Below are 461373 nucleotides of genomic sequence, written 5' to 3' on the forward strand. Positions count from 1 at the left end.
CAGTTTAGAGAAGGGTACATTGATATTTTAGTCGCGACGGATTTGGTAGCAAGAGGAATTGATGTGAAAGAATTAGCTTACGTGGTGAATTACCATTTACCAGATACGCCTGAAGCCTATGTTCACCGCAGTGGAAGAACGGGTAGAGCAGGAGCGAAAGGACTTTCTATGACCATCATTCAGCAAGAAGAAGTTAAAGATATTGCAGTCTTTGAAGAAGAGTTAGGAATTCAATTTAAACCCGCCAAAAAAGCTGATGCCGAAGCAATTGAATGGAATAATACGCTGGTATGGGCAAGAAAAGTTTTTAAAACAAAACCAAATCGCGACATTCCTGAAGAGGTGAAAAATCAAGTAAAAACCATCTTTCATCATTTGACAAAAGAGGAATTGGTCGATAAGGTGATTTCAAATTATCTAGCAGAACATACTAAGGAATAGAAAATTTTAGGGATTGTGCTCTGTAAAAGCCGTTGAACCACCGATCCAAATGGCATCTTTCTTATTAAAATCAACATTTACCATCGCGGCTTTGGTCATTCTTACTAAATGTTCCATGAGTTGCGGCCGATCTTGGTCTTCTTTCCAAATGTAAAGTAGTCTGATTTCTGCTTTGGAAAATTCTCCCTTGATGTCTTCAAAAAGCGGAGCGTATACCACTTTTCTTTGCAAAATATAATTTTCTCGATCTTCAATTTTTTCAATGTCGGATGGAGTAGGAGTCAAATTGACACCACTACCTGCAAAGGAAAAAAGAGGTTTCAAAACAAAATTTTCTAAAGATTCTGTGGCAGGGAAGTCACTGAGAAAATAACTTTTCGGCACGTACTGATGATCTAACTTAGGTAAAATATATTTGGAAATCTTAAAGAACCAATTGGGATGTGTAATCCACTTTACATCCACATCTTCCCGAAAATCGAATTCAGTTTTAAGATCCGGCATTTTGTCTATTTCATCAAAAATAACACGGTTGTAAATTCTTTTAACTTCAATTTTTCGACCGTCCTTTTCGTAAAATAATTTGCGTCCTTCTTTTTTAACTTTGGTCAGACACACGACATTAATGCCTATTTTTTGGGAGGTCAGATAAAAATCGATATTCGTTTTTTGCTCATCAGGATAAATTTCCATTAAGATTACGTTCTCAGGATTTTCATCTCCAACAATTAAATCTTTTAGTTCCTGATAATACTGTTCATTACTTTTTGGGGATTGCAAAGGTTTAAGAAAAGGATATTCTTCTGTAAAAGCAATTTGAAGCTCCTTTTGAAAAGCATAAAGAGTCGGAAACGCCTGTAATTCTATCAATTGTGGTACAATTTCACCATTCTCACTTTTACAAATTCCAAAATCAATCGTAAAGAAATGAGGTTTTAAGGTGTCATTCGGAACTCTGCAATTATCCGGAATTGCTGCATCCAATTCTTCAGGAGACATATCGATAACTTGCGTAATGATATCTTCGCAGGCGGTATGCAATTTATCTACAAATTCTGTAGTGAGAAAAATAGGACTTTCAGACACGCGAAATAAGGGAGCTGTTCCCGTCTGCTTTTTAAAACCATCAAGAATATGCTGGTATTTTTCCGCGGAAAATTCTTCGTTAAATTGTTTCCTGTATTTGGCGATCATAGTTTTACGACTTAAAATTTAAAATGATTTTCAATGATGTCTTACATGCACATCAAAATTTATCATAAGAAAAGCCATCAATACAGGAAAAAGTCCTGATTTAAGCCATTTCGTATTTCTTCATAATTTGCTCCGATGCATGCTCTAAAAATCGAGGCAGCATTTGAGCCTGAGTCAGTACAATTTTATCTGGATCATCCATTCTATCGATGGTTTCTAGATATTTTTCCATGCCGTAATTCTCGATCATGGCTAAGCGGTTTTTCTCTACTTTCAGATTTTCCAGCATCCCTTTGGAATCAGCTTCCGGATGGAATTGCGTCCCAAAAATTTCTTCAGAAAATCGAATAGCCATCACAGCACGTTCCAAATGAATATGAGGGCGAACTTTCTCTAAAGCCATAATCTCCATTCCCATTTCATCGAGCTTTTCCATATCAGGCTCAATAAATTGATAGGCGCGTGAATCTACCGCATAAAAAGGTCTGGGTAAATTTTTCAATAAAAAATCTGTTGCGCCTTGCTCTGTTTTATGAATCGGCATTACACCAAATGAATAGGATTTTCTACGGCAAATGTTCCCTAATTTCCAGTGAATACTTGCATATTGAAAAGAATGACAAATGAGAAAAAGGTATTTTTTAACTTCTGAATTTTTGTTGTGTTCCCAAATTTCATCTAAGAAATTTCCGTAAGGAATTTCCCAATCGTAACCTGCAGGATGCGGATTTCCGGGACCACCAGAGGAGATGAAAACATCATAATCACTTATTTTTGGCATTTCATTTTTAAACCGAATATCAAAACAGTCGATTTTTACCTCTTCATCAGAGTTCTCTTTAAAGGCTTGAGAAATCTCTCTTATATTACGCATACCTTGATTTACATGATTGTTATTCATGTCTAGCAAAGCAACTTTTAACTCTTTCATTCTACTATAATTTCCGTGCAAAATTAAAAAATTATAATTTAGTCAAATGTGATCCCATATTCTGTCTCCGAAATCATATAATCGACCACCTTTTTCAAATCGCCGGTTTCTTCATAAATCGCTAATTGACGATCTGCACCAGACCCATTTTTCATAATTTCCCAGGCATATTCTACCTCTTTTCTGCATCCTAATTCATCTACTACATCATCAATAAATTCCAGTAATTCTTTTAACAACTCAGAATAGGGAACACTGGTTTCTTTCCCAAAATCAATGAGGTGGGCATGAATTCCGTCTTTAGAAGCGCGCCATTTATTCTCATTTAAAAGTAACCTTCGATAACTTCGGAAACTTAAATTTTTCTCATGGAGCTGATAAATCTTTGCTACCAAACATTGCATGATGGCTGCAAGACAAACAGTTTCATCTAAGCGAAGTGGCATATCACAAATCCTGAATTCTATGGTAGGATAAAAAGGATGTACACGCAAATCCCACCAAATCTTTTTCGCATTATCAATGGTTCCTGTTTTAATCATCAAATTAATATAGGCATCAAACTCTGCCGCGGAATTAAAGAAACTTGGAATTCCGGTGCGCGGAAATTTTACAAAAACTTCTTGACGATAGGATTTGAATCCAGTATTTCTTCCCACCCAAAAAGGAGAATTGGTGGAGAGGGCATAAACGTGTGGCAAAAAATAGCGCATCACATTTTGAATTCTAATTCCTTCTTCTCTGTTTGGAATTCCCACATGAACATGCAGTCCAAAAATTAAATTGGAACGCGCAACATCACCTAAATCATTAATAATTTTATCATACCGCTGATCTTTGGTGATGTGATTATCTTGCCATCGGGAAAAAGGATGCGTACCACCACCTGAAACACGGAGATTATTTTCGTGGGCTACTTTAATCAGTCGTTTGCGCAGGGAAGTAAGTTCTTCTCTAACCTCCTGAATATTATTACAAATACCCGTTTCCATTTCAATAACGGACTCGTGCATTTCATGCTTTAAGTTTTCGAGTAGCGTGGCTTTTCCACCTTCGATAATTTTGGAAACATGAGAAACCAAATCACGCGTTTCTACATCAATAATTTGATATTCTTCTTCTACGCCAAGGGTAAATCGATGCATAATACTGGTTTTTTATAAGATGATGAGGACATGTTATTTGATGTTGTCTTTCACGAATTTACCCCACGAAATATTTGGTTTCCCGGGTTTAAATTCTTTGGCTTTCTCGATGGCAAATTTTGCAGAATGTTCTACAATCCAGGCAAAGTTTTCTTCACCAACTGAATTTCTATCCGCATCCGGAGCTGGATTACAGAAATCAATGGCGTAAGGAATTCCATCTCTCACCGCAAATTCTACAGTATTAAAATCGTATCCCAATGCCTCATTCATTTTGATGGTATAATCATGGATTACCTTCAATAATTTTTCTAATTCTTTACCTTCCGTCTGATGCGTAGTTGCATATCTTAAATGAGGTTCATTTCTGGGTTCATACGGCATAATGTGTACATATTTCTTACCCAAACAATACACTCTATAATAATCATGGAAAACAATTTCTTCTTGTAGCATCATGACCAATTGCTCGGTTTCTCCTAATTTTTCCCACATATCTTCGGCATCGGTAACACGGTAAACACTTTTCCAACCACCGCCATCATGGGGTTTCATATAAGCTGGAAATCCGATATAATTGAAAATATAATCCCAGTCATGAGGAAATTTTAAATTCCGGAAAGACGTCTCTGTGGTGTTGGTTGGCCGGTCATTAGAGGGAAGCAATACCGTATTTGGTAAAGGAATTCCTAATTTAGACATTAATGCATTGTTAAAGAATTTTTCATCTGCGCTCCACCAAAATGGATTGTTCATCACGTATGTTCCATTTAAAGCTGCATTTTTCAAATACGCTCTATAAAAAGGAACATCCTGAGAAATTCTATCAATAATTACAGCATATCCGTAATCTGCGCCTTGCTCTAATTTATCGATCATTACAGGTTCGGCAATGACTTCGCCTTTCCCCATCTCATTCACTTTGTCGATGAAAGCCCATGGAAAAGTATCTTCCATTCCGAATAAAATTCCTACTTTCTTTACCATAATATTTATTTTTATTAGTTAAAATTTTGATTTGTGTTTCCGTTTCAGCTGAAGAATCGTCCGATGAAATTTGGAAATACCATCCTCCACAAAGGCCAATCATGGCTGATCCACTTTTGCTCATCGTACCAGTGATTAATTCCGCGAGAAGCTAAAATTCCTGCCATTTCTTTAGTTTGATCCAAACAGATATCCTCATCTGAAGTGCTTAAAACAATGTGCATGTGTTTAAATTTCCAAGCTTCCTCATTCTTCATAAATTCTCGTGGACAGTTGTAATAAACCGTATCACTGCTGTGTCCATCCATGAAATTTCTGATTGTAAATGCGCCGGAAAGACAGAATAAGTGCGACACAACATCTGGAAAACGGAAAGCGAAATTGGCTGCATGATACCCGCCAAAACTTGCTCCCGCAATGGCAACCCGATGCTCGGAATGCAATTTTTGAACATATGGAACAAATTCTTTGATCATAAACTGCACGTACAATTCATAGTTTCTAATTCTTTCTGAGGGGTGGATGTTTTTATCATAGAAACTAAATTTATCAATGGTTTCTATATTATACAATTTCACCTTCCCCTGGTCAACAAACCAATCGATGCTATCATTCAATTTAAAATCATGATTCTGCGTGTATTGACCCGCAGAAGTGGGGAACATTATTATAGGATGACCGAAATGACCAGTGACCTCTACTTTTAGGCTCATTCCTAAAATATGGGAGTAATAATCGGTATGTTGAATTTGTGGCATAATTAAGTTTTGAAATATTTTTAAGAAAAATCTTTAGAGATTAAAATAAGATTTAAGAACTCGGTTTTCCGCGAGGCGGTAAGATATTAAGATAATCTCTGGTGATTATCACGGCTGCTTCGTCTAATTTTTCAACAATTTTTTCTTTACTTTCTGATTTGTAAACTATGCCCACGTGATAATCTAAAACAATGAATTTTGAAACTTCTTCGCATTTAAATTTCTCACAATCTGGCAATTTATCTTTTGCAAGGGCGATGATTAAACCTGCCGCAAAACCTGTTGGTTTGCCAATCTCATAAGACAAATTTTTCAGAAGAGCGTTTTCAATTCTTGCCCATTCTCGCCAAAGATTAATTCCTGTAGAAGCTTCAACCAAATCTGGGATATTGGCACCACCTACACGCGAAGAAGTTTCAAGAAAATACCATTTTCCGTCTTCTTTACCGCGAATAAATTCTGTGTGCGAAACGCCATTTATCAAACCAAAGCTTTTCATAATTCTTGCGTTTTCTTTTTCCAGAATTTTAAACTCGTCAGAATATCTTCCTAAAGTTTTCGTGCGAAATACACCACCCTCATGAGAAATTTCCATGGGTGGTGATAGATATTGAGAAGAGGAAGTAAATATAACTTCACTATTATAAATTAAACTGTCTACATGAAAAACATCTCCAGGTTTAAAACTTTCCATCAGAAAAAGATGGCGTTCTGCTCCTAAATTATTAATGGCAGGCCACAAGTCTTCTTTTGATTTTATCTTAACAATACCTGTAGCAGACGCTTCGGATCTCGGTTTTAAAACCCAGGGTGGAGAAACTCTTTCCGCAAATTCGTTTATGACCTCATCATTGAAAATGGCGGAAAATTCTGGAGCTTGAATTCCAGAATCTTTGGCTTTCTGACGCATCGCAAGTTTATCTCGAAAATATCGATGGGTAGTTTGTCCCATTCCTGAAATTCTAAAAGTTTCTCGGATTAGGGCGGCTTTTTCTACATCATAGTCATCTAAGGCGATAACTGCGTCTATTTTATTGGTTTTGAGTAAATGTGAAAATCCCTCCACCAAGTGATTGAGATTCCAAACTGAAGGTTCAATCTCGGACATATAGTACACCTCATCTATTGCGTGCCAAGGCCAGTTTCTATCTTTAAAATTTTCTGAGGTAATAAGAATAACTTTATTGCCGAGATTATGTATCTCCTCCATAAAGTCATACCCCTTAAAATAGCAAGATATGCAGACGATAACTTTCTCCTTCATACAATGTTTTTTAACTTTTAGTAAATAATCAAATAATCTATTCCTTTTTTATTAAATAATCAATATAGATTATCGCTAAACATTGAATAATTGAAAAGCACTTTCAATTATACAGAGAAAAATTTATATATGCTAATAATAGCTTAACAATTTTCCATAAAATCCACCAAAAGTTGCACGCCGTACCCTGTTGCCCCTTTTTCTTTCATATAGCGAACATTTCCAAAAGCTACACCCGCAATATCCAAATGAGCCCAATTTTCATGTCCGTCTATAAATTGCTCCAAAAATTTTCCGGCAACAATACAGTCCCCAAAAGGTTTGGAAGAAATATTTTTATAATCCGCAACATCAGATTTAAAATCATCTGCCCAAACATCCCAGAGCGGTAAGTTCCAAAGCCTTTGATTGGTTTCATCACCAGATTTCTCCAGGGATTTTTTAAGATTTTCGTTATTAGAAAAATAGGCGCCACAAGTACCGCCAAACATTCTAACAGAACTACCCGTAAGTGTGGCTAAATCAATGAGGACATCTGTTTTGTAATTTTTTGAAAGGTAAGAAAGACCATCCGCAAGCGTCATTCTTCCTTCTGCATCTGTATTTAATACTTCAATCGTTTTTCCGTTGTACGCCGTAATAACATCGCTTGGAATATATGCGGTGTTAGAAACTGCGTTATCTGTAATTGGTAAAATCGCAATAATATTGAGGGGAAGTTTCATCTTTGCCGCTGCGATGATGGTTCCAATGACTGCCGTTGCTCCACCCATGTCCGATTTCATGTAGTGTAGATTTTCTGAGCCTTTGATGGAAATCCCACCCGTATCAAAAAGTACACACTTTCCAACTAAACCAATGGTTTTACAATTTTCGATTCCGGAATCGTATTCTAAAATAGTAAAAGCTGCATCTTGCGAACTCCCTTGATTGACGGAGAGAAAAGCGCCCAACTTTAATTCAGCGGATTTTTCCCGGTCGAATACCGTATGTTTCAAATTATATTTCTGAGAAATTTCTGATAGAAAGTCAGAGATATGTGGAACTCTTTTAAAATTTTGGGGTTTATTGAGCCATTCCATACAGGCAAACTGACCTTCGCAAAGGGCGGAAACCTTTAATTTTAAACGATCAATATCTGTATTTGAAGATTCGTCAATTATCAATTCAAAACCCTCTTGGAAAAAGGGATGTCCTGATTTAAAAGGATACTCGTAGGTTCCCAAGAATAATCCTGTAACTACACTTTCGATCTCCTCTTTTGATCGATTTTCAATGTGAAGAAAAGTAGGTTTCGTTTTAATTTTTTTGCGGAATTTGTAGGAAAACGTTTCTGCAGAAGCCTGAATTTGAAAATTTTTTGGATTTTTTCCTAAACCGATCAAATAGTGAATTGTATTTTCCTCAAGAATGATGAAAGACTCCTCGCATTTACCAGAGAAAATTCCATCTAAATTATCGGAAAATTTTCTTTTTTCACTTTCCCATTGGCTTTCAGTAAAGAATGAAAATTTTTGTGCTATTTCTGAAGAGGAAGTTTGGCTAAGATTGATGTTCATGATAAATATTTTTGTCTCGATTGAATTAATTGTTTTTAAAAGTAAGGATTTTTTAGGTAAGAATAAGTTCAAAGTGCGCATCATTGAGGACTATTTAGTTCTAATACCCATATTTTTGTTGATGCTTTTTAATGAAAAATGATGCTAGAGGGAAAGGAAAAGGCAAAAAAAAGTCGGGAGAAAAATCTCTCCCGACTTGGACCGAAGTCAATACTCGATAAATTATTTTTTAATTAATTTATGACTCGTAGTTTTGCCATCTTGTAAAATATTGATGATGTATAATCCCGTAGTTAATTTTCCTACGTTTACGGATTTTTCGGTGGATTCTCCACTCATTACCATTTGTCCGATTTCAGAATAAATTTGGTAAGAATAATTTCCTTCAGCGTTAATATTCAATACATCAACCACTGGGTTTGGATAGATGCTAATTCCGCCGCTTACCTTAACATCCGTCAGGGAAGTAACTGTTCCTGCAGCTTTAATATTCAAAGTATAATCTTCAACTTGTCCGTAAGAGAAGGTTTCACAAGCGGCTGGAATTCCATTGTATTTCATAGAAACTCTCATTCTGGTATTTCCTGATAAAGCAGAAGCTGGAATTGCAATGGATCCTAAAACTGGATTTGTTTTAGAAGCAGTTTTGGAGAAAACTTTTTCACCTGCGTCCACGAAATCTCCATCTTGATTATAATCGATGAAAACAGCGTATCCTTCATTATAAGAAGTTGAAGTCCATTTTGGTGTAATTGTAATCGTGTAAGAACTTCCTTTATTTACGTCCGTAATAAGTGTTGTGAAATTTTCGTAACCTGCAGTTCCTGTTGAAGTATTACTGATTGTTCCGAATGCCACTTTACCAATTTGTTCATCAGAAGTAGAATTTCCTTTGGATGTACAATAAGCAACCGGCGGAGTAGAAGTGGTTCCTGTAGTTACAGATAAAACATTACTAGAAGCTGAAGTATTACCAGCTGCATCTTTCGCCTTTACAGAAAAACTGTAAGTTGTAGAAGCTGTTAATCCCGTAATTGAAGCGGAAGTAGAGGCTGTGTTTCCAAGTAAAGTTGCACCACTGTAAACATCATATCCAGTTACTCCAACATTATCTGTAGAAGCTGTCCAACTTAAATTGGTTGCTACCGCAGTAGTTCCACTTGCAGCAAGATTTGCTGGTGAAGATGGAGCTATAGTATCGGCAATCGGCCCAGATGCATAAGCATTTCCTAAACCTACAGCGTATAATGCATTTTGCGTCGCAATGGCTTCAGGAGAATCTGCGCCATATAAATCTTTAGCAGATTGAATAGCATACGTTAAAACACTTGCGTACGTAGAAGTAGAAGAAAGATAAGAAGTCTCTAATCGATAAATAATTTTTGCAGATTTTTCAAAACCAATCCCTGTTACGGAATAAGTATTCCCAATATCATTTGTTCCAGATTTTCCTTGCGTTAAAATATAGAAGAAATGATTTAAGACCCCACTGTTATAATGCACTCCACATTGATCATTAGCTGAAGTTGGTGTACAACTGCTTGTCGCAGCTTTCCAATAAGTACCGAGATATGTATCTGGTTGCGCGTTTAATCCAGAATTTGGATTGCTCATTGATCTTAAGTAATATGGAGAAACTTTGGTGATATCTTCCCCAATAAGAAAGTTTTGTTTTGTTGGTGCAAAAGCATTTTCTACTACCGCTCCCCAAATATCAGAAAGTCCTTCATTAAGCGCACCAGATTCTCTACTATAAACCAAATTTGCTGAATATTCACAAACTGCGTGACCGAGTTCATGAGCCGTAACATCTAAAGAAGTTAAAGGAGAAAAAGTAGAAGCTCCGTCCCCATAAACCATTGCAGATCCAGACCAATACGCATTTTCATAAGCAGAACTGTAATGAACATAACTTTTCAGAGCTGCTCCAGCATTGTTATAACTATTTCTATTAAAGGTGTTTTTAAAGTAATCGTAGGTGCTAGAAACGCCCCAATGTGCATCTAAAGCTGCGTTATCAAAAGCTGCGTTGTTATATTCTGCCGAAGTCCAATTATTATCCGCATCTGTAAAATCAGTTGAAGTTAAAGAAGTTCCCTTTTTTAGATTATAAGTAAAAACTCCGCTTCCACGAGAAGAATCACGAAGTGTATAATTGCTTCCGACTAAAGTTGTTGAAATTGTTTGAGTACCACTATATCTTGTAGCTGCAGTTCCAGATACCAATGCTAATTTAACTTGATCTGGAGATAGATTTTCTGCAGAGCCTTCATTTTGAGGAGTGCTTTTATCCGCGTAGAAGTTAGTAGCATGCTTGATGATCGCATCTGTCATTAAGATTTTTCCGTCCAATGCATCTACGTAAACATACTCTCTGCTTAACGGTTGTACCGCATAAATATCTAATTTATAAGCTAAAAGTAATTTAAATGAACCATCATTTTGCTCAATGGGGATTAAAACCAATTCACCATCTGGCTTCTTATATGAATTTTCTTTCACATACGCCGCGTCTTCCCACATGTACTTTTGCGCATTCGTATGCTTAAGGGCCGAATTTAAGGCGGAACTTGCGCTAATTGCTGGTTTCGTAGTCACATCACTGATCGGAAAAAAATTTCCAGATACGCTTTCCATTTTTCCATGTTGAGAATGCAAAGTGTATACTACATACTGAACTTTGATTCCCTCATAATACAATTGAAATTTTTCATCTACGAAAGTACTTGAGGGATCTAAATCTGTTTTGATGCTAACCAAAGTAGATTTACTATCCAGCGCTAAACTTTTTTTCAAAAGTTCTGGTACGTCCATTGATTTTGCGCTCAAACCACTATTGAAAGTGATTAGATCAACTCGGCCATTGATGTCTACGTTCCTTTTACTCACAAAATCTTGTGCGGAAGCTAAACCAGAAATAAGCAGCATTATTAATCCTGCAGAAAATACATGTTTCTTCATAAGACAATATTTATTTAATAATTAAATCAAATGTAAATAAAATTGTAATACAAAAGTGATTAGAGGAAATTATTTTCTTTTTTTAACTAATATGGAAATATTAGTGTGTTTTGTGGTGTAAATTTTACAATGTAATACAAATATCGCAATCTCTCAAATTTTCGATAAAAATATTTTTCTTGAATTAGCGTATGGTATTCACAACATAAATGTTTGAATACATGTAAATACCGCATAATCAATATTTTCCCAATTTCTTTAAGATTTAGATTGGGGCAGAAATTATATTTAAAAATTCTTGTTCATCTAAAATGGTGATGGTTCCTATATCTTGGGCTTTTTTTAGTTTGCTGCCTGCTTTTTCCCCCACAATTAGATAATTTAGGTTTTTGGACACCGCAGAAATGTTTTTTCCGCCATGTTTCTCTACCATTTCCTCCGCCGCTTCACGAGTAAAGAGAGAAAGTTTACCAGTAAAGAGAAAGGTTTGATTTTCTAAAATAGTGCTTAACACTTCACTCGTAGTTTCTCCTTTTTCTAATTGAACACCATAAGATTTCAAGCGTTCTATCATTGCAATATTTTCCGCATCATTAAAGAATTTCACAATACTTTCAGCGATTTTCCCCCCAATATCTTCCACTTGGATTAATTCTTCGATCGTTGCATTTTTAAGATCATCGATGGTATTAAAATTTTTAGCGAGTTTTTTCGCAACAGTTTCTCCCACGTGTTTGATGCCAATTCCAAACAAAACCTTTTCGAAAGGAATTTGTTTCGATTTCGCCACACCATCAATAATATTTTGGGCAGATTTTTCTGCCATTCTTTCCAAAGGAAGTAGTTGTTCTTTGGTTAAAGCATAAAAATCTGCGGGATTTTCCACCAACTTTGCGCGGTAAAGTTGCTCGATTGTTTCAGCCCCTAAACCTTCTATATCCAAAGCTTTTCGGGAAACATAATGAATCATTCTACCTACCACTTGCGGCGGACAATGCAAATCATTCGGACAAAAATGAATTGCCTGATCCTCAATCCTCACCAATTCAGTTCCACATTCCGGACAATTGGTTATATATTGAATTTCCTGGCTCTCCAATTTTCTTTTCTCTTCATTAATCCCCACAATTTTCGGAATAATCTCACCGCCTTTTTCTACATAAACAAAATCATGCTCGTGTAAACCAAGTTTTTTTATAATATCTTCATTATGCAAACTCGCTCTTTTTACGATTGTTCCAGCTAATAAAACAGGTTTCAAATTGGCAACAGGAGTAATGGCGCCCGTTCTTCCCACTTGATAAGTTACCGTCTGCAATTCGGTTTCTACTTTTTCTGCTTTAAATTTATATGCCATCGCCCAACGCGGGGATTTTGCCGTATAACCCAATTGCGATTGCTGTTTTATAGAATTAACTTTCAAAACAATTCCGTCTATTTCAAAAGGAAGCTCGTGCCGATGTTCATCCCAAGAATTAATAAAGTCTTTCACTTCCTCCAAATTCTTGCATAATTTGGCTTGATCTGAAACTTTGAAGCCCCATTTTTTTGAATTTTGCAAAAGTTCCCAATGCGTTTCTGCCGGAATTTCCGTTGATATAAATTGATAAAGAACCGCCGAAAGCTTCCGTTTGCGTACTTCGCCGGAATCTTGCATTTTCAAACTTCCACTTGCCGTATTTCTAGGATTCATAAATAAATCCAAACCTTCTTCTTCGCGGCGTTCATTAATTTTATCAAAGTTTTTTCGAGTCAAGTAAATTTCACCACGCATAAAAAATTGAGGTGGAAATTCACCTTTCAAGGTTAAAGGTATATCTGAAATCGTGCGGACGTTATTTGTAATTTCATCGCCTTGAAATCCATCACCGCGCGATACAGCTTGAATTAATCGACCATTTTCATATAAAATAGAAATTGAAGCACCGTCATATTTCAATTCTGCCACAAATTCTACGGGGTCGTCAATGGTTTTGACGATGCGTTTTTCCCAGTCTTCTAAATCATCGAAGTCATAGGAATTGTCCAGAGAAAACATTCTGAACTGATGTTGAATGGTGGGAAAATTTTTCGTGACTTCTCCGCCAACGCGCAAAGTGGGAGAGTTTGGATCGTAAAATTCTGGATGTTTAATTTCTAAATCCTGCAATTCCTTCAGCTTAGAATCGAAATCAAAATCGGAAATTGAAGATTGATCTAGAATGTAATACTCGTAATTATATTGATGAAGTTCTGCTCTCAGCTCTTCAATTTTTTGGGCGATATTCTCGGACATTTTTATAGCGTTTGCACAAAAATACCTAAATATTTTGCAAAAATTGTGGCCTTCGAATTATAGAACCAAAAAAATTTAACAAAAAAAGCACCGATTAAGTTCGGTGCCTTCTTCTTTAATTATTTAAAATCTCTTTTATTTTTTCAGAAACCTTCTCCGCATTGGGCAGCATTTCTTTTTCTAAAATTAAATTAATCGGAACGGCTGGTAAATTCAAGGATCCCATGGCTTCAACCGGCGCATCTAAAAACTTGAAACACGCTTTGGAAATACGATGTGCAAAAGCTTCCGCAAAGGAATTTTGAATTTGCTCTTCTGTGAGAACCAAGCATTTTCCGTGAATTTTCGCACGTTTAAAAACCAATTTCTCATCCAAAGGAATTAAAGTTCTCAAATCGATGATTTCAACTCTTCCAGCGAAATTTTTCGCCGCTTCTTTTGCCCAATAAACCCCCATTCCGTAGGTCACGATGAGCATTGTTCTGCCTTTTTCAGTTTCGGTTTGATCGGCTTCTAAAAGAATATTTCCTTTTCCGAAAGGTAATATATAATCTTCCGCGGGTTCGATGGTTTTTGCCTCTTCTGTTCCCGGAACTTTGCTCCAATACAAACCTTTATGCTCCAACATGATAACTGGATTTGGATCGTAATAGGCGGCTTTTAAAAGACCCTTAAAATCTGCGGCATTACTTGGATACGCGATTTTTATTCCTTTAATATTGGCCAAAATACTTTCCACACTTCCGCTGTGATAAGGCCCACCACCGCCATAAGCGCCAATGGGAACGCGGATAATATTACTTACTGGAAATTTTCCGTTGCTTAAATAATTTGATTTTGAAACTTCAGTAATCAACTGGTTGATGCCGGGATAAATATAATCGGCAAACTGAACTTCCACGATGGGCTTTAACCCAACTGCGCTCATACCAACCGTAGATCCAATAATGTATGCTTCCTGAATCGGCGTATTAAAAACTCTTTTATTTCCGAATTTTTTTCCTAAAGTCACCGTTTCTCGGAAAACGCCCCCAATTCTTTCGCCCACATCTTGTCCATATAATAAAGCTTCCGGATGTTTCCACATGATTTCCTGAATCGCGTGAATGGCGGCATCAACCATTACAATTTTTTCTGAATTTTCGCCTTCTCGCTGCCCAACTTCTTCTGTAATTGGAGTCGGCGCGAAGACGTGATCTTCTACCGTTTCAGGTTTCGGATCTTCCGCTTCGATGGCTTTTTGAAAGTCGGATTCCACTTGCAAGCGGGCTTCCTTTTCGATTTGTTTTAAAAGTTCTTCCTCAACTCCTTCTTCTAATAATCTATTTCGTAAAATGTTTCCCGGATCTTTTGCGCGGTGTTTTTCCAGATCTTCTTCCTCCCGATAAAATTCTCGTCGAACTCCAGAAGTGTGATGTCCAATTAAAACGGTACTTGCACAAACCAAAATGGGTTTTCTTTCTGCTCTTACAAAATCGACGGCTTTTTTCATGGCTTCAAAACTGGCCTCGAAATCAGTTCCATCCACTTTCATCCGATTTAATCCCACAAATCCTGCGGCAAAATCATAAGCATCTGATGTTCTGGCTTCTTCTTTCGTTACCGAAATTCCCCACTCATTATCCTGAACCAAAAATATAATTGGCAACTGATGCAGGGCGGCAAATTGAAAAGCTTCCGAAACTTCACCTTCCGTCACAGAATTATCTCCGAAACTGCAAACTACCACAGGATTATTTTCAAATTCTTGTAATTTAAACTCCTGAATATATTTAATTCCCTGCGCAACTCCGGTTGTAGGAATTGCCTGCATTCCGGTTGCAGAACTTTGGTGAATAATTTTAGGTAAATTTTCCTCCCGACTTGAGGGATGCGAGTAATAAGAACGACCGCCAGAAAATGGATCTTCTGCTTTTGCCAATAACTGCAGCATCAATTGATACGGTTCAAAACCTATTCCGAGCAATATACTTTCATCCCGATAATAAGGAGAAACCCAATCTTCTTTCGTCAGTTGATAAGCAGTTGCTAGCTGAATTGCTTCGTGACCGCGGGAAGTGGAGTGAACATATTTGCAAATATTTCTATTTTCTTCGTAAACATCTGCCGTTGCTTTCGCAATCATCATGTGATTAAATGCTTTAAGCAAAATCTCTTTTGAAACACTTTTTTTTGTATCAATTTCCATAGTTAACAAAGATAAAAATTTTTGCGATAGAAGAAATGCAGTATAATTGAATATTTCTATGCAGGGAAAATCCAAGTCTGAAAACAAAAAACTCCTGTATCGCTACAAGAGTTTTCTAACCTATTTTTCTATCTACTTTTTTATAAACTTAACTCTTTTAATAATAGAGAGATCTGTTTGTATTTCAACATAGTAAACTCCTGAAGGTGTTTTTGAAATATCAATCTTAGCAGAATCAAACGTTTTTGAAACTATTTTTCCATCAGCAGCAATTATTTTTACAGATTTTATATTTTCCAAACCGATGATGTTGATATATTCTGTTGCTGGATTTGGATAGATGGTAATCTTTATATTATCAAATTCATTTAGGGCCAGAACGGTCGTATGAACATCTCCCGTCATCGTCGCATTCGCATTTGTTAAATTTCCAGCGCATTCACCATTTGTAACGGCAGAATTTTCGACCCAAGTTCCCACCGAGATACTTGGTGGATTTATTGCCGCAGAATTACCAGTAGCATTATAATAAATCAAAAACGGGTTTACAAAATCTCCGTTTCCACTGTCCGCCAGAAATTCCCATCTGCTATTGGTATTGTTCCATTGTAATTTAAATTCACAAGTTCCTAAACCGCCGCAATCCTGATCACCGGTTATAGGAGTTGTAATATAAATTTTTTTACCAAACGCATCATCTCCACTCTTCGTAAAGGTGTAGGTTTGATTTTCGAACAAGGGAATACAGCCTTTAAAGTCTATCGTTTGACCAAAACCATACGGTGCCAAACATATTACCGCAAGAATTTTTAATTTTCTCATAACTTAGGGTCTTGAAGGATAAATTCCTTGTAATGCGATGATGCATTTCAATGTAAGGAATGGTGATCTGTTTTCATGGGGCTGACTTCCTCCAGTTGGAGAAACCATTGAACTTTTCATGGTTGTATTTCCTGCCAAACTGGAATATTCCTTATCCAAAGTTTTGGTATTTGCAGGTAAATTATTGGTAGGTGAAGATTGATTTCCCTCATCTGTTACTGCCACAATTCCGTGACTGTGAGCGGGAATTTGTGGCGTAGTTAAAGTCACATTTTCTTGACCTCCAATTTCACCTTGCGAATAAACTGTTAATCCCGGACCTTGTCCAGCATGAATGACCATCCTTCCGCGCATATCCGGTAATGCGAACGTTGTTTGTCCGTTTCCTCCATAGGTTGTTCCCAATAATGAAAATAAAGCAGAATTTTGTGCAATAGATAATAATTGTCCGTTGCATTCTGCCCATCCATTTGGTGCAAAATTAAAGCCCACAAAAGCAATTTGACCTAAATAAGGGTCAGATCCTTGAGCATTTGCAGTGTTTGATGTCATGGATAATCCAACGACAGCCAAAAATAGTAGTTTTTTCATGATTAAATAATTTCTCACTAAGTTAAAAATTTATCGTGTATTGCATCTGTTTTTTTAAACAAAATTTAGAAATACTTGAAATTAAAGGGTAAATATTTATGAATACATGAGCAAAATAATTTCTAAAATCTCAACTTTTTTTTAAACTAATTTTACCTTAATTTTACCAAAATTCCTTCTTTAATGTACTTAGTTTTTGATACTGAAACCACCGGTTTACCTAAAAATTTCAACGCTCCCTTAACAGATTCGGACAATTGGCCCAGAATGGTTCAAATTGCGTGGCAGCTGCATGCGAAGGACGGAACATTACTGGAAAATCAAGACTATATCATCAAACCAGAAGGTTTTGACATTCCCTTTTCTTCTCAAAGAATACATGGAATCTCTACAAAGATGGCCACTGAAGAAGGCCGTGTTTTGCAAGATGTTTTGCGAGAATTTCAGCAGGTATTAGATAAAGCTGAAGTGGTTGTGGGACACAATATCATTTTTGATAATAACATTGTGGGAGCGGAATTTTTCCGAAAACAAATCAGCAATTTTTTAGCTGAGATTGCAACAGCCGATACCATGAAACTTGGTACAAACTTTTGTCAACTTGGTGGTGGGAAAAGTGGAAGGTACAAGTCTCCGAAGTTAGAAGAACTCTACGAAAAATTATATGGGGAAAAATTTGACGAAGCGCACAATGCTGCAGCCGATGTAAATGCTACGGCGCAGGTTTTCTTTGAAATGATGCGTGTGGGAATTATTCCCGCTACAGAAATTAAGCTAAGTACAGCAGAACTTCAGAATTTCCGGGAAAATCAATCCATTCCCATTCAACCTTTTCCAATTGTTATTCGCAGGCAAGTTGCAGATTCTAAGAAAAAAAAGAAAGCATCTTTTGATACGTCCGAAGACATTGAAATTGGCAGCTATTTTAATTTTCATAACCACAGCATTTATTCCTCTCTTCAGGCTTCCTCTCATTTGCAAGACTTAATTAAAAAAGCTTTAGATAATAATTTCCCGGCGGTTGGCTTAGTGGATTTAGGAAATATGATGGGCGCTTTCAAATTTATTTCTGAGGTCGAGAAAACAAACAAGGGGATCAAAAATGCGCACGCAGAATATTTGGGAAAAAAGAAAAAAGCAGAAGTGGAAAGAAGTGATTTTTCAGAGATTGAACCTCGGAAAGAACCACTTATTCCCATCATTGGGTGTGAATTTTATGTTTCTGGAAGACCAGATCAGAAGCAATTTACCAAAGATGACCCCGATCGCAGAACGAACATGGTGCTTTTGGCAAAGAACTTTAAGGGCTATAAAAACCTTGCGAAACTCTCCAGTTTAGGATATGTGAACGGTTTTTATTTCGGAGTTCCAAGGATATCTAAAAAGATGATTGCAGAATACAAAGAAGATTTAATTGCCGTAAGTTCTGGAACATTCGGAGATATTCCGAATACTATTTTGGAATTTGGAGAACAAAAAGGAGAAGAAGTTTTTCAATGGTGGAAAGATACTTTTCAAAATGATTTCTATGTGCAGCTTCAAAATCATGAAATTGAAGAAGAGCAATATTTAAATGATGTTTTGTTGACTTTCGCGGAAAAGCATGAGGTGAAAATTTTGGCCCAGAATGAAACATTTTATACGGAAAAATCCGACGCTCATATTCAAGATATTCTGTACTGTATCAAAGATGGAGAAAAATTAACTTCACCTGTTGGTAAAGGTTTTGGAAAACGCAGAGGTTTGCCTTCGCAAGAATTTTACATCAAAAATACAGAAGAAATCAAGCAAAGTTTCCGACAGTTTCCGGATGCTTTTGAAGCTTATGATGAATTTTTTGAAAAGTTTGAATCCTACACTTTAACACGTGATGTGTTACTGCCAGAATTTGCAATTCCAGAAGAGTTTTTGAGTGAAGATGATAGAACTGATGGTGGTAAAAGAGGAGAGAACGCCTATTTAAGATTTCTCACTTATGAAGGTGCTGCAAAAAGATACGAAACCATTACGGATGAAATTAAGGAGCGATTAGATTTTGAATTAGAAGTTATCGCCAACACGGGTTATCCCGGTTACTTTTTGATTGTACAGGATTTTTGTAATGAAGCCAGAAATATGGGAGTTTGGGTGGGTCCAGGTCGTGGTTCCGCGGCGGGATCTGCAGTGGCTTATTGTACAGGGATTACGAATGTAGATCCCATTAAATATGACTTGCTTTTTGAGCGATTTTTGAATCCAGAAAGGGTTTCAATGCCCGATATTGATATCGATTTTGATGATGAAGGACGAGATAAAATCATCAAATGGGTCGTAGAAAAATATGGAAAAAATAATGTAGCCCAAATTATTACCTATTCCGTTTTAGGCGGAAAATCAGCAATTAAAGATGCGGGCCGGGTTTTGGATCTGCCGATTTTTGAGACAAACAATATTGCAAAATTGATTCCTTCTACACCAGGAATGAATATCGCGAAAGCCTTTGCGAAATTTGACAAACTACAGCCCGAAGACAAGGTATTGGCGCAGGAAATGAAAGACATTTTAGCCAATCCAAAAGATGACCGCTTTGATGTTCTCTCTGCCGCCCAAAAAATGGAAGGTTGCATTAGAAATACGGGAATTCACGCGTGTGGAGTCATTATTACGCCCGAAGATATTTCTAATTTAGTTCCCATCACCATCGCGTCAAAAGATGCAGATATTTTGGTATCTCAGTTTGACAATTCCGTGGCAGAAAATGCAGGATTGTTGAAGATGGATTTCTTGGGTTTAAGGACTTTGACCATCATTAAACACGCCATTAAACTGATCAAAGAAAAACATGGAATAGACATCGATCCAGACACAATTCCTTTAGATGATTTAAAGACTTTTCAATTGTTCAAAGAGGGTAGAACCGTGGGTATTTTTCAGTATGAAAGTCCTGGAATGCAAAAATACATGCGCGAGCTGAAACCAACAGAGTTCGCGGATCTCATTGCGATGAATGCTTTGTACCGTCCTGGTCCAATTAAATATATTCCAAATTTTATTAACCGGAAAAATGGAGTAGAAGAAACGGTTTACGACCTGGAAGAAACAGAGGAATACTTAAAAGAAACCTACGGAATCACGGTTTATCAAGAACAGGTAATGTTACTTTCTCAGAAACTGGCGAACTTTACGAAAGGTGAAGCCGATACCTTGCGGAAAGCGATGGGTAAAAAACAACGCGATGTTTTGGATAAAATGTATCCTAAATTCATTGCAGGTGGAAAAATAAATAATCTTGACGAAACCAAACTCAACAAAATATGGAAAGACTGGGAAGCTTTCGCGGAGTATGCTTTTAATAAATCTCACTCTACTTGTTATGCCTTAATTGCTTATCAAACTGCTTATTTAAAGGCGAATTATCCGGCAGAATACATGGCAAGTGTCATGTCTAACAATATCAATAATACCAAGCAAATCACTTTATTCATGGAGGATTGCAAAAGTATTGGGGTTGATGTTTTAGGTCCCGATGTGAATGAATCGCAATATGCTTTTGCGGTGAATGAAAAAGGACAAATTCGTTTTGGTTTAGGTGCGATTAAAGGCATTGGGGAAGGTCCAAGTGAAGCGATTGTGAATGCGAGAAAAGCGGGACGGTTCAATTCTGTTTACAATTTCTTCGAGCAAATTCCAAGTTCGCAAATGAACAAAAGAGTTGCAGAAAGTTTAGTAGTAGCAGGCGCTTTCGATGAAGTAGATGGTTACCATAGAGCACAATATTTTGACATCGATAATAGTGGAAAAACGAATATTGAAAAATTAATTCGATATGGTCAAAGTTTTCAAGACAATATCAATGAAATTGAAAATTCTTTATTTGCAGATTTCGCGGATGAAGTGAAGATTGAACCACCGAAAATTAATCCTGCAGTGGAGTGGCAAAATATGCATAAACTCAACAAGGAAAAGGAAATTATTGGCTTTTATTTATCTGCTCATCCGCTTGATGAATATAAATATCAATTTCATTTTATTCAGGGTGCACTGAGCAAAAAGCATATTTTAGAGGGTAAAAAAGAGGAACTTATTGAGTTAGAAAATGTAATTGTTCCCCTTGAAGATTTGGATTCCGATGATGAAATTTTAGATATTTCTCCAGAGGTAATGGCGGGAGAGGAAGAGCTTTTGATTGAAGAATTCACGAAAAAAGTGGAACCAAAAGGTAATTTCAATTTCCTTAATTTGGATGAAATTGATTCTTACAAAGACAATGTTTTCGCCGTGGAGCAGCCAGATTTATTTAATGATGACAAACTCAGCTGGAAAGATAAACAAGCAATCCGTAACAATACGCCTGAATTTATGGTTGCAGGATTAGTCACGGAATATACCGTGAAGGATGGAAAAAACAGTGGAGAAAAATTAGCATTTGTAAATTTAGAAGATTACAGCGGAAGTTATAGTTTTCGTTTAGGCGACCGCGATTACATGAAACTTCGGGATAAAATTGATGTGCAGCGTTTTGTAATTTTCAAAGTCAAATTTTCTAGCGCGAAAGATGGACGAGTTTTCGTGAATGTAGCAGAAGTGATCGATTTAAAAGATGCCTTTGAAAAATTTGCAAAGCAAATGACCGTTGTTTTAGACATTAATGATTTACGCAGAGAAGATATTGAATTCTTTAAAAATAATTTTTCTGAAAATAAAGGAGAGCACAAACTCAATTTTTATGTTAAAAATCCTACTGATGAAAGCCAGATTGAGTTGAAAAGTTTACAAACCTCTGTCAATGTGAATGGTGATTTAATAGAAATTTTTAATGATTTGCAGAAATATGAAATTTTTCTGAATTAAATAATAGCATATACCAAAAACTTGTTGTTAAAGTGATATAAATAATTAATTCATAATCATTTGTAATGGATGGTTGTGAAATTGACGAATTTTATATTCTCTTTTATTTAGTTAAAAAAGGGTGAATTTCACATTTTTTAAACTGTTTATTTGATTATATTTGAATAAAACTACAACACAATGAGGTTAAAAATTATTATTTATGATAATCAACAGCTAAATCTTGATTGCATGAAGTCTTGCTTAGAAAAGAGCACTGTAACAAAAGGCTATGAAATTTTAATATTTTCAAATTTTAGTGTGCTGTCGAATCATTTACTTGAAGAAGACTGCATCTTGCTAATCAATACATCTGGCGCGAGCTGCCAAGATATTAGTTTAGAAGTTGAGCGGTTTTTAACACTTAATCCTTCTCTCAAAATTTTGATTCATGCTTTAAATCCAGATGCAAAAATGATAAAGAAGCTTTTTGACAAAGGAATAAAGGCCTATTTGGGTAGCACCTGCTCAATCGATGAATTTTTAGTAGCATTTAAACATATTATTAAGGGAAAAATTTTTGTAAGTGATCAGATAAAAACAATGTTGATTGATTGTTTATGCCATGCGGAACAAAATCACCAAAATTCTACAAGTCACCAAATTGCAGGAGAAATTACAAATCGCGAGAAAGATGTTTTACAACTTATATGTGACGGCTTACGCTCTAAGGAAATTGCAGAAAAATTATTTATTAGTGCCAATACTGTAGAAACACATAGAAGAAATATGATGCTTAAATTTAATATCAACAAATCTTCCGTACTAGTGAAATTTGCAATGGAAAATCATTTAGTGGAGTAGTAAATTTCATATAAAAAAAAGAGTTGAAGATTTTACCTTCAACTCTTTTTAGTTTAATTTATTCCCAGTCTGGCATCTCTGCTTCTGGAAAAATTATTTCTCTAAGATATTCTATATTGGTTGTGTTGAAAGTCAATTTAAATATTGATTTTTCCGAAATTCCATCATTAGATGTATTGACAAAGATTACCTCAGCATCATTTGGAGAAAATCTTGGATCTAAATCATTCGAGCCCAAGGGTTTTCTGCTTAGCGTTGAAAGGTCTACATTTGTATCTGAAGTCAGATTAAACATAAAAATTCTAGAATCAAGAATTCTGTGGTTAGAATTTTCGTAACCAGAAAAATCACGAGTGTAAAGAAGACGTTCACCAGTAATAGAAAAATTAAGACCACCTGCAGCGCCATTTTCGCCAGTAAGAACTGTTTTTAAAAGATTTCCAAGTGGATCAATAATCAATATTTTAACATTGTAACCATCTACATCATTTGTTTTGATGGCTATTTTTGTACCATCATTGCTCCAGTCACATTCCGTGATAAAGTTTCCGTCTGCAGTAGTGTAGATTAAATTAAGACCGCTTCCATCTTTATTAATCCTATATAATTTATTGAAGCTTGGATAAATTAGTTCACTGCCATTAGTTTTCCATGAAAAATCTAGATCTTCATAATTGTAACCAAGAACAGGTTGTGTATTTGTAACCTGCAATAAATTTGAGCCGTCTTTTTTGGTAGTGAAAATTTGCGTGTTACCAGATACCGTTCTTAAAAATGCAATTAGATTAGCATCATTATTTAATTTAGGTCGCCAACTATTTACAGTGGAAGGAGTAAGTTGAAAATTTTGTCCAGCTGCATTACTTGAAATAATGAAAAAATTTGAACCTGATTTTCTAACAAAATGAAATCTATTATTTGGCTTATCTGAAACTTTAAATTGCCGAATTTCACTATAAACTTCTGGGTTTAGTGCATCACTAGCTGCAATTTGCCAAAAATAAGTAACGCCATAAATTAAATTTTCTAGCGTATAACTTTTTGTTTTTACATCTTGTTTTTCAAAAACGGTATTGTTCAGACTGTTTTTTACAATAACTCGAAACTTTAATTTAAGAGAATCTGCAGGGTCAGGATCGGTACTTGCCCACGTTAGATTCACAGATGTTGGTTGATTGTCTGATAAATCACCTGGAGTTAATAGTTGGGGAACCGAGGGTGGAGAATTCAATGAATTGTCATCTGACATTTCAAAAACAAGTGTTACCGTGCCTTCTGTGGTAACATTCACCCCTTGAAAAGTAGAAAGATATCCTGTGATTTCTGCTTTTACAGAGTAATCACCAAGTGGGACATTTTCCAAAATAAAAATTCCATCCGTACCGCTGAAAACAGTTTGAGTAGTAGGAGATGTATATATTTTCACATTTGCCAATGGCGTGTTTGTTCCTCTCTGCACAACTTTTCCAGAAATTGTGCCTGTGGTAGATTTTCCTACCAAATCTTCACTGCAAGAATTACAGCAAAGAAAAAGAAGAATACTTATTAAAATCAATAATTGAGTTTTCATAATTTATTATTTTTTGCTGAATTTATTGGCTTGCTTTATATAGAAATTAATTCCAACTCCTAAATGTAGTGCCTGATCATTGATTTTACCATTCGCAAAATCATCCCAAGTGTCATCAAATCCTACGTCATATTGCGCATTGAGTCTAATTGCTAAATTAGACCCAATTAAATATTCTAAACCACCGCCAATTTGGTACTTAAAGAATTTTTTGCCATTAAACGTAGATCCAAGTCCAACATAGGCATAGGGAGAAATACTAAATTTTGGTAATAGGAGATATTCTATGTTTATATCGGTGTACATAAAATTATTCTTGACAATTCCCTTATTTTCTAATGTTTGAAATCCAACGCTTAATTCTGCATTAAAATGTTCATTAAGAAAATATTTAAAACCAGCTTTAGCTCCAATATTCATTTTAGGATCTTGATAATCACCTTTGATTAGATCGCCATTCGCCATTAAGAAAAGTGAAGCTTTAGTTCGTTCTTTATCTTCGAATTTGTTGCCGACTAATTGACTGGTATTTTTGGCTTGCTCTGCATGATATTTTTCTAAAAGTTTTGTAATCTCCTTTTCATGCCTTGCCTCGATCCGGAATGTACCGTCTTCTATACTTTCTAAAATTAAGCTGTAAACCGCTTTTTCAATTGCTTGCGTTACAGCTAAACTTACGGGTTCATTCTGGGTAAAACCCATTTCAGCTTCTAGAATTCTATCCGTATCGATATACCTAAAAAAGCTTCCATTTACAGTAGTAGAAAGAATGTTTTTTGAAGTGTAAATAGTCTTCATAATTTCCCCAGTCATACTGGAAACCACTCGAACGTATACAGTAACCCGATCTTGGCGATATTGAGTTCCGCCGCCAATTCCGAAATATCTTGCACCAATTCCACCGGTCATCACATTAGTGTCATATGAAATAATACCACCTTCTAGCAAAATACCAGCATAGAGTAGTGGTGGTAGTTGATCACTAATAATTGTTTTGCCATCTTTTGCAACTTCATATTCTTTTCTTGTAGAGCGAATAATTTGTCTTTCGTTTAACAGGTTTCCAATATTCTCTCTTTCTATAGGTCTGAACCATTTACTATCTTCCAGGGCTTTCAACAATATAGATGTGGTACCCTGTGGAATTGCTGTACTCCAATTACTGCCATTTTCGGCCAATTTGTATTGTCCGGTTTGGTCTTTAAATTTATAAACTCCTATTACTATTTTTTCATCTGGTGCTGGTAAATCTTTAAGTTGTTTGGTATAAGGCGTCATTTCTCCAAGTGTGGAAGGTTCACCTTCCGCAGGAAGGTTCATCATCGTGCTGCAACTCATAAAAAAACGTAATAGAATAAGGAGGATTATAATTTTGATTGTTAATAGATATTTCATGATATTAATTCTTTAGTTCGGGATTATAATTTCTGATTGTTCACCTGTTGTTGTATTTAAAATTTTTACTATTAATCCTTTGTCTGTCTGTGTAACTTGTATGTACATAGAACCGAAAGTGTAATTTCCCGGTTTTAAATTTCCATCTCCGAATTGATCACCAAAGAGTTTTGAGGACAATTGACTTAGCAGCTGCCTGTTTAAACTTTCTGTAAAGCTGTCTAAACTACTTTCCCGATCAAAGGAAGAATTTACTCCCTTAAATTGATTTTGAGTTACCGCTGAACTCAGAAGCCATTGGTAATTAAAGGTATCACCGCCAAAAGCAGGATTTATTGGTTTGTAAGAAAACTGCTGCGCTGAAGCGAAACCAGTCCCTAATACCAAATAAAAAATAATTGCGTTCATCACTCTTTTAATTTTAGTTAATAAATAAAACCCTTGTCTTCAACTTTTCTATCATCATTGAATTTAATTAGTTTCTCAAGCGTTTGTTCTACGGCATTTTCGATGTAATCCTCATCTGGTCGAGCCATGAAAGCGAGAATGTTTTCATCATCTGCAAAAATTTGCAATTGGGTATTATTTCCTGTAAAACGAACTTCTGTAACACTTACTCGAAAATTAAACACTATAGAATTCACTAATAATAAAGAATATAGTCTGCTGTAAAAATCATCTCCTACTCGGGTTTTTGTGTCATTAATGACAACACTTTTCATCATCATACTTTCCTCATCCGTTTTTTTTTCATAGGAAATATTATCTGCAAAACTCTTCGTGTTCATTTCTAAACTGTCCTTTGCGATAACTTTCATCGTTTTCTCATCTTTAATAAAGAGGTAAACTTTTAAACCGTCTTCTTTGTTCACATTAATAGAAATTTCCGAAAGAATTCTTGTTTCATTCGGAAGTAGAGTGAATTTGTTTTGCTGCTGAGAGGACGACATATTTTTCTTTCGGTCTTTTTTTACAGCTAAGAATATGTAATTAAGTGATTGATGAACTTGACTCTCATTTTTCACCACTGCTTTAAGATTTAAGCTGCCCTCTAAATTATCGGTATCAATTGTTGCAGTTATTCCTTTTATATCTTGTGCATCTATGAAAATGGTAGAAAATGTAAAAAGGACAATACATAATTTGAAATTGAAATTTTTCATATGTAGATTTTTAAGTTAATAATGTCTCACGAATATCATTTTGTCATTTGATTTTAGATTGATTTGCATCTCTTTCGAATTGCTATTGTTTCCGGTCACATCAATATAATTGTTACTTCCTTCCACATTTACCTTTTGATTATTCTCAAGATTTAGGTTCGTGTTGGTAAGTTTGGTTGTATTAAAATCTCCAGTTTGCCGAATAATCAAATCACTTTTTTTACTTTTATCATAGATTGAAGCTCGATTATTGTTCCCTACCTGTATCACCGCTGTTTTGGAATGAGATGGAGTTAATCTTGTAGTTGAGTTTTCAAGTAGCTGCAAAACGTTTAGGCTATTAATTGTATTAAAGTTCAAATTTTGAGCTTTAATAAGATAACTGCTAAAAAACAGCAGTATTAATATAAAATTTTTCATGATTACATATTTGGATAAAAGGGAGAAACTATTAAATAGTCTCTCCCGAGGGTGAATTAATATCAGGTGATTAGGCTATTAACAACCGTCTCCTGAGCCTGAGCATCTTGGGTCTGGCATTTCTGGTGCGTTACAGCAAGAATCGCCGCCACTACTATTTGATGTTTGGAAAATATCTTGAGAATTATTATTCCCAATCTGCATTCCAACATGATCGTGTTTGTCACCTATTTGCAATACTATGATCTCATTATCACAGCCGTCTTGCAAATCTTTTGCATAATTTTTATCTCCTCTTTGCGTTTGTTTGATTGTATTATCATCTCCAATTTGTTCAGCAATTAATATATTATCATCACCAACTTGTTTCTGAGTAATTTTATTATCATAACCTGTTTGTTTTGCTTTAGCACTGTTATCATCACCATCTTGACTTTGAGTAATCACATTATCTGCTCCGTTTTGCCAGGTGATTGCTTTGTTATCATCACCTTTTTGCGTTTGTTTTGCGGAGTTGTCATTTCCATATTGTGTAGAAGTTGCCTCGTTATCATCTCCATTTTGGTCTTGTGTGATTGAGTTTCTGTTACCGCATTGCATTGCATAAACAGAATTGTCATCTCCTTTTTGTTTTTGAATTACAGAGTTATCTTTACCATATTGTTTAGTAGTCGCGTCATTTCTATTACCTTTTTGCCAAGTATCATTAGAATTTCTTTTTCCACTTTGATAAACTAATTCGTCATTTCTATTTCCTTGACTCCAAGTTACATTTTCATTTTTTTCTCCGTACTGAGAAACGTCTGCTTCATTTCTATTACCTTTTTGAGTGATTTTGTCAGAATTCTGTTTACCGTGCTGATCAACGTTTGCCCGGTTAAGATTACCTAATTGAGTTGTTACATCATGGTTATTTTGTGCATAACTAAAAGTAACTGCCATAAGTGCGATTGCACTTGCTAATAATTTTTTCATGATTAAAAAATTTTTGGTTGTTTTGTCTTACAAATGTAGATTCATAAGCAAAGTCAAAAATCCCATGAAATAATGAATTTGTAAAAATCATTAGAAGTGACTAGAATCATGATTAAAACACCGCAAAAAATACAGTGTTTTAACGCTTAAAAAAATTTAAGAGAAATTATTACCTGATGGAAAATACAGAAAGTATTGTATTAATATTATAACTAATCTTAAACAAAAAAACCACCGAAAAGTGGTTTTAACAGTTTAAAAGATGGACTTGTATTTTTCCCGATTTAACAGCAACCAGATTCTGGTGCGCAGCAAGATTCGCTTTTTACGGCAAAAACTGTGATACTGAAAATCTTTGTATCAGAATTTTTGTAGTCTTGAATTTCCGCATTATTCAGGTAATTTTTTAGAATATCATCTGGAATGATGATGGCTTTTTCTTTCTGAACTACCATGTTTTTAAATCCAGAATTTTTGATGATGTTTAAATAATCGTCCTTCTGAATTGCACTTGCCACACATCCTGCATACATTTCTGCTGCATTTTTAATTTTTTCGGGTAATTCTCCCTCCAAAACAATATCCGAAATTGAAAAGTGGCCCGTTGGTTTTAATATTCTAAAAACTTCAGAAAAGGCTTTCTGTTTGTTTGGTACTAAATTCATCACGCAATTACTCACCACAACATCCGCAACATTGGCAGTCATTGGAATATTTTCTATATCTCCTTGTCTAAACTCTACGTTTTGATATCCTAGCTGCAGCGCATTTTTCTTTGCTTTTGCAATCATTGCTTCTGTAAAATCAATGCCAATAACGCGTCCATCTTCGCCTGTTTCTGCACGAGCAATAAAGCAGTCATTTCCAGCACCACTACCTAAATCCACAACCGTATCTCCTGGTTTTATCTTGGCGAAATTAGTTGGTAATCCGCATCCTAGACCTAGATCTGCGTCCTTTAAGTATCCCTGAAGCTCATCATATTCTTCAGACATTATATTATAAACTTCGGTGCTGCAACCACCTGCACCACAACAGGAACTTGCATTAATTTCTTTGTCTTGCAAAGCAATTTCGGAATATTTTTGCTTTACCATTTCTTTAATCTCCTCGTTTGTTTCCATCTTGATATTTTATTTAATATATTAGCAACAGCTTTTTTGAGATTCAATTTTTTTTGAGATTTGACCGATAAAATCCTCCATTTTTTTAAATGTTTCTGGATTTAGACAATAACAAATTGCTTGTCCTTCCACAGTTCCCTGTATTATTCCCGCATTTTTTAACGCTTTCAAATGTTGAGAAACGGTCGCTTGCGCCAATGGTAACTCTGCCACAATATCATTGCAAATACAAGTGTCCACGGACAACAAATATTCTACAATGGCAATTCTAGCGGGATGAGCCAAGGCTTTAAGTAAAACAGCAATTTCATTTTGCTCTTCTGTAAAATGTTCAGTTTTGGTAATTCCCATCTTCAAAAAATATTATTATCCATTTCATATTGCAATATTACGATATATTTTTTTGATAAGAAAATTTAGAATTTAATAGTCTTGCTAAATTCTAAAAATTCAAATACAAGGGGTAATATGAAAAGTGCAAAAAAGTAATTCAAGTAATAAGGTTTTTATTCCAATTTGGCAACAATCCAATAAAACAAGCAATTTTTCAGCTTTAATTTCATTTATTTTTTCCGAAAAAACAGACCCTTTCAACATGGTTCTTTCCTTTTGATTTGGGGCAAAGCCGCTTGTTTTTTAGTAGTACATAAATTCAGAAGGAGAATCAACATCTGGAACTTGCAAGCCATGACCAGAATAGTAAATGATAACCGTAAAATTTTTTTGACTCTTAGATTTTAACATGAGCTCATCTAAAGCCGAGATGATATGTTCTTTGGTCGCATCTTTTTCTACCAAAATTGTTATATTTTCAGGAAGATAACCGCCATTTTCTGGATCGGAAAGGATCGTATTGATTGCAATGGCGTCTGCTGTAGTGGCCGGTAAATCTTCGCCGACACCAATGATGAGAGCAAAGAAATTTTCCATAATAATTTACATTAATCTGGTGAAGATCATTAAATTAATGAGTGGAGCGATTTCTGTGGCAGAGGTCCGTGAAGTATTCATAATAAGTTGGTTGTTAGTTACTTAAAAACAATACTTAAAGTCGATAAAAGGGAAAGGAGTCCGAAAATAGGGTGATTCCTGCATTTAAAAAGTAAAAATTTTTACCAATGCTTTTTGCGCACATAGAAAAAAGTCAGCAAGGCAATTACTGCCATAACTCCCAAAACTATAAAGTAGCTTAATTGATAGTGAAGTTCTGGGATATTGTCGAAATTCATTCCATAAACGCCGGCAATAAAAGTGATTGGAAAAAAATACATGGAATATATAGCGAGAACCTTCATTACTTGATTTGCCTTTTGATCACTCAAGGCTAAAGACATCGAAAAGAGACTGGTTATTTGAACATTAAGATGTTCAAAATCAGCAACTACATCTTTATGTTTATCCTTTAAATCAGTAACCTCGGCTTCTTCTAGCTTCAAAGATTTAAATTTATCTACCCAATCTGCGGAGATACTCAGAATTCTAGTGTTGAGCCCAGACTTTCTTTTAAGTGTAAATAATCTTCTGATTTGATGGGTGCTGTTGGTATTCTTTAAAAATATTTCATTTTCAATATGATCCATTTTTTCGAGAAGATTTTGGGATTCATCATCAAAGGATTTCATCACCTTCAGCGCCAATTGAAGCGCGATTTTATCTGGCGTAAACTCTTTATTTTCTGCAATTAAAATTTCTTTCCGAAATTCATATACGCTTCTATTCCGCATTCTGTGTACCGTAATAATTAAATTTGGGAAGAGAAATACGCCTAATTTTGTGGAAATATCACTGATCGTATTGAGATTAGACCGCTCTAATTCCGTATTTTCCCGCATCAAGAAAAACTTAAGCAAATAATCCTGCTCAAATTTAGGCAGGTGATTTGGGTCAATGGTATCCTCTAAAAAAAGCGTATTAATTTGATATTTCTCATGCAGAAATGCCAAATCAATTTCTGTAGGGGATTCTACATCAAGCCACTCACAATGGTCATTTTTAAATAAATTTTCTATGGGCATTTTAGAATTTTCCTTAAGTTTCTGAAAGTGTAAAAATAACTTATTATTATGTTTCAAATATAATTTATCTTTGTTTAAATTACAGATTTTATGATAAAAAGTACAATAAAAGGAATTGGTCATTACGTCCCAGAAAATGTAGTGACCAATGATGATTTATCTAAATTAATGACTACTAATGACGAATGGATTACGGAAAGAACAGGAATTAAAGAAAGGCATCATCGTAAAAACAGAAATGATTCCGAAGAAACTACCGCTTTTTTAGCTTTTAAAGCTTCAGAAAAAGCTCTAAAGATGGCCAATCTCACGGCTAAGGATATTGATTACATCATCTTCGCTACGCTTTCTCCAGATTATTATTTCCCGGGTAGCGGTGTTTTATTGCAAGAAATGTTAGGCTGTGATACCATAGGTGCGCTGGATGTAAGAAACCAATGTTCTGGTTTTGTTTATGCAATGAGTGTTGCGAATGCTTTCATCAAGTCCAAGATGTACAAGAATATTTTAGTCGTAGGTGCAGAAGTTCATTCTTTTGGTTTGGATTTTTCTGATGCTGGTCGAGGCGTTTCGGTTATTTTTGGTGATGGAGCAGGTGCCGTAATTTTATCAGCATCAGACAAGGAAGAAGATGGAGATATACTTTCTGTAAACATGCATTCTGAAGGAAAATATGCAGATGAATTATGTACTAAATTTCCGGGTTCAAAATTCGGTTGGAGTGATAGAATGCGTTTGGAGCCAGAGAGTGTTACAGATGCTGAAATCTATCCGGTGATGAATGGCAATTTTGTCTTCAAACATGCCGTTACACGATTCCCAGAAACAATGAATGAGGCTTTAGAATCTGCCGGAAAGACAATTGATGATCTGGATATGTTTATTCCGCACCAGGCGAACTTAAGAATTGCGCAATTTGTACAAAAGAAATTTAATTTGCCAGATGAAAAAGTGTTCAATAACATTCAAAAATTTGGAAATACCACCGCAGCTTCTATTCCAATCGCATTAAGTGAAGCCATAGAACAAGGTAGAATTAAAAAAAATGACCTTGTTTTATTATCCGCTTTCGGAAGTGGATTTACGTGGGGTTCAGTTTTATTTCAGTACTAAAAAAAAGCGTCAATTGACGCTTTTTCATTAATCGGTTTCCTCTTCCACAGCATCTTCTACATCAGTAGAATCACTCATGGCAGCTTCTGGAACGCCTGCATTTCTCTTTTCTACATTATGTTCCTCTTTAAATTCTTCTCTTTCTTCTTTTTCCTGTGCACAACTCGCGACAAAAAAAGCACTTAAAATTGCAATTGCAAATAATTTTTTCATGTTTACTGATTTTTTAATTGGTGATTCCTTTGATCAAAAATAATGCAATTCTTTTAATTGAGGTTAATATGCGGTATTAATATGCGTAAACTTTACACGTCATTTCCAAAAACTGAGTTCTATTAAAATTGATTGATGTCCCTATCATCCTTTTGGAGCGGAATAATTAATAAGATTGGCGTCGAAAAATGTCGTTTTGTAAAACCTCATTTAAAAGGTGCAATCTACGGTGAACATGGAGATAATCCAGAGCCCGTAAAATTCTGCAAAAAATTGGGATTAAAACGTGCGTTGCTCTCCGTTTAGACTTCCGATTGCAAGATTAGCTGCAGTGCAAAGTGCGATTGAAGAAATATTATTTATTCTCATTTTTTTTTAAAAGAAAAATGCTTCAAGAATTTGAAGTAGTTTTTATTTAAAGATTTCAAAATTTTCTCCATCAAAACTGGCAAAAACCATGGTCGGATGCGAATCTTGGTGGAAAATATTTCCGTCTTTATCAATGGAAATTGCTCCGGCAAATCCGTCTATATCTTTTAATTCTGAAAATGTTTTTTCAAAAGCTTTTTCAATGGACATTCCGTCCGTAACACGAATTACAATTTTCGACGCAGTGGAATTACTCACAATATCTTCACCCACTCCGGTGCAACTTACCGCACAAAATTGGTTCGCGAAATTTCCTGCAACCGTCGCAGAATCAGAAATTCTACCCACAATTTCAAAACCTTTTCCACCCGTAGAAGTTCCTGCTGCTAAATTTGCATTCGAATCTAGTGCAACACAACCAACCGTTCCTTTACCTCCAGTTTTCAATTTTTCTTCAAATTCTTTTCTGCGTTGTGGAATTTCCGTAGAGAAATCTGCAAAGTTATATTCCAAAGCATATTTTTTCGCCCCAATTCCGCCCAAAACACGGTCGTCTTCTTTCATTAAAACCTGCGCAACTTCAATTGGATTTTTTACATTTTCGATGTTGATGACGCCAGAAAATTTCTGAGTTTCGCCATTCATTAAAGATGCACTCATTCTGATTTTTCCATCACTTTGAATTTGAGAGCCAATTCCTGCATTATACAATTGGTCATTTTCCAAAAGTGATACTGTGTAAACTACCGTTTCTTCTGCAGTGTGAGATTTTAAATAATCAAAACCTTTTGATACAATCCCTTTTAGGGAATTTTGTTTTGCGGTTTTAACTTCCGAGCTCTGATCGCTTTCGGAGAAAAATCCGCCGTGGATAATAATTTTCATGAAATGGTAAATTTTATGACGCAATCTACTACTCAAATAGTTATGCGAAAATGAGAATTAAAATGATAAAGTTTAAAGATTCTGCGGAATCGGATTGTATTGAGAATTCACGATGGTTAAATCTTTCGTTTTCAAATCGTAAAAATCATTTTGAGACATCACGTGTACAATCAAATTATCAATAGAAATGGGTTGTCCCAATTCAATATTTGTCAAATTGGTATCTTTAATAAATCGACCATCAACCAAAATAACCAGTCCAGATCCGATTGCGGTCATACAATCTCCGTCAATGTAAAGGCCAGTATCTTCACCTAATCCAATTCCTAAAGTTCTTGGATTATTCACAACTGCTTGAAATAATCGACCAATTCTACCGCGCTGCACAAAATGCGTGTCTACAATGACGTTCTCCATAAAGCCTAAACCTTGAGTGGTTTTAATTTCTCCTTTTAGTAATGCCTCATGACTAGAACCTTGGTAAATCATATTTTCAGAAGCTGCAGCAGCACCCGCAGAAGTTCCGGCGTAAATAAAATCCTGTTCCTGATATTTTAATAAAATAGCATCATGAAAGCGAGTTCCGCCCAAAATAGAAGTTAGCCGAAGTTGATCACCACCCGTAAACATCACTACGTCTGCAGCATTTGCGCGAGCTAAAATAGGGTCGCCATTCGCTTGTTCTCGATTCTGGATATCCAAAATATTCACATTCTTCGCTCCTAAAAACTCCAAGGCTTTTTTATATTCTGGTCCAACAATTTGGGGGATTTGGGAGGCGGTAGTTATAATTTCAATTACAGAATTTTCTTTTAATCTAGATTCGTCTATGATTTTACGCAAAATACCGCGTTCAAAGAAATTGAGATTTTTTTCTACATTCTGATCGTAATCGGTTTCTGCAAAACTGCCTTTATTCACGGCTCCGCCGATAATCATTAATTTTCCTACTGGTCTCATACGCTGCAAATTTAAAAAAATTATCTATGGGCATTGACTTTCTTTTTGAAATATTGGATAGAATTGATAAATATGGATGATTCAAAATTATTTAGGCTCTACTTATTTCGGTGAAATATTATTAATTATTGAGCATTTCTTTTATCTTTGATTTTAAATACTAAGAATTACCAACGCAATTTACCAGAGAATAATATGAAAATTGAAAAAATACAGGTTCTAAAAGGTCCAAATATTTGGAGCATTCGTCGCAGAAAATTAATTCAGATGCGTCTTGATTTGGAAGAAGTTGAACATTTACCTACCAATAAGATTGAGGGTTTCCGAGAAAATTTGGAGCGTTTAATTCCCTCTTTAATAACGCATCGCTGCTCGGAGGGAGTAGAAGGTGGATTTTTTCAGCGTGTAGAGATGGGAACTTGGATGGGACATGTTATTGAACATATTGCCTTAGAAATTCAGACTTTAGCGGGAATGGATGCAGGTTTCGGACGCACTAGAGAAACAAAAACACCTGGAATTTACAATGTAGTTTTCAGTTACATCGAAGAGAATTCTGGAGTATATGCTGCAGAACAATCTGTTGAAATGGCGCAATGCCTTATCAATGGTCAAGATTATGATGTGAATTTATGTGTGCAAACGCTGCGGGAAATGCGGGAACGGGAACGGTTGGGTCCCTCTACAGGAAGCATTGTAGAAGAAGCGGTGGCAAGAAATATTCCTTGGATAAGATTAGGTAAAAACTCATTGGTTCAACTAGGTTACGGTGTTCATCAGCAACGTTTTCAAGCAACAATTACGGGGAAAACAAGTTCCATTGCCGTAGATATTGCGTGCAATAAAGAACTGACCAAAAAAATGCTTGATGATGCTGCAATCCCCGTACCTACAGGTGATTTGGTAAGTGATGAAGAAAATTTACAAAGGGTAATTAACAAAATTGGATACCCAATTGTTTTGAAACCTTTGGACGGTAACCATGGTAAAGGTGCCTCCATTAATGTTAAAGATTGGGAAACGGCTAAAGAAGGATTAATTCATGCGCAAAATTATGGTCCCAGAGTAATTGTAGAAAAATATATTACAGGCTATGATTTTCGGGTTTTAGTCATTAATCACAAAATGACGGCGGCGGCTAGAAGAGTTCCGGCACATATTGTGGGAGATGGTGAAATGACCATCATGGAATTGATTACCAAAGAAAATTTAGACCCAAGAAGAGGATACGGACATGAAAATGTTTTAACGGAAATCTTAGTAGATAAGGATACAAACGAGCTTTTAGAAAAATTAAATTATACTTTAGAAAACATTCCTCAACGCGGAGAAATTGTTTATTTAAAGTCTACCGCTAATCTTTCAACTGGTGGAACTTCCATTGATGTAACAGATTTAATTCACCCAGAAAACGTCACCATGTGTGAGCGGATTTCAAAAATTGTGGGATTAGATGTTTGTGGAATCGATATCATGGCAGAAAATCTAACGCAACCTTTAAAAGAAAGTGGAGGGGCGATTTTAGAAGTGAATGCAGCGCCCGGTTTCAGAATGCATCTTGCACCAAGTGAAGGTTTGCCGAGAAATGTTGCAGCTCCAGTTGTTGATATGCTTTATCCGCCGGGAAAACCATTTAGAATTCCAATAATTGCGGTAACAGGTACAAATGGAAAAACTACCACAACACGTTTAATTGCTCACATTGTAAAAAATAATGGCTACAGAGTAGGATTTACTACATCTGACGGAATTTATATTCAGAGCACCATGCTGACAAAAGGTGATACTACTGGTCCAATTTCCGCGGAGTTTATATTGAAAGATCCAACCGTAGAATTTGCAGTGTTAGAAACCGCAAGAGGTGGAATTCTTCGATCAGGTTTAGGTTATTCCTATTGTGATATTGGTGTTTTAACGAACATTAAAGAGGATCACTTAGGCATGAATGACATTCATAACTTAAAAGATTTGACTAAAGTTAAGCGAGTAGTTTTAGACGCCGTAAAAAAAGACGGTTGGTGCGTTTTAAATGCAGATGATGAATACTCAATGAGGTTAATGCCCGATTTAGATTCTAAAATTGCACTCTTCAGCTTAGACGAAAATAATCCACATATTGTAAAATTTGCGAAAGAAGGTAAAATTACGTGTGTTTACGAAGAAGGATTTGTTACCATAAAAAGAGGAGACTGGAAAATTAGAATTGCAAAAGCGAACAATATTCCCATCACCATGGAAGGCAAAGCACGCTTCATGATTTCGAATGTTTTGGCAGCCAGTTTAGCAACGTATTTACATGGCTTTGAAATTGAAGATATCGCCAATTCCATGCGAACTTTTATTCCAAGTGCTATTTTAACACCTGGAAGATTAAATATATTCAAATTCAAAAAATTCCATGTTTTAATTGATTTCGCGCATAATCCTGCTGGTTATGAAGCCATAGAAGATTATTTGAAAAACGTGGATGCTACTAAAAAAATCGGAATTATTTCTGGGGTGGGTGATCGCCGAGATGAAGACATCAAAGAATGTGGAAAAATTGCGGGTAGAATGTTTGATTATATCATCATCCGAAATGAAAAGCATTTGCGCGGCAGAACTGAAGAAGACATTAATGGATTAATCATTTCCGGTATCCATGAATCTGGGCGAGATGTAAGTTATGAAAGTATTCCAAAAGAAATTGAAGCCTTAAAACATGCCATGAGTATGGCGGAAGAAGGGACCTTTATCACGGCATTAAGCGATGTAGTTTCTAATGCGATTGATTTGGTTCAAGAATATCAAAATAAAGAAATTTTAGAAGAAGGGAAAATTAATTAGATACCATTTTATATAAAATCAACTGTTCCCAAAATTAATTTTTTGGGAATTTTTTTTAAAATCAAAATCTCTTTTTGCTTCCCTTTTTTAAGCAATTAACCTCGAATAAAGCGGGGCAAAAATTTTATTTTCTCATTAATTTACCTATTTTTGACCCAATGGAAAATTTCGTGGTTTCTGCTAGAAAATACCGTCCGCAAGAGTTTGATACTGTTGTTGGGCAAAACCACATTACCGATACTTTGGAACATGCCATTGAAGAAAATCAAATGGCTCAAGCGCTCTTGTTCTGCGGACCAAGAGGAGTTGGAAAAACAACCTGCGCCCGGATTTTAGCAAGAAAATTGAATGAGCGTGATGGCTCTACCTCGGACGATGGTTTTGCGTACAATATTTTCGAATTAGATGCCGCCTCTAATAATTCTGTAGAAGACATTAGGGAATTGACGGACCAAGTTCGTTTCGCGCCACAAGTCGGCAAGTACAAAATTTATATTATTGATGAGGTTCACATGTTGTCCTCCAATGCCTTCAATGCATTTTTAAAAACTTTAGAAGAACCTCCTGCACATGCCATTTTTATCTTGGCAACCACAGAGAAGCATAAAATCATTCCTACAATCTTATCAAGATGTCAGATTTATGATTTCAAGAGGATTGCTATCGAAGATATTCAACTTCATCTAAAGAAAATTGCGGATAAAGAAAATATCAAATATGAGGACGATGCCTTATTTTTAGTCGCCCAAAAAGCGGATGGGGCTTTAAGAGATGCCCTTTCAATTTTTGATCGTCTTTCCACTTTTACGCAGAAAAATATCACCGTAGAAAAAGCCGCTGAAGTTTTAAATATTTTGGATTATGACCAATATTTAAATATTGTTGATCTTGCAGAAGTGAATAAAATCCCTGACGTTTTATTTGCCTTCAATGAAATTGTGAAAAAAGGATTCGACTCTCATATTTTTATTGCAGGTTTAGGAAATCATTTCCGAGATTTAATGATGGCGCAAAACCCTCAAACATTGAGTTTAATCGAAGTTGGCGACAAGACCAAAGAAAAGTTTTCTGCCCAAAGCAAAAAGTGGAACGCTCAACAATTAATTGATGCGATTGAAATTTGCAACCATGCAGACATTCATTATAAGAATTCTAAAAACCCTCGTTTAACAGTAGAAATTGCTCTAATGCAACTCTCATCTTTAACTGCTAATGAGGCAGCTCCTAAAAAAAAAAGTTTCTGATTTTAGCACCGCTTCTTCATGAAGTTGCGAAAATTATAGAGAAAACTCAACCTTCACTTCCCGAAAAAACTGAAGTTAAAGAGCCACCTGTAGCGTTGGAAAAACCAGTTTTGATTACTGCGAAACCCATTTCTACGCAGAAAATTCCTTCTAAGTTCAGCATCCATGCGGCTTTAAACAAAACTGAAGAGGCTGAGAAAGTAGAAACTGCTGTGGAAAATGAAGTTTTACCCAGCAATCATTTTACCGAGACTGATTTGCAAAAGGAGTGGGAGATTTTTTTAAAAGATTTGCAGAAAAAAAACAGTCTTATTTACAATGCGATTAGTTTTTTTAAACTCAGAAAAAAAGATGAAAACACGGTAGAGGTTACTTTTCCCTCTGATTCAGCGCGGCAAGAATTTGATAAAATTCGCGGAGAATTTTTCAATCATTTCATGCACAAGGTCAATCATTTCAATCTAGCCGTAGAATTTAAAAATGATGTTTCCTTAAAAAAAGAAATTGTAACAAAACGAAAGATTTTTGATAAATTTGTAGAGATAAATCCTGTATTAAAGGATTTAGATGATCTATTCAAATTTGATTTGAGCTAAATCAAAATATATTTCCCCTTAAAATTAACAAAGTAAAATCCTAGATGGAATTAAAGAATTTAGAAAATAATTGGGTTAAAGAATTTCCCACACCACTTATTATTGCAGGACCATGCAGCGCAGAAAGTGAATCTCAAATGCTAGAAACTGCAAGAAGAATAAAAGAATCAAATGCTGATGTTCCCATTTTTCGCGCAGGAATCTGGAAACCCCGAACAAAACCAAACGGTTTCGAAGGAGTAGGAGTAATTGGTTTAAACTGGTTAAAGAAGGTTAAAGAAGAATATGGTTTTAAAACGGCTACCGAAGTTGCAAACGCGCATCACGTTGCCGCAGCTTTAGAGGCAGATGTAGATATTCTTTGGATTGGAGCCCGCTCTACCGTTAATCCTTTTACCATTCAAGAAATTGCAGAAGCATTAAAAGGCACAGACAAACCTGTCTTGGTAAAAAACCCAGTCAATCCCGATTTAGCATTATGGATTGGAGCTTTAGAAAGGCTAATTGGACAAAATGTAACCAACTTAGGGGTTATTCACAGAGGTTTTTCTACGTATCAAAAAACGAAATACAGAAATATTCCAAATTGGCAAATCGCTTTAGATTTTAAAAACCAATTTCCTAATATTCCCATGTTGGTAGATCCATCTCACATTTGTGGCAACAGAACTAACTTGGCAGCCGTTGCGCAAGAAGGTTTAAATGTTGGTTATGAAGGAATGATTATAGAAAGTCATTGCAACCCAGATGAAGCGTGGAGTGATGCTTCCCAACAAATTACACCTGAAGTTTTAGCAGATTTAATCGGAAATTTACAAATAAGAAACTCAGATATTTCTGTCTTCGATGATGAAATGGGGCGCCACCGTACTTTAATTTCTGATCTAGATTTTAACTTGATTGAATTACTCTCTCAAAGAATGAAAATTTCAGAGAAGATTGGAACTTTGAAAAAAGACAACAGTATCGCTATTTTTCAACCAGAAAGATGGAAAGTGATCACAGAATATGCGAATCAAAAAGCTGATGAAACTGGAATGTCACCAGAATTTATAGAAAAGGTTTTTAAAGCGATTCACGAAGAATCCATTGAAGTTCAAAATAAAATCTAAAGTTCTTACTAACATTTCTCATTTTATGTTGAACTCTCCTTTTTCCCCAAATAATAACCAATGAAAGGACTTATCATTAAATCCACCGGAAGTTGGTATCAAGTTTTAGAAGATGAGACAGGAAAAGTTTACGAAGCTAGAATCCGGGGGAAATTTAAATTGATTAAAACCAGGTTGACCAATCCGCTGGCGGTAGGTGATTTTGTAGAATTTTCTTTGGAGCAAGATGATGTAGCATGGATTACGCATATCGCTCCGAAGAAAAATTATTTGATCAGGAAATCAACCAATCTTTCCAAAGAAGCCCATATCATTGCTTCTAACATTGATATTGCATGTTTTATTTTCACGCTAAAATTTCCAGAAACTTCTCTTGGTTTTTTAGATCGTTTTTTAGCTTGTTGTGAAGCCTACAATATTAAAACCTTAATCCTCTTTAATAAGATGGATGTACTGAATGAGGAGGAAAAGGAAATGGTAGAAGCTGTTGAAGGATTGTACCAAAATATTGGGTATGAAACTTTAGAAATTTCTTCTTATTCCAAATTAAATCTGAATGTTTTAGAAAACAGAATCAAAGATCAAGTATCGGTGTTTTTTGGACATTCTGGAAGTGGAAAATCAACCCTAGTTAATGCCATGCAGCCCACTTTGGATTTAAAAACCTCAGAAATATCTTCGGTTCATCAAAAAGGGAAACACACCACTACATTTGCACAGATGCATTTTTGGGATTTTGGTGGGAGCGTTATTGACACTCCTGGAGTTCGAGAATTTGCAATGATTGATGTGTTAAAAGAAGAGATACAGCATTATTTTCCAGAAATTTTCAAGACTGGAAGAGCGTGTAAATATCACAATTGCATGCATATTAATGAGCCAAAATGTGCAGTACTAGAGAGTATTGAAGCCGGTGAAATTGAAGAATCACGCTATATTACCTATCTAAAGCTCATGGAAGAAGCAGAGGAAATGGAACAAAAGTAAAAACCCAGCCGAAGCTGGGTAAAAACTAATAACCATGAAAACTCAAATTAAACATGAGAATCGCGTTGATTTTTACAATATCCGTGCCAAAAAAGGCGTGGTCTGTGCAAAATTTTATGCCTGTGGACTTAATTAGTTTTTGTACTTTTGCGCCACAATAAAACAAGATATATGTCAGGTACAATTACATTCACCATGATCAAGCCAGATGCAGTTGCAGATGGACATGTTGGTGCTATTTTAGGAAAAATCGCAGAAGCAGGTTTTAAAATCAAAGCTTTAAAGTTAACGCAGCTTACTCTTGCAGATGCCCAAAAATTTTATGAAGTTCACGCAGAAAGACCTTTCTATGGGGAGTTAGTAGATTTTATGTCTTCTGGACCAATTGTAGCAGCAGTTTTAGAAAAAGACAATGCAGTAGATGGCTTCAGAACTTTGATCGGGGCAACCAATCCAGCAGAAGCTGCAGAGGGAACCATCAGAAAAATGTTCGCAAGATCTATTGGAGAAAATGCAGTACATGGTTCAGATTCAGCTGAAAATGCTTTAATCGAAGCGCAATTTCACTTTTCTGGGAGAGAAATTTTCTAAATTTTTCTTTAAAAACTTAATATAAACCGTCTCAAATTTATTTTTGAGACGGTTTTTTTATTATCATAATCATAGGTGAATTGTATAACTTTTTAGATAAAAAATATTGTAATTTCATATTCTAAATTTTATATTTAAAATAATGCAAAACCAAACCACTAATAATCAACTGTTTGAAGCTTTTTCATCGGTCAATTTAAAACAAGTTCCTCATGTTGATCAGGAAGAATATTTGATAGATGGTGAATTTAAACTTTGGAATGGTCCATTTAAAGAAATTGATTCCGCGATTTGTAAATCAAATAGTGAGGGGAAATTAGAAAGGATTTCTCTGGGTAAAATTCCTAAAACGGCTTTGCCAGAAGCTCTTGAATGTTTAGAAAGTTCTGAAAAGGCTTACAATAATGGTTTTGGAGAATGGCCAATGATGTCTGTAGAAAAAAGAATCTTCCACGTTGAAAAATTGGTGGGTGAAATGCTCAATTTGAGAACCGAAGTGGTCAATTTATTAATGTGGGAAATTGGAAAATCTGAAAAAGATTCCGAAAAAGAATTTGACAGAACCATAAAATATATTTACGATACTATAGAATCTTTAAAAAAATTAGAACGAAAATCTTCCACCTTTGTAATTGAAGAAGGCGTAATTGGGCAAATTCGGCGTTCACCTTTGGGTGTTACACTATGTATTGGTCCATATAATTATCCTCTAAATGAAACTTATACCTTGCTGATTCCGGCTTTAATTATGGGTAATGTCGTTTTATTTAAGCCGCCAAAACATGGTTGTTTATTACATTATTCATTATCAAAAGCCATTGAAAAAAGTTTCCCAAAAGGAGTTGTAAATTATTTATATGGAAAAGGAAGTGAGATTATAGAACCGTTAATGAATACAGGTAAAATTAATGTGCTAACCTTAATTGGTTCCAGCAAAGTGGCATCAAATATTAAAAAAGCACATCCGAAAGTTAACCGTTTGCGCGCAATTCTAGGATTAGATGCTAAAAATCCGGCCATCATATTAGAAAATGCAAACCTAGAAAACGCAGTAGACGAATGTATTTTAGGAAGTTTATCTTTTAACGGGCAACGATGTACCGCCTTGAAAATTTTGTTTGTTCATGAAAACATCAAAGATGCATTTTTAAAGAAATTTTGTGAAAAAGTAGATGCTTTGAAATTTGGAATGCCTTGGGACGATAAAGTGCAAATCACGCCTTTGCCAGAAGAAAATAAATTTAAATATCTAAATGATTGCATTTCTGATGCTGAAGGGAAAGGTGCTTTTATTAGGAATGAAAAAGGCGGCGCTCAAAATGGAAGTCTGTTTTTCCCGGCTGTAATGTATCCTGTAAAAGAGGGAATGAAATTATATCGAGAAGAACAATTTGGTCCGATTGTCCCGATTGTATCTTTTACTGAACTGCAGGAACCAATTGATTATATGATCGATTCAAATTACGGACAACAAGTGAGTATTTTTGGAACGGATACGAAAGAAATTTCGCATTTACTTGATGGTTTGGTAAATCAAGTTTCCCGCGTGAATATTAACGTTCAGTGCCAAAGAGGTCCAGACACTTTTCCTTTTACAGGTAGAAAAGATTCTGCAGAAGGAACACTTTCGGTTTATGATGCGCTTCGTTCTTTTTCTATAAGAACCGTAGTCGCCACAAAAGAAACGAAGGAAAACAAGGCCATTATTAATAAAATTGTGACGGAAGACGAATCTAGTTTTCTGTCTACAAAATTTATTTTTTAGATTTAAAATTTTAGTCGCAGTAATTTTTTTTAACTGCGACTGAAATTCCTTACTTTTCTATTTGAGCGTTACATTTTTAAAAGTTCAATCATTTTTTCGGGATCGTCTGAAGAGAAAACAGCATTTCCGGCAACCAATACATCGGCACCAGCCTCAAAAAGTTTTGCAGCATTTTCTAGATTTACACCTCCATCAACTTGAATTAATGCCGTGGAATTGTTAGAAAGAATTAAATCTTTTGTTTCAGCAATTTTTTTAAAGGTATTTTGAATAAATTTTTGTCCTCCGAAACCAGGATTAACACTCATTAAAAGAACAAGATCTACATCTGCAATAATATCTTCTAACATCAAAACAGGTGTAGAAGGATTCAATACAACTCCTGCTTTTGCTCCTTTGTCCTGGATCAAAGTTATGGTGCGATGTAAATGCGTACAAGCTTCATAATGCACAGAAACCAAATCTGCTCCATATTCTATAAATTCTTCCACGTATTTTTCAGGCTCTACAATCATCAAATGGACATCTACAAATTTCTTAGAAGTTTTCTGAACCATTTTCATCACTGGGAATCCAAAAGAAATATTGGGTACAAATCTTCCATCCATTACGTCAACATGCAACCAATCTGCTTGAGAATTATTAAGCATTTCAATATCTCTTTCTAGATTTCCGAAATCAGCTGATAATAGGGAAGGAGCAATTAATTTTGTTTTCATTTTTTAATTCTTAAAATATAAATTTACTTGTGGTATTTTAAATTCATATCTGGTTTTATCTTCAATAATGTTTCATAAATTAATTGAATTACGTTTGACACATCATCTTTTGACACCATTTCTACCGTGGTATGCATATAACGCAAAGGCAAGGAAATTAGCGCTGAAGGAACACCACCATTTGAATGGGCAAAAGCGTCAGTATCAGTTCCCGTGGCGCGACTTGCAGCTGCTCTTTGATAAGGGATTTTTTTCAATTTTGCCGTTTCTACAATTAATTCTCGGATGGTATGATGGACACTGGGCGCGAAAAAAATAACGGGACCATTGCCACATTTTTGGTCACCTTCTTTTTTCTTTTCAATCATCGGTGTGGTGGTATCATGGGTGACATCTGTGACGATGGCGATATTCGGTTTGATGGTATCTGCAATCATATCTGCACCGTACAAACCAACTTCCTCTTGAACAGAATTCGTAATGTAAAGTCCAAATGGTAATTTCTTTTTATTTTCCTTAAGCAATCTGGCAACTTCTGCAATCATAAAACCGCCGATTCTATTATCCAGCGCTCTACAAACAAAATATCGGTCATTTAACTCAAAGAATTCATCTGGATACGTAATCATGGTCCCTACAAAAATACCTAAATCTTCTACTTCCTGCTTCGTTACAGCACCACAATCAATAAAAATGTTTTCCAGTTTTGGAACTGGCTCATCAGAATTAACACCACGGGTATGAATTGCGGGCCAACCAAAAACACCTTTCACTACTCCTTTTTCACCATGAATATGAACTACTTTTGAAGGGGCAATCATTTGATCGGAACCTCCATTTCTGATGACGTAAATTAAACCCTCATCGGTAATATAATTTACGTACCAAGAAATTTCATCTGCATGAGCTTCTATGACGACTTTAAAATCTGCTTCTGGGTTAATAATTCCATAACATGTTCCATAATGATCAAAACGCACCTCGTCTGTAAATTCTTTCACATAATTCATCCAAACTTCTTGTCCTGCTCTTTCGTAACCAGTTGGAGAGGCTGTGTTTAGATATTCTTTTAGAAATTTTAAAGATTTATTTGAATATTTCATATAAATAGGAATGAATTTTGATAAATTATAATTTGATTTTTTATGAAGTAAAAGTAATGAATTTTAACAAACTTGTCTTTGTTTTTCTAATGTTTTCGGCACTTTCAGTTGATGCACAAAAAGACACCCTACTTATCGCAAAGCCAATTAGTCAGTATCCGGCAGAAATGCTAAAAACCGACGAACTTGGAAATAAGTATTATTATGACGCGAGTCAGAAAGCAAAAATCTACGAAATAAATGGGGAAAATGTCATTGTCATGGATGAACTGATTTTGCTTAACAAACCGCGATTTAATAATCAACTCGATCAGAATTATTATTATTTTCTGAACAAAAAGCTCAACCGAGTTTATCCTTTATTCTTAACCGCTTTGGATCAATATCAAGACATTGAAGAAGAAATGTCTGAACTCAATCGAAATGATCAGCGCAAGTATGTAAATTCCAGACAAACCCTTTTAGCGGACCAGTATGAAAAGCAAATGCGTGATTTAACTACTACTGAAGGACGTATCTTTGCAAAATTAATGAACCGCGCTACCGGAAAAACAGTCTTTGATATTATCAAAGATCTTCGTGGCGGTTGGAGTGCTTTCTGGTGGAATATGAAAGGAAATATTGCAGACGTAGATATAAAAGAGCCTTACAATCCACATAAAAATCGGAGTGATGAATTTTTAGAATCGCTTTTGCAAAGCAATTGGAACGCGGGATATTTTACACCTTACACTGGATATAAAAACTTTAAAATCAAAAAATAGTAGATGAACAAATTAGTAAAGAACGCCGCCATTGTAGTGGCATTATTGGCCTTTAATTTCGGTTATTCTTGGGGAACTACAGGACATCGGGTAATTGCGGAAATTGCACAAAATCATCTAACAAACAAAGCTCAAAGAAATCTAGAAAAAATTATTGGAGATCAAAAATTGGCTTATTGGGCAAACTGGCCAGATTTTATTAAGTCTGATAAAACTGGTGTTTGGAAACAAACGGACGTTTGGCATTATGTAAATGTTTCTCCGAAAGCAGATTTAAATACATTCACTACTGAACTTACCGCACAGAAATCACCAAATATCTATACTCAAATAAAAATTCTTTCTGCGCAAATCAAAGATAAAAACACTCCGGCAAATGATAGAGAAATTGCTTTACGCTTTTTAATTCACCTGATGGGAGATGCTGCACAGCCAATGCATTTGGGTAGAGCTGAAGATTTGGGAGGCAACAGGGTAAAGCTTAAATTCTTTGGAGAAGAAACCAATTTGCATTCTTTATGGGATACTAAAATCGTAGATTTTCAAAAATACAGCTACACGGAATTTGCTAGAGTTTTAGATGTAAAATCAAAGGAGGAAGTTGCAAATATTCAAAAAGGAACTTTGGAAGAATGGCTGTATGATAGTCATCAATCTGCAAATAAAATTTATGCTACCTCAACTCCAGATACCAATTACTCCTACGATTATAATTATCAGTATGCATCTTTGTTAGAAAGACAACTGCTTTATGGCGGTTTAAGATTGGCGAAAGTATTGAATGAGATTTTATAGCATACTTTCTTTCAACAAATTAAAAACAATTTGATCAACGGGCAGCGGAAATGGATTATCTAACCGATCTAGAGAAATCCACTCCGCTTTTTCGATACATGGATCCCGAATAATCATTTCATTTACATCAACAATTTCTACCAAATAGTAGATGGTCAGTAATTGTTCATTGTCTCTGAATCTGGAAACTAAAAAATCTTCTTGTGTGTAAAAATGACCTAAAACTTTTATTTGAACATTAAGCTCTTCATCAAATTCTCGTTTTAAGCATTCCAAAGTTCCTTCTCCATATTCTAAACCACCACCTGGAAATTTCATTAACTGAGTCCCTGCATATTCCTCATGCAACACTAAAACTTGATTATCTTTTATTGCCGTTGCGTAAACGCGAACATTCATTTTATCAACCATGAATTTTCTTTATAGTTAGAAACAAAGCTATTAAATTTTCTGTGATTTTATTGCAGACTATTGTTTTGTAGCATTGATCATCTCTCGTTTTCCCGGAGGACCTTGTTTTTTCTCTACTAAGAAATTAAGATTTTGTAGAACCCTACGGAAACTTCCTTTGGAGGAGTAGGTGGTGAGCAACCCTCCTTTCTGCATTTTAGAGTTAACAATCTCCATTAAAGAATGTTCCCATAAGTCTGGCTGCACTCTGGCGCCAAAACAATCAAAATAGACCAAGTTTATCGGGAAAATTTCTATATTTTCTAAATCAAAGAAATCAGCTTCATATTTAGTAAGGTAAAAATTCGGTAGAATTTCCACTCGCTTTCCCCATTCACAATGATGAATTTTCGTATAGATTTCATTACTGTTTGGAAAGTTTATAAATTTAGAATGATTCAATTCTTCAATTTCTTTACTCGTTATCGGATATTTTTCTACAGTAAAAAAATTGACGATATGATTTTTGTCAGTTTTTAAATATTCATTAATTGTAACTAAAACGTTAAGACCTGTTCCAAAACCGAGTTCTAAAATATTAATCTCACAATCATATATCAGTTTAAATCCATTATCAATAAATACATGAACTGCTTCTTGGACGGCTCCATGTTGAGAATGGTAATTTTCATTTAAGTCCTTAATAAATAGCGTTTTACTACCATCAGAAGTTGTTCTAATTTCCCTTTGCATCCGATTTTTTTGTAAAAATAATTTAAAATTTTGATATTTGAAAAATTATATTAAATTTGTAGAACATCTATAAAAATTTTTAATATGATAATTCAGAAATCTACAAATCCGAGAATATCAACCTTTGATCCTACCAACTTTTCTTTTGGTAATACCTTTATAGACCACATGGTAATTTGTGAATATGAAGACGGTAAATGGGGAGATGTTAAGGTTGTTCCTTATGGTCCACTTCCTTTTTCCCCTGCAATGATGGCTGTAAATTATGGTCAAGCTTGTTTTGAGGGAATGAAGGCGTACAAAGATAAAGATGGAGACGTATTCCTCTTCCGTCCCGAGAAAAATTTTGCGCGTATCAATAAATCTTCTACAAGATTGGCAATGCCAGAAGTAACTGAAGAAATATTTTTAGAAGGTTTAAAAGCGTTGGTGAATTTAGACCGTGATTGGATTCCTCATGGAGAAGGTCTTTCCTTATATATTCGACCTTTAGTTTTCGCCACAGAAGAAGCTTTGAAAGCAAGAATTGCGAATAAATATATGTTTGCAATAGTGGCAACTCCGGCGAAGAGTTATTATTCAGAACCGGTTGCTGTTAAAATTTCTGATTATTATTCTCGTGCTGCAAATGGCGGAGTAGGATTTGCAAAAGCTGCCGGTAACTATGCAGCCGCATTTTACCCTACCCAAATGGCAATGGAAGAAGGCTACGAGCAAATTATCTGGACAGATGATTCTACTCATGAATTTTTTGAGGAAAGTGGAACAATGAATGTTTTCGTTAGGATTAATGACACCATTTACACCCCACCTACTTCGGAAAAAATACTAGACGGAATCACAAGAGATAGCTTTATTCAATTGGCAGAAAGACGCGGAATTGAAGTTAAAGTAGAACCTGTTTCCGTAAAAGCTGTAGTTGAAGCGCAAAGAAATGGCACGCTAAAAGAAGTTTGGGGAGTGGGAACTGCTGTGGTTACTACCGTTTTTAAAGCTTTAGGATACAAAGGTGAAAAATTAAACTTACCGATTTTAAGTTTGGAAGAAAGCTTCGCTTTATCTCTTCAAAAGGACTTGGTTGATATCCAAACTAATAATGCAGAAGACACTTTTGGATGGAGAGTATTAGTAGAAAAAAAGGTATTGGAATCAGCATAACGATTCATAATCATTAAAATAATGAACCGGGAATGTTATTTCCCGGTTTTTTGATTTTAAAATGTAAAGTGAAATGCTTAATTTCGCAGAAGTTTTTATGAAAAGGTTAATTATTATTTCTTCCATGTGTCTGGTTGCGTGTGCCCAGAAAACCCAGAGTCATCCTCCTGTAGGTGGATTTCTTAGTGAAAAAGATTTAAACACTTCCAAAAACAGAGCTAAAAATCTTAACGATACAGAAAGGATACAAATTCAGGATTGGATTGCTAATCAAGATGAGCCATTTTTTCCAATGAGTTTGAATTATTGGGTTAATTTGAGCGATTTACAGAACCATCCAAAGCGCCCAGATAATTCGCTTATCTCCTATGAATATAATTTGTATGACTTTGATGGAGTTAAATTATACGATGCTCCTAACAAAAATATAAATGTTCAGTTTGGTAAGTTTAAAGAATTAAAAGCCGTAGAAGATGCGTTAAGGTATTTGCCAGAACAGAAAGAAGCAACTTTGTTGGTTCCCTCAGTTTTAGGCTTTGGAACTTACGGAGACAATGACAGAATTCCTAATGACATGCCACTCATAATTAAAATAAAAGTACTCTAAAATATAATTAATGATCGCCAAGAAAATTTTAATCGCAATAGCAGCAATTTCGCTCACAAGTTGCACCCCAATCTATAAAAAAATGAATGTAGACAAAGAAACTTACGAAGGCCTTAAAGAAGGTCTTTACGCCAATTTCCAAACTTCAAAAGGAAATATGATCGTAAAATTAGAAGACAAAAAATCTCCAATTACTGTAGCAAATTTCGCGGGACTTGCAGAAGGAACAATCGATAATAAGGCGAAAGCGAAAGGAGTTCCTTTTTATGACGGAACTATTTTTCACCGTGTGATCAAAGATTTTATGATTCAAGGTGGTGATCCACAAGGAACAGGTATGGGTGATCCAGGTTACAAATTCGATGATGAAAAAAATGACCTTCAGCACGCCGGAAAAGGAATTTTGTCTATGGCGAATTCTGGTCCTAATACTAATGGTTCTCAGTTTTTCATTACAGAAATTGCGACACCATGGTTAGATGGAAAACACACCATTTTCGGAGAAGTTGTAAAAGGTGAAAATGTAATTGATGATATTGCAAACGCAGAAAAAGGACCTCAAGACAAGCCGAAAACGGATATCGTTTTAGAGAAAGTTTCTATTTTTGGTAAAGGAGACGAATACAAAAAGTACGATGCCGCCAAATTATTTGCAGAAGGAAAAGGTAAAATAAAAGACAGCAATAAAGCAATCTTAACTAAAATTGAAGCTGATAAAAAGCAAAAAGAAGAAGACTTTGCGAAAAATCAAGAAAAGATGGCGATAGATATGAAGGCAGGAATGCAGTCTACGCCGTCTGGTTTATACTATAAAATTACTAAAAAGACGGAGGGAGTTGCTCCAAAAGCAGGTGATCAAGTTTCCGTACATTATGCAGGTAAATTAATTGATGGAACTGAATTCGACTCCTCTTTTAAAAGAAATCAACCAATAGAAATTGGAATTGGCATGGGTCAGGTAATTAAAGGTTGGGATGAAGGAATTATGTTATTAAAAGAAGGTGAAACCGCTACTTTATTAATTCCAAGTGATATGGGTTATGGTGCATCTGGCGCAGGTGGTGTTATTCCACCAAATGCGTGGCTAATTTTCGATGTAGAATTAGTAAAAGTTAATGCTGTCTCCACTAAATAAAAGAGAAAAATTTCATTTTAGTATAAGGACACTTCAAAATATTGGAGTGTCTTTTTTTTTTTGAAAAAAAATAAATAAATACATTTAATTTTTTCTTTTTTAAAAACGTAGTATGCAAGGGAAATCTGCTAGTTTATAGGTAATTACCGAAGAAAAAACTAATTTTCTATCATAATTAATATTAGGTTAATTAAATTGGGTGTTTTCACTGATTATAGTTTAAAGGTTTTAGTCTTAACTTAGTTGAACAAAAAACACTCTAAGATGAAAAACAATTTTACCTTCGGAATCTTTTTATTAATATTTGGATTTCTAAATGCGCAAGTTGGTATTAATACATCAACTCCAAATGGTGCAACCGTTTTAGATATAAACTCTAATGCGAAAGGAATGTTAATCCCTCGGTTAACGACGAGCGAGAGAAATACCAGTTTAGCAGACAATGATCCTCTTACAAGTTTTCCGGCACCTGGCAACAATGCCGCGCTTACCGCTGGAACTCTTATTTTCAACACTACAGAAAACAGATTTGAATTTTGGGATGCAGTAGTTTGGAGACAACTTTTCGTGGCTACTTCCTCCGTTGCTGGTAATGATGGCGTAATTAAAATTAATTCTGGTGCAGGAGGTGTAAAACCGACCTATTCCTTATCTGCAAGCGGAAATGGTTATGGACCGCGGCAGCTAATTTTGTATACTACACCTTTAATTTTTGCACCAAGTCCAACCTCAAGCTGGCCCGAAACCACAGTTCCTTTTCCTGGAATTACGACTAATATTTATCAGGGCAGTACTGCTGTAAATCAAAGATGGATAGAAAACATCGTCCCCGGCCAAGTTCACATTTGGAGATTAATTGCGACTGTAACGTCGGGTTCTAGTTCTTCGGGTTCACTTAGAGCTACTTTTCTAAACCCAGATTCAGGCTTTAGTGTATCATCCGTTTCATTACTACCAAGTGGCTCAACTGAAGTTGGTGGTAATAATTTAACTTTTTATTTCTACACGATTGGGGATCCAGAAAGTCTTGCTCCCGGACGTGGCTATCAAATGTTTCTTGAAACAAATCAAAATGTTAGTGTAATTATTGATTCCTTTACTAGAGTTTCACTATTTAAAGATTAAATAAATGAACTAGTAAAATTTTATTCTTACAAAAATGACACACTCAAATTGTACTAAAAATCCTACATAATTATATGTAGGACGAAAATTATAATATGCAATGCATATTTACCTGAAAATTATTAAAAAAAAAGGTGTTTATACCCGAAATTAGAAGTTATAATAGTATTAAATTTGTCCCAGAAAGAAGAAAAGGAAACTAGTTCGAAAATTCACATTCCAAACACAAATGATGACGAATTGAAAGATGCATTACAATGCATCTTTTTTTTGTACTACCTTTTCGCCACAAATTTTGCAGAACCTTGCATTGTCATCAATATCATCATTTCCACATCGGTCGCATTCTTTCTCCAAATTCTGTCTTTTATTGCGCATTTCCGCTGTCACAATTCCTGTTGGAACTGCAATGATGGAATAACCAGCAAGCATGAGTAAAACAGATAAGAATTTTCCAAGTGGTGTTCCGGGAGAAACGTCTCCATATCCCACCGTAGTAACGGTAACTACTGCCCAATAGATGCTTTGTGGAATACTTTCAAAACCTTCTCTGTGACCTTCTACCATAAACATCATTGAACCTACAATCACAGAAAATATCATCAAAAATAAGAGGAAAATGTAAATCTTTCTAGAGCTGTGTTTCAAGGCTCGAATAAGCACATTTCCATCATTCATAAAATCTAGCAGATTTAACACTCGGAAAATCCGAAGCATTCTAAGCATCCTCAGAATAAGGAAATATTTGGTGATCGGAAAAAATAAACTCAGATAAAAGGGTAGAATTGATAATAAATCAATAATTCCAAAAAAACTTAAGACATAGGCTTTTTTATTTCTAATCGTGATGATACGCAAAGCATATTCAATGCTGAAAAAAGCCGTAATAATAATTTCTAAGATGATAAAAATGTGGTGCAGTTTCGCGTCATAAACATCGACACTCTCCATCATAATAATAAAAGTACTCAGGAGAATCAGGGCAAGAAGGGTAACATCAAATAATCTTCCGAGCTTGGTGTCAGATTTAAAGATAATTCTAAAAAGTTGGCGCTTCCATTTTGTCCTTTCGGGGATAAAATCGTGTTCTTTTTCCATAGGGTAAATTGAAATTGAAAACTAAATGTAAAGAAATTAATCCTTATTTTCGTCACAAACTTAAGCAATGACTATCAAAGAGGCAATTTTTAAATTCGAAAAAAGAATTCCGATTCAGCAAGCGGAAGATTATGACAATGTGGGATTACTATGTGGCGATGCAAATCGTGAAGTTTCTGGCTTTTTGGTTTGCCATGATGCCTTAGAAATTGTGATTGATGAAGCTATTGCAAATAATTTAAATCTTATCATCACCTTTCATCCCATTATATTTTCAGGACTGAAATCGATCACTGGAAAAAATTATGTTGAACGAGCAGTGATGAAAGCGTTGGAAAATAAAATTGCAATCTATGCGATTCACACTGCAATGGACAACGATTTTTTTGGGGTGAATTACAAAATTTGCGAAAAATTAGGACTACAGAATCAAAAAATTCTGATGCCCAAGAAAAATAACATATCAAGATTAGAAGTCTATGTACCTGCTCAATATGCTAATCAAGTTAAAGAAGCACTTTTTGCAGCTGGAGCAGGAAATATCGGCTTTTATAATGAATGCAGTTTTACCAGTTCTGGGCGTGGAACTTTTAGACCTTTAGATGGTTCCAATCCATTTAGCGGCTCTAAAAATGTGAGAGAAAATACCGAAGAAGAAGTGATTTCTATCATTTTCGAGACGTACAAAAAGAACAAAATCCTTTTCGCCATGAAAAATGCACATCCTTATGAAGAAGTTGCACATCAAATATTTTCCTTAGAAAATGAGAATCATCATAGCGGTTTAGGCCGATTCGGAGAATTAGAAGAAGCGATTCCAGAAGAAGATTTTTTGCGTTTGGTTCAAAAGAAATTTGATTTGAAAATCATCAGACATTCTGATTTTCAAAACAATAAAATTAAGCGAGTAGGGGTTTTGGGTGGCAGCGGTGCAAGCGGAATTTCTGCAGCAAAAGCAAATAAGTGTGATGCCTATTTAACAGGAGATTTAAAATACCATGATTTCTTTCAGAATGAAGGTCAAATTTTGATTTGTGATATCGGTCATTTTGAATCAGAACAATTTGTAAGTCAACAATTAATTGAGCTATTATCGGAAATTTTTCCTAAATTTGCAGTCTCAAAATCTGTTGAGAAAACCAATCCTGTAAATTATTTTTTATAAAAATATGGCTAAGAAAATTGTAGAAATCTCTGTAGAAGAAAAATTAAGAGCTCTTTATGACTTGCAAATTATCGACTCTAGATTAGACGAAATCCGTAATACGAGAGGTGAATTGCCAATCGAAGTAGAAGATTTAGAAAGTGAAATTGAAGGTCTTGAAAAAAGAGCAGAGAAATTTGAAAACGAAATCAAAGATCAAAACGACGAAATCAACAATAAAAATGAGATTATCAATCATGCTACAACTTTGATTGACAAATATAAAACTCAGCAAGATACTGTTAGAAATAACAAAGAATTTGAAGCCCTTGGAAAAGAAATTGAATTCCAGGAACTAGAAATTCAATTAGCAGACAAAAGAATTAAAGAATTCGGGTCCAAGATTGATCATAAAAATGAAACATTTGGTGATTTAAAAACCAAAATTGTAGAATTGAAAAACCACCTTAAATTTAAAAAAGAGGAGTTAGAAAATTTAGTTTCAGAAACGCAGAAAGAAGAAGATTACCTGATCGAAAGATCACAGGAATTTTCTAAGAAAATAGACGAAAGATTGCTAGGGTCTTATCAAAGAATCCGTACCAATTCTCCAACAGGTCTTGCCGTAGTAGGTCTGGAAAGAGGAGCTCCAAAAGGATCTTTCTTTACAATTCCACCACAAAAACAGATGGAAATTGCACAGCGGAAGAAAATTATTATTGATGAGCACAGTGGAAAAATCTTAGTTGATGACGATTTGGTGAATGAAGAAAATGAAAGGATGGTTGATATTATTAAATTCTAGTCCATCTAAAAATAGAAAATCCGGTTCAATAATTTGAACCGGACTTTTTTTGGTTTTTATTTAAGAAAAAGTCGCATTTTCCAAACAGGTTTTAATTCTTTGCATGGCTTCTTTTAATTCTTCTTCAGAAGCTGCATATGAAAATCTTATACAATTTGAGTTGCCAAAAGAGACACCACCCACAGTTCCTACATGTGCTTCATCCAAGAGAAACATAGAAAAATCATCAGCATCTTCAACTAATTTTCCATTGATGTTTTTTCCAAAATAAGAAGAAACATCTGGGAAAAAATAAAACGCAGATTCGGGAAAATTAACATTGAAACCTGGAATAGCTTTCATCAGATTGTAAACCAATTCCCGTCTTTTTCGAAACTCCTCTATCATATATTGATATTCGCTGTAAGGAGTTTTTAAGGCAGTAACAGATGCTTTCTGCGCCATTGAATTTGCCCCGCTTGTCATTTGTCCCTGAATTTTTTCGCACGCTGTTGCTAACCAAGTCGGGCACGCCGAATATCCAATTCTCCACCCCGTCATAGCGAATGCTTTAGACATTCCATTGATAACGGCTGTCTGCTCATAAACCTGCGGAAATTCTGCAATAGAAGTGTGTTTACCATCATAATTAATATACTCATAAATCTCATCAGAAATAATGGTGATGTGCGGATATTTCGCCACCACATTTGCAATGGTTTCTAATTCTTCATAGGTGTAAAAACTGCCAGAAGGATTGCAGGGTGAGCTGTATAAAATAGCTTTCGTTTTTGGCGTAATTGCTCTCTCCAGTTGAGCTGCCGTCATTTTAAAATTACTTTCAATAGACGTTTCAATAAAAGTAGGTGTACCGTCCACCATTTTTACCATCTCCACATAACTCACCCAATAGGGCGCTGGCAAAATCACTTCATCATCTTTACCAATGATAGAAGCTAAAACATTTAAAATCGATTGTTTTGCCCCATTCGAAACACAAATCTGCGATGCTTGGTAGGATAAATTGTTATCTCGGCTTAATTTTTCGCAGATGGCTTCTCTTAAATCCAAAAATCCAGGTACGGGCGAATAATGACTGAAATTATTATTGATGGCGTCAAAAGCAGCTTCTTTAATGTTTTTTGGAACATCAAAATCGGGTTCTCCCAATGTCAGACTGATCACATCAATTCCCTTTGATTTCATTTCTCGGACCTTGTTGCTCATTACAAAAGTCTGCGAAAAACTCATTCTATTCAGCCTTTCTGAAAATTTTTCCATAGTTATTTTTAAGTAAATCAAAGATAAATTTTTTATCCAAAGTTCTAAACTTGTTTTTATAAATTTGCAGAAATTAAATGTAAAGATGTCTGTTAAACTGATTGAAAAATATTTTCCCAACTTAACTCCTGAACAAAAACTCCAGTTTACGCATTTGGAAGAACTTTACAAGGAGTGGAATGAGAAAATAAATGTAATTTCCAGAAAAGATTTGGATTCTTTGTATGAAAAGCATGTGCTTCATTCTTTGGGTATTGCTAAAATCATGGAATTTGCACCACAAACAAAAGTTCTGGATATCGGGACCGGTGGTGGTTTTCCAGGAATTCCTTTGGCTATTCTTTTTCCAGAAGTTCATTTTACATTAGTTGATTCCATCGGGAAAAAAATTACGGTAGTGAAAGAAGTTTCTGCTGCACTTGGGTTAAAAAACGTAGTAGCAATCCACGCCAGAGCGGAAGATGTGAGAGAGAAATTTCATTTTGTAGTCAGTAGAGCTGTTACTCAAATGCCCGTTTTTCTTCGTTGGTTGCGAGGTAAATTTGAAAAAGAACAATTTAACACCAAACATAACGGCGTTCTTTACCTTAAAGGTGGCGATTTGGAAGAAGAACTTTCCGGCCTAAAAGCGGAAATTTATCCTTTGGGAAAATATTTCGAAAATGAATTTTTTGAAACCAAAAAGGTGGTATATTTATCTAAGGGAAATTTCAGTTCCTAACAACCAGATCCAATACTCTCTTTTCTCTAATTTTTAAAGCATTTGTCATGAAACATTTTCTAAAATTATTCTTATCCATACTTTTATTTTCCTTTTTTACAAGCTGCAATGACCGTTTAGAAGGAGATGCAATTGAAAGCATTAACGCAGTAAAAATTGACAGTATTAAAATTGTAAACAGCATTATGGATGTTTATACCACGCAAACCATTAAAACCTATTCAAACTACGCGCAAACTTGCGAAGGATTTTATGGATATGATTATTTGCACACCGATCAATTTGAAAGAGAAGTATTTTCTTACAAATTTAAAACTGAAAACACCTGTGGCGACGAGCAAGTAAGAGCATCTCAAATTAATTTCCGTCCACAGGAACCGGGGATTTACACTTTTAAATTTTGGACAGGGAAAGATGCAACTGGAGAAAACACTTATCTTGAAGAGCAAATAGAAGTGAACTAACGATATTATTTTATCATCAAAACAAGCATCAAGAAGATTATTTTCCTGATGCTTTTTTATTATATTTTCCCTACTTTTCCTTTTTATATTGCTTATGAAATTTTTAACTAAAATAATGACCGAGTTGCTGGACCAAAATTCAGATTTATCGGGATTCAACATTGTACTTCCGGGAAAACGACCTATTGTTTTCATCAAGCAAATTTTAAAGGAAAAGCAATATTCGGGTTTTCTACCTAATTTTTTCACCATTGAAGATTTGATTAAAGACCTTTCTGGCAAACAAAATTTACAAGGAATTGCGCTCTGGCTTTTTGCTTTTGAAATATATTCTGAATTGCAACCCGCGGAAGATTTCGCAAATTTTCTCAAATGGTTTCCAACGGTATTAAAAGATTGGGATGATATTTTAAAATTTTCCGAAAGTGATCAAGCTGTCTTAGATTACATGTACAGCGAAGAACGGATTAAAAATTGGGCCGAAGAATTAGGCGATGAGGAAGATTCTGCAAGAAAGAAGACCCTAAACTTTTGGCAAAAAATGAGTGTTTTCTTACCACTTTTAAAGCCGAAATTGACGGATAAAAATTGGGCGACTTCGGGTATGATTCATGAGTCCGCGAAGAATAGCATTGAAGATTTTGCTATCAACACAGAACAAAAATATATCTTTTGTGGCTTCAATGCCTTCACACCCGTAGAAGAGAAGCTCGTGAAAAATCTTTTGCAATGGGACAAAGCACAATGCTTTTTCCAAGCTGATGATTATTACATTAATGATGAGCGACAAGAAGCCGGAAAGTTTATTAGGGAACATAAGAAGTGGAAAGAATTTAATGACAGTCGAAAATTCAATTGGATTGAAAATGATTTCGCTCAACCAAAAAATATCAAGGTTTATGAAGTTTCTGGGAATATCACCCAGACCAAAGTTTTACCTGAAATTTTTGATTCCATAACTGATAAAAATCTATCTGCGACTGCGGTTGTTTTGCTGGATGAAAATCTTCTCGCCGCTAGTTTAGACGCTTTAAGTTCAGTAGAATATTTGAACATCACCATGGGATTTCCGCTGAAAAATTTAGGATTTAGTAATGCGATGAAAAAGCTTTTCTATGTGCAGAAACAATTAGAAAAAAGTGATTCAAGCTATTATTACAATGATGTGCTAAGTGTTTTAGAAGAACTTCCAAATGGCGATGAAGATCGGGAAATCATTACCAAATTTAAAGCTCAAATTGAAGAAAGGAATATGGTATATATTTCTAAAAAACAATTGAGAATGTTTTTGGGAGATTTATCTTATTTGCAACTTTTTGAAAAGCCAGCTTCTGTAAAAGAATTTTTAGAATTGCTTATTCAATTTTGCAAAGAATTAAAATTTAGAGACTTAGATGGTATTCTTTATGAAAACATTTCCTACTTCGAGAAGAGTTTTACGGTAATTCAAAATCAGATATCGCCATATTCTTTTGCAATAAAAATGGAGACGCTGGAAGTGTTGATTAATCAATTGGTGAATTCCGAAAATATCGATTTTCAAGGTGAACCACTGCAAGGCTTGCAAGTAATGGGTTTACTGGAAACCAGATTATTAAACTTTGAAAATATTATCCTACTTTCCACCAATGAGGGAAAATTGCCACTTGGTAATTCCCAAAACACCTACTTGCCTTTTAATATTCGAAAGCATTTCAACTTGCATACTTTTTTAGAAAACGACAGTATTTATGCGTATCACTTTTACCGACTACTTCAAGATTCTCAAAATGTGCATCTGTTATTTAACGCACTAAGTTCTGGCGTCAATACCGGGGAAAAAAGCCGTTTTATCACGCAACTTGAAATTGAAGATAGAAATCATGATCTTGAAAATATTGTAATAGAAAATTCATCGGATCCTATTCAGGAAGAATTAATTGAGATTAAAAAGACTCCTTCAGTTGTAGCAAAATTAGAAGACTGGAAAAAGCGCGTTTCTGCTTCCCATTTGACCTCTTACCTTTATAATCCGATCGATTTTTATCTGGGGAAAATTTTGAATACAAGAGAAACAGGTGAAATCGAAGAGGAACTTTCTCAAAGAAGTTATGGTAACTTAGTGCATTATGCATTGCAAAAAATCTACGAAAAATTAATTGGTAAACCGCTTTCCATTAAAGATTTAACACTTTTACAGGAAGTGATCATTGAAGCTGTCAATTTTGCAATCGAAAAATTAAATCATGAAATTTCTTACTACGATCGTGGCATGAACTACATTCACAAATCCATAGCGGAACGGGTAGTGAGAAGTGTAGTTGACTTTGATTTAAAGCTCTTACAAGACGGAAATTCTCTGGAAATAATTAGCGTTGAAGGCAAGTTTGAAAATATAGAATTTTATCTGGATGAAGGCAAATCTGATTCAATCTCCTTTTATGGTTTCATTGACCGCATTGACCGCCTCAACGGCAATCTAAGAATTATCGATTTTAAAACTGCCAAAACGAAAAACTTGACCATCAATGCTCCAAAAAAAGTAGAAGATGAAGAAAAACTGGAGCAATTATTTTTCAATGATGATCGAAAACAAGCCATGCAACTTTCTATTTATGCTTATTCTGTCCTGAATCAAAAGGTATTTCCAGACAATTTTGTACAATGTGGAATTTGGAGTTTTGCCGAAGTTAATGAAGGAGTGCAGCAGTTAGAAATTTTTGGATCAGATGAAATATCTCTTTCGCAATTAGCAAAGCCGATGGCTTCTGTAAAAAATCTCATTGTAGAAATACTGAATCCAGAAATTGATTTTACGGAAAAAGTACAATCAAATTGGTAAGGAAGAATTCGTAAAAAATCCGCAAAGAAAAAGCCTTCAACAATGATTTGTTGAAGGCTTTTTAAACATTATTTTATTATGCTAAAAGGCATTAATTCCGGTAATATCCATTCCCGTAATCAATAAATGAATATCATGAGTTCCTTCATAAGTGATTACAGATTCTAGATTTGCGGCGTGGCGCATCATCGGAAACTCACCCATAATTCCCATTCCACCTAGAATTTGTCTAGATTCTCTCGCAATTTCAATCGCCATGTGTACATTATTTCTTTTCGCCATAGAAATCTGAGCAGGTGTTGCTTTGTGATTATTTTTCAAAGTTCCAAGTTGAAGACAAAGCAACTGAGATTTGGTAATCTCCGTTAAAAATTCCGCCAATTTTTTCTGTTGCAATTGATAAGAAGCGATCGGCTTTCCAAACTGTTTTCTTTCTTTCGCATATTGTAAAGCGGTGCAATAGCAATCAATGGCGGCGCCGATAACACCCCAAGAAATTCCATAACGAGCAGAATTCAGGCAAGATAATGGTCCTTTTAATCCAGAAACATTTGGAAGTAAATTTTCTTTCGGTACCTTAACGTTATTAAAAACCAGCTCACCAGTTTTGGACGCACGCAGACTCCATTTATTATGCGTAATCGGTGTCGTAAATCCTTCAAATCCTCTTTCAACGATTAATCCTTGAATTTTTCCAGCCTCATTTTTTCCCCAAACAACCGCAATATCACACAGCGGCGAATTGGTAATCCACATTTTAGCTCCATTTAATAAATAGTGATCGCCCTTGTCCACGAAATAAGTTTCCATAGAACCTGGATCCGAACCGTGATTGGGTTCGGTTAGTCCAAAAGATCCAATCATTTCGCCAGATGCCAAAAGCGGAAGAAATTTCTTCTTTTGCTCCTCGGACCCGAATTCATTGATGGGAAACATGACTAAAGAACTTTGTACAGACGCAGCAGAGCGGATTGCAGAATCCCCTCTTTCCAATTCCTGCATGATAATTCCATAGGAAATTTGATCCAACCCAGAACCGCCATATTCTTCGGGAATGTATGGTCCCAATGCTCCAATCTTTCCCAATTCCTTCATTAAGTCGGGAATATCGGTGTGATTTTGAGCGGCATCGTCAATTTTAGGCATCACAAAACCCTCTACCCAATCTCTTACAGATTGGCGGATTAATTTGTGCTCCTCCGTTAAAAGATCATCCATTATAAAGTAATCCGGAATGCTTGTGAGCGGGTAATAAGACATATAATATGATTTTATTTGTAGATATATTTTTAGAAAGATAAAGAAATTTTTTCGCTTCTAGATGTGATTATTTTGCAGTCATTTTCTTCTCAAAGTCGGTGCAATCAACTTGTTTTAAAGCGCTGCCTTCATATTTAAGTTTTGAAGAATTTGCATAAACACTGGCGTTACCTTCCGTATTTTGTTCACCGATTCCTTCTGTAAGCTCAGCGCCTTTTCGGAGAAAAAAGATTTCTCTATCAGAGGTCATTCCTTCCGCAGCAAAAGTATAGTTCAATTTGAGGGTATCTCCATTTTGCGTTCCCATCACATCCCCACTAGAACTGTCTTTTTCAAAATTTTTGTACCTCAATTTTCCGGTAAAAGTTCCCAAGTTATCATCTAGTGAAAGATAAATTGAATCTTTTCCCATATTGCCGACATAGCATGTTTGCAGGGTAGAAGATTCTATGGGTTCATTGCTTTCTGGCACCGTTAATGAATCTGGAGGTGTGGTTTGGATGTCTACTATTTCTGTTGATTTTTTTTCGCAGCTAAAAATTGCAGTGAGAAGTAAAGAGGCAAAAAGGTAATTTTTCATAAGGTTTCAGTTGAATAAGAGATTCCCAAATTTAAGAAAATATAAGTGAAAATAAGACCTAAAATGCGCTCAAATCTGATTTAAAAATAATGTTGACTTAAAATTATATCAAAAGTTACAGCGATTTGATAATTCATTTAAAAAGAGAAAAGACAAAGTTTAATTTTTTAATCTTAATTAAAACTTCCTTTTACAATCCTTCGAAAAAATCAGTATTTTTGTTTTTTAATCCTATTTCAAAAAAACACCTCATAAACATGATTCAATACCTTGATAATATTCAGCATAAAAATTCTACAAACTTTTTTCTCATCGCCGGTCCTTGTATTATTGAAGGGGAAGAAATGGCCATGAAAATTGCAGAAAAAATCATTGAAATCACAAACAAATATAAAATTCCCTATATCTTTAAAGGTAGTTTCAAGAAAGCCAACAGAAGTCGTGTAGATTCATTCACCACCATTGGTGAAGAAAAATCATTAGAAATTCTTCGGAAAGTGGGAGAGACTTTTAATATTCCCACCACTACAGATATCCACGAAAATGAACATGCCGCTTTGGCTGCAAATTATGTGGATGTTCTGCAAATTCCTGCATTTCTAGTACGTCAAACGGATTTACTCATCGCTGCAGCAAAAACTGGAAAATGCGTTTCCCTGAAAAAAGGTCAGTTTCTATCTCCAGAATCCATGCAGTTCGCAGTGCAAAAAGTCCAAGATTCTGGCAACCCAAAAACGGCAATTATTGAAAGAGGAAACTCTTTTGGATATACGGATTTGGTGGTCGACTTCCGTGGAATACCAACTATGAGGAATTATTCTCCTGTAATTTTAGATGTTACCCATTCTCTGCAGCAACCTAATCAAAGCTCGGGCGTAACTGGTGGAAGACCAGAACTAATAGAAACTATTGCAAAAGCGGGAATCGCCGTTGGAGCAGATGGACTTTTTATCGAAACTCATCCGGACCCAAGTTGTGCTTTATCTGATGGTGCCAATATGCTGCAGCTGGATAAACTGGAAGATCTTCTGCAGAAATTAACACGGGTGCGAGAAGCGATTCTCTAATTTTTTGTTACCTTTAAAACCTAAACTATTTACCTTGAAAAAATTTCTATTTCTCCTTTTGATGATGCCGCTATTTGCATTTTCGCAAATTAATCTGAAAGTTTTAGATGAAGATGGAACTCCCGTCGCGAATGCAGATGTATCTTACAACAATCAAAATTTTAGCACAGATGATCAGGGAAATGTGAAAATTCCTTTAGCAGATTCTGAGCAAAGTTTAGTGGTAAGTAAAGAAAATTTCCGAGGTTTCAACAAAATCATCAAGATTAATCCGAAGGTTCAAAACGTAAATGTTTTGTTCGTTAAATCTAATCGCGAATCCGAAATAGAAGAAGTAGTTTTCCAGAAAAAAGGGAAACCAAAAGTAACCGATCTTACTTCCATAGAAATCTCCGCAAAAGAAGCGCAGCAAGTTGCCTCGCTTTCTGGTGGTGTAGAGGGTTTATTGAAAACTTTACCCTCCGTTAATTCTAATACAGAACTTTCATCCCAGTATATGGTTCGTGGTGGTAATTATGATGAAAATTTAATTTATATTAATGATGTAGAAATATACCGACCTTTTTTAATCCGGAATTCTTTGCAGGAGGGGATGAGTATTATTAATCCAGATATGGTTCAGGCAATTAATTTTTCTGCTGGTGGTTTTGAAGCAAAATATGGCGATAAAATGTCTTCTGCCTTAAATATTTATTACAGACAGCCCACAAAATTTGAGCTTTCTGGAGAAGCCAGTTTAATTGGGGGTCGTTTATCTACAGGATTTGCCTCCAAAAATAAAAATTTGAGTGCGCTCTTTTCCGCGCGGTACCGAAATACCAATTTGGTTCTCAATACACTGAATGAAGACACCGATTTTAATCCACAATACATGGATTTTCAGTCTTACATTACCTATAAAATCAATGAAAAATGGGATGTTTCTTTCATTGGTTATATGAGTAAGAATGATTATGAAATGATTCCTAAAGTGAAAGAAGTTGATTTCGGATCATTGTTAACACCTCTAAAATTGAGTGTTTTTTACAGCGGAAAGGAAGATGACCAGTACAAAAACGCCATGGGAACTGCCTCAATTAACTTTAAGCCCAGCAAAAAATGGACGTTTACTTTAGATAATTTCGCTTACCAGAATCGCGAAAGAGAGTATTACACCATTGCGTCTGGATATGCATTGCAGACTTTTGACCCAGTTACTGGTGAACCCATTACTTCTTATGATGTAGGTGGACAGATTGATCATGCAAGAAATGATTTACTCGTAAAAACATTTGGAACCCAATTTAAAACAAGATTTTCCCCCGATGTAAACACTGATTTCGAACTAGGATTAAAATTCGAAAAAGAAAACTTAAAGGATTTTACGAATGAATATCAGTTGGTGGATTCATTGGGATACAGTACGCCGCGAAATTACACCAATCCTGGAACATTGGATCCTTCTCAGTTGAAACTACGATTTAATATTGCCGGTTCCAATAATATTCAACCAACCAGAATGTCTGCTTACGCGCAATATTCCAAAAAATTCTTCTGGGGCGAAAACAGAGTTTTCATTAATGCGGGAATTAGAGCTTCACATTGGGATTTTAATGATGAAACCATTATTTCCCCAAGAGCGCAAATTGCCATTAAGCCAGATTGGGACATGGATATGTTGTTTAAACTTTCGGGCGGAATATATTACCAGGCTCCATTTTATAAAGAAATTAAGGATTTGGAAGGAAACTTTAATCCAGACATTGAGTCTCAACGATCAATGCAACTTATTTTGGCCAATGATTTCGAATTTAGAATGGTGGAGCGGCCATTTAAATTGACCACAGAATTGTACTACAAAAAAATGGATAACTTGATTCCTTATTATTTAGATAATGTGAGAATCCGATATTCTGGAGAAAATAATTCTGAAGGCTACGCATACGGTATTGATACTAGATTATTTGGGGAATTTGTTCCTGGTGTTGATTCTTGGATATCTGCAAGTTATGCACGTGTTTTTGAAAATATTGCTGGACAAGGAGAAATCTCCAGACCAACTGATCCACGTTTTAGATTCTCGATGTTTTATCAAGATTATATGCCAAAATTCCCTTCGATGCGTGTAAATTTAACATTGGTTTTCGCGAACGGATTGCCATCCGGAACACCAATTTCTTTAGACGCGAATGGAAAACCAGACTTTACCGCGCCGTATTTATACCAAAGAACATTACCTTCTTATAAACGTTTAGATATTGGTTTATCCAAAGTTTTCATCGATCAAAAAGACAACAAAGTAAGTGGTGGTTTCTGGGGTAATTTTAAAGAATTGACGTTAGGGGTACAGATCTTTAACGCCTTTAACATTAGCAATACAGTAGCAAACCAATGGGTCAATGATGTTTCTTCGGGTTACAATTACCCAGTTCCAGTGCGACTAACGGGAAGATTTTTCAATGTTAAATTGGAATTTAAATTGTAATTTTTTTCGAGCGATTATTATTCAAACACCATCTACAATGTAAATTTATGAACGCATTTCACTACGCTTTTAAGGTAAAGGATATAGAATCTACAAGAAAGTTTTACGTCCAAATTTTAGAATGTGAAGAAGGAAGATCCACAGAAAATTGGATCGATTTTAATTTCTTCGGCAATCAATTATCGGCTCATATAAGTACCAATCTTCCGGAGCCTGACTACTGCGGAATAGTGGATGGCGTAAATGTACCAATTCCACATTTTGGATGCCTATTAGAAAAATCGGTATTTGAAAAAATTCAAAAGAATTTGGAAAGAGAAAATGTTAAATTTATTGTGAAGCCGCAAGTACGGTATGAAGGAAAAATAGGGGAACAAAAGACAATGTTCGTGCTGGATTTCAGTGGCAATGCTTTAGAATTTAAATCATTTTCTGATGATCATGAGGTTTTCTCGTAAAAAATTTTCTCCCAAATTATAGATGCAAAATTTAATACATTAATTGATAGAAAAAACCCACCGCAATTGCAGTGGGTTTTCTTTGATATTAATTCTCTAAATCTTATTTATATTCACGTCTCCACTTTGAGCAACAACAAAGCAAAAATGACTATTTTATAATCTTCTACAAAATAATAAATGTGATAGTCAAATTGATGTAGTAGAATATTTCTTAATTCTGAATGCTTACCTACAAAACCTTTTGGAGAATTTTGAATTTTAATTACTGCTTCTTCGATTCTGTTCAAAAAATCTTCTGACAGTTTTGGATTTATCGCAAATTAATAATCTGACGCTTATAAGATGTCATCATAAACTCTAGGTCTAGTTTCAATGAGATAATTCCCAAGCTATATTTTTCTCTGATATCTTTCAAAACTTCGTCAAAATTCAAATTATTATTTGGGTTTCCTCGATAATCTGCTAATCGTTCCCGAAGTTTCAAAGTTTCGGGATTTAATATTATTCAGGTTCGCTGTTATAGTTGATCGTGTCATACAAATCTTTCCGCCTATCACTCATCGTTCGAACTGCTCCGTAATGATGCAATTCTTTTAATAAGTTCAAATCAACATCCACAATCAAAGTCGTTTCTGTATTTGGCGTTGCTTCACCTTTTACTGCATTTGAGGGAAAGGCAAAATCAGACGGTGTGAAAACAGCAGCTTGCCCGTATTGAATATCCATATTATTTACACCCGGCAAATTCCCTACACATCCTGCGATGGCAACATAACATTCATTTTCGATGGCTCTTGCTGCCGCGCAATGGCGAACTCTCATGTAAGCATTTTGCGTATCGGTTAAATAAGGAACAAACAAAATCTTCATCCCTTGATCAGCTAAAATCCGGGGCAATTCTGGAAATTCAACATCATAACAAATCACCAGTCCAACTTTTCCACAATCCGTATCAAAGACTTTTATTTGGTTGCCACCTTTCATACCATAATATTTCTTTTCGTTGGGCGTGATGTGAATTTTGCGGTGTTCATCAATTTTTCCATCACGGTGAAGCAGATAACTGATATTATAGAGTTCTTCATTTTCTATGAAAGGCATACTTCCACCGATGATATTAATGTTATAACCGATTGCCAGTTGCGAAAGTCGGTCTCTAATTTCTTCCGTTAATTCTGCCAGTTTAAACATACTTTCTCTCTCCGATAAATGATTGAAAGGCGCAAGTAAAGGCGTGTTAAAGAATTCTGGGAACATAATAAAATCAGATTTGTAATCTGCCATCACATTAATAAAAAATTCTACTTGTTCAAAAAATGCATCAATATCTTTAAAATGTCGCATTTGCCATTGAACCAAACCTAATCGAATTACTGCATCTTGCATCGTATTCGGTTTCTTGCTGTAGTAAATATTATTCCACTGGAGCAAAACCGCGTTTTCCTTGGAGTGAGAATCTTCTGGGAGATAATTTTTTAGGACTCTTACAGGTAGAAAATTATTCGCCAATTGGAAACTTAAAACGGGATCATAAACTTCTTTCTTACGAACCTGCTGAATAAATTCTCGTGGCGAAAGTTCGTGGCTGTGCAAATGATAATTTGGAATTCTACCTCCAACAATTATCGATTTTAAGTTCAATTTTTCACACAATTCTTTTCGGGAATCATATAATCTTCTCGCCAAGCGCAATTCTCGGAATTCTGGATCCACAAAAATTTCGATTCCATACAACACAGTTCCAGTATCAGAATGCGTGTTAAATGTATAATTTCCGGTAATTTCTTTATAGGTATGATCGTCACCATATAACTCATACTGCACGATTAAGGAAAGACATACTGCGGCAATTTTATCGTCAACGGTAATACAAATTTGTCCATCTGGAAAAATTTTGATGAGTTTTTGGATGCTTTTTTTAGACCAAATACTTTCAGACATTGCAGGATACGCTTTCTGCATCGTCTCTCGCAACTCATCGTAATCACCAATGGCTAAATTTCTAATATCTATTTGCATAATTTCTTAATTTTTGTATTTTATCTCTACACTAAAAGTCCGGAGGAGTGATCCGCAGAACTTCCGGTGGCAGAAGATAAAACATTGGTTTCGTTATTTATTTTAAGAACGCCCATGAAAGCAAAAATGAGGGCTTCTTTAAAATTGATTAATTCTTGTGAAGGAATAATGATTTCTCCCTCAAAATTTTCTTTAATTTGATTGAATAAAAATTGATTGTAGGTTCCACCGCCCGTGAATAAAATTCTATTGAGCTTATATTTTCGGAAAACTTCCGTAATTTTTTCCGCTGCATGCTGCGTAAAGGTTGCGAGGTTATTTTCTGGACTTTCATCGGTAAGTAAAGGAAATACATTTTGATTCACCCATTCTAATCCCAAAGATTTGGGCGGACTTTGCAAATAATAATCCAGCGAATTCAGGTCAGCCAATATTTTTTCACTTACAAAGCCTGACTTTGCAATATCGCCGTTTTCATCATAATCTTTGCCTAATAACTTTGCAAAATGATTCAAAACAATATTTAAAGGCCCAATGTCAAACGCTATTCTTTTATTTTCTTCTTTAAAAGAAATATTAGAGAATCCACCTAAATTTAAACAGGCATCATATTCTGAAAAAAGCAATTCATCACCAATAGGAACTAAAGGAGCGCCATTTCCTCCCATCAAAACATCTTGACTTCGGAAATCATAGACCACCGGAATTTGAGTAAAATGTTTGATAGCACGTCCATCTCCGATTTGACAAGTGAATTTGTTTTGAGGCTGATGAAAAACTGTGTGACCGTGAGAAGAAATAACATCAATGTTTTCCAGCGCTTTTTTAGAAATAAACTCCTGCACTTTTTCCCCTAAATAAAATCCATAATTGGAGTTCAATTCCAGTAAATCTGGGGCGGAACGATGAATGGAGTTTCGGAGCTGATCTTCCCAAGATTTGGAATATTCTGAAGTTTCGGCATTTAAAATTTCGAAAGTCCAGCGCTCAGATTCTTTTTTGAATTTTACAAAACAAAGATCCAATCCATCCAAACTTGTCCCCGACATTAATCCAATTGCACGAAATTCCATAACACCTATTTTTCACCAATTTACGAAAATCAACGACCTGCTTCTGGAATTTTTTTCGCGTTAATGTCTCCAGAATTGTTGTAAAAAATATATTCAGAGAAATCATCTTTAGCCTTCATGCCATTTGCACCCACTAAAGTGGATCCATCTTTATCAGTTACAAAAACAGTATCAGAAGTATAAATTATCTTTTTTACCTGATCCCAATAAACGGATTGCATGGCGAACATTTGATTTTCGTTCGTGGTAATTCTTACATTTCCTTTCGCCTCATAAAACTTTTTCTTCTCATTGTATTTGGCATATTTTGCATCAATTTTACCCGGAAGATCGGGTTTCTTTTTATCGTAGAACAAAATATTAATTCCTTTTCTTGCCTCTATGTAAGGTGAATCAATAAACTCGTACTTTTCTATTAAAGGCGCTTTTGCACGTAATTTTATCATTCCAGAATCCCGTTGGATAATATTCGCATTATTGATGACTTGAGAAGGGAAGTTGGTTTTATTATTTTTGCTGATGGTGGTTAACTCTTCAGTACAAGAATTTAAACCAAAAAATATAGCACATCCAAAAAAGACGGCTATATTTTTTATAAATATTTTTCTGAGAAGATTCATCTGTTAATCATAAAGACGTTTCAGGAACCATTTATCGGCAAAATTAATCCCGATTTTAAGATTCACAAAATTCTGACGAATTAAATCATTTTGCACCGTACCTCGTTGTCCAAGTTCTACACCAATATCAATTCCGGTCATTCTGTTTGCGCTTCTGTTTTCGAAAGGCAAAGTAGCACCTGCAGTGATTGCAAATTGATTAATATTTTTTCCGTTGATGGCTAAATTTCCTTTTTCATAATACGCACCATATCTATAAGTTACGCGGGAAAAATAATTTCTGAAATTGTTATAATTAGGGATATACCATCCACCGGCTGCAACTCTGTAAGAATCTTGATTTGCAAAAGGTTGGCCTAAAAATGCAATGGTTTCTCCTTTTTTATAATCAACTTGAGTCCCCAAGAACCATTTGGTGTCTCTACCGTAACCTGCCCCAAGAGAAAATTCCATAGGAATTAAATTCTTATCTTCACTAAATTCCTGTTCAATAATGCTTACATTATTTTTCGTTTTTCCTGGAGTATAAAAATAAGTACTGTTCGTGTACATTGTTTCCATTGTACCAGTATTTCCAAAAGTATAAGTACCTCCTAAAGTTAATTTTCGGTCTGTTCCTATTTTCTTTTGGTAAGCTGATCCTAGTGTAAAATTAAAAGTTTTAATTTTATTTTTCGTTTCATATCCATTTACTAATTCCGCTGTAGAATAGGTGAGTTCATTAATATCATAAAGATTTCCAAAGTAGAAATTGGTTCTAAATCCTAAAGCAAATTCTGGAGAAATTTGGTAAGATAGAGCTGCTTGAACCGTACTTAACGTTCCTTCTCCTGTAAAAAGATTGGCTTCTACTGCGCCACTTGCTAAAGTTTCATTGGTTAAAACAGAATACTTTTTAGAACTGTAAGGCTGGTAACCTAAACCAAATTTAACCTTTTGTGAAAGTGGAAATGCTACACTGATGTTTGAAAGGTAAGAAGATTGCTTAGTCACATTTCTGTTCTCAAATTCGGACTTGAAAAAATTATTTTCATTCGTTCCTTCAAATTTAATGCTGGTAAGTTCTAAATTTTTATTCGCGGCTGGATTGCTGAAATTAAAGTTGTTATTGAAATCCCAAATATATGCAGTAGAAATGCCACCCATCGAACTGATATCGGCTGTATTATCATACTTTACATCACCGATTCCAAAGGCAGCATATGGAGAATTACCTATCGTTTGTGCATTTAATAAATAACCTGCAGCAATCAATGGCAATACAAAAAATCTTTTCATTCTCTATTTTTAAAAATAATGCGCAAATATCCTAAATATTACTGAACTGAGGAAATTTACTTTGGTTAAAGTTTGTTAAGTACTCATCTGCCTTAATTGCGCTTTTTATGTGTAATTTATTTTAAAAGGTGACTATGGAATTGTTAAAATTTTGTGGTTTTCATTTCAATTTCAAAATTGTGTTTTACACCATTTTATTAAACCTTAAAGCCAGAATTGTTCAGACAATCTTCTAAAATTATTTATCTTTGAAAAATGAATTGGGAACAAATTGTAGGACAAGAAAAACTGAAAAATCTCCTCAGAGAAAGCATTGCGCATAATCGAGTGGGGCATGCTCAGCTTTTCATTGGTAAAGATGGTTATGGAACTTTGCCTTTAGCTTTAGCATTCGCAAAAGAAGTTTTTAAAAAGGAGAATGAAAAGTCAGCTTCCAAGGTGGAGCACCTTAATCATTTAGATCTGCATTTCAGTTTCCCAGTTTTCAAAGAGAAAAACAGTGGTCTTACCGAAGCTTTCTTAGAAAGTTTTCGGGATATGGTTTTAGAAAATCCCTATATCAATCTAGAAGACTGGACAAAAATTCTAGCTTCAGAAAATAAGCAGCTCACCATTTACGCTGATGAAATTGATGAACTCAATCGAAAATTTGCGCTAAAAACGTTCGAAGGCGGCAGTAAAATCCTCATCATCTGGCAAGCGGACAAAATGAATACTGCAGCTTCTAATAAATTGCTTAAATTTTTAGAAGAGCCGCCAAAAAATACCTATATCATTCTTACTGCAGAAAGCGCGGATGATATTTTACCTACGATACTTTCTCGTACTCAACTAGTAGAAATACCAAGAATACAGGATGAAGACCTTGAAAATTTTGCAGAAAACGAAAAAGCACAACCTTCAGAAAGGGTTAAAGAAATTGTTTTTCAGGCGCAAGGTGATTGGAATTTGGCGCAGAAACTTCTTTCCACCGGAACTGCAGATTCAGAATTCGAAGAAATTTTTGTGACATGGGTTAGAGATGCTTTTCAGGTGAAAAAGAAACCGGAATTTTTAAAAAACATAGTTCTATGGGCAAGAAATATTGCGGGTTGGAACAGAGAAAAGCAAAAAAGCTTTCTGGATTATTGCGCAGAAATGTTCAGATTGGCGCTGCTTCAAAATTATGGAACAGATACTTTGGTGTATAAAAAAATCAATTCAGAAGGTTTTAAATGGGACCGTTTTTCTCACTTTATTCACGGCGCCAACATCGAAAATATTCTTCTGGAAATTTCTGAAGCCGACTATCATTTAGAAAGAAATGCCAATGCTAAAATTGTGTGGACGGATTTAGGGATTAAACTTTCTCGCTATATTCATAAGGCTTCCGGAAATTAAATTCCACCATCTTTAACAAGAAATTACTTCAACATCTTTCTTCCTTATTAAATTCTGCACTTTGTTTTTGCGAGCGATTATTTGTGTCGTCTATATCGCCAATTGATTGTATAAAAACTTGGAAACTTTTAATGTTTATTAGTTTTCTCTTCCTATCTTTGCACTCGATATGAGTTTAAACAATGAATTTTTACTAAGAGTAGCTGATCTATTTGCGGAAAATGGAGCGAAAACTTTAACGATGGACGACATCGCGAAAGAGTTTTCTATGTCCAAAAAAACGCTGTATCAGCAATACAAAAACAAAGAAGATTTGCTAACAGAAGTTTTAGATTACAAATTGGATTTAATCATTGAAACACTTTTACTCAATGATTCTAAATCAGACAATGCCATAGAAAGAATGTTTCTTCGGGAAAGTGATTTTGAAAACGTAGCGCGGACCAATAAAACCATTTTTATCCGACAATTGATTAAATATTATCCTTCAATTTACAATCTGCACATTTTAAGCATTGATGAGAAAGTTTCTAAGATAGTCATTCACAATATAAAGCTTGGCAGAGAACAGGGTTTATACCGTAGTGATTTTGATGAAAGATTATACGTCAAATTCTTACTTCAGCTGATGTTTTCTTATGAAAATTCCCCACTTTTTGAAAATCAAACCTGTGATCGTGGAACTTTTTGTTTTGAGGCGATGGTTTTTTACATCCATTCGATTGCAACCATAGACGGAAAAAAATTCTTAAGTGAATTCAATTTTAAACATCAAAAAAAAATATAGAGGCTGATCAGTCACCTTTTTATAATCAATAAACATTAATAATAACGATAGATCAAATGACCAACTGGAAAATAATGGCTCTGGCGGCAAGTACTTTTGTATTTTCAATCAATGGATTGAAGGCTCAACAGATGTTGACGCTGAAACAAGCCATCGAATATGCATTGCAGAATAAAGCGGAAGCACAAAAAGCAAAATTAGATGTTAAAAATGCCGATTACCAAATTATGGAAGCAAAGTCCAATGCTTTGCCACAGATTTCTGGGGTCGCAAATCTTACCTACAATCCACTTCTGCAAAAATCTGCGCTAGACGTAGGTGCATTTAGCGGTGGTCCAAGCAATATTCAATTGATTTCTTTTGGGCAAAAATGGAATGCTGGAGCGGGATTGCAATTATCACAACCCATCTTTAACCAAAAAGTTTTTATCGGATTAAAAGCAGCGAAGTCAACCAAAGAATTCTATGAGCTGAATAGCGAATTGACGGAAGAGCAAATTATAGAGCGCGTTTCTACCGCTTATTTTCAGGTTTTTACAGTTCAGCAAAGAAGAGAGACTTTAGTTAGCAGTTACGGAAGTACAGAAAAAGCAAGAAACATCATCAAAAGTTTATTTGATAATGGATTGGCTAAAAAAGTGGATTTGGACCGAACCAATGTAAACCTTACGAACATCAGTACGGTTCTAAAACAGCAACAAAACGGAATCAATCAGGCAGAAAATGCGCTGAAATTTTATATGGGAATGCCCATAGAAACTGAAATTGAATTGGTGCAAGCCGACATGGAAATCACACCGCATTTATTAGATAATACTTTGGGAACTGATTCTAGGACAGAAGTTAAACTTTTAGATAAACAAAGAGAGCTTCTAGAATATAACAAGAAAGCTACTGAATCGGCTTATTATCCAACCGTTAATTTAAACGCCAATTACAGTTATCAAGGATTGGGAGATAAATTCCCATTAACCAATGGAAAAAATAATGGTGTTTATTGGTCAGACTATTCTGCGGTTACCTTAGGAGTTAACATTCCCATTTTCAATGGTTTCGCGACGAAAGCACGTGTAGCGATGGCGCAAATAGAATTAGACAAATTAGCAGTGGACATTGCAGATACAAAACTTGGTTTAGACTTATCTTACCAAAATGCAAAATCTCAAATAGAAAACAGTTTATCTGCACTAGACAGCCAAAGTGCGAATGTAGGATTGGCTGAAACAGTTTTATCGAATACGAAAAGTAATTACCAATATGGTTTGGCAACTCTTACAGAATTATTAGAAGCTGAAAATTCTTTGGTTGAAGCCAAAAACAATTATAGCAACGCCATACTGGATTATAAGATTGCAGAAATTCAATATTACAAATCCAAAGGTGAACTCAGAAACTACATTAAATAATAAGCAGAAAATAATATACAGATGAAAACAAGACCAATAATTTACAGTGTAATCGCCGTAATACTAATCGCAGCCGGAGTTTATACTTTGATCAACAATAAAAAGCAGAATGAAGCAGAAACTGCAATTGTAGCGCAAAAAAACACCGATGTTTCTGTTAATGTAACGCAAGCAAAATATGAGCACATCAACAATGATTACTCGGCGAACGGAACTTTCGCACCTTATCAAGAACTTTCTTTCCCTTCAGAAATAAGTGGGAGAATTATGAGAGTTTTTGTGGACGAAGGAAGTTATGTGAGAGCAGGACAGACCGTGGCGACCATCAAAAAAGATCAGCTTGAAGTAGATAATTCTAATGCAAACGCGGCTTACCAAAATGCCGTAGTTGATAATCAAAGATATGAGAACGCCTTTAAAACAGGTGGCGTTACAAAACAGCAAGTAGATAATTCTAGATTGCAGGTAAAAAATGCCAGAGCGCAGTTACAGCAAGCTAATCTCCGAATTGGCGACACCAACGTAAGAGCGAGCATCAGTGGAATTATCAACAAAAGATTGATCGAACCCGGATCAGTAGTTTCCCCGGGAACTGTGATGTTTGACATCGTAAATGTTTCCCGTTTGAAATTAAAAGTGAATGTGAATGAAGCTCAAGTTGCAAGCATGAAAGTGGGTGACGAAATCGACGTGAAAGCAAGTGTATATCCTGATGTAGCATTTAAAGGGAGAATTAGTTTCATCGCCCCTTTGGCAGATTCTTCATTAAATTTTCCTGTAGAAATTGAAATCAATAACAGCACGGAGAAAGTTTTAAGAGCTGGTATGTATGGAACTGGAGTTTTCAATTCAAAAAAGACCGGAACAGAACATGCAATGTTGGTTTTACCGAAAGACGCCTTTGTAAATGGCGTAAGCAGCAACCAAGTATTTGTAGTAAATCCTGACAATACGGTAAAATTAACCACTTTGGTGATTGGAAGAATTTTCGGGAATCAAATCGAAATTTTAGACGGAATTAAAGAAGGAGTACAAGTAGTAACTACGGGTCAAATTAATTTGATCAATGGTGCCAAAGTAAAAATTGTAAAATAGAGCAGAGTCAGGACTCTTGGTTTTTTTAAAAATTGAGCCAAGAAAAACTGAAATCTTAAATCTAAATAGTTATATGAAATTAGCAGAAGTATCCATAAAACGCCCCACCATCATTATTGTATTATTTACAATACTTACTTTAGGCGGTATATTCAGTTATAGCCAAATGGGCTATGAATTGATTCCGAAATTTGAAATCAATGTGGTTTCCATTTCTACAGTTTATCCGGGAGCCTCGCCAAGTGAGGTAGAAAGTTCCGTAACGAAAAAAATTGAAGATGCCATTTCTTCTTTGGAGAATGTAAAGAAAGTAGAATCTAAATCCTATGAAAGTCTTTCTTTAGTTACGGTCACTTTAAATTCTGGGGTAGATACCAATTATGCTTTGAATGATGCACAACGTAAGATTAATGCCATAGAAGCAGATTTGCCAGAAGACGCTAAACCGCCGTCTTTGCTGAAATTCTCCTTGAGTGATTTACCAATTATTACCGCCGGTGCAACTTCAAGTTTACCTCAAAAGGAATTTTATGACTTGCTAGATAAAAAAATTCAGCCGGTACTTTCCCGAGTTAAGGGAGTAGCGCAAATCAACTTAATTGGGGGTGAAGAGCGAGAAATCCGCGTTAATATGGATCAGGCGAAAATTGAAGGATACGGTTTATCTGTTCCTGAAATTCAACGTGCTATCTTAAGTTCGAACTTAGATTTCCCAACCGGAAATGTAAAAACTCGAGATAATACTACGATTATTAGGCTTTCTGGTAAATATAAAAACACAGAAGAACTTAATAATTTGGTGATTAAAACCGCGAATGGTTCTCAGATCAGATTGGGTGATGTTGCTTTTGTAGAAGATTCTCAGAAAGATGTGGAGAAAATTGCAAGAGTGGATCAAAAACCTGCTGTAATATTGCAGATCATCAAACAATCAGATGCGAATGCGGTAGAAGTTAGTGAGCTGAGTAGAGCCGCGATTGCTAAAATTGAGCAGGATTACAACCTTCAAAATGTAAAAATTGAGGTGGTGAATGATTCTACAAACTTTACCCTGAATGCTGCAAATAATGTTACGCATGATTTAATTATCGCAATATGTTTGGTTGCAGTTGTGATGTTATTGTTTCTACACAGTATCAGAAATGCCTTTATTGTAATGATTGCGATTCCAGCTTCTTTGGTAGCTACATTTATTGGAATGTATCTTTTAGGATATACCTTAAACTTAATGAGTTTGCTAGGACTTTCTTTAGTAGTAGGAATCTTGGTAGATGATGCCATTGTGGTCCTCGAAAATATTTACCGCCACATGGAAATGGGTAAAAGTAAAGTTAGAGCCGCTTATGATGGAACCGCCGAAATTGGATTTACCGTAATGGCGATTACTTTGGTAATTGTAGTAGTGTTTTTACCTATTGCACTAAGTACCGGTTTGGTTTCTAATATTATCGCACAATTCTGTATTACTGTGGTGATTGCAACTTTACTATCCTTATTATCTTCCTTTACAATCGTTCCGTGGTTATCTTCAAGGTTTGGAAAATTAGAACATTTGACAGGGAAAAACTGGTTCGAGAAATTTATCTTGGCTTTTGAAAAGCGTTTAGACGCTTTCACGCACTGGATTTCTGGTTTATTAGAATGGAGTTTGAAAAGTTGGAAAACAAAACTTTTGACCTTAGGTTTAGTAGTGGTGTTGTTTTTCAGTTCATTCACCTTGGTAATTTTCGGATTTATTGGGGGAGAATTCTTCGCGAAAATCGATAAAGGAGAATTTTTGGTTCAAATTGAGTTACCGAAAGATGCAAGTATTGAGCAATCAAATTTCATGACGCAAAAAGCTGAACGATATTTGACTGATAAAAAAGAAGTTCAAAAAATAATAACTACAGTTGGGCAGACCAGTGATGGAATGGGTGGCGCACAAGCAACCGCTTACAAATCTGAAATCGATGTAATTTTAGTTGGTAAAGAATTAAGAGAGGATAACTCTTTCGTTTATGCCGCAAAATTGAAAAAAGAATTAGAGAATGTGCTCATTGGGGCGAAAGTAAAAACTGTACCAGTTGGACTTTTAGGAGCAGAACAAGCGCCGTTAGCATTGGTCGTTACGGGTCCAGATTTAAAAGATGTAACCAGATTTGCGCAGCAAGCCGAAGCACAATTAAGAACCATCGAAGGAGCTTCTGAAGTAAAATTAACGAGTGAAGGTGGTAGTCCAGAAATTAATGTAACGGTGGATCGGGATAAAATGTCTCTTTTGGGATTGAATCTTCAAACGGTGGGAATTACCATGCAAACTGCCTTTAGTGGAAATACAGATGGGAAATTCCGTGCAGGAGATTATGAGTATGACATTAATATTCAGTACAATGAGAAGGGTAGATCATCTGTTGAAGATGTTAATAATTTGATTTTCGTGAATGATCAAGGTCAGCAAATCAGATTAAATCAATTCGCCACTGTGGTAGAAAGTTCTGGTCCAAGTTTCTTGGAAAGACGAGATAAATCGCCGTCAGTGACCATTCAAGCTCAAACCATCGGGAAACCAACTGGAACAGTGGCTGCAGAATGGGAAGCGAAGTTTGAAACCATTAAAAAACCAACTGGTGTAAATTACACGTGGAGTGGTGATATGGAAAACCAAACAGAAGGTTTCGGAACCTTAGGAATTGCCTTGTTAGCCGCTATTATCTTGGTTTATTTAGTAATGGTTGCGCTCTACAACAGTTTCGTTTATCCGTTTGTAGTTTTATTTTCAATTCCTTTGGCGTTGATTGGAGTACTTATCGTTTTAGCATTAACCAATAATTCCTTGAATATTTTCACCATTTTAGGTATGATTATGTTGATCGGTTTAGTGGCGAAAAATGCGATTATGATTGTCGATTTTACAAACATGCGAAAAGCAGCGGGTGAAAGTACGCATACAGCATTGATTCAGGCGAATCACGCAAGGTTACGACCAATTTTAATGACCACTATCGCAATGGTGATTGGAATGTTACCGATTGCTTTGGCAAGTGGTGCGGCTGCAGAAATGAACAACGGATTAGCGTGGGTAATTATTGGTGGATTAATATCCTCTTTATTCCTGACCTTAATTATTGTACCCGTAGTGTATTCCATATTTGATGGCTTAATCAATAGATTTTCTAAAGGAGAAAAAATTGATTACGAAGCAGAAATGAAAGCAGATTATGTAGCAGAAGATTTAAGTGAAGATGGTTTCACTACAAAACATACGATGTAGGGTAGTATTACATTAAGAAGAGAAAAGCCGTTTCAATTGTGAAGCGGCTTTCTTTTGTGTAAAGACATTTGTAATGGAGAAATACTTACACGAATTACACTTATTTAAATGTTCTAAATTCTTAAAGATTTAAGATAATCTGTCATAAAATCTACTGCAATTGCTCAAGTATGCTTTTCAGCAAATATTTTTTCCCCACAAAAAATCCCTAAACTTTAATGGCTTAAGGATTAATTGTATTTAATATGAGATTAATCAAGCTTCAATTGCTTTCGCTCTTCTGTCCGAAAGGTTTAAAAATCGAATAACTAAAAGTATAGCAGAAATCGTAAGTCCCAGTCCAAGCGCAATCCACATTCCGAAAGCACCCATTTTCATATTAACCGTTAAGAAATATCCAAGCGGAATAGTGATCACCCAATAAGCGATAAAAGTAATAATAGAAGGTATTTTGACATCTTGAATTCCACGAAGCGCACCTAACGCAACCACTTGAACACCATCTGAAAGCTGAAATAATGACGCTATAATGAGTAATTTTGAGGCGAGTTGAATCACTTCTATATCTTCTTTTTGAGTAAAGAATGTCGGCAAAATATCTCTTCCCACGATAAAAAGCAATCCACAAAAGAGCATAAATAAGAATACGATTTTGAAATTATTTATTCCCACTTTCTTAATTTCACCATAGTTCTGTTCTCCCAGTTTTCTACCAATCATTACCGTAGAAGCTACACTAAATCCGATGCAGAGATTGAACGTAAAAGATGCCATGGATAAGGCAATTTGATGAGAGGCAATATCTTTTGCAGAAACCAATCCACAAATAAAAGCCGCCGCCGCAAAAGCGGTAATCTCAAAAAACATTTGCAATGCCGTAGGAAAACCTATTCTCAACATTTTGCGGAACATTTCTTTGGAAAATTCTGCCACTTTTAAGGAGAATGCCTTTATGTACATTCGGGTTTTTTCTTCTTTAATCAAAACGTAATAAAGAAATACCATCATAAAAATTCTCGCAATTAAACTGGCCAGAGCCGAACCTTCTACACCCATTTCAGGGAAGCCGAACATCCCTTTAATAAAAACGTAATTCAGAATAATGTTAATGACATTTGCAATAATGGTGGCTTTAGTAACACCGATAGTAAAAGACAGCCCTTCAGAAACTTCTCTCAGCGTTTGAAAAGCCATAAAAGGCAAAATACTCAGCGTCATAATACTAAGAAACCCAATGGTGTCTGGAATAATTTCTACCGGTTGATCCATGTGATAAAGGAGCGGCAGCAAACTATAAAGCAGCATCATCAGCAAGAGTCCAATTCCAATATTGATGACAAATCCATGTCTAAAAACGGAATTGATCGTATCATGTTTTTCCTGCGCATGAGCCTCGGAAACCAAAGGCGGAATGGCAAAAGAAAATCCTAAAGCAAACACAAATATGGAAAAGAACAGGGCATTACCCAAAGAAACGGACGCTAAAGCTTGAGCACCCAGCAATTTTCCCACAATAATATTATCAAATAAATTGACAGAAACTTGGCCCACTTGAGTAAGCATTACGGGCAAAGCGAGGGTTAAAGTAGCTTTGGTATATTGCGGATTTAGAAATGACATAAGGCAACAAAAAAATTTGCAGCAAAAATACTGCAAACTTTCATTTTTAACTTGATTTAAAGTGTTTTTATTTTCTCACAAAATTGCCAACATCGGTAGCCGAAACTGGACTAGATCCTAAAATAATCAAACGCTCTACCACATTTCTTAATTCCCGAATATTCCCCGTCCAACTAAAATTTTCTAAAGCCGTGATTGCTTCTTTATCAAAATCTTTTTTAGCTGTTCCGTGTTCCTCAGAAATAATTTTAGAAAAATGCTCTACAAGCAATTTAATATCTTCTTTTCTTTCATCCAAAGGTGGTACGTAAATCTCGATAACGGACAATCTATGGTATAAATCTTCTCTAAATTTTCCACCTTCAATTTCCGTTTTCATACTTTTATTGGTTGCTGCCAAAACGCGAACATCCACTTTTATTTCTTTGTCACTACCCACCGGTGAAACTTTGCTTTCTTGCAATGCACGCAACACTTTCGCTTGCGCTACTAAAGACATATCCCCAATTTCATCCAAGAAAATAGTTCCGTTATGCGCCAATTCAAACTTTCCCTGCTTGTCTTTAATCGCACCTGTAAAACTTCCTTTCACATGTCCAAACAATTCAGATTCAATTAGTTCAGAGGGAATTGCAGCACAATTCACTTCAATCATTGGACCTTTCGAGCGGTCACTTTGAGCATGAATGGCATGTGCGACTAATTCTTTTCCGGCACCATTTGGACCAGTTATCAAAACTCTAGCGTCAGAAACTGCCACTTTGTCAATCATGTCTTGAATTTTTTTCAAACCTGCAGATTGACCAATCATCAAATATTTTTTGTTAACTTTTTTCTTTAACGTGGTATTCTCTACTTTCAAATTTTGATTAGTAGTTTGCAAAATCCTTTTATCCAATGCGTTTTTCACACTGGTAATCAAGCGATTAATATCGATAGGCTTAGAAATAAAATCGTAGGCACCTTCTTTCAAACATGCAACTGCGGTGTCAATATCTGCATGACCAGAGATCATAACAAAAGTAGAATCTGGTTTTAATTGTAAAGATTGTTTAAGTAATTCTGTTCCAGATAATTTGGGCATTTTAATATCTGAAACGATTAGGGCAAAATCTTCTTTTTCAATTTGCTTGTAGCCCTCTAAACCGTCATCTGCGATAACAAATTCGTAATCAGGGAGTTCATCTGATAATATACTGTGCAGTACGCCAGAAATGGCCTTTTCATCTTCAACAATTAGGATCTTTTGCATTTATAAAGGTTTATTGATTTATTAAAAAAATAGTCTAAAATTTGCAAATTACATAGCAAAAATCAGACCTAAAAGATTAGAGTGGCAGGTTTCTTTGTCCGAAAATTGCGGATCCTATTCTTACAGAATTTGCGCCACATTCTATGGCAAGCAAATAGTCACCGCTCATTCCCATAGACAATGTTTCTAGATTCTGCTGCAAAGACATTTTATCAAATACCTGTTTTAAAAGTGCGAATTCCTTTTTTACTTGAGTTTGATCACTCGTAAAAGAAGCCATTCCCATCAAACCCTCTATTTTAACATTCGGATATTGACCATTCATGTAATCTTGAAACAACTCTTTGGCTTCATTGATTTCTAAGCCGAATTTGGTCTCTTCTTCTGCAATTTTTACTTGTAGCAAGACATTAATTGTTCGTTCATGTTTTTCAGCCTGTTTGTCAATTTCTTGTAGTAATTTTTCAGAGTCCACACTTTGGATCATCTCTACAAATGGTGCGATATATTTCACCTTATTCGTTTGCAGATGTCCTATGACATGCCACTTAATATCTTGTGGCAAAAGAGAATGCTTCTCCACCATTTCTTGAACTTTATTTTCGCCAAATATCCTTTGTCCCAAATCATATATTTCCTGAATTTTATCAGCTGGATGGGTTTTAGATACTGCAACCAATTCTACATTTTCCGGAATTGTTTCTAATATCTGTTCGTAATTATTCATTAAAATTTTAGTTTGGATTAGTCAAATAATAAATTAGAATTTAACACTTTATTTATGATGAGCAATTTACCCATTTTTTAATAAAAATTCTAAAAATCTTAAAAGCTTTAATGGGTCAAAAAATGTGCTAATTTGGGTGTTTTCACGCTACTAAAATTTAGGTGTTATCCTATATTTGCGTATAAAATTATTTAAATATGAGCAACCTTAAAGATCATTTACTTACTGCAGCTGAAAGCAAAGTTTTCGCGGAATATTATGAGCTAAGCAATTACAAAGAAATTAACAGTAGAAGACCTGTGGATTCACCTGATTCTAAAACGTACAGTATAGATTTAAATATCTTAAAAGAATATATCGCCTTGATTGAAACCGAGATGCACAAAAAGGGAATTATAAACAAAGGAATAAAAGTGACTATGGGTAAATATCCCCAAAAATCAGATGATGTAAAAATCCGACCAGAATATTTGGGTTATCAAACCATTTTCTTTTCCGCTATAGATTTAGGAAATATTGAAATGAAAACCAACAATATAACTTCATTACTAGAAGATGATGCAGAAGATATTCCAGATATGAATTACATGAATATCACTCCGCCTTTTTAATAAACACAATGCAGTGGAACAGAGAAATTGCAGGCCTTATTATCATTATATCAATGATTTTTTCGGCAGTCTTATTAGTACTCAGAAGAAGAAATTTAGAAGGTCATATTTTTTATTTTATCGGTGCCATAGTTATGTTATCATTAATAGAAATTACAGGATTTGTCACTAAGTTATTTGATCACGAGTATAATACTTCTAAGCTTTATGCCATAGGTACCAATTTCTTTGTATTTCTTTTGTATCTCCTTTATTTTCAAAAAATATTGCAAATTGAAAGGTTAAGAAAGATAAATGCACTTATAATCGCTTTGTTTGTTGCAAATTATCTCGGATCTGCACTACTAATTGAGGAATTTTTCACGAGATTTTCTTTTGTAAGTTACTTCGTGCAAGTCATTTTACTCACTGGAAGTATCAACTTAGTGATGTCTCAAACATTCAATTCAGATAAAATATTAAGTCTCAGTACTTACTTTCCTTTTTGGGTTTGCATCAGTTTGCTTATCATTTATTTAGGTGTTTTACCACTTTTAATGATCAGCAATGCAGCACAATTAATGAACCTAAATCTATTTTTTGCGATTTTGTTTTTGGTGAATTTCTTAGGATATATTATTTTGCTTGTGGGGATAATGAAAGCAAAAACTAAACTTGAGACAATATGAATTTTTCTGAAATGGATTTGCTGATCGTGGTCACTACCTTTATTATTTTGGTGGTTGTACTTATGATGGTTTCCATTTATGGAATTTTCATTAAAAAAAAATCAGAACTACTTCTGGAGCAGCAGAAACAATTGGCAATTTACGCGCAAGAACTCGCAATTTCACAGGTTGAAATAAAAGAGCAAACTTTAAATTATATCGGACGGGAATTGCATGATGATCTGGGTCAAAAACTTTCCGTCGCCCGATTGATGACAAGTAAGTTGACGCTTTCTGATGATGTAAACACTACCAAAATATCGAAGGAGATTAATCTACTTTTAGGCGAATGTTTACAGGATATTCGAAACCTTTCAAAGGTTTTTATCACCAAGCAAGTGGAGCATTTTGGTTTTGTAGAATCTCTGGAGCGTGAGATTTTTCGAATCCAAAGACTTAATTTGATGGAAGTGGAATTTGAAATCAGTAACCATGAATTAGAAATGAACTCAGAGCATGCATTGATTCTCTTTAGAATGGTGCAAGAATGCATCACAAATGTCATAAAACATTCTAAATCCAAAAATATTATACTAAAAGTGATTGAAGATCCACAAATTATTAGGATTTTTGTAGTAGATTGTGGAATTGGCTTTAATACTCTAGAAGAAGATGATGGAAGTGGACTTCGAAACATGGAAAGCCGCGCAAAAATCATCAATTCTGAATTTAGCATCAAATCCGTCGCAAATGAAGGAACAGAAGTCTTGATTACGTATAATAAATATGGATATGGAAAAAATTAAAATTGCAATCGTAGATGATCATAAATTGGTCTCGAAAGCTTTAGAAAATATGATTTCTTTTAATCCTAATTTTGAAGTTTTGATGACCTGTTATAATGGACAAGATTTATTAGATAAATTGCAAAAAGCGCAGAAAATGCCAGATGTAATTCTAATGGATATTAACATGCCCATAAAAAATGGAATCGAGACCACTACAATAATATCTAAGCTTTATCCCAATTTAAAGGTAATTGCGCTCACCATGGAAGATAATGAGAGTACAATCATTAAAATGCTTACCGCTGGAGCGAAGGGATATTTACTGAAAGACATGTCACCTGATATTCTTTTTGATGCCATCGATATTGTTCACCATAAAGGAATTTTCTACACGGACTTGGTGACGCAAAGTTTGCTAAAAATCAAAACTGAAGAAAAGCAGATGTTGGAATTAGCGGAAACTCTCAAGGAGAGAGAACTTGAATTTATAAAGCTGGCCTGTTCAGAATTAACGTACAAAGAAATTGCACAAAAAATGTTTTTGAGCCCAAGAACTATTGATGGTTACAGGGATTCTGTATTTGTAAAACTAAATGTAAAAACGCGTGTGGGAATTGTTCTTTTCGCTGTAAAACATACCTTATGTTAATTTGGGTGTAATAACCCGAACAACTCCTAGAAATTTGTTTTACTTTTGAAGTAAGAAAATATAACACAAATTTCTTGAAAAAAAGGAAGACCGATTGCGTAATCGGTCTTTTTTGTTTATATATAACATTATTTATCAAATTTTAATTAAAAATTTTCAATAAAATTTTTTTTAACTGTTCCATTCCTTGTGTTGCATTTGTTTTCAGATAATTCTTATGGTTAACAAATTTATTATCCAGATTTGGATCAATGAGATAGACTTCACAATTTTCGGGTATGTAATCTATCAAACCAGCGGCTGGGTAGACTTGCATAGAAGTTCCAATGACTAAAAAAATATCGGCCTTTTTCACAATTCCAAGGGCATTATTCATTTCCACAACTTCCTCCCCGAACCAAACAATATGTGGTCTCAATTGAACGCCGTTTTCATCAACGTCACCAAGATTGAGGTTACGTTCCCATGAAATAATATTTTGGTAATTATTGATTGGCCTGGCTTTTTTCAGCTCTCCATGGAGATGCAAAATATTAGTAGAACCCGCACGTTCATGTAAATCATCCACATTTTGAGTGATAATTTCCACATTGTATTGTTCTTCCAAATCTGCCAAAATAAAGTGAGCTAAGTTGGGAGCTACTTCTTTAAGCTGCTTTCTTCGGGCATTGTAAAAATCCATAACTAACTTAGGATTTCTAGCAAAACCTTCTGGACTTGCAACATCTTCAATGCGATGATTTTCCCATAAGCCTCCAGAATCCCGAAATGTTTTGACGCCACTTTCTGCAGAAATTCCCGCACCAGAAAGAACAACTAGATTCTTTTTCATACTTTTTTTATATTTACAAAACCAGGCAAATCAGATACAATCCACAAATTACTAAATTCTTGACTAAATTTGTTCTAAATTCTTCGATTATGCACAACACTACATCAAATTACAATTTTAGATTATTAGAAATTCATGATCTCCCTATTATTTGGAAGATCGTACAAGAAGCTATAAATAGAAGAAAATTAGAGGGCAGTACGCAATGGCAAGAAGGGTATCCAAATTTAGAAAGCATCGAAAATGATTTAAAAAGAGGCTTTGGATACGTGTTAGAAATGGATGGAAAAATCGCAGCGTATAGCGCAATAATTTTTGAAATAGAACCTGCGTATGAAATTATTGTTGGAAAGTGGGAGAGCAGCGGAAACTATGCAGTTATACATCGGGTAGCGGTAGGGAATGATTTTACGGGAAATGGAGTTGCGACCCAAGTTTTTAAAGAAATTGAACGCGTTGTGATGAGTCAGCAAATATTCACCATTAAAGTTGATACTAATTTTGACAATGTAGCAATGTTAAAAATTTTTAAAAAATTACAATATGAATATCGTGGTAAGGTCTATTTTCGCGGATCCGAAAGATTAGCATTTGAAAAAATTCTGCAATTGACTTAAATCATTTCTAAAAAAATATGAATGGAGATTTCTTTTGAAGCTCCCCAATATTCAGTAAATTTACGATTTAAAATTAATACCATGTCTAAAAAAGCAATTCTGGCAATCCTTGATGGATGGGGTTTAGGTTCTGATCCAAAAGTTTCCGCCCTAGCACAAGCAAATACCCCCTTTATCAATTCTTGTCTAAAAAACTTTCCGAATACTACCTTAGAAGCCAGTGGAATTGCAGTTGGTTTACCCTTTGGACAAATGGGAAATTCTGAAGTTGGTCACATGAATTTAGGAGCCGGTAGAGTGGTTTATCAGAATTTGGTAAAGCTAAATTTGGCTGTAGAAAATGCGACTTTGGGCAAAGAAAATACAATAACTCGCGCCTTTGAATATGCTGTAGTGCAAAAGAAAAAGGTACATTTTATAGGTTTAGTCTCAGATGGAGGTGTTCATTCTCATATCAATCACTTAAAAGGGCTTTTAACCGCCGCTCATGAATACGGTTTGCAAGACCAAGTTTATGTTCACGCTTTTACAGATGGTCGTGATTGTGATCCACATTCTGGAAAAGATTTCCTCGCAGATTTAGTGGAGCACATGTCCTTAACCACAGGAAAATTAGCCTCCGTTATAGGAAGATATTACGCCATGGATCGTGACAAAAGGTGGGAACGGGTTAAATTGGCGTATGACGTGATGGTGAACGGAATTGGTGAAGAAACACATAATGCTTTAGGCTTAATTGAGAAATCATATGCCGAAGGGATTACGGATGAATTTTTAAAACCAATGGTTTGTTTAAAAGAAAATAATTTACCTGTTGCTAAGATTGAGAATGATGATGTAGTCTTTTGTTTCAATTTCCGCACAGATCGAGGTCGGGAAATTACGGAAGCTCTTTCTCAAAAAGACTTTCCAGAGTACGGAATGAGTCATCTCAATTTGTATTACGTCACCATGACAAACTATGATAAGGACTTTAACAATGTACATATCGTTTTTGACGAAAAAGTTTTAACTGAAACGATGGGAGAAGTTTTGGAGAAAAATAACAGAACCCAAATTCGGGTGGCAGAAACCGAAAAATATCCACATGTCACCTTCTTTTTTTCGGGTGGAAGGGAAGAAATGTTTCAGGGCGAAAGAAGATTGCTTTGTCCAAGTCCGAAAGATGTACCGACTTACGATTTCAAACCAGAAATGTCTGCGTATGATATTGTAGAAAAAATACTACCAGAAATTGAGAATGAAAGTGCCGATTTTATTTGCCTCAATTTGGCCAATACAGATATGGTAGGTCATACTGGCGTTTTTTCTGCGGCAGTAAAGGCAGCAGAAACAGTAGATGTATGTATTCAAAAAGTGGCAACTGCTGCTTTTGATCATAATTACGCCGTTTTTATATTGGCAGATCATGGTAATTCTGATGTGATGATTAATGAAGACGGATCACCGAATACACAGCATTCCACTAATTTGGTTCCTTTAATTGTGCTGGATAAGGAGAAAACTTGGAAATTAGAACCTGGAAAACTTGGCGATATGGCACCAACTATTTTGAAAGTGATGGGAATAGAAATTCCCGAAATTATGACAGGTAATATTTTGGTTAGCTAAATTTTAAACGATTACAATTACACAAAACAGGAATTTCGATTTCTGTTTTTTTTTGCTTTTTGAAAGCGTTTATCCGATTTTTTTAATGATAATTTTCTCGCCTGATACCAGCTAAACCTGAGTAATTCAATTGCTATCAAAAATTGATTCTATAAAATTTGTAAATCATTTGTAACCAATTTATTAATTGATTGTTTTTAGATTTTAAGAGGGCGTAAAGTCTTTTTTTTAACTGGGACTTTCTTTCAGCTATGCAACAAATAATAATTTAAGTATATTTGTTCATCTAAAAAAGTAAAGAACATGTACAATAAATTAGTTAGACTAGAAGTCATGAAAGGTTTAGGAAAAGAAGTCAATGACTTTATTTCTACTTACCTGACTCCTGTTGAAAAAATATGGCAACCCACTGATTTTCTGCCAGATCCATCGTCGGATAATTTTAAATATGATGTAGAAGAATTGCAAACGTACGCGCGAGAAATGGACTATGATCTATTTGTAACGCTTATTGGAGACTGTATTACAGAAGAGGCTTTGCCAACGTATGAATCATGGTTAATGGGTATTGATGGTGTAAATCAGGAAGAAAATTCTGGTTGGGCACAATGGATTAGAAGCTGGACCGCAGAAGAAAACCGTCACGGGGATTTGCTTAATAAATACCTTTATTTATGTGGCAGAGTAAATATGAGAGAAGTAGAAATTACGACTCAATATTTAATTCAAGATGGTTTGGATATCGGAACTACAATGGATCCGTACAGAAACTTTGTCTACACGAGTTTTCAAGAAACCGCTACCAATGTTTCCCACAGAAGAGTGGGTTCACTGGCAAAACAAACAGGAAATACCAAATTAGCCAAAATGTGTGGAATGATCGCTGCCGATGAGGCCCGACATGCCAAAGCCTACAAACATTTTGTGACCAGAATTTTCGAATTAGATCCCTCAGAAATGATGCTCGCCTTCGAAGATATGATGCGTAAGAAAATTGTAATGCCTGCGCATTTAATGCGGGAATCTGGTCAAAAAGCGGGTGAACTTTGGGGACATTTTTCAGATGCTGCACAACGCGCGATGGTTTATACCGGTCACGATTACATTAATATTCTAAGTGAATTATTAGATGACTGGAAAATCGAGCACGTAACAGGATTGAATGAAAAAGCGGAGAAAGCGCAAGAATATTTGATGAAACTTCCCGGCCGTTTGCAGAAAATTACAGACCGCATTGCAACGCCTGATTTAGAGTATCAGTTTAAGTGGGTAAAACCTTAAAATCACATAGCAAACTATTATAGTTTCAGAGCGGCGGATGTTTTCTACCGCTCTTTTATTTTCTTATCTTTGCAAAACTGAAATTTAAACAGCATGAATAGCAATAAAAAACTGGCAATCGACTTTGATGGAACCGTAGTAGATGATGCATATCCGGGAATTGGAAAGCCGAAAACGTTCGCCTTTGAAACTCTGAAAAAACTTCAATCAGAAGGTTATCGTTTAATTCTTTGGACCTATCGCCATGGGAAACCTCTAGATGAAGCCGTAGAATTTTGCAAGAAAAATGGAGTAGAATTTTATGCCGTTAATTCCAGTTTTGAGGGAGAAGTGTTTGAAAATGAAATGGCCTCCAGAAAAATAGATGCTGATTTATTTATTGATGATCGCAATCTCGGTGGTTTTCCAGGTTGGGGCGAGATTTACAATATCATTACGGATCGTATCGAATTTCGCGTGGAAGGAACTGAAGTTTTGGCTTATTCGAAAATGAAAAAAGACAAGAAAAAAGGCCTTTTCTGGTAAAATTTGGCAGTCCTTTCATCATTAAAAATATCAAATCGACTTTCATTTATGATTATATTAAAAACATTAGAGGAACTAAGATTGATGCGTGAAAGCGCTCAATTGGTCTCTAAAACTTTGGGAATGATTGCCAAGGAAATTAGACCCGGCGTCACTACTTTACACCTAGATAATTTGGGTGGTGAGTTTATCCGCGATCATGGTGGTGAACCCGCTTTTCTAGGAATGTACGGTTTTCCAAAAAACCTGTGTATTTCTCCAAATGCTGAAGTAGTTCACGGAATTCCAAATGAAAAACCACTGGAAGAAGGAGATATTTTGTCTGTAGATTGTGGCGTGTACATGAATGGTTTTTATGGCGATCATGCTTATTCTTTCGAAGTTGGTGAAGTGGCGCCCGAAACCAAAAAATTATTAAAAATCACCAAAGAATCTTTATATAAAGGGATCGAACAATGCGTTCGAGGGAAAAGAGTAGGAGACATCTCTAATGCCATTCAAGAACACTGTGAGAAAAACGGTTACGGAGTTGTGCGGGAATTAGTCGGTCATGGCTTAGGTAGAAAAATGCACGAAGATCCACAAGTTCCTAATTATGGAAGAAAAGGAAGTGGTAAAGTTCTAAAAGATGGAATCGTTCTCGCCATAGAACCCATGGTAAATCTCGGTACCGAGAAAGTAAAATTTCATGATGATGGTTGGACAGTAACCTCGGTAGATAATTCACCTTCTGCGCATTTTGAACATGATGTTTGTATTATCAATGGCAAACCCGTTTTGCTGTCCACCTACAAATATATTTACGAAGCTTTAGGAATAAAAAGCGAAGAAGAAAAACCATTTACGCTGGAGTTTTAGATTATTATGGAATGCAGCAGTGAAGCTGCGAAATATTGGTAGCGCTTCCTTTTTCAAGAGTGAGCGATGGGGAGAACAAATTTTCATTGGAGCTGTAAAATATTTATGAAAAAGCAGCGGCGAAGCTGCGATATATCGGTAGGGAAATATGATTTTATAGTGAGCGGCGAAGTCGCGAAATATTGGTGTTACATATTTCCAATCAAAAATGATATGAAGCGTTCAGATATATCTTTTTTTATTTTTTAATTCAATTATATAATGTCAGATTCAAACGCAACCTACACCCAAATTCATGTCCAGTTTGTATTCGCCGTTAAATTTCGTGACGGTCTGATACAATCAAATTGGAAAGATGAACTGTTCAAATATATCACCGGAATTATTCAAAACAATAACCATAAATTATTAGCCATAAATGGAATGGCTGATCATATTCATATTCTAGTTGGTTTAAGACCAACACAATCCATCTCTAGTTTAGTAAATAACATCAAGTCTAATTCTTCAAAATTTATAAATGAGAAGAAATTTTTACCTGTAAGATTTGAATGACAAAAAGGGTACGGAGCTTTTTCTTATGGAAAATCCCAAGTTTCCGATGTTATAAATTATATCATAAACCAAGAAGAGCATCATGAAAAAAAATCTTTTAAAGAGGAATATTTAAATTTTTTGCAGAAATTTGAGATTGATTATAATGAAGAATACATGTTCTACGAATTAATTTAAAACCAAAATTTCGGTGCTTCGCACATCTACAAATATTGACTGAAACGCTACCAATATTTCGCGGCTTCGCCGCTCTCCTCAAATAAAATTAGACAATATTATTTAATAAAAATCCTTTGAAAAACATCACCAAATTTCTCCTCAATAAAATTCCACGGCCTTTATTAATTAAAGCAAGCATAATTGCGCGACCTTTAATTGTTCTGTTTTTCAAAGGCAACCAATTTACAGATCCAATTGATAACAAATCATACCGAAAGTTTCTACCTTACGGTTATGGAAAGCAGCGAGAAAATGCACTTTCGCCGGGAACTTTAAGTTTAGAAAGGCATCGACAAATGTGGCTTTATCTAAAAAATGAAACTGATTTTTTTACTCAAAATTATAAAATCCTTCATATCGCGCCTGAGCAAGAATTTCTGCGGAAATTTAAAAAAATGAAGAATCTGGACTATACGTCCGCTGATTTATATTCTCCTATCGTCGATGTAAAAGCTGATATTTTGGATTTGCCCTTTGAAAATGAAAGTTTTGATGTTGTTTTTTGCAATCACGTTTTAGAGCATATTGAAGATGATCAAAAAGCGATGAGTGAATTGTATCGTGTCATGAAAAAGGGTGGTTGGGGAATATTTCAAGTTCCAATGAAAAATTCATTAGAAAAAAGTTATGAGGATTTTTCCATTACAGATCCCAAAGAGCGGCAGAAGCATTTCGGTCAATATGATCATGTTCGTTGGTATGGAATGGATTATTTTTCAAGATTAGAAAATGCGGGTTTTACTGTAGATATCAATTTTTATTCGAAAAAATTTTCTTCAGAAGAACGTCAAAAATTTGGTCTCCTCGAGAATGAAATTTTACCAATTGTTTCAAAAAAGTAAAGGAAATCTCATCCAATGAAAAGCAGTTATACTCTTCACCTTCTGAAATCACTTCCTTTGCTTCCCATTATTTATTTTCAAGGAAAAAAGATTAAAAAGGAAGTTCAATTTTTGCCAGAAGCGAAAAATACTGAAGGCGTAATAAATGTAGACGGTGAAAAGAGTTTAAAAATTCTTTTCCTGGGCGAAAGTTCGTTCGCGGGCGTCGGTTCAGAATTTCATAAAGATGCTTTTGCTGGTCATTTTTCCGCAGAAATCTCAAAATTAATAAATTCAACGATTCATTGGAAAGTGTACGCCAAAGTTGGAGCTACTGTAGAGGAACTTCAGAGAAAGATAATTCCTACAATTAAAGAGACTCACTGCGATTTACTTGTTATCGGAATTGGTGCCAATGATACCTTTAAATTTGCGCATCCTAAAAAATGGCGGAAAAATATTCAACTTCTTATTGATGCTTTAAGAGGTAAATTTCCAGAAACTCCTTTACTTTTTGCGCAATTACCAACCATTGAAGTTCTTCCCGCTTTTACTAAAGAAATGAAATTTGTTTTAGGCAATCACAAAAATTTGCTTGCAGCGCATTTGAACGAACAGGTTTTGCAAAATAAAAAGGTCTATTTTCCAATGGAAAAAATTAATATTGTAGAATGGCTGGGCAAATTAAAAGAAGGAGAAACCGTTGCTCAATTTTTTAGTGATGGAATTCATCCTTCAGAGTTTTGCTATGAATTGTGGGCAAAAGACTGCGTTGCCTATTTAAAGGATTCGAAAATTAAGCTGACCTGAAAAATTCACTTCTTAGAAAGTGAACTTTTCAGTTAAATTAAAGGATACCTTTAACCGTCCAACAATGTTTTACTACCTTTGCGAAGATTTTGAAATACTCATCATCTTTAATGTTTAAATAGAAAAATAGAATGCACAAAGCAGGATTTGTAAATATAGTGGGAAAACCGAACGCCGGAAAATCTACGCTTCTTAACCAATTGATGGGCGAGAAATTAGCAATTGTTACGCAAAAAGCACAAACAACCCGTCACCGGATTTTCGGGATTTATAATGAAGAAGATTTACAAATCGTGTTTTCTGATACGCCCGGAGTTTTAGATCCAAAATATGGATTGCAAGAAAAAATGATGGATTTTGTAAAGGATTCTTTGCAAGATGCTGATGTTTTTCTTTTCATCGTGGATATTTTAGACCGCACAGAGCCTTTTGAATTTCTCACGGACAAACTTAATAAAATACCAGTTCCCGTTTTAATTTTGGTCAATAAAATTGATGAATCTAACCAAGAAGATTTAGAAAAGGTGATGAACCTTTGGCATGAGAGAATTCCGAAAGCAGAAATTCTTCCCATCTCCGCTTTGAAAGGATTTAATACGGATGCAATTTTACCTAAACTAAAATCATTACTACCAGAAAATCCACCGTATTACGACAAGGAAATGTATACGGACAAGCCTGAAAGATTCTTTGTAAACGAGGCCATTCGGGAAAAAATTCTTTTGAATTATGAAAAAGAAATTCCTTATTCCGTAGAAGTGGTCACCGAAATGTTTAAAGAAAATGAGGGAATTATCTTCATTGATTCGGTTATTTATGTGGAACGTGACACGCAAAAAGGTATTATCATCGGACACAAAGGTGAAGCCATTAAAAAAGTTGGAACTGAAGCCAGACTTGATTTAGAGAAGTTTTTCTCAAAAAAAATTCATCTTAATTTATTTGTAAAGGTGAAGAAAGACTGGCGAAAAAATGACAGAGATCTTAAAAACTTTGGATACCGGTAAAATGAACACTTGTTCCACGGTTTTCTAAGTATTTGCTCCAACATGTAAAAATTTACTGCATGAATTATTTAAATTCAATCAAACAAAATCCTATAACTGTAGATATCATCCTTTTAATTGTTAGGGTTTTTATAGGATTCGCAATGCTTTCTCACGGATTTCCAAAATTGCAATTGCTTTTTTCAGAAGAAGAAATTACATTCTATAACTTTCTTGGATTGGGTCAAAAAACGTCCTTAATTCTAGCGGTTTTTGCAGAATTTGTATGCTCTATTTTTATAATCTTAGGTCTCTTTACAAGATTTTCATTAGGATTTTTAATTATAACAATGTTTGTTGCGGCCTTCTTTGTTCATTCCAGTGATATTTTTTCAAAGAGAGAATTAAGTTTGCTCTATCTCTCTGTTTACCTTTTACTTTTTGCCATGGGTCCAGGTAAATATTCTATTGACCACATGATTGACAGGAGAAAAGAAACTTCTTGGTAAGTTTCTAAAATATTTCTTATCTTTTCCCTATTGAAGCAGTAATTTTTTACTGCTTTTTTTTTCAGAATAAATCACTAAAAATTTTCACCCAATGAAATTGAAGTTAACAATTTGCCTCCTCGCATTTTTGAACATCACCAATGCTCAGGAAAACATCACGTACCAAAAACCTTCCGCAGAAATTCTGCAACTTGCAGATTTTCAGCGCGCTCCATCTGTGATGATGGACAGTAAAAAAAATTGGATGGTTTTTTCTTACCGCGATACGTATAAAACTCTAGATGACCTTAACCAAGACGAAATGAAATTAGGGGGTTTACGAATTAATCCGATTACCAATATTTCCAGTTCCATCACATACATCAACAATCTGAAAGTTCGTAAACTGAATGATAAGATGGAAGTGCAGGTAAAAGGGTTGCCAGAAAATGCAAAAATTACCAGCCTTACTTTTTCTCCAGACGAAAAGAAAATGGCCTTTACCAATACGGTGAGCAATGGAGTAGAGTTGTGGATTTTGGATTTAGCATCTGCTACAGCAAAAAAAATCAGCAATGCTAACCTCAATGCAAATTTAGGTTCACCTTACTTATGGTTCCGCGATTCAGAAAATTTATTGGTGAAATTATTGCCGAATAATCGACCGGCTCTTTTAAACAGTCAAAAAGATTTACCAACAGGACCGATTGTTTCCACAGCAGACGGAAAAGTTTCTCAAAATAGAACCTACCAAGATTTATTAAGAAATCCACAAGACGAAAAGAATTTTGAAGTTTTAACGAGTTCTGAAGTTTTTAAAATTGCCTTGAATGGCAACTCAAAAAAATTCATGGATCAAGATCTATTTGCGGGACTAAGCTTTTCGCCAAATGGAGAATATTTGATGACCACCACCATTCAGAAACCTTTTTCATACATCGTTCCTTTAAACAGATTTCCCATGACCACTCATATCTATGATAAAAATGGTAAAATGGTAAAAGCGGTAAATAATGTTCCGCTAACGGAAATTATGCCAAAAGGTTTTTCTTCTGTTCGTACAGGGAGAAGAGATATGGAATGGCGTGATGATCAACCTGCAACTTTAGTTTTCGCGGAAGCATTAGATGGTGGCGATCAAAGCAAAAAAGCAGATTTCCGAGATGCTATTTTCACGTGGGAAGCTCCTTTTAGCGGTGCTCCAAAGGAATTTTTTAGGACTTCACAACGTTACGATAATGTGAGTTGGTCCAATGGTGATTATGCTTTGGTTACAGAAAATTGGTATGATACCAGAAATACAAAAGCATATTTAATCAATCTAAAAAATAACACGTCAAAAATTATTGAAGACCGTAATTCTCAAGACGTTTACAGCGATCCTGGAAATTTTAACAGAACTAAAAACCAATACGGAAGAAATGTTATTGACATCAAAAACAATAGGGCTTTCCTTATCGGAGATGGTTTTACAAAAGACGGTCAGAAACCATTTATTGATGAATTAGATTTAGCAACGCAGCAAAAGAAAAGATGGTACACCTCTGATTTAAAAGGTTCCAAAGAAGATTTAGTTGATATTCTAGATGCCCAAAAAGGTGATATTCTAATCGTTCAGCAATCTTCTAATTTGTATCCGAATTATTACGTTAGAAATGTAAAATCTAAAAAATCTACGCCAGTTACGACTTTTGCAAACCCTTTTGAATCCATCAAAGATGTGTACAAAGAAGTGATCAGCTACAAAAGAAATGATGGGGTAGTACTATCTGGAACGCTTTATTTACCCCCTAATTTCGATCGAAAAAATCCAAAGGAAAAATTACCGCTTTTGATTTGGGCGTATCCTACAGAATATAAGGACAAAAACACAGCAGGACAAAACACTCAAAATCCGAATGACTTCACTTTTCCAAGCTACGGCTCATTTATTTATTGGGTAACAAAAGGGTATGCGGTTTTAGATGATGCAGCCTTTCCAATTATTGGCGAAGGAAAAGTAGAGCCGAATGATACTTTTATTCCACAGTTGGTTGCTAATGGTAAAGCCGCCATCGATGCAGTTGATAAATTAGGTTACATTGATCGCAATAAAGTTGCGGTTGGAGGACATTCTTACGGAGCTTTCATGACCGCCAATCTTTTGACCCATTCCGAAGATTATGCGTGTGGAATTGCAAGAAGTGGTGCTTATAACAGAACATTAACGCCTTTTGGTTTCCAGAGAGAGCAGAGAAATTATTGGGATGTTCCACAGATTTACAATACCATGTCTCCTTTTATGAACGCTGATAAAATGAAAACGCCCATGTTATTGATTCATGGTGATGCAGATAATAATCCGGGAACATTCACGCTTCAGACAGAGCGTTATTTCCAAGCGTTGAAAAATTTAGGAGCACCTGTTAGAATGGTTCTTTTACCTAAAGAAGCTCATGGATATGCGGCCAAAGAAAACATCATGCACGTTTTGTGGGAACAAGATCAATTCCTAGAAAAATGTTTTAAAAAATAAAATGAAAGTCTTCCAAAATTGGAAGACTTTTTTTCACTTTCTTTAAAATAAGATGCGATTCTAATTGCAAACCACAGTGGAACTCATTTGGGGTGAATAGACGCTATCCCTTGATTTGAAATAATTGTAATTTTATTTTTTAAATCACCTGAAAACCAATCCTATGCAAAACTTTAAGACCAAAAATGGCGTGAGTGTTCGCGCGTATTCCGGCGATGCAATTGTACTCCTGGCTTTTGAGGTAGCTTCTAGCTTAGCTACAAATCTTGCAGGATTTAGTATTTCATTTCGATTACAATAGACTAACTTTTGATGAAACTTTTCGGAAGGGGAGTGGTATTTCAACCTATGATAAAAATTTTACTTTATATTCCCCTATTCAAAAATTTAACTGGGTACATGTACCAAGTACAGATATCGACTCAAAAAAAGCAATTTTCGGTATTTACAAATATACCATTACACCAAGATATATAGAGAATGGAAAACTTTTGCCCATCGATAAAAATTTATCTGTAGATGTGGAAATTTCGGTAAAACTTTATCAGTAAAAACACGGAACAATTGCTTTTGACAGAGGTTTTGTTTCGTCTGTTGCGTATGCCACCAGATTCAGTAGAACCAACAATTCAGTAAGACCAAAAAACAATAAAAAATTACTTTTCGACATTATTGAATTCGCAGATTCAGCCCCTCGCTGGAATGAAAAAATACGTAAATATGAAATGGTTCCTTATGCTTTTCAGGAGCTACATGAAATGCAGACAAAGAAAATTATACATTTAAAAAGTAAAGATATTTCATTAATTAAAATTATAAAATCAATACTGGAAAATTTCTTAAAAGTAATACAAGTGAAATTATTTTATGGAAAATTATGATTGCAATTATTTCGACTGATAAGTTTAATTAAGTTTAATGTGGAGAAAGTATATTTTTCGTCGGACAATCCATAAACTTTTGCTAATTATCAATTTAAGCCCATATATCTTATCGTATACATTATCATTGTGAATCGGTCTAGGTTAATTGATTAACAACCAATTACAATTCTAAAAACCAATCCAATTTAACATAATATAAATTATAGGACATTTTATCGTTTCTGATTAAGTGTGATTTTAGTCTCCTTTTTCTCTAATTCTGTGCTTTTGAAAATTATGCTGAGACTTTGACAGATTTAAAAGATCCTGGAACTTCAAACAACTTATGTAAAATTTACAATTTCTTCAGCACCTTTTCCAGCGTGTTGATATTTCTAGAGGTAAATTGATCTTTGAAGGATTTCTTTCCTAAAATTTTTCCAAATTCACTATTAAGCGTATTTCCCTTCGGAACTTTCCAGTAAAAATAATTATGAGAAATCTGTGCATCTTCACCAGTGGAAATATTCAGGCAGCTTGAAAACTGATTTAAAAGCTCAATTTCAATTCCTGCATTTCCTAGAAAAATATAAATGTGAGATTCGGTAGTTTTTTCAAAAGGACAATGCTCTACAATATTTCGGACTTCCTCCTCATATTTAAGAAAAAGAAAAGCTTCATAATTGAAAGCTACTGACAAAGCTTTCTGGAGTTTTTCCTTCAAAAAAGTTGTATTTTCTTCAGAGGAGAATAAAATATTTCCCGTTGCTAAAACTGCCGAAACTTCTTTTATTCCCACACTTTCAACCACCTTGCAAACATCTGCCATTTTCATAGAAGTACTGTTAACATTGACTCCACGAAGAAAAGCACAATATCTCACGTGAAATTTTTTAAAGTTGAGCGATCAATTCTTGTTTTCTGCCTTCGGGTAAAAAAGAATATTCAAAAGAGTTGCGAACCAATTGTTTCACTTCTTCTAAAGTAAGATCCAACGCCTCAATACAATCCAGGTAATTTTGAGTCAAATAACCACCAAAATAAGCAGGATCATCAGAATTTACCGTTGCTTTTAAGCCTAAATCCAGCATTTTTTTCAACGGATGATTTTTGATCTCATCTACATTCCGAAGTGCAGTGTTAGAAAGAGGACAAACCGTAAGTGCCATTTTTTCATTCACTAATCGATCAACCAAGGAAATATCTGATAAACAATTATTTCCATGATCAATTCTGGCGACTTGTAGTAAATCCAAAGCTTCCCAAATATAATCTGCAGGTCCTTCTTCGCCCGCATGTGCAACAGGAATATAACCTGCTTTCACAGAGGCATCAAAAACTTTTTGAAATTTAGACGGGGGATTTCCTTTCTCCGAAGAATCAAGTCCTACCGCTTTGATTAAATGTTTATAGGGCAATGATTGCGCTAATGTATCAAAGGCATCTTCTTCTGATAAATGCCGCAAATAACTCATAATGAGCAAAGAAGAAATGCCCCATTTTGACTCCGCCTCTACTCTAGCTTTCTGTATTCCATTGATTACGGTAGAGAAAGCAATTCCGCGCTTGGTATGTGTCTGCGGATCAAACATAATTTCCGTGTGAACCACATTTTCTTCGGCACAATGTTGAAAATAAGCCATCGTGAGATCGTAAAAATCTTCTTCATGAATTAAAACATTGGCACCCGCATAATAGATATCCAGAAAATCCTGAAGATTCCCAAATTGATAGGCTTTCTTCAATTCTTCAATGCTTTCATACGGAATTGCAATCTTATTTCTCTGCGCAATCTGGAACATTAATTCTGGTTCGAAACTGCCTTCAATATGAAGATGAAGTTCTGCTTTCGGAACTTGCTTGATATAATCTGCTGGAGTCATTTGTTTTATATTAATTTAGTGAATCGCACGATTACTGAGTTGCTTTCATCATGGCATTGGTTATTTGATTCTCTTTTTCTTGCGCGTACGTAGAATCATAAGGTTCCATCACATCAAAAAGATACGTATAAAAAGGGGTGATTTTTTGAACTTTTTCAGATTCGTTAATGGCTTTTTCTCTTCCCATGGTTTGCAAATCTTTCACAAAATTCTGAAATCTCTTATCAATAGGTTCAATGGATTTTACCAAGTACGTATAGCCTTTATCTTTTTGTCCAATTTTTTCATACGCATCCGTAACGGCTCCAATGATTAGAGAGTATTCCAAAGGTTTTGTGCGCATTTGTTTCGAAACGAAACGTTGCTCATCTGCACTAAGGCTTCCGTAATAATCATATTCAACAAAAATTTCTTTCTTCAATTCCTCTGCTAGTTTTAAACCTTTTTGTTCTTGTCCAGAAACAATGTAACCGTAGACAATGGAACTTAAAGATCTAGGATCATTGTATTTTTGAACAGGAATTTCTTTGGATGCTAAATCCAATAATTCTAACGCTTTTGCTTTTTGTCCAGAAAGGGTTAAAGCTTCTGCGGCGCGACTAACAGAACTTCTATAACTCACAATATTTTGGGTACACGTTTCATCAAAGTGAACGCTCAAATCTTTAAAATTTCCCCATTTGTAATTTTTGACAATATTGTACAGTGAATTTGCATCTACTCTGCCCATTTCACCATCTTCCCTTTCTTTGGTTTTAATGGGAACTAAACGGTAACTAAAACCATCAAATTGCAGATAATCGCCGAGGAAGAAAATATTTTCTGGATCATAAATTCCACCAGATGAGAAATTGATGGCTCTGGTCCAATCAAAATTTGCCAATATATCCAATAATATTAAATTGTTTTTAAACATTCGATTACTTTTATAATCAATGCTGATGGTATCTACCGTTTCTCCCAAATCCTTAGCAGAGATTGTTCCAGATTTTACCGCATTTTGCTTATTTACAGGAAGAGTGAATTTAGAAACTGGCAAGAAGTTAAACTTCTCATATTTCTCCTCTCCAAAAAGCATTTTCAAAATCTGATCTTTATTATCTGATTTAACTTTAATAAAGTTGATAGCCTCCTTCAAAGACATAGAATCTTTGGTCAAAAACTGACGAAATTCTGCGAAAGTTTCGGGTGGCGCTCCCTGATCTTCTATATTGGCAAAAACATTTTTCCAATCTTCTGGACTCATTAAAAAGACCTGATCATTGGTACCATCTCGGTAATCTTCATGTTTTAGGACGGAAGGGATCGGCATCGAATTATAAGTTCTTCTTTTGACCTGATCAATATTCCAAGGCGTAGATAACAGCGTAAAGTTCACCACTTTCACATCATCTCTAAGTCCGGATGTTTCCTGCATTCCCCAAATCGGATACGTATCATTATCGCCATAGACAAATAGGATATCATCTTTTGGCAAAGATTTTAGAGTAGAATAAGCGTAATCATAAGCGGTAGTTCTATTGCTTCTATCATGAACATTATAATTTTGAAATCCCATCATGAGAGGAATTCCAAGCAAAACAACTCCAGCACCAATATTTACGGGATTCGATTTTACTTTATCTTGAAGCCACCATAAAATTGCAGCAGCACCTAAACCAATCCAAATCGCAAAAGCATAAAAAGAACCAACCATGGCGTAATCTCTTTCTCTAACTTCAAAAGGTTTAACACCGGTATAAAAAACAATTCCAATACTCGTAAGGACAAAAAGGGAAAGAATGGCGTAGAACCTTCCAAAATCTCGATTAAGTTGGAAGAAAAAGCCTATTAAACCTAAGATAAAGGGTAAGAAGAAAAATGCAACAGTACTTTCATTTTTGAACTTTGCGGGCATTTTACTTTGGTCTCCCCACATGGCATTATCCAAAATCGGGATTCCAGAAATCCAGTTTCCGCGATTATTTTCCATGTGACCTTCCAAATCATTTTGCCTCCCTACATAATTCCAAAGCAGATATCTCATAAAATAATATCCGTTTTGAAAGGTGAAGAAATAATCCAGATTTTGTCCTAAACTCGGACGCTGAACATTGATTAAATTATAAGGTTTAACTTGTAGATAGTCATCAACTTTAATCGAACCATCATCATATTTTTTCCGCAGATCATCGAAAATTTGTTTTGCTTCTGGGCTGTCTGCAATTTCTTCATTGGCATAGTTGAAGGAAAAATCAGGCTTTCCGTACATAGACATATAATTGGCCATTACATCTTTGTCCTCATTAAACATTCTCGGCATAAAACTGATGTGATCAGGATTGTAAACGTAATTAAAACGGTCCCCAACTTTTCTGTAAGTTCCAGAAACTTCGTCTTTTTCGTAAACATCACCAGTTTTTAAGGTTTTATAACTACCGTCTTCATTTTTTAAAATTCCATTCGCATCTAAATGGGCGGTGTAATTCTGTCCATAAGCAGTTGGCCAGTCTCCATATTGTTCCCGGTTATAATAATCCAACATTCCGATTGCGTTATCAGGATTATTCAAGTTCATCGGCGGATTGGCATTCGCACGAATTGGAATAACCATCCAGCAAGAAAAACCGATAATCATATAAACCACCGAAAGGGCAATCATTTGATAGATATTTTTCTTTGCTTTTTTCGCATATTTAATGGCGAAGTAACACAATGCCACTAAAATCACAAAGGCAATGATTGTTCCCGCATGGAAAGGAAGACCAATGCCATTCACGGCAAAAATTTCTAATTTTCCGAACATACTCATAATGAAAGGGAAAATTCCTTTGAAGACGATCCCTAAAATTACGAGCGTAATTATATTGGCCCAAAGAAAACTCTTCCAAGAAAATGTATAATTTCTGGCGTAGTATATCAGACAAACTGCTGGAATCGCAAGCATGCCCATCATGTGAACACCCACGGATAAACCCGTGACAAAAAATATTAAGATAATCCATCTTTCATTATCAGCATCATGGTATTCATTTTCCCATTTCGTGATGAGCCATAAAAGTAAGGCGATAAATAAGGAAGCCATAGAATAAACTTCCCCTTCTACAGCAGAAAACCAGAACGTATCAGAAAAAGTAAAAGACAAGGCCCCAATTACTCCAGCGAAAAGAATAGAAATTTCTTGATGCTTCGTAATTTCTTCAAAATCTTTCTTTAAAAGTCGTCTAACCAAATGCGTGATGGTCCAAAACAGAAATAAAATCGTAAGCGCACTAAATAGAGCCGACATTCCATTGATGACGATAGAGTAATTCTCTCCATTACCAAAGGCAAGCATTGCTGCCACTGCACCGATCAACTGAAAAAGTGCGGCTCCTGGTGCGTGAGTAACTTCTAGTTTTACGGCTGATGCAATGTATTCTCCAGTATCCCAAAAACTAAAATTCTTTTCAATTGTAGAGAGATAAGTGATAAATGCAATTAGGAAAACTGCCCATCCCAGAAGGGTATTCCACTGTTTAAAAGACCAATTCTTCATAAATAAAATTCAATGTGCGAAAATAAGGTTTTTACCTTACTATTCAGATATTTTAACACATTTTAAATAGCCTCACTTTATTACGTAGTGGTGATTCTATAAAATTTTTTCGCTAAGATTGTATAGATTATATGCATTAAATCATAAACCAGCAGATAAATTGTTGAATTGTTAAATTTTTAGTATTTTTGCAGACGGTTTTAAAGAGAAAAAAGGAAACAATGACTCATGTTTACGATAACATTTTAGGCTTAATTGGTAATACTCCGATGGTGAAAATTAACACTGTCACGAAGGATATTCCTGCAAAAGTCTATGCGAAATTAGAATCGTGCAATCCCGGACATTCTACCAAGGACAGAATTGCATTACATATAATAGAAGCTGCAGAAGCAAAAGGCTTACTCCAACCAGGTTCAACCGTCATAGAAACAACTTCTGGAAATACCGGTTTTTCCATTGCGATGGTTTGTATTATTAAAGGATACAAGTGTATTTTGTCTGTGAGTGACAAAACCAAAGCAGAAAAAATTGCTTATTTGAAAGCGCTTGGAGCTACGGTTTATATTTGTCCTGCAAACGTTCCCGCAGATGATCCCAGATCATATTACGAAGTGGCAAAAAGAATTGCTTCTGAAACACCTAATTCAATTTACATCAATCAATACTTCAATGAATTGAATATTGATGCCCATTATAAAAGTACAGGACCCGAAATTTGGAAACAAACAGAAGGAAAGATCACGCACCTTATTGCATGTACCGGAACTGGTGGAACTTTATCAGGATCTGCAAAATATTTGAAAGAACAAAATCCTGGTATTAAAATTATTGGAGTTGATGCTTCTGGTTCCATCCTAAAAGGATATCACGAAACTGGCGAAATTAATAAAGAAGATATTCATCCCTACCAAATCGAAGGTATGGGAAAAAATTTGATTCCCTCCGCATTGCTATTTGATCAGATTGATGAATTTGTACGTGTAAATGACGAAATGTCCGCTTACAGAACACGAGAAATCGCTTTGAAAGAAGCAATAATGGGCGGTTATACTACCGGTGCGGTGATTGAAGGTTTATTGCAATATGCCGTGAAAAATCCCTTTAAAAAAGATGACTTAGTTGTCGCAATCTTTCCAGATCACGGATCAAGATATATAACTAAAGTTTATAGTGATGTATGGATGGAAGAGCAGAAATTTGTTAACAATTGTGTCCATAACTACGAAGAAGTTTTTAAAACAGAACGAATTAAGTAAAAGTTATTAAGATATAGAGAAAACCTTTTCAGTAGATATGACGAGGTTTTTTTTTGAATTTTTTGGTAACTTTGTTTCCACTTACAAATAATAAATTTATAACAGATAATGAAAGATATTTTTAAGCGTTTAAGGGAAAATCCCGGTCCATTAGGTCAATTTGCTGATTATGCTGAAGGTTACTTTGTTTTCCCGAAATTAGAAGGTCCAATCGGTCCGAGAATGAGATTTCAGGGAAGAGAAGTCATTTTTTGGAGCGCGAATGATTATTTAGGACTTTGTAATCATCCAGAAGTTTTAGAAGCAGATGCAAAGGCCGCTGCAGAATACGGAATGTTCTACCCAATGGGAGCCAGAGCAATGTCCGGAGAAACAGAACAACATCAACAATTAGAAAGAGAATTAGCAGAATTTGTAGACAAAGAAGCAGCTTACCTTTTAAATTTCGGGTATCAAGGAATGGTTTCTACCATTGATGCTTTAGTTGGAAGACATGATGTAATTGTGTATGATGCAGATTCTCACGCATGTATTGTAGATGGAGTTCGTTTGCACATGGGTAAAAGTTTTACGTTCAGACATAATGATATTGAAAGTTTAGAGAAAAATCTGGTTCGTGCTACCAAAGTGGCTCAAGAACAAGGTGGCGGAATTCTCGTCATCACAGAAGGAGTTTTCGGAATGCGCGGAATGCAGGGAAAAGTAAAAGAAATCTGTGATTTAAAATCTAAATATGATTTCCGACTTTTACTTGATGATGCTCATGGATTTGGAACTTTAGGAAAAACTGGCGCCGGAGCTGGTGAAGAACAAGGTTGTCAAGATCAAGTTGATGTTTATTTCTCAACTTTCGCAAAATCAATGGCTGGCTTCGGAGCGTTCATCGCAGGAGATGCCGATATTATCCGAATTTTAAAATACAATCTTCGTTCCCAGGTTTTTGCAAAATCTTTAACAATGCCAATGGTCATCGGAGGATTAAAAAGATTAGATCTTTTACGTTCTAATCCAGAAATCAAAGCGAAATTGTGGGAAAATGTTCACAAATTACAAAATGGTTTATTAGAAAGAGGATTTAATTTAGGCGGTTCAAATACTTGCGTAACTCCTGTAATGATGCAGGGTTCTACCGTTGAAGCTACTCTACTTTCCCGTGATTTAAGAGAAAATTTCGGAATTTTCACTTCAGTGGTTATTTATCCCGTAATTCCAAAAGGAATGATTTTGTTGAGATTAATTCCAACTGCATCTCACACAGATGCCGAAATCAATGAAACATTAGCTGCCTTTGAGAAAATTCACGAAAAATTAGTTTCTGGATTCTACAAAGAGCAGGAGCAAAAATTATTAGAAGAAAAAAATCTTCAATTTAAAGATTAATAAAATTTTTCAATTGATAGTCATATAAACCGTTTGAAAAATTCAGACGGTTTTTTTTTATCCTTTCCTAAACACAAAACATGGAACAAATTATCATAACAAAACAAGACCGTACGCGAATTCACAGAAGATGCAGAAAAATTACTTGCCGAATTACACAGCGCGAAAATTGTTTCTTCTGCGGAAATTCCGAAAGATGTAGTTACCATGAATTCCATTGTTAAGATTCACTTTGAAAATAACACCAAGCCTATCCAATTTCAGCTAGTTTATCCGCATTTGGCGAATATCAAAGAAAATAAAATTTCTATTTTTTCTTCCGTTGCCTCCGCTTTAATTGGATACCGTGTTGGTGATGAAATCGATTGGGTAATTCCTTCTGGAATGACGAAAATTAAAATCGACGAAATTATTTATCAGCCAGAAGCTGCAGGAGATCTCGATTTGTAAACTTTAAACCACAAAAGTCACAAAAGTTTTTATTCTTAAAAATAATTGCAAAATTTTGTAAAAGTTAAATTTTCTGACCATTTTAGAAATAAATTGCACCGTGCTTTTGTGACTTTTGTGGTTCTATTATATTTACAATAAATTTGCAAAAAGAAATTCTGTTTGAAAGATCTCCTTCTCATCACTCCACCCTTTACGCAACTCAATACTCCTTATCCCGCAACGGCTTATATTAAAGGATTTTTGAACACGAAACACATTTCCTCTTATCAAATGGACCTTGGAATTGAGGTGATTTTGGAATTATTTTCGAAAGAAGGAATTCAGAAAGTCTTTTCAAATGTCTTCGATTTGAAAGTAACCTCTGAAAATTCTCAAAGGATTTTTGCGATGAGAGAAGAATATATAAAAACCATCGATCAGGTCGTTCTGTTTCTGCAAAATCAAAATCCGACTTTAGCCCGGCAAATTTGCAGCATGAATTTTCTGCCGGAAGCATCGCGTTTTAACCAACTCGATGATATGGAATTTGCCTTTGGAAATATGGGTTTACAAGACAAAGCAAAACATCTTGCAACCTTGTATTTAGAAGATATTTCAGATTTTATTGTTGAAAATATTGATCTAGATTTCGGTTTTAGTCGCTACGCAGAAAGAATTGGTCAAAGTGCAAATTCTTTCGATGAACTCTATTCAAAACTCAATAATCAGGAAACTTTTACTGATGATTTTACTTTAAAAATATTAAAGGAAAAGATAGATTTGATCCAACCCAAAATGGTCTGTTTTTCCGTTCCGTTTCCGGGGAATTTATATGCCGCTTTTCGATGCGCTCAATTTATTAAAGCAAATTATCCAAATCTCAAAGTCGTCATGGGAGGTGGATTTCCAAATACAGAATTGCGCGAATTAAAAGATCAACGAGTATTTGAATTTTTCGATTATATCACTTTAGATGACGGCGAATTACCGCTGGAATTGGTGTATCAATCTGTTGTTAATTCCCCTCCTTTGGAGGGGTGTCAAAATTCCAAGAATTTTGACGGGGTGGTTTATGAATTCAAAAGAACTTTTATTCTGGAAAATCAGATAGTTGTTTATAAAAATAACACCTCGAAATCCGATTATAAACAAGCCTTTGTGGGAACTCCGGATTATTCTGATTTGCTTCTCGATAAATATATTTCAGTCATCGAAATTGCCAATCCAATGCACAGTTTATGGAGCGATGGTCGTTGGAATAAGTTGACAATGGCGCATGGTTGCTATTGGGGAAAATGTACTTTTTGCGATATTTCTCTAGATTACATAAAAATTTACGAACCCATTTCCGCTAAAATTCTAGTGGATCGAATGGAGGAATTGATCGAACAAACGGGAGAATCAGGTTTCCATTTTGTAGATGAAGCCGCTCCACCTGCATTAATGCGCGAAGTTGCGCTGGAAATTTTGCGTAGAAATCTCGTAGTAACTTGGTGGACAAACATTCGGTTTGAAAAAAGTTTTAGCAGAGATTTATGTTTTTTACTGAAAATTTCAGGCTGTGTAGCAGTTTCTGGTGGTTTAGAAGTTGCGAGTGACAGATTGCTCAAATTAATTGACAAAGGCGTTTCCGTTGAACAAGTTGCGAAAGTAACCCGTAATTTCACGGAAGCCGGAATTATGGTTCACTCCTATTTGATGTATGGATTTCCCACGCAAACAGAGCAGGAAACCATAGATTCCTTGGAAATGGTAAGACAACTTTTTGAAATGGGAATTATTCAAAGTGGATTTTGGCATCAGTTTGCATTAACGGCACATTCGCCAATTGGAAAAGATCCTGCAGAATTTGGCGTTGAACCCATAATGAATGAAATTTTATTCGCGCATAACGACATTGAATTTACAGATAAAACTGGAATTGACCATAGTCAGTTTAGTTTTGGTTTAAAAAAATCTTTACTCAATTATATGCATGGAATTAATTTCGATCTTCCCTTGAAAAATTGGTTTGACTTTAAAATTCCAAAAACGACCATTGATCCAGATTACATTCACGATTGTCTTTTAGAAGAGGAAAGTTTTATTTTTAAAGGAAATTCAAAACTCGTTTTTTTAGACAAAAATGCGCAAGTCGAAAATTTCATTAAGACAAAAAAAGGAAATTCTTACGATTTTACGAGGCTCACGTTTCATCTGAAAACCAATATTGTAAAATTAGAACTGGAAAGCAATAAAGCAAAATGGTTGATGAAAATCTTCGCAGAAAATTCTTCGGAAAACCCTAAAAAATTAACACTGCAACGATTGAAAACTCAGTTCGAGGAAAATTTTGAAGATTTTGAATTATTTTGGTTTTCGAAACCGTTGCAACAATTGAAAGAAAATGGTGTAATTTTAAGTCTGTAGCAGACTATTATTTTGCCGCTTCAGTTTCCTTAACAGCCAATTCTTTCTGTTCCAGCCGCGGCTGCAGAATTTTAGCAATCAATCCCGTCCAGCCAGTTTGGTGAGAGGCTCCTGCTCCTCTGCCATTATCGCCGTGAAAATATTCGTAAAATAAAATATAATCTTTGAAATCTTTGTCCTCCTGAAATCTTGGATATTGACCATTTACCGCGCGTTTACCATTTTCATCCTCCAGAAATATATTGGAAAGGCGTTTTCCCAAAGAAGCGGCAATCTCGTCCAGGTTAGAATATTTTCCACTTCCGGTGGGATATTCTACCATAAAATCCGGACTGTAGTAAAAGAAAAACCGCTGCAAACTCTCAATTATTAAAAAATTAATCGGGAACCAAACCGGACCGCGCCAATTGCTGTTGCCGCCAAACATATTGCTATCACTTTCCGCCGGCGTGTATTTTACCGTATAGTCAACATTATTCAGCTCAATTTCAAAAGGATCATTTTCATAAACTTTAGAAAGGGAGCGAATTCCAAACTCACTTAAGAATTCTTTTTCATCCAGCATTCTGTAGAGTAATCTTTTTAAGCGGTGACCGCGTAGCAGACTGAGTAAGTGTTTGGAATTTTCCCCTTTTACTTCCCATCTGGAAACCAGGGCGGCAAGTTCTGGCTTATTTTCCAGGATCCAGTCCATTCTTTCTTTGAAGAGGGGAAGTTTCTGCAGTATTTCATCATCAATTACTTCTACGGCAAACATGGGAATTAATCCCACAATGGTTCGAAGTTTTAAGTAAAGCGGATCGCCATTTTTTCTGCAGAGGGCATCATAGAAGAATTCATCTTCTTCATCCCAGAGAGAAAAACCTTCGTCTCCCATACTGTCTAGTGCATTTGCAATTGCCAGAAAATGCTCAAAATACTTAGTCGCCATTTCCTCATACACATGATTGTACTGCGCTAATTCTATGGCAATTCGCATCATATTTAAAGAAAACATTGCCATCCAGCTGGTTGCATCGGCTTGTTCCAAACGTTCCCCATTGGGTAATTTTGCGCTGCGATCAAAAACTCCTACGTTATCTAAACCAAGAAAACCGCCTTCAAAAATATTATTTCCGTTTCGGTCTTTCTTATTGACCCACCAGGTGAAATTCATTAATAATTTTTGAAATACCGACTCTAAAAATTCCAGATCAGGTTTTCCCTTCATGCATTCATCAATCTTAAAGACGCGAAAAACCGCCCAGGCATGAACCGGCGGATTGACATCTGAAAAATTCCACTCATAAGCTGGCAATTGTCCATTAGGGTGCATATACCAATCCAGCGTAAATAATTTCAACTGTTGCTTGGCAAAATCTGGGTCGATTAAAGAAAAACTGAGACAGTGAAAAGCAGTGTCCCAAGTTGCATACCACGGATATTCCCATTTATCGGGCATGGAAATGATATCGGCATTACTGAGATGTTTCCAGTCAAAATTTCGTATTTCTTTTCTGGATTTTGGGGGTCGAATTTCGAACGGATCACCTTTTAGCCATTTATCAACATTGTAATGGTAAAATTGTTTGTTCCACAACATTCCTGCAAAAGCTTGTCGCTGCACCAATTTCTCATCCTCGGTTTCTATTCCTTTTTGAATGTTTTGGTAAAATTCATCTGCTTCTTTTTTTCTTTGGTCAAAGATTTTTGAAAAGTTTTTGAAAGGATCGGCTAAATCTTTATCACTTAAACGAAACTCAAAGATCTGCGTTGTTTCTGCCAGAATTAATTCATCCAGAATAAAAGCGGCTTTTGTTCCTTTATTTTCGAGATTGATCCCATCTTTATTTCCGTTGATGATAAAATTGTTGAGGCTATCTTTGGGATAAGGATCAGATTCCGCTACAGTGTAGAGGCGAACATTATTTGTTTCATTGTTGCAGAATAATAATCTGGCGGAAGATTTAGCGTAAAAATTTTTGAGACTGAGATCTTTATGTTCGATTTTAATGCAATCATCAGAAATTTTATTGAGGCTGGGAAGATAATCATCGTAACCCCAACTCCAGGTATCCCGAAACCACACGGTAGGCATTATAAAAAGCGGCGCATCTTTTACCGATTTGTTGTCCACCGTAATTTTGATCAGAATATCATGTTGAGATTCTTTCGCGTATTCAATAAATATATCGAAGTATTCATTACCCTCAAAAATACCGGTGTCAATCAATTCATATTCCGCTTCCTCTTTTCCGCGGGAAGCATTTTTCTGAATTAATTCTTCATAAGGAAAGGCGTTTTGAGGATACTTATAAAGCATTTTCATGTAAGAATGCGTCGGAGTGTTATCTAAATAGTAGAAATATTCTTTCACATCTTCACCGTGATTTCCCTGACCATTGGTAAGTCCGAAAAACCGTTCTTTCACCATTTTATCTTTCTTGTTCCAAAATCCTACGGAAAAAACGAGCATTTGTTGATCATCACAAATTCCGCAAATTCCTTCTTCGCCCCATCGATAGGTTTTTGCTTCGGCGGTATCATGATTGGTATAATTCCAGGCATCCCCATTTTCACTGTAATCCTCCCGAACCAAACCCCACTCGCGATTGCTCACATAAGGTCCCCATTTTTTCCAGGAAATCTCGGAAATTCTTTTCGCTTCTACTGTCATGGGTCTGTTTTTTTGATGGATGTTTGATGGTGAATGATGGAAGATGGATGATGGATGGTGGCTGGAAATAAATTGGCTTTATTTTTAGTAATACTCAATTTTCTACTTGATCTGAACCGCGCCCCGACTTGAGTGGAGCACATTTTTATTTTTGAAAAAAATGAAAATTGCGGGAACGGAAGGCGGAAATGTGCGCCCAAAAAAATGTTAAAACCACCCCGTCAAAAATTAAAATTTTTGCCACCCCTCCAATGTAGGGGAATTTATCCGCCGGTTGCAAAACTTTCAAAGGTGGTCATTCCACCATCGATGAAAATACTTGCTCCTGTAATATAATCTGATAAATCACTGGCTAAAAAAACGGCGAGATTGCCAATATCTTCGGGAGTTCCGATCCTGTTGTAGGGAATTAAAGTCAAAAGGGAATCCAGCGCTTCTGGCGTGTTCCAAGCGTTTGTGTTGATGGGAGTTTGAATGGCACCAGGACAAATGGAATTGACCCGGATTTTTTGGGCGCCATATTCCTGCGCTAAACTTTGCATCATCATGCGGATCGCACCTTTGCTGGAGGCATAATTTACATGTCCTGCCCAGGGAATTATTTCGTGAACGGAAGAAATATGAATTATTTTTCCACATGCGACGGATTTTGCAGGATCAATTCCGCGACGGAGAAATTCTTTGATGGCTTCTCTTGCACAGAGAAATTGACCGGTTAGATTGACATTGATTACGGCATTCCACTGATCGAGGGTCATTTCTGTAAATTTTGCGTCTTTTTGAATTCCAGCATTATTGACCAAAATATCTACAGTTCCTAATTGAGAAACAACATCTTGAAACATATTCACAACTTCTGTTTCCTGGGACACATCGCATTGATAAGTAATCGCTTTTCCTCCTTTTTTAATGATATCGTTCGCAACCGTTTGAGCACTTTCCAGACTGTGTTCGGAAGAATGATTTACAACGATAGTTGCTCCAGACTCTGCCATTGCTTTTGCTATTCCAGTTCCGATTCCACTGGAAGCTCCTGTTATCAGAGCAACTTGGTTTTTAAGAGATCTTTCCATTTTTATGTATTGATTTTGGCTTAATAAAAAATGTTACAATATTTTATTTAGGATAATTATTAGTTGAAAACAAAATAATCATGTTCAATTCTTTTGCAGTACAGTCAAATTTAAGAAAATCATATCTTTTTTTATTTCCTAGCTTTTTGTTAAAAAAGTATAATATTGATGATCGAACGAGATTTTGCTGAAATTACTGGAACCAATTCATTATGAATTAAGACGTATTATATTTTAAACTTTACTTTTCAGTTTACTGATAATTTTTAAAAGTGCTGTTCTATTTTTGGCGTCATGGTAAAACTTTGGAAGCTTTTCGATAAGGGTAAAATGCGTTCGGTCTTTATGTTCACGCAAAGTTGCACTGATGTATAGTTCCAGATAATGTAAATGACTTTCATTATAAGACCAGAAGTTATCGCTTTTAAAAGGAGCTTGGAGCCAAAGTTGCGCATCAAAATATTGGTCTGCAGATAAATTAATCGTTGCATTATTTGAAATTTGAGTGGTCATTTTTTTATTTAGTCCACATTGAAGACAAATTAAATACGCAAGCTTTTCCTCAAAATTAACTGTTGCCAATGCTTTCTTTTGACAAGTTGGACATACCACCAAAACTTCTTTAAAGAAATCTGCGATTGTTAAATTTTCATCTTGAAAACGATGTAAACCTGTCATTTCATAATGGTATTAGTTGTAAAGTAAATGTAGGTAATTCTACAAAAAAAAACCCAAAGCAGTAAAATTGCTTTGGGTTCAATAATTTAAAGTCAAAAATTAGACTTTCTAAACTTGCTTACTTATTCTGCAAGTATAATTCCTTTGTTGTGATTGAATTCAATCACACCACTTTTTACAGGGAAAGAAAAAACACTTTCTTTTTCACTTTCTTTTGTAAAATGGCTTGCATATTTCTCATCGATCTGGTTGGTGAAAAGTCGAACTCTTCCGCCAATTAATGAAGCAACAATCGCAGCGTGATCTTTCATAATCTGGAAATCACCATTTTTGCCAGGAAGCAAAACAGAGCTTACTTCACCTTCAAAAACTACAAATTCCGGGGTTAATATCTTTATATTCATTTTTTAAAATTGTAGATTATAGATTTTAAATTCTAAATGATTGCTCAATCTAAAATCTAAAATTTAACATTTAAAATTTGTTAAGCGTTTTCTGCCAACATTTTTTGTCCAGCTTCAATTGCTTCTTCGATGGTTCCTTTCAAGTTAAAAGCAGATTCTGGTAAGTGATCTAATTCACCGTCAATGATCATATTAAATCCTTTGATGGTATCTTTGATATCAACCAAAACTCCTTTCAAACCTGTAAATTGCTCTGCAACATGGAACGGTTGAGATAGGAAACGCTGTACTTTTCTCGCTCTGTAAACTGATAATTTATCTTCTTCGGAAAGTTCTTCCATTCCAAGAATTGCAATAATATCTTGTAATGCTTTGTATTTCTGAAGAATTTCTTTTACTCTCTGAGCACAGTCATAATGATCATCTCCTAAAATTTCAGGAGTCAAAATTCTTGATGTAGAAGCTAATGGATCTACCGCAGGATAAATTCCTAAGGAAGCAATTTTTCTGTCTAATACGGTAGTTGCATCTAAGTGAGCAAAAGTGGTTGCTGGAGCTGGATCTGTTAAATCATCTGCAGGAACGTAAATCGCCTGCACTGACGTAATGGAACCATTTTTTGTAGAAGTAATTCTTTCCTGCATCGCACCCATTTCCGAAGCCAAAGTTGGTTGGTAACCTACTGCAGATGGCATTCTTCCTAAAAGTGCAGAAACTTCTGAACCTGCCTGTGTAAAACGGAAGATATTATCTACAAAGAATAAAACATCTCTTCCTTGCCCCTGTTCGTCTCCATCTCTGAAATATTCAGCGATTGTTAAACCAGACAAAGCTACTCTAGCCCTTGCTCCAGGTGGCTCATTCATTTGTCCGAAAACGAAAGTACATTTTGACTCTTTCATTTCTTCCAAATCAATTTTTGATAAATCCCAGCCTCCATTTTCCATAGAGTGCATGAATTCTTCACCATATTTAATAATGCCTGATTCAAGCATTTCTCTTAAAAGGTCATTTCCTTCTCTTGTTCTTTCTCCTACACCCGCGAAAACTGAAAGTCCACCATGTCCTTTTGCGATATTGTTAATCAATTCTTGGATCAAAACTGTTTTACCAACACCTGCTCCACCGAACAAACCAATTTTCCCTCCTTTTGAATAAGGTTCAACTAAATCAATTACTTTAATTCCTGTAAAAAGAACTTCTGCAGACGTAGTTAACTGGTCAAATTTTGGTGCTTCTCTGTGAATAGGCAATCCGTTTTCTTTAGAAACTTGCTGAATTCCGTCAATAGCATCTCCAACTACATTAAACAAACGTCCATATACTTCATCGCCAACTGGCATTGTTATTTGTCTTCCTTGTGCGATCACTTCCTGACCTCTCTGTAATCCATCTGTAGCATCCATTGCAATACATCTCACAGAATCTTCACCAATGTGCTGTTCTACTTCAAGTACTACTTTGTTACCATCACTTTTCATGATTTCTAATGCATCATAAATTTTCGGAAGTTCTTCTACGTCCTTGAAAAGTACGTCGATAACTGGACCGATAATTTGAGAGATTTTTCCTTTGATTTGGTTTGCCATTGCTAATTTTTTACGTGTGTGCAAATATAAGGAAAGTTCCCAATTCTGCAATTGGTTCAAAAGAAGATTTTTATCATATTTGCATCACCAAAATTTATTCTTTTGAAAATCATCGAAAATCTCCGTCAGTACCATGATCAAACTCCTTTAGCTCTTTCTATTGGAATGTTTGATGGAGTACATTTGGGACATCAAAAAATCATTAATCAACTGAATGAAATCTCCCAAAAAAAGAAGCTGGAATCTGGATTGCTTACTTTTTGGCCACATCCTAGAACCATTTTCAGTCCAGGTGATGACTTAAAATTATTGAGTACGTTAGAGGAGAAATCTTACCTTTTGGGAAAACATGGTGTTCAAAATCTATTTCTGCAGGAATTTGATGAAGATTTCCGAAACTTAACTGGAGAAGAATTTATTCAGCAGATTTTAAAAGAAAAATTGAACGTAAAACATTTAATCATTGGACACGATCATACTTTTGGGAAAAATAAAAGTGGTGATTTTAATCTATTGCAAAAGATGGCTCCAGAAATGGGTTTTGAAGTAGAACAAATCGAAGCTGTAAATTTTGGGGAAAAACACATTAGTTCTACGCAAATCCGTAATGCTTTAAGTTCCGGTAAGATCAAAGAAGCCAACCAAATGTTGGATTATCATTATTCTATTGCAGGGAAAGTAATTCACGGTAAAAAAATCGGTAGAACGATTGGTTATCCAACCGCTAATATTGAAATAAATTCACTGAAAATTTTGCCTAAAAAAGGAGCTTATATTGTAGATGTTTATGTGAAAAATGAACATTATAAAGGAATGTTGAGTATCGGAACCAATCCTACTGTTTTTGGAAATACACTTTCAGTAGAGGTTTACATTTTAGATTTCGATCACGATATTTATGGGGAAGAAATCTCGGTAAACTTTCGCGATTTTCTTCATCAAGAAATTAAATTTGAAGGTTTAGATCACCTCATTGCAAGACTTGATGAAGACAAACTCTTGACTTCTAACTTTAATTTCTAATAAATTTCTAAGCTTTCTCTCTGTTTTTTGGTCAATGATTGCACCACTAATTCGTAGGAAGAATCGATCAAGTCAAAAATTAATTTTGGCAGCAATCCCTCACAAATTACCGTATTCCAATGGGTTTTATTCATGTGATAAGCTCCTGTTATCTGCGGATATTTCTCTCGAAGTTCTACACTCCACTCTGGATCCGTCTTCACGGCAATACTTAAAGGTTGACTTTCTAGTGGGATCAACAAAAACATTTTACCTATTACCTTCATCACTAAAGTATCTGGATTAAAGGGAAAAGTTTCTTCTGCTCCTTTTTTTTTCAAACAATAATCGAGAATTAAATTAGCGTCCATTATTAATTGTGGTAAGCAGTTATGATTAATAAATAACTGAGTATCTCACAAATTTAGTAAATTTACGAAGACTTACTTGAACTCATTCTTAACAATTTATGCTCTACCAAAAATGAAAGCACTTATAATTGGCGCGACTGGCGCCACCGGAAAAGACTTAGTTAACCAACTGTTAGAAGATAAAGATTTTGAAGAAGTTAATATTTTCGTGAGAAAACCCCTCGAAATTAAAAACGCAAAATTGAAAACGCACGTGGTAAATTTTGATGCACCCAATGAATGGAAAGATTTAGTGCAAGGCGATGTGGCATTTTCATGTTTAGGAACCACTTTAAAAGCTGCTGGTAGTAAAGAAGCACAGCGAAAGGTGGATTACGATTACCAATATGAATTTGCAAAAAATGCCAAAGAAAACGCAGTTGCGGATTACATTTTGGTATCTTCTTATGGAGCAGATCCAAAATCAAAAATATTTTATTCCCGCATGAAAGGAGATTTGGAAAAAAGTGTAAAAGACTTGCGCTTCGAAAAAGTAACTATTTTTCAGCCCGGAATGTTGGAAAGAAAAGATACCGAAAGAACGGGTGAAGTTTTGGGCGGAAAAATAATTAAGTTCGCAAATAAGTTCGGAATTTTGACGCAGCAAAAACCATTGCCGACCGCCGTTTTAGCAAAAGCGATGATCACTTCTTCTAAGATAAAGTCAAATGGTTACTCAAAAATAAAATTAGCGAGCATTTTCAGCTTTGCAGATAAAACATAACTCGTTTTAGCCTAAAAAAAGCCGTTTCAATACAATTGAAACGGCTTTTTTAATATCATGACAAATATAATTATGCTTAAACTTTCATGATTTCTGCTTCTTTCACTTTCAAATGATCATCGCAGATTTTTACGTATTTATCCGTCAATTCTTGAATGGTTGCTTCTTTGTCTTTAATTAAATCTTCAGAAACACCTTCCAATTTTCTCAACTCTTTCATCCCATCTTGACGGGCATTTCTCACCGTAATTTTCGTTCCTTCAGCTTCAGATTTCGCTTGCTTTGCGAGTTCGCGTCTTCTTTCTTCGGTCAATGGTGGAACATTTAAGATGATATTCTCTCCATTATTAGAAGGAGCAAATCCCAAGTTAGAATTGATAATGGCTTTTTCAATAGCACCAATTGCGGTTCTATCCCAAGGTTGAATGGAAATCGTCATGGCATCTGGAACCATCACGTTCGCAACTTGATTGAGCGGTGTGGGTGCGCCATAATATTCTACCATCACGTCTTGAACCATTGTAGTAGAGGCTCTACCTGCACGGATTTTTTGAAAAGCGTGCTCCAAATGTTTGATGGCAGCATCCATTTCCTGCTGCACCATATCAACGGTAAGTTCTAATTCTTCCATAGATTTTAAAATTTCAAATTTATAAACAGTCTTAAAAAATTTGATTAAAACTGCCTCAAAGAGTTTATGTTAATTTATTTTTTGATGGATACCAATGTTCCAATTTCTTCACCGGAAACAATCTTCACAAGATTCCCTTCTTGATTCATATCAAAGACAATGATGGGTAAATTATTTTCATGACTTAATGTAAATGCAGTCATATCCATTACCTTCAAACCTTTTTCAAATACTTCGTCAAAAGTTAAAGAATTATATTTTACAGCGTTTTCATTTATTTCTGGATCACTGTCATAAATTCCCGCAACTCTTGTCCCCTTTAAGATAACATCTGCATCTATTTCAATAGCTCGAAGTGTAGCTGCAGTATCTGTGGTAAAATACGGATTTCCTGTACCGGCACCAAAGATCACTACTCTGCCCTTTTCTAAATGTCGAACAGCTTTTCTTTTGATGAAAGGTTCTGCTACTTTATCCATTTCAATGGCAGATTGCAGTCTCGTGAAAATTCCCGCATCTTCTAAAGCACCTTGTAGCGCCATTCCATTGATGACTGTTGCGAGCATTCCCATATAATCTCCCTGAACTCGGTCCATTCCTTTGGCAGCGCCCGCTAAACCACGGAAAATATTACCACCACCAATAACAATTGCCACCTGACAACCTAAATCCACTACTTTTTTAATTTCCGCTGCATATTCTTTCAGGCGGTCATTATCAATTCCGTACTGGCGGTTTCCCATTAATGCTTCGCCACTCAGTTTTAGAAGAATTCGGTTGTATTTCATATTTTTAATTTTAGCGCTGTATTTTTGCTGTGCAAATATAAGTAAACGCAAATAATCTCGTTAATAGATTTATATTTACAGAGAATTATTTTCGGAAAATATTAAAAAAAATTATTTTTGTACCTTAAACTGTAATTTGAAAAAACTAATCCTGGTTATCACCCTGCTTTCCTGTACCGTTTTCTCTGCGCAAGAAGGGACAAATGTTTATCCGTTTCTTAATATTCCAGTTTCTGCCCGACAAGCCGCCATGGGTGGCGATGCTATTTCTATTCGAGACTATGATGTAAGTTTTGCTGGGGTTAATCCTGGATTAATGAATTTAGAGCAAGACAAAATGATTTCTATTAATTATGCGTCTTATCTTGCAGATTCTAGATATGGAACCATTAGTTATGTTAAGGATTTAGAAGAAGGTCATCTTGTTGGATTAAATGTACGCTATATGGATTACGGAAATATCCCTAGAACAGATGAAAGTGCCAATCTAAATGGCGAATTCGGGGCGTCTGACGCTTCTATCGGCTTAGGTTACGCATACCAATTTGCGGAGGATTGGACTGTTGGAGGAAGTGCTAATTTCGTGACTTCTAAAATTGACAGCTATACTTCGATGGCAGTTGTCGGAAATGCCGGTGTTACCTATCATAATGCGCAAAGCAAAGAAACTCTGGCTTTGGTTTTTAGAAATTTTGGATATCAATTTAAATCATTTAATGGACTTCGAGAAAATGTAGCTTTTCGGGTAGACTTAGGATATACAAAAATTTTGGACGAATTTCCTTTGGCATTTACCATTACAGCACATGATTTGCAAAAATTAGATATTTCTCAAGACTTTGATAACAACGGTCAAGAAACTGGCTTAACGAGAAAAGTCGCAGATCACTTTTCCCTGGGATTAGAATTATTTCCAGAACAATCTTTTAATTTAAGATTTGGGTACAATGTTCGTCGGGGAAATGAACTCGCTGTTTTAGATCAAAGAAGTTTCACTGGACTTTCTGCGGGGTTTGGTATAAAAATTTCCTCCTTCCGATTTGATTATGCTCACGTTCGATATCACAACTCTTCTAATGTAAATATGTTCGGTTTAACCCTTGATTTGATAGAAGTTGGGGGAAACAGAAGGTAGTTTCTTACCATTATTTCTCAAGTCTGTCAAAAAGGCAGATTTAATTTCAAAAATATTTTTATAGTTTAAATAAAATGAAGAAATTTGTTTCATGAGAAAACCTGTAATTGCCATTGACGGCTATTCTTCTACCGGAAAGAGTTCTATATCAAAAGTGATTGCGAATGAACTTGACCTTATTCATATGGACACCGGTGCATTATATAGAGGAGTAACTTATTTTGCATTGAAAAATTGCCTAGAACAAACAGGTGAAATTAATTTAGAAAAACTCTTCGCACAATTACCATTGATCAAAATTGAATTTAAAACGGTCGATCATGAGCTCCAAATTTTTCTAAATGATGAAGATATTTCTCAGCAAATAAGAGATAAGGAGGTAAGTTCTAATGTTAGTCTTATTGCCTGTCAAAAGGAGGTACGAGACTATTTGATGGAAACTCAACGCTCCATCGCTAAAGAAGGCGGCGTTATTTTGGATGGTAGAGATATCGGAACAGTGGTACTACCCGATGCTGATTTTAAATTTTTTCTAACTGCATCAATTGAAGAAAGAACTCGAAGACGTTACTTAGAATTAAAATCAATGGGAGTAAATATGCTTGAAGAAGAAGTGCGGGAAAATTTAACCACCCGAGATAAAATTGATAGTGAAAGAGAAGTTGCACCTTTGAAAAAAGCTGAGGACGCTATAATAATTGATAACACGACTTTGACTAAAATGGAAACAATATTATTAATAAAATCTTATATTCATCCAATTTAACATAATTTTAAGAATTAAATAGTTTTTTTGGTATATTAATTGTAACTTCAAGCTGAGAATGTGAGAGCATTCTACCATTAAAAATACATTAACTATTAAAATTTATTAAAATGTCTAAAAAAGGAAATAACACAGCAGGAGTATTGGCAGGATTACTAGCAGGAGCTGCAGCAGGTGTAGTTCTAGGAATGCTATATGCACCTGAAGAAGGAAGTGAAACTAGAAAAAAAATTAAAACCAAAGCAACAGATTTGAAGGACCAGGCTGTAGACCAATACGGTAGAGCAACTGAGAAGGCAACTGAGCAATATGGTGTAGTTTCAGAGAAGGTAAAAGATCAGTATAACAATATTTCTACTCAAGTAAAAGATACTGCGGATAAAGTTGTTTCTTCTGTTAAAGAAGGATATGATAAATACAAAGATCAGGCAATTGCTAAAACAAATGAAGTAGTGCAAGATGTAGAGAATGAATTAGACGGAATGAAATCTTAGTTGTATTCCCGAAATTATTCACTGAATATTAAAAGGAACTTACCCAATAAGTTCCTTTTTTTGTAAACCTTAAAAAAATAAACCATGTTAGATATTTTAAAAGATTATGCTTACAAAAGAGCAGATTTGCTGAAAATGCAGGCGACTGAAAAAACAGTTACCATTGTAGGTTCTGCTACTATTGCCGTTTTAATGGCAGTTTTTGGATTGTTTTTCGTTATCTTGTTTTTCGTGGGATTAGGTTTTTTAATTGGGCATTATCTTCATAACTACGGATTCGGATTGTTAATTGTTTCTGGACTTTTTCTGCTCATTATTATTCTTATATTTCTTAGTAGAAAGTCCATTAAGAATTTTATGGCCGATAAGATTATTAAATTGTTAGAAAACTAATATTATGGGGACTAAATATAACAGCCTAGAAGAATTAAGAAGAAAAAAATTATTGCTCCAAAAAGAACTTTCAGAAATGGAAGACCTTTTAACTTTTGATAACACCAAAGAATCTTTAAGTGCATTCACCAATGGTTTTACGGATAAATTTCTACAGGATGAAATCCAACCCGATGGAGAAAGTAAAACAACTCTAAAATCCAATGAAATTATGAGAGAAATCTCAAATTCCGTTAAAGATTCAGTGCTAAACAAAAGCGCCGTACTTGGATTTGCAAAAAGCGACACGGGTTTGCATCTTTTAGAAAACACTTTGAAAATTGGTGCTGTAACTTTTGTAGGTAATTATGCTAGAAAGAGCATCGCCAATTCTAACTGGAAAAAGAAATTAATCGGTTTAGCACTTATTTATTTAGCGCCAATAGCGCTGAGATTTTTCCGCAAAAAATTGGTAGAATATCAAAAAAGCCAAACCACTTCCAGCATCAGGCAACTGATATAAGATATAAACCGTTTCACTTTGATGTAGCGGTTTTTTATTTTTTAGAAAAAATTTGTCCCAAAATTATCCCCGCGGCCATCGAAACATTTAAACTTTCTGTCGCTTTAGAATTTCCAAATCTTGGGATGGTTATTTTGTCATTAAGAATATCTTCGATTTCTGGACGAATTCCATTTCCTTCATTCCCTAAAACCAAATTAAATTTTTCTGGAAATGGAAATGTATAAAAATTTTCACCTGCCATATCTGTTCCAATATTTGAAGTCTCAGAATTTTGTAAATAAATTTCTAGATTTTCATAAACTACATTCACCCGTAGAAAAGAGCCCATACTCGCTTGAATAACTTTCGGATTATAAAAATCTACCGTGTCTTCACTGCAAATAATTTGTTTAATCCCAAACCAATCTGCCAGTCGAATTAGAGTGCCCAAATTTCCAGGATCCTGAATTCCATCTAAAATTAACTGTCGATTGATCCCTTCCAGAATTTTTTGCTCTTTAATTTCACACACCGCTACGGAATCTTTTGGATTTTGAAGAAAACTGATTTTTTTAAGATCAGCGGGGGAAACCTGATATGAGGTTGAATGATTATTCTCAAATTTTTCTGCATCAAGCGTATAAAGATCTTGAATTTGATACGCAGAATTCGGTATTTCTTTGATGGTTTTATTGCCCTCAACCAAAAACAAATTGTATTTTTGTCTGAATTTCTTCTTGTCCAAAGACTGTAAAATCTTTATTTTATGAGCTGTAAGCATTTATCAAAATATTTTCAAAAGTATTACTTATTTATTTCATCTGCAATTGCAATTACCTTTCTCTTCGCCTGCAGCACTACAAAAAAGGTTCCTGAAGGTGAATACCTCTTAACCAAAAATAATTTCCGCTTTGAAGATGGAAAAATTTTTGATGATGAAATTGCCAGTTATGTAAGTCAAAAGCCTAATAGAAAGCAGTTATTCCTTCTACCCCTAGGATTGTGGCTCTATAACACGACGAATCCAAAATATGATTCCATCCTTAATGAATACCTCACTTATCCCTCAGAAGTGAGAGATCAGCAACTTCGGGATTCTCTTTTCATTAAATACAAACACCCAGAATATGTCGGAAAAAGTCTTTTCTTTGAAAGATTTATGCATAATATTGGTCAGCCACCTGTAATTTTGGACCAAGGAAAAACAGAGACAAGTGCCAATTCTATTCGGAAATTTTTTGTGTACCGAGGATATTGGGATACCGATGTGAAATTCAGCCACGATTTGGATTCTGCTGCGAAAAAGGCACAAGCAAACTATTTAATCATACACAAGGACGCAACCAGAATTAGTGATTATTACTACAATATTCCCGATCCTGCGATCAAAGGTGTTTATGAAGAAAATCTGCGTAAAAGCTTAGTGCGGGGGAAAGAAGTTTTGGATCAGGAAGTTTTAGAAAGTGAAGTCAAAAGAATTAATGATTTGATGAAAGAGAGAGGGTATTATAAATTTAACAATTCTAATGAGGAAATTTATTTTACAGCAGATACTTTACAAAGTAGGAAAGATGTTCCATTAATCATGGATATCCACAAGGATTCTATCGATTCGCCCTACCGAAAAACAACCATCGGAGCTATTGATGTTCACTTAATCAGCAAACTTGGGGACACCTTAGAAACCACCAAAGATTCGCTTTTGGGGATTAACATTTATAAGTTAGACAATCAGTTTAAAACCATGTCTCTGTGGCGGCCTATCATATTGAAAACTGGTGATTTGTACCAGCAAAAAAATCTGGACCTCACCAAAAGAAATATTGCTTCCATGAATAATTTCAGCGTTATTAAATATGATGAACGCCTGAGAAGAGGGAGCGATAGTATTTTGGATGTGAGTTATTACCTGGCTCCCTTATCCAAATATGATTTAAAAATAGCCACAGATATTAATTACTCTCAAATTCTGAACTTCGGGGTGTCGCCATCTGTGGACTTAACTTCCCGTAATGTTTTTGGGGGAGCAGAGAACTTAATTTCGAGTGTTTCCGGCATTTTTGGATCTGTGGTTGATACTAAAGACACAGAGAAAAGAAGTTTCGCTTATGAACTCTCTACGCAGTTCTCCCTTAATTTCCCAAGGTTATTATTACCTTTTAAGACCTGGAAATTAATTCCGAAACGCTTCTCCCCCTCAAGTTCTATTATTTTAGGGGTATCTGTTCAGGATAATATTGGATTGGGAAGAATCGGCTTTAATGGTAGTTTGAATTATTTTGCTAATGTAAATGATATTGTTTCCCATCGGTTATCATTATTTAACACGCAGTTAAGTTTAACGCGCAATAAAGATAAATTCTATGATTTTTTCCCTGCTGATCGGGATATTAGAAACCAGATTTTCGAAACCTACTCTCCTGCTTTAAACCAAGATTTTATTGACAACAAAATCACTTCCGATGAACTATCAGGAATTATCGTGGGCGATGAAAATTTTGTCAGTTCTCTTTCCGGGGATAATCTGAATCTTTACAACACTTTTGTGCAGTCCTTGCTCAACAAGGACAGACAGACGCAAGATGTCCTGATTTCTTCTTTCATCTATAATTTCGTCTACAATGAAATCGGTAAAAAAGACCGACCAAATCCTTTCTACTTTAATGGAAAAATAGAAAGTGCCGGAAATATATTCAGTCTATTTAACACTACGCAGCAAGCAGATGGCGTTATTTCTGGCGAATCAAAGAAAATACTCAACACTTCATATTCTCAGTTTATAAAATTTGATGTGGATGTACGGAAGTATTTCTCCTTTTTTAATGACAAACATACTTTGGCCCTGAGACAATTTATTGGGGTCGGAATTCCCTATGGTAATTCTTCAACCATGCCTTTTGTAAGGTCTTATTTTAACGGTGGTTCAAATGACATCAGAGCTTGGCGGGTTTTTGGCGGATTAGGTCCAGCTGATTCTCAATTGGATGAAAAGGTCCGTTCCTACATTATGGACAATGTAAAATTAACCACCAACATAGAGTACAGAATGCCGTTTACGGCTATGTTTGAAGGTGCAGCTTTCGTAGATGCAGGAAATATCTGGAGTCTAAAAGACAACGGTTTTGGTGATGCTTTTAAATTCAATAAGTTTATTTCTCAAATGGGGGTTGGAACTGGGCTTGGTTTAAGAATTAATGTGGCGTATATCACATTGCGTTTAGATGCAGCTTATAAAGTCTATGATCCCAATAAACCTGTTGGAGACCGTTGGGTGATCAATAAATGGCAACCTTTAAAACCTGTGCTAAATTTCGCTTTTGGTTATCCGTTCTAAAGATTATTCATAATTCTTTTGGATTGGTAGTTTCTCACTTCATTTTCATCAAAATAATACAGCCTTATGATTCGATGTAATTTTGTCTTTTCTCTACTCCTTCTGAGTTTTTCTTCACTCCTTTTTTCCCAGGAAAAAAACCTTAAAAATATTCAAAAACTGACTTTTGGCGGAGATAATGCAGAAGCTTATTTTTCTCCCGATTCAAAAAAATTGACATTGCAGGTAACTAATCCTTTAATTGGTGCGAAGTGCGATCAGATCTATCTTTTAGATTTAAATAAAAAAAACATTGGCACCGAGGATTTGCAACTCATTTCAACGGGAGATGGTAGAACAACTTGTTCTTTTTTTATGCCCGATGGAAAACATATTCTCTACGCTTCTACTCACGAAGCCAGCAAAGAATGTCCCGCAAAACCAGCACCCAGAACCGATGGAAAATATCTGTGGCCCGTTTATGCAGAATTTGATATTTATATAGCAGATTTAAATGGAAAAATCACGAAAAAGTTAACGGATTCTCCCGGTTACGATGGAGAAGCGGTGGTTTCTCCAAATGGAAAATATATCGTTTTCACCTCTTCCCGAAGTGGCGATTTAGAATTGTGGCGCATGGATATTGACGGAAAAAATTTAAAACAACTCACTTCCGGTTTAGGTTATGATGGCGGCGCATTTTTCTCCCATGATTCTAAAAAATTAGTTTTCAGGTCTTCTCGTCCTACTACTGCCGAAGATATTAAAGAATACAAAGATTTACTCGCAGAAAATTTGGTCGCGCCCACCAACATGGAAATTTACACCATGAATATTGACGGATCGGATTTAAAACAAATTACAAAACTGGGCAAAGCAAACTGGTCTCCCTATTTTCATCCTTCCGATAAAAAAATAGTATTTTCCTCCAATCATCATTCTACCAGAGGTTATGATTTTCAGATTTACTCTATTGATATAGATGGGACCAATCTCAATCAAATCACCTACGAAAGTGAATTCAATGCCTTTCCCATGTTTTCGCCCGATGGAAAAAAATTGGTTTGGTCCAGCAATCGTTTGGGAGATACGCCAAGAGAAACCAATGTTTTTATGGCAGATTGGATCGAGGGCGATGAAGCAGAAAATATTTCCGAGAACAATTTAATGAAGACTATAAATTATTTGGCTTCCGATGAATTAGAAGGCAGATTAGCCGGAAGTTTGGGAGAAACAAAAGCCGCTGAATTCATTTCTAAAGAATTTTCTGCCTTGAAACTGAAGCCACTTAATGGAAAAAGTTTCATCCAAAATTTTACCTATGATGTGAAATTGAATCCGCATGAAGACTCTTCTTCCAAAAAAGTATTGGGGAAAAACTTGATTGGATATTTAGATAACAAAGCCGCGAAAACGATTATTATTGGAGCCCATTACGATCACTTGGGAAAAAATGAACATCACAATTCTACTTTAATGAATAGTGAAGGTCTGATTCATAATGGAGCGGATGATAATGCATCGGGAGTTGCCGCGGTATTGGAACTCGCGAGACAATTCTCAAAAAATAAAAAGACAGAAAAAGCAAATTATGTTTTCGCTCTTTTTTCTGGGGAAGAAGATGGTTTGATGGGTTCAAAAGCCTTCGCCGAAAATGTAAAAACGCAATATCCAAATGTAATTTCTATGATTAATCTGGATATGGTTGGACGCTTAAATAAAGACAAGGATTTAACGATAGGCGGAATTGGAACCTCTCCTATTTTTGGGGAAATGAGTAAAAAATACAAACCTGCAGGATTTAATTTGGCAGTTGACAGTTCTGGAGTTGGACCTTCAGATCACACCAGTTTTTATTTGAAAGATATTCCTGTTTTATTCTTGTTCACCGGAACACACAGTGATTATCATAAACCGACAGATGATGCAGATAAAATAAATTTCACAGGGTTGAAAAATATTACCACTTACGTTTTCAATTTGTCAAATGGTCTAGCAGAAGCAGCTTCAATTCCTTTTACAAAAACTAAAATTTCTCAAAGCAAAGCCATCCCTAAATATAAAGTGACGCTCGGAATTATGCCAAGCTATGCAGATACAAAAGACGGATTGCATATTGATGGGGTTACAGAAAAACGTCCTGCTGCAGAGGCAGGAATTGAAGCGGGAGACGTGCTTATCAAAATTGGCGCGTGTAAAATTACCGAAGTCTATTCTTATATGGATTGCTTGGCGAAGATTAATTCTGGGGATGAACTGCCAGTGACGGTCCTGCGAAATGGAAAAGAAATGGTGATGAAAGTGAAGTTTTAGAAAGTACTTTTTAAGTCTTAAAATAAATTTTTGATTTCACACGAAAAGTCACGTGGTATCTTTACATAACTGCAATTATAATCAGTATTCCGATTAGGATTGAAAATGGTGAAATAATCTGAAAGTAAAAAGGTTTTAAGATCTCTGCACATTTATTCGAGAAGCGATGATGTAATTTTCTGGGTACAAAATAAAGAACCAGCGAAGTAAGGAGCATAAACCAACCAAACACTTTAAAAATTTCGGGGAATTTTGAATATATAGCGAAGATAATTAAAGCAATAGCAGGAATAATTCTTAGCGTTATTTCCGCGTAATTGATTAAATTTGTACTTCCAGCTTTTCGCAAAGTTTCTCTGGCAATTTTTGGTTTAAGAAACATCAATACCCCAATACCGATAAAAAAAAGACCGAATATAATTAAGGTCCATTTTGCAATTTCCACTATCATCATTTTATTTTTTTAGCCGTTCTTTTACGATATTTTTTTTGCGATCCTGCGCGTGATTCTTTTGAGTGATTATTTGTCAAAAACTGGATTATAAATACAGAAACTCTATTTTCTGAAATTAAAATAATCGGAACATGCGCCAAAAATTTCCTCAAACCTTAAAGAACTCTTTATACCACTCAATTTCGTGGTGATTTTTTTGAGTTAGGTCTATTTGATGTGTTTTGTCCGCAATGGAATAAAGGATTTCTAAAGAGCCATAATCCCGCTGACTTATTGCATTGCATCCATTTCTGAGGAGTTGAGCGGTACAAACTCCCACTCCAATTTGATAAATTTTATTCTCGGAAAATCGGTTGCCGTCTTAAATGACTTGGCTTCTACAAGCTGCACTTATATCCATCATTACAGCGATTTCAATATTTTAACGTTGCGCAAATTCCAGCATTTTTTCTGAAGGTTTACGCATTGCTACCGTCCCGTCTATTCCCGTTTCGGTTAAGACTTTTGCTGTACCGTCCAAAACTTCAAAACCAGTTCCGCCATGGATATCAAAAATTTCTCGGGGCGTTCCACAAGAAAAATCTTCCGGACAGAACTTTACAATCTTTATATTTTCAAAAGTCAATAACTTCAAAGCGCCCAGATGTTCTCCATAAGAAGTGCCATCAAATCCACAATTAAAACCTGTTAAACAGACACTCATCAAAATTCGGCAGGGATTTTCTTTGCTAGGTCTTCTTAAATTTTTTAGATAATCTTGATTGGTCATTATGCTGGACTTGATAGTTGGTCCATATAAATTTACCGAAAAATTTTATACCTATTTCAAATTTATTGATTGGTCAGAAATAGTGATGGGAATATCGCTTTCATCGAAAGGTGATTTTTAATAAAAAAAAGACGCTTATTTAGAGCGGCTTTTTCCCTATTTTATTCTGAAATTTATTCTTCCGGGAACTCAAACAAATCCCCGATCATTCCTTCTTCCGGGAAATCTTCTTCTTTCACATCTACATCAATGAAACTGATATGTCCTTCCGTGGATTCTACGACATCGAAACCTTCATTAATTTCTACTTCCACAGGTTCTGGAAGGTTGATATTAATGGTTTTCACTTTGTTTTTGGTGAGCTGATTTCCGATGGCTTTTATGCCTTTAATTCCGATGAATTCGTCGATATTAATGGTTTCCGGCTCTCTTTGTTTGTCTTTTTCTTTGGCAAAAATAATCTCTGCCGTGGCTTTGTTCGCTACGATGATATTCTCTAAAAAAGATTTCGGATGTTCACTCGGTAAAAAGCTTTGAACATTCGTCGTGTTTTCTAAAAGGAATTTCTTGATGAAATAAATCTGTTTTTCTCCCTCAAAATAAATGGCGGTCAAAGGCTGCTCTGGTTTCCATTTTTCCAGCACCAAATAATCATCTTCAAAACGGTTCATCAAATCGAAGGTGACCAGTTTGGCTTCAGCTTGAGAATTGATGGTCAATATTTTATCATCACCTTTAAAACTGCCGAGCAAAGTTCCACGGGCATCCGCATTTAAGCGCCGAACCGTATCATCAAACCAGATTTTCCGCGGTGCTAAAGTGGAATGACCTTCCTCTTTTAAATCTACTTTTTTCACCGGGTATTTGGTGACTAAATTTCCTTTGGAATCTCTGCCTTTAATGGTAATCTCCGAGAAATCAATTTCAATTTTATTCTTTCGAATGCGCGCATTTTGCTTCAACAAAACAGTAACAGATTCTGCTTCACCATTTGGATTTGCAGAAAAATAAAGCATTTCTGAGCCTTTTTGATCAGAGGCTAATTTGTAGTCAGTATTTCGTGTAACACCCGTTACAGAAAAGCGTTTCATGTAATACGGACCTTCCTTTCCTTCGCGATAAATGGAATTGTAAACCGTGCGTCTGTCATTCTTTTTCCAGATGGCCACATGCACAATGTTTTTCCCGATAAAGGTTTTCGGCTCCACTTTCACCACTTTCATGGTTCCATCTTTTTGGAAGGTAATAATATCGTCAATATCTGAACAATCAAATAAATATTGGTCTTTCCGTAAAGAAGTTCCAATGAATCCTTCCTCGAAATTGGCGTAGAATTTTTCATTCGCCACCGCAACTTTTGACGCATCGATGGTATCAAAAATCCGAAGTTCTGTTTTACGTTCTTTGCCTTTGCCGTATTTTTTCTGAATATTTAAATAATAGTCAATCGCATACGTAATAAGATTTTGCAAATGGTGTTTAACCTGCTCAATCTTCCCTTCGAGCGCAATTATGTTTTCTTTGAATTTATCTAAATCAAATCTAGAAATTCTCTTGATTCGAATTTCCGTTAATCTTAAAATATCTTCTTCTGTTACCGCACGCAATAAATGTTTGGTGTGTGGTTTTAAACCTTTATCAATGGTAGAAATTACATCCTCCCAAGATTCTACTTCCTCGATGTCATGATAAATTCTATTCTCAATAAATATTCTTTCCAGCGAAGAAAAATGCCAGTTCTCCTGCAATTCATGAAGCTCAATTTCCAGTTCTTTTTTAAGTAAAGAAACCGTGTGATCCGTATTTCTTCGTAATATTTCAGAGACCGTTAAAAATTCGGGTTTATTCCCGACAATTACGCAGGCATTGGGAGAAATTGGAATTTCGCAATCCGTAAAAGCATAAAGTGCATCAATGGTTTTATCGGGCGAGACATCATTATTCAACATGATGTTAATCTCTACTTTATCCGACGTATTGTCTTCTATCTTTTTGATTTTAATCTTGCCTTTTTCGTTGGCTTTGATAATTGAATCAATAAGGTCGCTCGTATTTTTACCAAAAGGCAATTCATTAATGCAGAGCGTATTTTTATCTTTCTGAATAATTCTGGCTCGGGCGCGAATTCTTCCGCCTCTTTCTCCGTCATTATAACTGGACGCATCAAGCATTCCGCCTGTTAAAAAATCTGGGAAGAGTTCGAATTTTTTTCCTTTCAAATGAGCAACTGAAGCGTTGATGAGCTCATTAAAATTGTGGGGCATAATCTTCGTCGAAAGTCCTACTCCAATCCCTTCCACACCAGAAGCTAAAAGCAGCGGAAATTTTACGGGCAAATCGATGGGTTCATTATTTCTACCATCGTAAGACTTGGACCATTCTGTTGTTTTCGGATTAAAAACCACTTCCAAAGCAAAAGGCGTTAAGCGCGCTTCAATATATCTCGCCGCCGCCGCCGAATCTCCAGTGTAAATATTTCCCCAATTTCCCTGTGCGTCAATTAGCAGTTCTTTTTGACCAATTTGCACCATGGCATCTGTGATAGAAGCGTCTCCGTGCGGATGGTACTTCATGGTGTTTCCTACAATGTTCGCAACTTTATTGTACCGACCATCTTCCAACTCGCGCATGGAGTGCATAATTCTGCGTTGTACCGGCTTGAATCCATCGAAAATGGAGGGTATTGCACGGTCCAAAATGACATAGGATGCATAATCTAAAAACCAGTCTTTGTATAGACCGGAAACTTTTTTCAGGGATTCTTCTTGGTGACTTTCTTGCTCTTCCATCAACTTAATTTCTCACTCTTATTATCATTGTTCGCTTTAATCACTTTGCTTAAAGAAGTTTTAAGATCGCTTAATTCTTTTTTTGTGAGATAAGAAATATCGTACTTTAAGATTACAGAACTATTCTTTTTGCTAAAAACAGTAATATAAAGTCTTTTGAAAAAGAAGGCATCTACCACTTCGTATTCTTTCAATTTATATTTCGGGAACTCATCACTCAAGGCTTTATCTAAAAAGAGAATTACATTTCTATTTTTAAAGTTTAAAGCTTCGCCATCACTGTCAAATTCGAAAATCTGCCTGCCACGAAGAAAAAATAGAAGCAATAACAGTAAAGGAAAAATAAGAATCAAATAAATACTGCTACCTAAATACTGAAACTTATATTTTTCTAGCAGAAACAACACAACTCCCCCAAAAACCGTCATGAAAACAACGGTGCTCAAAAAATGAAAATAGTTCCCCTTATTTTTGTTATTTAACCTCATGACTCCAGCATTAAGCAGAATGAACTACTACAATTTCTTCTTTCTTATCAATGTCTGGATTTTCTACCACCAAATTCTTCAAAATAAAGGCTTGCCGATCTGGTGTATTTTTTCCCATGTAAAATTCTAGCAATTGTTCAATAGTTTGATCTTTTCCTAAAACGACAGGCTCCAGGCGAATATCTTTCCCAATAAAGTGTTTAAATTCATCTGGGGAAATTTCTCCCAAACCTTTGAATCGCGTAATCTCAGGATTTTTTCCTAATTCATTTAATGCTTTAATACGTTCTGGATCAGTATAACAATATCTTGTTTCTTTCTTATTTCTTACTCTAAACAAAGGAGTCTGTAAAATATAAAGATGTCCGTTTTTAATTAAATCTGGAAAAAACTGCAGGAAAAAAGTAATCATTAAAAGTCGGATGTGCATTCCATCTACATCCGCATCAGTCGCAATAATGACGTGATTGTAGCGCAAATCTTCCAAAGAATCTTCAATATTTAAAGCCGCTTGAAGTAAATTAAATTCCTCATTTTCATATACCACTCTTTTGGTGAGCCCATAGCAGTTGAGTGGTTTACCTTTTAGCGAAAAAACCGCCTGTGTTTCTACATCACGGGATTTCGTAATAGAGCCAGAAGCAGAATCACCCTCCGTAATGAAAATCATGGAATCTCCCTTTCTCAGAGCTTTTTGATCATTATAGTGCTGTCTGCAATCCCGCAATTTTTTATTGTGCAAAGACACTTTTTTCGCTCTTTCCCGCGCTAATTTTTGGATGCCAGAAAGTTCTTTTCTTTCCCTTTCGGAGATAATAATTTTACGATGAATGGCTTCTGCGATATCTTGATTTTGATGAAGAAAATTATCCAATTTGCTTTTCAGAAAATTGGTGATAAACGTTCGAACCGTCTCTTTACCCGGTTCCATTTCATTAGAGCCTAATTTTGTTTTCGTTTGAGATTCAAAAACCGGTTCGATTACTTTAATGGCAACCGCTGCAATAATTGATTTCCGTATATCTGCTGCTTCAAAATTTTTATTGAAATATTCTCGAATGGTCTTAACATAAGCTTCCCGGAAAGCATTTAAATGTGTTCCACCCTGCGTTGTATTCTGACCATTAACAAAAGAAAAATAGGTTTCAGACTGAGATTTATCAGAATGCGTAATGGCAACCTCAATATCTTCATCTTTAATATGAACGACGGGATAAATAATTTCCCCCTCAATTTCTTCTTGCAAAAGATCTTTTAAACCGTTCTCGGAAAAATACGTTTCGCCGTTGAAGATGATTTTCAAACCTGGATTCAGGTAACAATAGTTCTTCAGCATTTTCTCAATATATTCCTTGCGAAATTTGAAATGTGTGAAGATTGTTGAGTCCGGAATAAAGGATATTTCCGTTCCGTTCCGATCTGTGGAATCGGCTTCTTTAAAATCCTCGGTAATTAAACCTTTGGAAAATTCTGCAATTTTCATCTTTCCATCTCGAATGGATTTAACGCGGAAATATTCTGAAAGAGCGTTCACCGCTTTGGATCCTACTCCATTTAAACCTACAGATTTTTTAAAGGCCTTGGAATCGTATTTTCCACCCGTATTCATTTTAGAAACGGCATCTACTACTTTCCCTAAAGGAATACCGCGACCAAAATCACGGATTGTTGCTTTTCCATCATCGATTTTTATTTCGATGCGTTTCCCAGATTTCATGACAAACTCATCAATAGAGTTATCTATTATTTCTTTCAGCAAAATATAAATACCATCATCTGCGGAAGATCCATCTCCTAATTTACCAATATACATTCCGGGACGAATTCTGATATGCTCCTGCCAATCAAGGGTTCTAATATTATCTTCCGAATAAATTACGGTAGGGTTTTCGCTCATGGTTTTTTTAGAAATACTTTATACATCAGATTTTCACAAATATATTAATTTGCTTATCATTTCGGAGATTTTGTGGAAAAGTATTGAATTTAAGATTATACGGATTAATAATTAGCTTCCAAACTAAAAAATTTTAGGTCAATTGCATAATCCATTTTTCGAAGGCAGTTAAGAAATCTGTCATAAATTTTTCTGTTTTTTCATTCACGGTTACGCCATCTTCCATTAGTTTGTCTTTGATTTGACCAATGTACGCTTCTGGTTGTTGCATCATCGGAATATTTAAAGATACTGCAGCAACGCGAATGGCTTGATTAGCGCCTAACCCTCCAATTGCTCCTGGACTTACCGTTGCAACCGCACCAGGTTTCCCTTTCCAAGAATTTTGTTTCGGAGGTCTTGCTCCAATTTCCATGGCATTTTTTAAAACTCCGGGAAGTGTTCTGTTGTATTCTGGAGATACAAAAAGGAAAGCATCTGCATCATCTAATTTATTTTTATAATCCGTCCAAGATTGTGGCGGATTATTTTCTACGTCTTCATTAAAAAAAGTTAAATCCTTAATTTCTACGATTTCTAATTTTAAACTTTTTGGTGCTAAACGGATGAATTCATTGGCTACTTTTCTGTTAAAAGATTCTTTGCGTAAACTCCCCACTATAATTGCTACTTTTTTGGTCTCCATAAAATAATTTGATCCCAATTTACGAAAAAGACCTCAAATAAAAAAGGCAAAAATCACGGTATAAAGACTTAAAAAAAAGCGAATCGAAGTTCGCTTAATCTGTTTTATAGTGAAGTAATTTCGGATTAAACATTAAATCTAAAATTCATCATATCACCATCTTGCACAATATATTCTTTACCTTCTACAGAAAGTTTACCAGCTTCTTTTACTTTTGCTTCAGAACCGAAAAGAACAAAATCTTCGTACTTAATTACCTCCGCACGAATAAATCCTTTCTCGAAATCGGTATGAATTACGCCCGCTGCTTGTGGCGCAGTCCAACCTTTTCCGATGGTCCAAGCACGAACTTCTTTTACGCCGGCCGTGAAATAAGTCTGCAAATGCAATAAATTGTAGGCTTTACGAATCAAACGGTTTACGCCGGGTTCGGTTAAACCTAATTCCTCTAAAAACATTTCTCGTTCTTCAAACGTTTCCAGCTCATTAATATCGGCTTCGATTTGTGCGGCTAAAACAACCACTTCTGCATTTTCTTTCGCCGCCATTTCCTCAATTTTAGCAATCCATTCATTTCCGTTTTTAATAGAATTTTCATCCACATTACAAACATAAAGAACCGGTTTATTGGTCAATAATTGAACTTCTGAAATAATGGGTCTAGAAAAATCAGTCATCGGGAATTCACGCGCATTTTGACCTTCCTCCACAAATTTTTGAAGATTAAGAAGTGTTTCATACGTCATCACATCCTCTTTTTTACCAGATTTGATGAACTTCTTTGCTTTCTCTACGGATTTTGCTAAGGTTTCAATATCTTTTAACTGAAGTTCAATATCGATGATTTCTTTGTCTCTGATCGGATCAACCGTTCCTTCAACGTGTATAATATTTCCATCTTCGAAACATCTTAAAACATGGATAATTGCTTCACATTCGCGGATATTTGCCAGAAATTTATTTCCTAAACCTTCCCCTTTACTCGCACCTTTTACCAATCCGGCAATATCTACAATTTCCACCACTGCAGGTAAAACTTTTTCGGGTTTTACTAATTTTTCCAGCTCGAAAAGTCGTTCATCGGGTACTGAAACCGTTCCAATATTAGGTTCGATTGTGCAAAAAGGATAATTTGCCGATTGTGCTTTGGCGTTGCTTAAACAGTTAAAAAGGGTTGATTTACCGACATTTGGTAAACCTACAATTCCACATTTCATATCGTAAGTTCTGAGGTTAAATTTTAGACTTCCGTTACCAGAAACCATTTGAATAGAGCGATTGCAAAGATAAAAAATTTTGAGTGAGTTTCTACATAAAAAATCTGCGTCATAAAGAAGCAGATTAGAAATTAAAATATGCTAGAAATTTAAGGATTTTCAGAAGTCGCATTTCTTGCCAATTCGCCTTCATCCGGAGTTTCTCCCAAGGTTTTATCTAACGTAAATAATGATTCGTCGGAAGCTTGATCTCCACCTGCAATTTTTAATTTGTCGATCAAATCCATGGCTAAAGTTTCTTCTTCAATCTGTTCTTTTACAAACCATTGCAAGAAATTCCAGGTTGCCCAGTCTTTCTCTTCAAAAGCCATATCGACTAATTTATAAATTTTTTCCGTGTTTTCTACTTCATGCTTGAAAACAAGATTGAAGCAATCGGTCATATTCTGGGGATCTTTCGGAGTGGCACTTTGACCAGTGACGGTAGGTTTTCCCCCGCGATTTAAAACGTACTTCATAAACTTGAGTGCATGTTCTCTTTCTTCCTGAGAATGACGCATCAAAAAATTTGCAATTCCGCCGTAACCTTTATCATCTGCCCAAATTCCGTACGATAAATAAGTGTGTGATTGAAAAAGTTCAACATTCATTTGAGTGCTTAAGGCTTGTTCCAAGGTGGAAGAAATTCTTTTGGTATCCATAATTGAGATTTTTAATATTTGCTCCTATAACATCAATAATAGTTCCTTTGGATGAAATTCCTCAGGTTTTAAAAATTTTTTAAAAATTGATGACGGATTTTCAACACATAATTTTCGAAATCGATCTAATTGTGAAATATTTAAAGCTGAAAATCAAGCGATTAAAAAAAACATATTCTTTATCCCTATAAAAATAGTTGTACATTAAAATTATTATTCTACATTTGTATCACTAAACAATTAGTGATATGCAGATTTCTCAATTAACAAAAGCCGAAGAACAGGTCATGCAATATCTTTGGGAACTTAAAAAAGCTTTCCTGAAAGACGTTCTGGAACAATTTCCGGATCCAAAACCACACACGAATACCGTTTCTACCATTCTTAAAGTTTTAAAAGATAAAGATTTTGTGGATTACGAAGTTTTTGGGAGACAACATGAATATTTCCCCCTTATTTCTAAAGAGAAATACACCGGGAAATCCATGAAAAGTTTGGTGACAAATTATTTTGAAGGATCTTATACCAACGCGGTTTCTTTCTTAGTGGAGAAAAATGAAATCAGTGTTGCAGATCTGGAAATGCTTCTGAACGAACTTAAAAACAAAGACTAATGGAAACACTACTCTACTTTGGCAAAGTGATTTTAAGCTCGGCTGTCCTTTTTTTGTACTACCGATTATTTTTAAAGGACAAAACTTTTCATCACTACAACCGGTTTTATTTGCTTTCTATTTTAGTCTTGAGTATATTTTTGCCTCTGCTCAAAATAAGATATTTTACATTAGAAGTGAACCAAAATTTCTACTTGTTGCTAAGCAAATTACCTCAGATAAATTCTTCAAAAAACAGTTCAAATGAGCTCCTTTATATTCAAATTATTACTATCGTTTTTGGAGTGGTTTCTGTCTTTTATCTCGTGAAATTAATTTTCTGCTTGCTAAAAATAGAACGGTTAAAAAAGACCTTTAAAAAAGAAAATCTAGTTGGAATCAGCTTCTATCAGACTAATTTAGACGAAGCTCCTTTTTCCTATTTCAAAAATTTATTCTGGAAGAATTCCATTGCAGTCGAGTCGGAATTAGGCCAACAAATTTTAAAACATGAAATGGTTCACATTGAACAGAAACATTCTTTGGACAAAATTTTTCTGGAACTCGCCACTTCCCTATTTTGGTTTAATCCTTTCTTTTACTTGATCAAAAAAGAAATTCATTTAATACACGAATATTTGGCTGATAAAAAAGCCCTTAAAAACTCGGACACGAAAGCATTTGCGCAGATGCTTTTGGCAAGTCACTTTTCCGGAAAACAGTTACCTACAACGAGTCCGTTCCTTAGTTCTAACCTCAAAAAAAGATTAACAATGCTTAAAAAATCAAAAACAAAATTCAGTTATGCGCGACGAATATTGGCGTTGCCTTTATTATTTATTCTCGCTTTTATGTATCTGGTGAACGCGAAAAACAAAGAAATTAAAAACACCAATCTAGAAGTGGAACAATTCATTGCTGCTGCAAAATCAGATACCATTTCTCCTAATAAAAAAGAACAAAATACAATGAACAATAATTCATTGGAAGCTGTCCAAACTCAAATAGCAGAAAAGCAAAAGGAAATTCAACCTTTGCAAGAACGTTTTAACGCTAACGATGGGGAAGCAAGAAAAATCACAGGTGATCTGCAATTGAAAAGTGAAGCACTGCGGAAGTTATCTGCTAAAAACGACTTTGATAGTCCGAAGTTTAAAAAATTGGATTCGGAAATTATTGCTCTTAGCGCAAGAATCGATGCAATCTACAACAAGGAAGACTTTAAAAATCTAGAAAAATCACTCAATCAAAAGTATGGTGAAATCGATCAACTTTACGTAAAAGTTGATGCTTTTTATAATTCTGAAGATTTTAAAAATCAAATATTAAAATCTGAGGAGCAAGCTGCTGAAGCAGAAAAATTAGTCAATTCTCCAAAATTCAAAAAACAGATTGCAAACGCGGAAAAGAAAGCAACAGAAGCAGAAAAATTAATGAATTCTGCGGAGTTTAAATTACGAATTAAAGACGCAGAAATCGCCGCGAAAGATTCGCAAGTAGCACAAGAAGATGCTAAAATTTCATCGGCAAAAATGGATGAAGAGCCAGAGATCTTTATTTAGGGAAAACTTGCTACCAAAGAAGAAATGCAAAAAGTAGATCCGAATAAAATTGAATCCGTGAACGTTTACAAAAAAGGATTTGAAGACAAGAAAAAAGGCGAGATTCATATTAAACTCAACAAATAATGAATAAAAATGGTCAATAGGTTTACTGTTGACCATTTTTTTACCTCTAAAAAAAATATTCATTAAGAATGTTATCGTTACATGCGGAAGAAAATCAAAAAAATTAACAATCGCTTGGTGCTCTACCTTCTGAAAAAGAGGAACCTGACAATTTTCATATTGACCTGAAAGTAAATTTTACGTAGCTTTATTTTATTAATAAAAACAAAAAATCAACGTCATGGAAAATCACAATCTCACCAACGAGTTCCCAGAGTTAGCGACTAAAATCAATGATTTGAAATTGAATGATGAAGCCTTCAAAAAAATGTATGTGAACTATGAAGAAGTGAATGCGCTTATTCAGCATTATGAAGAAGGAGAACAAAACCACACCACCGACGATCATTTAACTGATCTGCGCAAAAAACGAGTTCACTTAAAAGATGATTTATACGCGCATTTAAATTCCTAATTTAAATTTCCATATTGGTAAATTTTTCAGCGACTTTTTTCAAAGTCGCTTTTTTTGTGAATTCGTTTAAACTTGTAGTAAAGTTCAAATGTTTATTTCCTGTTGAATCTTTAATCCTCAATTCTCATTTATTACGGTTTTCAAGAGGATAACTCTTTGATTCTAATTAAGATTACCCAAAAATTTGTTTTCTAGAAGCAATCTGAGACGCAAATATTTCCCATTCATTCAAGTTTCTGTAATTTTTAGCATAAAATTTTATTAAATTGTGATACATACTATCATTTTTCACTAAAAAAGCTTACTTTTGCACCGTCAAAAAACGATTATGCAAAACATTAGAAATATCGCAATCATTGCGCACGTTGACCACGGTAAAACAACTTTGGTTGACAAAATCATTCACGCCACCAGTGTTTTCCGGGATAACCAGGAATCTGGAGATCTTATTATGGATAACAACGATTTGGAGCGTGAGCGAGGAATTACCATTTTATCAAAAAATATTTCGGTAGCCTACAAAGACTTTAAAATTAATGTGATTGATACTCCTGGTCACGCCGATTTCGGTGGTGAAGTAGAGCGAGTATTGAAAATGGCAGATGGAGTTTTACTTCTTGTAGATGCTTTTGAAGGACCAATGCCGCAAACGCGTTTCGTACTTCAAAAAGCTTTGGAATTAGGATTAAGACCCGTTGTAGTAATCAATAAAGTTGATAAGCCAAACTGTCGTCCAGATGAAGTTCATGACAAAGTTTTTGATTTATTCTTTAACTTAAATGCTACGGAAGAACAATTGGATTTCCCTACGTTCTACGGATCATCTAAACAAGGTTGGTTCAATACATCTTTAGAAGAAACAGATAATATTTTCCCGCTATTAGATGGTATTCTTGAGCACGTTCCAGCTCCAGAAGCGAAAGAAGGACCCCTTAGAATGCAAATTACCTCTTTGGATTTCTCTTCTTTCTTAGGAAGAATTGCTATTGGGAAAATTAATCAAGGTTCTGTAAAAGAATCAGAATGGATTGGTTTAGCTCAGGAAGACGGAAAAATTGTAAAAGGAAAAGTAAAAGAATTATACGTTTTTGAAGGTCTTGGAAAAAAGAAAGTTCAAGAAGTTAAAGCAGGAGACATTTGTGCAATTGTTGGATTTGAAAAATTCCAGATCGGTGATTCATTCGTTGATTTAGAAAATCCAGATCCATTGCCAAGAACGTCAATTGATGAGCCTACTTTGAACATGACGTTCTCTATTAACAACTCTCCTTTCTTCGGAAAAGATGGTAAATATGTAACTTCTAATCACCTGAAAGAAAGGTTGATGAAAGAGTTAGAGAAAAATTTAGCCCTAAAAGTAGAGCCTACAGAAGACGCGAATACGTTCTTGGTTTTCGGTAGAGGTATACTTCACCTTTCGGTTTTAATTGAAACCATGAGACGTGAAGGTTATGAGATGACGATTGGTCAGCCACAAGTTATTTTGAAAGAAATTGATGGCGTAAAATGTGAGCCGTATGAATCTATGGTTGTTGATGTTCCTGAAGAGTTTGCTTCTAAAGTAATCGATTTGGCAACACAGAGAAAAGGTGATCTTCACATTATGGAAACTAAAGGGGAAATGCAGCACATGGAATTCGAAATTCCTTCAAGAGGATTAATCGGATTGCGTTCTCAAATGTTAACCGCAACTGCAGGTGAAGCAATTATGGCACACCGTTTCAGCGAGTACAAACCTTACAAAGGTGCTATTCCAGGAAGATTAGTTGGAGTGTTGATCAGTAAAACTCAAGGTCCTGCTACCGAATATTCTATCGCGAAATTACAAGATAGAGGTAAGTTTTTCGTTGATCCGGGTGAAGAAATTTACGAAGGTATGATCATTGGGGAACAAAACAAACCTGGAGATATGGTGGTCAATATTGTAGAAGCGAAACAGCTGAACAATATGCGTGCTTCTGGAAAAGATAAAGACGGAAGTATTGCGCCGAAAATCCTTTTCTCTCTGGAGGAATGTATGGAGTACATCCAAGGTGACGAAGCGATTGAAGTAACGCCAAACTTCATCAGAATGCGTAAAAAAGTCCTTTCAGAAAACGAAAGAAAACGTATCGAAAGAGGTGCAAAAGGATAATTCCTTTTCTACATAAAAGCAAAAGCCCCAATTTTTATTGGGGCTTTTTTGTGTTTAAAGTCGGGCAAAAATATTTACTATCTATTTTCTCTGATTCAAAAAATTTGAGTTTTAAGCAAAGTGCAATAATTTCTTAGTTTGAAAATAATGATTTGCCTCTCATATCTAATTTTTGCAACGTGACATCTGTACCACTCATATTTGCCATGAGAGTCAATTTATCTCTCATTTCCGTGCTGTAATCAGATAAATATAAGGTTATTGAGGGTGCACGGTTTCCATTATCTTCTGCATTTAGGGAGACGTAGCCGTTCTCCTCTTTAATTAAACCCAACATGATATTTTTTATTTGCGACCAGTACATTATAGTTTCATGTTTTTGCCCGTGCATCTTAGTTTGCGCTTTGATATAATCTTCGGTCATTTCCAATTTAAAATTCTCACTACTGTATCCGCTTGGATTAACGATTGTAATATATTTTTGGTGTTTGTTTAACCATTTAAGTGTTTCTTTTTTATTTTGAGCATTCGCTGAGTACATGAGCATCATCGTGAATAAGAGGGTGAAAAATGTTTTCATAAGTTTTTTTTAATGGGTTATATTTTTATTCTTTTTTTTAATTTTAAAAGACTTCTGTTTAATCTTTTTGAAAATTGTTATTTCTTTTCTTATAAAATTTTCTGCAGTACGAATTCGGTTTCTAAATGCAGTCATTCCTCTTATCAAATATAAAAAAAATATTAATGACGATTTTACACTGAGATAATTTTATGAAAGTAATTTTTCCTAGTGTTTTAATTTAAGGATGAATTTTAACATTGAACCCTTTTTCATTGCAAGTAGAATCAGTATATATGGCTAAATTTTTGAATAGAACACGGCATGTCTAAAATTAAAGCTGCATTCATCCTTTCTATTATCAGTTTAATGATGTTGTCCTGCGATGGCCTAAAAAACACAGTTATATCCCTTTTTGAAACTTCTGCACGCGCAAAGTATGAACGCCAATTTAAAAGTAGCGACAGTTTGATGACTGCCTGGAAAAAAGATTTTGATCAAGCAGTTTTAAACCAATTGGAGATTAAAGATGTCCAAATTTTTACAGTCACTAATTTATCACAAACCCGAAAGGCCTTAGGTTATTTGATCAACCTGAAGAAAGGAGATCTTCTTACCATTGATGCGACTTCTGAAATTGCTAGCTCCAAAATTTTTATCGATATTTTCAAAGATTCAGCAAAAGTGGAAACCTCTGATCACCAACTCATTGAAAATGGAAAATGGACGCATTTCGTGGAAGAAGGAGGACAATATAAAATTGTGATTCAGCCTGAAATAGAAGTGCAAAAGTCTTTAGCCTTAAAGATTTACACGCAGCCTTCCTTATATTTTCCGGTTGCCGGGAAAGGGAATAAAGACGTCCAAAGTTTTTGGGGAGCAAGCCGAGATGGCGGCGCAAGAACCCATGAAGGTTTGGATATTTTTGCATCACGCGGAACTCCCGTTGTGGCTGCAGCAGATGGCTATATCACGAAAACTGGAAACCAAGGTTTAGGTGGAAAACAAGTTTGGTTGCGCAATCAAAATCTTGGACAATCTTTGTATTACGCTCATTTGGATAGTGTGATGGTAGAAAGTGGCGGAAGTGTGAAAATCGGTGATACCCTAGGAACGGTGGGAAATACAGGAAATGCAAAAGGTGGCGCGACCCATTTACATTTTGGAATTTATATGACCGGTGGCGCTGTAGATGCTTTGCCTTTTGTGAGAATACGGGAAATTCCAAAACACACTTCAGCAAAGATTTCAGCATTTAAGTTTTTGAAAGCGGCCTCCAATATTAGAAAAGGTCCGGGAGATGAATTTATGATTGTGAAAACGCAAGCGAACCAAATTTCAATCCAAGTATTGGCTGCTGATTCTAATTGGTACCATATTCGAACTGAAGAAGGAATCGAAGGATTTGTTAGTATTTCGCGACTAAAATAGTTTTAAACCGACTTCAGGAAATTTCAAAAATATTTAAAAATTAAAATTTTAGAAAGATTTTTTTTTGCCTAAATCGCTCACCATTTTTATATTGCTTTTAATATATTTGCCACTTCATCATGTACTTCTCCCCACAAAAACGTTTTATGAATTTTACTTTTGCTAAAGCAATTTCTGCCCTATTTCTTTTCTTATTATTCGTCGCCTCTTGTGCTACTAAAAAGCCCGTCGCGAAAAGCATTAAAAAATCGACCACCACAAAACCAGTTACCACTCCAAAAACGGAAACGGAAAAACCTGTCGCAAAATTAGCTCTGCCGGAAGTTAATAGAGAATTTCGCGCTGCATGGATTGCAACGGTCGCGAATATCAACTGGCCTTCAAAAAATTCCTTGTCCACTCAACAACAAAAAGACGAAGCCATTAAAATTTTGGACTTGCTAAAAGAAGCCAATTTTAATGCAGTGATTTTTCAGGCGCGTCCGTCTGCAGATGCCATGTATAGAAGTGTTTTGGAACCTTGGTCTTATTTTTTAACTGGCGCTATCGGAAAAGCTCCTACTCCATTTTATGACCCCTTAGAATTTTGGATCAAAGAATCCCATGAAAGAGGAATGGAATTGCACGTTTGGCTCAATCCTTACCGCGCTCATCACACTACAGGTGGACCGATTACAGCGGAATCCATAGTCAAAAAAATGCCAGAACAAATCATCAAACTTCGGAATGGAATGTATTGGATGGATCCCTCCGACGAGAAAACTCAAGATCATACTGCAATGGTCATTAGAGATTTGGTAAAGAGATATGATATTGATGCGATTCACATTGATGATTATTTTTATCCCTACAAAGAATACAATGGCGGAAAAGATTTCCCTGACAACAGAACTTGGGATGATTATTTAAAACGCGGTGGAAATTTGACCAGAGCTGATTTTAGAAGAGCAAATGTGAATAAATTCATCAAAAGAATTCACGAAGAAATTAAAACCGAAAAAAGCAATGTTAAGTTCGGAATCAGTCCGTTCGGAATTTGGAAACCTGGATTTCCGGAAGGCATTAAAGGAACTTCTCAATACGATGAATTATATGCAGATGCGAAACTATGGTTGAATCAAGGTTGGCTGGATTATTTTTCGCCCCAACTTTATTGGAAAAATGAAGGTCCCCAAAGTTTCCCGGCACTTCTTAATTGGTGGGAAGGTGAAAACACGATGAAAAGGCATCTTTGGCCTGGTTTAAATACCATCGGAATGCGTGAAGTCACAGACCGACCAACCGAAATTGTAAATCAAATTAACACGACCCGAAACATCTTAAAAGATAATGCGGGAACCATTCATTACAGCGTAGATGGATTGTCTAAAAATCCGACGATGTACAACGCAGTAAAAAATTCTTATCAAAAAAAGGCGTTGGTTCCCACCACCCCTTGGATTAAAACGCAACCCCTCGGTAAGCCAATACTTTTCGCAGAAAGCACCTCAATCTCGACAAACCTACGCTGGAATTCACCGGAACCAGCAAAAGTTTTTCAATGGATTTTATACATCAAATATGGGGAAACTTGGGAAACGGAAATCATTGAAAAGAATCTAAATTCCAAAATTTTGCCACTCAGCAGAAACGGTAAAAAGCTCAACATGGTTGCGGTGAAATCCGTAGATCGTCTCGGAAATGAAAGTGAATACGAAGCAAAGAATCTCTAAAAATAGAAATTAAAAACAGGAAAGTTCAGCTCATTATTTCGTGAAAGTTTTCCCAGGATTTAAGAATTTGGAATTTAAAAAAAACACGAGATACTTGTTAATGTAAAAACATTTGGTGCAATTAAAAAGTGAGCATTTCCCCTGTTAATTGCAGTTTCACAGATATTTTAAACTTGAATATCTTTAAGACCATTATTTGAAGTTTGATTTTCCAATCATTATAACAGTTCTTAAATTTTGCATCTTTAATCGTGAACCTCGCCCGTGGAAATACCAATCATCCCACATCGTGCATCCCTTCTCTCCTTTCTCCTTAAAACAAAGTCGGCTGAAAACTGCCTGCATCTAAATTAACCGCTATTAAATCTGGGTTGTAATTCGGAAAGGCAAAATGCTCCAAAGCTCTCTCAGAAAGCCAAGCCTCTTCCGCTTCTTTAGCTAAAACCAATGGCATTCTGTCTTTTGTATTGTGAATTTCAGACATCAATTCATTCGCGTTAGAAGTGACAATGGAAAAGCTTGTCAAGGTTTCTTGCGTTTCCTCATCTTTCCAAATATTATAAATGCCACCCAAAGCAAATGGTTGTCCGCCATTATTAAGCTGAATGTAATATTTTTCTTTCATTTTACCTTTTCCGTCTAGCCATTTCCATTCATAAAAACCTTTTACTAAAACCAGGCATCTGCTGGAAATAGAATCTCTAAAACTCGGCTTTTCTGGAAGGGTATCAATTCTAGCATTTAGCGTGCTTTTCTGCAAATTTCTGTCTTTTGCCCACGTTGGAATTAATCCCCAATCTCCTAAAATGGCTTCATCGGGACGGTTATCTAAAATAACTGGAGTTTTTGGAAAGGAAAATCCATTCGTAAAGTCCGAACCTTGAAATTCTGGTCCTTCATAAGCAACGCCAAAAGCGTCTTTCATTTCTTTGCGGGTAAGTTGATTAGAAACGTAATAACACATGGATGAAAAATTTAAGTCAAATTTAATTTTTAATTTTTAAAAAATGAATGATAGAAAATAGTGATCAGGAACGCAGCAAATAATTATTATCTTACAAAGGTGATTAAAACTTGCTGAATAAAAATAATTAAAAGAGAAAATTAAATATGGATAAAGACAAGAAAATAGCTTTGATCACGGGAGCTAGCAAAGGAATCGGAAAAGCCTTGGCGGAAAAAATGATGGCAGAAAATTATTTTGTGATTGGCACCAGTACTTCTGGAATGCTGCCCGACTTTCCTACCGATCAGCTTTTCGCTCTGACTTTGGATCTTACTGATTCGAAAAGTATAGAAAATGCGCATGAAATAATTTTTAAAAAATTTGACCATCTCGATGTTTTGATTAACAATGCGGGAATTGGTCCTGACTTAGGTTCACCTGTGCCTGATCAAATGAGCTACGACCAGACTTTTGAAGTTAATGTAAAAGGGACGGTCTTCTTTACAGAACCTTTACTAAAATTCATTAAAAAAAATGGAAAACTCATCAATATCTCCTCTAAAATGGGCTCTTTGAATAATTGTTCCAGTTCAGATTCAATTGCCTACCGAATGTCCAAAAGTGCCTTGAATATGTATTCTAAAATCCTGACCAATAGATTGAGCGGAACTTTAAATGTGGGAATTATTCATCCAGGTTGGGTACAAACAACCATCTGCGAAAGCAATTTAAAAAATGCTACTTTAACTACCGCCCAATCCGCGGAAAATATATACCGGTTTTTAAGCAGTGATTACGAATCTGGAACCTATTGGGACGCGGAAGATGAGGCACCGCTTTTGTGGTAAATCAATATAACATTATCATTAACTCTTTAGAAATATCTCTTAAATCATCAAGAACAATGAGCGAAAAAATAGCCTTAAGACCCGACTTAAATATAGAAAATTTGGAAACAACTTCCCCTCTTGAACAATTTCAAAATCAAACATTGCGACCGATTCTTAAATTACAGAATGATCTTTTTGTGCTGCAATTCCAAAGTTACTCAGCGCGAATGAAGTCTGATTATCATACACTTTCTTCTCATAAAAAATCACTCTTCATTGAGCAAAGTTTGCAGAAAGACCTCGTTTTAAAAAACACCTTCATCGGAATGACGCTTGGAATGTTCACCACAGAAGAATTCCAAAATTATTTAGAGAGCAGCAAAGAACTGAATAGACGAATCATCACGATGTTGATAGAGCGATTGAAAAATCAATTGTGCTAGAATTTGTTGGCAGAACATTCCTCACTCTACCCCACAAAAAAAGAGAACCAATTTCTTGATTCTCTTTACTTAGTAGCGGAGACACGACTCGAACGTGCGACCTCCGGGTTATGAGCCCGACGAGCTACCTACTGCTCTACCCCGCGTTATTGTGGTGCAAATATACAATAATTTCATAAAGTTCCAAATATTCTTCGTAAAATATTTATTTATCTAATTTTTCCTAAATTTGTATATGGCAAAAATCCTTAAAATCTATCCCGACAATCCTCAAGAAAACCTAATCGCAGAAGTAGTTAAGACGCTGCAGAATGGTGGAATTATCATCTATCCTTCAGATACCGTATACGCTCTGGGTTGCAATATTTTTGACATTCGCGCCATGGAAAAGCTCGCGCAGATTAAAAAAATAAAGCTGGAAAAAGCCCAATTCTCCATCATCTGTAATGATTTAAGCCACCTTTCTAATTTTACGCGCGCCATCGACACCTCTGTATTTAGATTTTTGAAGAGTAAAATTCCCGGACCTTTTACCTTTATTTTAGAGGCGAATAAAAGTTTACCCTTGGCTTACAAAGGAAATAAAACAGTCGGAATACGCGTACCTGATCATTCTATTCCGCAGATGATTGTGGAAAAATTGGGACATCCCATCGCCTCCACTTCCATAAAGGATGAGGATGAGGTCATAGAATATTCAACGGATCCAGAATTGATTGCGGAAAAATATGACAATTTGGTCGACCTTGTTATCGACTCGGGTTATGGAGATAATATCGCTTCAACCATTGTGGATTTAACCAGCGGCGAACCAGAAATTTTGCGTCAGGGTAAAGGTGAAATTTAGATTTTGTGTGCATCATAATCCGCCCTCCATTCTCTCCCGATCTTTAATTGGGATCCATCCAGATGTGGACGCAAATTAGGATTCTATTTTTTAACTTTTCAAATTTTAATTCACAAATTTCACACATGAAAATAATTTCTTCTCCCGCTAAACTTATGAACGTGGGGACTTCTACTTCATTTTTAAAATCAACACAACCTCATTTCATCGAGGAGGCAGCTCATATTCAAAAAACATTAAAGAATAAATCTCCCAAATATTTAATTGATTTGATGGAAATATCTACCAAACTCGCGGATGAAAATTGGGAACGCAACCAAAACTGGAATCCAAAACCCTCTGCAAAAGAATCTGCTCCGGCATTGATGGCTTTTTCTGGTGAGGTTTATCGCGGATTAGATGCTAAATCCTTAGATGAAAAAGCGGTGAAATTTCTGCAGAAGAATTTCCGCATGCTTTCGGGATTGTACGGACTTTTAAAACCTTCCGATAAAATAATGCTCTACCGCTTAGAAATGGGCAGAAAATTCAAATTTGAAGGCCACAAAAACCTTTACGATTTTTGGGGAGAAAAAGTCACGGATCAATTGAACAGAGAATTGAAATCCAAAGACTTTGTCCTTAATTTGGCAAGTAAAGAATATTTTAAAGTTATAAATGAAGATAAAATAAAAGCGCCCGTCATCCATTTTGAATTTTATGATTATCGAGAAGGCAAACTGAAGCAAATTGTTGTCTACACCAAACATGCAAGGGGATTAGTCGCGAGATTTTGTGCAGAAAATAATGTGAAATCTTTAAATGAGGTGAAGGCCTTTAATCTGGAAAATTATCAGATCGATGAAAAATTGTCTACCGAAAAGAAACTGGTTTTCGCCCGATAAACAAAATTATTATGAATTACCATACCCGAAAGTGGATTAAACCCGAAGATCTTAACCCGAACCAAACATTATTTGGAGGCAAATTACTCCAGTGGATTGATGAAGAATCAGCGCTTTATGCCATTGTTCAATTGGAAACACCGCGGTGCGTAACCAAATACATCTCTGAAATTAATTTCGTGAGTTCCGCAAAACAAGGTGATATCATTGAGATTGGTATTGAAGCCACCGCTTTTGGCCGCACTTCCATCACATTAACTTGCATTGTAAGAAATATGATGACTCGACAAACTATTATTACCATTGATAAACTGGTATTTGTTGGTGTAGATCATGATGGAAAACCTACGGAACATGGAAAAACGCAAATTGAGTTTATTAATGACAGACTGAGAGATCGAGATGGAGATATTCATTAAAAATATGGTCTGCAACCGGTGTATTTTCGCGGTGGAAAATATTTTTCAAAAGCTAGATATTGAAATTTCAAGGATTGAATTAGGTGCAGTTCATACCCAAAACAATCTAAGTCAAAATAAAATTGAAACGCTTAATGATTCGTTGCAAAAACTGGGATTTCAAATATTGGAAGATCAAGCAAAAAGGCAGATCGAAGAAATAAAAAAGATAATTATTCTGGAAATTAACACACTGGATATTTCGGAAGATTTTATTTTATCAAAATTCGTCAGTACCCAATTATCAAAAGATTACAGTTTACTCTCGAAAAACTTTTCTCTTCATGAAAATGTGACTTTAGAACAGTATTTCATCTTACAAAAAATAGAAAAAGTAAAAGAATTACTTCTATATAACGAATTTTCTTTAACGGAAATTTCTCAAAAGCTCGGCTACAAAAGCGTGCAGCATCTATCTGCACAATTCAAAAATAGCACGGGTTTTACACCCACACTATTCAAAAAACTAAAATTAAACGAACGGATTTCCCTTGACTTGGTTTAGTTAAGCTATTTGTCTGCATAATTTTATAATATAAATCCTCATTCTTATAACAACATTCAGTAATAAAGTTGGATTTTTGTGCTAAATAAATTGTACAATGTCTCAAAAAAATACACCTCCGTCCGAAAGAGTTTCACCCAGCTCGGTTTACTATTGCCCAATGGAATGTGAAGGCGAAAAAGTTTATTTTACGCAGGGAAAAAGATGTCCTACTTGCAATATGTATTTGGTTCCCATTGAGGAAAGAGAGGATTATAAAAACAAAGCGCAGACTTTTTCAAAGACACATTTACCAGAATCCTTTGACGATAAAATTGGAGATTATTATTGTCCCATGTTCTGCGAAAGCGACAAAACGTATTCTGCAGATGTCGGCTGTCCCGTTTGTCACATGCATTTGGAAGAAATTGATGAACAATTGCTTGCCAACAATATGAACTCTGAACCCACTACAATTCAAACATTATCAACTGCAGATGAAAATGCAGGAAAATATTATTGTCCCATGTTTTGTGAAGGCGATAAAGTTTATGACTCAAATGTAGGGTGTCCCGTCTGTGGAATGGACTTGGTGAAAATACCTGAGAAAGGAGGTGACCAACCAGAAGATGGAACTTATGCACTTTTAAAAAGAAAATTTTTAATTGCGCTGATTTTTACCATTCCGGTTTTCATTTTATCCATGGGTGGAATGTGGATCAATTTTCCTTTTTCCAATTTTACACAGGGAATTCTAGAGCTGGTACTTTCACTTCCTGTGCTATTTTATGCAGGCTGGTTCCTTTTAAAGAGAGGTTGGGTTTCCTTTAAAACGTGGAATCTGAATATGTTTTCCTTGATCGCCTTAGGATCTTTTGCAGCTTTTTTCTTTAGCATCGTTGCTTTATTTTTCCCCGAAATTTTACCGCATGAAATAGCGCATGGCGGAAAAACACCTTTGTATTTCGAGTCGGTTTGTGTCATTTTAACTTTGGTCATTATGGGTCAGATGCTAGAGGCCAGAGCACATCAAAAAACCGGCAAAGCCATTGAAGAATTAATGAATCTTTCACCGGTGGAAGCACATTTAATTGCAGATAATACGGAAATGACAATTCCTTTATCAGCGGTGATGAAGGGAAATATTTTGCGCGTGAAACCGGGAGAAAAAATACCTGTAGATGGTAAAATTACGGAGGGAACCTCTAGCGTGGATGAGAGTATGATTACGGGTGAACCCATTGCCGTAGAAAAAAATGTCGGCATGCTTGTTACTTCTGGCACCATCAACGGCAATGGAACTTTTTTAATGAAGGCTGAAAAGGTAGGAGATGAAACGTTGCTTTCACAAATCATTAAAATGGTAAATGAGGCAAGCCGAAGCAAAGCACCCATTCAAAAATTAGCAGATAAAATTTCCAAAATCTTTGTTCCAGTGGTCATTGCAATTTCCATTCTGACTTTCATTTTGTGGGCAATTTTCGGGGGAGAAAACGCTTGGATTTACGCACTGGTTAATGCAGTAGCTGTATTAATCGTGGCTTGTCCCTGTGCATTGGGATTGGCAACTCCGATGTCTCTAACCGTTGGAATTGCAAAAGGTGCCAAGAATGGAATTTTAATTAAAAATGCAGAAGCTTTAGAGCAAATGCATAAAGTAAATGTTCTCATTACGGATAAAACAGGAACTTTAACAGAAGGCAAACCGAAATTAGACGAAATTATTGCCGATGAAAATACAAGCGCTGCGGAGATTCTAAAATTGGCTGCCTCTTTAAATCAGAATTCAGAACATCCCTTAGCAAATGCAGTATTAGATCGATTTGGAAAAGAAAATTTTGAAACTTTTGAAAAAGTTTTTCAATTCGAGAATATTTCGGGAAAAGGAATTTCTGGACAGATCAACAATGAAATGATATTGCTGGGAAACAAAGCGCTGTTGGACCAATTTAAAATAGAATTTCCAGCTCCGTTTGCCGAGAAAATGACTTCAAATCTTTCCGGAGCCAAAACTATTTCATACCTCGCAAAAGGAAATACCGTGCTCGGAATTTTAGCATTCTCAGATAACATTAAGGCGAGTTCTAAAAAAGCCATCCAATTTTTACAGAAAAATAAGGTAGAAGTAGTTATGATGACGGGCGATAATGAACAAACTGCAAAAGCGGTGGCTCAGGAATTAGGAATCGAGAAATATTTTGCGAATTGCCTTCCTCAAGATAAATTGGCAGAAATTAAGAAGTTGCAGGCCGAGGGAAAAATTGTGGCCATGACGGGAGATGGAATTAATGATGCACCCGCTTTGGCACAATCTAATGTAGGAATTGCGATGGGAACGGGAACTGATGTTGCTATCGAAAGTGCCGAAATTACTCTATTGAAAGGTGATATCTTAGGGGTGGCAAAAGCTAAAATCTTGAGTGAAAAATTACTGAGAAACATTAAGGAAAATCTCTTTTTCGCTTTTCTTTATAATACATTAGGAATCCCAGTCGCGGCTGGTTTACTCTATCCATTTTTCGGAATTTTAATGAGCCCGATGATTGCAGCTGCAGCCATGAGTTTCAGTTCCGTATCCGTCATTTTAAATTCTTTGCGACTCAATAATGCCAATTTAAAAATCGAAGAGTAATTTTAAACACCTTCTTCCCGCGGTAAATACTAGGAAAGTTAAAAACTCTTAAATCTTATCTAAACTTTAAAATTCATTCTTTGAAGGCATAATTTATGTTCAAGAATCGCAAATAAAAATTTATGAGTTATTTAAAAAATAGAAAAATCGCAGTTCTTGCGGCAGATGGTTACGAACAATCAGAATTAGATAGCCCCGTGAAAGCCTTGAAAGAGGCCGGTGCAGAAATTCACATTATTTCCCTAAAAACAGGTAAAATCAGAAGCATAAAAGATCATGAATGGAGTGACAGTATACCTGTTGACAAAACAGTAGCAGATGCAAATTCTAAGGATTACAATGCCTTACTTTTACCTGGAGGAGTTCTGAATCCAGATATGTTGAGAGGTGATAAAAAGGCAGTTGCATTTATTAAATCTTTCTTTGATGAAGGAAAGCCAGTGGCTTCAATCTGTCACGGGCCGCAAACTTTGATTGAGGCTGAAGTGGTAAATGGTAAGAAAATGACTTCCTATCCTTCCATTTCAAAAGATTTAAAAAACGCGGGCGCCCACTGGGTAGATGAAGAGGTAGTAACAGACGGTAATCTAACGACTAGTAGAAATCCTAATGATTTGCCAGCCTTCAATAAAAGAATTGTAGAAGAATTTGCAAAGTAAAAATTCGAATCAATTTATCTAAAGACAGATTTTAAATAATCTGTGTTTTTTCTATTTTAAAAAAGAAATTGGAATATTTTTTGTAAAAAAGAAAGAGAAAATTAAATATTTTATAAATTAATATATTTTGCTTATCTTAAGAGGCAAAGTTATTTTAAAGTATTATTAATAATATATTATCAAATTTTTACCTTAAACATACAACATTTTTAAAAATTAAAATTATGGCAAAGACCAAGAAAGCAACCGGAAAAATTGCACCAAAAGCTGATGCTGCTGATCAATTAAAAGATTTTATGGTAGATGGATTAAAAGATTTATATTGGGCAGAAAAAGCATTGGTTAAGAATTTACCAAAAATGGCTAAAAATGCAACCTCTAAAAAATTAAAAGATGCGGTACAAGGACATTTGGATGAAACCAAAAATCAAGTCAAAAGATTAGAAGCTGCTTTCAAAGCTTTAAAATTGAAACCCGCCGCGGAGAAATGCGACGCCATGGACGGACTTTTAAAAGAAGCAGTTTCTATCATGGAAGAAACAGAACCTGGAGCAGTTAGAGATGCAGCAATTATAGCAGCTGCGCAAAAAGTGGAACATTATGAAATTGCTTCTTATGGTACCCTTGCAACCTATGCGAAATTATTGGGAGAGAAAGAGGTGATGAAATTGCTATTGGAAACCTTAAAAGAGGAAAAAACTTGTGATAAAGACCTTACCAAGTTAGCGAAGTCCGAAATTAATATGAAGGCAAAATAATTTTCCTTATTTTTATACTTTCAATTTTTAAATAATTATATGCATATTAAAATTCCAGAACAGACTGAAGGTGGTTGTAGTGATATTGTTTCATCAAGTAGCTTTAATACCGTAGCAGAAGCCATTGTGCATTTTAAATGTATAAAGAGAAGATTTTTTGATGTTAATTCTTGGGAATTATTCATGGGAGAAGAGCAGGCAGATTTTGCTTTGTGTGATGATGATGGTGAACTGCTTTTAGAAAAAGCTGAAGTTGGAAATCACGTTCGAATAAAAATTCCAGGGCTTCATAATTATATTGGGGGCAGTTTTGACTGGGTGAAAATTGAATGCATTGACACAGAAGAAGATGAAGATAGCGAAATTGTTTTCGTACGTGTTCGACCTTGTGTAAACCCTATGAAAAAAAATGGCAAGATTGCACATTTTCACAAAGAAATTGCTACACTCAGCCTTTTAATCAAGAGAGATGGGAGTGAAATTTCTTGTGAAGTCCATGGCAGAAATGAAGTTCCCAATACGGATCACCTTACGCTTCTTGATAAATTAAGAAATGAAGTGGTGTCACTTGGGGGTACAGTTTTCGCCAGTAAGTTTGAATGGAAAAACTTTACAGACGGAATCATTGCAAAAAGAAACTGCCGCTAAATAAATCAGAATCTTCAAGTATTGCAGGGAAATATATCGAACTCCTTTCTGCAACTTATCATAAAAAAATCCCAACTTTCGTTGGGATTTTTTTATGATAAGTTAAACTTTTAGAAACTTAAAACTCGTACGTCAATTCTTCTGTTTTGTGCTTTGCACTCCTCCGTGTCATTTTCTAAACACACTGGAAATTGCGAGCCGAAACCTTCCGCTTCGATACGATCTGCGGCAATCCCCATTTCCATTAATTGCAATCTGGCCGTCTGTGCACGAAGGTTAGAAAGCGATGTATTGGTTCCCTCACTTCCGGTTTTATCTGTGTAACCACCTAATTTAATTCTCATCGTTGGGTAAGCATTTAAAATTTCAGCTAAGTTCATTAATTGATTTTCTGAACCTGCTTTTAAATCGCTGCTTCCGCTTTGGAAAAATAAATTTTCGATGGTGTACCATCTGTCATTATTCAAAATGGTTTGATCTTCTAATTTCACTCCGTTGTACAGAGAATACAATTGGCTATTTTCTCCTAACTGAATAGACTTGTTGGATAATTTTACTTCTTGAATCTGACCTGTTTCATAAACGAAATCACCTTCATCATTAATTTTTCCCACTGCTACTGGTAAAGCTGCAGCATTACCACCTGTCATTGGGGTTACAGCTACTACTCCGTTTTCAGAAATTGTTCCCGCGGAAATTCCTGCCATTCTTTGTAGATTCTCTAATTTTTCTTTTCTGTTATTTTCAATTTTATCTTTGTGCAATACTGCTAATGTTGGTGCGATAACCAAAGAAACAATTGACATTAATTTAATTAAAATATTCATAGAGGGTCCAGAAGTATCTTTAAATGGATCACCTACAGTATCTCCAGTTACAGAAGCTTTATGTGGCTCAGAACCTTTGTAATAGGTTTGTCCGTTAATGTCTACTCCGCTTTCAAAAGATTTTTTCGCATTGTCCCAAGCTCCACCTGCATTGTTTTGAAACATTCCCATCAAAACTCCAGAAACTGTAGCTCCTGCTAAAAATCCTCCTAAAACTTCAGGTCCGAAAATGAATCCCATCAATAATGGAGAAATCAACGCGATTGCTCCGGGTAGCATCATTTTTTTAATGGAAGCGTCTGTAGAAATGGCTACACATTTTTCGTATTCTGGCGTTGCTTTTCCTTCTAGAATACCTGGAATTTCTCGGAACTGACGTCTAACTTCTTCTACCATTGCCATGGCTGCTTCTCCAACTGCTTTTATTGCTAAGGATGAAAATATAAATGGAATCATACCACCTACAAATAATCCTGCAAGAACATCTGCACGGTAAATATCAATACCATCAATCCCGGCAATTCCTACGAAAGCTGCAAACAATGCCAATGCCGTTAAAGCAGCAGAAGCAATTGCAAATCCTTTTCCTGTAGCTGCAGTAGTGTTTCCTACAGCATCTAAAATATCTGTTCTTTCTCTAACTTCTTTTGGTAGCTCGCTCATCTCTGCAATTCCCCCTGCATTATCTGCAATTGGTCCGAAAGCATCAATGGCAAGTTGCATTGCGGTAGTCGCCATCATTCCGGCAGCTGCAATGGCAACACCATAAAGTCCTGCACATAAATACGATCCGTAAATACCACCTGCTAAAACTAAAATTGGTAACAATGTAGATTCCATGCCCACTGCAAGTCCACCAATAATATTAGTAGCATGACCTGTAGAAGATTGTCTCACAATACTTTTTACAGGTCTTTTACCCATTGCGGTATAATATTCTGTGATGATACTCATTAAAGTTCCTACAATTAAACCAACAATGATGGCACCGAAAACGCCCATTTTAGTGAATTCAAGACCTCTTAAACTCATGGTTTCTGGCATTAAATAATTGACTAAGAAATAAGAAGAAATTGCTGTAATAACAATACTTCCCCAGTTTCCTAAGTTCAATGCATTTTGAACTGGCGCAGTATCTAATTCCGTAGTTTCTGCGATCTTCACGAATAACGTTCCGATCATGGAATAGATAATTCCTGTTCCTGCAATCAACATTGGTAATAAAATTGGCGCATAACCACCGAAGGCATCATTCGAAAATGTTTCTCTTCCTAAAACCATAGTAGCTAAAACTGTTGCCACATAAGAACCGAATAAATCGGCACCCATTCCTGCAACATCTCCTACGTTATCTCCCACATTATCTGCAATGGTTGCAGGATTTCTTGGATCATCTTCTGGAATCCCAGCTTCTACTTTTCCAACTAAATCAGCACCCACATCGGCTGCTTTGGTATAAATTCCACCTCCAACTCTTGCGAAAAGTGCAATGGATTCTGCTCCTAAAGAAAATCCAGTTAGAATTTCAATAGTACGTTCCATTTCATGGGAATCAACTCCCGCTCCTGGCGCAAAAATTTGTTTTAAAATAATATAAAGTCCACCTAATCCTAAAACTGCTAATCCTGCAACACCCATTCCCATTACGGAACCTCCGGTGAAGGAAACTTTTAAAGCTTTTGCCAAAGAAGTTTTTGCAGCTTCTGCCGTTCTTACATTGGATTTGGTGGCGATTTTCATCCCGATAAATCCTGCCAAAGCAGAAAGGATTGCTCCGAACACAAATGAAAGTCCGATAGTCCAGTGCGAGTTTTCGCTAGCAGCACCCATCAATCCTAATAAAAATGCAACAATCACTACAAAGTACATCATCACTTTGTATTCTGCTTTCAGAAACGCCATGGCTCCATCTGCGATATGACCGCTGATCTCTTGCATTTTAGCATTTCCTGCGTTTTGTTTACTCACCCAAGAACTTTGGATGAAGGTGTAAATTAAGGCTATGACGCCAAATAGTGGCACCAAGTAAAATAAATAATTCATAGTTTATTAATTTTGTTAAATATTTGTTAAATTCAATTTCCGAAAATACATAAATATTTTCAAAAACGCATCTAAATTCATGATAAAACAAAAAAAACAGCACCAAAAGTGCTGTTATCTTCAAATAATTTTAATTTTTTCTTAGCCACCAAATTTATTGGCGTAATCCGCTTGAGACGCAATAATTACTTCCTTCGCATGATCGGATCCATAAACTTCCTGAATTCTACATTTTGCAGGTTCATCTGGTAAGTTTTTGTAGGTAAGAAAATAGTGCATCAATCTTTTAATTTCTGCTTGGGGCAAATCTGCGATATCACGGAAGTGACCGAAAGCATGATCCCCTTTCATCACCGCTACAATTTTATCATCTGCCTCACCTTTATCAATCATTTTAAAACCACCGATTGGTATGGCTTCCATAAGCATTCCCCCGGAATGAATATTATGGGAACTTAAAACGCAAATATCCAAGGGATCCAGGTCTCCAGTACTTACATCTTGAGCTCCACTTTCTAAGGCTAATCTTAATACTTCGTCATGGCAGTAGGTTCTTGGAATAAAGCCGTATAAAGCCGGAATAATATTCGAAAATTGCTGCGGTCTGTCCACTTTTAAATAACCACTTTCTTTGTCCACTTCATATTTTATGGTGTCTGAAGGAACTATTTCTATAAAAACATTTACAACATTCGGTACATCCTCTCCTGCTGAAATTCCGTGCCACGGATGCGCTTTAAAATTTGGTATCATTATCTATTAATTTACAATTAAATTTTCTCTTCTTAAGTCTTCTATTGTTTGAGCTACGAAATCACTTTCATTCATGTAGTTCATTAAGAAGATGGTTTTATATTCGTCTAATGTGGAGTTCTCACCTAAGTTTTCGTAGGTTTTATGGGCGAGATGCAAAATGTTATTTTTGCAGGTGACCACACTGTTCCAGGTTTTTTTTGTGAGATACAATTGCTGAGATGCGTTATAATCAAACTCTTCCTGAATACTTTTATCAATTAAAAAAACAAATTCATTTACAGCAAGTCCTTTATCAAATTTCGAAACGAGATTAGCGGGTTTAAGTCTTTCCAGAAAAAGGGTCAATCGCTCATAAGCGTGAACGCGCTGTTCCGAATTCCCCTTCACCGTTAATAATTTAATTTCTTGATTCTTCAGTTTGATGTAAGCAAAGACGAAAGTCCGCAAAAAAAACAGAAAGGGCAACGCGAGTAAAATCGCAAAGGCATACGGTAAATATGGTGAGTCTATCATCGATAAATATGAGGTTGCAAAATTACTAATAATTTGCTACTTCTTGAAGATGTTTTTTGCTAAATCCAACTTAGAGTTTTCCACCACTGCATATTCTTGTAATTGCGACCCGAAACTCTTGAAAAAAACCTCTATACCACGGATGGAACTGCCCATAAAATTGAATGATTTCTCTTGAATATAATCCTTTAAAATTTTATCGATGAGAAATGAAGCGCCATTATCTTGTTTAAATTCTTCATGATTAATCAAACCTAAAAGCGAGAACGAATCGTCTTGACTGATAATGATCGCTGCATTTGTGATGGTATTTTCTTTATAGGAAGCAAAGATTCTTAATTGATGGTTTTCATCTAGAAAATTAAGATAGGTGAAAAATTTAGCTAAATCCCCTTTTTTCTCTAAGCCTTTAAAATTATTCTGGATGAAATTCAATTCTTCTTCAAGGGAGATTTCTTTGAACTGAAGATATTGCGCAACTTTCACGGTTGATTTTCTTCCTTTGAAATAACCTTTCCTCAAGAGACTGTATTCTGTTTTCTCGATGAAATAATTCTTTCGCAATTTCAAACTGTCTTCAAATGAATTTTGATAATTAAAAGCATAATAAGCAACCCTACAATTAGATGACAGAAATTCTAAAAATGCTTGCTCTTTACCTGGACTATTTTCAGAACTAAAGATACCTAATTGCTGACAAAATAAAGGCATTATAACAACCTTAACTCCATATTTTTTTCGGATTGGAATGGGCATTACAGATTTATAATCACCCTCAACGAGCAATTCCCACGTATCGCAGAGGTGATCCAGAATGTCTTTTCTTGCATAAAAGTTTTTCTGAACCGAATTCTCTATACAAATGTTATATTTTGAAAAGTCTATATTTTGATAATGGATTCTTTTAATCATAATAAATTTTCGTCGGCAAAGCTAAAGTAAGAATTTTGAGAAATGATAAGATGATCCAAGAGCTGAATATTTAAAAGTTTACCCGCTTCTGTAATTTGTTTTGTAATTTTAAGATCCTCTTGGCTTGGCTTCAAATTCCCTGAAGGATGATTGTGGGCCACCACAATTCCCGTGGCAAAATGTTCAATAGCTGTTTTAAATAATATCCGCACATCTACCACAGACTGATTTATCCCACCTGATGAAAGCTGACATTTTCCCAAAATTCTATTATTCTGATTAAGAAAAATTGCCCAAAATTGCTCCGTTTCTAAATCTCCTAAATGCGGATGCAGAATTTTGAAACCATCTGAACTGCCCTCAATTTTACATTTTTCCACTACTTCTTGTGCCCCGCGTCGGCGCCCAATTTCTAAAGCAGTACAAATTGAGATTGCTTTTACAGTACCTACTCCTTTAAATTTAATCAAATCAGAAACCTGCAATCGTGAAAGATTATGCCAATTATTTCCTACAGAATCCAAAATTTTTCGCGCCAATTCTACGGCAGAATCTTCTCGATTTCCGCTGCCCATTATGATGGCCAACAATTCCGCATCAGAAAGTGAATTCCTTCCTTTCAAAAGAAATTTTTCCCGTGGTCGATCATCTTCTGCCAAAAATTTAATGGACATGATATCAAGTTTTAGTAGTAAGCGTAAAGAATTATCGGTTTTTTGGAGGCATCAATATATTGAGCAGCTACTTTAAAAAAAGCTTCAGAAACCATGGGGCAACCTAAACTTAAACAGGTTTCTTCAGTACTTTCATTATCTTTTACACAAGCCAAAGAATGCATTACAATTGCTCTTTTCATGGCATTGTTATTTGTTTTATCTAAACCTTGCAGCCGATAAGAGCAACCAAATGTACCATAATATTTGGAGCTGATGCCGTACTTTCCTATAGACGATTGATAAGAATTTTCCATATTGCTGAATTTTAAATTTTTGGATTTGGAAACAACAGAACATGATCCATGCGCCACCAAACCACTTTTCAAAACCTTTCCCGTTTGCAGATTACAAATGAAAAACCTGAACTTACCCGAATGAATTTTAAAATCGATAAAAAAGGCAATGTTTTCATTGAAATTTTTACCTTCTACAAAACTTTTCACTTCTTTAAATCTCGTCGTGGATACTGGCTGTGCTTGTAATCCACAGAATAAAAGTAAAAGCAAGAGGAGAAAAATCCGCTTCAAAATAGGTATCAATTTTTAGTTAATGATCTGTCCATCTTTCATGACCAATTTGCGGTCTGTGGTATTTGCAAGGTGCGTATTGTGCGTTACAATCACGAAAGTTTGGTTGTATTTATCTCTTAAATCAAAAAAGAGTTGGTGCAAGTCGTCGGCATTTTTGGAATCTAAATTTCCCGTAGGTTCATCTGCAAAAATAATTTTTGGGGAGTTGATTAACGCTCTTGCTACGGCAGTTCTTTGCGCTTCACCACCAGACATTTCGCTTGGTTTATGATGCAATCTGTGCGCAATATTTAAATCTTCGAAAATAGAATAAGCTTTATCCAATGATTCTCTTTCATTTTTCCCCGAAATTCTGGTTGGCAACAAAACATTCTCTAAGGCCGTAAATTCTGGCAGAAGCTGATGAAACTGAAATACAAATCCAATATTTTGATTTCTAAATTTTGAAAGTTGCCGATCATTCATGGTGATAAAAGATTTCCCATCAAGGGTAATTTCTGTCTGAAAACCTTTGGGATTTGTCGGCGTGTCCAATGTTCCTAAAATCTGCAAAAGCGTGGATTTACCCGCACCAGATTCTCCAACGATAGAAACTACTTCTCCCTGTTTGATGTTAATATCCACGCCTTTTAAAACCTCTAAATCTTTATATGACTTATGAATGTTGCTTGCTTTAATCATGGTTTCAAAAATAAGGAAAATGATTTATAATTAAGAGAGAAAGAATTAAAATCTCTAGACAAAAAAATCCTTCCGAAAAAATTCAGAAGGATTGTATAATAATAATTTGAGAACTTAGAGTAGCAAAGTTAAAGGCTGCTCCAAATACGTTCTTAATGTTTGTAAGAATTGAGCTCCTGTAGCGCCATCAACCACTCGGTGATCACAAGCAAGAGATAATTTCATAGTGTTACCCACTACAATTTGTCCGTCTTTTACAACCGGTTTTTCTACAATTGCACCAACGGATAAAATCGCAGAATTCGGTTGGTTAATAATAGAAGTGAAAGTTTCTATTCCGAACATTCCTAAATTAGAAACAGAAAAAGTTGAACCTTCCATTTCATTCGCTTTCAAGCCTTTGGATTTTGCTCTTCCGGCCATATCTTTCACGCTTGCAGAAATTTGAGTGTAGTTCATTTGATCTGCATTTTTCAATACAGGCACCACTAAACCATCTGGAATGGCAACTGCAACACCAACATTAATATTTCCGTGGTGAATGATTTTATCTGCTTTCCAACTGGAATTTACTTGCGGATGTTTTCTTAAAGCAATAGCTACTGCTTTAATAATCATATCATTAAAGGAAATTTTGGTGTCTGGTAAAGCGTTAATTTCTTTCCTGGCTTCAATGGCTTTGTCCATATTAATCTCTACGATGAGATAATAATGCGGTGCCGTGAATTTGCTTTCAGATAATCTTTTCGCGATGATGTTTCTTACCTGAGAATTTGGAGTTTCAGAATCTTCACCCTGAACAAAATTCATCATCGCAGGAGCACCTTGCGGAGCAGCTTTCGATTCTGCGACCTCTTTCGGCGCATCACTAGATTTCATTGCCGCAACTGGAGTGTAATTTTCGATATCTTTTTTCACGATGCGGCCATTTTCGCCACTTCCTTTTAAAGAATTTAAATCAATTCCTTTATCTGTCGCCATTTTTTTCGCCAAAGGTGAAATTGCAACTCGTTCGGAGCTGGATTCAGTTGAAGTTTCTTCTACCTTATCCGATGCAGCTGGAGTTTCTTCTTTTGATGAAATTTGTGCTGCCTCAGCTTTTGGAGCTTCCGCTTTTTTACCACCATTTGAAACAATTGATGAAACATCAGTTCCTTCAGGTCCGATGATTGCTAAAACAGAATCTACAGGACTTGCATCACCTTCCTCAGTTCCGATATATAAAAGCGTTCCGTTAAATTCGGACTCAAAATCCTGAACCGCTTTGTCGGTTTCAATTTCGGCAAGAATATCACCTTCTTTTACGGCATCACCTACTTTTTTATTCCACTTCGCTACCTTACCTTCCGTCATCGTATCAGACAAACGCGGCATTGTGATCACTTCTACATCCTTTGGAATTTCTGCGGAAGTATTATTTTCTGCCTCTACTTTTTGTACAGGTTTTGTAGTTTCTACGGCAGTTGCTTCATTTTCAGTTTGACCCTCTTCAGGAATTTCATCAGAAATTCCTTCAGCTTTAGAGGCAGATTCGCCACCTTTTAAAGATGAAATATCTTCACCTTCCTCCCCGATAATGGCTAAAATAGAATCCACAGGTGAAGAGTCTCCTTCTTCTGTGCCGATGTATAAAAGAGTGCCGTTAAATTCTGATTCAAAATCTTGTACGGCTTTGTCGGTTTCAATTTCTGCTAAAATATCGCCTTCCTTTACCGCATCGCCCACCTTTTTATTCCACTTAGCTACCTTTCCGTCCGTCATTGTATCAGAAAGACGGGGCATTGTAATCACTTCTGCCATAATTATGATTTGTTAATATGTTAATGTGATGATGAGTTGATTACCGCAGAGTATTATACTTACGAGTAAATCTTCACATCTTCATATTGTTTTAGTTATTTTCTAATTTATTTAAGAATGGATAATCCTCCTGTGCATAAACATATTCATACAGTTTTTCTGGATCTGGATAAGGAGATTGCTCCATAAATTCTACACATTCATCCACAAATTCACGAGATTTTTCTTCGACCGCATTCAATTCATCTTCAGTAGCCCAATTATTTTCTAAAATCTTGTGCTTTACAATTTCAATCGGATCATCTTTTTTACGGTCTGCAACTTCATCTTTAGTTCTATACGGTTCTGCATCAGACATAGAGTGACCGCGAAAACGGTAAGTTCTGGCTTCTATGAAAGTAGGACCATCTCCTCTTCTTGCTCTTTCAATGGCTTCATAAGCTGCTTCCGCAACTTTTACAGGATCCATTGCATCTACCGGAAGACAAGGCATTTCATAGCCTAAACCTAGTTTGTAAATATCTTCATGATTTGCGGTTCTTCCAACAGAAGTTCCCATTGCATAACCGTTATTTTCAACGACAAAAACCACAGGCAATTTCCAGTTCATCGCCATATTAAAGGTCTCATGAAGAGAACCTTGACGTGCAGCACCATCTCCGAAGAAACAGATGTTTACACCGCCAGTTTCAAAATATTTATCCGCAAAAGCAATTCCGGCACCCAAAGGAATTTGACCACCCACGATTCCGTGACCGCCATAAAATCTTTTTTCCTTGCTGAAAATGTGCATAGAACCACCCATTCCGCCAGAAGTTCCAGTAGCTTTACCGCAGAGTTCTGCCATAATTCTTTTTGGATCTACACCCATCGCCATAGGGTGAATGTGGCAACGGTATGCTGTAATCATGCTGTCTTTGGTTAAATCCATTGCATGCGCAAAACCGGCTGGAATAGCTTCCTGACCATTATATAAATGTAAAAAACCTCTAATTTTTTGTTTGAGATAAAGCGAACGACATTTGTCTTCAAATCTCCTCCACATCGTCATTTCTTCATACCATTTAAGGTATACTTCTTTGGAAAATTCCTTCATATCTAATTGAAATATGACGCAAAAATAATAAAAAACTTTGTGTTTACGGGTAGCTTCCTGTCACATTTTAACGTTACGTGATTTTAAATACATATTTTTGGATCTTTAATAAAAATATGGAAGAAAATCAGTCCCCTCTTATCTTACAAATCTCCAGAATTATCTCGAATTTTTTCAATCCACTCACTTCGCTTTTCATTTACTTTATGTACTTCAGTTATCTGAATTACACTTGGCGAGAAATGTCAGTCATTTTTCTTCCAATCCTATTAATTACGATTCTGCCAATTACGGTGTGGATTTATTATAACGTAAAGAAAAAACGATATACCAACATGGATGTATCCGATAGGAATCAACGAAAAAGTCTCTACTTTTTTATTGAAGGTGCGTTGTTTGTCTATTTACTGTTTCATTATTTAACGGAATATAAAGTAGATTGGGTGATGCTTTTTCTTCTGCTTCTTTTAATGATAATGCAGCTGAGCAATTATTTGATTAAAAGTTCTATGCATACTGCGTTCAATGTTTTCGTCTCAGCTTTATTTTTCGTTATTAACCCTTGGATTGGAATACTTTGGGCAATTATTGCAGTTTTAGTAGGAATATCCAGAATTATTTTAAAAAGGCATACGCTGAAAGAAGTTTTGACAGGCGCTTTAATCGCTAGTTTTGTTTCTTTTATTTACCTTTATACCAACATACAACTTCAAAATTAAAATTAAAATTAAAATTAAAATATGAAAATAAATTATTTAACTGCGGCAGAAGAAAATTTGATGAATATCCTATGGCGACTTGAATCTGCCTATATGCGAGATATCATGGAGCAGTATGAAGAACCTAAACCTCACCAGAATACGGTTTCCACTTTTTTAAAAATTTTAGTTGAAAAAGATTTTTTAACCACGGAAAAAGAGGGTCGAATTTTTAAATATTCTGTTTCTGTTCCTTTCTCTGATTATAAAAAACACATGCTATATCAATTTTTAAATAATTACTTTGACGGATCTGGGCAAGATTTATACCAGATGTTAATCACAGAAAATTTGGTAGACAATGCAGAGATTAAGGTCGTAAAATCACCAAAAAATATCCAGGCGGAGTCATCAAAAAACACTGAAAGTGAGGGATCTATTAGTGATTTTATTGACGAATTAACCACTGGAAAAAAAGGAAAAAAGGGGAAGAAAAAGAACAAAAAAGGAAAAAAAGAAAAATCCAAAAAGAAGAGATAAACCTTTTAATCCGTAAATTTTTAGACCATGCAAAAGAAGTTTCAGGAAATCTTCGGTAATGCAATTTTAGTAGTTCAGCGATATCCTTTGGTTTTAGTGATGTCGCTTTTTTCTGCGGTCGCCTTAATCGTGGTCGCATCTAATGAAGAGCAAGAGGATAATGAATTTTTATTCGTGAAACTAGGATTGATTTCTTGCTTGGGAATTTCTCTCACATTCGCATTTAAAATGCTGTCTCAAAGAATTGGCAATAGTTTATTGCTGCAGATTATCCCTATAATTTTTTTAGTGCTCTACTATTTTCTTTTGCCTGCAAATGAAGAAGATTTTACAGAGCTGTACGCATTTTTACTCATTCCCACTTTCATCTTGTCTCATCTTTTGGTTTCTTTTATCGCCTTTTTCGGGGAAGAGAAAGAAAAGAATTTCTGGCAATTCAATAAGAATTTGTTCCTCAATATTTTCTTGACAGCGGTCTTCACTGGAGTTTTAATTGCAGGCGTACAACTCGCCATTGTGGCGGTTGATCAGTTGTTTGACTTTAATTTTGATGATGGATTTTATAGAAATCCACTTATCATCTTATCTGTTTTTGGGAGTAGTTTTATTTTTCTTCTCTTCAACGTGGAAGGTTTAAAAAAACTAGAATCAGACACCGATTATCCACAAATTTTAAAGTTTTTCACGCAATATATTCTCATTCCCCTTTTGCTGATCTACGCAATTATTCTTTACTTCTATTCTGCAAAAATCCTTCTCAATTGGGAACTACCAAGGGGATGGGTTTCTTATTTGGTTTTGGCGTATTCCCTTGTCGGAATTCTTGCGCTTTTACTGGTACATCCCTTAAAAAATGAACTTGCAAAATCCTGGGTGAAAATTTTCTCCAAAATATTTTATTTTACCCTACTTCCTTTACTGGTATTACTGTTTACAGCAATTTTTACCAGAATTTTGGAGTATGGATTTACTGAACCAAGATATTACGTTCTACTCCTTGCGGTATGGCTAACTTCTGTTATTATCTATTTCATCATATGGAAAAATGGCACCATTAAATTTATTCCAATAAGTCTTTTTGTATTTGGAATGTTCGCTTTAGTGTTTCCTTATCTTAGTGCCACCTCTGTCTCTACTAGAAGCCAACTGACTGAATTACAAAGACTTTTAGAAACTAATAAATTATTAGAAGCGGGGACAATAAACTTTGAGAAAAAAACTTCGGCTGAAGTTGCTGATGAAATTTCTGATAAATTTAAATTTTTAGCAGAAAGAAAGAAAACGGCCGCTTTACTTGATTTACTCACAAAAGAGCAGGTGGTAAAATTCCAAAAGAAATTTAAAACCAATGATCGCTTTGGCATTAAAACCTTTACGCGCTCTCAATTTCTAAATACTTACAGTGAGAAACCGGAAACTGCGAGCGGAGTTAATAATCGGAACACCACATTGAGAGTGAAAAATTTATCTGTTAGTTTAGAATCGTATGATCATCTTTATAAAGCTTTTCTGTATCAGAAAAATGAATTTGAGATTGGAAAGAGAACCTTCGAAATAGAACTTCCGAAAAATGAGTATCAATCTGAAATAATTTTGAAAGTTGATAATCAAAAAATTAATTTGAAGCCAGAAATGGAAAAAATATTTGCTACTTTTTCCAGTAAGGGCGATTTTGAGGTTGAAGAATTAGTGATTCAAAAAACAATTGGTAACCTTCAGTTTAAAATTCTATTTGATACGATAACCAGGACGAAGGGGAAAACAGCTGCGTATTGGATGAATGGTGACTCTGTAATTATATTGGTAAAAGAAATAAAAGAGTAAAAAACTAAACTATTCCCGGAATATTTTTACTTTTAGACCGCTACTTTTTCACATACTCATTTATCCAAATCATCTTCGGTACCTCATTGAATTTGCTTTATTATACTCACTGCATTTTCTATTACATCATTTCAAACATTTACTTACCACTAAATTAGGCACAAAAAAAGCGACTTTAAAAAAAGTCGCTCTGATTTATTTCGGGAAAATCTTACCAGTTAGAACCGCCACGGCTTGAACCACCGTAACCACTTCCACCTCCTGATCCGCCACGGCTTCCACCGCCTCCACCGTAACCTCCGCCACCGCTTCGGTTATTGTCGAAAGATCTTCTTGGTTTGTCTTCTTTTGGCTTAGCTTCAGAAACGTTAAGTTCTTTACCGTCCAATTCTCTTCCGTTTAAAGCTTCGATAGCTTGCTTTCCTTCTTCGTCACCCATTTCAACGAAACCGAATCCTCTAGATCTACCAGTTTCTCTGTCAGTGATGATTTTTGCAGACGATACGTCTCCAAATTCTGAAAATAAGTCTTGCAACGACTGTTCTTGTGTTGCGTAATTGATGTTTGAAACAAAAATGTTCATCTTAAAAAAAATTATAAATTAATAAAAGTTGAAATTATAAAAGAAATTCAACCATGATGAACATATTGACTTCGGATATAAAAACGGGTCAAAGATACAATTATAAATTTACCATGCAAGAGCTTTTTGATTATTTTAATCTACTTCTTTTCCATTTTTTGCTTCAAGCAATTGAAACCAGTCTTGAACATCTAGGTTTAAAAACAAGCTTTTCTTCAATATCTTAATCATTTCCGCTCTGCTGGTACCAATAATGGGTAAAATACCCGCAGGATGTTTCAGTAAAAAAGCGAGGAGAATTTGATTTTCTTCAGCGTTGTAATTCTCACAAAGAGTGTTCAAAATCTTTTTTATCCTAATATTCTCAGCAGAATTTTCTGTAAAATAGTTTCCTAACACAGAATAAGCCAGAGGTCGCCGTTTATTTTGCAACAGTTGATCCAGTGTACCATCATAAAAAGCTGAAGTATTATTTAAGGAAACTTCGATCTGATTGGTCTCTAGAGGAAAATATTGATTAAGTAAATCGAATTGCGACATGGAAAAATTAGAAACTCCAAAAGCCTGTACTTTTCCACCCTCTTTTAAAATATGAAAAGCTTCAGCGATTTCTTCTGAATTCATTAAAGGTGATGGTCTATGCAATAAAAAAAGATCTAAATAATCCGTTTGCAAATTTTTTAAACTGGAATCAACAGATTTAATGATATACTCTTTAGAATAATTATACGATTTAATCTTGTATGTAGCGGTTCCACCCGGCAATTGAATTCCGCATTTTGATATCAGTTGAATTTTTTCCCTTTCCAGTCTCATTTCCCGAAAGGCTTTCCCGAATAGTTTTTCCGTGGTATAATTCCCATAAATATCTGCATGGTCAAATGTTGACAAGCCATCTTCAACACAAACTTCAATTAAATTCTGGACTCCTTTTTCAGAAAGATTAGCTCCCCAACTTCCCCAACGCATGGTTCCGATAATGATTGGCGACAATTTTAACATAAATAATATTTGTACAAAAATAAGATTAACTCCATAATTTTTAACACTTTAAAATTGATATTTATAACATATAATTTTAACTTTGTTTTAAATAAATCTACTATGAAAAAAATCTCTCTCTTCTTTCTCTCAATCCTTTCCACCGTTGTTTTCAGCCAATTTACAAGTCCTGGAACCGGAGTTTCATATAATTTAGCTTCGCTTTCTGTAGCCGCGCCTACAGTTTTGGTGAATAACGGCACTGATTATCAAATGACTGCCAATATCACCATTTCTGCCGGAGATCAATTGGTAATGGATGAAAATACCACTTTGAAAATGGATGGCGCAGTTCAATTAACCATCGGAGGAGTCTACAATACTACGGCAACTAATTTTTTGATTACAGCAACCAACCCAACAACTATTTTTAAAGGAATTCGGTTTGAAGAAACTGCTACAGCTACTTTTAAAAACACCATTTTAGAATATGGGGGCGGAATGCAAGTTTTAACTGGAACATTCTCTATGGAAAATTGCACAGTTAGATATTTCAAATCTGGCTTGGTGACGGGAGCGGCAATTAACTTTTCCAAAGGAAATCCAATCGTAAAAAATTCTACATTTATAGGAAACGATCTTCCAGCGGTTGCATCTGCTGCTAACGGTTCCGTAGCCTTAGAGTTCACGGGAAATTTCTTGCAGGGAAATACGAAAGCCAATTCAAATCGCCCGCAAATCAATATGGGTCCAAGTGGCGCAGGAATTACCCGAGTTTTGAATAATACGGTATTGGGAGATAGAACATTAACAAGAGTTGGTGGAATTTCTGTTTCATCTTTATTAGGCGTCCAAAATAATGTTGAAATAGATGGGAATATAGTTACGGACAATCGATATGGGATTACGGTTGCTGGAAACGCTTCTTCCGGTGTAATCTCTAATAATATTTTAACAGACAATAATTCCGAAAACAATCCTGCTACGGGAGGAAGCGGAATTTCCATCAATGGAAGCGGCGCACTTGGCACTGGTATAAAGATTGAAAAAAATCAGATTCGGGGTCATATTTGGGGAATCACCGTGATTGGAACGGCGAGTGTAGATTTAGGAGGTGGAAGTTTAGGTAGTGCTGGACAAAACATTTTTAAAAATAATGGAAACGGCGGAAATCTCTTTGCGCTTTTTAATAATACCGCGAATGCGATTACTGCAACCAATAATTGCTGGAGAGAAGATGAGCTTTCCAATGATTCCATGGTAGAAAATGTGATTTCTCATCAAGTTGATGATCCAACTCTTGGGTTAGTAAATTTCCGACCGTACTTATGCGCAGAACCTTTGGCAATTAATAATACCAATTTATCTAAAGCGCAAATTTATCCTAATCCAAACAATGGAACCTTCTCCCTCATTTCAGAAAATTCTGGAAAAGTGCAAATAACTGATTCTTCGGGTAGAATAATATATATTGGAAATATAATTAAAGGCAAAAACGAGATGACTTTAAAAGCAAAATCTGGCGTGTATTTTTTGATGCAAGAATTGAACGGTAAAAAACATAACACTAAATTAATTATTAAATAATTGAGGTCCTTATAATTAATTTGAACTCATTCTGCATCCCTGCATGATGAGTTTTTTATTGATTGACGAAAGTTAGCGACGTCCTACTTTTACTGATAAAAATTGATTTGTTTGCAAATTTAGATTGAAAATTGATGCAAAGTAAGAGGTGTATAATAATAAAACTCGCCAAAAAAAAGATATTAAATGTTATTTTCAATTAATTGTAACCTTTTGCACAATCGCATCGTATAATATAATGCAGTCCTAAAGTGGACCTTATTTTTTTATGAGACAATTAAAAATTACCAAACAGGTTACCAACAGAGAAACCGCTTCCCTTGACAAATATTTACAAGAGATTGGAAAAGTGGATTTAATTACGGCCGATGAAGAAGTGGATTTAGCACAAAAGATTCGCGCGGGAGACCGTGTAGCGCTAGAAAAATTGATTAAGGCTAATTTACGTTTTGTGGTTTCTGTTTCTAAACAATACCAAAATCAAGGGCTTTCCCTACCCGATTTAATTAATGAAGGTAATCTTGGTTTGATGAAAGCCGCGAAAAGATATGATGAAACCAGAGGTTTTAAATTTATCTCTTACGCAGTTTGGTGGATCCGTCAGTCTATTTTACAGGCATTGGCAGAACAATCGAGAATTGTAAGATTGCCACTGAATAAAATTGGATCGATCAATAAAATCAACAAAGCTTACGCACATTTGGAGCAGGAAAACGAAAGACCTCCGTCCCCAGAAGAATTAGCAGAAGTATTGGATATGAGTGAAGATGACATCAAGGAATCCATGAAAAATTCTGGTCGTCACTTATCCATGGATGCTCCACTTGTGGAAGGTGAAGACTCCAATTTATATGACGTTTTACGTTCTGGTGAATCACCAAGCCCAGATAAGGATTTGATGTTGGAATCTCTTCAGATTGAAATTGAAAGAGCGTTGCAAACTTTGACTCCACGTGAGGCTGATTTGGTGCGTTTGTATTTCGGTTTGAATGGAAAACATCCAATGACTTTGGAAGAAATCGGGGAAACTTTTGACCTAACAAGAGAAAGAGTTCGTCAAATCAAGGAGAAAGCGATCAAAAGATTGAAACACAATACGAGAAGTAAGATTTTGAAATCTTATTTGGGTAAATAATATTTCTCGGAAATATTTAATAAATTAGAGCAGGTTTTTTTAAAGCCTGCTTTTCTTATGGGAAACATTATACTAAATGATTTAATAGATTCTAATTTATAAATATCTCAACGGACATTTTAGAAATTCCTCTGGATAAGTTCATTGATAACCACACAATAGAATCATTCCCGATTCTAGGTGGAATCTTTAAAATTATTGGTATTGGAAAATCTATTAATGATAAAATTTTCACAAATAAACTAATTCATTTTTTGAATGAATTAAAAGATTTAGATAAAGATTTTATCCTTAAGGAAATTAAATATTTAGATGACTCAAAGGAATATAATCACAAAGTAGGCGAAAAAATTTCAGAAATCGTAAACAGAATTGATTCTGATGGAAAACCACAAGTCTTTGGTAGATTATTTAGAAATCTAATTCATAAAAATTTAAGTTATCGAGATTTTTTAAAGTTGACAAACATTGTTGAAAAAACTTTTTATTATGATCTAATATTATTAAAAGAATGCAGAACAAATGGAAACTTTTACATTGATATTAGATGAGGAACTTCTTAATCTCGGATTAGTGGAAGGAAAAGGTATGGGAAATTGGAATCCTACCGATGAGGAAGCAACAGAATTAGCCAAAACTAGATGCTCCATAACGAAAAAAGGTAAAATGCTTTTAGATTACGGCTTGAAATAAATTATTGTGATTCTAATATTTCGACAAATAATCTATAAAGAGTATAATAAAAGAGGAACTCAACTCGAGTTTTTCTTTTTTGTAACAATATTGAACTAAACCGCACTTATTTTAAAATATAAATTATGAAAAATCTACTAATCATCGCTACTCTAGTTTTATTATTTTCCTGCAAAGAAAAAACTGAAAATGCAGTTGTTGCAGCTGAAAACGCCAACGTTATTTCAAGTGTTGGTTCTCAAAAAGGTTCACGATATAGTGAAGGAAGTTCCTTAATCGATGCTATATATTTTGAGCTGATCAAGAATGATAAAGAACTGCAAGCGCTGGATGACGAGATTAATTTAATGGGAAAAAACTCTTTCGAACTGATCACAAAGAAAAAAGAGCTTCTCAACAAGCCCACGGAATATTATGAAGAAGTTAGTCAGAAAATTACGGCTATCAAAGATTCTGTATTAAAGAAAGAAATGCAAAATTTTATTAAAGAAAGTTTGGATAAATTCACCAAACATAAGACAGATTTACAGATGATCGTTAGACAAATTGATTCCAATAGTAGTAAAATCAATCAATATTATGATTTCTTCAAGATCAAGAAGACGCTTCCTGAAATTGAAAAGTATCAAAATCAGAATCCTTTAAAATTAGAAGAAGTGAAAAAAATGATTGCTGACCAAAATCAACTTTTAGAGAAACTGAAAAATGTTAAATAAAAAAATCCCATTTAAGGTTCTATTTTTTACAAAATTTCAAAATTCTTCCTTGCCAATTCTTTTCGAAGCCTGCTCAAACTTTCTGGCGTAATTCCGAGATAAGATGCCACCATCAATTGCGGAACACGCAGCAAAATATCGGGGTACATTTTGATGAAATTCAAATAGCGTTCTTCTGCAGTGTCTGCTAAAAGAGAATTAACCCGATTTTGTAAATTCCGAATATGTTTTTGTAACAATAGATCGTTTTTCTCCGCAGTGTGTGGATAAATTTCAATGAGCTTGCTGAAAAAATCTTTCTTCATCAAAATCACTTCTGAATCCTCCACCGCTTCTATGTAATAATTTGATTTCTCATTAAAGAAAAGAGAACTACGATCAGACATTAACCATTTTTCTGGCGCGAATTGGATGATGTGATCCTTCCCGTTTTTATCAATTGAATACATCCTAAGCAACCCCTTTTCTACAAAATAGGTCTCCTTGCAAACCTCACCTGACTGAAGTAGAAATTTATTCTTCTCTACTTTTTGGGAATGGTAAAAATTGCTGCAATGAGAAACAGCTTCTTTCGGGATTTCTAAAGTTTCTGATAAATAATCTTCAATGTCCATAGAGAAAATTTAGATGAGTGACACAGAAATACTTTGGTGAGAGGCGTCTTTTATCGCCTTCCCATTTTCTAAAACAATGAGTTGCGGACTTTGGTGCGTAATATCGAAATCATCTGCAATTTTGCTAGAAATGGAGCGGTACTCGATCAAGTCCAGAAAATAATAATCTACTTTTTTATCTGATGCTGAAACTTCTTTTTCGAAGTTTTTTAAAACAGTTTTGGAAATAAAACACCGCGTAGAATGTTTAAAAATTGCTACTTTATTTTCATTGGATTTTGCGATGGCCGCATCTAAATCCTCAACTGATGTAAGAGAATGCCAAAAATTTTCCGAAGATTTTTCTTCTTCATTGCCCCCGAATATTTTGTTGAAAAAACTCATAATTTTAATTTAATTTTAATTGAAATAATTAGTAATTTAATGAGCAGATTCTACCAACCTTTTTCAGTTTTCAGTGCGGTAATATGCGCAAGATGATGATCACAATGCCAAGCGTAAAAAGCCAAACTCTCTTTTAAGGAAACTTTTTTATTTTGTTCTGGATGGAAAAAGGTACTCTCAAAATCTCTGTTTGTCAGACATTTCAATTCATAAACCCATCTTTTGTGCAATCCTTTTAAAATTTGCAACGCTGGTTTTATTTCTATGCTAAAACTGTCTTGTAATTCTGCCCATTTCGCTTCATCATACGGTTTAATGATTGGATTTTCTTCCGTTAAAGCCAACTTAAAGCGGATATAACTATTCATATGGCTGTCTGAAAGATGGTTAATTAACTGTCTCACCTTCCAACCACCATCTCTGTATTGCGTATCCAACTGATCATCTGTCCAGTTTTCTACCAAGTGTTTTAAGCGATTCGGAAAATCTTTCAGCGTCTTAATATGAGCGTCCAAATCCTGATCTGTAATTTTTTTAGGGCCTTTAAATTGCCCAATTGGATATTTTTTATGTTCTAAATTGTCCATTGCGAATTGTAATTTATTGACGATTTGGCGCATGTCTCAGTTTGGCTGCGCATTTGCGTTTTCAATTGTAAATTTAACATAAATAAAGTTGAATTCAAACTCGAGCCTAAAATTTTAAAATATGAAAAAAGCCCTGATTATAGTAGACCTGCAGAATGATTTTTTTGAAGGTGGCGCACTTGCTGTTCCGGGAGCACAAGAAATTGTTCCTTACATCAACCTTTTAATGGAAGAAAATGAATATGAACAGATTGTATTGACCCAAGATTGGCATCCCGCAAATCATAAAAGTTTTGCAAGCAACAATGGGAAAAACGTGGGTGATACAATAATTCTCAATGAAATCCCACAGTTTATGTGGCCAGATCATTGCGTTCAAGATACTTTCGGTGCAGAATTTCACAAGGATTTAAATCAAAATAAAGTGACGCACATTATTCAAAAAGGGAAAAATGAAGATTTTGACAGTTATTCCGCTTTCCAAGATAACAATCATTTTGCGAAGACGGGTTTAGATGATTTCTTAAAATACCATGATATCAAATTATTAGAAGTTGTGGGACTCGCTTTGGATTACTGTGTGAAATATACCTGCCAAGATGCTGCGAAACTCGGTTACATTACTTGTCTGCATTTTAATGGAACCAAAGCCGTGAATGTAAAACCAGACAATGGAAAAGATGCCATTTATGAAATGCTCCAAAACACCATCACGGTATTAGGATAAATTTTTAAAAATTAGAATACCAACTTCGTAAGTAATTTTGCGGAGTTTTTTTATGCCTTGGTCACATTCTATATTTTTCTATATTTATAAAAACTTTCCGGTTGAAAAAATATATCCTTCTTCTTTTTGTCATCCTCTTAACATCTTGCATTTCGGTTAAAAAATACAATGCAAAATTGGAAACACCCATTGTTAAAAAGAAACTATGGCAAGATGTAGACTTTGCGCAGAAAAAACTTGAGCACCTTCATCCTAATTTATATTGGTACATCACCAAAAATAAGTTGGATTATAAATTTGACAGTTTAAAAAAGTCCATTAAAAAACCAATTACGCCAAATGAATTTTACCACAAACTTGCACCCGTAATTGCGCAAGTGAAAGAAGGTCATTTGCAATTGTATTCTAGAGGAAAACGCTTAACGAAGAAAGAAATTAAAAATTTGGAAAAGCAAAAAGGCTTGCTCAGCCGGTATAATTTTGTTATCGATAAGGAGCGCATTTTTGTGAAAGACAACGCCGATAAAATTCCAAACATGAATGTGGGAACAGAAATTCTCACCATTCATAATATTAAAGCGAATGATTTATTGGCAAAATACCGCCCTTTTGTAACGGGTGACGGGGAAAATCAAACTTTTCAAAAATACATGTTGGCGCTAAGATGGCCCAACTATTTCACGGCAGAATTTGGAATTTTAGATAGTGTGAAAATCGAATCTAAATACAAAAACGAATTAAAAACATTTTACCTAACGCGGGAAAAAATCTCGAAAGAGGAGAAAAAAAAGACGGAAAAAAAAGTCAAAAAAATCACGAAAAGCGAAAAAGGAAAGACGAAAGATTATAATGTGATTTCCAAAAGCTATAACCGGGATTTACAATTTTTAAGAAAAGACAGTTCTGTGGCGTACATGAAAATCAAGACTTTTTCTGGGACTTTTTCGAAGAAATTTTACAAAGAAAGCTTTGCAGCTCTAAAGGAATCCAATGCTGATTATTTAATTTTGGACATCAGAAATAATTTGGGTGGTTCCCTTTATGAAATTAATAACCTCTATTCTTATTTGGTTGATGAAGAATTTAAATTCATTAATGACATCAAAGTCACCTCCAGAACTTCTATGTTTCATGCCAATTATTTTCGAGGCGTTTCTCCCCTCATAGCGCCTTTTGCCGTGATTGGATATCCCTTTTATTTACTCGGAACTGCATTCTCTGTAAAAAAGGAAGAGGGAAATTTTTACTTGAAGAATAATGGAATTTTCTCTTTGAAAAAACCTAAAGCTGATCGTTTTTCGGGGAAAATTTACGTCTTAATTAATGGGGCAAGCTTTTCTGCTTCCTCTATTATTTCTGCAAAATTAAAAGGAGATGAAAGAGCAATTATTGTAGGTGAAGAAACGGGCGGTGCTAATGATGGAACGGTGGCAGGAAGATATTCTACGGAAAAATTACCAAATTCTAAACTTTATTTACCCATCGGACTGATGCTTATTCAGCCCAACATTAAATTTACGAATACCAAAAAAGGAGTTACTCCAGATGTGGAAATATCCCCAACGTTACAAGATATTTTGCAGAAAAAAGATTTGTCATTAGATTGGGTGATGAGTGAAATTGAAAAGGAAACGAATTATAAATAAGATTTCTCACATAACAAGTCCTAAGTTTTTGTTGGCGTAAATATTGGTGCATAATTCATCAAACATTAATTAAAAATACCAAATCATGCCCTATATTACAAAACAAGATCAAAAAAATTACGAAATTTATTACGAAGATTTCGGATCTGGTCAACCTATTATTCTAATTCACGGTTGGCCTTTAAGTGGACAATCATGGGAGCATCAAGTTCCTGTCCTTTTAGAATTAGGATATCGCGTAATTTAAATTGACAGAAAAGGTTTCGGAAAATCTTTTGTTTCTGCGGACGGATATGATTATGACGGACTTACAGAAGATTTACATCAATTGATCACGCAATTAGAATTGAAAAATGTTATTCTATTTGGATTTTCAATGGGAGGCGGAGAAGTAGTTCGTTATCTCACCAATTACGGCGACGAAAACGTAGATAAAGTAGGTTTAATTTCGTCAATTATTCCCATTGTGAAACACACCGCGGATAATCCAGATGGTGTTCCCGAAAAAGCTTTAGAAGATATTATGGCTGCTTTGAAAAAAGATAGAGTAGAATTTTTAGAAGGTTTTCATAAGAATTTCTACAATTACACCGATTCTTCTAAAACGGTGAGTGAGCAGCAATTACAGTACGATTGGAGTATTGCATCTCACGCATCTCCTATTGCCACTATAAAAACTGCAGAAAGTTGGGCGGGAACAGATTTTCGTCCGGAACTTAAAAATGTGAAGGTAAAAACATTAATCGTTCATGGCGATGCAGATCAAATTGTGCCCATAGAAACTTCTGGTAAGCAAGCTGCAGAAGGAATTGTAGACAATGAATTTGTAATTATTCCGGGAGCTCCACACGGATTAAATAATACGCATACAACAATCTTAAATGAAATTTTAACCAAATTTCTGAAATAAAATTGGAGGACTTAAGGACTTAAAAACAGCAGCCAATTTTTTGTTGCTGTTTTTTTTGATAGTGTTTGTATGGCAAAATCTTCTGTAAAGGTTTTTTAACTATTAAAAAGAGATAGGTTTGGTAAAAATTTAAAATATGTTATCAAAATTCATTTTCAGTATATTATTTCTGGGTACCTTGCTATCTTGTAATCAAAATTCTAAAAAATGAATTTACAGCAAATTCTGACGAAGATTCCGCAAAAATTATTCAGACAGAAAATACGGTTTTAATGGGAGGAAAACCGATTACAACCTATGCAAAATTGCCTGCGATTAATGAAATGGCTCCAAATTTTACGTTAACAGATATGGAAATGAATGACCAAAACCTTGATTCGTACAAAGGGAAGTTTGTCATTCTGAATATCTTTCCAAGTGTTGATACGGGAGTTTGTTCCGCTTCTGTGCGACATTTTAATGAAGATGCAGCCAATCTTCCAAATACGGTTGTTCTTTGTATCTCGAAAGATTTACCATTTGCGCAGAAGAGATTTTGCGCGGAAGGAATTAAAAATGTGGTGATGCTTTCTGATTACCGATCGGATTTTGGAAAAAAATATGCCGTAGAAATCATAGATTCGCCAATGAAAGGACTTTTAAGCAGAGCTGTCGTGGTGATCGATCCGACGGGAAAAATTATTTATGAAGAACAAGTTGCCGATATTTATCAGGAACCGAATTATGAAGCTGCGATTAGTATCATATTATGAGATAAATTTAATACATTTTACTTTAAACAAATTGAAAATTGTAATTTATCATTGCGTAATTTTTAGTAATAAATTCGGATCTGGACAATTTTCTTTATAAAACTCCACTTCTTTAACACTACAAACTCCGGGATAATCGCCTTTTTTATTTTGAATATCTTTAATGATTTGAAAATGCAAATGCGGCGCATAATCTCCATTAATGGGTGGTTTGCCGAGTTCTGCAATTTTTTCTCCTTCCTTCACGAACTGACCTTCCTTTTTTCCCTCTAAACTTTCCAGACTTAAATGTCCATACAATGTATAAAAGCTAACATCTTCAATTTCGTGTTCCAAAATAATTGTTGGACCATAATCTCCAAAGGCCGTATTGTTTTGAAAACTGTGAATTTTCCCGTCTAAGGCGCTCAGTACAGAAGTTCCCGCTTTGATCCAAAGATCTAAACCAATATGGATATTTCGCTCATCTGTATTTTTATCATTAAAGGTTTCACTTCTTTTATACAAATTTCGGTGCTCTAAATAACCTCCAAATGCGACTTTCGCCTTATTTTCTGCAAGATGGTTTTCCACAAATCCCTCAAATTTCTCTGAATCGGTTAAATCTAAATTCAGTTGGTCAGTATGTTTTGCGGAAAGATCGAAGGCTATGTAGTTTTTATAATCGATGGATGAATCAATTACTTTAACGTCTTTTTGATTTTTCAGAATATCTTCTAATGATATCATTTTTGGAGGGGTTTAATTTTACAGGTTCAAAAATATCACTTTCTACTGCAACTTTCCTTCATTTGAGTCCAAAAAAAAACTCAGCAAATTGCTGAGTGGTGATTATTTATTTAGAGCGGAGTTTTATTCTCATGCCGATGATCCGAATTTTTCGCCGCGTTTGCGAGTTCATAATTCGGTAGCGTCACTTTCAAATTCGGCTCCATTTCCATCGCACGTTTTATGGCGAAAACAGCTCCTTCATTTCTAGCCCCACTTCTGCGGGAAATTCCATCAGAATGATCCGCACAAAATTCCCCTCCTTTGGAGGGGTCGCAAAAATTCAAAGAATTTTTGACGGGGTCGACAATAGTGCTGCAGTTCTACAAAAAAAACCTAAATGTATTATAAAATTAAAAACAAATGCCGGAAAAAGAAATATTAACCCAGATTGAAGGCATCATTATTCATCCTAATTTCGTCGAAAACCTGCCTTATAACCCTTATCTAAAACCTTTGACCAGAGAAAAAAGAAAACTTGGGATTTTATCGGAAGTCTTATTTTGGAAACAGGTTCGAAACAGAACTTTTCACAAAATTGATTTTGACAGGCAGAGAATTATTGGAAATTATATTGTCGATTTCTATGTGAAAACTTTAGGATTGGTTGTCGAAATTGATGGTACAAGTCACGATTTTAAACAGGAATATGATTTGGAAAGAACTGCTTTTCTGGAAAATTTGGGTTTAAAGCTTTTTAGAATTACGGATTGGGATGTGAAGCACCATCTGCATTCCTCAATGAAAGATTTGGAGAATTTCATTATTGAAAATTATTCTTAAACGGAAAAAAACACTTGCATAATAAACCACCCCGTTAAAAATTCTCCGAATTTTTAACACCCCTCCAAAGGAGGGGAATTCCCATTTTTAAAACAAACCCTCATCCACAATATTCGGCAGCGTCACTTTCAAATTCGGCTCCATTTCCATCGCACGTTTTATGGCGAAAACAGCTCCTTCATTTCTCGCCCAACTTCTACGGGAAATTCCGTTATTCACATCCCAGAAAAGCATGGATTTTAAACGCCGATCCGCATCATCACTTCCATCGAGCAACATTCCGAAACCGCCATTAATCACTTCGCCCCATCCAACTCCACCTCCATTATGAATGGAAACCCAGGTTGCGCCGCGAAAACTATCGCCGATCACATTCTGAATCGCCATATCTGCAGTAAATCTGGACCCGTCATAAATATTGGAGGTTTCCCGATAAGGCGAATCTGTACCCGATACATCGTGATGATCTCTTCCTAAAATCACCGGTCCAATTTCTCCATTTTTTATGGCTTTATTGAAAGCAGCGGCGATTTTCATTCGACCCTCAGAATCTGCGTAAAGTATTCTTGCTTGAGAACCGACCACCAGATTATTTTCCTGCGCTCCTTTGATCCAGGTAATATTATCCTGCATTTGTTGCTTAATTTCTGGCGGAGAATTTTTGATCATTTCCTCTAAAATTTCGCGAGCTATTTTATCTGTTTTCTGTAAATCTTCTGGCTTTCCACTCGCACAAACCCAGCGAAAAGGGCCGAAACCATAATCGAAACACATGGGTCCCATAATATCTTGAACATAACTTGGAAACTTGAATTCCCGCCCGATTGTCGGATTTTCCGACATTACATCGGCTCCGGCTCTACTCGCTTCCAGTAAAAATGCGTTCCCATAATCGAAAAAATAAGTTCCTGGTTCCTGAGCTTGTCGAAGGGTAGTATGTTTATTAATGGCTGCAGCGTGACGTCGTAAAGTTTCCTGAACTTTTTCCTTAAATAATTCAGGATTTTCAGCCATCATTTTATTGGATTCTTCGAAACTTTGATCCACCGGATAATATCCTCCCGACCACGGATTATGAAGTGAAGTTTGATCTGAACCAATATCAATTATTAAATTTGCTTCGTCAAATTTCTCCCAGATATCCACTATATTTCCGAGGTATGCTAAAGAAACAGTTTCCTTATGTTTCTGCGCTTTTCGAACTCTTTCTACCAATTCATCTAAATCATCATGAATTTCGTTCACCCACTTTTGTTCGTGACGAATTTTCGCAATTTTAGGATTTACTTCTGCACAAACCGTGATGCAACCTGCAATATTTCCCGCTTTTGGTTGCGCTCCAGACATTCCGCCCAAACCTGAAGTAACGAAAATTCCACCTTTCGGATCTTTATTAATTTTTCTAAAAGCATTCAAAACTGTGATTGTCGTTCCGTGAACAATTCCTTGTGGACCAATGTACATGTAACTTCCCGCCGTCATTTGTCCATATTGCGAAACGCCTAAAGCATTCATTTTTTCCCAATCGTCGGGTTTAGAATAATTTGGAATCACCATTCCGTTTGTTACAACTACTCTTGGAGCTTCTTTGTGGCTCGGAAATAATCCCATCGGATGACCGGAATACATGGTTAAAGTTTGCTCATCGGTCATTTCCGACAAATATTTCATCGTCAATAAATATTGCGCCCAATTCTGAAAAACCGCGCCATTTCCACCGTAAGTAATGAGTTCATGCGGATGTTGCGCAACCGCGTAATCCAAATTATTCTGAATCATGAGCATGATCGATTTTGCTTGTTCGGATTTTCCGGGATAATCTGAAATCGGACGCGCTTTCATTTCATAATCTGGGCGAAATCGGTACATATAAATTCTACCATAATTTTCTAATTCTTCGCGAAATTCAGGCAATAATTCTGCATGAAATTTAGGCTCAAAATATCTTAAAGCATTTTTCAAAGCAAGTATTTTTTCTTCTTCCGTCAGGATTTCCTTTCTTTTGGGTGCGTGGTTAATTGCCGGATTAAAAGCTTTTGTTTGTGGCAATTCGGAAGGGATTCCTTGTTGAATTTGTTCTTGAAAAGTCATGCTAAATATAAAGTTTTGAGTTTAAGATTCAAAGTTTTAAAGATATTGAAATTGAAAAACATAGTCATTATAAAACTCAAAAACCTCACTTTTAAAAGTGAGGTCTTATTTTATAACATGTTAGGAGCAATTTACTCGGAAGTAATTCCCCTTTCATCACTTTTATGAACACTTTCATTTTCAGTCGGAATTTGATTTGTAAATTGCTCAAAATTATCATCATCTTCCACCCCTGGAATATCAAGACCAAACGGCATTGCGTCTGGTTGATTATTATTTAAAATCGGGTTGCCGTCTCCATCTAACGAGATATGCTCTTCTTTATTGAAGATATCTTCGCCAGGATTGTAATCCATTTCTTCTAATTTTCTTTTTTGCTCTTCTGAATTATTTTCTGGAATCATCTTTTTAAATTTTAATTGTTTCCGAAAAGAAGCTTCAAAAATAGTTCCAACCTTGGCTCTATATTGCTGCGAAAAAAAAAAATTTATATTTGCGCTTAAGGTTTTAATAATTAAGGTGAATCGTGTGCAAATCACGAACTGTCGCGCAACTGTAATCCTCGCTGGAAAGTCAGATCCCTATTTTGAAATGAAATAATGCTTTCGCGATTTGAAGCAGAAAATTCCACTTTTTTAAAGTTCTTTTTTTCTGTTTAGGTCCTTTACTAATCTTTAAACTTATAAGAAATGAACTATCAGGAAAAAATTAAAAATTCAGAAACCCACGTTTTCAAAGTCGTTTTCCCGAACATCACGAATCATCATAATACCATGTTTGGTGGAACGGTGATGGAAATGATGGACGAAGTTGCTTTTATGACCGCGACAAGATTTGCAAGAAAATCTTTCGTAACCGTAAGTTGCGATAGAATAGACTTTAAAAAACCGATTCCTGCAGATACTTTGGTAGAATTAATTGGAAAAGTAAAGTATGTTGGGAACTCCAGTTTGAAAGTGAATGTAGAAGTTTTCGTGGAAGAAATGTACGCGGAAAGCAGAGAAAAGGCAGTTGCAGGAGATTTCACTTTGGTTGCAATTGGAGCCGATAAAAAACCAATGAGAATTTTTGAAGATCTGCAAACTTCTGAAACTACTTAAAAAAAATCCGCCATTAAGCGGATTTTAGATTTTAAAATTTATATTAAAAATCATCTTCTAACTGTTGATTTTTATTGTTTCGAAAGCATCATTGTAGGCTTTTTTCTGATTCTCCCACGCTTTTGGCGGCACTGCATTCTCGGCCTCTTTTACAACTTGAGTGGAATCATCTTCCTCTCCCTCACTTTCGTTCTTACCATCTGCCAAATTTGATCTTTCATCTTTTGTGAAATTTTTAGGAGAAGAATTTAATAGATCTTCTAAATTTTTGCTGTTTTCATCGGTTTCCATTTCGTATATTTTTTATTCATTTTTAAATATTCAAATAGCGTTCCTAAAATATTTTTTGAAGTAGAGAATAGCTAAAATGTGAAGTGAAATTCAGCTGAGAAGATTTTAATTTTGCTTGAAAATATTTAACGTTTAAAACCAAAAATTCAATATTTTGCGGAGAATATTCTTAAATTTAATTATTAAATTTGCGAACATTGTCACTATGGAAAAAATTACCTCAAAAGCCCCGAAAAACACGCCTGAACAAAGCAAAACCCTTTCAAAACCGCGCATATTTTTTGGTGTTCTCTTTATTGTTACTTCAATTGTTTTAACGTTTTCATTTGTATCTTATCTTCTCAATTGGAAGTCTGATCAAAGTCAAGCTGGAACCATGCTGGACAAAACAGTTAAATCCTCTAATATATTCGGTAAAATCGGAGATTGGTTAGGTAATCTTTTCATTTTTGAAAGCCTGGGAATCGCCGCTTTTATTGTTGCTTTTTTGTTCCTGGTTTTTGGGATGATGACTTTGAAGAAAAATTACTTTAAACCCTGGAAAACTTTCGGGCATTCCCTATTCTTTATTGTTTGGTTACCCATTTTTATGGGTGCAGTTACAAAAGGACAAGGCGTTCTAAGTGGCGTGTACGGATTTCAAATCATGGATTTTCTCAATTCTGTTATTGGTATCGTGGGTCTTTGGTTGGTTTTAATTGTAAGTATTGGACTTTATTTTGTTTTAGAATTCAATTTAAATTCTCAAAATGTAAAGGCTAAATTCAATACTTTAAATGATCAAACTTTAGGCAGGGTAAAAGCAATGATGCCCAGTTCAGCAGAAAATTTCGAGGCAGATGATGAACTGGAAAATGATTTCAATTCTGATGAAATCACGACTGAAGTTTCGGATGCTGTCCCCTTAAAAACGAATATAAATCACGCTTCTCAAGATGAATTTAAAACCATTACAACTCCGAATAAAACTTCTTTTGAGGATTTATCTCCAAACGTAACCGTAACAGATACTACAACCCACGAAATAAATCTAAGTCCTAAGTCGCCTAAAACTACTGCAGCTACTGAAAGCGATAATATTTCCTTTAAAGTAGAGGTTGCTAAACCGGTTGATATCATCGATGAATCTGACCGAAAATCTCAGGAATTAGTGGACAAACACGGATTGTATGATCACAAATTAGAATTGGCAAAATTCCAGATGCCTACTTTAGATTTGCTTCGGGATTATGGGAATGAAGAAATCTCCATCAACCGTGAAGAATTAGAAGAAAACAAAAATAAAATTGTTGGCTTACTGAAGAATTTTAACGTTGGTATTGCGGAAATAAAAGCGACGGTAGGTCCAACGGTTACCTTATATGAAATTGTTCCAGAAGCAGGAATTCGTGTGGCGGCCATTAAAAAATTACAAGATGACATTGCTCTTAATTTATCGGCTTTAGGAATTAGAATCATCGCGCCAATGCCTGGAAAAGGAACCATTGGAATTGAAGTTCCAAGAAAAAATCCTACCATGGTTTCTATGAGGAGTGTGATTGCTTCTGCAAAATTCCAAAACACCGATATGGATTTACCCGTGGTTTTCGGAAAGACTATTTCTAATGAAATTTTCATGGCCGATTTAGCAAAAATGCCTCACTTATTGATGGCGGGAGCAACCGGACAAGGAAAATCAGTGGGTATCAATGCGATTTTAACTTCCTTACTTTATAAAAAGCATCCAAGCGAATTAAAGTTTGTCATGGTAGATCCGAAAAAAGTGGAACTATCTCTTTATTCTAAAATTGAAAGACATTATTTAGCTAAACTTCCAGATGGAGATGATGCCATTATTACAGATACGCACAAAGTGATCAACACGCTTAAATCCTTGTGTGTGGAAATGGATCAACGCTATGATTTATTGAAAAATGCATTCTGTAAAAATATTAAAGAGTACAATAAAAAATTCACAGAAAGAAAATTAAATCCTGAAAATGGACATCGATATTTACCGTACATCGTTTTGGTTGTGGATGAATTTGCCGATTTAATTATGACTGCAGGAAAAGAAGTCGAAATCCCAATTGCAAGATTAGCCCAGTTAGCAAGAGCAATCGGAATTCATTTAATTGTGGCAACGCAAAGACCTTCTGTAAATGTAATTACAGGTATGATCAAAGCCAACTTCCCCGCCAGAGCAGCTTTTAGAGTAATTTCCAGTGTTGATTCCAGAACGATTTTAGATTCGCCAGGAGCAGATCAGTTGATTGGTAAAGGAGATATGCTTTACTTTAATGGAAATGAAATTATGCGTTTACAATGTGCTTTTGTGGATACGCCTGAAGTTGAAAAAATTGCAGAATTTATTGGGGAACAAAAAGGTTACGCAAGTGCTTTTATGTTGCCAGAATATTCCACGGAAGAAACTACCTCTACCGTTGGAGCCTTTGACCCGAACGAAAAAGACGTTCTGTTTGAAGATGCCGCCAGAATTATTGTTTCTACACAACAAGGATCCACCTCAATGCTGCAAAGACAACTTAAATTGGGATATAATAGAGCGGGTAGAATTATGGATCAACTAGAGGCGAGCGGAATTGTAGGTGGCTTCAATGGGGCGAAAGCAAGAGAAGTTCAGATCTCTGATTTAAATTCTTTGGAACAGTTTTTGGAAGAATTGCGGAAATAAGGTAAAACTTTAAACATTAGTTTAACTTTTATCCTTAAAATCTATCCAATTAAAAAAAGTAGAATGAAAAATATTTTGACTAAAATGACGATTGCTGCTTTTTCATTTGCAATCTCCGGAACAATGTCTGCGCAGAAAATTGACGCCAAGGCGAAAACTATTCTAGAAGCGGTATCCAATAATTACAAAGCCAAAGATAACGTCTATTTCAAATTTGTCTACGGAACAGGCAACGGAAAAACAGTAACTAAAACAGAACCCGGAATTTTTTACTCCGCGAAAGATAAATACAAACTCAAAATAATGGGTACGGAACAAATCTATGACGGAAAAAAAATCTACAATATTTCTGCTGAGGATCAGGAAGTAACCATTGCAACGCCAACTGGACAAGAACAAATGTTCTCTCCTTTAACGTATATTGAAGAGTATAAAAAAGGTTATAATGTAAAATATGTGGGGAAAGTAAAGGTAAATGGTGTGACCGCAGATAAGATTCAATTGACACCTACGACCAAAAATGGAATTAAATCAGTCAATCTTTTTGTGAATGATTCTAAGAAACAGTTGGTCAAAATGGAACAGTTTTCTACAGACAACAGCGTTTCTGTAATTGCAATAAGTGACTACCGTATTAATCAAAATTTAAACAGCTCTATGTTTGGTTTTGATAAGTCGCAGTTTAAAAATTATATTGTAACAGAACTTTAGGATAATAACTTTCAAAAAAAGTCACAAAGGAAATTTCTTTGTGACTTTTTTGTTAAATTTGAGCCATGATAAAAAAAATTGACTGGTACGTCATTAAAACCTTCTTCGGACCGTTTATTTTTATCTTCAGTGTGCTCTTTTTTATCTTCGTGGTGAATATTGTGTGGATCAGATTGGCACAATTCACGGGGAAAGGTCTTACCTATTGGGAGATTTTAAAGCTCCTCTCCTACTTATCTGGTGTTGTGGTGCAGTTGGTTTTACCACTGACCATTTTACTTTCTTCTATTATGACTTTTGGCGAATTTGGGGAACGTTATGAATTAGCGGCCATGAAAGCTGCAGGAATATCCCTCACCCGAATTATGATGCCTTTATTTTTAGTATCCTTTTTATTTTCGGGATTACTTTTTGTCTTTTCCAATAACATTGTACCGGATTTTCAGCGGAAAGCCAAAAACATGCTTTATAATATCGCTGCTACCAGACCTGCGCTGAATTTTACACCGGGTCAATTTATTCAGCAAATTCCCGGTTATAGCGTGAAATTTGACCGTATCTTGGGAGAAAATGGAGAACGCTTAGAAGGGGTCTTTATTCATAAAATGGCCAATTCTTTTGAGAACCAACAATCTATTGTGGCTGAAAAAGGACGATTTGTTCCTGCAGACAATCCCAATTATTTAAAATTGGTTCTGTTTAATGGAACCGTTTTCGAAGACAATGTAGGAAGTGGAGAATATGAGCAACGTTTAAAACAACCAGATCAAGCCATTAAATTTGACACGCTAATTTCTCATTTTAATATTTCAGAAATCATTTCTAAGGCTTTAGAATCAGAAAAAATTACAGACGATTATTCCTTTCAAAATTTTATTCAGCTTAATAAAACCATTGAAAAAACAAAGAAAGAAAATGATAATATTCTAGGGAATCTCAGTTCAGATATTGTAAATCAAACCAATACATACGTTAATTTTATTGATAAGAGCAAAGCAACGAAACCGATAGTAGCACCCGGAAAACTAGATACCTTAAAACCGAAAAAAAGGCAAGAAGTTATGTTGTCTGCTTATAATAAGATTGAAGGACTTAAGCAATTGAATGCAGGAAAAGAACCGCAGGTTCAAGAGTTGCACGCTTACTTCTCGAGAGTTGTAATTTACCAGCAAAGGATTTTTGCGTTTTCCGTGACGTGTATTATTTTCTTCTTAATCGGCTCCAGTTTAGGATCAATCATTAGAAAAGGGGGTTTAGGGTTGCCTGTGGTAATTGCGATTGTGGTATTTATTATTTTCTACGTCATCAATTTATCCGTAGAAAATATGGCGTGGTCGGGAAAAATGAATCCATATCTCGCAGCATGGTTGCCAAATATTGTTCTTTTCCCTTTCGGAATTTGGTTGACCTATAAGGCACTCACAGATTCGCAACTCTTTGATATTGAGAAATACAAAGCTTTATTGAAACCTTTAATTTCTCTTTTCAAGAAAAACCGCGAAACTGCAAGATACCGTTAGAATTTTGTTCAGAAAACGGATTAGTTGAAATACTTAGTAATCGCGTTGTCTGTTGGTTTAGTCGTACTAATAAAACTGTCCACTAATTTTCCATTTTCATCTACCACAAATTTCGTAAAGTTCCACATGATCGTTGTGTTTTTTACACCATTTAAATCTTTATCTGTTAAAAATTTAAAAATGGGCGCCGTGTCATCTCCTTTCACAGAAACTTTTGCAGCCAATGGAAATGTCACCCCGAAATTTTTCTCACAGAATGCTCCAATATCAGTGTTGTTACCTGGCTCTTGACCACCAAAATTATTCGCTGGAAAACCGATAACGACTACCTTATCTGCATAATCCTGAGAAACTTTCTGCAAATCGGCATATTGTTTTGTAAAGCCACATTCAGAAGCAGTATTTACAATCAAAATTTTCTTTCCTTTAAAATCGGCAAAGTTAATTTCTTGCCCGTCAATGCTTTCAACTTTAAAATCGTAAATGCTTTTCATGGTTTGGGTGGTGGTATTTTTATCCTGCGCAATTTCTTTTTTTTGCTGAGTACAGCTTTGGAGAAAAGCGCCGATCGATAAGATGACGATAAATAATTTTTTCATTGGTTTAAAATGATTAAGGGCGGTTTGCCTTTTAAGTTAGTGGGTCGTTTAATTTTTCAGGTATAAAAATAGGTTTAAGTCCCGAAACATTCAAATCAAATTGTCTATTTCTGCCATAGCAATTTGAAAAGTTTGGTGAAATTATGGAGAAGTTTCGTATTGAAATATGTTTACACCAATCCTTATAAACGTAGGAATTTTATCAAAAAAGAATTAATGTTTATTGTACAATAGTTGACGAGCCCACTTATAGAGCGCTTGTAATGCACATAGCGTTGAGCGATTAAAGGTTCTTTAGAATTTAAAAGTATTGGCAGGTAAAACTTTATTGGACTCAATTCTATTAAGCGTCATCACGTAATCACCATCTTTTTTCTGAGAATTAGACTCCAAGCGGAAAGGCATCATTAAACTGCCAATCTTACGGTAATCACTGTAGAAAATGGTTTCGTCGGCTTTTATTTCCTTTGTAATCATATAAGTTTTAGTGTCGAAAAAATAGAGCGTTTTGTTCACATTTTTCGTGAGTTCCACTTTGTGACAGTACTGCTCTCCTACTTTTTCTTTGCCTAAATATTTTGCTTCAAACCCTTTATTTTCCCAATCGATAAAATCATTATCAAAACTTTCCGCATTGTAATTGGGATATTCCTGTACCTTATTGGTAGCGTAATTCATGGCGTAACCTTTTTTACCATCATAGCCTTCAATCGGCGTTTCCTTTTTGTTAATGGTAATCACGGTTTTGGTAAGATTTGGTCTTTGCTGATAAATTTTTATGGGATATTCATCATTGATTCCTAATGTAACTTTACCTTGTAAAATCACAGAATTCAATAATTTCCAATTGGTTAACCCTCCCGATAATTCTATATTTTGATCAATAATCTCTTTGGCTGTTTGTGCAAAAATAGTTTGCGTGCACAAAATAAGTACTAAAAATAATTTCTTCATATTACAATCTGATGTTCGTTAAAACATCCTTTCATTTCTAATTTTTCGAACCTTATAATTCCCAAATATATACTTTTACAATGGGAACGGAAATGATTTTAATTAGGTTAACATCCTAAAATATGTTAAATATTGCAGTTAGCTAATGATTTGAGGACCATGAGTCAGCAATTTTCAAAATCAAGATTTCATTTCTTTTAAAATTTGTCTCGCTTTTTCTAAATCTTCTGGAACATCAATTCCCACTCCCACAAAATCTGTTTCTATCATCTTGATTTTCATTCCAGATTCCAGATAACGGATGCATTCTATTTTTTCTGCTAATTCTAAAGGCGTCATTTCTAATTTAGAAAAATTTAATAAGGCACTTTTCCGAAATGCATAAACGCCAATATGTTTAAAATAGTTTATCGGCAATGATTTTTCTCGCGCAAAAGGAATCACAGAGCGACTGAAATAGAGAGCAAAATCTTTCTGATCAGTAATGACCTTTACATTATTTGGATTCTCAATTTCTTCCTGATCCAATAATTTTATTTTAAGTGAGGCTAATGATATTTCTTTCGTAGTATCTTCTTTAAAAACCTGAATCAATTGTTTCAGCGGTTCCAACTTTAAAAAAGGTTCATCTCCTTGAATATTGATCACGATATCACATTCAATGTTTTCTACTGCCTCTGCAATTCTATCACTTCCTGTTTCATGTTCACCCGTCATCACTGCTTTTCCTTTGTGCGCAATGATTTCATCGAAAATAATTTGGGAATCTGTAGCCACAAAAACGTCATCAAATAAGCCCGTATCAACCACATTTTGATACGTAGTTAGAATGACGGATTGATCTCCCAAACTCTGCATCAATTTGCCAGGAAATCTGCTGGCTTCATAGCGCGCCGGAATTACAGCTATAATTTTCATGTTTTAATTTGAACTACTTAGGGATTATTTTAAGACCGGAAATACCAATTTATTTTAATTTTTCCAGCGCATTTTCTAACCTTGGCAACATTGCTCGAATTTCTCCTAAAGAAACGCCACCGGCAGAAGCACGGAACCACATCATTTCTGAAGAATTCCCGAAGGCTGAAAAAGGCACGAAAGCTACTCCAGCTTCTTCAATGAGATAGAAAACCAAATCTGTAGAATTGCTAATGGATTTATTTTGACCATAAGATTTGCCGAGATAATCAATTTTAATAGTTAGGTACAAAGCGCCCATTGGCTGAATACTATCCACCGCAAAACCTTTTTCCTTCAGGGCTTGAATTCCCTCATGAAGCGTTTTTAAACTGTGAGAAATTTTCTCCTTAAAATCATCTACAAAAGAATTTACTTTTTCAGTTTGTCCTAAATATTCGGCAACTGCATTTTGCTCTGGTTTCGGCGCCCAAGCTCCAACATGAGTTAAAAGTGCCTGCATTTTTGCAATAATTTCTGCTGGACCAAAACTCCAACCGACGCGCACTCCTGTGGCTGCAAAACATTTGGATATACCATCGATGTAGACCGTGTATTTTTTCAAATCTGGGAAAAGGGAAACTGGATTAAAATGTTCTTCTGCAAAAGTTAGCATCGCATAAATCTGATCGTACATCAAATACAAGGGCTTTTCCTCGGGACCGCGACGTTTATTTTCCTCTAAGACCAATTCACAAATATCTGTAAGTTGCTGCTTGGTGTACATGGTTCCCGTAGGATTCTGTGGTGAACACAGCGCTAATAAAACTGCATTATCTAAATGGGGTTTTAAGTCTGCAGCTACTGGTAAGAAATTATTCTCTGGCGAAGTGTCTATCTCCACTTTTTCTGCACCCGTTAAATAAGAGTAATGATTATTATTCCAAGATGGAATGGGGAAAATCACTTTATCACCTGGATCCACAATTGTTTCAAAAAAAGCAAAGATCAAAGGTCTGGAACCTGCAGCTACCAAAATTTCTTGATCAGAATAATCCAGATTCCAGCGATTTTTTAAATCTTTTGATATCGCTTGACGAAGGGACAAAAGTCCACTTGCGGGTGGATAATTGGTTAAATTATTTTGATAAGCTTTATGGATTTCTTCTTTTAATTCTGCAGGGATTGGATAAATATTAGAATTTAAATCGCCAATCGTGAGGTTTGCAATTTCTGCGCCTTGACTTTTCAGGTCATTGACCTGATTTCCAATTTTAACAATTTCTGAGCCTACAAGATTTTCGGCGAGTTTGGATACTTTCATTGAATAAAATTATAGTTTTAAATCTTCTTTTACTTGCTGAATTTTATTTTCGAGCAGGACTAATTTGTTTTTAAAATCCTCTTCAGAACTAATATCATCTTTTACAGAAACATAGAATTTAATTTTCGGTTCCGTTCCAGAGGGTCTCACGCAAACTTTAGTTCCATCTTCTGTATAATAAATCAATACATTGGACTTCGGAATATCATCCATAGTAGATTTTTTATTTTCCAAAATATCTAAAGAAGTCTGCATTTGAAAATCCTTCACTACTGTTACTTTGGAGCCGGCAATTTCTAAAGGTGGATTTTCCCGAAAATCTTTCATCATCTGAATAATTTCTTCAGCTCCAGTTCTCCCCTTTCTCACTACATTCACCAAACCTTCGTAATACATTTCAAGATCTTTATAAATCTCAATCATATACTGGTACATGGTTTTTCCTTCGGCTTTGCACACTGCGGCAATTTCACAAGCTAAAAGAATAGAACCGCACGAATCTTTATCCCGCACGAAATCTCCCGTCATAAAGCCAAAACTTTCTTCGCCCCCACACACAAATTTTTCTTTCCCCTCGAAATCACGAATCATTTTACCGATCCATTTGAAGCCGGTTAAACCAACTTTGCAGTCTACGCCAAACTTTTGGGCAATATCAAAGAAAATATCAGAGGTGACAATGGTAGAGCCAATGAACTCTTTTCCCGTAATTTTTCCAGCTTTTTTCCACTGGTCCAAAATATAGTAGGTAAGAATGGTATTGGTTTGATTTCCGTTCAATAATACGATTTCTCCATCTAAATCCCGTACAGCAATTCCAAGTCGGTCACCATCTGGATCGGTTCCTATTACTATGTCGCCATTCGTAATTCTGGCTAAATCCATCGCCATTTCCAGCGCTGCGGGTTCTTCCGGATTAGGAGAACTTACCGTAGGAAAATTACCGCTCGGTATCATTTGTTCCCGAACCAAATCCACTTTTGTAAATCCTGCTTTTGCCAAAGCATCTGGTACCGTTGCGTAAGTTGTACCGTGAATGGAACTAAAAACAATGTTTAAATTATCTCGCCCAATATCTTGATACAGGGAATTTTCCATACATGCATCAATGTAAACGGCATCTTGCTCCTCGCCTATCCATTCAATGAGATCATCATTTCCTTCAAACTTAATTTCCGAAAATTTTACAGAATAGACTTCTTTGATAATTGCCTCATCATTGGGTGGAACAATTTGAGCTCCATCATCCCAATAAACCTTGTAGCCATTATATTCCGGCGGATTATGAGATGCGGTTAAAACGATTCCTGCTTGGCATTTTTTATCGCGAACGGTAAAAGAAAGTTCGGGAGTCGGACGGTGATTTTTAAAAAGCAGTACTTTAATACCATTCGCCGTTAAAACATCGGCACATATTTTCCCAAATTCTTTGGAGTTATGGCGAACATCATAAGCAATGGCGACTTTAATTTCTTGATTTTGAAACTGCGTGTGAAGATAATTGGCTAAGCCTTGCGTTGCTTGTCCCAACGTGTATTTATTGAGTCGATTTGTTCCCACGCCCATAATTCCACGCATTCCACCTGTTCCAAACTCTAATTCGCGGTAGAATGAATCCTCTAAATCTTCTGATTCACTATCAATTAATTCCTGAACCGTATTTCTGGTTTCTTCGTCAAAAGTTTCTGTAAGCCAAAGTTTTGCTTTCTCAATCGTTTCCATAAGTTTTTATTTTATTCCAGTTCCAAATTTTCGATGTAGAATTGGGACTAATTTATTAGTTCGCTGTTAAAATTTTATTTTGTACTTCTGCCGTTTTCTCAATTTTAAAAGCCCTGATTGGATTATTGTAATAAAGAAATTTGGAAGTATTTTTAATGTCTCCTTTAATTGAATCTAGAACGTTAACTTCTGTGTAATTCTCATTTTTAGAATCAATATTTAGATTTGCTATCATCCAAAAAGGCGCGATTAAACTCGCAGTATCAGAAATCTTAATCACTGCGTTTTTACTTTTGCCTGTAAAATTAGCACGGCTTTTTTCGGACATTTCGATTAAGGAGCTTCTGGCGTTTATGGCGCCTATAAATTTAGCATTTTTTTTAAGATTCAGCTTAAAATTGTCCGTGGTAATTGTGCTGGATGTATTGAATTCTACAGAATCCTTGAGTGTAAGTTTTTCCAAGTTATATTTGGAATAAACGGTCACATTATAAAAATCTACCTCCGAAGTTTCGCGTCGTTCTGTAATTTTCAAGGTTTTATCTTCCACCTTAATTTTCAAATTATCTGCAAAGTTATTGTAGGTTTCTACATTAACATAGCTGCTATCACTTTTTACATAAAAAGCCCGAAATTTCCCCTCCATTTCCAGATTTACAAAATCTTCTACCTTCTCATCAGAACTTACAATATTGCCTTTGGGCGTTATTTTCGAGCAGGAGGTGAGTGCAAAGAAAGTCATTGCTACAAAAATTAACGTGCGTAAAATTGCGTGCTTTTTGATCATTGAAATTTGGAGAGAAAATTTTAGATAAGCCATTAAAAAATTGATTTGAAAAGAATGAAATTGATTAAATCATTTTATCAATGTTATAATTCTTTTGTTCCCTATTGGTTCGGATAAGCATTTCTCCTAAAAAGCCGGCGATAAAAAGAAGTGTTCCCATCAACATCATGGTTAATGCAATGAAAAACCACGGATTATCTGTAATTAAATGTCCATAAATACCACGCGCTACATTAATTAACTTGGAAACTCCCAACCAAACAGTTGACAAAAATCCCACGATGAACATCACCGTTCCTACCGCGCCAAATAAATGCATTGGTCTGCCCCCAAATCTGCTCACAAACCAGAGCGTTACCAAGTCTAAAAATCCACGTACAAAGCGTTCAGTTCCAAATTTAGAAGTTCCATAAGGTCTTGCTTGGTGCGGAACTTCTTTTTCTGTTATTCTACGGAAACCGGCATTAGCAGCAAGAACTGGAATGTATCGATGCATATCTCCATAAACATCAATGGATTTTACCACTTCTTTTTTATACGCCTTTAAGCCGCAGTTAAAATCATGAAGTTCCACGCCAGAAACTTTTCTTGCAGCGGCATTGAACAATTTTGAAGGAATATTTTTGGTCATCACATTATCATAACGCTTTTTCTTCCAACCAGATACGATGTCATAATTCTCTTGAACAATCATGCGGTTCAATTCTGGAATTTCTTCTGGAAAGTCTTGCAGATCGGCATCCATGGTAATTACTACATCTCCTTTCGCTCTTTCGAAAGCGGCATGAAGTGCCTGAGATTTTCCATAATTTCTAGAGAATTTAATCCCATGAATTTGTGGATACTGAACTTTTAAATTTTCGATAATGCTCCAGGAAAGATCGGTGCTTCCATCGTCTATAAACCAAACTTCATAAGATAAATTGGCAGTAGTACATACTGTATTAATCCGAAAGAATAATTCTTCCAAAGACTCTTCTTCGTTTAAAAGCGGGATGATGATTGATAAATTCATATAGATTTCAAAATTTGAAATTTCTGATTCAAAATTAGATTTTTATTAGTAGAGTTTGAAGTAAAAGCTCAACTAAAAGATAACAAAAAGCTTAATGTACCCCTCTGGTTCGGAAAAAACTCGCGAAGAAAACAGACAAAATTACGTAGAAAATCATGATTGCGCCAAAGTAGTAGGTAAACTGGCGGAAAGAAAACATATCTTTATCCTTTACCATTTCTGGGGAAAAACTTTGCAGTCTCATATAATAACTTTTATCAAGCTCTGCAATTTCTTCTTTTTCCTCCAAAAACATTTTGGCTTTCTCATATTCATTGTTGAGTTCCGTTTTTTGCCTTTCGATATATTGATAGTTCAATAAGTTTTTCGCGTCTTTATCGACAAAATTGAGAAAAGCAAACATGGTTAAAACGGATAAAAGTCCGCCCAAAAACATGCTTTTAAAAGAGCGTCCAAAAATGGTGGTGAAATTCATTAAACCACCCTCTTTCTTCCAAACATGTACCGAGTAAAAGGCTCCTGCCAAATAAACTGCGGGAAGGAGGAACGCATTTAAAATGACTGTATTATTGAAATAATCGATGTTCATACCGAAAAAATACAAGCTGAAAAAAATCAGCATCGTGGCTGCATATATCATTAATCCAATTCCCGAAATATTTTTTACCATTCTAAATTTTTTATCTTTTTTCTATTATTTTTTTTATTTTTTTGAATCTTTAAAAACTAAGATTTCAATATTTCTGCAAAAATAAGCCTTTCTAATTTTGAAATTTAAATTAAACTCCTATCTTTGCACCGGCAAGTCCTAAACAACCAGCTCCTGTGACTCCTCCAGGGTGGGAACGCAGCAAAGGTAAACGGTTGTAGCGGTGTGATTTAGGTAGCTTGCCATTTTTTCTTTCTTTTTTCTAAGAGATCCTCCACCAATTGTACATGATTCCAGTTTTCCCCAGTTTTAATACGGTGAATCTGCATTTCTGATATTCCAAACCGCTTTGCTAATTTTTTATTACATACTCCTTTTTTCAATCGTTTCTTTATAAAAAGCACTTCACTGTCCTTAAGCTTTGAATTTTTCACGCGTAAAGCAGGCTCCAAAAATTCCTTCTTAAAATTATATGCAACGTTGTTCGGATGCGAATCACTGCGTTCGGTTAACGTTTGTTGATCTGCATACTCTAGATTGGTGAACACATTATTTTTTTTATCGAAATCCTTATGAATGACGAAAGTTTGAGAATTATTTTGGGGAACTTCTAAAAATAGTTCTGCTACCATTTTGTGAACCAAAAATCCAATATTTAAGGCTCTCTCCTTATTAATGTGAGTATTGATTTTTTTCCTTTTCTGAATTTCAGCGTCGCGATTTGATCTAAGTTTAGATAGTTCTGCACTTTCCTTATCTTTTTTGCCCAACAATTTTATCTTCGCATTAAGATCATCAATCGCCTTCTGAACTTCATTGATCATTTGAATTTCATCTGATGTGCGTTTTTGATATAATCTTAACCGAATAATGGGGAATCCACCTTGTAAACTTCCTCTGATGATATTACCGTCTGGATGAAACTTGTTAAATGATTTTACACGTCCCAAATTAGAAATTTCCAAATGGTTATTTCCCTCAAACTCGTAATTCAAGGGATACACTTTCCAGACTTCTTTTGAGAGCGGATTATACATATTTAAAAACTTAAAACCTGGCCTAATGTTGGCAAAATCAATTCTATATTCCTATCAGTAAAATGTTTTTTCGCTTCGTCATGATTAATCGTTATGGGCGGAAAAGTATCGAAATGACAGCCAATCACCTTCTTCGTTTTCAGTAATTCCTCCGCCGCAAAACTTGCTTTTCTGGCGCACATGGTGTAATGTGAACCGACTGGTAAAATCGCTAAATCAATATTTCCAAATAATTTTGGGAATAATTCCATATCTGCCATCACACCTGTATCTCCCGCGAAATAAAGGTTTTTTCCCGGCAAACGGAAAATATATCCTGCAGGTTCACCACCATACGTTCCGTCTGGGAAAGAACTGGTATGAGACGCGGGGACCATATAAATTTTCAGATCTAAAATCTTTGCTGAACCACCAAAATTGATATCAATCGAATTCGGATGATTAAAGTAGCCACAAATTTCTGGTTGCCCAATAATTTGTGCCGCAGGATGATGTTCCAAAACTTCTTTCACATCTGCGGTATGATCGCCGTGTGCATGAGTGATGAGAATGTAATCTATCGTTTGCGCTGCAATATTAAACCCGGATTTTTCCTTTCCAAAATTGTAGAAAGGATCACTTAAAATGCTTTTTCCTTCATAAGTAAATAAGAAGCAGTTTTGTCCTAGATATTGTATTGTCATTTATGTTTTATTTAAAAATAAAAAATGTCTTAAAAATAATTTAACCCAATCGCGACCAAAACGGCCATCGCTAAAGTAATAATTCCTACCTGCTTCAAAAATGGATCTAATTCTTTCGGCTCTTTAATCAGCATAATTTTTCTTCGAACGCCCATCATGGGAATCATTAAGATAAAAAAGATGAAGGCATAATAATTTCCTTGCGTGTGTAAATCATTTTTCATCATGAAAACCAACATTAATATTAAAGGAAGTTGCAGCAAGATGATTTCATAAATCATGGCATATTTAAATCCAAGTCGGAGCGCCAAAGTTTTCTTACCACTCAATCGATCGTTCTCAATATCGCGCATGTTATTTAAGTTTAAAACTGCAGCGCTCAACATTCCCACTGCTGTTGCTGGCAATAAAATATCCCAGTCAAATGATTTGGTAAAGAGGAAATAACTTCCGCAAACCGAAACCAATCCAAAAAATATAAACACGAAAATATCTCCTAATCCCAAATATCCATACGGTTTTTTCCCCACGGTGTATCCAATTGCCGCCAAAATACACGCAATTCCTAAGGCCACAAAAGTGTAAAATTCTTGCATTAAATTTTCGCGGAAAAATGCCAGATACAAAAGGGCAAATGTTGCAATGAGAGATAAAATAGAAAATATAATGACGGCATTCTTCATCTGACTTGCCGTAATTCTTCCCGATGCTACTGCTCTTTGTTCAGCTTCCGTAATTCTTGTTTTGTCCGTCCCTTTGATGCCATCTCCGTAATCATTCGCGTAGTTAGAAAGCACTTGATAAAGCAAGGTTACCAAAATTGCCATGGCAAAAATCTTCCAGTCCCAAGTTCCTCCACTTTCTACAATTCGCCACCGGGCGATAAAAGAGCCAAGAATAATTCCACTCATAGAAAGCGGCAAAGTGCGCAATCTTGCGGCTTGTATCCAATCGTTCATTTTTCTGTATAATGTATGATGTACAATGTAAGTGACTTTGTACTTTTTACTTTTATATCTACTTTTTACATTTTTAAGAAATCCACTTGTTCTCGCCGAAATTGGGTTTTCTTTTCTCTAAAAAAGCATTTCTGCCTTCTTTTGCCTCTTCCGTCATGTAGGCAAGTCTTGTAGCTTCTCCCGCGAAAACTTGTTGACCCACCATTCCGTCGTCCGTTAAATTCATGGCAAATTTTAGCATCCGTATAGACATTGGAGATTTGCCTAAAATTTCCTCTGCCCATTCATAAGCAGTTTCTTCTAATTTATCATGCGGAATTACTGCATTGACCATTCCCATTTCTTCAGCCTCTTTTGCAGAATAGTTCCGACCTAAAAAGAAAATTTCTCTAGCTTTTTTTTGTCCGACCATTTTCGCCAAATACGCAGAACCGTAACCACCATCAAAACTGGTCACATCTGCATCGGTTTGTTTAAAAATCGCGTGTTCTTCACTCGCCAAAGTTAAATCACAAACCACGTGCAAAGAATGTCCGCCACCAACTGCCCAACCGTTTACCACGGCAATCACCACTTTCGGCATGAATCTAATGAGCCGCTGAACTTCTAAAATATTCAATCGGTGTCTTCCATCATCTCCTACATAACCTTGCTCACCGCGGGCTTTTTGATCTCCACCGCTGCAAAATGCATGACCGCCATCTTTTGGACTTGGTCCTTCACCGGTTAATAAAACTACGCCTACTGAAGAATCTTCGGAGACGTGATAAAAAGCATCATATAATTCGGAAGTGGTTTTCGGGCGAAAAGCGTTACGTACTTCTGGTCTATTGAAGGCTATTCTGGCAACTTCGCCACATTTTTGATAGGTAATATCTTCGTATTCTTTTACAGTTTCCCAGTCAATCATTTTGTCTAAAAATTTTGCGTAAAGATAGGGAAAATAAAAAGTGAAGACAAAGGCAAAACAATTGATATTGCAGTAAAATATCAACTTTTAAGGAGCAGACAAATCAGTTTTTCTCCAAAGAAGCTGACCCGCTTTCCATTACAATTTTTCTTTTACGCTAATAAGCGAAAAAAGAAAAGATTTTCTCTGCAATCGGGGCTAAAATATAAGGCTGAATTTTACACAGAAGATTAATTTCCTTTATTGATTGAGATTAACATCTTCAGAAGTAATGCTGTCATAATCTGCCAAAACTTTTTCTGCACGATGAAAATCATTCTCATTCACCAACAGGAAATAGTTTTGGGAGATGGGAAATACGGCAATATTATTTACATATTCGTTTTTTATGTAGCTGGGAATTTCTCGGGAAGCGAGTTTGGATTTGGCTAATTCAATTTCATACAAATAGGAAGACTGAAAAATGGCGACTAATTCTGACATATTTTTACTCTAAAATTAGTTGTGAACCTTGCAAATTAAACGCCACAAAAAAAAGCCAGTAAAAATTTTTAGCCCCGGTTGGAGCAATTGTTTGAGCTCTCCAAAAAAGGCGTTCCCGATTCTCGGGAACGCCTTTTTTGGAAGCGAGTGCGGAAAACGGGTCAGTTTTTTCTATAGCAAGCCCATTTCTCACGCTTCAAAAAATTATCTGCGTGATTTATTTCGATTGATGAACCAATAAACCGGCAGTCCAAGTAAAATCAAAATGAACCCAGGCCAAGTATATTGTGGTTTAAACCAAATCAGCAAGCCGCAAAATGCAGTACCGATGAGTAAGTATATTATTGGGGTTACAGGATATAACCAAGTTTTGTACGGTCTTTCTAAATCTGGTTTTTTGATTCTTAAATAAATCACACCGAAAACAGTAATCATGTAAAATAAGACGATCACAAAAGAAATCATATCCAACAAATCGCCATATTGACCACTGAGTGCAAGAACACATGCCCAAATTCCCTGCATCCACAAAGATTTTTCTGGAACATTATGCGCATTGTTTTCTACTGCGGATTTAAAGAACAAGCCGTCTTTTGCCATGGTCTGAAAAACGCGCGAACCCGCTAAAACTAATCCATTGATGCAACCAAAGGTAGAAATCATGACTAAAATTGCCATAATGATGGTTCCAATATTACCGAAAATAACTTCTGAGGCGGAAACTGCTGGACGATTGCTTTCTGCAAAGGCAATTCCGTCCCGATCCAGCGCGTGCAAGTATACGAAGTTCACCAACATATAAAGAACCATCACGATGGTGGTCCCTAAAACCATTGATTTTACGACATTTTTCTTCGGATTTTCTATTTCTCCAGACATGAAAGTCACATTTTCCCAAGCTACAGAACTGAAAACGGAACCCACCATTGCCGCGGCTATTCCTCCTAAAAGGGTAATGCTTCCAATGGCTTTCCATTCGGTGGAGACAAGACTGGTTCCGACTTCGGTCCCGAAATTCTGGAATGCGTTCCAATTAAAACTCATATTTCCTGCCCACTGCGAATTTTTGACCAAAATAAATCCAAAAACAATAATTCCTAATAGCGCTAAAACTTTAGAAGAAGTAAAAATATCTTGTAAAATTTTTCCGTTTTTAAGGCCTTTCGTGTTGATGTACGTAAGTAAAAGAATAACAGCGATGGCTAAAATCTGAATCCAGGTTATTTTAAATCCGCCAGATTGAAAGAGTGGAGCTGAATCATTTAAGGCTGGAATTAAGTAAGCGGTAAACTTACCGAAAGCCATTGCCACTGCCGCAATCGTTCCAGTTTGAATGACGGTGAATAAACCCCAACCGTAAAGGAAACCCGTCATTTTTCCAAAAATTTCGGTGATGTAGGTATATTGTCCGCCGGCTTTTGGGAACATTGAGGAAAGTTCTCCATATGAAATTGCGGCCGCAACCGTCATAATTCCTGTAATTACCCAAACGGTAATGAGCCAGTAGCCAGAGCCTAAATTCCGCATCATGTCTGAACTCACAATAAATATTCCGCTACCAATCATAGAGCCCATTACGAGCATTGTAGCATCCCACAATTTCAGTTTCTTATTCATATATAGAAATGGATATTATATTTTGGGGTACTCAATTTCTTTGATTTAGGGTCCCCATTTTTATTTGACAGGCGTAAATATATAAATTTTCTCTAATGCTTTTAACTTTTTATTAAGACTTCCGTAACTATAATTATCAAATTGAGAGAACTCAGAAAAAAAATAGTATTTTTGAAAAAATTTTGAAATGAAAAAAATAGCTCTCTTTATAATGATTTCTTTTTCAACAATCGCATTTGCACAAGAAGCGGAAAAGAAAATGGGTCCACCTGCAGGAAATGCCTTAGTGGGTGAAATGTATGGGGAAAAAGTTTCTGCAAGTTCAGAAAAGGTAGCAATGACGCCAAAAGCTTTGGATAAGAAATTAAAAAAAGCTAAAAAAGTAGAAAACGTTGCCGTAAAAGGGAAAGTGATTGATGTTTGCGATAAAAAGGGATGTTGGTTCACCGTAGAAACAGAAAACAAGGAAAAATTCTTTGTGAAAATGAAAGATTACGGATTTTTTGTTCCTACTGCACTAAAAGGAAAAAATATTGTTCTAGAAGGAAATGCAGAGACGAAAGTTATTTCTGTAGATGAGCAAAAACATTACGCAGAAGATGCAAAAAAATCTCAGGCAGAAATTGATTTAATCACAAAACCGCAAGAAGAAATAAGATTTGTAGCGAACGGAATTAAAGTGGTTCAATAATTTCCATTACAATCAAAAATAGAAAAGCGAAATCCTCGGATTTCGCTTTTTTTTATTCAATCTTAAAATTAACTTCTGCATCCAATTTCGGATATTTTCTTTCGCAGATAAATCTTTTCCCGGTGCAGTCAATTTCTTTCCATCCTTTTTTCTTTCCTACATCGCCTACTTCCACCACAATTGGAACAAAGGTGATTTCCTCTTCATTTCCCTTTACTTCCTCTGTATATTGAACTGCAACGTCTAAAATACATTCGTGGTCCGTGTTTAATTTCACATTTCGATAAATGATATCGTAGTGGCTTTCTTTATTCTCAGGAATTTCCAAATATTTTTCCCATCCCTTCGAACTGCCCTCTAAATTTGCTATCGCTTTTAATCCCTCATACAAAGCCAGCGTGTAAAATTTCCTTGTTTCATTTCTTTCGTAATCATCTGGAAAGTGACCTCCTTCATACAAAATAGTGGGAATTCCCATTTTTGTTAGGTTATCACCCGTAGAAGTAGGATAAAACTCATCTGAATATCTTCCAATTTGATTCGGAAGTGCTGACTCTAATTTTGAGTAAATGGCCGAAATCACGGCCATAGCTTTTTTTCTTGTCGGCGTAATTTCTCTATCGAAATTTTCGGCCGGAGCTAAAAAGGAGAGTGTTGCCGCATTCATTTCATCGGTCGTAAAAATGGTTCGCTGCTCATGAAGATTTAAAGCGTAATCATAGTTCTGCTCTTCTACCATATCCTTCAATAATCTAAATTCTTTACTAGACAATTTGAGGAAATCCCGATTCATGTCAATATCTAATGCATTTCTTCGCGTCCAAGCTGCTGAACCATCCGGATTAAGCATAAAAATAAATTCCAAAGTAATATGAGTAAAAAGGTCTGATTGAATACTTGGATTAATCCTGAATATTTCAAGCAAATCCAACATCGAATGAGTTGCATTCGACTCATTACCATGCATTTGCGACCATGCTAATATTTTTATTGAACCCGAACCTAGAGTCATTTTATAAATGGGTTGATCTAAAACGGAGGTTCCGATTTCTACAATTGAGTCCTTGTAATTCTGCTGGAGGTAATGAAAAAGTTTTTTCGGGGAAATATAGCGGTTAGGGAAATCGGGGTTTCTCTGGTACATTAAGTCTTCGGGCATATTCTTCAATTTTACAATTCTCAAATTTAATTTTTTTTTACTTCATTTTAAAATTAACTTTTGTAAATCTTTTAAACAAGGTCAAATGTCAGAATGTCTGTTGGTAAAATTGTGGATTGCATTACATTTATATTAAATTCATAAATGTTTTAAAGTCAGATTGTTAAAATGTTTATCTCAATATTATTTTTAAATTAACTTTAAGTGTTTTTTAGAGTAATTTTACCCATTTATGGGAAACTAAAATAAACATGTAAAATTTTTGATATATCAATTATTGACATTTGTAGACATTTGTAGACTTGATTAAAATGTTTTAATAAAGTATATTTGCAATTATTTTTTTTATGACAAGCGAAACAATTTTCCTCTTAAGTTTTCTAGCATTTATCCTTTTAATCTTAGCACTTGATCTAGGTCTTCTTAATAAAAAATCCTCGACTGTTTCTATGAAACAAGCCGGATTAATGAGCTTTTTTGTAGTTGCCCTTTCCATGGGTTTCTATTTTATACTACTCTCCTTCGGTCACCTACTCCACGGCATTGACAGTTTAGAAAAACTGCAAGAGGTTATTTCTTCGCATCATCATCCGGTGAAAATTATACCCAATGATCTTCCAAATAGTATTCAACTCTATAATCAAAACCTTGGTTTAGAATATCTCACAGGTTATGTAGTAGAATATGCCCTGTCTGTGGATAATATTTTTGTAATGGTATTGATTTTTGGGGCGTTCGGTGTGGCTCAAAAAAATTACCATCGCGTCCTTTTTTGGGGGATTTTAGGCGCCATTGTCATGAGGTTTATCTTTATCTTCTTAGGTGCTGCGCTTATAGAGAAGTTTGACTGGATTATGTATGTTTTCGGGGCTTTCCTGGTGTTTACAGGTTTAAAAATGTTCTTTGAGAAAGAAGGTGATGATAAGATTGATCCACAAAATCACCCAGTTGTCCGGTTTGCGAGTAAATTTTTAAAAGTTCACAATCACTTTGTAGGAAATAAATTTTTTGTAACCATTGACGGAGTGAGAAAAGTAACACCTCTCTTTCTGGTTCTTTTGATCATAGAGGCTACGGATTTAATCTTTGCTGTAGATAGTATTCCAGCTATTTTCTCGGTGACGAAAGATCCTTACATCGTCTTCTTTTCCAACATTTTTGCGATCATTGGTTTACGATCTATGTTCTTTTTACTTTCTGGAATTATTGATAAGTTCAGATTTCTTAAAATTGGACTTTCAGTACTTCTAACTTTCATCGGTTTGAAGATGTTATTGCATAGTTATTTGGAAGAATGGGGCTTTACAACTTCACATTCTTTAATCGCAATTGTTAGTATTTTAGGATTGAGTATTTTCTTCTCCCTTATCTTTCCCGTGAATACAAAGGATAGAAAACTGAAATATAATCCAGATGAGGACGATCATTCAAGACATTAATTAAAATTTGTAAATAAGATAAGATATTTAAAACCAATACATTACGTGTTGGTTTTACTTTTGTAAATATTAGAAGTTGTTAAATATTTACATTTGTATTTTAGTGATGTGAATTTTATATTTACATTTGTAACCATGAATCTCAATGATAGAATTACCAGCATCATCAAATATTCGGAACTTTCCTCTTCAGAATTTGCAGATGAGATAGAAGTTCAACGATCCAATATTTCACACATTACTTCTGGAAGAAATAAACCTTCCTTAGATTTTCTTATTAAGATAAAAGAGCGTTTCCCCGAGCTGCAATGGGATTGGTTAATTAATGGTGTGGGCGAAATGATTATATCTTCCGAACCTGAACCGATCACGGAAAAGGTTAAACCCACTTCCCTGCCTGATCTTTTTTCCTTGATTGACGATCAAAACTTTGGAATTACCGAGTCGGAGGATTCAGTTGCAAAACCTGATGCACCAGAAATCAAAATTCATGAACGAAGGATTGAAAAAGAAATTTCACGCGATTCTCAGCGATTAGAACAATATGAACCTTCAAAAAACTCACAAGTAATTGTAAATCAATCTTCTAAAGTGAAACGTATTGTTTTATTTTATGAAGATGGTAAATTCGAAAGTTTCGAGCAATAACTGAATCTTAGTGATCTTATTTTCTCTCTTGCTATTTTATTTTAATGATTTTATAATCACGTATTCTTCATTCTTTAAGATCAATATTTCAGTCGCTTTATTTTAGTTACATTTTTGGTCATGATTTTGCTCCTCTATTTTTTTTAAAATATCATTTATGAAATTAGCCGATCTTGCCAAAGAGCTTCAAATCTCCACAGAAAGTTTTATCAAATTTATTCAGGATTTCGATTTAGAACTATCGGAATGTATGGCGACCAATTTTGAAATTAAAGCCGATTTCGAAAAATTTGCACGGGAAAATGTGTCATTTTTGAAACGCTATGAAAAAGATTTGGGAGAGAAAAAATCGATCGAAGATATAGCAGATCATATCAACCAACCAACCGCAAAAGTCGCCGAAATAATCAAAAAAAATAAACCGGTAGTTTATGATAATGGCCTGTACAAATCATCTGTTTCAAGCTACGGCATTGATAATGAGTTAGGCGGAAACTATGAATTTGTTTACAACTACTTCGGAAATAAAACCAAGTTGGCAGAGCGCGATTTTATAGGATATCGGGATTTGTTTTTTCACGTTTCCAAAACTTTAGAACCTTTTGTGAACCAACTTCCGCTGCATGAATGGGGAATCCACAAACCTGCAGGTATCATTTTATATGGTCCACCTGGAAGCGGCAAAATCTTTTGGGCAAATAAAATTGCAGAAATAATTGGATATAATTTTAAAGAAGTTAAGAAATTTTATTTCGGAACATCCTTTGTGGATGGTATTAAGACTACGTTTAATGATTTTTTAATCAATATGATGCGGGATGAAAAAGTCTTGCTTTTCTTAGAAGATTTTGATGAAATTATGACGGCAAGAAGTGAAGAGAAATCTGTGCTCTCTGCCAATGAAGAAACGAAAGAGATTATTTTACATTACATTGGTCATTTTGAATCAGAAGAAATTTTAATGGTGGGCTCTGCAAATACAATTATGTCCATTGATAAAGAAATTTTGGCACCTGGGAGATTCGATGTCATGATTCCTATATTTCCCCCTAATTTAGTGGAGCGTTCTCAAATGATATTGCACTGCATGACAGAAAATCTTGCAAAAGATTCTCTTTTAATGAAAATTTTGATGAAAAATGATGCAGATCATTTGCCTTTTTGGAAGCCCATTTCTGCTAAAATGAAAACTTTCAGTAATACAATGCTCGTGGATTTTACGCAAAGTCTAAAAAAACGCATTAGAAATAGCTATTCAAAAGAGGGCAATATTGAAGTTAATATGGATGCGGCACTTTTAAATTCTGCTTATAAAGATGCTTCTACCAAATTAACAGATGAATATTTAGATCAAATAGCACAATTTTTAGTGGATGTTTCCAGAAATAATTCAGATGATTTCCCGAAAAGAATTGCGGAATTAAAAGCAGAACTTAACCATTATAAAATAGTAGAAAAGCCCCACAAATTAATTGGATTCACGCATCAAGAAAAAGAGGGAAACAAAAAGTAATCCACCTTTTCAGCTGGATTATATTATTGTGATATGTAATTTATATTAGTTCTCAGCTGGTAAAACCACTGCTATTTCATAAACATTTGCTTGTTTCAAATATTTTGATCTTTCTCGGGAAGTAACAGACTCGAACTCATTATTTTTTAAGACAATGATTGGATCTTCGGCTACTTCTATTTCAGCATTGGTAATGTATTTTTCTTCTGGACTTAATTTGTCCAAATCAGATTGTCTTTTTTGTAAATGATCTGCATACTCTCTAAAATCGGGGTCTGTGGAATGTATAAATCGATATTCTGGTCCAGCTTTCACCAAAAAATGCTTTTTGCTCCCCAATAGGTTGGCTTCCGAAGAAATTGCTGGATTATCATTTCCATCTGTAAAGGCTACTTCTGCCAATTTTCCATTATTACTTTGCGCATAGTTTTCTGCATCTTGGTAAGTTGCAAATCCTGTATAAATAATTTTATTTTCTAAAGTGTATTTGCTTAATTTTTCGTTTTGAGAACTGGTTTCCATAATTCAATTAATTTTGTTGCAAGGGTACTATCAATAATATTGCCAAGTGAGGACTAGACAATGTTTAGGAAATTTTCAGAATTTTGCTATCTTTGAAAGATTATCAAAATCTTACTATGAAAAAAATATTTTTGTCATTATCTATTGTAATTTCAGCCAGTTTCCTCGCGCAAGAAATTACTTTGGATAAAATTTATTCTGGATATTACAGAGGAAAAGGAATTACCGGAATTGCTTCTCTGAAAAATGGAGAAAATTATGCCGTCATAGAGCCTACCGGAATTTCTAAGTATTCTTACAAAACCTCTCAAAAAGATGGTGATATTGTCACTGGAAGATTTCAATCCTACATTTTTAATGATGATGAATCAAAAATACTGCTCTTAAAAGAGAGCGAGCCAATTTACAGACACTCTTTTTTAGGTAAATTTGAGGTGAAAGATTTTAAATCTGGTAAAATTATCAGCCTCAATAAAGGCAATTATGTTCAGGAACCTTCCTTTTCCCCAGACGGAAGCAAAGTTGCTTTCATTGCTGATAATAACATGTATTATCAAGATTTACAAACAGAGAAGATAACGCAAATAACCACTGATGGTAAGAAAAATCAAATCTTAAACGGATTAGCGGATTGGGTGTATGAAGAAGAATTTGGACATGCTCAATTGTATGAATGGACGAAAAATTCAGATGCCATTGTATTTGTGAAATCAAATGAAACAGCAGTTCCAGAAATGTTAATTCCTATTTATGGCAAGCAACTTTACCCTTCGGAAATGCGATTTAAATATCCAAAAGCAGGGGAGAAAAATTCTGAAGTTTCCGCTCAATTATTTCGCTTGGATTCAGGAAAAACGATGACTTTGAATCTGAGCAACTTCAAAAATTATTATATCCCAAATGTTTATAAAACAGCAAAAGCGGATGAGATTATTTTAATTACTTCCGAGCGAATTCAAAATGCTTCTGATGTTTTAAAAGTCAATACCAAAACCGGAAATATCACCAAACTTTTCACAGAATCAGACAAAAGATGGATTGATACCGATAATGTGACCTTAGAATTTTTAGATGACAATTCCTTTATTTGGGGTGCAGAACGAGATGGAAATCGCCATTTATATTGGTACGATCAAAACGGAAAACTGAAAAAGCAAATTACCAAAGGAAACTGGGAAGTAACTAATTATTATGGGTACAACCCGAAAACAAAAGAAGTTTTAGTTCAGACCACTGAGGGAGGAAGTACAAACCGTGTAATTTCTAAAGTCAATATAGAAAGTGGTAAAATGACCTTGCTCTCCGCCAAAACAGGCACGAACAGTGCTAACTTCAGCAAGAATTACAATTATTATATTGAAACCAGTTCATCTGCAGCTAAGCCAAATACTTTCGTTTTAAAAGATGGTTCTGGAAAAATGCTAAAAGAACTTCAGAATAATGAAGAACAATTGAAAAAATTACAAGCTGATCAAATGGTAACGAAGGAATTTTTTACAATTCCTAATGAAGCCGGCGACCAAATGAACGCTTGGATTATGAAGCCAAAAGATTTTGATCCCAATAAAAAATATCCGCTATTTATGTTTCAATATTCTGGACCTGGCTCTCAGCAAGTTGCAAATTCGTGGGATGGTGGAAACGCAATTTGGTTCAACCATTTGGTGCAAAAAGGATATATTGTTGCTTGTGTAGACGGTCGTGGAACTGGTTACAAAGGAACTGACTACAAAAAAGTGACCTACATGGATTTAGGAAAGTATGAAATTGATGATCAAATTGCCGCGGCAAAATGGTTCGGAAAACAATCCTACATCAATAAAGACAGAATTGGAATTTTCGGCTGGAGTTTCGGAGGTTATATGGCGAGTTTAGCCTTGACTAAAGGCGCAGACGTTTTTAAAACCGGAATTGCTGTAGCACCAGTAACCAATTGGAGATATTACGATACGGTGTATACGGAACGATTTATGAGAACTCCGCAAGAAAATCCAAAAGGTTATGATGACAATTCACCCACAACCTACGCTCAATTATTAAAGGGGAATTTTCTTTTAATTCATGGAACTGCAGATGATAACGTCCATTTTCAAAACTCAATGGAGTTTTCTGAAGCTTTAATTCAAAACAAAAAACAGTTTGAATTCATGGCTTATCCGGATAAAAATCACGGAATTTACGGCGGACAGACAAGACCTCAATTGTATCAGAAAATGACAGATTTTTTATTGAAAAATCTATAAATATTATTCATTACGGATTTAAACCACTCATTACTTGAGTGGTTTTTTTTTAATATTTCATCGGTTCTAAGGGTGAAAGATATCGGGACCGATAAACCGGAAATTTTTCAAAAAAAATTATGAAGAGCACTTTCAAAATAAGTTTTTAAACTTTAGTAAAAACTTTCTATTTCAATTTTCCTCTGATTCATTTGCGATTTTCTTGAACTCACTTCATCAAGCTTTCAAATACGATTACACTGAAATATCTTTACATCAGAAGGTAATAGCGTGATTAATTTCTGGACACATAAATTAGTAATAACTTTAAATTTGTGTCATGAGTTTACATCAGAAAAAATGGAAGCAAAACGAGAAAGAAGAGATTTTGCTTTATGTAAAAGAACATGGAGTTTCCAAAACTTCACGTGAGTTTAATATATCTACCGCCACCATTTATAATTGGAAAAATAAATATGATGAACTGGGTAGTGAAGGTTTAGGCAGTGGAGCGAAAACTGCTCTGGAACGCGAACTGGCTCAGTTGAAGCTTGAGAACAGCGAGTTGAAAAAGATGGTAGCAGAAAAAGAACTGGCTCTGCGTGTGAAGGATTCGCTATTAAAAAAAAACGCATCTCTAAAGAGGAAAGAATAATGGTTTTAGATGATTATTTAGAGCAAAAAATTCCTTTGAAACCGCTATTGAAAATACTGGAATTACCGCGCAGTTCTTACTACTACAAACCCACGGGAACAAAGGCAGGAAAGCGGAAGGCGAGTCATTTCTACAAAGATCAACAGTTGGTGCCAGAGCAAATTCTTATCGAAGATATGATCAATTTGCTCTCTGGAGAATTTGTAGATTATGGATATTATAAAACCTTTATTTATCTTAAAAAAGACTTGAAATACATGATAGGATCCAACAGAACCTACCGCAATATGAAAGAAAATAATCTACTCAAATTTCAGCGAAATAAACAGAAAAGGCTCAATCGAAATTGGGTAAAAGATCTGGTGCCAAAAGTGGAGCATCCTTTCACTTTTCTGGAGTTCGATATTAAATTTGCATACATCCAGGGAAGCAGATCCAACGTGATGATTCTTACGGTATTAGATGTTTTTAGCAGGTGGAATTTAGGGCAATATATCTCGCACAGCATCAGAAAGGAAGACGTTATTAATCTTTTTGAAAAGATAACTTCCCAATACCAAATGCCCGCGAGTTTCATCGTGCGAAATGACAATGGAAGCCAGTTTGTGGCGAATCAGGTTCAGCAGTATTTTGCTCAAAAAAACATTGTACAGGAATTTACAAAACCCTCTACACCCCAGCAAAATGCCCACATAGAAAGTTATCATTCAATAATGGAAAGTGCTGTTTGCCAAAGGTTTGAGTTTGAAAATAAAAAAGATTTCATTGCAACGATGGATCGTTTCAGAAATTTCTATAACTTTAGTCGCATTCATGGAGGACTAAACTATACTTCTCCAGCAAAATTCCTGGAAAAACATGGAATAGATATGTTAAAACAAGAACCCTTAAATTAAAATTCAATTAGAAAAAAGTGTCCGGATATTTGCGTTTAAGACAAGAATTACAAAACAAAATTAAAATATCCTGAAAATAACTATTAAGATGCCGTTAGGAATTGCTCTTTTCGGAATAATTGCAATGGTTTCACCCTTCTAAATTCCTTTCGTTTGGAGCAAAAAATTGAAAATTTTGACGAAAACCAATGTGAAAAGAATTAACATCATCGAAAAAGATGGAACGGTTCGGATGGTCATTTCTAACAAAGAATTGCAACATTCCGGAAGAATGAATGGAAAAGATTGGGAGAAACGCGAAAGACAAGCCGGAATGATTTTCTTCAATGATTTGGGCGATGAATGCGGTGGTTTAATTTACGAAACCAAGAAAAATGCGGATGGAAGTATAGAGAACGGAATGTGCATCACAATGGATCGGTACAGAGATGATCAAGTTCTCCAGATCTTAAATGATGAATCGATCAAAGGCGATAAAATCATGTCACAGCGTGGTTTTTTCGTCAACGATTATAAAAGTTTGGAGGGAATTGATGCTCGAAATAAAGCTTACGAAGACGCAGAAAAAATTACTGACGAAAAATTGCGAAAAGAAAAATTACATGAAATTTCTAAAAATCAAGGGAGCAATAATCTTTTCTTTTTAGGGAAAACAAAAGGAAATTCTCAAGGATTATTCATCGCCGACAAAAATGGACAACCGAAATTAATGGTTTACTTGGACGAAAAAAGAGATCCAAAAATCCAAACCTTTAATGAAAAAGGCGAAGTAAATGATTTTCTGTGACCGAAACTAAATAAAATATAAATTGGGTATGATCTTTCGGGAAAAATACCCATTTTTGATTTTCCAATGATGAGTACCAATAAAATAATCCTCAATTCTCTGCTTGTATTGCTTGTTATCCTAATTGTCAATACGGTTCAAACCTACATTTTGCACATTACGAAAAGATTTGGGGACATTGATTTCTCCAAAATCCCGACGCATATTTTCGGAATTATTTCCTGCATTATTTCTTTGGCAAGTACGATTATCGCTTGGAAAATTACCTCCAAAAAACACTTGAGAAAATTTTCGAGAATTGCTTCTGCTTTTGTTTTGTCAATTCTAATTTATGCAATTTTGCAAAGTATTTATTACACCGTTCAGCGTTTTCTTATTTATGATTTAGGCACCGATTTTAATATGTTGGTAGGGAATTTTGTTTTCACGACGGTGCTTTTTCATCTTTACATTAGCGGACTTTCTTTGGCTTATTTTTATTTTGAAGAAAATGCACAGACTAAAATAAATCTTCAGAATACCGAGAAAGAAAAGGAAATTCTTCAGTTCAAAATCTTACAAAAAAAATTTAGAGCCACATTTTCTTTTTAATAATTTGAGCGTACTTTCTGGCTTGGTGAAGAAAAATCCCGCAGAAGTCGAATTTTGGCGCATTTAAAAAGCAAAGAAAAAACCCAGGAATGGATTGAGAAAAATGGTCAGGTTGATTTAGTTTTCAGCGATATCGAACTTTTAGGTGGAAATGTTTTTTCCTTATTAAAAGAAAACATCATCACTTCTCCTATAATTTTTGCCACCGCTTACAATAATTTTCATCAGGATGCTTTTGAGGTGAACGGAATCGCTTATCTCTTAAAACCTATCAATTATGAGCGATTTTCTCAAGCGATGAAGAAATTTGAAACTTTAAAACCTGCTATTAAAAATCCAGATTGGAGCGTCATTTCCGAATTACTTCAGAAAAGGCCAAAGCAGTATAAAGAACGAATTGTTATCAGAAATTCCACAGAAATTCAAATTTTAAATATCGAGAAAACCGTTGCAGTCCTTTCTAATTCAGGGAAATTAATTGCGATAGACGATTTCGGGAAGGAACATGAATTTCGGTATAAACTTTCCGATTTAGCTGAAGAATTAGATCCTAAAATATTTTTCCAAATTAATCGCGGAGAAATCGTAAACATCAATTTTATCGAAAAGATCGAACCTTATTTTGGTGATTGACTTTCCCTCAAGCTGAAAAATTTAAAATCGAAACTCATAACAAGCGCTTCTTCCACCGCAGAATTTCGTAAATGGATAGAATGATTTTGGTATTCAATTAAAAATCCTATTTTTGAGAAAATTAAAATTTATGGAAAAATCGACCAGTAAGCATCCGAAAGGATTACCGTATCTATTTTTTACGGAAATGTGGGAGCGTTTCGGATATTATCTGATCTTAGGTATTTTTGTTTTATATCTTATTGAACCACAAGGAATTGGAGGAGGATTGGGTATTACCGATAAAAATGCCGACGATATTTTTGGAACTTACATCGCCTTAACTTATTTAACTCCATTTATTGGTGGATTTTTGGCTGATCGTGTTTTAGGATACATCAAGTCCATATATTTAGGTGGAATTTTAATGGCTGCTGGTTATATTGGAATGGGACTTTTTAAAGACATGACGATGTTCTATAGTTCTTTAGGATTAATAATTATTGGTAATGGCTTCTTTAAACCTACCATTTCAACGCTTTTAGGAAACCTTTACAGCGAAGATCCATATAAAGAAAACAAAGATTCTGGTTACAATATTTTCTATATGGGAATTAATATTGGAGCTTTTATCTGCAACATTATCGCCGCATTTATGCGAAATAAATTCGGTTGGGGTGAAGCTTTTATCACCGCTGGAGTTGGAATGTTGCTTGGTTTAGTAATCTTCACCATCGGGCTGAAACATTACAGACATGCCGCTATTATGAAAGAAAGTCAGGAAGGAGACACGAAACTTTCGGAGATCTTATTAAAGGTTTTTGTTCCTGCCATTATTGCCGGGGTAATCGGTTGGTTTATTCCGGGAAATTTAATTGGAAGTGATTCTACAGACGCTTTCATCTTCGCCACAATTCCTGTTATTTATTTCTATGTTTCGCTCTATTTCAAGGCGAAACCAGAGGAAAAACCGTCCATCGGAGCTTTGCTTTCGATCTTTCTAATTTCAATGTTTTTCTGGGCAGTTTTCAAGCAAAATGGAACTGCGTTAACCAGGTGGGCAAATTACTATACGGACCGAAGTGTGTCTCCAGCTTTAGAAAAACCTTTGGAATCCATTTACATGGTAGAAGGATTATCTTATGAAAATAAGGAAGTCGCTGTCTTTGATGATCAATTTAGAGCCACGAAAGATGATAATAAAGAAACCATCAAAACGCAAGGTAAAGATGTTTATTTCAAGAATATTACGCCAGAAAATAGGACAAAATTAGAGTCGGGTACAGAGAGCGAATTGTTTCTCTACAATACAGAACTCTTTCAATCCATTAATCCGTTTTGGGTTATTGTACTCACACCAATTATCGTGGGAATTTGGATGTTGCTAAGGCGCAGGAAGAAAGAGCCTAATACTCCATCAAAAATTATAATTGGACTTTTTATCTCTGCAATTTCCTGTTTAGTCATGGTTTTAGCGGTTCAGGCGGGACAAAACGGTGCCATCAAAGTTTCACCGTGGTGGTTGGTTGCCAGTTATGGCGTCATAACAATTGGGGAACTTTGTCTCTCCCCAATGGGACTTTCCTTCGTCTCGAAACTTTCCCCAGTGCGAATTACGGCATTAATGATGGGTGGATTTTTCCTTGCCAATTCGGTGGGCAATAAATTATCTGGAATTCTTGCGAGCACTTGGTACGACTATGAAAATAAGACTAATTATTTCTTAGTCAATTTTGGATTACTCATTTTTGCAACTGTTCTTGGGCTATCCATGTTGAAAAGACTTAACCGAATTATGAAAGAAAAAGGACATTAACTAAATTCCTTTAAATCATAGTAAATAGAAACCGCAGTATTATTCTGCGGTTTTTTTCTTTTATAATTATAAATTGTCTTTGTAAAAACGCAAAAAAAACTATATTTGCTAATCTTAACAAATAATTAACACCTAAAAATTTATGGACACACCAGTGCAGAAAGGCCATCCAAGAGGACTCTATCTCTTATTTATGACCGAAATGTGGGAACGTTTCTCGTATTACGGAATGCGTGCGATCTTCGTATTGTACATGACCAAAATGCTCTTAATGGGAGATGCAGAAGCTTCTGAAATATACGGAAGTTATACTGGTCTTGTTTATCTAACACCTCTTTTGGGAGGTTATTTATCAGACAGATTCTTAGGAAATAGGCGGAGTATTGAAATCGGAGGAGTTTTAATGGCAATTGGTCAGTTCTTCATGTTCTTTTCAGCTTCCACGTCTGGAACAAATGCCATCACATTAATGTGGGTAGGTCTTACCATGTTGATCATTGGTAATGGTTTCTTTAAACCAAATATATCTACCATGGTTGGTCAATTGTATCCAAAAGGCGACCGAAGAGTAGATTCAGCTTTCACTATTTTTTACATGGGAATTAACTTAGGAGCCTTTTTCGCACCACTAATTGCAGGAACGTTAGCAGAAAAAGTTGATTTTAAATGGGGCTTTTTAGCGGCTGGAATTGGTATGATCATCGGTTTAATCACCTTCATGGTTCAAAAAAATAAACTATTGGTTGATGAAAATAATGAACCAATCGGACTGCCTACCAATAAATTTGGAATCGCCCAGTTTGCAATGGTTGTAGGTGCAATTGGGATGATTTTCTTTTTCATGAACTTTAAAACTATGTTTAAAAGTGATTTAGATATCATCGGTTATTTAATTTATGGAGCTATGATTTTAATGCCGTTGCTGGTTTTAACAGATAAAGGCTTATCCAAAGAAGAACGAGACCGTATTATGGTCATCTTCATTCTAGCCTTCTTTGTGATCTTCTTCTGGGGAGCCTTTGAGCAAGCCGGAGCATCGCTAACAATCTTTGCGGATAGACAAACTGATCGAACCATATTCGGGTGGGAAATGCCGGCAAGTTATTTCCAATCGGTAAATCCATTGGCCATTATTTTATTAGCGCCTTTATTCTCTTCCCTTTGGTTAAACTTAGGAAACAGAGGCAAAGAACCATCTTCGCCGAAGAAAATGGCAATTGGTTTGGCTTTAGTAGCTTTAGGTTATGTAGTAATCGCTTTTGCAGTTTATGGATTAGGAGCTTTGGATAAAGTTTCCATGTTCTGGTTAATCGCACTTTATGTAATTCACACAATGGGAGAACTTTGCTTGTCTCCAATTGGACTTTCAATGGTTTCAAAATTATCACCACTTCGTTTTTCATCTTTATTGATGGGAACTTGGTTCTTGGCAAATGCTGCTGCGAATAAATTTGCAGGAACATTATCTGCTCTGATTCCAGGAAGCGGAGAAGACGGTCAAGGAGCTAAAACAACAAGTTTCCTTGGATTCCAAATTACAGATCTCTTTGATTTCTTCTTAGTATTTATCGTAATGTGTGGTATTGCAGCTGTTATTTTGTTTGCAATGAGCCGTTGGTTAGAAAAGAAAATGCACGGAGTAAACTAATTTCAAAAATTAAAATAAAGAGGAAACCACCGATTATTCGGTGGTTTTTTCTATTTTCGTTGGGGCAATGGGAAAATAACATTTATTATTTTAAATTTTACCACTGCAAATTTCTATTACACTTAAATTCTTCCAATATGAGTCTTACCCTCGATCAAATACAAAATTTTAAGGGGAAATATCCAAAACAAATTTGGTCCCTTTTCTTTTCAGAAATGTGGGAGCGTTTTTGTTTTTACGGAATGCGCGGAATGTTGGTTTTCTTCATGATTTCTCAACTGCAACTGGATGAAAAAGAGGCGAATTTACAATATGGAGCTACGCAAGCTTTTGTGTACGCCTTTACCTTTGTCGGAGGTTTGTTTGCCGATAAAATATTAGGATTCAGAAAATCTCTTTTTTGGGGTGGAATTTTGATGATTGTTGGGAGCTTAATCTTGGCTGCTAATCCTCATGATTTCTTCTTTTTAGGAATTGCTTTTACGGTGGTAGGTACAGGTTTCTTTAAACCCAATATTTCTACCATGGTCGGCAAACTTTATAAGTCAGATGACAATCGTACAGATGCTGGTTTTTCCCTCTTTTATGCGGGAATTAATCTCGGTGCATTATTAGGCGGATATCTTTGTATAGCCATTGGGAAAGGCGAATTATTATCAAATCTGATTCCCGAAAGTCTCCGTTGGAATGTTGCTTTTGGCTTAGCCGCAGTGGTGATGGTGATCAGTTTAATTAATTTTGTTTTTACGCAAAGATCATTAGGTCCCATTGGTTTACCACCACAGAAAACATTAGCAGACGGAAGCTTGGTTGACTTAGAAAAATGGAAAGAATATGGCGTTTATATACTTTCCCTAATTTTTGTCCCAATGATTATGGTAATGGTCGCGAAAACAGAATACACGGATTATTTCATGTACACCGTCGGACCTTTAACCTTGATTTATCTCTTTTATGAAATGTCTAAAGTGAACAAAATAGAAAGAAGTAAACTCTACGCAGCCCTTATTTTTATTGTATTTTCCATTATATTTTGGGGTATTTATGAACAAAGCGGCGGTTCCCTCAGTATTTTTGCTGCCCATAATTTAAATAATGACTTGCTTGGTTTAGATCCAAATGGCGTTAATAATTCTGGCGGTGCATTCTTCGTTCTACTGGTTGCAGTTCCTATTGGACTGCTTTGGATTTGGTTAAGTAAAAAGAAACTGGAACCGAATACGATTATCAAATTCGGTTTAGGTTTTATTTTTTTAGGATTAGGATTTTATGCGATTTTCGCCACGAAGTTTTTTGCAAATGCTGCAGGTGTTACGTCTTTAAGTTTATTTACCATCGCACTTTTAATCATTACGCTTGGTGAAATGTGTCTCTCTCCTATTGGATTGTCCATCATGACGAAACTTTCGACTCAGAAATTACAGGGAATGATGATGGGAATGTGGTTTCTCGCTTCAGCTTATGGACAATATGTAGCAGGATTAATAGGCGCAAATATGGCAACGGCAAGAGAAAATTCCTCAAACCTAGAAAAATTAGAAGCCTACACTTCTGGGTACAAAGATCTAGGACTTTACGCCGTGATTGCAGGTTTAATATTAATCGCCATTTCACCTTTGGTCAAGAAATTGATGCAAGGCGTGAAATAACCTGCGCGAATATGCTTGCGTTTAACAAATCGTCTGAAAAGATATCTATACTTCATGAACAAATTATTAATACTGCTTTCTTTCTTTGTATTTTCTTCTGTTTTTTCCCAAACAAATTGGATGACTATGGAAGAAGCAATGAACGCTCAAAAAACACAGCCCAAAAAAATACTCATAGACTTTTACGCGGACTGGTGTGGACCTTGCAAAATCATGGAGAAAAAAACCTACAACCACCCAGAAATTTCCAAGTCCATCAATGATAATTATTACGCCGTGAAATTTAATGCGGAAAATTCTGAAACAATTTCTATTTTCGGGCGTACTTTCTCTAATCCTGATTTTGTTTCAGGAAAAAAGAAGAATGCAATGCATGAGTTTACCAAATACATGAACGTCAACGCTGTTCCAGCTATCGTATTTCTAGATCTAAACAATCAACCTATTACCATGTTGCAAGGCGCTCTCACTGCAAAAGAATTAGAACCTTATTTAACTTTACTTTCTCAAGAAGAATACAAGCTAATTGACACCAAGGAAAAGTGGGAAATCTATCAAAAAAAATACAGATCAAAAATAAAAAACTAGCACCTTTTTATTTCAAATAGAAAGACTTTCAAAACGATTATTTGGAAGTCTTTTTTATTTTACCGACATTCGCTCTTAAACGAAATTTCACCCTTGACCTTAGATACTTCCATAGAATTTTTAAAAGGAATTGGTCCAGAACGCGCTAAATTTATACGCAGTGTTTTGGGACTGAACACCGTGGAAGATTTCCTAACCTTCTACCCTTTACGCTACATTGATAAAAGTAAAATCCATGCTATTGGCGATTTAAGGGAGGATCAAGAAGCTGAAATTCAATTAAAAGGAAAAATATCGGATGTTCAGGAAATTGGTTATGGCGCTGGTCAAAAAAGATTAACTGCCAAGTTTCGGGATGATTCTGGAACCTTGGATTTGGTTTGGTTCCGCTACAGCAAGTGGATGAAAGAACAATTGCCCCTCAATAGGGAAATTTTTATTTTTGGGAAAATCAATGCTTTCAATGGAATACTATCCATGGCGCATCCAGAAATAGAAATCGATGAAAGGAAAGCCCTGTCTGGCTCCCTTTCGCCCATTTATCCAGGTAGCGAAAAATTATCAAAGCGAGGATTAAATAACAAGTTTTTTCAAACAGTTTTAATGGAGATTACTAAAAATCTACCTTCTTTGATGGAAGAAAATCTCCCCCACTCTTTGACTAAGAAATTGAAACTCATCAACAGAATTCATGCATTTTATCATATTCATTTTCCCAAAGATTTCGGCCATTACGAGCATGCCAACCGCCGCATAAAATTTGAAGAAGCGTACTTTTTTCAACTAGGATATGCTTTGAAAAAGCAGCACCACAAATCTTCTGTTCTCGGAAATCCTTTTCAGAAAATTGGAGACGATTTTAAAAACTTTTATAATAACTGCATTCCTTTCGAATTAACCAATGCTCAAAAAAGAGTATTAAAGGAAATTCGTACAGATATGAAAAAGCCGATTCAGATGAACCGCCTCTTGCAGGGCGATGTAGGTTCCGGAAAAACAATGGTTGCGCTTTTAGCCATGTTAATTGCGAAAGACAATGGTTTTCAAAGTTGCATTATGGCACCCACAGAAATTCTGGCGCAACAGCATTTTGCCGGTATTTCAGAATTGCTTGAAAATACAAACGTTACCGTAAAATTATTGACTGGGTCTACGAAAACAGCCAATCGTAAAACTATTCACGAGGAACTTTTAAGTGGTGAACTTTCTATATTAATTGGAACACACGCGGTATTAGAAGACATCGTCCAATTTAAAAATCTTGGCTTGGCAATTATAGACGAGCAACATCGATTTGGTGTAGCTCAACGCGCAAAATTATGGGCGAAAAATAGAATTCCACCTCATATTTTAGTCATGACGGCAACACCGATTCCGCGAACTTTGGCCATGAGTTTTTATAGTGATTTAGATGTTTCAGTTATTGATGAATTGCCTATTGGCAGAAAACCTATTATTACTGCTCATCGCAGAGAAAAGGACCGTTTGAGCGTTTTCCGCTTTGCTAAAGATGAGATAGAAAAAGGGCGACAGATCTATTTCGTTTATCCTTTAATTGAAGAATCGGAGACTTTAGATTACAAAAATCTCATGGAGAATTTTGTTCATATTACACAATTCTTCGACGATAAAACGCCAATCATGCTTCACGGTCGCATGAAACCTGATGAAAAAGGAGCTGCCATGAAATTTTTCGCCTCGGGTAAAGCAGAAATAATGGTTGCAACTACAGTGATAGAAGTGGGCGTGAATGTGCCCAATGCCTCGGTGATGATTATTGAAAGTGCGGAACGGTTCGGACTCTCTCAACTTCATCAACTTCGTGGTAGAGTTGGTCGTGGCGGGGAACAGAGCTATTGCATCTTAATGAGTTCCGACAAACTATCAAAAGAAAGCCGAACCCGTTTGAAAACAATGACAAAAACCAATGATGGCTTCAAAATTTCTGAAGTTGATATGGAACTTCGTGGTCCAGGTGATATTTTGGGTACACAGCAAAGTGGTGTCATCGATTTTAAAAAATTGAGTTTAGTTACGGATGGCGATATTTTAAAAGTTGCGAAAAAAGCCGTTGAATTTCTCCTCAAACAAGATCCCAAGTTAGAAGCTCCAGAAAATCTAGCGTTGAGAACGTATTATGTGAAGCAATACAAAGGGAAAAATAAGTGGAGCCGAATTTCTTAGCGTATTAAATCTGGTTGCAATTACCTAATTCTCTTGCTAAAAAACACTCGTTTTGAACTCAATTTCATTAAATGTTTTCATCTTTTTAACGCATTTTAGTCATGGAATCCATTCAATAAATTCATCTACAAAATCGCTTTTTTTTGAATACTTTTGTAGCTATGAAAAAAATTAGCGCTTTCCTTTTGCTCCTCTTCATTTTTTCGATATCTGCACAGTCCAAAATCACCGTTTTAAAAGCAGGTGAAAGAACGCCAATCGCAGGCGCAACAATTTCTTGTAATGACAAATTACTTGGTAAGACAAATGCTTTAGGAGTTTTGCAATTTCGCACAAGATGCAAAGACGTTAATGTAGAAGCTGCCGGTTATTATCAAGATGACGCCGTGACAGACAAAGTGATGGAGGTTACCTTAACTAAGACCGATCCGAAAACACAGTCGATTGAAGCGGTGGTGATCAACGATAAAAGTGATCCCTTAGCTTTGGAAATTTTGAGAAAAGTGAATGATAACTTTAAAGATAATTCTCCCCAGAGTTTAGATTCTTACTCCTTTAAATCATACGATAAAATAGCTTTAGACATCGATGAAGACAGCATTATGAACTATAATGTTTTTCTTCAGAAAAATTTAGATTCTTTAAAATTACTTCCAGCTTCAGATCTGTCTGAAAAGAAAAAGAAAGATTCTTTGGAAAGTGTAAATGTGATGAAATTAATGGCGGACAGTAAGCTTTTTCTTTGGGAACGAGCTTCGGAATTCACCTATTCTAAGCTGTATGGGGAGAAAATTATCGTTTTAGACAATAGAGTTTCTGGTTTGCAGCAACCCGTTTATGAAATGATGACTTTACGCTCAAACCGGAACAAAATTCCTAGAGAAATTCAAGAAGAAAATAGAGCACTTTACCGGTTCTTCCTCACTGACTCCATTGAAATAGAAGGAAGAAAAAATTACGTCATTAGATTCCGGCAGGTTGATTACAAGGCGGAAGGGAGTAAACGCAGATTTAATGGATATATCTATGTGGACGCCGCTACGTATGGCTTAAAAAAGATAGAAAGTAATAGCAAAAAAAGGAGCGAAGGCTCTATTACAAGTATTTGGATGCCTGTAGAAAATAAATGGTTTCTTAGCAAAGAAAACCTCAAAATTAAAATGGGAAGTACCGCATTTGGGCAGAAAGAAGATGACAAAAATTTGACGAAACAAGAGAGAGATACGCGCAAGAAATTCGGGAATTATATTTTTATAACGGCCAATTATTTTGATGTTCAAACACCAGTTGAGGTTAAGAAAAAAGATTTCTCTGGCTACACCATGGAAGTTCAGAATTCTGATGGAAGTTTACTCGATCAGTTTCGCACAGATCCTTTGACCCAAAGAGAATTAATGACCTACGAAAAGATTGACAGTGTAGGAAAAAAATACAAATTAGATCAGAAATTAAATATTTTCACGGGTTTAATTAAAGGCAATCTTCGCGTTGGAATGGTAGATTTTGATGCCTCAAAAATTATCAGCTACAATCAGTATGAAGGTCTTCGCTTAGGCGCGGCAGGTAAATTAAATGAAAAATTCAACCGCTACATATCCCCCGATGCCTATTTCGCGTATGGGTTTAAAGATCACACCTGGAAATTTGGCGCTGGTGTTGACGTAAAAACCACACTAAAGAAAAACTCCTTTTTCCGTGCAGAATATTATAATGACGTAGTAGCAGCCGGAAGATTTAGTGAAAATCTTTGGAATTTTAAGATGAAAATTATGAATTCTGGAGTAGATCTGAAAAATGATGTTTTCTACGCTTATCAAGGTTTTAAAGTCTCTTATGAAAATGATTTGACAAACACATTCACCGTTAATGTTTCTGCCAAAAGAGATCAGGAAACCGCAAAATTTAATTACAACTTTATGAACTTAGGTTCTCAATTTGACAACTTTGCAACTAAGATTACCTTGAAATATTCGCCCACCTCTAAAAACATCATGACGCCATCCGGAAAATTCACCTATGAACAAAATTATCCGGAGTTTTATTTCAATTATGAGCAGGGTTTAAAAACTTTTGGAGGCGATTTAAACTACAGCAAGTTTGATGTTTTAGCACTCCACAATTTCAAAACAAAATTGGGCGTTACTGGCGTTCGTGCTTATGCTGGAATCACAACGGGCGAAACCCCGATTTGGCATAATTTCACCATGAATGGTTTAGCAGGTGGAGATAATTCGCTGAATTATAACTTAACTTCTTACCTTGGTTTTGCGACGATGGAAGGTGGAAAATATTACAATGATAAATTTTTCGGATACTATTTTACGCATCGAATTCCCTATTATTTTAGAACATTCGGAAAACAAATCTCCAGTTTCGATTTAATTTACCGAGGAATTACGGGCGACATGAAAAATCCAGAATTCCATAATTTCGAATTTCAAAAGTTGGATCATTTGTACCAAGAAATTGGTTTAGAAAGTAATAACTTTTTGGGCAGTCCCTTTAATTTAGGCTTTTTCTACCGCGTTGGACATTATTCCACGGATGTTTTCAAAGACAATTTCGCCATTCAACTTAAACTCAACTTTTTAGGATTTTAAAGATGAAAACAATTCAGATAAAAGCAGCCCAATTTTTTGAATTATTGAAAATGAAAGACTGTTTCATGTGGGAAATTTTTGCGCAGATGATTGATGGCGAAGAAAAGGAAATGATTTTTCTGGATGAAGAAGAAAAGATTTTGTTCACCTATATTTTACCAATCAATATTGAAAAACTTGAAGAAGATCGTACGCAGTTTTCAAAGGAATATGCTGACAAATTATCTAGTTTAAATTAATAATAAATCGTAAAAAGCTGCTTAATCAACTACTTGGTAGAAAATTAGAGTTTTAGAAATTCATCCACCACTTTTTTAGTTTCCGCCACATCATGCACCCGTAAAATTCTCGCCCCTTTTTCCAAAAGTTGAAGGTGAAATTTTTGAGTTTCTACATTGATTTCTGTGGGAAGTTTTCCTAAAGATTTGTAAATAAAAGATTTTCGGGAAATCCCGGCTAACAAAGGTTGCTTTCCAAACCCGAAAAACTGAAATTCATCAATCATCTGAAACTGCTGCTCCACTGTTTTTCCAAAGCCAAATCCGGGATCTAAAATAACATCTTTTACTCCGAGCGCAAATAACTCCTTCAATTTTACGGAGAAATAATAATTAATTTTCAAAATTAATTCTTCCGAAATCAATTTATCGTGCATGGAATCGTAAGTTGGATTAACGTGCATTAAAATGTAGGGAAGTTCCACTTCTGCTACCGTTTGAAACATTTGCTTATCAAAATTCCCACCCGAAATATCATTGATCATATCAATTCCTTCCTCAAAACCAAATCTCACCACCTCGCTATAAAAAGTGTCTATGGAAATCAATATTTCCGAAAATTCTTTTTTTACGTTTGAAATTAATTTTCCAAGACGAGTAATTTCTTCTTTCGCCGTTAAGAATTCTGCATTTGGTCGCGTAGATTGTGCACCTATATCAATAATTGCAGCACCTTCTTTCACCATTTTTTCCACCTGATGAAGCGCTTTATTTACCTCAAAAAATCGGCCTCCATCTGAAAAAGAATCTGGCGTGATATTAAGAATCCCCATCACTTTTGGCGTAGAAAGATCCAAAATTTTTCCACGGCAATTGATTGAGTGAAAATACAAGGCTTGAGCAAGTTTTTTTTCCTGATTCATTACACAAAAATACGTTTTAAAGGCGCATGCAGAAGAAACTCTCAAGCAAAATTGTTATCTTTGAGAAGTTTAGAAATTTTATGCAGAAAACATCAAAACAATTTGATCAAATCATCAGTGAATGCCGAGAATTATTCCGTAAAAAACTCACGGATTACGGTGCTTCCTTTCGCGTTTTGCGCACACCGTCTTTAACAGATCAAATTCTTATCAAAGTGAGAAGTTTGCGGAACTTTCAAATATCAGGAACTTCCAAAGTTGGCGAGTCTGAAGAGGAAAACTTTATTGCCATTGTGAACTACTCTATCATTGGGCTAATTCAGCTAGAGAAAGGTTTTGCAGACGATTTCAATCAGGATAAAGAAGAAATTATAGATTTGTATGATCGATTCGCTGCTGAAGCAAAAGCGCTCATGGACAAAAAAAATCACGATTATGGAGAAGCTTGGCGAGACATGCGCATTTCTTCTATCACGGATTTAATTTATCAGAAAGTACTGCGGACGAAACAAATTGAAGACAATGCTGGTGCAACTTTAGTGTCTGAAGGTATTGATGCCAATTATTTTGACATGCTGAATTATGCGGTATTCTGCCTCATCAAATTTTCGGAAGAAAAAAGTCATTTCAAACCCACTTTGATTTAATACATCAAAAAAACAGTCTTTAAAAACTAATTTTTTAATCCACGGATAACCAAAGCTTTATGAAATTAATATTAAGAATTATTGTTGGAGTCATATTCATAGTTTCTGGCTTTGTGAAAGGTGTAGATGTGGTTGGATTTTCCTTCAAATTAGAAGAATACTTCTCCCCTTCCGTTTTTAATATTCCGTTTTTAGAAAATATTGCTTTACCGATCGCCATATTTGTAGTGGCGGTAGAATTGATTCTAGGATTTATGCTTTTGCTTAGAATAAGATTGGAAAATACGTTGTACGCGCTCATTGCACTCTGCATATTTTTTGCGTTTCTCACTTTTTATTCGGCTTATTTTAACAAAGTTACAGATTGTGGATGTTTCGGGGATGCCATCACGTTTACTCCTTGGCAAAGCTTTACAAAAGATATTATATTACTCGTGGGATTAGTGATCATCTGGTTTTTATATCGAAATGAATTTAATATCCTGCAGCATAAAAATTCCTCAAAATTTGTAATCTTGACCGTTTTCGTGGTTGCAATGGCGACAATTATTGGGTACGGAATTATGCATGAACCCCTCATTGATTTTCGGGATTATAAAATTGGAACTGATCTTAATGCGGAGAAAGCGAAAATTGAAAAAAACCCCTCTTCTTACAAGACCTATTATTCCATGAAAAATGCTAAGACTGGAGAAGTTTTAGAAGTGAATCAAGATGATTACGTCAACGAAAAAAAATACTGGGAAGAAGATTCGCCCTGGAAAATTGAAGAAGGCAAGACTGCTTCAAAAATGGTAAAAGAAGGTTATGCCTCTGAGATTTCTAAATTTAAACCAGAAAGTCTGGAAGGAAATGACTTGACTGACAAAATTTTAGCTGCACCAAAAGCAGTCCTCATTTTTGTCTACCATCCAGAACTTGTAGATCAAGAGTTATTAGCGAAAACAGAGGCCGCAATTAAGGCCGAACAAGGCGTGCTTACCTTAGGCGTTTCTACCTTACCCACCACTTTTAAAACCATTGAAAACGCTATGATGGATGGAACTGCCATTAAAACAATAGCGAGAAGTAATCCATTTGTACTTACTTTAGAAAAGGGGAAAATAACAGATAAAAGATCTGCAGAGGACTATATAAAACTTAAAAATAAAAGATAATGTATCAAAAAAAATCAAATAAATCAATTGCAGGGTATCACCTATTGATGATTTTATCAGCCGTGGACGAAGAATTTTCTCCAGAAGAAGGAATGCTTATTCAGCAATATTTAGCCGACGAATTTCCATTTAAAATGAATTTGGATGACGAACTGGATATCATCGCCATGCTTAAACCAGAAGATTGGAAAACGCATTTTGAATTTCACGCGCAATGTTTCTTAGATGACTCTACGAAAGAAGAGAGAATGTCTTTCAAAAAATTTGCAAAAACACTCATTAAAGCTGATGAAGAGGTGTCAGAATCTGAACATGATTATTATGAAATGTTAAAAACAATCTGGAAATTAGACTAATTAACCTTCAAAAAGTATAAATCTAAATCTAAAAACTATGAGAAAAAATATCGTCGCGGGAAACTGGAAAATGAATAAAAATGTTTTTGAAGCACAGCAATTCATGTTTCAACTGCTTGACTATAAAAGAAATAATGCTACGAATTGCGAAGTGTACATTGCACCACCCGCACTGTATCTAATGATGGCGAAAGATTTATACAAAGCGAATGAAATTGGAATTTTTTCCCAAGATATGAGTGAACATGGAAGTGGCGCATACACGGGAGAAATTTCGGCAGGAATGCTGGAATCGATTGGTGCAACTGGCGCATTGATTGGTCATTCTGAACGCCGACAATATCACGGTGAAACGGATTCTCACTGCAACAGGAAAATCAAATTAGCTTTAGACAAAGGCTTAACTCCTATTTACTGCAATGGAGAAACTTTGGAGCAAAGAAAATCTGGAAAGCATCTAGAGGTCGTAAAAAACCAAACAGAAGTGGCACTATTTACCCTTTCTGCGGCAGAAATTAAGAAAGTGGTGATTGCTTATGAACCAGTTTGGGCCATTGGAACAGGCGAGACTGCAAGTCCCGACCAAGCGCAAGAAATTCATGCACACATTAGAAATTTAATTGCGGATAAATATGGGAAAGATGTTGCGGATGAAATTTCCATTTTATACGGCGGTTCTGTAAAACCCGAAAACGCGAAAGAAATTTTCTCTAAACCCGACATTGATGGCGGTTTAATTGGTGGAGCTGCACTTAATATCGTAGATTTTTCTAAAATTATTGAGGGGTTTAATGTATGATGATAGATGTATGATGATGGATGTATGATGATGGATGTCTGATGATGGATGTCTGATGATGGATGTCTGATGTTGAATTATTATTTCGATCTGAGATTTAGAGTTTTTAAAAAAATTTCAAAACAAAAGATGCGCGGAAACTTTGTTTCCGCGCATCTTTAATATAGAGCATTTGTACATCATACTTCGTACTTTGGACAATCTACTTTTCCTTCGTATCCTTTTTTCTTTCCAAAACTTCATCCACCATGCCGTAATCTTTGGCTTCAGAAGAAGTCATCCAGTAATCTCTGTCTGAGGCTTTTTCCACCCATTCATAAGTTTGTCCGGAATGTTCAGAAATAATATCGTACAATTCTTTTTTCAGTTTCAACATTTCTCTCAAGTTAATTTCCATATCAGAAGCAACTCCTTGTGCGCCACCCGAAGGTTGGTGAATCATCACTCGAGAATGTTTCAAAGCAGAACGTTTACCTTTTTCTCCTGCTACCAAAAGAACGGCACCCATAGACGCTGCGATTCCAGTGCAAATTGTCGCCACATCTGGTTTGATGATTTGCATCGTGTCATAAATTCCTAGTCCAGCATAAACACTACCTCCTGGAGAGTTAATGTAAATCTGAATATCCTTAGAAGAATCAGAACTTTCTAAGAAAAGCAACTGAGCCGTCACAATATTGGCAACTTGGTCATCAATTCCAGTTCCCAAGAAAATAATTCGGTCCATCATCAATCGGGAGAATACGTCCATTTGAGCCACGTTCAAACGTCTTTCTTCCATAATATAAGGAGTCAAATTGTTTGGTCCGTACATTCCCATATATTGGTCTGTCGCGAGTCCACTATTTCCTAAATGCTTCACAGAGAAGTCTCTAAAATCTTTTTTAATATCCATTATAATTTTTTTACTATTTAAATCTTTTATTTTCTATTTATAAGATACACAAACAATATTCCACTGAGAAAAATCCGCCAAAGTGTCAGAGAACACGGAATAATTTCGCATCAATTTCATGTTTTAACTGGTTCAGATTTATTATTTTTCTATACGTTTCGTCATTATTGGAAGATTCGCTTAAATCCTTTTTCATGTCTTGAATCAGCTGCATAATATATTCCCTTTTGTGTCGGTAAATTACGTCTTCAACAATTTTCGGAATCACTTCCTCCTCTTTCATAAAGAAAATCTGATGTTTTTCCCAGTTGCTTGTTTCATGTTCATCTACCAAAGCATCTGCAATTTTACCAGAAATGTTTTCGTCCATTAAAGTTAAGAAAAAAGCACCTGCACGAAGCTCATTATTTTCAATACCCTGTTTAATTTCGTCAATAATTTTTTGATTCAGCACAGATTGTATTTCGCAGGAATCTTCTTCTAAATGTCCGATAATCTCTTCTATCACTGTAATCTGATAGGTGTTGTTTTCTAGATCAGTGCGCTCCAAAATTCTGTCTCCATACTTTAGCATCAGTTCCACCAATTTTTCCTCTAACATCAAGAGTGGATTGATGGCGCTGAAAACATCCGCAACTTTCTCCAGTTTTACGGGCGCTTTTATTTCTGTTCGCTGTGGCGGAGCATTTCTATTTTGCAGGAGTTGTTTCTGAACATTAAGTTCATTAAATAAAGACTGTTCAGAAAGTCCAAATTTGGTAGAAACTTCCTTCAAATAAACTTCTTGTTTCAAAGCATTCTGAACAAAAGCCACCGATTTTACAATATCGCGAATAGATTCCGCCTTTTTTATGGGATCACTTCCCGCTTCCTTCAGCAAAATTTCAGCCTTGAAATCGATAAAATCTTGAGCTTCATTTTTGATGAAATTTTCTACATAATCTTGCGGATGTTTTCGCGCAAAAGAATCGGGATCGTCACCATCTGGAAAAAGCAAAATCCTAATATTCATGGACTCAGAAAGCAACATATCAATGCTTCTAAAACTCGCTTTAATTCCCGCAGAGTCGCCGTCAAAAAGAATGGTAACATTTTCCGTGAGGCGTTTGATCAATTTAATCTGCTCCACGGTCAGGGCTGTTCCAGAGCTGGAAACTACATTTTCAATTCCACTTTGATGCAGCGCAATCACGTCCATATAACCTTCTACCAAAAGACAGAGATTATTTTTGGAAATGGCCTGTTTGCTCTGATTTAAACCATATAAAACCTGCGATTTATGATAAATTTCCGTTTCCGGGGAATTCAGATATTTTGCAGTTTTTATATTATTTTTTAAAATTCGCGCACCAAATCCCAAGACGCGACCAGAAAAACTGTGGATGGGAAATAAAACCCGCTCCCGAAAACGATCAATTCCATTCGGTGCGTTTTCTGGAAAAATCGAAAGTCCAGATTTTTCAATAATCTCTTTAGAATATCCTTTCTCCAACGCATATTCTGTAAAACCATTTCTCTGCTCCGGCGAGTAACCCAACTGAAATTTGCGGATAACTTCATCCCGCAATTCTCTCTCCTTAAAATAAGAATAAGCGATGGATTGACCTTCTTCCGTTTCCCAAAGCTGATTTTGAAAAAAATCATTGGCAATTTCGTGGATTTTATAAAGCAATTCCTTATCGGTTTGCGACTGCTTTTCTTCCTCCGTAAGTTCACGTTTATCCTCTTCTATTTCAATTCCATATTTTTTCGCAGCATGCCGAAGTGCTTCTGGATAAGTAAAATTCTCAATTTCCATCAGGAAAGAAATGGCAGTACCGCCCTTTCCACTAGAGAAATCTTTCCAAATTTGCTTACTGGGCGAAACCACAAAACTGGCCGTTTTTTCATCGTGAAATGGACTTAATCCTTTAAAATTGGAGCCCGCCCGCTTCAGTTGCACATATTCGCCGATAATTTCTTCTACCCTTATGGTAGAAAATATTTTATCGATGGTTTGCTTCGTAATCATGGCGTAAAAATAGGGAAAAGGTTTGTGATTAGAAGAGAAATTTGGGCGTAACCCTCTCCAAAACTTACAAACATTCTGCAAAACTTTCCCACAGCTTGGGTCGGGCTTTTCACTGCAAGTCCTCATTCAAGCATGTCTTTACAGACAACCTTTCATTCCGGGCTTTCCGCTGCAATCCCTTACGTAGAACAGAGACCATTTTAAACCTTGAATGTTGAATTGAATTCCCTCAAAAAAATTCATCACAACCATCATCAATCATCAAACATCCAACACCTAACATCTTTTTCCAATTTTTTTTTCGATAAATTTGACTCCTTAATATTTGACATCATGAAAAAACTTTTCCTTTTCGCCGCTCTATCCTTTTCCACTCTTATTTTTTCTCAAAAAAAATATGTTCTTGTCATTCACGGTGGCGCGGGAACCATCACCAAAGCAAGCATGACGCCTGAAAAGGAGAAAGCTTACACGCAAAAACTTAAAGAAGCTTTGAAAGCAGGATATTCCGAAATCAAAAAAGGAAATTCCTCCGTTGAAGCAGTTGCCGCTTCCATTGTAATTTTAGAAGATTCCCCCCTATTCAATGCCGGTAAAGGCGCAGTTTTTACAGCGGATGGAAAAAATGATCTCGATGCCTCCATTATGAATGGAAAAGACAAATCTGCAGGTGCCATTTCTGGTGTTCATACCATTAAAAATCCTATTAAAGCTGCCATTGCAGTCATGGAAAAATCGCCACACGTCATGCTTTCTGGTCTTGGTGCAGAACAGTTTGCAGCAGAACAAAAATTAGAATTGGTGAATCCCGAATATTTTTGGACCATAGAAAGATGGGACGGTTTGCAAAAACTCAAAAAGAAAGAAACCGAGAAAAAGATCGGACAAAATATGAAAAATGAGATTCTGAAATCTTATGAAATAGATCAAAAATTTGGAACAGTTGGAGCCGTCGCTTTAGATAAAAACGGAAATATCGCAGCCGGAACTTCTACGGGTGGTATGACGAATAAAAAATGGAACAGAATCGGCGACGCACCAATTATCGGCGCAGGAACTTATGCAGATTCTTTGGTAGGAATTTCTTGTACCGGTTGGGGTGAATATTTCATTCGTGCTACAGCAGCGAGAACAATCGCCGCGAAAATGGAATACCAAAATAAAGATATAAAAACGGCGTCCCAAGAAACCATTGACGAAATAGAAAAATTAGGCGGAGATGGAGGTTTAATCGCACTGGATAAAAACGGAAATATTGCCATGCCTTTTAATACATCGGGAATGTATCGTGGTGCGGTTACTGAAAATGGAGAAATTGAGATTGAAATTTATAAATAACGAACATGACATTTAAAATTAATAAAGTTGAAGACTGGAATCAGGTGGTTGCAGAAATTTTACCGAAACTGGTCCATCCTATTCTATTATTGAAAGGAAATCTTGGCGCGGGTAAGACCACTTTTACGCAGTTTCTTTTAAAAAGATTAGGCACGTCAGATGAAGTATCCTCTCCAACTTATTCCATCGTGAATGAATACCACACGGAAAAAGGAATTGTCTTTCATTTTGATTTATACCGTCTAAAAAACATCCAGGAAGTCCATGATATCGGGATGGAAGAATATTTAGACCATTCCCATTTATGCATCATTGAATGGCCAGAAATTTATGAGGAAGAACTGAGCGATTTTCCACACCACGAAATTAAAATAGAGAATAATCAAACCGAGAGAATCGTGGATTTCCGCTAAATAATCCGCGTTAATTCTTAAATGATTGTATCTTTGCGCTTCAAAATAGCATCTAATCTTTGATCCTTTTTTTAAAGGAAATTTATAATAATGAGCAGTACCAATATTTTTACTCCATTTACCGAAAAGGATTTAATTCCGCAGGAAGAAAAACTGGAGATTATAAAAAGAGGCAAACAATACAGCATCGGAGTTCCGAAAGAAACCTGTTTAAATGAACGCCGAACGTGCATCACCCCAGATGCTGTGCAAGTCTTAATCGCAAACGGCCATCAAATTACCATAGAAGCTGGTGCGGGTGAAGGTTCTTTCTATACAGATTTGCAATATTCTGAATCAGGAGCGAAAATATCCACGGATATTCGGGAGGTTTATGCCCAGGATTTAGTCTTGAAAATAAATCCACCAACCACGGATGAAATCGAGTATTTAAAACCCAATACCTATTTGGTTTCAGCCCTTCAAATCAATTTAAGAGATCGAGAATATTTTATTAAACTTTCTGAAAAGAAAATTAATGCCATCGCTTTTGAATTTATCTTAGATGAATATAAACAACTTTCATTAGTACGATTGATTGGGGAAATTGCCGGAAATATTTCCGTTTTATATGCAGCAGAACTTTTAGCCCTTTCCAATGGTTTAATGTTGGGCGGAATCACGGGAGTTCGACCTTCCGAAGTTGTAGTTTTAGGAGCAGGAATTGTAGGAGAATTCGCGACGAAAGCGGCTTTAGGGTTAGGAGCAAATGTAAAAGTTTTCGACAATTCATTGTCTAAATTGAGAAGACTGCACATGATTATTGACGGTAGAGTTCCAACTTCCATCATAGATCCGAAAGAATTGGCAAAAAGTTTGAGACGCGCCGATGTGGTTATCGGTGCACTTTCTAAACCAAGTTTAGCGCCAATTATCACCGAAGATATGGTGAGGAAAATGAAGAAAGGAAGTGTCATCATTGACGTAACCATTGATAACGGAAAAGTTATTGAGACTTCAGAATTAACCTGCATGGATAATCCTTATGTGGTAAAACATGACGTGATCCATTGCGGTTTGCCGAATCTAACTTCCAAAATGCCGAGAACGACCACGAAAGCCATTTCTAATTTCTTCCTGAGTTATCTTCTGAATTACGATGAAGAAGGTGGTTTTGAAAACATGCTCATCCGTAAAAATGAAATGAAACAATCTTTGTATATGTACAAAGGTCGCCACACTAAAAAATCGGTTTGTGATCGTTTTGATTTAACTTACCACGATATCAATCTTCTAATTTTTTAAATGAGAAAGCTCAAATTCTTTTTAATCGGTCTGATTCCTGGCCTACTTCTCGTATTTTTTATCCTTAATAAAAAGGGCGCAAGTTGCTCCGGTTATTTGCCTAATTCCCGCGTTATTGCAGAAACATTATCTAAAGATATGGTTTATGACGCCGCCTTTTCTGATGCTATGAAGGATTATAAGATTGACGAGAAATTTTTACGCGACAGCATTATTACGGAAGGAAAAGTAGATTTTGAAAAAAGCAACGCCCAAAAAAAGGATTGTCCTGGTTATCTCATCAGTTATCCGGATGAAAATCCACGTTACGAAATTACATTTGATAAATGTGAAGACAATGCCGTTTTTCACACGCTTACAAAATTGTAGTTCTTCCTTTTACTTCTGAATTTCTCAAAATATTTACAATGAAAATTACTCTGATTGGGGTCGGTTTAATCGGCGGTTCTATAGCTTTAAAATTAAAAAATACAGGATTCGCTTCCTTCATTTTTGGTGTTGATCATAGTGAAAATCATTTGGCAGAGGCAAAATCACTCGGAATTATTGATGAGATTTCGACTTTAGAAGCTGCTGTTTCACAATCAGACCTTGTTATTTTGGCCATTCCGGTAGATGCTTCTTCAAAGGTTTTACCAAAGGTTTTGGATTTAGTTAAGGAACATCAAACTGTTTTTGATGTGGGAAGTACCAAATTTGGCATTGTAAATTCTGTAGAAAATCATTTAAATAGAAAGCGTTTTGTCGCGTTTCACCCGATGTGGGGAACGGAAAATTCTGGTCCAAAATCAGCTTTGCTCGAAAGTTTTTCTGGTCGTGCTGCAGTAATTTGCGATCGAAATAATTCTGCAAAAGATGCGGTAGAAGTTGTAGAAAAAGTGATAGAAAATCTCGGTATGCATCTTATAGAAATGTCTGCAGAAGATCATGATATTCACACCGCTTACATTTCCCATATTTCCCATATTACTTCGTATGCTCTTGCTAATACTGTTTTAGAGCGGGAAAAAGAAGAAAATACCATCTTTCAATTGGCGAGTTCTGGTTTTGGCAGCACCGTTCGTTTGGCAAAATCTCACCCAGAAATGTGGGTTCCAATTTTTAAAGAAAACCGCGAAAACGTTTTGGATGTGTTGAACGAGCATATTTCGCAATTGAGAAAATTCAAATCTGCCTTGGAGAAAGAAAACTACGACCTGCTGGAAGACTTAATCCTAAATGCGAACAAAATCAGAGGCATTTTAGAAAAGTAATTTTTTCTGAGATAGGAATAATTTTACGCTTTTTCCACTTTTGATTTGAAAAATTTTGCATGAATAAATTTTAAAATCTGGTAGAAAACAAAACCGAAAGGTCCGAGCATAAAAGTAAAGATCAAACTCGGAATTACAAGCAAATGTGGAATTGAATTTTTTTGGGAATCCTTCAAAATCCAGGTTCCCACGAAAAGATCAAAAGCCAGAAAGTGAAACCAAAATGCGTTTGTTCCCCATTCATCGCTGGAATGTAAGAGTTTCATAATTCCATTCAAAGACGCGAAATCCATAAAATTAATCTTACCAAAAGTGGTTACCACAATAAAGGTGTAAGCAATTCCGAGAACAATTACGACTATAAATTTGTTAATGATCGCTTGAGTAACTTTCCATTTCGGTGCAAAAATCATTAAAATCCAAACAGCAGTTGCTAATTTATTTAAGATTAGGAAAAGCGTTTCGGGTTTCATTTTGAGTTTTTTTTAAATGATTATACTTTTACTAAAATGAGGGCGAACTTCTTTTGAATTTTCTTTATCAAAATAGATTAACTTTCTAGCCCAGATGGAAACAGCATCCTTTTTTGTTATGGCGGTGACGAAATTTTCAAATGAACAAACCACTTTATTCGCCATAACAAAAAAGATAGAGTGGACAGCTGGATGAGTCTTCGAAAAATCTAAAATCTACCTGCTCCAAAAAAATTTTAAAATATTAGCATTCCGCCACATTCACGGCAATTGCTAAACCACCTTCTGAGGTTTCTTTAAATCTTTCGCTCATGCTTTGCGCGGTTTCCCACATGGATTGAATCACCTGGTCCAAAGAAACTTTGGCCTTTGCTGGATCAGATTCGATGGCAATATTAGCGGCTGTAATGGCTTTCATAGCACCCATAGAATTGCGCTCGATGCAGGGAATTTGAACGAGTCCCGCAATGGGATCACACGTCAGACCCAAATGATGTTCCATGGCAATTTCTGCCGCCATTAAAACTTGTCCCGGACTTCCACCCATAATTTCTGTCAATCCTGCTGCAGCCATCGCCGAGGAAACTCCTACTTCAGCTTGACAACCACCCATTGCGGCGGAAATGGTCGCGTTTTTCTTGAATAAAGTTCCAATTTCTCCCGCGACTAAAATAAAGCGGATTATATCTTCATCTGAACAATATTCCGTAAAAGCTTTTGCATACATTAAAACGGCAGGAATTACGCCACTTGCACCGTTTGTAGGCGCAGTAATTATTCTGCCAAAACTTGCATTTTCTTCGTTTACAGCCAAGGCAAAACAAGAAACCCACTTATTGATGTTTGTAAAGGATTCATCTGTATCGATGACCATTTGCAGCCATTCTGCTTTATTTTTGTAAATCTTATCCCCGAGTAATTTTCGATTTAATCCTGCAGCGCGACGCGTTACATTTAAACCTCCGGGAAGAATTCCTTCTTTATTTACGCCTTTGTAAATACATTCTACAATTTGATCCCAAATATAGAGTGCTTCTTTTTCTGTTTCTTCTTTGGTTCGCCAAGATTCTTCATTAAGGTAAACAAGGTCTGAAACGCGCTCCACTTTGGTTTTTGCAATATTTTTAAAAACATCGGCACCAGAATGACAAGGGTATAAAGTTCGCACACATTCATTTTCAAAAGAACTTTGCTCTTGCGTTGCAATAAAACCACCGCCAACAGAATAATAATCCTGCGTGAGTTCTTCTTCGTTTTTAAAAACTGCGCGAAAAATCATTCCATTTGGATGAAAATCGAGGGATTTGCTTTTATTTAAGATTAAGTGTTTTCCGTAAACAAAGGGAATTAAATTTTCGCCACCCAAATTGATTTGGTTTGACGCTTTAATCCCGGCAATTTTCTCATCAATTTTAGCGGTATTGATGAGTTTAAAATTTTCTCCCGAAAGTCCAAGCATCCCTGCAATGTCAGTTCCATGGCCAATTCCGGTTTTAGCCAGAGAGCCAAAAAATTCCACAAAAACTTCCTTTACTTCTGATAAAGGATGGATTTTTTTGATTTGGTTCAAGAAATTTTCGGCGGCGTTCCAAGGTCCCATGGTGTGAGAACTTGAGGGTCCAATTCCCACTTTAATAATTTCAAAAATACTGATTGATTCCATGTTTGAAGGACTACGAATAAGGTTTTCTACTAGAAATGATGAAGGGCAAAGATAATTTTAATTTTCTTAATTGTGGAGAGAAAACAGAAAGGAAAACACGGATCGAAATAGATGGAATTATAGGAATTATTTGCTGAAGATTTCCTCAAGAATTTTAGAAACTTCTCGGTGCTTTGTTGCCGGAAAAAGATGCGTGCCACCATCGATAATATAATCTGGTTTTGAATATTTTACGGGAAACACAATATCTCTGTTCCCTAGAACTTGAATGACTTTTGGATTTTCTTCAAATTTCCAAGCAGAGACTTTTTCAATGCCCCACTTTAAATAGTAAGAATCGCGTACGCGAAGATAATCCATCAGTTTTGGATTCTTGGGATCTACGATTTTCCGCGCGATGGAATACATGAGGATGGAATTGACATTGAACAAACCTTGCGGCAGAAAACGTGGCAATTTAGAAACTTCTCCGAATTTGATAAAGCGAGATTTTTCTTTGTGGGATTTAATGCAACCTAAAATAATTACTTTTTCTGCAGGTTTTATTTTATCTATTTCTTGCACGATGATGCCTCCAAAGGAATATCCTAATAAGGCAAAAGGAACGGAATCATCGATAATTTCTGCCATTCTAATTACATAATGATGGAATTTCTCATCTCTTTCTGGAATAAGCCAATCAATAAAAACGACTTCTAAACTCTTGGGAAACTTTATTCTTTCCAAAACTTTAAAATCGGCGCCAAGTCCACTTATTACGTAAATCTTCATTTTTATTGGGAATGATTATGATGCAGTTTGTATCTTCAATAATTTCAACAGAGCAAAAATAAAAAAAGAGCAGATGAAACTGCTCTTTTAATCTCACTATTTCAGTACTATTTTGCGGTTACTTTTACCAACATATCGATATCGTCTTTGATGAAAACATCTTGCGTTGCAGATTCATAAGCGACATCAAATTTCTGTCTGTCAAAAGAAAATTTATTAGAAACTAAACTTACTACTCCTTTACTGTAAGAAATTTTCGCAGGAAATGAAACCGGATTAGTTCTTCCTTTCACGGTTAAATTTCCATTTACCATGTAATTGTAAATTTTATCTGAATTTTTCTTTACAGATGTTATCGTGTAAGAAGCCATGGGGAATTTTTCAACTTCAAAAAAGTCGCCATTTTTCAAGTGATTATTAAGTTTTGTTTGTGTTCCACCTGAAACATCCGTGGCATTTAGAGAAGTCATATCCATCAAAAAAGTTCCACCAACTACTTGGTTTCCTTTCATTATGATGTTTCCTGATTTTAGGTCGATATTTCCATTATGAGAAGATGCTTCTGTCTTTGCAATTTTATATCCCCACCAATTTACTTCTGATGCTACCACTTTTTTGGATTGCCCAAAAGCGAAATTTCCAACCAACAGTGCTAATAATGCTACTTTCTTCATTTTTATTTATTATAATCTGAGGACAAAAATACTTTTAAAAATGGAAATGTCAATTGATTTATGATAACAAACTTCTCTAATGATGATTGAAAATCTCAACATAAAAAAAACTCCGACCTAATGCCGAAGTTCTTTTAATGACTTATTTAACGAATTATTCTTCGGTGAAAGCGGCATAAATTGCTGCTCCATTGATGATTGTATTTTTATCTTTTACCAAATAGATTGGAATATCTTTTAACACACTTTCCATACGATCACTCACAATAAAATTTTTGTAGAATTTATTATTGTTGAGGAATTTCTCCAGCATCATTGGAATATCGCCACTCAGATACAAACCGCCAGTCGCTTTCAATTTTAAAACCAAACTGTTTGCTTCTCTCGCAAGAAATATAATAAAAGTATCAAGAGTCATGGTGCAAATACGATCTCTGTTTTCCAAAGCGCCGTCGATAATTGCCTGCGTGAAATTTCCCGCTTCAATTTCCTGAGTTAACCAATCCGGTTGTTTTTGCTGTTTTACGTCTCTTAAAAAGCGGTAGATATTAAATAAACCAGACTTAGAAAGAACTGATTCCCAACTTACGATGCCGTAAATTTTTTGAAGAAATTGGTAAAACTCTACCTCATCTGAAGTTCTGGGAGAGAACTCACAATGACCACCTTCTGTGGCAAAAGGTCTTAAACATTTTCCGTCCCAAAACAAACCAGCTTCTCCCAAACCGTCACCTGGAGCTAAAAGCGCCACGTTTCCGGCGGAGAAATCACCCGATTTATGAATAGGAAGAAAATTATGCTCATCATTAACGCCCAAGCCGTATGCGGAAGCTTCTAAATCATTAATCAAATAGACCTTATTAATTCCAGTAGTAGCTTTAATTTCTTCAGTATCTAATGTCCAAGAAAGTCTCTGCGGCGCACTTTTTCCACCAATTACAGGTCCCGGAACTGCAATTCCAATTTTAGAGGCACCTCTACAAGAATAGTCTTGCATAAACTGCATGACCATATCTGAGACATTTCTATAATCGGCAGTATTATAGGTATGGTGATTTCTGGAAAGCACTTTTTTACTTTCTGTCACATAATGTGCAAGATAGGTGACATCACCACGAATATCAGCTGCGATGAGCGAAATTCCGTTATTCGTCTCAGCCTCCAGTGCTGGTAAAAAAAGTTGAAAATTATTCTTATCCTCCATGGTTTGGTATGTTATCAACCAAAGATAATAATTGTTTTTAAAAAAGCGGGGAAAAATAAAAAAACCTTCTTACAAAAAGTAAGAAGGTTAATATGAAAATTTGATATTTGCTGAAGATTATTTTCCTAAAGGAATATTGTATCCTACACCAACTCCGATTGCTCCGGCGCTATATTTCTGCGTTCCGATTTCTCCTTTGTCACCCGTGAAGGTTTTCTGATACTGAACTGCGAAGTTCCAATCTTTGTTATGGTATCCAACTTCTGGTTTGATGTAAAATCCACCATCTGGTCTTTCCTTATTTGTAGGATCATTAGAAGCAACTTTATCATCACCTACGATAAATCCGTATCCAAGATCAGTTCCTAAATAGAAACCTGTTTGTTTCGGGTAGATTCTAATTAAAGCAGCTACTGGAACTACTCCAAAATCATTGTTATCAATTCCGTTATTTTCTCTTCCGAAAAAATGGCTGTATCCTGTTGCAATCCCTAATCCAAATCCTGGCGTAACTAAATTCTGGTAAGAAACGTCTATACCTGCTACTGCAGAAGCGTTTTCAGCTGGTACAGCTAATCCTACATTTGCACCGATTTTGATCATGTTTTTCATGTCAGAATTCTGTGCACTTACTAATCCTACTGTCATTAATCCTAAACCAAGGACTGATTTTTTAATTAAATTCATAATTCTAATTTTTTTTAATTTTACGAAGAGGTTACTTGTCAAAATCGTGCCAAGTTTGGAAAAAGTAAACTGACAAAAGTCAATAAACTCACTAAGTAACTGATATTCCCATACTTAATAATAGTAATTAATTAAACACGTATTTAATTTAAGCGGTAGCAAAAATTATAGGACATAGCAAATTGACGATTTGGCACAAAAAAAAGTCAAAAATTAATTTGACTTTTTTGTATTAATCCATAATTGACTTAATGTGATTCTAGTGCTTTTTTCATTTCTTCAAAACCACCACCATTGTAAACATCTGTCATCCCTTGAGATTTAAAATAATCCACCGCTTTACCGCTTCTATTTCCGCTCCTACAGAAAAAAACAATTTTTCCGCCCAAATTAACAACTTCTTGTTTTCGATCTTCTAATTCACCGAGGGGAATATTCTGCGCCTCTTCTAAATGGCCATCCATTTCTAATTCCATAGGTTCACGAACGTCTATTAAATGGTAGTTATCAGACTGTAATACTTCAACTAATGACATAAATTTATATTTTAAGATTATTTTTATTGCTCGCAAATTAGAAAGTGGAGCATTACGCTACTAAATATCTAACTGCTCTCTTTATCTAAACAAATGTAAGAATTATTGTTAATTTTGCACCATCAAAATGAATTCAAATTCCGAAAAATACGCGTTTCTCATTAAAAAGAAAGCCAAGAAATTTGGTTTTCAAAATTGTGGAATTTCTGCAGCAGAATTTTTGGAAGAAGATGCGAAACCTTTAGAAAACTGGTTGCAGAGCGGATATCACGGGGAAATGTCTTATATGGAAAATCATTTTGATAAACGCCTTAATCCCACTCTTCTTGTAGATGGAGCAAAGTCCGTAATCTCACTTTCTTATAATTATTTTCCGCAAAAGGAAATCCAAACTATTGATCGCTTTAAAATTTCTAAATATGCTTATGGTCAAGATTATCATGAGGTCATCAAAGAAATCATGAAAGAAATGATTGCGGAGTTGAAAGAAGAAATTGGAGATTTTGAATGTAGGGTTTTCACGGATTCTGCGCCGATTTTGGAAAGAAGTTGGGCCAGAAAATCCGGAATTGGCTGGGTAGGAAAAAATGCGAATCTGATCACGAAACAAAACGGATCTTTTTATTTTTTGGCAGAAATTATTTGTGATCTAGAATTGATGACCGATCACGCAACCACTGATCATTGCGGAACTTGCAGAAAATGCATTGATTCCTGTCCGACAGATGCCATCATCAATGACAAAATTATCGATGGCAGTAAATGTATTTCTTATGCGACCATAGAACTTAAAAATGATATTCCAGAACATTTTAAAGGCAAAATGGACGATTGGATTTTCGGGTGCGACATTTGTCAGGATGTTTGTCCCTGGAATCGTTTTTCGAAACCTCATCAAGAAGAAAGATTCAAACCTAAAAATTATCTGAAAGACTTTGAAAAAAAAGAATGGAAGGAATTGACTCAGGAACTATTTTCTGAAATATTTAGAAAATCACCCGTTAAGCGAACCAAATTTGCAGGTCTTAAACGAAATATCGAGTTTTTGAACCCGTAATTTTTCGAAGCGTTAAAAAGTATTTCCTATTCTCCTGTAAATTTTGCTATTTTTGAAAAATGAAGAAAATCATTATTACTGCACTTAAAGGACTTGGAATTCTAGTGGGCATCATCGCAATTTATCTTTTAGGTGTTTTATTGATTCCTTATATTCCCGTATCGGCGGAAAAAGTAACTGAACCCAAAACCATCACGGCTTACATTTTAACAAATGGCGTCCATACAGATATCGTAATGCCTATTAAATCTGCCGAAATGGACTGGAGTAAGAAAATTCTCTTTGAAAATACCCTTTCGAAAAGCTCTGATTATAAATACTTGTCCATCGGTTGGGGCGACAAAGGTTTCTATCTGGACACGCCAACGTGGGCAGAACTGAAATTCTCAACCGCTTTTAAAGCTGCGTTTTGGCTGGGAGAATCTGCAATGCACTGTACTTTTTATAAGACCATGACGGTAAGTGAAGATTGTAAAAAAATAGAATTAACGCAAGCGCAATATTTAGACTTAATCGCCTTTGTGGAAGATAAATTTGATTACGATTCTTCCGGAAAAGTAATGCTCATTAAAACTGATGCTATTTATGGAGACAATGACGCATTCTATGACGCGAAAGGCAGCTACAACTTTTTGGACACTTGTAATACTTGGACCAATCGCGGGTTAAAAGAAGCAGGGCAAAAAGCAGCATTTTGGACGGCAACAGATTTCGGAATTTTTCAGCATTACGATTAGAAATTTCTGATCAATCTTTTTCGAAGATTTTGTAAAACTTGCCCACGGAGGAAGTTTAAAAAAAACTAAACACGAAAAAATCAATAGCTATTTGTTGGCTAAACTGAACACAAGATCCAGCTCATCTTTCACGTAAACCATTCCACCCATTTTTTTCGGCGGTATGATGTTAAAATCAGAGAATCTTAATCTCTTATTGCCCACTAAGCTATTATTATAAGAAGTAAATTCTACAGGATATTTTTTAGATACGGTCATCATTTTCACTTCTACTATGGCTTGAAATTTATTGCCAGATGATTTAGTAAACTCTAAAAATCTAATGGTAAAATCTGGAAACTGTTCAGCTTTCAAAATTTTTCTGAAGTCCGAAGTCATCATTCTATTTCTACAATCAAAATCATTTAATTTAAAAACTAAATTCGGCAACTGTTTGCCTACAAAAGTGTAGACTGAGCCTGAAGTTGGAAACTTTGCATTGCTGCATTTAAAGGTATTAACGTTTGTCCAACCATTAATTTCTAACCCATTTTTCTGTGCGAAAGTAAAAGTAGAAAGCAGGAGCAGTAATAGTATGTGTAATTTAGTTTTCATGGTATAAAAAGGAAAAAGGAATTATACGTAATTCCCTTTTCCCGGATATTTAAAAAATTAGAATCCTATGGCTGCTTCAAACATCAGTCCGTTAAACTGTCCACCTCTAAGTGCACTTGTAGCACCCCAAACTGGATTGTCATTGTATTTTTGAGAAACATATTCTACTTTGGCTACAATATTTTTGGTCATAAACCAACCACCACCAAGATTGAATCTTTCAATTTTTCTTTCATCTGTTACTTCATCATCATTACCAGTAACACTGTTATATCTTCCACCAAAGTAAAACTGTTCTTTCCCGCCAAATCTGTACAATAATTCTGCACCTAATTGAGTGTAATCACCATCTGTAGCTCTTTCAGTTAAACCACTCGCTTTGTTTCCAGATACGTGCTCATACACTCCGAAGAATTCTAAACCTTGGTATTTGATGAATGGATTCACTTGGAAGGCTTTCATTTTTTTGAAGCCAGGATTAAATCTGCCCGTTGCATAATTATTAGTTCCCATTGCATCATTTTGAGTTAAAAGCGTGTAATAATATCTACTTCCTGCTCGATCTGAATTGTATAAATATCCACCAGTGCTTAAACCATTTGTTTGGATGAAAGATCCAGTTAATCTTACTCTTAAATCAGTATTGATTTGTTTATCAAATCCCACTTTTGCATAAACAGAAGGCGAATTCCAATTGGTTCCTTTTACCGCAGTTTCGTTTAATTTTCCATTGGATATTCCGACCATTCCGATAAAGTTTTTGTAGAAGCCATAAGCTTCACCAAAAGTTTCTGTGCTGAAATTGTCCATAATATAATTCCCGACAAATGGATTATTAATTGCTTCTGCGTTATCAGTTCTTCTAAAGTGACTATCGCCATAGTTTATTTCGTCTTTCCCGAGTTTCACTCTGGCATATTTCATAATATTTGAACCGAATCCTTCTTTAATGAAATCTAAATCATCCACCTGAATATAACCTCCTTTTACCCAAGCTTCGTTATGGTGACGAGTAGAAAGGTACGTTCTCAAGTGCATTTTTACGCCTTTTGCTAAATAGGCATTTACATCCAAGTTTGCAGTTGGTAAGTTAAAATCTGACCCCATCACCTGCAACGTATTTGGTGTAGTTGTAGTACCAACGTTTCCTAAGGATGGAGCTTTAGTTTCGTGATCTAAAGATTGAAATTGTAAAGCGAAGTCACCTCCAACACTTACTTTAACTCCATCATATTCAGGAGAAACTCCTTTTGGATCTTCAAATACATTTCTTGTGGATTTTTCTGGAGCCAGGTAATCTCTCATAGAGGTGGTAGTCTCCTGCGCTCCAACAAAGTTGAGTCCAGCAACCAAAACGGTGAGCATTGATGCTCTAATTACTAAAGTTTTCATATTATAATTTTTAAATTGTTTTTATTTAAGTTTTCTAGTTTCTAGTTGGTCACTGCATTAACAGTAATGGTAATGGCATCACCTGTTTTTACTGTGTTCATCATAAATGAGGGAGGAGTTACGCCGTAATCAGACATCTTGATTGCCGTATTTCCCCAAATGGTGTACGCGTTGCCATTTTTAGTTACGTTAACTGGGAACGTTACATTTTTCGTAACCTTGGTCACTGTTAATTTTCCAGTGATGGTCCCTTTTCCAATATTGACTGAGGTTGCAGAAAATGTGATGTTTGGAAATTGAGTTGTTCCTAAAGCTTTGTATGCATTGTTATCCATTGCACCTTTTCCACTTTTCAATGTTTTTCCCGCCATGGTGTAGCGAACATCTTGAATAGAATTTCCAGATAAAGTACCAGAAAAAGAACCTCCAGTAGAGGTCATTTTCCAATCATGAAGCGTAGAAGTACCCGCAACTACAGTTTTTACATTGTTGCTGCTAATTTTTTGCCCTGTAACACTTCCAGACAAAAGTCCTAATCCGAGGATTGCGATTTTTAAAATTCCTAAATTTTTCATGGTATCTAATTTTTAAATAATCTTGTTGAAGTACCCTTTCTTTTACTGATCAAAGGTAATTAAGACTTAAAACATTTCATAATTTAAAATAGATTTTATTCATGATAAATATCCTACATAGCTATAAACAATACATTATTAACATTAATATCACATTATTAATAAATATTTCTAAATATAACCGAATGTTTGATAAATAAATAGACGCTGAATTTCCTAAACTGTTAATTATTGTTAATAAACTTAAAGGTAATTAAAGAATTGGATGACGGAAGTCATAAGGAAGAGACGCCTTCTGCAAGAAATAATTGCTACATTACTAACCATTAACGATAACAAAAATCTGTCGTTTTTTGATATTGTAGATTTTTTCACTTCTAGGAATTAAAAAATAATTTCAGAATTACACTTCTTAATTAATATGGATAAGTTCCTTTTTATAACGAACTTGCTTTTTCATGACTTTTCAAATTCTATGTAGAGATTATCACCTCAAAAAGTAAAACTCCAAATCGATTTCTTGTTTCGGGAAGAATTTTGTACTTGACAGCAATATTTGTAAAAGGAAATATTTAAGGAATTAAAGAAATACGATTATTTTAAAATCAGTTCTTTTAAAATTTTCCTTTCCTCAAAAGGATTTGTACTTACGTAAACTGCGTGAAGAGGATAGACCACCAATTTATGCAAACAAAAAAACCTCTGCTAATCAATGATTACAGAGGTTTTTGGTACCCGGTGCCCACTTTATGTGAATCTCTTATTTTTTATAACTTTCTTTAATCTTGTAATAGCGGTGTTTAGGGCTTCTGTAACTTTTTTATATTGATTTTTAAATCAGTTTTAATTTATTTTTGTTTCAAATTTAGCTACACTTTTACTAATAATTAAAAAATTTAATATGACCTTAAGTTTTTTAGCGTAATAACGAAAGATGTTCCCTTATTTAATTCAGATTCAATTGAGATACTACCTTGTAAAATTTCGATAGTATCTTTTACTATATATAAGCCAATACCAGAACCTTCTTTTCTACTGTTAAGACGATAAAACATGTCAAAGATTTTAGTATGATACTTTGGATCTATTCCAACGCCGTTATCTGTAATGGTCAGTTTAAGTATTTTGGAATCGGAAGAGCTAGTGATTTTAATAAAATTGTTTGTTCCTTCTTCTTTGTGATATTTTATGGCATTGGATATTAAATTTTCAATAATTGTATTTAATCTTATTTGATCCGTATAAAATGCTTGCCGCTGATTTACATCAATGATGAATTCTATGTTTTTTGTATCTGGATTACCTCTATAAGATCTGATAATTTCATTAATATTTCTTTGTAAATCTATTTTTTGTACTTTCACTGAAAGACGGTTATTTCTGGAGTAGTTTAGTATGTTTTTAATAAAATTATCCAAACGGTAAACACTGTCTCGAATCATTAATATATGCTTAATCGTTTCAGGTTCGCTACTTTCATCTTCTATAAAATTAATTATTCCCAGTATAGAGGTGAGCGGAGACCGCAAATCATGGGATACGCTATAAACAAAGCGATCTAATTCGGCATTAGTTTTAACCAGTTTATTGTTCTGTAAATCGAGATCAATTTCTGCTTTTTTCCGTTCCGTAACGTCGAACCGAGTGGCGACATATTGATTGGGCTTTCCTTTTGTATCTAAAAATGGAATAATGGTCGTGTCTACCCAATATTCAGTACCGTCTTTGGCCTTATTTTTCAGCTCTCCTTTCCAGATTTTACCTTTGGTAATGGTTTGCCACATACTTTTGATAAATTCTTTCGAGTGATAACCAGAGTTAACAATACGATGATCCTGACCAATTAATTCCTCCTTTGTGTATTTTGAAATAGTACAAAAATTATCATTGGCATGGGTGATCATTCCTTTTTGGTCCGTGATGGCTACAATACAGGATTCATCAATAGCAAATTTGAAATCAGATAATTCTTTATTGACAATCAGTAATTTCTCTTGTCTGTTTTGAGTGAGGTTAATTTGGCTACTAAGTTTACTGTTGATGCGTTCTATTTTTTTTCGTGACACCACCTGCTCAGTAACATCGTTTCCAAAGAAAAAGACCCCGTCAATATTTCCCTCAGAATCTCGATGTGCTTGATACACTAAATCAAGATAAGCATCTTCTAATTGACCATTGGTATTATAATCAAATCGGAAGAGCATCTCGTTAGCTGAAAAGGTTTCGCCGGTCTGGTAAACATGGTCTAAAAGTTCAAATATTCCCTGACTTTCAAGTTCCGGCAATACTTCTTTTACCGTTTTTCCAATAATATCAAGTTTTGATATTAATTTTAAATAGGGTGGGTTACCCAATTCATAGATGTGATTGGGCCCTTTTAAAATGCCCATTGCAATAGGCGCTTGCTCGTAGAGACCCTGAAAACGTTTTTTTTCCTGTTGAATAGTTTTTTCTAATTTTTTTCTGTCAGTTATATCTTTCGCAATGCATAAAGCTAATTGAAGTTCCTCATCCCATCTGGCTGACCAAAGGTTATTGACAATAGAGCCGTTTTTATGGACGTATCGATTTTCAAAGAAATTGGTTTCTAAACCATGTTGTACATCGGAGTACTCTCTTATTGTTTTTTCTTGGTCATCTTTAAAAACTAGATCTAAAAATGGAGTGCCTTTTAATTCTTTTGGTGTATATCCCCAAATTTTCAGTGCAGCGGCATTTGCATCAGCAAATTTACCATCGCCATCAATGGTACAGATGACATCCATTGAAGCATCTAAAGTTTTGTTAAGCCGATTGACCGTATTTTTTAATAAATGGTCTGTGGTATCTATTTTTTCTTGATATTTTAAACGCTCAGAGAGGTCACGAATCGATACAGAAACCCTTTCTCTTGCAAAAGAATCGGTAAATTTAGAAGCAGAAACAGAAGCCAAAAATTTACTTCCGTCTTTGCGAATTAAATTAGTTTCTCCTTTTGCGCTACCTCTAGCAATAAGTTGCGTCATTAAAGAATCAATTCGGTGCTCAGTTTTATCCATAAGGGTGTCGCTGCCCTTACTAATGATTTCTTTTTCGGTCATTTTAAACATCCTACACGCGGCAGGGTTAGCTCTGATAATTTGGCCATCTATCTGAGATAATATTATTCCGTTGAGACTGTTTTCGAAAATCGCGCGGTACTCGGCTTCTTTTTCTGCCAACTCAGTTTCTATTTTTTTGCGATCGCTGACATCACTAAATTTTAAAATAATGCCTTTCAACTTGGGATTGCTCAACTGGTTATTACCAGTTCCTTCAAACCAGCAATACTTCCCATTTTTTAATTTCAATCTAAAAGAAGTTGGAATAAATTGCCCATGCTTGCTTTTTAGTTCATCTAAATATTCATAAACTAAACCCCTGTCTTGAGGGTGAATTATTTCAAAAATGTCATACCCATGTATTTCTGTAGGCGTATATCCTGTAATCTTTTCTATTAACGGATTTCGATAAATGGGATTTAAATTTTCATCAAGAACAGTGTAAATTGCTTCGGTATTTTCTACCAATGTTCTATATAAATACTCTTTTTGTTCTACTGCTGCAATGCGATCTTGGAGCTTATCTTCGGTATTTCGAGAATAATTTTTAGATTCAAATTTTTCTAAAGCCGCTTTTATACGAAAAGGAAGTTCTTCTATTTGGTCTTTTAGAATAAAATCAGCCAAACCATTCCTGAAGAAATAGATCAATGATTTTTCTTTCGCGGCCTTAGATATAAATATAAAAGGCGTTCGAGGAGCCAATTCTTTGGCCAAATTAAATATTGATTTTCCTTCAAAGTCCGGAAAATTGTTGTTGGATAATATGATATCTGGATCTTGTTTCTGAATATATTGCTTTAAACCCTCTTTAGTGTCCGTAACCTCAAGAATATAATTACTGTATTCTTTTTCCAGGATCTGACGAATCATTTCAATATGATCTGAAAAAGCTTCAACCAGTAGTATTTTAATTAATTTTGAGGCCATTATTTTATTTGTGAAGTTATTGAAGTCAAAAAATTGATCTTCAGATCTTAATTTTTAGAAGGCATCCACCAAAATAAGGAAAGAACTTTTATAAAGCCAAAATGCCATCAAAAACACTTTTGGTAATTGGTTTAACCGCAAATAAACTTATAGATCGATCTTGTTTTGCCCTAAAAATATCGCGATCATCAATCGTAGATGAGACCATAATGATTTTACAATGATCAGTTAAGCTTGGTGATAACAATTTATAATTTTCTAAAAATTCAAATCCATCCATGACCGGCATGTAAATATCAACAAAGATGATCTGTGGCAATAAATCTGCATTTTCTTGATTTTCTGACAAATATTCTAGTGCAGCTGAAGCATTGTTATATTCTAAAATATGGTTTGAAAAGTTGTTATTGGTAATTAATTTAGCACCAATATAAAGATCTAATTCATTGTCATCAATGATCATTACTTTATCAAACGCGTGCTGCGTTAGATTTTCCATAATATTTTTTTTAAATAGATTTTATTAGTTTATACAGCAATGATAGTTATAGTTTGATAAATTTAATAAACTCTTCTTGTCTTCGTTTAGCAACTGGAAGCGATGTTCCATTTATAAGATCACAACTATAACCGTCCTTTTTTGATATTTTTGTAATATGTTTGATATTAACAACATATGAGTGATGGATTCTGAAAAAATAATTAGGATCCATCATAGATGCATATTCGCCAAGATTTCTGCTGGATAAGATTTTTTTATCGTTTACAAGAAAAAAATCCGTGTATTTGCCTTCTGCTTTACAAAAAATAATATCATCCATCCTAACAAGTTCAATTTTATCCATTGAAGAAATAGCGATGTATTCATTGTTTTGATACATGGTGGTCAATGCATTTACCTCACTTACCCGCTGTTTCTGAAAACATAATTCCATTTCAATCTGTTTGATTGCTTTATAAACTGAAAGGATGAGGTCATTAAAATTAAGAGGTTTAACTAAAAAATCAATCGCATTTATCTTGAACGCTTTTAAGGCATAAAGTTCGTTTGACGATATAATAATAAATTTTGGAAGATTGAAATCTAAATCGTTGATGTAATCTGACAAATTTTCATTCTTGGATGAAATATCAATGAATATGACATCTGGTTTATGTAATTTAATTATATCCAAACTTTTTTCAACCGACGACCCATGACCGACAATTTTCAAAATAATATGATTTTCCTCCACAAAAGAATTTAATATTTCTGTAGTTTCATAATCATTATCTACAATTACCGCTGTGAGTTGTTTCATTTGAACATATATCAATCAAGCACAAATCTAAAAAAATAAAATAAAATTTTTATGAAAAAAATATTTTGAATCAATGATTTTTTCGGTTGTGTCTCACAATTATTAATTTTACTTACGCCAGAAGAGTCTATATAGTCTGATTAATTTTTTATAATTAATCGTAAAATTCCTCTCGGTGCTAAAACTTTGGCTTCAAAAATCAGCACCAATCATTAGAAATAAATGCGCATCGTAGCGCATTGTAAATACTTCGTTTACTAAAATTATTTTACGTCATCTTTTGGTAAAATACGTAAATCCGAGTGTGCAGAAATAAATTAACTATACTCAATTGTTCTGACAAAAAAAGTGAAAGAAAAAATTACTAAGATTAAAAGAGTCACAACATTTTAAAATATATTTTAAATTTTATAGCGCGGTATTTTAAATCAGCACCCGTGTTCTTTTTACGATTATCATTTTTTTGTAAATCCTTTCCGTAATTCCAATCCTTTTTTAAAATTAAATTTATGCATTAAAATAAAAAATCTCCTTTACAAAAATCTAGTAAAGGAGATTAACACAAATGATGAAAAAAAATTTAAAAGGAGTAAAACTCCTTTTATTTTTACAAATGTAAGGCTTTATAAACCTCCAAAATCAGATTGTAGGATACAGTTATTAATTGTCTTCGTTTTTAAAATAAGTGTAAGGTTAAAGATAATAAGTGGTAAAAGTGAATGAGAGGAGCCTATTTTTTTGTTCAAAAAACCAATTAATATCTTAAAAAACTCACTCAAAGTCAAAAAAAAGTTACTATTTTGTTTTTGAAAGAAGTCAAAAAAAAGTTAATTGTTGTAACGGTCAAAACAACGTTTCACCTAATGGTATAAGAAATGTCAACTTCGTAGACTTGCCAAAAAAAATTTCTATAGATTTCACTCCTTCAAAACAGGAAAACTAATTAACGGAATTAAAAAACCTACCTTTAAGCCACCCATTAAAATAAAAAACCTCTGTTAATCAATGATTACAGAGGTTTTTGGTACCCGGTGCCGAAGTATTTTTAAACAAGATACAGACTGATTATTAAGCACTTTGGTTTGGCTTGTGCCGAAATTGTGTCATAGATTAAAGATATTTATCCAGGACTTTGGAAATTTCGGCCAATATTTCTTCTTTGGTAGCAGGTTTTTTCTCATAAACGCTATACGGTTCACTTACCAAAGACGCATCAGTATCTGGCTGAAGCAATACATTGATATTGAGTTCTGGATGATTTTCCGCAAGCCAAATTAAAAAATCCAAGGGCACTTTCCCGCTTTCTTTGTTCAGAATATTCCAAATATTCTGCGACGTTCCGCCATAGCTGTCTGCTATTTCCTTCTTTGAAATCCCTTTTTCCTGAAAGAATTTTAAAATTTTTGCATTGATTTTCATTGTCTTAACTGTTTTTTCAAAATAATTTTACACCATTTGGTTTAATAGTAAACTATTTGATGTAAGTTTGTATTACGTAAAAGAAAGTATTACGATGACAAATTTAGAAAATAATAAACCTATAGAAGATATTCATTTGAATATCGGCGCAACATTCGATTTTATCGATGAAAATTTACCTGAGAAGTATTCCAGAGAAGTACTGGATTTATTGCCGAAAGATAAGCAGGTAGATCCGGCCTACATCCGTATTGTAAAAAAGTACCGTATTAAAAATGAAGCAATTATAAATGCCTTATACCGCGTTGCCCAGTGGAATAAATTGCAAAAACAACAACAATAAAAATTTTAACTTATGACACATACTCGACTCTACCCAGGAATGCTCGACTCTTCCAAAGAGTATTTTAACAGCGGACCAAATGTGATGATGATCCATAACGGATCTATTAAAAACTTTGATGATGTTTCCCATCATCCGGAACTTGCCCAAATTATTTCCGAAGAAGAAGATCTGCAAAATATTTTGCACCACTGGTTTCCAGAAAATCAATTGATGCAGCAAAAGACTTTAGCCAAATGCCGTTTTGGTGCGCTGAATTTCTTTGCAGACATCAATGATGATGAAATTACCCACGACCATTCTCACTGTCCTTTCCGGGGCAAATGTGCGGGAGAATATATTGTCTGCAAACCTGCCGAAATAAACGGAGCATCTGTCACCATCGAAGAAATTACCATACTCCAGGAAGTTTGCGGAGACGATACCAATATTAATATCGCTAAGAAATTAGGATATCCACTCGGAACCTTTCACGTAAAAAAAACAGGCCTCTATGAAAAATTAGGCTTGAATAATAAACAACACGCCGTATTCACACTATTGTTTGAAGGCTTGCTGTGATCTTTCTTTTCTTTTTAACCCAGTGCGTCGAGTTTGAGACGGCGCACTATTTTTAAAACTCACATTTATGAAATATAAATTTTTAAAATCGGAAGATGTGCAGGAAATTATCAAAGATTATCCAAATACAAAAGCAGAAGTTCTCGCTATTAAATATGATGTTCCTGTTCGCAAAATATATGCAACCGCAAAAAGATACAACTGCAAAAAAAGTCCTGAATTTTTAATGTCTGAGAACTCGGGGAGAATTAAAAAAGGGCAAAATCTTTCACCATCTACAAGATTTCAAAAAGGGATGACTCCTTTTTCTAAAGGAAAAAAGATGGAAAACTTAATTAAAAACAAAGCGAAAATTCAAATATGGAAAGACAGTTTATGGAAGAAAGGAAATACACCTTATAATATTGGTGCAGCTGGAGAAGTGAGATGGCGTGAAAGTTTGGGTTATTATTTCATAAAAATCTCCGATAACAAATGGCTTTTATATCACAAATGGCTTTGGGAAAATCAACACGGTCAAGCTGGAAAAGGATTCAATGTAATTTTTAAAGACAAAAACCCTAAGAATTGTGTCCTAGATAATTTAGAATGTATTTCTAACCAAGAGTTGATGGCGCGAAACACCATTGCCAGATATCCTTCGGAACTTATTAGTTCTATTAAGAAAGTAAGCAGACTAAAAAACATAATTAAAAAATTAGAAAATGGCTAACCTGAATTTTAATGATCACTTAGATGATATGATGGAAAGATTAATGGATGAAAAGATCACCCCAGAATCTTTAGAATTGGAGCTAAAAAGAAGCAAAGCACTTTGCCAAATTGCTACCATAAAAATTGAAGATAAAAAAGTTACCGTGATGGCTTTAGAAGCTATTGGAGATTTGACTTTTGAAAAGAATAACCTTCCTGAGAACATCAAAAAAATATTGCAAATCGAAAACAGTTAACAATGAAAAGTATTAATTCCGACAAGTATGATTTGATTGCAGGCTCCCATTGTTGCCATCCTCTCACGATTGAAAATGTAGAATATTCAATTCGCTTAAATGAAAATAAGTTGAAGTTTTATGAAAAAACAAGAGGTCAAGGACTTCAAATTTATATCGACACCATTGAAAGATTAAAAATAAGACTTAAAAAACTAACTGAATGATCCCACGCCTCCAAAAAATTCTCCGTCGCCTCACCAATAAATCAATCATAAAAACCCACTGGTAATGTCCAAATTTCCCATAGACCAACATCAAATATTTGCTGCCACCAATGGAGGACTGGATCTTATTCAGCGCTTTCTGGATTTCAAAGATGTGAACAAACATTTTAAAATCCGGAAAGAAGGCACGGAAAGCGCAAACATTTCCAGAATAGACGGAATCTACTTTGTAAAAGATTGGGGCGAAGCAAGTGGATTTTTCAAAGATTCTAAACACGGAATCCATATTTACGCGCATTATACCAATCGAACCTATTTCGAAGCATTGCTGGAACTGGGCAAAGAATTGGGTTTGATCGATGAAAAGAAAACCGCCGTTAAAAATATTTCTTCCTGCAAATTTCACGAATTGACCGTGGAACTAAACGAAGATAATTTCACCTATGAAACCAAAGATTTTACAGATTATGAACTGGAAGTTTTGGGACCACTCGTAACGCAGGAAATCTGCCAAAAACATGGACTTTACTCGCTGAAATCTTATTCCTGGTTAAAGTCCGATGAACTGAAACAAAAAGAATTATGCGATGTTTACACCGTGACTTCCTCTGAAACCTACCCTATTTTCGGTTTCATCATAACCGATCAGGCGAAACCGAAATTAACTTTAGAAGGAAAAGACAAAACCGTAAAAGTGGAGCAGCCAAAACCTGCAAAAACTTGGGTCAAAATTTATCAGCCAAAATCTTCCGATAAAAAATACCGTTTTTCCTATCTCGGCAAAAAACCAAAGCAACATATTTTCGGTCTAGAAAATTTGAAATCCACTTACAATAAAATGCAAGTTGTTCATGAAGATAATTTAGATGATGAAAGTCTTCCAATATTATTAAACAAAATTGATCGCGTTATTATCTGTTCCGGTGATCGGGATTCTTTGAACATGGCTTCGACAGGTGAAATTGTAGTATGGTTTAATTCTGAAACGGCAGAAATTACAGAATCCCAAATCGGAATGCTTTTTAAATATGCCAGAGAAATCATCAACGTTCCGGATCTTGATCCAACAGGATTCGATACGGGTAAAAAATTAGCCCTGGAGCATTTGGATATCAAAACCGCTTGGTTGCCAGAATCTTTAACCAAAAGAAAAGATTTCCGCGGATCACCCATGAAGGATTTTACAGACTTCATGAAAGTGAATGCCAAATTTGATGATGCTTTGCAAATTGAATTGAAATCAAAAGTAAAACGTTTCCTGGAACTTTCCCGACCGGGGAGATTTTGGACGGAAAAAAAGCGCGTTAACAAAGAAGGCAGAATTGTAGGAGAACCAACTTATACCGTCAATTACAAAAACGCCTTCAACTTTTTAAAGCTCAACGGTTTTTCCCGAATTAAAGATGAAAACCGAAAAGACGGTTATTATTTTGTGCAGCAAGACAAACATATTTTGCGCGAAGTTTCTGCCCAGGAAATTAAAGATTTCTTTAATCAGTTTTTAGATCTGAAACAACATGAAAAAGGACTTCGGTATTTTCCCGATGATCTTTTGAATATGCTGATTGGTTCCGAAGCGGTCTCTGATAAAAAACTCATCAACCTACCAACAAAAGATTTTGATTTTACAGATCATACCGCAAATTCTCAATATTTATTTTTCGACAAATTTATTTGGGAAGTCACTAAAGATGAAGTAACCGAGATCAACAAAGGTTATTCCCGGTACGTGATGGAAAAAGACATCTTGAATAACATCATCAAAAAGCAAACGCGCCATGAACTGGATTCTTCCAAAATAAAAATTGAAGCCAACTACCGAATAGATGGAAAAATTACCACTGGAAATCCATTTTTTACCATTAAAAAAGACGACAATAATAATTTTGATTTAACCATCCATAGAAAGGATTGCGATTTTATGAATTATATGGTTAATACAAGTCGCGTTTTCTGGAAAGAAGAAATAAAAGAACTCGGCAGAACGCAGCGCGAAGAATATTTGCAAGATAACCGCTTCATCATAGACAATTATAAAAAAGAAAACGCAAAGACTGGGTTAAATGATGATCAGGTTTACGAACAGGAACTGCATTTCGTGAACAAAGTATATTCTTTCGGTTACATGCTGCACCGCTACAAAGATCCCTCCAAAGCTTGGGCATTATACATCATGGATAATGAAGTAGTAGATGACAATGAATCTCATGGTAGAACCGGGAAATCTTTATTTTCAAATAATGCACTTCGGCTTTTTATGAATTCCAAATATTTGGGAGCCCGTAAAAAAGGATTGTTGGAGAGTGATTTCCTTTACGATGGAGTTACCGATCAAACCGATTACGTCCTCTTTGATGATGCAGATAAACGTTTCCCTTTCCAGCAATTGTTTACCGATATCACTGGAGATTTAAACGTGAATCCTAAAAATCAGAACGCCTATTTAATTCCTTTCCACCAATCCCCAAAATTCTGTATCACTACCAATTACGCCCCTTTTGGTTTAGATACTTCTACCAGTGAAAGAATTCTGTTCTGCGCTTTTTCTGATTGGTATCATGGAGAAAGTGATGACTTTGTGGCTCGAACACCGATGGATGATTTCTCCAAAAGATTCTTCACAGAATGGGACGATGTTCAGTGGAATTTATTTTTGAATTTCTCTGTGCAGTGTTTACAGTTTTATCTGCAGAGCAAAAACAAGATTGGTGCACCTTCTGGAAACATCAAAAAACGAAATCTTATTTCGGAAATGGGACCTGTATTCCTGGAATGGGCAGAAGATTATTTCCGTGACAAAATGAATAAGTTCGTGGTGAAAAAAGAAGCGTTGGAAAGTTTGATTTCATATAACAAAGCGGTGCAGTTTACCTCTGCAACCTTATTCAAATCCAAAGTAAGACAGTTCTGTGAATTAAATGGCTATGAGTTTTGCCCCAATCTGCCCGATGAAAAAAAGGACAAAGAAGGTCGATTTATGAAATGGCACAATTCAAAATCAGAAGAACATTTTTACCTGAAAGAAACGGAAGAATCAGAAGAAGAAAAAGAAACCACCCAAAAAGGAATCCATGACTAATACAGAAATCCCCCTATTGAAAGAAGAGCTGATGAAACAATTTGGTTACATCAGTTATCAGTTGGTTCTGGCGAACCTGGATGTAGTTGCCGTTCGCTTAAAGTCGAGTTACGAAATAGTGGTCATTGCGTATCGTGGGGGAAATAAAGTTGGTTATTTCTACGAAGAAGGAAATCTTTCTGCTCAAAGGGTCTTCGATATTTTTCAGGACATGCCGAAAGATAAAAATGATTTGGAAGCCTACGAAAAAAGTCTTGAGACTAAAATTGAGCTCCTGCAAATGCCGAAAAACAATTACGTGTTTGTGAATGATATTGAGGTGAAACCTTATAAAACAACAACTTAAAAATAGACTTATGAAAATTGTAAAAATAACGCTAGAAGACGGAACTGAAAATGAGTTTAAAGAATTGCCTTTAGAGGAGTTTCAAAAAAAAGCCAGTTATAGATCTCATTTTTACCATCAAAATCAGCATACGGCTTGGGAACAAGATAATATTTTACCGCGACTGAAAACTGACTTAGAAGATTGGGCAAAAGACCAATACAGTTTAATTGATGAAGATGAGAAGCGGGAAATAGATTATTTTAATGATATCACTATTCTGAATGAATGCAGAAACCGCGGACTTTCTTTGTCTGAAATTGGAAACGAAAGTATCATTAATCAAAATTTCATCGATAGAATAATTGAAATTTCGAAACGAGGCGATGATAATTATATCGATTCTGTTTTAGAATCACTTGAAAAACTTTATCGAATTAAATAAAATTCCCAATTATGATAACACCAACTTATTCCCCAGAAGTCTTAAGCGACCTCATTTGGAAAACGAAAAACATTGTAGATCACGAAAGTCTTGCCCAACTTTTTACCGATCTCCACGAGCAAGGCGACCTCGATTTTAATCCAGGATTAAAACGCGAATTCGCTTCCCCGAAAAATTACTTTCGATTTGTTGGCAAGATTTATAATTCGAAAGAACTCTGTGAATTTATGTTCACTTTAATGGAGCTGCAGGAAAAAGATTTAGCCACCATAACATTGGTTTTACAGCGCCGAATAGAATTTCAACGTGAATTAATCATTGCCCGAAACAACATTAACCCCAAACAATTATAAAATGGAATTACAAGGAACAGTCTTAACAGTTGGAGCCATCGAAGAAAAAGGCACCGCAAAATTTTTGGTCGCTAAAATTATGCTAGACCGCAAATCGATTAACCAGGGACAGGAATATCCCAACTTCACCGAAGTTACTTTTCAGGGAAAGAAAACGGAGATCCTGAAAACTGCCAATCTGGGCGAAGGTGATTACATTAAAGTAAACGGAGATCTGCAGGGAAGATATTTCCAGTACGAAGGCTCCGAAAGATTTGCACAGGATTTTGTCGCCTGGAATCTAGAAGTGGTAAGAAAAGCGCAGACAACACTGGAACCCGAAAAAACCGCAGACAATGGCATCCATAATTAACCTAAAAACGCTGAGAAAAAATCAGCTGCAGAGTTTCATCGCAGGTTTCCTTTGGAAGCCTGCACCGAAACCAGAACCGGAAACGGTGGCAACATTTGCCTCGAAGAATGGCTGGAGCGCCAACCACGAAATGTGGCGAACCTGCAACAGCTGCGGTGATCATTTCGACGTAAAAAAAGAAACGAAGCTTTGCTGCCCAAGTTGTGGCAGTATGGATTTAAGAAGACCCTAAAATAGTATGGTATTAACACGATTAGGAAATAAACGAAGAATGAAAAAAGATTTAGCGCAATATTTCCCAAAACATAGAATGCGAATTGAATTGTTTTTCGGTGCTGGCGGAAGTTTCTTTCATCTTCCGGAGCCGAAATACGCTATTGTTAATGATCTTGATGATGATGTTACGAATCTTTATCTGGTCATCCAAAATGACCTGGAGAAATTACGGACTGAAATTACTCTGGTTCCGATATCTGAAAGTTTAATTAAACACTGGAAAAAGAAAACGGAATCGGATCCAGTAAAAAAAGCAGTTCGTTTTCTATTCCTTTCAAATTTCACATATATGGGAAAAGGAGATACTTTAAGAGTCGGTCTTGACAATTCAAAGGTTCTAATTCTTGATAATTTAAATGAAACTTTCAAAAAATTACAGAATGTGAAAATAGTGAGTCGGGATTTTCGCAAGGTCTTACCCGCAATTTCCTTCTGCAGAGGAAATGAAAAAGAACATTGCTTCGTTTATCTGGATCCAATTTATCTTGAGACAGAACACTATTACAAAGTTCCAAAGTGGAACAGATCCGATACAGAAGACTGTTTGGATATCATGATTAATTGCGGAATTAAATCTGCGATGTCAGAGTTCGATCATCCCTTTGTAATTGCTGAAGCCGGAAAACGTGGATTGAAAGTAATTTATCTTCGTGATCGTGCAAATATTAAGAGCCGAAGAACAGAAATTCTGATTACCAACTACGAAATTGAGCAAACTTCGCTTAGCTTTTCTTAACCATATTAATAATTTCAAACATGAAAATCCTAACCATCATCCGCAAAAGCGGAACCACCACCATAGAAATGCCCGACGATGCAAACATCTTGGAGGTTCTAAAAGAAAACGAGATCCAGAACTTTGAATCAGCAACAGTGAAAACAATTAAAAAATATACCCAAAAGGAATAACCTTCTCCCCAACCTCCCCAGAACCGACAATTACCTTGTCGGTTTTTTTTATGCGATTCTCAGGCATTAGGTTTTATTGGTATTATTTCCACAAAATTCCAAATCATTCCGCTAGGCAGGCTGGTCGGCTTTTTCCCCTCTCCCCTTTCACCCCAACAAAATTGTTTATTTTTTGTAAGATTGTAAGGAAGTACCACAAACCTCGATTTGTAAGGACTTACAACACTCTTTTTATTTTGTAAGGATTCTATGATTCTTACAAAAAAAATGTAAGGAAAACAATCCTTACAAAATCCTTACAGTCCAAAAAGGGCATCCTTACAAAATATTTTTTGGGTCAATTTTCATTCAATCAATGGGTTAGACCAATCCTTACAATCTTACAAAAAAATGACAGGTTTTACCAGATTTAAACTATTTAGTTTAAATTTAAACCTAATATCATTTTTATTGTTATCTTTGGGAAAGTGAACTATTTAAGAAAATACCGCAATCGTTATATTTCTGGGATCGAACTTGTTTCGGCCTTGGATGATTCTTCGTTTTTAATTTCTCCACCAGCTGGATTTACTGATGAATCTGTGCGTGCAGAATACAATGGTGTGTATTTTACCCTAAGTTCCGCTTCTCTTTCAGAAAAAACCAAGTCCACCACGTCCGGAACCATCTACACGCTGAGTTTAGATTTTAACTTCCCGAATTTTGTGGGCGCGGAGCTCTTTAAAATAACTTTTGCAAAACTCGCAGAAATTAAGATCACGCTTAACACTGGAGCAGTGATTAGATTAAATAAGAATGACATTGCTTTAAACGCTCCCATTGAGGTGGAGTTCCAAAGCAACTTAAAGACGGTAGGATTTTCAGCACAGCTATCACAGATATTTCCTTTTACACTGAATGAGTAACAGCAATATTGTTCCTTTAAAATTACGCCCGCATTTAGTCTCTTTTCTCATGACGGAAATGCAGGGCGAATCCAAATCATTTGCAGGGTACCGCTGCAAGATCCTGAATATCCCGGGACATTCCTTCGTCGGCAGTTTTCTCCTGGAACATTTAGAAAAGATAGATTATCCCGTAAAAAATATCCAGACCTTCAATATGTTTCTAGATGTGAAAGCCACTTCCAGAAAAAGATTTGTGTCAAAAGGCAGTTTTTATAAAATAGAATCCCTGGGAAGATCCTACGTTTATCTGCCGCAAGAATTTGCAGAAACGGTAAATAATATTTTCGAGCAGCATTTTCGGAATTCTTTTTTTCATTATGTAGATGCACGGGTAGATAATGGAAATTGTATAACCAGGTCAATACTGGCATTCATTGATAAATATGATTTATTTGAAGTCAATTTTACGCAAGCACAATTGCGACAACTTTATTACAAATTAAAAAAGGAAGGGCTTTGCTTTTCTCTTAATAACAACCTTCGCCGTAAATAATTTTCTTTAGTGCTATTTTTATTGTGTTTGGCCGTTCGGTATATCCCGGGCGGTTTTTTTTTGCGTCACAACCAAACCCACATTAAGAAAGCATTTTTGTAAAAATTTAATTCTCTGATGAAGTTTTTGCGACTTGATAAAACAAAAGGCTCCGGCGCTCCTTCCATAAGCAGCAGATACGCTTACCTGATCGCGGTAAGTGATATTGATTATTTACCGCCACTGCATGAAAAAGGGGTGCGTTTGGAAGGTGATATCGTGCTGAAGGAAGACTGCGTAATGATGCCGCTTTATCTCACCAATTCTTCTCAGGAGTTTTCTTATGATGTTTTGGGCGATGATGATGAGAAAACCTACAAGACAAAATTTGTGGGCACTCATCCAGGAACAGAACTGGAAGCTTTGGAGTTTGCAAAAAACCAAATTGAACAACCTTATTTAGTATTAATCCCAAGTTGCAAAACGGATGAACCGTGGAAGCTTCTGGGAGAAATTACCAATCCTTTAATATTTACCAGCACCCACAAATCCAGTAAAGACGGATCTAAGTTTACGTTCAGCTTTGAGCAGCGAATTGGGTCAGAATATATTTACTTTTCTTATGGTGGCATTGTGGAACCGCCGGAAGTTCCGGGACCTTACGTTCCACCAAGTGGCAGTTTCGATCCTACGAAATGGGCGCGGATTGATGCCAGTAATATTGACGCGCATATTGCGGCGTGGCGAACTAAGTTGGGAATAGGATCTTCAGATTCCTACCAAATAGGACCAATCACCACCACTTCCAATTCAGTAACAATAGGATTACACCCAAGCGGTGAGAATTACGCGATTATAAACGGCGCCAAATATATTGAGCCTATTCCCATAGTTGCAAAACTAGTCACGCCCGTATCAGCAGGAAAACTTAAGCAAGTAATCATTCATGCATTGCCAGACGCAAGTGTGTTTCATATAGCTGAAGGGATAGAGGGTGAGCAAGCAACTACGCCCGATTTTACAGGATTATTCGTTGCTTCTATAATTTTCAGTGATTCTGGGCAAATTATTGACAATGGATTTTTAAAATCCGAGATTAAATACACAGAAGAAGACGGATGGCGAAATATTACACTTACTGAAGCTTTAACGGTTTTGCCTTATACATTTGACTTAAGATCAAGTTATTGGATAGAATCGCAAATTGGAAGCCCTACCATTGGTGGCATCAGGAATTCATTAATTGACAGAAATACTTCGCCATCGTGGGATGGTAAAGAATTTTGGATTTATAACAATACTGGAAGTGATTTACCTTTAAATTCGGCAGCAGTAACTGAGGAAGATGTTTTCTTATTTACTTCGCAAATTACACTGAAAGATAAGCAGAGTTGTAAAGTGAAAATCCGCAGGGATGTTTTGGAAATTGTGGGTGTTTTAAGTGGTGAAGAATTCGATCCTACTTATCTGCAAAATCAGATCGATGCCGAAATCGTCAATCGCGCTTTAGCAGATACTAATCTTGAAAACACCAAATTAAACAAACCAAGTTCACCAAATAACGTAAATACAAAAGTTATTTTAGGCGATGGAAGCACTAAGGATTTATCTGAAATAACAGTTTCACAGATAACAATCACTACTGCCGTTTCAATTACGACTAATACCCTTCCTACAATAAATTCACGAAGCCAATTAGGTAGAAATGTGATTATTTCTAATGGAGTGAATGCGATTAATCTAAGTTGTGAAACCTCAAGTGATGCAAATTTTGTGGCATCATATACTAAATTAGGAAGTGCATCTATAACTTTTACAGCAGGATCAGGTGCGACTTTGATTCAAGTTGATGGAACTGCTATTTTAAACGGTGCGGTTGGAAGTACGGCATGCTTAACAAGAAGTGGAAATGCTTATTATTTACAAATTTCAAATCGGTAATTATGTTTAATCCACAAGTGTTTTTTGAAGCGGGAAGACAAAAAATTTCAAAGTTAATTGGTAGTACTTATTCCGGCAATTATAAATGGACTTCTGGTGTTTTAGCACCAAATGGCAAAATATATTTTACGCCTTATGCCGCCACTCAAATTTTAGAATTAAATCCTACAACAGGAACAACTGCATTAATTGGTAGTGTTTATCCGGGTACTGAAAAATGGTTTGGTGGTGTTTTAGCACCAAATGGTAAAATATATTTTACACCAGCGAATGCTTCACAAATTTTAGAATTAAATCCAATAACAGGAAAAACTGCACTAATTGGTAGCATTTATTCAGGTGTTTATAAATGGCAGGGTGGTGTTTTAGCCCCAAATGGTAAAATATATTTTACGCCAGCAAGTGCAGCACAAATTTTAGAATTAAATCCTACAACAGGTACAACTGCATTAATTGGTACTGTTTATTCGGGCACTTCAAAATGGGTGGGCGGAGTTTTAGCACCAAATGGCAAAATATATTTTACGCCTTATGCCGCCACTCAAATTTTAGAATTAAATCCTACAACAGGAACAACTGCATTAATTGGTAGTGTTTATTCAGCTACTGCAAAATGGTTTGGTGGTGTTTTAGCACGAAATGGTAAAATATATTTTACACCAATAAATGCTACACAAATTTTAGAATTAAATCCAATAACAGGAACAACTGTATTAATTGGTAGTGTTTATTCGGATACTGAAAAATGGGCGTGCTGTATTTTATCCTCAAATGGTAAAATATACTTTACACCATTAAACGCCACTCAAATTTTAGAATTAAATCCTACAACAGGAACAACTGCATTAATTGGTAGTATTTATTCAGGTGTTTATAAATGGGAAGGTGGTGTTTTAGCACCAAATGGTAAAATATATTTTGCTCCTTTTAATTATAGTTCAAGAATTTTAGAATTAACGCCAAATAATTATACACCCATTCCAACTGATGATTTTATTCTACCAAATGATTTATCAATGTTATCTGATTCAAACTATAATATGTATTACAATAAATTTTAAGAAATGCTAAAATTCAAATCAAAAAGAAAAATAGAAAGGTTCGATGAATATAACCGTGTTCTCGGTGATTTCACAATGCGAATGATTATTAATGAACTTTGTATTACGAAAGATACAATAACCCCTTCTGGATTCTATTATTATATCAATGATGAAGGTGAAACAATAACAGTTGCACCTATAAAAAATTCATCTTTCAGCAGACAACAAGTTACAGCAATTGAAGCGCAATTATCATCCTTCACAACTAATCATATTTTTGATGTAATTGATAAAAGAGCGGTTGAGTTTACGTTTCTGAAGTGGCAGATAGAAAATGGAAGCAGTTTTGGGTTACTCGCCAATGAATGGGAAACAGATTTAGAATGAAAGCATTCAAACTTTGGCTCCTCGCAATATTCTTAGTTACGGTCGTAAACATCGTGAACAGAACTTTATTTAAAAGATCGATCAAACACCTTTCTAAAAAAGAACGCAACGAAAAAATGGCAGGTTATGACCGTAGAGAAGCCATGGCTTTAGATGCTTTCGCAGGTAGAGATTACGCCACATTTTGGAACGCTTATTTGAAAACTGAAAACGGTTATAAGTTTGGAGTTTTAGATGAAATGATAAGTTCCGCAGCTGGCAAAAATGAAGCCGATGGTACACTTTCCGACAAAGGAACCGGTAAACTCTCCCGCTTTTTCTTCGGGAAAAGATTGGTCAATATTTTAAATAAGCTTGATGCTGACCACTGTAAAAATGCGATCGACTTAACAAAAGGAACTTGGGTGAACACCCGAAAAAATGAAGGACTTTTAAAATACCTTTAGAAAAATGGAGAATAAAAAACCCGATTTAACGAATTACAAAAACATTTTCAATTACGTGGTTTACGGACTTGCGGGAATTGTCTCTATTCTTTATTTAAAAAGTAATTCCAAAGAAAATCAAGTCGTTGATACAATCAATACCGCCTTAGAAAAGTGTGAGGAAGAAAATAAGGAGTACCGCGCGGATAACCGCCAATTAATCCAAAACGCCTATAATTTGAAGCAAAGCAACTTAAAAAAAGATACCATCATCATGAACGCAGACAGCCTTTCTGCAGAAAAATTGAAAAATAAAGTTCAACCGTTTCTCAACAAAATTAAAAAATACACAAAATGAAAAAGAATATTACAATCATAGGATTAATTATTGTCGTCGCAGTTTTGTCATATCTCTTATTGTTCCCAAAAAAACAAGCTACAACGCCACTGCAACGCTCGGAAACTAACTATATTCCGCCCGAAATTTTTTCAGCAGCAGACAGCACCGATTTAGCAATTAAAGAGAATAAAGGAACTGAAATCGTACTGCCGGAAACAGAAAAATATTATAACGAAAATGTGCAGCCTGCGCTTGAAAAAGCCGCAGTTTCCGTAGAAAATATGAGTAAGATTTCAGCCGTCGCAAGTGGGCAGGTTCCAGTAGCTTCAATTACACTTCCGGATAACTCAACCATTCGGATTTCTAAAGCTGAAAAGATCAGATTTAAAGACAAATACACAGATATTGTAATCGAGCGCGACAGTGCAGGAACCATTCTTCCCGCGAAATATGAAATTAACACCGATCTGTATGCTGGAAGTGGTGGCAGAAAAACTAATTTTTTTTGGCAAAAAGAAGCGCCCGTGGATATTTTCAAATTTTCTAACCCATACATCAAGATCACCAATGTAGAGAATTTAAAAAAAACATTGATACCTGCAAAATCAATTTTTAAGCTGCAGGCGAACGGTCAAATTCAAGTTGGATTTAATAATCAAAACAACAATCAAATAAGCGCCGGATTAAACGCTATTTTCAATGGTGGCGGTTTTATATCGCCCTATCTCGGCGGTGGAAAGTTATGGGATTTTGCAGGCGAAAGCAACACCTATGGAGTTGTAGGCGCGAATATTAATATTTTAAACGTTAAAAAATAAATTGTAAATCCAAATTTTAAAAGTAAAAAATCATGATACAAATACCTTTCAAACAATTTATTTCTGCAGGTCATAATAATGCAGATTCAGGAGCGGTTGCCCATGGAAATAAGGAAGCTGATGTTACCAAGTTAATTCGGGATTCAATTGCTCGAAATTCCAGAAGTTCAGAAATTATTTTGGATAAAGATTGGGAAAACAACCGTCAATACCAATCCCGAATTAAACCAGGGAATGGAAGTGTAGTTTTTGATATACACTTGAATGCAGCTGCGAAAAATACCACCTCCGGAATTGAAGCTTTCATCAATAAAAAAGATTTCGCAAACTCAAATTCCCTAAGTTGGAAAATGGCAAATCGCTTTTTAAAGGAATATTCCACAATATTAGGAATTCCGAATCGGGGCGTAAAAGGAGAAAACAGTTCTCAGCATTCCAGAATTGGTATTCTAAATTTAGGAGCAGGAATTTCCGTTTTACTCGAAGTAGATTTTATCACTTCTACCACAGCTGTAGGGAATATTATTTCTAAAAAAGACCAGCTCGGAAAAGTAGGAGCAAAAATTCTGCAAGACTTTGATGATATGATAAAATAAAAATATTCTGATTTACTAACCCTAAAAAAATGAGATGTTTTTCGATGTCTCCGACAGCAATGTCGGGGACATTTTTTATTTTAAAAATCTAATAGCAACTAGTTCCATGTAAATTGATCTGAAGAATTTAGAAAACCAATTTTCCTTCTTGTCGAAATATTCCCCGCAAGCTTCACAATAGCATGGATATCCTTCAAAATAATGACCATGCTTTGGAGCGCATTTTTTACAGTATTCAGCCATTTTTATTTCAAAGGTACATCTAAAATCATTTTCCATTTCCAACCTGGCAAAATGGTTTCGCCTTGCTGCAAATTAAATGCGTGAAATAAGACTTCACCTGTGTTTTCTCATCCGTAAATATTTCACTTTCCCATTTGATCCATAAATCCCAAGAATCCCACTTACGGATTCCAATCTGATACGGATTAAACTCGCATTTCACTTCAAAATGCTGTTTCCTTTCATCTCCTTCGAATATCACAATAATTGTCTGATCACTGAGCTCCGGACTTTCTTTAATGATGGCTCTTAATTTCATTTTTCAAAAGTGATACAAAATTGAGCAATGAAAAAATAATTATTGATATAATTTGTAACAACATTTTAAAAACTCTCAATCGAGCAAAAGTTTTTTAGAAAATAAAAAATTCTCTTTTAAATCTTCTATCCTGAGATATTAAAACATTAGATTTAATTAAAAGTGCAATTGCCTGGTCAACAATGTGGTCAGGAGTATCAAACATTTTCTTTATGTCATCATAGCTCAACATAATTTCGTTTTCGGAGGTTGATATGTTATTTTTTAAATAGTCTAAAAGGTCGGTTGTATTTTCCATTTTTTAAAATATGTTTTATCTAATATAACTTATTTAAATTTAAATACTTCGGGTTTTTTTGCGTCACAACTTTATTATCACTGGTAAAACATCTTTGCATCAAGATTTTTACAGATGAACACTAATACTCTCGTTTTTGACCTGATGCGAAGCAAATGGTTAATCAACACCGATAACGTTGCTGAATATGAAAAATTGGCAAACCGATTTATCACAGGCGACTACAAAGGCGAAACCATCGACCGCGAAGCTTTCAAAGCTTCTTATATGGCAGCAACTACTGGCGGAGTTGGTGGAATGAAGCAAGACGAAAAAAAAGTAATCGGTTATCTTCAAATGGTTGGTCCTATGACGACTTATGGAGGAATGTGTTCCTACGGTGCAGATGATTATTTACAGGCGCTTCGGTATATGAACAACTCGGAAAAAATTTCCGCAATTGTTCTCGAAGTTGATGGTCCAGGTGGAGCGGTTCCCGCAATCAACGCTTTCAAAGAATTTCAAGGAGAAAAGAAAAAACCCATCGTGGTTTTATGCAATGATCTTTGTTCCCTTCATTACTGGATGTCCTGTCTGGTTGCAGATCACATCATGGCAAAAGGAGATATTTCTCCGTGTATTGGTTCTATTGGCGCAACCTGCATTTTGGTTGATTCCCGCGAAGCCATGAAAAAAGAAGGTTACTCAATTAAAATCATCAATGCTCCAGGTTCTGAATTAAAAAATAAAGCAATGGCAGATTTCTATGCGGGAAAAGATGAAGAGTTTGTCTCCCGGTTAGAATCGGAACTGAAACCAATTCGGGATGCTTTTGCAAACGATGTGAAAGAAAGCAGACCAAATATTAGCGATGATAAAAGAATATTCGGTGCAGATACATTTTCTGCTACCGAAGCTTTAAAACTCGGTCTGATAGACAGTATCGGAAACGAGAAAAAAGCCTTTGAATTAGCTCAGGCTTTAGCAGAATTAAACGAAAATTAATAACCATAAATTCTAATTACCATGTTGAAAGAAAAGTTTCAATTAGTGATCGCAGTGGCACTTTCCGCACTGGGATTAAAAGAACTCCCAAAAGGAGCAGATGGAAAGTTGGCGTTAGATGCTGAGCAGGAAAAAATCTTGCAGGCAACTTACACCGGCACACATTACGAAGCGTTCGTAAAGGCTGCCAATGATATTTTAGCCGAAGAGCAAGGTTTAACCGCTGCTGCAGATGCTGAAAAAATTAAAGCAAACGCGCTTTTAGCTTCTGTGCTGAAAGGAAACGCAGGTGGTGAAGAAGGTGGTCCGCCTTCAGTTCCTGCAACTCCAACCGCTGTTGCACAAAAAGTGGTAGACGTTGTTCAGCAACAAGCTGCAACCATCGATGCTTTAATGAAAGCTCCAGAAGACAAACCTTCTGCCGTGAATGCAAACAGACTTGGATTAGTTGGTTTGGCTTTGGTCGCCTCATTCTCGACTTCAACGCATTTATTTGGTACCAATCCTGAAGCTTCAAACAAAATCTTTGCTTTTGAAGGGAGAAACTGGAATCAAAGAGCCGCAGGAAAATCTGCTGCTACAACAGATTTCTCTGATGTTTCTACGGTAACTCGGTTAAATCAGGACTTAAAAGATTATCAGAATCAAAATCCTACATTTCTTCGTGATCTGTATGTGGACAAATACGGTTTACCCGAATTCTGGCCAAAAAGAGTTGGTGTTTTAGATCGAGTTACTGATGGTGTAATGGATATCGGTAGTGTTACCCAAGCTAGAAAGCCAGATTGGACTCCAGGTTTCGAAATGTTTTTGCAAGCAGAAACAAGAAGAATCTATAGAATTCAGATCGATTTGGAATTTAGCGGATACCAACTACAGGAATTTGAGAATTCTTGGTTAAACACTATTTTCAATTTTGACGGATCCACTCCTTACAAACACACGTTCATTGCTTATTTGATTTCTAAAATCGATGAAAAAGCAAGACAGGAAGACCGTGAAGGTGCAGTCAATGGAATTTTCGCGCCGAATATCAAGGGAATAAAAATGAAAGGGCATTACTTGAATGCTCAGTCTGGAATCAGACATCAGTTATTCATGTTCCGTGATGTTTTGAAAACAATTGCTCCATACATTTCCAAAGTTGGGAAATTCAGTTCTGCGAATGCTTATGATTATGTGAAAGGTCTTGTGGAATCTTTACCGAATGGTATCAAAAAACGTCCGAATCAGTATTTATACATTTCTCCATCGAATCTTGTTAAAGTTCGCGATGCTTATCACGAAATTAATAAACTCAATAATAATTACAACGGAAGCATGTTGAATTATATTGATGGATACCCAAATATTCAATTCTACGGATTGGAAGATTTGGAAGGTTCAAATTTAATGTTCGTTACCGATAAAGACAATATCGAGATCATGGAATACAGACCAGCTGAGAAGTCCAAATATGAAATCGAAGAATTGAAAAGAGATAGTTTCATCTTCGCAGATTACCGATTTGGTGTTGGTTTCGTATTCTCAGGATTCGATTTACCTAGCAATGACTACAAAGGTATTGCACAATTCATCTGGATTAATGATGAACCAATTTTCCCAGCAACTGTTTCAGTTCCATTATTTGGAGCTCCAATGAGTGCAACCGTGAATATTAATTACAACAGATTGCATGTGCATCCTGAACTGGTTGCAGATGTTACCAAGTTGCAAGGACTTCCTGCAGGAACGATCGTAGAGATCATCGGTGATAAATTGATGACGAACACTAACAAGATCCTGAAAAAAACAGGAACAAACGGTGGAAATCTTGATCTGACTGCAGACTTTGCCCCGAAAACCATGTACAAGTTGATCATGGCGATTCAGCCAGATGGATTGTACAAAGAATTGGCAAGAGTAACTGACTTCCCGAACAATACGGTTGCAACAGTAACCTTTGATGAATTGGTTATTGATTTGGCAGACGGACAGACTCAGAAATATGAAGGTGCAGCTGGAACAGTAACTTCCATCATCGGTGGAAATGAAAGTACAGAATTAACCATTTATGGTTCAGAAAGTGCCTTGACGATTGCTTCTGTAACAGAAAAAATCGTAATGACTTCCAGCGCTGTTCTGGATTCAGACGTGAAATTTGTAACCTTGAAAAACTTCGGTGGCGTTTGGTACGACATCGCAAGAGGATAGATTTTATTGGGCTTCGATTTTTCCCGAAGCCCTTTTTACAATAATTTTAAAAATTTAAAATATGTATCAATTTAGAAAAGTTGACAGACCTGCTTCTGGAGCAGGCGCGCCAAACGTAGGGAGCAGATTCGCTTACCTCGCCTGGACGCAAGATTTGGTTTCCTTTCCGGATACCGATGATAATAACGTTTTGCTGACTGGTCAACCGGTTTTCAAAGACGGTAAAGGATTAGTTCCAATTTATATTACCACATCATCCAGAGAGTTTTCTTATGAAACGATCGGTGATCAGGATGCCAGAAGTTTTAAAGTGAAATTCATGGGAACTCACCCGGGAACAGAACTGGAAGCTTTGGAATATGCCAGAAATATGACGGACGAAGAATTTATCATTTTTATTCCGGGTTGTCAATCCACAGATCCTGTGAAGGTTTTGGGCAGACCTTGTGAACCTTTGATCTTTAAATCAAGTCACAAAGGTGGAAAAGACGGAAGTAAATTCGAATTTATATTCGAACAGGAAGTTGGTGGAAAAAATACCTACATGGTTTATTACGGCCCTCTTGTTTTGCAGGATACTGTTTATGCGGTTGTAGATTTCACTACGGCTTTAACTGCACTTTCTCCAGTTCAAAAAGTGGCAACAACTGCAACGACTCAGCCTTTAGATATTACTTCTTTGGTGGGAATTACCACCAAGCAAGTTACTTTTATTGGTCAGGAAGCTGATCCGGTAAAAGCAGGAACTATTTCCGAAGATACCACCGGACCAATCATGATCCTGTTGATTGGCGGATTGCAGTGGAAAGCGCTTCAAGGCTCAACAATTACTTTCGAAGTTTTTGTAAGCGGAAGCATCACGGTACTGATCGAAAGATGGAGAACCTAGTTTAGTTTTTTTCATAGTTTTATTGAGATTCCGTTGCCTTTGCTGGTAACGGAATTTTTTGTGGCTTTTTGCGTCACAACTTTAAGCGGTCGCACCTTCTATTTTCGCACTATGGAAAACACGGTAACGCCTCTTAAAGGCATGCAGATCTTGCGGGAACTTTCCGCACAGAATATTCCTTCTACCATTAAATTCATTTCCTTGAACGATACAGATAAAGTTTCAAAGGGAATTGTAGAAGAAAAGAATATCATCCTTATGCAAGGTTACCGCCGGAACCAAAGTAAAAAAGCAGACATCCTCGCAAGTTTTATGAGAATGGGTACCGAAGAAAACCGACAGTTTTATTGGCCGCTTCTCTGCGAACTCAACGGTAGAAAAATAAAACCATGAATATAGGCTTCAACACTACTTCCAAGGAAGAATTAACCATAGAGAAAAGCGCAAAAGGCGGGATTGTTTCCACGCCTTCTACATGTTTTTCTTTCTCCGTAGAAGATCCGGGATTTGATCCGCGACAAGATGGACCGGTAGAACATTTCGGGTGGGGACAAAGTATGCAGCTCATCGAAGGTATTGAACTCCTTCCCTACGGATTGCGAAATGATATTCCCCAATTATTGCGGGAAACGGTTTACAACAATCCCAATATTCCGGGGATCATGGAAAAGAAACAGCAGTTGCTTTGGGGTCAAGGTCCGCAATTGTACAAAGATGCTTTGATCGATGGCAAGCCGGGTAGAGAATGGACGTATGATACGGACGTTCAAAACTGGTTAGAATCCTTTGATTATAAAAATTACCTACACAAAATTATGGTAGATCATTCTTTCATGCAAGGTGCTTTTCATGAAGTCATCAACGCTAAGTCGGGACGAATGGGTGTGAACAGAATTCACAGTCTGGAACATCTGAACCCACTTTGGACGAGATTAGGCCGAAAAGAAAATTCGGGAAAACCAACGCACGCTTTTGTTTCAGATTCTCACCTAGTATTTTCTCCAGGTGGTTATGATTTATATCCGCTGTTTGATTCCAAGGATCCTTTCAAAAAAGGTCGGTCGGTTCATTATGCGCGCCAATATACATTTGCTACTGATTTTTATGCGATTCCTACTATTTACGGAGCTCTGGAATGGATCCGTCGTTCCTCTGCAATTCCGATGATCTTAAAGGCACTTTCCAAATTCTCTATGAATGCCAAATATCACGTGACTTCTCCGGCTGCGTTCTGGGATTTGAAGCGGAAAGAAATGCAGGAAGATTGTCAGGCAAAAGATATTCCCTATTCTGAAACCATGCTCGATGATTACGAAAGATTATTGTTTAGAAGCATTATCGAAACATTATCAGGCGAAGGAAACGCCGGAAAGATTTGGCATACCAAAGATATCTTCGCGCCCGATGGTCAAAATTTGACAACATTAGGTTGGAAGATTACGGCGATCGAACAGAATATTAAAGAATTCGTGGAAACTCAAATTTCCATTGCCAACAAATCTGACTCTGCGGTTTCTTCTGCAGTTGGAATTCATAAATCTTTGGCGGGAATTTCGGGCGATGGAAAAGCCGATTCCGGTTCTGAACAATTGTACGCTTATTTGATGTACAAATTAACTGGCGTAGCAATCCCTGAAATGATTGTAATGGATGCTGTGAATCATGGATTAAGAATCAATTTTCCAGAAAAGAAATTGAAGTTAGGATCGTATCATGGTGAAGCGCAAAAGCAAGAAGATCAAACGAGCAAAGACCGAATTAAAAACCAATAACATGAAGATTTTATTCTCAAAAGACAGTGCAGAATCCGGGGAACTTCTAGAGGTTACAGGTTTCGTAGATGCAGATATTAAAGTGGACAGAGTTTGGCCGTATTTGCGAACTGCTTCCCGCGATATTTTTAATATTATCGGGAAGGTGAATTATGAATTGTGTGAAGCCATTCAAGAAGATTCCAGTGCACCAACTGAAGAAACCCAAGAGTTATATGAATTGGTTCGTTATGCCATTGCTTTAGATGCTTTCCGGAAATATATTCCGCTAAATGATCTGGCTTTTACCAATGAAGGCAGATTATTGCGAAGAGATGAACATACAGCTTCGGCTTTTGCGTGGCAAATTGATAATTCTAATCAAGCCATGGAACGCAGATATTACGAGTCCGTAGATGAAATCATCAACTTTATTATGGATTCCGAAGACTTGGAACCTTCGGATTATATGACGCAGTTTTCGGGGCTTTATGTGCCGAATTTGAAAATGTTCCAAAAATTTGTAAACATCAACGATTCTCATTTATTGTATTTCAAACTCGCGCCAAGTTTACGCCTGTGCGAACAGCGGGAAATCATCAATCGCATGGGAAATAAATTTGCGGATTATAGACTCCCTATCAAAAAAGACGATTACATTACGAACCTAATCCAGAACTGTTGCGTGTATTTTGCAATGGCAGATGGAATTCAGAAATTCTCTGTGCAATTATTCCCGGAAGGTTTAATGAGCGCAAAAGGTTCTGAAAGACAGGATAAAAAAGCGGGTTCTGGTTACGATAAAGAAAGTACTTCCCTCTTTTACCGCAATGAATTGGCGGGATTGCTGAAAAATTTAGAAATAGAAATGAAAAAACTAGAGCCGGTTTACACGAGCAAACCGCAGATTAATTTTTCTAAAGACGATGGCTTTGTTTCGACTTCTTAAATAATTGGTTTAGATTTAAACTAATTGGTTTAAATTTGATAAAACTTATGACAATATGCACTCCCTAGAAATCCCCGAAATCAGCAAACGCTTCTGGATTCCTGAAAACCTTGGCGAATGTGACAAACGCCAATATCTGGATGCTGCCAAACTGGTGCTCATGTTCCAAATGGGTGATATTACCAAAGAAGAATTTAGAATTTTACTGCTGTATTCTCTCATGAATATGGAATTTAAAAAGAGCGATCTAGAAAACATCCAGGATGAAAAGTGGGAAAATATTTTTATCGCTTCAGAAGTTCTTAATTCTTTCTTCACTATTGATGAAGCGGGACAAATGCACTTGGTGCAGGATTACATTCACAATCCTGTGAAAACGGTTCCTTATAAACTCAGCAAATTCAAAGGTCCAAAAGATTCTTTCCAGGGAATTACGTATGGACAATTAGAAGACGGCGTTGGCGAACTGAATAACTTCATCAAGTATGGCGAAATTGAAAGCCTCGTAAAATTGTTTGCTATATTTTATCTCAAGAACGGAGAGAAATATTCTAAAATTAACCTGGAGAAAAGAATCAAATTCTTTGATCAACTCGATATCCGCTACGTTTACGGATTTTATCTGCTCTTCGTTTCCTTTTTTAATTATCTCACCAAAGAATGTATCATCGTTCTGGATGGCAAAGAACTGGATCTCCGCATCCTGTTCAGTGCAAAAGAGGAAGAAACTACAGAAATTAATCCCGATGAACCAGAAAGTCTGGGAATGCGCGCAACTTCTTTTCAATTGGCAGAAAGTGGCGTTTTCGGTACGTTGCCGGAACTTAGGGAATCAGATGCCATGATGGTTTTGGTAAGAATGTATGATCTGGTTCTGCGCAACCGCAAAGAAGACCAGGAAAGAACAAAACAGGAAGAATCTCAAAAAACAGAATCCCATGATTAGTCCCACGATTTTAAAAGAAAACATCCTCGAAGCTACTTCAAATATTCCCGCAATCAAGCGGAAAGAAGTTTTGGTGACCGATGATGAAATGGTAGAACTTCTTGGTGATCACAAAGATTCCCAGAATATTCTATTGATAGCGGTTCTGCCCTCTTATGGTGGTTTTGGGCAAGAAGATGAAGCGGGAATGATTTCCTACATGCAATTCTTTCTCCTGGAAAAAGTGGATTATAAGAAATTTAAAAATCGTGATGAATACATTGCGGTTTTTGACAGAACCTTAGCAGCTGCCAAACTTTTCCTGACTGAAATGTTTGGTTTAGAATTATTGAACTGTTCCCTAGAACAATTACAATATGATTTCCGGATCCGTCCGATCTCCCGGAAAGCCAGTTGCAATGGTTACGAAATACAGATCGATTCCAAAGCTTATTCCGATAACTATTAAAACTCAAAATTATGTTTGCACTTGTTGTTATTTTCTTCTGTTTTTTCATCGTTATTTTCGGAATGAGCGGTTGGCTTTATTTGGATCACAAAAGGAACAAAGAAGGCATGGAAAATTATTTTAAAAATAAATACGGTGGTTTCAATTCTCCAAGAAACTCCTAAAATTCCCCAATAATGGATTTACTTGCCGACAGAAAAGCCGAAGATTCCCCGATTTTCAAAGCGCACATGGAACGAGTGCTGAAGGAACACGCCCGAAAAATGAATCAAAAACAAATGCAGGGTTACGCCACATTTAAGGATCCCTCTTTCCGTGGCAGAAGTTATTCCACAGATGGCGATTCTCTCACTTACACTCAAGCTGCACTCTACCGTTTTGTAGATATGAAGAAACTGCGCTATCCAGGATCCGCCACACAGTACAAGCGGAAACGCGTCTACGATTTCCATAACAGAATAATTATGGGGCATTACAACGGAATTATGAAGGATCTCATTTACGGCGCAGCGGAAGATGTTCGCGCAGATCTCTTGTCTAAAATCGATAATACGATTATTTAAAAAAGTAGGTTAAAACAAACTTTTTGCGTATCTTTATAGAATGGAATATATATATCAATACCTAGAATTGATCAATCTAAAAGCTTTCTGCGAAAGATTTGATTTAAATTATGAATTTACGCGTCAGGTTTTGCAGGGAAAAAGAACCTTGACCGATAAGTTTAAGGATATTTTGGTAGGACATCTGAAAACATATCATACTTCTCAACAGAATCTATTCAAAAAATTAAATTAATCTATTAATATTCTGTAATGTATTACGGTGGATTTTATTACATTTGTACTATAATTTTGATTATCATTCCTATTTATGCTTAATTTACAGGTATCTGCTGATTTAGGTTTTCACAATGGCAAGTATCAAGTTGATCTTTCTTTAGTGGAATTTGAAGAAGAAAATGTAACTATAATTTACTCACCCGCATTAGATTTAAGCGGTTACGGGTACGATCATGTAGAGGCCAAAGACTCATTCTCGGCTGCTTTACATGAATTTTTTAGATATACAAATAATAAAAAGACTTTAGATCGGGTATTGAAGGAATTAGGTTGGGATATCAAAGGCTCGAAAAAGAAGCCAAAATTTAATCCACCCAAAGATTCAGATTTAGTTGCAAATAATCCTATGTACAACGAAATTGTAAATCATAAGACTTACAAGGTTTCGCGGGAAGAAATAGAATTTGCATATTAAATTTTTATGTCAGCGCAACATTTAAGAAATGTACCTTTAAAACTTTACCAAGATTTTTTAAAATCAAAAGGTTGCAGTTGCAACAGGCAAAAAGGCGGACATGAACATTGGTCTCGAGCAGATCTTCTGAGGCCAATTACGGTACAAACCCACGTTGATCCGGTACCGGAATTTATAATTAAAAATGGTCTAAAACAGTTAGGTTTAACCAAAAAAGATTTTACAGATTGGATATAAATTATTTGAACGAATATTTCAAAATAATTTACTCGAAAATATAGTTTAAAATTAAACTGTTTAGTTTACATTTGTGCTTTCAAAATAACACAAATGATGGAGAATAATTAAACCGCCCAGAAATGAGCGGTTTTTTTTATATTTGGGTAAATAATTTACTATGAAAAAACTATTTATTCTTGCTCTAAGTGGTTCATTGATTTATTCTTGCGAAAAATCCAAACCAACGTATCAACTGAAAACAGATATAAACCCGGCTACAGATCCTCACGGACTTACAGTAAAAGAAAAAGAAATTTTGAATCAGCATCAAATTCCAATTTCTAATATTGAAGATGAAGTTAAAAATGCGTATCTCATTTTAAAATCCGACAAATATTATATTGATACTGAAATATTAAGGTTTTCTGGTTTATCCAAAAAAGCCAAGGGGAATAAGCAAGAATTTCGTATAATCAAAACTCGAGATAGTTTAATAAAAAATGAAGCTAAAATTGCAGAGAAAAAACTCCGTGACTTTGAAATACAATCCGCAAAAGAATCATCGGGAGCTCGAAAAAAATATGGTGAAGATTTTAGAAATAAATTGTTAGATAACGGATTAAATATTAGAGTTTCAGTCTCGGGAAAAGAAAATAAAAAAATAAAACTAACATATGTTTTATTTGATGAAGTATGGTTTAGAAAATTTGAAAATGAAGGATATTTCGATCAAATCCACGATCAAGGATTTACTCATATTGAACTAACAGATGGCTATGATTATGGGCAATATATGAAATATGAAAAATGATTTTAAACTTTCTCTTGCACAATTCAAAAGTATTACGCTACTTTGCAGAAGCAAAACGTAATTGATCAGGATAAGTCATTTTATTTTATCCAAAAAACTTTATCGATATTAACTTCTGGCATTGGCTATTAGTGGAAAACTTATCCTCGGATTAGTTACGTTTTGCGACAACCACGAAACCCAATGTCTTTTTTTGTGGGTTTTATTGAAGAGGATAACTTTAAATCAAAATAAAATGCAAAACGTAACTACGGCTCCAGCAGCCAAATCCAAAACAGCAAAAGAATCTCTAACGATTGCTTTTCAAAATTTCAACGGCGTATTCATTGCCAAAATCTCCAACTTAAAGGGAAAAGAGACTTTCGCCTACGGTGAAAACAAAGTAAGTGCGGAAATAAATGCGCTCCAGAATTACAGACTGAAATATTCACTCCAAAATTCTGCCTCATGAATCATTATCGAAACAAAATCGCCCTCATTTCCTATGAAGGAATTGAAGTTGACGAAGCCAGTCTTTGGCTCCGCAAAGGAGAATTAATGGTCTTGGTTGATGATGATCAGTATGTCACTTATCCGTTCTCGGAAAGTAAATTTTACGAAGTAGAACTTTAAAAGAATGTTGCAGCACTGCAACAATTAATCAAACCTTTTTACAATCAATATCATGAAAAAAATATTCGTGCTAATTTTATTAGCGCTCTCTATCGCGGGATTTTCCCAAAGCTTTCAGCCTGTTTTAGGCATTAATTATACCGGTGGTTTTACCTACAAAATGGACCAAGAACTTTTCTCGGGGAAAGTAGGAATGCTCTACACCCCGAAGAATAAAAAATCTTTTATTAAAACCGTGGAACTCAGCGGTAATTACTACTACAATCCAATGCCGAAATTGCCAGTTCCTTATGATTTTTACACGGTGAAACTGCAAATGGCAAAACAAGTGGTGGAATATTGGAACATCGTTTTTTATGGCGGTTACATCAATAACTTTGAGAATGATGTGATGAAACCCTATAATGGGGAATTTAAAACCAATCTGAGTTATGGCTTAGGAATCCAAACCTTTGATGATATGATCATGGGCGAAATTTTATTTGAACAATTGGCAGGTTACCCACATCTAAGTGTAGGTTTTACCTATAAATTCAAGAAGATTAATAAAACGAAGGAAGAGAAAATGGTTGAACCTAAATAATTGCGTGTTGCTCGGTGCATCGGCTCAAACACGATGCACTTTTTAAACCGTTCAGAAATGAGCGGTTTTTTTTGCGTCACAACTATTGCGAACGCAGTTGCGCATCTTCGTGTTAAATAAATATCCTATGAATATTTGGCACAAAAGATTGTTTTATTGGCAAATCGCTACTTTGTTATCTATTGCAGTGATACAATGGTTTTATCCCGAAAGAATCTTTTTAATATCGCTCTCGGTTTTGTTCTTTCTGTCGGAATTTGGCGTTTTAGAGGCACAAAGGAATGAAAACCCGTCTGCGGTTTTCTATCAAAAATCTTGTCTTTTCGCTTTGATCGATTTGTTTTCTGTGCTTGTATTTCTGGTTTATTTCGTGAATCTGATCTTCCAGTTCTTCACTTACGATGGGTTTTATAACATTTTGTTATTCCACTACATCGCAATCCGAAAATTTCACATCCTCAAAAATTATAGTTATGAAAAGTAATTTCATTAAAATTCTGGCAAATCCAGACAACAAAAAAGACTCGAAAGTCTACAACGAACTCTTGAACGAATACGCTCCCATTGCAGGAGCTCGTCAAGTTTACCATTACCAATTAGGCTACACGCCAAATAAATTGGTGAATCTGAAATACGAGATCCAAAAAAACCAAGGAATTTCCGACAAAGAAATTGCGCTTTACGATCCATCCTTAGAAGAGGAAGAAGAAGTGGTTCAGGATCCGCCGAAAAAATTAACGAAAAAAGAAATCGAAGCGGCAAAAAAAGCGGAAGAAGCAGAAGCTCTTGCACAGAAAAACGCTGAAACTTTAGAAAATCCTATCCTCAAAGGTTTGGACGAATCTTCCTGGGACGGTTTAAAACTTCGGGACGAATATCCATTTCTGAACGAAGAAAATACGCCCGATGTTTACAAAGTTTTGGTTTCCGATAAGATTACGGCTTATAAAAACTATGCGGCGAAACATGCAGAAGCTTTAGAAGCTGCAGATCAAGGCGAGGCTGAAGATAAATTATTTGCTTTGGCTTCTGGAGCCATCAAAGATTACCAGAATAACATCGATATTAAAGATGAATTGGATTTCTACAGAGAATCCAAAGGAAAAGTTCTGGGCAAACATCCGAAATTGAAAAATCTTAAGATTGAGCAGGAAATCGGGGAAATGTCCGAAGCTGATTTGGTGAAACATCGTGGCAATGCTTTGAAATCGGTTTCCAAATATGCCAAGGCAGAAAATAAGGAGAAAGAAGCGGAATGGACTTTCCGCTTAGTAAATGCCGAGAGAAATCTGATTGACAAATTCAATTACAAATTTGAAAAGTAAATGCTTTTTCAGAAAGAAGACATAGGGGTAAAAACTAATAACCAAGACGAGGCGGGCAAAGATTGTTCCGCCTTCACCTCTAAATTTCTGAACGTGCAATCTTACATGGTGAACAATCTTCCGGAAGATTTAAAACGCTTGCCAGATCCAGGAGAAATATTTTTTCTACAGACCATGAGCAGCTTCAATGCTTTCACATTTGTAGAATTAATTTCCAGATTACAGTTTATTGAAGAATTGTACGCCACGACTTATTCTGTTTCACTTTCTGTACTGGAAGCTCTGCAAGAAATGCAGGCAAGTGGCAGAATCGGGCGAATTAAGTTATTGATTTCAGATTCTATGCGCTCCAGAAATCCGCGGATTTGCGACGCGCTGAACGCTTGGGCAGAAACGGACGGCAATGTAACGATCATCTACACCTGGAATCACAGCAAGATTACTTTGGCCAAAACCGAATTCGGAGATTTCTGCATTGAAGGTTCTGGGAACTGGAGTAAGAACGCCCAATATGAACAGTACATTTTCACGAATAATGAAGATGTAATGAAACTACGGAAACAATTATTTTACGACTGCAAGGTCGTGCACAGAATTAATTAAAATGAGTGAAGTTCCCATAACTACGGAAACAATATCCATTTGGTGTCCGATCTCGGATGCGGAAGGTCAAATGATTGCAGAACTGGCTTCGGTTGGTTTTTCTGCGGATAAAATTGCAGATACTTTGCAACGGCAGAAACGTTTGTTTTTGCGGGATTTCCGTATCAATGGAACTCCGATATCAGATGCGTACAAACGTGGGCTTTATCTGGCGCAAAGTGAGACAGATGCCGTGACTTTAGAAAATGCCCGCAAAGGAAACCTGACCGCTAAACAACAGATGGAAAAAAAGTGGGAAGAGCAACGAATAGAAAATATAAAAAACGAAATTTTTAATACTGAATAAAATGACAAAACTATTGACAAATCTATGTCTCAATCTTGCGAGACTTTTATACAATGTTTCAATTTCTTCACAAAGAAGATATGACAAAAAAATTTTAAAATTTGAAAATAAAAAAAAACGTGCGCAATTTATTGAGAATAAAGCAACTATGGCGATATTCAAGTATAGTGAAGAATTGAAAAGTTTATAATAAATGAATTTCGACGAAATAGAACTCGATGATCTTTTGGAATTTCTGGAAACGGGAAGTCCGAAAAATGTACCGCCAAAACTTGCAGAATATATGTTGATGCTTGAGAAAATTTGGGGCATGTACCGTCGTGGTTTTGAATTTCCCAATAAAGAAGCTATTGTAAAACATTTGGTCATTGTACATAATCTTCATCGCTTCCAGGCGGTGAAACTCATTAATGATACTTTCAATTATTTTAAAATTGAAAATAATTTACCGAAAGATACTTGGCGTTTTTTGATCGCAGATATGATGCGGAAAAATTACATGTTGGCTTTGAGATTAGCAAAGACAACCAAAGATGCACGTGATGCAAACAGCATTGTTCGGGAATTAGGCGACGTTATCGGTCTGGATAAAGATGATATCCTGGAAATGGAAGAGGATTTAATGAAACAGATCCAAGTCTTGACTACCGATATCAAAATGTTTGGCGAAGAGCCGGAAGATCGTCGCGCTATCGCTCAGTTTATTGATGATCTGCCCGATGTTCCAGAGAAAATAAAAGAAGCCGCCAAAGCCGAAGTAGATGGTTTGCCTTTCCGCTTCCTCAACTTCGAAGAAAACCCTAGGAAATAATGTCATCCAACAGAATTTTTGAAGCCGCTAACGGAACATTCAAAGGAAATGCAGAATACCATTATGTAAATCCTGTCGGCATGGCCGTAGAAGTTTATGATCCTACCAATCTTTATTTATTGGCAGGTCGTGCAATGGGAAAAACGACGAGTATTCAGGCAAGGCGTTCCATTAAAATTTCTAAAGCAATGCCCGGAGCTTACTTTGCGTTTGTAGGTGATTATTATTCCAACTTATTATCGAACACAGTTCCCTCCATGATCAAAGGTTGGAACGATATCGGTTTAAAAGAAGGCGTTCATTATGTAACGAATGAACGACCGCCAGATTCTTTCGATAAGCCTTATAAAAAACCTTTGACTTATAAGCATACCATCAGTTTTTATAATGGTGGTTTTTTCAAACTCGCATCTATGGATGTGATTTCATCCATGGCGGGAGATTCTTATCAGCATCTTTTTGGGGACGAAGTAAAATATTTCGTCAAAGAAAAACTGGACAAACTTTTGCCCGCAGCTCGTGGAGAAGGAATGCGTTTCGGGCACTCTCATTATTACCTGGGGAAAACCTTCACGACCGATATGCCGAATATTTTGAACTCCAATGAATTCGACTGGATTCTGGATCAGGAGAAAAATATGAATCCCGAAAATTTGCGCTTGGTTCTGCACGCTTCCATTACCGTGAATGAGATTAAGGAGAAAATGATGAAAGCCTATGTAAAGAAAGATCAGTTTGAATTTGACCGACAAAAAAGATTGTTTCATAGGTGGAACCAGCGCCTGGCAAAAGTACGCATCAACTCTACTCTATTTCTCATGGTTTCCACCTTTGCAAATGCGGATATTCTGCGTTTGGATTATTTCAAAAAGCAATTGGAATCTTTGGGTCCAGAAGGATTTCGACCTGCAATTTTGACCATGAAGCATGAAGTTAAGCAAGGTGAAAAATTCTATCCGTACTTATCCGACAAGAATTTCTATGATGACGGACTTTTATTGGAGTTCTACGACAATTACGGCTTCGGTGATAACGTTGCTTTGACTTCTGATGGGTTGAAATACATCAACAATCGCCAGAAATTAGAGGGTGGAATGGATTTCGGAGATATGAATTCCCTGATTATTGGTCAGGAACAGGGTTGGGTTCAAAGGATCCTTAAAAACTTCTGGACACTCGAACAAAACGAAGCAGAAATCGCCAAAGATTTCCGTGACTTTTTTCGAAATCACAAAATGAAAGTGTTGGATCTGTACTATGACCGCTCTGGAAATCAAAATCATAAGACAGGAAATGACCGCGCCACATCCATCAAACGACATATTGAATTTGTGGATGATAAACCAACCGGTTGGAAGGTTAATTTAATGAGTATTGGTCAGGCAACGATCTTGCAGGAAGAGGAATTCAATTTGATGATGGCTGTAATGACCGAAACCAATACCAAACTTCCGAAATTATTAATGGATCGTCTCCAGTGCAAAGAATTGAAATCCTCCATGGAAGTCGCCAAACAAATCATAAAGCCCGACCGTTTTGGAATCCGCAGGATCCGTAAAGATAAATCCTCGGAAAGCATCCCAATGCAAAGGCGCCCAATGTGGTCCACGAATATGAGTGATGCGCTGAAATATTACATGTGTCGCCCGAAGTATATGAATATTTTGAAAAATAAATATACGAGTGAGAGGAGTTATGCGCCGTTGACGCATTAGTAATTTCGTATATTTACTTATAATTAAAAGGAATTAAGATGGGTAGAAAATCCTTGTATAGTGAAAATAGTTTTGACTTTTTTTTGAATGATATAGATAAATATTGGTTGTTTTTAAAAGAAAATATTACATTGCTAGTAGTATTTTTGTCACTTTTAGGAGGACTTAATCAGATTATTAATTTAATTCTTTTATCACCCTCATTAATAATTTATTATTCCCCACAACAGGGTTTATTGGATGGTGTACTATTCCTTTTTTTTGTCGCTATATTTCTTGGAATACTCTTAATCACTGTTCTGAGTGCTATACGGGTTGCACAGAATTCACATAAATGGGTTAAATGGCTATCATATTTTCTTTCTTTGATTTTCTGCATTGCAGGTTTACTTTATCTGACAGTGTACTTGAATCAATTTTATTTAGCAGTGTATATATTTTTACCACTTTTTATAATTTCTCATGTTATGCTTAGTAAAATTGAAGAAATGTCAGAAGGTAAAAATAGTATAAAAGATCACACTGATTTTTTTGAGGAAAAACGTGATATACGCGACCAAAAAAGACAAGGATTTTTTTTACTTGTAGGATTTTCTTTGCTGTCGTTCTTAGTTTACTTTAGTATATTCTATAGATTAAATGCGAATAATATCGTAAGTATTGAGAACAATCTGATTATCGAAAGAAAAATAAATGATAACTCCTCCCAAAAATATGTAATTGTATACAATAATGGATTGTATGTTTTTCTAAAGGATGAAATATCAAGAAAAATAATGGTTCTTGATGTAGAATTATTTACAAAAGATTTATTGTTAAAAAAATAATAAAATGGAATTATTAAAAAGTTGAAACTTTAAAAAAAAACTAATGATCGAACAAAAAACATTCAGAAATCTACAGTTATTAGAAGAAGGTCGCACAATGGCAAAGCTTCTCTGCAAAGAAAACTATGCTGAAACCGTGAAGCCTTATATTACAACCATCGAAAAAGTAGCCGAAGCCAATAATGAAAATCATTTTGAAGCGATGAAGCGGATTAATACTACAACAGATTTTACTGTTCTTGAAGAAAAGAAAATTTTGTTTTCTGCAGCGTTGATGGAAATCGTGGAGGAGAAAAATTTGAAATTTTAAAAATTTTCTAAATGGCAGAAAATTGGATATTTAAACCACCATTCTCTGATTTTGATTTTCCAGTCACGCGATATACTTTAATCATTTTTATAGAATCTGATGTATATACTTATAAGATGCAAAGCTGTATCAATAAAGAATGGGATGTTGTACTATGGAAGGATATATCTGATCAAAATGAATTTATATATGAAACTAAAGCATTGTATAATATTTTCGATCTAACATTAATTTATAAAGAAGATATTGATCAATCAATATTAGATTTGATTACAAAATAAAAATCAAAACTCCCTGCAAGCGACCAAAGAGAACGCAGAGGAAAAATTGTATATTTGAGTTCAATATTTGTACATGACACTAAGCTGGAACGAAATAAAAGACCGCGCACTACAATTTTCAAAAGAATGGCTCGATACTTCAAACGAAGAAGCTGACGCCAAACCATTTCTGGTAGAGTTTTTCAATGTGTTTGGCATCACGAGAAAAAGAGTTTCAACATTTGAACATAAAGTTAAAAAGCTTGACAATAGAGACGGTTACATAGATTTACTATGGAAAGGAACCATCCTCATAGAGATGAAAAGCCGCGGCAAGAATCTGGACAAGGCCTACATTCAGGCAATTGAATATACTCACGGTCTGAGAGAGCACGAACTCCCAAAATACATTTTGATCTCCGACTTTGAAAATTTCCGACTTTATGACATGGAGGAAACCAAAACGGTAGAATTTAAACTCATCGATCTGGTGAACAATGTTCAGCACTTCGGTTATCTTTTGGGTTATCAAAAAAAAATCTACAAAGAGCAGGATCCAGCGAACATCAAAGCCGCCGAGTTGATGGGCAAGCTTCACGACCGGCTTGAAGAAATCGGTTACACAGGTCATCCGTTGGAAGTTTATTTAGTACGAATTCTATTCTGCCTATTTGCGGAGGATACGACAATTTTCAATAAACAACAGTTTCAGGAATATATTGAGCAGCGGACCAATGAGGACGGAAGTGATCTTGCCGCGAAGCTTCAGGAATTGTTTCAGGTGCTGAACACTGCTGCGGAAAACCGCTTCAAAAATCTTGATGAACAGTTAGCCGACTTTCCCTACGTGAATGGGAAACTGTTCGAAGAAATATTGCCCATGGCAAGTTTTGACCGCAAAATGCGCCAGGCATTGCTCGAATGTTGTTTTATCGATTGGAGCAAAATATCTCCTGCTATTTTTGGATCCATGTTCCAGAGTGTAATGAATCCCAAGGAACGCCGGAACCTTGGCGCACACTACACGAGCGAAACCAATATTCTGAAACTCATAAAACCTTTGTTCTTGGATGATCTGTATCAGGAATTTGAAAGCATAAGGAATAATAAAAACAAACTACCTGAATTTCATAAAAAGCTGAGCACTTTAAAATTTCTGGATCCCGCATGCGGCTGCGGAAATTTCCTAGTCATTACCTACCGAGAATTGCGGCTGCTGGAATTTGAAGTGCTGAAGGCACAAAACAAATCTGGACAGGCAGTTTTGGACGTTAGCCAAATTCTCTGGATCGATGTGGATCAGGTGAATGGTATTGAATATGAAGAATTTCCTGCACGTATTGCAGAAGTGGCGATGTGGCTTATAGACCACCAAATGAATATGTTGGTGAGCAATGAATTTGGGCAATACTTTGCACGGCTCCCGCTGAAGAAATCGGCAAATATTGTGCATGCCGATGCCATGGAAACCAATTGGGAGGACGTGATTCCTAAAACTGAGCTATCGTATATTATTGGAAATCCGCCCTTTATCGGTTCGAATATAATGAAGCAACACCAGCGCGACCAAATTGTGCGTGAGTTCGGAAACTCCGCCGGGAGCGGCGTTCTGGATTACGTAACAGGATGGTACATAAAAGCAGCAAAGTATATATGGGACACTAAAATAAAAGTGGCCTTTGTATCTACCAATTCAATCGTTCAAGGCGAACAGATCAGCATCCTCTGGAGCGAAATGCTGAAAAGGTACCACATCAAAATTCATTTTGCACACCGTACCTTCAAATGGAGCAATGAAGCAAAAGGAAATGCTGCTGTATATTGCGTAATAGTTGGATTTGCAAATTACGACAGTAAAAACAAGAGTATTTTTGAGTATGACGATATTGAAGCCGAAGCTCAGGAATTGAAGGTAAAAAACATCAACCCTTATATAATTGAAGGAAAAGATATTCTAATTGATAAGAAATCCAATCCGATATGTAAAGTTCCTCAAATATTTAAAGGAAATCAGCCCACTGATGGTGGGTATCTAATTCTGTCAGAAGATGAAAAGAATGAATATTTAGCAAAAGAACCAAAAGGTGAAAAATTCATTAAGAATTTAGTGAGTGGACGTGAATTTTTAAATGGGATAAATCGATACTGTTTTTGGATAACTGATTCATTTAATGAAATTCGCGAATTACCGATTTTGCAAGAAAGAATTAAAAATTGTAAGGCGAACAGATTAAATAGCACATTTGCCGATACAAGAAAACTTGCTGAGCGACCATATCAGTTTAGAGATTTAAAAAATCCAGACACTTTTATTGTAATCCCTGCAACAACGTCGGAAAACAGAAAATATATTCCTTTTGCCTTTTTAACTAAAGAATATATTCCTAGCAACAGCATATACATTATCTCTGGTGCAAACTTATTTCACTTTGGAGTATTAATGTCTGTCATGCACATGTCTTGGGTTAAAAACATTTGCGGCCGTTTAAAAAGCGATTACCGTTATTCCAAAGACATTGTCTACAATAACTTCCCATGGCCTGAAAACCCTACAGAAAAACAGTTTACCACCATAGAGGCCGCCGCTCAGAAAGTTCTAAATGCGCGGTTACTGTTTCCTGACTCTTCGCTTGCTGACCTATATAATCCTTTGAGCATGCCACCTGCGTTGATGAAAGCACATAATGAGCTGGACAAATCGGTAGATTTGGCGTACAGATCGCAAGCATTTTCCAGCGAAGCGAACCGGATGGTGTTCCTGTTCGAGCTGTACGAGAAATATACAGCGGGACTGTTTACTAAGGAGAAAACGAAGAAAACAAAAAAAGAAATAAAAACCATTTCCGGCTGAGACGCACAGCGGCGAAGCCAAAAAATTTTTATTAACCGTTTGCAAACGGCTAATAAATGACATAAAAAAAACCGCTTAAATAGCGGTTTTTATTTTTTTAAAACATTCTCGGGAAAGACTTTTCTTAAGTTCAATCATTAAACTTTGGATTTTTATTTGGTTCTCTTGTTGCTGCTCTATCTTTCGAATCTGTAAATAATGTGCATTGATAATTTTATTTTCATGAATCGCATTTTTCAAAATGGGGGCAATAATATTTTTGTATTCTCCCAAAGCGATAAACGGAATCACGGAACCACGAAAAAACGGCATTAATATTTTACTTTCAAAAATGATAAACAATATCTCAAAGTCTGCTTTTCTTTCTGTTCTCACTTCCCAACAATTGGGAATAGGTTTTTTAAGTGGTCGCCCTGCGTTGAATCCGTGTGACTGAATAAAGAAAATAAATTCATTTGCTTTCGGTTCTGCCGTGGTTCCATTGTATGTTTTAATTTGCATTTCGTATAATTAATTGATTGTCTTTAACTTCTATATTCACATCTTGCCCAACTTCAAAACCTGCATCTTTTAGCCAAGTTCCGGAAAGAATTATTTTAGGCTCTGCTTTCCGATTTCTTACGAAATAGGAAATTTTTAATTTTCTAAAATTCATAATCGGCAAAATCTGAAAGTTCGTGACTGTTCCAAGAAATAAACTGCTCTGCAATCCATTGCGCTGGGTTTGGCTTATCTGTACTTTGCATTTTGAAAAATCGATAATCTTCGAAATTGAAAAGCTTTGTAAATCCTTGCTCTTCTAATATCTGATACACTTTATCAGATAATTTTTGTATTTTTGTGCTTTCGGTTGTCATAAGTCGAAATTTTTTAAAGAACAGAGGAAAGGGCAATTTTCCTCTGTTTTTTTTTGTTGTTAAATGTTAAATCTTAAGACCTCTTTTTCTGTTCCATCTAGTAAATCGAAAAGTTCACTTTGAGAAATCACAAGAATTTTTTCAATGATCCTGGAGTTTGAAATCTCAAAAGTTTTTCCGTCTGTATTTTCGATGATTAAAGTCTCTTTTAATCCGTCTCTTCCTATTAAATAAGCGTTTAAATCGTCACTTTTTTTCTTTAAAAAGTTGAATTTGTGGCACAGTGACTGAAAATTTTCTAAATTTTTAATACGTTTTTCTGCGCTCGTCTCAAGTTTGGGCAAAACTGATGTACTTTTTGAGTTCTCAATTTTTGCGGTCGCTTTCTGGTCTGTGGCGGGAGTTACTTTCTTCTCTCCGTTCGCCTTTGTTTGTAAATCATTCATTCTTAAGTAATTAACTTACTTAAATTTACGGAAAAAGTAGGAAAAAACCTACTAAATAAAGCGGTATTTTGTTGATTATCAGTAATTTAAACTAATTCTAAATAGTTCAAGTTTGCAACTGCGGCACATTAAAAAAAAGAGCTTTTTTTAATATCTAAAATTTCAACTATCTGAAATTCAGTCTTTAAACCTTTTGAATACTTTTTGAAAAAAGTATTAAATTAGTTTGACTCCGACCCGCTCAAAGGAGCAGAGAGCGACCGCAGGAAAGAAAAAGAAAGGGATATATGGCGAAATGCCACCATATAGGGCGTTCACGAAAATTGAGAAGTGCGAAGCGCCACCAATTAAAGTGAACTTCCTTTTTTTTGCGTCACAACGCAACCCAATCGCCTTCGGCACCTTTGCCGAAACTAATACCACCATGGCAAGTGCACGGCAAATCCGCGATGAGATAATGAAGATGACTATTGTAGTTAATTCAGATCCTGCGCAGAAAGCGATTTACGAACTATCAAAGAAGAATCAGGAACTTAAAGAAAAGAACGATTCTCTGGGCGCAAGCATGAAAGAGGTTCGTTCTACCCTTGGTAAAAATTCGGATGAGTACAAGAAACTCACTTCGGAATTGAACCAGAATAAATTAGCAGTTTCTTCCAATGAAAAGGAAATGGAGCGGCTACGTGGTGAAATGGATGTCACTCAAATGACTATGCAACAATTGAGAAAAGAAGCTGCACTATTGCGTACTAATCTCAACAATATGGTACCAGGATCACAAGCTTCAATTGAGATGCAAGCACAGTTAGATCGAGTAAACAATAGAATGACTGAGGTAAGAACTGGAGCCAACCAGACATCCACTTCCTTTCGTAACCTTGCTGATCGGTTCAATCATTACTCAGGTATCATCACAGCAGGTATTGCGGTATTCGTTGGGTTTGGTCTATCAGTTCAATCAGTAATTGACCGTAACAATAAGTTAGTAGATGCACAAACGGCCGTTGCAAAGACGGTGAACATGACCAAGGAAGAAGTAGACGATCTCACGAAAGCTTTCTCCACGTTCGATACCAGAACTTCCCGTATTGATCTATTGAAGATTGCCGAGACAGGTGGCCGACTTGGTGTTGGTAAAGCCCAGATAAAAGATTTCGTGCAGGAAGTTGATAAAGCAAATGTTGCATTAGGTGACGGTTTTTCGGGCGGTGTTGAAGCAGTAACTGATACGTTAGGAAAACTTAAAAACCTTTACGGAGAGACCAAAGATCTTGACATGGCGACTGCCATCAATCAAATTGGATCCGCCATGAATGAGTTGGGTGCTAATGGTGCCGCAACAGAACAAAACATTGGGGAATTTGCTTTACGTCTGGGTTCGTTACCTGCTAAATTAAAGCCTACCATTGCAGAATCTTTGGCTTTAGGTGCTGCCTTTGAAGAATCAGGAATTAATGCTGAACGTGCCGGAACTGCTTATGCTACATTCATTCGTAATGCAGCCACAAATGGAGAAAAGTTTGCGAAAGTAATGAACATTTCCAAACAAGAAGTGGAGGAAATGATGAATAAAGATCCATTAGAATTCTTCTTAAAATTCTCGGAAGGAATGAAGGGAATGGATACCACCAACCTGGCAAAAACAATGGAGTATCTGAAAATGAATGATCAATATGTGATCGCTTCTATGGGTGCGGCGTCCGAAAACACTGACCGTTTTCGAAAATCAATTGAACTTTCTAATACTTCCCTATCTCAAGCAACTTCTCTAACCACTGAATTTAATAAGGTCAATAATAATACAGCCGCAATCTTTGAAAAAGTCCAGAAGAGATTTCTCGGATTATTCACCAGTGATACAGTTGCAAATACTTTGAACTTTTTAATCAGCGCATTTGGAAAATTCATAGGTGCTGTTGAGGATTCAGAAGGAACAGTAACCTCATTCCGAAATGGACTCGTTTTTTTATTAAAAGTAATCTCCTTACTAGTAGTTGCTATGGTTTCCTACAATCTAGTTACCGGAGTTTACAATACTTTGATGCGTACTGCGTATGAAAGGGTTCTTGGGTTAACCATTGTCGAGAAAGCCAGAAATGCGGTAATGGTTCTTGGTAACGGAATAATGACTCTTTATCGTGCAAGTCTATGGTTATTAGCTGCAGGATATTCTTTGGTTACCGGAAACGTGGCAGGTGCCACTTTCGCCATGCGTGGATTTACCGCAGCGATTATGGCAAATCCTCTGGGTGCCTTTTTGGGATTAATTACTTTGGTTGCAGGAGCTTATTACGCTTTTTCCGAAAATGCTAGTGATGCCACCAAAAAGCAAAAATCCTTTAACGAAGTAATGAAAGAAGGTTCCGCCAATGCCGCTCAAGAAATTACTTCCCTTCAACTTCTCTATAATGCTGCAACCAATGTTAAACTTTCCACCGAGGAAAGGATGAACGCAGTAAAAAAATTAAAAGAAGAATTCCCAGGTTACTTTGCGCAGATCAGTGATGAAATCATTATGAATGGAAAAGCTTCCAAAAGTTACCACGAATTAAGAGCTGCGATAGTTGCAAGTGCAAGAGCAAATGCAGCAAAATCTGAACTGGAAAAAAGAGAAATTGAGCGTTTAAAAGGTGATGCGCAATGGAGAAGTGATTATGCTAAAGAAATCAGAACTAGTACTGAAATTCAAAAAAGAGGAGATATAACGTCCCGTGTCGATGGTGGAGATGGTAAAAGTTTTACGCAGGTGCTGAAAAAAGATGATTTATTGAAAGCCAGTGAGGAACGGTTAAAAATCATGCGTGAACAAAGATTAAACGGAAAAGTCGCAGATGCATTGGCCGATAAAATTTATGTAGATGCAATAAACACCAACAATAAATTATCTTCTGCTTACAATGGCGATACTACCGGTGAAGCTTCATCAAATTATACAGTTCCAGGTGATCCAGAGAAAAAAGGACCTTCCACCAAAACCAAATCCAAAGCAAACGCGGACCGTAGACATGAAAAAGATATGAATGATGCACTTCGTCGTGGGGAACAATCAGCAGAATTAGCGCGCCAAATCGAACTGGATATCGCAGATGCAAAGATTGAAGCCATGGAGGAAGGTTACGATAAAGAAATCGATCAACTGGATCTACAGGAGCAACGGAAACTCGCTGAAATTGATAAACAAAAAGTTTCTCCAGCTGAATTTGCAATTCTTCAGAAACAAATTGACAAAGCCAAAGGAAAAGACAAAGCGCTCTTTGAAAATCTGAAATTAAGTTGGCAAAATAATAATGCTTCCTTGGATGAATTGAAATTAGCTCAGGTCGAAATTTTCGATAATAAAAGGGACGCATTGCGCGCAAAATCTGACCAAAAATGGTTAAATGAGCAAGAAACTAACCACCAGAAAGAGTTAGGTCACCTAAAACGCCAACAGAATGAAGAATTGGCTTCTTACCAAACTATTGCCGACCTAAAGGAAGGATTAAAAGGCAGAATCGACGAAAAAGAGCGCCAAAAAATAACCACTTGGGCAGAAGGAAAAGAAGCGCTTATTAAAATTTACTTAAAAAGGGAATTAGAACTTCAGATTGCGCACTTGCAATCTATGGTTCAATTATATGAAGGTTTAGATCTCGGAATCCTGACTCCGGAACAGCGGGAATCAGTATTGAAGTTTATCGATGAAGCGGGAAACAAAATCGCAGAATTTAAAGCAAAAATAGCGGGTGAAGATCAAAAAGATAAAGGTCCCAAAAAATTAAGTCAAAAAGGTTCTAATGATGTTCTGGGAATGTCTCTCGATGATTGGGACACCATGTTCACCAATGTACAAAATGGAACCGATATGCTCGGAACCATGGTTGCAGCAGTTGGCGCATTGCAAAATGCTTTCGGTGCCTATTACAAATATGTGGAAGCAAATGAGAAGAGACAATTACAAAATTATCAGTTTCGTACCGATGCAAAAAAGAGAGGTTATAAAAAACAATTACAGGAAGGTTATATCAATCAGGAGACTTTCAAAAAGTTAACAATTAAGGCCGATCAGGATCTAGAAAAGAAAAAAGCCGAATTAGCAATTAAAGCTGCTAAGCGGGAAAAAGCAATGCAGATCGCTTCCATCATTGGAAATACCGCAAATGCAATAATGGGAATTTGGGCACAGTTTCCAAAGTTTGATTTTGGAGCAACTGCCGCAATCATGTCGGGTGTTGTTGGTGCGCTTGGTTTAGTTCAATTGGGTACTGTTTTACGAACTCCTCTCCCAACCGCAGAAGGTTACGAAGACGGTTTCAATACCGAATATCCAATGGAACGTTCCCAAGACGGCAATAAATTCAATGTTCGCAGACGAAGATTATCAAGTGGTTTAGTGGATCGCCCAACGCATTTTATCGCAGGTGAAAATAACCGTGTAGAAATGGTGATCGATAATCCAACCTGGACCAAATATCCTGCAGAGCTCAAACAGGCTATTTATTCCGCCAATTCCCGCGCAAAAGGTTTTGAAAATGGTTTTAACACCACCGAAAAAACGTCTGAAAGCAGTGATGAAATGATGATGATGATGATGACCACTTTAAATAAAATGAATGGAACTTTGGATAATATCCAACGTTACGGAATAGAGGCGAAAATTGCCAAAACCGCACGCAATGGAAAAGACATAGACGAAATGAGAAATGAATTTCTTGATCTCAATAATAAAAATAAACACTGATAATATGCCATCAAGTAGACTAACACCCGCCAGTCAAAGCATGACTTGGGATGTGACGGGACCAGAACCAAGTATTTCAGATATTTCCGTGATTGTTATAGAAACCAAAGAGGTTTTATATGTTCAGTATTCTTTACAGTTTGTGGCAACCAGTGTTAACTGGTTAATTGCGACCGGAATTACGGGATCATATTTGGATTTTAATGGAGCAGGTGCCAATTTGCCTCTAGATTTTCAAAATCTGAACTCCTTAACACCTGGAGTATATAAATGCAATGTAATCATCGAATTTTCGAATGATGTAGAGTATGTGCGGACTTTGACCTCGGAAATTACCTTGACGGTCACCGGAACTTTGGGGATCACTACGGACCAGCCGACCTACAACGCAGTTTTTAATCGTGCAGACAATTCTTTGAGTGGTGACACCTTGGTCACGATTCTCAATAATACCGTCCCGAAAGTTTTATCCTTCTGGCAACCTTCCAACCTTTTCGAACCTAAAACAGGATTTACAGGCAGTTTTTCTCTGGAAGATAATTTGACTTTAAGCATCGCTTCAAATCCTGCATTACCTGTTACCGGAACGGTCAACCATCAGTGCAAATTACTCGGTCCGAGTTCAGAATTTATTGCAGGTTTTGCCATTAATCTTTTAATTCTGGATGAAAACGGAATTGGAGTGCAACCTTCTTCTCTGGCTTTTGAGGTCATTAAAAACACCACGGAAAAAACAGCTGTTTTAAGTGTGATTAATCCGCTCGGAATTGCTTTTACCGTGGAAACTCCGCTTTGGCTGGTTCCTTCCGTTTCTGGGGGCAGCGCTTCGGCAGATATTACCCTCACCACTTCCACTTCTAGCCTTAATCCTGGTACCCACGCTGGAATTGTTAAAATTGTTTTTGCAGGTGGGTTTATTGAAGTGCCGGTTAATTTATTGTTGAAACAATTTATCAGCAATAATTGGATCGAAAGAAATTTTTGTCTGGATGCAAGTCCATTGTATTTTACTAAAATTAATGAAGCTGCAAAATTCGTGAGAACCACCATGACGGCAACGTACGTGGTAAATGGCGTGACTTCCGTTTTCAATCAGGTGTATATCGTTCGCTATATAAATGATGTTGCTTTTTTCGACTTGGGGAAAAAATTACACACGTATTTCCCAAGATTTCAGCAGCATTTATTTGATCTGGTGGCGGAAATTCCTTTTATGCAAATCATTGTTGCAGATCTGATTTTAGAAGAATTGGATGAAGAATACGCAGTTTTACTCTCCGAAAATCTAAACGGGTCCAAGTTCTTTCCTGGATCTAGACCGAAAATGTTTCCGCTCTTTTCTAACTATGAATTTCGGAAGAAAAATAAAGGCTCTCAATATTTTGTTTCGGCCGCAGAAGACGATACGGTTTTCACCAATAAAATTCCCCCAACTGTAGCGGATGAAACGCTTGTTTTCGATGCTAAGACTTTAAAATTATATCAATATCCTGCCGTTTTCAAACCCGTTCATGTTCAATGGGAAAATCAAAACCTAGTTCCCGAATGGTTTACCATGACAGGTGAGTTTACCATTTCTGCTGATTTTGCGCATATTACTGCCAAGAATGTCCTTAATTCTTTGCTTCAAAAGTTTGAAACTTCCAAAATAAAAAGGCTCCAGATTAATACTGGATTTATTCTAAAGGAGGAATTAGAGCTAATGGAGGAATTTATTGATAGCCGGACTGCATTCCTTGGTATTGAAGACAAAATATATCGATGCTTTAATGTGACCTCAAAAATGGTACTCGCAAATTCTAGTGAATCAATCATTCAGCGCGATTTAGAATTTTTAATAGTAGAAGAATAATGGAAATCAAATTTTTTTCAGAAGCGAAGGTTCTGGATCTCTCCGGGCAAAAAATTTCCGTGAGTGAAAGGAACTCGAAAGTAAGCGATCAAATGTTCACCAAATATTTATTTCCTTTTGAAATTTATATGGACGAGGAATTTAAAAACACTTTTGGTGATTATTCCAGCCATGATGCTGCTAATCTGCCAAAGATTATTACTGGTGTTTTGCTTTTTGAAAATGCTTATCGGGATGCAAAGCTGGAGATTCTAGGTTCTGAAGGTGATTATTTGACGGGTCAAATAGATTTCGGGTTTGAAGAGATTCCAAATTTCGATAAACCCTTAAAAGAATTACCGTTGGAAAGATTTGACGTGGCAGACATCCACGTTTATGCGGCCGAAATTTGTGGTAAAAAATATCCGCAAACTAATTTCAATTTTCCGCGCTTGTATTATGGTAAATTTTCTCCAGATGATACCTTGTGGGATGCTTACAATGGATTTATCAATGATCTGAATGATACCGGAACAGAAATGCGCCGAAATTATATTGATGGAATGGGTAATATTTTTAATCAGAATATCATTCACCCACTTCCTTATTGGCTATATCTTTTAAAAATAGGTTTTAGCGATGCGGGATTTGGATTAGCAGGTGATATTTTAGATGATCCTTTTTTGGCTCAGCAATGCGTTTTCTCTGGAACAGAATATTTCTCCAGATTAACGCAAAAAAGATATGGATTGAGTGTAAATGTGAATGATTATGATTTCTACTTTGTTCCCATTGCGCACTACAACAAATCCATCTTAGTTCCCAAAAAAGGGAAATATAAGATCATCGGTTATTTTAATTTCCGTGGAATAAAAAATTCCAAACTGGCGAGAATTGAAATAAATGGAGCGGAAATATGGTCTGCTTACATTACCAAATACGAGCAACATAATATCCATTTTAATATTGATCTCACAACACAGTTCGATAACATAAATGTTAATTTTAAATTAAGGAGAGGTTACAGCAGCACTACGGTTGAGCCTGTCATTAAAGTAGAATTAATTGGGGACGAACTTTCTATTTTGGAAGAAGAAGGTGAAGATAATGGAGTGATCACCAATCAAAATAAAATAGATTTAAGCAGAGCGGTACCAGAAATTAATTTTGGAGAATTGGTAAATAGAACGTGCAATTTGCTCAATTATGAATTGGGGTTGCAGAATAAAACCATCATCATGAATAAGATTGGAAGACAGGAACCAACCAATGTTAAAGATTTTACGATGTTTGAAGTTTTAAAACCTCAAAAAACATTTTTGAATAAAAAATCGTTCCTCTTACGTTTGCCAAATTGGGAGAATGAAGAAAAGCCAGATTCTGTATTTTTCGACAGCTCTGGATTAATTCTGAATAAAGATCCAGAACCTGCAACTACCGTGATCGATACCAATACTTATGCTATGCCAGTTTATGTGGCAAAACCGCAAGGACCCAATACGGCAGTGGTTAAAAGTCATGATACTGCTCTGCTTCAACTCGTAAAATATGATGGGAAAACTGGTGTGCAAAATAATGCTAAACCGTCTCCAGAATTAAGCTTTCCCGCTTTGTTTTACACCAATTGGGAACTGTATTTAAGGGGCCGCTTAAGAAGCATCAGTTATAATTGGACCTATGATTATGAAGAAAATCAGACAGATACAACCATCAAAGATTTTATTTATTGTTACCAGAATGCGCACATCATCACAGAATGGGTGAAGGATTATTCCGAAGGATCCATTCAAGTGAACATTACTACGGAGACAGTGAGTTAATATTTGATCAGATCAATATCATCCAGCACTTCTGCATTTAATAAATGAACATACTTTTGGGTATGTTCTATTTTTGCATGGCCAAGAAGTAATTTTAAGCGGTAAACATCACCATTATTTCTAATAAAAGTAGTGGCAAATGTATGTCGGCCAACATGCATAGAAATATTCTTTTCTATTTTGCACACCGCGGCAATGGCTTTTAAGTGGAAATTAATTTTTTGATCCACTAATTTTTTTGTAAATAATTCTTCCCGAAATTCCACCATCTTGCGCGCTTCAGAATTCAATTTCATAAACTGAATGTGATCAGTTTTGATGGAAGAAAATTGAAACTTCTCTCCTAAAATTTCTTCCCGCGCCCTCTTTTGGATATCAGAAATCCTTAAACCGGTATAGCAGCTGAAAAGAAAATATCCAAGTGGTAAAATATGGCTTGGATTGATAAATTCATTATAATAATACTTCACCAATTGTTTCATTTCAGTAGGTTCCAGATAGGTAGTTTTATTTGAGGTAACATTTACTTTTAGATCATCCAGTCTAATATTTAATTTGATGCCGTTTTTTGCGGCGATATTTAAATACTTCTTAATGCATTTCAGGTCGGAGTTGTAGGTGATCTCTGCATTGTATTTATAAAACTTTCGGTATTTCTGTAAAAACTCTAGCGTGAGTTTATGAAATGGAATTTCTTTTGAAAAATCTTCCAATTTTTTCAAAACGGATTTATGATTCTTAATGGTTTGCTTTTTATAGTCTTGCAAATTCATGTGATGCCGGTAAAAAGAAATGAAATCGAAATCTGGCGTAGCACTTTGAAACTCTTCAATTAATGCTTTTGCACTGAGAAATCTTTCCTGCAACATGTAGGAAGTTTTAATAGTGGTGATGCGAGCTTCAATATTTTCCAGCACCAAATTAAGTTGTTCAGCCTTTGGAGTGTTTTTGATGCGCTGCTTCCTCTGATCCCAGCAATTTTTTGGAATATAAATCTCCGTATTTCTTCGGATGCGTTCTGATTGATCAGAAACATCAAGATAAATTAAAGATTCACCCGACTTATCGACATAGCTTCTTAAACTAAAACGGTTTCGCGTTGTCACAAATATTTTCTTTGTGTCGAATCTTGTGTCAAAAATTGACTTTCTTAGCATTTGGTGTGTGCTCATGTAAATTTTCATTTATTGTTAGCAACACTCAGCAAAGTCCTTCTTTCATTGGAATAAACCACAAAAAAAAGACACACTTTCGGCTAGTAAATTAGCTGTTGTGTATCTTTCTTTTCTTGATTCGTACCCGGTGCCGGAATCGAACCGGCACATCTTGCGATACTAGAGTTTGAGTCTAGCGCGTCTACCAATTCCGCCAACCGGGCTTTTTAAATTGGTGTGCAAATATAGAATTATTTTTGCGGTGCGGAAAATTATTTTACGGTTTTTTACCATCATTCAGCGGTTGCAAGGCAATTATTTGCTAACTCTTTGATTATCAAAACTGCAATTCTAAACCATCGTATGCGAGGTGTAAATTCTTCGGAAGCTCTCTCTCAACTTCATCATGCAACCCAAGTTGCTGAGAAATATGGGTGAGATACATTTTCTTAGGCTTCAGCTCTTCAAAGATTTCAATAATTTGCGGTAAAATATAATGCGCAGGATGCGGACTTTCTTTCCGAATACAATTCAATATTAAATAGTCGAGGTTTTTTAATTTTTCTTTTTCTTCCTCCGATATAAAACTCGCATCTGTGATGTAAGCAAGATTTTTCATTTTGTAACCAAAAATCGGCAGTGAAGCATGCATCACTTCAATCGGAAGAATTGTGCAGTCAAAAAGTTCAAATTCTTCCGCAATCTCTATAATTTCAAATGAGGGCGCGCCTGGATATTTGTGTTCCGAAAAGGCATAGGGAAAACGCATTTTGATTTCCTTACCTACTCTATTTTGGCAGTAAATCGGCATTTCCTTTTTATTCCGAAATATTAAGGGTCGCACATCATCTAAACCAATAATATGATCGTTATGCTCATGCGTAACCACTATTGCGTCCACCACATCTTCAGAGTTATTGAGCATTTGCATCCGAAAATCTGGTCCACAATCTATCAGAATTTTTTTTCCCAATTCTGTTTCCAAAATTACGGAAGAGCGAAACCGTTTATCTTTTTGATTTTTCGAGGTACAAACTGCGCAGTGGCAACCGATTACAGGGATGCCTTGAGAGGTTCCTGTTCCTAAAAATTTCAACTTCATTTTTTTTGAGGTTGGTAATATTAATGGTAAATTTACAAAAAATTTGAATTGCCACCGATGCCGCAGAAACTTACACCAAAACAAAAAGCCTTAGCCGTAAATTTAGACGCAGATATCTACGGAACTTTTGCCGAAATTGGTGCCGGACAAGAAACGGTTCGCCATTTTTTCCGCGCTGGTGGAGCCTCTAGAACTATCGCAAAAGCCATGTCTGCTTATGACAAAGACTTTAGTGATGCCATTTACGGAAAAGAGGTTAAAAACAGATACGTTACCCAAAACAGACTTCGAAAAATGCTTCGGTATGAAGTTTCTTTGATAGAAGAAAGGCTGAACAGGGAACAAAATCCCAGCAGAAAGTTTTTTTCTTATGCGAATACCGTAACTACCATTAATTTCGACAAAACCATGAAAGGTCACGGTTGGGTCGGAATTCGTTTTCAGTTGAATGAAAAAGACGATTACAATGAGATCATTCTTCATGTAAAATTTAATGAAAATGATACCACACTTCAGCAAGAAACTTTGGGCGGATTGGGCGTAAATCTAATTTATGGTGCCTTCAACTACGCAGATAATCCCAGAAAATTAATTGAATCTCTTTATGATGATATTTCTACAGACAATGTGGAAATTGATATGATAGATTTCAGTGGACCTGCCTTCGAATATGTTGATAATCGATTGATGAGTTTACAGCTCGTTAAACATGGCATGACGGAAGCCGTGATTTTTAACTCGCAAGGGAATAATATGTTGCCGGCTGATATTTTATACAAAAAGAATATTTTTGCCGTTCGCGGAAGTTTTAGACCGGTAACTTTGGTAAACATTGATATGTTTGAAAAAGGTCTAGAGATGTTTATGAAAGATTCTGCGTGTAGTTTGGAAGAAACAGTGGTTCTTTTTGAAATTACCATTTCTAATTTACGAGCTGCGGGAGACATTGATGAACGGGATTTTCTAGATCGTGTAGATGTTTTGGCAAAATTAGGATACACGGTAATCATTTCCAATTTCTCTGAATACTACCGGCTTATCAACTATTTTGCGAATTACAGCAATGAAAAAATTGGCGTTGCAATGGGCGTTAATAATCTTCTGGATGTGTTTGATGAATCGTACTACAAAAATCTTGCAGGGGGAATTTTGGAAGCCTTTGGTAAGTTTTTCCGACAAGGAATGCGCGTTTATCTTTATCCTTACAAAGATCCAAAAAATGCAGAATTACTAACCTCAAACAACCTGAAAGTAGAAGATAATTTAAAAGAATTATATAAATATTTCAAGCTGAATCAAAGAATTGTAGATATACAAAATTGCAATCCTGATTATTCTGAAATCTATTCCCGAGAAATTTTGCAAAAAATTGCGAACCATGAATCCGGTTGGGAAAATCAAGTTCCAGCAGGTGTCGGAGAAATGATTAAAGAACGCGGAATGTTCGGTTACAAAGAAGAATTAAAATTAAAAGAGTTTACTTAAAAAAATATAAAAATGTCTGAAATTAAAAAAAGACTTTCCTCTATTTTGGAAAGTCCAACCCATAATACCGAAGTCAAATTACAGAAAATCTGTCAGTTACTTGATCAGGAAATAACCTATTTTAACTGGACAGGTTTCTACTTTAAAAATGGCGACAAAGACGAATTAAAATTAGGACCTTATGTAGGAGCAGAAACGGATCACACCATTATTCCTTATGGTAAAGGCATCTGTGGTCAAGTAGCTTTGTCCAATGAAACTTTTATAGTTCCAGATGTTCATGAGCAAAACAATTATTTAAGCTGTTCCATTGATACGAAAGCAGAAATTGTGGTTCCCATCATGAAAGACGGAAAAAATATTGGACAAATCGATATTGATTCTCACAAAGTAGATCCTTTCACTGACGACGATCGAGAAATGTTAGAATGGTTATGCGCGGAGATTGCGAAAATTATGTAATCAAATTTGTTTTAAAATACAAAAAAGTGTGGATTTGAAGAAAATCCACACTTTTTTTTATAAGTACTCGTTTATTCTGCCAAATCAGCAATTCCTTTTCCGTCTAATCGGTAAACGGTCCATTCATTCATGGGTTTGGCAGAAAGCGATTCGTAGAAGTCGATCGCGGGTTGATTCCAGTTCAAAACAGACCATTCCATTCTTCCACAATTTTCTGCTTTTGCAATTTTGGTCAATTCAATAAGCAACGTTTTTCCATATCCTTTTCCACGATGTTCAGGCTCCACATAAAGGTCTTCCAAATACAATCCAGGTTTCCCCACAAAAGTGGAAAAATTGTAGAAATACAGCGCAAATCCCGCCGGAATTCCATCTTCCTCGCCAATGATGACGTGTGCGAAGTTCTTCTCAAAAATATTGACCCGAAGTTCTTCTACGGAAGTCACCACTTCATTTTCCATTTTTTCAAAAACGGCGAGTTTGGTGATTAAATCAAAGATGAGCGAAGCATCGTCTTCGGTGGCTTTTCGGATTTGGAACATATTGTAATAATTTGAAAACAAAAATAAGGATTTTGTTCTACGTTCGATTAATTTTCGATGGTTAAAATAATTTAAAAACGATGATTCCAGTTGAGATAAAAATCCGCCACCGCTGGATGAACTTCTTTTTGAAGCATCTTGATAAAAGATTCGTTTGTCATTTCTTCCTGATGATTTTTGAGCGCGATCCATAATTTGACCAGAACTTCTTTTTCTCCTGCATTATAAATATCTTTTGCCGCAACTTGAAAATTACATTGATACCACCCGTAATTTTCTGGACCCATTCCTAAAGTAGGGTACAATTTTTCATAATTTTTAAGTTTTAAGTTAATTTTGTTTTAAGGTTAAACTTTGGCATTATTATTTCAATTTCTCAAAAATTAAATTCTGCACGAAATTAGTTTTCGAAAAATAAATTTTAAACCTTAAAATGATCAAGATGAAAAAGATTTTAATGATTCTAACTTCCCACGAAGATTTAGAAAACACAGAGGATAAAACGGGACTTTGGATTGGTGAATTTACAGATCCTTACTATGAATTTATAGATAAAGGCTTCCAAGTTACTTTGGCAAGTCCAAAAGGGGGGAAACCTCCCATCGATCCCATGAGTGCACTTACGGAAAATATTACGGGATCCAACAGAAGATTTCAGGAGGATGAAGTTGCTAAAAATGCTTTAAATACGACCCAAACCTTAGAAAACATTTCCGCAGATGATTTCGATGGGGTCTTTTTTCCGGGTGGACATGGACCAATTTTCGATTTGGCAACGAATGAAAAAACCGGCCAATTAATTTTAGATTTTTTAGAAAGTGGAAAACCAGTGGCTGCAGTTTGTCACGGACCTGCTGCGTTATTAAAAGCGGCAGAACTTAATCCTTCCATTTTACAAGGAAAACGGGTTACAGGATTTTCAAATACTGAAGAAAAATTAGCCTTAAGAGCAAATAAAATTCCTTATCAATTAGAGGATCGGCTGAAAGAATCTGGGGCAGAATATCATAATGCGATGCTTCCTTTCGCTTCTCATGTTGAAGTTGACGGACTTTTAATTACGGGTCAAAATCCTCTTTCAGCAGGACCTACAGCAGAAGCATTACTAAAATTCTGGGACAAATAAACTGCGATCAAGCCAAGATAAAAAACCTTCGAGACGTTACTCGAAGGCTTTTTATTATTGATCAAAAGATTGCGAAATGTTATTCGCAATAACATGTTTAAATTTCTGTATCCAAATCCCAGTTTTGAAGATAATCATGAACATGTTTCAGGAACATTCCACCCAAAGAACCGTCTACAACGCGGTGATCATAAGAATGCGACATGAACATTAAATTACGAATTGCGATGACGTCTCCATCTTTCGTCTCCAAAACTGCTGGTTTTTTCACAATTGCTCCAACTGCCAAAATCGCAACTTGTGGTTGCGGAATAATTGGAGTTCCCATTAAATTTCCAAAACCACCAACATTCGAAATGGTGTATGTGGCACCTTGAGTATCTTCTGGACGCAATTTTTTATTTCTTGCGCGGAAAGCCAGATCGTTGATGGCTTTCGTTAAGCCCAAAAGTGACAATTGATCCGCATTTTTGATGACGGGAACAATTAAATTTCCGTCTGGAAGTGCGGTTGCCATTCCTATATTGATGTTTTTCTTTTTGATGATTTTATCGCCATCTACGGAAACATTGATCATCGGGAAGTCCTGAATTGCTTTCACAATTGCATAAACAAAAATTGGCATATAGGTCAATTTTTCGCCTTCTCTTTTCTCGAAAATATCTTTATGTTTCGTTCTCCATCTCACCACGTTTGTCACGTCAGATTCGATGAAGGATGTTACGTGTGGCGAAGTATGCTTGCTTTTTACCATGGCTTCAGCGATGATTTTACGAACGCGATCCATTTGAATGATTTCGTCACCCTCATTTAATTTTATTGGTGCAGAAACGGGTGCCGCTGCTTGTGGAGCAGGACTTGGCGTTGCCATGACGGATGGCGCAGAAACAGTTTGTGCAACTGCTGCAGCCGTTCTGTTTGCAACAAATGACAAGATATCTTCTTTGGTAATTCTTCCCTCTAAACCGCTTCCTTTAATAGATTGCAATTCATTATCAGAAATTTTTTCATTTTGTGCGATTGATTTTACTAAAGGAGATAAGTATAAATCGGAACCTTCGAAACTGGCAGGACTTTTTGCACTTTCCATGGCTTCTTCTAACCCTTTTACCACCTCTGAATCTGCGGCTGGAATTTGATTTTGAACTTCTTCCGCTGATTTTGGTTCCTGCGGTTGTTCGGAAACCGCTTCACCTTCGCCGGCAACTTCTAAAATAGCGATTACTTCCCCAATTTTAGCGATTTCATCTTTTTGTTTTAAAATCTTTACAATTTTCCCCGAAACTGGAGTGGGAACATCAGAATCCACTTTATCTGTTGCAATTTCTACTACAGAATCATCTTCATTTACCATCTCTCCTTCGTTCTTTAACCAAGAGATAATTGTTGCTTCCATTACACCTTCTCCCATGGAAGGAAGTATTAATTTATATTCTGCCATTTTTACTTTATTGATTTTTACAAAGATAAAAATTTTTAGCATTAAGAAAAATTGAATTTTTAAGGCAATTATTTGATTTATTTTCAAAAACTTAGATTTCAGTTTCTATCTTTGGTCTATATTTAAAAAACATGAAAAACTTGTCCATCGTTGCACTCTTCAGATTTAAAGAAAACCATTTAATGGAGGCAGTAGAACTTTTTAGAAAATTAGTAGTAGAAACGCGTAAAGAAGAAGGTTGCCTACAATATGATCTGGTTGAGGATTATGAAAACAAGGGCGTATTTTTCATTACGGAATTATGGAAAAGCGTTGAACATCATCACCAACATAATGGAACTGACCATTTAATGAATTTTAGACTTCAAGCTACGCCAATGCTGGAAAAATCTGCAGAAGTTTACAAGGGATATAAAACTTTTTAGAAATGAAGAAATTTCCATTCATTTTGCTCTTGATTTCCATCATCACATTTGGTCAAAAATTTACGAAATCAGAAATTTCACGAATTACAAATGGGTCGATCGAAACAGCACTTCCGATATTTCAAACTTCAGATTCCCTGCAACATCAAGTTTTGCTAAATCAATCTGTGGATGTAAAACCAAAAAATCAATACACTAAAACATTGGTTAACCGCATGAAATTAGCACTTTTATCAACGCAAGGCGGTGTAGGAATTGCGGCGCCACAAGTTGGGATCAACCGCAATATTATTTGGGCTAAACGTTTTGACAAAGCGGAAAATCCCCTAGAATACTTCATCAATCCGAAAATCCTTTGGCGTTCCGAAGTTCTAAATCTAGGGCCGGAAGGCGATCTTTCCATTGAAATTTTTAGAGATTATTTTTACCGAAGTCAGGTGATTCAACTCGAATATTATGATTTAGACGGAAAAAAATACACAGAAATCGTGGAAGGTTTTACGGCGGTTATTCTTCAACATGAAATCGACCATCTTTCCGGTATTTTAATTTCAGATAAAATAGAAGATCAGAAGTCGAAAAGTTTTGAGAAAGTGGAATTCTATCAATTAATTCCCTAAACTTCTCTAATTAAAAGAGCATTTCAATATTTTTGGGAGCATCACCATTTTTGCTTCTTCCACCACTCCACGCGCTGTCCGCTACAATCTGCCATTGCGATTAAAAAATAGTAATATTTAGAAAAAATTCGTAACGCAATGTCAGGATTTCCACTACCATCACGGCTAGAATAAAAGAATATGATTCATTTTCAAGGTCTTACCTTTAATGAAATAAAAATTGTAATTTTAGAATCAGTCTACATTTTACTAAAATTACCATCTTATGAATCATCCCAATTTCAGCGATTTAAGCGTTTTATACATTAACTGTACCTTAAAAAAATCACCAGAAAAAAGCCATACTGCTACTTTGATGAACGTTTCTAAATCTATTTTAGATAAGGAAAAGGTAAAACATGAGGAAATCCGGTTCATCGACGAAGATGTGGCCACAGGAATTTATCCAGACATGACAGAATATGGCTGGAAAACAGACACTTGGCCCAAAATATTTAAAAAGGTGATGGCTGCAGATATTTTAATTGTTGGAACGCCGATCTGGTTAGGCGAAAAATCATCTCAATGTTCCAAATTAATTGAAAGGCTTTACGCCATGAGTGGCGAAACCAACGCCAAAGGTCAATATATTTTTTACGGAAAAGTAGGTGGTTGCATGGTTACAGGAAATGAGGACGGCGTGAAACATTGTGCAATGGGCGTTCTGTACGCATTGCAACATGTAGGTTATTCTATTCCTCCACAAGCAGATTGTGGTTGGATCGGCAAAGTTGGACCGGGTCCAAGTTATGGTGACACAGAATGGAAAAATGAAAAAATTGATCCGCCGGTTGGATTTGAGAGTGATTTTACGAATCGAAATACGACTTTTATGACCTACAATTTGCTCCATTTAGCACATACTTTGAAAAAACAAAATGGATATTCATCTTATGGAAACTCCAGAAAAGATTGGGATAACGGAGAACGGTATCGCTTTGAAAATCCCGAGTACAGATAATTGTATTCAGGAATTACTCAATAGAAAAAAGCTTTTTTAAAATTTCTCTAAATTATTACAGCTTCAAAAACATCGCAGAAATGTTTTTTGATTTTCAATTTTACATCTCCAACTTCATCTGGAGAAAATTCTCTTTCCAGTTCGCGTTGCAAAGAAGTGACCGTTTTGTCTTTAATTCCGCACGGAATAATGTATTCAAAATAGCGCAGATCAGTATTAACATTGAGTGCAAATCCGTGCATGGTAACCCATTTTGAAGTTTTCACGCCCATTGCACAAATTTTTCGGGCATAAGGTTTTCCTACATCGAGCCAAACTCCAGTTTCACCCTCACTTCTTTCGCCTTTTAACCCGTATTCTGCAATAACTCTGATCATCACTTCCTCCAAATTGCGCATATAAAGGTGTATATCTGACTTAAAATTATCAAGATCCAAAATCGGATATCCCACAATTTGTCCAAAACCATGATACGTAATATCTCCACCGCGATTTGTTTTCACAAAAGTGGCGTTTATTTCTTCTAACTTTTTCGAATTGGCAAGCATATTATGTTCGTCCCCAGATTTCCCAAGGGTATATACATGCGGGTGTTCAACAAACAATAAATAATTGGGCGTTTCCGTCTTTAAGTCCACATTTTCGTCCCGATTTTTCAGCTTTACATCAATGATTTCATTCATTAATTTTAGTTGATAATCGAAGGCAGGTTGATAATCCATCAATTCTAATTCCTGAAAAAGCAGTGTTTTATTTTGGATTGTACTCATTGTATTTTTTAGAAAAATAGAGCGCTGTTAGGGCTTGAAGCCCTAACAGCGCTTTTCATTGCTGCAAATTTAAAAAATTAATTTTGTATGCTGCGAATAAAATCTTCCGCAGGTTTTGCCCAATCTTCATTATTCATTAAAATATTGACGAAGGCGGTTCCAATTATTCCGCCAGCAGCTTTTTCGGTAACACTTTCGAAATCAGCTTTATTTTTAATCCCAAAACCGATCATCACCGGATTTTTTAATCCTAGTTTAGAGAGTCTATCCAAATATTCTTCATTGTTGATTTCTTTCGTGTTGTTACCCGTAGTAGACGAACTTGAAACCGCATACAAAAACCCGGAACTCAAGGAATCTAAATATTTAATCCTTTTGTCTGAAGTTTCTGGGGTGACCAGAAATATAAAATTCAGATTATTCTCTTCTAAAATTTTTCTGTAATTTTTCTCAAATTCAACTGGTGGCAGATCAGGAATGATTAAACCAGAAACCCCAGAATCATTACATTCTTTGCAAAATTCTTCAAAGCCAAACCTTAAAACAGGATTAATATAACCCATTAAAATGATGGGAATATCCATTTCATTTTTTACGGATTTTAGTTGGCCAAGAAGTCCCGCAATGGTCATTCCATTTTTCAGCGCAACTTCATGGGCTTTTTGAATCACCGGACCATCTGCAACAGGATCCGAATAAGGCATTCCGATTTCCACATAATCTGCCCCGGATTTTTGAATTATTTTCAAAATCTCAATGGTATCATTCAGCTTAGGAATTCCGGCGGTAAAATAAATATTGAGTTTCTTTGAATGATGATCTTTAGAGGTTGGATGCCCGATGTTAATATTGTTATTCATAATTTATTTCATATTTTTTTAGGAATTTACTGCTGCAAAACTCCCGGTCTTTTTAAACTAATATTTTTTACGAAGCACAACTTGCGCCCCGATCTGAATGGATCCCGGTGTAAAATCGGGAAGGAATGGAGGGCGGAAATGTGCGCCCCAATAATTCTACAGATTTTTTAGATAAATTTCTAAATCCTTATCACCTCTTCCACTCAGACAGATCACCACTACTTCGTCTTTTCCGAACTTTTTCTTCTTTAAAACCGCCAAAGCATGCGCAGTTTCCAAAGCGGGAATAATTCCCTCAATCTGCGTGAGTTCGAAAGCGGATTTCAGGGCTTCTTCATCGGTAATGCTAAAGAATTCTGCTCTCTTATCAAGAGACAAATTCGCATGAAATGGCCCAATTCCAGGATAATCTAACCCCGCAGAAATGGAATGAGGTTCAATTACCTGACCATCATCGGTTTGCATGACCAAACTTTTACTGCCGTGCAAAATCCCCAAAGTTCCGAGGAAAGTAGTGGCTGCAGATTTCCCGGAATGAATCCCGAAACCACCTGCTTCTGCGGCAATAATTTTCACGCTGGGTTCATCTACAAAATGGTAAAAAGTTCCCGCGGCATTGCTTCCACCGCCTACACAAGCGATGACGTAATCTGGATTTTCCCGCCCGATTTTTTCTTTTAACTGCCATTTAATTTCTTCGGAGATCACGCTTTGGAAACGCGCTACCAAATCCGGAAAAGGATGCGGACCAACCACACTTCCGATAATATAATGCGTCGTAGTCGCGTTGTTGATCCAATCTCTCAAAGCTTCATTCACAGCATCTTTCAAAGTTTTTGAACCCGAAGTTGCCGGGATTACCGTGGCGCCCAACATTTTCATGCGGCCCACATTTGGCGCTTGACGGGCAATATCAACTTCGCCCATGTAAATGATACACTCCAAACCGAGCAAAGCACATGCAGTTGCAGTGGCGACACCATGTTGACCAGCGCCAGTTTCTGCGATGATTCGTTTTTTTCCTAAGCGTTTTGCGAGCAAAGCCTGACCGAGAGCATTATTTATTTTGTGCGCACCGGTGTGATTAAGATCTTCCCGTTTTAAATAAATCTGGGTATTATATTTCTTGCTTAAATTTTTTGAAAAATAGAGTGGCGTTGCACGACCCACGTAATCTTTCAATAAATCTTCATATTCTGCCTGAAACTCCTCAGAATTAATGATGTCAATGTATTTTTCCTGAAGTTCTTCCACATTGGGATAGAGCATTTCTGGAACAAAGGCACCACCAAATTCTCCGTAGTAGCCGTTTTCGTCTGGATTTCTGTATGTTGTCATTTTTATATTTTTTTTATTCTCTAATTAATAGGAGAGAAGATTTTTAAATTTTTTTATTTTTTGTACATCTTTATTTCCGGGTTCAATTTCGAATTTGGAATTGATATCTAGAGCGAAAGGTTGTTGATTTAATAATTTTATATGGTCAATATTTTCATCAGAAATTCCGCCACTTAAAAAATAGGGTTTGGTAATTTCTAGGTCATTCAAGATTTGCCAGTTGAAAGAATGTCCTGTTCCGCCAAAAGATTTTGAATCGGTGTCGAAAAGGAAATAATCGACCTCAGATTCTAAATTTTGAATTTTAAATTTTAAATTTTCTAATTCCGTCCCTATTCTAAAAACTTTGATCATTTTAATTTCATGATTTAGTTTTTCTCGAAGGTTAAAAATGAAATCGTTGTCTTCGTCACCATGAAGTTGAATATAATTGAGTGCTGCTTTAGTAGAAATTTCTACAATTCTCTCTAAACTTTCATTTACAAAAACGCCGACTTTCGCTTGGTGATTGATCGACTTTATTTCATCTAAAGTCAAAAAATTCAAAACATAACGGGGCGATTTTTCGTAAAAAATAAAGCCTAAAAAATCAGTATTCAAAGAAATTAATTCTTCGATTTGATCTAACTTTGTTAATCCGCAAACTTTTAATTTCAATTCAAAATTCATTGGTAAACTATTAAACTGTTAGATTGGTACATTATAAATAAACTCCTCAAATGCAATTCCTGGATTTTCATTTTTCATAAAATATTCACCCATCAAAAATCCATCGAAACCTTTTTCTTTTAGGAATTTAAAGTCTTCTAGAGAATAAATTCCGCTTTCTGCAACGGACAAAACCTCCTTTGGAAGTTGATTTTTTAAATTGACAGAATGTTGCAAATCCACTTTGAAATCTTTGAGATTTCGGTTGTTAATTCCCACCAAATCAATGTTTTTATTAAAATGATTCAATTCTTCTTCGGTATGGATTTCCAGCAAAACTTCTAAACCCAATTGGTGCGAAAGTTCTGTAAATTCGTGAACTTGATTGGGAGAAAGACACGAAGCAATTAATAAAATCACATCTGCTCCATTGGCTTTCGCTTCGTAAAATTGATAATCCTCAATCATAAAATCTTTCCGAAGAATAGGAATAGTAATCTCATTGCGAACATTTACAACATCTCGAAGATTTCCGCCGAAAAATTCTGAGTCTGTCAAAATTGAAATTCCGCTTGCCCCAAATTTTTCATAAGATTTCGCGACTTCTAAAACATCCGCTTTATCATTGATAATTCCTTTTGAAGGCGATTTTCTTTTAAATTCTGCGATGATTCCACTACCCGATTCCACCGTTTCCTTCAAAGAAAAAGTCTTTCGACTAAAAAATTCTGCATCTTTTAATTCCGACAAAGAAACATTCTTTTTCGCTTCTGCGACTTCCAGTTTTTTTTGTTCAATAATTTTATCGAGAATATTCATTTCTAATCTTTTAAAATTTGTAAACATTTCAAGGCTTTTCCTTCCAGCAAACTTTCTTTCGCAAGTTGAAGACAAAGATCATAATTCCCATATTTCCCCGTATTTTTCAAAGCCATGGCTGCATTGGCTAAAACAACTGCATTCTGTTCGTAAGTTCCATTCCCCTCCAAAATCATGGAAAAAATTTGCGCAGCTTCCTCAACACTACTTCCGCCGAAAATTGTTTCTGCTTCAATATTTCTAAACATTAGTTCTTCTGCAGAATAGATCTTCTCGCCGTTTTTATCGATGATTTTCGTGTCGCTCGTCAAACTAATTTCATCGTAACCATCCAATGCATTCACAAGTAAAAAATCTGCGTTTTTCTTTTGCAGCAAATATTGATAAATCCGAGCAATCTCTAAATTTGCTACTCCAATCATGGTATATTTTGGTTGTGCAGGATTAATCAAAGGTCCCAACATATTGAAAAATGTTTTCAGTCCTAAATTTTTTCGCATCGGTGCGATGGATTTTAAAGAAGTATGGAAAATCGGTGCATGCAAATAACAGAAATTTGCTTTCTCTAAATCGCTTTTTAATTCAGCTTCTGTTTCTTTAAAACGATAACCCAAAGTTTCTAACACATTGGAAGCACCACTAATTGTTGAGGCGGCATAGTTTCCATGTTTCGCTACTTTTTGCCCAGTTCCAGCCACGACCAAACTTGCCAAAGTAGAAATATTAAACGTGTTTTTTCCGTCGCCACCTGTTCCGACAATGTCCACCAAATCATCGGTTCCCAAATTAATTTTTGGCGCGAGTTGTTGTAAAGCTTCCGTAAAACCTTCCAATTCAGCCAACGTAATACTTCTCATTAAAAAAACAGAAACAAAGGACGTCACTTCAATTTCATTAAAGATATTCTTGGAAATTTCCAGAAGAATCGATTTTGCCTGAGCTTTGCTCAATGTTTGGTGGTCGAATAAATATTGTAATATCTCTTTCATTTGATTTCATTTTTCATAGTTTCATAGGGCTTCACCCTATGCTATTTGCTGTCACCACTTCGTGGCTCTGATCTTAGTTTTTTAAAAAATTCTCGATAATTTTTTTTCCGTGTGGTGTTAAAATACTTTCTGGGTGATATTGAACTGCCTGAACATCATAAATTTTATGTTGAAGCGACATGATCATTCCATTTTCATCAACTGAAGTGATTTCCAGTTCTTCGGGGAAATCTTCAGGATTTACGGCCCAACTGTGATATCTACCAACTTCCAGATTTTCCGGTAAATCTTTTAAAAGTCGAGCATCTTTTTTAATGGTTTGCGCATTGGTTGCAACGCCATGAAATATTTCAGTAAGGTTGATTAAACTTCCACCGAAAGCTTCAGCAATCGCCTGCTGACCGAGACAAACACCTAAAATTGATTTTGTAGGCGCATATTTTTTGATGAGCTCAATTAAAATTCCGGCTTCACTGGGAATTCCAGGACCTGGAGAAAGAACAATTTTGTCGTACTTTTCGATTTCCTCCAAACTGATTTCATCGTTGCGACAAACATCTACTTTTTCACCGCTAATTTGCTCAATCATTTGAACTAAATTATAGGTAAAACTGTCGTAATTATCGAAGACCAATATTTTCATACTTTTTATTTTATTAATGTAACAGTTTACCAATTGTTACACCGTTACACTGTTAGATTGTTAAATTGAGCCAGCTTTTTTAATGGCCATTTTCAGCGCATTTAATTTGTTATTTACTTCCTGCAATTCGTTTTCTGCCGTAGATTTTGCCACAATTCCAGCTCCAGCTTGATAAAAAAGCGTGTTATTTTTACTTAAGAAAGTTCGGATCATAATGGCTTGATTACAACTTCCATCAAAACCGACAAAACCAATGCAACCGCCATAATAAGATCGCGATGTTTTTTCGTAGGAATCAATTAATTCCATGGCTTTGTATTTTGGTGCACCACTCAAAGTTCCCTGTGGAAAAGTTGTTGCGATCATTTCGTAAGGATTTTGATTTTCTTCTACATCTGCTGTAACTTCACTTACCAAATGGATGACGTGAGAAAAAAACTGAACTTCTTTTAATTTTGTAACCGTAGTATTTTTTCCGCAAATACTTAAATCATTTCTCGCCAAATCAACCAACATGGTATGTTCCGCATTTTCTTTTGCGTCTTTCTTTAATTCTTCGGCCGCCTCTAAATCTTTTTGAACTTCGCCAGTTCTTTTAAAGGTTCCTGCAATTGGATGAATAATGGCTTTTCCATCTTTAATAATCAATTGACTTTCTGGACTGGAACCCATTAATTTGTAATCGCCGTAATCGAAATAAAATAAATATGGAGAAGGATTAATATGTCGCAAAGCACGATAAACATTAAATTCGTCGCCATTAAATTTCTGCTCAAATCTTCTGCTCAAAACCAACTGAAACACATCACCACGGAAACAGTGTTTTTTTGCGGTTTCCACTAATTCGCGATATTCTTCGTCTTTAAGATTTGAAGTTTCATAATCAATGGTTTCAAAAGGAAAAATAGGTGCATTTTTCTGATTGATGAGATTTTCGATTTCTAAAAGATCTGATTTTAGACCTTCAATTCTATTTTCGATAATGAACATTTCATCATTGTGATGATTGATTGCGATCACGTATTGGTACAAACGATACCGCAATAGAGGAATTTTATTTTCTTCCGAACGCTCTTTAAATTTTATATTTTCAAAAAATGGAATGGCATCGTAACTTGTATATCCAAAAAATCCCTGCGCTGATTTACCTATTTCTTTGGCGGGTTCTTCACAAATAAAACATTTAGAAAAGTCATTCAGTAATTCACTTAATTTCTCTTTCTCGAGCGTGATTTTCTTTGGATGTTCCAGCGGAAATTTGAGTTCTGCTTGCTGAAAATTTCGGATTTCTATTCCGGCAACGGCATTAATGGCAATGAATGAAAAGCTATTTTCTGTATTTTGATTTCCGGCACTTTCCAGTAAAATGGTATCCCGAAATTTATCACGCAATCGCAAGTAAATTCCGACCGGTGTGAAGAGATCGCTCATCACCGATTTTACAGTTGTTTTTATTTTTACAGTTTGATTAAATTCCATGCTATTTTTTGAAAATTTTTATAAAAAAAAAGACTTCAACGGGATCCGTCAAAGTCTTTTTATATGTTTTTACAAACAGAATACAAGATTTGCTTCAGACCTTAATAAAGTTTGAATGATGCCACCAAGTATTGTTTGTTCTTGAATTCATTGACGCAAATATATAAAACATTTTAAAAGTAAATATATTTTTATTAAATTTTTTTTTGACTTCACAAAATAGATTTTACCAATCAGATTGCATTTTCTTCATAAGCTATTTTATAATCCAAATATTTTCTTCATTTTTGCGCCAAAGAAAATTATTATGAAAAAAGTATTAGCAATTGCATTTGTAAGTGGATTAATTTTAGCGAGCTGTGCAAAAAAAGAAAACACAGAAGAAACGAACACCATGATGGCTGAACCAGACACAACTATGGTTACTGAGGTTATGCCAATGACTGATTCTACTACAGTAGTAGTACCAATGGCTGTTGATTCTACAGTGGCTAACTAGTTAGCAATCTTTTACAAAAAAAAGCCGTCTCAATATAAATTGAAACGGCTTTTTTGATGTTTTTACTTTAGATTTCTAGCTCATTTTAACACACGAATGCTAAAGTCTATGATGAGTAGGTTCTAGGATCTAGACATCCTTTTACGAAATTTTGACATTTTCGCATACTAAGATCAGGAATCACCGCCAATCATTTTTGAGGTTATCCCTTTTCGATTTGTATTTTCGGAGATCGCGATACCAGCAAAATGGAAGAGAATGAAAACTGGAGTCCAGTAAACTGCATATTTATGTACGGTTTCTGCTAAGTCTACAAAAGATTCGGAGCCGATTTCAAATTTTAGAATGCTACCGGTGATGATTTGTATGGCGATTAACACATAAAATAGGAGATAGGTAAAACCTTGTAATTTCTCGTTGGTTGTTGTAGTTTTTACAAATGGATTCGGAAATTTAATTCCCTTTGCAATCATGTAAATTATTCTTGCAACAAAGGCAAAAGTGATGATGTAAGCAGCGTAAACGTGCCATTCAAACATGGGATCTTGAACAGAGTGCACTATGGATCGAAGACTTTGCTTATCGAGATTAAGTGCTTGAATTTGTTCATTTTTATTGACAGCATCTGAAATTACAGTTTTGCTCATCCAGTACATCCTTAGAAATCCTGTAGTGAATAAAACCAACATAATGAGGGCAAAAGTCCAGTGAAGGACGCGATGAAGGACGGTATATGTTTTCATATTAATAATTTTAATATTAGATTTTTTTATTCCAAAATTGGTGAATCTCACTGTCCAAGATTCTTTTAAAATTTTATTTTGAATCGATGACTTCTTATTCATCATGATCTTTCTTTTCGAAATTACGATTATCAATATTTCCGTCTTGATTATTATAGCTACTCCGAATTTCGGTGTGACGAATTACTCCACCGCTTGTCCCTACTCTTTGCGCAAAGAAAAGGCAGATAATGGTGAGAATTCCCACCACCAAAGGCGAAAATTTAGAGAGGACTGAATTTCTTAAACTGCCAATTAAGGAAAGTATAGAGATCGCTCCCAGAACATAAGTTAAGATTGCAAAAATTTCAGAAACTTCCTCATGTTTTTCTATGAGGTTTTCAGAAAAACCAGCAATTTTCGTAGCAAAATTTTCTGCGTTGTCACCTGTAACCATTGCTGCAACTGAAGTGATGGCTCCTAGAACAAAAATGATGTAGGCGTTTCTTTTGGTGACTTCGGATTTAGTAAAAATTCCGATGAGGAGTATAATGATTCCTACGATAGGAAATATGATTGGTAAATGGTTTACGACCAAATGCAAATGTAATTCATCCATTTTTTATAATTTAAAATTTAAAATTTAAAGTTAGTTTGCTTAAAATCGGTCAAAACTGGAAGATTTGACATGATTAGTTCACGAAAAAATTATAAAATTAAATTTTTGGAGGTTCCCAGATATTTTGATATACAGAAGTATAAAATTTTTCTGAATAAGAAAACTTGTTTGAGAAATCTACATATACCAAATTCCTTTTTCCCATAATTATTCCTTTTTCAGGAGGAATATTGAGCGTTAATGCAGAATTGGAAAAGTCGAGCGTTTTAAAGGGCAGATTCATATCCTGATTATAATCGCTGTCTACAATCTGATCATCAATGTAATGCATTTTAAAGAATGCATAAAGAGACATATCACTGTTTCCTATTTTGTGAGAAATAAAATGTTCAATCAAACTCGGCATTTTCACAATTTGTCTGACCTCAGAAAATGAAGTAAAATAAGTAAGTAACAGCAAATAACTCAACCACTTTTTCACACTATAAATTTAGAGAAAATTTTGAATAGAAGAGAATGAATTGCAGATTTGGAATCAATACAAATAAATGTCATGTTTTTTTCTATGAAAACATTTAAAAATTAAAAGACTTTAAAAATTACAATTTCACCGCACTATTCATAAATTTTTAATGAATTCAATCCTCCTATTCTTAGCGAAAAATTTACTAAATTCGCCCTCTTAAAATAGCAAGAAAAATGCAGTTATCAGAACAGGAAATTATCAGGAGAGAAAAGCTACAAACCCTTGAAAAACTGGGTATTAACGCTTTTCCAGCAGAAGAATATAAAATTACAGATACTTCTAAAACCATTAAGCAGGATTTTGTTGAAGGTAAAAAAGTAACCATTGCGGGTCGATTGATGAGCCGTAGAATTCAGGGGAAAGCAAGTTTTGCAGAATTACAGGATTCTGAAGGAAAAATTCAGGTTTATTTCAACCGTGACGAAATCTGTACTGGTGAAGATAAAACGCTTTACAACGACGTTTACAAACACCTTTTAGACATCGGTGATATAATCGGGATTGAAGGTGAATTGTTCAATACTCAAGTTGGGGAAATGACGGTGAAGGTTACGAATTTCAAAATTTTAACCAAATCTTTACGTCCGCTTCCGCAACCGAGAACTGACGAAAACGGCGTGACTTACGATGCGTTCAATGATCCAGAACTTCGATACAGACAGCGTTATGTAGATCTGATCGTGAATCCGCAAGTGAAAGAAGTGTTCATTAAAAGAACAAAATTGTTCAATGCGATGAGGACTTTTTTCAATGAGGCTGGTTATTTTGAAGTTGAAACTCCAATTTTACAGGCGATTCCAGGTGGAGCTGCGGCGAAACCTTTTATCACGCATCATAATGCTTTAGACATTCCTTTGTATTTAAGAATCGCGAATGAATTATATCTGAAAAGATTGATCGTTGGCGGATTTGACGGCGTTTATGAATTCTCCAAAAACTTTAGAAATGAAGGAATGGACAGAACGCATAATCCAGAATTTACGGCGATGGAAATTTACGTTGCTTACAAAGATTACAACTGGATGATGGATTTCACGGAGAAATTGTTAGAATTTTCCGCCATTCAAGTGAATGGATCTACGGATTCGACTTTTGGCGAACATACCATTAACTGGAAAGCGCCCTATCCACGAATCTCGATGACAGAATCTATTCAACATTTCACCGGATTTGATATTACTGGAAAATCTGAACAGGAATTGTTTGATTTTGCAAGATCTATAGGAGTTGAAGTGAATGAAACAATGGGTAAAGGAAAATTAATTGATGAAATTTTCGGGGAAAAATGCGAAGGAAATTATATTCAACCAACTTTTATTACGGACTACCCTATTGAAATGTCGCCTCTAACAAAGAAACACAGAAGCAAAGAAGGTCTAACCGAACGTTTTGAATTAATGGTTTGCGGAAAAGAAATCGCAAATGCTTATTCGGAATTAAATGATCCGATCGATCAAAGAGAGCGTTTTGAAAAGCAAGTTGAACTAGGCAAAAAGGGTGATGATGAAGCCATGTTTATCGACCAGGATTTCTTGAGAGCTTTGGAATATGGAATGCCACCAACTTCTGGTTTAGGAATCGGTATGGATCGTTTGATTATGTATTTAACGAACAATCCATCTATTCAGGAAGTCTTGTTTTTCCCACAAATGAAGCCAGAAAAAGCAACGCCAACGTTCGAATTGGATGAAGATGAAAAATTGGTTTTGGAAATTTTGAATTCTTCGGAAGAAGCAATGACTTTGGGTCTTGTAAAAGTAAAGAGCCTACTTTCTGGAAAAAAGTGGGACAAAGCAGCAAAAAATCTGACTAAATATAATTTGGTGAAAGTGGAGAAGATTGATGATATTGTCTTGATGAAAGCTTTATAATCTTAAAATATATATTATTTTAAATCCTCGAAAATTTTGAGGATTTTTTTTTTAAAACACGCCTAATTTTAAGACTTCCTTAACTTTCTTATTTGACCAATAAACACTACATTTGTGGGTATTTTTGAAGGAGAAAATTAAGCCTTCTTTTTCGGAATACATTTACTAAAAACATCAAAAATTTCAAAGCTATTTTAGCTTTGACGAACAGATTAATTATGAGTCAAAAAGAATATACAGCAAGTAGCATCCAAGCTTTAGAAGGAATGGAACACGTAAGAATGCGGCCTTCCATGTACATCGGTGATGTAGGTTTAAGAGGATTGCATCACTTGGTTTATGAGGTGGTAGATAATTCCATTGACGAGGCATTAGCAGGTCATTGCGACACCATTTCCGTTATCATTCATGAAGGAGAAAGTATTTCCGTAAAAGATAATGGCCGTGGAATCCCCGTGGACATGCATGAGAAAGAACAGAAATCAGCTTTGGAGGTGGTAATGACCAAAATTGGAGCCGGTGGAAAATTTGATAAAGATTCTTATAAAGTTTCTGGTGGTCTGCACGGAGTTGGGGTTTCGGTGGTAAATGCGCTTTCAAATTCCCTAATTGCAACCGTTAATCGCGATGGCAAAATTTATCAGCAAAAATATTCGAAAGGAAAAGCCCTAGAGGATGTGAAAGAAATCGGTACCACAACAGAGCGTGGAACTGAAGTTTTCTTCCAGGCAGATGATACTATTTTCCAGGAGTTGATCTTTAATTACGACACTTTAGCAAGCAGAATGCGCGAGCTTTCTTATTTGAATAAAGGCATCAAAATTACGTTAACAGACGAAAGAGTACTGGAGGAAGATGGAATTGCTAAACATGACTTGTTCTTCTCTGAAGGAGGATTGAAAGAATTCGTAGAATACATCGATGGAAACCGGGAAAGCATCATGAACAGTGTGATTTTCATGGAAGGTGAAAAAGATAATATTCCGGTAGAAGTTGCGATGAGATACAATACTTCTTACACAGAAAATTTGCACTCTTATGTAAATAACATCAATACGCATGAAGGTGGAACTCACCTTGCGGGTTTTAGAAGAGCTTTAACGAGAACCTTAAAGAAATTTGCAGATGAACTTGGACTTCCGGCAAAAGAGAAAGTAGAAGTTACGGGAGATGATTTCCGGGAAGGATTGACGGCGGTGATTTCTGTAAAAGTAATGGAACCTCAGTTTGAAGGTCAAACCAAAACAAAATTAGGAAACTCTGAAGTTTCCGGTGCCGTTGATAAAATCGTAGGAGAAATGCTTTCCAACTTTTTGGAAGAAAATCCAAACGAAGCAAAACTCATCGTTCAGAAAGTAGTATTAGCAGCAAAAGCGAGACAGGCTGCAAAAAAGGCAAGAGAACTCGTTCAAAGAAAATCTCCGATGGGTGGAAGCGGATTACCAGGAAAACTGTCTGACTGTTCCTCCAAAGATCCTGCAATATCTGAACTGTTCTTAGTGGAGGGAGATTCCGCTGGTGGAACGGCAAAACAAGGCCGTGATCGTCATTTTCAAGCAATTCTACCTTTACGTGGTAAGATTTTGAATGTGGAAAAAGCCATGGTTCATAAAGTGTATGACAATGAGGAGATTAAAAATATTTATACGGCGCTTGGAGTTTCTGTAGGTACAGAAGAAGACAGCAAGGCCCTGAATATGGCGAAATTAAGATACCACAAAGTAGTCATCATGTGTGATGCTGATATTGATGGTGCTCACATTTCTACCTTAATCTTGACTTTTTTCTTTAGATATATGAAGGAATTGATAGAAAACGGATATATTTATATTGCACAGCCGCCATTATATCTCTTGAAAAAAGGAAACAAAAAAATCTACGCGTATAATGAAAAAGAACGAGAGCAGATTACTTTAGAAATGGCTCCAGACGGAAAAGGTGTAGAAGTCCAGCGTTACAAAGGTTTAGGGGAAATGAATCCCGAACAACTTTGGGAAACCACATTAAATCCTGAAGGAAGAATGCTGAAACAAGTGACCATAGAAAGCCTTGCAGAAGCAGATAATGTATTCTCTATGCTCATGGGTGATGAAGTACCACCAAGAAGGGAGTTCATTGAAAAGAATGCGGCGTACGCGAAAATCGACGTTTAACAATATTTTTAAAACCGTTCATCCTTGGACGGTTTTTGATTTCTTATTATTACCCTAAACCTATGAAAAACACCCTATTCCCGCTCATCATTTTCCTCCTCTTTTTAGGGAGTTGCAATAAAACTCAGGTTGAAGATAAAACCATTCAACTTCAAGATTCTACAGAAGTTCCTGCCCTGAATTTAGCAGTGGTCGATTCCGTAAAAGTTCAAGATTCTGTACGCGTTAGTGAAATGCTCACTTTATCTTTTCGATCCAAGGTTTTAACTTTTCCGAACATTACCAATAAAATTTTTTTAGACAGCATTTATTCTGATGCTGCACTCTCTTTAACAGATTATTCCAAAAAGAATATAGAAAAGGAACTGAAAGCGAAGCAACTTCAATATGTGAATGAAACCAAAGAATCCATGAAAGATTTTTCCCCAGAAGTTGCACAAGTTTGGGAGCAAAATTCTGATATGAAATTACTCTCAACCATGAAAGGTTTTATGACGGTACAATACACCAATTCCGGTTACACGGGTGGCGCACATGGTTATTACAATGAGACGCACAAAGTTTTTAATGTAACAACAAATAAAACTTTACAGTTAGAAGATATTCTCAGAATTAAAGACAGACAGGTTTGGAATAGAATTTTAATGGAAAATTTCTTAGAAAATGATCTAGAAAAAGGGCAATCTGAAATGTTGTTGGTTAAGAAAATTCCGCTGACAAACAATTTCTATTTTGACAAAGAAAATCTCTATTTCTTTTACAATCAATATGAGATAACAGCGTATGCAGCTGGACCGGTGACCATTAAAATCCCTTACTCAGAGGTGAAACCTTTTTTAAACTCAGAATTTAGAGCGGCTTTAGATTTATAGAATCCAGTTCAATTTCTATTGCACTTCCTTTCGCCTATGAAAAATGTTGTTTTCATCATCAATCCCTTTTCCGCAAAGAAAAATTATCAGGCGTTTTTGAATCTGCTTCAAAAAAAGATAAACCAACCCAGATTTTACATATCCGAATCCCTTTCGGGCACCAATAATTTCATTGAAGAAAATTTTTCAACCACCGACATTTTTGTAGCAGTTGGTGGGGATGGCACCATTTCTTCTGTGGCAAAAAAACTCGTGAATACGGAGAAAATTCTTGCTATTTTTCCCGCTGGTTCTGGGAATGGTTTTTCCAATGAAACCAACTTTGATAAAAATCTGGATCACCTTTTAAATAAAATCAAAGCGAACAAATCCAGAAAAATAGATACTTTAAAAGTCAATGAGCATCTCTCCATCAATGTTTCTGGGACAGGATTTGATGGGAAAGTGGTAAAGAATTTTGAAAAAACCAGTCGCGGTTTCTTTAATTATATCAAAACTTCTTTAACAACTTTTCTCAAATATCGTCCGGTGGAAATTACTTTTCACTCCGATGCTTACGATCAACACAACGGTAAATATTTAATGCTGAATGTGGCGAACACGCGGCAATTCGGGAATAATGCTTACATCGCGCCGCATGCAAGTACCGTTGATGGCTTGGCGGAAATTGTATTGGTGAAAAAATTTCCCATTTGGTATGGTGCTATTTTCGCGGGTAAAATGTTTTCTAAAAAATTAGAAGAAAGCAAATATGTGACTTTCCTTTCCGTGCCAGAAATTGAATTTACCGTGAATACCCAAGATTGGCATTTGGATGGGGAATATGTAGAAATTAATTCTCCGATCAAAGTTAAAGTGCAACCGAAAAGTTTGAATATACTTCTTTAAACATCTGCACTTTCTAAACCTTTTTTATAGGTTTCCAAAGCGCGTATTCTTGCTGTTTTGTGATCAACCATGGGTTTTGGGTAGTTTTTAGTGCCAAATTCTTTCACCCACATATTAATATATTTAAAGTCGGGATCAAATTTTTTCTGCTGTTCCTCTGGATTAAAAATGCGGAAATAAGGCGCAGAATCACAGCCACTACCTGCACTCCACTGCCAATTTCCATTGTTCGCAGATAAATCATAATCCAAAAGTTTTTCCGCGAAGTATGCTTCCCCAATTCTCCAGTCCATGAGTAAATGTTTGGTGAAAAAACTGGCGCAAACCATTCGCACGCGGTTATGCATAAAACCAGTTTCATTCAGTTGACGCATGCCTGCATCTACAATAGGATAACCCGTTTTACCCAGCTGCCATTTTTCCAGCTCTTGGTCATTGTAATTCCAGGAAATATTATCGTACTTCTTTTTAAAGGACTGATTGATCACTTTTGGAAAATGATAAAGGATGGTCATAAAAAATTCTCGCCAAATCAACTCCTTTAAATAGGTCTGATTTAATTGAGAAGTTTCTGCTGCTAATTTCCGGACGCTAATCGTCCCAAAACGCAGATGAACACTCATTTCCGAAGTTTTTACGGTAGGCAGATTTCTGGTATCGTGGTAATTTTTTATCAGGTTTTTGTCAATTTTGGGAATCTCAAATTGATACGGTGTTTTTTTAAATCCAATTTGCTCCAAAGTGAGTACCTCTTCTTTACTGTCAATCAGGTTTTTCAACAATTTTTCGCTGTCGAAACTTTCTGGTTTTTCCGTGTTGTATTTGATAAGCCATTGCTTAGAATACGGCGTGTAAATGGTATAAGGCGTTCCATCACTTTTTAGAATATCATCTTTGTGGAAATGAACTTGATCTTTAAATAGGTCAAATTCTATATTTTCTCCTGCTAAAAATTTTCCAATTTCTTGATCTCTCTTAATTGCGGAAGGTTCATAGTCTTCATTCGAAAAAACCTTTTCAATAGAATATTCAAGTGCCAATTCCTTAAATATTTCCAACGGTTTGCCGTGAAATATTTTGATGCTTTTACCAGATTTTCTCAAATGAACATTAAGAATATTTAAAACCTGCACTAAAAAATCAACGCGTTTATCCTCCTTATTATCTAGTTTGGTTAAAATTTCTGTATCGAAAATAAAAATGGGCAGTACACTTTCAGCATTTTGTAAGGCCTGAAAAAGACCGTGGTTATCACTTAAACGCAAATCTCTTCGAAACCAAAAAACAGTAATCTTTTTATTCATTCCCTACCATTTTTAAAATACTTTCTGGCTCTTCATTTTTTAAATTCTTGTACACATATTGATGAAAGGAATTCAATTTTTCTAAACTCAATAATAGCGTATTTTTTTCTTCCTCGCCTAATTTACCGCACAAGATTTTTGAGGCTACTGAAATGTCTTTAATTGATTCCGTGGACACTTGCCTCCCTTTTTCCGTCAGAGAGATTCGGGTGCTCCTTTTATCGTTTTCATCTCTCTTTTCTTGCAGTAAACCGTTCCTCACCAGTCTTTTAATAATTTCTATTCCAGATTGTTTTTCATGTGCATTTTTTTCAATGAGTTGCATTTTAGTCAAAGAAGCAAGACCTATCATGTGGAAAAGATAGGTAAAATCTTCATTCACCAAATCCGGATGGCGCTCCAATGATTTTTTGAGCAAATGTTTAGAATATCTGCCCAACATGAGGACTTGTTCGGCAATTGCATTTTCAATTTCAGCTATATCTTTATCTTTCGATGCTGTAATTTTTTGACCTAATTCTTTTTCATTGGCTTGCTCATTAAGGTAACATCGAAAATCTTCCAGACACTGATCGCTTCCAGTTTTTAACCGTTGAAAAGAATCCAACTGCTTCAGTGTATCGATGACTAAGTTATACTCCATTTGGTCTTTTATTTAGAGTTTAAGACTACCTAAACCCCCATCAATACCTATAACTTGACCTGTAATCCAAGAACTTTTATCAGAAAGTAAAAATTCTACCGCTTGTGCGCTATCGTCCGCAGTGCCAATCCTTTGCAATGGATGACGTTTCGCACCCGCTGCTCTTTTGTCTTCGGTAGATAATAATTGCTCAGCCAAGTCCGTATCCGAAAGCGACGGCGCAATGACATTAACCCTGATTTTATTCGAGGCAACTTCTGCAGCCAAACTGCGCGAAAAACCCTCCAATGCGCCTTTACTTGCAGCGATAGAAGTATGAAATGGCATCCCGACCTTTGCTGCAACGGTGCTGAAAAGAACGATACTTGCACCACCGGATTTTTTCAGGAGGGGCAAACATTTCTGAATAATTTTCACCGCGCCCAAAAAGTTTTGGTGAAAATCTGTCAAAAAATCTTCTTGGCTAAATCTGCTAAAGGGTTTTAGGTTAATAGAACCTGGACAATAAACCAAACCGTGTAATTCTTGCGGCAATTCCAGGTCACTTAAGTCATCCGTGGCAATATCTCCTTCATAGAACTTTGTATTTAAGGCTTCTAATTCTGGAGTTAAATTTCTGGAGATGGTATATAAATTTTCTTCTCTTAAAAGTTGTGCAGAATGCAATCCTATGCCCTTTCCCGCTCCTATTATTAATATATTTTTCATACTGATGTTTTATTCAATTTTTTTTTTTACACTTTTCGCTGCAATAGCGGACATTTTCCCAGTCTTTTTCCCACTTTTTTCGCCAAGAAAATGGCAACCCGCATCTTGTGCAGATTTTCTCTGGTAAATTTTCCTTCTTTACGCCTTTCAACTTCTTTTAAGTATTAGGTTTTGCATATTCAAACTGTTGCAAAAAATGGGGTTCATAATAGGCATCTAAACCTCCACTTAGTAGCAAATTTTCAACCTTCACCAAGCCATCTTCAGACAAACGAATTGCTGGTAGAAAAATTTGTTCAATACTTCCAATCACCATTATGGTATTGTTAATTTCTATATCAAGTACGCTTTCTAGCTTCATTTGAATTTTAATTTCCGCTTCCATCACAAAAGGCACGTTTCCATTTTCTCTATATTCTGGCGTCAGATTCACGGCATTAAATTCTGAAAGTTCTTTAGGGTACCGCGCAGAAGTTTGGTGGGCTTGTTTTGCGAAACTCTTGTGCATAAAATTAACGGTATAACTTCCCACCTCAAGAATATTGGTCAAAGTATGTCGGTCTACAGAACTCGGTCGCGTGATTAAACCAAACAAAGCCGGATCAGATCCTAAGTGAATGAGAGAGTTGAAGATGGCCAAATTTTCTTGACCCTCTTTCGATTTAGTACCTATTAGAGAAATCTGCCTAATTCCCGCCAAAGAATTGATTAGTTTAATGCGGTATCTTTTTTCACACTCAGAAATTATTTTTCGATCGATATTGATAAAGTTTTCAGCCATTACATTTTAGCGTTTGCTTATTTTATTCCCGGAAATTGTTCTTTGTCTCGTACATCGAAATCTGGAGATTTCTGCATTTCTTTTCATAAGGTGTTTGTTGCTCACTCCAGAATTAACACGCGCTCGCCAAAGTTTAAAAGAACTTTGTTTCAGTTCTTTTCTCATCAAAGCAATCACATCTTTTTCGGCCATAGCAAATTGGTACGTAATGGCCTCAAAAGGAGTTCGGTCTTCCCAAGCCATCTCGATTACCCGGTCTATTTCTACAGGTGTTAACTCCATTTTACATAAAATTTTTGTAGTTATTAATGTGAATATTTCTCGATTTGATGGAGTGCATCAAACTATAAAGTCCAAAAAATGTCCGGTTCATATAAATAAAATGACGGGAACCACGATTGGCATTTCTTCCTTTTATGGTGGTATTTTTCGCGTACTTCTGTCCGAGATCTGCAATTGCTTCAAAAAATTCAGGATCCTCAAAATCAAAAGTTTCATTTTGAAAAGGAACGGTAAATAAATACAATAGTTCATAGAAAATCTGGGTGAAAAATTCTTTTTCCTCCTCAGAATCATCTAATCTGATAATTTCCAGTTCCAATAATTTCTTATCGAAAAATTCTTTATTATCCAAGTTTTCTCGCACAGCCAGTTCAAAATAAGGAATATAAAAATCCTCTGGAATGGCTTTCATACAACCAAAATCAATGGCGATTAAATCGGCTTCTGCCGAAACCAAAAAATTTCCAGGGTGTGGATCGGCGTGAACTTTTCTCAATTTGTGGATTTGATACATGTAGAAATCCCAAAGAGTCTGTCCGACTTTTTCCGCGATTTCCTGATCTGTATTTTCATCGCAAAAAGTGGAAAGGTGTTTTCCGTGCATCCAATCCATCGTGATGATCCGATTATTGGAATATTCTTTATAATAATTTGGAAATTTCAGGTTGGGAATATTTTCGCAACTTTTTCTAATTTCTAAACTTTGATTAATCTCCAGTTCGTAATTGGTTTCTTCCAAAAGTTTATCCTCAACTTCTTTGAAATATTGATCAGAGTTTTTTCCTTTTATGTTGAACATTTTCATAGCAATTGGTTTGATCATTGCCAAGTCTGAAGAAATACTTTGTGAAACTCCTGGATACTGAATTTTTATAGCCAATTCTTTACCATCTTTCCAGGCTTTGTGAACTTGACCAATACTTGCCGCATTGGTAGATTCTGCATTAAATTCATCAAACAGATCTGTAGGTTTCTGGCCAAAATTATTCTTAAATATTTTGTTAACCAAAGGTGCTGAAAGAGGCGGAACCTGGAATTGGGAAAGGGAAAATTTCTCTACATAAGCTGCAGGTAAAATATTCTTTTCCATGCTCAGCATCTGGGCAACTTTCAAAGCGCTTCCCTTTAATTCCTTTAAACTGTCATAAATGTCTGTCGCGTTGTTTTTATTTAAATTATCCTTCGCTTCATCTTCCGTTTTGGTCATCTTATCTCCGTAATATTTCAGGTAATTGACGCCAATTTTAGCGCCGGTAGAAATAAATTTGGAGGCACGTTCTATCTTACTTGTAGGGATCCTGTCTAATGTTTTCATTATCTGTTTTTTACTTTTTCATTAAAAATGAATTTGCCGAGATCTAATAGTTTTTTCAAAGGTTTTACCTCTAGAAATTCAAAACTGGTGTCGACTGACTTCTCAATAAATATATCGGTCTTTTCGAAATTGGAACTGGTGTCTTCCATCCAAAACTTGAGGGTGGTGAGGAAATGACCCCAAAACAATTCTTCAACTCCTTTATTTTTCAGATTTTCAAATTTTTGCATCTTTTCATTTTCCATATCCATGAAAGACTCATTGATTTTTAAACTTCTAATGAACATTTGAAATTCTTTTTTCAAAGCCCACAATTTTTTCATATTTTGGAGCTTATCTTTATCCTGACCAATTAAGTAAATAATCAAGCTTCGGTTCAGGGTTAATTGTTCAAAGAAAGTAAAGTAGAAAGAAAGGAGTTTGGTCTTAGCATTGTGACCTGCAAAATTTTCATCTTGGTGCAATAGCATCATGGTTTGATCCATAAAGTATTTAAGATAGTGCAATTCTAGCTGATCAAAATTGGCGAAGTAAAAATAGAAATCGCTCTCCTTAATTTGATGGTCATCACAAAAGGTGAAAACATTTAAAGGTTTTTTATTATTTCGTAAAACATATTTTGAGTACAAGTCTAAAATCAACTCTTGTGTAACTTCTATATTTTCCATATTGTTTAAATTATTTTGTACAAATTTAGTAAAATAATTTTCTAATTTCAAAATAAAAGTATAATTTTGTTCTATTATTAAAAATGAGAAAGGTTATCATCATCGGCTCCGGCTTTTCTGCGATTGCTGCAGCGTGTTACATGGCAAAAGCTAACCATCAAGTTACCGTTCTAGAAAAGAATGAGCAGCTTGGCGGTCGCGCATCTTTGTTAGAGATTGATGGATTTAAATTTGACATGGGTCCAAGTTGGTACTGGATGCCTGACATTTTTGAGAGATTTTTCGCGGACTTTGGTAAAAAGGTTTCTGATTATTATCAATTAGAGAAATTGTCACCTGGTTACCGTGTCTATTTTGGCAAAGATGATTACATCGATATTTCAGATGATCCAGAAAAAATAGTAGAAAAATTTGAAGAAATTGAACCAGGAAGTGGCGCCCATCTCATCAAATTTATGGAAAATTCCAGAAAAAATTATGAGATCGCGATGAAGGATTTGGTTTACAATCCGGGAAAATCACTTCTGGAGCTCGTAAACGTAGAAACTGCCAAACGCGTTAAATTATTTGTTCAAAACATTTCTCAAACCGTTCGGAAGAATATTAAAAATCCAAAACTGCAAAGTATTTTGGAATTTCCCGTTTTATTTTTGGGTGCAAAGCCGCAAAATACACCGGCGTTCTATAACTTTATGAATCATGCCGATTTCGGTTTAGGAACGTGGTATCCGAAAGGTGGATTTAATGCAGTTGCATTAGGAATGGTGAAATTAGCGAAAGAATTGGGAGTTGAATTTAAAGTTAATCAAGAGGTTACGAAAATTGAAACTGAAAATAATCAAGCCAAGAAAGTAATTACAACAACTGATTCTTTTCCAGCAGATTTGGTAATTTCTGGGGCAGATTACGCCCATACAGAAAAACTTTTAGACAAGAACGAAAGCAATTACAGTGAAGAATATTGGCAAAAGAAAGTTTTTGCACCCTCTTCCTTTTTATATTATGTAGCCTTTGACAAAAAAGTTCCAGAGTTGCAACACCATAATTTATTTTTCGATACGGATTTTGGGCAGCATGCTATCGATATTTATGACGAACCCAAATTACCGGTAAAACCTTTGTTCTACGCTAATTTTTCTAGCAAAACCGATCTGGATTTATGTCCAGAAGGCAAGGAAATCGGATTCTTTTTGATTCCAGTAGCAGTAGATTTAGAAGACAATCAAGAAATTCATGACCGGTATTTCGAAATGATCATGGACAGAGTTGAGAACAACACAGGATTGGATTTAAGGAGTTCCGTAATTTTCAAGAAAAGTTTCGGGGTGAAAGATTTTAAGGAGCGGTATAATTCTTGTCGCGGTAATGCTTACGGCTTGGCAAACACCTTACTGCAAACCTCGATTCTGCGACCAAGCATTAGCAATAAAAAGATAAAAAACTTATTTTATACGGGACAGCTTACTGTTCCAGGACCTGGAGTTCCACCTGCCTTAATTTCGGGGAAAGTGGTAACTGACTATATATTAAAGAATGAATCCAAAATTTATTAACTGATGAACAATCTAGAAATCTACCAATCACTTTGCGGCATGTCTTCTAAGATGGTTACGCAAAAATACAGCACGTCTTTTTACCGTGCTTCTACCCTTTTCAAGCCAGAAGTTCGTCAACATATTTACAATATTTATGGCTTCGTCAGACTTGCAGATGAAATTGTAGACACATTCCATGATTATGACAAAGTTCTGTTGATGGATGAATTTGAAAAAAATTACAAATCAGCACAAGAAAATTGCATTTCACTTAACCCAATTCTCCACTCTTTTTGCCTTACGCAGAGAGAAAAGAAAATTCCACAGCATTTAGTTGATGCTTTTATGCATTCTATGAAAATGGATTTGGGAGAAATTAAAGATTTGAATGATGAAAAATACAATGAGTATATTTACGGCTCCGCAGAAGTGGTAGGTTTAATGTGTTTAAAAGTATTCGTTAATGGTGATTTAGCAGAATATGAAAAGCTAAAACCGTATGCGCAAAGTTTAGGGGCTGCTTTTCAAAAAATTAATTTCTTGCGAGACATTAGCGCAGATTTTAATGATCTAAACAGAACCTATTTTCCAAATGTAGATTTTAATAATTTTTCTTTGGAAGATAAAAACACCATAGAGATTGATATTGCGAAAGATTTCGCACACGCCAAAATTGGAATTAAAATGTTGCCAATGTCCTGCAGATTAGCAGTCTATATGGCTTATAAATATTATTTTAACTTATTTAAAAAAATAAGAAAAACTGAACCTCAATTGCTTTTAACCAAGAGAATTAGAGTTTCTAACGCAAGAAAAATTTACCTCATGGGTGAAATGATCTTAAATAAAAATCTTAATTTACTGTAATGAAATTTTTAAGTGCAATTTTCTTTTTATTAATGGCCAATATGATGTTTTCTCAAAACTTACCAGAACTAAGAACACTTCTTAAAACAGGTGAAACTTCCGAAGCTTCTGCGAAAGTCTTGATTGACAAATCAAGTACAGCTTTCACCAAAACAAAACAGCCAATCTATGCTGGATTTATGGCGATTGGTCAATTTTTTATGGCGAAGCACGCTTTCAGTCCTTTTAAGAAAATGTCTTATTTTAATGAGGGTAAAAAGAACCTTGATAACGCAATTATTAAAGATCCGAAAAATGCAGAAATTAGGTTGCTGCGTTTAATCACTCAGGAAAAAGCGCCGAAACTATTGGGTTACTCGAAAAACATCTCCGAAGACAAAAGGATAATTACCAGTGAATACACCAAAATTGAAGATGAAGCTTTAAAATTATACATCAAAAATTATTTAAATTTATAATGGAATTTTTAACTTATTTTGCGATTACCATTGGGGTTTTCGTTACTATGGAAGGAGTAACTTGGTTAACTCATAAGTTTATAATGCATGGAGCAACTGGATGGTATTTTCATGAGGATCACCACCAACCTGGATATCCTCACGTTTTTGAAAAAAATGATGCCTTCTTTGTGATTTTTGCCATACCGAGTATGTTATTGTTTTGGTTTGGAACCGTAAATGGATTGAACTGGATGTTTTTTGTCGGACTTGGCATTTTACTTTACGGCACCGCTTACTTTACTATTCATGATGTTTTAATTCATAGACGATTTAAGTGGTTTGATAAAACTGAAAACTGGTATTTAAGGGGATTAAGAAAAGCACATAAAATCCATCATAAACATTTAGGAAAAGAAGATGGAGAATGTTTCGGAATGTTGTTTGTACCGATGAAATATTTTAGAGAGGCCCGACTATCAACTGTTAAAAAATAAATTTTTCAATCTTACTACCATTTATAAATGGGTAGCTGCAACTAGATTTTATATAAGTTTAATCCCAATTTTTCATTCTATTCTACTTTTTTAATGGCGCGTTAAAGGAAGTTATTTCTGAAACCCGTTGTGTGCGTAAGCAGAATATCCTGGAATTAGACTATAAGCCATTCCGGTAGAACAAGTTTTTTACTTTTTTGCCCTCCTCTGTTCTCTTGTACACCTTTTCGAATATTTAAAGATCCCACAAAGCTTTTAACCAAAAATAATGAAACTGAATATCACCAAACAGTCCGGAATTTACACCTTAACTTCTGAACAAGTTTTACCACTAACATTAGATCAGGCCTGGGATTTTTTTACCGTTCCTACGAATTTGGATAAAATTACCCCGGAAGAGATGAACTTTAAAATCACTAATAATCCACCTCCAAAAACATATCGTGGACAAATTATCACCTATAAAATCGGGCTTTTGCCGGGAATAAATGCGAACTGGATTACAGAAATCACCCAATTGGAAGACCGAAAATTTTTTGTGGATGAACAGCGATTTGGACCTTATGCAATGTGGCATCATGAACATCATTTTGAAGATATTGGCGAGGGGAAAGTAATTATGAGAGATATTGTCAACTATAAATTACCTTTAGGTTTTATTGGTGATTTATTCGGAGGCGCCATTATAAAAAATAAAGTGAAATCCATTTTTGAAGGCAGATTCCATATCTTAGAAAAAACATTTGCGATATGAAAATATTTCTTACCGGTGTAACAGGATATATTGGAAAAAGACTTCTCATACAGTTGTTAGAAGAAGGTCATCACGTAGTCTGTTCGGTAAGAGACAAAAATCGCTTCAGCACCAAACTATTCAAAAATAATATTTCTCAGATTGAAGTTGTTGAAAATGATTTTCTCGATGAAAATTCCCTTGAAAGCATTCCAAAAGACATTGAAAACGCTTATTATCTGATTCATTCGATGTCATCTGGCGACGGCGATTTCAGTGAAAAGGAAAAAACTTCTGCCCTCAATTTCAGAAACGCCTTAGAAAAAACACAAGTTAAACAGGTTATTTTTTTAACAGGCATTATCAATGAAGATAAACTTTCAAAGCATCTTGAATCCAGAAAACAGGTTGAAGAGGCATTAAAAAGTTCCAAATATAATCTTACTTGTCTACGAGCCGGAATAATTGTAGGCTCTGGGAGTGCTTCGTTCGAAATCATCCGGGATATTGTAGAAAAATTACCCGTAATGATTACACCAAAATGGTTGAATACGCGTTGTCAACCCATTGCGATTCGAAATGTGATTCAATATTTGGTCGGAGTTTTAGGGAAAGATTTTACCTATAATGAAAACTATGATATTGCTGGAACTGATATCTTGACGTATAAAGAAATGTTACTTCAATACGGCGAAATTCGGGGTTTAAAACGCCATATTTTTATTGTTCCGGTGATGACGCCAAAACTATCTTCCTATTGGCTATATTTCGTTACTTCTACGAGTTTTTTCCTCGCACAGAACTTAGTAGACAGCATGAAAATTGACGTTGTAGCGAAACCTAATAATCTAGCAGAAAAATTAAATATCAAGTTATTTTCGTATCGGGAAGCGATTCAATTGGCTTTCGACAAAATCAAGCAAAATGATGTGCTTTCCAGTTGGTATGATTCTTTTACCAATCAGTTCCACACCAGAAAAGTGTGGCAATATTTAGAAGTTCCGGAAGAAGGCTGTTTTAAAGATAAACGCGAAATTCTAGTAGAAAATGAAGAAGAAACCCTCAACAGAGTTTTCAGTATTGGTGGAAAAACCGGATGGTATTATGCAGATTTTCTCTGGCAAATTCGGGGATTTTTAGATAAACTTTTTGGCGGGGTTGGCTTACGGCGTGGTAGAAAAAACATGAGTACGCTGGAAGCTGGAGATTCTGTCGATTTTTGGCGTGTTCTCTATGCAGACCGGGATAAGAAGCGGCTTTTATTATTTGCCGAAATGAAACTTCCAGGCGAAGCTTGGCTCGAGTTTAAAATCAAAGACGGCGTTCTTTATCAAAATGCAACTTTCCGACCCTTGGGAATTTCGGGGCGATTGTATTGGTATTCCGTTTTGCCTTTTCATGGTGCAATTTTTAACGGAATGCTGAAAAAACTCGCAGGGAAATAGTTTACGGGCAAAAAAAAACTTGCCATTTCGTTGTATTTTTTACTATTTTAAATAAAAGAGTAAAATTCAATCGATACAACAAAGGCAAGAAATTTTTAATGATTAATCATCATTATTTCATCTCGTGTTTAGAATCACCACAAATATATTACGGAGTTTGCTAATTCTTCTTAACCTATGTTAAGTTAATTAATTTTTATTCTTTCTTTTCGAATTCTAGATAAATGCACCGCAGAAATATTAAACCAGGAAGCGAGATGTTTAAAAGGTACCACCTCTAAAAATCTGGGATAATCACTTTCTATGAAATCGTAGTTTTCGCCTGCATTATTAAAGATGATCGTATTTCGGAATTTTAATAGATTTACGTAATGTTCTTCCATGATGAGAAGTCCAAATATAGCCCAATCATGATATTGCGCGTATAGCATCATCAAATCTTCCTTATTAATTGCATAAACAATTGAATCTTCGTAGCAATAAATATGGCATCTACTCACGGTTTGTGAACTAAAACTTTCATATTCTGTGACCAAAATACTTTCTGCTTCTAGCCAAATCGTTCGATCTTCCCCTTCTTTATCCATAAAATAGCATCGGGTGATAGAATTCTCTACCACAAAAATTTTTCTGCAGGTTTCACCTGCTCGCAAAATAAAATCACCACTTTTACAGCTAAACACTTCGAATTTCTCCAACCCTTTTTCTAAAATTTCTAAATCGAAATCTGGCTTATAGGATAGTACCTTTTGTCGAATGAAATTTTTTATTTCTTTATTATTTACCATATTTATATTATTCTACCGCTACAGAATCATCTCCACGTCCATCTGCAACTGCAATTGCATTTCCGTTTTCATCTACTAAAATTAATTCCGTTCTTCCAATCTGGGTAACTCTTTCAATTTTGTAATTCATTTTCTGCAGATCTGAAATAGTAGTTTCGGGGAAGTTTTTCTCCACCATTACACTTTCCGGCAACCATTGATGATGGAATTTCGGTAAGTTCACCGCCATATTTGGACTTAATTTAAAATCCAAAATATTTACAATTGCTTGATAAACCGAAGTTGGAATAGTTGTACCCCCTGGAGTTCCTACGATAAGAAAGGGTTTATTATTTTTCATCACAATGGTAGGCGTCATAGAACTCAACATTCTTTTTCCTGGTTTAATGGAATTTGCATCACCACCTACCGCACCAAACATATTAGGAACACCAGGTTTGATAGAAAAATCATCCATTTCATTATTCAACAAAAATCCACCGTCCGTAACCACCACTTTACTTCCATACAAACCATTTAATGTGGTTGTTACCGCCACTGCATTTCCCTCCTTATCAATAATTGAAATATGCGTAGTTTCAGTTGATTCTTTCGGCTGTGGTATGATTTTCCCAACTTCAGAACTTGGTGTTGCTTTCAAATTGTTATAAGATTTCCAGCGATTTTTAAGATAATCTTCAGAAATGAGCATTTGCGTTTTATCGTTGATGAAATCTGGATCGCCCATATATTCTGCGCGATCTGCAAAGGAGCGACGTTCTGCTTCTACCATGACCTGAACTGCCCCAGTTGAATTCTGTTGGTATTTTTCTATTTTTTCAAAAGCGCTCATTTGTAACATTTGTGCCAATAAAATTCCACCGCTAGAAGGCAAAGGCATCGCTACAATTTCATTTCCTTTATAATTGAATGTTAATGGTTTTCTTTCTACTACTTTATAATTTTTCAAATCGTTTAATGTTATGATTCCATTTCCACGCTTCATTTCATTCACGATTAATTGAGCAATTTTTCCTTCATAAAAACCTTTTGCACCGTTTTTTTGAATTACTTTTAAAGTTTCTGCAAGATCTTTTTGGATCAACAGATCACCTTGTTTCCACGGCGTGCTTCTTTGAAAAACAGTTCTGGTTTTATTATGATTGCTAAAATTCTGCATTTGACTATTCAATAAATTGGCTTCCCTTTGAGTAATGCTAAAACCTTTTTCTGCCAGATCAATGGCCGGCTGAATCAATTTTTCCATTGGGAGTTTTGCATATTTTAAGGTCGCAAAAAAACCTGCTATTGAGCCCGGAACACCCACTGCTAATCTTCCATTTTGGGAAAGATCAGTATTAGGATTTCCTTTTTGATCCAGGTACATATCTTTTGATGATTTTTCTGGTGCCGTTTCCCGAAAATCAATGGTGAATTTCTCTCCGTTATTTTTCACCCCAACTAAAAAACCACCGCCTGCAATATTTCCTGCCTGTGGATAAACAACGGCCAATGCATATTGTGTAGCAATAACTGCATCATAAGCGTTTCCACCCATTTTCATAAATTTTGCACCGGCTTCACTTGCCAGTGGATGTGCTGAAACAACCAGTCCTTTCTTCTGCGCGTGAATTTCCTTCACAATATTAATGTCGGTAAATTGTGCAAAGGTGAAATTATACAGCACGATCAGGAGGACAAAATACTTTTTCATAAGAGGATTATTTGACTCAAAAGTAAGAAAAAGTGTGTGAACTTCTGATGCTTTAAAATCTAACGGATCAATTTTCTCCAACACCTACTACAAAACCTTTATTTGACGCAGCTGGTGCAACTGCGGCTGCATTTTTCGCAAATGCTGTTGATACCCAGACAAAAGGAATTGAAGGCGTTATTTCTCAAAAACTCGTTTATTCTAAGTTTAAATTAAGTAACGATCTGGCGATTACCGTTTCTAATACAGAAAGAGTTGGCGATATTCACTCTTCCGAAACTTTAAAAAATTCTGGACAAGAATCCAGATATTTCTCGGAAGCAAGCCGTGTTTACTTACAGGAATCAGTTCCCCGATTTAAAGCTTCCTTAATGAATACGCTGGAATTTAGCAAATTAAGTTTCCTTTTGAAGAATGTTTATTTCGGCAAAGTTACCGATCCTAATACGGTAGATGTTAATGGAAATGGACAAATTGATGCCATCGTTGTTAATGGACAGGCAATAGAAAACGAACATCCGATTTGGGCTGGAAAGCTAATTACAGATTTATCTATAGCCTATAAATTTACGAAGCAATTTAGTTTAACGGTAGGTTCAAATAATTTACTGGATGTTTATCCGGATGAAAACTATGGACCAGTTTCCGCAAAAAGACCTTTAGCAGGTACAGGAGGAGTAGATGCCAATGGAAATGTTGTTTACAAAGCTGTTGCAGAGAATGTAGATTTATCGAACGCCAATCAGTTTGTTTATTCCAGAAATACATCCCAGTTTGGAATGAACGGCAGATTTTTATTTGTTAGAGCAAATTTGAGTTTCTAAAATTAATTTCCTTTAAATTTTTTCAAGTGCTGTAATTATTTTACAGCATTTTTCTATTCTATAGGTTTTCAGAAAACATTTCCGATTGTTAGATGATCTGCAAGGCAACTTTAATTAAGTTCATTTTTTCACCAGCCAAAAGCGTTCTGGAAAAATAGCGCGAATAGAAGGTCTGGTCTTTTAAGACGACAATCAAAAAATTATTTAATAAATAGTACTTTCTTTTCAACTCCTATTTTTCTAAATTTGTAAAATTCTAAAATTTAAACATGGAATCCCAAACGGAAAAAATTCTTATCACAGGTGCTCTTGGACAAATCGGTACCGAACTCACCAATAAATTAGTGGCACTGCACGGTGCAGAAAATGTAGTTGCCTCTGGCTTAGACCGATGGGACAAAAGCTTGACTTCCGCAGGATTTTATGAGAGAATGGATGTTTCTAATACGCAGCTAATGCGTCAAGTTATTAAAGATTATGAAATTACCACTGTATATCACTTAGCCTCCCTTCTTTCCGGAACCTCGGAAAAACAACCACTTTTTGCGTGGAAGCTTAACTTGGAGCCTTTGATTAACCTTTGTGAAATGGCAAAAGAAGGTTTAATCAGTAAAATATTTTGGCCCAGTTCCATTGCAGTTTTTGGGAAAGGAATTCCGAAGGAAAATGTAGGTCAGGATGTAGTTCTGAATCCGACAACGGTTTATGGAATTTCTAAAATGGCTGGAGAAAAGTGGTGCGAATATTATTTTGACAAATACGGTGTAGATGTGCGGAGCATCAGATATCCTGGTTTAATTTCTTGGAAAACTCCCGCCGGTGGTGGAACCACTGATTATGCGGTAGAAATTTTTTATGAGGCCGTAACTGAAGGCAAATACACCAGCTTTATTTCAGAAAATACCGCGATGCCAATGCTTTATATGGATGATGCGATCAACGCGACATTAAAATTAATGGACGCACCAAAAGAAAATCTGAGCGTGCATTCCGCTTACAATTTGGGTGGACTTTCTTTTACCCCAAAACAGTTAGCCGCAGAAATTCAGAAAGAGATGCCTGATTTTACCATTGATTATAAAACTGATTTCCGTCAAGAAATTGCAGATTCGTGGCCGTCTTCCATAGATGATTCTATCGCAAAAAAAGATTGGAATCTCACGTATGATTTTGATATTTCTGATTTAACGAAAGATATGCTCAAAAATCTTAAAGTGAAATTAGCTGCTAAATAATTACCTATGATCTTACTGACTTTCAACATTCTTAATAGCAAAAGTAATTTTAGAGGAAACTATCAATTAAAGGAAGAAGAAATTCAGCTGATCACAGAGAAAAACACTTTGGCTATCCTGCGTACACTGGAACAACATCAAATTCTTGCAACATTTTTCTTAGAAATCTCCCTCGTTTCAAAATTGCAAAACGTGGTTAAAAAAATAGTGGAAAAAGGACACGAAATTTCTTTCTATAATGAAAACTCCAGTTGGACTGATATTGAGGCCGCAAAAAATGAAGTCGAGCTTTTAATTGAGAAAAGAATTCGAGGAATTAGGCAGAAAGAACTTGTAATTCCGGTTGCGGAGCTGAAAAAGTTAGAATTCAGCTACATCTCTAACATTGAAAACGCAGATATTCTATTTCCCCTAAAGCGGCTAAAAAGAGGCACAGAAATTAAAGTGGAAAGTGGAATGAATTTGATTCCAGAAAGTATTTCACCATATTCTCAACTTCCATATAATGATTTTGTTTTCCAAATGTTGCCTACACAACTGTACAAAAATATGGTGCTAGAAACCATTAAGAAAGAAGATTTCGTACTCATCTATTTAGATTCTTGGCAATTCACTGATTTTGAAAAGTATTTATTTGGGATTCCCTTCTACAGAAAATACAATGCTGGTAAAAAAATGGAAGACAAATTGGAGTCTTTTCTTACGTGGATGAATGAGGAAGAATTAGCATTCTCTAGAATGAAAGATTTTGTCTTCTAAAAAAATCATAAGCGATATAACGATCTACCCACGCATGAGTAGAAATATTTTTCTTTTCGACCCCTTTTTGAAAAATCCGTTTTTTGGAAATTCTCAGATTGTCTAAAAAGTTTCTGAAAATGCCATTTCTGCCCTTGTTCCCCACACAACCATCGACGTAATTCGTTTAAGGACAAATAAGGTTTTTTGCCTTGATCAACACACGGTGGAATAGAATCGTTAAATTATTAAGAAAGGTCTGGAGCAACGTAGCCTTTTATTATTTATTACACTGAAATATTGGTACTTTGGAAAATAAAACTTATTTTTGCACCTCGAAATAATTAACAATTTAATTAACATTTATGAACAATTACGAAACTGTTTTCATTTTAACTCCCGTTCTATCTGACGCACAGGTGGAGGAAGCAGTAAAAAAGTTTGAAGATTTATTGAAATCTAACAATTGCGAAATCGTTGCCAAAGAAAATTGGGGACTAAAAAAATTAGCGTATCCTATTCAATTAAAAAAGAATGGATTCTACACTTTGATCGAATTCAAAGCGGAAGGTACTGTAGTGGCAGATTTAGAATTGGCTTACAAGCGTGACGAAAGAGTAATCCGTTACCTTACTACAAAACTAGACAAGCATGCTATGGATTATGCAGTTACTAGAAGAACAAAAGTAAAAACTGCGAAAGTTTAATTTTAACCTCACAAAAAAAGAAAAGACATGGCAATAGATGATATGGCTAAACAAGCCTCTGCAGGAGGTGAATCGGAAGTAAAATTTCTTACTCCCCTAGACATCAATACAAAAACAGACAAAAAATACTGTAGATTCAAAAAATACGGAATCAAGCATGTAGATTACAAGGATGAAAAATTCCTTTCTCAGTTTGTAAACGAACAAGGTAAAATTTTACCAAGAAGATACACCGGTACTTCTTTAAAATACCAAAGAAAAGTTTCTGCGGCCATCAAAAGATCAAGACACCTTGCAATGATGCCTTACGTAACGGATCTTTATAAATAAAAATGCGTTAAGCAATAAGCTTGGTGCCGCATGCATTTCGCTAAAATAGTTGCTGAATAAAATTAATTCTAACGATTTTTAGAGTCAGAGAAATTTAATTAATTCCTGCTCTAAGATTAAAAACGGACAACAACAATGGATATTATCTTAAAACAAGACGTTGAAAACTTAGGACTAGAGTTCGACACCATCAATGTAAAGCCAGGTTATGCAAGAAATTTCTTGCTGCCTAAAGGTTTAGCTTTATTGGCTACTCCAAAAAACAAAGCAGCTCTAGAAGCAACTTTGGAATCAAGAAAAGAAGAAGAAGCAAAATTAATTGCAGCAGCTACTGCAATTGTAGAAAAATTGAAAAAAACAAATATTACCATTGCAACAAAAGTTGGTTCAGGTGACAAATTATTTGGATCTATCAATAATGCTAACCTTTCTGAAGAATTGTCTAAAGCAGGAGTTTCTGTAGATAAAAAATACATCAAAATCCCTGGAAACACAATCAAAAGAACTGGTAAAGTAACTGCTAACATCAGATTACACAGAAATGTGGAACATGAGTATGAGTTTGAAGTTATTTCTGATGCTCCAGTAGAAGTGGCTCCAAAGCCAGCTCCAGCTCCTAAAAAAGTAGAAGAAACTCCAGCTGAAGAAGCTTAAGATCTTTTAAAATATTTAAAATCCGATAAAATTATTTATCGGATTTTTTTTTCTTAAATTTCCTGAACGGTTATTTCACCCTTCAAGAATAAATTTGTTTAATGGTAAGAATTTTCTTCTACTTTAAAAGAAGTCTCAAAAAAGCCTTTGACAATCTGCGTAATGAACGTTTGAAAAACAATCTTTTACAAGCGATTCCTTTTTGGATTGCCTCACTGATTACGGGTTTTTTTGCGGTGATATACGCTCAGCTTTTTACGTGGGGAGAAAATCTCATGAACCTCATTTTTGATTGGCATGCGTGGCTTATTTTCATTATTGCCCCAACGGGTTTCGTATTATCTTGGTGGCTTGTAAAAACCTTTGCACCTTATGCAAAAGGAAGTGGAATTCCACAAGTGATGGCGGCTGTAGAATTGGCAAATCCAAAAGATCATCATAAAATCCGACATCTGTTAAGTTTAAAAATTATCGTCTTCAAAATTTTATCCAGTTTAGCTTTGGTAATTGGTGGTGGTGCCGTGGGTAGAGAAGGTCCAACCATTCAAATTGCCGGCTCTGTTTTTCGGAAAGTAAACGAGTATCTTCCGCATTGGTGGCCAAAAATCTCAAAGAAGAATATGATTATGACTGGTGCTGCAGCGGGTCTTGCAGCAGCTTTTAACACACCGCTGGGCGGAATTGTTTTTGCGGTAGAAGAATTGTCAAAAACACACATCAATTACTTTAAAACAGCTTTGTTCACGGCCGTGATTATTGCGGGACTTACATCGCAAACTTTAGCAGGATCTTATCTCTATTTAGGTTATCCAAAAACGCATGACGTTTCTTTAATGCTTATGTTTCCGGTGATCTTCGTGTCTGCGGTTGCGGGTATTTTAGGAAGTCAACTATCAGTTGTAATGCTCAAAGTCAATAAATGGAAAAAAAGATTAAAAACAGACCGATCCAATATAATTTTTCTGGTAATTTCTGCCTTGGTTATCGCGTCTCTCGCCTACTTTGTAAATAGAGAAATCTTAGGTTCCGGGAAAGAGATTATGGAGCGAACTCTTTTCACCGCCGATAAACATGAAGCTTGGTATGTGCCATTATTTAGAATGTTGGGACCTGCTTTGGCTTTTACATCTGGTGGAGCAGGCGGGATTTTTGCGCCGGCTTTGTCTGCAGGAGCCAGTATTGGCTCTGTACTATCTGGAGTTATTCACTTAGATCCACAAGAAACCAATGTGATCATCCTAGCGGGCATGGTTGCATTTCTTACTGGTATTACCCGAGCACCTTTTACCTCTGCAATTATTGTTTTGGAAATGACAGACAGACATTCACTCATTTTTCATTTGATGCTTGCCGGAATGGTTTCCTCCATTATCTCTCTTATGGTCAGTAAACATTCCCTTTACGATTCTTTGAAAAATAGTTATCTCGAAGAACTAAAAGATGAGAGAGCACCTACACCAATTGAAAAAGCCCCAAAATAAGCAAATTATAAGGGGGCTTTAATTTTTATTGAAGCTGAAATTTAATATTTCATGGCGTTTTCTTTTACATTCCCTAAAATATCTGGGAAATAGATATCAGAAAGTTGTTCAAATTCATCGCCCCGCATGAACATGGTGGCATCAACTTCATCGTAAGAAGTTCGACCAGCTGCACCAATTAGTTCGTTACAGGTGTGAAGTGTGTTTTTGTGGAAGTGATATACTCGCTCACTTTTATCGGTAACATCAAGACCTTTAATGAGCATTTTATCCTGAGTTGCAACTCCAGTCGGGCAATTGTTGGTATTACATCTTAGAGCCTGAATACATCCTAAAGCGAACATAAAGCCTCTTGCATTATTACACATATCTGCACCCATGGAAATTGCGCGAAGAATATCCAATGAAGTTAAAACTTTTCCACTGGCTATAATTTTCGTTTTGTCTCGAAGATTAAAGTTGTTTAAGGTTCTATTCACAAAAATTAAGGCAGGTTCCAAAGGCATTCCTACTCCATCTGAAAATTCTGGTGGTGCCGCTCCTGTTCCTCCTTCTGCGCCATCAACGGTAATAAAATCAGGGTAAATCTTCATTACATTCATTTGCACACAAATATCTTCAAACTCTTTAGTATCGCCAATGCATAACTTAAATCCTACTGGTTTACCGTCTGACAATTCTCGCAATTGCTGCACAAATTTCAATAATCCCTGAGCATCTGAAAAGGTAGAATGAGAAGGCGGAGAAATGATGGTAATTCCGGGTCTTACGTGACGAATCGCAGCAATTTCTAAGGTATTTTTTGCACCAGGCAAAACTCCCCCATGGCCTGGTTTTGCCCCTTGTGAAATTTTTATCTCGATTAATTTCACAGTTGGTAGCGCGACATTTTTCTTAAAAATTTCTGGCGAGAACTGACCGTCTTCATCTCTACAGCCGAAATATCCAGTTCCAATTTGCCAACACAGATCCCCACCCTCTAAATGATAAGGAGAAATTCCACCTTCTCCAGTATTGTGGAAAAATCCGCCTTTTTTTGCGCCTCTGTTCAAAGACATTTGAGCACGATCACTTAAAGATCCAAAACTCATTGCGGAAATATTAAACAAAGAAGCGTCGTATTTTTGGGTACATTGTTCGCCTCCAATCCAAACTCTAGGCAATTCTTCTGCGGGAGATTTTGCATAGATGGAGTGTTTAATACCTTCATATTTGCGGGTATTAATTTCCAGCTGTGTCCCAAAAGGTACCGTATCACTTAAATTTTTTGCACGTCTGTACACGGCAGAACGCTGATTCCGGGGAAATGGTTTTCCGTCTGTTTCACGTTCAATAAAATACTGCTGCATTTCTGGAGAAATTCCTTCGAAAAAATATCGGAAATAACCTAAAACAGGAAAATTACGTAGAATGGCATGTTTGGTTTGAAAACAATTGTAAATCCCTAATGCATAAATTGCGGTGAGCAAAATTGGAATCCAGTAATAGGATTTTGTGAGCAGCGAAAGTGCCCAAACTACAACTACAATAACAATTCCCCACCTGATGAATTTGTCTCTCATTACAGAACTTTTTAAATTTAATACAAACTTAACAATTATAACCCGAGTAAAAAACCAAAAACGAGACATAAAACGCACCCTATCACTTTGTTTCTTACTTATTTAACTCTTAAAAATTTTATCTTTTATATTTACTTTAGATTTAATTAAAGCATGATTTGAAAACTGATTCCTTTACCATTAAATCATAAGGAATTGTCAAGTATTTTTCACTTTAAAGTCGAAAAAATGATTTATAGTTTTATCCATTTTTTTACAACATTTTAAGCAAATTTTTTTCTTTTTGACTTTGAACAAATTTCTCCTAAAGTCCAAATGTAGAGAAACGCATTTGTTCTGCTTTTTACCACAGCAAATTGCTAAACAAAACACTCTAATTATGGCTTGATATTTGAGACTTGACATTTCATTAAATAAAACATCATGCAAAAAAATACAATTTTAGTAGCAACAATGGCTATTGCTACATTAGGAACAGGAGCACAATCTTGTCTCGCAATTGCGACATCAAGTGTAGGATTAGCGGTACTAAAACAAGTTTTACTTGGCGGAATTACAAAAGGTTTAGGAATTTTCAGTAACAAAGACAGCTTTTTGAGCAATCAACTGATTGAAGCCGCTATGCCTTCTCAACTTCGAGAAGTGAATAATACGCTGCAAAAAATTGGATTAGGAAATTTGGTAGCGAAGGAAAAAGAATATATTGCTCAAGCAGCAACCTTCACGGTAGATATTTCGAGACCAATCCTTACGAATGCTGTTAATAGTTTAACGGCCGCAGACGCTGCAAGAATTATACAAGGTGGAAGCGGTGCTGCAACACAGATTTTAAAAGAAAAAACTTCTCAGCAATTAATGTTGGCCATCGCACCCAAAGTTGATGCTAAACTGAATGAATTTGGCATTATAAAAAGTTTAAATTCTGCACTTGCGGGAAGTAATTTATTAGGATCAATTTTTGGCGGGCAAAATAATAATCTTTCTGCAACAACAGGAATTAGTAACTTTGCCTCTGAGCAGATGGTGAATGGTTTATTTAATATTATTCAAAACCACGAAAAACAAAATTCAGCAACGCTTTTAAATTCTTTAAGCGAGTTTAAATAATAGTTTTAGACTTAATCATTAGGAAATTCTTACCTTAAAAATTAGTGTTACATGTTAAATATCATCGACAGCGAAGAAAATAGAAATGAAGAAGATTTTTACTCCTCCCTACAAGAGAAGTTAGAGGCCGTACATGATTTTCCGCAAGATTATTTATTCAAATTTATAGTGAATAATGAACACACCAAGCATACCGAAATCTATCGCGTATTCGATGGAATCAAATTTACTTTGTCCACAAAGGAAAGCAAACAGGGAAAATATATTTCTTTAAATATTAGTGCTTTTGTTCTAGACGCAGCGCAAGTTATTTCCATCTATAAGGAAGTAGGGAAAATTGAAGGGGTAATGATGCTTTAAACTTAGAAACTAAATAAATTCAAATAACTTTTACGATAATCTATGAATATTTTAATTACGGGCGGAAGCGGTTTAATTGGTCAACATTTGGTTGAAAAATTAAAAGAAAAAAATCATGAAGTAAGAATTTTATCCCGAAGTAAAAGTTCAGAACTTCAAGAATTTTATTGGAATATCAAAGATCGATTTATTGATGATCGTGCATTTGAAAATTTAGATGCCATCATTCATCTTGCCGGGGCGTCCGTGAGCCAAAGATGGACGGAGGATTATAAGGTAGAAATGACGGAGAGCAGAATAGAGACTGCCAATTTACTCTTGGAATATTGCCAGAAAAAGGAGCTGCATTTAAAAGCATTTGTATCTGCTTCTGGTATTAATTATTACGGAACGTTTACCTCTGATCAGATTCTGGATGAAAATTCTGGAATTCAACATGAAGATTTTTTAGCTCATTTATCTCAAAAATGGGAGGCAGCTGCTGAGCAATTTTCCGTGGTTGCAGACCGAGTTGTTTGTTTAAGGACTTCACTGGTTTTAGCAAAAGAAGGTGGTGCTTTTCCACAATTAAAGCAAATTACCGACCTCAATATTGGATCTGCAATTGGATCTGGTGAACAATGGATGAATTGGATTCATATTGACGATATGGTTGACATGTATATTTTCGCCATTGAAAACGAAAAAGTGAATGGTAGTTTTAATGCATTGGCTGATGAAGTACCAAACAATAAAACATTCATGAAAACCCTTTCAAAAGTGAAAGGAAAGTTTTTCTTGCCACTTGCGGTCCCAGAATTTGTAATGAAAAGTATTTTTGGCGAGATGAGTACCATTCTTTTAACAGGAACAAGAGCCTCTAATAAAAAAATAAAATCTCTAGGATTTGATTTTAAATATAATTCCGTTAAGGAAGCTTTTCAGTCTCTGCTTTAACTAATTTTCAATAAAAAATTTAACATTTTCTATGGGTCTGCCGATCATTGCAATTGGTCCTTTGATTAATATAGGTCTTTCAATCAGAGAGGGATTTTCTAGCAGGACTTTTAACCATCCTTCTTCTGATAACGTCTGATTTGCAAATTTTTCTTTAAAGAGCTGATCCCCTTTTCGGATCAATTCTTCAGCAGATCTACCCAATTTCTTGAGTACTGTTTTCAGTTCAATTTCAGACAGCGGATTTACTATAAAATCTATAATTTCAAACTGTACGTTGTTTTCATCTAAATGTTCCAAAATCGCTCTGGACTTGGAGCATGCATTATTAAAAAGAATTTTTACCATGACGAACTGAATTAAAAAATTAAAATGTTTCTGTGCATCGTAAACTTTCAGTATTATAAATATAAATGCTAAAAAAGTCCGTGCAATTCCGTTTCAATACGTTCTAGAATTAACCCAAAATCTTCAGGTCTTTCTACGAAATCTAGGTCATCAACTTCGATAATGAGAAGTTTGCCTTCTTTGTACTCAGAAATCCATTTTTCATATTTCTGATTGAGTTTAGAGAGATATTCTATGCTGATTGTAGCTTCATACTCCCGCCCGCGTTTGTAAATTTTCTTTACCAAATTGGGAACGTCGGATTTTAAATAGATGAGCAAATCCGGTGCCGAAACAAAGCTCTTCATCAGCTCAAATACCGCCGTGTAATTCGCGAAATCTCTATCGGTAAGCAATTGCATGTCATTTAAGTTTTCTGCGAAAATGTGCGCATCTTCATAAATAGTACGATCCTGAATAATGTTTTTTCCGCCTTCTCTAATCTCTTTAACCTGCCGAAATCTGCTCCCCAAAAAATAAATTTGAAGCGCAAAACTCCACTTGCTCATATCTCCGTAAAAATCCTCCAAATAAGGATTATGATCTACATCTTCAAACTGAGCATCCCAACTGTAATGTTTAGATAGCATGGTGGTTAAGGTAGTTTTTCCGGCTCCAATATTTCCTGTTACGGCAATGTGCATGTCTTGATTTACTTAAGGTTAATGATTGTGAGAACTAGTCCCAAAAAAAGTAATAAACGAAAATTTTCGGGTACTTCCCGCTCTGATTTAGGGTTGGTAAAGATAAAGTTTGTTGGCCTTGATACCAAAATAAGAATTAGAGTTTTTATCCACAATTTCTAAATTTTCATCTTTAAAAATGAGAGAAATTTCAGTGTTTTCAAATTTATGGATGGTGTTTTTTCCGATGATGAAAATTTTTCCATTTTCGCGGCGAAGTCTTTTTCCCTCCGAGATTGGAGATTGAAAAAGGTTATTGGCTTGAAAATCATACACTTTAAAATCATCATTGGAAAGGACAAAAAGTTTATTTTCAAAAACAATGAAATCTAAAATTTTTTCAAAATCCATATCGTACGGATAAGAATTAAGAATTTGATCCTCCCGAAATTTGAACTGAATAAGCCTTTTTGTGCTTTCTTCTAAAAGCCAAATCTGCTGCAAATCTTCTGCATATACCCTTTTCACAAATCCGAATTTCTGCCGAAAATTTACAGTCTGTATTTCCGCTAAATTCTGATCAAAATATTTTACTTCTTGTGCATTTTCTGAAAAGGAGGGAATATTAAGTAAATTTTGAACAGACTGCACTTTAAAGGGCAACGTTAGCATGAGAGTACCGATCTGCTTTCCTAGAGAATCTAATTTTGTGAAACTAAAATCTTTGCTTTTGTACACGTAAATATTTCCGTAATCATCTGCGAAAAAATCTTTCGTATCATTTAATTGCAAGGAATCAAATGGCAAATTTCTTTGCGCAGAAACTGAACAAAATAGCAGCACAAATAAGATTTGAAAAAATTTCATACCGTTCGTAATCCTAATTTTTATTTTATCATCACTTCATAAATAGTAGGCCAATTTTTTCCCGTAATTAACATATTCTCCCCTTTAAATGCGATACCATTCAAAACATCATCATTGCCGGTTGTATGTTTTTTAGCGATTTCTGCGAAGTCAAATTTCCCCACCACTTCGCCATTTGCTGGATTGATTTTTACAATAATTGGTTTTTGCCAAACATTAGCATAGATAAAACCCTTATGGTATTCTAGCTCATTCAACTGATCATAGGCTTCCGTATTTCCTGCTACAGAGATATACCTTACGATTTTTGACGGATTGTTGATGTCCAAAAAGTAAATATTTTTAGTTCCGTCAGAAAGAATTAAGTTTTTTTGATCATTGGTTAAACCCCAACCTTCCCCAATTACATTTGGATAGACGAACTCAGTGATCAAACTTAAGTCGCTCTTGTTATAGATGAATCCTTTCTTATTTTGCCACGTCAACTGATAAATTTTATCGCCGATAATGGTGCAACCTTCTGAAAAAATGTCTCCCGCTTGTAGCGTTTCTGCAAGAGGTGTGGTAGAACCTAAAGTATATTTTATAATGCGGGATTCCCCAGTTTGACCGTCTGATTCATAAATGGTGTTTCCTTCCAGCTCAAATCCCTGCACAAAATTATTGGGGTCATGTGGATATTCTTTAACGATTTCGTAGCTTAATTTGGCTTCCGGATTCTTCGCAAAAACATTGATGGTGGCATCTTGATTTAAAATTTCTCCGCCTTTTTTCTTAATGACAAAGGTAACTGCGTTATCTCCTAGCGTAAAGAAATTAGGATCTACAGTTAGACTATTTGTTTCCTTATCACCAAAACTTATCGTGATACTTTCTGCATTTTCTACTACTTCTTTGGGTAAATTCAATGGATCACCGAAATGGTACCCTTTGGATTCCATAGAAATATTGTAGTCATTAAGGCTATTTAAAATTTCTTTATCCTTACTACAAGAAACGAATAGCGTGAAGGATAAAATAGCGAGGAGCGTTCTGATTTTCATTAAAAAATATTTTTTCAAAAATACAGAATTTTGATGAGATGAAGGGGAGTCTCTGAAGAATCAGAAATGATCTTACCATAATTTATAATTATATTTGCTCACCTTATTCTCCCAATTATGAAAAACGTATTTTTTCTGTTTGTACTTTTATCTGGTTTTATTTCTGCCCAAAACTTCTCGAAAGAAGATTCCTTAAAAGGATCTAACACAAAGTTTAGAAATTTTTGGGATGTAAAGAAGTATGAAATCACCGTAGAACCTGATTTCGAGAAGAAATCAATAAATGGAACCAATAAAATTACTTTTGAAATAACGGCTGACATTTCCAATCCTGTCTTCCAAATTGATTTGCAGCAACCGATGAATTATAAAATCATCGATTCTGATGAAAAATTATGTTCCTCTAAAAGAGAAGGTGATTTCATATTTATAGAGACCAAAAAAAATTATAAGAAAGGAGAAACGCATTCATTTACGATCCAATATTTTGGTAATCCTACTATTGCGAAAAATGCGCCGTGGGATGGTGGTTGGGTTTTTACAAAAGATAAAAAAGGAAACCCCTGGATTTCTGCGGCTCAAGAAGGAATTGGAACTTCTGTTTGGTTGCCGACAAAAGATTTGTGGAGTGATGAACCCGATAATGGAATCATCATGAAAATAATCACCCCAAAAGATATGGTGGGTGTAGGAAACGGAAGATTGATTGCGAAAACAACTGAAAATAATAAAAATACTTTTACCTGGGAAGTCACCAATCCCATCAACGCCTACTCCATTATTCCTAACGTGGGGAAATACGTTAACTACAAAGAAACGTATGCAGGAGAAAAAGGAACTTTAGATTTAGATTATTGGGTTTTGGATTATAATCTAGAAAAAGCAAAAAAACAATTTACTCAGGTTAAACCCATGATGAAAGCTTTCGAGTATTGGTTTGGTCCTTACCCTTTTTACGAAGATTCTTTTAAATTGGTAGAGAGTCCGTACTTAGGAATGGAGCATCAGAGTTCCGTTGCGTATGGAAACAACTTTGAAAATGGCTATTTAGGACGAGATTTATCCGGAACGGGTGTTGGTTTAAACTGGGATTTTATTCTTGTTCATGAAAGCGGACATGAATGGTTTGCGAACAATATTACAGCGAAAGATCAGGCGGATTTGTGGATTCACGAAAGTTTTACCAATTATTCCGAAACGCTTTTCACAGAAAACTTCATGAATAAAAATGCGGCAGAACAATATATCATTGGGATTAGAAAAAGTATTAGAAATGATGCGCCAATCATCGGGCAATATGGAGTAAGAAATGAAGGCAGCGGTGATATGTACAACAAAGGCGGGAATATGATTCACACCATTCGTCAAATTATTAATGATGATGAGAAATTTCGGGAAATTTTAAGAGGATTGAATAAAGATTTCTACCATCAAACCGTAACCTCAAAACAAGTGGAAGATTATATTTCTCAGAAATCCGGGATTGATTTATCGAGTGTTTTTAATCAATATCTAAGAAATACAGCGATTCCAATATTTGAATATTCTCAAACTGGAAATTTATTGAAATACCGTTATACAAATGGCGTTGATGATTTAAAATTACCCATTCGAGTTAATGGAAATCAGGAAATTTCGCCACGTGAAAATTGGGAAACTGCGCAATTAAAAGATGCAAATCCAGTTACGCTAGATGAAAATTACTACCTCATCTATAAAAAAGTTCGATAATCAAACCCTTCTTTTGGACCTAAGTAGAATGCCGCTTAAAGGTAAGCGGCATTTTTTTATCTAAAAAAAGCTATCTGCAATTTAAAACATCGAAATCAGTACTCTTTGATTTCCCGTATTTGCGGGACCCGCCAAGTTATCAGAAGGAGTATATGAGATTTTAGCTAAAGTTTCTGGAAAGAAGGTTTTCACTATCATTTCCTTGTAACCACGAGGTTTGTAAAAAACTCAAATCTTTTCGGAGGAAATCGCCATGTCCAGTAAGAAGTTTCTGATATCTTTGGATCTTGCTACAATCCGCAATATTGATCGTAATCGCTTCCGTTGTGCTACTATTCATTGCCTTTTGACCAACTTAGCTCGATATTTTGTCTGTGACTTTATCTTTTAGAAAATGAATAAGTTGAACATTGCAAAAGGTTAAAACGAGCAATAAAATAAGTGAACATAATTTTTAAGGGGTTTTGGCTTTAGTTTTATTCGTACTAAATTTTACCTAATATTTGCAGAACCGCTAAAAAAATCGCACTGTATTTGACCCCAATAACAGTTTTACAAAATTTTAAAATTCCTTAAGAATTTTTCATCATGATTCGGAAAGTACTGCCTTTACCCACATCTGTCTGTGCAATTTTAATGTCACCGTTGTGGTATTCTTTAATCACACGTTTTGCTAATGAAAGGCCTAATCCCCATCCTCTTTTTTTGGTAGAATATCCAGGTTTGAATGCATTTCTCGCCTGATAATTTGTTAATCCAGCACCCGTATCTTTAAAATCAATGATGGTAAATTTATTTTTTTCATACAACTCTACTTCTAACCGTCCTTCTCCTTTCATAGCATCCACCGCGTTTTTAACAATGTTTTCCATGACCCAGCTCACCAGAATTCTGTTATGCGGAACTAAAATTTGTTCTGAAGGCTGAATTAATCGGAAGATGACTTTTTTAGAAATTCGCGACTTTAAATAATCGAAGTTTTGCTGTAAAGTTTCATTAATATTTAAATCATTCAGCTCTGGTACCGACCCAATTTTAGAAAAACGTTCCGAAATTGTTTTCAGTCGATTAATGTCATTCTCAATTTCTTTTACGCCTTCACTATTCTCGTTTTCCATGCGAAGAATCTCAATCCAGCCAATCATTGAAGAAAGCGGTGTCCCAATCTGATGCGCAGTTTCTTTCGCTAAGCCTGCCCACACATAACCTTCATCAGTTTTTTTAATGGTCCGCAGAAACCAAAATGAAAAGAAAATATACGCCAGAATTAATGATCCTAAGATATAGGGAGAATAGCGCAAATTATTAAGTAAATCAGAATTGGTGTAGAAAACATATTGATTATTTCCCTCTGGCATTTGCAGTTCTATAGGTTTATAAGAACTTTCCATTTTCCGAAGCAACGCAAGCATTTTTTTGTCATCATTCAACACATCATCGGGAATATTTTTTTGCAGGCCGATTGGTTTCTTGTATTTATCAGTTACAATTACGGGAATCGTATTATTGGTTTTACTAATCTGTAGCAGTAAATCCAGAATAATTGGATCTTCAATAATCTCCTCTTGTTGATATTTCAGCGCAGTCGCGAAAAGCTCAATTCTTTTGATTTCTTCTTTCCTTAAATAATCGATCAAAACAATAGAAGCAACCACCACTCCAGATACAGCTAGGGTGAGTAAAATGTAAATTACCAAATTATTAATTTTGGAGAGGAAGGATCTGCGTTTCATCGGTGTAAATTACAGAAATTATTTCAGCACATTTAAAACTTTATACAGGGCTTCACTCACATTTCCACCTTGATAGTTGTTTATAATAATGGCTACTGCATACTTTTTACCATCTTTCGCAGTGTGGTATCCTGCAAAAGATTTGGTATCTTTCATGGTGCCACTTTTTAGTTTCATCCCATTTCCTTGTGTGGGAAAACCCTCGTAAAATTCATTAAACCAAGGTTGTTTTTTACTCCAAACTAAAGATTGAACTTCTGCCCTTGCAGAAACATAATTCTGAGGAGAAAGTCCACTTCCATCTGCGAAGTTGATCATGGCAGAATTGATCCCTTTTGTTTGCCAAAATTCTTTTAAATAAGAAATTCCCGCCTCAAAACTGCCTTCGTTTTTCTTTTCTTTTCCAAGAGTTTTAATTAAAGTTTCTCCATAAAAATTCACACTTTTTCTCATAAACCAAAATATGATTTTATCCAAAGTGGGGGATTTATATTCCAACATCAAATTGTTGGCAGATGGACCTGAAATTTTTTGCCCTTTAATTTCTATCATCGAATACGTTTGTATTTTACCTTGAAAATCAATACCAGATTCTTTTATCCAACTTTTCACTTCTGTACCAAATGTGAGCGGTGGATTAGGAGTTGCACCAGATACCGTGAGACTTTTGTTAGGTAGCGTTCCAGAAATGTATGCAACCTCGGAATAGGGTGCGGTGTAAATGAGGCTTTGATCAGAATTTCCGCCTGTTTTTACATTGTTCACCCAATTTACTCCAGGCAAATCAATATTTAAACTTTTCATTTCTTTACCATTCATATTGATATCAAACTGATTTTCTCGCCAGTTTAAGCCCCAAACTCCAGCACCATAATAATTGCCCATGTCATTCCAAGGCCAACCTCCCGGCGTGGTTTGAAAATCGAAATAAGAATCGTCAATGATTAAATCGCCAGAAATTTTTGTAATATTTTTAGATTTTAAAGCTGCGATTAACTTTTGCTTGAATTGATCAGGTTTATATCCGTCATAGCGCCAACTTCCCAAGGTTGGGTCACCATTACTTTTCACATATAAATTTCCATTTAAAACTCCTGCAGAAATAGATCCTGATGAGTGAACAGCAGTAGTATATTGATAATTTTTACCCAAGGTTTCTAGAGCTGCCGCGGCAGTAAAGATCTTTTGCGTAGATGCCGTAGAAAGACCTTGATTTCCATTTAATGCATAAATAAAATTACCACTTTCATCAGAAACGTACATGGATAAGTTGGCTGCGTATGCAGGTGCAGTTGCCAAGAGTGATTTTGTAGCGTCCCCTAATTTTTGTGCCACATTTTGGGCAAATAAAATTTGGGAAGAGAGTAAGATAAATGCGATAAGTCTAAACATCGAATATTTTAATTTCAAATATAACGAAATATAATTTTTATAGCTTTTTATTTACTTTAAAGATTTTAACAAAACGTTTCATTATACGTTAAAAAACACCCAAAAATTTGGAAATTTCATAAAATTTTAGTAAACTTTGTGGAGGAAATTTATAAAAACGAATAAAAATGGCTTCAATTATTACTGGCTTGTTTCGTAGCCAAAATCAGTCTGCGGATATTTCTAAAGACATCGAAAATGCAGGATTCCACGATTCTAATTACATAATGTACCTGCATAAAAGACCAATCTCAAAAGAAGTTAAAACCTCCATCTGGCGTTCATTTTTTAATGATAAAACCCAGTTAGAAGATGACAGTTTAGTCATCAGTGTGAAGGTAAAAACCGAAGAAGAGCAGGAGAAAATTTCTAAAATTTTTCAAAATAATCATGTAGTCCATCAAAATTATTTTGAAAATGTGAAATTTAAAAATGCTAAATCCTTGGCATTCTTAAAGAAGTTGGCTTCCATACGAGCAAAAGCAGCCGTTTACTCCAGTCCTGAAATTAGACACAGATCTTCAGCAGTTGGAATGTCCTCCGAAGTTTCATTTGGAAAAGGCTAAAGTCCAAAAAGTAATACAGTGAAAATTTACGATAAATTAATTCGCCTTCCAATTGCACGCATTTCTGTATTCTATTAGACCAATCCTAAATAACAGAAAAAATAAGAACCCTTCAAATATGAAGGGTTCTTTCATTGCTAAGAAAATTTAATTGAACGATTTTTTATTGTTTAATTACTTTATTAGTAACCACGTTGCCATTTACTAAAGCTTTTACCAAATAAACTCCTTTTGGTAAAGAGGACATATTAATTTCTGAGCGATCAGTTTTTGGAGAAAGGGTCATCACTTTTTGACCTACCATATTATAAACTTCTACGTTTTCTATTTTACCAGAAGCGGTGATGTTTAGTATTCCTGAAGTTGGGTTTGGATAGTAACTAAACTTACTAGCGTTTACGTTATCTACTGCCAAAACTGCGCAAGATACTGTCGCAGACCATCCTGCTTTGGTAACAATATCATCCGAGCGGAATCTTACTGTTAATTGCCCTGAAGGATCTGTAGAAGTGAAGGAATCACCAACGGATAGTAAACTACTAGCGACGGAAGGTGGAAAACCTGTTTCTCCACATTTTGAAGCTGCTAAAACTGGCGATGTAATTGCAGGGCCATTATAAATAGATAAGTAATCCCAACATCCACCAGTAGTTCCAGCAGTTGTTGAAGTTTCAATTTCTACCTGTGTAAAAGTAATTTTAACACCTTGTCCTACTACTGTTGGTGCAAAATGCGTTACGTTATCTTCATCATTTCCATAATTTGCAGCAGATCCACCTGAATCCAAGAAGGTATCTCCGCAAGTTAACGGTGGAATAAGTGGTGCATTAGAAATTGTATCTGCAATGGTAAACATTGTAATTTCATTTCCATTGGTTGATCCAACAACTGTCGCAGCTCCTGTTGCAGTATTTACCGTGTAAAGATTACTGGTTAAATCTAACCCGAATCCAGCCATGTATAAGATATTATTGGAAGTGTTGAAATCTGCATCTTGTGCATAACTGATATCGACTCCCAGTGGCCCAATGTCCGTAGCAGCTCCAGTTGTAAGGTTAATAGCGTATAATCTATCTGTAGTTATATCTGCGCTATACGCCAATCCATTGTTATCAATTTCTATCCAGATTGGGGTAGACATTCCCGCAGTCGATCCTACCACTGTAAGTGCTCCCGTTGTAAGATTTACAGTGTATAGTGTCCCACTTGTAGCACTGGTTGATGTCGCATACATGGTATTATTCACTCGGTTCCAGGACAAACCAGTAGGATTTTGACCTGCCACTAAGTTAGTGAGCGGACCTACAACACTAAAAGTTCCATTAGAATACACCTTAACCAATTGAGTATTAGTAAAGTTTAAGCCGTAGAGAGTACCGTCTCCTGCCAAATCATCAGCGAAAATGCCCGCGGCTAAAGTTGCAATAGGGGTGATGGTATTTGGAGGGGTTAAAGGCATTGTACCAAAATCTAAAGGGTAAATACCGTAGGAGTTTTTAACAAACGCTTTATTTAAAATAATCGGCGGTTCTACCGTATCAGCAATACTAAACATAGTATATTCTGCATTATCTGGAGTAGTGGAACCCACTAAAGTTGCAGCACCAGTCGCAACATTGATGGTATAAATTCCACCAACTCCACCACCTGTATATGATGCCATATACAGCTGATTAGTATCTTTATTAAAGTCTGCTTCTTGTGCAAATTGACAATTAACTCCTAGAGCTCCAATTAGTGTTGAGACTCCAGTGGCTAAATTTACAGAATATAGATTATCAGTGGTGATATCTATGGTATAGGCCATTCCTGCATTATTAATTTCTAGCCATATTGGTGTCACTACTCCCGTCATTGCTGTGACCAAAGTTGCTACACCTGTTGCTAAATTAATAGTATAGAGTTCTGCACCTGTAGAAGCAATTCCAATTGCGTACATCGTATTGTTTGTACTATTCCATGATAACCCAGCCAAAGTAGAGGTAACCGGAATATTAGTTACGTTACCAATATCTGTAACAACTCCCGTATTGTTTACCATTACCAGATTTCTACTCGCATTGTCTAGAGCATATAACTTACCGTTACCCGCAATATCATCAGCATAAATTGCTCGAGGTAGCGGAATTGTTCCAGTAGCTGTTAAAGTATTCGGAGGTGCAAGTGGCATCGTGCCGAAAGGTCTTGTCGCAGCTCTACCATTTAAGGCGAAAGCTTTAGTAAAAAGTTTACTGTTACTTGGCTTTTCTTGTTTTAAATTTTGCAACTCATAAATTCTCAAAAGTTTTAATTCTTTCTGCGTGAATAGATGGTCTGGAAACGCGAGAGGAGAATCTCCCAATTGGGCAATTTTGTCGTGAATCGGCTGTACTTCTGCTTTAGTAACTTTAGTTTTCAAATCTTCCTCCGTTATACCGTAAGGATAAGTTTTTGTATTACTTTCTTGCGTTTTATAGGCTTTAAATAACCCAAATTCTTCTCTAGAAAGTTGATCCAAAGGAACTGCTCCCGCTGGATTCTGTTTTCCAAGTAGCTCCAATTTGTTTAAAATTGGTTGCACTTGTTCCGTACTAATTCTCTGTTGAGACAATGCTGAATTGGAGATCAGAATCATGGCAATGATTCCTACACCTGAGTAAAGTTTTTTCATACCTATGTATATTTTTTGGTTACTCTAAAGTAGTAAATATTATCCTACTCATTATACATTTTTTTTAAATATAATTTAAAACTAATCAACGTTTTTTACAAAATATGCACTATTAACCGCTTTTAAGTAAAGAATAAATATTTTTAAAGTTTGTTTTTTAGGTTAAAACGCACTTTTTTTAGGTGGGAAATTCTAATTTCGCTCTGTAGACCAGAAATCAAAGTGCAAAAAGTGGGAGTGTAAACGGTAGTTTTTAAATTTTCCTAAAAAAACCTGCTATTTTTTTCTTATTTTCGTGTACTAATTGGGATTTTTGATGGTATACGATTTAGAACAAGAAAATAAAGAGATACTCGCACGGTACAGAGATTTAATATCAAATACTTACCGGTCGCTAGATGAGGAGCAAAATAAATTGATCCGAAAAGCGTTCGACATCTCTTTAGATGCCCATAAGGACCAACGTAGAAAAACGGGCGAACCCTACATTTATCACCCCATTGAAGTCGCAAAGATTGTTGCGAATGAAGTTGGTTTGGGTGCCACTTCTATTGCTTGCGCACTGCTTCACGATGTTATTGAAGATTCTGATTACACCTATGAAGATCTGAGTAAAATATTTGGTAAAAAGATAGCCGATATTGTGAATGGGCTTACCAAAATTTCGGTAATGAACCATCAGAATATCTCCATTCAATCAGAAAATTATCGAAAATTACTCCTGACTCTTTCCGAAGATTTTCGTGTGATACTTATCAAAATTGCAGACCGCCTTCACAACATGCGAACTTTGGAAAGTATGACGCCAGAAAAGCAGAAAAAAATTGCCTCAGAAACTGTCTACATTTATGCGCCCCTCGCTCACCGTCTCGGACTCTACAACATTAAATCTGAGCTAGAAGATCTTTCTTTAAAATTTAATAATCCCGAAGTTTACATTGATATTTCCCAACGGTTAGAATTGGCGAAGGAAAATCGGGAAAAATATGTGGAAGAATTCACCAAAGAAGTTTCTGAACAGTTGCATGAAGAAAATCTAAACTTTACCATTAAAGGAAGAGCAAAAGCAATTTCCTCCATCTATCGGAAAATGCTGAAACAGGGCGTTACCTTTGATGAAGTTTTTGACAATTACGCGATTCGAATCATCTACAAATCAGATGCGAAAAATGAAAAATTTCTAGCCTGGAAAATATATTCGATCGTTACAGACCTCTATCACAGTAATCCACAAAGAATGCGCGACTGGATTTCTCAACCGCGTTCTACGGGTTATGAAAGTCTGCATCTTACCGTTTTAGGTCCAGATAAAAAATGGATAGAAGTGCAAATTCGCTCAGATAGAATGGATGATATTGCAGAAAAAGGCGTGGCCGCTCATTATAAATACAAAGAAGGTTTTCGGCAAAATTCCGACGAGAAAAATTTTGAAACTTGGGTTACAGAAATTCGCGAGGTTCTAGAAAACCAACAATCTTTGACTACTACGGAACTTTTAGATAATATCAAATTAAATCTTTATTCCAAAGAAGTCTTTGTCTTTACCCCAAAAGGTGAAATAAAAATTCTTCCAACGGGTTCTACAGCCTTGGATTTTGCTTTTTCCGTCCATTCAGATTTGGGAATGAAATGTCTGGGTGCAAAAGTAAACGGAAAATTGGTTCCCATTTCTTACGCACTGCAAAACGGAGATCAAATTGATATTTTATCTTCTCAAAATCAAAAACCAAAAGCAGACTGGCTGGATTTTGTAATTACTTCTAAAGCGAAATCCAAAATTAAGGCGATTTTAAATTCTGAAAAAAATCATCTTTCGGAAGAAGGAAAAGAAATTCTCCAAAGGAAAATGCGCCACGCAAAAATTAATTTCAATGATGAAGAGATTAATAAAATGCAGAAGTTTTTTAACTTAAAAACCTCACAAGAATTATTTCTAAGTTTTCAAAACGGAAATTTAGATATAGGCGACATTAAAAAATATACAGAAGGAAAAGGAATCTTCAGCAATCTGATGCAGCGTTTTCGGAAATCACCGAGTAAAAACGATGTTTACACTGAAGCTGCGGAAACCAATCTGGATATGATTGTCTTTGGGAAAGATGAAGAAAAGATGAATTACTCTTTCGCCAAATGCTGCACCGTAATCCCCGGGGATAAAATGTTTGGATTTATTACCATTTCAGATGGTATTAAAGTGCATCATGACGCTTGTCCGAACGCCATTAATCTTCGGGCACAATATGATTATCGAGTACTCATAGCGAAATGGGTGAACGAAGAAAGCTTTAAAAATAGAATTAAAATTGAAATTGAAGGCCTAGACAGAATGGGAATGATCAACGATATTACCGCCGTGATTAGTAACAATATGAATATGGACATGAAAAGCATGTCTATAGAATCCAACAATGGTATTTTTCTCGGCAACATTAATCTAGAAGTACGAAACAAAAGCCAACTGGAAGAAACCTTCAAGCAACTTAAAAACATCAATGGCATTTCCCGTGTGAAACGCCTGTAAAAACTTAAAATATAATTCATGCTGATTACAAATTACTTCAGAAAATTCCTCCACAGTTCGCAGTCTTCGGGGATATTGTTAATCGTTTGCGTTGCAATCTCCTTGATGGTGGCCAATTCTTCTCTTGGAGCTTCTTTTCAAAATATTCTGGATCAAAAAATTGGAACAGAAATGTTCGCACTTAACTATTCCTTAAGCGTTTGGATTAATGATGGTTTGATGGCCATTTTCTTCCTGCTTGTGGGATTAGAAATCAAGCGAGAAATTGTGGAAGGTGAGCTTTCAACTTTCAAAAGTGCCTCACTTCCCATCGTTGCAGCTTTGGGTGGAATGATTGTGCCGGGTTTGATCTTTTATCTTTTTAATCGTGGAACGCCTTATGAAAATGGTTGGGCAATCCCCATGGCGACGGATATCGCATTTTCCCTGGCTATTATTTCAATGTTAGGAAAAAAAGTTCCGCTTTCTTTGAAAATATTCTTAGCAGCACTGGCTATTGTAGATGATTTAGGCGCAATTATGGTAATCGCAATTTTTTACACAGACCAAATTCATTGGAATTATTTAGGTTTAAGTGCGATTATGGTCGCGTTGCTTGTTGTGTTTAATATCTTGAAGATGAAAAAGCATGTATTCTATATCATACCTGGATTATTCCTTTGGTATTTTATGCACCATTCTGGAATCCACGCCACCATTGCCGGAGTGTTATTAGCATTTACCATCCCTACAAATTTCTCCAGCAAAGAAATTTCTCCGTTAGAAAAGCTAGAGCAAAAATTACACTTGCCAGTGAATTTTTTAATTATGCCAATTTTTGCGCTTGCAAATACCAATATTACCTTTAAAGAAGGAATGGTAGATGGACTTTTTACAGATTTCGGGTACGGAATTATTTTAGGTTTATTTTTGGGTAAAGTCATTGGGATTAATCTTTTCTCTTGGGTTTTTATCAAGTTGAAAATTAGCAATTTGCCTGATCAAAGTTCCTGGACTCAAATGACTGGAGTGGGACTTTTGGCCGGAATTGGATTCACAATGTCAATATTTATTGCCCTACTCTCTTTCAAAGGATTCCCCGAAATTCAAGACGAAGCTAAATTTGCTATTTTAGTGGCCTCCGTAATTTCAGGCTTTGGTGGATATTCCCTACTTCGGTATGTGGATAAGAAGAAGGTTACAGAAGAGGCGCCTTAGAAAAACAACCGTATTTTGGACTTAGAAAATTACTTGGTACAAATTAAAAAAGTAGGCGATTATGCCTACTTTTTTTTGATTTATTTTTGCGTTTCAATTCACGTTTCAACTATAATATAATTCCCGTTACATTCCATTTAGACATTTCATCTTTGAAAATTATTTCTTGAAAATAATCGTATTGGAATCTTCCAGCTCAGAGATACTTGGTATATTTTCTGAATTAAAATTTTCGAAATCAGCGCGCATTTCATCAGCAATCATTTTATCCATACGAACTTTTTTAATGGCAAGATTTAATTCATTGCCTAAAAGAATTAGGATGATATTGATATTCACCCAAATCATTACCAAAATGATGGAACCGATGGAACCATACAAGACATTATACCGCGCAAAATTTCTAACATAAATCGCAAAGAAATAAGTGAGTACAATAAACATTACGGTAGTTAAGATCGCACCTGGAAATGCCTGTTTAAAAGTTGTAATCTTCAAACAACCGACCCAATAAAAAAGAGCTAAAAGAATAAAGTAGAATATTGGAAAGGAAATAAACCCAATAATCTTGGATAAATTGTCCACAAACCAAGAGATGTTAATTTGTGGCGTGAAAAGTTTTAAAACTACTTCACTGTAATATACACCTAATAAAGAGGCGATGATGAGGAAAATAAAGGCGATTGTGATAAAGAATGCGACCACATATTCTTTCACCAAACCTCTTTGCAAATTGGTATTTTCATTAAAACCATTAATCAAAGAATGCGTTCCATTTACGGCAAAAACCATGGCAAAAACAATCGTTAGATTGCTAATGTTCTGGATGTTAGGCAAAATAAAAGTTTGAATGTAGCTGCTTACATCTTGCTGAATATTGGCAGGTAGAATATTTTGAAAAAGAACTTCGAAAATATAAAATTGAAGCTTATCATAATGCGGCAAATAAGGCAGCAGAGAGAGAAGAAATAATACAAAGGGAAATAGACTCAAAAAGAAGCTCCAAGAAATACTCGCTGCACTTTTTCCGATCTGCATTTTAAAAACTCCCTGACCATAAATTTCGAACATTTTCCAAAGAGAAATTCCTAAAACGGGAATATGGATTTGATCGAGGTAACGGTGGATTTTTAGGAGGAATTGAGGAGTTTTAATGCCCATTAATTTATATTTGCAAAACAAAGATAAGAAATGAGAATCAATTTAATCTGCATAGGAAAAACCGATGACCGCGAAATTTCTGAGCGTGTAAAATACTATCAAAATCGCTTACCTAAACATTGGAATTTTGATATAAAGGAAATCTCAGATGTAAAAAATGCTAAAAACCTGAGTGCAGAATTATTAAAAGTAGAGGAAGGAAAATTATTTTTGAATCATTTTGAAAACTCAGATTTCATTATCCTTCTTGATGAAAAAGGGAAACAATTTACCAGTCGGGAATTTGCCGGTAAAATTGATCATTGGATGAATTCTTCTTTTAAAAATATCTATTTTCTCATTGGCGGCGCCTACGGATTTTCCGAGGAAATTTATGCCAGAGCACAAGAAAAAATGTCCCTTTCAAAAATGACGTTTACCCATCAGATGATTCGTTTGTTTTTTGTAGAGCAAGTATATCGCGCGGATCAGATACTGCAGGGGAAACCCTATCACAATGATTAATGTTATATCCTGGGTGTTTGGTGTTTGGTGTTTGGTGTTTGGTGAAAAGAGTTTAAAATAAAGATCACATCAATTTTTTCTTATTTTTGTTTCATGAAGAAAAACTTGTCATTAAGAACCGTCACGGTAATGCGCTACATCTTACCATTAAGAGAAGGTGGTTCCTTGCCCGCATTAGCAGAGGCGGAAGATGATTTTAAATATGTTTTAAAATTTCGGGGGGCTGGACATGGGGTGAAAATGCTCATTTCTGAATTGCTCGGTGGAATGATTGCGGAAAAATTAGGTCTTCAAATTCCAGAATTGGTTTTCGCTAATTTGGATGTTGATTTTGGCAGAACGGAAGCAGATGAAGAAATTCAGGATCTTTTAAAATTCTCCGAAGGATTAAATTTAGGATTGCATTTTCTTTCCGGCGCTATTACCTATGAATCTTCTGTGAAAATTGATCCACTTTTAGCATCCAAAATTGTGTGGCTCGATTGCTTTATCACCAATATTGATCGTACTTTCAAGAATACCAATCTTTTGATGTGGCACAAAGAATTGTGGATTATCGACAACGGCGCTTCCTTTTATTTTCACCATTCCTGGCAAAATTTTGATGCTGCGGCGAAAACTCCTTTCAAATATGTTAAAGATCATGTTCTACTTCCGCAAGCGAGTCAATTGACCGAAGCTGATGTTTATGCCAAAGAACTTTTGAATGATGCATTTTTCCAGAGTCTAGTAAATTTAATTCCAGAAAATTGGTTGCAGTGGAATGATGCGGAGGAAAATCCAGAAGAGATTAGGGAAATTTATTTTCAGTTTTTAAGGACTCGATTAGCCAATTCCGAAATATTTTTAAAAGAAGCCCAAAATGCAAGAGGATAAAATTTACGAATACGCTGTAATTCGGCTCGTTCCAAAGGTGGAGCGGGAAGAATTTTTTAATATTGGGCTCATTTTATTTTCCAAAAGGGAAAAGTATATCCGAATTCAAATTCATATTTGTCCCAAAAAATTTGAGTTGATGGAATGTAAAATAGACTTAGAAGCCGTGCAACAAAATCTAATAAATTTCGAAAAAGTGGCAAACGGCGCAAAGGACGGCGGCGAAATCGCAAAGTTAGAAATCCCTGAAAGATTTCGTTGGCTCACTGCTGTTCGGAGTTCTGTGGTTCAAACTTCCAGACCACATCCCGGAAAATCGAAAGATTTGGATGGAACTTTTGAGCGGTTGTTCGCGGAATTGGTGAAATAAATTATTTAATAAGGAAGGAAATTTAACAAGTTTATTTTTTAAACATCTTAAAATGACCAACTAAATTTCCAGCCATGAAGACTTTACGATTAGTTCCAATTCTCCTGTTTTCTTTAAGTTCAATCTTAAGTTTCAGTCAGAAAAACTCAGCTTCAGAAAAGATGTATTTTCCGCCAAATTCTGGGAATGAATGGGAAACTAAATCTATTTCCAGTTTAGGATGGAATTCCGCAAAACAGCAAGAACTAGTCGATTTTCTGGCGCAAAAAAACACCAAAAGTTTTATTATTCTGCACAATGGAAAAATAGTGATGGAAAATTATTTCGATGGACAAACTGCGTCTTCGCCTTGGTATTGGGCGAGTGCGGGCAAAACGCTTACTTCATTTACCGTCGGCATTGCGGAACAGGAAGGTTTTATAAACATCAATAATAAAATTTCAGATTATTTGGGAACTGATTGGACGATGGAAACTTCAGCACAGGAAGATCAAATAACTTGTAAAAATCTCTTAACCATGACTTCCGGGATTGAGGATTCTAACGGTGACGGAATTTTACGTGAAAACCTTTTGTACAAAGCGGATGCAGGAAAAAGATGGTCTTACCATAATGTTTACGTGAAATTACAGGATGTAGTTTCAAAAGCGACGGGAAAAAGTTGGCAAAATTATTTCAGCACCAGTTTGAAAGATAAAATCGGTATGAGCGGCGCTTGGATTTCCAAGAATAATAACGAAGTTTATTGGAGCGATGCAAGAAGTATGGCGCGTTTCGGGTTATTGGCTTTGAATAAAGGAAACTGGAACGGCACGCTAATTCTTAATCAAAAATATTTTCATGACGCAACCAAGACATCCCAAAACATCAATCTTGCTTACGGATATTTGTGGTGGCTGAATGGAAAATCAACTTATTATCTTCCGATGACGCAAATGCAGTTTTCGGGTTCGCTGATTCCCAGTGCGCCCAAAGATATGTTCTGTGCTTTGGGAAAAAATGACCAAAAAATTTATGTGGTTCCGAGTAAAAATCTCGTCATTATCAGAATGGGGAAATCTGCAAATAATTCTAATTTTGCACGCTCCGATTTTGATGAAATGCTTTGGCAGAAAATAAAGGCAATGATGAATTAAATCTTCGTCAATTTTGCAAATTTCAAGATTAAGTTCTTTTCGCCTTCATGCTGGAATTTTACTTTCGCCTTGATGTTTTGCGCGTCCGTTCCATCCAGAAAAATCACTTCTCCTACTCCAAAACGGTCATGACGAACTTTATCTCCAACTTCAATATCTTGAGAGGAAGTTCCACTTGGATTGATGATTTTTGCGGTGGCAACAGGTTTTAAATTCTGTGGAATAGGAATAGGTTCATTTCTTTGGATCGATTTCTTTTCTTCTTTCTTTTTATAAAATCTTGGTTCAGAATCCCCTTCATCAAAAATATTGGACTTCAAGCCTGAATGATTTACAAATCTGCTTTCAATCGCGGGATTGATGAACTCTAAATATTGTGCATCTACTTCACTCAAAAATCGGGAAGGTTCTGCATCCGTAATTTTACCCCATTGAAAACGAGAAATAGCATAAGAGAAAAAGGCCTGCTTTTCTGCTCTGGTTAAGGCTACATAAAACAATCTTCGCTCCTCTTCTACTTCTTCGCGTGTGGAAGAACTCATAAAACTGGGGAATAAATTTTCTTCCAATCCCACCAAATGTACTACTGGAAACTCTAGGCCTTTCGATAAGTGAATGGTCATCAAAGACACTTTATCGGCATCATCATTTTTGTCGGTTTGCGTATCTGCAGACAAAGCAATATTTTCTAAAAAGCTGGATAATGAAGGATCTCCGTCTTCAATTTGCTGCTGTTCCTCGATAAATCCCTGCATGGAATTCATTAACTCCTGAATATTTTCTACACGCGAAATTCCCTCTGGAGTCTGATCGTCTTTTAGAAATTTAATCAACCCACTTCTTTTCGCTACCTCCATCCCAACATTGTAGGCATTTTCAGTTTTAAGCATGACCTGAAACGCTTTGATCATGGCCCAAAAATCTGCAAGTTTGGTAATGATGCCGTTGTTTAAAGACAATCTTGGTGCATAGAAACCAAGGTTATCCAACACATTGGTTATGGCAATATTTTGTGAATCTGCAAAAACAATTAATTTATTTTGGGTGGTTTCTCCAATTCCTCTTGTCGGGAAATTGATAATCCTGCTCAATGCTTCGGAATCATTTTCATTGACGAGTAATCGCAAATACGCTAATAAATCCTTCACTTCTTTTCTTTGATAAAAAGACAGTCCCCCAAAAACCCGGTACGGAATATTTTTTCGTCTCAAAGAATCTTCGAAAGCACGTGTCTGGGAATTCGTACGGTATAAAATGGCAAAATCAGTAAATTTTCTCTGCTGAGAATTATGAAGTTCCCAAATATTAGAAGCAACGAAATTGGCTTCGTCAGCATCTGAAAGTGAGCGGTATACCTTTATTTTTTCCCCTTCTTCATTATCACTGAAGACATTCTTTTTAAACTGCTGAACATTCTTTGCAATCACGACATTGGCAGCGTTGACAATGTTCTGGGTTGACCGGTAATTTTGTTCCAAAGAAACGGTTACCGCGTCGGGGTAATCTTTTTTAAAATTTAAGATGTTCAAAATATTTGCCCCACGAAAGGAGTAAATGGATTGTGCGTCATCACCGACAACGCAAATATTTTCAAATTTTGAGGCCAATGCTTTCACAATTAAATATTGAGAATGATTGGTATCTTGGTACTCATCTACCAAAATGTAGCGGAATCTATCCTGGTATTTAGCTAAAACTTCGGGGAATCTGGTGAGAAGTTCATTTGTTTTTAAGAGTAAGTCATCAAAATCCATTGCTCCATTTCGGTAGCAAACATCAACATACTTCTGGTAAATAAGTCCAATGTTTTTCATATTGGCGCGCTCATCTGCTTCCATTAATTCTGGATTGCTGAAATAAGCCTTCACCGTAATCAGATTATTTTTATAATTGGAAATTCTGGACTGAACTTTTTTCGGTTTATAGAGATCAGAATCAATATTCAATTCCTTCAACACTTTTCGGATTACATTAAGAGAATCTTGAGAATCATAAATGGTGAAATTAGTAGGAAAACCCAGATAATGTGCTTCACTCCGTAGAATTCTGGCAAAAACGGAGTGAAATGTTCCCATCCAAAGAGAGCGAGCTTCACTGTCTCCCACAACTTTTGCAATTCTGGCTTTCATTTCCTTCGCCGCTTTATTGGTAAAGGTAAGCGCCAAAATGTTAAAAGGATCTACAAGATTGGTAATGAGATGTGCAATTCTCATGGTGAGAACCCGAGTTTTGCCAGAACCGGCACCTGCTAAAACCATTAGAGGTCCTTCTAATGTGGTTACAGCTTCGTGTTGCGGTTCGTTTAGTCCTTTTAAATAATCCATGAGTCCGTATAAAAATGAAGGTCAAATTTACGAAAATTAGATGGGAAATTTCGGAGAAAAGAGCGATTATGAATTATTCAAAAATATAATTGAAAATGAAAATTGCCACGGTAACAAAAGGCATAATAATTGTTTATATGGAAAATAACAACAAAGTACAAACAAATTATGTCTGAAAATATATTATCGGTGGAAGATTTAAAATTCTTAGAAATCTTGCACTCCAAATTCGGCTTATCTTATTTACGATTTGATGATATCGGTTTAGCTTTTAATAATGAAAATGAAATCTTAAAAGCCACAATAAACGAAAATTTTAATAATTTAGGATATTTGACTGAGATTTCGAAGAAATTAAAATTCCGTTTGAATTCTAATTTCCAATTGAACTTTTCAAAAGGATTTAATTTTGACGTCGTTCGAATTTAATTTGAAACACCATTAAAACTTAAAAGACATCTTCAACGATGTCTTTTTTATTTTCTAGGCAGTTAATTGATCGAGCTTATTCATAATATCATCAATTTCAAAAGGTTTAGAAATAAAGGCATTGGCGCCAGATAGGATGGCGGTATGCTCTAATCCTCGACTCGCAGACATAATGAGCACGGGAATATTTTTCGTCTCCTCATTCTCCTTTAATCTTTTGCAGATATCTCTGCCATCTTCCCCATTCAGCCACATATCTAAAATTATAATATTAGGCTTTGCTTTTTCTTCCACGAAATTGAATATCTCAGAACCGCGCTCGAAGGTATTGACTTCAAAACCTTCGAAATCCAACATGGTTCCTAAAGAATCGAGTATTGCAATATCGTCATCGACTATTACTACTTTTTTTGAATTCATCTTTTTGTACTAAATTTTAATAAACTGGTAGAGAAAAGAAAAAAGTTGAACCCTTGTTTTCTTCGCTTTCTACCCAAATTTTGCCGTGTGATCTTTCTACAATCTGCGAAGCTATATATAAACCCAATCCCAATCCTGGAAATACGCTTTGCTCATCTCCATCAATGCGGTAATATTGCTGAAATACTTTATCCTTTTTTTTTGCGGGCATTCCAATACCGAAATCTTGAACAGACATTTCTGCATTTCCCTCCTTTTCCGAAATGGCAACAATTACTTTTTTGGAGTGTGGCGAATATTTAATTGCATTTGATACAAGATTGGTAATCACCTGACTAATTCGCTCCCTATCAGCAAATACCATACCTACGTTTTCAGTATTGAGTTCAATTTCATAAGAAGTTGACATTTGTTGGTCTTCTACGGTTTCCACTACCAATTTTTCAAAATCGAAATTCTCCTCATTCAGATAAATTTTACCCGAATTAATTTTGGTAACATCTAATAAATCACTGATCAACGAAGTTAACTTCATGATTTGCACATCCATTTTTTTTGCAAACTCTGCATTTTTTTCGTCTCCTGTTTTTCGGAGCATTCGCTCTAAAACTTGAGCATATAGCTTCAAAGATGTTAATGGCGTCTTCAATTCATGGCTCGCAATACCGAGGAAAGTATCTTTCTGAGCATCCAAATTTTTGATGTCATTAATATTGGTACTGGTTCCAATCCAATGTTTTATCGATCCATTTTCATTCAAAATGGGCGTAGCTCTATTTAAAAACCAAACATATTCTTTATTAGCAAAATTCATAAATCTAAATTCAAGCTCAAAGACTTTCTTTTCCAAAGTGGCTTGCTTCCAAACTCGCCTCATATTTCGAAAATCGTTTGGATGGATTACTTTTTCGAAATCAAAGTCATCAATAGTTTCTCGATCTAAATCCAGAAAATCCCTCATATGATCATTAAAATATTGAATTCTGCCATACTCGTTAGTGGTCCAAAGAATATGGGGCATTGCTTCGGCTAAATCACGATATTCTTTGGCTTTATTTTGAGCTTTCATTCGCGCTTCCACCAATTCCGTCACATTTACAGCTACATTTAAAACTGCATAAATCTCGCCCTGCAAATCCCGAATTGGACGGTATGCAAAACTGAAATAAGCCGACTGCAAAACACCATCAATTATCAGATCAGCTCTTTGTTCAGCGGAGTGATAAGGTTGACCTGTTATAAAAACATCTTTTAATAAAGCAACAAAAGGTTGACCTTCCAATTCGGGCAACGCATCCTCTAATTTTAGTCCTATCACATTATTTTTTTTGCCCCACGTTTTAATCATTTGATCATTTGCGAAGTCAATAATCAAATCTTCACCTTTAAAAATTGCAGCAGCATAATCAGAAATTTCTAAAATTTCTTTGAAACGCAGTTCGCTTTCTTGTAATTTATGTTCGCTTAAAACTTGATCGGTAACATTAATTGCAACCACAGAAACTCCGGTAATTTCTGTATCTGAACGTACGGCAGAATAGATAAAATCAAAATAGTAAGTCAACATGATTCCATCTTTTGTAAGAAGTGCTTTTACTTTGTATCCCTTAATGGTTTTCCCTGTATCAAAAACTTCCTTTAAAATTCCAGGAAATTCTTGATTAGCAATTTCTGGTAAAGCTTCTAAAACTGGTAGTCCGATCACGTGATCTCCTTTTCCCCAAAATTCCAAAACCTGTGCATTCGCATTTGCGATCACGTGTTTTTCCCCCATTAATATGGCAAGTCCAACCGGTGCCTGACTAAAAAGTGAGGTTAGCGATTCCAAACTTATGGCGCTTTCTAGAAGATTTTTCATAATTGCGAAATTAAATAAATTATGTTTAATCAATAGTGTTTTTTTTCAGATCCAATTTATAAAAAAGTGACGGACTTTTTGTTTTTTTTACTCCATTATTAAAGAGCAAATAAATTGATATGTTTTTCTCAATTAGAATGGCATATTCTATAAAATATTTAAAAAATATGATTATATTTGCACTTCGAAAACTTAGAAAATAAAATGAGCACAATATTTACATTATTCATGATCCTAATCATGATTACCAGCATTCTTTTAATCATCATTATTATGGCACAAAACCCTAAAGGTGGCGGATTATCTGGAACATTTGGCGGAACTTCTCCTGCACAATTTGGTGTACAGAGAACCAATGACTTTATGGAAAAAGCGACTTGGACATTAGGAACTGCAATTGTAGTATTAATCCTATTAAGTGTTATTTTAACTGCCAAACCAAGTATGGTAATTCCTAGTGCTCCGGCAAGAACTCAAGCTCCGGCACCACAAACTGCTCCTGCTGCAAATAATCCAGTTGCGCCTGTTCAGCAAACTCCAGCCCCAGCTGCAAACTAATTTATTCACAAAATATAAAAAGGTCTGAATTATTTCAGACCTTTTTTTTGTGCTTTATTTAGGCGGATGCAATTAGCTTAAATCAGAAATTTAGTTTTATCTGCTCAATAACGAACCTAACCTTTAAACCTATTGATAAAATGATATACTGTATAGGATATTTTTCTTTATAGTATTTCTCAATAAATATCTGCATTGCACCATAGAACCTCTTTAAATATTCAGAGTTTTTGATTGTACTTTCTCCTTTAAAATGGACAATTGACAAATTTCCATAATACCAATTTTTGTAATGATTTTGAATCAACGTATAGCATAAGTCTATATCCTCACCGTACATAAAATATTGTTCATCGAGGCCTCCAATTTTTCGGTATACATCTGTTTTAATAAGTAAGAAAGCGCCTGTAACTACATCGACTGGAGCAACAGAAAATTCATTAATATCATTCCTATAGTAAGATTTGAAGGTGTTTTTTCGAAAACTGAGAAATAGTTTCTCAAATGAATTAAACATGTCTGGTATTGATCGTTTGCTTTCTGGTAAAAAGGATCCATTACCATTATGCATTCTCACGCCAAGACAACCGAAATCCTTCATATCCGCAACAAAATCTATTATTTCATTGAAATTATAACTTTCAAATTTCGTATCTGGATTTAATAACAATAAGTAAGATCCCGTTGCATGCTGCGCACCTCGATTATTTGCAACTGAAAATCCCCTGTTAGTTTCTGCTGCAATAAATTTTACTTTTGGAAATTCTTTAATAAGAATTTTCCATGAAGAATCTGGCGAATTGTTATCTACTACGATGATTTCGTACGATATATCTTTTACAAACTTATCTATTGAAAGAATACAGTTTCTTAATAGGTCTGTAACATTAAAATTCACAATAATGATGGAAAGTGTCATTAAGTGCCAAGTTTAATATATTTATTTCGAACTAATCTCACTGCAAACTTAATTTTGTAAAAAATAAAATACAAAACATATTGGAATTTATGAATATGTTTTAAGACCAGCATTTCTTTTAAGTTTTTCTGAAAACCTTTTTCCATTTCAATTAAATTAGATGAGAGCCCTGAAACTCCAAAAGATCGTTTACCACCGCCGTAAAAAACCAATTCATCATTTAAGATATACATCTTATTCCGATGGGAAATTTTAAGCCAATAATTTAAATCTTCAGCATATCGCTGCTTTTCATCAAAAAATCCTGTATTCTTCAAAATTATTTTAGTAAATATTACCGTTGATGGTTGAGTCTCATTTCGGAACATCAATTTTTTAAAGGTAATTTCAGCTAAATTACCCGCATTAAACGTATATGGATATTTTAGAACCTGCTTATTTCTTAATGCTCCTAAAAAATCGATTTGCAAATTTAAATTTCCGAAAATCTTCATCTGCTGCGCAGTTTTCTCTGGTAACCATTCATCATCTGCATCTAAAAAAGCGATATAATCACCTGTTGCTTTTTTCATTGCGACATTTCTTGCTCTACTAACACCGCTGTTTTCCTGATTAATTAAAGTGATATTCTCCTTTTCATTAATTTGCATATAATGCTCAATAATGTTTCTGCTGTTGTCTGTAGAACCATCATTGACAATAATTATTTCGAATGCACCATCCCAATTCTGATTTTTTATTGACAGCAACGCAGTTTCAATTGTTTTTTCAGCATTATAGACCGGTATAATTACAGAAATCATGTAAGTAGTATTTCAAATTTTTAAACCAATTGCTAAAGTAAGAAAATTAGGATGAAATTAATCGGTTTCATTATAGGGTAAACGATTTTGGATGGATCTTCCTAAAGATATTTCATCCGCATACTCCAATTCATCGCCCACAGATATTCCTCTGGCGATGGTGGAAAATTTGACATCAGAATTTTTAAATTTTCTGTAGATATAATAGGCTGTAGTGTCACCTTCCATCGTTGCGCTGAGTGCAAAAATTAGTTCCTTTACAGCGCCAATTTCCAGTTTTTTAGCAATGGAAGTAATATTAAGTTGATTGGGTCCAATCCCTTCCATTGGAGAAATTTTACCGCCTAAAACCAAATATTTTCCGCGGAATTTACCCGTATTTTCAATAGCCATTACATCTCGAACATCTTCTACGATACAAAGTATCTCATTTGTCCTTTTTTGATTGGAACAGATTTCGCAAATTTCTAGATCAGAAAAATTATGGCAGTTTTTACAATACTGAATTTCTGTAACGAGCTTTTTTAAAGAATCACCTAAAGTAATCGCTTGACTTTCTGGTTGTTTTAGAAGGTGCAAAGCCAGCCTTAATGCTGATTTTTTTCCAATTCCGGGTAATCCAGAAATTTCTTCTACCGCCTTTGCCAAAACTTTACTTGGGTAATCCATGCCGCAAAGATAGAATTCACGATTTAATATTCAAAATGCTTAATTGACCTTGATAAAAATATAAATTAGCGTCGACCATTAGTTAAAATTTTTGCAATTAAAAAATTTGCAAATGCCCAATTACTAAAGTTTCATTTGGTATTGTATGCGCTTTCTTTATCTTTGAAAAAAACAATTATGATTCTGCAAAATTTAAATTATCCACTTGATTTTACCTTCAAAATAACTACTCTATCCAGCGATTTCAACATTACTGATAAAAACGGAAATTATGTAGCGTACGTAAGACAGAAAATGTTCAAATTGAAAGAAGATGTTCTTGTTTTTAGCGATGAAAGCAAATCGAAAGAGCTGTTTCGCATTCAGGCAAATCAGTGGATTGATTTTAATGCTTCCTATTCAATAACTGAAGTTGAAAGCGGAAAAATTTTTGGCAGATTGGCCAGAAAAGGGATGCGCTCTTTGTGGAAATCTCAGTATAATATTGTGGATCAAAATGACCAGAACAAATATCAAATCAATGAGGATAATGGCTGGGTGAAGATTTTAGATGGAATGATTGGAGAAATTCCTCTCGTAGGAATGTTTACAGGATATTTTTTAAATCCGTCCTACACCGTGAAAGATAATATGGGAAAAGAGTATTTCAAATTAAAGAAAATGCCTTCATTATTCGGAAGAAAATTCCAACTGGATCGACTGATAGACATTGATGATCAAGATGAATCTTTAGTGGTGCTCAGTTTTTTAATGATGGTTCTTTTAGAAAGATCAAGAGGTTAAAAGAGAATTGTAAATGATGAATATATTTTTAAGCGCCGCGCTCCTCACACTTCTTTATAATTGCAAAAAAGAAGAAAAATATCAAGGTGATATAATTGATATCCCTACAAAGGTAAGCGATAATATAAAAGTGGTCAAGAATTTAGAAAAGACGTCAAGCACCGAATTCCAGACCTTCGGCTTTCCAGCAGAGGTTGAAGGATGTTCCTGCTATTTCTCCAAAAATAAAGATGATTTCGACGAAGGGAAGTATGTTTACATTGACGATTATGGAAATAATGCTTACATTAAACTGGATCATGAACTAATAAAAACTCCAATGGTAGAAAGTGATTTTGATCCAATTAACTTTAAAAAATCGATAACAACTGATGATATTACCATAACCCTAGAAGGCAAAAAAATCGAAGAGTTAGAGGAAGTGATGATGTTTCAGGGAAATTTAAGCGTAAAAAAGAAAAATGGAGAAACCAACTCCACTCCAATTTATGGAGAGTGTGGCTGTTAAATACTATTAAAATAAAGGATTTGCGCTTTCGAAAATTTCGGGAGCATTTTTTTATTTGTAAATTTGAAGTAAACAATTTATAAAAAATGGAACTTTCACAATTAGAACCGCAAATCATCTGGAAAAATTTCGCTGCTTTAAATTCGGTTCCTAGACCGTCTAAAAAAGAAGAAAAAGTCATAGAATTCATGAAGAATTTTGGTGAGCAATTGAATCTGGAAACAACTGTTGACGAAGTAGGAAATGTAATTATAAAAAAACCTGCAACTCCAGGTTTAGAAGATAGAAAAGCGATTGTGCTCCAGTCTCATCTGGATATGGTTTGCCAGAAAAATAATGACGTTAATTTTGATTTTGATACGCAAGGAATTCAAATGGAAGTTGACGGCGATTGGGTAAAAGCGAAAGGAACAACACTGGGCGCCGATAATGGAATTGGCGTTGCCACGATCATGAGTGTTTTAGAAAGCAATGATATTCCACATCCTGCATTAGAAGCGCTTTTCACCATTGATGAAGAAACTGGGATGACGGGTGCAAAAGGCTTGAAACCAGGCCAATTAGAAGGAAAAATATTACTGAATCTTGACACAGAAGAAGATGATGAGATTGATATCGGCTGTGCCGGTGGAATTGATGTTACCGCTTCTCAAAACTATAATTTAGAAGACCCTAAAGGTCAAATTCTAAAAATCACAGTGAAAGGTTTACAAGGTGGTCACTCTGGAATGGATATTCACAAAGGATTTGGAAACGCTAATGTACTTTTGGGAAGATTGCTATATTTAGGTCTTAATCAGCAAAATCTTGAGCTTATTTCTATCGATAGTGGTGGTCTAAGAAACGCTATTCCAAGAGAAGGAAATGCAGTTTTCTCCGTAAGAAATGCCTTGGAATTTATAGAAAATTCGGAATCTCTAAAATCTGCAATAATGGAAGAATTTTCCGAAGTTGAGAAAGATTTACACATCAACATAGAAAATTTCACTTCTGCGGAAAAAGCAATTTCTGAGGTAGATTCTAAAAAAATAATTTTAGCCTTGAAAGCGGTACAGAATGGCGTGTACAGAATGTCGCCAGATGTTGCAGATTTGGTAGAATCTTCTAATAATGTTGCGAGAGTAGAATTAAAAAATGGAGAATTAAAAATCCTAAATCTTTCCAGATCTTCTGTAGATTCCACGAAAGATACCGTTGCAGAACAATTAAAATCTGTATTTGAATTGGCGGGGATGGACGTGGATTTCAGCGGTTCCTATCCCGGCTGGAAACCAAAACCTGGCTCCGAAATTGTAAAAATAATGGAGAAAATTTATGAAAAAGATTTCCAAGAAAAACCACAAGTAGTAGCTTGTCATGCTGGCTTAGAATGTGGAATTATTGGTGCCAATTATCCAGAAATGGAGATGGTAAGTTTTGGCCCGACCATTCGTGGCGCTCATTCGCCCGATGAAAAAGCAAACATTGCATCTGTTGCAAAATTCTGGGGATTTTTTAAAGAAATTCTAGCGAATATTCCAGCGAAATAATTTTTCTTATAAATTAATTGAGAGCAAAACACAACTTCTGTGTTTTGCTTTTTTTTGATAATTTAATCTCCCCGTAACTTCCTTCGAAACTGATTAGGGCTTATCTCACTAATCCTTTTAAAATATTTGCCGAAATGCGATTTGTCTGAAAACCCTAGTTCATATGCAATTTCGGTCACCGATAAATTGGTGTTGAGCAAGAGTCTTTCTGCTTCTAAAATTACGCGATTTTGAATAAAATTTTCCGCAGAAATATCCATTTTTTCCTTTACCAAAGCATTGAGATAATTTGCAGTAATGGTTAATTGAGCAGCGTATTCTGAGGTGCGTTTTAAATCTTTGAAATTTAATTCTACGAGATTTTTAAAGTCATTGAGATAAGAAAATTTGCGGTCCGTTTTTAAGTTGCTGAACCTTCCAGCCTCAGTATTTCTGGTATATTTTAGCATGAGAACTTTGAGCAAAAGACAAATAATTTCTTGTCTTAAAGCTTTCTCTCGAGTAAACTCTTTTTTGATATCAGATAGAATGGGTTTAAAACTTAGAAAATCACTTTTGGAAATATCGATAAAAGATGGAAGATTTAAAAAGGCAGTGTCATCCTTAATTTTTTTGTTTCCCGTATAAATCACATTGTAAAAAGATCTGGTAAAAATTAAAGCAACGCCCTTAAATTGGTCTACCTCCGAAAAGCAAAAAACCTGATTGTAATTCACAAAATATACACGGTTTTTTTCTAAGGTAAAGATCTCATTATCGATCATCACATTGCCAAAACCTTCTTCTACAAGGAGTAAAGTATAGAACTTTGTCTTAAAAGAATTTTGAAAAGAAAATAAATAGGTGAGCTGATTTTGATCTACCATTACAAACTCACCTCCGAAAGAAAAAGGCTGTTTTAGAGCATCGATGGTGAGAGAATTAATGGAATTAATCGACATAAAAAAAGTCTGTTTTACAATTTAGACAAAAGTAATACAAACCATTTTAATATTTTTCACCAAGATTGGCAAATAACTTCTTAATTAAGATTTAAAAGGACATTATCATTTTTCCCGTTTCTCAATTGCACAATTTCCTCTTCTACTTTTTTATCAACATAATCAGAATTCATCGCGCGTAAAACTGCCATATAATTCATACTGAAATCCAACGTATCACCCACTTCTAGCAAGTTTGAGTTTTCTCCTAAATCTAAAATAAGCATATCTGAACTGGCACCCACAATTTCCACACCTGGGAAAAGAGGAAGAATATCTTTGTGGTCAATATCCAATAACCCAACATCCACAATGGCGCGAACGGAAGATTTCCCTTTCTCTTCCTCAGAATAAACTGGGGTATCACCTGTTAAGTTAGTCCCTGCAATTCCTGATGGAATCATTGGTTTTTCTTGCATTTCAATGATCTCTGCAGTGAGCGTAAAAACATCATGATACATTCCTGTTACCAGCGAATCTTCATAAACATTGGTGCCAAAAAAAAGCGTTTCACCTACGCGAAAATGATTGATTCCGAGGGGAACTTCATTTTTAAAAATAAGAGGAATTGTTACGGAAGAACCACCAGAAATGTAGGGGATTGTCTTCCCAGAATTTTCTTCCACAATTTCTTTGAAACGATTGAGTTTCACCAATTTTTTTTCATCAGGTAAAATACCGTTTAAGCAATTGAGATTCGTTCCTAAACCCACCACATCGATGTTGGGCAAAACACTTACCTCATCGAAAAAAGTCATGAGATTTCTCGCCATAATTCCTTCCCGAAGTTCACCCATTTCCACCATCAGTACAACTCGATGAACTCTATTTTGCTTCACTGCTTCTGCGGAAAGCAGTTGTAAAGTTGCGATTTCTGTATTAAAACTTACGTCGGCAAATTTCACAATGCTCCTTGCCAAACGTTTTGCGGGTGGTTTAATATAGATGGTTTGTGTTTCTGGCGATATCTTTTTGATGGTTTTTAAATTGCTTAACCGCGAGTCACAAATTTCTTTATCTGAAAGATTAAGTAAAACCTTTAAGAATTTTTCATTTCCGCAGAGCATTTTTGCAACAATGGCCCATTCTATGTTTTTTTGCGTAAAAACATTATTAAGCACATTAAAGTTGTGGCGCAGTTTTGAAGTATGTAAAGTAATGTAAGACATTTTATTTTTTTAATCTCATCTCGAGATATTTGCTGGTAAAGCCTAATTTTTCATAGAGAAAACGCGCAGGATTATCTGGTTCGCAGTGCAATGCCATGTCTCCATTTGCGGTTTCTATAGCAGTTTGCATCAGCATTTTTCCAACGCCTTTTCCACGCATATTTTTATCGGTTGCAATGTAGACCAAAATATTTTCGGGAATAAATCCTGCCATTCCGGTTTTGTTCACTATTACTGCACCAACCATTTTCTCAGTTTCAGAATCAATGGCTGCATGTACGTTTCCACCTGGTTTATTTTGTAATCCGAAGGCATAATCCATACACTTTTGAATATCGCTTTTTGGATCGCCGTATTGTTCTAGGCTTATAAAAAGAAAATTAATGATGTTCTCTTGAATTTCAATTGGAGCTATATTTTGATCGGAGTACGTAGTAATTTGAATCATAGTTTTTTTTATTATCCCGGAATCGGTAAAGTGAGATCGTAGTTTTCCATGGGTGTTGAATCGTCTTTTATTCTTTTTAATTTTGATTTAACAAAAAGAAGTGGGATATCCGTAGAGTTAATTATTTTTTTGAAAAAATTCTCTGCCATGAAGGATTTCCATGAATCTTCATCGCGGTCTGCAATTAAAATAATATCGCAATTTTTCTCAACAGCTTCTTGCGCAATTAATGCTGCACTGTATTCTGTAATTTTAAAATCTGCACTGTATTCTGCCGATTCATTGTAAAGCGCTTTTTTAATTTCTCCGTACGCGTTCTTCATTTTAACTATCGGCTCTGGTTTCCCCACACCCAAAAGGTAAATTTCGCCTTCATTTTTGCGTGCTATTAAAAGAGAAAGCTCAGATTTTTGCTGCAATTCATGCGTTACCCGAATCGGTAGGAGTATATTTTTAAAAGTAGTTTTCTTGAATTTTTGCGGAATGAGCAAAACAGAACAATTGGCATGTAATAGAACGTTATAAGAGTTCGACCCGAGGAAAAACTCTTTGTAAGTTTGCTGTCCAGAACTACCCAAAATCACCAAATCAATATTCTCTTTAAGGATAAATTCATTTACTGTATCAACCAAATTTTGCGTAGAAATATGTGTTTCTATTGATAAATTATATTTTTCTGCAATAGCAATGCGTGTTTGTTCGAGTTTTATCTGAGTGCTCTCAAGCGTATCTTCTACCACCTTTGATCCTACCACTTGTTTTCCGCCCTTGTCTATAATGTAGAAAGTGTGAACCATATGAACCAAAATTAATTTTGCCTCATGTCTTTTCGCCATTTTAACGGCAACTTTCAGCGCATTATTTGATTTTGGGGAAAAATCCGTCGGAACCAATATCGTATTTATTTCTGTCTGCATTTTCATTTTTAATTTTCATTCAACAATTAGCGTAAGGCAAAACTACAATGTAAAACTTTAAAAGCATGTTAGATAAACATACTAGAGTGGTATCAATTACTTCTAAATTAAATATATTACAACCTAATTTTAGTTATTGTTGCTTCTTTTTCTAGAAGAGGTGAATAGGAAACCTAATGCAACACCTATGGCCATCATCATTACTGTTTGCGTTTTTTTGGAGGGAATATCAATTGCCATTTCGCCATAGATTCTTCGTGGACTCTCGGACGGTATTCGAATGTTCCCATCTGTATTGGTATCTGCGTGCGGCTTCATTGCTAATCTCATGGCTGCTGAAGCTGTATTGATAATGGCTTTAGGAAATAAACCGTACAATACTTTCATCACAGATGCATAACCGTCCGTAACAATACTTTTTTTCGGATTTTTTGCAGCTTCCACCATTTGCGTGGCTAATTCACGCGGATCTGAAGAGAAAGGCGGTATTTTAAAATCTAAACCTGAATATTTTGCAGAATGCATATTTCCTGTAGACCGCTGAATGCTTGGGTAGAGCCCAACAATATGAATATTTGGTTCATCCGAAAGTTCACCTTGTAAACCTTCAACCATTCCTCTGATTCCAAATTTCGTGGCGGAATATGCTGTTGAGTACGGAGCAGGCATCCAACCACCGATCGACACATTATTAATTAATACGCCTTCTTTTTGTCTTTTAAAAATTGGAAGCACAGAATAAGCGCCGTGCATATATCCTAAAAGATTTGTTTTAACCAATTGATCAATACTTTCAACAGGAATATCTTCAAATTTGCCACTTGCCATTACACCCGCATTATTAACCCAAAAATCAATTCGTCCATTAAATTGCAAAGCTTGATTCGCCAAGTTTTGAACTTCTTCCGCATTGGAGACATCCGTTTTTATTCCCAACGCAATCACGCCAAGATTGTGACAAAGAGCCACCGTTTCATCTAAACCTTCTTGACCTCTTGCTGCGACAATCACATTACAACCTTCTAAAGCGAAAGCTTCCGCCGCTGCTCTTCCTACTCCACTCGTTCCGCCTGTAATGACAACGGTTTTTCCTGTTAATGTTCGTAAATCTGTATTTTCTGCTATTGGATTCATAATAATTTATTTAATGTTATAACAGAAGTATCAATAATTATGCAATTCATTAGATCTAAAGTGATGGTTAGAAATCGAGAGGTGCAAAAATGAAAAGTTGTAATTTTGAACGTGTAGCGTAAATCTTTAAAATTTCTTTCTTAAAATCTATCACACATGAATGATAATAGCACATTTAAAAGTTTACTAGAAACTTTGGAAAGTCGTTTTGAAGAAAACCGTAATCGACATCCAACTCTAGACTGGAAGGATTTAGAGAAAAGGTTACTGGACCAACCTGTAAAATTACAAACATTGCAAGGTATGGAGGAAAGTGGTGGCGAACCGGCTCTTGTAAATTTAGAGGTAGAGTCTGGAGAATACGTCTTTTTTGACTGCGCAAAAGAAAGTCCAAAAGAGCGCCGAAGTTTTTGTTATGATCACAAAGCTTTGGAAAAACGAAAAGAGAATAAACCGAAAAATAGTGCAGAAAATTTTGCAAAACAAATTGGTGCAGAACTTCTTGATGAAGAAGAATATCGGCATTTGCAAACCCTCGGAAACTTTGATAACAAAACTTCGAGCTGGCTTAAAACACCAGAAAAAATTAGGAATTTAGGCGGTGCTATTTTTGGCGATTTCAGGTTTGAAACAGTTTTTGTTTATCATAACGGCGCTGAGTCTTATTATGCCTCAAGAGGTTTTCGTTGTGTTTTAAGGGTGTAATTTAAAACAAAAAAAATCCTGAAAATTAGTTTCAAGATTTGTATTTATTTTAGAAAAACTGAACTCATTAAGAATACAATATTTCATGATAATCAAAAATTCTAAGGATACGGCGCAACAATCACTTCCAATCCATCAATTTCTGAGGTAATATGAATTTGGCAACCTAAACGAGAATTATTTTCTACGTGAAAAGCTTCGGAAAGCATTGCATCTTCTTCCTCTCCCATTTCTTGCAATTTTTCTGCACCGCCTACCACGTAAACTTGACAAGAGGCACACATTGCCATACCTCCGCAAACACCAATCGTTCCTTCTTCGGCCAATTCGTATGAGCGAATCACTTCCATTAAATTCATGGACATGTCTGTTGGCGCTACAACTTCGTGCGTTTCTCCGTTTCGATCTGTAATTTTTAAATTGATGTCTTGCATTGATTAGAACTCTATTTAGGTTGTTGTTTCTGCTTAAAATTAATCTATTTTTTTCACAACAGCCTTTTCAGCCTCTTTTCTTGTTCCATCAAAACCATCTACTCCACTAACAGTCGTATATTTTAAAACAAATTTTTTGCCTGGATTCAGCATGTTATAGACACTTTGACACATCAATGTTGCTTCATGGAAACCACACAAAATTAATTTTAGTTTGCCGGGATAGGTGTTGATATCTCCAATTGCGTACACGCCAGGAATGTTGGTTTGATAATCCAAGGCATTATTCACCACAATTGCATTTTTTTCAATCTGAAGTCCCCAATTGGCCAGATCACCTAGCTTAGGCGTTAGTCCAAAAAGTGGAATAAAATAATCAGTTTCTAAATCGAAGGTTTCACCCTCTTTTTCGATGGTAATCGCAGAAACTTTTCCTTCACCTTTAATGCCAACCACTTCCGCAGGTGTCATCATTTTAATTTTACCTTGATCTTTTAGCGCTTGCACCTTTTCTACGGAATCTAAAGCGCCTCTAAATTCATTTCTTCTGTGAATAAGGGTAACTTCACTTGCAATATTGGCCAAAAATATACTCCAATCCAAAGCAGAATCACCACCGCCGGCAATCACCACTTTTTTATTTCTAAAATGTTCTGGCTCCTTGATGAAATATTCTACGCCTTTTTCTTCGTAAGCTGCAATATTTTCCAAGGCTGGTTTACGCGGTTCAAAGGTTCCTAATCCACCTGCAATGGCTACTGCTTTTGCGCGGTGAACTGTTCCTTTATTGGTGATTACTTCAAAAGTTCCATCTTCTAATTTCGTCAATGTCTGCGCGGTTTCTGCTAAGGTAAATCCTGGCTGAAACTGTTTAATTTGCTCCATTAAATTATCTACTAATTCCCCCGCATTAATCGAAGGAAATCCTGGAATATCAAAAATTGGTTTTTTCGGATACAATTCTGTTAATTGTCCACCAGATTGTGGCAATGCATCAATTAAATGACATTTCAACTTCAATAAGCCTGCTTCAAAAACTGCAAAAAGTCCTGTCGGCCCCGCTCCTATAATCAATATATCGCTTGTAATCATCGGTAATATTTCAAAAAATTAGTTGCGCAAATTTAAGAAAAATAAAAGAACAGCGATTGGCATAATGATGACAAATATCACAAGAAAACGCGCCAAATGAAAGGACTTACATTTGTGGCAAATTATTTGCAAAAGCAAGGTCATGAAAAAGATTTTAAGCGCACTCATCATTTTGATTTTTTCCTTTGGGAATGCTCAGAAATTAGATAATATCAAATCCGGCGAAGTTTTAAATTATAGAATTCACTACGGTCTCTTAAATGCGGGAACCGCAACATTGACCACCTTGATGACGACATACAAAGGCAAACCTCACTTTTATGTAAAAGGGTACGGTAAAACTACGGGTGCTGTTCGTGCTTTCTTTAAAGTAGAGGATCATTATGAAAGTTTCATCAATTACAATACGGGATTACCCAGTTATTACGTTAGAAATGTTCAAGAAGGTGGTTATACACAACATTTTCAAACCGTATTTAATCATGATAATAGCAGTTTAATTTTAACGGATAAAGAAAAAAATACGTCCCAAATCATCAAAACCACGCGAGATGTTCAGGATATGCTCTCCGCTTTCTATTATTTAAGAAGTTTAGATGCATCTTCTTTACGTGTTGGATCCGTAAAAAAATTGAATGTCTGGATTGACGATGAATTGTTTCCTTTCCAAATCAAAGTGGTTGGTACGGAGAATGTAAAGACAAAATTTGGAACTATTAATTGCTTAAAAATTGTTCCGCAAGTCATGAGTGGCCGTGTATTTAAGGATAGAGAAGGGGTGACACTTTGGGTAAGCAATGATAAAAATTACGTTCCAATTGCCATAAAAGCAGAATTGGCAGTTGGTTCTTTAAAAGCGAGTTTAGAATCTTATAAAAATGTAAAATATCCTTTGAAATTTTAATGTAAAAATTGCTATGAGGAATAATAAAATCGGCTTCGGTCGATTTTTTTTTGGTTGGTTTGTAACATAACATCGTTTTCTGTTGTCTTATTCAAAACACTGAAACTCTATGAAACATTCAATTCTAATCGCCTCTCTTATTTTTGCCCCCGCTCTGTATTTTTCTCAAAAGAGTGATTCCGAAACCATCGAAAGAAAAGAAATTACCACTTTAAAAACACAACATCCTCCCAAAATTGATGGAGTTTTAGAATCTGATATTTGGAATCCAGCAGCGAGAGCAGACAATTTTGTAGAATTTATACCAGATAACGGAAAACCAGAATCACCCAACCAAAAAACCGTTGTAAGAATTTTGTATGATGACACGGCAGTGTATTTTTTCGCGGAACTTTTTGACAATGAGCCAGATAAAATAGCTAAACAATTAACGGAACGTGATGATTTAGGCAATGATGATTTTTTCGGAGTTTTTATTAATGGATATAATGATAAGCAGCAAAGTTTTGAGTTTATCGTAAGTGCAGCAGGAGTGCAATTGGACGCAAAAGCAACCAGTGACACTGGGGAAGACACGAGTTGGAACGGAGTCTGGTATTCTGCCGTGGAAATTACTGATACAGGCTGGAATGTGGAAATGAAAATCCCTTACTCCGAATTGCGGTTCCCAAAAAGTGCGGTTCAGCAATGGGGCGTTAATTTCTTTCGGAACATCCAAAGGCAACAAAAAAAACTAAGTTGGAACCGCATGAACAATGAAAAAGGAAGCATACAACTATATGATGGAGTTTTAAACGGGATTGAAAATATAAAAACACCGCTTAGACTTTCTTTCATGCCCTATATTTCGACCTATGTTAATTATTTCGACGGAAAAACAACGACCAATGTCAATGGTGGAATGGATTTAAAGTACGGAATTAATGATGCGTTCACGTTGGATGTGACTTTAATTCCCGATTTCGGTCAAGCAAGTTTTGATAATTCTGTTTTGAATTTATCACCCTTTGAACAGCAATTTTCTGAACAACGCTCATTTTTCACGGAGGGCACGGAACTCTTTAGCAAAGGTGATTTATTTTATTCCCGCAGAGTTGGAGGCGATCCTTCCCGCTATCCAATCACAACTGAAGAAGAAATAGTAACGGAATATCCATCCAAAGTAAAATTATTCAATGCCTTTAAAATTTCTGGCAGAACCAAAAAGGGATTGGGAATTGGATTTTTTAATGGCATCACCGAAAAAATGGAAGCCACCATTCAAAATTCAGCCACGGGAGAAATCCGAAAAGAAGTGGTAGAACCGTGGACCAACTACAATGTGATGGTTTTTGATCAGCGATTTAACGGGAATTCCTCGGTGTCTTTTGTCAATACCAATACCACTCGAATGGGCGATTTTCGAGATGCGAACGCTTCTGCTGTACTTTGGAATATCAATAATAAAGCAAATACCTACACCTATTACGGAAATTTCAAAATGAGTTATGTCAATGACACTGACACAAAAATTGGGACGCGGGGCAACATTGGACTAGGAAAATTTTCAGGCAAAAATCGATTTGAATTCAACGGAACCTATGTCAATAAAAATTGGGACATCAATGATTTAGGATTTTCCACGTCTACCAATTATGCGACTTATTACGGTTGGTATGGATACAGAATTTTGACTCCAACAAAAAAATTCAACAATATATATTTGAATTTCAGTACTAATTATAACCATCGCTTAGAGCCATTTCTTTTTACAAATTTGAGATTTAATCACAACAATCAATTCACTACCAAAAATTTTCAGAGTTTTGGCGGGGGAGTAGAATTTACGCCACTTGGAGAGAAAGATATTTTTGAACCCCGTTCTTTGGGGCGACATTTAAATATTCCGGGATATTTTGATTCTTGGATTTGGTTTGAAAGTGACAGCAGAAAAAAAATTCAGTACAATGTAAACTTTGATTATTATGCTTACAATGAAAAAGGAAGAAACAGAATAATTCCTTCTACCTTTCTACGGTACCGTGCGTCTGATCAACTCAATTTAATCTGGAAATTCAACCCTGTTTTCAGCAACAATGAAGTTGGTTATGCGGGGAAAAATGCAGAGGATATCTTTATGGGGAAAAGACAACGGAACACCTATGAAAACGCTGTAACAGGCCAATATACTTTTAATAACAAAATGGCTTTGTCGGTTGCTTTTCGTCACTATTTTTCAGATGTTACCTACAAACAATTTTACGCGCTAAATACAGATGGAAGTTTGAATCCGAACACTACCTTCACAAGAGATTTAAACACTACTTATAATTCTTGGAATGTTGATTTACGTTATTCATGGTGGTTTGCTCCTGGAAGTCAGTTGACTTTATTGTATAGAAATGCCGCTGGTAACTATTTAGATGTTTCTAGAATTGGCATCAAAGAAAATTTCAGCCGCCTATTTGATGAGCCTCAGGTACACAATATTTCCTTGAAATTAACGTATTACATCGACTATAACCAAGCTAAAAATTGGTTTAAAAAGAAAGGATAATTTTCAAAAAAACTCATAAAAAAAAGACCGTTTCAATATGATTGAAACGGTCTTTTTTATTATTTCTAAAGCGATTTAAATTGCTCCAGCATTCTTTTGTCATTTTCGTAGAACATTCGGATATCACTCATTTGATAGAGCAACATGGTAATTCTTTCGATACCCATTCCGAAGGCATACCCAGAATATTTATCAGCATCAATGTTGACATTGGATAAAACTGCGGGATCAACCATTCCACAACCCATAATTTCTAACCAGCCCGTTCCTTTGGTAATGCGGTAATCCGTTTCAGAATTTAATCCCCAATACACATCTACTTCTGCACTTGGCTCTGTAAACGGAAAGTAAGAAGGTCTTAATCTTATTTTTGATTTGCCGAAAAGTTCTGTGGTGAAAAATTGTATGGTTTGCTTTAAATCTGCAAAACTTACATTCTCGTCAATATACAATCCCTCAATTTGATGAAAAATACAATGAGAACGGGAAGAAATGGCTTCATTACGGAAAACACGACCTGGCGATAAAATTCTCATCGGCGGCTCATTATTTTCCATATATCGGATTTGTACTGAAGAAGTGTGCGTTCTTAGTAAAAGATCTGGATTGGTTTCTAAGAAAAAAGTATCCTGCATATCTCTCGCCGGATGGTATTCTGGAAGATTTAAAGCGGTGAAATTATGCCAATCATCTTCAATCTCTGGTCCATCTGCCACCGCAAAACCAATAGATTTAAAGATTTCTATAATTTTATTCTTCACTAAATTGATGGGATGGCGAGTTCCTAACTCAGAAGGAAAACCCGGACGGGTTAAATCTTCTTTCTCTAAAATAAGATGAGAAGTCGTGGCGTTTTTCAGATCTTCAAGCTTGGTTTCTACGGCTTGTTTCAGTGTATTTATTTTCTGACCGAATTCTTTTTTCTGCTCATTTGGAACATCTTTGAATTTTGCAAAAATATCATTAAGAATACCTTTTTTTCCACTGAATTTTATACGGAACTGCTCGATTTCGTCTTTGTTGGTCGTACTAAAATTACCGACATCAACCAGCAATTCATCAATCTTTTCTAACATCTTTAAATTGTAATAAGTGGCAAAAATACGATTTTTATGCGAAAATTTTGGTGATTTATGTTTCATTTTTAAGGATGAAATTTTATGAAAAATATCGAATTGGCATTTTAAATTATACGTTAAGATTATTTTTCCTCCATAAATTGCAAAAACTTTTCAATGGCTTGTTTTCTGTGGCTGATTTTATTTTTGTCCTCGGCTTTCATTTCTGCAAAGGTGATATCGTAATTATTAGGAATAAAAATCGGATCATAGCCAAAACCTTTCTCTCCGCGTATTTCCTGAATTAAATTACCATGAACGCGACCTTCAAAATAATTCGTTCCGCCTTCATCAACCAAACACATTACCGTCACGAAATACGCTTTTCGATTTTCCTCACCATCCAACTCTTCTAAAACTTTCGCCATATTTTTTGCAAAATCATGGTTTCCAGCATATCTCGCAGAAAAAATTCCGGGTCTTCCGTCTAAAGCCTCAACCACTAAACCAGAATCGTCTCCTAAACTTGCTTTTCCGGTTTGTTCAAAACAATATTTCGCTTTGATTTGGGCATTTTCATGAAAGGTATTGCCGTCCTCTACAATTTCCTCATGCAGATTGTAATCAGTTAAAGAAGTGACGTGGAACTCATCTCCTAAAATTTGCTGAATTTCTTCCTTTTTATGTTGATTGTGCGTTGCAATCAAAATCTCTTTTTTCATAACCGTTGATTGATAATTTTAAGGTGTTTAGAAACTAATTTTCTGCGTAATGAACACGGTATTTTTTCATGAATAAATAGTAAGTGGTTCCAAAAAGAATTATTCCCAGACCGAGAAGCAATACTTCTGAAACCTTAAAAGTATCGGCAAAATTCTCTGTATTCCCATAAAAAATAAGGAGTGCAGAAACCAAGTTGTTAAAAGCGTGCAGCAGAATTGGTAAAAGCAAAGACTTGGTTTTATGATAAACCATTCCTAAAACAAAACCGAGTAAAATAGCTCCAACCAATTGCCAAGGATTTCCATGAACCACGCCAAAAACAACAGACGCAATAAAGATAGAAGTCCAGGGATTAACTCCTTTGTTTATCAAACCCTTTTGAATAATTCCGCGAAAAACAATTTCCTCAAAAATAGGCGCCATGATTACGGCCAGAAAAATCAACGTGGCTTTATCTTTCGTCATTTTTTCCATCATCTCGGAGAAATACTGATAATATTCCCCAAAAAAAGGCCCACTGATGGGAATTAAAGAAGTGATGAATTCGGCAATCAGCATCATTCCAAACATCATCGGGAATATTAAAAGATAGGTCATCAAATTTGTGGGCGAGAAATTAAAGTTCAATTTTCGATGAGTTTGCGGACGGACGATGAAATAATCAAAGGCGAAAATGGCCCCTAAAAATCCGGCCGCATTTGCTAGGAGTAAATAAAAATCTTCGTACTGCAAATTGACTTTAAATAAAAAGAGGGCAATTACATTGATGAAAGCTACGATTAGACTTCCACCAATCATCCCTAAAATTAAAGCTCCTGCACCTTGCCAATTAAAAGTATATTTTTTTTTCAGAGAATTTTCCTCCATTCCAAATTTTGTTTTCACAAATATAAATGAAAAATGCCTAAAACGTCATAACCCCTATTTACTAATAATTCGTTCTTACTGGGAATAAATAAACGTTTTCATGTTCCATAAAAAAACACGATTTTTGCAGTCTCAAAATTTATTATGTCAGAACTAATCAAACAGATCGGGAAAAGAAAAACCTTTGGAATTATTGCGCATCCAGATGCTGGAAAAACTACGCTTACAGAAAAGCTTTTGCTTTTTGGAGGAGCCATTCAAGAAGCCGGAGCCGTAAAATCTAATAAAATTAAAAAAGGTGCGACGTCCGATTTCATGGAGATTGAGAGACAGAGAGGAATTTCTGTAGCAACTTCCGTTTTGGCATTTGAGTATAAAAATCACAAAATCAATATCTTAGATACTCCAGGTCACAAAGATTTTGCGGAGGACACTTACAGAACTTTAACAGCGGTTGACTCTGTAATTGTAGTGATAGACGTAGCAAAAGGTGTTGAAGAGCAAACAGAGAAGTTGGTTCAGGTTTGTAGAATGCGAAATATTCCCATGATTGTTTTCATTAATAAATTAGACCGTGAAGGAAAAGATGCTTTCGATTTATTAGATGAAGTAGAACAGAAATTGGGTTTAACTGTGGTTCCGCTTTCCCTGCCAATTGGGATGGGTAGTGAATTTCAGGGAATTTACAATCTTTGGGAAAATAATATTCAATTATTTTTAGAGGAGAAAAAGCAGAAAGTTGGTGATGCGGTAAAATTTGACGACATCAATGATCCAAAAATTGACGAAGCCATTGGAAAAAAAGCGGCAGAAACATTGCGAGAAGAAGTCGAACTTATTCAAGAAGTTTATCCTAAATTTAATCGAGAAGATTATATGAATGGGGACCTGCAGCCCGTATTTTTTGGTTCCGCTTTAAACAACTTTGGAGTGCGGGAATTACTGGATGCCTTTATAGAAATCGCGCCTAATCCACAACCAAAAGAAAGCGATACGCGTTTGGTTAAGCCTGAAGAAGAAAATTTCAGCGGCTTTATATTTAAAATCCACGCCAATATGGACCCAAAACACCGCGACAGATTGGCCTTCGTGAAAATTGTATCTGGAACTTTTAAGAGAAATGAAAATTACCTTTTGGTAAGAGAGAATAAAAAAATGAAATTTTCTTCGCCTAATGTCTTCTTTGCGGATAAAAAAGAGGTAGTTGATGAAAGTTTTCCAGGAGATATTGTCGGACTTCATGACACGGGAAATTTCCGAATTGGTGATACTTTAACAGGTGGTGAAAAAATGAGTTTCAAAGGAATACCAAACTTCTCCCCAGAACATTTTAGATATATTAATAATGATGATCCGTTAAAAGCGAAACAACTCGCAAAAGGAATTGATCAGTTGATGGATGAAGGTGTGGCGCAATTATTTACGCTAGACATGAACAATAGAAAAATAATTGGGACGGTTGGAGCGCTGCAATATGAAGTTATTCAATACCGACTGGAACATGAATACGGCGCAAAATGTACTTATGAACCCCTTTCCATTCATAAAGCTTGTTGGATAGAAGCCGATGAAAAGTCCGAAGAATTTAAAGAATTTGCCCGCTTGAAACAGCGCTTTATGTGTAAAGATAAATATGGGCAACCCGTATTTTTAGCAGATTCATCTTTCACTATTCACATGACACAAGAAAAATTTCCTAACATCAAATTGCATTTCATCAGTGAATTTCAAAAAGGGGAAGATTAAGCCGCTATAAAAATTGTAAAGTTGTTGTAAATTGATTTTCAAAACACACATTTAAAGACTTTTAGCGAAAGCGAAAGTCTTTTTTCATTCTTAAAGGAATGCTATTTGTTTACAGCTCTATGTTCTTAACCAAATTAATATAATGAAAAATTTTTTTCTTATTTTCTTATTTTCGGTCGCCCTTTTATCCTGCGATAAAAATGCGATTCAGCAAACCAGCGATTCCATAAAAAGTGCAGATAGTCTCTTCATGAAAGCCAATGAGGGATTCAAGACTTTGGATTCAATTTCCAAAACCATCAATGATTCGGATGGCATTGCAAAAAGAGTAATTCTGCCAGAAATTCAAAAACAGAAAAAAGTTATTGACAGTACCATTAGAAGTGGTGGGTACAGAATTGATTCGATCAATAAAGAAATCGAAAAAATTACGAAAGGTGTTGTGGTTGGAACGGATGTGGTGAAAACTTTGGATTCTGCGAATGATGCATTAAATAATGGTGAAAGTCCGCTTAAAGTTTTAACCAGAACGGCCAATAAAATCTTAAGACAGACCGCCAGAAAAGATCCGCCAAAACAAACCTCGAAAGAAGATAATTCAGTTTCCGCCAGACAAGAAAATCCAGTGATTGTTTCTCCAGTAGATCAAAAAGATCCCATTGTAAAAAGTGGAAATTTAGAAATTGAAGTAGAAAATATTTCCGATGGCAAAAGTATTTTAAGAAGTCAGCTTCAACGCCATAATGCGGAAATGGTAACCGAAAAATTCAGCCAGACCGAAGGTTTTGAAAGGGAATATATCACGGTAAAAGTCCCGTTAAGAGATTTTGATGCATTGGTAATGGATTTGTCCAGAGATTTGGGTGAGGTTCGACTTAAAAGTACGGAGTCCGAAGGAAGCGATTATTTGTCGAATCAAATGTGTGACCTAGAAATCACATTGGTTCAAAAAGAAAATTCGGCACTCCTTCCTTTAGGTAAAAGTGATGCGGAAAGCAAGCCAGATACTTTTGGAGAAAAATCTTCAGGTGCATTTATGAGCGGCTTCAAAGTTTTAGGAGGCGTGCTGCTTGCAATCTTGCCTTTTTGGCCAATATTTCTCATTGGCGGAATTGTTTGGTATTTTGTAAGAAGAAATAAAAAAAATAGAAAACCTAAGTTTGGAGAAGAACCGATGCTTGAACCTTTAGAAATTAAAGAAGAACAAGAAATTAGTGATGCCGAAATTGTAGAAATCAAGAAAGAAGATCCTACTGATTATTCCAAATATTTACCGAAAGAATAAAAAAAATTGAGCTTTAAAAACCTTCTGGTAGTTGAATATTTCCACCGGTCAGGTAATAGAAAAAAACGCCTGCCGCCACGAGCAAAGCTGAATAAACCATGATTAAAATCTTTTGCTTTTTTAGGGCAGATAAAATCAACAAACCCAAAATCCCCAATAGCAAAAGACTCATTTTAAAAAATGGATCTTTTAAAAATAAAGATGCTGCGATCATTCCCAAACACAGGAAGTGAAAAATGCGCTCTCTTTTCAATATCAATGCTCTCATGGTCCAAAAATAAGAAATCCTTTCAGCATTCTGAAAGGATTTCTTTTATATTACAAATTCGATTACTTCATATTCACCACTTGGTCTACAACATAAACGCTGTTTCCGCGCCAAGGTAAAGCACCTTTGTATTCTTTGTAATGCAGATCAAACTGTTTTCCGCTGTTTTGTTCCAGCTTTTTAAACGTTGCTTCATCCTCCACAGAAAATTCAAACTCGTAGCTGGTTAAACCTCCAGTTTTTCCTCGTCCGAACCCTTCTTGAATTAATTTACCTTCGTAAGTTTTAAAAATATACCCTTTTTTAGTGGCAAAATTTAAGTACCCCGATTTCACGCCTTCGCCGAAAACGAAAAAATATTTATACCATACTATTCCGCTTACAACAAGCAAAACTGCGATCAGAATAATCCAAAATTGTTTCATAAAAAGTAGGCTTGCTTATTTAGAATTCTTAACAATGCTTCGGGAAATTACAATTTTTTGGATTTCAGAAGTTCCTTCATAGATCTGCGTAATTTTCGCATCACGCATCATTCTTTCTACATGGTATTCTTTCACATATCCATATCCACCGTGAATTTGCACGGCTTCAACACTTGTATCCATTGCAACTTGGGAAGCGTATAATTTTGCCATGGCACCGATTTCAGAAAAATCTTTTCCTTCATCTTTATCCACGGCCGCTTTGTAAACGAGCAGTCTCGCCGCCATAATTGAAGTGGCCATATCTGCCAATTTAAAAGCGATCGCTTGGTGATTAATAATTTCAGTTTTGAAAGCTTTTCTTGTTTGAGCATATTTCAATGACAATTCATAAGCTCCCGCAGCAATTCCTAAAGCTTGTGCTGCAATACCAATTCTCCCTCCGTTTAAAACCGCCATGGCGAATTTAAATCCGAAACCATCTTCGCCAATCCTATTTTCTTTGGGCACTTTTACGTCTGTAAATAATAAGGAATGCGTATCACTACCTCTAATTCCTAATTTGTCTTCTTTCGGACCGATTTCAAAACCTGCCCAACCTTTTTCTATGATAAAGGCATTGATACCTTTGTGTTTTTTCTCTGGGTCAGTTTGTGCAATTACAATATAGTAGGTTGCTGTACTGCCATTTGTAATCCAGTTTTTAGTTCCATTTAAAATATAATGGTCGCCTTTGTCTACCGCTGTTGTCTGCTGAGACGTAGCATCTGATCCCGCTTCTGGTTCTGATAAAGCGAATGCACCGATCACTTCTCCACTTGCAAGTGGTTTCAGATATTTCATTTTCTGCTCTTCATTACAAAATTTTTCTAAACCAGCACAAACCAAAGAATTATTCACAGACATCACCACTGCAGCAGAAGCATCAATCTTTGAAATTTCTTCTATCGCAAGAATATAAGAAACACTGTCCATTCCGGCACCACCATATTGTGGATCTACCATCATTCCCATGAAGCCCATCTCCCCCATTTTCTTCACCTGCTCCTGTGGAAATTTCTGGTGATTATCTCTCTCTATCACGCCTGGCAAAAGTTCTGTTTGTGCAAAATCTCTTGCTGCTTGCTGAATCATCAATTGTTCTTCAGATAAATTAAAATTCATAAAGTAGTATATAATGTTTGAGTGTAAAAATACGATTTTTCTAAAAAATAGAAAAGCAATTATGGAAGTCTTTAATAATATCAATAATTGCAAATTATTTTATCTTATTCGCGAAATTTTTATCTAATTTCACTAGATTAAATCGATAAAAATACTTTTTGTTGTTTAAAATAAAAATAATACTTTTACCAAAATGCAATGCAGCTTTCTAAAAGCGATGCAGAATGATTCAATAAAACAAAAAACTATGTCAATCACAAGAATTTTCGATTTCGCCCACCTTGCCTCAGAGAAGTATCCACAGGATGAAATGTTCGTTACGAAATATAAAGGAAAGTGGGAAAAAATTTCTACCCAAGAATTTCGGGAAATGGGAAATAAAATTTCCAGAGGACTTCTGAAACTAGGGATTAAGCCCGATGATAAAATCGCCTTAATTACCTCTGCTACCCGTACAGAATGGGCAGTGATGGATTTAGGTATTTCTCAAATTGGCGCGGTTTCCGTACCGGTTTATCCAAGTATTTCCTCGGAAGATTATGATTATATTTTTAACAATGCCGAAGTAAAATACTGCTTTGTATCTGATCAGGATTTGCTGGACAAAGTGGTTAAGATTAAAACAAAAGTAGCTTCATTACAAGGCGTTTTTACCTTTGATGATATTGAAGGTGCAGCAAACTGGAAAGAAGTATTGGATTTAGGAAAAGATGAGGCTACGCAAAATGAAGTAGATGATTTGTCCAAAAGCATTAACTCTGAAGATTTGGCAACCATCATCTATACTTCTGGAACTACGGGTAAACCGAAAGGCGTAATGCTCACGCATCAAAATATTGTTTCTAATGTTATCGCCTCCAACTCCAGAATTCCACGGGTTAAAGGAATGGATTACAAAGATATTAAGATCTTAAGTTTCCTCCCAATCTGCCATATTTTCGAGCGCATGTTATTTTATCTTTATCAGTATAATGGGTATACGATATATTTTGCAGAAAGCATTGAAAAAATGGGCGAGAACATCAAGGAAGTGCAACCCCACATTATGTCTGTAGTTCCACGATTGATTGAAAAAGTATACGATAAAATTTACGATAAAGGAACAAGCGCAGGCGGTTTGAAATCTAAAATTTTCCTTTGGGCATTAGGTGTAAACAAGGGCAAAAAAGAATTGGGCAAACCCTCTGGTTTGCAAGAAATAATTGCGGATAAATTGGTATTTTCTAAATGGCGGGAAGGATTAGGCGGTAATATTATCACGCTCGTTTCTGGATCTGCAGCTTTAGCTCCCAGGTTGAATAAAATGTTTCAAAATGCCGGTATACCGATTTTAGAAGGATATGGTTTAACGGAAACTTCGCCCGTAATTTCTGTGAACAGCTTTGGGAATATTAAAGTAGGAACCGTTGGACATGTTTTAGAAAATTTAGATGTGAAAATTCAGGAAGATGGGGAAATTACCGTGAAAGGTCCTTCTATTTTTAAATCGTACTTTAAAAATGAAGAGATGACGAAGGAAGCCTTCACTGGTGATGGATACTTCAGAACTGGAGATATAGGTCACATTGACGAAGAAGGTTACCTGCATATAACGGATCGTAAAAAAGAAATGTTCAAAACTTCCGGGGGAAAATATATTGCACCGCAGGTTTTAGAAAATCAAGCAAAAGGCTCCAAATTTATTGAGCAAATCATGGTGGTGGGCGACGGCGAAAAAATGCCATGTGCGTTTGTTCAACCTGATTTCAATTTCGTGAAAAACTGGGCACTAAGAAAAGGTTTAAAAATAGGAACTACGCCTGAAGAAATTTCTCAAAGCGCAGAATTAAAAGAAAGAATTTCCAAAGAAATCGATTATTTTAATACAAAAGTTGGGAACTGGGAACAAATTAAGAAATTTGAATTAACGCCTGAACTTTGGTCTATTGAGCTTGGTCTATTAACGCCAACGTTAAAACTGAAAAGAAAAGCAATTAAGGAAAGATATATTAAACTGTACAATAAAATGTACGGACACGAAGATTAATTGAATAAGAATATCATAAAAGCACGGTTTTTAGCCGTGTTTTTTTTGTTTGATAGATATACAATCTACCGCAAATACATGATAAGTAAAAAATATTTATTGAAATTAAACTTATTTTTATTGTTTATCAATAAATAATTTTTAGCTTTGAGTATTCAAATTCTAAATTCTTAACATCATGCCTAACACAAATAACTTCTTATTTACTACGCTGAAAATTATTGCTTGGATTATCTTTGTTGGATTATGCATAGAAGCAGGCGGATTATTAGTCAATTTTATTTTCAGCATTTACAAACCCGAATTTCTCCCGAATTTGTACCAAAAAGTTGATCTGACCGAACTCTACAGAGAAAGTCGATGGGCATTTTACCAAAGTTACAGCTTCATTGTAGCCATTGCAATTTTAAAAGCAATTCTCTTTTATACCGTGATTCTATTAATGAGTAAAATGGACCTCAATAAACCTTTTACTTCCTTTGTGTCTAAGAAAATTTCTACAATCGCTTATTACACATTCGCCATCGGAATACTGAGTTATTTAGCCCGACAAACCCAGAAAAACCTTTTGAAAAGCAACTTCGATCTCTCGAAATTAAATGAATTTTGGGCAGATAGTCAAGCTTTTATCCTGATGTCTGCAGTTATTTATATCATCGCAGTGATATTTAAAAAAGGTATCGCACTTCAGGAAGAAAATGATTTAACAGTTTAAAATATGGGAATTATTGTAAACTTAGATGTAATGATGGCAAAGCGTAAAATGTCCCTCAATGAACTTTCTGAACGGGTTGATTTAACGCTTTCAAACCTTTCCATTTTAAAAACCGGCAAAGCTAAAGCCATTCGATTCAGTACTTTGGAAGCAATTTGCAGAGCCTTGGATTGTCAACCTGCAGATCTTTTGGAATACGTGAATACAGAAAACCCTACCGAAATTAAATAATTCCACGGATGGATTCAAAACGCTTCACCACGGTACTTATTCACTTATCGCTCGGCTTGCTCTACCTCACCTCTGGATTCAGCAAATTAGCTCCAGAAAATTTAGGTAATATTATTGGTCCCGTTAAACTGAATTTTATTTCGGACTCTAGAGCAAGTTGGTATTTCATGGTTTTTATTGCTGTTTATCAAATAATTGCAGGAGCGTTAACTTTGTCTCAAAGATATTCTCTGGTCGGTCTAATTTTACTGCTTCCTTTATCAGTGGGAATTTTAATTTTCACATTGGTCGTGGAATTTGGCGGCACTCCTTTCATCAACTTGTTCATTTTACTGCTTCTTTTGTACGCACTTTACCAGGAAAAGAATTCACTGACAAAAATCTTGAGGTTCAATTTTGAAGGTTTAAAAGAATCTAACTCATTTCAAAGATTTCCGAATCATTTATTGCCAAAGATTGCCCTCGGGATTATTTCCCTCACATTAAGTTTAGTTTTCTTGCAACATTCAATTTTAAATATTTTGCTCTCATTTGCGCTTTTGCTTTTCACAGCCAATTTATTTCAATTCATAAAATATTTATTGCTAGATAAAATCCTTATATTTTTATTCCTTTTTATTTCTCTTTTTATTGTAAATGGACATCTTAAAAACCAAGTATTTCCAGAGAGTTTTGCCTATATCTTTATTTTCATTCTTATAGGAATTATACTCTATTTTATTCGAGTAGTGTATTATTTTAAATGGGAGAAAAGGCTAAAAAAATAGTCGCCTAAAACATATTTTTGAAAAAAATCGTCAGGAAAACTTATCCCCGATTCTGCTTCAAATAAACTATTTTTACTAAGTTTGAAAGGCAAAGAATTTTAATTTTAATGACCTCCAAAAAATGATGAACGATATTATCTGCCCCAATTGTAACAAAGCTTTTAAAATAGATGAAGCGGGTTTTGCCGAAATTTTAAAGCAAGTTAGGGATCATCAATTCGAAGAAGAATTGAAAAAACGTTTGCATCTTGCTGATTTAGAAAAACTGACCGCGGTAAAACTGGCAGAAGCAAACTTGAAGAATTCTTTGCAGGAACATCTCACAAAAAAAGATCAACAACTATTTGAATTAAAGTCAAAAAGCGAGCGGGAACTTTACGACCATACCGCCCGGAAAGATGCAGAAATAGCTGCCATGAAAGCCAAGATCGAAAATGCCGAAATGAAACAAAAATTAAGCGTTTCTGAAGCCGTCCAAAAAATTGAAAAAGAACGAGATGAATTGAGCAATACTTTGAAGAGCAAAGAAATGGAAGCGCTTCTAAAGGAAAATGCCCTCTCGGAAAAATTTCAGGCAGAACTCAAAACCAAAGAAGACATCATCAAAATGAAAGATGAAGAAATTGCTCTGAGAAAAGACATGAAACTTAAACTTTCTACCAAAATGATTGGAGAAACATTGGAACAACATTGCGAAACGGAATTCAATAAACTGCGTGCAACGGCTTTCCCGACGGCTTACTTTGAGAAAGACAACGATTCCAGATCTGGGAGTAAAGGTGATTACATTTACCGTGAATTGGATGAAAACGGCAATGAAATAATTTCGATTATGTTCGAAATGAAAAACGAAAGCGACGGAACTGCAACAAAAAAACGCAATGAAGATTTTTTGCGGGAACTGGATAAAGATCGCATCGAGAAAAAATGTGAGTATGCCGTTTTAGTTTCTCTTCTGGAAGCCGAAAGTGAACTCTACAATGGCGGAATTGTAGACGTTTCTCACAAACATCCGAAGACTTATGTGGTGCGGCCACAGTTTTTTATTCCCATTATCACTTTGCTTCGTAATGCTGCTTTAAACTCCTTGAAATATAAAGCAGAACTGGCTTTAGTGCGCAATCAAAACATTGACATCACTAATTTCGAGGATAACATTAATTCCTTTAAAGAAGGTTTTGCGCGTAATTACGATTTGGCGAGTCGGAAATTTAAAACGGCCATTGATGAGATCGACAAGACCATCGATCATTTGCAAAAAACAAAAGATGCGCTACTCTCTTCCGAAAATAATCTGCGCTTGGCGAACAATAAGGCGGATGACTTGTCCATCAAAAAACTCACGCGCGGAAATCCTACCATGACGGCAAAATTCGGGGAGCTCGGTCAAGATTCTACCTTATTTGAAAGTGAATAGCTTGAATATTTCTTTATAAATCCTATTGAATGAATCGTCCACCTTATCAAAACTTTCCTATTTTAGTTGCAGATAATTTTCTCTTAAGAGATATCCGCGAAGAAGATTTAGAAGATATTTTAGAAATTTCGCTTTACGATGCGAAACTTCCAACATCCGTAGAAGATGCAAGAGAAATACAGGAAAGAATCTCTGAAGATTATGCACGCGGAAATTAAATTCATTGGGGAACTGCAGATTTGCAGATGGCAACAATCGGTTTTTATCGAGGATTTAGAAACGAAATTGGGGAAGTGGGTTTTGTAATGCGTGAAAAATTGCAAGGAAAAGGATTGATGTTAAAATCACTAGATTTGGTAAAAGTTTTTGGATAAAAGGAAATGCTTCTGAAAAAACTGATTGCCATAACCTCAAGCGAAAATAAGAGCGCGATCAAACCTATAAAACGCGCACACTTTTCAGAGAAGGAAAATCGCTCAGAAGAAACTCTAGATTTTGAATATTTGATTGATGACAATCCCTAAAAAAAACCAGATGAAAACAAATTTTATCATCATTGCCTTATTGACTTTCAGTGGTATTTCTGCCCAGCAAAAAAACGTAAAAAGCGTAGAAAAAGTCACAACGCGTTTTGAAAAATCGCAGCCGCAAGATCAATCTGTTCCACCGCCACCAATCAGTTTATTTCCCGCACAATTTCCTGGTGGAAATAAGTTGTTCATTAAAAAAGTGGCAGAAAATATGGATCAAAATTACATTTTAACGTTAAAACAAAATGCAAAAACGCAGCTCATCTTAAAAATCGATCAAGCGGGAAATGTCATCAATATTTCTACTTTCGGCCCATCTGAAACCTTTAATGAAGAGGTTCATAAAGCAGCCACTAAAACAACATCTGCCATTGTTTGGCAACCTTCGAAAAATAAAGCAGGCATCAACACAATTGATATTGTAAAATTGCCGTTTACCTTTAAAATAAAAGAATAAAATTATGAAAAAGTTTCTCCTCCTATTTCTTGCGATTACAGCTTTTGCTTGTGACTCTGAAAGAGATCCTATCGAAGAAGTGGAAGAATTAGGAATTGTAGGAATTTGGAAAATAGAAAAAACAGCCACCATTTCTGGAGCTGATAATAAAACTGTTTTATCGGAAGAATTAGCTGATGCTTGCAAGAAAAAAGGAACCTACGAATTTACAGCTGACTTAAAATATTTAGTAACAGACTACAACAGCTCCGTAACGGGCTGCGTTCAAGGGAGTTTAAGTACCACCTACAAGTACAATGAAACCACAAAAATTTTAACAATTGGCACCACTCCTTCAGAAGTTTTAATATTAAATGCAAACCAACTGATTGTTTACGTTGCAGATGATTACGATACCAATGGCGATGGTATTGACGATTTCCTTCGGTACACTTATAAAAGGTAAACCCTTTCATTTTTCAGTCTAACTAATATCCTTTTTCAAGCGGATATTTTTTATACATTTGAGTATCAAATGATTTGTATGGAAAACTGTTTGGAATGTGGCGAAAAAATTATCGGCAGAAGCGATAAAAAATTCTGTAATGATGGCTGTAGAAATGCCTACAACAATCAGCATAATAAAGATTCTTCAAATTTGATGCGCAATGTGAATAACAAATTGCGAAAAAATCATCGCATCTTAAACGAGCAACAATACCGCGAAGGCAAAGCCAAAACCACGCGAAATAAACTCTTTTCTGAAGGATTTGATTTCGAGTATTTCACCACCTTAAAAGTCTATAAAAACGGCGCTGAATATCGTTTTGTCTATGATATTGGTTATAAGTTTCTAGAAGATGACTGGATTTTACTCGTGAAGAAGGAATAATATTTTTAAGCATATTTTATCTAATGAAAAAATTTTTTACTTCTTATATTTCTTCATACGATTTCAAAAATCCATTGGACGAGATGAATCGGCAAGATTCTCCTATTTTCGCCAATCTGAAAAAAGGCTATTACACCCTTAATGTCCGCACAAAAAATTGTTGTATCATCCGCTCCGAAAACTTCAGTATTTTTACCGTTCAGAATGATTTCAGCCTAAATGGAGACGACCTTAATGATACATGAAATATCAGTGGTCTAGAAAATTATTAAAAAAGTAAATCGAAAAAGAACAGAATAAACTGCTCTTTTATATTTTTGAAAATTTTGGGCGCAATTGAATTATTCCGCGGCAATCAACTTAATTTTATCCTCTAAAATTTCAATCTTTTTATCGCGGTACAATCCGCCAATGGCTTTTTTAAAATTCTTTTTGCTCATTTGAAGTTCTTCCTTGATTTCTTCTGGTGTTGATTTGTCGGAAAGATAAATGAGTCCGTAATTCATTTCCAATCTGTCCAAAATAATTTTCTGGAACTCGTCAATGTTTTCGTAGCCATCTAACTGAAGGGAGACATCAATTTTCCCGTCTTCTCGGATGGCTTTGATAAAACCCACTTCCTCACTCATCGGGAATAGTTTTTTGTACACATCTGAAGAATAAATAAGCCCGATGTATTCTTTGTTCACTACCACATTCCAACCTAATTCACTTTGACCCACAATCAAAAGATGAACTTTTTCTCCTTTCTGCAATGGTAAATTGTCATATTGCGGATTTCTTTTAAACCTGGTGGTTCCTGTAATTAATCCCAGAATTTCATCAATGTAAACGTAAACCACATATTTTTTTCCTTCTAAAATTTTGGCTTTCTGCTGTTTGTAGGGTACAAATAAATCCTTAATAATTCCCCAATCCATAAAGGCTCCACTTGGCAGACTTTGCACGCAAGTCATCACCGCAAATTCTCCAATTTCTGCGTTCGGCTTTTCCGTCGTGGCTTTTAGTTTGTCATCATCCTGGTAAACAAAAACTTCCATTTCATCGCCAATCTCTGCATCTTCTGAGGCGAAAATTTTTGGAAGAAAACATCTTTCGCCCGCTTCATCTTCCAGAAATAAGCCAGAGTAATTTTTTTCTGCGATTTTCAATAATTGGGTTTTGCCGATGTTCATTTTTAATGGATAATAGAGTGATAGTTTTATGCGTAATAATTGGTGCAAAGATAAGGATTATCGTTTGAAATCTTGATTGGAAACCAGAACTTCTTTTACAGCGGAATTTGCAGCCCTGAACGGATCCCGATATTAAATCGGGAGGGAATGGAAAATCTCGTTAAGAAGGACGAGACTGACCAAATAATAATAATAAATAGGCTTTCGAATAAGTCAAATTGCTGCCCCAAATAAAAAAGAGAAGCCGAAACTTCTCTTAAAATATATGGCTAATGCAAGAATTTTTTCTTTCTGTAAAGACTTATACGTCATTAATTCCTTTATATATTCTTGATTTATTAAAATCTTGAAATATAATCCTGTAATTTTCTTCTGCTGCTTTCAAAGGAAAAGGCTTCGAAAACGAGATAATAATTCCGGCGATCTGCGCAATTTTGATAGAGCTGTTTTGCGATTTCCAGCTTGTTATCATCAAAAGACATTTCTTTAAGCATCGCCTGAATTTGAAGTGCGCTGAAATTGGTATTTCGGGACACTGAAGAAATCATGGCAATTTTATCTTTGTCGAAACTTGCATTTCTCTTTAAAGAAATCATAAAATTATTAAATTCTTGAGAATTCAAGACATTATTGTAATAGTTCCCATTTCCAGAATTTCCGTTCCAACTTCCATGTTGATTTTGGTAAGGATTATTCCAGATATCGTCCCACTCATTGATTCCGTAAGATTGATTTTGAACCGGATAATTTCCTAAAAGATACAATCCTTGACTTGGAAAGTAATCCAAGACCAGGCGCGTATTATTTCGTACGCTCAGTCTTGTTCGGTAAATGAGAAAATTATTTTCATAAATCGCAATGGGTACAATTCCGCCTCGCAAGTCGAAAAACCTGAATTTTCCAGTGGAATTACTTATCATTTGATTGTCAAGTTCCACAGTGTACTTTCCGTTTTGGGGAATTCTTAAAAAAACTTCCGCGTTACCATAATTGTAATTAAAACGATAACCACTGTTTCCTTTGTAAGCAGAACTTGGAGGTTTTACAGTTCCGGAAGTATTCGGAAACGTTTTATTGTTTCCACGCAAACCTTCGATCTTTTGAGTTTGCATTTCTGAGGTTTTCGCTTCATTATTTAGAAGTTCTCCGGCTTTTCCAGCTTCTTGCGCAAAAACGCTTAAGTTGAGTAATAAAATACCAAAAGTAAAGATTGTTTTCATTTTTTAAATTTTAAAGATTGTTACAGAAAACTTCTCTATAATGATGCCAAAAATCGCTTCTATCACCTTACCAGAAGGAATTTAAGCGAATATTAAAAAATACATAATATTGACTAAAAACAACTTTAACCTTCCTCAAAAAACCTCATCAAAGCGAATCGAATACACAAAATTATTTTGCCACGAATTCACTGATGAAGTACAAATAGATTTTTTACTTGTTCCTAAAATGCGAAAGTTAATTTCCGGGAATTTTATAAAAAGAAAGAGAAGCCTAAACTTCTCTCTATTTAAATTCCTAAATATTTTAATCTTTAATAATATGAATGATCTTGGACTTTTCAGTTGTACTGCTGAGTTCCACAATATAATTTCCTGAAGGTAATTTAGAAAGATCTAAATTTTGATTAGAAATAGTTTCAGATTTTACCAATTTCCCCTCTAAAGAGTAGATTTTAACTGCAGAATAATTTCCTAACGCTCCCGCAAAAAACAAGTTATTTTTCACAGGATTTGGATACACTTTGACATCATTTTTATTGGATTTAACTGTTGCTAAATTGGGATTCACTTGTCTAACCGCAGCATTTGTTGTTTGATTAATACTTAAAAGTGGAACTACAATGGTAGCAGTGGTGGTCGTGAATAATGGATATCTATTCAGGTTATCATAATAGGTAAAAATGGTATTGCTAAGTGTTCCAATCGGAAAAAAATAATTGGTGTCTGTACTTTGATAAAGGTTATAATTTTGCACCGATTTAATCCGCAATATATTTCCAAAAGTATCGCTTCCCAATAAAAGCGTCCCCGTCGCATCTCCTGTTGTTGCGATTGTTCCTCTAAAAAGTCCGGAAACTGTACCGTTTGAAAAAGTTCCTCTTGCCGTATCATTGTACGTATTTGAAAAGCTGGTCGGGAATTTTAGAAAAATAGCATTATCTGCACTAAAGTTTAATGTCGCACCGCTAATTCCAGCGCCCGTAATTTCGAGTTGCGTTGCGGAAGATTTGTAAAAAATAGAATTTCCGTTTCCATCATCAAATTTGACCGTCGTTCCGGGAAATTCAGTCAATTCTGCCGCACTTGGTGCTGAAACTAAGGAAACAACAGATGTTCCAGAAGTGAGCAAACTGTTATTAAAAGTCACTCCACTACCCGTGGAAGAATTATCGGGAAATCCCATAACATTTTCACTATTGATGGTATTTCCGATTAAATAATCATTCGCGGATTTTGTAATGATAGTCTGCGAAAATGCAACTGAACTGCACGCAGAAAATAAAATGATGTAATAATTTTTCATTATTTTTGTGTTTGTCTCAAAGTTAGAGTATTGACAAGATATCTCTGGAAAAATTTCCAAATTTTTAAAATAAATTTTAAAATTTCTTTGTTCTGTATTTAAATTCACAATTAAAGGGAAGCTAAAATTTCGCATCAAAATTATTTTGCCGCGGATGCACGAATTTCTTGGAAATGCATTCCTATTTTGCACAGAATTATGCAGGAGGAAACTTGCGCATTTGTGGCCTTAAAATGTTTACACGAAAAAAGAGAAGCCGAAACTTCTCTTTTATATTGTCTTTCCGTCGGTTTCAAAAAGCCTATTGGGATTGAATTCTATTGATTCTTTAATCACATGTTCCGTAGGTTTCACCGACGGCCATTGTAGTTGAATCCTTCGGATTCTTCCATTCAAATTTTTACACAGACCAATCAGGACCTATCCAAGAAATTCTGCAGAAATTTTTTAATTGATCGAAACTTTTTTAATAAATCGCCATTATTCGATTTCCGAACTCAACCCCTCAAAAACTCAAGAACCCAATTACTCAAAAACCTTGTCTCAATTTATTTTGTACAGGGACAAGTCGCGACTTGTCCCTACGTTTTTATCAACTAAAAATGAATCGCTCTCTTCCCCGTCGCATCCAAAGCCGCTTCTTTCATCGCTTCTGCATACGTTGGATGAGCGTGAGACATTCTCGAAATATCTTCAGCACTTGCTCTGTATTCCATGGCTACAACTGCTTCTGCAATCAGATCTGCCGCTCTCGCTCCGATCATGTGAACGCCTAAAATTTCATCTGTTTTTTCATCAGCAATTACTTTGATGAAACCATCAATATCACCCGAAGCACGACTTCTTCCCAAAGCACGCATCGGGAAATTACCCACTTTAATGGCAATTCCTTCTGCTTTCAATTGCTCTTCTGTTTTTCCAACCGCCGCAACTTCCGGCCAAGTGTAAACAACGCCTGGAATTAAATTATAATTGATGTGAGGTTTTTGTCCGGCGATCAACTCTGCAACCATCGTTCCTTCTTCGGAAGCTTTGTGCGCCAACATTGCACCAACTACAACATCACCAATTGCGTAGATATTAGAAACATTGGTTTGTAAATGCTCGTTCACTTTCACTCTTCCTCGTTCGTCCAGATCAACTCCGGCTTTATCCAATCCAAGTCCTTTTGTGTAGGGACTTCTACCCACAGCAACCAAAACATAATCCCCTTCAAAAACGACTTCCTCGCCTTTTTTATCTTTCGCCGTAACTTTTACGGTATCGTCATTTCTCTCAACAGACTGAACTCCCGTAGAAAGGTTGAATTTCATTCCTTGTTTGCGGAACACTTTATTTAATTCTTTCGACAAAGATGCATCCATGGTTGGAATAATGCGATCCATATATTCGATCACTGTTACTTCCGAACCTAGTCTTTTATAAACAGAACCCAATTCTAAACCAATAACACCGCCACCAATAACAATAAGGTGTTTCGGAATTTCTTTCAGTTCCAAAGCTTCCGTAGAAGTAATAATTCTTTCCTTATCCAAGGTAATAAAAGGAAGCACCGTTGGTTTAGATCCCGTCGCAATGATTGTATATTTAGAATCAATGGTTTCTGTAGAACCATCGTTTTTCGTCACTTTGATCTGAGTTGCAGATTCGAAACTTCCAACCCCTTCGAAAACAGTGATCTTGTTTTTTTCCATCAAGAACTGAATTCCTTTCGTGGTTTGATCTACCACTTCTCTTTTGCGCGCAATCATACGAGACAAATCTGCCACCGGATCATTGATGATAATTCCGTGATTGGCGAAATCGTGTTTAGCGTTATAAAAATGCTCCGAACTGTCCAAAAGCGCTTTACTCGGAATACACCCTACATTCAGGCAAGTCCCGCCAAGAACGGAATATTTCTCGATTAATGCTGTTTTGAAACCCAGTTGCGCACATCTAATTGCTGCAACATAACCACCAGGACCGGAACCGATTACGGTAACATCGAATTGACTCATATTTATCTTTTTATGATTTAATTAAAAGTAGGGCAAATTTACGAAATATTTTCGCGTTGGATGGTGTGGTTTTGGAGAGATTTGTAGCAGATGTCCTTGCGAGGAATGAGGCACGAATGACGTGGCAATCTCAGGATTTAATTGATAAAAATTCTGTGGAGCCGGGAACCTGCTTGGAGTTTATCCTGAGCCTGTCGAAGGGCTGTATCTTTTGCGCCACTTCGTTCTGCAAAAGGATGCCGCTGCAATCAGGGCTATTAGATTGATGGAAAAAATCACAGATAAAAAAATACTTTGTGTACCAATAAAATGTATTAATGAGTAATAAAGAAATTGATGTGTTATATAATTAGATTTTATTAGATTTACAAAATGAATTATGATATAAACATAATAGGCAATAAAGATGATAACGGTACAATGGAATTGGATCGATTATCTAATCTTGCAAAATCTACCAAAGATATTGCAACGAAGGCTCTTATGTTTAGGTATAAAGGATTTAGCCAAATCCCACCTGATAATAACCTGAAAAATTCATTAAATATAAACTTAGAACACATTGGTGGTAATGATAAAGACGGCACAAAATTAACATTTGAATGTAAACAATTTTCAGATACAATTAAAAATTTTCAACTTGATTTTTTTAATGATACTGATAAATTAATGAAGATGACTCCAATGGCTTTGGTGATTGACACATTTAAGCAAGCATTAAAAAAAAATACAGAAGACGCACAATTAGACAAACCACTATTAAAATCTTTACTGAATTTTAAAAAAAACTTTATTAATAATGATGAAGTATTTTTACTTTCAAATAGAGGTACCATTGCTGAAATCGAAATTAAGAAAGATGATTTTTTAAAAATAAGCAAGTTAGAAGAAAGTATACCCAATCCTAAGAGAGTTATAATTAGTGGAAAATTAGATGAGATGAAAGTTTCCAAAGGAAGGCTTGGTCTACAGACTAATGATGGTTTAGTTTATATTTATACTAGTGATGTTGAAACTATCTCAAATATTCTCGAATATATGGGAAAAGACATTACGATAAATGGGACTGGACATTTTAAACCAAATGGCGAGGTGAACTTTGTAGATATCATTGCATTTGAAGAATATAAATTAAATGATCAACATTTTAATAAAAAACCTTTGGCATATACCTCGATGCAGCAAGTTTTGCATCAGACTAAAAAGGAAAAAAAACGAAATCCGATATCTGATTTATTAGGAAATTGGCCAGGAAATGAAAGCGATAAGGAGTTTGATGATTTATTAAAATCTTTGAAACTATGAATTTTGTAGTTTTAGATACTTGTTCAATTTTGCATGTACTCCGTGGAAAAGATCTCGGAATGAAAGTAGTTGCAGAAATAGAAAAAATTGTTAATCCAACTATATTGATATCAGTAGTTACAAAAGCCGAATTAAATTCATTAAAAATCAGATTAGAATGGGGTGGTTCTCGTAGTAAAAATTTAAATAACTATTTAGAATCTATGATTTGTATTGATATCAATGGAAGTGACGAAGATTTATTAAACGCTTACGCTCTAATAGACACTTTTTCTCAGGGAAAAAATACTGACAATAACGGTGAAAAATTAAAAGGCTCTTCAAAAAATATGGGTAAAAATGATTTGTGGATTGCTGCTACAGCATATTTATTTGAATGTGCACTAATTACTACCGATAATGATTTTACACACTTAAACACAAAATTGATTAATGTTGTTACAGTAAATTAGTGATTGTTGAAACGACCTTAATTTATATTGATAAATCTTTTTTAAATCGAACAAATTTTTGCACTACTCGGTACCGCACGAATCCTGTCGTGTGGAATATGATTGTAAATACTAAAAAAATTCGACCTCAATGAAAATCCCCACAATCCACGGCTACATCGACAGAAGAATTCTGATCAACTTTAGCGCTGATCCAAAGTCGGTGGAGAAAATAATTCCCTTTCCTTTTCGACCGAAAATTTATAAAGGCAAAGCTATTGTCGGCATTTGTTTGATCAGACTAAAAGACATTAAACCAAAAAGGATTTCCTTATTTCGTTGGCGTTAATTCAGAAAATGGAGCACACAGAATTATCGTTGAACGGGGCGAAAACGGGGAAACAAAATCCGGCGTTTACATTCCACGCCGGGATACTTCTCTAAAATTAAATGCATTTGTTGGCGGTCGAATATTTCGAGCCAAACATTATCTATAAAAATTACACGTGCAAGAACCGAGTGATATATTAAGATTAAAAGTGAAAATTTAAGCAAACTGCATAAAATCTATAACATATTGTATTATTGTGATCAAATAAATTAAATGGAATTACAATATACATTAGTGCAAAAGAAAAAGTACTCATTTAAAATTTGGATTTTGAATGAAAACGGTTTCGGAGTTGAGCGTCATTACGAAATTATAAGTAATGTGCCCGATAAAAAATTTAAAGGAGGAACTTTCACTTTTAAAAATCCTCCTGCCTTTATAAATAATGGAGATTATGAATTTTTATGCGAAAACCTTCAAACATTTGTTCAAAAAAATTTCGAAGAAATCTTAGCAGTACAATCATCTGATTTACATATTTTTAAAAAGTTGGATTTTAAGTAATTACAGAGGCGAGACCCCAACGCTGCCGCACGAATCCTTTCGTGTGGTCAATAATAGTTAGCACTAAAAACCATAAGACCTAAACACAACGATATCACTTAATAGTCCGGTCTCGTCTGCATAATCTGTAGCACTGCTATACACGTACTCTTCTGCTTTGTAAACCAAACCTGCTTCCACAGGATTTTGGTGAACGTAATCTATTTTTTGTTTAATAACATGCGTGCTCCACAATTCTATCGGCTTATTATCATGTCTCCAAAATTGATAATGAGAAACATTAGAACTTTTTGCGGCTTCTTTTCTGAAAAATTCCAGCAGAAATTCTTTTCTACTTTCTCTGGGGTTTTCCTGTATCGCTTTTACAATTGTTTTACTGGTAAATCTTTTTAGATCCCCCATCAATAATTCTGGCTTTTGCCCTTTCACACTTCTAAAAACCAAATGCACATGGCTTGTCATCAAGCACCAAGCATGGATTTCTAATCCTTTTTCTTTTTGACAGAACCTCACACTTTCCAAAAATAAATCTTTATATTCGTTTCTGGTAAAAACGTCAAGCCAGCCAACCACAGCAAAGCTGATAAAATACAAACCTTCCGGGTTATGAAATTTATAGTTTCTGCTCATAAAAAATTTTTGATAATTAAAGATAATAATTATTCTTTTATGTTGGCCACACGAAAGGATTCGTGCGGGAGCCGCGTTTTTTATTTTAGACAATACACAATTTACCCACACTTACTGTTCCCGCAATTCTTGCAAGTCAGACAACCTTCCTGATAAATTACTTGATCAGAACCACAACTCGAAAATTTCCAATATTCACTATCTTCTGATTTAAAGCAATTAGGGAAAAGGATAAACTTGACTAATGAATGACTAAATTTTGTAAATTCGTTTTTTACTAAACCACGATATGGCAAAAAGCAGATCACTAAACGTCAACGAATCAGCGATAACGGTTATTCACCAAAATGAAACCGATTATATAAGTTTGACAGATATGACTGCCTCATTCAAAGAAGGTAGTGGATTAATTGGTAAATGGATCACCAATAAAAACACCTTGGAATATTTGGGTGTTTGGGAAAAAATCAACAACCTCAATTTTAATTACCCCGAATTCGGGGTAATTGGACAAGAAGCAGGAACAAACCGATTTATAATGTCTGTTGGACAATGGCTTATCAAAACGAAAGCAGTTGGAATGCTTGTAAAAGCAGGACGTTACGGCGGAACTTACGCACAAAAAGACATTGCATTTCATTTCGCAATGTGGCTGAGTCCTGAGTTTCAGATTTATTTAATCAACGAATTTCAAAGATTAAAAAACGATGAAAACGACCGACTAAATTTAGAATGGAATTTGCAACGGACTTTAGCTAAAATAAATTATCAAATCCATACCGATGCAATCAAAGAAAACCTGATTCCAAAAGAAATCACCAAGCAACAAGCGAGTTTTGTTTATGCCAACGAAGCCGATCTACTGAATGTTGCACTTTTCGGAATTACAGCAAAAGAATGGAGAGAAAACAATCATGACAAAAGCGGAAATATAAGAGATTACGCAACTTTAGAACAATTGGTTGTTTTGAGCAATATGGAAAGCATTAATGCCTTGCTCATTCAGCAAAAATTATCACAAAGCGATCGACTGATCCAACTCAACAAAGTTGCAATTACGCAGATGAAATCCCTGACCGAAAGTAAAGCGTTTAAAAAACTGAAATAAAAAGACCAAATCAACAAAAAGTCCTAGAAATAGATTCGTAAAATCAATACATGGAAATATAGACTCAATAAATATTTGACAAAAAGACAACACTCCTTCGAAGCAACTTTCACATTATAATTTATTAGAAAAAGCAAACAAAAAAGGCTGTCTCAAAAATGAAACAGCCCATTATTATTTCTAAATGTAATTTACCCACACTTACTATTCCCGCAATTCTTGCAAGTCAAACAACCTTCCTGATAAACCACTTGGTCAGAACCACAACTTGAGCATTTTCCAGCGGCTTCGGTTCCATCGGCGATATAGCGTTTTAAAGCTCGTGCAACTCCGGCTTTCCAGTTGTTGATGGATTCCGAATCGAGTTCTAAACGATTGATTAATTCTACTGCATTTTCAATCGGCATTCCGTGTCTTAAGGTTCCGGAAATCAATTTTGCATAATTCCAGAATTCGGGTTTGAATTTATGCGAAAGTCCTTCAATCGTTGTTTTGTAACCACGCTGATTTTTGAACTGGAAATCATAACGCGATTTTCCATTCTCATCCTGATTTTTAATAATCACGCCATCATTTACCCAACGTGGAACGGAAATCCCTTCTTCATCTTCGGCTAAACCTGTGAAAATCTCGTAAGGTTTGCCTTCAATCAGACCAACAAAAGCGATCCATTTTTCTTTATTATTTTGAAAACGAACGACATCGGCTTCTAAAACCAGGGGTCTTTTCGTCGGGAAAACCGACGTTATCATTTCAGGTTTTTCCTCTTTTTTCTCCTCTGCAGAAATCAAAACTCCGGAACGAGAACCGTCGCGATAAACCGTCACGCCTTTGCAACCAACTTCCCACGCTTTGATGTAGAGTTGATTCACCAATTCTTCCGTCGCGTCATTCGGAACATTAATCGTCACCGAAATCGAATGATCCACCCATTTCTGAATAGAACCCTGCATTTCTACTTTGCTCAACCAGTCCACATCATTGGAAGTCGCTTTGTAATACGGCGATTGCTCAATAATTTTATTCAATTCCTCTTGCGAATAATTTTTGTCGGTGTCGATTCCCTGAACTTCCATCCATTCTTTAAAACGGTGGTGGAAAACCAAATATTCTTCCCAAGAATCGCCAACTTCATCCACAAAATCCACCCGAATATCCTGATCATTTGGATTCACTTTTCTGCGTCTTTTATACACCGGCATAAAGACAGGTTCAATTCCAGACGAGGTTTGCGACATTAAAGACGTACTTCCAGTTGGAGCGATTGTCAGCAAAGCAATATTACGCCGTCCGTATTTTTTCAGATCTTCATGCAATTCCGGATCTGCTTCTTTTAGTCTTAAAATAAAAGGATTCTTCGCTTCTCTTTTTGCATCATAAATTGCGAACGCGCCTCTTTCTTTCGCCATTTCTACTGACGAACGATAAGCAGCCAAAGCCAAAGTTTTATGAACCAAAGTTGAGAATTCGTTGCCTTCTTTGCTTCCATATTGGATACCTAAAGCAGCCAATAGATCTCCTTCCGCCGTAATTCCAACGCCGGTTCTTCTGCCTTCAATTGTTTTATGACGAATTTTTGTCCAAAGATTCTTCTCGGTCGCTTTGATCTCTTCTCCTTCTGGATCGGATTCAATTTTCAGAAGAATCGCATCAATTTTTTCAATTTCCAGATCGATGATATCATCCATCATTCTTTGGGCATAACCAACATGCTCTTTGAATAATTCAAAATTAAATGTCACTTTTTTCGTGAACGGATCTTCGACATAAGAGAAAAGATTTACCGCCAACAATCGGCAAGAATCGTAAGGACACAAAGGAATCTCGCCACAGGGATTTGTAGAAACTGTTTCGTAGCCGAGATCTGAATAACAATCTGGTAAAGATTCATTAATAATGGTATCCCAGAAAAGAATTCCCGGTTCGGCAGATTTCCAGGCGTTGTGAATAATTTTATCCCAAAGATCGGTCGCCTTTATTTCCTTTTGAAATTTCGGATTCTTGCTATGAATCGGATATTTCTTAATATAATTTTCTTTTCCAACAACGGCTTTCATAAAATCATCATCAATTCTTACGGAAATATTCGCACCCGTAATTTTTCCCTGCTCCAGTTTTGCATCTACAAAATCTTCGGAATCGGGATGATTTACCGACACAGAAAGCATCAAAGCGCCTCTTCTTCCATCTTGCGCAACTTCCCGCGTTGAGTTGGAATATCGTTCCATAAACGGAACCAAACCCGTTGAAGTGAGTGCAGAATTTTTTACCGCAGAACCTTTCGGACGAATGTGTGATAAGTCGTGTCCAACTCCACCACGGCGTTTCATCAACTGAACCTGTTCTTCATCAATTTTCATAATGCTTCCGTAAGAATCACTTTGCGTTCCGCTGCCAATTACAAAACAGTTAGATAGCGAAGCAATTTGGAAATTATTCCCAATTCCCGTCATGGGACTTCCTTGGGGAATAATATATTTAAATTTTTTAATGAGATCAAAAACCTTTTGCTCAGAAAGTGCATTCGGATATTTCGCTTCTACTCTGGCAATTTCCGAGGCGATTCTACGATGCATATCGTCCGGATTTTGTTCGTAAATATTGCCTTCTGAATCTTTTAAGGCATACTTGCTCACCCAAACTTTGGCGGCTAAATCATCACCTTCGAAATATTGTAGAGAAGATTGAATTGCTTCCTCGTAAGAATACGTTTTTGTTTTTTTTGCTGAGAGTATTGCTTCCATAATTATTTTTTTTGACGAAATAAATGTACAGAAGTATCTTTTAATAAAAAAATGTTCACAAATATTTTACTTTAAACACTTGATTGTTAATAAATTAAATATTTTAGAAACTGAAAAAGTTTACAAAAAATAAAATTTTATTATGATTTAAATCACAATTGAATAAAAAAAATTGAATTTCCTTGAAATGAGGGCTCGGAAATTTTTGCTTGAAGGAAATTATAAAAACCCTTTCAGCCTTTTGAAGGCTGAAAGGGTTGATTGCCTATTTCCAAGAAAACATCTTCGTATTTTCCCAAAATAAAATTTTTAGAAAATCGAGAAGAAATAGAATTTCTAGTTGCAACCTTATCGTGAGTTTCATTAATCATACTCAATATTTTACCAGCAAATTCTTTATGGTTTTCGATATGAGCAATTTCCCCATTAATTCCAGGTTGAATAATTTCTGAAATTCCACCTTTGCAATTATTGGCCAAAGAATAAATTCCGCAAGCGCCGGCTTCCAACAAAACATTCGGGAAACCTTCGTAACGAGAGGATAGAGTAAATAAATCTGCAAATTTTAAAAACTGATAAGGATTTTTTTGCGGTCCGTGAAAGATAATATTTTCTAAACCTAAATCGGATTTCATTTGATGCAACAATTCTTTATCTTTTCCATCTCCTAAAATATGAAGCAGGACTTTTTCATTTTTTAAATGACAGAAAACTTTCAATAAATTATCAAAACCCTTTCTGGAAGACAGATTACCAATGGCGACGATATTTTTAAAATCACCTTTAAAGCTTTCGGGCTTTTCGGACATAGCCAATTTTTCTTCAATAAATTCAAAATCAACAGGATTATTTATTTTGATTAATTTCTCTTTTTTAATTTTGAAATTTTCAATAAGATCATTTTGCATATCATCACTTTGACAAATAATTTTGTCGTAATTATTGTAAAATCTATAAAAAAATCGGATTTCCTTTCGGGTAACGTGTTGAGAAACAACATTCGTTTCCCTGGCAATGAATTTAATTTTCGGAAAAAACTTGATGAATAAAGCCAAATATGCATTAACTTCTCCGAAACCACTGAAAACAATATCAGGATTTCTTTTGCGGATTTCCTTTAAAATTGGCACTATTGAATGGCGAATTCTAGGCGTTTTTAGATCGATGATCTCCACATCCTCTTTTAGAAATTCCAGATAACCACCTTCTTTGCGCAAAAGCATAATTTTGGGTTCAAACATTGAGCGCGGCAAATGATTCGCAATTGTGGTAACGATTCTTTCGGCACCGCCAGTTTCTAAATCGGGAAGAATAAATAAAATGGTGATTTTTTTCATGCTTTTTAAAAAAAACTTTGTCAAGCTTTGGAACCTTCACAAGATTCAATGCGAATTTATAATAGTTCGGGAAAGTTTTGGGAATGGTTATTTAGAATGTGATTAATCAAAAATTGATTGTGTTTTTGGTCGAAAAAAATGTACCATGTAGTTCTTTTGTTCGCCTGATATTTGACAAATTTCTTGCCGTATTTTTGGAATTTTTCCGGGCAATTTTTGGAAATTGGTAAACTTATACTTTGTAACACGAAATCATAAATCCGATCTCCATAATTTTGACAATCAACCTCGAAGCCAAAATAATTTTTCACAAATAAAATCAGAACTAAATCTTCGATGGATTGATGAAATTCTTCGGAAAAAATAATTATTTCTTCCAAGGTAAACTGGATATAAATTCGCGAGTTCTCTTCCTGGATTCTGCTGGAGTCAAACCTTTCGCAAATCTTTCATCAAAATCAACTTTTACAGCGTATTCAGATTTCGTGTCAGAAACCACGGCGGAATGTTCTTCCGATGCCATTGTTTCCATATGTGCCGCAATATTTTCCAATAATTCGTCGCCAGTCATTCCGGCCGCGAACTGTTCATCAAAATCAGTTTTTACCGAATTTTCCGCGGAAGATCTTAGAAGTAAAGGAATCGATCGATCTTTATCTTTCAATTCTTTTAAATTAGACAAAACATCCAGATCATCAAGTAGATTTACCCACTGAATGAGTTCTTTTTTCAAATCTAAAATTGGATTTTCCATGATTAAAATTTTTAATTCGCAACATCTGAAATAAACTTGATCCGCAACATTCGTACTTCTTCGTCACTTAAATCATCGCCAAATTCACCCAAAAGCACTTTCATACTGTCGCTTTCACTTCCGCCCATAAATTCCATGAATTCTTCGACCACATCTTCATCAAAATTTTCATCCACGTAATAATCGATATTCAGCTTTGTTCCCTGATAAACAATCCGTTCCATTTCCTTTAGTAAATCATCCATAGAAAGATTTTTTGCTTTTGCAATATCTTCTAGGTCAATTTTCTTATCGGTACTCTGAATGATGAAAACTTTGTGCGACGATTTGTTTGCAACCTGCTTCACCACCATATCCTGAGTTCTTTCGATCTCATTTTCTTCCACGTATTTCTTAATGAAATCAGCAAAATCTTTCCCGAATTTTTTAGCTTTTCCTTCACCAACACCATACGTCTTCCCTATTTCTTCAATGGAAATGGGGTATTGAACCGTCATATCTTCCAAACTTGGATCCATAAAAACAGTGTATGGAGGAACGCCCTGTTTCTTGGCAACTTTTTTTCTGAGTTCTTTTAATTGCGCAAATAACTTTTCATCCATTCCACTATTCTGCTGAACTTGAATTTGATCTGAATCTGCCTTGGTTTGCGCTAAATCATATTGACGGTCTTCAGCAATAATAAATGGTTCCTTATCTTTTCCCGCAATCACTTTCAATCCTTTTTCGGTGACTTTTAAAATACCGTACGTCTCAATGTCTTTCTCAATGTAATTTTGAACGGTAGCTTGTCTGACAATAGATTTCCAAAAATTTTCCGATTCAGTTTTACCAATCCCGAAATGCTTGGAGTTTTCTAATTTATAAGATTTGGTTACGGAATTTTCTTTACCCATGATTACAGAAATCAAATCCTTCGTCCGGAATTTTTCTTCTAAATCTTTCACCAAACCAAGTACAATTTTCAATTCTTTGGTTGCGTCTTTCAACACTGGAGGATTTATAGAATTGTCGCACATTTTCGCTCCATCTCCGGTTTCTGGATCAAATTGCTCCCCAAAATAATATAAGATATATTGCCTGCGACTCATGGAAGTTTCTACGTAGCCAACGACTTCATTCAATAATTGCAAACCGATTTCTCGTTCTGAAACTGGCTTTTGAGCTAGAAATTTTTCCAGTTTTTCAATATCTTTTGGATCATAAAATGCCAAGCAAATCCCTTCTCCTCCATCTCGTCCGGCTCTACCCGTTTCCTGATAATAACTTTCCAACGATTTTGGGATGTCATAATGAATTACAAATCGTACATCTGGCTTATCGATTCCCATTCCGAATGCGATGGTTGCAACAATCACATCCGCTTCCTCCATCAGAAATTTATCCTGATTCATCACGCGTGTCTTTTGATCCAAACCAGCGTGATAAGGAAGTGCATTGACGCCATTAACTTGTAAAAGCTGGGCAAATTCCTCTACTTTTCTGCGACTCAAACAATAGACAATTCCAGATTTCCCTTTGTGACCATTAATAAATTTTACAATTTCTCGGTCAATATTCACTTTTGGACGAACTTCGTAAAAGAGGTTCGGACGATTGAAACTTTCTTTATAAAAAATGGCATTCGTCATGCCCAATGTTTTCTGAATATCGTCTTGTACTTTCGGTGTTGCAGTTGCAGTTAAAGCAATTACGGGAACATCTGCAATCTTGTCAATGATGTGTTTTAAATTACGGTATTCTGGACGAAAATCATGTCCCCATTCCGAAATACAGTGTGCCTCATCGATGGCCACGAAAGATATTTTTACTTCTCTTAAAAACTCTAGATATTCTTCTTTGATTAAAGATTCTGGGGCTACGTATAAAAGTTTAGTTCTTCCAGCCCGTATATCATCAAAAACTTGTTTGGTTTGGGTTTTATTTAAGGAAGAATTGAGTACGTGTGCTACACCAATATCAGAAGAAAGTCCATTCACCGCATCCACTTGATTTTTCATCAGCGCAATTAAAGGTGAAACCACAATCGCGGTTCCCTCCGAAATCAATGCAGGAAGTTGATAGCAAAGTGATTTTCCTCCGCCAGTTGGCATCAAAACAAATACATCTTCGCCATCCAACAAGTTTTTTATGATTTCTTGCTGATAACCTTTAAATTTAGAGAAGCCGAAATACTTAAGCAGTTCTTTTGGTAAATCGACGTTTTTTGATTCCATTTTGTAATTCAATTTGTTATCAAGAATAAATTTGGTCTAAAAACAATCTACTTTAAAGTAAATTTTATGACCGCGCAATTCATCTTGATTTGTTTGCTAAATTTGCATATTACTCAAAGTTAAAAAATTATTATTGAAATAAAAATATTTGATTTTCTAAATGAGAACGACTTTTAAAAACTTTATTGTATTTTATGTCGTATAAAACATTAACCAATACTTCTGCTATGAATCGTCCTGAAATTCTGCATCTTGCAAAAAATGCGCTTTCGATAGAAATTTCCGAATTAGAACACTTGAAAGACCGCTTGAATGACGACTTTTTAAATGCAGTAGAAATCATTAACTCAGCGAAAGGAAAATTGATCATTGTAGGAATTGGTAAATCTGCACATGTAGGAAATAAAATTGTGGCCACGCTGAATTCTACGGGAACTCCTTCTCAATTTTTACATGCTTCCGAAGCAATTCACGGTGATTTAGGAGTCATTCAAAAAACGGATGTAGTGCTCTGTATTTCTAATTCTGGAAACTCTCCGGAGATTGTGACTTTACTTCCATTTTTAAAGGATTATTCCGCAGCGTTAATCGGGATGACGGGAAATTTGAACAGCAAATTAGCAGAATTTTCCGCCGTTGTTTTAGATTCTTCGGTTTCGAAAGAAGCTTGTCCCATCAAATTAGCTCCCACAAGTTCTACTACCGTTCAAATGGCGATTGGTGATGCTTTGGCGGTTTGCCTCATGGAATTAAATGGGTTTAAGGAAAATGATTTTGCGAAATTTCATCCCGGCGGTAGTTTAGGTAAAAATTTGACGGCGAAAGTGGAACAATTTCTCTCTTCGCAAAAACCTCAAGTAAAAGAAGATGCAGGAATCCGTGAAATTATTATTTCTATCAGTGCTTCCTCTCATGGAATAACGGTCGTAACGAATAATGAAGAAATTGTGGGCGTCATTACAGATGGTGATTTACGTAGAATGTTATTGAGTGAACAAGATTTGTCAACATTAACCGCCCTTGATATTATGAGTAAAAATCCGAAAAATATTGACAAAAATTCCTTGGCACGTGAAGCCATGGTTATTTTAAAGGAGAGAAATATTGGTCAGTTAATCGTGACCGAAGAGGGAAAATATTTTGGAATTTTAGACATTCACCGTCTTTTAGACGAAGGCATCAATTAAAAAATAAGCGCGAAAATAAAGTTTTAGATATCTTTATCTATTGAGATAAATCAGTAATTTCGCACCTTTGGAAAATTCTAATAAAAAGAACATTTAATTATAAAAATATATTCGTGGGCGTAGAAAAGGAAATGTCGTTTTGGGGGCACATTGGTGAATTAAGAGGTCACTTAATTAGAGCTGTTCTCGCCATCATTGTCGGTGGAATTGTAGTTGGATTCAATGTAAATTGGATTATGGACAATGTATTTTTTGGACCAACCAGAAATGATTTTTTCACCTTTCGGGTGGTGAATCATTATTCCAGAGAATTTTTGGGGCATGACAGTATTACTTTGCCTTCCACTTTTGCAGTACAACAAAAGAAATTATTTCAGCAGTTTAATGTTATGATGGCAGTATCTGTCTTTGGCGGATTGGTTTTAGCTTTTCCCTACATTGTGTGGGAATTATGGCGATTTATTTCCCCCGCGTTGCATCCAAAAGAAAGAAAAAACTCTGTATTTTTAATCAATTTTGTGTGGATTTTATTCCTCATGGGAATTCTTTGTGGATACTTTTTAATTCTGCCTTTTGCGATTAATTTCGGGTTGCTTTTTACCATTTCAGATTCCATTACGCAACTTTTTGATTTGAGTGATTACACTGCTCTTTTCCTGCAAATTGTTTTAGGAATGGGTGTGGTTTTTCTTTTTCCTGTTATTGTTTACTTCTTGACATCAATTGGAATTTTGACGCCGATATTTATGCGAACCTACCGCCGACACGCAATTGTATTGATTATGGTAGTTGCTGCAATTATAACTCCGGCCGATGTTTTGAGTATGATGATGGCCGCAATTCCTTTACTTTTGCTCTATGAATTTAGTATTTTAATGAGTGCATATACCTTTAAAAAAATACAGAATAGAAACTTAGAAGTAGATAAAACGACTTAACAACATTTCAATTTTACAAAATCAAAACGGACTTCAAACTCCGTTTTTTTTGTCTTAAGATTTATGCATTCTATTGAATTCACTGTATTCAGCATGATTTTTGAAAAGAATGCAACGATTAAAAAACGACCCACCAAAAAATCATTTCCGTTGAAACCAATGATTATCATTTTCCCCTTCCTAGTCGCAATAGTATTGGCGGTATTTCTTTTTCTTCAACATCCAAAATTTGGTAAAGCACCTTCTGGAAAGCGATTAGAGCGAATTAAAAACTCCCCAAATTATCGAGATGGTCAGTTTCAGAATTTAAACTTGACACCACAATTTTCAGAAGATACTTTTGTCCCGAAAGCCATTTGGGATTTTGTTTTCGGGAAAAGTAAAAATTTAATCCCCACTGAAAGTTTTCATTTCAGTAAAACTGATTTGAAGAATTTGAATACAGGCGAAAACATTTATGTTTGGATGGGACATTCCTCTTATTTCCTCCAGATTGAAGGAAAAAAAATATTGGTTGATCCTGTTTTTAGTGGCAATGCATCTCCTGTAACTTTTACTACCAAAGCTTTTGACGGTGCAGATTTGTACACAACCGATGATATTCCTGAACTTGATTATTTGGTCATTACTCACGATCATTGGGATCATTTAGATTATGAAACGGTGACACAACTGAAATCGAAAGTAAAAACGGTGATCACGGGATTGGGAACTGCAGAACATTTAGAATATTGGAAATATGATCCTTCCAAAATTATTGAATTGGATTGGAATGAAAATTCCGACTTGGGAAATGGCTTTAAAATTTATGGAGAACCCACACGTCATTTTTCTGGACGAACGTTAGGAAAAAATAAAGCCATATGGGCGAGTTTTGTTTTCGAAACACCAAAGAGAAAGATTTACATTGGCGGCGATTCTGGATTTGATGACCATTTCGAAAATATTGGAAAAAAACATGGCGTATTAGATTTGGCAATACTAGAAAATGGTCAGTACAATAAAGATTGGCCCTTTATCCACTTGATACCAGAAGAATTTTTAATTGCTGCCCAAAACCTTAAGGCGAAGAGAATTATTCCGGTGCATAATTCAAAATTTGCATTGGCTTTACATGATTGGAAAGAACCTTTGGAAAAAATTTCGATCATAAATAATCCTGAAAAACTAAGAGTTATTACGCCAAAAATTGGAGAGAAAATCTTTTGGGAAGATGATTTGAAGGTTTATGAAAAATGGTGGAGAACCGCAAAATAAATGTGAAAAGAAGATTTTGAAACCAAGTAAAAATTTGAGCTGTTCAAATTTTATTAATTTAGAAGAGAAATTATATTATAAATTCAAAAAAACCCAACCCATGAAGAAAACCTTACAAATTGCAAACGGATTTTTTCTCGTTTTCACTATCGTGTTTAATTATCTGAGCAACACGGGGATATTTAACGGTAAAACCATCGGCAATGTTTCCGATGAATATGACAATTTATTTACTCCTGCGGGTTATGCATTTTCCATCTGGGGAATAATTTACTTATTGATGCTCGGGTTTGTCATTTATACAGGGCGAAGTTTATTCAAGCCTGAAAATGATGATTCAGATGAATTGGTAGAAAAAATTGGATGGTGGTTTGTGATTTCTTGTATCGCGAACTGTGGCTGGATTGTGACTTGGCTTTACGGGTATACGGGAATTTCTGTCCTTGTTTTGGTTGTTTCTATCATTTCTTTACTGATGATTCTTTTAGAAGCTTTAAAATACAACAATGGAATTGCAGAAAGATGGTTCATTAGAATCCCGTTTCAGATTTATGCAGGTTGGGTCAGTGTAGCATTAATTGCAGCTACTGCCGCCTGGTTAACAAAGATGGAGTGGACACGCTTTGGAATTTCTGAAGTAAATTGGACACTCATTTTAATAATAATCGCTTCTGTTATTCATTTATTCATGACGTGGAAAAAGAATGCTCCCGTATTCGCCTTGGTTGCAGTTTGGGCGCTTATTGCAATTGCTGTGGCCAATAAAGAAATCAGTTCAGAAATTTATATTTCTGCATTAGCAGCCGCTGGAATTTTATTTTTCAGCAGCATGGTTAAAATATTGGTTAAAAGAGTAGAAGTTAATTAAAGTAAAATTTAGAATCACAAAATTGATTAGTTTTACATTTCGAAAAAAATAGAAAATGAAAGACGCATATATTATTGACGGAACTAGATCCGCAATTGGTAATTTTAAAGGCAGTTTGGCGGCAATTCGTCCGGATGATCTAATGGCATCTGTACTGAAAAGTTTAATCGAGAAAAATCCAGGTTTACCGCTAGATAAAATTGATGATGTGATTATCGGTTGTGCCAATCAAGCGGGAGAAGACAATAGAAACATTGCAAGAATGTCTTTGCTTTTGGCTGGAATTCCGGTGAATGTACCCGGAGAAACCGTGAACAGATTGTGTGCTTCTGGAATGAGTTCCATTGTTCAGGCAATGCGCGCAATTAAAGCGGAAGAAGGTGATTTATTTATTGCGGGCGGTGTAGAAGGAATGTCCAGAGCGCCTTATGTTATTTCTAAATCTGATTCTGCATTCGGAACAGATTCAAAAATGTATGATTCCAGCTTTGGATGGCGTTTTATCAATCCAGCCATGGAAAAAATGTACGGAATTGATGCGATGGGAAAAACCGCAGAAAACTTGGCAGAAATGTATTCTATTTCGCGTAAAGAACAAGATAAGTTTGCTTTAAATTCTCAAATAAAAGCCTCGAAAGCGCAAGAAAATGGCAGATTAGCCGAAGAAATTTCTGATGTTAATATTCCACAAAGAAAAGGCGATCCAATCACTATCAATCAGGATGAATTCATCAAACCGAACTCAACCTTAGAAGTTTTAGGAAAACTACGCCCCGCGTTCGTAAAGGAAAATGGTTCAGTAACAGCGGGAAATGCTTCTGGATTGAATGACGGAGCGGCGGCGGTCATTATCGCCTCGGAAGATGCGATAAAAAATTACAATCTAAAACCACTGGCAAAAATTGTGTGTTCCGCTGTGGTGGGTGTTGAGCCCAGAATAATGGGAATTGGACCAGTGGAAGCTACGAAATTAGCTTTGAAAAGAGCAGGTTTAACATTAGATCAGATTGATATAATCGAGTTGAATGAAGCTTTTGCAGCGCAAAGTATTGCGTGTTTAAAGGAACTCGGAATTGCAAATGATGATCCGAGAGTCAACATTAATGGTGGTGCTATTGCTTTGGGTCACCCACTTGGAATGAGTGGAACCAGAATTACGTATTCTGCCGCTTTGGAACTCAATAAATGTGGAAAAAAATATGCATTGGCGACGATGTGTATTGGAGTTGGGCAAGGTTATGCCGTAATTTTAGAAAATCCAAACATTTAAAAAATTCAAGTTTTAAAATAGGAAAGCGCAGAATAATTTCTGCGCTTTTTTTTATGGACTTAATCCTGCTCTTTTTCTAAAGAGAAACTTCCAGAAATTCTAGCCGCGATGGAAACGGCATCCTTTTTCTTCCCGATGAAATCGGGAGAAAAAGATATAGTGAACAGCGTGACCGTTTTTTCAAAGAAGCACAAATCATCTTGCTCCTAAAAATATTAATGCGGTTGAACTTGGAAAGGATCATCAAAATTTACCATCCAATCAATGCCAAATTTGTCTCGCCACATGCCAAAATAAGCGCCCCAAAATGTGTCTGCCAAAGGCATCGTGACATTACCACCGGCAGATAATTTTGTAAATAAATTGTCGGTTTCTTCGCGAGAATCGGTGCTGATGGAAACGGAAAAATTGTCTCCCACTGTGAAACCTGGAGTTCCCGGGAAAATGTCACTGCCGTACAAAACGGTCTCCTCAGAAATGGGCATTCTTACGTGCATGACCATTTTTTTTTGCGCTTCGGTTAATTCGGGACTACCTTCTTGTGCGGCCATATCGCCGAAATGAGTGATTTCTGCAAATTCTTTTCCGAAGGCTTCTTTATAAAATTCAAAAGCTTCTTTGCAGTTGCCATTAAACATAAGGTAGGGATTAATTGTTGCCATTTAAAGTTTTAAGAGGTAAGCTAATTGCGTTTTAAAATTCAGTTTTTCCAAATGGTTTTATAGGTCAATGTACCATCATAACTTTTCCAATCTCCAATAAAAGCGATGTATTGTTGATCAATTCTCTGCGTATTTTTGTTCCAAATGAAAGTGTAAACGAATTTTCCCTTAAAAATACCCGAATGTTTTCCCATCGGTTCCTCCGCAAATTGATAATCGCCATATACGGAACTCCGTTTCTTGCCGTCTTTGTATTTTGTGATGGTAAGTTTCCCTTCGAACTTGGTACTCGTTTTGTCTACCACAGAATTACCGGCTAGAAAATATTCTTGATCGTTCTTCTTATTGAGTTCAGAAATATTGACTTTAAACTTTAATTCTTCTTTTGTCGTGTTCCCGATGGTTCCAACATATGGCTTGGAATTATTCTGCCAGACTTCGGAAATATTTGGCATTTGCGCCGCGATGAAACTGCTTGCAAAAAGCGCAATGAGTAAAAGGTTTTTCATGATAAAGTGTTTTTCAAGTTAGATTAAACTCCAAATTGTTCCAAATGATGGTTGAGATGTTTTGCCATCATATTGTTCCATTCTTGGGCAGTCAATTTTCCGAAAGAAAAAGATTCTTTGCCGTCAAAGGCTTCTCTGCCTAATTGCTGGGTTTTTTGAATAAAGCCAATTAATCTTTTCTTTTCTTCTTCAAAATCTTTTTCATATTGTACCAAAAACATTGGTGCGGTAGGGAGATTTCTTTTGTACGGAGTTTCATTGGTGACTTTGGACTTCACAAAAGTTTTCATTAAAAAAGAAGAAATAAAGTTGGGTTTCCTTAATTTTTCTGGTTCGTACATGGCTTCATAACCAACATTCAGGTGAGATAACAATTTATCAACACTCATTTTACCCCATAATCTTGGCGAATCTGCGGTTAATTTGTTGATCCGATCAATGTAGGTTTGGGCCTCTTTGGAATTGAATACGTCTTGCATGATTTTAGTTTTATACAACAAAAATAGAGTTAATTCCAGTAACATGAACCATTCAAATTTCGCTGCGAATGCGACTCAAAGTCTCTTGGGAAATTCCCAGATAAGTCGCGATCATCCCCAAAGGTGCGCGAAGAATAATATTTGGATTCTCCTCTAAAAGTTGAATGTACTTTTCCTTTGCCGTCATGTGTTGCAGGGAATTCATCCTTTTCGACATTTGCGTGACTAAATTACCGAGAATAAATCGGCTAAAATTAGCAGATGTCAAAGAAACGGAGCACAAATCTTCCAATTTTTTATAGTCGCAAAACGTAATGGTGCTTTCTTCTAAAGTTTCAATGGTGTAGATGGAGGAAACATTGCTGAAAATGGTGTCAATGCTGCCGAAATATTTTCCTTCAGAATAAAAATTGGTGGTAATATCTTTTCCTTTTTCAAAGTAGAAAGTCCGCGCCAAACCTTCCTCCATAAAGTAAACATTCCGATTATGCGTATTTTGCTGGCTCAACAATTCTCCTTTTGCAAAAGTTTTCGTCTGGGTTTCTGTTTGGAAAAAAAGCGCAGTTTCGGAATCGATCTGGATGTATTTAGAAATTTGGTCGAGAAGTTTCAAGGTATTTTTTTTACAAAAATAATGAAAAGAAGGTGGAGATAAGACAGATTATGCTTTGAATTCACTGCCAAATCTAAATTGGTCAAACGCAAGGTTCCTTCTGTTTTGGTGGATAGAATTACGAACGCAAACCGAAGTTTCGTTGATTCCTTTAAAAAATAGAAAATAGAAACAAAGCCGTGACACTTAACAAAGAGCAAAGTTTTATTCCAGTAATTTTTAAAAAGAAATGTTTCATATCAAGCTTTTAATTTGACGACCCCTATTTTCCAGAAGCGAAATCCATAATCCTTCAAGGATTTAAAATCCTTGAAGGATTGGATAAAGAGCTGCAGGTTTTTCAAAACTCCCCAAAAAAAAACGCCTAAACCAAAGTTCAGACGCTCCACCAAACAAACAGTATGAAAACTGTTATATCTCAAAAAATTTATTCTTCCGAAGAAATCACTCTTGCCAAATTTTCCTGTTCAATTTTTTGTGAAATGTGGTACTTTTTGAAAAGGAAATGAATTTTTATTTTCAAGGCGATCCAGGCTAAAACAAAATAAACCCAACCTAAAATTAATAAATGAAGCAGATATTTCTTTGTTAAAAAATCGGATCCTTTTTGTACCAACATGATCTTCAAAGCTTCCAGATAAGGCGTTAAAGGAATAATCGCCGTAAAATTTTTGATGAATTCCGGCATGGCAAAAGAAGGCCACGTAAATCCACTGATGATAAAAGCCGGCGATGCAATCACCATTAAAATCTGAGTCGCTTTCAACGCATCTGGAACTAAAATACTCACCAATACTCCCAAATTAGTAGAGGCGATGACAAATGCGGCAGTCAAAAGAAAGAAATTTCCCACATTTTCTGGTGCCGGAATTTTAAAATAAAGGCTGCACAAATAGAAAAATAAAATATTAAAATTCGCAAAAATCCAGATCGGTAAACATTTGATCGTCATCACAACGACTGCATATTTGTGTTTTCCCGCGAAATCCTTCAGAAACGATTCCCTTTTGAATTCTTCGGAAAAAGTTACGGCCATTGCCAATAAAATAACCTGTTGCAAAACGACCGCCATCATTGCAGGCCACATAAAAATCAAGTAATTACTCGTGGTGTTAAAAAGCGTTATATAATTCGCCTTGAACGGTTCAAACTGGCTTTTTGCCATTTCCGCGTTCATGCCTTTTTTTTGTAAAGACTTAATTTCTGCGCCTGCCGAAAATGTTCCCAAGGTTTGTTGAATGGCTTTCGTCGCAAAATTCGCGGTTAAAACATTAGAAGTATTCACATAAATATTCAGCTCTGGATATTTTTTCTGCAGCATCATGGCTTCAAAACGTTCTGGAATTACGATCACTGCAGCAGCTTCCGTTTTGATGGTTTCATCTTTCAGATCGGCTGGTTCGTTGATATAACTGAGGATTTTTAAAGCTTTACTGTCTTGCAACATTTCTATCACTTGGTTGGACAAAGGCGTATTGTCGTGGTTCACCACAATTACAGGAATATTTTCGACTTTCCCCGATTGATACGTAAATCCGATCAGCAAAGCATAAAAAATAGGCGCCAAAAAGAAAACTGACAACATGGTTCTGTTCGTAAAGAACAATCGAAACTCCCTTTTCAATAAATATTTAATCTGTTTCATTTTATTGGGTTTTGATTATTTTAAAGTAACATTGGAATTCACCAAAATATCTTTCGCAGCTGATTGATTTTCGGGAACGACTTTGATTTCATAAATCGCTTCTTCTGGTTCGTAATCTGGAAAAGCAGTGGTGATATCGGCATATTTTGCCAATTGTTTGATGGCAATAATTTTTCCGGTAAATTCTTTTTTGGAATAATTTACAAGCATTTTCACGGTCATTCCTTTCTGATATTTTGCTATTTTACTTTCCGGAATGGTAAAACGGAAATAAGAAGTTGAAGGAATATAACCTGTAAACAAAGGATAACCTGCAGTTGCCAATTCTCCTTTATTCAAGGCAATTGTCTCAATTTCCATGTCATTAGTAGCAATCACATATCTTTCAGAATACGCCACATTCGCTTCCTGCAAAGCGCCCATCGCTTGATTTTGCTGACCTTGAGCCATTTCTATTTTCTCGAATCGCGTTCCGGATTGCACATCATGAAGTTCTGCATTTACGGCATCTAATTGCGCTCTTGCACCTTGATATTTTGCAAAATATTCATCGTAATTTTGGGGCGAAAGTAAACTGTCGCGATACATATTTTTTGCACGGCTAAAGGATTTTTGTGCATATTGATATTGCTGCTGCAATCCTTTTTGTTTCCCATTCAACTGACGAAGCTGATCTGGAGTCGCCCCGTTTTTCGCCATTTGAACTTGTGCTCTTGCAGAAGAAGTTGCGCCTTTTGCCTGCGCAATTTTTGCAGAAACTTCTGGAATATCCAGCATTGCAAGCGTATCGCCCACTTTTACGGATTGTCCTTCTTCTACATAAATTTTTAAGATTCTTCCCGTTAATTTTGGAGAAAAAGAAATCACTTCTTTTTTCGTTTTTCCGACAATTTCTCTTTCCGGTTTTGATTCTTTACAGCCAGAAAGGGTGATGATGCTTATCAAGGCTAAAGATTTTAATACTGTATTTTTCATGTTGTTTGTTTGCTTGTTCGTTTGTTGCAGAAATCTCCTTCCGTCTTCTATCTATTACCTTTAAGTCTGTCCACTTTGATTTAAAGTTTTTCAATCTGCAAATTCTGCGTGGATTTCATGAGTTCAATAGCGCTTCTTCTTTGATTAAAAATGGCATTTTGAACTTCGAGTTCGGCACTTTCGACATCATTTTCCGCATCAATCAAAGCAGAAGAAGTTTTGGTTCCATATCGGAATTCTTTTTCAACCTGTTCTAAACCCTGTCTAGCAATTTCCCGAGATTTTTCTTTTAATTTGATCTGCGCATTTGCAATGTTATAATTGGTTTGATTATTGGCTAAATTGAGATTCAGTTTTTTGGAAGCATCGCGCTTTTTATTTTCTAATATTTCTTTTTCAATTTTGGCTTTTTCCACTTGGTGTTTTCCTTCATTTCCATCAAAAACATCCCATTTAAAACCGACTCCGGCTTGAACAATTGGGAGAATATTTAAATTTGAGGGATTGAAATCCAATTTTTTTCCAGAGTTTGGCAATAATTCTTTTGAAGTGGAAATAGTATTGTTAAAAAGACCGAAATAACTCACCGAAGTTTGGGCCTGAACTTTCGGAACCCACCATCTTTCCTCGGCTTTAATTTTATAATCGGTGGCTTTAATTCCGTGATCTAAGGCTTGAAGCTCTACTCTATTTTCAATATTTTGATCTAAAACTTCGTAAGAAATTGTTTGAAGTTGCGGTTGAATTAAAGCGATTCTTTCCCGCTCAATTCCGGTTAAAAGATAAATTTGAGTGATCAGAAGTTCTTTTTTCCCTTCATACTCCACTAATTTAGAATCTAAATTTGCTTGCGCCAATTCTATTTTTTTATGGTCGTAAGGAGTGATTAATCCGTAACCTAAAGCTTTATCAGCCGTTTTTCGATTAATATCTAAACGTTTTTTAGATTCGTCCAAGACATTTTTGGATTCCAGAACCAAAGCCATCTGATCATAAGCTTTTGAAACCTCGGTTATGACTTCGTCACGGGTTTTCTGCATCAGTAAATTTTCCGCAATATTTTTTTCTCGGTTAGCTTCCTTCAAATATTTTACTTTTCCACCAGAATAAAGCAAAATACTCGCTTCGGCTTTTGCCATGGCAGAAATCCCGGAAATATTCAGATTATTGGAAAGTTGACCTTCTGGAATCGTCGCACCTGGAAAAATCGGCGGAAGTGCGGGAAGATTAATTTCTGAAGATTGCAAATGTGCGGAAGTAAATAAATAACCGGCTTTTCCAGAAATCTCAACTTTCGGAAGAAAAACGTCTTTGAGTTTTTGATCATCGAGTTTGGTGTATTTATTTTCCAGATTTTGTTGGGTTAAAGTTCCGTCATTCACCAAAGCACTGTCTATTATTTCCTGCAAAGTTGGCGCTTGTTGGGCCGAAAAAGCCACGGGTAAAAAGACCAAAATTTTCACGAAATTATTTTTAAAGGTTTTCATTTCTCTATTTGTTTGTGAGGGTACAAAGTTGCGGCTATCGTATGGCGAATCCTTTGACATTTGTCAAAAACGTATTTTCCCGTTTGAATTTGTGAGGATAATTTGTGCCTCGTTCGCAAAGACGGATCATTTAAAAACGAACAATTATTTCAATGAATTTCATCCACGCCCATTATTGTTGAATCCTTCGGATTCATTAAAAAATTGTTGATATTAGACAACTCGAGCGGGTTTAGTTCGGACGAAAATGAAAAATCCGCCTCAAAATTGAAGCGGATAACTTTAAAACTTTGTCAAAGATTTTAACTTTGACAAAGTAAATTATTCAGAAATCGTAATTTTTGTTCCTTTTGTATGCGCATTCATTTGCGGAGCGTAATAGTTTTGCAGCGTTGTGATTCCATTGCTGAACGTTCCGGAAGCATTACAAATATAATCGTACTCGAAAATATATTTTCCTTTTCGCATATTCTCGATATAGAAATTCGTGGATGCATCTTTTGTGGATTGATAATAGCCCAAATTGTTCTTCCATTCGTACCCGGAAATCACATTTAAAGGTTCAAATCCTGCAGCTCTCATGTCTTTCAGATGAATAAATTCCATATTTCGGTCGGTATTTAAAATCATTCTCACGGTAACTTTATCGCCAACTTTTAATGGAGTTTCACCTGTGATTTTCTGCAATTCTTCCCCATTTACGGTTTTCACTTTTTTGTACAATTCTTTGGTGATTGAAAGGTAAGATTCAGATGATTTTATTTTATCCAGACCCTCGTAATATTGCCAGAATAAGCCACCCTGAACAATTCCAGGACCAGGTTTTGTCACCGTTACGGTTCCCAATTTCTTATCGATTTTTTCACCTTTTGAAGTTGATTTCACATAACCTGTCGCTTTCGTTTCTGGATTGATCAATTCTTTTCCGCCCCAAATGATGGTGGCTTTATCGCTTTCTGCGGTTGTCCAGGATTTGCCGGAGTTTAAAATCGTGAAAATTACTTCTGCAGTTCCGCGCGAACTTCCCCAAGAGTTGACTTCTTTTTGAGTGATGAGCCAAATCTTCATTTCTTCAAGGAAATTTTCATCAGTTGGCGTTAATTTATTGAAGGCTTCCAAAGCTCCGGCGTGATTTACGGTTTTGGAATTATACCATCCCCAATCGTTCAAGTTTTGTTTCCAATAAATTCCTTGCGTTTCTGATTCTGTTGACGTTTCTTTCAAATAAGTCATTAATTTTTTGGACAAAACCGGGAGTTTATAATCATTGAAAAGCAAAGCAGCTCGATGCAAACCGAAGAAAGTGAAATCTTTGATTTCCGCTTTTGGTGCTTTTTGAATCACTAAAGTTTTCAACTGCGCTCCTTTTCCTTTCAGCGGATATTCTTTCTCCCAATAATTTCGGGTGTCGAGATAATCTAAAACATAATTATTCCAAATATCACTTCGACTCCGCTCAGTGACCGTATTAAAAGTGTAGTAGCGGAACACTTCGGAATCTACATAATTAATCAGTTTCGCAACCATTTCTTTTTGCTCGGAACTTTGATAATCCGCTGTATTTCCTTTCAGCCATTCATTAATTTTCCCGAGATTTTTCAAGATGTAAAGCGAGTTATAATAGGAACTCGGATAACCTTGGTACCAGGAGAATCCGCCATCTGGATTTTGTAATTTCTGCAATTCACTCCAGTCTTCTTTAATGGAATTTCGCATATTGTTCGCATCAAATAATCTTGCGAGTTTCTCCATTTGTTCGGTTTCATTTTTACTTTCTAAAACCCACGGCGTTTCTTCGAGCAATAATTGTTTCAACTCCTGATTTTTCTCCAGGTTAGAAACCAGTAAACCTTTGCTTTGATATTCCTCAAAAACGGTTTTTAATTTCGGGTTGGCTTTAAAAATTTCGGAAGCCAAAACATCAGCAAACCATTTATTGAAAACGACGTCTGCAGAATTGTTCGAATCATTTTTCAAACTTGGTAAGGCGAACATGATTTCCCAGATCGGATTGGTCGTCAATTCTAAAGTATTGGAGAAATTCACAGCCGTTTTCGACGTATTTTTTGCTAAATTTTCTAGGGTAAAAGTTTTGGTTTGACCTTCTTTCACAAAGATTGGAACTGCGTCCGTAACTAACATTCTGTTCGGTAAAACGGCGATTGCTTTTTGTTCTCCATCTGAAAAGGTATTTTGTCCACTGAGCGAAGTCGAAGTGGCGACAACTTTAATGATTATGGAAGAAACATCATTTGGAACTTTCACTTTCCAGGTCACAACTTCGTTTCCGTTTTCTTTCAACACGAATTCCCGCGAATTTTCACCAATTTTCACGAACTTATCTGTGATGTCTTCATTCGTAAAAGCGTCTAAAATTTGCAATTGTGCTGTTCCGCTCAGTTTTTTATCGACTAAACTAGAGAGTTTCGATTGCAGATTGAGTTCATCACCTTCGCGTAAAAATCTTGGATAATTCGGCGTTACCGAAAACTCTTTTTGCGTAATTACTGATTTTTCTAAAGTTGCAGAACGTGCATCTTTCGTATGTGCTAAAAACATCAATTTCCACTGAGTCAATGCTTCTGGTGACGTAAATTCAAAAGTTACATTTCCGTCTTTATCGGTTAATAAATTGGGATAGAAAAATGCGGTTTCGTTGAGATTTTGACGAACTGGAATCTTACTCATGTCTACTTCCACTATTGGTCCATCTTGTCCAGGATAACCTAAATTCGTTGGTGGTGGCGGAGAACTATCTACTTTTGGAGCATTTACAGGTTCCGGAACGACATTTTGCACAACCTCCATTGCAGCATCAGACATCACTTCCATTTTTGCACTTTGCTTTCTAATTTCTATTCCAGAGGCATTTCCATAAAGATATTCTTTTTTAAAATCACTTTCAAACCAAGAAAAAGTAGGAATTCTCACATTTCTTTGATCAAGGTATTTAATTCTTTTGCTATAATTTTCCTGCGCCAAATTTTCATTGATTCCATACGAATTAAGAAGGAAAAACCGTTGGTAGATTTGTTGCCAAGAGTAAGAATTATCCGCAAATTGATCCAAGGATTTATCATACATATTCGCTAAAACTTCAGCTATAGTTTTTTCTGAACTTGCACTGAGCGAAGTCGAAGTGTCGCCGAGAACTTTAACCGTCCATTTTTCTTTTTGTCCGGGTTGTAATTTATCCCGAAAAGTAACGGTTTCTATTCGCAACGGTTTTTTGTCGGAAGCAATCGTCAAATTAATTGATTCGGTTTTTACGTCATTAAAAGCGACCAACTGAAACTGAATGTTGATTTGATCAATACTTTCGTCTTTTGGAAATGCCACTTCATATTCTAAAACGCCATTCTTCAATTTCTTTTGCTCCATCAAAGTTTCTCCATTTCCATTTTGAACATATACATTGATCAACGCATCTGGAACAGCGGAATAAACATAAATTTTTGCTTTTTCAGTTCGCTTAAATTCTGATTTTGACTGAAGGACTTTTAAATAAGGTTTTTGAGAATCGGTCAAAAATCGTTTATTGAAAACAGCGAACGTTTTTTCTGTTTTAATGGTATCTTTTCCTTCAACATTAAAGAGTTCGAGTTTGTAATTTCCAGCGGATAATTTCCCTAAATCGAGTTCCGAGTTTTGAGTTTCGGGATTCGGGCTTTCAGTTTTTTCTAAGATTACTTTTTCAATTTTATCCTCTTTTTCTTCTTTGGAAAAATAATCATGCGGGAATTTTTGAACAAATTCTACCTTTGGAAACTTCGGTAAGTCCTGAACTTGATTTTCGAAATTGTTTCGGAAAACTCTTTCTTTCGGCTGAAGTTTCGACAATTTTACCTGATAGGATTTCTTTAAATTCTGATCGTTGTAATTTTTCGTTTCAACTTTAAATTTGACATTGTTATCTGTAAAGAAGTCCAGTTCGCTGAGCGGAGTCGAAGTGTTGATGTAATGCGAAACTGAGGCAACTTTAACATTTTCCGTGGCAGACTGTGTTTCTCCATTAATATCCGTCACAGATGCATTAATCTCATAATTATCAACTTGAATTCCGTCTAAAGTTTCGTCTTTTTTAAGGTCGAGTTTTATGGTGAATTCTCCTTTATCATTCGTTTTCACTTCTCCTAAAATGGAATTTTCATTATCATTTCCACGTGGGTACCACCAGAAATATCTCCAGCGAATATTTTGTTTCTTAATCTCATAATTTACGGTTGCATTGCTCAAAGCAACGCCGGAAAACATCATGGCTTTTCCTTTCAATTCAATGGTTTGTCCGTATTTATATTCCGATTTGATAGGTTCAAAAGTAACTTCAAATTTTGGACGTTTGTATTCTTCCACTTTAAATGATTTGTAAGCCGTATCATCTAAATCATCAGAATCTACTTCCAACGAAAAATTGCCATTGAGTTTTCCATTGGGCAACGTAAAACTGCCGTGGTAAGATCCAAATTCATTAGTGGTAAATTTTTGAGTCGATATCTCTTCACCGTTGGCGTCGTTTAATATAATTTCTTGAGAAATTCCCGCATTCACAGACTCCTTGTCAATGACCAACTTCGTGTTGATGACTTTGAAATAAACAATTTGCCCAGGACGATAAATTGCACGATCCAGAAATATTTGCGCCAGATTTTCTTCTTTGGGAATTGTTGATTCACTGTAATATTGATTTCCATAAACCTGCATCACATTGTAATCATTCGTAGCAGGTTGCTGAATTAAATAATATCGATAATATTGATTGTCAGGTGATTTTGGAAATTTAAAATTTGCGGATTGATCTGTTTTTACGGGAAATTCATTTTGTTTGTTATCATTTGTAAATTCAAATATTTTCAAATTCTCACTGAAAATTGCCTTCCCATTTTCTCGATTGACTAACTTCAACTGATCTTCAATTGATTTTCTCTCGTCTTTTTTGGTGAAAATCACTCGAGAATTGGTGGCGATAAAGTAGAAGTTCTCCTGAATGGCATTTTCCACCACGTATTCTGCGACGTAAATTCCAGAAGGAAGCCCCTTGATTTCCAAAGAAGTTTTGTGTAATTGGTAATCTTTCAAATCCTGCAAGTCAAAAGTTTCTTTGCGAACAAGGCTTTTCTTAATTTGACCAAAGCGAATTTTTTCATACTCATTGGCTAAATATTTTAAGAAACCCAATTGATCATCTTTAACTTCATAAATGTTTAAAGAAAATTTGGAGACATTTTTTGCATCTGCCACGACGTGAATAGGACGATTTGCCTGCGTATGTTTTTCATAATGGAAAGTCAATGTCGGCTGCAGAATAAGGCGTTCCTGATTTAAAATATTATTCAGGTACGCAGATTTTGGATATTCTAACTTGGTAGAATCTATTAGTTTTAGGGCGCCGTTAAAATCACTTTTCCCCATTAAATCATCGATGATTTCACCAATGATCATGACTTTATAATCGCCTTCTGTGGAGGAATTGACCAAATTTTGAAGTTCCTGCACCTTATCTTTACAGTTGGTCAATGCACAATGATCATTCAATTTTTGATGTTGAAAATAGAGTTTTGAATTCCCAGTATTTTTTTGAATTAATTCGGAGTATAAATTTGAAATTTTCGTTTGATTAGTTTTCTTTTCGTTGGGCGTAAAAAGTTGCGAATTATTATAAAAATTTATTTCGTTCAGACCGTTCCATTCAAATAAGGAGGGGAAATAGTCTAAATCTTCCGTGTCTCCAAAAATAGTTTTGTAGGGAGCGATTTTCAATCTTTGCAAATCGACTCTCTTCTTTGCTAATTTCTCGAAATGTGCGGTCAAATAATTCTTAAAATCCAGTTTGGACCAAGTTTCTATTTCACCGAAATCCTGATTATCGATATTGGTTCGCTGGTTAATTCGCCATTGATTTTGATTGTAATAATCCGTAAAAAAATCGCCTAACAAAACCTGATACAAAAGATGATCATCGCCTTGCAATTTAGTTTCTAAACCTTGCAATTTTTTAAAAAACTGAGTAATCGAATCATTTTTGGTATCATCATACGTTTGATTGATGATGGTAAATTCCGCTTTCAGGGAATGAATGAGTTGCACCGCATTTTCGTCTTTCATAGCCTGATTTTGAATGTCTAAAATTAGAGGAAGGTTGGATTTGTAAGTTCCTTTTTTATAGTTTTCTGATATCTTTTTCCATTGATCATCGTAATATTTTTGGGAAAAAACCTGCGTGTATGCAAAGAGCAGAAGGAAGACTGCTAAAATTTTATTTTTCATAGATTTGTTTTCAAGTTTAGAACCTCCTAGGTTTTAGCAAACCTTCAAGGGTGGAGAAAATGAACAGTTTAAATTTACTAAAAAAATACATAGTCGACAGTCAAATTTTTGTTTCCCTGATGGGAACTTTATTTGCTGTTTTTTTTATGTACGAGCAAAACATCATCAAAACACCGACCATCGCGCTCATCTTCATCACGTATTTCAGCGGATATCTTTACACGAAATACCAAAACACGGGAAAACTTTTCCACAAAATTTTAGTCTTAAATGTGATTTCTGGCATTATTTGTATGATTCTTATTATTTACAATCATAATGGTGATCGATTAATTAAATGGTTAATCATCGTGGTTTTGGGACTGCTTTATGACAGTTCTTTTCTAAAATTATTTGTCCGAAAAATTCCTTTATTTAAAATATGTTATGTGGGTTTAAGCTGGGCTTTAATTAATTCCTGGCTGATTCTACCGGAATTTAATTCAGGGATTTTTTGGATCAGTTGGTTCTTTATTACTGCTTTGGTTTTACCTTTCGATATTCGCGATATGAAATCTGACACGGTGGTCACTTTCCCCAAATTAATTGGAGTTCAACACACGAAATATTTGGCTTATGGTTTAGTTTTTATTAGTCTAATGATTGCGATCTTTTACTTAAAAACGGATTATTCTATTGCGTTCTTTCTCACATCAATTTTCACATATATCTTTATTTATTGTTCGAAGAATTCTAATAACGATTTATACTTTTCATTTTGGGTGGAAAGCTGTTCTGGCTTGCCACTTTTGATTATTTTCCTTTCCGAAATTTTTAGAAATTAAAATCGAATTATTTACCTTTACTGAAATTTAGGAGGATGGAAAATTTAGAAACTTTTAGAAGCAAATTAATTGGTGCAATCAATGATTGTTCTGACCAAATTCAATTGCAAAAAAAGCTGGGAAATTCTAAATTCTGAAAATCCAACATTCATTGCAGAATCGCCCTCAATTTACAAATCAGAACAACCGATGACAGAACAAGAAGTAGAAGATTATTTCAAGGAAGAAGTGGTGGTTTTGCCTGATTTTGTTTTAGAAATAATTAAGATAGGAATGGATGATGTGAAAAATGGACGAGTTCACAGTAATGAAGAGGTTGAAAAATATTTTGAGGAATGGCTAAAGGATTGATTTGGGCGACTTCTGCAAAAGTGCAACGTCAAGAAATTTTGAAGTATTGGAACGAAATAAATCTAAAACCTATTCTAAAAAGCGCAATAAGTTATTTAATGAGTGTGCAGAGATGATTTTAAATTGTCCCGAAATTGGCTTAGAAATTCCACATATTCATTGCCGAAAGAGATTAATTAGAGATTTTTATTTCATTTATACTTTAACGGAAGCTACAATAGAAATCGTAACAATTTGGGACACCAGACAAAATCCTGAAAAACTACAAACCATTTTCGGATTATGATTATCAAGAACTTAAAACTAATTAATTTTAAAAACCACGCCGAAAGAAATTTCGATTTCTCCAATCAGATCAACTGTTTTGTGGGGAATAATGGCGCCGGAAAAACCAATATTTTAGACGCCCTGCACTATTTGTCTGTCGCGAAAAGTTTTTTAGGAAACACCGACCTCAATAATATCCGAACCGAGGAAGATTTTTTCGCGATTGAAGGTCAAATTTTCGATGGAGAAAAAGAAAATATCATTAAGGTTCAGCTTCCGAAAGAGGCGAAAAAGATTATCAAAAAAAATGATAAACCGTATGACAGAATTGCGGATCATATTGGTTTTTTGCCCAGCGTTATAATCTCGCCCTACGATTCTAACCTTATTTCTGACTCGGGAGAGAGCCGGCGGAAATTTTTGGATGCTATGATTTCTCAAACTGATTCACAGTATTTATTCAACTTAATTCAATATCAAAAAACGGTGCAGCAAAGAAATGCTTTGCTGAAAAACTTTTCCAAAAATCGGTATTTTGATGCAGATAATCTAGAGATTTATAATGAACCTTTGGTGATTTTTGGAACGAAAATTTTTCAGAAAAGACAAGAATTTACAGATTCAATCTTGTCTTTAATTCAAAGTTATTATGAAATTATCTCCAACGCCAAAGAGAAAGTAACGGTGGAATATCAGTCGGATTTACAATTAGGAAGTTTTAGGGATCTTTTGCAAACCAACCTGGAAAAAGACCGAGTTCTAACCTATACTTCTAAAGGAATTCACAAAGATGATTTACTCTTTCAAATGAATGGAAATTCTTTGAAAAAGATTGGCAGTCAAGGTCAACAAAAATCATTTTTGATTGCTTTAAAACTTTCCCAGATGAATAGGATCAAAGAATTGACGGGCAAAACGCCGATACTTTTACTCGACGATATATTTGACAAATTAGATGATTCTAGAGTTGCTCAACTTATCGAACTGGTAAATCAAGAACATTTTGGACAAATATTTATCACCGATACGAGTAAAGAAAGAACGGAGAATGTGGTGAAGAGGATAAATGAAGAATCGAAAATTTTTGAATTGTAAATTATTGGTACGAGTTTCGGGTTTCGGGTTTCGGGTTTCGGGTTTTGAGGAAAAAAAGAAAAGACAATGATTTTTTTAATTTTTAAATGATTTGAAATGAGTTACAGAACTTTAGATATTTATAAACTTAGTTTTGATCTTTTTATCAGAACGCATCCAAATTCCTTGAAACTTCCTAAGTATGAACTTTACGAATTGGGAAGTCAATTTGAACCGCTTCAAAAAGAGTGTAATTTACTTGGTGGCAAAATTAATAATTACTTAAAATGGGTTAATATTAATTGGAATGATGAAAAAAATAAATCATAATTTGTAACTCGAATTGATTAACGCGAATCTCGAAACACGTAACTCGAAACTGAAATATGAAAAAGAAAAGAGAATTTCAATCCTCAGAACTCGTAAAATCATTCGCGAGAATCTATGGTTTTGAAGATAAATTATTGGCTTTTGAAGTAAAAGACTTCTTGCAAGACTATTTAAATGGTGCGCTGTTTCAAGAAATAGAATCAGTGAATATTAAGCGGGATATTTTAGAAATAAAAATAAAATCACCATTGCTAAGGAATGATTTCAGAATGCGTAAAACCTTCTTCCTCACTAAGTTTCAAGAAAAGTTTCCAGACGCTGGATTTAGCGATCTTCTGATTTTGTAGCCACTGTATTTTCTACCATTTCTTTGGCCCTAATATCCAAATCAGTAGATTGTATGGGAAGAAAAAATCGCAAAGGATTTTTTAAAAAATACCTTAAAATTTCTCGATAAATCTCTTTTACTTCTCCAAGATTCACTTTTCTGGAGCGGAAAGCCAAAAACATGGAGAGCCCAAAACTCACTGTAAAATTAAAGAAGCCAATAATGAAAACGGTTGCTAAAGAGATTAAAACCGTGTAGGTATCCAAATCAAATCCTTTTCCATAAAAACCTAAAGCTACATTACCAGCAGCAAAAGTGATGTGTCTAATATCTAAATCCAACCCTAAGAAAAGACCGATTGGACCCGTGACACCTAAGAAGACCCCGAACCAAAAATTAGAAACTAATCCTGCCCAGTTTCTGGCATAATAATCAGATATTCTTTGCGCCGTTTGTTGTCCCAAGAAATGATTGAGAAAGGGATTCTTCGCAATCCTTTTCGGAATATGGTAAAACACTGAACTATTGGCTACGTTACCCGAAATCAATCCCGATATGAAGAGGAAAAATCCAGCAATACAGGCGTGCAAAATTGCTTTGGAATGAAAGGGATCATGTTGCTCTAAAATCTGAGTTGCTTTATCGGCAGCAAAATTTTGCTGGAACAAAACATCTAACCCATAAATGATCGCCAAAGCCACAGGAAAAGCTAAAAAAACATTACCCATGAATGCGATGAACTGGGTCCGAAATAATTTGGAAACCAAGTGCGCAAAATCCACATAGTTTTTCTGCGTATTTTCATTCTCAGAGAGAACTTTTGCCATTGTTGCAGCCGTCATCGCAGGTTGTTTGGTCGCTAAAGTAAAGTTCATCAGATAAATCATAATAAAACCCATGGCGTAGTTGAAAGAGTACAAAATTGCATGGGAAAAATCACTCCCAGCAGAGGAGCCAAAAAATAATTTTAAGACCACAAGACATCCTACGATAACTCCACCCGCACTCGCTTTCATGAACATTTTCAAATAATCACGTGAACTGGTAGTAATGTACCGGGTTCCCGTTTCTGCGGTGTGATTGGTAATCAAATGAGAAAGTAATGTGGTGCTGTCTGCAATGAGCTCTCTTATATTATTTTTATGCGATTTAAATTCTAAGATATTGAAAAACAATTGCTTAGAATTGTCCACAATTTCTTCATCTTCATCAATGGTCATTACGCCTAAGATGGCCTCCATTCTCAACAGCTGCTGCCTGATCTTGAGCAGGGACTGATTAATTTTGCTTGATATTCCGTATCGCGATGCATTTTTGAATGATAAGGTCACAAAATCTAAGCATTGTTGCATATAGACTTTGATTTGTTTATAATTTTCATCTTTTGAATGTAAAACAAAGTGCTCATTCTGCTTAAAATTTTCATTCAGAATATCCAATTCATTTTGGAGCGCAATAAATGGATTATCAAACTTTCTATATTCCGGTGCCATATTGACAACTTCTACATCCATCGCGTTTCCTATTACACGCCACGCCAAAATATTCAGGGAAAAAAGAAGCTCTAGTTTAACATTTCTCTTTAAGATTAAGCGATCAATATCAAGCAATTGAAAAAACTCCGTGAGTTTTTCTGGTTCAAGATTTTGAAAATATTCCAAATCTCTTTTAGGACGCACAGACACTGCATCGACCAGAAACCAAACCGTATTTTCATTTTCTACGGCGGGTAATATTTTGTTCAGTATCCTTTTCTTAAATTCTGGATAGAAAGCGTTTTCGGAGAGAATATTAGCTTCGGTAAGAGATAAATTGAAGGGTTTGTCTTGAAAAATATTTTTAAGATAATGACTAAAATTTTTCGCTATTTCTGTATGATTGCGCAGAAAATCTAATATTTCATCGAAATCTGTATGCCGGATATTACGCACCAATTCTACCAAGGGTTCCAAAGATTTTGTTTCATTCTGAAAACTAAAATACTTAGTAACTACGGTATTAAAATCTAGTTTAATTCTGTTGTAAGAGGGCATAATCAGGGACAAAGATAGATTATTTCAAGCTTACATTATTCATCTGTCGCAAAATCCAGCGGTGCTTTTTATTCAAATAAGCGGAAGGATTTTTTGGATCATATTTTTTAGGGTTCGGTAAAATAGTCGCAATCCAAGCAGCTTCATTTTTTGACAAATCCTTGGAACTTTTCTGGAAATAATATTGGGATGCTGCCTCAACACCGAAAACACCACGACCCATCTCAATAGAATTTAAATAGCGTTCCAGAATTACATCTTTTCCCCAAACAACTTCTATGATAAAAGTGTAGACTGTTTCTAAACCTTTCCGGAGCCAACTTCTGCCCTGCCAAAGAAATACATTTTTTGCTGTTTGCTGAGAAATCGTACTTCCACCGCGGACTTTAGTTCCTTTTTCATTGTATTTAATGGCTTTTTCAATGGCTTTGTAATCGAATCCGCTGTGCGTGAAAAAACTTTGATCTTCAGCTGCAATTACGGCCCGTTTTACGTTATTTCCCATCTCATCATAAGAAACATAATCGCGATGCAATTTTCCAAACTCTATTAATCCACCAATCTGGGTAATGGTAAAAGGTGGATTGAAAAATTTTCCCCAAATAATGAAAAGGATATTTGCCAAGATGACAATAAAAATAAGTTTTTTAATTTTTTTCCACATAATGATTGGTAAAGCCTCGCAAAAATAGAATTATTATTTTAGTTCTTTCATAAAATACAAAGAGTCCTGCGGAAAAATTTCTGGATGAAAGATTTTGATATAATCCTTTAAAACCAAATCAGCACGAACAACGCCGGTTTCAAAATAATCATTGGCACTTCCCTTTTCTCTGCCAGAAACGTTATAAAGTTTTCCAGAATTATAGACTTTCATTTTAACGTAATTAGGACTTATTTGGAGCAAATCCTTTTTTGATTTGTGATTTCCCACGTTGATCCAATATTCAGCATTTTCGGATTTGGTATAAACTTCTTCGAAACTTAGCGGAATCGATTTGGAATCTGCGTTTTCAGCATTGATATAATTGGCATTGGCATCTGAAATAAATTGTGCCAAATTTGATTTACCACCCGCAAGAAACCACTGATTTCCATATATTTCATTGGCTAAAACAGTAGGTTGTGAAGTTGATTTTGTGGCAATCAATTTTAAGGAATTATAGGAATTTTCGATTTCTTTGAATTTTGCGCCTGATTCTTTTTGAACTCCTAATAACTTTCCGAAGACGATCAGATATTTTGATTTTGACAAAGGATTTTGCTCTAAATACTCGTCTAGAAAAATAATTTCGATACCGTTCTTTCTTAAGAGATCATACGTATTATCAAAGCTCGCGATGTAATTGGTGAAAATAACATCTGGTTGTAAAGCGATGATTTTCTCGATATCATACTTCTGCTCATTGCCAATATTCTGAATTTTCCCCTCCTTAATCAATTGATGAATTTTTTCTGAATAAATATATTCCGGACTAGAAATTCCGATAATTTTGTTCTCTTCACCTAATTCCGTGAAATATCCCACCAAACTTGCATTTAGCAAAATGACTTTTTTGTAGGGTAAATCGGAAGAATTAATATTGTAGGTAAATTTCCCCGTCTTTAATTTGAAACCATCTGGATACGGTTGATATTGAACTCGCTCCGATATTTTTTCCCATTTTAAAAGGTTGAGTTCGTCATTTTTCTTGCAAGAAAGAGTAATTAAAAGGACAAAAATTAATAAAAAATTGTTTTTCACTTTTGAGAGGAATAAAAAATTGTTATATTTGCAGACCGAAAAACGGCTTCGTGGCGCAACTGAATAGCGCACCTGATTACGGCTCAGGAGGTTACTGGTTTGAATCCAGTCGAGGTCACAAAACCTAGCAATTGCTAGGTTTTTTTTATTTTATGAGCAGAAGAGAAACCCATTCTTCTCTCTGCAATTTCTTTTTCATTGTCAAGTTTTGCGCGGTACAAACTTCTAAAATATCATCTACGTCAAAGAAACAAAGTCCAGATAACAAAAGTTGTCCACCATTATTTAACACCGAAACATAAGTTGGAATATCCGAAATCAAGATATTCCTATTAATATTGGCTAAAATAATATCAAAATTTTCTGCTCCTAAATTTTCTGCAGTTCCTTGAGAAATTTCTAGCGCTACGTTATTTCTCGCCGCGTTTTCAATAGAATTTTCTACGGACCACTCATCAATATCAATGGCGACAGTTTTTCCTGCACCTTGTTGTTTTGCAAAAATGGCCAAAACAGAAGTTCCACAACCCATATCCAAAACGGTTTTCCCATCAAAATCCATATCCAGCATTTGCTGAATCATCAAATATGTTGTGGCGTGATGCCCAGTTCCGAAAGACATTTTAGGTTGAATGATGATTTCATGAGGTAAATTTTGATTCTCATGAAATTCTGCACGGATGGAAACCTGATCTTCTACATTGATGGGTGAAAAATTCTTTTCCCATTCTTCATTCCAATTGATATTGGGCATTTCTTCGAATGTGTAAGAAATAGTAATTTCTGGATTTTCAAGAAGATTTACGTTTTTCAATTCTTCTTCTTGAAACAAATCTTTTTGAATGTAAGCCAAAATTCCATCATGTTCTTCCGTGAAACTATCAAAACCGATTTCTACCAATTCTGCCATGAGGATTTCATTCCAGGGTTGCAGCGGCGCTATTTTAAAATTAAATTCCAGGTACGTGTTCATGTCAAACTTTTTTGCAAAAATAGGGATTTTAATGGGAAAATATGGGCTAAAATGTCTCGCAGGTTTAGCGGATTTTACAGATCTTTTGTATCATCGTAGCACGAAATTTCTCCTTTTACTTGGAGCTTTTTACTATTTATTTACCTCTGTTTAGGGTTTATGGAAATGAGAGGGAAACGCATCTTCTGGTTTCTGCCCAAAGACATTGAGCAAAATCCAGGATTTCAAGAAACCGTAACCGTAAGAAAACATTTGAATGTAGGTTGACATGACCGCCATTGCAGCAACGCTTACGTTTTTGGTTTTGTACAAGGCATGAAAAAAAACGAGCAAAGTGTAAATTCCATACAAACCGAGTAACAAGCCTTTTTTAAAGAGAAAATATTCGATGATGCCGAAGAAATAGCCCACTAAAAAAAAGGTGGGAAAGGCAAATGAAATTTTCACATATTTCGGATGCCGCTGATTTAAAATAGGTCTTGCACAACCGAACTGGAAGATCTGCTTAGAAAATTTACCGAAGTCAACTCTGCGTTTATGATAAACTCCAGTATCATTAAAAAAAGACGTGGTGAAATTATTTTCCCATAGTTTCATCGATAGATCGGGATCTTCTCCAATACGCATTTCGGAGAAACCGCCCACTTTTTCGAATGCAGATTTCCGAACACCCATATTAAAACTGCGGGGTTGAAATTTAGAAATTGCTTTTTTATTTCCTCTAATTCCACCCGTGGTAAAAACGGAAGTCATGGAATAGGAAATAGCTTTTTGTATCAAATTAAAACCTTTGTGCGCCTTATCTGCGCCACCAAAAGCGTCACAGGTAATCACTTCAATATTCTTTTTGATGTTTTGAATATAATCATTCTCCACAATTACATCGGAATCAATGAAAATCAGCCAGTCATTTTTAGCACGTCTCGAGCCGTAATTTCGGGATAACCCGGGACCGGAATTGTCCTTTCGGAAAAATTTAAGGTCTAAATTCTCCTTAAATAGCTCAAGAGTTGGACGTAAATTAATCTGTGATCCATCATCTACGATAATGACTTCAAAATCTTTATCAGTTTGAAATGACAAGGAATTGAGGAGTTCGAAAAGTTCGTCTTTTCGGTTGTAAATGGCGATGATGATAGAGATGGTAGTCAATGCGGGAATTTGGTGGTGTTAATTTGAAAAAAGAAATTAACTATCTCCTTCTCTTCCTTCTAATTTATGAATTTTCTTCGTGCCTTCATACATTTCATATTGCATAAAGCGACATTCTAATTTTCCATTGAAAAGTTTTATTTTTCGGGAAGGTCTTAAGCCAACCCTTTTCATTGAATCTAAATCTGATGTAATAAGCCAAGCCAAGGTATTTGGGTAGTTTTTCTTAAAGGTATCGCCAATTTTAGCGTAGAATTCATCATCATTAATAACAATTCTCTCGTCATAAGGTGGATTGAAAACCATTAACAAAGGAAATAGATCCTTTTTAGAATCGAAGAAATCCTGCTCTTTTACTTCAATCACATCTTCCATTTCGGCAGCTTCGATGTTGATTCTAGAAGCGTGCAACATATTAGAATCAACGTCATACCCGACAATTTTACCTGTAAATTCGCGAACGCGGTTCAGGCGAACTTCCTTGATGGTTGTAAATAATTCAGCATCATAATTCAACCAATTTTGAAAACCGAATCTTCTGCGGAACGTTTGCGCCGGTAAATCCATCGCAATCATGGCGGCTTCAATTAATAAAGTTCCAGAACCACACATGGGATCCAGAAAATTACCTTTTCCGTCCCAACCAGCTAATTGTAACATTCCCGAAGCGAGAACTTCATTAATCGGTGCTTCCCCTTGCTCTTTTCTGTAACCCCTTTTGAATAATGGATCACCTGATGAATCTAAGGAAACGGTTACCAATTCTCTGTCGATATGCAGGTGAATTTTAACATCTGGATTTAATGTATCTACATTTGGTCTTTTATTATATTTAAATTTAAAAAAATCCACAATCGCGTCTTTCATCTTCTGAGCCATAAACTGAGAATGCGAAAATCTATCCGAGTAAATAGTGGTATCGATCGCGAAAGTTTGATCCACAGTCATATATTCGTCCCAGGGAAAGTCAAATAATTTGTCATAAAAACGATTTTCGTCCCAAGCTTTAAAGGTGAGGAGTGGAACCAAAATTTTCAAAGCAGTACGGGCAGAATAATTAATTTTATAGAGAAATCCTAAATCGCCTTCGCAATTCACGGCGCGGTTTTTCACTTCTACATTGGCACCGCCAAGTTTTCTAATCTCTTCTGCTAAAATTTCTTCTAAGCCGAAAAATGTTTTGATCTGAATTTTTAAATTATCTGTATCCATTGAATATTGGGGATGTTTTAAGAATTTGTATTGGATTGTCAATATTGACTTTGCCTAAAATTATTTCTTCTTGTAAAACTTGTTGGTATGCAACAATCGACAAAAAGTAAAAAGTTTAAACTTTATTTAATCCCGCAAATTTAGTTATTTTTGCACAATGGCATGGTTTGAAACTTGGTTTGATACTCCTTATTATCATATATTATATAAAGACAGAGATTTTGTAGAGGCAGAAAATTTTATCACCTTGTTAACCAATTACTTAGCTCTTAGTAAAGATTCGAAAATTATTGACTTAGCTTGCGGAAAAGGCAGACACTCAAAATTTTTAAACCATTTAGGATTTCAAGTTTTAGGTTTAGATTTATCCAAAGAAAGCATTATTCACAACAAAGAATTTGAATCTGAAGATTTACAGTTTAAGGTTCATGATATGCGAAATCCTATCTTTCCAGAAATCAGCGAAGAAAAAGTAGACGCTGTTTTTAACTTATTTACAAGTTTTGGCTATTTTGAAAACCCCAGCGATGATCGAAAAGTTTTTCGCTCAATTTCTAAAGCATTAACAGATGAAGGCTTTTTTGTCTTGGATTTTCTAAATGAAAAGTGGGTAAAAAACACCCTTCTTCCGCATGAAACTACTCACAAAGAGGGAATTGATTTCACCATTAAGAAGAAAATTGAAGACGAGCACATTATTAAAGATATTACTTTTTCTGAAGGCGGGGTCAATCATCATTACTTTGAGAAAGTGAAGTTGCATTCTTTGGAAGAGATTGCAGAATATGCAAACGAATTTGGCTTTGAAAGAGCGGCAATTTTTGGAAATTATCAGCTAGACCCTTTTGACTTAGAAAATTCTCCCCGTTGCATCAATATCTTTAGAAAAAAGAAAACTACACTTAATTCTGCAATCTCATGATTATAGCGTTATTAATTTTTAGCGTTTTGGCGGGAGTTTTTTTAGGAAAATTCTTTGGCGCTCAGCAAAAATTTGCGAAAAATTTATTAATTCTGAGTGCGGGATTTCTGATTACCATTTGTTTGAATGAAGTATTCCCAGAAGTGTATGCCTCGGAAAATGAGAATATAGGAATTTTCGTAATTGTAGGAGTTTTGCTTCAGATGCTTTTAGAAAATCTGACGAAAGGGTTTGAGCATGGCCACTTTCACCACCATCACGAAGAAAAAAACATCTTGCCCTTCGCATTGATGATTGGAATGTTCATCCACGCATTTTTAGAAGGAATACCGTTGGCGAATGAAACTGATATCCTAAATCCCTATTTGATGGGAATTCTATTTCACAACTTGCCCATTTCATTTGTCCTGGGGGCATTTTTAATACAGAAGGGAAAATTCTCTAGCACGTCTTGGTTAATCATTGGAATTTTTGCCATTGCTTCGCCTTTGGGCCTTTTAGTCGGGAACTATTTTAATCCGAATTTGAAGGTTTATTTCTTAGCTCTTGTCGGCGGAATATTTTTACATATTTCTGCCGTTATCATTTTTGAAAGCAATAAAAATCATAATATCGATTATTCTAAAATTTTACTTGTCATTTTAGGTGTTGGTTTGGCACTTGTTGGACATTTATTTCATACCCATTAAATAAAAAAAGACTTTGAATTACTTCAAAGTCTTTTTTGTTTTCGTGAAAATCTTAAAAGTTAGAATTTCCAACCTAACGTAATAAAGAAATTATCTCTTTTATTTTCAACTTCAGACACGATGGAAGCATCTGAATTTACAATGTAATTGTCAGAAAAATATCCAGTATTGTTCGCTGCTGATCCTTGAATAAATGGATTGCTGTAGGTAGAACTCACATTTTGGTAGGCTGCATCGATGTAGAATGACTTAAAATCATATCCAATCCCTGCTCCAATCAAATTTCTTTTCCCGACCATTAAGTCATTGTAAGAATTGTTTCCAACAGTGCCATTATTAGCAATAGTTTGCAGGTTAACTGAATCAAAAGGACTTGATGCAAATCCATATCCACCTCTTACCCTTAACGCGTTGTATCGATATTCTGCCCCAACTTTAACTTCGGAAAGATTAGAGTAATTATTATCAAAGAAATTATTCAATTCCGTCTCTGCACCTCCATAAACTTTATAAGAGGGTTTTGTAAGGCCTAATGTATAGTCCACATTAATTGCGAAATTTTTGTTGGGAACATAAGCCGCACTTAAAGTTGCTTTTAAAGGGGAAGATAATTTGCGATCTTCTCCATAAGTTCCATCAGTAGGGTTTTCATATTCACTATAGAGTCTAGAAATATTCCACCAGGTTGGAGTCTCTATCGCTCCACCTACTCTGAATTGTGGATTTATTTTACCAATTACTCCGACGGATGCAGAAAAACCATCTGATGATTCTGAAAAAGGAGAATACTGCTTGTTGTAAACATCTACACTACCAGAATTATCTACAAATGCTGCAGTATCATACTGATCTAGAGCAGCATTATGAAAGTTTAAGCCTGCACCTACGTAAATGTTATTATTATAATTAGCACCTACTCCAACACTCATTTTGGATACACGACCATATCTGTTATAGGCATGACCATCAAAAGAAAGTTGGTCAATTAATGCACCAGTACCGTCGGTAATGTCATACACTAAACCACTGTTTCCCGCAGTTTCCACATAATTCTCAATGGATTCATTAGAATAATTTACCGCAACATTCACAAATTTCCAAGGTGAAGAAGTTTCTATTGGAAAAACCGCAATTCCACCTACATTCCCCAAATCGGTGTCATTAACTTTATAATTTAATGATTGTCCACTATAATTGGTGCTGTTATTATTGCTTCGAATTGCTAAAGTACCAGAAAACTCACTGGCAATACTCACTCCGATACCTGCAGGATTGGAGTTTAGGACAGAAAAATCTCCGCCCAAAGCTCCCATGGAGCCCGCCATTGCATTGTATTTTGAAGATCCCATTAAACCGGTTCCGGAATGTACATCTGCCGTGTTTTTTAATGTGGACAAATCTTGTGCATTTACAAAATACGCCACTGACATACTTAAAACTGTTAAAGTCTTTTTTATCATTTTTTTATCTAAATTTAATTACCTACGAAATCCACCAGATGATCTGCCAGAGTTTGATGACCCAGAAGATGACGATCCTGAATTGTTAAAACCACCAGAGTTGCCACGAAATCCACTATTGTTTTGCTGATCTCTGCTTCCAGAATTATAATCAGGCGTGCTCTGTCTCGGCGCTTGCTGACGTGGTGTGTTCTGTCTATTAGTTGGCTGTCTATTAGTTGGAAGTCGTTGTCCACCTGGGTTTGTATTCTGGTTGAAACCAGGTCTAGTACCAGTTGCATTAGGATTACTTCTTGTTCCCTCATTTCGGAAACCATTATTAGAGGTGTCATTCATTCTTGTGCTCGTATTCTGTGATCTGTTTAAATCTCTAAAAGATCCATCTGACCCACTTCTTTTAGATGTAAAACCTCCATTATAACTGTTGTATCCATTATTATAGCCATTTCCATAATAGTTATTACCATATCCTCCATAATAAGGATTATAGCCAAAGTAAGGGTTGTAGCCGAAATAAGGATTGTAGCCGAAGTAAGAATTGTAACCGAATGGACTATACCCCCATGGATTATAGTAACCAAAGTAAGGATCAAAACCATAACCAAATGGACTTCCAAAACCTCCGTAACCCCATCCGAAGCTCATGCCGTAACCAAAGCCAGAATAAAATCCAAATGGTGATCCATAGTCAGAATAATAAGTATTAGTTCCAGTATAATTACCCCAGTCAGAATCTTGTGACTCTTGCCATTTAGATTCTCTATTATCGGAATTAAGGTATTTGTTTTCATTATCTTTAGCTTGATAATTGTAATAATCTCCGATTTGGTTACCACCATTCATCACAGCTCCTTGTGGAAGCGTGTCATTATTTGGATCGTAGTAAACGCCATCAGTTTCACTGTACCCTCCCATTTGCGCCCCACAGGACACTAATAATAATCCTGCAGACACGCCCAAAATAGCTTTTGAAGTGAGGGAATTAAGTAATTTTTTATAAGTAATTTTTTCCATGATAGGTGAAAAGTTTAATTTGATTTATATTTGCATTTTATACCAAAATTATACCAATTAGAGTGGTAAAAACGCAGGTAAAAATACTCATTTAAGATTAGATAAAGAAACCTTTAAAAAGTTAAAATAAAACTTAAAAAACAGCATGGCAAAACTTACTTCAAGAGCAGAGGATTATAGCAAATGGTACAATGAATTAGTGGTTAATGCTGATTTAGCAGAAAATTCTGGCGTGCGCGGTTGTATGGTGATCAAACCATACGGTTACGCAATTTGGGAGAAAATGCGCGATGAGATGGATAAAAAATTTAAGGAAACTGGACATGAGAATGCCTACTTCCCTATTTTCATTCCAAAAAGCTTATTTGAAGCGGAAGAGAAAAACGCAGAAGGATTCGCGAAAGAATGCGCGGTGGTTACTCATTATCGTTTAAAAACTGACCCAAATAATCCCGGAAAATTAATTGTAGATCCAGACGCAAAATTAGAAGAAGAGTTAATTGTTCGTCCAACTTCCGAAGCAATTATTTGGAACACTTACAAAAACTGGATTCAATCTTATCGTGATTTACCAATTCTTATTAACCAATGGGCCAATGTAGTTCGATGGGAAATGCGTACAAGATTATTTCTAAGAACTGCTGAATTTCTGTGGCAAGAAGGTCATACTGCACATGCAACAAAAGATGAAGCGGTAGAAGAGACGGAAAAAATGTTGCACGTTTATGCAGATTTTGCTGAAAACTTTATGGCAATGCCTGTTATTCGTGGAATCAAGACGGAATCTGAGCGATTTGCCGGAGCGGATGAAACCTATTGTATAGAAGCGTTAATGCAAGATGGAAAAGCGCTTCAAGCTGGAACTTCTCATTTCTTAGGACAAAATTTTGGAAAAGCTTTTGATGTAAAATTTACAACAAGAGAAGGAAAAATTGAGCATGCATGGGGAACGTCTTGGGGAACCTCAACAAGATTGATGGGTGCGTTAATTATGACACACTCTGATGATTTCGGGTTGGTTTTACCACCTACTTTAGCTCCGATTCAAGTGGTTATTGTCCCAATTTTTAAAGGAGAAGAGCAACTGCAGCAAATAGATTTGGTTGCTTTGGAAATTCAGAAAAAATTAAAAGCCAAAGGAATTTCCGTTAAATATGACAATCGCACAGAAAATAAGCCAGGTTGGAAATTTGCTCAATATGAATTGAAAGGAGTTCCCATCAGAATTGCAATGGGTTCCCGTGATTTAGAAAATAAAACGGTAGAAATTGCCAGAAGAGATAATCTCACTAAGGAAACACAACCCTTGGAAAATATTGAAAATTATATTGAAGACCTTTTAGAAACAATTCAAAAAGACATCTACACTAGAGCCCTGAGTTATCGTGATTCCCATATTACGAAGGTTGATACTTATGAAGAATTTAAAAAAGTTTTGGAAGAAAAAGGCGGATTTATTTCTGCGCATTGGGATGGTACAGCTGAAGAAGAGGAGCAAATTAAAAATGAAACGAAAGCAACGATAAGATGCATTCCTATTGACAACGAATTAGAAAAAGGTACATCCCTAATTAGTGGCAAAATTTCCGCGCAAAGGGTAATATTCGCCAAGGCTTATTAAAATCCTTTTACTTAATTCATAATAATTATGTTAATTTTATTATAAATCCATTAATAAAAAGGACTACGGTTTAAATTTTGTTTACTTTTATTTAATTAATATTAAAAATAAACTACTATGTCATTAAATGTTATCGATCTTATTAAGGGACAGTTAGGTCCTGCTACAGTTTCTCAAGCTGCAAGTCAACTCGGGGAAAGCGAATCTGGAATTTCCAAAGCCATAAGCGGTTTTTTACCCGCAATATTAGGTGGTCTAGCAAATAATGCTGATAAGCCTGGAGTTTTGGATTCTATAACGGGCGCTGCTTCCAGCGGTTTATTGGGTAATCTTTTAGGTGGTTCATCAAATAACTCGATGATCGCGACGGTCTTAACTGCCATATTTGGAGACAAAGTTGGAGGTTTGGTAAATGCTGTTTCCGGTTATGCTGGAGTGAGCAATTCATCATCTAATTCTTTATTGAACATGGTTGCTGGAGCTGCTTTAGGATCTATCGGAAAATATGCGGCAGATAATAATATGGACGCATCTGGAGTTTCTTCTTTGCTTCAGGAGCAAAAAGGTGTTGCTTCTTCATTGCTTCCAGCGGGCTTATCAATGGCTTCTTTAGGAATGGGTGATTGGTTAGGAGGTGCAGATGACGTAACTCACGTCGAAAATATCAATGTTACCCCAGAGGTAGATCAAAAAATAGAAGTGAACCGAGGTGGAAATACCCATGTGGAAGTAGACAAAACGGATGACAATGGCGGTGGATCAATTTGGAAATGGTTATTACCATTACTTTTATTAGCTTTAGCAGCGTGGTTCCTCTGGAAACAATGTGATAGCAAACCGGCAGACACTACTACAACAACAACTGACTCTACAGCAATGATGTCTGATTCTATAATGACTGCAATGCCATTAGATTCAAGTAACAGTACTACCATCATGACTGATTCTGATATTGATTTGAATGGAACCATGATCAAAGGTTACAAAGGTGGAATGGAAGATAATATGATTACCTTCTTAAAATCAGATGGGTACACAAATGCGACAGATGATGCTGCCTTGAAAGATACATGGTACAGTTTTGATAAAGTAAATTTTAAAATGGGATCTGCAAGTGAATTAGAAGCTGCTTCTGCAGGTCAGATGGAAAATTTAGTAGCAATTTTGAAAGCATATCAAAATGCGAAAATTAAAATCGGCGGATATACAGATAAAGTTGGTAATGAAGCTTCTAATGTTAAACTTTCTACCGATAGAGCAAACTACATTAAATCTTGGTTAACTGATAAAGGTGTGGGTGCCCAAATTTTAGGTGCTGAAGGATACGGAAGTCAATTTGCTATGGTAGATGCAACTTCAAGTGATGCTGAAAGAGCTGTAGATAGAAAAATGGCAGTACGATTTGCGAAATAAGCAACATTGAACATATTTTATAGTCTCGACAAAGTCGAGACTTTTTTTTGTCAAAAATTGAAAAAACTCATTCAAAATTATTCTGTTGATAAGACTAAAAGGTACATTTTCTGCCTTATTGTCTTATTATACCAATTGGCAAAATGTTTGAGAATTGATGACCATTAAAAGATAAAATTATGTCAGAAAATCAAGATACTACGGATCAATCAGAATTGCAAGAAGAAAATTTAGAAACTTCTCAGTCAGAAAACCAAGAAGTTGTACCCACTGCAGAAGAATTATTAGCAGCTGAAAAAGACCGGTACATCCGTTTGTTTGCAGAATTTGAAAACTACAAAAAAAGAACATCCAAAGAAAAAATGGAGTTTTTCCAATATGCAAATCAGGATATGATGATTGCAATGTTAGACGTTTTGGATGATTTCGAAAGAGCAATTAAAGAGATTTCTAAAAATAGAAGTGAAACTGATTTACAAGGAGTTGAACTGATTTATCAGAAATTTAAAAACATTCTCGTAGATAAAGGTATTAAGCCCATTGAAGTTCAAGCTGGAGATGATTTCAGTGTAGATTTTCATGAAGCTATTACACAAATCCCTTCTCCAACTCCTGACCTAAAGGGAAAAATTGTAGACGTAATTCAAACGGGTTATCGTCTGCATGAAAGAGTTGTGCGTTTCGCGAAAGTTGTTACTGGCAACTAAAAAATCATTTTCCGATGAGTTTAAAATTAGAATAGAAAACTTTTTTTTCCCTCATTTCCCCTTACCAATCAAGATTAAACATGTCTAAAAGAGATTATTACGAAGTTCTAGAAATTTCTAAAAGTGCTTCGGCTGAAGAAATAAAGAAAGCCTACCGAAAAATGGCGATCAAACATCATCCAGATAAAAATCCCGGTGATAAAGCTGCAGAAGAAAAGTTTAAAGAAGCGGCAGAAGCTTATGAAGTTTTAAGTGATGGCAATAAAAAAGCACGCTATGACCAGTATGGACATGCTGGTTTAGGTGGAGCTGGTGGCGGATTTGGCGGTGGCGGTTTCGGTGGAGGCGGAATGAATATGGACGATATTTTCAGTCAATTTGGAGATATTTTCGGTGGACATTTTGGCGGCGGAGGCGGCAATCAGCAAAGACAGCAATTGCGTGGATCTAATCTTCGGGTGCGCATCAAATTGAACCTTGAAGAGATGGTTAATGGAACACAAAAAACCATCAAAGTAAAAAAGATGAAAATGGCACCTGGTGCTACAGCAAAAACGTGTACTACTTGCAGTGGAAGCGGAGTGCAAATGAAAGTGATGAACACCATGTTCGGCCAGATGCAAACGCAAACACATTGTGGAAGTTGCCAAGGTATTGGGAAAATTGCAGATAAAATTCCAGCTGGAGCTAATGCTCAAGGTTTAATCAAAGAAGACGAAGAAGTTACCATCAATATTCCAGAAGGAGCGAGAGAAGGAATCCAATTAAATGTTCGCGGGAAAGGAAATGATGCACCATTTGGTGGAAATCCTGGCGATTTACTCGTTGTGGTAGAAGAAGAAGTTGATGCAACCATTAAAAGAGAAGGCGATAATCTTCACCAAGAATTGTATGTTTCTTTCGCAGAAGCTGCACTCGGAACCCAAAAAGAAATTCCTACCGTTGGTGGAAAAGTAAAAATAAAAGTTGATGCCGGGACACAATCAGGAAAAATCTTGAGACTTAGTGGCAAAGGCTTACCAAGCATAGACAGTTATGGAAAAGGTGATATGTTTGTTCATATCAATGTTTGGACCCCTCAAAATTTATCTCCGAGCCAAAGAGAATTTTTCGAAAGTCAAATTAAAAATGGGGAGATGATGGCTGAACCCTCCGGAAGAGAAAAAACATTTTTCGATAAAGTGAGAGATCTATTCAACTAACACATCCTAGGGAAACTTTTTAAGTTTCCTTTTTTGTTTTAGAAAGCAGAACTTTACAGTAGCAATTAAAATTTATGGATATTAAAAAACTTCTTATAAACCATCACTTTTGGATGATGGGATTAGTTGGACTTATTTTTAGCTCCTGCTCCAGTCGTTTTAAAAACGTGGAAGATGAAGCTGGTAAAAAATTATACAATGTAAAGTATGGCGAAAATGAGCGTCAATCGATGGACGTTTTTCTTCCAGCAAAATTTGAAAAGGAAAGCGCAACGGTGATCATCGTGCATGGTGGCGCCTGGAAGTATGGTAATAAAGAACACGTTAGAATTATTCAGAAGTTTTTGTATCAAAATAATATTCCAAGCGTTAATATTAACTACCGACTCTTAAAGAATGGAATTCTTTATACCGACCAATTGGAAGACATTGGAAAAGCAGTAACAAAAAGTAAAGAAATGGCTGCTGAATGGCGCATTAATCCAGATAATATAATTTTATTAGGTGAAAGTGCAGGTGCACATTTATCCTTGCTGTATGGGTACAACAATCCAGATAAAATCTCCAAACTGATTTCCCTAAGTGGTCCCACAGATCTATATTCGGAGGAATATCTGAGCAGTTCTTACCATAAAAGAACGAGACGCGTTTTCCAAAATGTAGTGGGAGAAAAATTTGCAGATAATTTAGAAGCCTTTAAAAAAGCGAGTCCGCTTGGTAATGTAAGTGCTGTTCCAACATTAATTTTTCAGGGTGATAAAGATTTATTGGTAAATAGAAAGCAAGGCTTAGCCTTAGATTCAGTTCTTACGGAGCAGAAAATTCCGCATCAATTAATCTTGATGAAAGACGCAGGTCATATTCCAAGATTTGTTAGATCGAAAAGAGAAACAATAATTTTTCCCGCAATTCTTTCATTCGTAAAGGAAGAGGACTAACTAATTTCTTCTTCCTTTTTCTTTTTCCCGAAGGCGAATTTCATGATTAACGGCAATGTAGTGATCAATACAATGATTAGAATAATCATTTCTAAATGAGATTTCAAATCAATATCAAATTGGTTTTTGAAAAGAGCATCTAAGTAATGTCCCGCAAAAATTAAAGAGAAAGACCAAAGGAAAGCTCCTACGATATTATCAATCAAGAAACGTGTTTTGTCCATCTTAACAATTCCTGCCACAATAGGTGTGAAAGTACGTACGATGGGTAAAAATCTTGCCATAATCACGGCAAGAGCACCATGTTGCTCAAAGAAATCATGCGCTTGAAATAAATATTTTTTCTTGAAGAGAAAAGAATCTTCTCTCTTATACAATGCTGGACCAGCTTTTAAACCAAACCAGTATCCAACTTCATTACCGATAATTGCGGCTATCGCCACAGCTGTTGCTAAAATACTGGTATCCAGAAAATCACTTCCTGTACTTCCGATACTTTCCTTTACAATTTCTACAGCGTAGATTCCAGATACAAAAAGGAGGCTGTCACCCGGAAGAAAAAAGCCGATAAATAGACCTGTTTCTGCGAAAATAATAAATAAAATAAGCCAAAATCCGCCCATTTTTATATAAAATTCAGGATTTAAAAGATCCTTCCAACTTTCATAGTTTTCCATATAATTTCTAAAAAAACAAAAATACTTTATTAAAATCGGTAATGAAAATTATTTAAGATGATTTAACAGTATTTAATTTAAATTCTTTTGCAATGTTGCAATCCGCTCATCTTTCCCACTGTGATTCCAACCGGGAGCTCTGAAAATATAGTTCAATTTCGCTTGAAAGGTAGGAGCAGATTTCACATCTCTTATTAGATTCCCAAATTCATCGAAAACAATATGAAAAACATTGTGAGTTTGAATGTTATGCAAAATTCCGTACTCTTCAATTTTCTCATTTTCAGCTTTGTAAGTTCCAAAAAGATGATCCCAAATCATCAATATTCCAGCATAATTTTTGTCTAAATCTTCAATTTTTCTAGAATGATGAACGCGATGATTGGACGGTGAATTGAAAATTTTATCAAACCAACCGAGTTTTCCAATCGCATTTGTGTGCGGCCAAAACTGATAAATTAAATTAATTTGATGCATCATCACAATCATAATCGGGTGAAAACCCAGCAAAATAAACGGAATATACCAAATATCACGGTACACAATCTCAAACCAACCTTGCCGCAGAGCAATCGCAAAACTGAGATGCGTCGCAGAATGATGATTAACATGTCCAGTCCAAAGAAGCCGAATTTTATGGCTCAAACGATGGTGCCAATAAAACCCAAAATCCTGAACGATCAAAACCAAAATCCATAACCACCAATGTTCGAGCTGCCATTTTAAAGTGAAAAATTCCGAAAAATTCTCAATTCCAAAAAAATTGGTTAATCGGAGATGATTGTAAATCCAGAAAAAGTAGGAAAGTGAAATGGCTTTCATCCCAAAATCCAAAAACATTGCGCCCAAACCCAATCCAACACTGGAAAGTTCATCTTTTACCAGTTTTTTGGTAAATAATTTTTGAGGAATTTGATATAAAAATGTTTCGCCCAAAATCAAAAGTATAAATCCGGGAACAAAATAAGTAACCGGATCTGTAAAATCCAAGGGACTGAACAAACCAAGGTTATTGAAAAATTGAGTGATTGTTTCTTTCAAAATTTTGATATTTTTTTACATTTTAAAACTATCAATAAGAGTTTAAAGTTCAAAATCATCATCGGTAACTGCGGTTCCATCGGCCATTAAAAACGCTTTTAGAAATGGAGTTAGATCGCCATTCATCACTCCATCAACATCAGAAGTTTCGTGACCAGACCGAACGTCTTTCACCAATTTATAGGGATGCATCACATAGTTCCTGATCTGGCTTCCCCACTCTATTTTCATCTTTCCGGCTTCAATTTCGGTTCGCGCTTTCATTCTTTCCGCAAGTTCCATTTCATACAAACGTGATTTCAGCAATTGCATGGCTTTTTCTTTATTCTGAAGTTGCGAACGGGACTCCGAGTTTTCAATAATAATTCCAGAAGGAGCGTGACGAAGCCGAACCGCCGTTTCAACTTTATTTACATTTTGTCCTCCTGCTCCACTAGAACGCATGGTTTCAAAGGAAATATCTGCAGGATTGATATTGATTTCAATGGTGTCATCAACCAAAGGATATACGTAGACGGACACAAAACTCGTGTGTCTTTTTGCATTAGAATCAAAAGGAGAAATTCTCACCAATCGATGAACTCCATTTTCTCCACGCAAATATCCGAACGCAAATTCGCCGTCAATTTCTAAAGTCACGGTTTTTACACCTGCAACTTCCCCTTCCTGGTAATTCAGTTCTCTTAATTT

Annotated in this window: 457 protein-coding genes, 3 tRNA genes, 1 other RNA gene and 3 pseudogenes (2 of these 464 cut by a window edge); 256 read left to right on the forward strand and 208 right to left on the reverse strand. The window is 35.5% G+C overall.

Annotation, left to right across the window (positions count from 1 at the left end; all coding sequences use genetic code 11):
• On the forward strand, positions 1 to 441 hold the 3' portion of the coding sequence (locus RCH13_RS01360) for a DEAD/DEAH box helicase (RefSeq protein ID WP_326985410.1). Its footprint begins 861 nt before the window's first position; the window shows 441 of its 1302 coding nt (coding positions 862-1302); the start codon falls outside the window, past its left edge; its stop codon occupies positions 439 to 441.
• Positions 442 to 447: 6 nt separating this feature from the next.
• Here RCH13_RS01360 and RCH13_RS01365 read toward each other — a convergent pair whose 3' ends face one another.
• The 12 genes from RCH13_RS01365 to RCH13_RS01420 form a co-directional block, all read right to left on the reverse strand.
• The gene (locus RCH13_RS01365; protein ID WP_326985411.1) at positions 448 to 1635 is read right to left on the reverse strand and encodes a hypothetical protein; all 1188 of its coding nucleotides are present in this window, start codon (positions 1633 to 1635) and stop codon (positions 448 to 450) included.
• Positions 1636 to 1735: 100 nt separating this feature from the next.
• On the reverse strand, positions 1736 to 2566 hold the full coding sequence (locus RCH13_RS01370; RefSeq protein ID WP_326985412.1) for a type 1 glutamine amidotransferase: 831 nt from the start codon (positions 2564 to 2566) through the stop codon (positions 1736 to 1738).
• Positions 2567 to 2604: 38 nt separating this feature from the next.
• Positions 2605 to 3711: a carboxylate-amine ligase gene (locus RCH13_RS01375; protein ID WP_326985413.1), complete on the reverse strand. Its 1107-nt coding sequence runs from the start codon at positions 3709 to 3711 to the stop codon at positions 2605 to 2607.
• A 33-nt stretch (positions 3712 to 3744) separates the two neighbouring features.
• A complete protein-coding gene (locus tag RCH13_RS01380; protein ID WP_326985414.1) occupies positions 3745 to 4698 on the reverse strand; it encodes an ATP-grasp domain-containing protein in 954 nt (317 codons plus the stop codon).
• A gap of 44 nt (positions 4699 to 4742) precedes the next feature.
• The gene (locus RCH13_RS01385) at positions 4743 to 5456 is read right to left on the reverse strand and encodes an alpha/beta hydrolase-fold protein (RefSeq protein ID WP_326985415.1); all 714 of its coding nucleotides are present in this window, start codon (positions 5454 to 5456) and stop codon (positions 4743 to 4745) included.
• Positions 5457 to 5508: 52 nt separating this feature from the next.
• Entirely contained in the window at positions 5509 to 6720 is a 1212-nt protein-coding gene (locus RCH13_RS01390) for an ATP-grasp domain-containing protein (RefSeq protein ID WP_326985416.1), read from the reverse strand.
• A 143-nt stretch (positions 6721 to 6863) separates the two neighbouring features.
• Positions 6864 to 8279: a leucyl aminopeptidase family protein gene (locus RCH13_RS01395; RefSeq protein ID WP_326985417.1), complete on the reverse strand. Its 1416-nt coding sequence runs from the start codon at positions 8277 to 8279 to the stop codon at positions 6864 to 6866.
• A gap of 222 nt (positions 8280 to 8501) precedes the next feature.
• Positions 8502 to 11240 carry a M4 family metallopeptidase gene (locus RCH13_RS01400; RefSeq protein ID WP_326985418.1) on the reverse strand — a complete coding sequence of 913 codons (2739 nt, stop codon included), beginning with the start codon at positions 11238 to 11240 and terminating at the stop codon, positions 8502 to 8504.
• A gap of 265 nt (positions 11241 to 11505) precedes the next feature.
• Positions 11506 to 13515, reverse strand: coding sequence for an NAD-dependent DNA ligase LigA (gene ligA, locus RCH13_RS01405; RefSeq protein WP_326985419.1), 2010 nt, complete (start codon positions 13513 to 13515; stop codon positions 11506 to 11508).
• Between the two features lie 115 nt (positions 13516 to 13630).
• Positions 13631 to 15703 (reverse strand): alpha-ketoacid dehydrogenase subunit alpha/beta, encoded by a 2073-nt coding sequence (locus RCH13_RS01410; RefSeq protein ID WP_326985420.1) that lies wholly within the window; start codon positions 15701 to 15703, stop codon positions 13631 to 13633.
• A gap of 132 nt (positions 15704 to 15835) precedes the next feature.
• On the reverse strand, positions 15836 to 16525 hold the full coding sequence (locus RCH13_RS01415; RefSeq protein ID WP_326985421.1) for a T9SS type A sorting domain-containing protein: 690 nt from the start codon (positions 16523 to 16525) through the stop codon (positions 15836 to 15838).
• Positions 16526 to 16528: 3 nt separating this feature from the next.
• Entirely contained in the window at positions 16529 to 17116 is a 588-nt protein-coding gene (locus RCH13_RS01420) for a phage tail protein (protein ID WP_326985422.1), read from the reverse strand.
• A 183-nt stretch (positions 17117 to 17299) separates the two neighbouring features.
• Here RCH13_RS01420 and dnaE point away from each other — a divergent pair, with 183 nt between their 5' ends.
• Positions 17300 to 21946, forward strand: coding sequence for a DNA polymerase III subunit alpha (gene dnaE / locus RCH13_RS01425; RefSeq protein ID WP_326985423.1), 4647 nt, complete (start codon positions 17300 to 17302; stop codon positions 21944 to 21946).
• Positions 21947 to 22126: 180 nt separating this feature from the next.
• Positions 22127 to 22789, forward strand: coding sequence for a response regulator transcription factor (locus tag RCH13_RS01430; RefSeq protein ID WP_326985424.1), 663 nt, complete (start codon positions 22127 to 22129; stop codon positions 22787 to 22789).
• 58 nt (positions 22790 to 22847) lie between these two features.
• Here the strand turns inward: RCH13_RS01430 and RCH13_RS01435 are convergent, their stop codons facing one another.
• The 10 genes from RCH13_RS01435 to RCH13_RS01480 all read right to left on the reverse strand — a co-directional run bounded on the left by RCH13_RS01435 (position 22848) and on the right by RCH13_RS01480 (position 31451).
• Positions 22848 to 24359: a carboxypeptidase-like regulatory domain-containing protein gene (locus RCH13_RS01435; protein WP_326985425.1), complete on the reverse strand. Its 1512-nt coding sequence runs from the start codon at positions 24357 to 24359 to the stop codon at positions 22848 to 22850.
• A gap of 6 nt (positions 24360 to 24365) precedes the next feature.
• Positions 24366 to 25754 (reverse strand): CsgG/HfaB family protein, encoded by a 1389-nt coding sequence (locus tag RCH13_RS01440; protein ID WP_326985426.1) that lies wholly within the window; start codon positions 25752 to 25754, stop codon positions 24366 to 24368.
• 12 nt (positions 25755 to 25766) lie between these two features.
• Positions 25767 to 26162: a curli production assembly/transport component CsgF gene (locus tag RCH13_RS01445; RefSeq protein WP_326985427.1), complete on the reverse strand. Its 396-nt coding sequence runs from the start codon at positions 26160 to 26162 to the stop codon at positions 25767 to 25769.
• 17 nt (positions 26163 to 26179) lie between these two features.
• Positions 26180 to 26917, reverse strand: a complete 738-nt coding sequence (locus RCH13_RS01450) for a CsgE family curli-type amyloid fiber assembly protein (protein ID WP_326985428.1) — start codon at positions 26915 to 26917, stop codon at positions 26180 to 26182.
• A 15-nt stretch (positions 26918 to 26932) separates the two neighbouring features.
• Entirely contained in the window at positions 26933 to 27277 is a 345-nt protein-coding gene (locus tag RCH13_RS01455) for a hypothetical protein (protein WP_326985429.1), read from the reverse strand.
• A 138-nt stretch (positions 27278 to 27415) separates the two neighbouring features.
• Positions 27416 to 28312 carry a hypothetical protein gene (locus RCH13_RS01460; RefSeq protein ID WP_326985430.1) on the reverse strand — a complete coding sequence of 299 codons (897 nt, stop codon included), beginning with the start codon at positions 28310 to 28312 and terminating at the stop codon, positions 27416 to 27418.
• Positions 28313 to 28596: 284 nt separating this feature from the next.
• Complete coding sequence (locus RCH13_RS01465; protein WP_326985431.1) at positions 28597 to 29436, reverse strand: arsenite methyltransferase; 840 nt, start codon at positions 29434 to 29436, stop codon at positions 28597 to 28599.
• A gap of 21 nt (positions 29437 to 29457) precedes the next feature.
• On the reverse strand, positions 29458 to 29787 hold the full coding sequence (locus RCH13_RS01470; RefSeq protein WP_326985432.1) for an ArsR/SmtB family transcription factor: 330 nt from the start codon (positions 29785 to 29787) through the stop codon (positions 29458 to 29460).
• A 285-nt stretch (positions 29788 to 30072) separates the two neighbouring features.
• Positions 30073 to 30366 carry a caspase family protein gene (locus RCH13_RS01475; protein ID WP_326985433.1) on the reverse strand — a complete coding sequence of 98 codons (294 nt, stop codon included), beginning with the start codon at positions 30364 to 30366 and terminating at the stop codon, positions 30073 to 30075.
• A 182-nt stretch (positions 30367 to 30548) separates the two neighbouring features.
• On the reverse strand, positions 30549 to 31451 hold the full coding sequence (locus tag RCH13_RS01480) for a CorA family divalent cation transporter (protein ID WP_326985434.1): 903 nt from the start codon (positions 31449 to 31451) through the stop codon (positions 30549 to 30551).
• A gap of 90 nt (positions 31452 to 31541) precedes the next feature.
• Here RCH13_RS01480 and RCH13_RS01485 point away from each other — a divergent pair, with 90 nt between their 5' ends.
• Positions 31542 to 32564: a 3-oxoacyl-ACP synthase III family protein gene (locus tag RCH13_RS01485; RefSeq protein ID WP_326985435.1), complete on the forward strand. Its 1023-nt coding sequence runs from the start codon at positions 31542 to 31544 to the stop codon at positions 32562 to 32564.
• A 27-nt stretch (positions 32565 to 32591) separates the two neighbouring features.
• Here RCH13_RS01485 and RCH13_RS01490 read toward each other — a convergent pair whose 3' ends face one another.
• Complete coding sequence (locus RCH13_RS01490) at positions 32592 to 32777, reverse strand: hypothetical protein (RefSeq protein WP_326985436.1); 186 nt, start codon at positions 32775 to 32777, stop codon at positions 32592 to 32594.
• A 135-nt stretch (positions 32778 to 32912) separates the two neighbouring features.
• Between RCH13_RS01490 and RCH13_RS01495 the strand changes: the two genes are divergently transcribed.
• The gene (locus RCH13_RS01495) at positions 32913 to 33083 is read left to right on the forward strand and encodes a hypothetical protein (RefSeq protein WP_326985437.1); all 171 of its coding nucleotides are present in this window, start codon (positions 32913 to 32915) and stop codon (positions 33081 to 33083) included.
• Positions 33084 to 33188: 105 nt separating this feature from the next.
• Here RCH13_RS01495 and RCH13_RS01500 read toward each other — a convergent pair whose 3' ends face one another.
• Positions 33189 to 34031: an isoaspartyl peptidase/L-asparaginase gene (locus RCH13_RS01500; protein ID WP_326985438.1), complete on the reverse strand. Its 843-nt coding sequence runs from the start codon at positions 34029 to 34031 to the stop codon at positions 33189 to 33191.
• Positions 34032 to 34103: 72 nt separating this feature from the next.
• Positions 34104 to 34991 carry a cyanophycinase gene (locus tag RCH13_RS01505; RefSeq protein ID WP_326985439.1) on the reverse strand — a complete coding sequence of 296 codons (888 nt, stop codon included), beginning with the start codon at positions 34989 to 34991 and terminating at the stop codon, positions 34104 to 34106.
• A 195-nt stretch (positions 34992 to 35186) separates the two neighbouring features.
• On the opposite strand from RCH13_RS01505, the gene cphA reads away from it, so the two are divergent.
• The 7 genes from cphA (at position 35187) to RCH13_RS01540 (ending at position 44112) form a co-directional block, all read left to right on the forward strand.
• Positions 35187 to 37817, forward strand: a complete 2631-nt coding sequence (gene cphA / locus RCH13_RS01510) for a cyanophycin synthetase (protein ID WP_326985440.1) — start codon at positions 35187 to 35189, stop codon at positions 37815 to 37817.
• Between the two features lie 158 nt (positions 37818 to 37975).
• Positions 37976 to 39061 carry a DNA polymerase III subunit gamma/tau gene (dnaX, locus tag RCH13_RS01515; RefSeq protein ID WP_326985959.1) on the forward strand — a complete coding sequence of 362 codons (1086 nt, stop codon included), beginning with the start codon at positions 37976 to 37978 and terminating at the stop codon, positions 39059 to 39061.
• A gap of 110 nt (positions 39062 to 39171) precedes the next feature.
• Positions 39172 to 39657, forward strand: coding sequence for a hypothetical protein (locus tag RCH13_RS01520; RefSeq protein WP_326985441.1), 486 nt, complete (start codon positions 39172 to 39174; stop codon positions 39655 to 39657).
• A gap of 44 nt (positions 39658 to 39701) precedes the next feature.
• On the forward strand, positions 39702 to 40769 hold the full coding sequence (locus tag RCH13_RS01525) for a chorismate mutase (RefSeq protein WP_326985442.1): 1068 nt from the start codon (positions 39702 to 39704) through the stop codon (positions 40767 to 40769).
• Between the two features lie 60 nt (positions 40770 to 40829).
• Positions 40830 to 41756, forward strand: coding sequence for a ribosome small subunit-dependent GTPase A (rsgA, locus tag RCH13_RS01530; protein ID WP_326985443.1), 927 nt, complete (start codon positions 40830 to 40832; stop codon positions 41754 to 41756).
• 171 nt (positions 41757 to 41927) lie between these two features.
• Positions 41928 to 42347, forward strand: coding sequence for a nucleoside-diphosphate kinase (locus tag RCH13_RS01535; protein ID WP_326985444.1), 420 nt, complete (start codon positions 41928 to 41930; stop codon positions 42345 to 42347).
• A 142-nt stretch (positions 42348 to 42489) separates the two neighbouring features.
• A complete protein-coding gene (locus RCH13_RS01540; protein WP_326985445.1) occupies positions 42490 to 44112 on the forward strand; it encodes an NADP-dependent glyceraldehyde-3-phosphate dehydrogenase in 1623 nt (540 codons plus the stop codon).
• 68 nt (positions 44113 to 44180) lie between these two features.
• On the opposite strand, the gene rpe is transcribed toward RCH13_RS01540, so the two are convergent.
• Positions 44181 to 44831, reverse strand: coding sequence for a ribulose-phosphate 3-epimerase (gene rpe, locus RCH13_RS01545; protein WP_326985446.1), 651 nt, complete (start codon positions 44829 to 44831; stop codon positions 44181 to 44183).
• A gap of 23 nt (positions 44832 to 44854) precedes the next feature.
• Complete coding sequence (locus tag RCH13_RS01550; protein WP_326985447.1) at positions 44855 to 45934, reverse strand: M28 family peptidase; 1080 nt, start codon at positions 45932 to 45934, stop codon at positions 44855 to 44857.
• A gap of 56 nt (positions 45935 to 45990) precedes the next feature.
• Here RCH13_RS01550 and RCH13_RS01555 point away from each other — a divergent pair, with 56 nt between their 5' ends.
• Together RCH13_RS01555 and RCH13_RS01560 are read left to right on the forward strand one after the other, a co-directional pair.
• On the forward strand, positions 45991 to 46698 hold the full coding sequence (locus RCH13_RS01555) for a DUF4294 domain-containing protein (protein WP_326985448.1): 708 nt from the start codon (positions 45991 to 45993) through the stop codon (positions 46696 to 46698).
• 3 nt (positions 46699 to 46701) lie between these two features.
• Complete coding sequence (locus RCH13_RS01560) at positions 46702 to 47493, forward strand: S1/P1 nuclease (protein ID WP_326985449.1); 792 nt, start codon at positions 46702 to 46704, stop codon at positions 47491 to 47493.
• On the opposite strand, the gene RCH13_RS01565 is transcribed toward RCH13_RS01560, so the two are convergent.
• Positions 47488 to 47904 carry an NUDIX hydrolase gene (locus tag RCH13_RS01565; protein WP_326985450.1) on the reverse strand — a complete coding sequence of 139 codons (417 nt, stop codon included), beginning with the start codon at positions 47902 to 47904 and terminating at the stop codon, positions 47488 to 47490. The two genes, RCH13_RS01560 and RCH13_RS01565, sit on opposite strands and share 6 nt — an antisense overlap.
• Before the next feature lie 57 nt (positions 47905 to 47961).
• Complete coding sequence (gene mnmD, locus RCH13_RS01570) at positions 47962 to 48636, reverse strand: tRNA (5-methylaminomethyl-2-thiouridine)(34)-methyltransferase MnmD (protein ID WP_326985451.1); 675 nt, start codon at positions 48634 to 48636, stop codon at positions 47962 to 47964.
• A gap of 84 nt (positions 48637 to 48720) precedes the next feature.
• On the opposite strand from mnmD, the gene RCH13_RS01575 reads away from it, so the two are divergent.
• The 4 genes from RCH13_RS01575 to RCH13_RS01590 all read left to right on the forward strand — a co-directional run bounded on the left by RCH13_RS01575 (position 48721) and on the right by RCH13_RS01590 (position 52661).
• Positions 48721 to 49794: a branched-chain amino acid aminotransferase gene (locus tag RCH13_RS01575; RefSeq protein WP_326985452.1), complete on the forward strand. Its 1074-nt coding sequence runs from the start codon at positions 48721 to 48723 to the stop codon at positions 49792 to 49794.
• A gap of 73 nt (positions 49795 to 49867) precedes the next feature.
• Complete coding sequence (locus tag RCH13_RS01580) at positions 49868 to 50401, forward strand: FKBP-type peptidyl-prolyl cis-trans isomerase (RefSeq protein ID WP_326985453.1); 534 nt, start codon at positions 49868 to 49870, stop codon at positions 50399 to 50401.
• Positions 50402 to 50483: 82 nt separating this feature from the next.
• Positions 50484 to 51536 (forward strand): peptidylprolyl isomerase, encoded by a 1053-nt coding sequence (locus RCH13_RS01585; RefSeq protein WP_326985960.1) that lies wholly within the window; start codon positions 50484 to 50486, stop codon positions 51534 to 51536.
• Positions 51537 to 51800: 264 nt separating this feature from the next.
• On the forward strand, positions 51801 to 52661 hold the full coding sequence (locus RCH13_RS01590) for a hypothetical protein (RefSeq protein ID WP_326985454.1): 861 nt from the start codon (positions 51801 to 51803) through the stop codon (positions 52659 to 52661).
• A 252-nt stretch (positions 52662 to 52913) separates the two neighbouring features.
• Here RCH13_RS01590 and RCH13_RS01595 read toward each other — a convergent pair whose 3' ends face one another.
• Positions 52914 to 53759, reverse strand: coding sequence for an ion transporter (locus RCH13_RS01595; RefSeq protein WP_326985455.1), 846 nt, complete (start codon positions 53757 to 53759; stop codon positions 52914 to 52916).
• 67 nt (positions 53760 to 53826) lie between these two features.
• On the opposite strand from RCH13_RS01595, the gene RCH13_RS01600 reads away from it, so the two are divergent.
• The gene (locus RCH13_RS01600) at positions 53827 to 54924 is read left to right on the forward strand and encodes a Nif3-like dinuclear metal center hexameric protein (RefSeq protein ID WP_326985456.1); all 1098 of its coding nucleotides are present in this window, start codon (positions 53827 to 53829) and stop codon (positions 54922 to 54924) included.
• A gap of 4 nt (positions 54925 to 54928) precedes the next feature.
• On the forward strand, positions 54929 to 55708 hold the full coding sequence (locus RCH13_RS01605) for a zinc ribbon domain-containing protein (RefSeq protein ID WP_326985457.1): 780 nt from the start codon (positions 54929 to 54931) through the stop codon (positions 55706 to 55708).
• Between the two features lie 60 nt (positions 55709 to 55768).
• Here the strand turns inward: RCH13_RS01605 and RCH13_RS01610 are convergent, their stop codons facing one another.
• The gene (locus tag RCH13_RS01610; protein WP_326985458.1) at positions 55769 to 56968 is read right to left on the reverse strand and encodes a pyridoxal phosphate-dependent aminotransferase; all 1200 of its coding nucleotides are present in this window, start codon (positions 56966 to 56968) and stop codon (positions 55769 to 55771) included.
• Between the two features lie 85 nt (positions 56969 to 57053).
• Here RCH13_RS01610 and rsmG point away from each other — a divergent pair, with 85 nt between their 5' ends.
• The 3 genes from rsmG (at position 57054) to RCH13_RS01625 (ending at position 60974) form a co-directional block, all read left to right on the forward strand.
• Positions 57054 to 57689: a 16S rRNA (guanine(527)-N(7))-methyltransferase RsmG gene (gene rsmG, locus RCH13_RS01615; RefSeq protein WP_326985459.1), complete on the forward strand. Its 636-nt coding sequence runs from the start codon at positions 57054 to 57056 to the stop codon at positions 57687 to 57689.
• A 47-nt stretch (positions 57690 to 57736) separates the two neighbouring features.
• Complete coding sequence (locus RCH13_RS01620) at positions 57737 to 58153, forward strand: hypothetical protein (protein ID WP_326985460.1); 417 nt, start codon at positions 57737 to 57739, stop codon at positions 58151 to 58153.
• A gap of 94 nt (positions 58154 to 58247) precedes the next feature.
• Positions 58248 to 60974 (forward strand): PD-(D/E)XK nuclease family protein, encoded by a 2727-nt coding sequence (locus tag RCH13_RS01625; RefSeq protein ID WP_326985461.1) that lies wholly within the window; start codon positions 58248 to 58250, stop codon positions 60972 to 60974.
• An 81-nt stretch (positions 60975 to 61055) separates the two neighbouring features.
• Here RCH13_RS01625 and RCH13_RS01630 read toward each other — a convergent pair whose 3' ends face one another.
• Positions 61056 to 62234 carry an acyl-CoA dehydrogenase family protein gene (locus RCH13_RS01630; protein ID WP_326985462.1) on the reverse strand — a complete coding sequence of 393 codons (1179 nt, stop codon included), beginning with the start codon at positions 62232 to 62234 and terminating at the stop codon, positions 61056 to 61058.
• Between the two features lie 67 nt (positions 62235 to 62301).
• On the reverse strand, positions 62302 to 62814 hold the full coding sequence (locus RCH13_RS01635; RefSeq protein WP_326985463.1) for a hypothetical protein: 513 nt from the start codon (positions 62812 to 62814) through the stop codon (positions 62302 to 62304).
• Positions 62815 to 63071: 257 nt separating this feature from the next.
• Between RCH13_RS01635 and kdsA the strand changes: the two genes are divergently transcribed.
• The 3 genes from kdsA (at position 63072) to RCH13_RS01650 (ending at position 66803) form a co-directional block, all read left to right on the forward strand.
• Positions 63072 to 63881 (forward strand): 3-deoxy-8-phosphooctulonate synthase, encoded by an 810-nt coding sequence (gene kdsA / locus RCH13_RS01640; protein WP_326985464.1) that lies wholly within the window; start codon positions 63072 to 63074, stop codon positions 63879 to 63881.
• A 61-nt stretch (positions 63882 to 63942) separates the two neighbouring features.
• The gene (locus RCH13_RS01645) at positions 63943 to 66345 is read left to right on the forward strand and encodes a TonB-dependent receptor plug domain-containing protein (RefSeq protein WP_442784614.1); all 2403 of its coding nucleotides are present in this window, start codon (positions 63943 to 63945) and stop codon (positions 66343 to 66345) included.
• Positions 66346 to 66392: 47 nt separating this feature from the next.
• A complete protein-coding gene (locus tag RCH13_RS01650) occupies positions 66393 to 66803 on the forward strand; it encodes a VOC family protein (protein WP_326985466.1) in 411 nt (136 codons plus the stop codon).
• A gap of 113 nt (positions 66804 to 66916) precedes the next feature.
• Here RCH13_RS01650 and RCH13_RS01655 read toward each other — a convergent pair whose 3' ends face one another.
• The 5 genes from RCH13_RS01655 to RCH13_RS01675 form a co-directional block, all read right to left on the reverse strand.
• Positions 66917 to 67093, reverse strand: coding sequence for a hypothetical protein (locus RCH13_RS01655; protein ID WP_326985467.1), 177 nt, complete (start codon positions 67091 to 67093; stop codon positions 66917 to 66919).
• A 214-nt stretch (positions 67094 to 67307) separates the two neighbouring features.
• Entirely contained in the window at positions 67308 to 68825 is a 1518-nt protein-coding gene (locus RCH13_RS01660; protein WP_326985468.1) for a carbon-nitrogen hydrolase family protein, read from the reverse strand.
• A gap of 26 nt (positions 68826 to 68851) precedes the next feature.
• Positions 68852 to 69898 (reverse strand): anhydro-N-acetylmuramic acid kinase, encoded by a 1047-nt coding sequence (locus RCH13_RS01665; RefSeq protein ID WP_326985469.1) that lies wholly within the window; start codon positions 69896 to 69898, stop codon positions 68852 to 68854.
• Positions 69899 to 69927: 29 nt separating this feature from the next.
• Positions 69928 to 70518 (reverse strand): LPS export ABC transporter periplasmic protein LptC, encoded by a 591-nt coding sequence (gene lptC, locus RCH13_RS01670; protein ID WP_326985470.1) that lies wholly within the window; start codon positions 70516 to 70518, stop codon positions 69928 to 69930.
• Positions 70519 to 70521: 3 nt separating this feature from the next.
• The gene (locus tag RCH13_RS01675; RefSeq protein ID WP_326985471.1) at positions 70522 to 71796 is read right to left on the reverse strand and encodes a hypothetical protein; all 1275 of its coding nucleotides are present in this window, start codon (positions 71794 to 71796) and stop codon (positions 70522 to 70524) included.
• A gap of 255 nt (positions 71797 to 72051) precedes the next feature.
• On the opposite strand from RCH13_RS01675, the gene RCH13_RS01680 reads away from it, so the two are divergent.
• The 5 genes from RCH13_RS01680 (at position 72052) to RCH13_RS01700 (ending at position 79717) form a co-directional block, all read left to right on the forward strand.
• Positions 72052 to 73176 (forward strand): DNA polymerase III subunit, encoded by a 1125-nt coding sequence (locus RCH13_RS01680; RefSeq protein WP_326985472.1) that lies wholly within the window; start codon positions 72052 to 72054, stop codon positions 73174 to 73176.
• Positions 73177 to 73345: 169 nt separating this feature from the next.
• Complete coding sequence (locus tag RCH13_RS01685) at positions 73346 to 73963, forward strand: TetR/AcrR family transcriptional regulator (RefSeq protein ID WP_326985473.1); 618 nt, start codon at positions 73346 to 73348, stop codon at positions 73961 to 73963.
• Positions 73964 to 74019: 56 nt separating this feature from the next.
• Positions 74020 to 75369 carry a TolC family protein gene (locus RCH13_RS01690; RefSeq protein ID WP_326985474.1) on the forward strand — a complete coding sequence of 450 codons (1350 nt, stop codon included), beginning with the start codon at positions 74020 to 74022 and terminating at the stop codon, positions 75367 to 75369.
• Positions 75370 to 75390: 21 nt separating this feature from the next.
• Complete coding sequence (locus RCH13_RS01695; protein ID WP_326985475.1) at positions 75391 to 76464, forward strand: efflux RND transporter periplasmic adaptor subunit; 1074 nt, start codon at positions 75391 to 75393, stop codon at positions 76462 to 76464.
• A 73-nt stretch (positions 76465 to 76537) separates the two neighbouring features.
• Entirely contained in the window at positions 76538 to 79717 is a 3180-nt protein-coding gene (locus RCH13_RS01700) for an efflux RND transporter permease subunit (protein ID WP_326985476.1), read from the forward strand.
• Positions 79718 to 79972: 255 nt separating this feature from the next.
• On the opposite strand, the gene RCH13_RS01705 is transcribed toward RCH13_RS01700, so the two are convergent.
• The 3 genes from RCH13_RS01705 to RCH13_RS01715 all read right to left on the reverse strand — a co-directional run bounded on the left by RCH13_RS01705 (position 79973) and on the right by RCH13_RS01715 (position 83316).
• Positions 79973 to 81337, reverse strand: coding sequence for an MATE family efflux transporter (locus RCH13_RS01705; protein ID WP_326985477.1), 1365 nt, complete (start codon positions 81335 to 81337; stop codon positions 79973 to 79975).
• Positions 81338 to 81404: 67 nt separating this feature from the next.
• Positions 81405 to 82589 (reverse strand): sigma-54-dependent transcriptional regulator, encoded by a 1185-nt coding sequence (locus tag RCH13_RS01710; RefSeq protein WP_326985478.1) that lies wholly within the window; start codon positions 82587 to 82589, stop codon positions 81405 to 81407.
• Positions 82590 to 82665: 76 nt separating this feature from the next.
• Positions 82666 to 83316, reverse strand: a complete 651-nt coding sequence (locus RCH13_RS01715) for a YggS family pyridoxal phosphate-dependent enzyme (protein ID WP_442784607.1) — start codon at positions 83314 to 83316, stop codon at positions 82666 to 82668.
• A gap of 197 nt (positions 83317 to 83513) precedes the next feature.
• Here RCH13_RS01715 and RCH13_RS01720 point away from each other — a divergent pair, with 197 nt between their 5' ends.
• Genes RCH13_RS01720 through RCH13_RS01735 form a run of 4 tightly spaced genes read left to right on the forward strand, consistent with a single transcriptional unit; the run spans position 83514 to position 86011 of the window.
• Complete coding sequence (locus tag RCH13_RS01720; protein WP_326985479.1) at positions 83514 to 83927, forward strand: hypothetical protein; 414 nt, start codon at positions 83514 to 83516, stop codon at positions 83925 to 83927.
• An 8-nt stretch (positions 83928 to 83935) separates the two neighbouring features.
• A complete protein-coding gene (locus tag RCH13_RS01725; RefSeq protein WP_326985480.1) occupies positions 83936 to 84595 on the forward strand; it encodes a hypothetical protein in 660 nt (219 codons plus the stop codon).
• Positions 84592 to 85380, forward strand: a complete 789-nt coding sequence (locus RCH13_RS01730; protein ID WP_326985481.1) for a sensor histidine kinase — start codon at positions 84592 to 84594, stop codon at positions 85378 to 85380. The genes RCH13_RS01725 and RCH13_RS01730 overlap by 4 nt, the downstream gene beginning before the upstream one ends.
• Positions 85367 to 86011: a response regulator transcription factor gene (locus tag RCH13_RS01735; protein WP_326985482.1), complete on the forward strand. Its 645-nt coding sequence runs from the start codon at positions 85367 to 85369 to the stop codon at positions 86009 to 86011. Before RCH13_RS01730 ends, RCH13_RS01735 begins: the two co-directional genes overlap by 14 nt.
• 142 nt (positions 86012 to 86153) lie before the next feature.
• Here the strand turns inward: RCH13_RS01735 and RCH13_RS01740 are convergent, their stop codons facing one another.
• Positions 86154 to 86843 (reverse strand): Sir2 family NAD-dependent protein deacetylase, encoded by a 690-nt coding sequence (locus tag RCH13_RS01740; RefSeq protein WP_326985483.1) that lies wholly within the window; start codon positions 86841 to 86843, stop codon positions 86154 to 86156.
• An 89-nt stretch (positions 86844 to 86932) separates the two neighbouring features.
• Here RCH13_RS01740 and RCH13_RS01745 point away from each other — a divergent pair, with 89 nt between their 5' ends.
• From RCH13_RS01745 to RCH13_RS01805, 13 genes and pseudogenes are all read left to right on the forward strand, one after another.
• Positions 86933 to 87460 (forward strand): GNAT family N-acetyltransferase, encoded by a 528-nt coding sequence (locus tag RCH13_RS01745; protein WP_326985484.1) that lies wholly within the window; start codon positions 86933 to 86935, stop codon positions 87458 to 87460.
• Between the two features lie 81 nt (positions 87461 to 87541).
• Positions 87542 to 89071: a 2,3-bisphosphoglycerate-independent phosphoglycerate mutase gene (gpmI, locus tag RCH13_RS01750; RefSeq protein WP_326985962.1), complete on the forward strand. Its 1530-nt coding sequence runs from the start codon at positions 87542 to 87544 to the stop codon at positions 89069 to 89071.
• Positions 89072 to 89374: 303 nt separating this feature from the next.
• Positions 89375 to 90352, forward strand: coding sequence for an acyl-ACP desaturase (locus RCH13_RS01755; protein ID WP_326985485.1), 978 nt, complete (start codon positions 89375 to 89377; stop codon positions 90350 to 90352).
• Between the two features lie 93 nt (positions 90353 to 90445).
• Entirely contained in the window at positions 90446 to 90877 is a 432-nt protein-coding gene (locus RCH13_RS01760) for a BT0820 family HAD-type phosphatase (RefSeq protein ID WP_326985486.1), read from the forward strand.
• Positions 90878 to 90925: 48 nt separating this feature from the next.
• A complete protein-coding gene (gene map, locus RCH13_RS01765; protein WP_326985487.1) occupies positions 90926 to 91735 on the forward strand; it encodes a type I methionyl aminopeptidase in 810 nt (269 codons plus the stop codon).
• 261 nt (positions 91736 to 91996) lie between these two features.
• Positions 91997 to 92467, forward strand: a pseudogene (gene tnpA, locus RCH13_RS13910) (IS200/IS605 family transposase).
• A 116-nt stretch (positions 92468 to 92583) separates the two neighbouring features.
• Positions 92584 to 93351, forward strand: a complete 768-nt coding sequence (locus tag RCH13_RS01775) for a class I SAM-dependent methyltransferase (protein WP_326985489.1) — start codon at positions 92584 to 92586, stop codon at positions 93349 to 93351.
• Between the two features lie 15 nt (positions 93352 to 93366).
• Complete coding sequence (locus RCH13_RS01780; protein ID WP_326985490.1) at positions 93367 to 94140, forward strand: SGNH/GDSL hydrolase family protein; 774 nt, start codon at positions 93367 to 93369, stop codon at positions 94138 to 94140.
• Between the two features lie 131 nt (positions 94141 to 94271).
• Positions 94272 to 95147: a GTPase Era gene (gene era / locus RCH13_RS01785; protein WP_326985491.1), complete on the forward strand. Its 876-nt coding sequence runs from the start codon at positions 94272 to 94274 to the stop codon at positions 95145 to 95147.
• A gap of 59 nt (positions 95148 to 95206) precedes the next feature.
• Positions 95207 to 95635 carry a DoxX family protein gene (locus RCH13_RS01790; RefSeq protein WP_326985492.1) on the forward strand — a complete coding sequence of 143 codons (429 nt, stop codon included), beginning with the start codon at positions 95207 to 95209 and terminating at the stop codon, positions 95633 to 95635.
• A gap of 91 nt (positions 95636 to 95726) precedes the next feature.
• Positions 95727 to 98129 (forward strand): alpha/beta hydrolase family protein, encoded by a 2403-nt coding sequence (locus tag RCH13_RS01795; protein WP_326985493.1) that lies wholly within the window; start codon positions 95727 to 95729, stop codon positions 98127 to 98129.
• A 163-nt stretch (positions 98130 to 98292) separates the two neighbouring features.
• A complete protein-coding gene (locus RCH13_RS01800; protein WP_326985494.1) occupies positions 98293 to 98430 on the forward strand; it encodes a hypothetical protein in 138 nt (45 codons plus the stop codon).
• Positions 98396 to 98680, forward strand: coding sequence for a hypothetical protein (locus RCH13_RS01805; protein WP_326985495.1), 285 nt, complete (start codon positions 98396 to 98398; stop codon positions 98678 to 98680). Before RCH13_RS01800 ends, RCH13_RS01805 begins: the two co-directional genes overlap by 35 nt.
• Before the next feature lie 667 nt (positions 98681 to 99347).
• Here RCH13_RS01805 and RCH13_RS01810 read toward each other — a convergent pair.
• From RCH13_RS01810 to RCH13_RS01820, 3 genes are read right to left on the reverse strand one after another with little or no spacing between them, the layout of a single operon-like run.
• Positions 99348 to 99875 (reverse strand): DUF1697 domain-containing protein, encoded by a 528-nt coding sequence (locus tag RCH13_RS01810; RefSeq protein WP_326985496.1) that lies wholly within the window; start codon positions 99873 to 99875, stop codon positions 99348 to 99350.
• A 10-nt stretch (positions 99876 to 99885) separates the two neighbouring features.
• Positions 99886 to 100875, reverse strand: coding sequence for an adenosine deaminase (locus RCH13_RS01815; RefSeq protein WP_326985497.1), 990 nt, complete (start codon positions 100873 to 100875; stop codon positions 99886 to 99888).
• A 31-nt stretch (positions 100876 to 100906) separates the two neighbouring features.
• Positions 100907 to 104392: a glycosyltransferase family 117 protein gene (locus tag RCH13_RS01820; protein WP_326985498.1), complete on the reverse strand. Its 3486-nt coding sequence runs from the start codon at positions 104390 to 104392 to the stop codon at positions 100907 to 100909.
• 221 nt (positions 104393 to 104613) lie between these two features.
• On the opposite strand from RCH13_RS01820, the gene RCH13_RS01825 reads away from it, so the two are divergent.
• From RCH13_RS01825 to RCH13_RS01840, 4 genes and pseudogenes are all read left to right on the forward strand, one after another.
• Entirely contained in the window at positions 104614 to 105651 is a 1038-nt protein-coding gene (locus RCH13_RS01825) for a PLP-dependent cysteine synthase family protein (RefSeq protein WP_326985499.1), read from the forward strand.
• 108 nt (positions 105652 to 105759) lie between these two features.
• On the forward strand, positions 105760 to 107031 hold the full coding sequence (locus RCH13_RS01830; protein ID WP_326985500.1) for an aminotransferase class I/II-fold pyridoxal phosphate-dependent enzyme: 1272 nt from the start codon (positions 105760 to 105762) through the stop codon (positions 107029 to 107031).
• Positions 107032 to 107154: 123 nt separating this feature from the next.
• Positions 107155 to 107481: pseudogene (locus RCH13_RS01835) on the forward strand (GreA/GreB family elongation factor); the annotation flags it as partial.
• Between the two features lie 162 nt (positions 107482 to 107643).
• Positions 107644 to 109872 carry a B12-binding domain-containing radical SAM protein gene (locus RCH13_RS01840; RefSeq protein WP_326985501.1) on the forward strand — a complete coding sequence of 743 codons (2229 nt, stop codon included), beginning with the start codon at positions 107644 to 107646 and terminating at the stop codon, positions 109870 to 109872.
• 7 nt (positions 109873 to 109879) lie between these two features.
• Here RCH13_RS01840 and RCH13_RS01845 read toward each other — a convergent pair whose 3' ends face one another.
• The 6 genes from RCH13_RS01845 to atpD all read right to left on the reverse strand — a co-directional run bounded on the left by RCH13_RS01845 (position 109880) and on the right by atpD (position 116272).
• Positions 109880 to 112528: an MGH1-like glycoside hydrolase domain-containing protein gene (locus RCH13_RS01845; RefSeq protein ID WP_326985502.1), complete on the reverse strand. Its 2649-nt coding sequence runs from the start codon at positions 112526 to 112528 to the stop codon at positions 109880 to 109882.
• Positions 112525 to 112671 carry a hypothetical protein gene (locus tag RCH13_RS01850; RefSeq protein ID WP_326985503.1) on the reverse strand — a complete coding sequence of 49 codons (147 nt, stop codon included), beginning with the start codon at positions 112669 to 112671 and terminating at the stop codon, positions 112525 to 112527. The genes RCH13_RS01845 and RCH13_RS01850 overlap by 4 nt, the downstream gene beginning before the upstream one ends.
• 120 nt (positions 112672 to 112791) lie before the next feature.
• Entirely contained in the window at positions 112792 to 113601 is an 810-nt protein-coding gene (locus RCH13_RS01855) for a glucose 1-dehydrogenase (protein WP_326985504.1), read from the reverse strand.
• A 234-nt stretch (positions 113602 to 113835) separates the two neighbouring features.
• On the reverse strand, positions 113836 to 114279 hold the full coding sequence (locus tag RCH13_RS01860) for a hypothetical protein (protein WP_326985505.1): 444 nt from the start codon (positions 114277 to 114279) through the stop codon (positions 113836 to 113838).
• Between the two features lie 122 nt (positions 114280 to 114401).
• Positions 114402 to 114683 (reverse strand): FoF1 ATP synthase subunit delta/epsilon, encoded by a 282-nt coding sequence (locus RCH13_RS01865; RefSeq protein ID WP_326985506.1) that lies wholly within the window; start codon positions 114681 to 114683, stop codon positions 114402 to 114404.
• Between the two features lie 80 nt (positions 114684 to 114763).
• Positions 114764 to 116272, reverse strand: a complete 1509-nt coding sequence (gene atpD, locus RCH13_RS01870) for a F0F1 ATP synthase subunit beta (protein WP_326985507.1) — start codon at positions 116270 to 116272, stop codon at positions 114764 to 114766.
• 102 nt (positions 116273 to 116374) lie between these two features.
• Here atpD and RCH13_RS01875 point away from each other — a divergent pair, with 102 nt between their 5' ends.
• A complete protein-coding gene (locus tag RCH13_RS01875; RefSeq protein ID WP_326985508.1) occupies positions 116375 to 117295 on the forward strand; it encodes a bifunctional riboflavin kinase/FAD synthetase in 921 nt (306 codons plus the stop codon).
• Here RCH13_RS01875 and RCH13_RS01880 read toward each other — a convergent pair.
• A complete protein-coding gene (locus RCH13_RS01880) occupies positions 117292 to 117645 on the reverse strand; it encodes an MmcQ/YjbR family DNA-binding protein (protein WP_326985509.1) in 354 nt (117 codons plus the stop codon). The genes RCH13_RS01875 and RCH13_RS01880 overlap by 4 nt on opposite strands.
• 112 nt (positions 117646 to 117757) lie before the next feature.
• Here RCH13_RS01880 and RCH13_RS01885 point away from each other — a divergent pair, with 112 nt between their 5' ends.
• Positions 117758 to 118408: an NAD(P)H-binding protein gene (locus RCH13_RS01885; RefSeq protein WP_326985510.1), complete on the forward strand. Its 651-nt coding sequence runs from the start codon at positions 117758 to 117760 to the stop codon at positions 118406 to 118408.
• A gap of 76 nt (positions 118409 to 118484) precedes the next feature.
• On the opposite strand, the gene frr is transcribed toward RCH13_RS01885, so the two are convergent.
• Complete coding sequence (gene frr, locus RCH13_RS01890) at positions 118485 to 119039, reverse strand: ribosome recycling factor (RefSeq protein ID WP_326985511.1); 555 nt, start codon at positions 119037 to 119039, stop codon at positions 118485 to 118487.
• A 74-nt stretch (positions 119040 to 119113) separates the two neighbouring features.
• Entirely contained in the window at positions 119114 to 119827 is a 714-nt protein-coding gene (gene pyrH / locus RCH13_RS01895) for a UMP kinase (protein WP_326985512.1), read from the reverse strand.
• A gap of 136 nt (positions 119828 to 119963) precedes the next feature.
• Between pyrH and porQ the strand changes: the two genes are divergently transcribed.
• The 5 genes from porQ to RCH13_RS01920 all read left to right on the forward strand — a co-directional run bounded on the left by porQ (position 119964) and on the right by RCH13_RS01920 (position 123117).
• A complete protein-coding gene (gene porQ / locus RCH13_RS01900; protein ID WP_326985513.1) occupies positions 119964 to 120962 on the forward strand; it encodes a type IX secretion system protein PorQ in 999 nt (332 codons plus the stop codon).
• 91 nt (positions 120963 to 121053) lie between these two features.
• Complete coding sequence (cmk, locus tag RCH13_RS01905) at positions 121054 to 121728, forward strand: (d)CMP kinase (RefSeq protein WP_326985514.1); 675 nt, start codon at positions 121054 to 121056, stop codon at positions 121726 to 121728.
• 110 nt (positions 121729 to 121838) lie between these two features.
• Positions 121839 to 122222, forward strand: a complete 384-nt coding sequence (locus RCH13_RS01910) for a YtxH domain-containing protein (protein WP_326985515.1) — start codon at positions 121839 to 121841, stop codon at positions 122220 to 122222.
• Between the two features lie 84 nt (positions 122223 to 122306).
• Positions 122307 to 122615, forward strand: coding sequence for a phage holin family protein (locus RCH13_RS01915; protein ID WP_326985516.1), 309 nt, complete (start codon positions 122307 to 122309; stop codon positions 122613 to 122615).
• A gap of 4 nt (positions 122616 to 122619) precedes the next feature.
• Positions 122620 to 123117 (forward strand): phosphoribosyl-ATP pyrophosphatase, encoded by a 498-nt coding sequence (locus RCH13_RS01920; RefSeq protein ID WP_326985517.1) that lies wholly within the window; start codon positions 122620 to 122622, stop codon positions 123115 to 123117.
• A gap of 34 nt (positions 123118 to 123151) precedes the next feature.
• Here RCH13_RS01920 and RCH13_RS01925 read toward each other — a convergent pair whose 3' ends face one another.
• Positions 123152 to 123880: an RNA methyltransferase gene (locus RCH13_RS01925; RefSeq protein WP_326985518.1), complete on the reverse strand. Its 729-nt coding sequence runs from the start codon at positions 123878 to 123880 to the stop codon at positions 123152 to 123154.
• Here RCH13_RS01925 and tamL point away from each other — a divergent pair.
• A complete protein-coding gene (tamL, locus tag RCH13_RS01930) occupies positions 123866 to 126433 on the forward strand; it encodes a translocation and assembly module lipoprotein TamL (protein ID WP_326985519.1) in 2568 nt (855 codons plus the stop codon). The two genes, RCH13_RS01925 and tamL, sit on opposite strands and share 15 nt — an antisense overlap.
• Before the next feature lie 66 nt (positions 126434 to 126499).
• The gene (locus RCH13_RS01935) at positions 126500 to 128725 is read left to right on the forward strand and encodes a M20/M25/M40 family metallo-hydrolase (RefSeq protein WP_326985520.1); all 2226 of its coding nucleotides are present in this window, start codon (positions 126500 to 126502) and stop codon (positions 128723 to 128725) included.
• 61 nt (positions 128726 to 128786) lie between these two features.
• Here RCH13_RS01935 and RCH13_RS01940 read toward each other — a convergent pair whose 3' ends face one another.
• The 8 genes from RCH13_RS01940 to RCH13_RS01975 all read right to left on the reverse strand — a co-directional run bounded on the left by RCH13_RS01940 (position 128787) and on the right by RCH13_RS01975 (position 137725).
• A complete protein-coding gene (locus tag RCH13_RS01940) occupies positions 128787 to 129179 on the reverse strand; it encodes a hypothetical protein (protein WP_326985521.1) in 393 nt (130 codons plus the stop codon).
• 421 nt (positions 129180 to 129600) lie between these two features.
• Positions 129601 to 129948 carry a 2-thiouracil desulfurase family protein gene (locus RCH13_RS01945; RefSeq protein ID WP_326985522.1) on the reverse strand — a complete coding sequence of 116 codons (348 nt, stop codon included), beginning with the start codon at positions 129946 to 129948 and terminating at the stop codon, positions 129601 to 129603.
• Positions 129949 to 130121: 173 nt separating this feature from the next.
• Positions 130122 to 132737, reverse strand: a complete 2616-nt coding sequence (locus RCH13_RS01950) for a DNA gyrase/topoisomerase IV subunit A (protein ID WP_326985523.1) — start codon at positions 132735 to 132737, stop codon at positions 130122 to 130124.
• Complete coding sequence (locus RCH13_RS01955) at positions 132737 to 133225, reverse strand: hypothetical protein (RefSeq protein WP_326985524.1); 489 nt, start codon at positions 133223 to 133225, stop codon at positions 132737 to 132739. Before RCH13_RS01955 ends, RCH13_RS01950 begins: the two co-directional genes overlap by 1 nt.
• Before the next feature lie 10 nt (positions 133226 to 133235).
• On the reverse strand, positions 133236 to 135122 hold the full coding sequence (locus tag RCH13_RS01960; RefSeq protein ID WP_326985525.1) for a DNA topoisomerase IV subunit B: 1887 nt from the start codon (positions 135120 to 135122) through the stop codon (positions 133236 to 133238).
• Positions 135123 to 135255: 133 nt separating this feature from the next.
• Positions 135256 to 135807: an NADPH-dependent FMN reductase gene (locus tag RCH13_RS01965; RefSeq protein ID WP_326985526.1), complete on the reverse strand. Its 552-nt coding sequence runs from the start codon at positions 135805 to 135807 to the stop codon at positions 135256 to 135258.
• A gap of 125 nt (positions 135808 to 135932) precedes the next feature.
• The gene (ychF, locus tag RCH13_RS01970) at positions 135933 to 137072 is read right to left on the reverse strand and encodes a redox-regulated ATPase YchF (protein ID WP_442784609.1); all 1140 of its coding nucleotides are present in this window, start codon (positions 137070 to 137072) and stop codon (positions 135933 to 135935) included.
• A gap of 101 nt (positions 137073 to 137173) precedes the next feature.
• Positions 137174 to 137725 (reverse strand): ferritin, encoded by a 552-nt coding sequence (locus RCH13_RS01975; RefSeq protein WP_326985527.1) that lies wholly within the window; start codon positions 137723 to 137725, stop codon positions 137174 to 137176.
• 248 nt (positions 137726 to 137973) lie between these two features.
• Here RCH13_RS01975 and RCH13_RS01980 point away from each other — a divergent pair, with 248 nt between their 5' ends.
• The 4 genes from RCH13_RS01980 to typA all read left to right on the forward strand — a co-directional run bounded on the left by RCH13_RS01980 (position 137974) and on the right by typA (position 142594).
• Complete coding sequence (locus RCH13_RS01980) at positions 137974 to 138339, forward strand: BlaI/MecI/CopY family transcriptional regulator (RefSeq protein ID WP_326985528.1); 366 nt, start codon at positions 137974 to 137976, stop codon at positions 138337 to 138339.
• Positions 138339 to 139880 carry a M56 family metallopeptidase gene (locus tag RCH13_RS01985; protein WP_326985529.1) on the forward strand — a complete coding sequence of 514 codons (1542 nt, stop codon included), beginning with the start codon at positions 138339 to 138341 and terminating at the stop codon, positions 139878 to 139880. Before RCH13_RS01980 ends, RCH13_RS01985 begins: the two co-directional genes overlap by 1 nt.
• 346 nt (positions 139881 to 140226) lie before the next feature.
• Positions 140227 to 140460: a YdcH family protein gene (locus tag RCH13_RS01990; RefSeq protein WP_326985530.1), complete on the forward strand. Its 234-nt coding sequence runs from the start codon at positions 140227 to 140229 to the stop codon at positions 140458 to 140460.
• Positions 140461 to 140788: 328 nt separating this feature from the next.
• Entirely contained in the window at positions 140789 to 142594 is a 1806-nt protein-coding gene (typA, locus tag RCH13_RS01995) for a translational GTPase TypA (RefSeq protein ID WP_326985531.1), read from the forward strand.
• Positions 142595 to 142727: 133 nt separating this feature from the next.
• Here the strand turns inward: typA and RCH13_RS02000 are convergent, their stop codons facing one another.
• Entirely contained in the window at positions 142728 to 143174 is a 447-nt protein-coding gene (locus RCH13_RS02000; protein WP_326985532.1) for a hypothetical protein, read from the reverse strand.
• Between the two features lie 303 nt (positions 143175 to 143477).
• Here RCH13_RS02000 and RCH13_RS02005 point away from each other — a divergent pair, with 303 nt between their 5' ends.
• Together RCH13_RS02005 and RCH13_RS02010 are read left to right on the forward strand one after the other, a co-directional pair.
• A complete protein-coding gene (locus tag RCH13_RS02005; protein ID WP_326985533.1) occupies positions 143478 to 144584 on the forward strand; it encodes a M23 family metallopeptidase in 1107 nt (368 codons plus the stop codon).
• Positions 144585 to 144730: 146 nt separating this feature from the next.
• Positions 144731 to 146296, forward strand: a complete 1566-nt coding sequence (locus RCH13_RS02010) for a glycoside hydrolase family 10 protein (RefSeq protein ID WP_326985534.1) — start codon at positions 144731 to 144733, stop codon at positions 146294 to 146296.
• A gap of 313 nt (positions 146297 to 146609) precedes the next feature.
• Here the strand turns inward: RCH13_RS02010 and RCH13_RS02015 are convergent, their stop codons facing one another.
• Positions 146610 to 147260, reverse strand: a complete 651-nt coding sequence (locus RCH13_RS02015) for an SOS response-associated peptidase (RefSeq protein WP_326985535.1) — start codon at positions 147258 to 147260, stop codon at positions 146610 to 146612.
• Positions 147261 to 147406: 146 nt separating this feature from the next.
• Here RCH13_RS02015 and RCH13_RS02020 point away from each other — a divergent pair, with 146 nt between their 5' ends.
• Positions 147407 to 148090 carry an SDR family NAD(P)-dependent oxidoreductase gene (locus tag RCH13_RS02020; protein WP_326985536.1) on the forward strand — a complete coding sequence of 228 codons (684 nt, stop codon included), beginning with the start codon at positions 147407 to 147409 and terminating at the stop codon, positions 148088 to 148090.
• A gap of 56 nt (positions 148091 to 148146) precedes the next feature.
• Entirely contained in the window at positions 148147 to 148515 is a 369-nt protein-coding gene (locus RCH13_RS02025) for a glyoxalase (RefSeq protein WP_326985537.1), read from the forward strand.
• 73 nt (positions 148516 to 148588) lie between these two features.
• Here the strand turns inward: RCH13_RS02025 and RCH13_RS02030 are convergent.
• A tRNA-Met gene (locus RCH13_RS02030) sits at positions 148589 to 148661 on the reverse strand.
• Positions 148662 to 148750: 89 nt separating this feature from the next.
• On the opposite strand from RCH13_RS02030, the gene RCH13_RS02035 reads away from it, so the two are divergent.
• The 8 genes from RCH13_RS02035 (at position 148751) to RCH13_RS02070 (ending at position 155885) form a co-directional block, all read left to right on the forward strand.
• On the forward strand, positions 148751 to 149362 hold the full coding sequence (locus tag RCH13_RS02035; protein WP_326985538.1) for an L-threonylcarbamoyladenylate synthase: 612 nt from the start codon (positions 148751 to 148753) through the stop codon (positions 149360 to 149362).
• A 125-nt stretch (positions 149363 to 149487) separates the two neighbouring features.
• A complete protein-coding gene (gene yaaA, locus RCH13_RS02040; protein ID WP_326985539.1) occupies positions 149488 to 150246 on the forward strand; it encodes a peroxide stress protein YaaA in 759 nt (252 codons plus the stop codon).
• Positions 150247 to 150257: 11 nt separating this feature from the next.
• Positions 150258 to 150665, forward strand: coding sequence for an acyl-CoA thioesterase (locus RCH13_RS02045; protein ID WP_326985540.1), 408 nt, complete (start codon positions 150258 to 150260; stop codon positions 150663 to 150665).
• Between the two features lie 4 nt (positions 150666 to 150669).
• On the forward strand, positions 150670 to 151209 hold the full coding sequence (locus tag RCH13_RS02050; RefSeq protein WP_326985541.1) for a helix-turn-helix domain-containing protein: 540 nt from the start codon (positions 150670 to 150672) through the stop codon (positions 151207 to 151209).
• Positions 151210 to 151306: 97 nt separating this feature from the next.
• Entirely contained in the window at positions 151307 to 153820 is a 2514-nt protein-coding gene (locus tag RCH13_RS02055) for a copper-transporting P-type ATPase (RefSeq protein WP_326985542.1), read from the forward strand.
• Between the two features lie 122 nt (positions 153821 to 153942).
• A complete protein-coding gene (locus RCH13_RS02060; protein WP_326985543.1) occupies positions 153943 to 154479 on the forward strand; it encodes a type 1 glutamine amidotransferase domain-containing protein in 537 nt (178 codons plus the stop codon).
• Positions 154480 to 154703: 224 nt separating this feature from the next.
• A complete protein-coding gene (locus RCH13_RS02065; protein WP_326985544.1) occupies positions 154704 to 155237 on the forward strand; it encodes a ferritin-like domain-containing protein in 534 nt (177 codons plus the stop codon).
• A 39-nt stretch (positions 155238 to 155276) separates the two neighbouring features.
• Positions 155277 to 155885, forward strand: a complete 609-nt coding sequence (locus RCH13_RS02070; RefSeq protein WP_326985545.1) for a hypothetical protein — start codon at positions 155277 to 155279, stop codon at positions 155883 to 155885.
• Between the two features lie 110 nt (positions 155886 to 155995).
• Here RCH13_RS02070 and RCH13_RS02075 read toward each other — a convergent pair whose 3' ends face one another.
• From RCH13_RS02075 to pdhA, 9 genes are all read right to left on the reverse strand, one after another.
• The gene (locus RCH13_RS02075) at positions 155996 to 158755 is read right to left on the reverse strand and encodes a sodium-translocating pyrophosphatase (protein ID WP_326985546.1); all 2760 of its coding nucleotides are present in this window, start codon (positions 158753 to 158755) and stop codon (positions 155996 to 155998) included.
• Between the two features lie 141 nt (positions 158756 to 158896).
• Positions 158897 to 159508, reverse strand: coding sequence for an inorganic pyrophosphatase (locus tag RCH13_RS02080; protein ID WP_326985547.1), 612 nt, complete (start codon positions 159506 to 159508; stop codon positions 158897 to 158899).
• A 6-nt stretch (positions 159509 to 159514) separates the two neighbouring features.
• Positions 159515 to 160024, reverse strand: coding sequence for a DUF7935 family protein (locus RCH13_RS02085; protein ID WP_326985548.1), 510 nt, complete (start codon positions 160022 to 160024; stop codon positions 159515 to 159517).
• 36 nt (positions 160025 to 160060) lie between these two features.
• Positions 160061 to 160936, reverse strand: coding sequence for a hypothetical protein (locus RCH13_RS02090; protein ID WP_326985549.1), 876 nt, complete (start codon positions 160934 to 160936; stop codon positions 160061 to 160063).
• Positions 160933 to 161610: a RadC family protein gene (radC, locus tag RCH13_RS02095; RefSeq protein WP_326985550.1), complete on the reverse strand. Its 678-nt coding sequence runs from the start codon at positions 161608 to 161610 to the stop codon at positions 160933 to 160935. The genes RCH13_RS02090 and radC overlap by 4 nt, the downstream gene beginning before the upstream one ends.
• Before the next feature lie 11 nt (positions 161611 to 161621).
• On the reverse strand, positions 161622 to 162179 hold the full coding sequence (locus RCH13_RS02100; protein WP_326985551.1) for a murein L,D-transpeptidase catalytic domain-containing protein: 558 nt from the start codon (positions 162177 to 162179) through the stop codon (positions 161622 to 161624).
• A gap of 15 nt (positions 162180 to 162194) precedes the next feature.
• Positions 162195 to 162863, reverse strand: coding sequence for an ABC transporter ATP-binding protein (locus RCH13_RS02105; RefSeq protein ID WP_326985552.1), 669 nt, complete (start codon positions 162861 to 162863; stop codon positions 162195 to 162197).
• 114 nt (positions 162864 to 162977) lie between these two features.
• Positions 162978 to 164663, reverse strand: coding sequence for a 2-oxo acid dehydrogenase subunit E2 (locus RCH13_RS02110; RefSeq protein ID WP_326985553.1), 1686 nt, complete (start codon positions 164661 to 164663; stop codon positions 162978 to 162980).
• 91 nt (positions 164664 to 164754) lie between these two features.
• Complete coding sequence (gene pdhA / locus RCH13_RS02115; RefSeq protein WP_326985554.1) at positions 164755 to 165759, reverse strand: pyruvate dehydrogenase (acetyl-transferring) E1 component subunit alpha; 1005 nt, start codon at positions 165757 to 165759, stop codon at positions 164755 to 164757.
• A 116-nt stretch (positions 165760 to 165875) separates the two neighbouring features.
• On the opposite strand from pdhA, the gene RCH13_RS02120 reads away from it, so the two are divergent.
• The 3 genes from RCH13_RS02120 to RCH13_RS02130 are packed head-to-tail and all read left to right on the forward strand — an operon-like array spanning position 165876 to position 168821.
• Positions 165876 to 166478 (forward strand): phosphatase PAP2 family protein, encoded by a 603-nt coding sequence (locus RCH13_RS02120; protein WP_326985555.1) that lies wholly within the window; start codon positions 165876 to 165878, stop codon positions 166476 to 166478.
• Positions 166479 to 166499: 21 nt separating this feature from the next.
• Positions 166500 to 166997 carry a BlaI/MecI/CopY family transcriptional regulator gene (locus RCH13_RS02125; RefSeq protein WP_326985556.1) on the forward strand — a complete coding sequence of 166 codons (498 nt, stop codon included), beginning with the start codon at positions 166500 to 166502 and terminating at the stop codon, positions 166995 to 166997.
• Positions 166998 to 167024: 27 nt separating this feature from the next.
• Positions 167025 to 168821 (forward strand): DUF4153 domain-containing protein, encoded by a 1797-nt coding sequence (locus RCH13_RS02130; RefSeq protein WP_326985557.1) that lies wholly within the window; start codon positions 167025 to 167027, stop codon positions 168819 to 168821.
• Positions 168822 to 169032: 211 nt separating this feature from the next.
• Here RCH13_RS02130 and RCH13_RS02135 read toward each other — a convergent pair whose 3' ends face one another.
• Both RCH13_RS02135 and RCH13_RS02140 read right to left on the reverse strand, forming a co-directional pair.
• A complete protein-coding gene (locus RCH13_RS02135) occupies positions 169033 to 169404 on the reverse strand; it encodes an RNA recognition motif domain-containing protein (RefSeq protein WP_326985558.1) in 372 nt (123 codons plus the stop codon).
• Between the two features lie 135 nt (positions 169405 to 169539).
• Positions 169540 to 170406, reverse strand: coding sequence for an aldo/keto reductase (locus RCH13_RS02140; protein WP_326985559.1), 867 nt, complete (start codon positions 170404 to 170406; stop codon positions 169540 to 169542).
• A 102-nt stretch (positions 170407 to 170508) separates the two neighbouring features.
• Between RCH13_RS02140 and RCH13_RS02145 the strand changes: the two genes are divergently transcribed.
• The 5 genes from RCH13_RS02145 (at position 170509) to RCH13_RS02165 (ending at position 174516) form a co-directional block, all read left to right on the forward strand.
• Positions 170509 to 171972 carry a T9SS type A sorting domain-containing protein gene (locus RCH13_RS02145; RefSeq protein ID WP_326985560.1) on the forward strand — a complete coding sequence of 488 codons (1464 nt, stop codon included), beginning with the start codon at positions 170509 to 170511 and terminating at the stop codon, positions 171970 to 171972.
• A 268-nt stretch (positions 171973 to 172240) separates the two neighbouring features.
• Positions 172241 to 173107, forward strand: coding sequence for a sigma-70 family RNA polymerase sigma factor (locus tag RCH13_RS02150; protein ID WP_039354162.1), 867 nt, complete (start codon positions 172241 to 172243; stop codon positions 173105 to 173107).
• A 254-nt stretch (positions 173108 to 173361) separates the two neighbouring features.
• Positions 173362 to 173658 (forward strand): hypothetical protein, encoded by a 297-nt coding sequence (locus tag RCH13_RS02155; protein ID WP_326985561.1) that lies wholly within the window; start codon positions 173362 to 173364, stop codon positions 173656 to 173658.
• Positions 173630 to 173800 carry a hypothetical protein gene (locus tag RCH13_RS02160; RefSeq protein ID WP_326985562.1) on the forward strand — a complete coding sequence of 57 codons (171 nt, stop codon included), beginning with the start codon at positions 173630 to 173632 and terminating at the stop codon, positions 173798 to 173800. The genes RCH13_RS02155 and RCH13_RS02160 overlap by 29 nt, the downstream gene beginning before the upstream one ends.
• Before the next feature lie 125 nt (positions 173801 to 173925).
• Positions 173926 to 174516, forward strand: a complete 591-nt coding sequence (locus RCH13_RS02165) for a hypothetical protein (RefSeq protein WP_326985563.1) — start codon at positions 173926 to 173928, stop codon at positions 174514 to 174516.
• A 26-nt stretch (positions 174517 to 174542) separates the two neighbouring features.
• Here the strand turns inward: RCH13_RS02165 and RCH13_RS02170 are convergent, their stop codons facing one another.
• Genes RCH13_RS02170 through RCH13_RS02180 form a run of 3 tightly spaced genes read right to left on the reverse strand, consistent with a single transcriptional unit; the run spans position 174543 to position 176101 of the window.
• Positions 174543 to 175130 carry a Crp/Fnr family transcriptional regulator gene (locus RCH13_RS02170; protein WP_326985564.1) on the reverse strand — a complete coding sequence of 196 codons (588 nt, stop codon included), beginning with the start codon at positions 175128 to 175130 and terminating at the stop codon, positions 174543 to 174545.
• A gap of 9 nt (positions 175131 to 175139) precedes the next feature.
• Positions 175140 to 175514 (reverse strand): bacillithiol system redox-active protein YtxJ, encoded by a 375-nt coding sequence (ytxJ, locus tag RCH13_RS02175; RefSeq protein ID WP_326985565.1) that lies wholly within the window; start codon positions 175512 to 175514, stop codon positions 175140 to 175142.
• A gap of 50 nt (positions 175515 to 175564) precedes the next feature.
• The gene (locus RCH13_RS02180; protein WP_326985566.1) at positions 175565 to 176101 is read right to left on the reverse strand and encodes a YfiT family bacillithiol transferase; all 537 of its coding nucleotides are present in this window, start codon (positions 176099 to 176101) and stop codon (positions 175565 to 175567) included.
• 121 nt (positions 176102 to 176222) lie between these two features.
• On the opposite strand from RCH13_RS02180, the gene pncA reads away from it, so the two are divergent.
• From pncA to tpx, 5 genes are all read left to right on the forward strand, one after another.
• The gene (gene pncA / locus RCH13_RS02185) at positions 176223 to 176828 is read left to right on the forward strand and encodes a bifunctional nicotinamidase/pyrazinamidase (RefSeq protein ID WP_326985567.1); all 606 of its coding nucleotides are present in this window, start codon (positions 176223 to 176225) and stop codon (positions 176826 to 176828) included.
• Positions 176829 to 176929: 101 nt separating this feature from the next.
• A complete protein-coding gene (locus RCH13_RS02190) occupies positions 176930 to 178474 on the forward strand; it encodes a S41 family peptidase (protein WP_326985568.1) in 1545 nt (514 codons plus the stop codon).
• An 85-nt stretch (positions 178475 to 178559) separates the two neighbouring features.
• Entirely contained in the window at positions 178560 to 178721 is a 162-nt protein-coding gene (locus RCH13_RS02195; RefSeq protein ID WP_326985569.1) for an alpha/beta fold hydrolase, read from the forward strand.
• Positions 178722 to 179384, forward strand: a complete 663-nt coding sequence (locus tag RCH13_RS02200) for an alpha/beta fold hydrolase (protein WP_326985964.1) — start codon at positions 178722 to 178724, stop codon at positions 179382 to 179384.
• 272 nt (positions 179385 to 179656) lie between these two features.
• Entirely contained in the window at positions 179657 to 180136 is a 480-nt protein-coding gene (tpx, locus tag RCH13_RS02205; protein WP_326985570.1) for a thiol peroxidase, read from the forward strand.
• 48 nt (positions 180137 to 180184) lie between these two features.
• Here tpx and RCH13_RS02210 read toward each other — a convergent pair whose 3' ends face one another.
• Positions 180185 to 180865: a peptidoglycan DD-metalloendopeptidase family protein gene (locus RCH13_RS02210; RefSeq protein ID WP_326985571.1), complete on the reverse strand. Its 681-nt coding sequence runs from the start codon at positions 180863 to 180865 to the stop codon at positions 180185 to 180187.
• A 110-nt stretch (positions 180866 to 180975) separates the two neighbouring features.
• Positions 180976 to 181191 (reverse strand): hypothetical protein, encoded by a 216-nt coding sequence (locus tag RCH13_RS02215; RefSeq protein ID WP_326985572.1) that lies wholly within the window; start codon positions 181189 to 181191, stop codon positions 180976 to 180978.
• Positions 181192 to 181267: 76 nt separating this feature from the next.
• Between RCH13_RS02215 and RCH13_RS02220 the strand changes: the two genes are divergently transcribed.
• Entirely contained in the window at positions 181268 to 181687 is a 420-nt protein-coding gene (locus RCH13_RS02220; protein WP_326985573.1) for an endonuclease domain-containing protein, read from the forward strand.
• An 87-nt stretch (positions 181688 to 181774) separates the two neighbouring features.
• On the opposite strand, the gene RCH13_RS02225 is transcribed toward RCH13_RS02220, so the two are convergent.
• A complete protein-coding gene (locus tag RCH13_RS02225) occupies positions 181775 to 183778 on the reverse strand; it encodes a urocanate hydratase (RefSeq protein WP_326985574.1) in 2004 nt (667 codons plus the stop codon).
• 131 nt (positions 183779 to 183909) lie between these two features.
• A complete protein-coding gene (locus tag RCH13_RS02230) occupies positions 183910 to 184182 on the reverse strand; it encodes a hypothetical protein (protein WP_326985575.1) in 273 nt (90 codons plus the stop codon).
• 285 nt (positions 184183 to 184467) lie between these two features.
• On the opposite strand from RCH13_RS02230, the gene RCH13_RS02235 reads away from it, so the two are divergent.
• Positions 184468 to 184878, forward strand: a complete 411-nt coding sequence (locus RCH13_RS02235) for an acyl-CoA thioesterase (RefSeq protein WP_326985576.1) — start codon at positions 184468 to 184470, stop codon at positions 184876 to 184878.
• Between the two features lie 57 nt (positions 184879 to 184935).
• On the opposite strand, the gene RCH13_RS02240 is transcribed toward RCH13_RS02235, so the two are convergent.
• Positions 184936 to 185169 carry a hypothetical protein gene (locus RCH13_RS02240; protein WP_326985577.1) on the reverse strand — a complete coding sequence of 78 codons (234 nt, stop codon included), beginning with the start codon at positions 185167 to 185169 and terminating at the stop codon, positions 184936 to 184938.
• A 205-nt stretch (positions 185170 to 185374) separates the two neighbouring features.
• Here RCH13_RS02240 and RCH13_RS02245 point away from each other — a divergent pair, with 205 nt between their 5' ends.
• From RCH13_RS02245 to RCH13_RS02255, 3 genes are all read left to right on the forward strand, one after another.
• On the forward strand, positions 185375 to 187843 hold the full coding sequence (locus RCH13_RS02245; protein WP_326985578.1) for an FtsK/SpoIIIE family DNA translocase: 2469 nt from the start codon (positions 185375 to 185377) through the stop codon (positions 187841 to 187843).
• A gap of 63 nt (positions 187844 to 187906) precedes the next feature.
• Complete coding sequence (locus RCH13_RS02250; protein ID WP_326985579.1) at positions 187907 to 188554, forward strand: LolA family protein; 648 nt, start codon at positions 187907 to 187909, stop codon at positions 188552 to 188554.
• A gap of 65 nt (positions 188555 to 188619) precedes the next feature.
• Positions 188620 to 190074: an LptF/LptG family permease gene (locus RCH13_RS02255; protein WP_326985580.1), complete on the forward strand. Its 1455-nt coding sequence runs from the start codon at positions 188620 to 188622 to the stop codon at positions 190072 to 190074.
• A gap of 20 nt (positions 190075 to 190094) precedes the next feature.
• On the opposite strand, the gene RCH13_RS02260 is transcribed toward RCH13_RS02255, so the two are convergent.
• From RCH13_RS02260 to RCH13_RS02295, 8 genes are all read right to left on the reverse strand, one after another.
• Positions 190095 to 190673 (reverse strand): glutathione peroxidase, encoded by a 579-nt coding sequence (locus RCH13_RS02260; protein ID WP_326985581.1) that lies wholly within the window; start codon positions 190671 to 190673, stop codon positions 190095 to 190097.
• Between the two features lie 294 nt (positions 190674 to 190967).
• Positions 190968 to 191627, reverse strand: coding sequence for a histidine kinase (locus tag RCH13_RS02265; protein WP_326985582.1), 660 nt, complete (start codon positions 191625 to 191627; stop codon positions 190968 to 190970).
• 180 nt (positions 191628 to 191807) lie between these two features.
• Positions 191808 to 192545 (reverse strand): 3-deoxy-manno-octulosonate cytidylyltransferase, encoded by a 738-nt coding sequence (gene kdsB, locus RCH13_RS02270; RefSeq protein ID WP_326985583.1) that lies wholly within the window; start codon positions 192543 to 192545, stop codon positions 191808 to 191810.
• 49 nt (positions 192546 to 192594) lie between these two features.
• A complete protein-coding gene (locus tag RCH13_RS02275) occupies positions 192595 to 193848 on the reverse strand; it encodes a pyridoxal phosphate-dependent aminotransferase (RefSeq protein WP_326985584.1) in 1254 nt (417 codons plus the stop codon).
• 9 nt (positions 193849 to 193857) lie between these two features.
• On the reverse strand, positions 193858 to 195570 hold the full coding sequence (locus RCH13_RS02280) for a phospho-sugar mutase (protein ID WP_326985585.1): 1713 nt from the start codon (positions 195568 to 195570) through the stop codon (positions 193858 to 193860).
• 55 nt (positions 195571 to 195625) lie between these two features.
• Positions 195626 to 196357 (reverse strand): GIN domain-containing protein, encoded by a 732-nt coding sequence (locus tag RCH13_RS02285; RefSeq protein ID WP_326985586.1) that lies wholly within the window; start codon positions 196355 to 196357, stop codon positions 195626 to 195628.
• 64 nt (positions 196358 to 196421) lie between these two features.
• Positions 196422 to 197372, reverse strand: a complete 951-nt coding sequence (locus RCH13_RS02290; RefSeq protein ID WP_326985587.1) for a glycosyltransferase family 2 protein — start codon at positions 197370 to 197372, stop codon at positions 196422 to 196424.
• Between the two features lie 91 nt (positions 197373 to 197463).
• Positions 197464 to 198042 carry a DUF4199 family protein gene (locus RCH13_RS02295; protein ID WP_326985588.1) on the reverse strand — a complete coding sequence of 193 codons (579 nt, stop codon included), beginning with the start codon at positions 198040 to 198042 and terminating at the stop codon, positions 197464 to 197466.
• Between the two features lie 129 nt (positions 198043 to 198171).
• Here RCH13_RS02295 and ffs point away from each other — a divergent pair.
• An RNA gene (ffs, locus tag RCH13_RS02300) (signal recognition particle sRNA small type) lies at positions 198172 to 198269 on the forward strand.
• Positions 198270 to 198890: 621 nt separating this feature from the next.
• Here ffs and RCH13_RS13915 read toward each other — a convergent pair.
• The 6 genes and pseudogenes from RCH13_RS13915 to RCH13_RS02325 form a co-directional block, all read right to left on the reverse strand.
• A pseudogene (locus RCH13_RS13915) lies at positions 198891 to 199058 on the reverse strand (NUMOD4 domain-containing protein); the annotation flags it as partial.
• A 2-nt stretch (positions 199059 to 199060) separates the two neighbouring features.
• Positions 199061 to 199741: a metal-dependent hydrolase gene (locus RCH13_RS02305; RefSeq protein WP_326985589.1), complete on the reverse strand. Its 681-nt coding sequence runs from the start codon at positions 199739 to 199741 to the stop codon at positions 199061 to 199063.
• Positions 199742 to 199770: 29 nt separating this feature from the next.
• On the reverse strand, positions 199771 to 200700 hold the full coding sequence (menA, locus tag RCH13_RS02310; protein ID WP_326985590.1) for a 1,4-dihydroxy-2-naphthoate octaprenyltransferase: 930 nt from the start codon (positions 200698 to 200700) through the stop codon (positions 199771 to 199773).
• A 73-nt stretch (positions 200701 to 200773) separates the two neighbouring features.
• Positions 200774 to 201610, reverse strand: coding sequence for a 1,4-dihydroxy-2-naphthoyl-CoA synthase (locus RCH13_RS02315; RefSeq protein WP_326985591.1), 837 nt, complete (start codon positions 201608 to 201610; stop codon positions 200774 to 200776).
• 240 nt (positions 201611 to 201850) lie between these two features.
• Positions 201851 to 202093: a putative signal transducing protein gene (locus RCH13_RS02320; RefSeq protein WP_326985592.1), complete on the reverse strand. Its 243-nt coding sequence runs from the start codon at positions 202091 to 202093 to the stop codon at positions 201851 to 201853.
• A 204-nt stretch (positions 202094 to 202297) separates the two neighbouring features.
• Entirely contained in the window at positions 202298 to 203710 is a 1413-nt protein-coding gene (locus RCH13_RS02325) for an APC family permease (protein WP_326985593.1), read from the reverse strand.
• Positions 203711 to 203897: 187 nt separating this feature from the next.
• On the opposite strand from RCH13_RS02325, the gene RCH13_RS02330 reads away from it, so the two are divergent.
• On the forward strand, positions 203898 to 204401 hold the full coding sequence (locus RCH13_RS02330; protein WP_326985594.1) for a DUF4920 domain-containing protein: 504 nt from the start codon (positions 203898 to 203900) through the stop codon (positions 204399 to 204401).
• 52 nt (positions 204402 to 204453) lie between these two features.
• Here RCH13_RS02330 and RCH13_RS02335 read toward each other — a convergent pair whose 3' ends face one another.
• On the reverse strand, positions 204454 to 205560 hold the full coding sequence (locus RCH13_RS02335) for a M14 family zinc carboxypeptidase (protein ID WP_326985595.1): 1107 nt from the start codon (positions 205558 to 205560) through the stop codon (positions 204454 to 204456).
• A gap of 347 nt (positions 205561 to 205907) precedes the next feature.
• Between RCH13_RS02335 and RCH13_RS02340 the strand changes: the two genes are divergently transcribed.
• The 3 genes from RCH13_RS02340 (at position 205908) to RCH13_RS02350 (ending at position 209160) form a co-directional block, all read left to right on the forward strand.
• On the forward strand, positions 205908 to 206999 hold the full coding sequence (locus tag RCH13_RS02340; RefSeq protein ID WP_326985596.1) for a TerC/Alx family metal homeostasis membrane protein: 1092 nt from the start codon (positions 205908 to 205910) through the stop codon (positions 206997 to 206999).
• A gap of 135 nt (positions 207000 to 207134) precedes the next feature.
• On the forward strand, positions 207135 to 207647 hold the full coding sequence (locus tag RCH13_RS02345; RefSeq protein WP_326985597.1) for a helix-turn-helix domain-containing protein: 513 nt from the start codon (positions 207135 to 207137) through the stop codon (positions 207645 to 207647).
• Between the two features lie 157 nt (positions 207648 to 207804).
• Positions 207805 to 209160 carry an AAA family ATPase gene (locus RCH13_RS02350; RefSeq protein WP_326985598.1) on the forward strand — a complete coding sequence of 452 codons (1356 nt, stop codon included), beginning with the start codon at positions 207805 to 207807 and terminating at the stop codon, positions 209158 to 209160.
• A 45-nt stretch (positions 209161 to 209205) separates the two neighbouring features.
• On the opposite strand, the gene RCH13_RS02355 is transcribed toward RCH13_RS02350, so the two are convergent.
• Positions 209206 to 209682: a hypothetical protein gene (locus RCH13_RS02355; protein ID WP_326985599.1), complete on the reverse strand. Its 477-nt coding sequence runs from the start codon at positions 209680 to 209682 to the stop codon at positions 209206 to 209208.
• A gap of 116 nt (positions 209683 to 209798) precedes the next feature.
• Here RCH13_RS02355 and RCH13_RS02360 point away from each other — a divergent pair, with 116 nt between their 5' ends.
• The 13 genes from RCH13_RS02360 to RCH13_RS02420 all read left to right on the forward strand — a co-directional run bounded on the left by RCH13_RS02360 (position 209799) and on the right by RCH13_RS02420 (position 226169).
• A complete protein-coding gene (locus tag RCH13_RS02360; RefSeq protein WP_326985600.1) occupies positions 209799 to 211925 on the forward strand; it encodes a S9 family peptidase in 2127 nt (708 codons plus the stop codon).
• 319 nt (positions 211926 to 212244) lie between these two features.
• On the forward strand, positions 212245 to 212559 hold the full coding sequence (locus RCH13_RS02365; protein WP_326985601.1) for a transposase: 315 nt from the start codon (positions 212245 to 212247) through the stop codon (positions 212557 to 212559).
• Complete coding sequence (locus RCH13_RS02370; RefSeq protein ID WP_326985602.1) at positions 212559 to 213455, forward strand: DDE-type integrase/transposase/recombinase; 897 nt, start codon at positions 212559 to 212561, stop codon at positions 213453 to 213455. Before RCH13_RS02365 ends, RCH13_RS02370 begins: the two co-directional genes overlap by 1 nt.
• Before the next feature lie 166 nt (positions 213456 to 213621).
• Positions 213622 to 214242, forward strand: a complete 621-nt coding sequence (locus RCH13_RS02375) for a hypothetical protein (RefSeq protein ID WP_326985603.1) — start codon at positions 213622 to 213624, stop codon at positions 214240 to 214242.
• A 108-nt stretch (positions 214243 to 214350) separates the two neighbouring features.
• Positions 214351 to 214833: a hypothetical protein gene (locus RCH13_RS02380; RefSeq protein WP_326985604.1), complete on the forward strand. Its 483-nt coding sequence runs from the start codon at positions 214351 to 214353 to the stop codon at positions 214831 to 214833.
• A gap of 54 nt (positions 214834 to 214887) precedes the next feature.
• On the forward strand, positions 214888 to 215466 hold the full coding sequence (locus tag RCH13_RS02385; protein WP_326985605.1) for a LytR/AlgR family response regulator transcription factor: 579 nt from the start codon (positions 214888 to 214890) through the stop codon (positions 215464 to 215466).
• A gap of 130 nt (positions 215467 to 215596) precedes the next feature.
• A complete protein-coding gene (locus RCH13_RS02390) occupies positions 215597 to 217261 on the forward strand; it encodes a peptide MFS transporter (protein WP_326985606.1) in 1665 nt (554 codons plus the stop codon).
• 142 nt (positions 217262 to 217403) lie between these two features.
• Positions 217404 to 218909, forward strand: a complete 1506-nt coding sequence (locus RCH13_RS02395; RefSeq protein WP_326985607.1) for a peptide MFS transporter — start codon at positions 217404 to 217406, stop codon at positions 218907 to 218909.
• Positions 218910 to 219046: 137 nt separating this feature from the next.
• Complete coding sequence (locus tag RCH13_RS02400; protein WP_326985608.1) at positions 219047 to 220558, forward strand: peptide MFS transporter; 1512 nt, start codon at positions 219047 to 219049, stop codon at positions 220556 to 220558.
• Positions 220559 to 220612: 54 nt separating this feature from the next.
• Positions 220613 to 221146, forward strand: coding sequence for a thioredoxin family protein (locus tag RCH13_RS02405; RefSeq protein ID WP_326985609.1), 534 nt, complete (start codon positions 220613 to 220615; stop codon positions 221144 to 221146).
• 93 nt (positions 221147 to 221239) lie between these two features.
• Positions 221240 to 223330, forward strand: coding sequence for an ATP-dependent DNA helicase RecG (recG, locus tag RCH13_RS02410; protein WP_326985610.1), 2091 nt, complete (start codon positions 221240 to 221242; stop codon positions 223328 to 223330).
• A gap of 161 nt (positions 223331 to 223491) precedes the next feature.
• Complete coding sequence (locus tag RCH13_RS02415) at positions 223492 to 225930, forward strand: DUF5686 family protein (RefSeq protein WP_326985611.1); 2439 nt, start codon at positions 223492 to 223494, stop codon at positions 225928 to 225930.
• A gap of 50 nt (positions 225931 to 225980) precedes the next feature.
• Positions 225981 to 226169, forward strand: coding sequence for a hypothetical protein (locus tag RCH13_RS02420; RefSeq protein ID WP_326985612.1), 189 nt, complete (start codon positions 225981 to 225983; stop codon positions 226167 to 226169).
• Between the two features lie 44 nt (positions 226170 to 226213).
• Here RCH13_RS02420 and folP read toward each other — a convergent pair whose 3' ends face one another.
• Complete coding sequence (folP, locus tag RCH13_RS02425; RefSeq protein WP_326985613.1) at positions 226214 to 227071, reverse strand: dihydropteroate synthase; 858 nt, start codon at positions 227069 to 227071, stop codon at positions 226214 to 226216.
• Positions 227072 to 227151: 80 nt separating this feature from the next.
• Here folP and RCH13_RS02430 point away from each other — a divergent pair, with 80 nt between their 5' ends.
• From RCH13_RS02430 to tpiA, 4 genes are read left to right on the forward strand one after another with little or no spacing between them, the layout of a single operon-like run.
• Positions 227152 to 227718 carry a DUF1599 domain-containing protein gene (locus RCH13_RS02430; protein ID WP_326985965.1) on the forward strand — a complete coding sequence of 189 codons (567 nt, stop codon included), beginning with the start codon at positions 227152 to 227154 and terminating at the stop codon, positions 227716 to 227718.
• Between the two features lie 59 nt (positions 227719 to 227777).
• On the forward strand, positions 227778 to 228875 hold the full coding sequence (locus RCH13_RS02435; RefSeq protein WP_326985614.1) for a BT_3928 family protein: 1098 nt from the start codon (positions 227778 to 227780) through the stop codon (positions 228873 to 228875).
• Positions 228875 to 229231: a tellurite resistance TerB family protein gene (locus RCH13_RS02440; RefSeq protein WP_326985615.1), complete on the forward strand. Its 357-nt coding sequence runs from the start codon at positions 228875 to 228877 to the stop codon at positions 229229 to 229231. Before RCH13_RS02435 ends, RCH13_RS02440 begins: the two co-directional genes overlap by 1 nt.
• Positions 229232 to 229268: 37 nt before the next feature.
• Positions 229269 to 230030, forward strand: coding sequence for a triose-phosphate isomerase (tpiA, locus tag RCH13_RS02445; protein ID WP_326985616.1), 762 nt, complete (start codon positions 229269 to 229271; stop codon positions 230028 to 230030).
• A gap of 202 nt (positions 230031 to 230232) precedes the next feature.
• Here the strand turns inward: tpiA and clpP are convergent, their stop codons facing one another.
• Together clpP and dnaG are read right to left on the reverse strand one after the other, a co-directional pair.
• The gene (gene clpP, locus RCH13_RS02450; RefSeq protein WP_326985617.1) at positions 230233 to 230925 is read right to left on the reverse strand and encodes an ATP-dependent Clp endopeptidase proteolytic subunit ClpP; all 693 of its coding nucleotides are present in this window, start codon (positions 230923 to 230925) and stop codon (positions 230233 to 230235) included.
• Between the two features lie 85 nt (positions 230926 to 231010).
• Entirely contained in the window at positions 231011 to 232936 is a 1926-nt protein-coding gene (gene dnaG / locus RCH13_RS02455) for a DNA primase (RefSeq protein ID WP_326985966.1), read from the reverse strand.
• A gap of 333 nt (positions 232937 to 233269) precedes the next feature.
• Between dnaG and RCH13_RS02460 the strand changes: the two genes are divergently transcribed.
• From RCH13_RS02460 to RCH13_RS02480, 5 genes are all read left to right on the forward strand, one after another.
• Entirely contained in the window at positions 233270 to 234274 is a 1005-nt protein-coding gene (locus RCH13_RS02460; RefSeq protein ID WP_326985618.1) for an isoaspartyl peptidase/L-asparaginase family protein, read from the forward strand.
• A 5-nt stretch (positions 234275 to 234279) separates the two neighbouring features.
• Entirely contained in the window at positions 234280 to 234687 is a 408-nt protein-coding gene (gene tsaE, locus RCH13_RS02465; RefSeq protein WP_326985619.1) for a tRNA (adenosine(37)-N6)-threonylcarbamoyltransferase complex ATPase subunit type 1 TsaE, read from the forward strand.
• A gap of 90 nt (positions 234688 to 234777) precedes the next feature.
• The gene (locus RCH13_RS02470) at positions 234778 to 235971 is read left to right on the forward strand and encodes an alanine dehydrogenase (RefSeq protein ID WP_326985620.1); all 1194 of its coding nucleotides are present in this window, start codon (positions 234778 to 234780) and stop codon (positions 235969 to 235971) included.
• Positions 235972 to 236340, forward strand: coding sequence for a hypothetical protein (locus RCH13_RS02475; RefSeq protein WP_326985621.1), 369 nt, complete (start codon positions 235972 to 235974; stop codon positions 236338 to 236340).
• Positions 236341 to 236378: 38 nt separating this feature from the next.
• A complete protein-coding gene (locus tag RCH13_RS02480; RefSeq protein ID WP_326985622.1) occupies positions 236379 to 237224 on the forward strand; it encodes a prephenate dehydrogenase in 846 nt (281 codons plus the stop codon).
• Positions 237225 to 237247: 23 nt separating this feature from the next.
• On the opposite strand, the gene RCH13_RS02485 is transcribed toward RCH13_RS02480, so the two are convergent.
• The 7 genes from RCH13_RS02485 to RCH13_RS02515 form a co-directional block, all read right to left on the reverse strand.
• Positions 237248 to 237697, reverse strand: coding sequence for an ABA4-like family protein (locus tag RCH13_RS02485; RefSeq protein WP_326985623.1), 450 nt, complete (start codon positions 237695 to 237697; stop codon positions 237248 to 237250).
• 244 nt (positions 237698 to 237941) lie between these two features.
• A complete protein-coding gene (locus tag RCH13_RS02490; RefSeq protein WP_326985624.1) occupies positions 237942 to 239360 on the reverse strand; it encodes an L-serine ammonia-lyase in 1419 nt (472 codons plus the stop codon).
• 126 nt (positions 239361 to 239486) lie between these two features.
• Positions 239487 to 240131: an alpha/beta hydrolase gene (locus RCH13_RS02495; RefSeq protein ID WP_326985625.1), complete on the reverse strand. Its 645-nt coding sequence runs from the start codon at positions 240129 to 240131 to the stop codon at positions 239487 to 239489.
• A 107-nt stretch (positions 240132 to 240238) separates the two neighbouring features.
• The gene (locus RCH13_RS02500) at positions 240239 to 240805 is read right to left on the reverse strand and encodes a YceI family protein (RefSeq protein WP_326985626.1); all 567 of its coding nucleotides are present in this window, start codon (positions 240803 to 240805) and stop codon (positions 240239 to 240241) included.
• 154 nt (positions 240806 to 240959) lie between these two features.
• Positions 240960 to 242009: a glucokinase gene (locus RCH13_RS02505; protein ID WP_326985627.1), complete on the reverse strand. Its 1050-nt coding sequence runs from the start codon at positions 242007 to 242009 to the stop codon at positions 240960 to 240962.
• 117 nt (positions 242010 to 242126) lie between these two features.
• Entirely contained in the window at positions 242127 to 242696 is a 570-nt protein-coding gene (locus RCH13_RS02510) for a hypothetical protein (protein ID WP_326985628.1), read from the reverse strand.
• Positions 242697 to 242944: 248 nt separating this feature from the next.
• On the reverse strand, positions 242945 to 243232 hold the full coding sequence (locus RCH13_RS02515) for a rhodanese-like domain-containing protein (RefSeq protein WP_326985629.1): 288 nt from the start codon (positions 243230 to 243232) through the stop codon (positions 242945 to 242947).
• A 127-nt stretch (positions 243233 to 243359) separates the two neighbouring features.
• On the opposite strand from RCH13_RS02515, the gene queG reads away from it, so the two are divergent.
• Positions 243360 to 244289, forward strand: a complete 930-nt coding sequence (gene queG / locus RCH13_RS02520) for a tRNA epoxyqueuosine(34) reductase QueG (protein ID WP_326985630.1) — start codon at positions 243360 to 243362, stop codon at positions 244287 to 244289.
• Positions 244290 to 244348: 59 nt separating this feature from the next.
• A complete protein-coding gene (locus RCH13_RS02525) occupies positions 244349 to 245026 on the forward strand; it encodes a TIGR02117 family protein (RefSeq protein ID WP_326985631.1) in 678 nt (225 codons plus the stop codon).
• A gap of 87 nt (positions 245027 to 245113) precedes the next feature.
• Here RCH13_RS02525 and RCH13_RS02530 read toward each other — a convergent pair whose 3' ends face one another.
• From RCH13_RS02530 to RCH13_RS02560, 7 genes are all read right to left on the reverse strand, one after another.
• Entirely contained in the window at positions 245114 to 245620 is a 507-nt protein-coding gene (locus tag RCH13_RS02530; RefSeq protein ID WP_326985632.1) for a hypothetical protein, read from the reverse strand.
• Positions 245621 to 245677: 57 nt separating this feature from the next.
• Positions 245678 to 247012 carry a hypothetical protein gene (locus RCH13_RS02535; protein ID WP_326985633.1) on the reverse strand — a complete coding sequence of 445 codons (1335 nt, stop codon included), beginning with the start codon at positions 247010 to 247012 and terminating at the stop codon, positions 245678 to 245680.
• A gap of 41 nt (positions 247013 to 247053) precedes the next feature.
• Entirely contained in the window at positions 247054 to 247587 is a 534-nt protein-coding gene (locus RCH13_RS02540; protein ID WP_326985634.1) for a YceI family protein, read from the reverse strand.
• 896 nt (positions 247588 to 248483) lie between these two features.
• Positions 248484 to 251597 carry a PAS domain S-box protein gene (locus RCH13_RS02545; protein ID WP_326985635.1) on the reverse strand — a complete coding sequence of 1038 codons (3114 nt, stop codon included), beginning with the start codon at positions 251595 to 251597 and terminating at the stop codon, positions 248484 to 248486.
• Between the two features lie 88 nt (positions 251598 to 251685).
• The gene (locus RCH13_RS02550) at positions 251686 to 252096 is read right to left on the reverse strand and encodes a response regulator (RefSeq protein ID WP_326985636.1); all 411 of its coding nucleotides are present in this window, start codon (positions 252094 to 252096) and stop codon (positions 251686 to 251688) included.
• A gap of 46 nt (positions 252097 to 252142) precedes the next feature.
• Positions 252143 to 252898, reverse strand: coding sequence for a LytR/AlgR family response regulator transcription factor (locus RCH13_RS02555; protein ID WP_326985637.1), 756 nt, complete (start codon positions 252896 to 252898; stop codon positions 252143 to 252145).
• 1110 nt (positions 252899 to 254008) lie between these two features.
• On the reverse strand, positions 254009 to 254317 hold the full coding sequence (locus tag RCH13_RS02560; protein WP_326985638.1) for a hypothetical protein: 309 nt from the start codon (positions 254315 to 254317) through the stop codon (positions 254009 to 254011).
• Between the two features lie 94 nt (positions 254318 to 254411).
• On the opposite strand from RCH13_RS02560, the gene RCH13_RS02565 reads away from it, so the two are divergent.
• The 22 genes from RCH13_RS02565 to RCH13_RS02670 all read left to right on the forward strand — a co-directional run bounded on the left by RCH13_RS02565 (position 254412) and on the right by RCH13_RS02670 (position 269085).
• Positions 254412 to 254660 carry a hypothetical protein gene (locus RCH13_RS02565; RefSeq protein ID WP_326985639.1) on the forward strand — a complete coding sequence of 83 codons (249 nt, stop codon included), beginning with the start codon at positions 254412 to 254414 and terminating at the stop codon, positions 254658 to 254660.
• Between the two features lie 12 nt (positions 254661 to 254672).
• Positions 254673 to 255221: a LuxR C-terminal-related transcriptional regulator gene (locus RCH13_RS02570; protein WP_326985640.1), complete on the forward strand. Its 549-nt coding sequence runs from the start codon at positions 254673 to 254675 to the stop codon at positions 255219 to 255221.
• Positions 255222 to 255288: 67 nt separating this feature from the next.
• Entirely contained in the window at positions 255289 to 255933 is a 645-nt protein-coding gene (locus RCH13_RS02575) for an HNH endonuclease signature motif containing protein (protein ID WP_326985641.1), read from the forward strand.
• The gene (locus tag RCH13_RS02580) at positions 255926 to 256171 is read left to right on the forward strand and encodes a hypothetical protein (protein WP_326985642.1); all 246 of its coding nucleotides are present in this window, start codon (positions 255926 to 255928) and stop codon (positions 256169 to 256171) included. The genes RCH13_RS02575 and RCH13_RS02580 overlap by 8 nt, the downstream gene beginning before the upstream one ends.
• Positions 256172 to 256173: 2 nt before the next feature.
• Positions 256174 to 256377 carry a hypothetical protein gene (locus RCH13_RS02585; protein WP_326985643.1) on the forward strand — a complete coding sequence of 68 codons (204 nt, stop codon included), beginning with the start codon at positions 256174 to 256176 and terminating at the stop codon, positions 256375 to 256377.
• A gap of 64 nt (positions 256378 to 256441) precedes the next feature.
• Positions 256442 to 259456 carry a hypothetical protein gene (locus RCH13_RS02590; RefSeq protein ID WP_326985644.1) on the forward strand — a complete coding sequence of 1005 codons (3015 nt, stop codon included), beginning with the start codon at positions 256442 to 256444 and terminating at the stop codon, positions 259454 to 259456.
• Positions 259449 to 259802, forward strand: coding sequence for a hypothetical protein (locus RCH13_RS02595; RefSeq protein WP_326985645.1), 354 nt, complete (start codon positions 259449 to 259451; stop codon positions 259800 to 259802). The genes RCH13_RS02590 and RCH13_RS02595 overlap by 8 nt, the downstream gene beginning before the upstream one ends.
• Positions 259803 to 259812: 10 nt before the next feature.
• Positions 259813 to 260226, forward strand: coding sequence for a hypothetical protein (locus RCH13_RS02600; protein WP_326985646.1), 414 nt, complete (start codon positions 259813 to 259815; stop codon positions 260224 to 260226).
• 11 nt (positions 260227 to 260237) lie between these two features.
• Positions 260238 to 260579: a hypothetical protein gene (locus RCH13_RS02605; protein ID WP_326985647.1), complete on the forward strand. Its 342-nt coding sequence runs from the start codon at positions 260238 to 260240 to the stop codon at positions 260577 to 260579.
• A gap of 1 nt (position 260580) precedes the next feature.
• Positions 260581 to 260931 carry a hypothetical protein gene (locus tag RCH13_RS02610; protein ID WP_326985648.1) on the forward strand — a complete coding sequence of 117 codons (351 nt, stop codon included), beginning with the start codon at positions 260581 to 260583 and terminating at the stop codon, positions 260929 to 260931.
• The gene (locus RCH13_RS02615) at positions 260915 to 261163 is read left to right on the forward strand and encodes a hypothetical protein (protein WP_326985649.1); all 249 of its coding nucleotides are present in this window, start codon (positions 260915 to 260917) and stop codon (positions 261161 to 261163) included. Before RCH13_RS02610 ends, RCH13_RS02615 begins: the two co-directional genes overlap by 17 nt.
• A 6-nt stretch (positions 261164 to 261169) precedes the next feature.
• The gene (locus RCH13_RS02620) at positions 261170 to 261943 is read left to right on the forward strand and encodes a DNA adenine methylase (RefSeq protein WP_326985650.1); all 774 of its coding nucleotides are present in this window, start codon (positions 261170 to 261172) and stop codon (positions 261941 to 261943) included.
• Positions 261944 to 261963: 20 nt separating this feature from the next.
• Positions 261964 to 262116 (forward strand): hypothetical protein, encoded by a 153-nt coding sequence (locus RCH13_RS02625; protein WP_326985651.1) that lies wholly within the window; start codon positions 261964 to 261966, stop codon positions 262114 to 262116.
• Positions 262117 to 262583: 467 nt separating this feature from the next.
• Positions 262584 to 263021: a hypothetical protein gene (locus RCH13_RS02630; RefSeq protein WP_326985652.1), complete on the forward strand. Its 438-nt coding sequence runs from the start codon at positions 262584 to 262586 to the stop codon at positions 263019 to 263021.
• Entirely contained in the window at positions 263014 to 263556 is a 543-nt protein-coding gene (locus RCH13_RS02635; RefSeq protein ID WP_326985653.1) for a hypothetical protein, read from the forward strand. Before RCH13_RS02630 ends, RCH13_RS02635 begins: the two co-directional genes overlap by 8 nt.
• Positions 263557 to 263673: 117 nt before the next feature.
• Positions 263674 to 265476, forward strand: coding sequence for a hypothetical protein (locus tag RCH13_RS02640; RefSeq protein WP_326985654.1), 1803 nt, complete (start codon positions 263674 to 263676; stop codon positions 265474 to 265476).
• Positions 265477 to 265478: 2 nt separating this feature from the next.
• Positions 265479 to 266537, forward strand: a complete 1059-nt coding sequence (locus tag RCH13_RS02645) for a Vgb family protein (RefSeq protein WP_326985655.1) — start codon at positions 265479 to 265481, stop codon at positions 266535 to 266537.
• 3 nt (positions 266538 to 266540) lie between these two features.
• A complete protein-coding gene (locus RCH13_RS02650) occupies positions 266541 to 266906 on the forward strand; it encodes a hypothetical protein (RefSeq protein ID WP_326985656.1) in 366 nt (121 codons plus the stop codon).
• On the forward strand, positions 266903 to 267352 hold the full coding sequence (locus RCH13_RS02655) for a hypothetical protein (RefSeq protein WP_326985657.1): 450 nt from the start codon (positions 266903 to 266905) through the stop codon (positions 267350 to 267352). The genes RCH13_RS02650 and RCH13_RS02655 overlap by 4 nt, the downstream gene beginning before the upstream one ends.
• A gap of 4 nt (positions 267353 to 267356) precedes the next feature.
• Positions 267357 to 267689 carry a hypothetical protein gene (locus RCH13_RS02660; RefSeq protein WP_326985658.1) on the forward strand — a complete coding sequence of 111 codons (333 nt, stop codon included), beginning with the start codon at positions 267357 to 267359 and terminating at the stop codon, positions 267687 to 267689.
• Positions 267686 to 268489: a hypothetical protein gene (locus RCH13_RS02665; RefSeq protein WP_326985659.1), complete on the forward strand. Its 804-nt coding sequence runs from the start codon at positions 267686 to 267688 to the stop codon at positions 268487 to 268489. The genes RCH13_RS02660 and RCH13_RS02665 overlap by 4 nt, the downstream gene beginning before the upstream one ends.
• Positions 268490 to 268521: 32 nt before the next feature.
• The gene (locus tag RCH13_RS02670) at positions 268522 to 269085 is read left to right on the forward strand and encodes an N-acetylmuramoyl-L-alanine amidase (protein ID WP_326985660.1); all 564 of its coding nucleotides are present in this window, start codon (positions 268522 to 268524) and stop codon (positions 269083 to 269085) included.
• 268 nt (positions 269086 to 269353) lie between these two features.
• Here the strand turns inward: RCH13_RS02670 and RCH13_RS02675 are convergent, their stop codons facing one another.
• A complete protein-coding gene (locus RCH13_RS02675; RefSeq protein ID WP_326985661.1) occupies positions 269354 to 269626 on the reverse strand; it encodes a hypothetical protein in 273 nt (90 codons plus the stop codon).
• A 94-nt stretch (positions 269627 to 269720) separates the two neighbouring features.
• The gene (locus RCH13_RS02680) at positions 269721 to 269924 is read right to left on the reverse strand and encodes a hypothetical protein (protein WP_326985662.1); all 204 of its coding nucleotides are present in this window, start codon (positions 269922 to 269924) and stop codon (positions 269721 to 269723) included.
• Between the two features lie 114 nt (positions 269925 to 270038).
• Here RCH13_RS02680 and RCH13_RS02685 point away from each other — a divergent pair, with 114 nt between their 5' ends.
• The 26 genes from RCH13_RS02685 to RCH13_RS02810 all read left to right on the forward strand — a co-directional run bounded on the left by RCH13_RS02685 (position 270039) and on the right by RCH13_RS02810 (position 290614).
• Positions 270039 to 270908 carry a S49 family peptidase gene (locus tag RCH13_RS02685; RefSeq protein ID WP_326985663.1) on the forward strand — a complete coding sequence of 290 codons (870 nt, stop codon included), beginning with the start codon at positions 270039 to 270041 and terminating at the stop codon, positions 270906 to 270908.
• Positions 270909 to 270929: 21 nt separating this feature from the next.
• On the forward strand, positions 270930 to 273101 hold the full coding sequence (locus tag RCH13_RS02690; RefSeq protein WP_326985664.1) for a hypothetical protein: 2172 nt from the start codon (positions 270930 to 270932) through the stop codon (positions 273099 to 273101).
• A gap of 61 nt (positions 273102 to 273162) precedes the next feature.
• The gene (locus RCH13_RS02695; RefSeq protein ID WP_326985665.1) at positions 273163 to 273990 is read left to right on the forward strand and encodes a hypothetical protein; all 828 of its coding nucleotides are present in this window, start codon (positions 273163 to 273165) and stop codon (positions 273988 to 273990) included.
• A gap of 111 nt (positions 273991 to 274101) precedes the next feature.
• Positions 274102 to 274383 (forward strand): hypothetical protein, encoded by a 282-nt coding sequence (locus tag RCH13_RS02700; RefSeq protein ID WP_326985666.1) that lies wholly within the window; start codon positions 274102 to 274104, stop codon positions 274381 to 274383.
• Complete coding sequence (locus RCH13_RS02705) at positions 274380 to 275762, forward strand: hypothetical protein (protein ID WP_326985667.1); 1383 nt, start codon at positions 274380 to 274382, stop codon at positions 275760 to 275762. The genes RCH13_RS02700 and RCH13_RS02705 overlap by 4 nt, the downstream gene beginning before the upstream one ends.
• Before the next feature lies 1 nt (position 275763).
• Positions 275764 to 276690 (forward strand): DUF6712 family protein, encoded by a 927-nt coding sequence (locus tag RCH13_RS02710; protein ID WP_326985668.1) that lies wholly within the window; start codon positions 275764 to 275766, stop codon positions 276688 to 276690.
• A gap of 55 nt (positions 276691 to 276745) precedes the next feature.
• Complete coding sequence (locus RCH13_RS02715; protein ID WP_326985669.1) at positions 276746 to 277636, forward strand: hypothetical protein; 891 nt, start codon at positions 276746 to 276748, stop codon at positions 277634 to 277636.
• Positions 277629 to 278084 (forward strand): hypothetical protein, encoded by a 456-nt coding sequence (locus RCH13_RS02720; RefSeq protein WP_326985670.1) that lies wholly within the window; start codon positions 277629 to 277631, stop codon positions 278082 to 278084. Before RCH13_RS02715 ends, RCH13_RS02720 begins: the two co-directional genes overlap by 8 nt.
• Before the next feature lie 11 nt (positions 278085 to 278095).
• A complete protein-coding gene (locus RCH13_RS02725) occupies positions 278096 to 278248 on the forward strand; it encodes a hypothetical protein (RefSeq protein WP_326985671.1) in 153 nt (50 codons plus the stop codon).
• Positions 278249 to 278260: 12 nt separating this feature from the next.
• The gene (locus tag RCH13_RS02730) at positions 278261 to 278647 is read left to right on the forward strand and encodes a hypothetical protein (RefSeq protein ID WP_326985672.1); all 387 of its coding nucleotides are present in this window, start codon (positions 278261 to 278263) and stop codon (positions 278645 to 278647) included.
• Between the two features lie 40 nt (positions 278648 to 278687).
• Positions 278688 to 278882: a hypothetical protein gene (locus tag RCH13_RS02735; protein WP_326985673.1), complete on the forward strand. Its 195-nt coding sequence runs from the start codon at positions 278688 to 278690 to the stop codon at positions 278880 to 278882.
• 75 nt (positions 278883 to 278957) lie between these two features.
• Complete coding sequence (locus tag RCH13_RS02740) at positions 278958 to 279341, forward strand: hypothetical protein (RefSeq protein ID WP_326985674.1); 384 nt, start codon at positions 278958 to 278960, stop codon at positions 279339 to 279341.
• Positions 279342 to 279347: 6 nt separating this feature from the next.
• Positions 279348 to 279578 carry a type II toxin-antitoxin system HicA family toxin gene (locus RCH13_RS02745; RefSeq protein ID WP_326985675.1) on the forward strand — a complete coding sequence of 77 codons (231 nt, stop codon included), beginning with the start codon at positions 279348 to 279350 and terminating at the stop codon, positions 279576 to 279578.
• A gap of 160 nt (positions 279579 to 279738) precedes the next feature.
• On the forward strand, positions 279739 to 280371 hold the full coding sequence (locus tag RCH13_RS02750; protein ID WP_326985676.1) for a hypothetical protein: 633 nt from the start codon (positions 279739 to 279741) through the stop codon (positions 280369 to 280371).
• Between the two features lie 235 nt (positions 280372 to 280606).
• Complete coding sequence (locus RCH13_RS02755; RefSeq protein WP_326985677.1) at positions 280607 to 280822, forward strand: hypothetical protein; 216 nt, start codon at positions 280607 to 280609, stop codon at positions 280820 to 280822.
• The gene (locus RCH13_RS02760) at positions 280819 to 280983 is read left to right on the forward strand and encodes a hypothetical protein (RefSeq protein ID WP_326985678.1); all 165 of its coding nucleotides are present in this window, start codon (positions 280819 to 280821) and stop codon (positions 280981 to 280983) included. Before RCH13_RS02755 ends, RCH13_RS02760 begins: the two co-directional genes overlap by 4 nt.
• 52 nt (positions 280984 to 281035) lie before the next feature.
• Entirely contained in the window at positions 281036 to 281566 is a 531-nt protein-coding gene (locus RCH13_RS02765) for a hypothetical protein (protein WP_326985679.1), read from the forward strand.
• A 473-nt stretch (positions 281567 to 282039) separates the two neighbouring features.
• Positions 282040 to 282891: a hypothetical protein gene (locus tag RCH13_RS02770; protein WP_326985680.1), complete on the forward strand. Its 852-nt coding sequence runs from the start codon at positions 282040 to 282042 to the stop codon at positions 282889 to 282891.
• Entirely contained in the window at positions 282892 to 283494 is a 603-nt protein-coding gene (locus RCH13_RS02775) for a hypothetical protein (protein ID WP_326985681.1), read from the forward strand.
• 1 nt (position 283495) lies between these two features.
• Positions 283496 to 283840 carry a hypothetical protein gene (locus RCH13_RS02780; RefSeq protein WP_326985682.1) on the forward strand — a complete coding sequence of 115 codons (345 nt, stop codon included), beginning with the start codon at positions 283496 to 283498 and terminating at the stop codon, positions 283838 to 283840.
• 193 nt (positions 283841 to 284033) lie between these two features.
• Complete coding sequence (locus RCH13_RS02785; RefSeq protein ID WP_326985683.1) at positions 284034 to 284651, forward strand: hypothetical protein; 618 nt, start codon at positions 284034 to 284036, stop codon at positions 284649 to 284651.
• Positions 284651 to 286366: a hypothetical protein gene (locus tag RCH13_RS02790; protein WP_326985684.1), complete on the forward strand. Its 1716-nt coding sequence runs from the start codon at positions 284651 to 284653 to the stop codon at positions 286364 to 286366. Before RCH13_RS02785 ends, RCH13_RS02790 begins: the two co-directional genes overlap by 1 nt.
• A 38-nt stretch (positions 286367 to 286404) precedes the next feature.
• A complete protein-coding gene (locus tag RCH13_RS02795; protein ID WP_326985685.1) occupies positions 286405 to 287193 on the forward strand; it encodes a hypothetical protein in 789 nt (262 codons plus the stop codon).
• Between the two features lie 43 nt (positions 287194 to 287236).
• A complete protein-coding gene (locus tag RCH13_RS02800) occupies positions 287237 to 287503 on the forward strand; it encodes a hypothetical protein (RefSeq protein WP_326985686.1) in 267 nt (88 codons plus the stop codon).
• 11 nt (positions 287504 to 287514) lie between these two features.
• Positions 287515 to 287784 (forward strand): hypothetical protein, encoded by a 270-nt coding sequence (locus tag RCH13_RS02805; RefSeq protein WP_326985687.1) that lies wholly within the window; start codon positions 287515 to 287517, stop codon positions 287782 to 287784.
• Between the two features lie 73 nt (positions 287785 to 287857).
• Entirely contained in the window at positions 287858 to 290614 is a 2757-nt protein-coding gene (locus tag RCH13_RS02810; protein WP_326985688.1) for a class I SAM-dependent DNA methyltransferase, read from the forward strand.
• Between the two features lie 75 nt (positions 290615 to 290689).
• Here the strand turns inward: RCH13_RS02810 and RCH13_RS02815 are convergent, their stop codons facing one another.
• From RCH13_RS02815 to RCH13_RS02830, 4 genes are read right to left on the reverse strand one after another with little or no spacing between them, the layout of a single operon-like run.
• Positions 290690 to 291115: a DUF6943 family protein gene (locus tag RCH13_RS02815; RefSeq protein ID WP_326985689.1), complete on the reverse strand. Its 426-nt coding sequence runs from the start codon at positions 291113 to 291115 to the stop codon at positions 290690 to 290692.
• A complete protein-coding gene (locus RCH13_RS02820) occupies positions 291105 to 291269 on the reverse strand; it encodes a SymE family type I addiction module toxin (RefSeq protein WP_326985690.1) in 165 nt (54 codons plus the stop codon). Before RCH13_RS02820 ends, RCH13_RS02815 begins: the two co-directional genes overlap by 11 nt.
• Positions 291259 to 291471 carry a hypothetical protein gene (locus RCH13_RS02825; RefSeq protein ID WP_326985691.1) on the reverse strand — a complete coding sequence of 71 codons (213 nt, stop codon included), beginning with the start codon at positions 291469 to 291471 and terminating at the stop codon, positions 291259 to 291261. The genes RCH13_RS02820 and RCH13_RS02825 overlap by 11 nt, the downstream gene beginning before the upstream one ends.
• 59 nt (positions 291472 to 291530) lie before the next feature.
• Positions 291531 to 291917, reverse strand: coding sequence for a hypothetical protein (locus tag RCH13_RS02830; RefSeq protein WP_326985692.1), 387 nt, complete (start codon positions 291915 to 291917; stop codon positions 291531 to 291533).
• Between the two features lie 226 nt (positions 291918 to 292143).
• Here RCH13_RS02830 and RCH13_RS02835 point away from each other — a divergent pair, with 226 nt between their 5' ends.
• From RCH13_RS02835 to RCH13_RS02845, 3 genes are read left to right on the forward strand one after another with little or no spacing between them, the layout of a single operon-like run.
• Positions 292144 to 296637 (forward strand): phage tail tape measure protein, encoded by a 4494-nt coding sequence (locus tag RCH13_RS02835; protein ID WP_326985693.1) that lies wholly within the window; start codon positions 292144 to 292146, stop codon positions 296635 to 296637.
• A 4-nt stretch (positions 296638 to 296641) separates the two neighbouring features.
• Positions 296642 to 298489, forward strand: coding sequence for a hypothetical protein (locus tag RCH13_RS02840; protein WP_326985694.1), 1848 nt, complete (start codon positions 296642 to 296644; stop codon positions 298487 to 298489).
• Complete coding sequence (locus tag RCH13_RS02845) at positions 298489 to 300288, forward strand: hypothetical protein (RefSeq protein WP_326985695.1); 1800 nt, start codon at positions 298489 to 298491, stop codon at positions 300286 to 300288. Before RCH13_RS02840 ends, RCH13_RS02845 begins: the two co-directional genes overlap by 1 nt.
• Here RCH13_RS02845 and RCH13_RS02850 read toward each other — a convergent pair.
• The 3 genes from RCH13_RS02850 to RCH13_RS02860 all read right to left on the reverse strand — a co-directional run bounded on the left by RCH13_RS02850 (position 300285) and on the right by RCH13_RS02860 (position 302544).
• Positions 300285 to 301394 (reverse strand): tyrosine-type recombinase/integrase, encoded by a 1110-nt coding sequence (locus tag RCH13_RS02850; RefSeq protein ID WP_326985696.1) that lies wholly within the window; start codon positions 301392 to 301394, stop codon positions 300285 to 300287. The two genes, RCH13_RS02845 and RCH13_RS02850, sit on opposite strands and share 4 nt — an antisense overlap.
• Before the next feature lie 190 nt (positions 301395 to 301584).
• Positions 301585 to 301666: transfer RNA gene (locus RCH13_RS02855), tRNA-Leu, on the reverse strand.
• A 113-nt stretch (positions 301667 to 301779) separates the two neighbouring features.
• The gene (locus RCH13_RS02860) at positions 301780 to 302544 is read right to left on the reverse strand and encodes an MBL fold metallo-hydrolase (protein WP_326985697.1); all 765 of its coding nucleotides are present in this window, start codon (positions 302542 to 302544) and stop codon (positions 301780 to 301782) included.
• A gap of 57 nt (positions 302545 to 302601) precedes the next feature.
• Here RCH13_RS02860 and RCH13_RS02865 point away from each other — a divergent pair, with 57 nt between their 5' ends.
• Together RCH13_RS02865 and RCH13_RS02870 are read left to right on the forward strand one after the other, a co-directional pair.
• On the forward strand, positions 302602 to 304029 hold the full coding sequence (locus RCH13_RS02865; RefSeq protein ID WP_326985698.1) for a TonB-dependent receptor: 1428 nt from the start codon (positions 302602 to 302604) through the stop codon (positions 304027 to 304029).
• A gap of 12 nt (positions 304030 to 304041) precedes the next feature.
• On the forward strand, positions 304042 to 304491 hold the full coding sequence (locus RCH13_RS02870; RefSeq protein WP_326985699.1) for a GAF domain-containing protein: 450 nt from the start codon (positions 304042 to 304044) through the stop codon (positions 304489 to 304491).
• 71 nt (positions 304492 to 304562) lie between these two features.
• Here RCH13_RS02870 and RCH13_RS02875 read toward each other — a convergent pair whose 3' ends face one another.
• Together RCH13_RS02875 and RCH13_RS02880 are read right to left on the reverse strand one after the other, a co-directional pair.
• On the reverse strand, positions 304563 to 305033 hold the full coding sequence (locus RCH13_RS02875; protein ID WP_326985700.1) for a GNAT family N-acetyltransferase: 471 nt from the start codon (positions 305031 to 305033) through the stop codon (positions 304563 to 304565).
• Between the two features lie 71 nt (positions 305034 to 305104).
• On the reverse strand, positions 305105 to 305338 hold the full coding sequence (locus RCH13_RS02880; protein WP_326985701.1) for a hypothetical protein: 234 nt from the start codon (positions 305336 to 305338) through the stop codon (positions 305105 to 305107).
• Between the two features lie 137 nt (positions 305339 to 305475).
• On the opposite strand from RCH13_RS02880, the gene RCH13_RS02885 reads away from it, so the two are divergent.
• Positions 305476 to 306159 carry a type 1 glutamine amidotransferase domain-containing protein gene (locus RCH13_RS02885; protein ID WP_326985702.1) on the forward strand — a complete coding sequence of 228 codons (684 nt, stop codon included), beginning with the start codon at positions 305476 to 305478 and terminating at the stop codon, positions 306157 to 306159.
• 97 nt (positions 306160 to 306256) lie between these two features.
• Here the strand turns inward: RCH13_RS02885 and RCH13_RS02890 are convergent, their stop codons facing one another.
• Positions 306257 to 307600, reverse strand: coding sequence for a dihydrolipoamide acetyltransferase family protein (locus RCH13_RS02890; RefSeq protein WP_326985703.1), 1344 nt, complete (start codon positions 307598 to 307600; stop codon positions 306257 to 306259).
• Between the two features lie 131 nt (positions 307601 to 307731).
• Here RCH13_RS02890 and RCH13_RS02895 point away from each other — a divergent pair, with 131 nt between their 5' ends.
• The 3 genes from RCH13_RS02895 to RCH13_RS02905 all read left to right on the forward strand — a co-directional run bounded on the left by RCH13_RS02895 (position 307732) and on the right by RCH13_RS02905 (position 309645).
• On the forward strand, positions 307732 to 308025 hold the full coding sequence (locus RCH13_RS02895) for a putative quinol monooxygenase (RefSeq protein ID WP_326985704.1): 294 nt from the start codon (positions 307732 to 307734) through the stop codon (positions 308023 to 308025).
• 2 nt (positions 308026 to 308027) lie between these two features.
• A complete protein-coding gene (locus tag RCH13_RS02900; RefSeq protein WP_326985705.1) occupies positions 308028 to 308645 on the forward strand; it encodes a peptide deformylase in 618 nt (205 codons plus the stop codon).
• Positions 308646 to 308910: 265 nt separating this feature from the next.
• Positions 308911 to 309645: a flavodoxin family protein gene (locus RCH13_RS02905; RefSeq protein ID WP_326985706.1), complete on the forward strand. Its 735-nt coding sequence runs from the start codon at positions 308911 to 308913 to the stop codon at positions 309643 to 309645.
• 47 nt (positions 309646 to 309692) lie between these two features.
• Here the strand turns inward: RCH13_RS02905 and lipB are convergent, their stop codons facing one another.
• From lipB to RCH13_RS02945, 8 genes are all read right to left on the reverse strand, one after another.
• A complete protein-coding gene (lipB, locus tag RCH13_RS02910; RefSeq protein ID WP_326985707.1) occupies positions 309693 to 310415 on the reverse strand; it encodes a lipoyl(octanoyl) transferase LipB in 723 nt (240 codons plus the stop codon).
• A 77-nt stretch (positions 310416 to 310492) separates the two neighbouring features.
• Positions 310493 to 311275 carry a tryptophan synthase subunit alpha gene (gene trpA, locus RCH13_RS02915; RefSeq protein ID WP_326985708.1) on the reverse strand — a complete coding sequence of 261 codons (783 nt, stop codon included), beginning with the start codon at positions 311273 to 311275 and terminating at the stop codon, positions 310493 to 310495.
• A gap of 156 nt (positions 311276 to 311431) precedes the next feature.
• Entirely contained in the window at positions 311432 to 312613 is a 1182-nt protein-coding gene (gene trpB / locus RCH13_RS02920; protein ID WP_326985709.1) for a tryptophan synthase subunit beta, read from the reverse strand.
• A 24-nt stretch (positions 312614 to 312637) separates the two neighbouring features.
• A complete protein-coding gene (locus RCH13_RS02925; RefSeq protein WP_326985710.1) occupies positions 312638 to 313282 on the reverse strand; it encodes a phosphoribosylanthranilate isomerase in 645 nt (214 codons plus the stop codon).
• A gap of 18 nt (positions 313283 to 313300) precedes the next feature.
• The gene (gene trpC, locus RCH13_RS02930) at positions 313301 to 314080 is read right to left on the reverse strand and encodes an indole-3-glycerol phosphate synthase TrpC (RefSeq protein ID WP_326985711.1); all 780 of its coding nucleotides are present in this window, start codon (positions 314078 to 314080) and stop codon (positions 313301 to 313303) included.
• Positions 314081 to 314082: 2 nt separating this feature from the next.
• Complete coding sequence (gene trpD, locus RCH13_RS02935) at positions 314083 to 315069, reverse strand: anthranilate phosphoribosyltransferase (protein ID WP_326985712.1); 987 nt, start codon at positions 315067 to 315069, stop codon at positions 314083 to 314085.
• A 73-nt stretch (positions 315070 to 315142) separates the two neighbouring features.
• On the reverse strand, positions 315143 to 315712 hold the full coding sequence (locus tag RCH13_RS02940) for an anthranilate synthase component II (RefSeq protein WP_326985713.1): 570 nt from the start codon (positions 315710 to 315712) through the stop codon (positions 315143 to 315145).
• Between the two features lie 60 nt (positions 315713 to 315772).
• On the reverse strand, positions 315773 to 317191 hold the full coding sequence (locus tag RCH13_RS02945; RefSeq protein WP_326985714.1) for an anthranilate synthase component I family protein: 1419 nt from the start codon (positions 317189 to 317191) through the stop codon (positions 315773 to 315775).
• A 307-nt stretch (positions 317192 to 317498) separates the two neighbouring features.
• Here RCH13_RS02945 and RCH13_RS02950 point away from each other — a divergent pair, with 307 nt between their 5' ends.
• A complete protein-coding gene (locus RCH13_RS02950) occupies positions 317499 to 317690 on the forward strand; it encodes a hypothetical protein (RefSeq protein WP_326985715.1) in 192 nt (63 codons plus the stop codon).
• A 173-nt stretch (positions 317691 to 317863) separates the two neighbouring features.
• Here the strand turns inward: RCH13_RS02950 and RCH13_RS02955 are convergent, their stop codons facing one another.
• From RCH13_RS02955 to RCH13_RS02965, 3 genes are all read right to left on the reverse strand, one after another.
• A complete protein-coding gene (locus tag RCH13_RS02955; protein WP_326985716.1) occupies positions 317864 to 318433 on the reverse strand; it encodes a cytochrome b/b6 domain-containing protein in 570 nt (189 codons plus the stop codon).
• 94 nt (positions 318434 to 318527) lie between these two features.
• A complete protein-coding gene (locus RCH13_RS02960; RefSeq protein WP_326985717.1) occupies positions 318528 to 319031 on the reverse strand; it encodes a hypothetical protein in 504 nt (167 codons plus the stop codon).
• A gap of 97 nt (positions 319032 to 319128) precedes the next feature.
• The gene (locus tag RCH13_RS02965; protein WP_326985718.1) at positions 319129 to 319512 is read right to left on the reverse strand and encodes a hypothetical protein; all 384 of its coding nucleotides are present in this window, start codon (positions 319510 to 319512) and stop codon (positions 319129 to 319131) included.
• Positions 319513 to 319730: 218 nt separating this feature from the next.
• On the opposite strand from RCH13_RS02965, the gene lysS reads away from it, so the two are divergent.
• The 4 genes from lysS to RCH13_RS02985 all read left to right on the forward strand — a co-directional run bounded on the left by lysS (position 319731) and on the right by RCH13_RS02985 (position 325341).
• Positions 319731 to 321428 carry a lysine--tRNA ligase gene (lysS, locus tag RCH13_RS02970; RefSeq protein ID WP_326985719.1) on the forward strand — a complete coding sequence of 566 codons (1698 nt, stop codon included), beginning with the start codon at positions 319731 to 319733 and terminating at the stop codon, positions 321426 to 321428.
• 218 nt (positions 321429 to 321646) lie between these two features.
• A complete protein-coding gene (gyrB, locus tag RCH13_RS02975; RefSeq protein ID WP_326985720.1) occupies positions 321647 to 323581 on the forward strand; it encodes a DNA topoisomerase (ATP-hydrolyzing) subunit B in 1935 nt (644 codons plus the stop codon).
• Positions 323582 to 323643: 62 nt separating this feature from the next.
• Positions 323644 to 324453 (forward strand): RsiV family protein, encoded by an 810-nt coding sequence (locus RCH13_RS02980; RefSeq protein WP_326985721.1) that lies wholly within the window; start codon positions 323644 to 323646, stop codon positions 324451 to 324453.
• A gap of 36 nt (positions 324454 to 324489) precedes the next feature.
• A complete protein-coding gene (locus RCH13_RS02985; RefSeq protein WP_326985722.1) occupies positions 324490 to 325341 on the forward strand; it encodes a diacylglycerol/lipid kinase family protein in 852 nt (283 codons plus the stop codon).
• Here the strand turns inward: RCH13_RS02985 and RCH13_RS02990 are convergent.
• From RCH13_RS02990 to RCH13_RS03025, 8 genes are read right to left on the reverse strand one after another with little or no spacing between them, the layout of a single operon-like run.
• Positions 325338 to 326645 carry a cryptochrome/photolyase family protein gene (locus tag RCH13_RS02990; protein WP_326985723.1) on the reverse strand — a complete coding sequence of 436 codons (1308 nt, stop codon included), beginning with the start codon at positions 326643 to 326645 and terminating at the stop codon, positions 325338 to 325340. The genes RCH13_RS02985 and RCH13_RS02990 overlap by 4 nt on opposite strands.
• A complete protein-coding gene (locus RCH13_RS02995) occupies positions 326638 to 327288 on the reverse strand; it encodes a MarR family winged helix-turn-helix transcriptional regulator (RefSeq protein ID WP_326985724.1) in 651 nt (216 codons plus the stop codon). The genes RCH13_RS02990 and RCH13_RS02995 overlap by 8 nt, the downstream gene beginning before the upstream one ends.
• Before the next feature lie 12 nt (positions 327289 to 327300).
• Positions 327301 to 327996, reverse strand: coding sequence for an SDR family NAD(P)-dependent oxidoreductase (locus RCH13_RS03000; RefSeq protein ID WP_326985725.1), 696 nt, complete (start codon positions 327994 to 327996; stop codon positions 327301 to 327303).
• Positions 327997 to 328009: 13 nt separating this feature from the next.
• Complete coding sequence (locus RCH13_RS03005; protein WP_326985726.1) at positions 328010 to 328147, reverse strand: DUF2256 domain-containing protein; 138 nt, start codon at positions 328145 to 328147, stop codon at positions 328010 to 328012.
• 6 nt (positions 328148 to 328153) lie between these two features.
• Positions 328154 to 328777: a flavin reductase family protein gene (locus tag RCH13_RS03010; RefSeq protein WP_326985727.1), complete on the reverse strand. Its 624-nt coding sequence runs from the start codon at positions 328775 to 328777 to the stop codon at positions 328154 to 328156.
• Between the two features lie 6 nt (positions 328778 to 328783).
• Positions 328784 to 329059 (reverse strand): TIGR03643 family protein, encoded by a 276-nt coding sequence (locus RCH13_RS03015; RefSeq protein WP_326985728.1) that lies wholly within the window; start codon positions 329057 to 329059, stop codon positions 328784 to 328786.
• Between the two features lies 1 nt (position 329060).
• On the reverse strand, positions 329061 to 330374 hold the full coding sequence (locus RCH13_RS03020; RefSeq protein WP_326985729.1) for an ABC1 kinase family protein: 1314 nt from the start codon (positions 330372 to 330374) through the stop codon (positions 329061 to 329063).
• Positions 330374 to 331042: a TetR family transcriptional regulator C-terminal domain-containing protein gene (locus tag RCH13_RS03025; RefSeq protein ID WP_326985730.1), complete on the reverse strand. Its 669-nt coding sequence runs from the start codon at positions 331040 to 331042 to the stop codon at positions 330374 to 330376. Before RCH13_RS03025 ends, RCH13_RS03020 begins: the two co-directional genes overlap by 1 nt.
• An 83-nt stretch (positions 331043 to 331125) precedes the next feature.
• On the opposite strand from RCH13_RS03025, the gene RCH13_RS03030 reads away from it, so the two are divergent.
• The 6 genes from RCH13_RS03030 to RCH13_RS03055 all read left to right on the forward strand — a co-directional run bounded on the left by RCH13_RS03030 (position 331126) and on the right by RCH13_RS03055 (position 336556).
• Complete coding sequence (locus RCH13_RS03030; RefSeq protein WP_326985731.1) at positions 331126 to 332595, forward strand: phytoene desaturase family protein; 1470 nt, start codon at positions 331126 to 331128, stop codon at positions 332593 to 332595.
• A gap of 3 nt (positions 332596 to 332598) precedes the next feature.
• Complete coding sequence (locus RCH13_RS03035; RefSeq protein ID WP_326985732.1) at positions 332599 to 333444, forward strand: phytoene/squalene synthase family protein; 846 nt, start codon at positions 332599 to 332601, stop codon at positions 333442 to 333444.
• Positions 333444 to 333902, forward strand: a complete 459-nt coding sequence (locus RCH13_RS03040) for a hypothetical protein (protein ID WP_326985733.1) — start codon at positions 333444 to 333446, stop codon at positions 333900 to 333902. The genes RCH13_RS03035 and RCH13_RS03040 overlap by 1 nt, the downstream gene beginning before the upstream one ends.
• The gene (locus RCH13_RS03045; protein ID WP_326985734.1) at positions 333902 to 334378 is read left to right on the forward strand and encodes a sterol desaturase family protein; all 477 of its coding nucleotides are present in this window, start codon (positions 333902 to 333904) and stop codon (positions 334376 to 334378) included. Before RCH13_RS03040 ends, RCH13_RS03045 begins: the two co-directional genes overlap by 1 nt.
• 268 nt (positions 334379 to 334646) lie before the next feature.
• Positions 334647 to 335132 carry an SRPBCC family protein gene (locus RCH13_RS03050; RefSeq protein ID WP_326985735.1) on the forward strand — a complete coding sequence of 162 codons (486 nt, stop codon included), beginning with the start codon at positions 334647 to 334649 and terminating at the stop codon, positions 335130 to 335132.
• A complete protein-coding gene (locus tag RCH13_RS03055; RefSeq protein ID WP_326985736.1) occupies positions 335129 to 336556 on the forward strand; it encodes an SDR family oxidoreductase in 1428 nt (475 codons plus the stop codon). Before RCH13_RS03050 ends, RCH13_RS03055 begins: the two co-directional genes overlap by 4 nt.
• Positions 336557 to 336741: 185 nt before the next feature.
• Here the strand turns inward: RCH13_RS03055 and RCH13_RS03060 are convergent, their stop codons facing one another.
• Together RCH13_RS03060 and ggt are read right to left on the reverse strand one after the other, a co-directional pair.
• Complete coding sequence (locus tag RCH13_RS03060) at positions 336742 to 337344, reverse strand: Crp/Fnr family transcriptional regulator (RefSeq protein WP_326985737.1); 603 nt, start codon at positions 337342 to 337344, stop codon at positions 336742 to 336744.
• A 7-nt stretch (positions 337345 to 337351) separates the two neighbouring features.
• Positions 337352 to 339037 (reverse strand): gamma-glutamyltransferase, encoded by a 1686-nt coding sequence (ggt, locus tag RCH13_RS03065; RefSeq protein ID WP_326985738.1) that lies wholly within the window; start codon positions 339035 to 339037, stop codon positions 337352 to 337354.
• A 371-nt stretch (positions 339038 to 339408) separates the two neighbouring features.
• Here ggt and RCH13_RS03070 point away from each other — a divergent pair, with 371 nt between their 5' ends.
• The 7 genes from RCH13_RS03070 (at position 339409) to RCH13_RS03100 (ending at position 345006) form a co-directional block, all read left to right on the forward strand.
• The gene (locus tag RCH13_RS03070) at positions 339409 to 339861 is read left to right on the forward strand and encodes a hypothetical protein (protein WP_326985739.1); all 453 of its coding nucleotides are present in this window, start codon (positions 339409 to 339411) and stop codon (positions 339859 to 339861) included.
• 269 nt (positions 339862 to 340130) lie between these two features.
• The gene (locus RCH13_RS03075) at positions 340131 to 341096 is read left to right on the forward strand and encodes an NAD-dependent epimerase/dehydratase family protein (protein ID WP_326985740.1); all 966 of its coding nucleotides are present in this window, start codon (positions 340131 to 340133) and stop codon (positions 341094 to 341096) included.
• 6 nt (positions 341097 to 341102) lie between these two features.
• Positions 341103 to 341855, forward strand: coding sequence for a polysaccharide deacetylase family protein (locus tag RCH13_RS03080; protein WP_326985741.1), 753 nt, complete (start codon positions 341103 to 341105; stop codon positions 341853 to 341855).
• Between the two features lie 344 nt (positions 341856 to 342199).
• Positions 342200 to 342541, forward strand: a complete 342-nt coding sequence (gene rpsF / locus RCH13_RS03085) for a 30S ribosomal protein S6 (RefSeq protein ID WP_326985742.1) — start codon at positions 342200 to 342202, stop codon at positions 342539 to 342541.
• A gap of 27 nt (positions 342542 to 342568) precedes the next feature.
• Positions 342569 to 342871 carry a 30S ribosomal protein S18 gene (gene rpsR, locus RCH13_RS03090; protein WP_326985743.1) on the forward strand — a complete coding sequence of 101 codons (303 nt, stop codon included), beginning with the start codon at positions 342569 to 342571 and terminating at the stop codon, positions 342869 to 342871.
• A 135-nt stretch (positions 342872 to 343006) separates the two neighbouring features.
• Entirely contained in the window at positions 343007 to 343525 is a 519-nt protein-coding gene (gene rplI / locus RCH13_RS03095; RefSeq protein WP_326985744.1) for a 50S ribosomal protein L9, read from the forward strand.
• A 101-nt stretch (positions 343526 to 343626) separates the two neighbouring features.
• Positions 343627 to 345006: a chloride channel protein gene (locus tag RCH13_RS03100; RefSeq protein ID WP_326985745.1), complete on the forward strand. Its 1380-nt coding sequence runs from the start codon at positions 343627 to 343629 to the stop codon at positions 345004 to 345006.
• A 41-nt stretch (positions 345007 to 345047) separates the two neighbouring features.
• Here the strand turns inward: RCH13_RS03100 and RCH13_RS03105 are convergent, their stop codons facing one another.
• Positions 345048 to 346568, reverse strand: coding sequence for an FMN-binding glutamate synthase family protein (locus tag RCH13_RS03105; protein ID WP_326985746.1), 1521 nt, complete (start codon positions 346566 to 346568; stop codon positions 345048 to 345050).
• A 423-nt stretch (positions 346569 to 346991) separates the two neighbouring features.
• Between RCH13_RS03105 and RCH13_RS03110 the strand changes: the two genes are divergently transcribed.
• The 3 genes from RCH13_RS03110 to RCH13_RS03120 are packed head-to-tail and all read left to right on the forward strand — an operon-like array spanning position 346992 to position 348971.
• Positions 346992 to 347675 carry a DUF4197 family protein gene (locus RCH13_RS03110; protein ID WP_326985747.1) on the forward strand — a complete coding sequence of 228 codons (684 nt, stop codon included), beginning with the start codon at positions 346992 to 346994 and terminating at the stop codon, positions 347673 to 347675.
• A gap of 51 nt (positions 347676 to 347726) precedes the next feature.
• Complete coding sequence (locus tag RCH13_RS03115) at positions 347727 to 348035, forward strand: DUF493 domain-containing protein (RefSeq protein WP_326985748.1); 309 nt, start codon at positions 347727 to 347729, stop codon at positions 348033 to 348035.
• A 42-nt stretch (positions 348036 to 348077) separates the two neighbouring features.
• Positions 348078 to 348971: a TIGR01777 family oxidoreductase gene (locus RCH13_RS03120; protein WP_326985749.1), complete on the forward strand. Its 894-nt coding sequence runs from the start codon at positions 348078 to 348080 to the stop codon at positions 348969 to 348971.
• On the opposite strand, the gene RCH13_RS03125 is transcribed toward RCH13_RS03120, so the two are convergent.
• The 4 genes from RCH13_RS03125 to RCH13_RS03140 form a co-directional block, all read right to left on the reverse strand.
• Complete coding sequence (locus tag RCH13_RS03125; protein ID WP_326985750.1) at positions 348972 to 349319, reverse strand: ArsC/Spx/MgsR family protein; 348 nt, start codon at positions 349317 to 349319, stop codon at positions 348972 to 348974. It abuts the gene before it with no gap.
• Between the two features lie 68 nt (positions 349320 to 349387).
• Positions 349388 to 350002, reverse strand: a complete 615-nt coding sequence (locus tag RCH13_RS03130; protein ID WP_326985751.1) for a deoxynucleoside kinase — start codon at positions 350000 to 350002, stop codon at positions 349388 to 349390.
• A gap of 87 nt (positions 350003 to 350089) precedes the next feature.
• Positions 350090 to 350824 carry a hypothetical protein gene (locus tag RCH13_RS03135; protein ID WP_326985752.1) on the reverse strand — a complete coding sequence of 245 codons (735 nt, stop codon included), beginning with the start codon at positions 350822 to 350824 and terminating at the stop codon, positions 350090 to 350092.
• Between the two features lie 44 nt (positions 350825 to 350868).
• Positions 350869 to 351891, reverse strand: coding sequence for a glutaminyl-peptide cyclotransferase (locus RCH13_RS03140; protein WP_326985753.1), 1023 nt, complete (start codon positions 351889 to 351891; stop codon positions 350869 to 350871).
• Between the two features lie 117 nt (positions 351892 to 352008).
• On the opposite strand from RCH13_RS03140, the gene RCH13_RS03145 reads away from it, so the two are divergent.
• Positions 352009 to 353622, forward strand: coding sequence for a M1 family metallopeptidase (locus RCH13_RS03145; RefSeq protein WP_326985754.1), 1614 nt, complete (start codon positions 352009 to 352011; stop codon positions 353620 to 353622).
• A 160-nt stretch (positions 353623 to 353782) separates the two neighbouring features.
• On the opposite strand, the gene RCH13_RS03150 is transcribed toward RCH13_RS03145, so the two are convergent.
• From RCH13_RS03150 to dacB, 3 genes are all read right to left on the reverse strand, one after another.
• On the reverse strand, positions 353783 to 353962 hold the full coding sequence (locus RCH13_RS03150; RefSeq protein WP_326985755.1) for a hypothetical protein: 180 nt from the start codon (positions 353960 to 353962) through the stop codon (positions 353783 to 353785).
• A gap of 232 nt (positions 353963 to 354194) precedes the next feature.
• On the reverse strand, positions 354195 to 355355 hold the full coding sequence (locus RCH13_RS03155) for a sensor histidine kinase (protein WP_326985756.1): 1161 nt from the start codon (positions 355353 to 355355) through the stop codon (positions 354195 to 354197).
• Positions 355356 to 355373: 18 nt separating this feature from the next.
• The gene (gene dacB, locus RCH13_RS03160; protein WP_326985757.1) at positions 355374 to 356747 is read right to left on the reverse strand and encodes a D-alanyl-D-alanine carboxypeptidase/D-alanyl-D-alanine endopeptidase; all 1374 of its coding nucleotides are present in this window, start codon (positions 356745 to 356747) and stop codon (positions 355374 to 355376) included.
• 167 nt (positions 356748 to 356914) lie between these two features.
• Between dacB and RCH13_RS03165 the strand changes: the two genes are divergently transcribed.
• Complete coding sequence (locus RCH13_RS03165; protein WP_326985758.1) at positions 356915 to 357352, forward strand: hypothetical protein; 438 nt, start codon at positions 356915 to 356917, stop codon at positions 357350 to 357352.
• Positions 357353 to 357515: 163 nt separating this feature from the next.
• On the opposite strand, the gene RCH13_RS03170 is transcribed toward RCH13_RS03165, so the two are convergent.
• The gene (locus tag RCH13_RS03170; RefSeq protein ID WP_326985759.1) at positions 357516 to 360002 is read right to left on the reverse strand and encodes a T9SS type A sorting domain-containing protein; all 2487 of its coding nucleotides are present in this window, start codon (positions 360000 to 360002) and stop codon (positions 357516 to 357518) included.
• Positions 360003 to 360318: 316 nt separating this feature from the next.
• Here RCH13_RS03170 and RCH13_RS03175 point away from each other — a divergent pair, with 316 nt between their 5' ends.
• Positions 360319 to 362523 carry a RelA/SpoT family protein gene (locus tag RCH13_RS03175; protein WP_326985760.1) on the forward strand — a complete coding sequence of 735 codons (2205 nt, stop codon included), beginning with the start codon at positions 360319 to 360321 and terminating at the stop codon, positions 362521 to 362523.
• Between the two features lie 18 nt (positions 362524 to 362541).
• Entirely contained in the window at positions 362542 to 363720 is a 1179-nt protein-coding gene (nhaA, locus tag RCH13_RS03180; RefSeq protein ID WP_326985761.1) for a Na+/H+ antiporter NhaA, read from the forward strand.
• 159 nt (positions 363721 to 363879) lie between these two features.
• Here nhaA and RCH13_RS03185 read toward each other — a convergent pair whose 3' ends face one another.
• On the reverse strand, positions 363880 to 364881 hold the full coding sequence (locus tag RCH13_RS03185; protein WP_326985762.1) for a YihY/virulence factor BrkB family protein: 1002 nt from the start codon (positions 364879 to 364881) through the stop codon (positions 363880 to 363882).
• A 30-nt stretch (positions 364882 to 364911) separates the two neighbouring features.
• Between RCH13_RS03185 and rlmH the strand changes: the two genes are divergently transcribed.
• The 4 genes from rlmH to RCH13_RS03205 all read left to right on the forward strand — a co-directional run bounded on the left by rlmH (position 364912) and on the right by RCH13_RS03205 (position 367767).
• A complete protein-coding gene (gene rlmH, locus RCH13_RS03190) occupies positions 364912 to 365385 on the forward strand; it encodes a 23S rRNA (pseudouridine(1915)-N(3))-methyltransferase RlmH (RefSeq protein WP_326985763.1) in 474 nt (157 codons plus the stop codon).
• 93 nt (positions 365386 to 365478) lie between these two features.
• Positions 365479 to 366261 carry a HipA family kinase gene (locus RCH13_RS03195; RefSeq protein ID WP_326985764.1) on the forward strand — a complete coding sequence of 261 codons (783 nt, stop codon included), beginning with the start codon at positions 365479 to 365481 and terminating at the stop codon, positions 366259 to 366261.
• Positions 366248 to 366631, forward strand: a complete 384-nt coding sequence (locus tag RCH13_RS03200) for a DUF3037 domain-containing protein (RefSeq protein ID WP_326985765.1) — start codon at positions 366248 to 366250, stop codon at positions 366629 to 366631. Before RCH13_RS03195 ends, RCH13_RS03200 begins: the two co-directional genes overlap by 14 nt.
• Positions 366632 to 366705: 74 nt before the next feature.
• Positions 366706 to 367767, forward strand: coding sequence for a serine hydrolase domain-containing protein (locus RCH13_RS03205; RefSeq protein WP_326985766.1), 1062 nt, complete (start codon positions 366706 to 366708; stop codon positions 367765 to 367767).
• On the opposite strand, the gene RCH13_RS03210 is transcribed toward RCH13_RS03205, so the two are convergent.
• A complete protein-coding gene (locus tag RCH13_RS03210; RefSeq protein ID WP_326985767.1) occupies positions 367764 to 370091 on the reverse strand; it encodes an ATP-dependent helicase in 2328 nt (775 codons plus the stop codon). The genes RCH13_RS03205 and RCH13_RS03210 overlap by 4 nt on opposite strands.
• 168 nt (positions 370092 to 370259) lie before the next feature.
• On the opposite strand from RCH13_RS03210, the gene RCH13_RS03215 reads away from it, so the two are divergent.
• Positions 370260 to 370520, forward strand: a complete 261-nt coding sequence (locus RCH13_RS03215; RefSeq protein ID WP_326985768.1) for a hypothetical protein — start codon at positions 370260 to 370262, stop codon at positions 370518 to 370520.
• Between the two features lie 54 nt (positions 370521 to 370574).
• Here RCH13_RS03215 and RCH13_RS03220 read toward each other — a convergent pair whose 3' ends face one another.
• Positions 370575 to 370940 carry a response regulator gene (locus tag RCH13_RS03220; RefSeq protein ID WP_326985769.1) on the reverse strand — a complete coding sequence of 122 codons (366 nt, stop codon included), beginning with the start codon at positions 370938 to 370940 and terminating at the stop codon, positions 370575 to 370577.
• A 16-nt stretch (positions 370941 to 370956) separates the two neighbouring features.
• Entirely contained in the window at positions 370957 to 372798 is a 1842-nt protein-coding gene (locus RCH13_RS03225; RefSeq protein WP_326985770.1) for a PAS domain-containing sensor histidine kinase, read from the reverse strand.
• 204 nt (positions 372799 to 373002) lie between these two features.
• Here RCH13_RS03225 and secG point away from each other — a divergent pair, with 204 nt between their 5' ends.
• Positions 373003 to 373356 carry a preprotein translocase subunit SecG gene (secG, locus tag RCH13_RS03230; protein WP_326985771.1) on the forward strand — a complete coding sequence of 118 codons (354 nt, stop codon included), beginning with the start codon at positions 373003 to 373005 and terminating at the stop codon, positions 373354 to 373356.
• 82 nt (positions 373357 to 373438) lie between these two features.
• On the opposite strand, the gene RCH13_RS03235 is transcribed toward secG, so the two are convergent.
• Genes RCH13_RS03235 through recR form a run of 3 tightly spaced genes read right to left on the reverse strand, consistent with a single transcriptional unit; the run spans position 373439 to position 375747 of the window.
• Complete coding sequence (locus tag RCH13_RS03235; protein WP_326985772.1) at positions 373439 to 374275, reverse strand: glycosyltransferase family 2 protein; 837 nt, start codon at positions 374273 to 374275, stop codon at positions 373439 to 373441.
• Complete coding sequence (locus RCH13_RS03240; RefSeq protein ID WP_326985773.1) at positions 374275 to 375078, reverse strand: glycosyltransferase family 2 protein; 804 nt, start codon at positions 375076 to 375078, stop codon at positions 374275 to 374277. Before RCH13_RS03240 ends, RCH13_RS03235 begins: the two co-directional genes overlap by 1 nt.
• A 57-nt stretch (positions 375079 to 375135) precedes the next feature.
• Entirely contained in the window at positions 375136 to 375747 is a 612-nt protein-coding gene (gene recR / locus RCH13_RS03245) for a recombination mediator RecR (RefSeq protein ID WP_326985774.1), read from the reverse strand.
• Positions 375748 to 375924: 177 nt separating this feature from the next.
• Here recR and RCH13_RS03250 point away from each other — a divergent pair, with 177 nt between their 5' ends.
• The 3 genes from RCH13_RS03250 to RCH13_RS03260 all read left to right on the forward strand — a co-directional run bounded on the left by RCH13_RS03250 (position 375925) and on the right by RCH13_RS03260 (position 378567).
• Positions 375925 to 376530, forward strand: coding sequence for a hypothetical protein (locus RCH13_RS03250; RefSeq protein ID WP_326985775.1), 606 nt, complete (start codon positions 375925 to 375927; stop codon positions 376528 to 376530).
• A gap of 13 nt (positions 376531 to 376543) precedes the next feature.
• Positions 376544 to 377038: a hypothetical protein gene (locus RCH13_RS03255; RefSeq protein ID WP_326985776.1), complete on the forward strand. Its 495-nt coding sequence runs from the start codon at positions 376544 to 376546 to the stop codon at positions 377036 to 377038.
• Between the two features lie 86 nt (positions 377039 to 377124).
• Complete coding sequence (locus RCH13_RS03260) at positions 377125 to 378567, forward strand: aminoacyl-histidine dipeptidase (protein WP_326985777.1); 1443 nt, start codon at positions 377125 to 377127, stop codon at positions 378565 to 378567.
• 62 nt (positions 378568 to 378629) lie between these two features.
• Here the strand turns inward: RCH13_RS03260 and RCH13_RS03265 are convergent, their stop codons facing one another.
• The 5 genes from RCH13_RS03265 to RCH13_RS03285 all read right to left on the reverse strand — a co-directional run bounded on the left by RCH13_RS03265 (position 378630) and on the right by RCH13_RS03285 (position 383215).
• Entirely contained in the window at positions 378630 to 379508 is an 879-nt protein-coding gene (locus tag RCH13_RS03265; protein WP_326985778.1) for an AraC family transcriptional regulator, read from the reverse strand.
• A gap of 80 nt (positions 379509 to 379588) precedes the next feature.
• The gene (locus RCH13_RS03270; protein WP_326985779.1) at positions 379589 to 380716 is read right to left on the reverse strand and encodes an alanine racemase; all 1128 of its coding nucleotides are present in this window, start codon (positions 380714 to 380716) and stop codon (positions 379589 to 379591) included.
• A gap of 1 nt (position 380717) precedes the next feature.
• Complete coding sequence (locus tag RCH13_RS03275; protein ID WP_326985780.1) at positions 380718 to 381164, reverse strand: GNAT family N-acetyltransferase; 447 nt, start codon at positions 381162 to 381164, stop codon at positions 380718 to 380720.
• Between the two features lie 11 nt (positions 381165 to 381175).
• Positions 381176 to 382081 carry a universal stress protein gene (locus tag RCH13_RS03280; protein WP_326985781.1) on the reverse strand — a complete coding sequence of 302 codons (906 nt, stop codon included), beginning with the start codon at positions 382079 to 382081 and terminating at the stop codon, positions 381176 to 381178.
• 129 nt (positions 382082 to 382210) lie between these two features.
• Positions 382211 to 383215, reverse strand: coding sequence for an SDR family oxidoreductase (locus tag RCH13_RS03285; protein ID WP_326985782.1), 1005 nt, complete (start codon positions 383213 to 383215; stop codon positions 382211 to 382213).
• A 156-nt stretch (positions 383216 to 383371) separates the two neighbouring features.
• Between RCH13_RS03285 and RCH13_RS03290 the strand changes: the two genes are divergently transcribed.
• Positions 383372 to 383920 carry a DUF4256 domain-containing protein gene (locus RCH13_RS03290; protein WP_326985783.1) on the forward strand — a complete coding sequence of 183 codons (549 nt, stop codon included), beginning with the start codon at positions 383372 to 383374 and terminating at the stop codon, positions 383918 to 383920.
• Positions 383921 to 384021: 101 nt separating this feature from the next.
• Here the strand turns inward: RCH13_RS03290 and RCH13_RS03295 are convergent, their stop codons facing one another.
• Together RCH13_RS03295 and RCH13_RS03300 are read right to left on the reverse strand one after the other, a co-directional pair.
• Positions 384022 to 384354 (reverse strand): 2Fe-2S iron-sulfur cluster-binding protein, encoded by a 333-nt coding sequence (locus tag RCH13_RS03295; RefSeq protein ID WP_326985784.1) that lies wholly within the window; start codon positions 384352 to 384354, stop codon positions 384022 to 384024.
• A 39-nt stretch (positions 384355 to 384393) separates the two neighbouring features.
• Positions 384394 to 385446 carry an NAD(P)/FAD-dependent oxidoreductase gene (locus RCH13_RS03300; RefSeq protein ID WP_326985785.1) on the reverse strand — a complete coding sequence of 351 codons (1053 nt, stop codon included), beginning with the start codon at positions 385444 to 385446 and terminating at the stop codon, positions 384394 to 384396.
• Between the two features lie 142 nt (positions 385447 to 385588).
• Here RCH13_RS03300 and RCH13_RS03305 point away from each other — a divergent pair, with 142 nt between their 5' ends.
• Together RCH13_RS03305 and RCH13_RS03310 are read left to right on the forward strand one after the other, a co-directional pair.
• Positions 385589 to 386350: a DUF3108 domain-containing protein gene (locus tag RCH13_RS03305; protein ID WP_326985786.1), complete on the forward strand. Its 762-nt coding sequence runs from the start codon at positions 385589 to 385591 to the stop codon at positions 386348 to 386350.
• Between the two features lie 109 nt (positions 386351 to 386459).
• On the forward strand, positions 386460 to 388886 hold the full coding sequence (locus RCH13_RS03310; RefSeq protein ID WP_326985787.1) for a DUF5916 domain-containing protein: 2427 nt from the start codon (positions 386460 to 386462) through the stop codon (positions 388884 to 388886).
• A 65-nt stretch (positions 388887 to 388951) separates the two neighbouring features.
• On the opposite strand, the gene pheS is transcribed toward RCH13_RS03310, so the two are convergent.
• From pheS to RCH13_RS03325, 3 genes are all read right to left on the reverse strand, one after another.
• Positions 388952 to 389962 (reverse strand): phenylalanine--tRNA ligase subunit alpha, encoded by a 1011-nt coding sequence (gene pheS, locus RCH13_RS03315; protein WP_326985967.1) that lies wholly within the window; start codon positions 389960 to 389962, stop codon positions 388952 to 388954.
• Between the two features lie 125 nt (positions 389963 to 390087).
• Positions 390088 to 390666: an RdgB/HAM1 family non-canonical purine NTP pyrophosphatase gene (rdgB, locus tag RCH13_RS03320; protein WP_326985788.1), complete on the reverse strand. Its 579-nt coding sequence runs from the start codon at positions 390664 to 390666 to the stop codon at positions 390088 to 390090.
• 34 nt (positions 390667 to 390700) lie between these two features.
• On the reverse strand, positions 390701 to 391552 hold the full coding sequence (locus RCH13_RS03325; RefSeq protein WP_326985789.1) for a CPBP family intramembrane glutamic endopeptidase: 852 nt from the start codon (positions 391550 to 391552) through the stop codon (positions 390701 to 390703).
• 126 nt (positions 391553 to 391678) lie between these two features.
• Between RCH13_RS03325 and RCH13_RS03330 the strand changes: the two genes are divergently transcribed.
• Positions 391679 to 393280, forward strand: coding sequence for a peptide chain release factor 3 (locus RCH13_RS03330; RefSeq protein ID WP_326985790.1), 1602 nt, complete (start codon positions 391679 to 391681; stop codon positions 393278 to 393280).
• Positions 393281 to 393422: 142 nt separating this feature from the next.
• The gene (locus tag RCH13_RS03335) at positions 393423 to 394565 is read left to right on the forward strand and encodes a DUF4349 domain-containing protein (protein WP_326985791.1); all 1143 of its coding nucleotides are present in this window, start codon (positions 393423 to 393425) and stop codon (positions 394563 to 394565) included.
• Positions 394566 to 394578: 13 nt separating this feature from the next.
• Here RCH13_RS03335 and RCH13_RS03340 read toward each other — a convergent pair whose 3' ends face one another.
• From RCH13_RS03340 to RCH13_RS03350, 3 genes are all read right to left on the reverse strand, one after another.
• The gene (locus RCH13_RS03340) at positions 394579 to 394737 is read right to left on the reverse strand and encodes a hypothetical protein (RefSeq protein WP_326985792.1); all 159 of its coding nucleotides are present in this window, start codon (positions 394735 to 394737) and stop codon (positions 394579 to 394581) included.
• Positions 394738 to 394895: 158 nt separating this feature from the next.
• Positions 394896 to 395258, reverse strand: coding sequence for a hypothetical protein (locus RCH13_RS03345; RefSeq protein WP_326985793.1), 363 nt, complete (start codon positions 395256 to 395258; stop codon positions 394896 to 394898).
• Between the two features lie 15 nt (positions 395259 to 395273).
• Positions 395274 to 396422 carry an acyl-CoA dehydrogenase family protein gene (locus RCH13_RS03350; protein ID WP_326985794.1) on the reverse strand — a complete coding sequence of 383 codons (1149 nt, stop codon included), beginning with the start codon at positions 396420 to 396422 and terminating at the stop codon, positions 395274 to 395276.
• Between the two features lie 247 nt (positions 396423 to 396669).
• Between RCH13_RS03350 and RCH13_RS03355 the strand changes: the two genes are divergently transcribed.
• From RCH13_RS03355 to RCH13_RS03405, 11 genes are all read left to right on the forward strand, one after another.
• The gene (locus RCH13_RS03355; RefSeq protein WP_326985795.1) at positions 396670 to 398448 is read left to right on the forward strand and encodes an AMP-dependent synthetase/ligase; all 1779 of its coding nucleotides are present in this window, start codon (positions 396670 to 396672) and stop codon (positions 398446 to 398448) included.
• 178 nt (positions 398449 to 398626) lie between these two features.
• On the forward strand, positions 398627 to 399163 hold the full coding sequence (locus RCH13_RS03360; RefSeq protein WP_326985796.1) for a DUF2975 domain-containing protein: 537 nt from the start codon (positions 398627 to 398629) through the stop codon (positions 399161 to 399163).
• 3 nt (positions 399164 to 399166) lie between these two features.
• Positions 399167 to 399394 (forward strand): helix-turn-helix domain-containing protein, encoded by a 228-nt coding sequence (locus tag RCH13_RS03365; protein WP_326985797.1) that lies wholly within the window; start codon positions 399167 to 399169, stop codon positions 399392 to 399394.
• 8 nt (positions 399395 to 399402) lie between these two features.
• Positions 399403 to 400161, forward strand: coding sequence for a hypothetical protein (locus RCH13_RS03370; RefSeq protein WP_326985798.1), 759 nt, complete (start codon positions 399403 to 399405; stop codon positions 400159 to 400161).
• Positions 400162 to 400282: 121 nt separating this feature from the next.
• Positions 400283 to 401578 carry a DUF2130 domain-containing protein gene (locus tag RCH13_RS03375; protein WP_326985799.1) on the forward strand — a complete coding sequence of 432 codons (1296 nt, stop codon included), beginning with the start codon at positions 400283 to 400285 and terminating at the stop codon, positions 401576 to 401578.
• A gap of 29 nt (positions 401579 to 401607) precedes the next feature.
• Positions 401608 to 401796, forward strand: a complete 189-nt coding sequence (locus tag RCH13_RS03380) for a hypothetical protein (RefSeq protein WP_326985800.1) — start codon at positions 401608 to 401610, stop codon at positions 401794 to 401796.
• Positions 401797 to 401823: 27 nt separating this feature from the next.
• A complete protein-coding gene (locus tag RCH13_RS03385; RefSeq protein ID WP_326985801.1) occupies positions 401824 to 401952 on the forward strand; it encodes a hypothetical protein in 129 nt (42 codons plus the stop codon).
• A gap of 160 nt (positions 401953 to 402112) precedes the next feature.
• Positions 402113 to 402565 carry a hypothetical protein gene (locus tag RCH13_RS03390; RefSeq protein ID WP_326985802.1) on the forward strand — a complete coding sequence of 151 codons (453 nt, stop codon included), beginning with the start codon at positions 402113 to 402115 and terminating at the stop codon, positions 402563 to 402565.
• A gap of 4 nt (positions 402566 to 402569) precedes the next feature.
• The gene (locus RCH13_RS03395; RefSeq protein WP_326985803.1) at positions 402570 to 403010 is read left to right on the forward strand and encodes a hypothetical protein; all 441 of its coding nucleotides are present in this window, start codon (positions 402570 to 402572) and stop codon (positions 403008 to 403010) included.
• Positions 403011 to 403088: 78 nt separating this feature from the next.
• Complete coding sequence (locus RCH13_RS03400; protein ID WP_326985804.1) at positions 403089 to 403436, forward strand: hypothetical protein; 348 nt, start codon at positions 403089 to 403091, stop codon at positions 403434 to 403436.
• A 23-nt stretch (positions 403437 to 403459) separates the two neighbouring features.
• The gene (locus tag RCH13_RS03405; RefSeq protein WP_326985805.1) at positions 403460 to 403681 is read left to right on the forward strand and encodes a hypothetical protein; all 222 of its coding nucleotides are present in this window, start codon (positions 403460 to 403462) and stop codon (positions 403679 to 403681) included.
• Between the two features lie 96 nt (positions 403682 to 403777).
• Here the strand turns inward: RCH13_RS03405 and RCH13_RS03410 are convergent, their stop codons facing one another.
• The 4 genes from RCH13_RS03410 to lpdA all read right to left on the reverse strand — a co-directional run bounded on the left by RCH13_RS03410 (position 403778) and on the right by lpdA (position 409137).
• Positions 403778 to 404611: a CvfB family protein gene (locus RCH13_RS03410; RefSeq protein ID WP_326985806.1), complete on the reverse strand. Its 834-nt coding sequence runs from the start codon at positions 404609 to 404611 to the stop codon at positions 403778 to 403780.
• 338 nt (positions 404612 to 404949) lie between these two features.
• On the reverse strand, positions 404950 to 405831 hold the full coding sequence (locus tag RCH13_RS03415) for a DUF4476 domain-containing protein (protein ID WP_326985807.1): 882 nt from the start codon (positions 405829 to 405831) through the stop codon (positions 404950 to 404952).
• A 307-nt stretch (positions 405832 to 406138) separates the two neighbouring features.
• Positions 406139 to 407137 carry a T9SS type A sorting domain-containing protein gene (locus tag RCH13_RS03420; RefSeq protein ID WP_326985808.1) on the reverse strand — a complete coding sequence of 333 codons (999 nt, stop codon included), beginning with the start codon at positions 407135 to 407137 and terminating at the stop codon, positions 406139 to 406141.
• Between the two features lie 596 nt (positions 407138 to 407733).
• A complete protein-coding gene (gene lpdA, locus RCH13_RS03425) occupies positions 407734 to 409137 on the reverse strand; it encodes a dihydrolipoyl dehydrogenase (protein ID WP_326985809.1) in 1404 nt (467 codons plus the stop codon).
• Between the two features lie 372 nt (positions 409138 to 409509).
• Between lpdA and RCH13_RS03430 the strand changes: the two genes are divergently transcribed.
• The 4 genes from RCH13_RS03430 to RCH13_RS03445 all read left to right on the forward strand — a co-directional run bounded on the left by RCH13_RS03430 (position 409510) and on the right by RCH13_RS03445 (position 411768).
• Complete coding sequence (locus RCH13_RS03430; RefSeq protein ID WP_326985810.1) at positions 409510 to 410442, forward strand: hypothetical protein; 933 nt, start codon at positions 409510 to 409512, stop codon at positions 410440 to 410442.
• Positions 410439 to 410894 carry a type II toxin-antitoxin system VapC family toxin gene (locus tag RCH13_RS03435; RefSeq protein ID WP_326985811.1) on the forward strand — a complete coding sequence of 152 codons (456 nt, stop codon included), beginning with the start codon at positions 410439 to 410441 and terminating at the stop codon, positions 410892 to 410894. The genes RCH13_RS03430 and RCH13_RS03435 overlap by 4 nt, the downstream gene beginning before the upstream one ends.
• A 130-nt stretch (positions 410895 to 411024) precedes the next feature.
• Positions 411025 to 411222: a hypothetical protein gene (locus tag RCH13_RS03440; RefSeq protein WP_326985812.1), complete on the forward strand. Its 198-nt coding sequence runs from the start codon at positions 411025 to 411027 to the stop codon at positions 411220 to 411222.
• Between the two features lie 255 nt (positions 411223 to 411477).
• Entirely contained in the window at positions 411478 to 411768 is a 291-nt protein-coding gene (locus tag RCH13_RS03445) for a hypothetical protein (protein WP_326985813.1), read from the forward strand.
• Positions 411769 to 411831: 63 nt separating this feature from the next.
• Here RCH13_RS03445 and RCH13_RS03450 read toward each other — a convergent pair whose 3' ends face one another.
• On the reverse strand, positions 411832 to 412398 hold the full coding sequence (locus tag RCH13_RS03450; RefSeq protein ID WP_326985814.1) for an REP-associated tyrosine transposase: 567 nt from the start codon (positions 412396 to 412398) through the stop codon (positions 411832 to 411834).
• A 289-nt stretch (positions 412399 to 412687) separates the two neighbouring features.
• On the opposite strand from RCH13_RS03450, the gene RCH13_RS03455 reads away from it, so the two are divergent.
• Positions 412688 to 413506, forward strand: coding sequence for a KilA-N domain-containing protein (locus tag RCH13_RS03455; RefSeq protein WP_326985815.1), 819 nt, complete (start codon positions 412688 to 412690; stop codon positions 413504 to 413506).
• Positions 413507 to 413697: 191 nt separating this feature from the next.
• Here RCH13_RS03455 and RCH13_RS03460 read toward each other — a convergent pair whose 3' ends face one another.
• From RCH13_RS03460 to recQ, 4 genes are all read right to left on the reverse strand, one after another.
• Entirely contained in the window at positions 413698 to 416250 is a 2553-nt protein-coding gene (locus RCH13_RS03460; protein ID WP_326985816.1) for an adenosylcobalamin-dependent ribonucleoside-diphosphate reductase, read from the reverse strand.
• A gap of 233 nt (positions 416251 to 416483) precedes the next feature.
• Positions 416484 to 417587: a glycosyltransferase gene (locus RCH13_RS03465; RefSeq protein WP_326985817.1), complete on the reverse strand. Its 1104-nt coding sequence runs from the start codon at positions 417585 to 417587 to the stop codon at positions 416484 to 416486.
• Positions 417588 to 417954: 367 nt separating this feature from the next.
• Positions 417955 to 418341 carry a hypothetical protein gene (locus RCH13_RS03470; protein ID WP_326985818.1) on the reverse strand — a complete coding sequence of 129 codons (387 nt, stop codon included), beginning with the start codon at positions 418339 to 418341 and terminating at the stop codon, positions 417955 to 417957.
• Positions 418342 to 418352: 11 nt separating this feature from the next.
• A complete protein-coding gene (gene recQ / locus RCH13_RS03475) occupies positions 418353 to 420557 on the reverse strand; it encodes a DNA helicase RecQ (protein WP_326985819.1) in 2205 nt (734 codons plus the stop codon).
• Positions 420558 to 420784: 227 nt separating this feature from the next.
• Here recQ and RCH13_RS03480 point away from each other — a divergent pair, with 227 nt between their 5' ends.
• The 5 genes from RCH13_RS03480 (at position 420785) to RCH13_RS03500 (ending at position 426077) form a co-directional block, all read left to right on the forward strand.
• Positions 420785 to 421744, forward strand: coding sequence for a KpsF/GutQ family sugar-phosphate isomerase (locus RCH13_RS03480; RefSeq protein ID WP_326985968.1), 960 nt, complete (start codon positions 420785 to 420787; stop codon positions 421742 to 421744).
• A 113-nt stretch (positions 421745 to 421857) separates the two neighbouring features.
• Positions 421858 to 422682 (forward strand): twin-arginine translocase subunit TatC, encoded by an 825-nt coding sequence (tatC, locus tag RCH13_RS03485; protein WP_326985820.1) that lies wholly within the window; start codon positions 421858 to 421860, stop codon positions 422680 to 422682.
• A gap of 93 nt (positions 422683 to 422775) precedes the next feature.
• Positions 422776 to 423939 (forward strand): MBL fold metallo-hydrolase, encoded by a 1164-nt coding sequence (locus tag RCH13_RS03490; RefSeq protein ID WP_326985821.1) that lies wholly within the window; start codon positions 422776 to 422778, stop codon positions 423937 to 423939.
• A gap of 100 nt (positions 423940 to 424039) precedes the next feature.
• Positions 424040 to 424807, forward strand: a complete 768-nt coding sequence (locus RCH13_RS03495) for a tryptophan-rich sensory protein (protein WP_326985822.1) — start codon at positions 424040 to 424042, stop codon at positions 424805 to 424807.
• A gap of 55 nt (positions 424808 to 424862) precedes the next feature.
• Positions 424863 to 426077, forward strand: a complete 1215-nt coding sequence (locus RCH13_RS03500) for a 3-oxoadipyl-CoA thiolase (protein ID WP_326985823.1) — start codon at positions 424863 to 424865, stop codon at positions 426075 to 426077.
• A gap of 215 nt (positions 426078 to 426292) precedes the next feature.
• Here the strand turns inward: RCH13_RS03500 and RCH13_RS03505 are convergent, their stop codons facing one another.
• The 8 genes from RCH13_RS03505 to RCH13_RS03540 form a co-directional block, all read right to left on the reverse strand.
• On the reverse strand, positions 426293 to 426739 hold the full coding sequence (locus RCH13_RS03505; RefSeq protein WP_326985824.1) for a VOC family protein: 447 nt from the start codon (positions 426737 to 426739) through the stop codon (positions 426293 to 426295).
• Between the two features lie 38 nt (positions 426740 to 426777).
• On the reverse strand, positions 426778 to 427248 hold the full coding sequence (locus RCH13_RS03510; protein WP_326985825.1) for a hypothetical protein: 471 nt from the start codon (positions 427246 to 427248) through the stop codon (positions 426778 to 426780).
• A 23-nt stretch (positions 427249 to 427271) separates the two neighbouring features.
• Positions 427272 to 427727: a DUF1569 domain-containing protein gene (locus tag RCH13_RS03515; RefSeq protein WP_326985826.1), complete on the reverse strand. Its 456-nt coding sequence runs from the start codon at positions 427725 to 427727 to the stop codon at positions 427272 to 427274.
• 52 nt (positions 427728 to 427779) lie between these two features.
• Positions 427780 to 428340, reverse strand: coding sequence for a Crp/Fnr family transcriptional regulator (locus tag RCH13_RS03520; protein WP_326985827.1), 561 nt, complete (start codon positions 428338 to 428340; stop codon positions 427780 to 427782).
• Positions 428341 to 428767: 427 nt separating this feature from the next.
• Positions 428768 to 429985 carry an ABC transporter permease gene (locus RCH13_RS03525; RefSeq protein ID WP_326985828.1) on the reverse strand — a complete coding sequence of 406 codons (1218 nt, stop codon included), beginning with the start codon at positions 429983 to 429985 and terminating at the stop codon, positions 428768 to 428770.
• Between the two features lie 15 nt (positions 429986 to 430000).
• Positions 430001 to 430960, reverse strand: coding sequence for an HlyD family secretion protein (locus RCH13_RS03530; RefSeq protein ID WP_326985829.1), 960 nt, complete (start codon positions 430958 to 430960; stop codon positions 430001 to 430003).
• 80 nt (positions 430961 to 431040) lie between these two features.
• Positions 431041 to 432447, reverse strand: a complete 1407-nt coding sequence (locus RCH13_RS03535; RefSeq protein ID WP_326985830.1) for a TolC family protein — start codon at positions 432445 to 432447, stop codon at positions 431041 to 431043.
• Between the two features lie 321 nt (positions 432448 to 432768).
• Complete coding sequence (locus RCH13_RS03540; RefSeq protein WP_326985831.1) at positions 432769 to 438711, reverse strand: alpha-2-macroglobulin family protein; 5943 nt, start codon at positions 438709 to 438711, stop codon at positions 432769 to 432771.
• 119 nt (positions 438712 to 438830) lie between these two features.
• Here RCH13_RS03540 and RCH13_RS03545 point away from each other — a divergent pair, with 119 nt between their 5' ends.
• The 6 genes from RCH13_RS03545 to RCH13_RS03570 all read left to right on the forward strand — a co-directional run bounded on the left by RCH13_RS03545 (position 438831) and on the right by RCH13_RS03570 (position 441904).
• Positions 438831 to 439535, forward strand: coding sequence for a hypothetical protein (locus tag RCH13_RS03545; protein WP_326985832.1), 705 nt, complete (start codon positions 438831 to 438833; stop codon positions 439533 to 439535).
• A gap of 81 nt (positions 439536 to 439616) precedes the next feature.
• Positions 439617 to 439886 carry a hypothetical protein gene (locus RCH13_RS03550; RefSeq protein ID WP_326985833.1) on the forward strand — a complete coding sequence of 90 codons (270 nt, stop codon included), beginning with the start codon at positions 439617 to 439619 and terminating at the stop codon, positions 439884 to 439886.
• Between the two features lie 46 nt (positions 439887 to 439932).
• The gene (locus RCH13_RS03555; protein WP_326985834.1) at positions 439933 to 440172 is read left to right on the forward strand and encodes a type II toxin-antitoxin system RelE/ParE family toxin; all 240 of its coding nucleotides are present in this window, start codon (positions 439933 to 439935) and stop codon (positions 440170 to 440172) included.
• Positions 440169 to 441248: a DNA replication/repair protein RecF gene (gene recF / locus RCH13_RS03560; protein WP_326985835.1), complete on the forward strand. Its 1080-nt coding sequence runs from the start codon at positions 440169 to 440171 to the stop codon at positions 441246 to 441248. The genes RCH13_RS03555 and recF overlap by 4 nt, the downstream gene beginning before the upstream one ends.
• 96 nt (positions 441249 to 441344) lie before the next feature.
• Positions 441345 to 441557, forward strand: coding sequence for a hypothetical protein (locus RCH13_RS03565; RefSeq protein WP_326985836.1), 213 nt, complete (start codon positions 441345 to 441347; stop codon positions 441555 to 441557).
• Positions 441558 to 441613: 56 nt separating this feature from the next.
• On the forward strand, positions 441614 to 441904 hold the full coding sequence (locus RCH13_RS03570; protein ID WP_326985837.1) for a hypothetical protein: 291 nt from the start codon (positions 441614 to 441616) through the stop codon (positions 441902 to 441904).
• On the opposite strand, the gene RCH13_RS03575 is transcribed toward RCH13_RS03570, so the two are convergent.
• From RCH13_RS03575 to RCH13_RS03585, 3 genes are read right to left on the reverse strand one after another with little or no spacing between them, the layout of a single operon-like run.
• Positions 441882 to 443918 carry a recombinase gene (locus tag RCH13_RS03575; protein WP_326985838.1) on the reverse strand — a complete coding sequence of 679 codons (2037 nt, stop codon included), beginning with the start codon at positions 443916 to 443918 and terminating at the stop codon, positions 441882 to 441884. The genes RCH13_RS03570 and RCH13_RS03575 overlap by 23 nt on opposite strands.
• Before the next feature lie 19 nt (positions 443919 to 443937).
• Positions 443938 to 444582, reverse strand: a complete 645-nt coding sequence (mtgA, locus tag RCH13_RS03580) for a monofunctional biosynthetic peptidoglycan transglycosylase (RefSeq protein WP_326985839.1) — start codon at positions 444580 to 444582, stop codon at positions 443938 to 443940.
• Between the two features lie 33 nt (positions 444583 to 444615).
• The gene (locus RCH13_RS03585) at positions 444616 to 445662 is read right to left on the reverse strand and encodes an ABC transporter substrate-binding protein (protein WP_326985840.1); all 1047 of its coding nucleotides are present in this window, start codon (positions 445660 to 445662) and stop codon (positions 444616 to 444618) included.
• 44 nt (positions 445663 to 445706) lie between these two features.
• Between RCH13_RS03585 and RCH13_RS03590 the strand changes: the two genes are divergently transcribed.
• Positions 445707 to 445780, forward strand: a tRNA-Arg gene (locus RCH13_RS03590).
• Between the two features lie 27 nt (positions 445781 to 445807).
• Here RCH13_RS03590 and prmA read toward each other — a convergent pair.
• Positions 445808 to 446635: a 50S ribosomal protein L11 methyltransferase gene (gene prmA, locus RCH13_RS03595; RefSeq protein ID WP_326985841.1), complete on the reverse strand. Its 828-nt coding sequence runs from the start codon at positions 446633 to 446635 to the stop codon at positions 445808 to 445810.
• On the opposite strand from prmA, the gene RCH13_RS03600 reads away from it, so the two are divergent.
• Positions 446634 to 446789 carry a hypothetical protein gene (locus RCH13_RS03600; protein ID WP_326985842.1) on the forward strand — a complete coding sequence of 52 codons (156 nt, stop codon included), beginning with the start codon at positions 446634 to 446636 and terminating at the stop codon, positions 446787 to 446789. The two genes, prmA and RCH13_RS03600, sit on opposite strands and share 2 nt — an antisense overlap.
• Here RCH13_RS03600 and RCH13_RS03605 read toward each other — a convergent pair.
• Entirely contained in the window at positions 446786 to 447787 is a 1002-nt protein-coding gene (locus RCH13_RS03605; protein WP_326985843.1) for a glycosyltransferase, read from the reverse strand. The two genes, RCH13_RS03600 and RCH13_RS03605, sit on opposite strands and share 4 nt — an antisense overlap.
• Positions 447788 to 447823: 36 nt before the next feature.
• The gene (locus tag RCH13_RS03610; protein WP_326985844.1) at positions 447824 to 448999 is read right to left on the reverse strand and encodes a THUMP domain-containing class I SAM-dependent RNA methyltransferase; all 1176 of its coding nucleotides are present in this window, start codon (positions 448997 to 448999) and stop codon (positions 447824 to 447826) included.
• 157 nt (positions 449000 to 449156) lie between these two features.
• Here RCH13_RS03610 and RCH13_RS03615 point away from each other — a divergent pair, with 157 nt between their 5' ends.
• Positions 449157 to 449921: a class I SAM-dependent methyltransferase gene (locus RCH13_RS03615; RefSeq protein WP_326985845.1), complete on the forward strand. Its 765-nt coding sequence runs from the start codon at positions 449157 to 449159 to the stop codon at positions 449919 to 449921.
• Positions 449918 to 450610 carry a ZIP family metal transporter gene (locus RCH13_RS03620; RefSeq protein ID WP_326985846.1) on the forward strand — a complete coding sequence of 231 codons (693 nt, stop codon included), beginning with the start codon at positions 449918 to 449920 and terminating at the stop codon, positions 450608 to 450610. Before RCH13_RS03615 ends, RCH13_RS03620 begins: the two co-directional genes overlap by 4 nt.
• A gap of 59 nt (positions 450611 to 450669) precedes the next feature.
• Here the strand turns inward: RCH13_RS03620 and RCH13_RS03625 are convergent, their stop codons facing one another.
• Both RCH13_RS03625 and RCH13_RS03630 read right to left on the reverse strand, forming a co-directional pair.
• Positions 450670 to 452070 (reverse strand): OmpP1/FadL family transporter, encoded by a 1401-nt coding sequence (locus RCH13_RS03625; protein ID WP_326985847.1) that lies wholly within the window; start codon positions 452068 to 452070, stop codon positions 450670 to 450672.
• Positions 452071 to 452088: 18 nt separating this feature from the next.
• The gene (locus RCH13_RS03630; protein WP_326985848.1) at positions 452089 to 453084 is read right to left on the reverse strand and encodes a prolyl-tRNA synthetase; all 996 of its coding nucleotides are present in this window, start codon (positions 453082 to 453084) and stop codon (positions 452089 to 452091) included.
• Between the two features lie 145 nt (positions 453085 to 453229).
• Here RCH13_RS03630 and proS point away from each other — a divergent pair, with 145 nt between their 5' ends.
• The 5 genes from proS to RCH13_RS03655 all read left to right on the forward strand — a co-directional run bounded on the left by proS (position 453230) and on the right by RCH13_RS03655 (position 458965).
• On the forward strand, positions 453230 to 454705 hold the full coding sequence (proS, locus tag RCH13_RS03635) for a proline--tRNA ligase (RefSeq protein WP_326985849.1): 1476 nt from the start codon (positions 453230 to 453232) through the stop codon (positions 454703 to 454705).
• Between the two features lie 117 nt (positions 454706 to 454822).
• Positions 454823 to 456118 carry an OmpA family protein gene (locus RCH13_RS03640; protein WP_326985850.1) on the forward strand — a complete coding sequence of 432 codons (1296 nt, stop codon included), beginning with the start codon at positions 454823 to 454825 and terminating at the stop codon, positions 456116 to 456118.
• 179 nt (positions 456119 to 456297) lie between these two features.
• Positions 456298 to 456825, forward strand: a complete 528-nt coding sequence (locus RCH13_RS03645; RefSeq protein ID WP_326985851.1) for a nucleotide exchange factor GrpE — start codon at positions 456298 to 456300, stop codon at positions 456823 to 456825.
• Positions 456826 to 456905: 80 nt separating this feature from the next.
• Entirely contained in the window at positions 456906 to 458027 is a 1122-nt protein-coding gene (gene dnaJ, locus RCH13_RS03650) for a molecular chaperone DnaJ (RefSeq protein WP_326985852.1), read from the forward strand.
• Positions 458028 to 458101: 74 nt separating this feature from the next.
• Positions 458102 to 458965: an alpha/beta hydrolase gene (locus tag RCH13_RS03655; protein WP_326985853.1), complete on the forward strand. Its 864-nt coding sequence runs from the start codon at positions 458102 to 458104 to the stop codon at positions 458963 to 458965.
• Here the strand turns inward: RCH13_RS03655 and RCH13_RS03660 are convergent.
• From RCH13_RS03660 to prfB, 3 genes are all read right to left on the reverse strand, one after another.
• On the reverse strand, positions 458962 to 459642 hold the full coding sequence (locus RCH13_RS03660) for a DedA family protein (RefSeq protein WP_326985854.1): 681 nt from the start codon (positions 459640 to 459642) through the stop codon (positions 458962 to 458964). The two genes, RCH13_RS03655 and RCH13_RS03660, sit on opposite strands and share 4 nt — an antisense overlap.
• 72 nt (positions 459643 to 459714) lie before the next feature.
• Positions 459715 to 460683: a sterol desaturase family protein gene (locus RCH13_RS03665; protein WP_326985855.1), complete on the reverse strand. Its 969-nt coding sequence runs from the start codon at positions 460681 to 460683 to the stop codon at positions 459715 to 459717.
• 42 nt (positions 460684 to 460725) lie between these two features.
• Positions 460726 to 461373, reverse strand: partial view of a peptide chain release factor 2 gene (prfB, locus tag RCH13_RS03670; RefSeq protein WP_326985856.1) — the 3' portion only. Its footprint extends 465 nt past the window's final position; the window shows 648 of its 1113 coding nt (coding positions 466-1113); its start codon lies beyond the right edge, outside the window; its stop codon occupies positions 460726 to 460728.

The sequence above is a fragment of the Chryseobacterium sp. MP_3.2 genome (assembly GCF_035984805.1).
GTDB lineage: Bacteria > Bacteroidota > Bacteroidia > Flavobacteriales > Weeksellaceae > Kaistella.

What these genes read in the sequence shown, in the direction of transcription:
- RCH13_RS01365 (WP_326985411.1), bottom strand. Translation starts at nt 1,635, where the DNA reads ATGATCGCCAAATACAGGAAACAATTTAACGAAGAATTTTCCGCGGAA.
- RCH13_RS01370 (WP_326985412.1), bottom strand. Translation starts at nt 2,566, where the DNA reads ATGAAAGAGTTAAAAGTTGCTTTGCTAGACATGAATAACAATCATGTA.
- RCH13_RS01375 (WP_326985413.1), bottom strand. Translation starts at nt 3,711, where the DNA reads ATGCATCGATTTACCCTTGGCGTAGAAGAAGAATATCAAATTATTGAT.
- RCH13_RS01380 (WP_326985414.1), bottom strand. Translation starts at nt 4,698, where the DNA reads ATGGTAAAGAAAGTAGGAATTTTATTCGGAATGGAAGATACTTTTCCA.
- RCH13_RS01385 (WP_326985415.1), bottom strand. Translation starts at nt 5,456, where the DNA reads ATGCCACAAATTCAACATACCGATTATTACTCCCATATTTTAGGAATG.
- RCH13_RS01390 (WP_326985416.1), bottom strand. Translation starts at nt 6,720, where the DNA reads ATGAAGGAGAAAGTTATCGTCTGCATATCTTGCTATTTTAAGGGGTAT.
- RCH13_RS01395 (WP_326985417.1), bottom strand. Translation starts at nt 8,279, where the DNA reads ATGAACATCAATCTTAGCCAAACTTCCTCTTCAGAAATAGCACAAAAA.
- RCH13_RS01400 (WP_326985418.1), bottom strand. Translation starts at nt 11,240, where the DNA reads ATGAAGAAACATGTATTTTCTGCAGGATTAATAATGCTGCTTATTTCT.
- ligA (WP_326985419.1), bottom strand. Translation starts at nt 13,515, where the DNA reads ATGTCCGAGAATATCGCCCAAAAAATTGAAGAGCTGAGAGCAGAACTT.
- RCH13_RS01410 (WP_326985420.1), bottom strand. Translation starts at nt 15,703, where the DNA reads ATGGAAATTGATACAAAAAAAAGTGTTTCAAAAGAGATTTTGCTTAAA.
- RCH13_RS01415 (WP_326985421.1), bottom strand. Translation starts at nt 16,525, where the DNA reads ATGAGAAAATTAAAAATTCTTGCGGTAATATGTTTGGCACCGTATGGT.
- RCH13_RS01420 (WP_326985422.1), bottom strand. Translation starts at nt 17,116, where the DNA reads ATGAAAAAACTACTATTTTTGGCTGTCGTTGGATTATCCATGACATCA.
- dnaE (WP_326985423.1), top strand. Translation starts at nt 17,300, where the DNA reads ATGTACTTAGTTTTTGATACTGAAACCACCGGTTTACCTAAAAATTTC.
- RCH13_RS01430 (WP_326985424.1), top strand. Translation starts at nt 22,127, where the DNA reads ATGAGGTTAAAAATTATTATTTATGATAATCAACAGCTAAATCTTGAT.
- RCH13_RS01435 (WP_326985425.1), bottom strand. Translation starts at nt 24,359, where the DNA reads ATGAAAACTCAATTATTGATTTTAATAAGTATTCTTCTTTTTCTTTGC.
- RCH13_RS01440 (WP_326985426.1), bottom strand. Translation starts at nt 25,754, where the DNA reads ATGAAATATCTATTAACAATCAAAATTATAATCCTCCTTATTCTATTA.
- RCH13_RS01445 (WP_326985427.1), bottom strand. Translation starts at nt 26,162, where the DNA reads ATGAACGCAATTATTTTTTATTTGGTATTAGGGACTGGTTTCGCTTCA.
- RCH13_RS01450 (WP_326985428.1), bottom strand. Translation starts at nt 26,917, where the DNA reads ATGAAAAATTTCAATTTCAAATTATGTATTGTCCTTTTTACATTTTCT.
- RCH13_RS01460 (WP_326985430.1), bottom strand. Translation starts at nt 28,312, where the DNA reads ATGAAAAAATTATTAGCAAGTGCAATCGCACTTATGGCAGTTACTTTT.
- RCH13_RS01465 (WP_326985431.1), bottom strand. Translation starts at nt 29,436, where the DNA reads ATGGAAACAAACGAGGAGATTAAAGAAATGGTAAAGCAAAAATATTCC.
- RCH13_RS01470 (WP_326985432.1), bottom strand. Translation starts at nt 29,787, where the DNA reads ATGGGAATTACCAAAACTGAACATTTTACAGAAGAGCAAAATGAAATT.
- RCH13_RS01475 (WP_326985433.1), bottom strand. Translation starts at nt 30,366, where the DNA reads ATGGAAAATTTCTTTGCTCTCATCATTGGTGTCGGCGAAGATTTACCG.
- RCH13_RS01480 (WP_326985434.1), bottom strand. Translation starts at nt 31,451, where the DNA reads ATGCCCATAGAAAATTTATTTAAAAATGACCATTGTGAGTGGCTTGAT.
- RCH13_RS01485 (WP_326985435.1), top strand. Translation starts at nt 31,542, where the DNA reads ATGATAAAAAGTACAATAAAAGGAATTGGTCATTACGTCCCAGAAAAT.
- RCH13_RS01490 (WP_326985436.1), bottom strand. Translation starts at nt 32,777, where the DNA reads ATGAAAAAATTATTTGCAATTGCAATTTTAAGTGCTTTTTTTGTCGCG.
- RCH13_RS01495 (WP_326985437.1), top strand. Translation starts at nt 32,913, where the DNA reads ATGTCCCTATCATCCTTTTGGAGCGGAATAATTAATAAGATTGGCGTC.
- RCH13_RS01500 (WP_326985438.1), bottom strand. Translation starts at nt 34,031, where the DNA reads ATGAAAATTATTATCCACGGCGGATTTTTCTCCGAAAGCGATCAGAGC.
- RCH13_RS01505 (WP_326985439.1), bottom strand. Translation starts at nt 34,991, where the DNA reads ATGAGACCAGTAGGAAAATTAATGATTATCGGCGGAGCCGTGAATAAA.
- cphA (WP_326985440.1), top strand. Translation starts at nt 35,187, where the DNA reads ATGAAAATTGAAAAAATACAGGTTCTAAAAGGTCCAAATATTTGGAGC.
- dnaX (WP_326985959.1), top strand. Translation starts at nt 37,976, where the DNA reads ATGGAAAATTTCGTGGTTTCTGCTAGAAAATACCGTCCGCAAGAGTTT.
- RCH13_RS01525 (WP_326985442.1), top strand. Translation starts at nt 39,702, where the DNA reads ATGGAATTAAAGAATTTAGAAAATAATTGGGTTAAAGAATTTCCCACA.
- rsgA (WP_326985443.1), top strand. Translation starts at nt 40,830, where the DNA reads ATGAAAGGACTTATCATTAAATCCACCGGAAGTTGGTATCAAGTTTTA.
- RCH13_RS01535 (WP_326985444.1), top strand. Translation starts at nt 41,928, where the DNA reads ATGTCAGGTACAATTACATTCACCATGATCAAGCCAGATGCAGTTGCA.
- RCH13_RS01540 (WP_326985445.1), top strand. Translation starts at nt 42,490, where the DNA reads ATGCAAAACCAAACCACTAATAATCAACTGTTTGAAGCTTTTTCATCG.
- rpe (WP_326985446.1), bottom strand. Translation starts at nt 44,831, where the DNA reads ATGAAAACAAAATTAATTGCTCCTTCCCTATTATCAGCTGATTTCGGA.
- RCH13_RS01550 (WP_326985447.1), bottom strand. Translation starts at nt 45,934, where the DNA reads ATGAAATATTCAAATAAATCTTTAAAATTTCTAAAAGAATATCTAAAC.
- RCH13_RS01555 (WP_326985448.1), top strand. Translation starts at nt 45,991, where the DNA reads ATGAATTTTAACAAACTTGTCTTTGTTTTTCTAATGTTTTCGGCACTT.
- RCH13_RS01560 (WP_326985449.1), top strand. Translation starts at nt 46,702, where the DNA reads ATGAACAAATTAGTAAAGAACGCCGCCATTGTAGTGGCATTATTGGCC.
- RCH13_RS01565 (WP_326985450.1), bottom strand. Translation starts at nt 47,904, where the DNA reads ATGGTTGATAAAATGAATGTTCGCGTTTACGCAACGGCAATAAAAGAT.
- mnmD (WP_326985451.1), bottom strand. Translation starts at nt 48,636, where the DNA reads ATGCAAAGGGAAATTAGAACAACTTCTGATGGTAGTAAAACGCTATTT.
- RCH13_RS01575 (WP_326985452.1), top strand. Translation starts at nt 48,721, where the DNA reads ATGATAATTCAGAAATCTACAAATCCGAGAATATCAACCTTTGATCCT.
- RCH13_RS01580 (WP_326985453.1), top strand. Translation starts at nt 49,868, where the DNA reads ATGCTTAATTTCGCAGAAGTTTTTATGAAAAGGTTAATTATTATTTCT.
- RCH13_RS01585 (WP_326985960.1), top strand. Translation starts at nt 50,484, where the DNA reads ATGAATGTAGACAAAGAAACTTACGAAGGCCTTAAAGAAGGTCTTTAC.
- RCH13_RS01590 (WP_326985454.1), top strand. Translation starts at nt 51,801, where the DNA reads ATGAAAAACAATTTTACCTTCGGAATCTTTTTATTAATATTTGGATTT.
- RCH13_RS01595 (WP_326985455.1), bottom strand. Translation starts at nt 53,759, where the DNA reads ATGGAAAAAGAACACGATTTTATCCCCGAAAGGACAAAATGGAAGCGC.
- RCH13_RS01600 (WP_326985456.1), top strand. Translation starts at nt 53,827, where the DNA reads ATGACTATCAAAGAGGCAATTTTTAAATTCGAAAAAAGAATTCCGATT.
- RCH13_RS01605 (WP_326985457.1), top strand. Translation starts at nt 54,929, where the DNA reads ATGGCTAAGAAAATTGTAGAAATCTCTGTAGAAGAAAAATTAAGAGCT.
- RCH13_RS01610 (WP_326985458.1), bottom strand. Translation starts at nt 56,968, where the DNA reads ATGGAAAAATTTTCAGAAAGGCTGAATAGAATGAGTTTTTCGCAGACT.
- rsmG (WP_326985459.1), top strand. Translation starts at nt 57,054, where the DNA reads ATGTCTGTTAAACTGATTGAAAAATATTTTCCCAACTTAACTCCTGAA.
- RCH13_RS01620 (WP_326985460.1), top strand. Translation starts at nt 57,737, where the DNA reads ATGAAACATTTTCTAAAATTATTCTTATCCATACTTTTATTTTCCTTT.
- RCH13_RS01625 (WP_326985461.1), top strand. Translation starts at nt 58,248, where the DNA reads ATGAAATTTTTAACTAAAATAATGACCGAGTTGCTGGACCAAAATTCA.
- RCH13_RS01630 (WP_326985462.1), bottom strand. Translation starts at nt 62,234, where the DNA reads ATGTCTTATTACCCGCTCACAAGCATTCCGGATTACTTTATAATGGAT.
- RCH13_RS01635 (WP_326985463.1), bottom strand. Translation starts at nt 62,814, where the DNA reads ATGAAAAATTACCTTTTTGCCTCTTTACTTCTCACTGCAATTTTTAGC.
- kdsA (WP_326985464.1), top strand. Translation starts at nt 63,072, where the DNA reads ATGATTCAATACCTTGATAATATTCAGCATAAAAATTCTACAAACTTT.
- RCH13_RS01645 (WP_442784614.1), top strand. Translation starts at nt 63,943, where the DNA reads ATGATGCCGCTATTTGCATTTTCGCAAATTAATCTGAAAGTTTTAGAT.
- RCH13_RS01650 (WP_326985466.1), top strand. Translation starts at nt 66,393, where the DNA reads ATGAACGCATTTCACTACGCTTTTAAGGTAAAGGATATAGAATCTACA.
- RCH13_RS01660 (WP_326985468.1), bottom strand. Translation starts at nt 68,825, where the DNA reads ATGCAAATAGATATTAGAAATTTAGCCATTGGTGATTACGATGAGTTG.
- RCH13_RS01665 (WP_326985469.1), bottom strand. Translation starts at nt 69,898, where the DNA reads ATGGAATTTCGTGCAATTGGATTAATGTCGGGGACAAGTTTGGATGGA.
- lptC (WP_326985470.1), bottom strand. Translation starts at nt 70,518, where the DNA reads ATGAATCTTCTCAGAAAAATATTTATAAAAAATATAGCCGTCTTTTTT.
- RCH13_RS01675 (WP_326985471.1), bottom strand. Translation starts at nt 71,796, where the DNA reads ATGAAAAGATTTTTTGTATTGCCATTGATTGCTGCAGGTTATTTATTA.
- RCH13_RS01680 (WP_326985472.1), top strand. Translation starts at nt 72,052, where the DNA reads ATGAATTGGGAACAAATTGTAGGACAAGAAAAACTGAAAAATCTCCTC.
- RCH13_RS01685 (WP_326985473.1), top strand. Translation starts at nt 73,346, where the DNA reads ATGAGTTTAAACAATGAATTTTTACTAAGAGTAGCTGATCTATTTGCG.
- RCH13_RS01690 (WP_326985474.1), top strand. Translation starts at nt 74,020, where the DNA reads ATGACCAACTGGAAAATAATGGCTCTGGCGGCAAGTACTTTTGTATTT.
- RCH13_RS01695 (WP_326985475.1), top strand. Translation starts at nt 75,391, where the DNA reads ATGAAAACAAGACCAATAATTTACAGTGTAATCGCCGTAATACTAATC.
- RCH13_RS01700 (WP_326985476.1), top strand. Translation starts at nt 76,538, where the DNA reads ATGAAATTAGCAGAAGTATCCATAAAACGCCCCACCATCATTATTGTA.
- RCH13_RS01705 (WP_326985477.1), bottom strand. Translation starts at nt 81,337, where the DNA reads ATGTCATTTCTAAATCCGCAATATACCAAAGCTACTTTAACCCTCGCT.
- RCH13_RS01710 (WP_326985478.1), bottom strand. Translation starts at nt 82,589, where the DNA reads ATGCAAAAGATCCTAATTGTTGAAGATGAAAAGGCCATTTCTGGCGTA.
- RCH13_RS01715 (WP_442784607.1), bottom strand. Translation starts at nt 83,316, where the DNA reads ATGAATAATTACGAACAGATATTAGAAACAATTCCGGAAAATGTAGAA.
- RCH13_RS01720 (WP_326985479.1), top strand. Translation starts at nt 83,514, where the DNA reads ATGAGCAACCTTAAAGATCATTTACTTACTGCAGCTGAAAGCAAAGTT.
- RCH13_RS01725 (WP_326985480.1), top strand. Translation starts at nt 83,936, where the DNA reads ATGCAGTGGAACAGAGAAATTGCAGGCCTTATTATCATTATATCAATG.
- RCH13_RS01730 (WP_326985481.1), top strand. Translation starts at nt 84,592, where the DNA reads ATGAATTTTTCTGAAATGGATTTGCTGATCGTGGTCACTACCTTTATT.
- RCH13_RS01735 (WP_326985482.1), top strand. Translation starts at nt 85,367, where the DNA reads ATGGAAAAAATTAAAATTGCAATCGTAGATGATCATAAATTGGTCTCG.
- RCH13_RS01740 (WP_326985483.1), bottom strand. Translation starts at nt 86,843, where the DNA reads ATGAAAAAGAATCTAGTTGTTCTTTCTGGTGCGGGAATTTCTGCAGAA.
- RCH13_RS01745 (WP_326985484.1), top strand. Translation starts at nt 86,933, where the DNA reads ATGCACAACACTACATCAAATTACAATTTTAGATTATTAGAAATTCAT.
- gpmI (WP_326985962.1), top strand. Translation starts at nt 87,542, where the DNA reads ATGTCTAAAAAAGCAATTCTGGCAATCCTTGATGGATGGGGTTTAGGT.
- RCH13_RS01755 (WP_326985485.1), top strand. Translation starts at nt 89,375, where the DNA reads ATGTACAATAAATTAGTTAGACTAGAAGTCATGAAAGGTTTAGGAAAA.
- RCH13_RS01760 (WP_326985486.1), top strand. Translation starts at nt 90,446, where the DNA reads ATGAATAGCAATAAAAAACTGGCAATCGACTTTGATGGAACCGTAGTA.
- map (WP_326985487.1), top strand. Translation starts at nt 90,926, where the DNA reads ATGATTATATTAAAAACATTAGAGGAACTAAGATTGATGCGTGAAAGC.
- RCH13_RS01780 (WP_326985490.1), top strand. Translation starts at nt 93,367, where the DNA reads ATGAAAAGCAGTTATACTCTTCACCTTCTGAAATCACTTCCTTTGCTT.
- era (WP_326985491.1), top strand. Translation starts at nt 94,272, where the DNA reads ATGCACAAAGCAGGATTTGTAAATATAGTGGGAAAACCGAACGCCGGA.
- RCH13_RS01790 (WP_326985492.1), top strand. Translation starts at nt 95,207, where the DNA reads ATGAATTATTTAAATTCAATCAAACAAAATCCTATAACTGTAGATATC.
- RCH13_RS01795 (WP_326985493.1), top strand. Translation starts at nt 95,727, where the DNA reads ATGAAATTGAAGTTAACAATTTGCCTCCTCGCATTTTTGAACATCACC.
- RCH13_RS01800 (WP_326985494.1), top strand. Translation starts at nt 98,293, where the DNA reads ATGCAAAACTTTAAGACCAAAAATGGCGTGAGTGTTCGCGCGTATTCC.
- RCH13_RS01815 (WP_326985497.1), bottom strand. Translation starts at nt 100,875, where the DNA reads ATGACTCCAGCAGATTATATCAAGCAAGTTCCGAAAGCAGAACTTCAT.
- RCH13_RS01820 (WP_326985498.1), bottom strand. Translation starts at nt 104,392, where the DNA reads ATGAAGAATTGGTCTTTTAAACAGTGGAATACCCTTCTGGGATGGGCA.
- RCH13_RS01825 (WP_326985499.1), top strand. Translation starts at nt 104,614, where the DNA reads ATGACTCATGTTTACGATAACATTTTAGGCTTAATTGGTAATACTCCG.
- RCH13_RS01830 (WP_326985500.1), top strand. Translation starts at nt 105,760, where the DNA reads ATGAAAGATATTTTTAAGCGTTTAAGGGAAAATCCCGGTCCATTAGGT.
- RCH13_RS01845 (WP_326985502.1), bottom strand. Translation starts at nt 112,528, where the DNA reads ATGACAGTAGAAGCGAAAAGAATTTCCGAGATTTCCTGGAAAAAATGG.
- RCH13_RS01850 (WP_326985503.1), bottom strand. Translation starts at nt 112,671, where the DNA reads ATGTGCTCCACTCAAGTCGGGGCGCGGTTCAGATCAAGTAGAAAATTG.
- RCH13_RS01855 (WP_326985504.1), bottom strand. Translation starts at nt 113,601, where the DNA reads ATGGAAAGATCTCTTAAAAACCAAGTTGCTCTGATAACAGGAGCTTCC.
- RCH13_RS01860 (WP_326985505.1), bottom strand. Translation starts at nt 114,279, where the DNA reads ATGACAGGTTTACATCGTTTTCAAGATGAAAATTTAACAATCGCAGAT.
- RCH13_RS01865 (WP_326985506.1), bottom strand. Translation starts at nt 114,683, where the DNA reads ATGAATATAAAGATATTAACCCCGGAATTTGTAGTTTTTGAAGGTGAA.
- atpD (WP_326985507.1), bottom strand. Translation starts at nt 116,272, where the DNA reads ATGGCAAACCAAATCAAAGGAAAAATCTCTCAAATTATCGGTCCAGTT.
- RCH13_RS01880 (WP_326985509.1), bottom strand. Translation starts at nt 117,645, where the DNA reads ATGGACGCTAATTTAATTCTCGATTATTGTTTGAAAAAAAAAGGAGCA.
- RCH13_RS01885 (WP_326985510.1), top strand. Translation starts at nt 117,758, where the DNA reads ATGAAAGCACTTATAATTGGCGCGACTGGCGCCACCGGAAAAGACTTA.
- frr (WP_326985511.1), bottom strand. Translation starts at nt 119,039, where the DNA reads ATGGAAGAATTAGAACTTACCGTTGATATGGTGCAGCAGGAAATGGAT.
- pyrH (WP_326985512.1), bottom strand. Translation starts at nt 119,827, where the DNA reads ATGAAATACAACCGAATTCTTCTAAAACTGAGTGGCGAAGCATTAATG.
- cmk (WP_326985514.1), top strand. Translation starts at nt 121,054, where the DNA reads ATGAGAAAACCTGTAATTGCCATTGACGGCTATTCTTCTACCGGAAAG.
- RCH13_RS01910 (WP_326985515.1), top strand. Translation starts at nt 121,839, where the DNA reads ATGTCTAAAAAAGGAAATAACACAGCAGGAGTATTGGCAGGATTACTA.
- RCH13_RS01915 (WP_326985516.1), top strand. Translation starts at nt 122,307, where the DNA reads ATGTTAGATATTTTAAAAGATTATGCTTACAAAAGAGCAGATTTGCTG.
- RCH13_RS01920 (WP_326985517.1), top strand. Translation starts at nt 122,620, where the DNA reads ATGGGGACTAAATATAACAGCCTAGAAGAATTAAGAAGAAAAAAATTA.
- tamL (WP_326985519.1), top strand. Translation starts at nt 123,866, where the DNA reads ATGAGCTGTAAGCATTTATCAAAATATTTTCAAAAGTATTACTTATTT.
- RCH13_RS01925 (WP_326985518.1), bottom strand. Translation starts at nt 123,880, where the DNA reads ATGCTTACAGCTCATAAAATAAAGATTTTACAGTCTTTGGACAAGAAG.
- RCH13_RS01935 (WP_326985520.1), top strand. Translation starts at nt 126,500, where the DNA reads ATGATTCGATGTAATTTTGTCTTTTCTCTACTCCTTCTGAGTTTTTCT.
- RCH13_RS01940 (WP_326985521.1), bottom strand. Translation starts at nt 129,179, where the DNA reads ATGATGATAGTGGAAATTGCAAAATGGACCTTAATTATATTCGGTCTT.
- RCH13_RS01945 (WP_326985522.1), bottom strand. Translation starts at nt 129,948, where the DNA reads ATGACCAATCAAGATTATCTAAAAAATTTAAGAAGACCTAGCAAAGAA.
- RCH13_RS01950 (WP_326985523.1), bottom strand. Translation starts at nt 132,737, where the DNA reads ATGGAAGAGCAAGAAAGTCACCAAGAAGAATCCCTGAAAAAAGTTTCC.
- RCH13_RS01955 (WP_326985524.1), bottom strand. Translation starts at nt 133,225, where the DNA reads ATGAGGTTAAATAACAAAAATAAGGGGAACTATTTTCATTTTTTGAGC.
- RCH13_RS01960 (WP_326985525.1), bottom strand. Translation starts at nt 135,122, where the DNA reads ATGAGCGAAAACCCTACCGTAATTTATTCGGAAGATAATATTAGAACC.
- RCH13_RS01965 (WP_326985526.1), bottom strand. Translation starts at nt 135,807, where the DNA reads ATGGAGACCAAAAAAGTAGCAATTATAGTGGGGAGTTTACGCAAAGAA.
- ychF (WP_442784609.1), bottom strand. Translation starts at nt 137,072, where the DNA reads ATGGTTTCTGGTAACGGAAGTCTAAAATTTAACCTCAGAACTTACGAT.
- RCH13_RS01975 (WP_326985527.1), bottom strand. Translation starts at nt 137,725, where the DNA reads ATGGATACCAAAAGAATTTCTTCCACCTTGGAACAAGCCTTAAGCACT.
- RCH13_RS01980 (WP_326985528.1), top strand. Translation starts at nt 137,974, where the DNA reads ATGCAGATTTCTCAATTAACAAAAGCCGAAGAACAGGTCATGCAATAT.
- RCH13_RS01985 (WP_326985529.1), top strand. Translation starts at nt 138,339, where the DNA reads ATGGAAACACTACTCTACTTTGGCAAAGTGATTTTAAGCTCGGCTGTC.
- RCH13_RS01990 (WP_326985530.1), top strand. Translation starts at nt 140,227, where the DNA reads ATGGAAAATCACAATCTCACCAACGAGTTCCCAGAGTTAGCGACTAAA.
- typA (WP_326985531.1), top strand. Translation starts at nt 140,789, where the DNA reads ATGCAAAACATTAGAAATATCGCAATCATTGCGCACGTTGACCACGGT.
- RCH13_RS02000 (WP_326985532.1), bottom strand. Translation starts at nt 143,174, where the DNA reads ATGAAAACATTTTTCACCCTCTTATTCACGATGATGCTCATGTACTCA.
- RCH13_RS02005 (WP_326985533.1), top strand. Translation starts at nt 143,478, where the DNA reads ATGTCTAAAATTAAAGCTGCATTCATCCTTTCTATTATCAGTTTAATG.
- RCH13_RS02010 (WP_326985534.1), top strand. Translation starts at nt 144,731, where the DNA reads ATGAATTTTACTTTTGCTAAAGCAATTTCTGCCCTATTTCTTTTCTTA.
- RCH13_RS02015 (WP_326985535.1), bottom strand. Translation starts at nt 147,260, where the DNA reads ATGTGTTATTACGTTTCTAATCAACTTACCCGCAAAGAAATGAAAGAC.
- RCH13_RS02020 (WP_326985536.1), top strand. Translation starts at nt 147,407, where the DNA reads ATGGATAAAGACAAGAAAATAGCTTTGATCACGGGAGCTAGCAAAGGA.
- RCH13_RS02025 (WP_326985537.1), top strand. Translation starts at nt 148,147, where the DNA reads ATGAGCGAAAAAATAGCCTTAAGACCCGACTTAAATATAGAAAATTTG.
- RCH13_RS02035 (WP_326985538.1), top strand. Translation starts at nt 148,751, where the DNA reads ATGGCAAAAATCCTTAAAATCTATCCCGACAATCCTCAAGAAAACCTA.
- yaaA (WP_326985539.1), top strand. Translation starts at nt 149,488, where the DNA reads ATGAAAATAATTTCTTCTCCCGCTAAACTTATGAACGTGGGGACTTCT.
- RCH13_RS02045 (WP_326985540.1), top strand. Translation starts at nt 150,258, where the DNA reads ATGAATTACCATACCCGAAAGTGGATTAAACCCGAAGATCTTAACCCG.
- RCH13_RS02050 (WP_326985541.1), top strand. Translation starts at nt 150,670, where the DNA reads ATGGTCTGCAACCGGTGTATTTTCGCGGTGGAAAATATTTTTCAAAAG.
- RCH13_RS02055 (WP_326985542.1), top strand. Translation starts at nt 151,307, where the DNA reads ATGTCTCAAAAAAATACACCTCCGTCCGAAAGAGTTTCACCCAGCTCG.
- RCH13_RS02060 (WP_326985543.1), top strand. Translation starts at nt 153,943, where the DNA reads ATGAGTTATTTAAAAAATAGAAAAATCGCAGTTCTTGCGGCAGATGGT.
- RCH13_RS02065 (WP_326985544.1), top strand. Translation starts at nt 154,704, where the DNA reads ATGGCAAAGACCAAGAAAGCAACCGGAAAAATTGCACCAAAAGCTGAT.
- RCH13_RS02070 (WP_326985545.1), top strand. Translation starts at nt 155,277, where the DNA reads ATGCATATTAAAATTCCAGAACAGACTGAAGGTGGTTGTAGTGATATT.
- RCH13_RS02075 (WP_326985546.1), bottom strand. Translation starts at nt 158,755, where the DNA reads ATGAATTATTTATTTTACTTGGTGCCACTATTTGGCGTCATAGCCTTA.
- RCH13_RS02080 (WP_326985547.1), bottom strand. Translation starts at nt 159,508, where the DNA reads ATGATACCAAATTTTAAAGCGCATCCGTGGCACGGAATTTCAGCAGGA.
- RCH13_RS02085 (WP_326985548.1), bottom strand. Translation starts at nt 160,024, where the DNA reads ATGATAGACTCACCATATTTACCGTATGCCTTTGCGATTTTACTCGCG.
- RCH13_RS02090 (WP_326985549.1), bottom strand. Translation starts at nt 160,936, where the DNA reads ATGATTAAAAGAATCCATTATCAAAATATAGACTTTTCAAAATATAAC.
- radC (WP_326985550.1), bottom strand. Translation starts at nt 161,610, where the DNA reads ATGTCCATTAAATTTTTGGCAGAAGATGATCGACCACGGGAAAAATTT.
- RCH13_RS02105 (WP_326985552.1), bottom strand. Translation starts at nt 162,863, where the DNA reads ATGATTAAAGCAAGCAACATTCATAAGTCATATAAAGATTTAGAGGTT.
- RCH13_RS02110 (WP_326985553.1), bottom strand. Translation starts at nt 164,663, where the DNA reads ATGGCAGAAGTGATTACAATGCCCCGTCTTTCTGATACAATGACGGAC.
- pdhA (WP_326985554.1), bottom strand. Translation starts at nt 165,759, where the DNA reads ATGAAGGAATTTTCCAAAGAAGTATACCTTAAATGGTATGAAGAAATG.
- RCH13_RS02120 (WP_326985555.1), top strand. Translation starts at nt 165,876, where the DNA reads ATGGAAGAAAATCAGTCCCCTCTTATCTTACAAATCTCCAGAATTATC.
- RCH13_RS02125 (WP_326985556.1), top strand. Translation starts at nt 166,500, where the DNA reads ATGAAAATAAATTATTTAACTGCGGCAGAAGAAAATTTGATGAATATC.
- RCH13_RS02130 (WP_326985557.1), top strand. Translation starts at nt 167,025, where the DNA reads ATGCAAAAGAAGTTTCAGGAAATCTTCGGTAATGCAATTTTAGTAGTT.
- RCH13_RS02135 (WP_326985558.1), bottom strand. Translation starts at nt 169,404, where the DNA reads ATGAACATTTTTGTTTCAAACATCAATTACGCAACACAAGAACAGTCG.
- RCH13_RS02140 (WP_326985559.1), bottom strand. Translation starts at nt 170,406, where the DNA reads ATGTTAAAATTGTCGCCAATCATTATCGGAACCATGCGTTGGGGAAGT.
- RCH13_RS02145 (WP_326985560.1), top strand. Translation starts at nt 170,509, where the DNA reads ATGAAAAAAATCTCTCTCTTCTTTCTCTCAATCCTTTCCACCGTTGTT.
- RCH13_RS02150 (WP_039354162.1), top strand. Translation starts at nt 172,241, where the DNA reads ATGAGACAATTAAAAATTACCAAACAGGTTACCAACAGAGAAACCGCT.
- RCH13_RS02160 (WP_326985562.1), top strand. Translation starts at nt 173,630, where the DNA reads ATGGAAACTTTTACATTGATATTAGATGAGGAACTTCTTAATCTCGGA.
- RCH13_RS02165 (WP_326985563.1), top strand. Translation starts at nt 173,926, where the DNA reads ATGAAAAATCTACTAATCATCGCTACTCTAGTTTTATTATTTTCCTGC.
- RCH13_RS02170 (WP_326985564.1), bottom strand. Translation starts at nt 175,130, where the DNA reads ATGGACATTGAAGATTATTTATCAGAAACTTTAGAAATCCCGAAAGAA.
- ytxJ (WP_326985565.1), bottom strand. Translation starts at nt 175,514, where the DNA reads ATGAGTTTTTTCAACAAAATATTCGGGGGCAATGAAGAAGAAAAATCT.
- RCH13_RS02180 (WP_326985566.1), bottom strand. Translation starts at nt 176,101, where the DNA reads ATGGACAATTTAGAACATAAAAAATATCCAATTGGGCAATTTAAAGGC.
- pncA (WP_326985567.1), top strand. Translation starts at nt 176,223, where the DNA reads ATGAAAAAAGCCCTGATTATAGTAGACCTGCAGAATGATTTTTTTGAA.
- RCH13_RS02195 (WP_326985569.1), top strand. Translation starts at nt 178,560, where the DNA reads ATGCCCTATATTACAAAACAAGATCAAAAAAATTACGAAATTTATTAC.
- tpx (WP_326985570.1), top strand. Translation starts at nt 179,657, where the DNA reads ATGGGAGGAAAACCGATTACAACCTATGCAAAATTGCCTGCGATTAAT.
- RCH13_RS02210 (WP_326985571.1), bottom strand. Translation starts at nt 180,865, where the DNA reads ATGATATCATTAGAAGATATTCTGAAAAATCAAAAAGACGTTAAAGTA.
- RCH13_RS02220 (WP_326985573.1), top strand. Translation starts at nt 181,268, where the DNA reads ATGCCGGAAAAAGAAATATTAACCCAGATTGAAGGCATCATTATTCAT.
- RCH13_RS02225 (WP_326985574.1), bottom strand. Translation starts at nt 183,778, where the DNA reads ATGACTTTTCAAGAACAAATTCAACAAGGAATCCCTTCCGAATTGCCA.
- RCH13_RS02230 (WP_326985575.1), bottom strand. Translation starts at nt 184,182, where the DNA reads ATGATTCCAGAAAATAATTCAGAAGAGCAAAAAAGAAAATTAGAAGAA.
- RCH13_RS02235 (WP_326985576.1), top strand. Translation starts at nt 184,468, where the DNA reads ATGAACTATCAGGAAAAAATTAAAAATTCAGAAACCCACGTTTTCAAA.
- RCH13_RS02240 (WP_326985577.1), bottom strand. Translation starts at nt 185,169, where the DNA reads ATGGAAACCGATGAAAACAGCAAAAATTTAGAAGATCTATTAAATTCT.
- RCH13_RS02245 (WP_326985578.1), top strand. Translation starts at nt 185,375, where the DNA reads ATGGAAAAAATTACCTCAAAAGCCCCGAAAAACACGCCTGAACAAAGC.
- RCH13_RS02250 (WP_326985579.1), top strand. Translation starts at nt 187,907, where the DNA reads ATGAAAAATATTTTGACTAAAATGACGATTGCTGCTTTTTCATTTGCA.
- RCH13_RS02255 (WP_326985580.1), top strand. Translation starts at nt 188,620, where the DNA reads ATGATAAAAAAAATTGACTGGTACGTCATTAAAACCTTCTTCGGACCG.
- RCH13_RS02260 (WP_326985581.1), bottom strand. Translation starts at nt 190,673, where the DNA reads ATGAAAAAATTATTTATCGTCATCTTATCGATCGGCGCTTTTCTCCAA.
- RCH13_RS02265 (WP_326985582.1), bottom strand. Translation starts at nt 191,627, where the DNA reads ATGAAGAAATTATTTTTAGTACTTATTTTGTGCACGCAAACTATTTTT.
- kdsB (WP_326985583.1), bottom strand. Translation starts at nt 192,545, where the DNA reads ATGAAAATTATAGCTGTAATTCCGGCGCGCTATGAAGCCAGCAGATTT.
- RCH13_RS02275 (WP_326985584.1), bottom strand. Translation starts at nt 193,848, where the DNA reads ATGAAAGTATCCAAACTCGCCGAAAATCTTGTAGGCTCAGAAATTGTT.
- RCH13_RS02280 (WP_326985585.1), bottom strand. Translation starts at nt 195,570, where the DNA reads ATGGAAACGATTGAGAAAGCAAAACTTTGGCTTACAGAAACTTTTGAC.
- RCH13_RS02285 (WP_326985586.1), bottom strand. Translation starts at nt 196,357, where the DNA reads ATGATCAAAAAGCACGCAATTTTACGCACGTTAATTTTTGTAGCAATG.
- RCH13_RS02290 (WP_326985587.1), bottom strand. Translation starts at nt 197,372, where the DNA reads ATGAATTTATCAATCATCATCCCGCTTTTAAACGAAGAAGAGTCTTTG.
- RCH13_RS02295 (WP_326985588.1), bottom strand. Translation starts at nt 198,042, where the DNA reads ATGGTAAAAAATATTTCGGGAATTGGATTAATGATATATGCAGCCACG.
- RCH13_RS02305 (WP_326985589.1), bottom strand. Translation starts at nt 199,741, where the DNA reads ATGACAATACAATATCTAGGACAAAACTGCTTCTTATTTACTTATGAA.
- menA (WP_326985590.1), bottom strand. Translation starts at nt 200,700, where the DNA reads ATGAACGATTGGATACAAGCCGCAAGATTGCGCACTTTGCCGCTTTCT.
- RCH13_RS02315 (WP_326985591.1), bottom strand. Translation starts at nt 201,610, where the DNA reads ATGATTGACTGGGAAACTGTAAAAGAATACGAAGATATTACCTATCAA.
- RCH13_RS02320 (WP_326985592.1), bottom strand. Translation starts at nt 202,093, where the DNA reads ATGTCAGAATTAGTCGCCATTTTTCAGTCTTCCTATTTGTATGAAATT.
- RCH13_RS02325 (WP_326985593.1), bottom strand. Translation starts at nt 203,710, where the DNA reads ATGAATAAGAAACTGAAATTGTGGGATGCTACAATGCTCGTAATGGGC.
- RCH13_RS02330 (WP_326985594.1), top strand. Translation starts at nt 203,898, where the DNA reads ATGAAAAAAATAGCTCTCTTTATAATGATTTCTTTTTCAACAATCGCA.
- RCH13_RS02335 (WP_326985595.1), bottom strand. Translation starts at nt 205,560, where the DNA reads ATGCCCGAAGACTTAATGTACCAGAGAAACCCCGATTTCCCTAACCGC.
- RCH13_RS02340 (WP_326985596.1), top strand. Translation starts at nt 205,908, where the DNA reads ATGACAAGCGAAACAATTTTCCTCTTAAGTTTTCTAGCATTTATCCTT.
- RCH13_RS02345 (WP_326985597.1), top strand. Translation starts at nt 207,135, where the DNA reads ATGAATCTCAATGATAGAATTACCAGCATCATCAAATATTCGGAACTT.
- RCH13_RS02350 (WP_326985598.1), top strand. Translation starts at nt 207,805, where the DNA reads ATGAAATTAGCCGATCTTGCCAAAGAGCTTCAAATCTCCACAGAAAGT.
- RCH13_RS02355 (WP_326985599.1), bottom strand. Translation starts at nt 209,682, where the DNA reads ATGGAAACCAGTTCTCAAAACGAAAAATTAAGCAAATACACTTTAGAA.
- RCH13_RS02360 (WP_326985600.1), top strand. Translation starts at nt 209,799, where the DNA reads ATGAAAAAAATATTTTTGTCATTATCTATTGTAATTTCAGCCAGTTTC.
- RCH13_RS02365 (WP_326985601.1), top strand. Translation starts at nt 212,245, where the DNA reads ATGAGTTTACATCAGAAAAAATGGAAGCAAAACGAGAAAGAAGAGATT.
- RCH13_RS02370 (WP_326985602.1), top strand. Translation starts at nt 212,559, where the DNA reads ATGGTTTTAGATGATTATTTAGAGCAAAAAATTCCTTTGAAACCGCTA.
- RCH13_RS02390 (WP_326985606.1), top strand. Translation starts at nt 215,597, where the DNA reads ATGGAAAAATCGACCAGTAAGCATCCGAAAGGATTACCGTATCTATTT.
- RCH13_RS02395 (WP_326985607.1), top strand. Translation starts at nt 217,404, where the DNA reads ATGGACACACCAGTGCAGAAAGGCCATCCAAGAGGACTCTATCTCTTA.
- RCH13_RS02400 (WP_326985608.1), top strand. Translation starts at nt 219,047, where the DNA reads ATGAGTCTTACCCTCGATCAAATACAAAATTTTAAGGGGAAATATCCA.
- RCH13_RS02405 (WP_326985609.1), top strand. Translation starts at nt 220,613, where the DNA reads ATGAACAAATTATTAATACTGCTTTCTTTCTTTGTATTTTCTTCTGTT.
- RCH13_RS02415 (WP_326985611.1), top strand. Translation starts at nt 223,492, where the DNA reads ATGAAAAAAATTAGCGCTTTCCTTTTGCTCCTCTTCATTTTTTCGATA.
- RCH13_RS02420 (WP_326985612.1), top strand. Translation starts at nt 225,981, where the DNA reads ATGAAAGACTGTTTCATGTGGGAAATTTTTGCGCAGATGATTGATGGC.
- folP (WP_326985613.1), bottom strand. Translation starts at nt 227,071, where the DNA reads ATGAATCAGGAAAAAAAACTTGCTCAAGCCTTGTATTTTCACTCAATC.
- RCH13_RS02430 (WP_326985965.1), top strand. Translation starts at nt 227,152, where the DNA reads ATGCAGAAAACATCAAAACAATTTGATCAAATCATCAGTGAATGCCGA.
- RCH13_RS02435 (WP_326985614.1), top strand. Translation starts at nt 227,778, where the DNA reads ATGAAATTAATATTAAGAATTATTGTTGGAGTCATATTCATAGTTTCT.
- RCH13_RS02440 (WP_326985615.1), top strand. Translation starts at nt 228,875, where the DNA reads ATGTATCAAAAAAAATCAAATAAATCAATTGCAGGGTATCACCTATTG.
- tpiA (WP_326985616.1), top strand. Translation starts at nt 229,269, where the DNA reads ATGAGAAAAAATATCGTCGCGGGAAACTGGAAAATGAATAAAAATGTT.
- clpP (WP_326985617.1), bottom strand. Translation starts at nt 230,925, where the DNA reads ATGGATATTAAAAAAGATTTTAGAGACTTCTCTGTGAAGCATTTAGGA.
- dnaG (WP_326985966.1), bottom strand. Translation starts at nt 232,936, where the DNA reads ATGATTACGAAGCAAACCATCGATAAAATATTTTCTACCATAAGGGTA.
- RCH13_RS02460 (WP_326985618.1), top strand. Translation starts at nt 233,270, where the DNA reads ATGAAAAAACTTTTCCTTTTCGCCGCTCTATCCTTTTCCACTCTTATT.
- tsaE (WP_326985619.1), top strand. Translation starts at nt 234,280, where the DNA reads ATGACATTTAAAATTAATAAAGTTGAAGACTGGAATCAGGTGGTTGCA.
- RCH13_RS02470 (WP_326985620.1), top strand. Translation starts at nt 234,778, where the DNA reads ATGAGCAGTACCAATATTTTTACTCCATTTACCGAAAAGGATTTAATT.
- RCH13_RS02475 (WP_326985621.1), top strand. Translation starts at nt 235,972, where the DNA reads ATGAGAAAGCTCAAATTCTTTTTAATCGGTCTGATTCCTGGCCTACTT.
- RCH13_RS02480 (WP_326985622.1), top strand. Translation starts at nt 236,379, where the DNA reads ATGAAAATTACTCTGATTGGGGTCGGTTTAATCGGCGGTTCTATAGCT.
- RCH13_RS02485 (WP_326985623.1), bottom strand. Translation starts at nt 237,697, where the DNA reads ATGAAACCCGAAACGCTTTTCCTAATCTTAAATAAATTAGCAACTGCT.
- RCH13_RS02490 (WP_326985624.1), bottom strand. Translation starts at nt 239,360, where the DNA reads ATGGAATCAATCAGTATTTTTGAAATTATTAAAGTGGGAATTGGACCC.
- RCH13_RS02495 (WP_326985625.1), bottom strand. Translation starts at nt 240,131, where the DNA reads ATGAAGATTTACGTAATAAGTGGACTTGGCGCCGATTTTAAAGTTTTG.
- RCH13_RS02500 (WP_326985626.1), bottom strand. Translation starts at nt 240,805, where the DNA reads ATGAAGAAAGTAGCATTATTAGCACTGTTGGTTGGAAATTTCGCTTTT.
- RCH13_RS02505 (WP_326985627.1), bottom strand. Translation starts at nt 242,009, where the DNA reads ATGGAGGATAAGAATAATTTTCAACTTTTTTTACCAGCACTGGAGGCT.
- RCH13_RS02510 (WP_326985628.1), bottom strand. Translation starts at nt 242,696, where the DNA reads ATGAATTTAATTAAAAAATCAGTCCTTGGTTTAGGATTAATGACAGTA.
- RCH13_RS02515 (WP_326985629.1), bottom strand. Translation starts at nt 243,232, where the DNA reads ATGTCATTAGTTGAAGTATTACAGTCTGATAACTACCATTTAATAGAC.
- queG (WP_326985630.1), top strand. Translation starts at nt 243,360, where the DNA reads ATGAATTCAAATTCCGAAAAATACGCGTTTCTCATTAAAAAGAAAGCC.
- RCH13_RS02525 (WP_326985631.1), top strand. Translation starts at nt 244,349, where the DNA reads ATGAAGAAAATCATTATTACTGCACTTAAAGGACTTGGAATTCTAGTG.
- RCH13_RS02530 (WP_326985632.1), bottom strand. Translation starts at nt 245,620, where the DNA reads ATGAAAACTAAATTACACATACTATTACTGCTCCTGCTTTCTACTTTT.
- RCH13_RS02535 (WP_326985633.1), bottom strand. Translation starts at nt 247,012, where the DNA reads ATGAAAACTTTAGTAATTAGAGCATCAATGCTCACCGTTTTGGTTGCT.
- RCH13_RS02540 (WP_326985634.1), bottom strand. Translation starts at nt 247,587, where the DNA reads ATGAAAAATTTAGGAATTTTAAAAATCGCAATCCTCGGATTAGGACTT.
- RCH13_RS02545 (WP_326985635.1), bottom strand. Translation starts at nt 251,597, where the DNA reads ATGGCCTCAAAATTAATTAAAATACTACTGGTTGAAGCTTTTTCAGAT.
- RCH13_RS02550 (WP_326985636.1), bottom strand. Translation starts at nt 252,096, where the DNA reads ATGGAAAATCTAACGCAGCACGCGTTTGATAAAGTAATGATCATTGAT.
- RCH13_RS02555 (WP_326985637.1), bottom strand. Translation starts at nt 252,898, where the DNA reads ATGAAACAACTCACAGCGGTAATTGTAGATAATGATTATGAAACTACA.
- RCH13_RS02560 (WP_326985638.1), bottom strand. Translation starts at nt 254,317, where the DNA reads ATGAAAATCAATGCAAAAATTTTAAAATTCTTTCAGGAAAAAGGGATT.
- RCH13_RS02565 (WP_326985639.1), top strand. Translation starts at nt 254,412, where the DNA reads ATGACAAATTTAGAAAATAATAAACCTATAGAAGATATTCATTTGAAT.
- RCH13_RS02570 (WP_326985640.1), top strand. Translation starts at nt 254,673, where the DNA reads ATGACACATACTCGACTCTACCCAGGAATGCTCGACTCTTCCAAAGAG.
- RCH13_RS02575 (WP_326985641.1), top strand. Translation starts at nt 255,289, where the DNA reads ATGAAATATAAATTTTTAAAATCGGAAGATGTGCAGGAAATTATCAAA.
- RCH13_RS02580 (WP_326985642.1), top strand. Translation starts at nt 255,926, where the DNA reads ATGGCTAACCTGAATTTTAATGATCACTTAGATGATATGATGGAAAGA.
- RCH13_RS02585 (WP_326985643.1), top strand. Translation starts at nt 256,174, where the DNA reads ATGAAAAGTATTAATTCCGACAAGTATGATTTGATTGCAGGCTCCCAT.
- RCH13_RS02590 (WP_326985644.1), top strand. Translation starts at nt 256,442, where the DNA reads ATGTCCAAATTTCCCATAGACCAACATCAAATATTTGCTGCCACCAAT.
- RCH13_RS02595 (WP_326985645.1), top strand. Translation starts at nt 259,449, where the DNA reads ATGACTAATACAGAAATCCCCCTATTGAAAGAAGAGCTGATGAAACAA.
- RCH13_RS02600 (WP_326985646.1), top strand. Translation starts at nt 259,813, where the DNA reads ATGAAAATTGTAAAAATAACGCTAGAAGACGGAACTGAAAATGAGTTT.
- RCH13_RS02605 (WP_326985647.1), top strand. Translation starts at nt 260,238, where the DNA reads ATGATAACACCAACTTATTCCCCAGAAGTCTTAAGCGACCTCATTTGG.
- RCH13_RS02610 (WP_326985648.1), top strand. Translation starts at nt 260,581, where the DNA reads ATGGAATTACAAGGAACAGTCTTAACAGTTGGAGCCATCGAAGAAAAA.
- RCH13_RS02615 (WP_326985649.1), top strand. Translation starts at nt 260,915, where the DNA reads ATGGCATCCATAATTAACCTAAAAACGCTGAGAAAAAATCAGCTGCAG.
- RCH13_RS02620 (WP_326985650.1), top strand. Translation starts at nt 261,170, where the DNA reads ATGGTATTAACACGATTAGGAAATAAACGAAGAATGAAAAAAGATTTA.
- RCH13_RS02625 (WP_326985651.1), top strand. Translation starts at nt 261,964, where the DNA reads ATGAAAATCCTAACCATCATCCGCAAAAGCGGAACCACCACCATAGAA.
- RCH13_RS02635 (WP_326985653.1), top strand. Translation starts at nt 263,014, where the DNA reads ATGAGTAACAGCAATATTGTTCCTTTAAAATTACGCCCGCATTTAGTC.
- RCH13_RS02640 (WP_326985654.1), top strand. Translation starts at nt 263,674, where the DNA reads ATGAAGTTTTTGCGACTTGATAAAACAAAAGGCTCCGGCGCTCCTTCC.
- RCH13_RS02645 (WP_326985655.1), top strand. Translation starts at nt 265,479, where the DNA reads ATGTTTAATCCACAAGTGTTTTTTGAAGCGGGAAGACAAAAAATTTCA.
- RCH13_RS02650 (WP_326985656.1), top strand. Translation starts at nt 266,541, where the DNA reads ATGCTAAAATTCAAATCAAAAAGAAAAATAGAAAGGTTCGATGAATAT.
- RCH13_RS02655 (WP_326985657.1), top strand. Translation starts at nt 266,903, where the DNA reads ATGAAAGCATTCAAACTTTGGCTCCTCGCAATATTCTTAGTTACGGTC.
- RCH13_RS02660 (WP_326985658.1), top strand. Translation starts at nt 267,357, where the DNA reads ATGGAGAATAAAAAACCCGATTTAACGAATTACAAAAACATTTTCAAT.
- RCH13_RS02665 (WP_326985659.1), top strand. Translation starts at nt 267,686, where the DNA reads ATGAAAAAGAATATTACAATCATAGGATTAATTATTGTCGTCGCAGTT.
- RCH13_RS02670 (WP_326985660.1), top strand. Translation starts at nt 268,522, where the DNA reads ATGATACAAATACCTTTCAAACAATTTATTTCTGCAGGTCATAATAAT.
- RCH13_RS02675 (WP_326985661.1), bottom strand. Translation starts at nt 269,626, where the DNA reads ATGAAATTAAGAGCCATCATTAAAGAAAGTCCGGAGCTCAGTGATCAG.
- RCH13_RS02680 (WP_326985662.1), bottom strand. Translation starts at nt 269,924, where the DNA reads ATGGAAAATACAACCGACCTTTTAGACTATTTAAAAAATAACATATCA.
- RCH13_RS02685 (WP_326985663.1), top strand. Translation starts at nt 270,039, where the DNA reads ATGAACACTAATACTCTCGTTTTTGACCTGATGCGAAGCAAATGGTTA.
- RCH13_RS02690 (WP_326985664.1), top strand. Translation starts at nt 270,930, where the DNA reads ATGTTGAAAGAAAAGTTTCAATTAGTGATCGCAGTGGCACTTTCCGCA.
- RCH13_RS02695 (WP_326985665.1), top strand. Translation starts at nt 273,163, where the DNA reads ATGTATCAATTTAGAAAAGTTGACAGACCTGCTTCTGGAGCAGGCGCG.
- RCH13_RS02700 (WP_326985666.1), top strand. Translation starts at nt 274,102, where the DNA reads ATGGAAAACACGGTAACGCCTCTTAAAGGCATGCAGATCTTGCGGGAA.
- RCH13_RS02705 (WP_326985667.1), top strand. Translation starts at nt 274,380, where the DNA reads ATGAATATAGGCTTCAACACTACTTCCAAGGAAGAATTAACCATAGAG.
- RCH13_RS02710 (WP_326985668.1), top strand. Translation starts at nt 275,764, where the DNA reads ATGAAGATTTTATTCTCAAAAGACAGTGCAGAATCCGGGGAACTTCTA.
- RCH13_RS02715 (WP_326985669.1), top strand. Translation starts at nt 276,746, where the DNA reads ATGCACTCCCTAGAAATCCCCGAAATCAGCAAACGCTTCTGGATTCCT.
- RCH13_RS02720 (WP_326985670.1), top strand. Translation starts at nt 277,629, where the DNA reads ATGATTAGTCCCACGATTTTAAAAGAAAACATCCTCGAAGCTACTTCA.
- RCH13_RS02725 (WP_326985671.1), top strand. Translation starts at nt 278,096, where the DNA reads ATGTTTGCACTTGTTGTTATTTTCTTCTGTTTTTTCATCGTTATTTTC.
- RCH13_RS02730 (WP_326985672.1), top strand. Translation starts at nt 278,261, where the DNA reads ATGGATTTACTTGCCGACAGAAAAGCCGAAGATTCCCCGATTTTCAAA.
- RCH13_RS02735 (WP_326985673.1), top strand. Translation starts at nt 278,688, where the DNA reads ATGGAATATATATATCAATACCTAGAATTGATCAATCTAAAAGCTTTC.
- RCH13_RS02740 (WP_326985674.1), top strand. Translation starts at nt 278,958, where the DNA reads ATGCTTAATTTACAGGTATCTGCTGATTTAGGTTTTCACAATGGCAAG.
- RCH13_RS02745 (WP_326985675.1), top strand. Translation starts at nt 279,348, where the DNA reads ATGTCAGCGCAACATTTAAGAAATGTACCTTTAAAACTTTACCAAGAT.
- RCH13_RS02750 (WP_326985676.1), top strand. Translation starts at nt 279,739, where the DNA reads ATGAAAAAACTATTTATTCTTGCTCTAAGTGGTTCATTGATTTATTCT.
- RCH13_RS02755 (WP_326985677.1), top strand. Translation starts at nt 280,607, where the DNA reads ATGCAAAACGTAACTACGGCTCCAGCAGCCAAATCCAAAACAGCAAAA.
- RCH13_RS02760 (WP_326985678.1), top strand. Translation starts at nt 280,819, where the DNA reads ATGAATCATTATCGAAACAAAATCGCCCTCATTTCCTATGAAGGAATT.
- RCH13_RS02765 (WP_326985679.1), top strand. Translation starts at nt 281,036, where the DNA reads ATGAAAAAAATATTCGTGCTAATTTTATTAGCGCTCTCTATCGCGGGA.
- RCH13_RS02770 (WP_326985680.1), top strand. Translation starts at nt 282,040, where the DNA reads ATGAAAAGTAATTTCATTAAAATTCTGGCAAATCCAGACAACAAAAAA.
- RCH13_RS02775 (WP_326985681.1), top strand. Translation starts at nt 282,892, where the DNA reads ATGCTTTTTCAGAAAGAAGACATAGGGGTAAAAACTAATAACCAAGAC.
- RCH13_RS02780 (WP_326985682.1), top strand. Translation starts at nt 283,496, where the DNA reads ATGAGTGAAGTTCCCATAACTACGGAAACAATATCCATTTGGTGTCCG.
- RCH13_RS02785 (WP_326985683.1), top strand. Translation starts at nt 284,034, where the DNA reads ATGAATTTCGACGAAATAGAACTCGATGATCTTTTGGAATTTCTGGAA.
- RCH13_RS02790 (WP_326985684.1), top strand. Translation starts at nt 284,651, where the DNA reads ATGTCATCCAACAGAATTTTTGAAGCCGCTAACGGAACATTCAAAGGA.
- RCH13_RS02795 (WP_326985685.1), top strand. Translation starts at nt 286,405, where the DNA reads ATGGGTAGAAAATCCTTGTATAGTGAAAATAGTTTTGACTTTTTTTTG.
- RCH13_RS02800 (WP_326985686.1), top strand. Translation starts at nt 287,237, where the DNA reads ATGATCGAACAAAAAACATTCAGAAATCTACAGTTATTAGAAGAAGGT.
- RCH13_RS02805 (WP_326985687.1), top strand. Translation starts at nt 287,515, where the DNA reads ATGGCAGAAAATTGGATATTTAAACCACCATTCTCTGATTTTGATTTT.
- RCH13_RS02810 (WP_326985688.1), top strand. Translation starts at nt 287,858, where the DNA reads ATGACACTAAGCTGGAACGAAATAAAAGACCGCGCACTACAATTTTCA.
- RCH13_RS02815 (WP_326985689.1), bottom strand. Translation starts at nt 291,115, where the DNA reads ATGCAAATTAAAACATACAATGGAACCACGGCAGAACCGAAAGCAAAT.
- RCH13_RS02820 (WP_326985690.1), bottom strand. Translation starts at nt 291,269, where the DNA reads ATGAATTTTAGAAAATTAAAAATTTCCTATTTCGTAAGAAATCGGAAA.
- RCH13_RS02825 (WP_326985691.1), bottom strand. Translation starts at nt 291,471, where the DNA reads ATGACAACCGAAAGCACAAAAATACAAAAATTATCTGATAAAGTGTAT.
- RCH13_RS02830 (WP_326985692.1), bottom strand. Translation starts at nt 291,917, where the DNA reads ATGAATGATTTACAAACAAAGGCGAACGGAGAGAAGAAAGTAACTCCC.
- RCH13_RS02840 (WP_326985694.1), top strand. Translation starts at nt 296,642, where the DNA reads ATGCCATCAAGTAGACTAACACCCGCCAGTCAAAGCATGACTTGGGAT.
- RCH13_RS02845 (WP_326985695.1), top strand. Translation starts at nt 298,489, where the DNA reads ATGGAAATCAAATTTTTTTCAGAAGCGAAGGTTCTGGATCTCTCCGGG.
- RCH13_RS02860 (WP_326985697.1), bottom strand. Translation starts at nt 302,544, where the DNA reads ATGAAGTTGAAATTTTTAGGAACAGGAACCTCTCAAGGCATCCCTGTA.
- RCH13_RS02865 (WP_326985698.1), top strand. Translation starts at nt 302,602, where the DNA reads ATGCCGCAGAAACTTACACCAAAACAAAAAGCCTTAGCCGTAAATTTA.
- RCH13_RS02870 (WP_326985699.1), top strand. Translation starts at nt 304,042, where the DNA reads ATGTCTGAAATTAAAAAAAGACTTTCCTCTATTTTGGAAAGTCCAACC.
- RCH13_RS02875 (WP_326985700.1), bottom strand. Translation starts at nt 305,033, where the DNA reads ATGTTCCAAATCCGAAAAGCCACCGAAGACGATGCTTCGCTCATCTTT.
- RCH13_RS02885 (WP_326985702.1), top strand. Translation starts at nt 305,476, where the DNA reads ATGAAAAAGATTTTAATGATTCTAACTTCCCACGAAGATTTAGAAAAC.
- RCH13_RS02890 (WP_326985703.1), bottom strand. Translation starts at nt 307,600, where the DNA reads ATGGCAGAATATAAATTAATACTTCCTTCCATGGGAGAAGGTGTAATG.
- RCH13_RS02895 (WP_326985704.1), top strand. Translation starts at nt 307,732, where the DNA reads ATGAAAAACTTGTCCATCGTTGCACTCTTCAGATTTAAAGAAAACCAT.
- RCH13_RS02900 (WP_326985705.1), top strand. Translation starts at nt 308,028, where the DNA reads ATGAAGAAATTTCCATTCATTTTGCTCTTGATTTCCATCATCACATTT.
- RCH13_RS02905 (WP_326985706.1), top strand. Translation starts at nt 308,911, where the DNA reads ATGAATCATCCCAATTTCAGCGATTTAAGCGTTTTATACATTAACTGT.
- lipB (WP_326985707.1), bottom strand. Translation starts at nt 310,415, where the DNA reads ATGAGTACAATCCAAAATAAAACACTGCTTTTTCAGGAATTAGAATTG.
- trpA (WP_326985708.1), bottom strand. Translation starts at nt 311,275, where the DNA reads ATGAATAACAATATTAACATCGGGCATCCAACCTCTAAAGATCATCAT.
- trpB (WP_326985709.1), bottom strand. Translation starts at nt 312,613, where the DNA reads ATGACAACATACAGAAATCCAGACGAAAACGGCTACTACGGAGAATTT.
- RCH13_RS02925 (WP_326985710.1), bottom strand. Translation starts at nt 313,282, where the DNA reads ATGAATTTTGAATTGAAATTAAAAGTTTGCGGATTAACAAAGTTAGAT.
- trpC (WP_326985711.1), bottom strand. Translation starts at nt 314,080, where the DNA reads ATGAATATTCTCGATAAAATTATTGAACAAAAAAAACTGGAAGTCGCA.
- trpD (WP_326985712.1), bottom strand. Translation starts at nt 315,069, where the DNA reads ATGAAAGAGATATTACAATATTTATTCGACCACCAAACATTGAGCAAA.
- RCH13_RS02940 (WP_326985713.1), bottom strand. Translation starts at nt 315,712, where the DNA reads ATGAAAATATTGGTCTTCGATAATTACGACAGTTTTACCTATAATTTA.
- RCH13_RS02945 (WP_326985714.1), bottom strand. Translation starts at nt 317,191, where the DNA reads ATGGAATTTAATCAAACTGTAAAAATAAAAACAACTGTAAAATCGGTG.
- RCH13_RS02950 (WP_326985715.1), top strand. Translation starts at nt 317,499, where the DNA reads ATGAAAAAAGTATTAGCAATTGCATTTGTAAGTGGATTAATTTTAGCG.
- RCH13_RS02955 (WP_326985716.1), bottom strand. Translation starts at nt 318,433, where the DNA reads ATGAAAACATATACCGTCCTTCATCGCGTCCTTCACTGGACTTTTGCC.
- RCH13_RS02960 (WP_326985717.1), bottom strand. Translation starts at nt 319,031, where the DNA reads ATGGATGAATTACATTTGCATTTGGTCGTAAACCATTTACCAATCATA.
- lysS (WP_326985719.1), top strand. Translation starts at nt 319,731, where the DNA reads ATGCAGTTATCAGAACAGGAAATTATCAGGAGAGAAAAGCTACAAACC.
- gyrB (WP_326985720.1), top strand. Translation starts at nt 321,647, where the DNA reads ATGAGTCAAAAAGAATATACAGCAAGTAGCATCCAAGCTTTAGAAGGA.
- RCH13_RS02980 (WP_326985721.1), top strand. Translation starts at nt 323,644, where the DNA reads ATGAAAAACACCCTATTCCCGCTCATCATTTTCCTCCTCTTTTTAGGG.
- RCH13_RS02985 (WP_326985722.1), top strand. Translation starts at nt 324,490, where the DNA reads ATGAAAAATGTTGTTTTCATCATCAATCCCTTTTCCGCAAAGAAAAAT.
- RCH13_RS02990 (WP_326985723.1), bottom strand. Translation starts at nt 326,645, where the DNA reads ATGAATAAAAAGATTACTGTTTTTTGGTTTCGAAGAGATTTGCGTTTA.
- RCH13_RS02995 (WP_326985724.1), bottom strand. Translation starts at nt 327,288, where the DNA reads ATGGAGTATAACTTAGTCATCGATACACTGAAGCAGTTGGATTCTTTT.
- RCH13_RS03000 (WP_326985725.1), bottom strand. Translation starts at nt 327,996, where the DNA reads ATGAAAAATATATTAATAATAGGAGCGGGAAAGGGCATAGGATTGCAT.
- RCH13_RS03010 (WP_326985727.1), bottom strand. Translation starts at nt 328,777, where the DNA reads ATGGCTGAAAACTTTATCAATATCGATCGAAAAATAATTTCTGAGTGT.
- RCH13_RS03015 (WP_326985728.1), bottom strand. Translation starts at nt 329,059, where the DNA reads ATGGAGTTAACACCTGTAGAAATAGACCGGGTAATCGAGATGGCTTGG.
- RCH13_RS03020 (WP_326985729.1), bottom strand. Translation starts at nt 330,374, where the DNA reads ATGAAAACATTAGACAGGATCCCTACAAGTAAGATAGAACGTGCCTCC.
- RCH13_RS03025 (WP_326985730.1), bottom strand. Translation starts at nt 331,042, where the DNA reads ATGGAAAATATAGAAGTTACACAAGAGTTGATTTTAGACTTGTACTCA.
- RCH13_RS03030 (WP_326985731.1), top strand. Translation starts at nt 331,126, where the DNA reads ATGAGAAAGGTTATCATCATCGGCTCCGGCTTTTCTGCGATTGCTGCA.
- RCH13_RS03035 (WP_326985732.1), top strand. Translation starts at nt 332,599, where the DNA reads ATGAACAATCTAGAAATCTACCAATCACTTTGCGGCATGTCTTCTAAG.
- RCH13_RS03040 (WP_326985733.1), top strand. Translation starts at nt 333,444, where the DNA reads ATGAAATTTTTAAGTGCAATTTTCTTTTTATTAATGGCCAATATGATG.
- RCH13_RS03045 (WP_326985734.1), top strand. Translation starts at nt 333,902, where the DNA reads ATGGAATTTTTAACTTATTTTGCGATTACCATTGGGGTTTTCGTTACT.
- RCH13_RS03050 (WP_326985735.1), top strand. Translation starts at nt 334,647, where the DNA reads ATGAAACTGAATATCACCAAACAGTCCGGAATTTACACCTTAACTTCT.
- RCH13_RS03055 (WP_326985736.1), top strand. Translation starts at nt 335,129, where the DNA reads ATGAAAATATTTCTTACCGGTGTAACAGGATATATTGGAAAAAGACTT.
- RCH13_RS03060 (WP_326985737.1), bottom strand. Translation starts at nt 337,344, where the DNA reads ATGGTAAATAATAAAGAAATAAAAAATTTCATTCGACAAAAGGTACTA.
- ggt (WP_326985738.1), bottom strand. Translation starts at nt 339,037, where the DNA reads ATGAAAAAGTATTTTGTCCTCCTGATCGTGCTGTATAATTTCACCTTT.
- RCH13_RS03070 (WP_326985739.1), top strand. Translation starts at nt 339,409, where the DNA reads ATGAATACGCTGGAATTTAGCAAATTAAGTTTCCTTTTGAAGAATGTT.
- RCH13_RS03075 (WP_326985740.1), top strand. Translation starts at nt 340,131, where the DNA reads ATGGAATCCCAAACGGAAAAAATTCTTATCACAGGTGCTCTTGGACAA.
- RCH13_RS03080 (WP_326985741.1), top strand. Translation starts at nt 341,103, where the DNA reads ATGATCTTACTGACTTTCAACATTCTTAATAGCAAAAGTAATTTTAGA.
- rpsF (WP_326985742.1), top strand. Translation starts at nt 342,200, where the DNA reads ATGAACAATTACGAAACTGTTTTCATTTTAACTCCCGTTCTATCTGAC.
- rpsR (WP_326985743.1), top strand. Translation starts at nt 342,569, where the DNA reads ATGGCAATAGATGATATGGCTAAACAAGCCTCTGCAGGAGGTGAATCG.
- rplI (WP_326985744.1), top strand. Translation starts at nt 343,007, where the DNA reads ATGGATATTATCTTAAAACAAGACGTTGAAAACTTAGGACTAGAGTTC.
- RCH13_RS03100 (WP_326985745.1), top strand. Translation starts at nt 343,627, where the DNA reads ATGGTAAGAATTTTCTTCTACTTTAAAAGAAGTCTCAAAAAAGCCTTT.
- RCH13_RS03105 (WP_326985746.1), bottom strand. Translation starts at nt 346,568, where the DNA reads ATGAGAGACAAATTCATCAGGTGGGGAATTGTTATTGTAGTTGTAGTT.
- RCH13_RS03110 (WP_326985747.1), top strand. Translation starts at nt 346,992, where the DNA reads ATGCAAAAAAATACAATTTTAGTAGCAACAATGGCTATTGCTACATTA.
- RCH13_RS03115 (WP_326985748.1), top strand. Translation starts at nt 347,727, where the DNA reads ATGTTAAATATCATCGACAGCGAAGAAAATAGAAATGAAGAAGATTTT.
- RCH13_RS03120 (WP_326985749.1), top strand. Translation starts at nt 348,078, where the DNA reads ATGAATATTTTAATTACGGGCGGAAGCGGTTTAATTGGTCAACATTTG.
- RCH13_RS03125 (WP_326985750.1), bottom strand. Translation starts at nt 349,319, where the DNA reads ATGGTAAAAATTCTTTTTAATAATGCATGCTCCAAGTCCAGAGCGATT.
- RCH13_RS03130 (WP_326985751.1), bottom strand. Translation starts at nt 350,002, where the DNA reads ATGCACATTGCCGTAACAGGAAATATTGGAGCCGGAAAAACTACCTTA.
- RCH13_RS03140 (WP_326985753.1), bottom strand. Translation starts at nt 351,891, where the DNA reads ATGAAAATCAGAACGCTCCTCGCTATTTTATCCTTCACGCTATTCGTT.
- RCH13_RS03145 (WP_326985754.1), top strand. Translation starts at nt 352,009, where the DNA reads ATGAAAAACGTATTTTTTCTGTTTGTACTTTTATCTGGTTTTATTTCT.
- RCH13_RS03150 (WP_326985755.1), bottom strand. Translation starts at nt 353,962, where the DNA reads ATGAATAGTAGCACAACGGAAGCGATTACGATCAATATTGCGGATTGT.
- RCH13_RS03155 (WP_326985756.1), bottom strand. Translation starts at nt 355,355, where the DNA reads ATGAAACGCAGATCCTTCCTCTCCAAAATTAATAATTTGGTAATTTAC.
- dacB (WP_326985757.1), bottom strand. Translation starts at nt 356,747, where the DNA reads ATGTTTAGACTTATCGCATTTATCTTACTCTCTTCCCAAATTTTATTT.
- RCH13_RS03165 (WP_326985758.1), top strand. Translation starts at nt 356,915, where the DNA reads ATGGCTTCAATTATTACTGGCTTGTTTCGTAGCCAAAATCAGTCTGCG.
- RCH13_RS03170 (WP_326985759.1), bottom strand. Translation starts at nt 360,002, where the DNA reads ATGAAAAAACTTTACTCAGGTGTAGGAATCATTGCCATGATTCTGATC.
- RCH13_RS03175 (WP_326985760.1), top strand. Translation starts at nt 360,319, where the DNA reads ATGGTATACGATTTAGAACAAGAAAATAAAGAGATACTCGCACGGTAC.
- nhaA (WP_326985761.1), top strand. Translation starts at nt 362,542, where the DNA reads ATGCTGATTACAAATTACTTCAGAAAATTCCTCCACAGTTCGCAGTCT.
- RCH13_RS03185 (WP_326985762.1), bottom strand. Translation starts at nt 364,881, where the DNA reads ATGGGCATTAAAACTCCTCAATTCCTCCTAAAAATCCACCGTTACCTC.
- rlmH (WP_326985763.1), top strand. Translation starts at nt 364,912, where the DNA reads ATGAGAATCAATTTAATCTGCATAGGAAAAACCGATGACCGCGAAATT.
- RCH13_RS03195 (WP_326985764.1), top strand. Translation starts at nt 365,479, where the DNA reads ATGAAGAAAAACTTGTCATTAAGAACCGTCACGGTAATGCGCTACATC.
- RCH13_RS03200 (WP_326985765.1), top strand. Translation starts at nt 366,248, where the DNA reads ATGCAAGAGGATAAAATTTACGAATACGCTGTAATTCGGCTCGTTCCA.
- RCH13_RS03205 (WP_326985766.1), top strand. Translation starts at nt 366,706, where the DNA reads ATGAAGACTTTACGATTAGTTCCAATTCTCCTGTTTTCTTTAAGTTCA.
- RCH13_RS03210 (WP_326985767.1), bottom strand. Translation starts at nt 370,091, where the DNA reads ATGGATTATTTAAAAGGACTAAACGAACCGCAACACGAAGCTGTAACC.
- RCH13_RS03215 (WP_326985768.1), top strand. Translation starts at nt 370,260, where the DNA reads ATGTCTGAAAATATATTATCGGTGGAAGATTTAAAATTCTTAGAAATC.
- RCH13_RS03220 (WP_326985769.1), bottom strand. Translation starts at nt 370,940, where the DNA reads ATGAATTCAAAAAAAGTAGTAATAGTCGATGACGATATTGCAATACTC.
- RCH13_RS03225 (WP_326985770.1), bottom strand. Translation starts at nt 372,798, where the DNA reads ATGAAAAATCTTCTAGAAAGCGCCATAAGTTTGGAATCGCTAACCTCA.
- secG (WP_326985771.1), top strand. Translation starts at nt 373,003, where the DNA reads ATGAGCACAATATTTACATTATTCATGATCCTAATCATGATTACCAGC.
- RCH13_RS03235 (WP_326985772.1), bottom strand. Translation starts at nt 374,275, where the DNA reads ATGACACTTTCCATCATTATTGTGAATTTTAATGTTACAGACCTATTA.
- RCH13_RS03240 (WP_326985773.1), bottom strand. Translation starts at nt 375,078, where the DNA reads ATGATTTCTGTAATTATACCGGTCTATAATGCTGAAAAAACAATTGAA.
- recR (WP_326985774.1), bottom strand. Translation starts at nt 375,747, where the DNA reads ATGGATTACCCAAGTAAAGTTTTGGCAAAGGCGGTAGAAGAAATTTCT.
- RCH13_RS03250 (WP_326985775.1), top strand. Translation starts at nt 375,925, where the DNA reads ATGATTCTGCAAAATTTAAATTATCCACTTGATTTTACCTTCAAAATA.
- RCH13_RS03255 (WP_326985776.1), top strand. Translation starts at nt 376,544, where the DNA reads ATGATGAATATATTTTTAAGCGCCGCGCTCCTCACACTTCTTTATAAT.
- RCH13_RS03260 (WP_326985777.1), top strand. Translation starts at nt 377,125, where the DNA reads ATGGAACTTTCACAATTAGAACCGCAAATCATCTGGAAAAATTTCGCT.
- RCH13_RS03265 (WP_326985778.1), bottom strand. Translation starts at nt 379,508, where the DNA reads ATGTCGATTAATTCCATTAATTCTCTCACCATCGATGCTCTAAAACAG.
- RCH13_RS03270 (WP_326985779.1), bottom strand. Translation starts at nt 380,716, where the DNA reads ATGTCTTACATTACTTTACATACTTCAAAACTGCGCCACAACTTTAAT.
- RCH13_RS03275 (WP_326985780.1), bottom strand. Translation starts at nt 381,164, where the DNA reads ATGATTCAAATTACTACGTACTCCGATCAAAATATAGCTCCAATTGAA.
- RCH13_RS03280 (WP_326985781.1), bottom strand. Translation starts at nt 382,081, where the DNA reads ATGCAGACAGAAATAAATACGATATTGGTTCCGACGGATTTTTCCCCA.
- RCH13_RS03285 (WP_326985782.1), bottom strand. Translation starts at nt 383,215, where the DNA reads ATGAATCCAATAGCAGAAAATACAGATTTACGAACATTAACAGGAAAA.
- RCH13_RS03290 (WP_326985783.1), top strand. Translation starts at nt 383,372, where the DNA reads ATGAATGATAATAGCACATTTAAAAGTTTACTAGAAACTTTGGAAAGT.
- RCH13_RS03295 (WP_326985784.1), bottom strand. Translation starts at nt 384,354, where the DNA reads ATGCAAGACATCAATTTAAAAATTACAGATCGAAACGGAGAAACGCAC.
- RCH13_RS03300 (WP_326985785.1), bottom strand. Translation starts at nt 385,446, where the DNA reads ATGATTACAAGCGATATATTGATTATAGGAGCGGGGCCGACAGGACTT.
- RCH13_RS03305 (WP_326985786.1), top strand. Translation starts at nt 385,589, where the DNA reads ATGAAAAAGATTTTAAGCGCACTCATCATTTTGATTTTTTCCTTTGGG.
- RCH13_RS03310 (WP_326985787.1), top strand. Translation starts at nt 386,460, where the DNA reads ATGAAACATTCAATTCTAATCGCCTCTCTTATTTTTGCCCCCGCTCTG.
- pheS (WP_326985967.1), bottom strand. Translation starts at nt 389,962, where the DNA reads ATGTTAGAAAAGATTGATGAATTGCTGGTTGATGTCGGTAATTTTAGT.
- rdgB (WP_326985788.1), bottom strand. Translation starts at nt 390,666, where the DNA reads ATGAAAAAAGAGATTTTGATTGCAACGCACAATCAACATAAAAAGGAA.
- RCH13_RS03330 (WP_326985790.1), top strand. Translation starts at nt 391,679, where the DNA reads ATGTCAGAACTAATCAAACAGATCGGGAAAAGAAAAACCTTTGGAATT.
- RCH13_RS03335 (WP_326985791.1), top strand. Translation starts at nt 393,423, where the DNA reads ATGAAAAATTTTTTTCTTATTTTCTTATTTTCGGTCGCCCTTTTATCC.
- RCH13_RS03340 (WP_326985792.1), bottom strand. Translation starts at nt 394,737, where the DNA reads ATGAGTCTTTTGCTATTGGGGATTTTGGGTTTGTTGATTTTATCTGCC.
- RCH13_RS03345 (WP_326985793.1), bottom strand. Translation starts at nt 395,258, where the DNA reads ATGAAACAATTTTGGATTATTCTGATCGCAGTTTTGCTTGTTGTAAGC.
- RCH13_RS03350 (WP_326985794.1), bottom strand. Translation starts at nt 396,422, where the DNA reads ATGAATTTTAATTTATCTGAAGAACAATTGATGATTCAGCAAGCAGCA.
- RCH13_RS03355 (WP_326985795.1), top strand. Translation starts at nt 396,670, where the DNA reads ATGTCAATCACAAGAATTTTCGATTTCGCCCACCTTGCCTCAGAGAAG.
- RCH13_RS03360 (WP_326985796.1), top strand. Translation starts at nt 398,627, where the DNA reads ATGCCTAACACAAATAACTTCTTATTTACTACGCTGAAAATTATTGCT.
- RCH13_RS03365 (WP_326985797.1), top strand. Translation starts at nt 399,167, where the DNA reads ATGGGAATTATTGTAAACTTAGATGTAATGATGGCAAAGCGTAAAATG.
- RCH13_RS03370 (WP_326985798.1), top strand. Translation starts at nt 399,403, where the DNA reads ATGGATTCAAAACGCTTCACCACGGTACTTATTCACTTATCGCTCGGC.
- RCH13_RS03375 (WP_326985799.1), top strand. Translation starts at nt 400,283, where the DNA reads ATGATGAACGATATTATCTGCCCCAATTGTAACAAAGCTTTTAAAATA.
- RCH13_RS03380 (WP_326985800.1), top strand. Translation starts at nt 401,608, where the DNA reads ATGAATCGTCCACCTTATCAAAACTTTCCTATTTTAGTTGCAGATAAT.
- RCH13_RS03385 (WP_326985801.1), top strand. Translation starts at nt 401,824, where the DNA reads ATGGCAACAATCGGTTTTTATCGAGGATTTAGAAACGAAATTGGGGAA.
- RCH13_RS03390 (WP_326985802.1), top strand. Translation starts at nt 402,113, where the DNA reads ATGAAAACAAATTTTATCATCATTGCCTTATTGACTTTCAGTGGTATT.
- RCH13_RS03395 (WP_326985803.1), top strand. Translation starts at nt 402,570, where the DNA reads ATGAAAAAGTTTCTCCTCCTATTTCTTGCGATTACAGCTTTTGCTTGT.
- RCH13_RS03400 (WP_326985804.1), top strand. Translation starts at nt 403,089, where the DNA reads ATGGAAAACTGTTTGGAATGTGGCGAAAAAATTATCGGCAGAAGCGAT.
- RCH13_RS03405 (WP_326985805.1), top strand. Translation starts at nt 403,460, where the DNA reads ATGAAAAAATTTTTTACTTCTTATATTTCTTCATACGATTTCAAAAAT.
- RCH13_RS03410 (WP_326985806.1), bottom strand. Translation starts at nt 404,611, where the DNA reads ATGAACATCGGCAAAACCCAATTATTGAAAATCGCAGAAAAAAATTAC.
- RCH13_RS03415 (WP_326985807.1), bottom strand. Translation starts at nt 405,831, where the DNA reads ATGAAAACAATCTTTACTTTTGGTATTTTATTACTCAACTTAAGCGTT.
- RCH13_RS03420 (WP_326985808.1), bottom strand. Translation starts at nt 407,137, where the DNA reads ATGAAAAATTATTACATCATTTTATTTTCTGCGTGCAGTTCAGTTGCA.
- lpdA (WP_326985809.1), bottom strand. Translation starts at nt 409,137, where the DNA reads ATGAGTCAATTCGATGTTACCGTAATCGGTTCCGGTCCTGGTGGTTAT.
- RCH13_RS03430 (WP_326985810.1), top strand. Translation starts at nt 409,510, where the DNA reads ATGAATTATGATATAAACATAATAGGCAATAAAGATGATAACGGTACA.
- RCH13_RS03435 (WP_326985811.1), top strand. Translation starts at nt 410,439, where the DNA reads ATGAATTTTGTAGTTTTAGATACTTGTTCAATTTTGCATGTACTCCGT.
- RCH13_RS03440 (WP_326985812.1), top strand. Translation starts at nt 411,025, where the DNA reads ATGAAAATCCCCACAATCCACGGCTACATCGACAGAAGAATTCTGATC.
- RCH13_RS03445 (WP_326985813.1), top strand. Translation starts at nt 411,478, where the DNA reads ATGGAATTACAATATACATTAGTGCAAAAGAAAAAGTACTCATTTAAA.
- RCH13_RS03450 (WP_326985814.1), bottom strand. Translation starts at nt 412,398, where the DNA reads ATGAGCAGAAACTATAAATTTCATAACCCGGAAGGTTTGTATTTTATC.
- RCH13_RS03455 (WP_326985815.1), top strand. Translation starts at nt 412,688, where the DNA reads ATGGCAAAAAGCAGATCACTAAACGTCAACGAATCAGCGATAACGGTT.
- RCH13_RS03460 (WP_326985816.1), bottom strand. Translation starts at nt 416,250, where the DNA reads ATGGAAGCAATACTCTCAGCAAAAAAAACAAAAACGTATTCTTACGAG.
- RCH13_RS03465 (WP_326985817.1), bottom strand. Translation starts at nt 417,587, where the DNA reads ATGAAAAAAATCACCATTTTATTTATTCTTCCCGATTTAGAAACTGGC.
- RCH13_RS03470 (WP_326985818.1), bottom strand. Translation starts at nt 418,341, where the DNA reads ATGGAAAATCCAATTTTAGATTTGAAAAAAGAACTCATTCAGTGGGTA.
- recQ (WP_326985819.1), bottom strand. Translation starts at nt 420,557, where the DNA reads ATGGAATCAAAAAACGTCGATTTACCAAAAGAACTGCTTAAGTATTTC.
- RCH13_RS03480 (WP_326985968.1), top strand. Translation starts at nt 420,785, where the DNA reads ATGAATCGTCCTGAAATTCTGCATCTTGCAAAAAATGCGCTTTCGATA.
- RCH13_RS03490 (WP_326985821.1), top strand. Translation starts at nt 422,776, where the DNA reads ATGATTTTTGAAAAGAATGCAACGATTAAAAAACGACCCACCAAAAAA.
- RCH13_RS03495 (WP_326985822.1), top strand. Translation starts at nt 424,040, where the DNA reads ATGAAGAAAACCTTACAAATTGCAAACGGATTTTTTCTCGTTTTCACT.
- RCH13_RS03500 (WP_326985823.1), top strand. Translation starts at nt 424,863, where the DNA reads ATGAAAGACGCATATATTATTGACGGAACTAGATCCGCAATTGGTAAT.
- RCH13_RS03505 (WP_326985824.1), bottom strand. Translation starts at nt 426,739, where the DNA reads ATGGCAACAATTAATCCCTACCTTATGTTTAATGGCAACTGCAAAGAA.
- RCH13_RS03510 (WP_326985825.1), bottom strand. Translation starts at nt 427,248, where the DNA reads ATGAAAAACCTTTTACTCATTGCGCTTTTTGCAAGCAGTTTCATCGCG.
- RCH13_RS03515 (WP_326985826.1), bottom strand. Translation starts at nt 427,727, where the DNA reads ATGCAAGACGTATTCAATTCCAAAGAGGCCCAAACCTACATTGATCGG.
- RCH13_RS03525 (WP_326985828.1), bottom strand. Translation starts at nt 429,985, where the DNA reads ATGAAACAGATTAAATATTTATTGAAAAGGGAGTTTCGATTGTTCTTT.
- RCH13_RS03530 (WP_326985829.1), bottom strand. Translation starts at nt 430,960, where the DNA reads ATGAAAAATACAGTATTAAAATCTTTAGCCTTGATAAGCATCATCACC.
- RCH13_RS03535 (WP_326985830.1), bottom strand. Translation starts at nt 432,447, where the DNA reads ATGAAAACCTTTAAAAATAATTTCGTGAAAATTTTGGTCTTTTTACCC.
- RCH13_RS03540 (WP_326985831.1), bottom strand. Translation starts at nt 438,711, where the DNA reads ATGAAAAATAAAATTTTAGCAGTCTTCCTTCTGCTCTTTGCATACACG.
- RCH13_RS03545 (WP_326985832.1), top strand. Translation starts at nt 438,831, where the DNA reads ATGGGAACTTTATTTGCTGTTTTTTTTATGTACGAGCAAAACATCATC.
- RCH13_RS03550 (WP_326985833.1), top strand. Translation starts at nt 439,617, where the DNA reads ATGATTGTTCTGACCAAATTCAATTGCAAAAAAAGCTGGGAAATTCTA.
- recF (WP_326985835.1), top strand. Translation starts at nt 440,169, where the DNA reads ATGATTATCAAGAACTTAAAACTAATTAATTTTAAAAACCACGCCGAA.
- RCH13_RS03565 (WP_326985836.1), top strand. Translation starts at nt 441,345, where the DNA reads ATGAGTTACAGAACTTTAGATATTTATAAACTTAGTTTTGATCTTTTT.
- RCH13_RS03570 (WP_326985837.1), top strand. Translation starts at nt 441,614, where the DNA reads ATGAAAAAGAAAAGAGAATTTCAATCCTCAGAACTCGTAAAATCATTC.
- RCH13_RS03575 (WP_326985838.1), bottom strand. Translation starts at nt 443,918, where the DNA reads ATGCCCTCTTACAACAGAATTAAACTAGATTTTAATACCGTAGTTACT.
- mtgA (WP_326985839.1), bottom strand. Translation starts at nt 444,582, where the DNA reads ATGTGGAAAAAAATTAAAAAACTTATTTTTATTGTCATCTTGGCAAAT.
- RCH13_RS03600 (WP_326985842.1), top strand. Translation starts at nt 446,634, where the DNA reads ATGTCAAACTTTTTTGCAAAAATAGGGATTTTAATGGGAAAATATGGG.
- prmA (WP_326985841.1), bottom strand. Translation starts at nt 446,635, where the DNA reads ATGAACACGTACCTGGAATTTAATTTTAAAATAGCGCCGCTGCAACCC.
- RCH13_RS03610 (WP_326985844.1), bottom strand. Translation starts at nt 448,999, where the DNA reads ATGGATACAGATAATTTAAAAATTCAGATCAAAACATTTTTCGGCTTA.
- RCH13_RS03615 (WP_326985845.1), top strand. Translation starts at nt 449,157, where the DNA reads ATGGCATGGTTTGAAACTTGGTTTGATACTCCTTATTATCATATATTA.
- RCH13_RS03620 (WP_326985846.1), top strand. Translation starts at nt 449,918, where the DNA reads ATGATTATAGCGTTATTAATTTTTAGCGTTTTGGCGGGAGTTTTTTTA.
- RCH13_RS03625 (WP_326985847.1), bottom strand. Translation starts at nt 452,070, where the DNA reads ATGATAAAAAAGACTTTAACAGTTTTAAGTATGTCAGTGGCGTATTTT.
- RCH13_RS03630 (WP_326985848.1), bottom strand. Translation starts at nt 453,084, where the DNA reads ATGGAAAAAATTACTTATAAAAAATTACTTAATTCCCTCACTTCAAAA.
- proS (WP_326985849.1), top strand. Translation starts at nt 453,230, where the DNA reads ATGGCAAAACTTACTTCAAGAGCAGAGGATTATAGCAAATGGTACAAT.
- RCH13_RS03640 (WP_326985850.1), top strand. Translation starts at nt 454,823, where the DNA reads ATGTCATTAAATGTTATCGATCTTATTAAGGGACAGTTAGGTCCTGCT.
- RCH13_RS03645 (WP_326985851.1), top strand. Translation starts at nt 456,298, where the DNA reads ATGTCAGAAAATCAAGATACTACGGATCAATCAGAATTGCAAGAAGAA.
- dnaJ (WP_326985852.1), top strand. Translation starts at nt 456,906, where the DNA reads ATGTCTAAAAGAGATTATTACGAAGTTCTAGAAATTTCTAAAAGTGCT.
- RCH13_RS03655 (WP_326985853.1), top strand. Translation starts at nt 458,102, where the DNA reads ATGGATATTAAAAAACTTCTTATAAACCATCACTTTTGGATGATGGGA.
- RCH13_RS03660 (WP_326985854.1), bottom strand. Translation starts at nt 459,642, where the DNA reads ATGGAAAACTATGAAAGTTGGAAGGATCTTTTAAATCCTGAATTTTAT.